The sequence below is a fragment of the Pseudonocardia sp. Cha107L01 genome, from assembly GCF_052566575.1.
The window spans coordinates 9115897-9577269 of record NZ_CP199579.1; the positions used below are offsets into that span (position 1 = coordinate 9115897).

A 461373-nucleotide genomic window follows, 5' to 3' on the forward strand; every position below is an offset into this window, starting at 1 on the left:
AGGCCATCACCGCGATCGCCTCGTCCCGCCTCTTGGGGCGCTGGTCTTTGGCAATCCCCTGAAACCGTAGAGACTTCAGTTGGTGTGATCTTGTAGTTGGGTTGTGTCGTTCGCGTCGCGTGCCAGTCGGGCAGGCGCTGGCCTGCCCGCGCTGTGCGCCGGTTGGGGGCCGTCGAGGCTCCGAGGTCAAGGGCGGCCGTAGGCCGTCGCGGCAGCAATGCCACGGAGTTAGGGATCGGACGGTTACGTCCAGCAGGCGGTTGGTTACGGCGTGTTGCGCCTGGTGATCGTTTAAGGCGACGGGACCTCTGGTAGGTCGGTCGGACCCATCACGATCTTCCCTACACACCAGAGGTCCCGTTGCCTGCGCAGTCTGTCATGACCACGACCCTGACCAGGACAGTCACCATCGCCGCTGGGGTGTTCGCCCCGGGGCATCTCGGCGAGCTGACCCGCTACCTGCCTTTCGAGCTGGTCGACGACGTGCTGGCACAGACCCGCACGATGCAGCAGCGGCTGCGCTCGCTGCCGTCGCGGACCGGGGTGTACTTCGTGCTCGCGCTCGCGTTGTTCCCCCGGATCGGCTACGCCCGGGTCTGGGCCAAGCTGTGCGCCGGCTTGGTCGCCCTAGCTGGTGGCGGTCTGGTGGTGCCCGCAGTGTCGGAGAAGGCGCTGCGTGAGCTGCGCCGTCGGCTTGGCCCGGCCCCGTTCAAGGCGTTGTTCGAGGTGGTCGCCGGCCCGCTGGCGCAGCCCCGGACCCCGGGCGTGTGCTTCGCGGGGATGCGCACGGTCGCCTTCGATGGCATCAACTCGTTGAAGATCCCCGACACCGACCGCAACCGTCGCTGGATCGGCCGGATCTGGTACCGGTTGGCCTTCGCCGGCTACCCCACGCTGCGGTTGATGTGCCTGGTCGAGACCGGCACCCGAGGCCTGCTCGGCGGGGCGATCGGCACGCCCGGTGACCGCGATGAATCCCACCTGGCCCGCCGGCTCCTGGCATCTGCTGCGTCCGGGCATACTGCTGCTGGCCGACCGGGCGTTCGACTCCACCGAGTTCCTCACCGAGGTCAACCGGACCGGGGCCAAGCTGCTGATCCGAGGCGGCACCAGCCGCAAACCCGCGGTCCTGCGCCCGCTGCGCGATGGCTCCTACCTGTCCCAGCTGGGAGGGCTTCCCGTGCGGATCATCGAGGCCGAGCTGACGGTGCGCGGCGCGACGGCAACGCCCTGCACGACCACTACCGGCTTATCACCACTCTGCTCGACGATCGCCAGTTCCCCGCCGAAGCACTCATCCAGCTCTACCACGAACGCTGGGAGATCGAGACCGCCTACCTCGCGCTGCGCCACACCATGCTCGCCGGACACGTCCTGCGCTCGCAGGACCGGGCCGGAGTCGAGCAAGAGGTCTGGGCGCTGCTGACGCTCTACCAACTGCTGCGCACCGCCATGGTCGAGGCGATCGAGACCCGCCCCGGCCTCGACCCGGACCGGGCCAGCTTCACCAGCGCCCTGCAAGCCGCCCGCGACCAGCTCATCACCGCAGGGGGCATCGACCCGGACCCCACCAGCGGCGTCGCTGACCGGCTCGGGGTGATCGGTCAAGCGGTGCTGGCCACCCTCCTGCCGGCGCGACGGGCGCGCTACAGCAACCGCAACGTCAAATGCACCACCTCGCGCTACCACGCCCGCAACGACGGTCGCCCCACGCTCTCGACCGACATCGTCGCCATGGAGATCGCCGTGCACACCCCACCACCACAGCCCACACCCTCGCCGCAACACCCCTTCCGACACCGCCCACCCCGGGCGGCGAGCAAGCCGACTACTCCGCCCGCGCCGACACGACGGCAGCTGGTCACCGCGATCCTGCTCAGCGAGCCCTGCCGTGACTGGCGCGGCTTCGAACTCGCCGAGAAACTGCAGGTCAACAAGCACAACATGCTGACCCAGCTCGCTGAATGGGCACGCCTGGGCTTCATCCGCCGCACCGGCGCCGGCACCTACGCCTCGAGACCCCACCCCCTAATCACCTCGCTAGCCAGCTCCCCGCCGGCTCTCCCGGGGTAGTGGCCGCTCAGGACTGCGACGAGGAGCGACGCCAGGTGCAGCGCCCGCAGCGCAGCGAGGACGAACGACCTTGCGCCGCGACGAGCGCCGTCCACACTCCCAACACCCCCGAAGACGACACACCGCACCCACCGCCTCCTGGACACGATCGTCAGATCGCTAACTCCGCGGCATTGGTCGCGGCAGCGATCGCGTCAGCGACCCTTGAGGCTGGAGGTGCGGCCCCCGTACCCTGCGCGGCGCGTAATGGGATTCAGCGGCGGCGCAGCCGCCTCCGTTGTGGTTGTGGTTGTGCTTGTGGGTGAGCATCTCGCTCAGGCCACCTCGGTGTCAGGGTCGTCGGGTTGGGCCAGCTCGTAGTCGATCGGGGAGATCATCCCGACGGAGGAGTGCCGTCGGGTGCGGTTGTACTCATCGATCCAGGCCGCGACCCGCCGCCGAGCGGCTGCCTTGGTCGGGAATTCTTCGCACGAGCGCAGCTCGAACTCCAGGGTGGAGTGCCACGACTCGATGACCGCGTTGTCCAGCGCCGATCCCGGCCGGCCCATTGATTGGCGGATGCCCAGTCGTATACAGGCCGCGCGGAACATCCCGGCGGTGTATTCCTTAGGCTCAACCGGTCGTCGCAACACCTCGATGCGGAGGTGGGTTATGGGACGAGAGCCAGGTTGGGGTGCGGTAGCGACGGGCAGGCCTGCTATGCGGTCGCCGGGTCGTCCGCCGGTAGGTCGTAGAGATCACCGGAGGTTGTTCTGGACGGCGATCGCGCGTGGGGCAAAAAGTACGGATGCCGGGCTCGAAGCCGGCGTGTCGCCGGTCCTCGGCAGTCGATGGTTCCGCGAACGTGGCGGAGTGATACCTCGATCAGTCTTTCATGTGGACTCGGGCCGATATTTGTCGTTCGGTGAGCGTGAGCAGATCGCGCTCTGGCGCGCCGAGAAATTGGGGGTTCGAGAGATTTCTCGTCGTCTGGGTCGTTCGCCATCAACTGTGTCGCGGGAACTGCGACGCAACGCCAGCACCCGCGGCGGCGTGTTGACGTATCGGGCGACGGTGGCGCAATGGCATCGTGACCAGCGTGCCGCTCGCCCGACGCAAGCAAAAATGGTCGGTAACCCGGGACTACGCCGATATGTGCAAGACCGTCTGGCCGGCCGACTGGTCACCGAACACGGTGTCGTGGTGGCCGGACCGGACGTGCCTTTCACCGGCCGTAACCGCGCGCGGCGGGCTGACCGGCGCTGGGCACAGGCCTGGAGCCCGGAGCAGATCGCGGCCCGGCTACGGCGGGACTTTCCGGATGATCCGATGATGCGGATCTCCCACGAGGCGATCTACCAGGCGCTTTACATCGAGGGCCGGGGAGCACTGTCCAGAGAGTACGTCGCGTGCCTGCGGACCGGTCGTGCGCTGCGTGTCCCGCGTGCGCGCACCCGCCGAGCGCTCCGCAACCAACGCGGCTTCATCACTCCGGATGTCACCATCGGCCGCCGCCCTACCGAGGTCATCGACCGCGCCGTACCCGGGCACTGGGAAGGCGATCTCATCATCGGGCTGAATCGCTCAGCGATCGCCACACTCGTCGAACGGACCACACGCTACACACTCTTACTGCAGCTTCCGCGAATGGAAGAATACGGCACCCAACAACGGGTAAAGAACGGTCTGGCGCTCGCCGGCCATGGCGCCGAGGCGGTCAAGAACGCCATCGCCGAGGCAATCACCTTTCTCCCCGAGAAGTTACGGCGAACCCTGACATGGGATCGCGGAACCGAGATGGCGCAGCATGCCGAACTTTCCGCCCAAACTGGGCTCTCGGTCTTCTTCTGCGATCCGCACAGTCCGTGGCAACGCGGAACGAACGAGAACACTAACGGCCTACTCCGCCAATACTTCCCTAAGGGTACCGATCTATCTCGACACAACCCGCGGGAACTTGCCGCAGTCGCCTATACGCTCAACACCCGACCGCGGAAGACCCTCGATTGGAGAACACCCGCCGAAACACTTAACGATATGTTATATTCATCGCATTACGTCAGTGTTGCGACCACCGCTTGAATCCGCCTTCGCTGCCCTGGTCGGTGTGCAATACCACCTCGGCCACTTGCCCGCCGCGCACCGCGACCGCCATCGCCAACGACCCGTAGGCCAGCTCGGCATCGTGGTGCTCGCTCAAGGCGAACCCGACGATGCGCCGCGAGCACACGTCCAGCACGCTGGCCAGTTGCAGTTTGCCTTCGGCGGTGTCGATCTCGGTGCCGTCACCGAACCAGCGCTGGTTGATCCGCCGTGCGGTGAAGTCCCGTTTGACCAGGTCCGGGGCGCGCCAGCGGCCCTTGCCCGGGCGGGTGGTGCCCCGCCGGTGATGTTTCGCCCTGGCCCGCAACCCTTGCTCGGCCATGAGCTCCGCGACGGTGTTCTGGGAGACCCGCCAGCCCGACTCGCGTAGATCCGCGGTGATCCTCGGTGCGCCGTAGGTGCCCCGGTGTTGGGCGAACAACGCCGCTACCAGCACGGCCTGCGCCCGCCGCCGCGCTCGCCGGGGCGAGGCGTCGCCGTGGCGCCACTTGTAGAACCAGGCCTGCGACACCCCCAACGCCCGGCACGCCACCGCGTGCGGAACCCCGTGTTCGGCCCTCTGGGCCGCGATGAACCCGGCCACGACTACCGCCGACCCGTCGCGTCCTTGACCCAGAGGGCCACCGAGCGCTTGAGCACTGTGAGGATGATCAGGTACCGCCGCGACCGTGGGTCTGACCCGGCTTGAGACTGGCCGCGGTGCCTTGGTGATGATCGGTCGGCCTGCCGGTCGCGGCGGTGCTTGCTGCCACCGGGCCGGCGGGTGCGTGTCCCGATAGGGGCCTTGCCGCGAACAGGGCACCGTCACAGTCCTGACCGCACCGCACCGGCCCGGTGACGGCCAATCCGCTCCCCACACTGCCAGGAGACGAACGACCGGTGCCCAGCATGCCCCAGCCCAACCAGCCCGACCAGACCAATGCCGGCGAAGAGGTGATCCTCGGGATCGACACCCACAAAGACGTGCACGCCGCAGTCGTGATCAGCCTGCTCGGTGTGGTGCTGGGCAGGCGCAGTTTTCCGACCACCGCGGGCGGCTACGAGTCCCTGCTGGGCTGGGCGCGCGGGTTCGGGGCCCTGCGCCGGGCCGGGGTGGAGTGCACCGGCTCATATGGCAAGGCCCTGGCCCGGCACCTGCGTGCCACCGGCGGCATCGCGGTGATCGAGGTCAACAAACCCGACCGAGCCACTCGGCGCCGTCGCGGCAAGACCGACACGATCGATGCCGAGGCCGCCGCCCGCGCGGTGCTCTCCGGTCAGGCCACGGCGACCGCGAAGAGCAGCGACGGGGACGTGGAGATGTTGCGGCTGTTCAAGCTGGCCAAGTCCTCGGCGATCAAGTCACGCACCCAGACGATCAACCAACTCCAGAGCGTGCTGATCGGTGCCGACCCTGAGCTCCGCGATGAGCTGGCCGCCCTGAGCACCAAAGCGCTGGTGCGCCACTGCGCCGCCCTGACCGTCCCGGCCACCACCGACCTCGCCGGCGCGACGTTCTACACGCTGCGGTTGCTGGCCCAGCGCATCCAGGCCCTCTCCGCGGAGATCGCCGAGCTCGACGGCAAGCTTGCTCGGGCCGTCCACCGGCGCGCCCCCAAGCTGCTGGGGCAGATCGGGATCGGCCCAGACTGCGCCGCCGAGCTGCTCATCGCCGCCGGGGACAACCCGGAACGGATGACCCACGAGGGCTCCTTCGCCGCGCTGTGCGGCACCAGCCCGGTCGAGGCCTCCTCGGGCAAGACCAACCGGCGCCGGCTCAACCGCGGCGGCAACCGGAAGGCGAATTCCGCGCTCTACATGATCGTGATCACTCGGCTGCGCTGGTGCCCCCGCACCCGCGCCTACGTGCAACGTCGCATCGCCGAAGGACTGTCCAAACGCGAGATCATCCGCTGTTTGAAGCGCTACATCGCCCGCGAGGTCTACCAGATCATCATCGAGCCGGAAAGTGGCCCGAGATCACTCCACCACGCCGCTTGACAAACATAGGGGCATCATCACGCTCCATCGCCAGCTCGGCGTTCTCCCGCCGCAGCCGGGCCAGCTCGATCCGCTCGTCCTCGCTGAGTCGACCGTTGCCGTCCTTGGCCCGACGGTCCAAAGCCACCCAGTTGGCCAGCGTGCCCGGGTTGATCCCCAGGTCCTTCGCGATCTGCGCGATCGGGTGCCCGGTCTCGCGGACCAACCGGACCGCGCCCTCCTTGAAATCCTGATCTGTGAGTGTCGTTGCGGTACTCCTGGATGGAGAACCACCAGGCTCGGTGCCGGTGACCCGACGTGACTCAATCCTGATCTGGCCGCTTCAGCGTGCCCTTCGTTTGACCTGTCGGTCGTGGTTGCCGGCACCAGCCTGGCCCCACCAGTTGGCTTGATTAGAAGCATGTCCGCGCGAGCGTGACCCGTCACAGATCTGCCACCACGGTGACCCTCATCCAGGCCGGTGCCGACGTTGACCGCAACCCCTGGAAGGGCCCTCGGCCAGTGGTAATGCTCTCAGAAGTCACCGATGCAGTCATCGGTGCCGATACCCACCGCGACACTAACCAGCTCGAGATCGCTTACCCCAGCGGCGCGGTGATCGCCACCGCCTCGTTCGGCAACCACAACGCCGGCCATGCCGAGGCGTTGGCTTGGGTGTTCGACCATGCTCCTGGACCGAGGCTGGTGGTCTCGATCGAGGGGACCCGTAGCTACGGCGTCGGGCTGGGCCGCGCCGCGGCCGCCGTCGGGCTACCGGTGATCGAGGCCGAGCAACCCCGCCGCAAGACCCGCCGAGGCAAGGGCAAGTCCGACCCGATCGACGCGCATCTGGCGGTGCTGTTCGCTCTCGGTCTCGAGGTGAACAAGCTGCCCACCCCACGCGCGGACGGAGACCGGGAGGCCCTGCGTATCCTGCTGTGCGCGCGGGAGGATCTGACCACCACCAGCACCGCGCAGACCAACCGTCTCAAGGCGTTATTGCGAGATGGGGGCGACGCTGACCGTCGTCTCGCCTGCGGGAAACTCACCGCCGCCATGTTGTCTGAGCTGGTGAAACGTCGCCAACCTCGGGAGGCCAGTCGAGCCCAGGCCGTGCGTCACGCCGAGATCCGCCGCCTGGCCCTCGCACTACGCGAGGCCGCCCGGGCGCTGACGGCCAACAAGGCTGAGCTAGCCGCGATCGTCAACGACCTCGTTCCAGCGCTAACTGACCGGTGTGGGATCGGGCCGGTCACCGGCGCGCAAGCGATCGTCTCGTTCTCCCACCCCGGGCGGTGCCGTAACGACGCCGCGTACGCCGCCCTCGCCGGCACCAGCCCGATCGAGGCCTCCAGCGGGCGCACCGTGCGCCATCGACTCAACCGGGGTGGCGACCGAGCGCTCAACAAGGCCATCCACGTCATCGCCAACACCAGGATCCGCAGCGACCCCGCCACCCAGGCCTACGTGGCCCGGCGCACCACCGAAGGCAAGACCCCCAGGGAGATCCGGCGCTGCATCAAGCGCTACATCGCCCGCCAGCTCTTCCGCACCCTCACCACCGCGATGGCTCCCACCACCGTCGCTGCACCCAGCCTGTGAATCAGCGCCCGAACGGCCCTGGCCGCGCCAGCTCACACGACAGGAGGAATGGCGAGCCTCCTCGATTCCGGATAGGGGACCCAATAAGGTCTCGTCCGGAATGGAGGGCGGAAGGTGCAGGAAAAACGCCGTAAATACAGTCCTGAGTTCAAGGCCGAGGCGGCGCGGTTGGTCGTCGAGTCAATGCGCCCCATTGCTGAGGTAGCTCGGGAGATAAGCGTCCACGAAGGGACTCTCGGGTCGTGGGTGAGCAAGTACAGGGCCGAGCATGCTGGTGACGAACCTCCGTTGAGTCTATCGGAACGCGCACGGCTCCGCGAACTTGAGCGCGAGGTCCGCGAGTTGCGGATGAAAACCGAGTTCTTGGGGAAAGCGGCGGCCTTCTTCGCGCAGGAGTATCGGTGAGCGAGAAGTATGCGTTCATCGATGCGGAGAAGGCACAGTATCCGGTGGTAAGAGCGTGCGTTTGGCTTGCCGTGTCCACTTCGGGCTATTACGAGTGGGTGGACCGTCCGCCGTCGGCTACTGCCCGGCGTCGCAAGCACTTAGCCGCGCTCATCCAGGTGATCTTCGACGAGTCCGACGGCACCTACGGGTACCGCCGGGTCCATGCCGCCCTGGTCCGTCAGGGCGACCAGTGCTGCGCCGAGCTCGTCCGTGACATCATGCGTGAGCTGGACCTGGTCGCGTGCCAGCCGCGTCCCTGGCGGCCGACCACCACTGAGGCCGGGGAGGGTGCCGAGGCGCTGCCAGACCTGGTGGCCCGCGACTTCAGCGCGGACGCCCCGGGCACGAAAATGGTCGGAGACATCACCTATTTGCCGACTTGGGACGGATTCGCTTACTTGGCGACCGTTATTGACTGCTGTACCAAGGAATGCGTCGGGTACGCAATCGCCGAGCACATGCGCACCGAGTTGGTTATCGACGCATTGCGTATGGCGGCGCGCAACCACCACCTGGAACCGGAGGCAATATTTCACACCGATCACGGCTCCCAGTATCTTAGTCGTGCGTTCGCCGAGGTGGTTGACCAGCTCGACCTGCGCCATTCGGTCGGACGGGTAGGCTCATGTTTCGATAATGCCCAGGCGGAATCGTTCAACGCAACTCTGAAGGTTGAGCGGGTCAATCGAACTGTGTACCCAACGCGTGAACATGCCCGCAAGGATGTCGCGCGCTACATTGAGTTCCACTATAATACGAAACGTCTCCACTCGGCGCTGGGCTACCGAACACCACAGGAAGCTCGGACCGAGTACCAGAATCAGCGGTCAGCGGCTTAACAACACGAATAGGATCTATCCGGAAAACGCGGGGCGGCCCAGAACCCACATCAAACGGTCTTGACACACATAGAAGCGTCAAACTTCCGCCGTGACTCCGCCATCGCCCCCACCTCCTCTAAGGCGATGTCTCCACGTTACGAGGGGAAGCCCACTCCTAGTACTGCAACGGCAGTTGCTTGACATGTGGTAGATCATTGCTGGTGTGGTGGTTGATGTTGCGGCGGTGGAGTTGGATCGGTTGCATGCGCGGGTAGCGGGCCGGTTTGCGCGGGCCGAGCCGAGGGCTCGGATGCGGGAGTATGTGGCCGGGCTCGTTGCCGGTTTGGAGCGTAAAAACGGGTGGACGCTGGCCGAACGCGCTGGTGAGGCGTCTCCGGATGGGATGCAGCGGCTGCTGCGGTGGGCCGACTGGGACATTGATGGGGTCCGTGATGATGTGCGTGAGTACGTGGTCGAGCGCCTCGGAGATCCGGGTGGGGTGTTGATCCTGGATGACACCGGGTTCCTCAAGAAGGGCACGCGGTCGGCCGGGGTCCAGCGGCAGTATTCCGGGACCGCGGGGCGGGTGGAGAACTGTCAGATCGGCACCTTCTTGGCCTACGCCTCGCCTCGAGGGCATGCGTTGATCGACCGCGAGTTGTATGTGCCTGAGTCGTGGACCGCCGATCGGGCACGCTGCCAGGGCGCGGGCATACCCGACGAGGTGGAGTTCGCCACCAAACCCCGCCACGCGATGGCGATGCTGGGCGTGCCATCGACGCCGGCGTGGCGTTCTCATGGGTCACCGCCGACGAAGCCTATGGCCAGGTCAAGTACCTGCGGGTGTGGCTGGAACAGCATGATGCGCCCTATGTGCTGGCCACCAAGTGCAACGACACACTGATCACCACCGACGCTGGGCAGCGCCGCGCGGACGAGTTGATCGCCGCCCTGCCGGCGCGGGCGTGGCGGCGACTGTCGGTCGGCGCCGGCGCGCACGGGCCCCGCGACTATGACTGGGCACGGGTCCCGATCCGCATCAGTTGGGCGCCCGGGCGCGGGCACTGGCTGCTGGCCCGCCGCAAGATCACTGAGCCCGGCCAGGCGCCCGGTGAGATCGCCTACTACGTCTGCTTCGGACCCCGAAGATCAACCTTGCTCGATCTGGCCTGGACCGCCGGATCACGCTGGCGGATCGAAGAATGCTTCCAACAGGCCAAGAACGAGGCCGGACTTGATCACTACCAAGTGCGCAGCTGGCGAGCGTGGTATGCCCACATCACCTTGTCCATGCTCGCCCACGCCTGGCTGGTCGCGGTGAAAAGCCAGCTCACAAAGGGGGAACCAACACCAGCGAACACCACATGATCAGCTTCACGCTACCGGAAATCCGACGCCTGCTCGTTCACCTCCTGCTACGACACACCCACGCAGTCGAGCACATCTGGCACTGGTTCTCCTGGCGACGAAGACGACAACACCAAGCCCGCCACAGCCACTACCGCCGACGAGGCTACGCACTCACATAACTGCCGTTGCAGTACTAGACCGGCTCAGCGGGGCGACAACGAATGGCGAGTTCGGCGATCCGCCGGCGAGCGTCGACGAGCTCGGCTTGGAGCCGCTGATCATGCCTGGCAGTTGCCCGGAATCCACCAGTCCCTGGCGCCGCCGCGAGTAGATGCACTGCTCGCCGATGTCGAGATCGGCCGCGAACTGCGCGACACGACGACCGGCCTTTACGACTTCGAGCGCCTTGCGCCGGAATTCCGGCGGCACTGCTTAGGTATGTAGCTCTGTCCTCCGGACTACTGGAATGAGTGATCATCCAGCAACTCGAGTCTGTACAACCGAGGGAACATCAACGAGTCCTCGAGACTGTCGGAAGGGTCATTCGCGCGCGATTCTTCTCCGGCCGGTTCATGGCCTGAGATCGTAGATTCCGCATTCAGCATCGCCCCCCGGCCCACGCTGCGGAAATCCGGCTACGTAAGCCTCGAATCGTGGGCTGCTCAGCACCTGCGCGCGGCTGCCGATAATCAGCCATCGTGCGCCGGACTGGCGGTATCCCTCTACAGACGACGGGTCCTCCTGGTCCGTCGGCAGGCTCCATCCGCGACGGTTGCCGTGGAAAAACAGAGTCGGATCCTGATAGTTGTTGGGTTCGCCCTCAATGGACCTCGGCTCCGACGACGTGACAATCACAAGGTCGTCGGGTGGGACGGTCTCCCGGATCGCGTTCCCACAGGCGATCGTCTGCGCACCATAGTCGCGGAACTCGTCGGCGTAGATGTGCGCCGTACCCACGACGGTCAGGGCAGCGAGGAGAGCCGCAGCGGCTCGGGCCAGCCTGACCGGCCCGGCAGTGCGCATTTTCTGAAGACCGACCAGCCAGTCGGCGCCTAGGCCGACCGCCAGTGCAGCGTACGGAATGGCGAACACGTGGTATTGAAGACCGAAGGTGCTCTCTGCGGGCCGCGCCACCACCAGGAAGTACACGGCGATGGCAAGAAATCCCGACAGCACCAGCCACGGACCGCGACGACGCACAGCCACGATTATTCCGATGATCGCCAATGGCAACGCTCCCACGGCGTAAACCCAGATCATCTCCAGCTTCGCCGTACCGAGATAGAAACGCGGAGAGATCCAGTATTTGAGGCTGCCGAACTTGTTGTCACCACCGGAGATGACACCGAAGGTGTTGCCGAACTCGGCATGGAGCGCGGCGCCGTGCCACAACCACGCGCCCACCGGAACCAACGCGATGACCGCCAGCGCAACTGCCTGGCCGGAGAGTAGGCGACGGGACTCGCGTCGAACGAGCAGAAGGATCACGAACAAGATTCCGACATTGAGGGCGGTGGGCTTCAACAGCCCGGCCAGGGCTGTAACCGCACCGCATGACAACGCAGTGGACCAGCGACGGTCAGTGAGCCACCGGTCGAACAACAACAGCGACCCCAGGTAGGCCGTCATGGTGGTGGCCTCTGGCATGTAAGCAACGGACAGTCGCAGGAACAGCGGGCTCACAGCAAAGAACGCGAGCGCGAACAGAGTGGCCCTTCTCGTGAGTACCCGATCGGCCAATCGCCAGAACAGCCACAACGTCACCGCGCTGGCCACCAGCGCGACCGCGCGTCCCAGCCAGACATGCTCGCCGAAGATCCGGTAGAGCAGCGACACCATCCACGGGTAGAGCGGAAACTCGGATTCCACGTAGCCCGGACCCGCTCCACCCCAGTTGATCCGAGGAAAGAGGATGTTCGGGTCGGTGAGGAAATTGCGGGCGATCGACGCGGTGTCGGCCTGTCGCCAGATATCCTCCCGGTAAGTGATAGGCAGGAAGACCAGCGGCACTCTCACCAGCACGGCCGCAATGATGATCAACTCGGCCGACCGTTCACGGATCAGGTCGAACGCGCGGCGCCGCGGTCGGGTTGCCGCCTCTACCACAGGGGCGGCGATGCCAGCGCTCACCGGGTGCTCCGGATGGACTCGGTCGGCGTGGCGGATGCCGCGGATCGGCTCCGACTCACTCCGGCCTTGTCGATCCGCCGGACGTGCTCGCCGGTACCCACGACGTCGAACTGCGCACTCAACGTGGTGAGCGCCCAGTCGAGGACCCGCGCCTTCTCCTCGGCACGCATCGCCATGCCGGGGAAGAACTCCAGCCCCGGCGCGTGCCGGGCGTCCAGTAGGTCGAGCGGGTGCAGCAACAGCGACGGCCCGACGCCACGCAGTCGGCAGGCCGCCAGGGCGGTGCGGAAGAAGGCTCGCGCAAGTCGGGGCGAGGTCCCGTGCAGATGGATCAGGTAGGACACGTGCATCGGCACCCGGGCCAGCGGCATCGTCGTGACGGGTAGCTCGAGCAGATCGTGGGGCAGCCACCGGTACGGGTGCACCGGGCGCAGGCCGTCGCGCGCCGAACCGAACAGCGCCTTGCGTCGCCGGCGCTCCTCCTCGCTCAGGTCGGACGCCCGGAGGTAGTAGGCACGCGCAAGGGGGCCGATCCAGGTCGGCAACGTGCTGGCGTCATAGAGGTAGCCGCGCTCGGCGAGGAGCTCCAGGAGATCGGCGGACAGGCTGTAACCCGGGCCCCGGAACCCGGTCGGCCGCGGCGCGCCGGCCGCGACGACCGCGTCCTCGGTGCGGGACAGCTCGTCCTCCATGCGCGACCTCGGGTACAGGTGAAGCCACGGCTCGTGTTCGAACGAATGGTTGCCGATCTCGTGGCCCGCCGCGGCCAGCTCGGCCACTGCCTTGGCTCCGTCCTCGCGGGCCGCGTCGGCGCCCACCACGAAGATGGTTGCGGTCAGGTCATGGCCGTCGAACAGGTCAAGCATCCTCGGCAACAGCTCGAGCAGGTAGCTCGGTCGGCGTTCCCAATCGGGGTCGCCGTGCGTCTTGAGGTAAGACCATAGATTGTCCATATCCAGCGAGACGCTGGCCGTGGTTCGGAGCTTCATTGCACCATCCCCCGCAAGTGTTGTCCGGCCTGCCGGACCGGCGGAGTCCCCGCCGCGACACCCAGCCGAGGCCAGGCATCGTCCAGCAGCTTCAAGGTCTGTTCGACGTTCAGGGTCCCGTCCACGATCTGTGCGCTACCGACCACGAACAGGCCGGGGACAGTGGTGACCACGTCGGGTACCCGGCTGAGGTAACCGGGGGTCGGGACCGGCAGGACCAGTCGGGCCCTGGCCACCGAGAAGGACAGGACGTCGGCCTCGGTGAGCCCGTACATGGGTAGGAAGACCCCGAGGAACTCCTGGCGCAATTGGTCATCCGTCGTATCGAACGCCGGGTCGTCCGGGGCGGTGTACCGCGGCAGATAAACCAGGTGATGTCCGCCCAGCTCGGCCGGGTCGACGAGCGCCGTCATCTCGATCACCGCGGTGAACGGTTTCGGATCGGTGACGTAGCTGATGTACGCCCCGGCTGCCGGACGCCGCAGTAGCACCGACGGGCAGATCACCCCAAGGTAAGGCACCTCGTTCAGCCGGGTTCGCTCAGTGCTGGACAGGTCCGGACACAGCCGGGCGGTGATCGGCGCGGCCGTGGTGACCAGCACCTTGTCGTATCGGTCGACCGAGCCGTCGCCGAGCTCGACCTCGAGGCCGTGCTCGGTCCGCGCGACCCGGTGGACCTGGCTGGCGGTGCGAACCTCCACTCCGTCACGTTGCAGCCGGTTGGCCAACGCGCCCAACACAACGGCGTATCCGCCAGGAACATGTCCGAATCGGTCTGAGTCCCCACCCTGGAACCGCGCCGTCACCAGCCGCCGGATCGTGGCCCAGATGAAGGTCGCGGCGGCCTCCTCGGCACGCCGACCGAGTTTGGCGCGCAGCAGCGGCAGCCAGAGACGCTCCGTCGCCTCAGATCCCGACCAACGGCGCAGCCAGCGTGCCGCGGTAATCCGGTCGAAGCGTTCTGGGGAGGACCACAACGCGCCCCATGCCACGGTCAGTGCGATACGCAGCTTCGCCATCGTGCCCAGGAACGGCAGGGCCAGGAGTTCCCCGCCCGAGGATGCGGGGTATTGGCGGTCGCCGGCGTAACAGGCTGCGCGGGCGCTGTTCCACACCACCGGGCCGACGTTGAGTTCGTCAACCAACGCGAGCACCCGGCGGTCGTTGCCGACGATCACGTGGTAGAAACGATCCCACGTGACCGACGTGCCGTCGGGCACCTCCAGCCGCCAGGCGGAGGTCAGTCCACCGAGTGCCGGCGCCGACTCGTAGAGGACCACGGAGCCACCGTCGGCGGCGAGCGCTCGGGCGGCCGCCGCACCCAGCATCCCGCCGCCCACGACCGCCCACCGCGTGCCTCGGTCAAACGCCGCGGTCACGTCGCGCCCAAACCGGGCCGAGAGCTCAGCTGGTGCGGCACGGAGCCAGTGATCACGCCCGGATCGGGGGAAATCGCCGCCGTCTCAGTGTGCACCAGACTGAGCCCGGCGCGGTCGGCCGACACCGTACCCTCGTCCTCGGCCACCCTCGGCACACCGACATTTTCGTGCCCGAGCAGGAAGTACAGCTCCTCGAAGCTTCGCTTGACCTGGATGCTGAGCAACCCGGCGAAGAGCACCAGGATCCCGGTGCCGAGCAGTGACACCCCGAGAACGGTCAGGCCGAGCTGCATCCCGGGAAGCAGCATCGCGGTCAGGCCCAAGGCCCCGCCCACACCGATCAGGGCCAGCATGCCCAATGCGAACGCGAGGTAGGGTCGGAACATCAGACCGCTGACCAGGATGTTGTAGGTCTTGGTCCGCACCCGGCGGTCGCGCATCCGGGAACGCCCCGCGCGAGCGGCCAGGCCGCCCCAGTCCAGTACCGCCGGCACCTCCTGCACCCGGCCCCGTAGGACCCCGGTCTTGTACAACGCCTCGACGTTGATGCCGTCGTCCGTCGCCCTCAGCGCCAGGCCCCGGATGAACGGGCCCCGGTAGGCACGCACCATCCCGGTCAGGGTGGCGATCCCGCTGTTCGACGCGGCCGAAAGGAAGCTGTTGGCGATCCGGCTGCGGCGCTCGATGCCCGCCGGCACGTCCCGGGTGCTGCCACCAACCATGTACGGAGATGCGACGGCCACCTCGGCGTGCGATGACTCCAGGGCGCGTACCAGCTTCGGGATGTGGTCAGGGTGGTAGCTCAGATCGCAGTCGATCACTACGACCACGTCCCCGGTGCTGGCCTTGAAGCCGGTCTGCAAGGCACCGCCGAGACCCTGGTTGGCCAGGTGACGTAGCACCCGGATGCGGACCGCCGAGGCGCCCAACCGGTCGACCGCGGCGCGGGCCTGGGCCGAGGTGGCGTCCTGGCTTCCGTCGTCGACGATCACGATCTCCCAGCGGCGATCGGCCAGCGCCGACTCGAGGACCTCGACGACCTTGTGCAACGAGACCGCGATGTTCTCGGCCTCGTTGTAAGCTGGGATGATGACCGTCCCCGTGGGGATCGGGTCGACGAGGGCAGGCACGTCGCTCACGCCGCAGCCTCCTTGGTCGGGTTGAGCACCAGTTCGTCATCCACTGCCTCGTGCGTTCGCACCACGGCGGTCAGCAGCCACACCCCGGCGATGATCAGCACGAGCCCGGCGCCGATCCACGGGCCCCGGCCCTCGACCACCTGGTCGGACAGCAGCCACAGCCCGGCGGCGGCCGCCGAGAGGGTCGAGATGGCCTCCATCGCGGCGACCGTGCCGGTGGTGGACCCGCGCTGCAAGGCGGAGGCGAAGAGGCTCTGCCCCACCAGGGCGGCCAGCACCATCAGCCAGAACAGCGGACGGGTCGGCAACATCAGCAGCGGCCCGCCGGCCAGCGTGCGGCCGATCACCGCGAGCACCCCGTAGGCCAGGCCGGCGCACATGCCCATGGCCACCGCGCCGCGTGCTCCCGGGATGCGGGCGGCGGGCGCGGCCAACCCGACCGCCACCATGAGCGAGACGACCATGAGCACAGTGGTGCCCCCCGACATCGGCTCGGCGGGCGATGGCAACGCCGAAACGGCCAGCAGGAGCAGCCCGGCGGCCATGGCGAGCAGTGCGCCCACCTCGAACCGACGTATCCGCCAGCGGAAGATCATCATCCCGACGATCGCGGTCAGCCCGACGGCCGAGGTGGATCCGGCCTGCGCCAGGTACAGCGGCAAGGTCGCCCTGGCCAGGAAGGCCAGCCCGAAGCCCAGCACCTGCGCGGTGAATCCCAGCAGGTAGAGCCGATCGTCGGCGAGCCGGCGAAGGAGGCCTGGATCAAGCCGATCGATCCGGCGGGACCGCCCGGCGGCGACCGTCTGCAGCAGGTTCCCCGCTGTGTAGGCCAAGGCTGCCCCGACCAGTTCGAGATAGGCGATCATGTCCGCGCCTCAACCCGCCAGCTTGGCCGACACACCCAGTTGCTCGACCGGGGTCAGGTCACCGTCGCACGAGTCACGCTCCACGGTTTCCTCGTCGAGCCAATAGCTCAGGCCACAGTTCGAACAGTCAACGCGGTCGCTGGTCGGCGGCGTGGACAGGCTGGCGATGGGGCGGCCGCACCGGCACACCAAGGCCACCGCGCGAGCCGGGTTCCCCAGCACCAGGGTGTAGGCCGGGACCGACCGGGTCACCACTGCGCCCATGCCGATCATGGCGAACCGACCGATCACCAGGTCACTGCCGATCGTCGCATTCGCGCCAATCGTCACACCGTCCTGCACACTGGTGAACGTGGTGTGCTCGTCGACCTCCGACGGACGCAACGCCGACAGATCGTTGACACATGCCCGGGGGTAGAAGTCGTTGGTGAATGTGGTGTTCGCCGCCACCATCACCCCGTCGCCAAGCGTGACTCCGGAGCACACGTAGACCATTGCGTTCAGCTTGCACCGGTCGCCGATGCGAACCGCATTGGCCAGATAGGTCTTACCTCCGATAATGCAGTCCCGCCCGACCGTCGCCCCAGCGCGGAGGTGGGCGTTGTCCCAAACCCGGGTACCCGCTCCCAGCTCGACATCCGACTCGACGATCGCGGAGGGATGCACCCGCGCCAGGGAGTGAATCCTCTCGACTGTGGTCATGGCTGCTCCTCAACGGGTACCCAGGCCGACCGGCCCAGCGAGAGATAGCCGGCCTCGACCGCGGCGGCGGCGGCGAGTGCGTCAGCCAGCGACACCGGCATGGGGCCACCCGCGGCCAGTGCATCGAGCACCGCCCGTAGGTTGGTCCGCAGTGAGTTGATCTTGTTGTAGCCGGTACCGAAGTCGTATCCGCCCGGCTGGTCCACGGTGGTCGCGCGACCGCCGCCCCAACCCACCTCGACCGTGCCCGCGGTGCCGAACAAGCTCAGGTAGGTGCTGGACAGTCGACGGAAGGACCAGGTCACGTCCACCTGCGCGAGCGCGCCCGACGAGGTGTGCGCGAGGAGGGTGGCGCTGTCCTCCACAGTCACCTGTTGAGCCCTCGGGCCCTCCACCGCGAGCACCGCGGCGAGCGGCCCGGCCAGGTAGCGCACCAGGTCGACACCGTGGGTGGCGTTGTCGATGAGCACCCCGCCGCCGGAGATCGTGCGGTCGGCGTTCCACCGCCGGCTCATGTCGACACAGCCGGCAAAGCTGACCTCGACCTTGACCAGCTTGCCGATCGCCCCGCCCTGGACCAACTCGCGGGCCTGGTTGATGTCCGGGACGAACCGGAACTTCGCCGCCATGGTCATCGGGGTACCGGTCTCGGACGCCACCGCCACCAGCTTGCGCGCCGCCGCCAGATCGACCTCCAACGGCTTCTCACAGATCACCGGGACGCCGGCCCGGAGCAACGGCTCGACGACGTCGGTGTGGGTCGCCGGGGGCGAGGCCACCACGACGAGGTCGAAGCAGTCCCGGTCCAGTAGTGCCTCCACCGGGACGACCTCGGTCCCGTACGTGGCGGCGGTGCTCCCGGCCGCCTCGGCGCGTGCGTCGGCGACGCCGGCCAGGACGGCGCCCGGGCAGTCGGCGGCGGCCGCGGCGTGCGCCTGGCCGATGCCTCCGCAGCCGATCAGCCCGACCCGGATGAGCGCAGTCATGCCCGCACCCCCGCATCGCGCGCGCTGTTCACGGCGGTGCGCAACCCGCGCGCCACGTACTCGGTGTGCTTAGCCGTGTAGCGCTCGTTGAGGGCGAGTACCAGGACCGAGTCCAGGAACGCGAACGTGCCGGGGAACCTCTCGGCCGAGTAGTCGAGCGCGTCAGGGCGAGCGAGGGAGAACGGCCAGTGGCTGTCGCCCATGGTGTTCCGGTCCGCAAACACGCCGCACCGGAACGCCGGCTTGGAGATGTAGCGGGGAGCGGCCGCGATACCGAGTGGCCGCAGCTCGGCGGCCACCGCGACCGGGCCGCCTGGAACCACTTCGGGGTCGATGTGCACGATGTAGCGCCAGTAGGCGTGTTCGTGGTCGTCCCGAGCCGGCGCGAGCGTCAGTCCTGGCACTCCGGCCAGGGCCTCGTCAAGCTGTGCGGCCACCTCGCGGCGGCGGGCCACCCCGGCCGGCAGCTTGCTCAGCTGGCCGAGCGCCACGGCTCCCTGTAGTTCGGTCAGCCGGTAGTTCAGCGCGATCGAGCGGTGGTCCGGATTCGGCTCACCGTAGGGCCAGGACTTGTTCACGAACAGCCGAACAGCCCGGGCCAGCTCGGGATCGTTACTCGTGACGAAGCCACCCTCGCCACAGGTGATGTGCTTGCCCTGCTGGAGGCTGAAAGCTCCGAGCGCGCCGAGGCCGCCGACGCGCCCCTCCGAGGTGGCGGCCAGGTAGGCCTGAGCGGCGTCCTCGATGACCGGAACTCCGGCACGGTCGGCCACCGCTCGGACCCCGGCTACATCGACGGGGTTGCCGAACAGGTGCGTCACGATCACCGCTCTGGTCCGGTCGGAGATCGCGGCGGCCACCGACTCGGGGGTGACATTTCCGCTCACCGGGTCGACATCGGCGAAAGCCGGGACGGCACCCTGGTAAAGCAGTGGGGTCAGGGCGCCCATGTCAGTGATGGACGTAGTGACGATCTCGGCGCCCGGGTCGGGGTCGAGAGCGGCCACTGCGCAGTGCACCGCCGCCGAGCCCGAGGCACACGCCACCGCGTGGCCCACCCCCATCAGCTCGGCGACCGCGGCCTCGAACCGCTTCACCATTGTCCCCTTGGTGCTGGTCAAAGTGCCCGAGCGGAGGACTTCGGCGACCAGCTGCAGCTCAACGTCGTCGAAGCTCCGCCCGCTCGCCGACTGGTCGTCGGGCAGACTCATCGGTGTCACGGCGGCTGGGGCGCGGGACTCAGTGGACGAGGTCAGGGTCACGATCTACTCCCGGTCAGGTCGTGGCGGCCCGGGCGGATCGCCCGGAGCTCACGCGATTGGTGTCGACGTCCTCGAAGGCTGGTGGGACGAACTGGCTGGGTGGCGGCGCCTTCCCCAGGAGAGCGGCGATGGCCTGGGCCGATCGCGCGCTAGCCCGCCCGTCGCCGAACGGGTTGCCTGCCCGAGGCAGCGTGTGGCGGCCGTCCAGGACGGTCAGGGCCTCGCGCACCAACCTGTCGGTGTCGGAACCGACCAGCGTGGCCCAACCCGCATACACCGCCTCCATCCGTTCGGTGACGTCACGCAGGACCAGAACCGGTACCCGGAACGACGGGGCCTCTTCTTGGATCCCGCCGGAGTCGCTGAGCACCAGACTCGCCCGGGCCAGCAGACGGCACAGAGTCGCGTAGGGCAGCGGCTCGGTGACCACGGTGCGCGGAGTGGTGGACAGAGCTCGGTGGACCTGGTCACACACCAGCGGGTTGGGATGCGCGGGCAGCACACAAACCACATCAGGCCGGCACCGGACGATGGTGTCGACGGCGGTCAGGATGCGGTCCAGCGGCGCTCCCCAGGACTCCCGACGGTGTGCGGTGACCAGCATCAGCCGCGCCTCGCCGGTTGCCACCCGGCGGTCGATCTCCGCCAGCCGCGGATCCGCGAACGGCACGTCCCGGGAGGCCACGTCCATGACTGCGTCAACCACTGTGTTCCCGACCAGGGACACCTGGTTCAGCGGGGTGTGCTCGGCAAGCAGCGCGTTCACGGCTCGCCGCGTCGGGGCGAGGTGCAGGTCGGCGACCACGCCGAGCATGCGGCGGTTGGCCTCTTCTGGGAACGGCGCGGTCAAGTCGCCCGATCGCAGCCCGGCCTCCAGGTGCACCAGCGGCACCCGCCGCCAGAAAGCCACCAGACCTCCGACCAACGCCGACGTGGTGTCACCCTGGACTACTACAGCCGCGCTGTCCTGCTCGACGAGCAATCGGTCCAGCTCCCGGCACAGGTGCGCGACCAGCTCTGCCTGCTCCCCGGTGGTCCGATTCAGGTGGAAGCGCACGTCAGGTGTGAGGTCGAATGCGGTCAGCGCCTGGGTGACCATCGCGGGGTGCTGCCCGGTGGCCACGAGCACCGGCTCGAGCAGTCCGGCTCGCCGCAGCGCCAGGGCAAGCGGCGCCATCTTGACGGCCTCCGGGCGAGTACCCACCACCAGGTGCACACGCGGTAGTGTCATTAGACCACCCTGACTACATGACATTGTTGAGCACAATGTCTGGCGATGAGCCGCGAATCGGCATCTGGCAAGTCGAGAACTTCTCCGAGTGCGCTCGGTTTTCCTGAACAAGCTTCCTACGAGCGTGTCGCTCTCGGCATCATCACGACTGACGATGCTCTCAGCTAGCGTGACCGACCGGAATTCCCGACAGGGCTAGCGGAAGAAAATCGAGAACAAATCAATGATTCCGTCGATGGCAATGCACGCGGTGTTCACCGAACCCCGCGTTATTCTCGCGCAGCTGGCGCGGCTTCCGACTACCGGGTAGCGGAGCGGTCAAGCCTGTTTCGATGTGCGACATCCACGGCACGGATGATGTCGGCGGCTACGCGTCGCGGCGAAGCGAGCTCCTCGACATCGACGTCCTCCAGCCAGCCCAGCCATCGCTCAGGGGCTTCTCGTAGCGCACGACCGAGCCCTGCCTCGGTGGGGTCGACGATCCAGGTCCCGGGGCGGCCCGCGAGGTTCGAGGCGATCCCGGCCACGTTCGACACGATGACCTGCAGGCCCGCGACGTACGCCTCGAGAGCGGTGAAACCGTAGACCTCCTCGGTGCTGGGCAGTACCAAGGTGTGGCACTCCGACAGGAGAGCGACGATCTCCGGTTCCTCGAGGAAGCCTAAGAACCGGACCCGCTCATCGACGCCGCACTCCCTCGCCAGAGCTTTCAGAGCGTCCAGCTCAACGCCATCGCCGGCGATGACTAGGGTGTCCTCACTGGTCGTGACCGCGAAGGCGCGGATCAGCGCGGCGACATTCTTCCTCGTGATGAGTTGGCCCACGTAGACGAAGCGGTGCTGCCCGGACGTGTCGCGACCGGTGCGCAGCTCCCGGACCCGCCGGTCGAACTGGCTCAGGTCGATGCTGTTGACCGACTCGACGACCCGCCATGGCGCAGTGCCGTTGGCTACGGCCGCGCGGGCAGCGCTCAGTCCGGGCGTGATCACCGCGCCGGCGTGCTTGAACACCTGCGATCGGAACCACGCCGGAAAGCCGCCGCGGAACTGGCGACTATCCAGCGTGCTCTCGGAGTAGATGATGTAGGGGATGCCACGGATCCGGGCGCGCAGAGCACACCATAGGTAGGCGAGCTGCCACCATTCATGGATGACGAGCACGTCCGCCCCCTGCAGAATGTCCGCCGCTACGCCCGGGCGGAGAATCGCCAGCCGCGGCTCGTCGAGACGGCGCGACACAGACCCGGGCAGCGGGACCTGTCGGGTACCGACGATCGAGGAGGAGTAGCCGTTGGCATCCCGCCACTCCCAATGGCGGATCTTTTCCTCACGGAAGAGAAAGGAGACCTTGAGATCGACGAGCGAGGCGATCTCCCGCCACATCGGTTCACGATAGGGAGCCTGAACGTTGGTGAGCCACGCAATCTTCATGAGGCTTCCTCAAGAATGTACGGACGACCCATCAACGATCCCCGACCTGTGTCGAGAAGTATCCATCGCTCGGTGGGGTCATCACCCGAGTAGCTGTTCGGTGAAATCCGACGTGTTGATCTGCGGTGCCTGTGCCCGAGCGGCCTCGATGTACCGCTGTCGATTCCCGATGACCTGATGAATCGCCTCGGCGACGGCCTCGGCAGTCAGTGCGGTCGCAACTCCCACCCCTGTGGTCGCGACCACTTGGGCCAGCCACCCTCCACCGGGAACCAGGACAGGGGTGTGACGGACGCAGGCCTGCGCGAGGATGGCGCTCGGCGCGTCGTTGTCGTGCAACACCGCAACAACGTCGACATGGGCCAACGCGGCGGCCAACGCATCCGTGCTGAACAGATGGTCAGCGATGATCAGGCGCCCCGAGGCGGCGAGTCGTCGGACGTCCTCATCGGCGGAGACGAATTCACGTGTCCCTAGTTCCAGGGGCCCACCCACCACCAACACGGCCGAGGGACAGAGGTTCATCGCCTTGACCAGCAGCGGAAGGTTCTTGCGAGGCGTGATGACGCCGAACACGCCGACTAGCGGGCGACCGGGGCGCCTCGGCGGCAGCCAATCGGGTGGGTCATGGGTTGTTTGCCCGACAGGGACCACCGGATCCTTGACAGCCCGAATGCCCGGGTAGCCCGGTCGCGCGCGAACCACACCGAGTGCGTCGGTCAGGAACATGACACGCGCCTGACGGAACACTCGTACAAGCTGGGCCAGTAAAGGCTTCACCAGGGTGGCGGCCCGCAGGCGCTCCGGACCGTTGATCGCCGTCGTTCTCATGATCAGGAGGCGGACCTCGAGAGGAAGGCGTGGATGGCGGAGCAGCAGGATCAATAACGGGACGAGGTAGAAGTCGCCATCGGGCACGATCAGCAAGCGGGCGCCGGCTGCCCGGGCCATCGACACCGCGGCCGCGAGTGCCGCGCGAGGAGTGTCGACGTCAGGCAGTGCCGCAGTGCACTCGGCGGCCGAGGCCAGGTGTGTAGCATACTCCTCCGAGCTGGCGGCTCGATCACTGGTCAGCACGACGCAGCGCTCGGGCCCCACGGCATCGACCAGATATCTGACGTAGTGCATCCGGTGACCTCTGGGGTTGGTCTCAAGAACGGCGACCTCCACCACGGTATCGACCTGCGAAGCGCGCACGTCCGCCATCTCCCTCGTCAACATGCCGGGTGAAAATCGGTCACGAAGTCGCACGACGAAGCCTCCAGCCTCGGTCACAGCTTCGATGCTCAGCTATGCACTAGGCTGGAGGCATCGTCACGACTGACTACTCGTCGATATAGGGCCGCACGCAGTCTCGGGATTCGTCCGAGATGGGAGTCAATTACTCAATCTTGACGACGCGACGGAGATTTCCAGGCTCTAGCGTACGTACTTGAGATCCCAACAGTACTTCAAGAGGGTGCGCAAATCAGGTCGACCCGTATGCCGATGACTGTGACCACTCCGCAACCACCGCTCCCCAACCATCGCGACGGCCGGATAGCGATGGATGATGAATAATGGATAATGGTTGATCTCTAAACGGAGCATGAATTGAGCCCACGCAGACCCATCCGACTATTGTGCCGTTATCCTTGAACTCGGCTTGATTAGGTAGCAAGATCTATCCAAGTGCCCACCTATCGACTAATCCAACGAGGTACATGCCGTGAACTCCACTTCGGTGAGGACCTACGGCAGATCTGGGCGAACTGCCCTCAATCTCGCGCCCGTTTGCGGCTTTTTCCTTCTCGTCGGAATCATTTCACTGAGTTTCGGACTAATCGCCGGACACAGCTTATGGCTGTTTTCCGAGGGTGCCTCGATCATTATTGGCACCGCATTGTGTCTGATCGGACCAAAAAGTCGCCTGGTCCTAACCGGAGCAGGCGCACTCATCGTTTTCCAGTCAGACCTCACGGTCTTGAAGTACGGATATCTCGCCTTCGCGCTCCTGTGTTTCGGGCTCAGCCTGAAGGGGATCCGGCGGCCACAGGGCGGGATCCGGGACGAATTCAAGCCTCTAGTGGCCTGCAGTGCTCTACTCGTGGTCTACCTTTGTTTCACCTGGGTGGTTTCGCGTTCTAATGGAACACCATTCGACCGATGGTTTCGGGACATTTTACCATATTTTCTCATTGCATTCTTGCCGTACATCGGCATCCAAGCGGGGAGAAGCATATCACCTCGATGGAACCGATGGTGGCTCGTTACCATTGGATTAGGTACCAGCGTTGGGCTCACTGTTGAGTGGTTAAGCAGACGAGGAGTCTCGGCTCTACCGTTCGGCGGGTTCGTATTGTCCAGCACCGTTGTACCCGGTCTGTGCTTCGCATACGCGATCACCAAAGTGGGTCTACCTTCGAGTGCTCGACGCTGGACTTGGGCCGCCACATCGGTCATCATCTTGGTTGCAATGCTGATGACCGGATCTCGTACCAATCTAGTCCTTCTTGCGGCCTTTGCGGGTGTCGTGGGTTCCGCACATAATTGTCGCCTTTCACCTCGAAAAATATTAGGACTATTGGCTGGCGTCGGCCTGACGATTCTCGTGGTAACGCCAGTGGTCGCACAGTTCTTCGTATCAGATCCAACCTTTCTTGAAGGGCGCCTCAATGAGGCACTGACGGTTGTGGTCGGCGACGCCAACGCGGATGGTAGCTACGAGGCGCGGAGAGCCGCCTACGACCTGACGGCCGAAGCCTTCATCAACCACATCGCATTCGGCACTGGACCAGGGTATCTATACACACTACCACCGGCTACTACGTTCGGCCTGGACGCACCTGGAATTGTTCCTGCGAAATTCGGCCTTATAGGAATAGTGATCATCGGATCATTCCTAGCGTCCGTGGCCATCACCGTCAAAAAGATTCGACGTTCCTGTGGTCCATCACCTGGGATAACCTCCGCTTGTGGATGGACAGCCGTGTTGATCACCCTGATCCCGTTCGGGCCATGGATCGAAGACAAAGGATTCGCAGTAGCGCTCACGATCCTCTTCGGCATCATCATCGCTGACTCACGCAGAGAGATCGCTGAGCACGTATACATCCACCCGAACGATACCGATAGAGATACGTCCGCAGCGGCGAGATCAGTTCGGCCAAGCTAACAACAGTTCTATACTGGCGAAGAGCGACGGCTTCAACAGGTGCATCTCGCCTCCGGGCCGACAATTTGGCCGGCCGCTCCGGTGTGCGTGCAGTTCGCCTGGACCCGAGCCATTTGAAGCGCAGAATCAAAAGACCCACCGCATCGCGCAACCGATTCCGTACTCAGGTGGAGGTTCCACTTCAATGATGCCTGACCTGAGCCGATTCGTCGGTCAGACGCTCGTGCCGGATCGAGGATGGTCAGCTTGACAGGCGCGCATAGCCGCCAGGTGACGGTCGGCACATACGGAGAGCGAAAACTCCCGAGCGAGTGACGGTGCCCGCTCGATCGCAGCGCTGGACAGCTCTGAAAAAGAGCCAGCCGCCGCGCGAAGCGTTGCGGCCAGTGAGTCAGGGTCCCCCGTGCGGAAAGTCAACATTGACAAGTCATCGGGAAGGTCTGCGGCAACCGCGCCGCTCACTATGACAGGCAGCCCGGCGCAGGCGGCCTCTATCGCAACGAGGCTTCCATGTGCCTCTCGATCGGCCGTATGCACAAGCAGGTCGCTATGTGCCAGCAATGCCGGGATGGCATCCACCCGGCCGAGCAGTTCCAGATTCGGCGTATGTGCCGCCCAGCGCTCAACTCGCCGCTGGGTACGGCAGTCGGATGCCTGTCCCGCTACCCTAAGTTCGGCGTCGAGACCAGCGCGGCGCCAGCCAGCAAACAACACGTCCATTCGCTTCTGTGGATCAAGACGAGACACCGCGACCACTCGGCCCAACCGCATCGAAGCATGCGTCCGGAGCTGGATATCACTACGGACACCGTTTGGAATGAGGCTCATACCTACTCGATTTCCAATGACATGACGGTACTCATCTATTTGGCCGGGGCTCACCGCGATGATATGAGAGGTCCATCGAGAAAGGAGCCTTTCAGCAATCCTCAGTGAACGGATGTCAAGGTCGCGACCCGCGCTGTGGAGAACAGTGATCACCGGCCAGCGCCCTCTAGAAGCGAGTCGCGCATAGCAATTGGGCAGTGCGGAGTGAGCATGTACTACGTCTGGATCCACCTCGCTAAGCGCACGGCTCAGATCGACCACCCGCCTGAACCGACCCGTTGGGTTTCCCTCAGGATCGAGATATACGGTATTTACGGTGTGGCCCTCGGCCCGCCAATGGCTGCTCAACTGCTCAACCATAGTTTCGGCCCCTCCGATCGCAGGTCGAGGCAGTACCTCTGTGATCTTCATGCAGGTCCCTCCACGACTTCTCTCCGAAGAGAGCGAACAGTCAGACCTAGGTGGGCAAGGATGTAGAGCTGACTGATCATGAATCCGAACGCCGCCCAGGTCGCGCCACCGATCAAGGCCAGGCAGAAGGTCGAAGCCAGACCGATGCCGAGACCAATGCCGATTGCGACCGCGACAACGGTCTGACGACCGCGGTTCTGGGCGACGATTGCCATCGGCTGGTTGAGTGTGGAAAAGACTGAACCTACGGCTAGCACGGCGAACACAGCGCCCGAAGCTCGATAGTTCTCGCCGAGCAATAGTGGAAGTAGCGCAGGCCCGACAGCTGCGGCCACGAGCGGGGCGAGGCAGAGACAGACAGTGACTCGCAGTAGTCTACGTTCTTCGCTACGCAGTCTCACCGGGTCGTACCTCACCCGCGCAAGAGCGGGTGTGCCAACCAAACCCAGAGAATTCGCGAGAAGGCCTAGAGGGTTGAGCAGACGCCCCGCCGCCGAATAGAGACCCGCATCGAGCATCCCGCCACCAGCCGCGACCAGCGGCGTATCGAGTGATTGTGCCGAAGCGGCGAGTGCGGCCAGGCCGTATCCGAGTCCCTCTCGATAGTACGCCCATGCCCGGCGTTGCTCCATAGGCCTCGCACCGGGAGGACCGAGAACTGCGCGACCAACGATTGCCTCGATTGCGAACGCCCCGACAAGAGCGGCCGGTATCGCATAGTCGACTGCAAGATGGCGAGGAATGCAAAGTATCGAGATCACCACGATCATCAGAGAGACGGCACGTCCCGAAAGCTGACCGATTGCCGCCCACCAGAACCGCTCCTGGGCCCGCAGAAGTCCGTTCGCCGTCTGCGCCTCCCAGAGCGCCAATCCGTAGCAGCCAAGAATTAGACCCATACGCGGATTCGGCGCGACGGCCAAGCTCATCGCCATGGTAGGGACCAGCAGAACCACCGCAAGACGTCGCTTGCTACGGACCACAGCTCGGGCGCCCGTGAGAGTGAGCTTGTCGCTGGCAACATCCCGTAGCAGCAGACCGCCCAGCCCCGCGTCGAATATCGTGGAAGCTATGGTGCCGACAGCGACACAGGCGGAGATGGCTCCGAGCGTTGCCGGCGTAATAGCTCGCGCGGCAAGGATATAGGTTAAGCCAACGATGACCTGGCCGAGCGCAAGTGCGCCGGCTACGCCCCCGACCCGGCCTAGCAATAAGCGCAACGGGCCGGGATAGTTATTCGGGTCAATCACCTGTCGCGTCACGGCTACTACTCAACCTGTTCCCCGCGTTCGCACACCACAAGGATAGTCGTGGCCCCCAACCTGACCACACCCTTCTTGCCCAGGGCGAACGCCATCACGCGACGACTCTACTCGCACGATCAGTATTCGACTGGGCAACTTGTCCACCGGATTCAACTTTACCAAAATGGGATCGGACAAACCTTCGCGACGGAGTCTCACACCACTTATACAACACTACGCTCAATACTATTGTGGCCACAATGGCAACGTAGCCCCAGTAGCCTCGTGGCACTCCCATCATCTGATAAACTCGAATAAGCGGGACATGTATCAGATAGAGGGAATAACTGGCCTCACCTAGCAGCAGAATTCGACACCGACGCCATGATCTTGCCTTAGTTCCGCACGCTATCAGGCCCACAAGAACGGCGAATAGTGGGCTCATCAGCCAGTACACCGGCCGGAACGGCGCAGAGAATGCAAGCGCGGAGAGAAGGGAAAGAGTCACGATCAGAGATGCCGCTCGACACTTCCAACCAAGCGCTGCGCCTGACCAGATCCGCCAGGCGGCGATACCAAAAACAAACTCCACGAGGTGCGTGAAGGGGAACTGCGCGATCAAAAATCCGCTTCTATTGTATGGCAAGTACTCCGTCAGCGTGGCGATCCAGAGGCCTTGAATGAGCCAAATCGCCCCGCACACCGCGAGCACTGAACGCCTCGACCAACTCCCGATCCACAGGATGAGCAGAGGGAAGAGAGCATAGAAGAAAACCTCGCATGATATGCTCCAGGCCGGGCCATTCCAGGGCTGATTTATCGAGGCGAACGGGAACCATCCGGTGGTCATGCTAATTTGGCTACACAGTGCAACGAGTAGTGTTCTGACATCTGGCGACTTGAGTGAGTACCAGTCGAGCAAGATACCCGGCCGATTCCATGCATATAGAGTGCCGATCGCGCCCAGCAGGAGCGACAGCAAGACCATCGGATATATTCGCGCGATTCGCGCGACGTAGAAGTTGCGCCGCTGGACCCGTCCGTGCAGATTCGGGTAATTATATGCTAGAACGAATCCCGAAAGCACAAAGAACAGCGATACCGCTGTCCGGCCGCCGTCCAGAACGTATATAAGTCGCTCACTGACTGGCACTATTCTGTTCTCCGCGAAGTGGGATATTACGACAGCCATGGCCGCGAAAAACCTGAGGACCGTCAGCGAGTCTAATGATGGACGCCGTCGCGAATGCTCGACCGCTGTTCCATTCAGCTTGCTCACCGAGCTGGCCTGCCCGAGGCTCCGCAGGCCCAGATCTCGGCGTCCACCATGATCTCGGCCAGGCGGGGCATCAGGGTCTCGGCCTTCCAGCCCAGCAAGTCGCTGACCTTGCTGGCGTCTCCGACCAGAGAATCGACCTCCGTCGGGCGCAGGTACGTCTTGTCGAACTTCACATGGTCACGCCAGTCGAGGCCGACACGTCCGAAACAGTGCTCGGCGAAGTCGCGGACGGTGTAGGCGGTTCCGGTGGCCAGGACATAGTCGTCCGGCTCGTCGTGCTGCAGCATCCGCCACATGCCCTCGACGTACTCTGGCGCATATCCCCAGTCGCGCACCGCGTCCAGGTTTCCCATGTAGACGTGTTTCTCCATACCGAGCTTGATCCGGGCGGCCGCTCGGGCCAGCTTGCGGGTCACGAAGGTCTCCCCTCGGCGGGGCGACTCGTGGTTGAACAGGATGCCGTTGACCGCGAACAGGCCGTGACCTTCCCGGTAGTTGCGAGTCATCCAGTAGCCGTAGACTTTGGCCGCGCCGTACGGCGAGCGCGGGTAGAACGGAGTGATTTCGCTCTGCGGGGGTGGAGTCGCTCCGAACATCTCCGAGCTCGATGCCTGGTAGAAGCGTGTGTCGAGACCGATCATCCGAATCGCCTCGAGCAGCCTGGTCGTGCCGACCCCGGTAGTATCGCCGGTGTACTCCGGCTCGTCGAAGCTCACCCGGACGTGCGACTGCGCAGCCAGGTGGTAAACCTCCTGAGGACACACCTTATCCAACAGCGTGACCAGCCGTGACGCGTCGGTGAGGTCACCGTAGTGCAGAAACAACCGGGCGTCGGGGTCGTGCGGATCCTGGTACAGATGGTCGATCCTGGAGGTGTTGAAGGTCGAGCACCGCCGGATGATGCCATGTACCTCATACCCCTTGTCGAGCAGGAGCTCCGCCAGATATGAGCCGTCCTGTCCGGTGATGCCCGTGATCAGCGCACGCTTGGTCATGACCGTTCCTGTCTTCAATCTAGTCCGGCGCCCTGGAACGCCCGTTGACTGCTGCGTTGCTTGCTGACGTTCTCGACGAACCAGCGATAGGTGCTGGCGATTCCGTCGGCGATCGAGATCGACGGTGACCAGCCGAGCTCGGAGAGCCGGTTGACATTGAGCAACTTGCGGGGGGTTCCGTCAGGCTTCGATGTGTCAAAGACGATCCGACCCCTGAATCCGGCGACTCCGGCAACGAGCTCCGCGAGCTCGCTGATCTCCAGGTCCTCGCCGGACCCCACGTTGATCGGCGTCGGGTGGTCGTAGTTCTCCAGTAGGAACAGGCACGCCGCAGCCAGGTCGTCGACGTGAAGAAACTCGCGGCGGGGCCGGCCCGAACCCCAGACGACTACCTCGTCGTCGTCCTTCAGGACACCTTCATGGAACTTTCGGAGCAGCGCAGGCAGCACGTGAGAGGTGCGAAGGTCAAAGTTGTCGCCCGGTCCGTAGAGGTTCGTCGGCATCGCCGAGATCCATCGCCGACCGTACTGACGACGATAGCCCTGGACGTGCATAATTCCCGCGATCTTGGCGATGGCGTAGGCATCGTTGGTCTCCTCGAGGGGACCGGTGAGCAGGCTCGATTCCGAGATCGGCTGGAGTGCGAACTTCGGGTAGATGCAACTCGACCCAAGGAAGAGCAGTCTCTCCACCCCGAACTCATGAGCCGTCTCGAGCAGGTTCAGCTGGATCCTGAGGTTGTCACCGAGGAAGTCGACGGGATACTCGGAATTGGCGACAATACCGCCGACCCGGGCGGCGGCGTCGATCACCACATCGGGACTTTGATGCTCGAAGAACCGCCTCGTGGCCACTCGGTCTCGCAGGTCGAGCTCGGCGGAGCGAGCTCCCACGACATTGGAGAATCCCTGCCGTCGAAGGTGCCGGACGATCGCGGAGCCGACGAGACCGTGGTGGCCCGCGACGTACACGACGGTCGCCCGGGACAGGGCGCTGACCGGGTTGGACATCAGACAATCCTCGCTGCAGGAGTGGGACATGTACGTGTCGTGGGCGGTCGCACGCTCCTTATCGCGACCACGCAAGCTTCTCGACCCATTCGCAGTAGGCGCGGGCGGCGAAGTCGGCCGTCAGGTACTGCTGTGCGTAGCGCCGACCACGATCGCCGAGCTTCTGGCCTCGCGCAGGATCACGTCCCAGGGTCGCCACGGCGTGGAACAACGCCGCCGGGTCACCGGGGGACACTCGTACCCCGCCTTGTGACCGCTCGATCTCCCGACTAGCTGCGCTGCGGGGGTCGGTGGCCGCGACCACGGGTCGCCCAGCGGCAAAGTACGAAGTGAGCTTGCTGGGCGCGGACATCTCGGCAACCGTGGGTGCCTCGTTAAGTACAAGTACATCAGCGGCGGCCAATGCGTCCTCGAAGTCTCCGTCCTGCAGAGGGTCGAGGAACATCGCACTTCTCACGCCTACACCAGCGGCCTGAAGGAGTCGACGCTGCCCACCGTCGCCCAACAGCACGAATCGCACCGCGTCCGGAGAATCGTCGGCGCGTCGAGCCGCCTCGATCACGTTCTCGAGCCCCTGCTTGACTCCCATGTTGCCGGCGTGCAGGGCGATGACCTCATCCGGGCCCCATCCCAACTTCCGCCGGGTCTCCGACCGGCCGGTCCGCGCCGGCGCCACGTGCGACCAGTTGCGGATCACCGAGACTGTGGGCCGGTCGACCCCCAGCTCCGACAGGTTGCGGATGAAATTCTCGTGGACCACTGCGATGCCGTCGGCACAGTTGAGGAGCGAGCGCTCTAATCCGGCCGCGAGACTCGCGCAGCGGGCCGACATCATTCCCGTCTCGAGCAGTGCGCGACTGTAGAGGTCCTGAGTAACCACTCCCAGTGCGGTACGCCCGCGTCTCTTCCACCGCAGCGCGGCCGCGACGGTAAGCAAGACCGGAGTCACCGCGACGACGACGTCAGGGCGCCGCCCGGTCACTGTCGCCGCGTGGAGCGCGAACCCGAGATCCATCACCACGCGCCGGCGCGCAGTCGGTGTCGAGGGGACCGGGTGGCGGACCCGCGTGACGGGTATCCCGTGGTCGAGTTCCGAGATCCGCAGGCCCGAGTAGCCCTCCGCGATCTTCCAACCCGGATAGTGCGGGTAGCCGGTGACCACACGTACCCGATGTCCCGCGCAGAGCAATGCGCGCGCCAGCCCGGTGGTGTATGGAGCGTTGCCCGCGTGCTCCGGCGCGTAATGCATCCCCATCACCAGTACATCGAGAGGGGTGCTGGTGTGTGCCTGTCCGCCAACCAGCTCCGAGCCGTCCGAGTCAGACCTGATATCAGGTTCCGATCCCCGGTGGTAGAACTCGGACAAGGCTCGCTCCAGACTCTTAAGACACAGACGGGTTGGGCCGGGCGGTGGGGGGTTCCGCGCGTCCGGTTGCGGGTTGGACGCAATGTGAACGCTCTCGAAACGCATGCATGTCCGAGGTCTTGGGACCGACTGGGCTCCGGCGTTCTACCTCCCATGTGCCCCCAGGCGTCCCGTGGTGAAAGCGCCGGCGGGTCCGTGGTGCAAGCGCCGGATCTTGACCTGAGGCCTCTGAGCCTGGCTGACTCCGCTCACCTAAGCATCGTCACGACTGACGAACTCGGTCCTCCAACTCAGCCCGCGCTTCTCGCGTCCGAGCTCCTCACTCCTGACGATGACTGGCGGACGAACAGGGAGAAAGCTGAGAGCTACCGGACGGCCAGGAGCATCCACGTAAATGTCCTGTCCGAAAGCTCCACTCCAACCGATCAGTTCACTCCGACGGACCAGCAGAGGCTTCTCACAATGCGCGTACTCTTCGCGTCTCCAGACAACACGGCAGACGTGAACTCTTGGTCTGGAACGCCATATCACATGTTCGAGGCGCTGCGCGGTGCGGCAGATCAGGTGATGAGCGTCAGCCCCTTGAAGCAACGTCTCGGGCTACCGCTCAAAGCGATCGCCCGGGCACATAACAAGGTCCGGCCGACCATCTACCGGCACGACCGCGAACCGCTGCTTATGCGAGGATATGGCCGCCAGATCACCGCTGCGGCCGAGCGGTTTCGCCCCGACGTGATCATCTCTTCTGGGTCCACTCCGTTTACGATGCTCGACATATCGACCCCTTGCGTGTTCTGGGCGGACGCGACATTCCACAGTTTGATCGACTACTACGCCGACTTCACACAACTGTCGCGGCGCTATGGTCGAGTTGGAGATCTAATGGAGTCCCTAGCGTTGTCACGGGCTTCGCTCGCGGTCTACACCTCCGAGTGGGCGGCGGCAAGTGCTCGCGGACACTACGGCTTGCCCCCAGAAAAGGTCGCAGTAGTACCTTACGGCGCGAACTTCGTCGAAATTCCTCGCCTCACCAAGAACTTGGAATTCACGCCCGTCCGCCTCGTCTCACTCGCCAGGAACTGGTCGAGGAAGGGGATAGACCTGGCCGTCGAGCTCGCGATCGAGCTGGACCGGCGCGGGGTGGCGACAACGCTCGACATAGTCGGCTGTGTCCCCCCTCCCGGCAAGACGCTCCCCCAGTTCGTCCGCGCGTATCCGCACCTCGACAAGTCCGTCGAAGCCGACCAGCGCCAGCTTGAGGAAATCCTGCGCAGCGCGACGTTCTTCGTCCTTCCGACCCGCGCTGACTGCACCCCTGTCTCGCTAGCGGAGGCGCAGGCGTACGGCCTGCCCGCACTGGTGACGCGTACCGGCGGTGTGGAGTCGATGATCGCTCCAGGAAAGACCGGGGAAGCGTTCGATCTTGCCGATTTCATTCCTGGGGCGGCAAAGTTCATCGAGACCACCATCTCGAATTCCGCCCTCTACGCCACCCTGTCCGCAAATGCCCGCACACGGTATGAAGAGAGGTTCCGGTGGCCCCGAGCGGTAGAGCAGCTGTTCGAGGAGATCCACAGCAGAAACCTGGCTTGATCTCCGTGCGAGGCATTTGACGCGAGTGGTGCTCGTCTCCCGACCGGAAGCTAGAGTGACGATCTTGAGGGAAACGCAATGACTGTGACCCCAGGCTTCAGAGGACAACGGCGCAGGCAACTGCATCTCATGATGTCATCCGTTGTTCTCATCGTCGGATGCTGCACCGCCTGCGCACCGGCGTCCTCCGCTGTCGGAATCGGAAGATCCACACCGACGTCGCTAGCTTGCATTAACAGTGACGGATCCTCCTGTCCGGCATCATACTACACCGGTCCGCTTGGCCGGAATAACATCGTGCCAGATGGCAAAGGCGCACTCCTTATAGACCAGTACGGTCCGTCAGCAGCCACGTGGGAGACGAAGAAGGCTGGCATCACCGAACGTCAGAAATCGATCGGGCGCAAATTTGACGGAATCCAGATCCAATACTGGGGCGGCGGTAGCTGGGATGGCGTCTACGGAATGGAAGATCCTACCAAATTTCAGCCGAGACAGGAACAGTGGGCCAAGGACGATGGCGCGAAGTTCGTGGCGGTGTCATGGAATCCGGATTTCACCATCGATCAAGTGAACAGCGGCGCCGCCGACGCGATCTGGACAAAGGCGGCGAACTACTGGAAGTCATTCTCCCCGATGCCGGTCATGCTTCGAACGTTCATTGAATTCAACGTGCCAGCTGCGAAATTCAGCGCTCTCCCCGACGCGGCTAATGGTGATGTCAATTCATGCGGAACACAGTTTCAAAGCGCCTGGCAGCGAATGGTCAGTGTATTCCGATACAACGCCGCAACTAATGTCGGATTTTGGTATAATCCTTACGAAGGCGTCACCCAGTGCGTTGCAAACTCCTATCCTGGCGATCACTACGTCGACTGGGTCGGCTCGGATGCATACAGCGGCTGCTCCGTCGGAGACACGTCGTGCTGGGTGAGTCCCCTGCATTCTGGATGGTCTCGCTTTGACGAGTTGTTCAATTACGAGGGAATGTGCGCCGGCGGCCCATGTCTGCCAACAGTGCACGACACATTTGGTCCGAGGAAGCCGTTCGTGATCGGAGAAACCGGAACAAGTTACGATGCCAGCCACCCGATATCGAAGAGCAACTACTTCCACTCTGTGGTAGCAGGTGCGAAGTCGATGAATTACCTTCGCGGTATATCGTTCTTTGACGAAGATACCTCTGCCGTGGAGCCGACCAACAACTGGATGGTTGACGCGCCGAGGAGCGATCCGAGAGTCTACAGCAGCTTCAAAGAACTGGCTCGTGACCCATGGTTCAACGTCGGAGCAAGAACAACACAGTAGTGTCGTGGGTCGTGAGTCGGTCTATGTTCTGTGGTGGGGCACAATTACGCATGCCGGTCGCTCCCCCCTGCTTTCACGTGGGGTGGTCGTGGTCGTTCTAGGTCGGAGGCGTTGGGCTCGGTCGAGTTCGGTCCCCCCGGGCTTGCCACGCGGGAACGGATCGTTTGCCGGTGGCCGAGCTGACGATTCCTTCGTGTGGTGGTTCGAATCCGGCGCAAGTGGACCTGCGACCGCGACGGTCGTGGGGCGTTCAAGGTACTGCGAAAGCCGGGCGGTGCAATTCCGCCCAGCTACTCACCTCGTCGTACTCGCGCACGACGCCAGGTCCGCCTGCGAAGCGCTCCGAGCAGAGCCCGGCGAGGTGGGGTGAACCGCCCCGGGTTGCATGGAGGCTCTGATCCAACGGGAGAGTGGATCAGTGCCAGCACCCAGGAAGTACCCGGATGAGATGCGCGAGCGGGCTCGGCGGTTGGTCGCCGAGGCGCGTGGACAGGACCCAAGGCTGTCGATCAACGCCGCGTGTAAGCGGATCGGTCCGCAGCTGGGCATCAAGCCCGACACCCTGCGCAACTGGTGCAAGCAAGACGACATCGACGCCCGGCCGGGCGCCGGGAACCACCACCGCGGACGCGGCTCGGATCAGCGCGCTCGAGCGGGAGAATCGGGAGCTCAAGCGGGCGAACGAGATCCTGAAGACGGCCTCGGCGTTTTTCGCCGCGGCGGAGCTCGACCGCCGACTGGGTTGATCGTCGACTACATCGATGCGCATCGGGAACGGTTCGGGGTCGAGCCGATCTGCCGCGTGCTGTCCGAGCACGACATCACGATCGCTCCGAGCAGCTACTACGCTGCCCGTTCCCGACCGCCTTGCGCACGCGACGTGCGCGATGAGGCGGTGTTGGCCGAGATCATCGCGCTACACGCCGACCCGAAACGGGGCCGAGGCCTCTACGGAGCGCGCAAGGTGTGGCACCAGCTGCGCCGCCAAGGCGGGGTCGACCGAGCGCCGGTGGCCCGCTGCACGGTGGAGAGACTGATGCACAAAGCCGGGTTGCGTGGCGCGCGGCGGGGCCGCCAGTTCCGCACCACCCGCCCCGACGCAGCGGCTCAGCGGCCTCCTGACCTGGTCAAACGCGAGTTCCACGCCGACGCCCCGAACCGGCTCTGGGTGGTGGATTTCACCTACGTGCCGACCTGGTCCGGGATGGCGTTCACCGCGTTCGTCTCCGACGTCTACTCCCGGCACATCGTCGGGTGGCGCACCGCACCGAGCATGCCCACCCAGCTGCCCCTGGACGCACTGGAGATGGCGTTGTGGACCCGCGCCAGAGCCCACCACAGCGTCGACGGGCTGGTACATCGCTCGGACGCCGGGTCGCAATACACGGCCATTCGCTACGCCAACCGGCTGCTCGACGCCGGCGCGGTCGCCTCGATCGGGACCGTCGGCGACACCTACGACAACGCCCTCGCCGAGAGCGTGGTGGGCCTCTACAAGACCGAATGCGTGCGCCACGAGGGCCCCTGGCGCGGAGTCGATGATCTGGAGCTGGCCACCATGAGCTGGGTCGCCTGGTTCAACGCTCACCGCCTGCACGGCGAGATCAGCCACGTCCTACCCATCGAGTACGAAAACGAGTACTACCGTCACAACACCGCCGTGCAGCACCCGCTGCCGGCAGAACCGAGCCTCCACTGAACCCGGGGCGGTTCAGGGTGCGGGCGGCTTCGCGCAGGGCGGTCGCGAGGCGGCGGATCTCGGCGTGCCGCACGGCCTGCTCGCGGCTGGAGTCTTGGGGTAACCGGCGTCGGGCCAGAAAGGCCAGGGTTGTGTCCGTGCGCCGAGCTCAGGCCAGTTTGCGGTCCTGATCGTCGCCGCTGAGCAATAAGTGGGCTGCCCCGCGTTTTTCGGATAGCTATTATTCGTGTTGTTATGCCGCTTGCCGCTGATTTTGGTACTCGTTGTAGGCCTCTCGTGGAGTTCGGTAGGCCAGCGCCGAGTGGAGACGCTTGAGATTATAGCGGAACTCGATGTATCGGGTTACATCCTTTCGGGCGTGTTCTCTTGTAGGGTAGGCGGTGCGGTTGACGCGCTCCACCTTCAGAGTGGCGTTGAACGATTCGGCGAGGGCATTGTCGAAACATGAGCCTACTCGGCCGACTGATTGTCGAATGTCGAGTTGAGCCGCCGCCTCGGCGAAGGCCTGGCTCAGATATTGGGATCCGTGATCGCTATGGAAAATCGCTTCGCTTTCTAGGTCGTAGTTTCGGGAGGCCATGCGGAGCGCGTCGATGACGAGTTCGGCGCGCATATGCTCGGCGATCGCGTAGCCGATGCATTCTTTGGTGCAGCAGTCGATCACGGTTGCCAGGTAACAGAACCCCTGCCATGTCGGCAGGTACGTGATATCACCGACGAGCTTCTTGCCCGGCGCGTCGGCGGTGAAGTCGCGACCCACCAAGTCGGGGATGCTCGCGGCGCCCTCGCCGGCTTGGGTCGTGGTCGGACGCCACGGTCGTGGCTGGCAGGTGACCAGATCCAGCTCAGACATGAGGTCGCGGACCATCTCCGGTCCGCATACCTCGCCCTGGCGGGCCAGGGCCGCGTGGACCCGCCGATAGCCATACGTCCCGTCCGACTCCTCGAAGATCGCCTGGACGAGCGCGCCCAGTCGTGCGCGACGGATCGCCGTGTGTGAGGCAGGCCGGTCTCGCCAGGAGTAGAAACCTGAGGTCGACACACGCAACCAGCCGCACATTGTCTGAATGGGGTAGTGCGCCTTCTCCGCCTCGATGAACGAGTACTTCTCGCTCACCGATACTCCTGGGCGAAAAAGGCCGCTGCCTTTCCCAGGAACTCGGTTTTCATGCGCAATTCCCGGTTCTCGCGCTCGAGTTCCCGCAGGCGTGCTCGCTCTGGCATAGTCAACGGTGGCTCGTCGCTGGCATGCTCGGCGCGATACTTGTTGACCCAGTTCCCGAGAGTGCCTTCGTGCACGCCTATCTCGCGGGCAACCTCAGCGACAGGACGCGAGGTGTCGACCACAAGTCGAACCGCCTCAGACTTGAACTCCGGGCTGAATCTCCGGCGCTTCTCCCGCATCGATCTTCCTCCAATTCGGACGGAACCTTATTGGGTCCGCTATCCGAAATGTGGGAGGCACGCCAAAGGCGCGGAGACGGTTGGTTTGCGCGGTGCTGGTGGTGGTGAGTTCTTGACGCGCGGTGAGCAGGATCCGGAGTGCTTCACGGTCGCCGTCGGCGCGGGGAGTGGGCAGTCGGCCGGCGTCCAATTGCAGCGCCGCAAGCACCGCTAGTGTTGTGACGCGTGTCTGACTTAGTGTTCGGTTGAACGGTGAGAAACTGGTCCATGCCGAATCGGCTGCACGTTCTAGCCGTGTCGGAAGCTGAGCGGGCGGAGCTGGAACGTCGGGTCCGGGATCGCGGTGCGCTCGCTCGTGACGTGGCACGGGCGCGGATCGTGCTGCTGTCTAGCCAGGGAATGACGGGGCCGCAGATCGCCGAGCGGGTGGGCTGCTCGGAACCGACCGTCGTGCTGTGGCGTCGCCGGTTCGCTCAGCAGGGGCTGGCCGGCCTGGCTGAGCTCGTCCGCACACCGCCACCGCGCACGGCGGTGACCGACGAGGTGCGCGATGAGATCCTGACCGCGACCCTGACCCGGCCACCGCCGGAGTTGGGCATCACGCACTGGTCGAGCCGACTACTCGCCGACTGGCTACGCCGGCGCGGAACGCGGGTCTCCCACGACTCGATCAGCAGGTTGTGGCGCCGCTTCGGCATCCAGCCCTGGCGGGCCGAGACGCTTCAAATTCTCCACCGACCCACAACTGGAAGCGAAAGTCCGCGACGTCGTCGGGCTGTATCTGTACCCGCCAGATAAGGCTGTGGTGCTCTCGATCGATGAGAAGTCCCAGGTGCAAGCTTTGCAACGGACCGCGCCGATCCTGCCGCTACGACCCGGGCTGCCCGAGCGGGCCACCCACGACTACATCCGCCACGGCACCACCACACTGTTCGCGGCACTCGAAGTCGCCACCGGCAAGGTCACCGACGCCTGCATGTCCCGGCATCGCCACCAGGAGTTCCTGCGCTTCCTCAAGCAGGTCGCCAAGGCCTACCCGAGGATCAAGCTGCACATCGTCGCCGACAATTACGCCACCCACAAACACCCGGCAGTGAAGAACTGGCTAGCCCGCAACCCTCGGATCACCATGCACTTCACCCCGACCTCGGGCTCGTGGATGAACATGGTCGAGATCTTCTTCGGGATCATCACCCGCCAAGCAATACGCCGAGGCAGCTTCACCTCCGTCCGAGAACTCACCGACACCATCGGCCGCTTCATCGACACCTGGAACGACCACTGCGAACCGTTCATCTGGACCAAGGACGCAGACACCATCCTCGCCAAAGCCCAACGATCAGCCAAAACTAAAGACAGCGTGCTTACGCGACACTAGGTGCGCATCGATGGGGTCGGATTTGCCCTTCCCGCGTCGAGTCGTCCGCTGTGGCTGCTCGCATTCGATGATGATCAGGCCGGCCGCATCCGCCGCGCGCGGGCCAGGCCGATGCCGTAGCTGCGGGTGCCTTCGATCGACATCGCTAGCCGCGGTCCGGGAGCATGGTCAACGATCCAGGCCAGCAGCTCAGCGAACCCGCTGGTGTCATTGCTGATCGTGGTGACCGCGATTGGGGCACCGTTGGGAAGAGCGATCTCGACTTGGTGTGTGTCGCGGTGAATGTCAACACCGACGACGGCATCGACGAGTTCCGCCAGCATGACCACCGGCTTGATCCCTTTCTCGAGGAGCGTTCAACGTCTGGCACCGGCCTGGGTGGGATCACCAAGTGGCACTTCTGTGACGGGTCACGCCGACAGGCGGACATGCTTCTGATCAAGCCAACTGCTGGGCCAGGCCGGCGCCGGCAACCACGATGGACAGGTCACATGTAAGGCACGCCGAAACGGCCAAAACGTGGGTGGGTCACACCGCGGTCACCGGCACCGAGCCTGGTGGTCCTCGACCGAGGAGAACCGCAACGACACTCACAGACGTGGGTTGCCGGGACTGTTCGATCTTCGGTGTTTTCGGCCTGACGCGCCGGGCTGAGGTCCGGCGGGATGGGCACGGAGTGTGATGACAGTTGACGCTGTGACAACGCGGACGTCGAAGACGAAGGCCAGCAAGCCGGCGAGTGCTCAGGAGCAGCTGGTTGCGGCGATGGTGGCGCAAGCGCAGGAACAGGGGCTGGCGTTGACCGGCCCGGACGGGCTGCTCAAGCAGCTGACTAAGACGGTCCTGGAGACCGCATTGACCGCGGAGATCACTGAGCACCTCGGCCACTCGAAACACGGTGATCAGCCGGGTCGTGAGGGCACGAACGTGCGCAACGGCAGCCGCACCAAAACGGTGATCTCGGATGCGGTCGGTCCGGTCGAGGTGGCGGTGCCACGGGATCGTGAGGGCACGTTTGAGCCGGTGATCGTGAAAAAGCGGCAGCGGCGACTCGGCAGTGTTGATGAGATCGTGTTGTCGTTGTACGCGAAAGGTTTGACGACGGGCGAGATTTCCGCGCATTTCGCCGAGATTTATGGTGCTTCGGTGTCGAGGGAGACGGTTTCTCGGATCACTGACAGTGTGGTCGCGGAGATGCAGGAATGGCAGTCGCGTCCGCTCGATGAATGCTACGCGGCCGTGTTTATTGATGCCGTGGTTGTGAAGGTGCGGGACGGCCAGGTCTCGAACCGAGTGTTCTACGCGGCGATCGGGGTGACGCTGGAGGGTCGCAAGGACGTGCTCGGTATCTGGGCTGGTCCGGGCGGTGAGGGGGCGAAGTTTTGGCTGCAAGTGTTGCAGGACCTGAAAAATCGTGGCATGAAGGATGTGTTCTTCGTGGTTTGCGATGGGTTGAAGGGGCTGCCGGACGTGGTGGCCGATGTGTGGCCGCTGGCTCGAGTGCAGACATGCGTGATCCACTTGATTAGGAATTCGTTCCGGATTGCGTCGAAGCGTGATTGGGACGCGCTGAAGAAGGATCTGAAGCCGATTTACACGGCGGCGACCGCAGCGGCCGCTGCGGTCGCGTTGGATGAGTTGGAGGAGACGTGGGGTGGCCAGTATTCCGCGATGATCCGACTGTGGCGCAACGCGTGGGAGGAATTCACGCCGTTCCTGGACTACGATCCAGAAATTAGGACCGTGTTGTGCTCTACTAACGCCATCGAGTCGTTGAATGCGCGGTATCGTAAGGCTGTGCGGGCACGAGGTCACTTCCCCACAGAGCAAGCCGCGCTCAAGTGTCTCTACCTGGTCACCCGGTCGCTGGACCCGACCGGTAAGGGCCAGACGCGGTGGACGATGCGGTGGAAACCTGCCCTGAACGCGTTTGCGAACACGTTCGGTGACCGCTGGCCGAGCGCCGAGAAGTACTAACCAGAACAGCCGAAAACACCGATCTTGTTACAGACCCGGGTTGCCGTCAGGAGTGGGTCCTGGCGGTAGAGCCCACAGATGTGGAGGGCCCAGTGATCGGGAATCGTACGAGTGTTGGGCTGGATGTGCACGCACGGTCGGTGGTCGCGTGTGGGTTGGGCGGGCGGACCGGAGAACTGTTCGAACGTCGCTTGACTCCTGACCGCGGTGATATCGGATCCTGGGTGCGGTCTCTGCCTGGACCGGTCGTGGTGACCTACGAGGTCGGTCCGACGGGGGTTCGGGCTGGCCCGGTTCCTGGCCGAGCAGGGTATCGAGTGTCTGGTCGTGGCGCCGTCGAAGTTGCAGCGCCCGTCCGGGGATCGGGTGAAGACCGACCCCCTGCCCGCGACGCGCGGCACCTGGCCCGGTTGCTGCACCTCGGGGAGATCGTCGCGATTGCGATCCCGAGTGTGGAGCAGGAAGCGGCTCGGGACCTGGTCCGGGATAGGATGTCCGTGGGGATTTGATGTCGGCACGGCATCGGCTCTCGAAACTGTTGCTGCGCCAGGGAATTGTGTACTACCAGGGCAAAGCGTGGACCGGTGCGCATGACCGGTAGCTGCGGTCGCAGCGCTTCGCCCTGTCCGGGCTGCAGCTGGCGTTCGACGTCGCCTACGACACGATGCTGGCCACGGTGGCGCGACGCGATTGCTTGGATGAGGCGATCACGGCGATGGCCGCTCACAGTGTGTTCACCCCGGTGATGATCCGGCTTGGTTGCCTGCGCGGAGTGTCGACGTTGACCGCGTTCGGGTTGGCCGTGGAAATCGGGGACTGGACCCGGCTCGATGGCCGCTCGATCGGGTCGCGCGATCGCCGCCAACGCGCGAATCGGCGGAGCGTGGCTGGCGCGCAACCGCAGGTCACCTCAGACCGACTTCAGACTCCTGGCAAAACATGGGTGGAGATCTACTTCGAGATCACCACCAGCGATGCCATCCGAGACAGCGGCCTTGACCGTGCGAAAGACCTCATCGCCGCGACAAGCCGATTCATTGACGGCACACATTGAGCGGACACCTTCTCGGCCTTCCACCACAAGTAACGTGCACGGACCAGGCGGGCAGAGCAAGACAATGTCAGCCTTTCAAAATCTGGTCAGCAACGACCCTAGACTCTTCTATTGATGAGACAAATCTCGCTCCCGGTAGCCGATGGAGGTACGCTGTGAACGCCGCCGAAATCTTACCGTTCGCATTGTCCATTGCAATCACTGGCTTCATTAATAGAGCTGCGAGAACTGCCGCATGCAATCGGTCAGTGATCACAGCGCGACCCTGACCGAGATCCTGACATGCCTGCTTTACGTTTATCCGCGCCTGTTGCTCGTACGACCATACAAGCATTGGGTACGCGAGACTCTTCAGGGAAGGAAAGACTCGAGCCGCCCAACCAGGACCTTGCAGAAGGCGCCAACGCAGAAGGGCAGCACGAGGGAGGCCCCAATCTTGCTGGAGATAAGAAAATTCACTGCGGCGCTCATAATGCAGGTCCTCTGCTCGCTCTGTGTCTTTCCGCAGCAGCAGCACAAAGTCTACGGCGGCCTCACGGGTCCGTTCAACCTCCATAGCGTCGTTCCCGAGAGCCAAGTCAGGGCAAAACTCTGACGCAACATTCGGGAAAATTCCGCGAGTGCGTTCAAGGCTCTCATGATCTCGAATAAGTAGTGTGAGATCCGAATGGTCTTCAAATATTCTCCGTGCGCGCTCCGCGCCCCGACGCGTGCGGAAATCAATACTCTGAGGGAGCTGTATAATTCGTCGATCGGGAAAGTCTCTAATCACCCGCTCACGGAATTCTTGCGTCTCGAGCCAGCGGTCACCAAGATTGCCGCCACCTTGAATCAATATCGGTCCGACGGGAACGCGATCACGCAATGCATTCGCACTGTACCGAAACCCATCACAGATATAGTCTATACCCACACCGAGTTCACTTAGGTACCGTTGCTGACCGAGGTAGATCAGCGAATCCCCGGCGTTGCGATGGCTCGGGAAGTCGACGAGCGCCGCACGGGTGTCAGGTAGCAGGTACTTCCGCAGAACAGAACGCGTTTCATCCTGAATGTCATCAAGGACTTTCTGAGTTGCGCTCAAGGCACCTCTTAACTATCAGGTCAGGGATCTAAATAACGTCGACCATCGGCGACCTGCGCGACAAATTCGCACGAGCTCGGGAGTGGTTCTGCCCAAGCAGGGGCTGTGCGCAGTCTAGTGTCCTTCGCCACGCGGAATGCGGTCCTCGACCCGGGCCACGCGGTGGCGCAGTTCGAGGTCAGCGAGTCGACGGATGGGCCTGTGGTCGGGGTGCGGCTTCCCCGGCCCGGCAGTAGGTGTATGAGGTCTGGTTCGGGGTGCTTCATCCGCACGCACTCAGCCGGAATTGGATTTGATGTTCGTGGAGTTCATCGCGAGCAGCTCTGCCGGGATCTTGAGGCTCGCCTCCCTCGACCCGATGTTCAGCCTTTCCGCCTCCTCCCAGGAAGCTACGCGCTCGCGAGCTGAGTTCCCGACGGGATCCGAAACCGACTTGACTCGACGGCGAGAGCTCAGAACGTGCTCCCACAACAGAATGAGTCCACACGTGACGAGGACGCCACCGAGTAAGGCAGCTCCAGCCGCCGCTGCCTGCGTGTTCACGACATATTTCGGTGGGGTGGCTTCAACCACGGTCTGCAGACTGATGTAGTTCTTCGCACGTACCTTGAGGTCCTTCTGCCGGTCGGTCAGGTTTTGGCGTGCGACATCCATGAGTCGGTAAACCATTGCAGCACTCTCACCCGCGATCGGACTCTGTGTGTTGAAGTAGATAAAGGGCTGTGCGCCCAGTACTCCAGTCGTTTCAGGGCCCGCGTTCTTGACGCTGAACGTACTTCCGGCGGCCACCGACACTTCGGACAAGGTATCGGGATTGTTGAGTGATGCGATCGTGATCTGAGCCGTCGTGCCAAGGCTGGGATCGAAACTAAGCAGCGGATTGGAGGTCCTCGCACTTGTATGCCCCGCTTGCACCATGACGGCCACACCACTGGACGCGTACAGCGGAGGAACAACGTTGAAGATAAGACCCGAAATCACCAATGATAAAAGCACGCCTGGTATCGTCAAATGCCATTTTCCCAGCAGAGTTCGCGTCATTCGCCGCAGGGTCATGACTCAACGCCCTCTCGCATCAACCGTGTCCTGGCCCATTGCAAAAAGCTCTCCTTCCAGGAACATGAACAATGCCGGCGGAGATGCTCCTCGTGGTGAAGTCTGCCGGACCGGCTCGTCCAGGGCATCATCATGACTGAGTATGCTTCTCGTCGATCAAGCAAGGCCTTCGACTCTCAGTGACGAGACGGTCACCTCGTCACCGCAGTCGTACTCCTCGGGCCACCGTCGCCTGGTCGAGTTCGCGCGCCACAAACGGTGGCGGCAACCAGCAGGCTCAGATACCACAGCGCCGTACTCGAAGCCAAAGCGCGGCGGTCTCCCTCAGAGAGTTGATCTCCACCTGTGCTGGGATGGCTCGGCCTGGTGCGGCGCACGGTCCTCATCGGCGCCACGCACCGCGTCGCCATCGTCACCACTCCGGTGGACAGGCGCGCTCGGTCCCAGACCGAGTCGTTGGATACTAATTTGTGATGATTGCACGCGCTGTTGGCGGTGCCACGCTATCCCTGTTCGTTCAGGCGGCGGCCAACCGCGACCCGAGACGCACCGGTGGCCACCTCATTCGACCACATCGGCACCGATCGGCTGGCAATGCGTTGTCTGCCCACAACGTGCCGCTCGAGTCAAAGGTTGCGGTCGCCATTTCACGGCCTAGCACCACCTCATTACGCATCGAACGGAGACGGGCAATGCGTCAACGCGCTGTTCTCACCGGCGGAGCCGGCTTTCTCGGCTCCCACCTGGCTGAGCGGCTGCTCGACCTAGACATCGACGTCGTTTGCGTGGACAATTTTCTGACCGGTTCCCCCGACAATGTCGCACATCTGCAGGACAGTGATGGCTTTCGACTCCTGCGCGCGGACGTCACCAACCACCTCGTCATTCCTGGTCCGGTCGACTTCGTGCTTCACTTCGCCTCGCCGGCGTCACCGATCGACTACGCCGAACTGCCGATCAAGACTCTCAAGGTTGGGTCCCTTGGTACCCTGAACACCTTGGGGCTGGCCAGGGAGAAAGGTGCACGGTACCTGCTTGCCTCGACCTCCGAGACGTACGGCGACCCGCTGGTCCACCCTCAGCCGGAAAGCTACTGGGGGAACGTCAACCCAGTGGGACCCCGAGCCTGCTACGACGAGGCCAAACGGTTCGCGGAGGCACTAACCACCTCGTATCGCACCTTTCACGGTGTCAACACCGCGATCATGCGAATCTTCAATACCTACGGTCCCCGGATGCGCGGCAGCGATGGCCGGGCCATCCCGACTTTCATCAGCCAGGCGTTGGCCGGAGAACCGATCACGGTGGCCGGCGACGGCAGCCAAACCCGGTCGGTGTGCTATGTGGACGATTTGATCGACGGTGCCCTGAAGCTGCTGTTCTCGGATCTGCATGGGCCGGTCAACATCGGCAATCCGCACGAATTGTCAGTGCTCGACCTTGCCAAGCTGGTGATCGAGGTGACCTCGTCAGACTCGACCATCGAGTTCGTACCTCGGCCCCAGGACGATCCCAGCATCCGACGACCGGACATTTCGATCGCCCGCGCCGAGCTGGGCTGGGAGCCGGAGGTGGACGTCGACGAGGGGCTGGGGCGGACCGTGGACTGGTTCCGCACGCAGCTGAGCAGCACACCAGGCGCGGCACGGCGTTCGATTCGACTGGCGGCGTCCCCCGAGGTCCCCGCTCCGCGGCAAAAGGTAGCGGTCATCGGGACCGGCTACGTCGGAGCCGTGACCTCGACCTGCCTGGCTTGGCTCGGCCACGAGGTGTGTGGTCTGGACCTGGATCCGGCTCGGGCGGGCCAGCTCAACCGAGGCCAGGTTCCGTTCTTCGAGCCCGGGCTTGCCGAGCTGCTTAACACAGCGCTCGCCACAGAGCGGCTGCGGTTCACCACCGAGACCACCGAGGCGCTTTCCGACGCCGACGTGATCTTCCTCTGCGTGGGCACCCCGCCCTCGGCGAACGGGACCCCCGACCTGGTCCAGATCGAGAGCGCCCTGCGCACGGTGGCGCCGTACTTGCGCGACAGCAGCGTCGTGGTCAACAAATCGACGGTTCCGGTCGGTTCGGGCAACCTGGCTCGGACCATCCTGGAGGAGGCACTGCCCCAGAGCGGTCAGCCAGAGTTCCATGTCGTATCGAACCCCGAGTTCTTGCGCGAGGGCTCGGCGATCGACGACTTCCTGCATCCGGATCGCGTCGTTCTGGGCGGCGACGACCTCGGTGTCGGCCTGGTGCAGGGGCTCTATCGTCCCGTCCTTGAGCAATCCTTCGTCGGAGGACGCCGCAGTCGCAAGCCGGCCCTGATCACGACTGACCTGGCGTCCGCCGAAATGATCAAGTACGCGGCTAACGCATTCCTGGCAACTAAGATCAGTTTTGCCAACGAGATCGCCACCCTCTGCGAGTTTGTGGGTGCGGACGCCCGACAGGTGCTTCCGGCCATCGGAGCCGACCAGCGCATCGGCATGAAGTTCCTGTCACCGGGCATTGGTTGGGGCGGGTCCTGCTTCGGCAAGGATATCGCCGCGCTGGTGGTCACCGGACAGGAGTACGGGCACACTCCGACACTGTTGAGCGCATCGCTAGAGGTGAACGATCTGCAGCGGGCCCGCGCGGTGCGCAAGTTGCAGCGCGACCTGCATGTACTCAAAGGGCGGCGCATTGCCCTCTTTGGGCTGGCCTTTAAACCGGGCACTGACGATCTGCGTGACGCGCCGGCGCTCGACATTGCTCGTCGGCTGTTGGCGGCTGGCTGTGTTGTCTCAGCCTACGACCCCGTGGTGAAGTCCCTTCCCGAGGAGCTGTCAGCGGTCAGGATCGCCGCGGACGCCTACGATGCCGCGCATCGCGTTGACGCCGTAGTGCTGGCCACGGAGTGGCCGGAGTTCCTGGACGTCGACCCGCTCGAACTGCGCCGGGCCATGCACGGTGACATGTTGCTCGACGGGCGCAACTTCCTGCCCGTGCGGACCTATGCCGCGGCAGGTGTGCGAGTCGAGGGATTCGGCTGGTGAGCACCGCGGCAGGGTGCCGGCCTGGGACCGGAATCCCGATGGACGTGGTCTGGCATGACGTTGGTGAGCGAGCAGAGGAGACGACGCAGTGACCGTCGCCATCATCACTGGAGCGGCCGGCCTCATTGGATCAGAGGCCGCCCTGCATTTCGGCGGACTTGGTCTCGACGTCGTCGGCATGGACAACGACATGCGCCGGGTGTTCTTTGGTGCTGACGGCTCCACGGACTGGAACCGTCAGCGCCTGCAGGCACAGCTTGGGGGTGCGTACACCCACTTCGACCTAGATATCCGCGACCGGGACGAGGTAATGCGCCTGTTCGCCCGGTACGGCAATGACATCGGTCTGGTGGTGCATACGGCGGCGCAGCCGTCGCACGACTGGGCCGCTGGGGACCCGTTCACTGACTTCGACGTCAACGCGGTGGGTACGTTGAACGTCTTGCAGGCATGCCGGGTCAGCAGCCCGACGGCGCCGTTCGTGTTCACCTCCACCAATAAGGTCTATGGCGACCGACCGAATTGCCTGCCGCTGGTCGAGCGGGACACCCGGTGGGAGATCGAACCAGGGCACACATACCAGTACGGCATCCGAGAGGACATGTCGATCGATACCTGCCTACATAGCGTGTTCGGCGCCTCGAAGGTCGCTGCAGACGTCATGGTGCAGGAGTACGGACGCTACTTCGACCTGCCCACGGCCTGCTTCCGAGGCGGCACGCTGACCGGGCCGCAGCACTCCGCTGCCCAACTGCACGGGTTCCTCGGATATGTCATGAAATGCGCGATGTCACGCACGCCGTACACGATTTTCGGCTATGGCGGCAAGCAGGTGCGCGACGCCATCCACTGCGCCGACCTGATCAGCGCATTCGACAGGTTCTGGCGAGTCCCGCGAGTCGCCGAGGTTTACAACATCGGCGGCGGACGTTTCAGCAATTGCTCGGTGATCGAAGCCATCACCCTCGCTGAGAAGATCACGAGGCAGGAGATGGACTGGAGCTACTCCGAAACCAACCGCACCGGTGACCACATTTGGTGGATCGGCGACAACGGCCGGTTCGCCGGGCACTACCCAGGCTGGCGACTAGAGCACAACGTGGACGACATCCTCACCGAGATGTTCGAGGCGAACGCCGAGCGGTGGTCCGGATGAGCTGGAACCGCCCGCATCCTCCGGAACCCCGACACAACAAGACCTAACTCGGTGAACCAGCCTGGTCGGACAGCATCCGGAGGCCGCTGAGCAGCCCGCCGACCAGGTCACCCTCCTTGAAGGAGGCGACCATGCTCATCACCGCGAGCTTGGCGCTGCGGTCGGCGAGCCGCACGCGTGCCTCGGGCCCGGTGACTATGTCGACGTTGCGGCGCTGCGGGTCGACCGCGATCAGTACCGAGTCCGTGCCGACCGCGCCGAGCTTGTCGTGCAGTGCCTGCGCGCCGGCGTGCGAGTCCTCGCCGAGGTCGCCGAGGTAGATCGAGAAGCGCAGCTGGGTGTGCCGGCTGACCAGGGTCAGTGCCTCGTCGAGGCGGCTCAGCTGCACAGGTGAGAACGGCGTCTCGGGTTCGGTGTGGACGTCGGACTCGGACACCCCCGAGACCCGACCGGAGGCCGTGACCACCGAGCCGCGTGGCAGGTCCTCCGGCACCCCGAGCTGGCCGGGGTGCTCGTCGTGGTCCGGCTCGGGGGCGGCGTGGGCCCCGCGACCGGAGTCGGCCTGGGCGAGCTCACCAGTTGCCATGGGCTCCTCCTCGGCTCGCGCCCGCCGTTTCGGCGTGCTCGACTACCTCCGGCAGGGCGGCGCCCTCGGGGTTCGCGCTCCACCACACCGGCGGGTAGCGCCACGGCTCACCGGGGCGGTACCTCGACCGGCGGCTCAGGCCCTTGCCTGCCGCGAGCAGCGATATCACCAGGAATATGCCCGCCGGCACCGCGCCGTAGAGCAGCACCGTCTGCAGGAAGCTCACAAGCGCCAAGGGTAGTTGACGGACCAGGGTGTACCGCTACCAGGTCGGCGGGTGACGATCATCCCAGGGCGCGGCGCGGTCAGGGACGCCACAGTCAGTACACCGCGACGACCACGGCGCACAGCCAGAGCACCGCGAGCACCTGCAGCACCCGGTCGCCGATGGCGATCTCCTCGGGCTCGCCGCCGTTGCCGCCGTCCACATCGACTGCGTAGCGCAGCACCGCCACCACGAACGGCACGATGGAGATCACCGACCACACCGAGTTGTGGTGCGCCGCGCGGATCTCGAACGCCCACAACACATAGGTCATGATCAGCACACTGGCCGACAGCGTCCAGACGAACCGCAGATACGACGCCGAGTACCGCTCCAGCGACTTGCGGATCTTCGCACCGGTCCGGCTGGCCAGCTCGAACTCCGCGTACCGCTTACCGGCCACCATGAACAGCGACCCGAACCCGGCCGCCAGCAGGAACCACTGCGACAGCGGGATGTTCGACGCGGCACCACCGGCGATGGCCCGGATCAGGAACCCCGACGCCACGATGCAGATATCGATCACCGGCTGGTGCTTGAGGCCGAAGCAGTAACCCAGCTGCACCGCGATATACACCGCGATCACGATCAGCAGCTGCATCGAGGCCAGCCAGGCCACCGCCAGCGAACCCACGAACAGGACCGCCGAGGTGGCAACCGCCAGCTTCAGCGGCACCAGGCCGGCCGCGATCGGCCGATGCCGCTTCACCGGGTGCGCCCGGTCCTCCGCGACATCCACCGAGTCGTTGATCAGATACACCGCCGAGGCGGCCATGCAGAAGGCGACGAACGCCAACCCGACCTTCTCCAGCACGGAGACCTGGACCAGGTCGGCACTCGCCAGCGGCGCGGCCAGCACCAACACGTTCTTCAGCCATTGCCGCGGCCGCATCGCCTTGACCAGGCCACTGACCGAGGACATGGGTCGGCGCACCGGCGACCGCGGGCTCGCAACCGGCGGAGAAGTTGTGGTCATTGCTGCGCTGACCTCTCGACGCTGATGGATCGCGGGCGGCCGCGGTTCTCCCAATGGAGGATGTGCATCGGCCACCCCGCGACCTCATGTGGGCTGTCCGCGGGCGATGGCCTAGCCGCAGGCCGCCACGGTCACGTCGGCCCCGCGACCAATCCCGTGCGCAAGGCTAGGTCGAACGAACGAGGCTCCGTCTCGCCAAACTTAACGATAATTTCTCGAAGGGCCTGACGTTGACGGACCGGGGTGTACCGCTACCAGGTCGGCGGGTGACGATCATCCCACGGTGCGGCCGCCGCCAGCGAGGCGCCGAGCTCGAGTAGCAGCCGGTCCGCCCCCGGCGCTCCGACCAGTTGAACCCCCACCGGGAGCACCGGCCGGTCGTCGGTCGGCTCGGTCCAGCCCAGCGGCAAGTTCAGCGCCGGCTGGCCGGTGATGTTGTAGATCGCGGTGAACGGGGTGAAGGCCTGTTGCCGCGCGTAGTCGTCCGCCGGGTCGTGCGCCGGGTCACCGCCGTCGGTGAACCAGCCGACCGGGCGGGGCAGCTGCGCCAGCGTCGGGGTGAGCGCGACGTCCACCGCCAGGTGCGCGGCGATGACCCGCCGGGACACGTTGTGCGCCGCCTGTGCGGCAGCCATGAACTCCGGTCCGCTGACCGCCGCGCCACGGGCCCGCCACCACCGGGTCAGCGGTTTCAGGGTGTGCTCGGCCGCCAGCGGCACCGGGTGGCCGTGCGCGAGCACCGCCCAGAGCGTCTCGAACACCTCGACGAACGCCGGATCTGTCCCCGGGTCGAGGTCGACCACCTCGTGGCCCAGGTCGGCGAGCAGCTCGCTGGTGCGCTCGTAGGCCGCCAGGCATGCTGGGTCGACGGTCAGCTCGGGCAGCATGGGCCGGGCATAGCGGCCGATCCTCAACCGGCCGGGCTCGGCGCGACGGGCGGCTTCGAGGAACGACTCCCCGCCTGCGACCGGCCGCGTGAACGGCTCGCCCGGCACCGGGACGGCCAGTGCGTCCAGCATCGCCGCCGCGTCCGGCACGGTCCGCGCGAGCGGGCCGGACACCGACAGCCCGAGTGGGTCGCCGCCGACCGGGCCGCGCGACACGAGGCCCCGGCTGGTCTTCAGCCCGACCAGTCCGCACACCGAGGCCGGGATGCGGATCGAGCCGCCGCCGTCGGTGCCGTGCGCGAACGCGATCAGGCCGGCGGCCACCGCCGCGCCGGCCCCGCCGGATGAGCCGCCGGCCAGTCGCCGCACATCCCACGGCGTGACGGTCGCCGGCCGGCCGGCGGGTTCGGTGTAGGGCGGCAGGCCGAACTCGGGCACTGCCGTCTTGCCGAGGCTGATGGTGCCGGCGGCGGCCAGCAGCCGGGCGGCGTCGTCGTCGACCTCCGGCACGTAGTCCGCGTAGACCGGCGAGCCGAACGTGGTGCGCACCCCGGCGGTCACCGCCAGGTCCTTGATCGCGGTGGGCACCCCGAGCAGCGGCGGCAGCCCGGCCGCCTCGGCGCTGCCCGCCTCGGCTCTCCCCGGCTCCGCTCGCCGCGACCCCGCCGTCCCCGACGCACCGGCGAGCAACTTCTCCGCCGCCCTGGCCGCATCCAACGCCCGCTCCGGGGTGAGCGTCACGAACGCCGCCAATGTCGGGTCCAGCCGTTCGATCCGGCGCAGTGCGTGTTCGACCAGCTCGACGGCGCCCAGCTCGCCGGCCCGCAACGCGGCGGCTTGCTGCAACGCGGTCAGCTCGTGCGGCTCAGTCACGTGCAAGATCTACCACTGTCGCGCCTGCCGAACCAGAGCGACCGCGCCGAGCTGGGACTGGACCTCGAGCTTGGTGTGCATGTTGCGGATCTGAGTGCGCACGGTGGTGATCGACACCATGAAGTGCTCGGCGATCTCCGCCGCGCGGAGCCCCTCGGCGAGCAGGTCGAGCACCTCGCGCTCGCGCGCGCTGAGCCGGCCCAGGCGCCTGGCCAGCTCGCGCTCCTGCGCCAGGTAGCCGCGGTGGCGGGTGACCCAGTCCTGCTGCTCGACCTCGGTCATCACCGGCTCGCCCGCCGCGGCCGCCAGCACGATATCCAGCAGCCCGTCGAACGAGGTGGACTTGGGCACCGATCCGACCGCGCCGGCGGCAATCGCGGCCGCCACCCCGGGGGTGTCCACGCTGCCGCTCACCACCAGTACCTGCCAGCCACGGGCGCACAGCGCCTCGACCAGCTCGGCGCCGTTCATCCACCGACCGTCCTGGTCCTGCCCGAGGTCCAGGTCGAGCACCGCGAGGCCCGGCCGGAACTGGGCGATCCGGTCCCGGAGATGGTCGATGCTGGTGATGGGCAGCTGATGAGCGTCGAAGCCCTGTGCCCGCAAGGCCATCCGCAGCGTCGTGCTGAACAGCTCGTGGTCGTCGATGACCAGGATCGGGTATCCGACGGGAACGGCGTTGCCCGCATTTGCCCGGTTCGTCGCGGTCATGCCGAACTCGAGACGGCCCGTTGCGCTGCCCGGCGCGCGACGATGGCCGCGGCCGGCAGTTCGATCACCACGGTGCAGCCCGGCCGGCCCGGCTGGGCGGGCAGCATGCGGATCGATCCGCCGTCCTCGGCCAGCAGCTTCCGGCAGATGTAGAGGCCGAGCCCCTGCCCACCGGCGGCCTGGTCACAGGACCGCCGGCCGAACACGCCTGTCTCGGAGAGCGGCCCGAGCCCGGGGCCCGAGTCTGAGATCCGGATCCGTACCCAGGCCCCTCGGCGGAAGGCCTGCACCCGTACCGGGCTGCCGGCCGCGTGCCGCGCGCAGTTAGCCACCACGTTGGTCACCACCTGGGCCAGGGTGTCCGGCACGCGCTTCACCCGCAGTCCGGGTTCGACGTCCAACCGGATCTCCATCCCCGTGGTGCGCCAGAGCAGTACGACATCGCGCAGCACCTCGCGGATCCGGTACGCCGCGACCCGATCGGCCTCCCGACCGGAGTTGCCCAGCAGCGCATCCAGCCGGGCCAACTCGGAAGCCACCGCGGTCCGCAGCTCGTCCTTCTCCCCCACCGGGGACCCGGCCAGCGCATTGGTGGCGCCGGCCAACCCGGCGAGCCCGTTGCGCAGCTCGTGGTCCCGCTCGGCGAACCGGTCCAGGTTCAGCTGGGCGAGCCGCAGCTGCTCCTGGTGGTCGTTGTGGCGGTCGTCCACCGCGCGCAGCATGACGTAGGTGAGCTGGCTCAGCCCGATCAGCACCAGCACCACGCCGAGGAGTCGGATACTTGCGAACGTCAGCTTCGAGTCGGTGTACAAACCGCTGTCCGTGGCCAGCCGGGTGGCGTGCGCGACTGCTATGACCGCGAAGCCGAGGCCGACCCGGGCCAGGGCGGTGCTGTGCCGCCGCCAGCCGAGGACGGCCAGCCAGACGCCGGCAACCACGCCGAGCAGCGACAGTCCGACGCGCAGCGGGAGGAAGGTAGTCACCGCGGCCGCTACCGAGGGTGCGCACTGGGCGACCCCGGCGGCTCCCAGGGTCAGCGCCAGGCCGATCACCGCGCCGAGCCAACGCAGGCTCGGCCACAGCTTAGTCGGTGGCCACACCGAGGCGCACAACAGGCCGACGGCCACCGCACAGGCGGCCATCCGGGCCGCGTTGACCACCGGACTGACCGGCGCGACCAGCCAGCTGGTGGTGGTGGCCGGCACGTCCACCACGCTGTAGAAGATGAGCGTCGAGCTCAACCAGGTCAGCCGGTGATCGGACGTCAGACGCCCGGCCAGCGCGGCCAGGATCGCCGCCATGGCGGCGAACGCGCACGCGGTCACCGAGAGCAGAAGAGCCGTGTGGCCCACCGAGACGGCTTGCAGCACCGCGATGAGTCGACTCATCACGACAACCACGGTTATGGCGGCGCCGACGACGGCTATCTCTCGAGCTATTTGTGGAGCCAAACCGCGCGGCGCGGCTCCTTGGACCAGCAATTCGGCAGCATTATGCGGCAGCGAGCGCATGAGCAACTTCCCCCGTGTCCCCTCGCGCCCGAACCGCAGCGACCGTTCGGTCGAGCGCCCACGACTCCCCCGAGTCGACCCGGCCAGTTACCCCTTTCGGGTGTAGCTTCGCTAGCCCGAGAGTAGCAACGAAGCCGTCGATCAATCAAGAATGGATCCAAACGAGTGGCTGTAAGGTTCAACACTCGGGTGAGGATGGTCCAAACGAACACGCTCAGTCAGCGGATCCAAGTATTCCGAAACGGAACCATCGAATGGCCTACATTGACGCTACGGCCTCGACACTGTATGGGCATTCATCTAGTTCTCCGAGCCCGGCTCGGCCGGCGGCATCGAATTGTCTGCCGGCGGCACATCCCGCACCCGCTGACGGTCCCTGCGCCGGATCACCGCGCCCAGACCGAGGCCGACCAGCACGGCCACGATCGACCACCCCAGCACCACCAGCAGGGCTCCTGCCCAAAAAGGCACACGGCAGTATTTCGTATCTTGACCCGTGATGGGGCGCTCACTTGCCGCTCCCGGCGCAAGCCTGTCGATAAGCTCGGGCGCGCAGGGTGGTGCGGCGTGAGGGGGAGCTGCCCGGTGACACTTCGCTCGGCGACCACTGGTAGCGCCCAAGCCCGGTTCGCGGGCTGATCGGGTGCACGTGCACCGCCGTCACCTACTCAAGCTTCTCGCCCTTGCACCCGCCCCCGCGCTCGCCGGCTGCGGTACCACCGGAGCCTCGGCACCCGAGCTCGCGTCCGCCGAGGCGCCGGCGCCCACCGGGACGTTCTTCTACGTCTCGCCCACCGGCGACGACCGCGCCTCGGGCCGGAGTCGGACCGCCGCCTGGCAGAGCATCACCCACGTCAACACCCAGCTCGCCAACGGTGGCATCGGCGTATACGACACGGTGCTCTTCGAGGGCGGCCAGACCCACTTCGGCAAGATCCGCATCCCGCACGGGCGACCGACCGGCGGGGGCTACCTGACGATCGGCGCCTATCCCGGTGCCCGCCGTCGGCCCGTGATCAGCAGCTACACGCTGTTGAACAAGACCTCGGACTGGCGGCGCACCGCCCCCAACCTCTGGACCACCGACCTCACACCGCGGCGCGCCGCCGGCCGGGGTTACGACGGTGCCCAGGGCGGCGCGGACAACATCGGCTTCCTGCGGATCGACGGTGTGGTGCACGGCCGGCGGGTATGGCGGCCGGAGGATCAGCGGGCGCAGTGGGACTTCCGGTGCGCGGCCAACGCACTCCACGTGTGGTCGACCGCCAATCCCGCCACGCTGGCCAGGGACATCAGAGCGTCCTGCGACGGCCACTGCATAGCCCTCGGGAACTCCGTGCACATCACCGGCCTGCGGTTGGAGGGCAGCGGCGGGCACGGGATCCAGGGCTCGGCAACCCAGGTCCGGGTGGACAACAACGAACTGGCCGAACTGGGCGGCGCCGTGCTCAAGGGCACCACCCGCTACGGCAACGGCGTCGAGGCCTGGATCGACTCCGCTGACTTCCTGGTGGAGCGCAACATCCTGCACGACATCTACGACGTCGCGCTCACCGCGCAGGGCGGCCCAACCTCGAACACCGGGTCGTGGCGGGACCTGACCTTCCGCAACAACCTGGTCTACTCGTGCAACCAGTCGATCGAGTTCTGGTCCGACGGCACGCCCGGCCCCGGTCGCGGCTTCGTCAACTGCCTCGTCGAGTGCAACACCTGCCTGTACGCCGGCTACGTCTGGTCCGCCACGGTCCGGCCGGACCGGGACAGGTCGGTGCACCTGCTCACCTACGGCTGGACACTGCCGGCGGACATCACGGTGCGGAACAACACCTTCTACGACGCCACCGGGGCCTACCGCTACTCCAGCGCGCCGACGCCCGGTCTGAAGTGCAGCGGCAACCTGATCGTGCAGCGCACCGGCGGCCGACTCAAGCTCGGCGACCCGGAGACCATCGAGCAGGCGCCGACCTGGGTGGCCGCGACGCGCGACGACGTCGGTTCCACGTTCCAGGTACTGCCCCAGGGTGCCCGGCTGGACGTGGCCGGCGCGCTCCGCCGGGTGGCCGGACAGCGCGGCGGGTGTTCCCCGCCGCCGCTGCCCTGACCGGGATCAGACGAACCTGCTCCGGCTGTCCGAGTCCGCGTCGCGCGCCGTTTTGCGCAGCACCGCCTCGTACCCGTCGCACACGGCGGCCCAGTTGTAGACCTCGGCCACCCGCCGCCGTCCCCAGCGGGCCGCTCCCGCCCTGGTCTCCGCCGAGGCCAGCAGCGCCCCCGCGCGCCGCGCGATGACCTCCGGCTCCAGCGGCACCAGCATGTCGTCGTCGTCCAGCACCTCGGCGTTGAACGGGGTGTCCAGCGCCAGCACCGGTGCGCCCAGGCCCATCGCCTGCACCAGGGCCGGGTTCGTGCCGCCGACCGAGTGTCCGTGCAGGTAGACGCCACAGTGCGCCCAGAGCGCGGACAGCAGCTCCTGGTCGGCCACGTGTCCCAGGGCATGTACCCGGGGCGGGTCGTGCTGGGCGCGGACCTGCTGCTCCAGCTCCCCGCTGCCGGACCCGACCACCACCACCGGGGCGCCGGTCCGCTTCGCCGCCTCCAGCATCGTCGACACGTTGTTCTCCGGCACCAGCCGAGCCACGATGAGCGCGTAGCCACCGGGCGTCAGACCGAGGCCGGTCACCCGCTCGGGGCCGGGCAGGCCGCCGGGTACGTCACCCCCGTAGGGCACGAAGATGCTGTCCCGGTCGAACTCGGTCAGCCACCGGTCGGCGATCGCCTCGGAGTCCGCGATCAGGGTGTCCGCCCAGCGCGCGGTAGCCCGGGCCGCCGCCCGGAACACACGTTTGCCCGTCGCGCTCCACTTGTCTCGTTCCCACTCGATGCCGTCCACGTTGAGCACCACCGGAACGCCCCGGGCCCGCAGCGCCGGCAGCCAGAACCCGTTCGCCACGTTCATCACCAGCGCCACGTTCGGCCGCTCCACCGCGGTGACCACACTGCTGGTGAGGCCGTGGCTCAGGGTCGACGAGGCGGTGCCACTCAGCCCCGGGCTCGAGTACACCCGAACCCCGTCGATCACCCGAACCCGACCGGCCGGCCGGCGAACCGGTTCCCGGTCGAACACGGTCACCTCGTGACCGCGTTGCACCAGCTCCGGTGCCAGGTGCCGGACCAGCGTCTCGAACCCCCCGTACGAACTCGGAAACCCCCGGGTCCCCAGAATATGAATGCGCATCAACCATCCCCCATTCGCGCTTGCTTCTCCTCACACATCCAGTCCTCGGCAGCGAGCCGGCCCCCGACCGGCGGCAGCGAGTCCCACACCGATTCCGGGCTGAGCCGGGTGTCGGTCGCCTCCCGGAGTGCCCGCCCCAGGTCAGCGGGGCTGAAGTCGTCCGGGAGCGTCGTGTGCCCATTGCGGTGCAGCCAATCGACCAGCCCGGTGTCGGAGGTGGCCACGATGTGGCAGCCGTGCGCCAGGCCCTCCACGATCGAGAGGCCGATCTGCTCCCGCCAACGGCCCTCCCGACGTGACGGCAGCACCACCACCGAGGTGCTGGCCAGCAGCTTGTGCACGTCGGCCCGGTCGATCCGACCCAGCGGCACGATCGAAGGGTCGGCCTCGGCCGCCCGGGCCAGCACCTCGGCGAGCGGCCCGGACCCGGCGATCACCAGCTCCCAGCCGGTCGCCGCCAGGCCGGCCTCACGCCACGCCACGAGCAGGTCGGGCAGACCCTTGCGCGGCTCGAGCGCGCCGATGAACGCGATCCGCCTGGCCCGGTCGAGGTCCCGGTGCCCGGTGCACGGCTCCGGCAGGTCCTCGAAGAGCTCCGTCAGGCACCCGGCGGGCAGCACCCCGGCCTCCCGGTAGCAGTCGCCGGCCGGCGAGCTGGCGAAGGCGATCCGGTCGTAGATCAGCTCGCCGAGCCAGCGGATCACCGCGAACACCGCTGCGTGCAGTGGCCGAGGGACACCGCGCAGCAGTGCCAACTGGTCGTTGTTCTCCATCGCGTAGGTCACCACCCGCGTCCGGCGGCGGCGGGCCAGGTCGCCGAGCCGGACCGCGAGCCCGACCGAGACGGTCAGCGGCAACGCCCGGAGCCACAGCGGCTCCGGCAGCTCCACCACGCGCCAGTTGCCGCCCACGCCCCACAGCCAGGCGAGGCCGCGGCGGACCTGGCGGGAGCCCGGCCAGACCGAGCTCTCGTCCAGGTCCGAGTATCGTGAGACAAAGATCACAGCCCGCTCCGGCGACGGGCGGGACCGCTCGAAATCGGAGCTTCGCACCTCGGGGACTACGCGCAGTATTCGCACCCGTACTCCTTGAGTTCCGTGACCGGCGGCGCGAGGACGTGGCTGGTCGATCTCCAGCCGGCTACGCGGCGCCCAGATGCCGCCTCGCGGCGTTGTCGTCGCCGCCGATACAACCCCGGTATCGGCGACTCCTCCGCCTTGCGAGCCGACACCTGGATCCCCGCTCGCTCGACATAGATCCACCAGACACGCCCTAGATGCGGTTGAGCACGGCGGTGGGTGCGAGCCAGCTGGCGGCCAGTCCGGCCGTCGCCTTCCAGCTGGGACGCATCCGGGAGGACGCCACCAGGTGCTCCCGGGCCGTTCGGCGGGCACCGTCACGGAGCAGCGTCGCCCCAGCCGAGAGGTGGTCACGGGCCAGCCGCTGCCGGAGCACTCCGGCGTAGGCCCGCATCCGGTGGTCGCCGAGCATCTGACCGTGGCACTCGATGGCGCTGCGCGGGCCGGCGAGGTCGCGCGACGCGGTGTCGCTCCCGGCGTGCCAGCGCAGGTAGAGCAGCCGCTCGGGCCGGTAGTGGGCCGCGCCGCCGGTGCAGGCCAGCAGGTAACAGAGCCAGACGTCGTAGCAGGGGCCCACTCCCGGTGACAGGGCCGAGGCCGCCACCGCGTCACGCCGGAAGACACATCCGGTGACCGCCACCGACTGTCGGGCCGCCAGCTCGGGGAACGGCTGGTGGTAGCCCTCGGCGAGCGCGGTCCGACCCCATCGCCGGGAGTTCCGCTCGGTCGCCACCTGGTTCACCCGACCGGCCGCGTCGATCAGGAAGTGGTCGGCGAAGCTGAGCACCGCGTCCGGGCGGTGCCGCAGCGGCGGCACCAGCGCCGCGAGGAAGTTCGGCGCCCACCTGTCGTCGTCGTGCAGGACCGCGACGTAGCGACCCTTGGCCTCCCCCAGCGCGGCCCGGAAGTTCTCCAGCATCCCGGTGCTCGGATCCTGCTCCAACCAGCGCACCCTCGGGTCCGGCACAGCCCGGGCGAGCTCCCGGGTGTGTTCCGGATTCCCGTTGTTCGAAACGAGCAGTTCGAGGTCTGTGAACTCGCCGGCGAGCACACTCGCGACCGCCTCGGCCAACCAGGCCGGTCGATTATGAGTCGGGAGCAGCACGCTCACCAACGGTTCTCCCACCTCGAGCACATTACTATCTCTGGCAACGTCGAAAGCGACATCGCAGCGCAGTCGGAGAAAGGTCGTAAACCTTTACGATGCGGTCCTTCGCCGACTACCTATAACCTCTGGGAGCTCGACGGACGGAGCAACTGGCGCATACTTCTATTTGCCCATTGTTCCGATGGGTCGTGCCGCTGACCTGCACACTGTTCGCCGAGGCGGCTCCGGGGATCGGCACCGAAGTTGTGTGCCCCGAGTTGCCAGAACCTACCCTCGTTATTGCGATCCGGTTAATCACGTCCCCGGCAGTCGCGGTCGCCACTCGCCGGTCATTCCCGGGCGGGGATGTTCTGCGTGGCGTGCGCCAAGGCTCACATCTCGGCGGCAAATGTGAGCCTTCGCGCACACCGTGAAAAGGCAACCCGTACCGGCGCCGCCACAGCTGATAGCTACCTACGTGCTCGCCGGGACACCGGCTGGGCGCAGGTAGTCCGCCCAGGCCCGCTCGCACCGGTCCCGGCCGGCCGCCGCGGCGTGGGCCAACCGGTCGGCCTGGCCGGCCACCGCGTTCACACCGGCCACCCAGTCCGCCGCGTCCTGCCCCGCGATGAGGCCGGGCCACCCGGAGCCGAGCAGCTCAGCCAGGAACGGGTGCTCGGGGCCGACCACGGGCACGCCCAGCTCGACCGCCCGGACCGCGATGCCGCTCTGGTAGAAGTGCGAGTACGGGATCAGTACCGCCGCGCTCTGCCCCATCCGCTCGTCCAGCTCGATCTCGGTCAGGAAGCGGTCGATCACCTCCCAGCCGGGCACCGCCGGCCAGCCCCGGCCCGCGATCACCGCTCGGTAGCCGGCGCGACGCAGCTGTGGTCCGAGTGCGACCAGCAGCTCCACGTTGCGGGCCGGCTTGTACTGACCGCAGACCAGCACGGTGCCCCGGTCCGCCGGAACCGGTTGCGCCCGGGGCCTGGCCCGCAGCAGCGGGTGCGGCAACAGCTCAGGTGAGGCCCACCCGTTGGCCCGCAGCGTGTCCGCCGCCGTCTCCGAGTGCGCCACCACCCGCAGGTGCGAGGCGCGCGCCGCCCGTCCGCCCAGCGATGCGGCGACCGGTCCCATACCGAGCTGGCGGCGCAACGGGCTCGGGTCGTGGATGACGATCGATACCCGGCCGGCGCGCCAGGACGGCAACCAGAGCGCGGGCTCGAGCAACCCGTAGGTCGGCCAGAGCACGATCAGGTGCCCACCACGGCCGGCCCGGCGGTGGGCCGCCAGCTCGGCGGCGGCTGCCCTGGCCCGCTGCCACTTCGAGGCTCCGGACACCTCGATCGACGGCGCACCGGCGGAGCCGGCCGGCACCCCGGCGGCCGACAGCACATCGAGCAGCGCCCCTTCGTAGTGTTTCAGTGCCTCCGGCAGTGGGTTGTACAACCACACGGGTCCCGGCAGGTGTGCACTCATCGCTTCGGTTCTCCCCATCCCCGGCTCACGCACTCGTCGCGAGGTTCTCGGTCCGATCTGGGCCCTGCTGACGGTGTGGATCTGTGGCGCTGACATCGACCCAGCGCCCGCCGGCGCTCTCGATGTCCGGTAAGGCGGCGCGGACCTCGGCCATCAGCTCGGGCACGAACACCAGCACCAGGTCCGGCGCCTGTTCGACCAGCTCAGCGGGCGCGAGGATCGGTATCCGGGTACCCGGTACCCGGCAGCCGTGCTTGGCCGCGGCGGCATCGGCCACCCCGAGCAACAGTCGTTCGTCGAGGCCCGCCAGATTCAGCAGGGCGACCGCGCGGGACGCGGCGCCGTAGCCGAACACCCGACGCCCCTGAGCACAGTGGCCGGTCACGAACTCGTTGAGCTGGCCGGCCGCCCGGGCCGCCGCACCCTGCAGCCCGCGCAGCACGGCGACGTCCCGCACCCCGGCTGCCAGCTCGTCGGCCAGCAACGATTCCACCCCGGGCCGGCCGCCGAGGTCCTCGAGGTCCGGGTCGGCCGTGGCCACCAGGCACACGGTGCCGCCGTAGAGCGGGAACCGCCGCGCCCCGATCACGGTCAGCCCGAGCTGGCCGAGCATGCCGCTCAGCGCCGGCGTGGAGTAGTAGCCGAAATGCCCGTGGCGCAGCGCGTTCCACTGGCCGTCGGCCAGGATGGCGGCCAGCGAGTGGAACTGCAGCACCAGCCGCGCACCCGGGCGCAGCCGGTCCACCCGCCGCCGCAGCGCCGCACGTTGGTCCGGCGCATGCATCAACCCGAAGCTGCCGTCCAGCACCACCTCGGCGGCCTCGTCGGTGCCGGCCGTCCGGAGGCCGTGCGCACCGAGCAGGTCGAGCCAGCTCCCGCCATGTGAACTGGGAAACTCAGCCACCCGCCCGGACAGCGGCAGCAGACCCGTTCCGACCAGCCAGTCGACCGCGTCGGCCCGTTGCTCGCCCAGCGCCGCCGGCTCGACACCGCGCGGGCTCTCCGGGACATCGTCGGAGTCCGCCAGTTGCGCCAGGTGACAACGCGCGCAGCACCACAAACGCAGCGGGAACGACGGGTCGGGCCCGGGCCGGGACAGCGCCGGGAAGTACTCCGACGGCGGCTGGTGGCCCAGGTCGAGTACCAGCTCGCCGGCGGTCGACCCGCAGAACCGGCAGCGTGGACCGGTCAACACGGCGGGCTCCCCGGATCGGCTCGACGGCCCGGCACCGGCGCTGCCAGGATGGCCCGGTGCAGGCTCATCAGGCGTCGCTGGCGGGAGTGCTCGTGTTCCGGCCGACGCCGCACCACGACGATCGCGGGCTCTTCACCCGGACGTTCGACCTGGCCGCGGCCGGCGAGCACGGCCTGCCCGAGTTCATCCAGGACAGCCAGTCGCGGTCGCGGCGCGGCACCGTCCGGGGGCTGCATGGCCGCTCCGGTGCCGGCGAAGCCAAGCTGGTCCGCTGCGCGCGGCGCGGTGCTCGACGTGCTGGTCGACGCCCGGCCCGAGTCCCCCACCTTCGGCCGGCACGAGGCCTTTCGGCTGGACGACGTCACCTTCGACAACCTCTACGTGCCGCCAGGTCTGCTGCACGGGTTCGAGGCGCTCACCGAACAGGCCGACGTCTGTTACCGGATCGACCGGGCGCACGATCCGGCGCAGGACCTGGCGGTGCGCTACGACGATCCCGAGCTGGCCATCGAGTGGCCGCTGCCGGTCGCCGCGATCAGCCAGCGGGATCTGACCGCCGGGAGCTGGCGCGAGCTGAGACACGCCCTAACCTCCTGACCGGACCAGGCCGGAGCTCGCCGAACTCGGCCGCAGGTCGGCTCCGAGCGTCCCGGCCGTGCGCCGGGCGGTCAGGTGGGCCAACCGGGTGAACCGGTGCTCGAACGCCCGCCAGGTGAGGCCGTACTCGCGGTAGGCCCTGGCCAGCTCCGCCGCACCGGCCGGGATGCTCCAGCGGGCGGTGAACGCCGGTACCTCGGCATGCAGTCGGGAGAAATCGACCCGGTACGAACGCGGGTCCGCGCCGGTCTCCCCGGTGATCATCAACTCGGAGTCGGGCACCACGTCGGCGACCGCCGCGGCGATCTGGGCCACCGTCCGGTTGTTCGCCGCGGTGCCGACGTTGAAGGCGCGGGCATGCACCACGGCGGTCGGGGCCTCGAGGAGGGCGACCGCGGCGGCGGCGATGTCGGCGGCGTGTACCAGCGGCCGCCACGGTGTGCCGTCGGAGAGCACCTTCACGGTTCCGGTCAGCACCGCGTGCCCGACCAGGTTGTTCAGCACGATGTCCGCGCGCAGCCGGGGCGAGAACCCGAACGCCGTGGCATTGCGCAGCGCGGTCGGGCTGAATCCCGGGTCGGCCAGCTCCCACAGGTCGTCCTCGACCCGCACCTTGGACTCCGCGTACGGGGTGACCGGCTTGAGCGGGGCGTCCTCGTCCACCAGCAGGTCACCGCCCTGGGCGCCGTACACCGAACACGTCGACGCGTAGAGAAACCGCCGCACCCCGCCATCGCGGGCCAACCGGGCCAGCCGGGTCGAGGCCTGGTGGTTGATCGCGTGGGTCAGCTTCGGGGCCAGCCGCGCCGACCGGGTCGTTGGACAGCGCGGCGAAGTGCACCACCGCGTCGAACCCGGCGAGCTGCCCGGCGGTCACGTCGCGCAGGTCCACCGCCAGCCCCGGCGGATCGACCGGCGCCGGGCCGAGCACACAGTCGGCGAACAACCCGGAGTCCAGACCGGTCACCCGATGCCCCGCCGCGGCCAGGGCCGGTGCCAGCACGGTGCCCAGGTAACCCAGGTGGCCGGTCAGTAGGACGCGCATTCGGCCCTCCCGACCCGGCCGCCCGACCGGGCTGCCGGCACGCCGGCAGAGCTCTCGGACGGCCGCACCGGGCCGGCCGCGATCACCAGTTTGTGCAGGTGGAACGCCTCGGCGTACCGGGAGTGGCACTGCACGCCCCGGACCCTGGCCAGACCGGTGAAGGCTTCCTCGTCAAACCACGAGTGGTCGCTCTGCGAGGCGTAGTGGGCGGCCAGGATGCCCAGTTTCTCCCGCAGCGAAGCGCCGTCGATCGGCAGGTACACCTGCGGCTGGGCGAGGTCGCCGTCCCACTTGAGGATCTCGTAGCCGAGGGTGAGGTGGTCCCGGAACGCGGTCGGCACCAGCTCGGCGATCAGTCGGTGGTCCTGGTGCGCATCGTGCGGCGACGGCGCAAGGATCAGGTCCGGCTGGGTGGCGCCGCGCAGCTCGCGCAGCGCCTCCTGGACCTGGCGCCACTGGCTGGGCAGCTGACTGTCCGACAGCCCGAGCACAGATATCCGCAGCTCAGCACCCGGGCACAGGGCGACGAGCGCACCCCGTTCCTCCTCTTCGCGCAGCGACTCGCCGCCGGTGAAGACCAGGGCCGACACCCGCACGCCGGGGTGCGCCCGGCACAGCTCGAGCAGGGTGGCGCCGGCTCCGATTGCGATGTCGTCGCAATGCGCACCGACCAGTACCACCTCCGCCAACCGCTCGGGCAGAAGGCTCAGCATCAGCGTTCCAGCTCCGCCTGGATCAATGCCTGCAGTGGATCGCGCTCGGGCCGCTCCCACAACATCCACGGTCGGGTGCCGGCCAGGTACGCGGCCTCGAGCGCATGTCGCTCCTTCACGGTGTCCGCCGCCTGCCACCAGCCGCGGTACGGATAGGCGAGCATCCGGCCGTCCTTGGCCAGCGCCGCGCAGGCGTCGGTGACCAGGTCGCCGTTCTCCGGGAGGCTGTCGAACACCTCCGGGCGGAGCACGAAATAGCCGCCGTTCTCCCATAGCGGCAGGTCCCTCGGCGTGCTGATCGCGGTGACCGAGTTGTCCGGCCCGAGCTCCACGCAGTGGAACGCCTGCTGTGGCGGTACCGCGAGCAGGGCAGCCGTCGCGGTACCGGCGCGGAACGTCGAGATCATCGCGTTCAGGTCCAGGTCGGTCAGCACGTCGGCGTAGTTGGCCAGGAACATCTCCTCGCCCTCGACCAGGTGCCGCACCCGGCGCAGCCGCTCACCGATGGGCGAGTCGAGCCCGGTGTTCACGAAGGTGATCGTCCAGTCCTCGATGTCCCTGCTCAGCAGCTCGACCTTGCCGCCGTGCAGCACGAAGTCGTTGCTGGCCGTCTCGGCGTAGTTGAGGAAGTAGTCCTTGATGTGGTGCGCCCCGTAGCCCAGGCACAGCACGAAGTCGGTGTGCCCGAAGTGCGCGTAGTAGCGCATCACATGCCACAACAACGGCCGCGGCCCAACCGAGTGCATGGGTTTGGGCAGGTCGGAGGTGCCATCCCGCATCCGCATCCCGTAGCCACCGCAGAACAGCACGACCTTCACGGGTCAGACCACCTCGAGGCGCGGGATCGGGAAGACCAGCCGGGTGCCCCACTCGCGCAGGTAGGCCAGCTGCTCGAGCAGCTCGGCGCGCAGGTTCCACGGCAGTACCAGGAGGTAGTCCGGCCGCTCGGCGGCGATCCGCTCGACGGGGTGGATCGGGATGCGCACCCCCGGGGTGAACCGACCGTGCTTGTACGGGTTGCGGTCCACCGTGTACGCGAGCAGGTCCGGGCGGATCCCGCAGTAGTTGAGCAACGTGTTTCCCTTGCCCGGCGCGCCGTAGCCGACCACCGTCTTACCGGCCGCCGAGGCGTCCAGCAGGAACCGCAGCAGGTCGGCCCGTACCTTCGCCACCGCCGGGGCGAACCCGCGGTGGCCCTCGAGGCTGCTCAGGCCGGCCGCCTGCTCCTCGGCGAGCAGGTCCGCGACCGCCGGCCCGGGTGGCCCGGCCCTCTCGACCGGCCGGGCCCACAGCCGGATCGAGCCACCGTGGGTGTCGAGGCGCTGCACATCCACCACGGCCAGGCCGCCGGCGGCCAGCGCCTGCCGCGCGGAATGCAGCGAGTAGTACTGGAAGTGCTCGTGGTAGATCGTGTCGAACTGGTTGCCGCCCACCAGGCTCAGCAGGTGCTGGACCTCGATCGACACCCAGCCGTCGTCCGCGACCAGCGCGCGCAGCCCCTCGGTGAACCCGATCAGGTCCGGGGTGTGTGCGTAGACGTTGTTGGCCACGACCAGGTCCGCCGGGCCGTGCTCGGCCCGGATCCGGGCGCCCACCTCCGGACTGAGGAAGTCGGTGCGGGTGGGCACCCCCCGCTCGACGGCTGCCAGCGCGACGTTGCGCGCCGGCTCGACCCCGAGACAGCGGAGACCCCGGCTCGCCACGTGCTGGAGCAGGTACCCGTCGTTGCTGGCCACCTCGACAACGAAGGACTCCGGCCCCAGGTCCAGCCGATCGATCGCCCCGACCACGAACCTCTCGGCATGCGCCACCCAGGACGAGGAGTAGGAGGAGAAGTACGCGTACTCCCGGAAGGTGTCCTCCGGGGTGATCAGCGGCGGCAGCTGGACCAGCAGGCAGCGCGCGCAGACCCTGGCGTGCAGGGGCAAGGTCTGCTCCGGGAGACCCAGCTGGTCGGCACCGAGGAACGACTCGCACGGCGGCGTCGCCCCGAGGTCCAGGAAGCTGTGCAGCCGGGTCGAGCCGCAGAGCCGGCAGCTCGCCGGGTCGGCGGCCAGCGAGGCGGGCCTCGACTCAGTAAGCGCCGTCACTGCGGACCACCGCCCGGATCGTCTTCCACAAGATCAGGCAGTCCAGGGCCAGCGTCCAGTTCTCCACGTAGCGAAGGTCCAGCCGTACCGCGTCCTCCCAGCTCAGGTCGCTGCGCCCGCTGATCTGCCACAAACCGGTCAGACCCGGCTTGACCAGGAGTTTGCGTCGGGCGTCGCGGGAGTAGGTCGCCACCTCGCTCGGCAGCGGTGGCCGGGGTCCGACCAACGACATGGACCCGGTCAGCACGTTGAACAACTGCGGGAGCTCGTCGAGGGAGTACTTGCGCAGCACGGCGCCCACCGGCGTGACCCGGGGATCGACCTTCAACTTGAACAGCGGTCCGTGTGCCTCGTTCACCGCGGCCAACCGAGTCTTGTGCTTCTCGGCGTCCACCACCATGGAGCGGAACTTCCACATCCGGAACTGACGCCCGCCCAGCCCGACCCGCACTTGCCGGAAGAACCCCGGGCCGCCGTCGGACCGCACCGACAGGTAGATCGCCAACAGCACCGGGGCGAGGATCAGCAGCAGCAGCCCGGCACCGATCTTGTCCATCACCACCTTGAGCACCCGGGGCGTTCCGGTGAACCGGGGCTCGGTCAGTCGCAGCAGTGGCAGTCCGTCCACCGGCGAGACGTGCAGCCGGGGCCCCTGGACCTCCATCAGCCCGGGATGCACGACCAGCTCGACGCCCTGTCCCTCCAGGTCCCAGGCCAGTTGGTGCAGCCGACGCGCGGACCAGCCGTCGGCCGGCGCCACCGCCACCACCCGGTAGTCCCCGCCCAGCACCATCGAGGCGGTCGCGTCAAGGTCACCGATCACCGGCACCCCCGCGACGTCCGCGCCCCCGTTCGGCCCGGCCCCGTCGGGCGTGCAGGCCGCGGTGACCTGCCAGCCGTGGTAGGCCGCGCGGCGGGTGCGGGCGATCAGGTCGCTGACCCATTCCGCACCGCCGACAGCGAGCACCTGGTGCACGCAGCGCCCACGCGCACGCTGTCGGTAGAGCGGCCGGCGCAGCAGGTACCGGGCGGCAGCCGCCAACGCGCCCATGCCGGGGATCACCCCGAACACCCACGGGCGCGTCGCGCTCACCTGGAACGCCAGCCCGACCAGCCCGACCAGCATCGAGGTACTCGCGGTGGACCTCAGCAACCGGCTGAACTCCTCGGAGCCGCGACCGAGGATGCCCGGCTCCCAGGCCCGGGTGGCAACCATGCAGGCCACGAAGCACAGCGCGGTGCCCGCCGCGATCAGTCCCGCGAGATGCGGTTCGGCGGCGGTGTTGCCGAAGCCGATCCCCGTGCCGACCGCCACCGCCACGAGCATCGTCAGCAGGTCGCCGCCGATCACCGCCCGGGCATACCGGGTCTCCCAGCGGGGTCTCGTCCCCCGCCCGACCCGGTAGGGCCTCTCCGGTGCCCTTCCGTTGCTTCCGTTGCTTCCGTTGCTGCTGACAAGCGCAGCTGAACTACCGTTTCGCATCCCGCCCCCCGACGGTTTAGTTGCATCGTCACCGATCTCGGCCACTCCGCTGACCCGGATCGACATCCCGCCGAAAGTCCGGGCCGCTACGATGAAGCCCGCGAATGGCGGCACCAGCAACGGCGATTTCTCGGGCTAGCTCCGGAGCCAAACCGCACCGTGAGGCTCTCCCTAACAGCATTCGGTATCCATTGAGCGACAGCGAGCGCACTCGCCATTCCTCTGTGTCCCCTGGCGCTGGACCCGCGGCTACCACCCGACGGTCGCCCGAGGCTGACCCGGTCGACCAGCCCCGTTAGCCCTTTCGGGGGTCCGTCACTCGACTGAGAGTAGCAATGGAGTCATCGGTCAATCAAGAATCAATCCGTCGGGCGACTGTAAGGTAGGACACTCAGGATTCCCGCCGTACGGAGAGTAGACATAGGTGGCAATTCAAAGAGCTTCCAGATAAGAATTAAATCTACTCACATTTTACGATGCGCTATTACCGCACCGCGTGATTCAATCACGATTAATCATCCGAGTCAGTCGAGGACCCCGGGGTATTTTCGCGCCGAGGGTGCCCGCGCTCGGCCTGCTGGTCCCGCCGGCGGATCACCGCGCCGAGAGCGAGGCCCACCAGGACGGCAAGTACCGACCACCCGACGACGACGAGCACCACGTAGATCCAGATCGGCACACGGCAGTATCGACCCGGTGGCCAGCACACCCGAGCGCGACCCCGTGGTCGGTCCGACGCGGGCTGGCCACCGGTGGTGGATGCGCTCCGGCGACCCGAGGGCGGCGCGCCCACGCACCCGTTCCGTAGTCCGTTGAGTCGGCCCCGAAGCACCCCCGTATCCTGCTGTCCGGTCCGACCCGTACAGCTCCGCGTTGTCTCCGATACTTGTGAGGCAGCGCTGGGACTACCGGGCGGGAGTTCAGGGTTGACGCCAGAAATGACGAAAAGCGAAGCGCCAGTGTCAGATCGAGGGGGCCGTCCCTACAGTGGGGACGGGCCTGACCGCGCTGCACAGTCGGCAGGATGGGTGGAGGACATACGGTGAAGGTCAGCGTTTTCGGTCTCGGCTACGTGGGCGTCGTGTCAGCGGCATGTCTCGCGGCACAAGGCCACGAGGTCGTCGGGGTGGACGTGAACCCGACGAAGGTCGACCTGGTGAACCGTGGCCAGTCCACCGTCGTCGAGGAACGCATCCGCGAGCTCACCCAGGAGGTCGTGGAGAAGGGCGCACTGCGCGCCACCACCGATGTGGCCGAGGCGATCGGCGACACCGATCTCTCGCTCATCTGCGTCGGGACCCCGTCCGCCCCCAACGGCAGCCTGTCCACGGTGTACCTCGAGCGGGTCGCCGAGGAGATCGGCGCCGCCATCGGTGCCAAGGAGAGCCGGCACACCGTGGTGTTCCGCAGCACGATGCTGCCCGGGACCTGCGAGCGGCTGCTGGTCCCCGCGCTGGAGAAGGCCTCGGGCAAGCAGGCCGGCGCGGACTTCGGGGTGGCGGTGAACCCCGAGTTCCTCCGGGAGAGCACCAGCGTCAAGGACTACTACGACCCGCCCAAGACCGTCGTCGGCGAGTTCGACGCGGCCAGCGGCGACCCGGTCGTGGAGCTGTACGCCGACCTGCCCGGCCCCGTGTTCCGGGTGCCGATCAAGGTCGCCGAGATGACCAAGTACGCGGACAACTCCTTCCACGGGCTCAAGATCGGCTTCGCCAACGAGATCGGTGCCATCTGCGCCGCGCTCGGGCTGGACTCGCACAAGGTGATGGACATCTTCCTCGCCGACCGCAAGCTCAACATCAGCCCGGCCTACCTGCGGCCCGGCTTCGCCTTCGGCGGGTCCTGCCTGCCGAAGGACCTGCGTGGCCTGGTGTACGCGGCCCGGCGCGCCGACGTCTCGGTGCCGATCCTCGAGCACGTGCTGACGTCCAACACCGAGCAGCTGCACCGCGCCTTCGAGGTCGTCGCGGCCACCGGGAAGCGCAAGATCGGCCTGCTCGGGCTGTCCTTCAAGCCCGGCACCGACGACCTGCGGGAGAGCCCGTTGGTCGAGCTCGCCGAGCGGCTCCTCGGCAAGGGTTACGACCTGCGCATCTACGACGCCAACGTCACCCTGTCCCGCCTCGTCGGCGCCAACCGGGAGTACATCGAGGAGCGCCTGCCGCACCTCAGCGACCTGCTCGGCGACTCCGTCGACGAGGTCATGGACCACGCCGAGGTGTGCATCGTCGGCTGCAAGGACGAGGCGGTGCTCACCGCACTCGAGTCGCCGGGCAACCGCACCGTCCTCGACCTGGTCCGGCTGCCCGATGCCGAACAGCGCCGCGGCACGCCCGGCTACGTCGGACTCGGCTGGTAGCCGCCACCGCAACCTGGGTTCGGATCAGGCCGTCGCCGCCCAACGGCGACGGCCTGGTCTGCCCGGCGGGGCCAGTGGATAGTTGTCGCGACAGCTAGTCGTAGCCCAGCGTGATGTTCTCGGCCAGGCGGAGTTCGTCGTCCTCAATGAACCGTCCAGCCTCGGGCCGGGTGACTGTCGCAGCCCCCGTGCCGCACGCCCTGATGTCCGCGGTGGCAACGGCTCCCGAGTCGGTCCGGATGGCTTCTCCCGCGCCGAGGTGGACCGACTCCAGCCACTTCCGATTCGCCATGAGGTCCTCCAGTCCGCTGCCACCGAGCACGCCGAGCTCAGTGCATGATGCCGGGCGGAGCGGCCCTGGCGACTCGCCAAAGGTAATGATTTCGCGGCCGACGGGGCTTACCTCTGCTGGTTCCCTTGGCGAATCAGTGCGACGGCCTCCAGCTGCGAGTTGACCTCCAGCTTAGTCAGGATCGCCCGGATCTGGGTCCGAACGGTGGTCATCGAGACCACGAACCGCTCGGCGATCGAGCCGGCCCGGTGTCCCTCGGCGAGCAGCTCGAGTACCTCTCGCTCGCGGTTGCTGAGCCGGTTCAGCCGTCGGGACAGCTCGACCTCCTGCGCGTGGTAGCGGCGGTGCAGCGCCAGCCAGTGCTGGTACTCGGCCTCGGTCATGATCGACTTGTTGTCCGCTACGGTCGCCACCGTGTTCGTCAGCCTGTCGAACGTACTCGACTTGGGCACCGAGCCGATGGCGCCGGCCGCGATCGCCGCCGCGACGCCGGGTTGGTCCACGCTGCCGCTCACGATCAGGACTTTCCAGCCGAGGCCGCGCAGGTCCTTGACCAGATCCGAACCGTGTACCCAGTTCCCGTCCGGGTCCCGCCCGAGATCGAGGTCCAGCACGACCAGGCCGGTCGGTCCGCCCGCCATCCCGGACAGGAATGCCGGAATCCGTGCGACAGGGATCTGATGCGCGTCGAAGTCCAAGCCGCGCAACGCCATGGTCAGCGAAGTGCTGAACAGCTCGTGGTCGTCGATGACCAAGACTGGATAACCGGCCGGCCAGCGTCGCGAGCTCGGAGATCCGTCGTGGTACCCCGACACGGTCATCACGACGAGAACACCGCCACTCGGTCGGTCCGTTGGACGCTCGGCACGGCCGGGATCTCGATCCGCACCGTGCACCCGGGCGCGTCCGGCCGGCCCGCGGCGATGTGAATGGTTCCGCCGTCGGCCTCGAGCAGGCGTTGGCAGATGTGCAGGCCCAAGCCGTGCCCGGGCGACGAAGCACCGCGGACACCCGGCTCGAAGACCCCCGCCTCTGAGCCCGTCGGAACGCCTGGTCCGAAGTCGGAGACCCGGATCAAGATTATCTCGGCGTGCCGGGTGGCCTGCACACGCACCGGACTGCCCGGCGCGTGCACGGCACAGTTGGTCAACACATTGGCGACCACCTGAGAAAGGGTCGTGGCGCGGCCGACCGCATCGAGCCGGAGATCCGTATCCAGCCGGATGTCCATCCCCACTGACCGGCGCAGCACGACCTGCTCATTGAGTACCGAGACCGCCGAGTACTCGCCCTGCTCGGTGTGCGAGTCATCCTCGGCCGTGCACAGCAAGGCATTCAGGCGGCTCAGCTCGGATGCCATCGCGGCGTGCAGCCCGTCGTCCCGACGGGTCACGAGCAGACCGGCGGCACCGGCCAGGCCGGCCAGGCCATTGCGCAGCTCGTGGCCTTGCTCGGCAGCTTTCCGCAGATCCTGGTTCGCCCGGAGCAGTTCCTCCTGCTGATGCGCGCGTTTCTGGTCGAATGTCACCAGCGCGTGGAGCGCGAGCTGGCTCAGACCCAGCGCGACCAACAGCAACCCGAACAAGCGGACCACTGACGAAGTGAGCCCCAGCGGCACAAATGACGGCCCCAGCTGCGCTTGATCCAGGTGCGCGAGCGCGATCGCCGCGAAGCCGAGGCCGATCCAGGGGCGATAACGGCAGTCGGTTATCCAGCCCGTCGTGGCGACGGCCAGTCCGACGATCGCTCCGACGGTAGCGGTGGTGATCCGCAACCATGACTGACCGGAGATTGCCAGACTCTCCGCGGGAAAGAGTGCACCGAGCAGCGCCAGGACCCCGACGGCCACGAGTCCCACCCCGAACACCGATTTACACCGCCACCGGTGATAAACACTGGCCGGCCGGATGGACACGAACAACGTCGCGGTCATCGCGAGGCCCGCGACGAGCCGCACATTTCCGAGGGCGGCCTCGCTGCCCTCGACAGTCGCCCCGATCGTGGTGGCCGGTACCCCGGCCACGCTGTACAGCGCCAATCCCAACGCCATCCAGGTCCCGCGCCGATCGCCGGTCAGGCGCCCGATCGCGGCTCCGAGCACGGCGCCCATCCCGCCCGCCGCCATCGATGCCAACGCGAGCACAATGGTGATCTCACGTATCGGCAGCGCGGCCAACACCGCGTGCCAGCTGAAGATGAGCGCCAGCAACGCCAGTGGAACCCCAACTATCAACACATCGCGCAGACCCCGCGCGCAAGGCACAGAACAACCCAGGATCAGTCGCATCAGCGACCCCCGTGTCCCCTCGTGCGTGAGGTCGCCCCGACAACTCACTCACGCGTTCCGCTCGCATCCCCGCCAGCAGTAACGTGTTCCACCCGAACGAGTGGTTTTGCCGCCCCGAGGCTACGAGTGTCCTGAGATGCTCACAAGGTTGCTACGAATTAAGTATGTGTAACGCACCCCGTATGGCGTAGTTCCTGCAACGGGGGGACGGTGATTGGTTACACATCGTAGTGCGCAACCGGTCAGGCGGCCGCCGCCAACCAGGGTTCCCAGGTGGGGTGCGGCTCGACGGTGAGCAGCAGGACACCACCGTGCCCTCGCCTGGGCGGCCCCGGCATCACCCGAAGTGACCAACCCAGCTCGGCGAGCATTCGGTCCGCCTTGCGCGAGTTGCACGCTCGGCAGGCCGCCACGCAGTTGTCCCAGGAGTGCACGCCGCCCCGGCTACGCGGCACCACATGATCGATGGTGTCCGCCCTCTTGCCGCAGTACGCGCACGTACGGCTGTCCCGGCGCAGCACACCGGCTCTTGTCATCGGCACCGTCGGCCGGTAGGGCACCCGCACGTACCGGGACAGCCGCATGACCGACGGCGCGGTGATCGTGAGACTTTCCGAGCGGAAGGCCCCGCCCTCCAGGGCGGCCTGCACCAACTCTGCCTTGCCGCTGAGCATCAGCAGCACGGCGCGTTTCGCGGTGACGACCGCGAGCGGCTCAAATGTCGCATTGAGCAACAGCACCCGGGACGTCACCTCGCCACCCCCTACCGGCCAGCGCCGACGGGCGCTTGAAACCGGGGTGCCGCCTCGCGGGACGGGGCGGCACCGAAGGGCTCGGGTTGTCGTTCCGGCACGTGACCACCTCCGCGAAGGCTGCTCGCGCATAGTCGACCACACTCAGGCGTCAAACGCACCTGTGAACCTCGTCGTGTCGCGCCGGCGGCTCAGTTCTGCTAACAGCGACCGTGCGGGGTCGGTGCAGGGTCGATGACGGCGGCGGCTCCGGGGAGACCACCGGTACCGTGGGGGCGCGGGCTGCCCCGCCCCTACTCAACGACCCCACCGAGTGGCCGGAGCCAGCCATGAGCAATCCCCAGCAGTTCTTCGCCGAGGTCGGCGGGGCGGACACCTTCCACAAACTGGTGGCCCGCTTCTACACCGAGGTCGCCGACGACCCCGTACTCCGCCCCATCTACCCGGAGGAGGACCTGGGGCCGGCCGAGGTGCGGTTGCGGATGTTTCTCGAGCAGTACTGGGGCGGACCGCGCACCTACTCCGAGCAGCGCGGTCATCCCCGGCTGCGGATGCGGCACGCGCCGTTCCGGATCGGCCCGATCGAGCGGGACGCCTGGTTGCGCTGCATGCGGGTCGCGGTCGACGACGCCGGCCTGGACGAGCCGCACCGGGCGATGCTGTGGCAGTACCTGGAGATGGCCGCCAACAGTATGGTGAACAGCAGCTTCTAACAGGTCGGGGCCCCCAATACCCCGATGCTGCGTTCAGAGCAAACGATTCCGACCGTTCGGAGGTAAGGGAGTCGCGCGGTCGGGCGTATCAACGGTTTTCTTGGCAGGATGAGCAGCCGTGCAACCCAGCCAGAGCGCGGACCGTGCGGCCGACCGGCCGTGGTGGTCCGACGCGATTTGTTACCAGGTGTACATCCGCTCGTTCGCCGACTCCAACGCGGACGGGGTCGGCGACCTGGACGGGGTGCGCAGCCGGCTGGGCTACCTCGAACTGCTCGGCGTGGACGCCCTGTGGATCACGCCCTGTTACCGGTCCCCGATGGCCGACCACGGCTACGACGTGGCCGACCCACGCGACATCGACCCGCTGTTCGGTGACCTCGCCGCCTTCGACGCGCTGGTCGCCGCCAGCCACGAGCACGGTATCCGGTTGATCATTGACCTGGTCCCGAACCACACCTCGGACCAGCACGAGTGGTTCCAGTCCGCGCTGACCTCGGCGCCGGGCAGCCCGGAGCGGGACCGCTACCTGTTCCGCTACGGGCAGGGCGACGACGGTGCTACCCCACCGAACAACTGGCCGAGTCAGTTCGGCGGACCGGCCTGGACCCGGGTCACCGAGCCGCACGGCCAGCCAGGGCAGTGGTACCTGCACCTGTTCGCGCCCGAGCAGCCCGACCTGAACTGGTCCAACCCCGACGTGGAGCTCGACCTGGAGAAGACACTGCGGTTCTGGCTGGACCGCGGCGTGGACGGGTTCCGGATCGACGTGGCACACGGGATGGCCAAGCCGCACGGGCTCCCGAACGCCCCGCCGGATGCCTTCGGGCTGATCGACGAGGGGTCCAAGCCGGACGTCCGGTTCGACAACGACGGGGTCCACGAAGTGCACCGCAGGGTGCGCTCGGTGCTCGACGACTACCCGGACCGGGTGCTGGTCGGCGAGATCTGGGTGTCCGACGACGAGCGGTTCGGCCGCTACCTGCGCCCCGACGAGCTACATCTCGGTTTCAACTTCCGGCTCACCACCGCGAAGTTCGAGGCGGGCGAGATCCGGGCCGCGATCGAGCACTCGCTGAGCGCCGTCGCCGCGGTGGGCGCGCCGCCCACCTGGACGCTGTCCAACCACGACGTGACCCGCCCGGTGACCCGCTTCGGCGGTGGTGAGCTCGGGCTGCGCCGGGCCAGGGCGCTGGCGCTCGTCGAGCTGGGGCTGCCCGGGACGATCTTCGTCTACAACGGCGAGGAGCTCGGCCTGCCCAGCGTCGAGCTGCCCGACGAAGCACTGCAGGATCCGGTCTGGGAGCGCTCCGGGCACACCAGGCGGGGCCGCGACGCGCACCGGGTGCCGGTGCCCTGGGAGGGCGAGGCGCCGGGCTACGGTTTCACCGACGGGGAGTCGACCTGGCTGCCGATTCCCGAGGACTGGCACGGGCTCACCGTCGAGACCCAGCTGGAGGACGCCAACTCCACGCTGTCGCTGTACCGGCAGGCGCTGGAGCTCCGACGCGGCCATCCGGGCTTCGCCGGCGACGAGCTGGAGTGGTACGGCGCGCCGGAGGGCTGTTTCGCCTACCGCCGTCCGGGCACCACGCTGGTCTGCGCGCTGAACACCTCGTCCGTGCCGGTCCCGCTGCCGCCCGGGGACCCGGTGCTGTCCAGCGCACCGCTCACCGAGGACGGCCAGCTGCCGCCGGACACCGCCGTCTGGCTGGCCTGAGCCCCAGCGCGCTCAGAACACCAGCGGGAGCAGCGCTCGGCGGCGGCGCACCACCGCACCGTCCCGGGTGTCCAGGCGCACCCAACCGGCGTCCTCGGTGGCCGACACCCGGACCGGGTCGGCCGCCGCGCCGGCGCCCAGGTAACCCATCCCGGACAGCGCGAACAGGCAGCGCAGCGGGATCGCCGCCCGGATGCCGTTGCCCTCGGCGGTGTGCACGGTCCGGTCCAGCAGGTCGCCGGGCGGGACACCGCCGGGGCCGCCGTGCCCGTGCCCGGTGTCCTGCGCACGGGCAAGCGCGATGCCCTCGTCGGCCAGCGCGGTGAGCTCGGCGACCGGCAGCTCCGCGACGACCCGCCAGCCACCCGGCGGCGGCAGCTCGGCCCGCCAGCGGTCGTCCGCCCTGCTGCCCGGATCCACCTGCGCGTGGCGTACCACGGCGAGCGCGGCGAGCAGGTCGCCGGCGGCCACGGTCAGGTCGGCCGGCTGGAGCCCGCCGCGCACCGCCCGGGTCGCCAGCACCTCGAACGGCGTACTGGCCCAGGCCACCACCTGCTCACCGTCGGCGCGCAGCCGCACCACCGCGGCGGCGTCCAGCTGCACCACCCGCGCGACGAACGCGGCCAGGTCGTCCCGCCGCCCGCTGTCCGGGATGTCCAGCACCGCCGCGGTGTCCCCCGCCGGGCCCCGCTCCACGGACGCGCTCATTCCGGCCCGTGCGGGCGGAGGGCCGCGGCGGCCCGTCGGGCACCCATCGAGCGGTCCACCGAGCCGGCCGCCGTGTCGCTCCCGGGCTCGGCCGCCGAGCCGTCCGCCGCGCGGTCCCCGGGTGCCGAGGGCTCGGTTTCTCCGGGGCCGGGACCGTCCGCCCACCGAGCCAGGAAGAGCCGCTCCGCATCGGTCAGTCGGCGGGGCCGCCCGGCGCCCAGGTCGTAGGGCACCATCTGGGTGCGCGCGGTGGCCGCCACCGGGTCGCTCTCGGCCGGCCCGGTGCGCAGCTCGTAGTGGATCAGGAACGAGGCCGCGCGCACCTGGTCGGTCCACATACTCACCCGCACCGACTGGCCCTGGTACGGGATCTGCACCTTGTAGTCGACCTGCAGGCTGGCCACCAGCAGGCCGTCCGACCAATCGCCCACGCCGTCGTCGGCCGCCCGGTGGAACACCAGCTCCACCCGGGCCTCCTCCAGCAGCGTCACCGTGCGCGCGTGGTTGACGTGGCGATAGGCGTCCAGGTCGGCCCAGCGCAGCGGTATCTCGACGTGGAAGCGGCTCACCGCGCCGCTCCCGTTACCTCGACGGCCGCCGTCACCGGGTCAGCCCGCGCAGCTGGCGGGACACCACGGACAGAGTGGCCAGGTCGAGCTGGCCGGCCTGCCCGACGGCCTGGAGTGCGGCCCGCGCCCTGCCGAGTTTGGAGGCGTTGAGCCGCTCCCATTCGGCGATCTTCTTCGGCACGCTATCGCCGCTGCTGCTGTCGCGCAGCACGTCCAGGGTGATCGCCCGCAGCGAGCCGTACAGGTCGTCACGCAGCGCCAGCCTGGCCAACGCATGCCAACGGTTGCCGCGCTCCAGGTTGCTCACCGAGGTCAGCCCGAGGTCCACGCCGAGGTGCTCGGAAAGGCCGAAGTACAGCGCCGCCACCTCCCTGGCGTCGTGCTCCTCGTGCTCCCGCTCGGCCAGTTCGGTGACCTCGACGATGTCCAGCAGCCCGTAGCAGTTGAGCAGCGCGGCGGTGCGCTCCGCGAGCTCGGTCGGCGCGCCCCGTTTGACCAGCTCGGTGACCCGGGCGGACTGCTCCTCGGCCTCCCTGCCGACCAGCATCCTGGGCACCCCGTCGCGCAGCGCGGCCACCGCCGGGCCGAACCTGGAGATCTCCGCGCCGATCGCGAGCGGCTGCGGCCGATTGGTCAGGAACCAGCGGGCCGAGCGGTCCAGCAGCCGGCGCGACTCCAGCAGCAGTTCGTCGGCGAGGCCGGAGTCGAGCCCGGATCCTCCCCCGCTGTCCAGCTGCTCGATCTGGGCCCACAGCTCGGGCAGGCCGAACACCTGGGTGGTGATCGCGTACGCGCGCAGCGCGTCCGACGCCCCGGCGGACATCTCCTCGGCCAGCCGGAACGCGAACGTGATGCCGCCGCCGTCGACCATCTCGTTGACCAGCAGCGTGGTCACGATCTCGCGGCGCAGCGGGTGCGCGGCCACCGCGTCCGGGAACCGCTCCCGCAGAGGCACCGGGAAGTACTCCCGCAGCCGCTCCGCGAAGACCGCCGCGTCCGGCAGGTCGCTGTCCAGGATGGACGCCTTGAGGTCCAGCTTGACGTGCGCCAGCAGGGTGGCCAGCTCGGGCGAGGTCAAACCTTGCCCGGACCGTTCCAGCGCGGTGAATCCGGCCTGGTCGGGCAGCACGTCGAGCACCCGGTCCAGGCCGGCCCGGGACTCCAGGTCGGTGACCAGCCGCCCGGACACCGAGGCCATGGCCGGGGCGTGCGACCGGGACACCCCGAGCAGGGTGTTCTGGCTGCGGTTGTCCTTGAGCACCAGCTCGGACACCTCGTCGGTCATCTCGTGCAGCAGTTCCCGGCGGCCCTGCTCGGTGAGCTGCCCGGCGGCGACCAACCGGCCGAGCGGGATCTTGATGTTGACCTCGTGGTCGGAACAGTCCACCCCGGCGGAGTTGTCCAGCGCATCGGTGTTGACCTTGCCACCGGCCCGGGCGAACTCGATCCGGCCCAGCTGGGTCAGCCCCAGGTTGCCGCCCTCGCCGACCACCCGCACCCGCAGCGCGCCGCCGTCCACCCGCACCGGGTCGTTCGCCTTGTCCCCGACCTCGCTGTTCGCCTCGGCGGCTGCCTTCACGTACGTGCCGACACCGCCGTTCCACAGCAGGTCCGCCGGCGCCAGCAGGATCGCCTTCATCAGCTCCGGCGGGGTCAGCTTGCGCACCTTCGAGTCCAACCCGAGCGCGGCGCGCATCTGCGCGGACACCGGGATGGACTTGGTGGTCCGCGACCACACCCCGCCGCCTGCGCTGACCAGCGACCGGTCGTAGTCCTCCCAGGACGAACGCGGCAGCGCGAACATCCGGGACCGCTCCGCGAACGAGACCGCCGCGTCCGGGTCCGGATCCACGAAAATGTGCCGGTGGTCGAACGCCGCCACCAACCGGATGTGCTCCGACAACAACATCCCATTGCCGAACACATCACCGGACATGTCCCCGATACCCACCACCGAGAACTCCTGGCTCTGGGTATCCACACCCAGCTCCCGGAAATGCCGCCGGACGCTCTCCCACGCCCCCTTCGCCGTGATCCCCATCGCCTTGTGGTCATAACCCACCGAACCACCCGAAGCGAACGCATCACCCAGCCAGAACCCACGCTCGGTCGCCAACGCATTCGCGATGTCGGAGAACGTCGCCGTGCCCTTGTCCGCCGCCACCACCAGATAGCTGTCGTCGCTGTCGTGGCGGACCACATTCTCCGGCGGCACGGTCTGCCCGTGGACCAGGTTGTCGGTCAGGTCCAGCAACCCGGAGATCAGCATCCGATAGCAGGCGATGCCTTCGCGCTGGGTGGCCTCCCGATCCACCGAGGGATCACCGGTCAGGGCCGGTGGGCGCTTCACCACGAAACCACCCTTGGCGCCGACCGGCACGATCACCGCGTTCTTCACCGCCTGCGCCTTGACCAGCCCGAGGACCTCGGTACGGAAGTCCGCCGGGCGGTCCGACCAGCGCAGCCCGCCGCGGGCGACCGGCCCGAACCGCAGGTGCACCCCCTCCACCCTCGGCGAGTACACGAAGATCTCGAACCGGGGCCTCGGCCGGGGCAGCTCCCGGATCTGGCCCGGGTCGAACTTGAGCGCCAGGTAGGGCCGTGCAGGGGTGTCACAGAAGTAGTTGGTACGCAGCGTCGCGGTGATCAGGTTGAGGTAGCCGCGCAGAATGCGGTCCGCGTCCAGGCCGGCAACCTGGTCGATCATCGAGGTGACCTCGGCGAGGCACCGCTGCACCGCCGCGGTGCGCTCGGGGTCATCAGCCGGCTCGCCCTGGCCCAGCGCCGGATCGAACCGTGCCTCGAACAGCCGGATCAGGGCGGCCGAGATCGAGGCGTGCCCGATCAGCGTGTCCGCCAGGTACTGCTGGCCGTACGGGGTACCGATCTGGCGTTGGTAGCGGGCATAGGCGCGCAGCAGCGCGACCTGCCGCCAGGTCAGCCCGGCGCGCAGCACCAGCGCGTTGAACCGGTCGACCTCGATGTCACCGCGCCAGGCCGCCGCGAACGACGAGCAGAACCCGGCCTGCACCGCGTCCGTGCCGCGCTCCCGGGTGGCCGACTCAAGGGTGGCCTCCATCCGCAGCCCGAAGTCGTAGATCCAGCAGCGCCGGCCGTCCGGGCGGGTGATCTGGTACGGCCGCTCCTCGATGACCTCGACGCCCATCTGCTGCAGTACCGGCAGGAGCTCGGTCAGCGCCACCTCCTCGCCGGCCAGGAAGAGCTTGAACCGCCGCTCCCCCCGACTCGCCCGCGACGGCGTGTAGAACGTCATCTCCGGCTCGTCGGTCAGCCGGTCCAGCCGGGCCAGGTCCTCGGCGGCCTCGGCGGCGTCGAAGTCCTCCTTGTAGGCCGCCGGGATGAGCGGCAGGTAGCGCCGCAGCGCCGACCTGAAATCCGAGCCGAGCTCGGGCCGGTCCTCGGTGTGGGCGAGAACCCGGTCGTCCCAGGTCTGCACGGCGTCGAAGAGCTGCTCCTGCAGCGCGTCGGGTTCCGCCTCGATCGCCTGGTCCGGGTCGGTGTGCACGGTGACGTGCAACAGCGCGACGCTGGATTCGGTGACCCGGGCGGTGTAGTCGACGGCACGCCCGTGCAGCTCGCGCAGGAGCACGTTCTGCACGGCCAGCCGCGCGGACGTGGTGTAGCGGTCGCGGGGCAGGTAGATCAGGCAGGAGAAGAAGCGGCGGTACGGGTCGCGGCGCAGGAACAGCCGCAGTCGGCGCCGCTCGGCGAGTGAGAGCACCCCGAGCGCGGTCTCGTACAGCTCCTCCGCGCTGGCCCGGAACAGCTCCTCCCGCGGGTAGCTGGCGATCACCTCGAGCATCCGCTGCCCGGAGTAGGAGTCCAGTGGGAACCCGGCGCGCCGGATCGCCGCGCGCACCCGCCGAGCCACCACCGGGATGTCCAGTGGGCTCTCGTACAGCGCGGGCACGGTGAGCAGCCCGAGGAAGCGGTGTTCACCGGTCACCCTGACCTCGCCACCGACATCGGTGCTGAAGATCTTGACGCTGAGGTAGTCGGGGTACACCGGCCGGGATACCCGACTCGGCGAGCTGGCCTGGCTGAACAGCAGCAGCTCGCGCGCGGTGGCACGCTCGACCGCGTCGGTGCCCGGTGCGAACGTCTGGGTGGACAGGTTGTCCCCGCGCAGCACACCCAGCCCGGAGGCCAGCACCTGGCTGAGCTTGGGCTCCTCGGCTGTGCCCTCATCGCCCGCGCCGGTGTGCAGCTCGTAGCGGCGGTAGCCGAGGAAGGTGAAGTGGTCGTCGGCGAGCCACTCCAGCAGCTGGGCGCCGTCCTCGACCTCGGTGGTAGCGAGCGGCGGTGGGTCGGACCGCAGCTCGGCCGCCAGGTCCCGGGCGGTGTGCCGCATCCGGTCCCGGTCCTCGACGACCTCGCGTACGTCGGCGAGCACCCGGGACAGCTCGTTGGACAGCCGTTCCCTGGAGTCGGGGTCGCCGAGTGAGTCGGTCTCCACGTGCATCCACGACTCGAGCTGGGTGTCCTCCGGCGGGTCGTCCGGGTCGGCGTCCGGGAGTACCTCGAGCAGGTCGCCGGCCAGGCCCCTGCGGACCACGACGATGGGGTGCATGACGCGCTGGACCGAGGCGCCGGAGCGACTGATCGCGGCCAGCACGGACTCCACCAGGAACGGCATGTCGTCGTTCACGATCTCCACGACGGTGCACGACCGGCCGAGCTCGACGGCGCCGTCACTGACCCGGAGCACGGGGCGGCCCTGGGCGCGGTGCTCGGCGAGCTGGTAGTGCGAACGCACCGCCGCGGCCAGCTGCTCGGGCGCGGCGGCGGCGAGGTCCTCCACCGGCGTGTGCCGGAAGTAGAGCTCGGAGAGCTTCGCCAGGCCCGGCGCGGCGGCCGTCTGGGCCTGCACGACCAGGTCACGCTCGGCTCCGCCGGTTGCGGCGCTGTCACGCTCCGCGGCCGCCGTGGCGTCGCCCTCGCGCTCGCGCTCGGCCTTGGCGGCGGCCGGCTTGGCGGCGGCCACCTTGGCGGGGGCCGGCTTGACGCTGGTCGGCTTGGCACTGGTCGACTTGGCGGCGGCCGACTTGGCGGCGGGCTTGGCGCTGGTCGACTTGGCACTGGGCGACTTGGCACTGGCCGACTTTGAACTTGCCGACTTTGAACTTGCCGACTTGGTGGCGCCCGACCTGGGTTTGCCGTCGCCCGGCTCCGTGCCACTCTTTGCCTTCTTACGGCTGTCCGACCTGGCCTTGCGGCCCGTTCCCTCGGTTGCGCCGGCGTCGTCAGGTTCGTCCTGGTCGGCCGAGTCCCGGCCGGTCTGGTCACCGCCGGTATCGGACCGGCTGTCCTCCGGTTGGTCCTGGCCGTTCGTCTTCTCGTCGTGCTGCTCGTTCCCCGGCCGCCGAGACCGGGTTCCCGTCGAGCTCATGACACTTCCCCTCCGGCCGAGCCCGTACGCAAAGCTCGGCCCTTGCCCACCCTAGCCAGTGCCCCGCAACGCAACTGCTAGGTCACAGGCGTGACGGCAGCCGGGTACAACACTGCGCCGGACAACAGGGCGGCGTCATCCAACGCCTCTCAGGACTCGCGGTACGCGTCGAGCGCGCCGGCCAGGAGCTCGGCAAAGCTCATCTCCGATACCGGCTTCGAGGAGATCCCGCGGGCAGCTGACGGCGGGCCGGCGTGCCGGTTACGCCCGCTCGAACGCTCGGTGGTGTGGGCGTCGGCATCGGCTTCCGCCGCGGGTTCGGGTTCGGCGGAGGGAGGAGCGCCGGCGTCGACCGTCAGCTCGGCAACCGGGTCGGCGGCACCGGCCGGACGGGGTTGCTCGGCCATCGTCCCGGCCCCGTTCGTAGCCGAGGTCGGCTGTTGAGCGACGTACGGCTCGGCCGGCTGCTGGTCCGGTGGCGACGGATCGGCCACCGCGATCCGCCCAGCCTCCGGCGTGTCGAGCGCGAGAGCTGTCCCGACCACGAGCAGGTCCGCCAGCGTGGTCCCACCGAAACGCTCGGTGAGGGGCCCAGCGGTCTGACCGTTGACACCCTGCTGAGTCGCGGGCTGACCGTTGACACCCGCTTGAGTCACACATTGCCCGGCGGACTGACCGTTGACACCCGCCGTAGTCGCACACTGCCGATCCGGCTGACCGTCGACGCCCCGCAGCGCCGTGAGCTGCCCGGTCGACAGGCCGCCGACGCCCCGCTCCGCCGTGAGCTGCCCGGTCGACAGGCCGCCGATGCCCCGCTCCGCCGTGAGCTGCCCGGTCGACTGAGCCAGACCCCCCGACCGGGCCGCGAATTGCCCGGTCAGACGGCCGACGTCGACTGGCATCGTGGCGAGCCGTCCGATCGGCTGGCCGCCGATGTCCGGCTGCACCGTGAGCTGCGCGGTTGGCTGGCCGGGGCCTCTGCCCCCGGACCAGTGGGCCGGTACAGCGCCTGGGGTGTCCTGATGCCGGAACGTCAAACTGCCATTCGCCGAGCTGCCCGGAGGCGAGTCCTGACGTCGAGGCGCCAACTGGCCGATGGCCCTCGGTCCACCACTACTTGGCGCACCATCGGGGCGCCGGCGCCGGCCGCCGCTCCCCGGCTGGGCAGTGATCCGGTTCGGCACCTTGTCCGTACTGAGCGGAGCCGGCGTACCTGCGCCGGCGAGGTGCCGGCCGCTGAGTGCCGAAACCTGGTCTGTGCCGGGTGGTTCGGCGACCGAGGGCGCCGCCGGCTGCCCCGGACCCGCACCGGGGCTGTCGTGGCCGACCCGAAGATCCCAGAGCTGTTCGGCGATCGTGCGGCCTTCCTCGAGCTGCCGGACGTCGACACGGAACACCGCTCGAGGCATGTCACTCGCGAGATCCGACCAATGCAAGGACAGCCCGGTGGACACCGTGCGGACCCATCTGGTGACAACCTGCGGGTCGGCCTCCGGCAGCGCGATCGCCACCGCGTCCTGTTCCAGCAGGTAGATCCGGCCGCCCCGCGGCAGCTGGTCGCGCACCCGGGAGCCGATTCGACTGGCGAGCGCACCCACCGCGGGACCGGACGCGGCACCGTCCGGGGTGGCGATGTCGATCAGAACGAGGTGCGGCGGAAGACCGGACTGGGTGCTGAGACCGAGTAGTTCGATGGCCAACTGGGCGACGGTCAACCCGGTGGGCACTCCGGACGCGCCGATCGGGTCACCCGGGTGTGACACCCCGGGGCCGCCCCCCATACCGGATTCCTCCGGCTTGGCCAGGCCACCCAGCATGTCGGGTGAGGTCAACGGGCCGGGCCCACTCAAGACGTCTGCCGGGTTCGGCTGGCCGGTGATCAGCGGAAGCGGGTCCACCAGCGGGTCAGGCGAACGCGACGAACCCGCGACCCCGAGGGGATCAGATGTGTCCGACGAGACACCGAGCGGGCCGGACGGCAACGAGTCACCAAAAGAGTGGGGCGAACTGGAACCAGCGAGCGGATCCGCATCGAACAGCGGGTCCGGCGAGGTCACCGGTCGAGACCCGTCAGCTGGGCGGGCATCGGCCCCGTCGCCCAGGCCGAACCCCGGGGCAAGCCGCCTCAGCTGTGCCGCAATGGTGTGCCCGAGCAGCGGATCGGTCGTCTCCAGGCTGTCCCTGGGACCGTCATGCGGTCCGCGTGGTGACTGCCCGACCGTCGCGGCCGTCGTCGACGGGTAGTCCTCAGGGACCGGGTCGAGGGGTCCCGGCTGAGTCGAGGATGCGGTCGGGTCGCTGTGGTCTCGCGGTTCGCGCAGCTCCGAGGTCGGCACCGCCGCCGATCCGTTTCCCCGCGCCGCACTTCCTTCGAAAAGGCGGAACAGGTTGTCCCCGGAGCCCGCCGGCTGTCCCTGACCGGGGCGCGCCGGAGACTCGGGATCGGGACGCCTCGGGGTGACCGAGCCGGGATGCCGGACGGTGTCGACCGAAGGGCGCCACGCCTGCCCCGCGCTGGTCAACCATGGGGGCGTGTCGCCGTTGGTGGCCGCGGCGTAACCGGGGCCCCGCTGCGACTGACCGGGCCGGTCGGGTGCAGCGACCTCGGCGCGGGGTGAACCGGAGGGCCCGGCCGGGGCCGCGGCGCGATTGTCCCCCCACGGTGCTTCAACGGACGGCCTTGCCGACGGTGAGACCTCACTGGCGGCGCGCACCAGCAGCACGACTGCTCGCTCGACCCCGCTGGCCAGTACCCGGTAGGCCGCGTGCGCCTGCCGGCTGGCGGCGAGAGCACCGGACAGTTCACCACCGCGCTCCCTCAGCTCCGCGAGCAAACCGTGCGACTCCACCTCGATCTCGGGCAGCTCGCGCTGGTCGACGGCCTTGGCAACCCACTCGGCGGCGGCCAACGCCTCCTCCCGCGCTCCGGCGGGCAAGTACACCCGCTGTGCGAGCGCGAGCCGGAGCCGAGCCGTGGGCACCAGGGACCCGGGCTGCACATCCCATCGCAGCACCGGGCCGGCGGCCTCCCGCGCCGCATCGTGCTGGCCCTGGTCGAGCAACGCCAGCGTGAGCTCCAGGCCCAGTGTCGCGGCGAGGTACGGGGAGACGGGCTGCAGTGCACCGCTCGCCGGTCGGTCGCCGAGCACCCGGTGCAGCCCGGCCCTGGCGTGCTCGAGTGCGCCGGTGAGCTGCCGGAGTGCACGCTGCTGACCTGCCAGCGCCCCGTCCAGCGCGGCCAGACCCAACTCGCCGTACTCCCCGCCGACCTGCCGCAAGGCAGTCCTGGCGACGTCCACCGAGGACGCGGCGCCCCCATCGGCAGCCTTGTCGTGACAGAGCACCGCCTCGAGATGCGCGTCCGCGCGTACCTTCGCCGAGGTTCCGGCGCGGTCGAGCACCGGGGCCAGCAACACCAGGCCCGCACTCCGGTCGTCCAGCGAACGAGCCACGCCCGCAAGGGCTACCCGCAGCCGGTCGGACGCCGCCGGCTGATTCAGTCGGGTCGCCTCGGTCAGGGCCGTGACGGCACGCGGAACGGCGGCGACCCCGTGACCGATCGCAGCGAGCCCCTGCACCAGCCAGCCTTCGGCGAGCAGCGCGGTGGCCTCGTCGCCGCTGTCCCGAGCCATTCGTGCCGCGTGCTCGGCGAGCGCCGCCGTGACCTCGGGCGCGCGCCACCGGGATGCCTCCGCAAGTTCGAGCACAGCCGGCCCGGACGTGGCGGCGCTAGTCAACCCCGTCGGCTGCACGGATTCTCCCGGTACCTCAGCACTGCTGTGTAGTTGAGCGGCTCGAACGCGCCCGGCTTCGGCAACGCGACGCTCAGTCGCGGGTCAGCTTACGGTGTGTCACCCGGTGTGGTCGGGCCGCCTCCACTCCCAGGCGATCGATCTTGTTCTTCTCATACGACTCGAAGTTGCCCTCGAACCAGAACCACGACGCTGGGTGATCGTCGTCACCCTCCCAGCTGAGAATGTGCGTCACCACCCTGTCCAGGAACCACCGATCGTGGGAGATCACGACGGCGCACCCGGGGAACTGGTCCAGCGCGTTCTCCAGCGACGACAGCGTCTCCACGTCGAGGTCGTTGGTGGGCTCGTCGAGCAGAATCAGGTTGCCGCCCTGCTTGAGAGTCAGGGCCAGGTTCAACCGGTTCCGCTCGCCACCGGACAACACGCCCGCCGGCTTCTGCTGCTCCGGCCCCTTGAAGCCGAACGCCGCCACGTAGGCACGCGAGGGCATCTCGACGTGCCCAACCCTGATGTAGTCGAGGCCGTCCGACACGACCTCCCACACCGTCTTCTTCGGGTCGATCCCGGCTCGGTTCTGGTCGACGTAGGACAACTCCACGGTGTCGCCGACCCGAACCGTCCCGGAGTCGGGCTGCTCGAGACCGACGATCGTCTTGAACAGCGTCGTCTTGCCGACACCGTTGGGACCGATCACGCCCACGATGCCGTTGCGGGGCAGCGAGAAGGACAGGTCCTTGATCAGCATCCGGCCGTCGAAACCCTTGTCGAGGTGATCGACATTGACGACGATGTCGCCCAACCTCGGGCCCGGCGGAATCTGGATCTCTTCGAAGTCCAGCTTGCGGGTCTTCTCCGCCTCGGCGGCCATCTCCTCGTAGCGCTGCAGTCGGGACCGGCTCTTGGCCTGCCGTGCCTTCGCCCCGGACCGCACCCACGCGAGCTCGTCGGTGAGCCGCTTCTGCAGCTTCATGTCCTTCTTGCCCTGTACCGCGAGCCGGGCCGCCTTCTTCTCCAGGTAGGTGGAGTAGTTGCCCTCGTAGGGGTACGCCCGCCCCCGGTCGAGCTCGAGAATCCACTCGGCGACGTTGTCCAGGAAGTACCGGTCGTGGGTGACCGCCAGGACGGCCCCGGCGTAGCTCGCCAGGTGCTGCTCCAGCCAGAGCACGCTCTCCGCGTCGAGGTGGTTGGTCGGCTCGTCCAGCAGCAGCAGGTCGGGCTTGCTCAGCAGTAGCTTGCACAGCGCCACCCGGCGGCGCTCGCCACCGGAGAGCGTGGTCACCTCGGCATCCGGCGGCGGGCAGCGCAAGGCGTCCATGGCCTGCTCGAGCTGCGAGTCGAGGTCCCATGCGTCTGCATGGTCCAGCTCCTCCTGGAGCTGGCCCATCTCTTCCATCAGCTCGTCGGTGTAGTCGGTTGCCATCTTCTCGGCGACCGCGTTGTACCGGTCGAGCTTCTCCTTGATCGGCCCTACGCCCTCTTCGACGTTGCCGAGCACGGTCTTCGACTCGTTCAGGGGAGGCTCCTGCTGCAGCATCCCCACAGTCGCGCCGGGCGCCAGGAAGGCGTCCCCGTTGTTCGCGTGCTCGAGGCCAGCCATGATCCGCAGGACCGTCGACTTCCCGGCACCGTTGGGGCCAACCACGCCGATCTTCGCTCCAGGTAGGAACGACAAGCTCACATCGTCGAGGATGACCTTGTCACCGTGCGCCTTGCGCACCTTCCGCATGGTGTAGATGAACTCAGCCACACCACCAATCGTAGTTGCGCGCCTCAGCGGCCCGCTCCCCGCACCGGGCTCAGGACGAACCGCCGCCCACAACCTCCAAAGTCGGCCGATCCCGCTCGAGATCGCTGCCGGTGGATTGGGTCGGTACCGCCGCGGGTTCCTCCGGTGCGACAACCAAGGGAGTGTCCTCCGAAGCCACCCGCCGGACCCGGATCAGCTCGGCGGCGCAGCGGGCCAGATCGGGCCCCACCGCCGTCGCATCGATCTCGGTGACCGACCGCTTCTGCCCCTCCACCTCGTAGTCACGGGTGAAGAGCCGTCCGGTCACAACCACCGGATCGCCCTTCGACAGCGAGGTCACGACTCCGTTCGCGAGCTTCCGCCAGCAGGTCACGCTGACGAAAAGGCGATCGCCGTCGACCCACTCGCCGCTCACCTTGTCGAACCGGCGCTCATTGCTGGCCATCCGGAAATTGACCACGTGCACCCCTTCCCCGGTGCGCCGCGACTTCACATCGCTGATCACATTGCCGACGATCGTGATCACCGTTTCATTCATGGCTGTCTCGCCTTCACTGGTTCCCAGCCGGACTCGCGCCGGTTGACTCCAGCTTCTCGAGAGGACGGGGTCCCAGCCACCGACCTGCCCGCAACTGTGGACAACCGAGGGTGGGGTGGACAAACGCACCGCATAGCGAGTTGCGTGGTCGATACTGTCGGGCCCTTCGGGCACCATGGCGGGCGGCTGTGCGGCCACCACAGGCGTCCACCAGGCCGTGCACCGACCCAGAATCTCCCCGTCCCGGCCAGGCGCCCCTGGCGCTCCCCTGGCGCCCAAGCCGCATCCAGCCGGGATGGGGCGGCGGGGACGGCCAGAACGTCCGCCAGTGCCCAGCTCGAACCGCGATGGCGTGCACCAGACAGCAAAGGGCCGGGGTGTACGAGGCGCCCCGAGGCGCCGTCGTCTCCCGACCCATGACATACGAAAAGAGGGTTGGTCCGAGACTGTTAAGTCTTGGACCAACCCTCTTCTACCAGGTTAAATGCCGGCGGTGTCCTACTCTCCCACACCCTACCGAGTGCAGTACCATCGGCGCTGAAGGGCTTAGCTTCCGGGTTCGGAATGGGACCGGGCGTTTCCCCAACGCTAAAACCACCGACAACACTATTCACAAATCAACAGCACTTACCCCGTACAGAACACACAACACACCATGATGGTGGTTGTTTGCTCAGGGTCACATAGTGGATGCGCACAACAAAAGTGTTGCGGTGAAGCCCTCGGCCTATTAGTACCAGTCAACTACACACATTACTGTGCTTCCATCTCTGGCCTATCAACCCAGTGGTCTACTGGGGGCCTTAACCCCGCATGGGGGTGGGAGACCTCATCTTGGAACGAGCTTCCCGCTTAGATGCCTTCAGCGGTTATCCCTTCCGAACGTAGCCAACCAGCCATGCCCCTGGCGGGACAACTGGCACACCAGAGGTTCGTCCGTCCCGGTCCTCTCGTACTAGGGACAGCCTTCCTCAAGTCTCCTGCGCGCGCGGCGGATAGGGACCGAACTGTCTCACGACGTTCTAAACCCAGCTCGCGTGCCGCTTTAATGGGCGAACAGCCCAACCCTTGGGACCTACTCCAGCCCCAGGATGCGACGAGCCGACATCGAGGTGCCAAACCATGCCGTCGATATGGACTCTTGGGCAAGATCAGCCTGTTATCCCCGGGGTACCTTTTATCCGTTGAGCGACACCCCTTCCACAAGGTGGTGCCGGATCACTAGTCCCGACTTTCGTCCCTGCTCGACCTGTCGGTCTCACAGTCAAGCTCCCTTGTGCACTTACACTCAACACCTGATTGCCAACCAGGCTGAGGGAACCTTTGGGCGCCTCCGTTACATTTTGGGAGGCAACCGCCCCAGTTAAACTACCCACCAGGCACTGTCCCTGAACCAGATCATGGCCCGAGGTTAGACACCCAATTCGAACAGAGTGGTATTTCAACGATGACTCCACCATCACTAGCGTGACAGCTTCACAGTCTCCCACCTATCCTACACAATCCGAACCGAGCACCAATACCAAGCTATAGTAAAGGTCCCGGGGTCTTTCCGTCCTGCCGCGCGTAACGAGCATCTTTACTCGTAGTGCAATTTCGCCGAGTCTATGGTCGAGACAGCGCCCAAGTCGTTACGCCATTCGTGCAGGTCGGAACTTACCCGACAAGGAATTTCGCTACCTTAGGATGGTTATAGTTACCACCGCCGTTTACTGGCGCTTAAATTCTCCGCTTCGCCCCGCGAACGGGACTAACAGGTCCTCTTAACGTTCCAGCACCGGGCAGGCGTCAGTCCGTATACATCGTCTTGCGACTTCGCACGGACCTGTGTTTTTAGTAAACAGTCGCTTGGGCCTGGTCTCTGCGACCGGCCACCCCTAGCCCGCGAAGGGCTTCAAGGCAACCGGCCCTCCTTCTCCCGAAGTTACGGAGGTATTTTGCCGAGTTCCTTAACCATAGTTCGCTCGATCGCCTTGGTATTCTCTACCTGACCACCTGTGTCGGTTTAGGGTACGGGCCGCGCAAGAACTCGCTAGAGGCTTTTCTCGGCAGCATGGGATCACTCTACTTCGCCTCAATCGGCTACGCATCACGTCTCACCCTTCACGACACCCGGATTTGCCTGGATGTCGGGCTACACGCTTACACCAGTACAACCATTCACTGGCGGAGCTACCCTCCTGCGTCACCCCATCGCTTGACTACTACCGGATCGGTTCCCAGCCACACACCGCAAATCACCCGAAGGCAATAAACGACACACGGGTGGTTAGCATCACCGACCTCATCAGGGACGCGCTTGCACGGGCACGGGAATATCAACCCGTTGTCCATCGACTACGCCTGTCGGCCTCGCCTTAGGTCCCGGCTCACCCTGGGCGGATTAACCTGGCCCAGGAACCCTTGGTCATTCGGCGGCAGAGTTTCTCACTCTGCATTCGCTACTCATGCCTGCATTCTCACTCGTACACCCTCCACGGCTGGGTCACCCCGCCGCTTCACTAGATGTACGACGCTCCCCTACCCACACAGACAACTGCACCAGCAAGCTGGCGGATTAAAGTCTGCATGCCACGGCTTCGGCGGTGCGCTTGAGCCCCGCTACATTGTCGGCGCGGATCCACTTGACCAGTGAGCTATTACGCACTCTTTCAAGGGTGGCTGCTTCTAAGCCAACCTCCTGGTTGTCTGGGCGAACCCACATCCTTTCCCACTTAGCGCACGCTTAGGGGCCTTAGCCGGTGATCTGGGCTGTTTCCCTCTCGACTACGAACCTTATCGCCCGCAGTCTCACTGCCACGCTTCACTTCACTGGCATTCGGAGTTTGGTTGATTTCGGTAAGCTTGTCGGCCCCCTAGACCATCCAGTGCTCTACCTCCAGGAAGAAACACGCAACGCTGCACCTAAATGCATTTCGGGGAGAACCAGCTATCACGGAGTTTGATTGGCCTTTCACCCCTACCCACAGCTCATCCCCCAGGTTTTCAACCCTGGTGGGTTCGGGCCTCCACACCGTCTTACCGGCGCTTCACCCTGGCCATGGGTAGATCACTCCGCTTCGGGTCTGCAACACGCGACTAAAAACGCCCTATTCAGACTCGCTTTCGCTACGGCTTCCCCACACGGGTTAACCTCGCCACATGCCACAACTCGCAGGCTCATTCTTCAAAAGGCACGCCATCACCTTATTAAAGGGCTCTGACGGCTTGTAGGCACACGGTTTCAGGTACTATTTCACTCCCCTCCCGGGGTACTTTTCATCTTTCCCTCACGGTACTAGTCCGCTATCGGTCATCAGGTAGTATTTAGGCTTACCGGGTGGTCCCGGCAGATTCACAGCAAATTCCACGAGCTCGCTGCTACTCGGGAACATCATCCAACACAGCACAGCGCGTTTTCACGTACGGGGGTCTCACCCTCTACGCCGACCCTTTCCAGAGGCCTTCCGCTAACACACCACACCACGCTCGGACCCCCAGCGGGAGATCCACGACAACGTCCCACAACACCCCAACCGCAACGCCCGCCGGCTTGACACGACCAGGGTTTAGCCTCTTCCGCTTTCGCTCGCCACTACTCACGGAATCACAATTGTTTTCTCTTCCTGCGGGTACTGAGATGTTTCACTTCCCCGCGTTCCCTCCACACACCCTATTTCATTCAGATGCGGGTGACACCCCTTTATTATCCGGGTGCCGGGTTGCCCCATTCGGAAATCCTCGGATCACAGCTCTGTTGACAACTCCCCGAGGCATATCGCAGTCTCAGACGTCCTTCATCGGCTCCTGATGCCTAGACATCCACCATGTGCCCTTAAACACTTCACCACAACAAGATGCTCGCATCCACTATGCAACACTCAACAAACAACCACACCCCACCACACCAACCACCACCACCCACACCAAAACCCGCAACACACACGAGCCCACAGCGAGCGTTAGACGATCCATGATGAGCACGGCCAGAAAAAACAACCCACAACGGGATGTCCTCTCAGGACCCAACAGCGTGCCAAGCCAATCTGATCTGCCATATTCCACCCAGCCACCCCCAACAACCCACCACAAACATGACAGGCCATCGTGTACAGGGGCGAACCTTTAGTGAAAGGAGATGAACTCCCCACCTATGTGGGAAACTCCTTAGAAAGGAGGTGATCCAGCCGCACCTTCCGGTACGGCTACCTTGTTACGACTTCGTCCTAATCGCCAGTCCCACCTTCGACAACTCCCTCCCTTACGGGTTAGGCCGTCGGCTTCGGGTGTTACCAACTTTCATGACGTGACGGGCGGTGTGTACAAGGCCCGGGAACGTATTCACCGCGGCGTTGCTGATCCGCGATTACTAGCGACTCCGACTTCATGGGGTCGAGTTGCAGACCCCAATCCGAACTGAGACTCACTTTAAGGGATTCGCTCCACCTCGCGGTCTCGCAGCCCTCTGTATGAGCCATTGTAGCATGTGTGAAGCCCTGGACATAAGGGGCATGATGACTTGACGTCATCCCCACCTTCCTCCGAGTTGACCCCGGCAGTCTCCCATGAGTCCCCGCCATTACGCGCTGGCAACATGGAACAGGGGTTGCGCTCGTTGCGGGACTTAACCCAACATCTCACGACACGAGCTGACGACAGCCATGCACCACCTGCACACCAGCCACAAGGGAACGCCTATCTCTAGACGCGTCTAGTGCATGTCAAACCCAGGTAAGGTTCTTCGCGTTGCATCGAATTAATCCACATGCTCCGCCGCTTGTGCGGGCCCCCGTCAATTCCTTTGAGTTTTAGCCTTGCGGCCGTACTCCCCAGGCGGGGCGCTTAATGCGTTAGCTGCGGCACAGAGACCGTGGAATGATCCCCACACCTAGCGCCCACCGTTTACGGCGTGGACTACCAGGGTATCTAATCCTGTTCGCTCCCCACGCTTTCGCTCCTCAGCGTCAGTATCGGCCCAGAGACCCGCCTTCGCCACCGGTGTTCCTCCTGATATCTGCGCATTTCACCGCTACACCAGGAATTCCAGTCTCCCCTGCCGAACTCCAGTGATGCCCGTATCGACCGCACGCGCACAGTTAAGCTGTACGTTTTCACGATCGACGTGACACACCGCCTACGAGCTCTTTACGCCCAATAATTCCGGACAACGCTCGCACCCTACGTATTACCGCGGCTGCTGGCACGTAGTTGGCCGGTGCTTCTTCTCCACCTACCGTCAACCCGAAGGCCTTCGTCGATGGCGAAAGAGGTTTACAACCCGAAGGCCGTCATCCCCCACGCGGCGTCGCTGCGTCAGGCTTTCGCCCATTGCGCAATATTCCCCACTGCTGCCTCCCGTAGGAGTCTGGGCCGTATCTCAGTCCCAGTGTGGCCGGTCGCCCTCTCAGGCCGGCTACCCGTCGTCGCCTTGGTAGGCCATCACCCCACCAACAAGCTGATAGGCCGCGGGCCCATCCCCAGCCGAAAAAACTTTCCACCACACACCATGCGACATGTGGTCATATCCGGTATTAGACCCAGTTTCCCAGGCTTATCCCGAAGCTGAGGGTAGGTCGCCCACGTGTTACTCACCCGTTCGCCGCTCGTGTACCCCCGAAAGGGCCTTACCGCTCGACTTGCATGTGTTAAGCACGCCGCCAGCGTTCGTCCTGAGCCAGGATCAAACTCTCCATAGAAACCTGAACTCAAAAATAAACAAACACAACTGGCATAAACAAACCAGAAAAAATAAAAGCTCAGCACACTGTTGAGTTCTCAAAAGACATCCACACACCATCACGAACCGCCGTTAAGCGGAATGCTCCGGGGTTGTCACACCACTCTACACCATCCAGATCCTGGCGGATCCAGGGGGCTGTGTTCGTGACGCTGTTCAACGGACCGGCCTCATCGTACAGGCCCTCGAGAGGAGCTGGTCTTGCTTTGTCCGGCGCCCCGTTGACCTGGAGAAAGTTACGGGGTACCCCTGGGACAAGTCAAACCGGGGGTGCAAAAAACGCACCCACCAGCGGATATGGCGATTATCAAGATCATCATTCTTCAGGGGGGAGGGTCCCACTGGTGATGCGGGGCGTCGCGATGGCGCCCTTATCGGGTACATCGGGTGCCCGTGTCGATCCAGTGGAAGAACCGGCGGTTGGCCCGTCTTGTGCCGCCATTTGGCGCAACATGGCGTTGTAGGCGGTGAGGTCGGCATCACCATCGAGTTCGGCACGGCGATCGGCGCGCCGCGCGGACCGTTCGTCGATCCGCGACCACTGCACCACCAGGGCGACCACCACGATCATCAGCGGAATCTCGCCGGACGCCCAGGCCAGCCCACCGCCGAGACGTTGGTCCACAAACAGGTCCGGAACCCACGGCAGTGCGAGGCCCGCGTAGTAGGAGGCCCCGATGACCTGGTGGGTACTCATCAGGATCACGCCGAAGAACGCGTGGAACGGCACCGAGGCGAACACCAGTGCCAGGCGGGCCACTGGGACCAGCGGTCGGGGTGCCGGGTCGATTCCGATCACCAGCCAGAAGAACAGCAGCCCGGTGATCAGGAAATGGGTCATCATCAGCAGGTGTGCCGGGTGCGAGGGCAACACCGTGTCGAACAGCCCGGAGAAATACAGCACGTAGTAGGTGCCGACGAACAGCGGCAGCGCCACCAGCGGATGGGACAGCCATCTGGTCACCGGCGCGTGCAGCCCGGCGAGCAGCCATTCCCTCGGTCCGGGTGGCCCGGCACGCCCACGGGAGGGCAACGTCCGCAACGCCAGCGTCACCGGGGCGCCGAGCACGAGCAGGATCGGCGCCAGCATCGCCAGCATCATGTGCTCGGCCATGTGGATGCTGAACATGGCCGGCGCGTACCGCCCGATGCCCGATGAGGTGGCGACCAGTACCACCGCGCAGCCGATCAGCCAACTGACCGTTCTGCCCACCGGCCACGGGGCGCCCCGGCGGACCAGCTTGCGCACCCCGGCCAGGTAGAGCCCCGCCAGGACCAACGCGGCGGTGCCGAAGAACAGGTCGAACCGCCAGTCGAAGAGCAGCCGCAGCGGTGTCGGCGGGCCGTCCAGGTTGTAGCCGATCACCACCTCGGTCCGGGACGGTGTGGTCACGCCCTGGACCGGTGGTGCGCTGCGGCCCAGTGCGACGGCGAGGCCGATGGTGGCCAGCATGATCAGTACCTCGACCGCGCCCAGCCTCAGCAGGCCGCTCCGGCTACCGCTCGCCGCCGCTACGACGGCATGTCGCCGCTGCAGGTAGCCGAATCCGCCGAGTACCAGCAGGGCTGCTGTCTTGGCCAGCAGGAGTGTGCCGTAGTAGTTGCCGAACAGGTCCGCCAGCGGGATCCGGACCAGCGCGTTCACCACCCCGGACACCGCCATCGCCAGCCAGCAGACCAGAGCCAGCGCGGAGAACCGGGTGACCGCCGTCGGCAGCTGGGCCGCGGCCTCGGCGCGCCGGCCGGCGAGTGCGAGCAGGGCGACCAACCCGCCCACCCACAGCGATGCGGCCACCACGTGGATGATCAGGCTGTCCGTCGCCACGTCATGGGAGCCACCGGCGGCCGAGTGCCCGGTGGCGGCCACCGGGACCAACCCGATCACCGCCACCCCGAGCAGCACCACCGAGCTCCCCCACCGCAGCGCGACTCGGCAGCCGGCGAACACCACCACCGCGAAGACCGCCGTATAGGTCCACGCCGTCGCGACGTCCAGCTGCGGGACCACCGCGACCAGCCGCTCGAAGCTCAGCACGTCGGTGAGCGGCCGTCCCAGGCTGTCCGCCACGGTGAGGGGCACCATCAGCAGCGCCCCGACCGTCCAGGTCCCGGCCGCGTACGACGCCGAACGCAACGCGCGGTAGCCGGTCACGTCGAGATAGCCGTTCGAGTCCGGCGCAACGAGGAATCCCGCCAGCAACAGCGCGCCGACCGTGAGCACCGCCGCGATCTCACTCACCGTCCGAACCACCGGCAGCCCGTACGTGGTGAGCGGGCCCGGGTCCGGCAGGCCGAGCGCATCCAGTGGTCGCGCCCCGGTCAGCGCGGTCAGTCCGGCCGCGACAAAAGCCGCCACCACCACACCGACCAGCACCAGCGGCAGTACGCCGGATCGGTTCGTTCGGTTGGTCTCACCTGTCGTCGGCACCACCCGACCAGCGTAGAACCCAGCCGGCCAGGTACCCACGGCCCCGCGCACCCGGTGCTGTCACACTCCCCCGGATGACCGCACCGGCCGGACCCACCAGCCGGCCGCCCACCGCATTGGACCTGCTCCGCAGCGCCAAGGACCGGTCCGGCCGGTCGCCCGAGCAGTGGCTGACGGCTGCCCTGTCCGACGTCGACGGTCCGGTGCTCGAACTGCGCGGCGCGGCCGAGGACCGCGTCTCGATCCGCCTCCTGGGCTCCGGTACGGCGTTGGCCGAGGCTGACCGACTGCCGGTGCGGACGAACGCGCTGGCGGGCGTCCGGGCCACCATGTGTCTGCCTGCGCTCGGGCCGCTCGAAGGCCTGTTCGCGGAGCTGCGCCGGGTGCTGCGCCCCACCGGGACCGTGGCTGCCCTGGTGCCGTCCCGTCCCGGCGGCCCGCTCACCGCGCCGCGTGCCTGGCGACCGTTGAACCTGGCGCTCGCCGGACACCCCGGCTTCCGTCACGAGTCCGCGCGCGACCATCTGTCCTGGCTGCTGACCGCGGCGGACTTCGCGGTGCTGGCAGACCAACGACGGACGTTCTGGGTGCCGATACCCGACCCCGACAGTGCGGCTCGCGCGGTCGCGGCCCTGGTACCGGCTGGGGTGTGGCCGCCAGAGGTGGGGCCGGAGCGGGTGCGGCGCGCGACGGCGGGTCTGGCCCGTTACGCGGCACCGGGTCGCCGGCTGCCGATCCCGCTGCGGTTACTGGTGGGGCGACGGTGAAGTCGCGCCCGGCAGGCGCCGCGCGCACGCTACGCTCACCCCGGACCGGCCGCTTCCCACCACCGGCGCGAGCCTAGGAGCATCGGTCCGGCCAGGCCCTCGTAGCTCAGCTGGACAGAGCATCGGACTTCTAATCCGACGGTCGCAGGTTCGAATCCTGCCGGGGGCACCAGGTCAGGGTGCTGACCACCTCGTTATTGCCCGCTCCGTGGAGCTATTCATGGAGCGAACGCTGTTAAGATGGCTCCATGGCGGCGGCGTCCCAGGCTCGACGAAGAACTCGCGGCGAGGTCGAGGCACTTCCGAGTGGGTCGTTCCGGGTTCGGGTGTATGCAGGCATCGACCCGATTACGCACAAACGGCACCACCTGACCGAGGTCGTGCCCGCCGGACCAAAGGCAGCCAAAGAGGCAGAAAAAGTGCGGACACGGCTGCTCGCCGAAGTCGACGAGCGACGTAACCCGCGCACCAGCGCGACTGTGAATCAACTTATGGAGCGCTACCTGGGCGTGCTCAGGGTCGAGGACACGACCCGAGACGGGTACGAACGCCTGATCCGCAAGTACATCCAGCCGGTCCTCGGTGATCTACCTATCGGCCGCATCGACGGCGAGACCCTCGATGCCTATTACGCCGAGCTTCAGCGATGCCGCTGGCGCTGCTCTCGTCGGGCTTACATCGAACATCACACCACCGATGAGCATGACTGCGATCAGCGTTGTGGCCCGCACCGCTGCAAGCCGCTGAGCGATGGATCAGTCCGCCAGATCCACGCCGTCCTCAGCGGCGCCTTCACTCGCGCGGTCCGCTGGCGCTGGATAGGCACGAACCCAGTCCGCCAGGCGCAGCAGCCCCCGCCGCCGACGCCTGACCCCCGACCCCCAACCTCCGTTCAGGCTGCTCGCATCGCTGCCGAGGCATGGAACGATCCGGACTGGGGCATGCTCGTCTGGCTCGCCATGACGACCGGCGCTCGCCGCGGCGAGCTATGTGCGCTGCGCTGGGATCGCATCGACTTCGTCACCGGAATAGTCGACATTCGAACGAGCATCGGACAGCTCAATACACGGATGTGGGAGAAGGACACCAAGACACATCAGCGCCGGAGGATCGTCGTGGACGCACAGTCGCTGTCCCTACTGCGGGCTTACCTCCAGCACGTCGCCCTCAGAGCAGCAGCCCTGGGTATCGAGCTCGCCCCAGACGCCTTCGTCTTCTCCGGATCGCCCGACAGCAGCACGTGGTTGCAGCCCGCCTCCGTGACGCAGCGGTACTCCCGCATGTGTGAACGGCTCGGATGGAAGATGCACCTTCACCAGTTGCGGCACTACTCCGCAACCGAGCTTATTGCGGCCGGCGTCGACATCCGAACCGTTGCCGGCCGGCTCGGCCACGGTGGGGGCGGGACCACAACGCTCCGCGTCTACAGCGCATGGGTCGCCGAGGCCGACCAGCGCGCGGCAAGCTCCCTGGCAGCCCGCATGCCCGAACTACCTGTCTCGGCGTCGAACGGCGACGGCACATCGGCCCTCCCCCAAGTTGCGACAGTCGAGGATCGCGCAGAGCAGAGTCCATATCGGCAGATCGCCGCCGATCTGCGCGCCGCCATCCGGTGCGGCGCGCTCGTGCCAGGTGACAACCTGCCGACCGTGACGAATCTTGCCGATCGTTACTCCGTATCGGAAGGCACTGCCCATCGCGCGATGGCAGTCCTTGCAAGCGCCGGAGAAGTATCCGTGTCCCGGGGGCGCCGTGCGATCGTCGCCGAGCCGAAACAGGCCTGCGGTTTACTATCTCCGACTCCCTCCGACTCCAATTGAGACAACGCCGACGGCAACCACCGCGTCGGTTCAGATCCTCATCTCATCTTCAAGACGGCTGCTCGGCGCCGATAGCAGCCCTAAGTGACACACGGGGCGTGCGGCCCGAAACTGGACCGCCCGGGCCATAACAGCCTCGATGGCTGACCGGCGCTCTACGCTTGCTCCGTGGCATCAGTCCAACCCGTGAAGAACACGAGTGGCGGCGGTTTCACCTACGAGGACCAGGTGGGCGCGTACCTAGCAGCAGCCCTGCTCGCAGACTCGCACGTCCTCGACGTCGAACTGGGTCCACCCTTTCGTATCGACTTCCAGACCGCGGTCGACGGCTGGCGACTCGATGACGTCCTGATCCACTTCTCGACTCCATCCGGAACCTCACGATGGTGCGTGTCCGTCAAGAGCGGGGCCTACTTCGCGGGCGCCGCGCCGTCTGACCTCAACCAGAGGCTCTGGGCGGAACTCGCGCAGCAGTCAGGATCACCTTTCGACGAACAGCAGGATCTGTTCGGGCTCATCACCCCACCCCTGGAGCAGGGCTCGTATGCTGACCTGCACGAGCTCATCCGGATATCCCGGAACCAGGATCTTTCCGAGGTCAACTCGCGCGTCATGACCACGGGCTACTCGGGTGGGGCCCGCCAGGCGATGTGGACGAGTTTCGCGGCACCTGCCACGCTCGGCCTCGATCCCACCACCAGCGGCTCGCCGGCCCGGGTACTCAAGCGTCTTCGCTGCATGGGGCTCGACTTTGCGTTCTCCCCGTCCCGATCGGAGGCGGACGCGACGCGATTATGCGCCGACTCTCTCCGGGATCGATCGCAAGCAGTCGCCTTGTGGACCGCCCTGCTCGCGGAAGTCGCTCGAGTTCGGACAGCAGGTGGCTACCTCGACGCTGACAAGCTCATCGCGAAGCTGGGCGGCGGTTTCGATCTGCGGCAGGACACGAGCCGGAGGAGAAAAGAGATCTCACTCCTCAATCGCCGATGTGTGGCTCGGCTGGTCGAGCGCTGGCTGGCGGCCGGCGCGTCGGCGGCCGTGGCCTCCCGGTTCGCCCACGACGCTTCGGTCGGTGCCCGGGACCTGTCGCTACCAAACAGCGGCGTAGTCGCATTGTGCGGCGAGTTCGGGACCGGCAAGTCGGTGGCTGCCGAGCGGATTCATCAGCGGGACATCGCTGCACACCTATCGGATCCGACCCGGCCCGTTCCCATTTTCGTGACCGCGCGCGACATAGCCGGCGGCCTTGAGACCGAGGTCCGCAACCTGACATCTAGGTGGGCGGACGTGGACCGTTGTGGCGTCGCCCTCATAATCGATGATCTTGACGAATTGGGGGTTCCGGAGGCGGACAAGCTGCTGCATCAAGCACGGGTCCTATGCCGGACGCTGCCGAACTCTCGCGTGGTCGTGACGACCAGGCCGCTCTTGTTCTTGCGCTCAGAGGAGCAGGTGGCTGTTCCGGTCCTCACCGCGGCTGCGGTACAGGATCTCGCTGATCTGTTCAGCGGTAGTCGAAATCTTCTGTGGAAGCTGAGTCCGCCGGCCGCCGAGGCCGTTCGCCGTCCGCTGTTCGCTATCGTCGCGCTTGCGCGCCTCAGTCAGAGCGCAGACGTCCCGTCAAGCCCGGCGCACATGCTGCAAGCTCTTGTTGAGCATGCCCTGCGGTCCGCACCGCAGGGGTCGTTTGACCTGCTGGCGCACGCCGCAGTGAGGAGCCTCGGTACTAGGAAGCGGATGACTGTGAACGAGGTCGGCGGTCCAGACGTCGCCTCCTCGCTCACTCACACCCGGCTGGTCGTGCAAGAAGGTCGTTCCTTGCGGTTCGCCCTTCCCGTGATCGAGCAGTACTTCGCCGCGCAAGCTCTCCTACGCGAGGAGTCCTCCGCCAACGTCTCGCTCGAGAGCATGGATGATTTCGAGGCCTGGCGTTGGGCATACGTCATTGCGGCCGGCTTCGGCGACGCGGACGACGTGGACAGACTCATCGAGCGCCTCGGCGACCGGTGGCCGGGGGCAGCGATTTGGGTGACGACTCAAGCGGTCTCCAGCGGGCTCGCCATCGAAGAGGCGCCGGAGAGCGACATACCTGGCGCTCACGAGTTCGCCCTTCGGATACGGCGAGCGCTCACAGCGCTCACGGCGTGGCTGCCTGACGCTTCAGCCCAGACGAAACTAGTCGACTCTGACCATAGAGTCGTGACGGTAGGAACCCGGGTCGCCGGCGGGTGGCTCACCGCCGGGAACGTGCTGGGCTGCGACCAGGACACGGTCGAGTTCGATGCTGACATTGATCCGTTGGCCCCTGACAACTCTTGGGACACACCGATTCTTACAAGGTCCCGCATTCGTGCTTACGAGCCGTCGTGGACCTGGTCACTGGCGCGCGGATGGCTCGCCTCCTCACTGGAGGGATCCCTGAAGGCCCGTCGGCTCGGGAGCTCGCCGACGAGCCCGCTCGCCGAGGAACGGTCCTGGCACCTCACTCGATGCTTGGTCGGGGACCGCGGCCGAGCTCATCGGCCGGTTGATGCAGCCGCGATAGTCCGGGAAGGGCAGGTTCTCATCGAGTCACTGGGGGCTGCCGATCTGACATCGACCGTCGGCTTCGACCGCGGAACGGTGAGGTTTACGCTCGGCGAGATCGTGACGCTGGTGAGCCAAGCGGAATCGCAGAACGGGCCCTTCGTACGACCATGCCGGGCTCCTGACGTGGTCAGCTTCGGTGATGGTTCGGTGTCGCGCACGTACAGCGACGGTGCACTCCTTGAACTAGCCACGGAGATCTATTCCGCCGCCCTTCGCGGGTACGAGGAGATCATCGGAAGATGGTTCCCCCAGCTGAGTCCAACTCTAGGCTGGGCGTCGGTCGCCCCTATTCGATTGGACATCACGCTGATCCCGGCAGCCGACGGCCGAGAGCCACGCTTCATCGTTCACGAGTCGGCGGCAGAGTCGGTTCAGGACGCAGGGGTGTACCCGAGGCGGGGGTCGCGTCCAGATATCGACCGGTTCTGGAGTGGCACTGATCTTCAACGGCCCGAATCGACTGCTGCGCTCCGGCCGGGCTCCGGTGGGTGGCACAGTCTCTCGGGACACTTCGGAGCAGTGGACCTCTTCAGCGACACACCGGCCACCGATCTGGCCTATGAGTGGGTCTGGCGAGACCTCCACGGGATCGGCCTGGTGGGCAGACTACCCGTAAACTAGCCGAGTTCGCGTACGCGCACGAGGTGCTGGGTCAGCACCTTGCGGGTGCCGTGACCACCGGTGAGCATCTTCCATGCGTTTTCAAGCGCGCCCTCCCTGCCGGCAGGCCTTTTGGGAGGACACGCACCGGTGGAGCGCAGGCTCCTGCGCCGCTGCATCGGGCGCGCAGTCGTCTTGAGAAGGACTCGCCACTCCTCACCGGTTCCGAAAGTACCGTCGTGCCAGTTGCAGGACCGCTTACTTGGCCACCGGCGAGCCTCGCCTCGACGGCGCCAGTAACTCGACGAACAGCTTGCTCCTTGGTGGAAGTCGCCGCGCTTGCCTCTGCCAGACAGGGCTCATGACAGACCATTCTACCTAGTCCACCGCTGACGATCTGGACTCGCCAGATATGCGACCAGCGCCGAATGTCGGAAAACGAAGACCGCGCCCTGCTGTCGCAGCATGTTCTTATCGCAAGCTTCTTCTAGAAACCTCATAATCTTAAATGGCGTCCTCCTTGTAACACCGAGCCAGACTTGAGTTATTGCGAATGGATACCAGCTGGGCGTGTCTGTACGGGACGAGACGAATGCAATGCCATAGACGATACCGGCTAGAATACCCACCGCAGCTGCAACCGCGAGGCCTACATGACTCACCAGCGCAAGAGATGAGCTGGCTCCGAGAATCAGAACAAGGCCACCGGCGGATGTTTGAATCACAGCCGATGTCCGATCCTGACTTAATGTCGACCTAGGACTAGCAGCTTCCAACAAGTTCGAGCGAGTCTCGACCAGAGTCCGCACGAGAAGCGCCAGTGTCACCGTAAGGCCGCCAACCAATCCTAAACTAAGAGCCGTGTACGGCCCGAGGTAAGCAAAGCAGGCAAGGTCAATTAGCGAGACCACACTTATGCCATAAAACAATGCTGACTTGACCTGGTCAGACTTGCCGTTAAGAACCAGACGAACCTGCGATGGATCCTGGCGTCGCCAAGATTGCTTCGCGCCAGGAATCCCGCCTAGAACGCCGACCACAACCGCCACTCCGAGGCCGTACGAGATCCCCGAGCGCAGATCCTTAGCAATAGCCATTCCAATTCCGACCGCAAGTCCGAGAGGCACTCCGAACGGGAGGCCTCCCAACATTGCAAATATCCAACGCGGGGTTTCCCGCTTCAGCATCCACCACTCAAGCTCTCCCGTTCCGGCGCGATTCACATAGTCAGCGAAGTTGCGCAACCATCTTTCCGCTCTCTGAGTCTTCGAGGGATAAACGCTAGAGACATAGGCTTCTATCAGGAAGCGCTCGATGGCGCCGTCATTCCTTAACAGGTCAACAGTGGCAAGCTCAGCCGGCTCTCCGGAGGCAGGTGTTTCATAGATTCTGCGCTAATTGGCCTTCCGGAGCCTCCTGAACACGATCGAAAACCGGGACCCACCGACCTGTAGGCCTACGGCTCGTAGCGTCTGTTAGATACTGCAAGGCAGCATCGATCTCTACAGGCAAGAGCCTAACGGTTCGAGTGCGAGAAAGGAGCCGCCCAAGCGATCTAATCGCACTATCGAAGGCAGCCGGCTGGCTAGTTAGGATGAATTGCAGGTGGGACGGACTCTCATTTAGACTCATCAAAGCTGCAACTTGATGGCTGGCCGAGATCTCGTCAAAACCATCAAGGATCGGAACAACCCTGCCCGTGTCCACCAGAGATCGCGCTATCGAAGAACTGCTACCGTCGACTGCCTTTACTGGATTTCGCAGCAGAGGCAGCGTCTCCTCAAGCTTCCGCGAAATAAATTCTTCGACAGACTCGGCGGGTAGGCGCCACGACCTGACCGCGAGCGGAACCATCACCGAGGTCCCGCCGGATATGCTTCTGTGTTCTTTGCAGATCAGCCCAGAAATTATTGTCTTGCCGGAGCCCACCCCACCCAAAACTATCGTTCGCATAGGGCCCTTCAAGACCGCATCATACAATTCAGCGAGCTCGCCGCTCGAGACTGCATTCGAAGAATGCGGGTCACCGTCTTCAATCTTGAAGCCAACTGGAATCGGATAGGGGTCACTAATCTTGCCAATCTTTTCTTGCCTTCCCCACTCTTTCAGTTGCCAATCGCTCACGGCATTCAAGCTAGATCCATAGTTCAGAGTACTGATAGGCCCGTCCTTGAGTGCCCGAGGACCCGCCCATCGCCAAGCGCCAATTACGAGCAATAAGAACGCTATGAGAAATTGTCCAATGGAAGAGAAATCGACTTGCTTCTGCGAACTGAAATTTAGGCCAAGATAGCCTACTCCTACGCAGCCGACCGCTGTTGCAAGGAGAACCACGAGAGCAACAACCCGTTTCATGCCGCGAGGATGGCACAAGTGGACGGCTGTGTATAGAAGAGTCAGCTCCGTGAGCTAGGCGGCTGCCCCAAGCGGTACTGATCGGCCGGACGCTTCAACCGGCCCATCAGTACCTCAGCGGCGCGGCGATCAGCTCCGCTAGCGAAGGCGGAATAGACTGGAAGCGTCGTTGCTCCACCTCCGCCGTGCCCCAGGCGGCCGGCCACCGTCCGGAGGTCAACGCCGGCTGTCAGTAGCTCGGTCGCGGAGTAATGGCGAAGCGCATGCAGGTGGCTGTCGATCCCAAGACGGGCGCATATGTCCGAGTAGCGATGGGTGACACGGCTTGGCGAGTAGGGACGATCGTGCAACGGTCGGGCGGAGTAGACAAACGCACCCTTCGTCGGCTCTTCACCTATCTCCATGACCTGATGTCGGTTGCACAAGTGATGCTCGGCGAGGACGTCGACCTTCGCACTGTCCAGAGCAAGGGTGCGGCTCTGGTGGGTCTTCGTGTCTTTATCGATGTCACGTCCCCCGGCGCGCAGCCAGTTTCGGCTGATCTTCACAGTGCCGTTGTCGAGGTCGATCTGACGTCAGCGAAGGCCGGCTAGCTCGGCGCGGCGGAGTCCGGTCACCATGACAAGCCAGGCCGGGGTGCCCCAGCTGGCGTCCTCGGCCCAGGCCGCTTCGATGATCCGGGGTGCCCCGGCTGCGCTGGGCGGGTCCGGCTGGGGCGGCTTACAGCGGGGCTTCTTGGCGAGGTCAGCGGGGTCCGAGGTGATCCAGCCCCAGCGCACGTCAGCGCCGAGGGCGGCGAGGACGTGACTCACCTGCACCCGGACGGGCACCACTCGGAAGCACTTCAAACGCTGGGCCAAAAGCTGGAGCCAGTGATCTGGGTCGAACCGACGACCTATCGCTTACAAGGTAGTCGGTCTGTGTTGACCATGGCCCCTACCAGCAACAACAGTGTCAGGGCCGGAGACGTTGGACGCTGGAATCCACACTGTGCGACATCGTTTCGCACCATATTTGATCCCATGACCTGCCTACGGCAGCGGGTTCTATCAGGACCCTGCGGCCGCTTCGGGCGGTTGACTGACCGACATGCGCGCCGGGAGGATGATCGACGACGACTGGACCAGATGACCCGGCGGATGAGCGAGATCAGCGAGGCGCCGCTGTTCATCGACGACTCGCCGAACCTGATATGCGGCGGCGCGAGCTGGGGCCGCAGCGCGCGCAGCCGAGTCGTTCGTTGCCTTGGGGTGCCGTCTGGCAGCCCTCCGGGATGTCCAGGAGATGGCGCGCACCTCTCCGAGACCTGCTGCGGGAACCAGCCATGTTCAGCCCCGGCCCGACCCTCGTTGTCTAACGACGGTCTCCCCGACACCGAGTCCGCCGTAGTCGAGGCCGCCGGTGCCGGAAGCCGGCCACTCAATCCACGATAAACAGGGCCGCGCCGACCACCACCTTGCCCTGGGGATCCCAACTGGCCAGGCCGATCCCGAACACCAGCGCCCGACTGAACTCACCACCGCTCGTGAATGAATGCCTGGTCGCCGGCGGGCTCACTGCGTGGGGACGAGTCCGCACGCGGTGACTTGGCGACGAACACTCGACGAGCGTCTCCACGTCATCTAGAGTTTCGAACGCATGTTCGATTCAACGCCCGTCTAGTGAGTCAGACTTTCTGGCATGGCCCCGATTTTGGGTCGGTCAGGGAGGATGAGGTCATGAGCCGGTCGAAGGCCCAGCCGCAGTTGCCGATCGAGGACAAGGTCCGGATTGTGTTGGCGGTGCTGGCTGGTGAGGTGACGTTGGCGGAGGCCGCCCGGCGCCATGGCGTGTCTGGGCAGTCGGTGGCGAACTGGCGGGATCGGTTCGTGGAGTCGGGTAAAGCGGGTCTGGACAACCAGCTGCCGGGCGGGGCTGGTCAGGCGGGTTCGCAGACTGAGCGGCGGCTGCGCGCGGAGGCTGAGCAGTTGAAGCTGGCGCTGGCCGAGGCCACGGTGCAGCTGCGGATCTGGCAGAAAGGTGCCGAGTACGTCGATCAGGTCCCTTCATCGACCTCGAGGCACTAAGGGCGGCAGCGGCATTGCCGGTCTCGAGGTTCGCGTCCCTGACCGGCATCCCGGAGCGGACGTATCGTCGCCGGCTCGCGCGGCTGCGTGGCGGTGTGCTGGTGAAGGGGCCGTGGCCGGCGCCGAAGGTGGACGCGGTCGAGGTGCTGGCTGCGAAATACGCCGCTGATTGGCCGGCCTGGGGGCATCGCAAGATCGCCGCGATGATGCGCGCCGACGGTCACGCGGCGTCGACTTCGACCGTGCAACGTGCCTTGCGCCGGCGGGCGCTGCTGCTGCCCCGTGGGTACCGGGCGGATCGCAAGTCGTGGGCGGTGCTGCGCCGGAAGGTGTTCCGGGACCCGCCGACCGAGCGTAATCGGGTCTGGCAGACCGATTTCTCCGAGTTCGAGACCACTGGCGGTGGGATCTGGCGGATCTGCGCGGTGATCGACTACGCGACCAAGTATTGCCTGGCCATCACCGTGACCCCGACCAGCCGGGGCGCCGACGCGCTGGCCTGTCTACAGCAGGCCGTGACTGAGGCCACCCGGCTGACCGGGCTGCCCGATCTGCGTGCCGACCGGGCGGTGATGGACATCCTCGACGCCGCTGACACGATCATCGGGCAGCTCCCGGCGCCGATCGCGGTGGTCTCCGACAACGGGCCGTGTTTCCGCGGTGAAGTGTTCGCTCAGGCCTTCGCCGGTGAGGACCCGCTGCTGCGCCATGTCCGCACTCGGGTCAAGAGCCCGCAGAGCAACGGAGTCGTCGAACGGTTCTTCGGCACCCTGAAATACGAGCACCTCTACCGCGGTGAGATCGGAGACGGTGACGCGCTCTCGGTCGAGGTCCACTGGTTCCGGCAGATCTATAACACCATCCGCCCGCACCAGGCCCTCGGCGACCGCACACCCCGCCAGGCCTACCAACCCTGTGACCTCTCCCCGGCCAGGCTCCCGCCGCCCCTGACCAGCGCCCGGCCCGCAGCCGGTGTCAAGCGCTCTCTGCTGGACACCGGCGAGGACCGGCGCAACATCCACAACGGCGGGAACCTGCCAACTCCTTGACTCAAGACACCCGGGGTGAGTGATGGGGAGCAACTCTCGGTACGACCGAGAACGGCCGGTCCAAGACCGCGAAGCACAGGAGGCTCGCGCCCTGCAGGCGATCAGTGACCTGGTGCGGAGCCGGCCCGAGCTGGTGGTCGGTAGCTCAAGTCGGGGTCAGATGGCGCAGGTGCTGTCTGAGGTGGCGATCGAGTTGAACGCCGGCCGGGCCGTGCCGTTGGGTGTGCGTCGTGCGGTGCGTGGCCTGGCGGACGCGCTGCGCGCCGAGCTGGACCCACGCACCGATCCCTCGGCACGCACCGATCCCTCGGCTGACTCGGACGCGGACCCTGCCGCCGCGTTGAAGTCCTGAGCCGGGCGCATGAGGTGAGTGTTCCGGTGTCGAGTCCGCAGGCTGAACGTTTGGCCCGGGCGCGGAGTGTCTTGCACGGGGCGACCGACGATCTGGGCAAGCACAGCCCGGCGCGCCGGGCCAACGACTCGGTGCCCGGCGCCGGTGTGCTGCCTGTGGCGCCGGCGTTAGCCAAGCTTCTTCCTGACGGTGGCCTACGCCGGGGCAGCACGGTTCGGGTCCGCTCCTCGACGTCGCTGTTGCTGGCCCTGATTGCCGAGGCATCCCGGCAAGAGACGTGGTGCGCGGTCGTGGGGATCCCTGATCTGGGGTTGGTCGCCGCCCACGAGGCCGGGATCGACCTGAGTCGACTGGCGCTCATCCCCAACCCCGGTGCCGACCTGGTCGCGGTCACCGCGGCGCTGCTGGATGGTCTTGATCTCGTCGCGGTAGGCGGCACGCAACAGTTGCGGGCAGGGGACCGGCAACGGTTGACTGCCCGAGCCCGGCAACGCGGCGCCGTCCTAGTGGCCACCGACGACTGGCCAGGCGCCGACGTTGAGCTGGGTCTGACCCCCGGCGGCGAGGGTTGGGACGGTCTCTCCCAGGACGGGCATGGGCGACTGCGTTCTCGCCGTGTCCAGGTTCGAGCTACAGGCCGCGGCGCACAGCATCGCGGCCGCAAGGCCACACTCCTACTCCCTGGGCCCGCTGGCGCGGCCGCGGCAGTGGATTGGTCGCAGACGGCGTCAAGCGCAGACCACACCCGTGTACCGGTTCCGCGTGAACGGCAAGCGGGATGACGGCGAGCGGATCGGAGAATCCCGGCCGTTGCCGGTTTCGCCGTTCGGGCCTATTGATCACCGCCGGGAGGTGAAACTGGCGGATATGGACGACGGGCGGCCGCCGCGTCCAGCTCGCGGTAGCTGAGTACCCGGTTGTCCTGGCGGAGCGCGACGCGGTGCGGGTACTGCGCGCTGGTCTCGGCCAGCACCAACGCAAGGCTGGTCATCGACAGCTCCCGACAGTGGTTCTGACGTGCGAAAACGACACGTAAAGCCTCGTATGAGGCACACGGCCGGTCTACGTTGCGACGGACAGCACCCGGATCCGCGGATTATTCGCGGGAACAAAACGCCTACTCTCGCCCGAATGACGCAGCTGTCGGACTCCGTCGAACTGGTCGTGCGGAGCACCAGGGCGCGGTTACCCGCCCTGCTGGACCGGATGGTCGCCCGCACCCGCTCAGTGATTCCGTTCTATGCGTCGGACGACGGTCCCGATTCGGCCGACCTGCGTGCCTCGTTTCAGAGCAACGTCGACTACGTGCTCGGTGGTCTACTGGGCGGTGACGCCGGTGAGGAGGGCGATCTCGCGGCGCCGACGGCGACCGGTCGGCTGCGCGCCAACCAGGGCGCTCCGCTGGTGGAGATGCTCGCCTCCTACCGGTTGGGCTTCAACGAGGTGTGGCTCGAGCTGGTGGACGTGGCTCGCGGCACGCCGGAGGTCAGTGACACGGTGCTGGTGGAGCTGGCCGGGCAGATGTTCCAGCTCCACCGCCACTACGCCGACGCCTCGGTCAACGGCTACCGCGACGAGTACCGGGAGATCGTCCGCGCCGGCGAGCGGGAGCACAGTGCGCTGGTCGAGGCGGTGCTGGCCGAGTCGACCAGTCCGGGCTCGCTCTGGGAGGCCGCGCACGCCCTGCGCCTCCCGCTGGAGGGTCACTTCCTGATCGTGGTCGCCGAGGCGGCCGAGCTGGGCCACGATCCCCTCCCCCGGGTGGAGCCCGCGCTGTCCGCGCTGGACGTGAGCTCGGTGTGGCGGCTGCTGCCTGATCAGTCGGTCGGCGTGCTGTCCCTGCGCCGGGCCACGCAGGCGGCGAGCGTGCTGGACAGCCTGAGCCACCGCGCCCAGACCCGAATCGGGGTGAGTCCGATGTTCACCCAGCTGCGCCAGGCGAGCCGGGGGCTCAGGCTTGCCAGGCTCGCGATGGAGCACCAGTCGCCGGGGGCCGGCGTCGAGCAGTTCCGCGACAGCCCGCTGTCGATGCTGGTGGCCTCGGCGCCGGGCGCCGCGATCGAAGCCGCCCGATCCGTACTCAGCGGCCTGCTCACACTGCGTGAGGACGACCGCGACCTGCTGCTCAGCACACTGCTGGCGTGGCTGGACGCGGACGGCTCGGCGAACGCCGCCGGGGCGGCGCTGTTCTGCCACCCGAACACGGTGCGCTACCGGTTGCGGCGCATCGAGGAGTCCACCGGCCATTCACTCGCCGCGCCGGCCCAGCTGGCCGAACTGGTCACCGCCGTGCGCGCCTGGTCAGAACTGCCCCACCCCGACTAGCGTGCTTCCGCTTCGGCCTCGAGTACTCGGGCGCGCAGGTCAGGCGGATACACGCCCTCGAAGGTGGCCGGTGGCACGCGTCCCTCTCCCACGGCGGGCAGCAGCCCGTCGTGCACCACAATCGAGCCGTGGCCGGCGTGCAGCTCCTCCTCGGTGTAGCACGGGTACCAGGGCATGATCGGGCCCGACCAGCTCTCCTGGCGCAGGGCGGGGTGGATCCGGGTGCCCAGCGCCCAGAGCAGATCCGAGTCGTTGGCCGGGTCGATGTCGTCATCGAGCACGAAGGTGGCCGGACACATCCGGCCGACCCGGCAGCCGTTCATCACCTCACCGATGCGGTGCACGAACTCGGCGGTGTTCACCCCCGGCAGCGACGCTCGCCAGTCCCCGGGCACGGTGATGACCATCCAGTGGCATGCCGTGCCCAGGGGCAGCCACGCGGTGCTGACCGGCAGGCCGGCGCCGCGCAGGGTGGCCACCAGCTCGGCGGATACTCCGGCGGTCGGCGCGAGATGGGAGTCGTCGACCGGGCGGCCGGCCGCGCAGAGCGGCCAGATCGGCGCGTCACGGTAGGTGATCGCCTCGACGCTGAAGACCGGCTGCGGTGAAGTCTCGGCCAAGGCCCAGCCGTGGAACTCCGCGAAGGGGCCTTCGGTGGCGTCCCGGTGCGCCGAGAGATGACCTTCGATGACGACCTCGGCGCCGTAGGGCACGTCGAGGTCGACCGTCTCGCACCGGACGACCTCCACCGGCTCGCCGTAGAGCGCCCCGAGGTACGCGCTCTCGTCCGCGCCGGCGGGCAACGTCATTCCACCGACCACGGCGAGCCCCGGGTCGCCCCCCTGGACCAGGGCGTACGGCATCGGTTCGCCGATCTTCTCCCACTCCTGCCAGATCATCCCGAGGTGCTGTTGGGGCAGCACGAGACCGGTCAGGTGGTAGTTGTCGATCATCATGACCCGGGATATCGACCAGTTGGTCCACCTCCCGTCGGGCGTTCTCGCCACGATCACACCCCAGGTGTTGAGGTAGGGCGCCCCGTCGTTCTGATGGATCAGCGGCCGGGGAAACCGGTCCAGCCGCCCGTCGGCGCCGAGCAGCACGTGGTCCTTGCAGGGCGCCCCGTCCGACGGGACCAGCTTCGGCGCGATCGGGGCGCGGGCTCGCGCCGCGACCAGGCGGTCGACGATGTGGGCCGCCGTCGCGGTATGGGGCAGGCCGAGCGACAGGGCGAGCCGGGCGTAGGGGTGGCCCGGCACGCTGGACAAGGCACCGAGAGCGCCGGCCAGCCGGAACCCCGGGTCGGCGCCGGTGACCGTCTCGAACAGCGGCGCCGGGCGGCGTTGCTCCGTGGAGCGCCGCGTCACGGCCGCGGCCTCGAGATGGGGGTCGACCGGGCGGTCGATGCGCCGCAGGTCGCCCAGTGCCTCCAGCGCGCCCAGATAGCCTCGAAGATCGTTGAGTCTGGTCATCACTCACTCACCGTTCGCAGCTCGGGTGGCCGCCCGGCGGGCATGCCGTCCCACCGCGTGGCCGATTCGACGGGCAGATCCAGCTGATCGAGAATGCGCACCACGATGTGCTCGACGAGGTCGGAGATCGTTCCGGGACGGTTGTAGAAGGCCGGCATCGGCGGCACGATCCGCACACCACGCCTGGCGAGGGCCAGCATGTTCTCCAAATGCCCCTCGCTCAGGGGCATCTCCCTCGGCACCAGCACGAGCCGGCGATGTTCCTTGAGCGTCACGTCGGCGGCCCGCGCGATGAGCCCCTCGGCGTAGCCGGTGCGGATGCCGGCGAGCGTCTTCATGCTGCACGGCACCACGACCATGCCGTCCATCCGGAAGGACCCCGACGAGATGGCCGCGCCCTGGTCGTCCCAGGCATAGACCGCGTCGGCCAGGTCCGCGACCTGGCGCGTCGACCAGCCCGTTTCCAGATGGAGGGTCGCGCGGGCCCAGCGGGACAGCACGAGATGGGTCTCGACGTCGGGACGCTCGTGCAGCATGCGGAGCAGCTCGACACCCAGGATGGCGCCGGTGGCCCCGGTCATGCCCACGACGAGTCGCTGTCTCTTGCTCAACTGTCCTCCGGTTGTTCTCCGGAACAAAAGCTCCCCCGTGACGTTCAGCCGTGCCGCTTGAGCTCCTCGCGGGCGGCCGAGCGCAGGTGGACCTCGTCGGGGCCGTCCGCGATGCGCAGCGCCCTGGCCCACGCGTAGCAGGCGGCCAGGGGGAAGTCGTCGCTCAGTCCGCCCGCGCCGTGCAGCTGGATCGCCCGGTCGAGGATCGTGCAGGTGACCCGGGGCGCCACGACCTTGATCGCGGCGATCTCGCCGCGCGCCGCCCGCGCACCGCCCCGGTCGATCAGCCACGCGGTCTTGAGCACCAGCAGCCGGGCCTGCTCCAGCTCGAGGCGGCTCAGGGCGATCTGCTCACGCACCACGCCCTGGTCGGCCAGCGGCCCGCCGAACGCGGTCCGCGATCTCGCCCGGGCCACCATCAGCGCGAGCGCCCGCTCGGCCATCCCGATCAAGCGCATGCAGTGGTGGATCCGTCCGGGACCCAACCTGGCCTGGGCGATCGCGAACCCGCCGCCCTCCTCACCGAGCAGGCTCGAAACCGGCACCCGCACGTCGGAGAACTCGATCTCCGAGTGCCCGTGCTGGTCCTGGTAGCCGAAGATCGGCAGGTGCCGCCGGACGGTGATGCCCGGGGTATCCCGAGGTACCAGCACCATCGACTGCTGGCGCTGCACCTGGGCGTCCGGGTCGGTCTTGCCCATCACGACAAGGACCGCGCAGCGCGGGTCGGCCGCGCCGGAGATCCACCACTTGCGCCCGTTGATGACGTACTCGGCGTCGGGCCCGGAGCCCTCGCGGCGGATCGAGGTCCGCACGTTGGTGGCGTCGGAGGAGGCCACGTCCGGCTCGGTCATCGCGAACGCCGACCGGATCTCACCGTCCAGCAGCGGGGCGAGCCACTGCTCCTTCTGCTCAGGCGTGCCGAACAGGTGCAGGATCTCCATGTTGCCGGTGTCCGGGGCGGCGCAGTTGATCGCCTCCGGCGCGAGCACCGGTGACCAGCCGGACACCTCGGCGACCTGCGCGTAGTCCAGGTTGGTCAGCTTCGAGACGTCCGGCAGGAACAGGTTCCACAGTCCCCGCGAGCGGGCGTCGGCCTTGAGCTCCGCCAGGACTGGCGGGGTGTCCCACTCCTGGGGAGTGCCCCGCCGCTGCGCCCGCCAGGCGTCGTAGTCGGGTTCGGCGGGCAGCACCGACTCGTCCAGGAACGCGCGCATCCGGTTCGTGTAGTCGACGGCGGTGTCGCTGGGCCCGAAGTCCATGTAGCGACCGTAGGACCGACTCGAAGCCGACGTGTTGTCCCCGGGAACAAATTCGTGTCGTTCAGGTTGGTGGCGACTCCATTGCCGGTGAGTGACGCGAACGACACAGTGCGTGTCGGCGATCACACCGAGCGAGGAGGCAGCGGCGCGAAATGAGGGACGGACCGACGCGGGCGGCCGGGGAGCCGGGGTGTGCCCGGCCACCGCTCGGGCCACCGCTCGAGCTACGGATCGACGAGTGTCGCTCTGGACCGCCCCTGAGCGTCCCGAAACTCGGGGGCGGTCAGGCCTTCGTTGACCAGTCGGCGGCCGAGGCGAATGCAGTCGGCGACCTCGTCGCGGTTGAAGGCCATCCGGTCGGCTCGGACGCTCAGCGCGGCCACCCCGTTCCAGGCCGCCCAGAGGAACCGGGCGGTCAGCAGCGGGTCGAAGGTGGGGTCGGCCTCGCCGCCCGCCATCGCCCGCTCGATCAGGGCCTGGAACTTGCCGATGATTGCCTCCATGGGCCCGCCGACCTGCTCGTCGACCTGGTCCGACTTGGCGGTCTGGCGCTCGACTCCCTGCAGGACGACCGAGCGCAGCACGCTGGGGTGCTCGAGGATCCAGCGCAGGTACAGCTCGCCGACGATCATCACGCGCTGCAGGGGCGAGCAGTCGCGCTCCCCGGCCTGGTCGAGGTAGTCGGACAGCCCGTCGAGCGCTCGCTCGGCCAGCGCCAGGCCCACGCCGTCCTTGCTGCCGAAGTGGTCGTAGATCAGCCCGATGGACACGTTGGCGGCATCGGCCAGATCCTCCATCCGGGGGTCACCGTGCCCGGACTCGACGTAGAGGCGCTCCGCGACGTCCAGCACATGCTCCCGGGTACGCGCCCGTTTGCGCAGCATGCGCGGGGTCGGCTGACGCTTGGGGGCGGCCTGCGCACCGGCCGCCGAGCCGTCGACGGTGGCCGGCTCGACCTCGGTCCCCGCATCGGCGTCCCGGCCTGTCGTGCGATCTGGCGCGTCCAACTGTCACCCCTGCCTGAGGTCGTCGCGGCCGACCGTGGGTGAGCCGCCGCACTGTCCGACCACCATCATAGATCCTGCTTGCAAAAACGAATCCTCTTGCAAAATTAGAGGCTCATTCGCTAATCTGCCGCCAGGCACAGCCAACGAGGGAGGCCTCATGGACGAGCGATGTGACGTGGTGATCGTGGGCAGTCGGCTCGCCGGCGCGACGGCGGCGGCTCACCTGGCCCGCGCGGGGCGGCGGGTGGTGGTCCTGGACCGCTCGCATTTCCCGTCGAACCAGCTGTCCACCCACCTGCTGTTCCCCAGCGGGGTCCACGAGCTGCAGCGGATGGGCGCGCTGGACGGGATCCTCGCCAGCGACCCGGTCAAGTCGCCGTGGTTGTCGCTGCAGATCGAGGACAGCGAGCTCAACGAGCGGTGGCGGCCCAGCGGCCCGATCGACTACTGCATGTGTGTCCCGCGCACCATCCAGGACATCGAGCTGGTCCGGGCGGCTCGCGCGGCCGGCGCCGAGGTGCGCGAGCGGCACCGCTTCCTCGGCGTGGTGTGGCGGGGCGGCCGGGCCAGCGGGGTCCGCTATGCCGGCCCCGACGGCGAAGAACGCACGATCCACGCCGAGCTCGTCGTCGGCGCGGACGGCCGCCGGTCCTCGGTCGCGGCCGCGGTCGGCTCGTTCCGGCCCTACCGCTCCTCCCGCAACGGGCGCGGCCTGGTGTTCCGCTACGGGCAGGACCCGCTGGTGGGTACCCGGGCCGGCGAGACGATCTACCAGTTCTGGGAAGGCGACTCGCTGGGTTTCCTGTTCCCGTCGGCGCCCAGGGGCAAGGCCCTGATGCTGTTCATGGGCGCGGCCGAGGAGGCCTCCCTGGCCAAGTCCGACCCGGAGGGCTACTGGGCGGACAAGATGGCCCGCCACCCGAGGATGGCAGCGCGGGCCGAGGGCATGACCGACCTGACCCCGCTCGCCTCCACCGGCGCCACCAGCGCCTACTTCCGCGCGTCCAGCGGCCCGGGCTGGGCCCTACTCGGCGACGCCGGCCACTTCAAGGACCCGGTCATCGGGCAGGGCCAGCGGGACGCGATGTGGTCGGGCCGGGTCCTGGCCGAGACAACCGCGCCGCTGCTGGCGGACCCGGCCGAGCTGGACCGGGCGCTGCGCCAGTGGGAACAGCGCCGGGACCGCGAGTGCCTGCCCTCCTACCACTTCGGCAACATCGAGACCCGGGTCGAGCCGGTCGCCCCGGTGTTCGCCGAGCTGGTCCGGCGCTCCCCCAGCCACCCCACCCCGGACCTGGGCGACCTGTTCGGTCGCGCGCGGTCCATGCCGCAGGTGCTGAGTCTGACCAGGATGACCGCCGGCCTGCTCGGCGCGATGGCCCGGCCCCACACCGAACGGCCGGAGGGTCTGTCCTTCGAGCACACCGTGCGGGACCTGAAGGTCCACCTGGGCGTGCGCAGGGAGCTGCTGTCCCGTCGGTTCCGCTCCCATGTGCTGGTGTCCGGTTCCGAACACCCCTACGCCGAGCCACCCACCTTCCGGGCCGCCGCGCCGGTCGCCCGCAAGCCCAGTCCCACGCCGAAGCGCACCGCCGCCCCGGAGGAGGTCCCCGCATGAACGCCCAGCCGAAGTCCACCCGCCCGCCCCGGCAGGTCCGGGTCGCGGTGGTGCAGCCGGACCTGCGGGTCGGCGCGGTGGAGGAGAACCTGATCCGGCTGGAGGACCTGGTCCGGGACGCGGTTCGGGTGCACCGGCCGGAGCTGGTGATCCTGCCCGAGTCGGCCAGCTCGCCCACCGTCCACGACCCGAGCCTGGCCAGGGCCGTCCGCCCGGTCGACGGTGCTCCGCTGCAGCTGCTGCGCCACCTGGCCCGCGAGCTGGACGTGGTGATCGGCGGCGGCTTCCTGGCCCACCGAGGCCACGACGCGCGGAACACCTACGCACTCGCCGAGCCGGACGGCGGGGTCCACCTGAGCAACCACGACGGTTCGACGTTCTGGGGCCGCCACTACAGCCGAGGCGCCAGCGCACCCGGCCGCACCGTGCTCGCCGCGCTGGGCGGCGCGCCGGTCGGGGTGGCCTGCGGGTGGGAGTGGGCGCGCACCGACACCGCCCGGCGGCTGCGCCACCGCGTCCAGCTCATGGTCGGCGGCACCTGCTGGCCCTCCTACCCGCTCAACTGGTCGGGCCCGCTGGAGGGGTGGATGCACCGCGAGCACAGCCGCCAGGCACAGCAGGCCCGCGAGCTGCCCGGCCAGCTGGCCCGCCTGCTCGGGGTCCCGGTCGCGCTCGCCGCGCACGTCGGCCCGACCAGCTTCGCCACCCCGCTGGCCGGCCGGCTGCCGTGGGACACCGAGCTACTCGGCGAGTCACAGATCGTGGACCGCGACGGCACCGTGCTGGCCCGCCTGACCAGGGCCGACGGCGAGGCGCACACCGCCGCGACGGTCACCCTGGCCCCGCCCGCCCCGCTGGACCCGCTCGGCGAGCTGGCGTGGATCCCCAACCCGAGCGTCACGACGCGCTCGCTGCGCACCGCGCTGCGGCTGCACGGCACCCTCGCCTACCGGTCGCAACGGCTGCGCGGGCGCCACCACTGGCAGCAGGTCCCCGGGGCCGACCTCGCCGACGAGATCGCGCCCGGCGCACCCGGCGAACAGGCCACGGCCACCAGCGGCCCGAGCGGCACCCGCCCCCGCTGACCAGCACCAGCACCCACCACGACAACGAAGGAGATTCCGTTGACCTCCGTACTGATGGTCGTCTCGGCGGCCACCCACTGGACCCTCGCCGACGGCACCCCACACCCCACCGGGTTCTGGGCCGAGGAGTTCGTCGAGCCGCACCGCATCTTCTCCGCCGCCGGCTGGGACATCTCGGTCGCCACCCCCGGCGGGGTCGCCCCGACTCCTGACCGGCTCAGCCTGGGCCTGGTCGGCGGCCTGCCGGCCAAGACGCGGTCACTGGCCGCCTACCTCGACGAGCACGCCGAGCTGCTGAGCCGGCCGAGGCCCATCGCCGACGTGCACGCGGGCGACTACGACGTCGTGTTCTACCCCGGGGGCCACGGCCCGATGGAGGACCTCGCCGTCGACGAGGCCTCCGGGCGGCTGCTCGCCGCCACATTGCGGTCGGGCACCCTGCTCGCGCTGCTGTGCCACGCGCCGGCCGCCGCGTTCGCCGCCCGCAACCCGGACGGCAGCTGGCCGTTCGCCGGGTATCGGATGACCGGGCTGTCCAACCGGGAGGAATCGGTGAACCGGTTCTCCCGCAAGGCGAAGTGGCTGCTGCAGGACCGGCTGGTCCAGCACGGCGCCCGGTACGTCAAGGGCCCCGTCCCGTTCACCCCGTTCATCACCTCGGACCGGAACCTCTACACCGGGCAGAACCCGGCGTCCTCGGCCGCGCTGGCCCGCCGGCTCGTCTCCGAGATCGGTGACCCGGCGCTGCACGTGAGCGCCAGCCGGGTGGTGGCCGCGCCGCCGGAGGCCGTGTACGCCCTGCTGTCGGACGTGACCAGGATCGGCGAACGCAGCCCGGAGACCCATGGGGCGACCTGGCTGCGGCGGGGCAAGCGGTTCCTCGGCCACAACAAGATCGGGCCGCTGTACCGATGGAGCACCCTGTGCACGGTCACCGAGGCGAACCCGGGCAAGAAGTTCGCCTTCCACGTAGCGTGGCCGTCGCTGTCCACCTGGAGCTACGAGCTGACCCCCGTAGAGAGCGCAGATGGCTCAGAGGGCGGCACGCTGGTCACCGAGACCATGACCAAGCAGCAGCCCCAGTACGCGCCGGTCCGCTGGATCCAGAGCGCGGTCGGCGTACCCGACCGGGGCGCGCACCTGCGCGAGGGCATGCGGGCCACCCTCGACGCGCTGGCCGAGGCCCTCGAACCCGCCCACAGGGGGTAGCGGCGATGTCAGCGACACCGGCCGCCCGCGGCCGACCTCCCGCCGGCTCGAGGAGAACGGCAGTCCGCCGGAACGTACTCATCACCGGCGCCAGCTCCGGCCTCGGCGAAGGCATGGCGCGAGAGTTCGCCGCGCGCGGCCGCAACCTCGCCCTGTGTGCCCGCCGGGCCGACCGGCTGCAGGCGCTGCGCGACGAGCTGCTCGCAGCACACCCCGGACTGCGCATCGGCGTGCGGGCGCTGGACGTCAACGACCACGAGCAGGTGTTCGAGGGCATCCGGCAGCTGCGCGACGAACTGGGTGGGCTCGACCGGGTGGTCGTCAACGCCGGCATCGGCAAGGGCCGCCCGATCGGCACCGGCCGGTTCGGGGTGAACCTGCAGACCGCCAGCACCAACTTCACCGCCGCGCTCGCCCAGTGCGAGGCGGCCGTGGAGATCTTCCGCCAGCAGGGTGCGGGGCATCTCGTCGTCATCTCCTCGATGAGCGCGATGCGCGGCCTGCCCCGTAACCTCACCACCTACGCCGCCAGCAAGGCCGGCGTCAGCGTGCTCGCCGAGGGCATCCGCGCCGAACTGCTCGCCACCCCCATCCGGGTCACCACGATCTTCCCCGGATACATTGCCACCGAGCTGAGCGCCACCGCCGCGCGGACCCCGCTGATCGTGTCCGCCGACAGGGGGGTACGGGCGATGGTGCGCGCCATCGAGGCGGAGCGCGCCACCGCCAAGGTGCCCGCGTGGCCGTGGGTGCCCGCCGGCCTCGCGATGCGGTACCTGCCCCTGCGCATCGTCGCCAGGATGGCCTGACATGGACACCGACCTCAATACCGAGATGAGCGCCGGTGGGACGAGCATCGGTGCTGTCCGGAGCGACGACTCGTTCGACGTCCCACGGGTCGACGCCTGGCTCAAGAGCCGGCTCGACCTGTCCGGTCCACCCACGGTGCGACAGTTCACCGGCGGCGCGTCGAACCTCACCTACCTGTTGCGGTACCCGTCCGGCACGGAGCTCATCCTGCGGCGGCCACCGGCCGGGGCGCCCGCCGCCGCACACGACATGGCCCGCGAGTACCGCGTGCAGGAGCTGCTCAAACCGGTGTTCCCGCACGTCCCGACGATGCGCGCGCTGTGCCGGGACCACTCCGTCCTCGGCTCGGACTTCTACGTCATGGACCGGGTGGCGGGCCTGATCCCGAGGGGCGAGGCACGGCTGGAGCAGCCGCTGGCCCCGGAGAGCTGCCGGGCATTGGCCGAGACGTTCGTCGACACCTTCGCCCAGCTGCACGCGATCGACCCCGACGAGTCGGGGCTGGGCGCGATCGGCAAGGGCGGCGACTACACGGCCCGCCAGGTCGACGGCTGGACCCGCCGCTACACCCGGGCCAGGACCGAAAACACCCCGTCGTTCGAGCGGGTCACCCGGTGGCTGTCGGAGCACCGTCCCTCCGAGCTCGCCTCGTGCGTCGTGCACAACGACTGGCGGCTGGACAACATCGTCCTGGACCCGTCGGATATGAGCGTCGTCGGAGTCCTCGACTGGGAGCTCGCCACCCTCGGCAACCCGCTCATGGACCTCGGCAACGCGATGGCCTACTGGGTGGACGCCGAGGACGACCGCATCGCACTCGCCTACCAGCGCCAACCCAGCAGCCTGCCCGGCATGCTGACCCGCGACGAGATCGTGGATCGCTATCTCGGCCGGACCGGACTCAGCACCCGCGACTGGCCCTTCTACGAGGTATTCGGACTTTTCCGTCTGGCCGGAATCGCCCAACAGATCTACTCCCGGTACCACCACGGCCACACCACTAATCCGGAGTTCCGTGACCTGTGGGTGTTCGTGAACTACCTGAACTGGCGCTGCCAGTCGATCACCAGGAAAAACCCGTAGCACCGGCCCCGAAAGGGAAGAAGATGCGAATCATTCTCGATCAGTCGAAATGCGACGGCCTCGGCATGTGCGAGGCGGAAGCCCCTGACCTGTTCGAGGTTCAGGACGACGGTTCCCTGGTCGTCCTCGACCTCACCCCCGCCGACGACCGCAGGGACGAGGTCGAAGCGGCCTGCGACGCCTGCCCCACCCGGGCCCTGTCGATCGCTGACGCCTCCTGAGGAGGCACGACCTCGTGGAGTTGCGACTGGATCTCCCTGTCGGGCACGACATCATCCCGTTCGAAGAAATACGGCAATTCGTGCGACTCGCCGAACTGGGCGGCGCCGAGCCGTCCGACCCGGTTGTCGGCGTGGCGTCCGATGACGAGAAGAATCCTGAGGCGCTACGCATCGCTGTGCTCGGCCCGAAGGAGTGGACGCCAACAATAACCATCGAGAAAGAGCTAGCGATCCGAATATTGAGCTTGCTGGTTGATATTCGCGGCGGGCAGCCGGACTCCGGGAACCACCTGCCGACAGTGATCGGGCTCACCGAAGAACTCCTGGAATCGATGATCGAGTAAGCACACCCGAGAAGAAAGAGCACAGCATGCACGCGAACCCGAGCTGGGCAGGGCAGACCCGGTGAGCGACCGATTCGTCGTGGTCGGCGGCTCGCTGGCCGGCCTTCGGGCGGCACAGGCGGCGCGGCGCGCCGGCTTTCGCGGACCACTGACCATGATCGGCGGCGAGGCGCACCTGCCCTACGACCGGCCGCCGCTGTCCAAGGATTACCTGGAACCGAACGAGCGGCAGCCCGCCGCGCCGACGTTCCGCACCGAACAGGCGCTGCGCGACGAGCTCGACCTGGACCTGCGCCTGAACACCTGGGCGACCGGGTTGCATCCAGCTCACACCACGCTGACCGTGCACGGCCCGTACGGCGAGGACGAGCTGGACTACCGCTATCTGGTGCTCGCCACCGGCGCGGAGGCCCGGATGCTGCCAGGTGGCGAGCAGCTCGCCGGGGTGCACACCCTCCGCACCCTCGACGACGCCATCGCGGTCCGCACGGCGCTGGACAACGGCGCACGCACCGTGATCGTCGGAGCCGGGTTCATCGGCTCCGAGGTTGCCTCCGCCGCGCGCGTGCGTGGCCTGGACGTGACCGTGCTGGAGGCGCTCCCCGTGCCGCTGGTGCGCTCTGTCGGCGAGGCCATGGGTCGAGCCTGTGCGGCGCTGCACCACGCGCACGGCACCGACCTGCGCTGCGGGGTGAAGGTGACCGACCTGGAAAGCGCCGGCGGCAGGGTGACCGGAGTGACCCTCGATGAGGGCAGCACGATTCCGGCGGAGCTCGTGGTGGTCGGGGCCGGAGTGGCGCCGGGCACGGGCTGGCTGACTGGATCGGCCCTCCGGTTGCATGAGCGCGACAAGGGCATCGTCTGTGACGGGACCCTCTCGACGGGTCTCCCCGGCGTGTACGCGGCCGGCGATGTCGCGCACTTCCCCCATCCACTGTTCGACGGCACGTTGATGCGACTGGAGCACTGGACCAATGCCGCCGAACAAGGTGCGCTGGCCGCCAAGAATGCGCTCAACCCCGACGCGGCGATGCCCGCGACGGCGGTCCCGTACTTCTGGTCGGACTGGTACGGCCGGCGTATCCAGTTCGTCGGCATCCCGCGGGCCGAGGAGATTCGAGTCGTGAGCGAAGAACTGGGCGAAGAGAAGTTCCTGGCCCTCTACCGCGGAGGTGACCGGATCACCGGGTGCATCACCATCGATCGACCCGCGCAGGTGATGAAGTTCCGGCGGATGATCGCCCAGTCAAAGACCTGGGACGAGGCGCTCCACTTCGCCGGCGCCCGCTGAGCAGCCCTGTCCAGGCGCCGAGCCCGCCGATCTACCCGTCCATCCTCCATCAGGAACACCAGACACCGGTGGCGACGATCCGAACGAGCACGTCGCCGGGTCGAGGGCCGCCAGGAGGCCGACCTCACCGCTTCCCGAGTGCCAGGCCGAAGAGCTCGGCGGCGTTGTCGTAGCAGATCTTGCGCCGGTCGTTCTCACTGATTGGTGCCCGCTCGATCCAGGCGGCGGCATCGGTGGACATGTCGTAGGGGTAGTCGCTGGCGAACAGGATGTGGTCACCGCCGACGGTCAGCATTGAGGTGATGAGGACTTGGTCGTTGAAGTTGCCCTTGGTGGTGAGCCAGATGTTGGACGAGAGGTAGTCCTGCAGCCGCTGACGGGTGCGCTGGGCGTAGGGGTTGTACTCGAAGGCGCGTTGGATGCGGCCGGCGAAGAACGGCAACGTCTCGCCGAGGTGACCAATGATCAGTTTCGCCTGGGGTCGCGGTCGAACACACCGCCGTAGACGATGCGCAACACATGTGTGGCAGTCTCGGGCGCGAACCCCCAGGCAGCCCCGACCAGTTCCGGGTGTCCCCGGTAGACGGCGTTCTGGACCGCCAGCGAGGGCAGTCGGGGGTGCAGGTAGAGGGGGACGTCGAGTTCCCGCAGCGTTGCCCACACCGGGTCGAAGCGGGGTTCGTCGAGGTAGAGCTGGTCATCGCCGAGGTTGGTGAAGCCGTTGACCATGACGCCGACCAGGCCCAGCTCACGCACCGCACGGCGCAGCTCGCGGACCGCGGCGTCAACGTCCTGCAACGGGAGGGTGGCGAAGCCGGCGAACCGCCCGTTGCTCGACGCGACCTCGCCGGCGAGGAAGTCGTTCACCCGCGTGGCGGTCCGTACCGCCTCCGCCGCGTCAGAGATTCCCTCCACACCGCCGATGGTGTGGGAAAGGATGGCCAGGTCGATGTTGGCGGCGTCCATCTCCTCGATGCGGCTCTGGCGCAGGTCGTGCAGGCGGGCCTCGACGGTCTTGGAGAACTCCGGGTTGAACCCGCCGTAGCCCCAGTCGTCCTGGGCGAGCTCGCCGGAGAAGCTGTCGCCGTAGTGAGGGTGGTCCAGCGCCGGGTCGATGAAGTGCTCTTCGATGGCGATCTTGCGTAGTGGGGCCGGCGGTTCGGTCGGGCGACCCGCGACGGGGAGTGTCCTGATGGCCATGTGTCGTGCCCTCCTGGGAGTGGGTTGATGGCTGGGGCGGCGTTGCTGGATCGTGAAGGCGAAGCCCGCAAGCGCGGGCCGCGCCGGGCGGAGTCAGATCGCGGCGGGCGCGACAACGTGGACGTAGGTCTTGGCTTCCTGGAACTCGGTCAGGGCGAGCCCGCCGCGCAGCCGGCCGACACCGCTCTGCTTGTAGCTGCCCTCGGGGAATGCGTCGTCGAGCACGGCCCACGCGTTGGTCCAGACGGTGCCGGCCTGGATCTCCCGGCTGACCCGCCGAGCGCGGTCGCCCTCGCGGGTGAACACGGCCGCCGCCAGGCCCAGGTCGGCGTTGGCCCGGCTGATGGCCTCGGACTCGTCGGAGAACACCTCGAACGTGGCGACCGGGCCGAAAACCTCCGGCAGCACGATCGGCGCGGTGACGTCCTCGACCTCCAACAGCGCGGGCCGGTAGTAGGCGCCGCCGGCCAGAGCCGGGTCCAGGGCGGGCCCCCGCGCACGATCGGCTTCGCGTAGGCCAAGGCCGCCTCGACCGTCGCGTCGATGCGCCGCATCGCCGCCCCGTCGATCACCGGACCCATGTCGGTGTCCGGGCTGAGCCCGGGCCCCAGTCGGACCCGGCCCAGCAGCTCGGCGAGCCGGTCGCGGACCTGAGCGGCCATGCCGTGCTGCACGAGGACCCGCGAGCCGGTTATGCAGAACTGTCCGCCGAAGGTGGTGATCCCGCGCGCCAGTGGCGGGAGGGTCCGGTCGAGGTCGGCGTCATCGAACACGATCATGGGTGCCTTGCCGCCCAGCTCGAGGTTGACGCGCTTGAGCGTCGCGGCGGCGGACTCGGCGACCTTGCGCCCGGCCGCGACGCTGCCGGTGTAGCTGACCACCTGCACCTCGGAGGAGGTGGTCAGGAACGGCGCGCCGGAGTTGCCCGACTCGGTGAACAGGTTGACCACGCCGCGCGGCAGCGACGGGGTCCTGGCGATCACCTCGGCTATCAGGGCGGCGACCAGCGCGGTCTGGCCGGGCATCTGGACCACGACCGTGTTGCCGGCCGCGAGCGCGGGCGCGAGCGAGCGGATGAGCAGGGCCAGCGGCGCGTTCCAGGGCACGATGATGGCCACGACCCCGGCGGCCTCGGCGACGGTGCTGAACCAGGTGCCAGGGGTAACCTCCTGGCTGGTACCTGTCTCGGTCATCACCTGCGCGGCGGCGTGCCGCAGCGTCTGCCCGGCGGAGTGACTCTCGAACTCGGCCTTCGCGAGCAGCTTCCCGTTCTCCTGCGAGATCATTCTGGACAGCTCGGCGGCGTACCTGTCGAACAGCTCGCCCATCTCCCGCAGCGCCCGCGACCGCAGCTGGCGATCGCGTGACCACAGCGACTGCTCGAATGCCGCCCTGGCGGCGGCCACCGCGGCCCGTGCCTCGTGCTCGCCGGCGTCGGCGTATCGGCCGAGGGACCGTCCGGTGGCTGGGTCGAGCGACTCGCTGACCCGGCTGGACGTCACCCACTCCCTGTTGATCCAGTTCCGTGCGATGTCGCCCATCGGATCCTCATCGTCCCTTCAACTTGACCATTCAACTGATATGCCTTGACTAGTTGAGCTGTCAAGCGTAGTTATCGGCTGTGCGCAAGCCAAATCATCCGAGGAGGGCAACCATGAACTTGAACAGTCAAGCTAAGTTAGTTACACATGGGGTGCGCTTGCAGCGCGGAGCCGACCGGCACCACACCCGGCTGGACTGGCTGCACGGGCGACACTCGTTCGACACCGGCGTCCGGCCGTTCGGCCAGGACACCCATCACGGCGTGCTCGTGGTCAACAACCACGACACGATCGCGCCGAACACCGGCTTCGACACCCATCCGCATCGCGACATGGAGATCGTCACCTGGGTGCTCGAGGGCTCGCTCGTCCACCAGGACTCGACGGGGCACGCGGGGGCGATCTACCCGAACCTGGCCCAGCGGATGAGCGCCGGGCGCGGCATCCGCCACTCCGAGCGCAACGACCACGCCGGCGGCCACCCCGACGCCCGACGCCCACGCCCGGTCGATCTCGTGCAGATGTGGGTGGCGCCCGACCGGGCGGAGATCGACCCGGGCTACGCACAACTGGAGCTCGACCCGCGCGAACTCGACGGCGCGTTCCGCGTCGTGGCCTCAGGGCGGCGCGCACACCGCAACGAGGCCGCGATCGGGATCAGCAATGCTCATGCGGCCTTCCACGTGGCGCGCCTCGCACCCGGCCGGTCGGCACTCGTTCCCGACGCCCCGTTCGTGCACCTCTACCTCGCCCGGGGCCGGGCCCACCTGGAGGACGCCGGCGCGCTCGACACCGGGGACGCGGTCCGGCTGACCGCCGCGGGTCAGCGCCGAATCACCGCGACCGAGGCGGCCGAGGTGCTGGTGTGGGAGATGCACGCGAGCCTCGTCACGTCGGACTAGATCCTTCCTCGAACCACTTGACTTGAACGTTCAACTAATGCATCATCACGAACTTAGATGAAAGCTCAACTTTAGGAGGACATATGAATGCCATCGCGAGTACTCAGACGCGAACGGGCAGGGCGCGGACGACGGTGCTGTGGGTGCTGGCGGCACTCGGTGCGGCCAGCTTCCTGATGGCCGGTTTCCAGAAGCTCAGCAGCGACCCGGGAATGGTCCAGCTGTTCTCGCTCATCGGCTTCGGCCCCTGGTTCCGCTACCTCACCGGAACACTGGAGACCCTGGGCGCCATCGCCCTGCTCATCCCCCGGCTTCGAGTGCTCGGCGCACTTGGCCTGATCGGCGTCATGGTCGGCGCAATCCTCACGAATGCCCTGCTCCACGCACCGCAGGTGCCTGCCCTCGTTGAGCTGGTCATCGTGGCCGCGGTGGCCTGGGGCCGCCGGCGAGAGCTCAGCCCCGCCTGGATCCTGCACGGCCAGAACAACTGAGATCCGCGACGGGGCGCCACGCCGGTGGCCTAACGGCCGACCGGTCCGACCCCAGACTGATCGACGGGCGATTCGGGCCTCCAACCACCGGGCCCGAATCGCCCATTGCCGACCTAGCCCGCAGCCTCGATACGAGTGATAATCCGCTGGGCATCCTGACCGAGACGCCGCAGCCGTTCCGGGGTGAGTGCGTCGATCACGATGTTCCGAACGAAGGCGACATGAGCTGGCGCGGCTTCAGCCAGGACCCGCATGCCCTCGTCGGTCAGGACCGCATTGGTGAAGCGGCCATCGCCCGCGTCAGGTTCCCGACGGATCAGCTCGCGCCGCTCCATGCGGGTCACCAGGTGAGAGAGCCGGGAGATCGACGCACCGGTCTGCGCGGCCAATACGCTCATTCTGAGCGTGCGCACTGGTTCTTTGGCCAGCATCGCCAAGACCTGGTACTCGACCATGCCCAGATTGGCGTCGCGCTGCAACTGCGAGTCGATCGCGGCCGGCAGGCGGACCAGCAGGCCGACGAGCGAGAGCCAGGACGTGAGTTGCTCCGCGCTGAGCCACGACCCAGCATCGTCGGACTCACGGGCCCGGTCGGCACCTAGCCCCGCTTCGCTCCCCCCTGACACCGCCAACCTCCGAGTTGATGAATGACCGCTTGGACGGTCACGGTCCGCCGAATGGCGGCGTCCTGATCCGAGCGCTCCAGAGTCGAGCTCATTGACTGTGCGATCCCGAACACCTACGCCGCCTGGCGCGACTCTACTTGAATAATCAACTGATACGTCGGCCACCTCCACGTGTCAAGCACCGCCCACGCCTCCTCTCCGCGTTTGGTTCGGCTAGCCGAGCAACTCCAACCACACGTCGCGGTGGCACAGCTCGCCCGAGCGGGCGCTATCACGCGAGGTCGTCGTCGGCTGTCGTCTCGGCGGCTCAGAGTTCGGATACCTTGCGGGCCAGGAACGCCGCCGGGTTGTCGGCTCGCCCGGCGAAGTCACAGTCATCCGCGTCGAGTTGCTCCAGCGCCTGAACAGGTCGGCAGTCGGTCTGCTCGCAGTAGCTCGACAGCCGGTACACCAGCGCCCCGAACGCGTCGTCCTCGGTGATCCGGCGAGCGACTTCGGGCGTGAACAGCGCTCCGACGGCGGCGGCAACCCGCTGATCCCAGGGCAGCGTGCGAACGGGCTCGGTCGACTCGCCCGGATACAGCCGCCGCCGGCGATGGCTCCCTCGGCTGGAACTCCTGCTCATTCGTGCTGATGTTGAGATCCTGGCCGTGGGTCAAGCCCGCGCCCTCCGTGAGATCGAGCAGCGCATGGGGCCCGAGGTATGGCGGTGGTGGGGTCGGACTGGGTCATGTGGAGCTCCCCAAGCTGCGAGTTGTTCGTGCGGGCCCCGCATGGCGGGGCGGCGGGCATCGCCTGCCGCCTTAGCGGCGCCCCGGCATCGGTCGCAGGAGGCTCCGCGCCCGGGGTTCTGGCTCGGTCGGGCGGGCGGATCACGTTTTTCGATTCGCCCGGGCGGCTGGGCCAGGTTCATGGGTGTGGAGGGGCGACCGGTGCTAAGCCGGGGCCGGCGGAGGCAGCCCCGCCGCAGGCGGGTCTATGAGGGGTTTCGGGGCCGTGCGCGGCCCTGAGCGCGAACCCGGGCCAGCGCCGAACGGGCGATATTTGCCGACCGGGCGTGTCGACATCGGCGATGTTGTCGCCGTGGCCGTTCAGACTCGGGTCATGGCCTGGTGGCAGCCGGTGACGCCGGAGTGGGTACAGCCCTCGACGTACGAGGTCAGCGATCTGCACGCGCTGGCCTACCGGGTGTTCAACGACACCCGCTCGCCCCGCACCGCTGGGATGGTCGCGGCGCTGTCGTGGGTGCGCGGCGGCCGGGACGCCCCGATCACCGGGCGCGAGGCGCAGCCGGTCACCCGCGGCGCGGCGAGCTACGAACGTTGGGCGGCCCAGGCGGTCCTCGATGAGGGCGGTGAGCTGCCCGCACCGCCGCTGGAATCGTTCGCGCGCTCCCTGCGTGTGCCCTACCTGGCACCGCGCCCGGTCGGCCGAGCCTGGGCGGAGGGGGTGTGGCCGATCCTGTCGTGGCTGGAGGGCAGCACCGGGCACCAGTCCCCTCTGCCTTTGCCGCGCCGCAGCACGGACGGGACGCTGTGGGGGCGCGAGGAGATGCGCGAGAAGCTCATCACCGACAACCCACAGCGTTGGCTGGACCCGGCCACCCGCCGCCACGTCGAGGTCGAGGCCGCCGAGCAGGCCCAGCGCAACCGCGACCTGGCCGACGTGATCGCCCAGACCCGGGCCCAGTTCGGCCCGCCGAAGACCGCGGCCCCGCGCCCGGCCGAGCGGCGCTACGTCTACCGGCCCTCGGCCGCCAACTGACAGGCCGCTGCCCGGGCGCCTAGTCATGGCTGCTCTCCAGGACCGGTCCGCCGGCGCTGGTGTCGTCCACCGCCGCGCGCTCTGTGCCGCGCTCGTCGGCGTCGCGCTCGGCGTGCTGGTCGGCGTGCCAGCGGGCGAGTTCCTCGGCGCGGGCTTCGTATTCGGCCCGGGCCTGGTCCTCGGCGTCGCGCACTGTGATCTCGGTCAGGGCGCGGTGCGCGCGCCGCAGCGAGGCTGAGGTCTGGTCGACGGTGGGCACGTGCACGGTGTGCTCGTCGGCCGGCGCGTCCTCGGCGGCGGCGATCTCCCGAAGGTCCCGTGGCTGCCGGTCGTCCGGCTGCCCGAGCCCGGCCGCACGGTGCTCGCCGTGCTGCTCGCCGTCCTGCTCGCCATCGGCGGTCCGGGCGGTGGTGTCCTCGGCGGCTGCCGTAGAGCGCTCGGTGCGAGCGTCGGTGTCGAGGAGGTCGGCCTCGTCGGTGATGGGCCGGTAGGCGTCCTCGGTGCGCATGGCTTCGGCGTGCGCGGCCATCCACTCCGCCGCGGTGACCTGAGGTTCGGGGTGCTCGTCCAGTGCACGGCGGTTGGCCAGCTCCAGCTGTGCTCGGTCGGACGCGGCCCGGCTGCCGGCGGTGTGGGCCAGCCACATTCCGAATGCCTCGTCGGCCTCTTCCAGCTGCCCGATCTGGGTGTCGAGGGTGTCGGCGAGCGCCCGCGCCTCGGCCGCCTCGCGCCGCAGGCGGTCCCGGCCAGAGGCATCGCCGCCGGTAGCGGCGGCAGCGGCTTCGGCGTCGCGGCGGGTGGCGAGGCTGCGCTGGTGGTCGCGGGCCTGGATCGTGCCGCCGAGTTCGTTGGTGACGCGCCGGGGTACCCAGGTTTGTTCGCGTTCGTAGGCGCGCACGCGCATCCGTAGCCGGCCATCGGTCATGGTGGCCTCGTCGTCCCCGGTCTCGGGCCGGCCCAGTGCCCGCCAGGCCGCCCGCCACGAGGCGTGCGCTTCGACCAGTCCGGGGGCGGGGGCGGCGCCGATGGCGGTGTCGGGGTCGTCGTGCCCGGACAGTTCCCGGTGGCTGGCGACCACAGCCGCCCGGTGCTGCCAGGTCTGCCGCTCGGCCGGGTCGTCGGGGACCGGGCCGAACGCGGCCACCGCCCAGGTGGGCGGGTCGGCCACTGCGTCGGCGCCGAGCTGTTGGGCGCGGGCATCGGCCGCCGCGGCCAGACTGCCCAGGTACTGGCCCCAGTCCTGCCGTTCGGTGGCCGGTGTCCAGTGCCGGTAGGTGTGCCCGGTCGGGTCGAGGGCGTGAGGGCCTTCAACGATGCGTTGGTGGATGACGTTGGTCAGCTGCCGGGCCCCGTCGAAATCGCGCCGGGTGATGGCCTCGGTGAGCACTGCACGGGGATCGTGGCCGGCGAGCTCGACCCGGCGCAGCATGCGGCCCAGCGACGCTGAGCCGTCCTCGGCGGCCAGGCGGGCGCGCTGCTCGGCGGTGAGGGTGCCGGCGGCGGTGAGCTCGTCGAGCCAGCCGGCGGTGCGGGCGGTGGCGACCTCTGTGGCGGCGTCGGCGAACAGCTCCCCTGGGGTTTTGACGTTCGCCGTCTCGACCGCCGAGGCGTGGGCTTCGGCGAGCGCGGACTGGTCGCGGCGCGCGGTCTCCAGGATGTTCGCCAGCACCGCGCGCGGGTCCTTGCGCAGCGCTTGGGCGACCTCCCCGGTCGCGGCGTCGGAGTGGGGCGCGGATTGGGTGACCACGACGATCGTGTTCGATTCCCGGCCCCGGGTGGTGTTCGGGTACAGCGCGTTCGCCCAGGTTGTGGGGGTGGCGATCGGGTAGCCGGTGTCCACGGTGACGCCTTCGGCGCCGTGCCCGGTCACCGCATATCCGAGGGTCATGTCGGCGGCGACGTAGCTGGCCGGCAGCGTCATCGCCCGGCCGAGGGTTTCCCCGCCCTGGCTGCCGGCGGTGGTCTCGATCGGCGCCACCACCATCGACCCATCGGCGGTGTTGGTGCTCAGCACCCGGTACTGCTTGTGCGTGACCGGGTAACTTGTGTTGCCCTGGTACCCGAGCAGGTCCCGGGCCAGGTGTTTGGCGCGCACCAGGTCGCCGACCCCGGCGGTGGTGCCTTCCCGCTCCAGGCGGACGCCGTCCTCGGTGACCCGGCCGAGTTTGACCAACTCGGCGCGCAGGTCGGCGTTGATCCGGCCGGCTTGTTCGTTGGTGTCCACGATCAGCAGGGCGTGTTTCCCGGCGAGGGTGTCGCCCAGCCAGCGGCGGGCGATGAGGCGTTCGGCCTGCTCGGCGGTGCCGCCGTCGATGATCCGACCGTGACGGTGGTACTCCTCGAGTACGCCCGTGTCCCCGGCACGCAGTCGCAGCGACGCCTCGCGCTCCCACTGCTGGTGAAAGCGCCGGGCGTCGGTCAGCTCGTAGGCGGTGCCGGCGCCGGCGAGCATTTCCAACGCGCCGCCGGCGCCGATCGCGCCGAGCTGGTGGAAGTCCCCGGTCGGGACCATCTTCGCCCCGGCCGCCTCGACCCGCGCTCGGACGGCGTCAAGGGCGGTGGTGTCGGCCATCGACGACTCGTCGACCACCACCAGATCGCCCCCGCGCAACACCCACGGCTGATCGGCCTCGCTGCCGCGCCCCGCGGCGAGGCGGTCCTGGGCAGCGAGCCAGGCGGCGGTGTTGGCGGCGTTGAGGCCTTCACCGGCCAGCACGTCGGCGGCGATCTGGGCGGTGGCCAGCCCGAACGCCCGCTGCTGGCGGCCACCCCACAAGGTCGGGTCCTGCCAGGCGGTAGCGAGGGTGCCGACGACGAAGCTTTTGCCGGTGCCGGCCGGCCCGATCAGCGATTCCAGTCGGGCCCCGGAGGTCAACAACCCGCGCACGGCGGCGGCCTGGTCCGCGCCCAGCTCGATCCCCGCGCCGCTGAGTTGGTCGAAGAACCGGGCCGCCTCGAGCTGCCCCATCGCCGCGGCGCCCCGAGCCGTGGTGGCGGCGACCAGGACACGTTCGGTGTGGATGTGCTCCGGTGTCGCATACAGCCGCGCACCGGGGGCTTGGTAGACCGACTCGCCGTCCGCGCGGCGCAGCTCATCCGGCAGCGCGTCCTCCCCCGGCCGGGCCGCATCCAGCGGAACGGCCAGCTTCAAGCCCTCGGTGGTGAGCCAGTCATGCAGCCGGATCATCTCGCCCGGGTCGGTGATCCCGAGGTGGTCGGGCAGAGCGGCGCTGATCTCGCGGGTCAGATCCGGTGGTGTCCAGGCGGCTTTCTTCTCCTGCACCGCGGCCAGCGCGGTCTGCAGCACCGCCAGCGGTGACCACGTCATCGGCGCCGCGCCCGGGTCGCCGGCGGCGATCGCGTCGTGGGCCAGGGTGGCCATATCGCCGCGGATTTCCGCGCGCAGCTGCGCCGACCAGCGCTGCAGCTGCTCGGCGCGGGTGGTGCCCTCGTGAGCCTTCGCCCGGCGGGTGGCGAACGTCGCGGAGCGGGCCAACCGGTCGCGCTCCAACCGGTTCGGTGCCCGCCCGAACTGGGCCTCGAACTCCGCGACCAACGCGGCCTGCTTCGGCCCGATCGCCCGCGACCGCGAGGAGAACAGGTCCATCACCTGCCGCGGCACGCCGACGATCTCGCGGGCCTTGCCATCGGCGCGGGTGGCGAACCGCAACCCGACGGTGGCGGTAACGTAGCCCTCCATCACCCGCTCGCCGATCGCGCCGGCCGCGCCGCGGAACTTGTGGATCGCACGCGAGTCCAGCGTGCGCCACTGCCCGTCCGGGCCCTGCACACGGTTCAGGATCGGGTTGTGGATGTGCAACTGCGGATCTTGGTCACGGGAGTCGTGCTGCAAGAACGACGCCACCACCCAGTCATGCGCATCCACAAACCGCCCGGCGGCGCCGCCGTGATGCCCGACCCGGGTGTAGCCGGCGTGCTGTGCGAGGTAGTCCAGGGAGGCGTTGTTGCCGGCCCACATCGCATCCTCGATCGCCTGGCGGTACTGCCCCCACGCCGCTGCCTCCTCCAACCGGCCGGCGTTAGTCGCGGCGACCTCCTGGGCTTCGAATGCGGTGTGTAACACCGTGACCGACTTCGGCACGCTGAACGTCGCGTCCAGAAACGCGACGTTCTTGCGTTCCGCCTGGGACGCCTCCACCCGCAACTGCTCGCGCCGCTGCGCATCGGCGTGCGGCTCGACCTCCAACGAGCGCTCGTAGATCGCCTCAGCCGACAGATACCGGCGGCCGGCGTGTCCCAATTTGGACGCGCTGTCCCACCCCGCCGGGTCGTGGAACGCTGGATCGGACGGGTCGACAAAGTGCTCGAACAACGCGGTCATGTCCTGGGCGCCCACCTCGCCCGCCAGGCCCAGCGCCGCCGCCCCGGTGCCGTACCAGCGGCCTGGCGGCTCGCCCTCGGCGACCGCGCCGGTGTAGTAGTTCTCCCGCCCCGTCGCCACCGCCTTCAACAAGTAATCCGCCGAGTGCCCAGACGAGATCGTCAACACCCCGGCCACCTCCGGCCGCCCGCGCGGGCCGTGCGGGCCGGTTCCACGGCCCTCAGACCGCCGCCAAAAAGATCAACGACGGCGGCGTGGGTGGTTCGGCGTTCCCGGGCGCCGGAGGCGGCCGGGAGCCACCCTCGGATCGTGATGCCTAGGTGTGTGTTGCTTTGGGTCTTGAATCTTTGGTCCTTGGTTTTGCTCTGAGTTACTGACTTGGTGACTACTAGTGATGAAGTGCTAGATGCTGGATTCCCGGTGCTGTGGTGCTGGTAGCTGTGTTGGGTGCTCGGGTTCTGAGGTTGGTTGGTCATGGCCGGGACCTCGACTCGGGCTCGTCCTCTACCAGATGAAGCTGCGCCTGCGCGTTCCGGATCTGCCGTAGGGCGGTTTCGGCGGTGCCTCGGGAGACCTCGGCCAAGCTGGCCAGCTCGCGCACCGAGGGAAGATCGCCGTTGCGGGCCCGGTGAAGCTCGGCCATCGCCACCGCACGATCCCCCGGCGCCAACGCCGGACGCATCCCGGGACGCCGTCCAGACTGGGACACCCCACCCGCAGGATCGGACCCATCGGTGATCGACTTGCTGTCCCACTCCTGGACACCCGCCTGATCGACTTGGACACCTGGTGGCACACCCCGGACACCCGTTGAGACGCCGGACGGGACAGCTGGGACAGCCGGTGGGACACCCTGTCCAGGCCGGTGTCCGGAGGTCCCGAGAACGTTCACCGACACCGCGCCAGCAACGCCGCGCGAGTCACGCTCAGTCACCGGCGGCCGGTGGTTCGGGGCTGCCGCGCGGCCGACCTCTCCGATCAGGAACAGCAGGTGCGCCGCGATCGCGGCGCCGACCGCTGGCCAGGCGCCGACGGCGAACCGCAGCTGTGCCGACGCCGCGGGCTGTCCTGCGGCCAAGAACGAGGCCTGCGCGATCGCTGACAACCCTGCCGCGAGAACGACCACCGACCATGCGTAGCGTCGCCCGGCACCGGAGAGCCGGCTGGTCGCGGCGTAGGCCACCAGCGCGAGTCCGTCAGTGATTACCGGGTAGAGCCACGCGATCGATTCCGGAACGGTCGAGCCCTTGGCCACCTCGATCAGGCCGTGCGCGGTCAACAACCCGGCACCGCCGACCACAACCAGCCCCGCAGCCCACATCAGCCGGTGGCCCCGACGCATCTCGCTCCCCTCGCGCGCACTCATGGCTGGTCCTCCGTCCCCTGCGATTGGTCGACCGTGTCGGCGGTCTGGTCTTCGTCGTCGTGCGTGAGGGTGGTCTGGCTGTCGTCGTCTGCTTCGGTGTCGTCCTGCTGGCCGGTGAGGTGGGCGACCGCGAGCCGGGCACGTACGACCGCAGCCCCGGCCTGCTCATGAGCGGTAACCCGGGCATGGCGACCGACCGAGACGTGCACGTCGACGCCGGCCGCGTGCCCTGTGGTGGGTCGCGCGGGGTGATCGGGACGATGCCGGTGCAGCCCCCAGCCGCGCGGGTGCGCCTCGACACGGCCACCCCAGGCCCGCCACAGCCGCTCCGCCATCCGCTCGGCACCCGATGGGCGGGAGCCGGTGACCAGCACTCCGCGCCCGTCACCCCAGGCCTGTTCCAACGCGCCACGCATCGCCCAGGGCGAGGTGAAGGTGCGCTCGCCGCTGACCAGCACCCGCCTAGGCGCGACCCCGGCCACGGCCGGCCGCCGAGTGGCCCCGTTCACGAGGCTCACAGCCGTTCTCCGTGATCCGGACCGGCGCCGTCGTCCCAACTGGTGACGTCGTCGGCGGCCTCGGCGAGCCAGTCCTGTTCGTGCATCCTGGCGAGGTGGTCGTAGATCTCGTCGCCCAGCCCGCGCTCCCGGACGTCGCTCTGCTCGAGTAATCGGCCCACCGTGATCGAGGCGCCACGCACGGCGTCCTCGCATTGCTCCCGGTCGTCGTCCAGCTCGTACTCGGTTCGCTCGGTCGCGTCGGCTCGGCTGGCGTCGAGCTGAGCCGACTCGCCCTGCCTAGCGGCGAGCGCGTCGCGTCGACGGATCTCCCGCCCCGCCCACAGCACGTTGCCGATGGGGCGGGCGTGCACGGCCTGGTCGGCGTCGGCATAGATGCTGTCGCGCAGGTCGTCGAGGGCCTGCTCGTGTGGGCGCGGCGCGCCGGCGGCCGAGAGTGCCTCGTAGCGAGCGATGGCCTCCTCTGCGATCTGGTAGCGCCGGGCCGCCAACTGCTCGAACGCGTCCTCTAACGCCGCGACCGCGCCGACGTCCTCGCTGGTCTGGTCGAGACTCGTCGAGCTAGGCGCGCGGTCGACCTCGGCGGCCTCCCGCTCGCTGACCGCGGTCAGGAACGATTCTCGGGGCAGTTCGCCGTACTCGCCGATGTCCGCGACGGCGACGCTCCCGTCGGCGAGTTCGGTTTCCTCGGTGGTCTCCCCGACGAATAGCTCGAAGCGGTCATCGGCGTCCTGGCGCAGGTATTGATCGACCGCCACACGAGCCGACTCGGGGTCCGCGCCTCTGGCGATCTGGTTGCGGTAGATCTCCAGCACCCGCTGGGCCTGGGTCTGGTACTCGACCTCGCGGCAGACGATGTCGTACACGACGTCGTCGCCCCGCTCGGCCAGCTGCTCCCTGTCCCACCCGGTCACCGACACCCGATTTGAGTCGGGCCCGGCGCTGACCTCGTACCCGGCGTCCCGCAGTTCTCGTGCCGCGCGGTACGCCGCGCCCGGATCAGACAGGTGCAGGTACACGCCCTGATCGGTGTCCCGCACGCCGGTGACCGCGCTCCAACCGGACGTGCTCGTGGCCACCGCGGCGCGGCGGGTGATCGCCTCCACGTCCAGTCTCCGGCTCATCGCCGACCACCCCGTCCGGTGCGCCACGCGGCGGCCGCCCGCTCAAGCTGTCCCTCGGTGGGCACAGGCGCGGTGCCGTGCGAGCCGCAGACCCACCACGTCGTGATCGAATCGGCGACCTCGGCGAATGGCACCTCCGGCCGCCCATCCCCCATCTGGTCGCGGTCGGTGTGGTTAGCCAGCGAACAGTTGCTGAAGCCGGCCTTGACCCGCCGCGTCACGCCGGGGCGGAACCGGTCGTGCCAGTCCCCCGCCAGCCGTGCGCTGGCCCCGTCCTCGGTGTAGGCGGCCTTCCAGGTGTGCCAGAGCCACATCAGCTCCTCGAGCAGCGCGGGGTGCCACAGCCAGCACTCCGGAAACGACGCCGCGGCGTCCGGGTAGGCCAGGTAGACGTGTCCCACCCAGCCGATCAGCCCGTCCAGCGCCTCGGCCACCGCGGCCGGGTCGACCTCCTCGGCGGTGGGGATGGACAGCCAGGAGGGTGCGAGGATCTCCCCGTTCTTGCGGTTGCGGGCCAGCAGGTCATCCGCCATCGCGGCCAGGGCGTTGGCCAGGTCGGTGACCTGCTTGTCCAGGCCCTCGACCGGGCGCAGCTTCGTCCGCAGCGCCTCAACCTCCCGAGCCAGCCCCGACACCGCCGCCGCCGTGGACTCGTGGCTCTCGTCGTGGACGCTCATCGCCGCCCCCGCTCCGACAACTCGACCCGGCGGATGGTGACCGGGATGCCGGCTCGACGGGCGTGGGCGATCTCGCCGCTGGTCGAAACGCCCCAGTAGCCGGAGGCATCGGTGACCACGACGACCCGATCGGAGAGGTCGATCTTGTAGCGGTGCAGCCGGTCCAGTTGGGCCTTCACCGTCCCGCCCTGCTCGGCCGGTGCGATGACGGTGAACGGGGCCAGCACGACCGCGCCGGCGGCGGTCTCCTCGGCGGCGACCGCGAGGATCAGGTCGAAGAACCGCATCGACCCGCACAAGGTCACTACCTGCGGGCCCGCCGCCATGGTTGCGTCGACGGTGTCGCTGTAGGTGTCGGCGGTGGCATGGGTGTTGGTGGTCACTGGTCCACCCTCCTTGTGGGCACCGGCAGGGTGCTTGTTGTTGGGATCCGGCGAGAGCCGGGGTGACGGCCTGTGGTGGTCGCCCTTTGAGGGCCGCGATGACACTGCCGCCCCCGGTTCTTGCGGGGCCGTGGACCGGCAACAGAGGGACGCGCCGTAGAGCGCCAGTCAGTGACCGCCCGGTGATCGGCTTCCTCGCCGGGTCGTCGCTGCCGCTGTGAGGAGAGCTGATGTTCCTGCCCGAATGCCCGTTCTATGTCGGTATCGACTGGGCCGCCGAGACCCACGCGGTGTGTGTCCTCGACGCGGCCGACAAGATCACCGCCGAGTTCACTATCGCGCACACCGCCGAGGGCTTCGCCGTGCTGCTGGGCCAGCTGGGTCGGCTGCGCCCCGACCGGATGGAGGTGCCGGTCGCGATCGAGCGCCCCGACGGGCGACTGGTCGATGCCCTGCTCGAGGCCGGGCACCCGGTCGTGCCGGTCAGCCCGAACGCGATCAAGACCTGGCGAGACGGGGAAGTGCTGTCCGGCGCCAAGTCCGACGCCGGCGATGCGGCCGTGATCGCGGAGTACCTGCGGCTGCGCGCGCATCGACTGCGCCCGGTGACCCCTTACCGCGCCGAGACCCTGGCGCTGCGCACTGTGGTCCGCACCCGAGGTGACATCGTCGCGGCCAGGGTCGCGGCGACCAACCAGCTCACCGCGCTGCTGGATGCGCACTGGCCTGGCGCCAAAGCGATCTTCGCCGACGTCGAATCGCCGATAGCGTTGGCGTTCCTGACCCGCTACCCCACCGCCGCCCACGCCGCGCACCTGGGCGAACAGCGCCTGCGCGGGTTTTGCGTCAAACATGGCTACTGTGGGCGCCGCCACCCCGCGCAGCTGTTGGCCCGACTGCGCGCCGCGCCGGCGGGCACTACCGACCCCATCCTCGTCGAGGCCATCGGTGACGCGGTGCTTGCCCTGGTCGGGGTCCTGCGCGCACTCGGTAGCGCTCGTAAGGACCTGGACCGCTCGGTGACCGCCCACCTCGGGGAGCACCCGGACGAGAAGATCTTCACGTCGCTGCCACGGTCGGGTCAGATCAACGCCGCCCAGGTGCTCGCCGAGTGGGGCGACTCCCGGCAAGCCTACGACGGCCCCGAGGCCGTGGCAGCCCTCGCTGGGATGTGCCCGGTGACCACCCAGTCCGGCAAACACCGCGCGGTGCACTTCCGCTGGGCCTGCAACAAACGCTTCCGCACCGCGATCTCGACCTTCGCCGATAACAGCCGCCACAGCAGCCCATGGGCGGCGAAGATCTACGCCGACGCCATAGCCCGCGGTCACGATCACCCGCACGCCGTGCGAGTACTGTCCCGCGCCTGGATCAGGGTCATCTACCGCTGCTGGCTCGACGACGTGCCCTACGACCCCGCCCGACACGGCAACGCCGCCGGTCCACCCCAGGCGGCCTAACCACGAACCCACCGCGACCCGAACACCGCGGTGGCCGCCCCAGCGCGGGCAGGGCACCGCCCTGCCCGCGGCTTCACCCTGCCCAGGCCCGGCAGGGGCCCGCGAGTCCAGGACCGGCGAAGCCGGCCCCGCAGGGGCGCGCAGCGTCCTTGACGCGTGGGGGGCCGGGCCGTACACGCGGCCACCGCAAACCCGACCACGGCCAACCGCAGACGAGTCGGAGGTTGACACAGAGGGTGTCATCGCAGGCCGCCCTCGTGGTCATGGGCGTGGTCCCAGCCGATGTCACGCAGCCGCTGAGCGTGCAATTCCTCGGACTGGCTGTGGTCGTTGGTGACGCGGCTGTTGGTCAGTTCGCGGACCGAGAACTGGGCCCGCTCGACCGCCTCAGCGGCAGCGCGGCGGCTCATCAGAGGTCACGCTCCTGGCCCCGGCGCTGCGCGGCCTCGACCATGCGCCGCGTGCGGCGGGCGGTGTGGCGCTCCTCGACGCGGCGCCCGACCCGGACCATCCGGTCTAACGCCCAGGCCGACAGCCGGGCCGCGCAGGGCTTGGCCCACGCGGTTAACTCGGCCAGCACCAACCCTGTGGCCCGGTGGGTGCGGGTGGCTTGGTTGACGAGGGCGTCGGTGCGGGCTGCCCAGCGCTGGGTGCGCTTGGCCCACTTGACGTCCGGTCGGGTCCAGGCCATCTGAACCCGGCCGATCATCGGGAACATGCCCCGCTTGAACAGCACCACCTGCCGGGCACGTAGCTGGGCGACCATGCCGACCGGAATCGTCGGACTGACCCGGGTCGTGGTCGCGGTGACCCGACCCCAGGCGTCGTGGGTGTACTGGATCTCTTCGCGTTCGCCAGCCAGCATCGAGTACAGCCGCAGGTCATCCTCCGACCGCGTGCCGCCGAAGACCATGAGCGTGCCGGCGTTGGTCAGGATCGACGCCGCCGCGGCCTTGCCGAACCGGTCCACCAGCTGTTGGAAGGACTGCACCCCGATGTGGATGCAGATGTTCCGCCCACCCATGTCAGCGGTCCACTTGTCCAGCGGCACCGGGCACACCAGGGCCGCCTCGTCCAGGACCAGCGTCAACCCCGGATCCAACCGGCCCGCAGGCGACATCGAGGCCAGATGACGGGCCTCCCGAGCGATGTAGCCGGTCAGCGCAGTCACCAACGGCGCGGACTGGGCCTCCTCACCACCGAGCAGGAACACCGCACCCCGCAGCTCGAGCAACACACCGATGTCGAGCTGCACCCGCCGACCATCAGCGGTGGGCTGGGTGACCTCCCAAGCGCGCGGGTCCGACAGCCACCCCAACGCCGGCATGATCGTCGTGGTGATCGAGGACTGCGTGCGGTCGTTGGTCGAGAAGAACTGCTTCGCGTCCTCAACGACGCTGTGCGCCGGGGACTTCGCCAGCAGCGCCACCACCTCACGCTCCGCCCGCCCCGGGTCAGCGGCCCAGGCCAGGACATCGCCCATAGTCCGGTCGTGCAGCGCCGCGGCGTGCATCAACACCGCCAAAGCACGGCGGGCCTGCTCAACCCAGTGCTGGCGCTCATCCGAGCCCCCACCCGACGAGCCCGCACCGGCCAGAAGGTCCCCGGCCCGGTGGTTCGCCGTCACCGGGTCCTTGCAGCCGACCAGCGGGTTGAACGACACCGTCGAGACCAGCCCACCCAGACCGGACGGGTTGAACACGTACACCGGGCGACCCACCCGAGGCCGTGGGCCGAACAGGATCGACATCGGCACCACCGCGACCACCGACACCGTGACCGTCAGCCAAAGCTGGGTGTCCAGCACGTACAGCACCTCGGCGACCAGCAGCGCGACACCGCACCCGAACAGGTTGAACACCGACCGCGCCCGATCGGTGCGCAGCACCGGCGCACACGTGTCGTAGAGATCGGTACGGGTCGTGGTTGCAATCACCGCGCCCGGAGCATCCAGGATCCGGCCAGCCAGCTCACCGGACTTGCCCACCCGAGGACCACCCACCCGGATCGTGACGTCCTCGATCGCCGACCAAATCGTCCACCACCCGACCCGAGCCAACGGCTGCGCCACCTCAACCGCACGGATCCACCACCGCCCCGCGAAACTAGGCCGCAGCACCTTCGCCCGACGCCGCATCGCAAACCACGACGCCGTCGTGAAAATCGACCACCGCGACGCCATCCCCTCGTTACGCCGCCGCCGCGCCTCCTCCCGGGCCCGCGTCCCCCGCGAACCAGTACCCGACACCATCGGCGCCACCAGAGCGCTATCGCGGAGCTTCCGCCCGCGCCGCCGGCCACCGCCGCCACTACGCAGGGTCAAGAACAACCCGACCAGCACGGCGATCCCGCCGAAGAACACCCACGGCCAGTACTGGCGGAACGGCGTGCCATCCGGCGTCGACCACATCCGCTGACCCAGCACCACCGCGCCGGCGGCGCAAAGACCCACCCGGAACTTGATCTGCCCCTTCGTCAAGGGCGTCGACTTGTCGCTCATGCCGCACCCCCGGCGGACGAGGCGACCCAACCCGCTGCGTCGACAACGCCCTGTTCCACCATGGCGGCGTCGGACATCGCCTCGACGGCCTTAGCCGGCACGATGAGCCGACCCCTGATCCGGACAGCGGGGAACTCGCCAGCGTTGATCGCCCGGTACAGGGTCACCGGCGAGATCCCGAACATGCGCGCGGCTTCGCTCACGCTGTAGAACCGCGGCGCACTCATCGTCCACCGCCGAGGGCAGAAGTCTCGTCCTTGCGGCTGGTGACCTCATGCTGTTCCCGAGCGGCCTGGGCACAAGCTTCGGAGTACTCAGCGACCGCCGAACCCGGTACGCGGATCGCGCCCTTGCCGGTCCCCAGCTTGAGCGCCGCCAACTGGCCAGACCCGATCGCGCGGTAGATCGTTGCGACCGACACCCCAAAGTGCTCGGCCACAGCCCTGACCTGGTACATCCGAGTAAGCTCGAATTGCATCGTTTCTCCCAAGGTTTCGGTGTGCGCCCCGGCCGGTGTTCCAGCACTGGTCGGGGCTTCTTCCTGCCGTCGAATACCTGTCGACTTAACTAGCTTAGACGTCTGAGTCGTTAGAGACAAGCTGGCTACACCAGCAAAGCCAGCTTTACTGGCCTCCTGCGTCGTATGCTCGGCACCATGGACGGACTTGATCCCGACGACAGACGGCCCGGCTGGCAGCAGGTGAGGGACCGATTGCGCGCCGCGATCAAGATCGGCGAGCTGGGCCCGGGCGATCGCCTGCCTACTCACAAGGCACTCGCCGACGAGTACGGCCTTGCGATGGAGACCGTGAAACGAGCTCTCAACGAGCTGCGTGCCGAAGGCCTCATCGTGACCCGACAGGGCAAAGGAACGTACGTACGCGCCGAGCCCAGGCGGGATGCAGAGCGCACCGACTCGCCGGCCGTGGCCGACATACAGGCTCAGGTCGTGGCGCTGACGAAGAGGCTCGACGAGGTCGAGCGGCGCCTCAACGACCGTTGATCGGCGCGGAGACCAGAACGTCCTGTGCCGGCCTGCGCTCTGTTCGCTGTTTTTTCTCATAACGCCACAAAACCGCTGGTCGCAGTGTTGAGATAAGGACGCGGCGAGTACCCAGGATGAGTAAACCCGTCAGTAACTTGCCGCTCGCGCGCAGAGGCTGAGGGAGGATCAACTGGTGGCAAGGCAACGACCGCCCGACTTCCTGCCGGAGATCGTGCTGGCTCGTCCGGACTTCATGCGGGCGTGCGCGGAGCGCGACCTCGGCGCGATGCTGCGCATCGCAAAGCAGTGGGGTGGTGCCGGCTTTTCGGCGTCCCACCTGGCCCGACGGTGCGAACTAACCGTCTCGCGGGTGCAGGACTACGTGAACGGCCGAGTACAGGCGCGGAGTATCGAGATCTTCGAACGCGTAACTGACGGGCTTCACATCCCGGGCGCACTGCTCGACCTCGGGCGTCGCCCGTGGGAGGACATAGTCGTTGCGGCCACGGCCCAGACCTCAACGACGGACGGAGACTCGTCGGTGTTACGACGTGACTTCCTTAAACTCGGCGCCGCAACCGCAGCCAGCACGCTCGCCACCGGGATTCCGGGGCCGACCAATGGCAACCGAATCGGCACCACAACAGTGGAGGCACTGCGCGCCAACCTCGCCCGGCTGCGTGAACTCGACAACCACCTCGGCGGGACGGACACCCTGCCCCTCTACGAGCCCGAGGTCGAGCGGATCGCCGCGCTCGTTCGCAGCGGCACGTTCTCAGCGACGACGCGCCAAGACCTCCAGTTGGTGCTCGCCGAGTACGCGCAGCAGACCGGGTGGGCTGCCTTCGACGCCGGGCTACAGGCGAAGGCCCGCCAGCATTTCGAGACTAGTTTCGAGATCGCCAAAGACGCCCGCAGCACCGAGCTAGCCGGCAACGCGCTCGCACTACGTTCGTACCAACTGCTCTCTGCCGGCACGATCGCCCCGGAGCTGACCGACCGGTCTCTAGCGACCATCACCACGGCGACACACCCCGCGGTGCGGTCACTGCTCTTCCAACGCGGCGCCTGGACGTATGCCGTCGCCGGCGACGCGCAGCGGACCGCGCGAGCCCTGGCACAGGCCAGCGACGCGCTCGGCGCCGACTCACCCGCGGGGTCTGCTCCCGACTGGGCTGCGTGGGCGCACAACCAGACTGAGCTGGAGATCATGGCCGGCCGGTGCTGGACCGAGCTACACCGTCCCATGCGCGCGATTCCTGCGTTGGAAGCCGCGATGTCGCGCTACAACGACAGCCACGCCCGGGACAAAGCGCTCTACCTCTCTTCGCTGGCGGACTCGTACCTCGATGCCGGCGAAATCGAGCACGCGGCCGTGACGCTCGGACGGTCCTTCGATCTAGCCGAGCACGTGGCGTCCAGCCGTCCCGGGCAACGCCTCAACTCGGTCTTGCTGCGACTCCAGCCGCACGCCCTGGTCACCGAAGTCGGCGAGCTACTCGCTCGTCGTCCGTTGAACCCAGTCCAGGTAGGGAGCTAGGCCGGCGACAATCGGAACCGCCGTGATCTCCGGGTTCGTCCACTCGTGCCGCTCGACCAGGTGCTTCTCCAGCTCGGGGTAGCGCTCTTCGGTCGTCTTGAGCACGACCTGCCACTCCTCCCCCGTGCCGAACTCGCCGTGGTGCCAGAAAACACTGGTGACCGGGCCGGCGACCTGACCGCTTGCAGCGAGCCGGGCTTCAACGGCAGTTCGCGCCAGCTCAGTCGCCACCTCTTTCGATGGCGCCGCCACCTGCACCTGCAATACCTGAGCCATCGCTCCACCCTAGGACACACGGTCCGAGATCCCGCGGGTGATGACTAGCCCGCTTGACCGAACTCGCCATGCGAAAGCTGCCCCGGTGGAAGGGTCTGCGACTGCGCGACCGCGCCGGCGGCCCGACGTACCGAGCCGCTGGAGCTGGACCTGCCGAGCGCTCGGCAATTTGTGAACGTGTCACCCGAACCCGATATCGATCACCGCCAGGGATTCACCGCTGACGACGTAGGCGCGGCCCCCGTCCAGGCTGAGAGCCACCCACGAGCTGGGCGCCTGGCCGGCGTGGATGATGGTGTTGACGATGTTGTTGGCGGTGTCGATCACCGATACCAGGCCGCCGCCGCCCACGTAGGCGTAGCGCCCGTCGGGGCTCAGCGTTACCGGCCGGGGGTTCTGACGGACTGGGATGGTGGCGGCGACGGTATTGGTGGCGGTGTCGATCACCGTCACCGAGTTTGAGCCATCGTTGGGGATGTAGGCGTGGCTCGCGTCGGGGCTGAGTGTCACCGGTCCTGGTTGTTGACCGACGGGGATGGTGGCGGTGACCGCATTGCTGGCGGTGTCAATCACCGACACCGAGCCCGAGGTCATGTTGGTCACGTAGGCGTGGCGCCCGTCGGGCGTTAGTGCCACAAAGATGGGGTACTGGCCGACGGGGATCGTGGCGGTGATGGTGTGGCTCGCGGTGTCGATCACCGACACCGAGCTCGAGCCGGCGGTGCCCACGTAGGCGTGCCGCCCATCGGGGCTGAGTGCCACCTGTCCGGGCCCCTGGCCGACGGGGATGGTGGCGGTGATGGTGTTGCTGGCGGTGTCAATCACCGTCACCCAACCCGAACCGACGTCGGTGACGTAGGCACTGCGGCCGTCCGGGCTAAGCGCCACAAAATCGGGGCCCTGGCCGACGGGGATCGTGGCGGTGACGGCGTTACTGGCGGTGTCGATCACCGTCACCGAGTTCGAGGCGTTGTTAGTGATGTAGGCACGGCGGCTGTCCGGGCTGAACGCCGCCAGGAAGGGTTGTTGGCCGACAGGGATGGTTGCGACGACGGTATTGCTGACCGTGTCGATCACCGACACCAAGCCCGAATTGCCGGTGGAGGTATAGATCTGACGTCGGTTCGGGCTGATCGCCAGCAGCTGGGTGCCCTGGCCGACGGGGATGGTAGTGACCACTGCAGGGGTGGTGGCGCGTGATGCACCCCGGATGTGGGTGATCAGCACTGTGAGCCCGATAACCGCGAGGACCATGAGCCCTAGCGAGGTGAACGCAGTACGCCGCCGGCGAGGTGTCAGATTCCACCGGCTACTGGGGTGCTGGGTTTGTTGTGGTGGTCGGGTGGTGGGTGGTGTGGATGCGTGCGTGGGATCGGTGACTTGGTCGGGAGTTCGGGTGGCGTGTTCGATGAGGGTTGGGGACACGAGTGTTTCTGGATTGGGACTGGTGGTGCCGTATGCAGCTGTGTGGGCGTCAGTGGCTAGTTCGCCGGCGGTTTGGTAGCGCAGCGCGGGGTCTTTGCTGAGTGCTCGGGCGATGACGGCGTTAAAGGGGCCGGTCATCTCGGCTGGCAGGCGTTCGAGTGCGGGTGGGGGTGTGTGTAGGTGTGCGCCCATGTAGCTGGCCATGTCGGATGCCGGAAACGGGACCTGGCCGGCCAGCAACTCGTAGAGGACACAGCCCAGGGCGTAGATGTCGACACGGTGGTCTCCGCCGTGGTGATCAGTGAAGCGTTCCGGGGCCATGTAGGCGGCGGACCCCACGATCGATCCGGTCTGGGTCAGCGCGGTGTCGCGCAGACTGCTGGCGATCCCGAAATCAATCAGGTAGGCGAACTCGCCGCTTCCAGCGGGGTCGGGTTCTCCAGTGAGCAGAACGTTGGACGGTTTGATGTCGCGGTGCACCAGCCCGGCGGTGTGCGCGGCGTCGAGAGCTGCGGCGATCTGGACGATGATCGCGGCGGCTCGTCGTGGCGGTAGGGCAGCCTGCTCGGCGACGACGGTGGCGAGGTCGGTGCCGGTGACCAGGCGCATGTCCAAGAACAGGTGGCCATCGATGTCCCCATAGTCGTGGATGGGGATGATGTGCGGCTCAGTCAACCGTGCTGTGACCTCGGCTTCGCGGCGAAACCGAGCCTGAAAGCTCGCGTCCGCACTCAGCGATACCGGGAGGCGTTTGACTGCCACGAGCCGTGCTTTGGTGGTGTCGAATGCCCGGTAGACCTCGCCCATTCCGCCCCGGCCGATCAGCTCCTCGAGCCGATAGGGGCCGAACATCTCACCGGTCATTCCAGACCTCAGTCCCGCCAGGTGGCCACCCAGGAGGTGTCTCCTCGCCGGACAGCAGAGATTAGCCTGCACAGGCAACATCGAATAGCCCTGTCGGCAAGGCCCGCGGGACCTACTCTTGGTCGCCTGGCCGCTGGGTCAGACCAGCGAGCTGGGCGGTCCGGGTCACTCGAAAGCAAGAACGAGGGTGGTCGAGCGTGAGTACGTGGACGGTGACAGTGTTCACCGAGCGTGCGGCAGCGGACGTCATCCAAAGGACTACGCACTGGCGGACCTGTGATAGCACCCTCAGCCGGCGGTGGTGCGTCCCGGTTACCTATTTCGTACGACCACAGAGTTAATAATCTCATCTATTGACGCAATCGAAGGAGCGTCTGGCGCGGACCCAAGCACCACCACAACCAAGGAGAATGTGCGCCCAGAAGCACCCTGCAAGGAGGGCGGAGGGCCGGTTGGAACGATAGCGAATTCGGTTGTTCGACGATCATTGTTATCTGTCGGAGTCCAGATAATCCGGAACCGGTACCCCGCCCGGCCTCCCACCATTGCATTCCCCTCGCTGATTGTCCCAACTATATGTGCGCTACTGCCGAAACCCTTCTTGACATCGGCCGCAAACTCGCCAACCGTTCCCTCTCCAGGGTTTACGGACGTTGAAATTCGGGTTATGCCGCCCGCGCAGTGCAACGCTGCACTTACTTCCGGACAGTACATCGGGTACACCATTTGCGGCATTTTTGGATTATCCGCGTTGGGAATTTGATGCCATCCTGCGGGAATTTCGACGGAAATACTGACATCTGAGCTCGTGAGTACTCCCTTAGGGGATGGCGGTCCGGCAACGCCGTTAGGTGGAGAAGGCGCGGCACCACCGGCGGGCGCCTGCTGAGAGTGGTGCGACTGCAGAGCTCCTACGCCTGGATATAGGAGGGCGCCTGCGTAGATAACCGCCACGCCGACCAGCCCCAACCCGATTAGGGCCAGCCCGCTCCTCAAGGTCTTAGGTCGCCCAACGACACCGGCCTCGGTGAGCGGCAATTTCCTTCGTTTGAGCTGAACTGACTGTGGCGGTGGTGCAGTGGCCAGTTGGGCTACACCGCCACCACCCTGCGGAGCAACTGATTCTTCACCCCCGTCGGTGGATGTTGCGTCAAGGCGAAGAGTCGCGGCCGGCGCGGGGTCGGGGTGCTGGGTTTGTTGTGGTGGTCGGGTGGTGGGTGGTGTGGATGCGTGCGTGGGATCGGTGACTTGGTCGGGAGTTCGGGTGGCGTGTTCGATGAGGGTTGGGGACACGAGTGTTTCTGGATTGGGACTGGTGGTGCCGTATGCAGCTGTGTGGGCGTCAGTGGCTAGTTCGCCGGCGGTTTGGTAGCGCAGCGCGGGGTCTTTGCTGAGTGCTCGGGCGATGACGGCGTTAAAGGGGCCGGTCATCTCGGCTGGCAGGCGTTCGAGTGCGGGTGGGGGTGTGTGTAGGTGTGCGCCCATGTAGCTGGCCATGTCGGATGCCGGAAACGGGACCTGGCCGGCCAGCAACTCGTAGAGGACACAGCCCAGGGCGTAGATGTCGACACGGTGGTCTCCGCCGTGGTGATCAGTGAAGCGTTCCGGGGCCATGTAGGCGGCGGACCCCACGATCGATCCGGTCTGGGTCAGCGCGGTGTCGCGCAGACTGCTGGCGATCCCGAAATCAATCAGGTAGGCGAACTCGCCGCTTCCAGCGGGGTCGGGTTCTCCAGTGAGCAGAACGTTGGACGGTTTGATGTCGCGGTGCACCAGCCCGGCGGTGTGCGCGGCGTCGAGAGCTGCGGCGATCTGGACGATGATCGCGGCGGCTCGTCGTGGCGGTAGGGCAGCCTGCTCGGCGACGACGGTGGCGAGGTCGGTGCCGGTGACCAGGCGCATGTCCAAGAACAGGTGGCCATCAATGTCCCCATAGTCGTGGATGGGGATGATGTGCGGCTCAGTCAACCGTGCTGTGACCTCGGCTTCGCGGCGAAACCGAGCCTGAAAGCTCGCGTCCGCACTCAGCGATACCGGGAGGCGTTTGACTGCCACGAGCCGTGCTTTGGTGGTGTCGAATGCCCGGTAGACCTCGCCCATTCCGCCCCGGCCGATCAGCTCCTCGAGCCGATAGGGGCCGAACATCTCACCGGTCATTCCAGACCTCAGTCCCGCCAGGTGGCCACCCAGGAGGTGTCTCCTCGCCGGACAGCAGAGATTAGCCTGCACAGGCAACATCGAATAGCCCTGTCGGCAAGGCCCGCGGGACCTACTCTTGGTCGCCTGGCCGCTGGGTCAGACCAGCGAGCTGGGCGGTCCGGGTCACTCGAAAGCAAGAACGAGGGTGGTCGAGCGTGAGTACGTGGACGGTGACAGTGTTCACCGAGCGTGCGGCAGCGCGCCGGGTCAGGTCCTCACCGCTTCCGCCACCGGTGCCGCTGCCCAGCGGCTCCAGCATGGTCGTCGGGCGTGAAGGGGACCTCCAGTTGGGGAGCAACCCACTCGACACCCGGGTATCACGGCGCGCATTGATCATCGACGCAGCCGACACCGAGTGGAACCTGCGGGTTCTCAACACCAACGGCGTGGTGATCCACCCCTGGGGTCTCCGGGCCTATCCGGTCAGCCCCGCGCCGCAACAGGCAGGTTACGTCGAGACCTTGCGCTGGCCGCGCATCGGCGTGCGGATACTCGGCGGCTCGGATTTGATCCACTGGGTTTTGCTGCAGTCCACCGACCCGGCGATGCAGATCCACGGTCTTCCCGCCGCGTCGGAGCCCAGTGAGCCACCCGATCCCGGAGCCGGCACCGAGGTCGCACCAGCGCCGAAGGAACTCAGCCCCAAACAGCTCGAAGCCCTGCGGACGGTGTTCGAACCGCAGTTAGCGTGGCCACCGTCATTACAGCCACCACGGCAACTCAAGCAGGCCGCCACCCGAATGAATATCGGCTACACCGCTGTTCAAGGTCACCTTGACGCGGCCCGGCAACGCGCACTGGCGATCGGGCTACCCGAATCAGTGTCGGCGCTGCCGACGGACACGCGAAGATCCGGATGGGCGGACAGCTGGCTCCGGATGGGCGGACGTGAGATCTCCGGGTCCGCGGACATGACTTCTCCGGGACACGCCTGAACAGCATGCGAGGCGGGGTCCCTCCTGCCGGGTTGGCTCTGGTTGTCGATCACAGCCAGCCCCGATCTGGAGGGACCCCTTGACCAAGTCTGGCAGGGAAGTCATGGAGATCTTGCAAGCGTTCGATTTGACGCGTTGTCCACATTCAGCCGCGGCGTTGGCCGGGGTGGATGAGAAGACCGTGGCCCGTTTTGTCGCGATCCGCGACTCCGGGCGCGACCCGTTTACCCCGGCGCGACGGCCGCGAGCGATTGACCCGTTCTTGGACAAGATCGAGGAGTTAGTCGAGGCATCGAAGGGGCGAGTTCGTGCCGATGTGGTGCACGCGCGGCTGGTCGCGATGGGGTTTACCGGCACCGATCGCAGCACGCGGCGCGCGGTGGCCGAGGTCAAGGCTGATTGGAATGCGGGGCACCGACGGAAGTACCGGCCATGGGTGGCTGAGCCGGGGATGTGGTTGCAGCACGACTGGGGCGAAGGTCCCCGTGTCGGTGGCAGGCGCACGCAGCTGTTCTGCGCGTGGCTGTCCTGGTCACGGTTTCGGGTGGTGCTCCCGGCCTGGGACCAGACGCTGGGCACCCTGGTGGGGTGTGTGGATGCCACGCTGCGGCGGATCGGTGGGGCGCCCACCTATTTACTGACTGATAACCCGAAGACGGTGACGATCGACCGGGTCGCCGGCGTGCCGGTGCGCCATCCTGACATCGTCGCCGCGGGCCGCCATTACGGCTGCAAGGTGGAAACGTGTGAGCCCTTCGATCCGGAGTCGAAAGGCGGCGCTGAGCACACGGTGAAGATCGCCAAAGCGGATCTGGTCCCGACCACGGCGAACCTGCTGCCCGCCTACGCCTCGTTCGCCGAGCTCGCCGACGCGTGCTTCGAGTGGTGCGAGCGGGTCAACGCCCGCCCGCACCGGGAGACCGGGGCCGCTCCTGTTGAGCGGTTGCGCATCGAGCGCCAGCACCTGCATGTTCTGCCGGGCGCGCCGCATGCGATCGCGCTGGGCGAGGAACGGCTGGTTGATGATGATCAGACGATCCGGTGGGGCTCAGTGCGTTATTCCACCCCGGACGGGCACCAGGGCCAGAAGGTGTGGTGCCGGGTGGTGGGCGAGGAATTGGCCATCACCGGGTCCACCGCGGTGGGGATCAGCGAGATCGCCCGTCACGAGCTATCCACCCCGGGGCATCCGCGCATCGTCGATGCGCACTACCCGCACCACCCAGGCGGGAATCTGCCGCGGGTTCCCAAGGTGCGTGCCCGCACCCCGGAAGAGGTCGCGTTCTTGGACCTGGGCGAGGGGGCACGCCGGTGGCTGATCGAGGCCGCCGCGACCGGGGTGGCGCGGATCCGGGCCAAGATGGCCCGGGCGGTCGCGCTGGGCGCGGTCCTGGGTGGCGACCGGGTCGATGAGGCCCTCGGGCTGGCCGCGATCGCGGGCCGGTTCGCCGAGGACGACCTGGTCTCGATCCTGGATCACCTCGGCGCCGCCGGGCCACCCGATGACGTCGTGCACGTCGACGAGGCGCACTCCGCGCAGCCCGGCACCGGGTCGTGGGACAGGTTCGGCGCATGAACACCCCCGACCCGACCCAGCCCGCGTCGTTGCCGGGCCTGCCGCCCTCGCCCTGGGTACTGATCGACCGCACCACCCTCGAGCAGACCACCACCGTTCTGGATCTGCTCGAGCAGTGGCTGGCCGGCGGCGACCCTGGGCCGACCGAGGCGTGCGCTCGGGCCTGCTCGGGTGGGCAGAGTGACGCGTTCGAGGTCGCGGCCTGGGTGGGCACCCTCGCCGCCCGGCTGCAGCAGCGCATCGAGGCGGTGGACTCATGGTCGTGAGCCACCCGCAAGCGCCGGCGCTGCCCGATGAGTTGGACAAGATCACGCGTCGGATGCGGCTGCCTTACCTGCGCAAAGCCGCGCCCGACATCCTGGCAACCGCACGGGCGCAACGTTGGGACCCCGCTGAGGTGCTGCGTGTCCTGCTGATCGAGGAAGTCACCGGCCGCGACTCGGCGACGCGTCGGTTACGGCGCAAGAACGCGAACTTCCCTACCGGGAAGACGTTCTCCTCCTGGCGGCCCGAGGAGTCCTCGATCCCCGAGCCCACCCAGAACGCGCTGGTCACCCTCGAGTGGATCGGTCGGCAGGAGAATCTTGCGGTCGCCGGCCCATCGGGCACCGGGAAGTCGCACTTCGTTGAGGCGTTGGCGCACGCCGCGATCGAGGCCGACCTGCGGGTCGCCTGGTTCACCTTGGAATCTCTGACCGCGGCGGTCGGCAAGGCCAAGGTCGACGGCACGGTCGCACGGACGGTGTCACGGATCTGCGGCTGCGATTTGATCGTGGTCGACGACATCGGGATGTTGCCCGCCGGCCAAGACGCCGCCGAGGCGTTCTACCGGATCATCGATGCCGCCTACGAGCGGCGCTCGATCGCGGTGACCAGCAATATCCACCCCAGCGGATTCGACTCGATCATGCCGAAAACCCTGGCCACCGCCACCGTCGACCGCCTGCTCCACCATGCACATCTGATCGCAACCACCGGCGACTCGCACCGTCTCGCCGAAGCCCTCGCAGGCAAGGGAGTGATCCCCTTGAACTAACCCACACCCGGAAAACTCACGTCCGCCTACCCGGAGATCCGCTGTCCGCCAGCCCGGAGATCAAATGTCCGCCCACCCGGAGTTCCCAATGACCGTTGACAGGCGCTTCAGCCGGAATGTCTCTACACGCTCGTCGCTGCCGGCCTCGTACGACCGTAACCCGGGCACAACGCCGCCGGCCCGCTCGCGCGTCAAGGGTGGTACGCACCACCTATCAGCGGCCACCTGCAACGGACACATCTACCGGCGATCGTGGCGCTCAGGCAAAGTTTCCTTTGTCAGACAGGACGCGGTGAATAGAAACATCGCACACCTGGTACGCCTCCACACCACTTCCGATTTGCACAGAAAATCAGGAGAAAACGTGTCCGCACGGCAGGCGGTAGCGCTCCCGCGAAAGAAGCGCGCTTTACGAGGACGACGCCTCTTGGTCGTCGACATCGAGAATGTCGCCGGAGGTGCTGTCATGACTGAGGCATCGGCGGCTTGGGCCCGCGATGTTGTTGTCTCAGCCCTCGCGGTCAGCGATGGGGAGCAGGTCGTCATTGGCACGAGCCATGTCGGCCTGTTCCACATCAGCAGCGTTTGGCCAGGTGCTCGCCTCAGAGTGAGGTCCGGTCCTAACGGCGCTGACCTCGAATTGCTCGAGGTCCTGACAGGCGAACATGTCGAAGAACGCTTTGATGAAGTAACTCTTGTCTCCGGCGATGGCATCTTTGCCGAGGCCATTGCTCACCTCGGGGCCGCAGGCGTGAACGTTACTGTCGCATCCTGGGTCGAAAGTATCTCGGCCAAACTATGCCTCGCCGCATGCCGCACGGTTTACCTCAACGATGTCACTGCCAGCGCCGCCGAAGGACTCGCATGAGTACGGCCGCGCCACCCGGCTGTCTCAGCGTAGCCGTCATCAGCGGATACCGGAACAGGCCCCTCCAAGGGGGTGCAACGATTCAACGCGGACCCATCCGAGACCTGGCGCGTCCCGTCATCCGATGGGTGAACGAGAGTGCCATCGAGTGTGCACAGACCGCAGGTTCCGGCCTCTGCGGACAGTCCGAGTCGCTGACCTCCCAGACACGCCAAACACAACGCTCAATCCTGGACGGATTGCGCTCCAGTGCACCGCTGGATGCCTCCAACTCGGTCGGGACCGCTGGACCCAACCAAGGCGAAATAGTCAAGATCGCCCAGGCGCTCCAAAGCAACGTTCGGCCCCAGCCGGGGGAGAAGTGACCATGACCGCGACTGATGTGATCGTGGTGGTCGGGGCTCTGGCGTTCGGGCTGCTCTGCGGCGTCTTGGTGCTGCGGGTGCGGACCGCCGGCGCCGCGGACGCGGCTACGGCTTCGGCTGAGCGCGACTCCGCGGCGTCGGTTCGCGCCGAGCTTGAGTCCTCTCGAGACCGGCTCGCGGAGCGCTTGGAGCAGAGTGGCCGGGAGTTGCGCGAGGCCGAATGCGCACGGGTCCGCCTGGAAACACAGCTCGACGACGTCCAACAAGCAGCGCAAGACAAGCTGGCGGTCCTGCGCGGTGAGCAGGACAAGCTCAGCGACCGATTCAAGCTGCTCTCCGCCGAGGCCTTGCGAGCCAACCGCGAGCAGTTTCTGCAGCTGGCCACGCAGCAGTTCCAGGGCGTTCACGCCAAGGCACAAGCCGATCTCGACCAGCGGCGCGGCGCGGTGGAAACGCTGGTGAAGCCACTAGGTGAGCAACTGTCCAAGTTCAGCGAACAGGTGCGCTCAGTGGAGCAGGACCGCACGCAAACCTACGCGGCGCTGCGCGAACAAGTGACCACCATGAGCAGGGCCAACGAGCAACTCCGGGCCGAGACCCATCACCTGGTCTCCGCGCTGAAGAAGCCACAGACACGAGGACTATGGGGCGAGCAGGCCCTGCGCAACGTCGTCGAGGCCGCCGGCATGCTGGAACGAGTCGACTTCGACCCCCAGGTCTCGGTCAGCACGATCGATGGTCTACTGCGACCAGATATGGTGATCAAGCTCGGCGGCGGCAAAACCATCGTGGTGGACGCCAAAGCACCGTTCTCGGCGTTCCTGGAGGCCCAAGACGCCCGCGACGAGGACGATCGGGCCGCTCGACTGCTCGCCCATGCGCGACACGTCAAGGCCCACATCGATAACCTCGCGAGCAAGCAGTACTGGGCTCAGTTCCCGAACTCCCCGGAGTTCGTCGTGATGTTTCTGCCCGCGGAAAGCTTCCTGTACGCCGCCGAGGATCAAGACCCCGGACTGTGGGAATACGCCTCCCGCAACAAGGTCATTCTCGCCACACCCGCCAACCTTGTCACGATGCTGCGCACCGTCGCCTACATGTGGCGCCAAGAAGCCATCGCCGACAGTGCCCAACGCGTGCTCACCCTCGGCCGTGACCTGTATGACCGGCTGGGCAAGCTTGGCGACCACGTAGTAAAGCTCGGTCGGGCGCTGGAGAGCACGGTCGCGGCCTACAACGGCACCATTGGCAGCCTGGAAAGCCGGGTGTTCGTCACTGCCCGCAAGCTGACTGAGCTGCAGATCGTCGACACCGAACTCAAACCGCCGGTACCAATCGACGTGAGTCCACGCAGCCTCCGGGCGCCCGAACTGCTAGCGCCCGGACCGCACGCCGTCGAGCCACTCACTACGGGCCAGCGTAGCTAGAACGTATGTGAGCACAGGCCGACGGGCTCAGCAGAGTGGAACCCGCGCCGCAGCGAGATCACCGCCCGCGGGTTCGAGGCCTGGCGGGGGTAGCGTCGCTTGTCAGCCACTGCAGGTACTCGGATCATCGGCCAGGTTTCGTGGCATCACTTGTGGCGCGAACTGTCGGACAACACAGACATAGAAGCACCCCAGAGCCACGTCCGGCGATACCAAAGTGCCTGGTAGAGGGCCTAGCGCACACGGAAGACGTCCTTCCTAAGCCGTGCGTCACACATCCGAACGCGCATGGTGACGTTGACCGACAGTCCGGTTGGGCTGGCGCGAGTCAGTGGTTGGGTTTCACCGGAGCCGTTGCGGGCGCCGCTGCGCCATCCGGGGCGGGGCTGTAGAAGATCGGCATGACGGCCTTGAGCAGCGCCGCAGGCGCCGACCCCGGAACCCCCAGTCGGGTAACGTCTGGTGGCTGTGACGCCTGTCCGTCGAGCTAAGCCGATGGCCGGCGGCGTCGACACCACGCACGTCGCGACTCATGCTGTCGTTGTGGCCGCGGCCCGATCGGGCGTTTCCTGCCGGTAGTGCTGGTAGCCCAGACGGCCTCGGGTCAACGCGACGAGGAGCAACGCCACCGCACCAAAGCCGACCAGTGTTGGCAGAAGTCCGTACTCGTTCAGGATGGGAGCGGGAAAAAGTGGCGCTACTATCCGGTTGGCGAAGGTATTGAAGGACGCGTGCATCAACATAGTGATGAGCAGGCTGCCCGTCGCGTTGTTGAAAACCCAGGTCATGATGGTGGTCAGAGCGGTGATCATCAAAATGAACATGACGATGTTAGGAATGGTGGGCGGTGTCCATACCCCACTCCAGAACAGGGGCAGGTGCCAGCACGCCCACAGCACCCCGAGGATGAGGCTTCCGACCAACGGGCCATACCTCGACTGCAGACGGGATAGCGCAAAGCCGCGCCAGCCGGGCTCTTCACCGAGCGGTCCTCCCAGGACGAATGTGGAGATAAAGGCAACAGGGTAGGAGAGAATCAGCGAGAGGGTGAGCGGCTGATACGAGGCCAGCACCCCGGGCAGGACGATCGCTCCGAGCACCTCGATGGCGGGGATCACCAGGAGGACGAACAGGTACCACCGGAGATTTACCCGCCACAGCACGTACCGACGCAGCAAGCGGCGCATTCCTCCCCTTCCTTCGGTTGCGTTCGTCATGATGAACGCCGACAAAGTAGGACCAGTAAAAGTGGCGGCGGCAATCGACAATGCCAGCACAGGTCGAGGGATGGTAAATGGCAGGAGGCCGGTGCCGGTTCGAGAGAGCGCGATTGGCACTTCCACGAGCCATGCGCCGGCATAGGCGATGACGAAGAAGAAGACCAGCGGGTGACGGGCAAGAAGGCCCGTGCTGTCGGTATGCGGCCGTGGGTCGGCGTCGGAGGTCGTCATGTCGAGACTCCTTGCATCGTCACCGTTGTTGGTCAGAAGCGTGGTTCCGTAGGTCGGGCTCGTGCGGATGTCAGGCGCTGCGCGGTCAGCGAGGCGGCGTGATGAGCAGAGCCAGGTGCGCGACCAACTCGTCCGGGTGGGCCCGCCCGGCCCGAAACGAGACGTAGTGGTCGGGGCGCACCAGGTGGCAGCATCCGCCCACAGCGCCGTACGCGGCCTGGAACTCGCCCGCCGCGTCCCAGACGACCGCGGCGGGCGAGCCGTCCAGCGGCGCGTCCGCGACCTCGTCGGGGACGGCGGCGGTGGCCGCGACCACGAGCACCACGTCGAGCTGGTCACGGGCCGTCTCCCGCGCCGCCGCCACGGCGAGGGCCAGCTCGGAGATCTGGTCGCTGTCGTCGACGTAGAGCAGCAGCGCCGGCCGCAGGCCGCTGAGTAGCTCGTGCAGCCGCAGGGGGAACGTGACGCCCGACCGCCGCAGCTCCCGGCAGTCCGGAGCGCGCTCGCCAGGGCGCGGACCGCCCTTGAGTGCCTCTACGCCGGCACCCTCACCGTTCAACCTGCTGTCCGGATAGGCGACGAGGAGCTGGGCCTCCCGCAACATCGCCGTCGCGGGGTCGTCGGCCTCGAAGCCGGCTCGGGCTTGTCGGACGGTTCGGCTCACCACCTCCTCGCCGATCGGCCGCCGCTCGGCGTCGTAGGTGTCTAGCAGCCCCGGGGCGGCCACGTCCCGTACCGCGAGGGCGAGCCGCCAGGCCAGCGCGACCGCGTCCTGGATGCCGGTGTTCATGCCCTGGGCGCCGGTGGGTGGGTGGATGTGCGCGGCGTCCCCGGCCAGGAACACCCGGCCGCGGCCGTACGTGTCAACGATCCGGTGGCTGACCCTGAAGATCGACGACCAGCGCAGGTTCGAGGCGCGGGTGGGCTCGGGGGCCAGCCGGTCGAGGACGGCCTGCAGGTGGTGCAGCTCGGGCTTCGGGCCGGCCTCGAAGCCGTGCTCCACCGTGCCGGGCGGGTGCGCGGTGGCCAGTCCGTCGGGCACCAGCATGGACACCCGATAACGGCGCCGGCCGGGCAGCGGGATCGCGACGAGGAGGTCGTCCGGGCCGCCGGCCACCCGCCGGGTGCAACGGATGCTGTAGCCCGGCGGCTGGTGCCAGTCGACCTCGATGTCGCCGAGCATGTACTGCTCTGGGAACGCACCCCCGGCGAACGCCGCCCCGACTCCCTTGCGCACCACGCTGTGCGCCCCATCGCAACCGACGAGGTAGTCGGCGCGCACCTCTGTCTCCCCGCCTGTCCCCCGCAGCAACCCCGTGACCCCGTCGCCATCCTGCTCGAAGCCGACCAGCTCGACGCCCCGCTCTATCCACCCGCCGAGCTCACCGAGACGTTCGGCCAGCACCCGCTCCGTCTCGTACTGCGGCAGCGCCAGGAATCCGTACGGCACCTCCGGCGGCAGCGCCAGGTCCACGCGCGCCACCTGCTGGCCGTCCACGTAGACGACCTGCCCACGCATCGGGGTGCCGGCGTCGAGGGCGCGCCACAGCACCCCGCCGACTCCCACAGCTCCAGGGTGCGCGGCTGGACACCCACCGCCTTGGCGTAACGGATCGGGGCAGCGAGCCGGTCCACCACACGACACCCCACACCGCGCCGACGCAGCTCGACCGCCGCGGTGAGCCCGACCGGACCCGCGCCGACGATCAACACACTGGTGCTGGACATGACAGCCTCCCGAGGCGCGGGCCAGGCACCACCACAGCCTTTGTCGAGCCCAAATGAGAAGCGGACCCTGGCTGCTCACAATCGCGCCGGCCCCGCCGAGTCGGAACCGCCAGGCGGGTGACACATCAACCCCTATACGGTGACCGTCAACCTGTTGCTTGGGACGACAGCCTCCCTATACACAGTCGGGCAGAGGGTCCGCAGCCAACGCAGGTAAGCGGACCATCGACCAGGTTCCGTGGCATCACTTCTGGTGCGAACTAGTGGTCAACAGAGACCGAAGTACCTCAGAGCCACGTCCTGTGATACCAAAGTGCCTGGTAGAAGGCCTAGCGCACGCGGAACACGTCCCTTCTAAACCGACGGTCGCTCTTTGGAGGCGCAGCCCGTCTGCAAATGCTGATCTCCTCGTGCGCTTCGGCACTAGTCACCACAACTCGGCACAGTTGGCCGCGTGCTCAGGTTGGTCGGAATCGCGACTAGTCCGCGGCCCGGAGCTACGGGCTCAACGCGTCGACCGAGCACGTGCGTCGCCATAGCGTCACCCACTTCGGCTACCACTACTGCGATTGCGGCCGCCAGGCCGGTACCGTCGATCGCTCAAAATCGTGTTCGTGTCGCCCCAGTCGAACGACCAATGCCACTGCGCTCCCCCTTACCATCAAAATCGGGTCTACCCCGACCTGGTCCGAGCCCAGGTCGGTGGCTCGACGTCCACGCCGGTCAGGTGGGTCACGTCCCGTGGAGTGGTGTAGCTCCGTTCGCGGGAGGCTCTGCGTCTCAGATCATGCCGTCATGAGTTCCGGGGTGGCTACTCCTTCCTGCGGGGCAGGTTCGGTGAGTAGGGCCATGGTCGCTTCGGAGAGGTAGCGGCGGTCGGTGGCCTGCCACTCGTCGTGGGCTTCGACCAGGACCGCGCCGGCCAGCCGCAGCAGCGCTTCGGGGTTGGGGAAGACGCCGACGACGTCGGTGCGGCGTTTCACTTCTTTGTTCAATCGCTCGAGTGGATTCGTCGACCAGATCTTCTTCCAGTGCCCGGGCGGGAAGCTGGTGAACGCCAGGATGTCGTCGGCGGCGTCGCGCAGCATGGCTTCGACTTTGGGTGATTGGCGGCCGAGCATGCCGGCGATGACGCCGAGTTGGTCGCGGACCATGTCGGCCTTGGGCTGGGCGAAGATGGTGCGGATCGCCGCGGCGACCATCTCGGAGCTGCCTTTGGGCACCTGGGCCAGGACGTTACGCAGGAAATGCACCCTGCACCTTTGCCAGGCGGCGCCGATGAACACCGCTGAGATGGCCTGCTTGAGTCCGGTGTGGGCGTCGGAGATGACCAGTTGCACCCCGCTCAGGCCGCGGGCTTTGAGGCTGCGTAGGAACGCGGTCCAGAAGGCGCCGTCTTCGCTGTCGCCGACGGCGAAGCCGAGGACTTCGCGCCAGCCATCAGCTCGGACGCCGGTGGCGATGACGACGGCCTGGGACACGACCCGGTGGTTGACCCGGGCTTTGCAGTAGGTGGCGTCGAGGAACACGTAGGGGAAGTGCTGCTCGGCCAGCGACCGGTCCCGGAAGGCTCCGACTTCGGTGTCGAGGTCCGAGCAGATCCTGGAGACCTCGCTCTTGGAGATACCGGTGTCAGCGCCCAACGCTTTGACCAGGTCATCGACCTTGCGGGTCGACACTCCGTGCAGGTAGGCCTCCATCACGACCGCGAACAGTGCTTGGTCGACGCGGCGGCGGCGTTCCAGCAGCGACGGGAAGAACGACCCGGTGCGCAGCTTGGGGATCCGCAGTTCCAGATCACCGGCGGTCGTGGTCAGCGTCCGGATTCGGTGGCCGTTGCGCTGCGCGGTGCGTTCAGCTGAACGCTCATGTGGGGCGGCACCGATCGCGTCGGTGAGCTCGGCCTCGATCAACGCCTGGTAGATGGTTTCGGCGGCTTGGCGGACACGATCACCGACATCGGCGACCTTTAACGCATCCAGTACTTCGAGCAGGGCAGACTGATCCAGGGCCATCGCATGGCACCTCTCTACGAGAACTTTGGTCGGTACTCGCAGAGCCTCATGCGATGGCCTCTTTCACGTGCTCAGGCACGCCGTCGAGGCCGGGGAACTACACCACCACCGGGGACGTGACCGGTCAGGTGCCGTGGAGCCATATATGGAGCGAACTACAGGGCAACGTAGTTGCTGGAGCCACTCAGGTACACGCGATTGAACCTAGAGTCGCAGGTAGAGGCAGGCGTCCACGGCATCGAAGCTACTTCTAATCCGACGGTCGCAGGTTCGAATCCTGCCGGGGGCACCACAACCCGCGACGGGTACGAACGCCTGATCCGCAAACACATCCAGCCGGTCCTCGGCGATCTCTCAATCGGCCGCATCGACGGCGAGACGCTCGACGCCTACTACGCCGAACTTCAGCGGTGCCGAGTCCGCTGCTCGGGTCGGCCACATATCGAGCACCGCACCAGCGACGAGCATGACTGCGACGAACGTTGCGGCCCGCATAGCTGCAGGCCGCTAAGTGACGGCTCCGTCCGCCAGATCCACGCCGTGCTCAGCGGCGCCTTCACCCGCGCTGTGCGCTGGCGTTGGATCGGCACGAACCCAGTCCGACAAGCCCAGCAGCCCCCGCCGCGGACACCCGACCCTCGCCCCCCGACCTCCGCACAAGCAGCTCGCATCGCCGCCGAGGCATGGAACGACCCCGACTGGGAATGCTCGTATGGCTCGCTATGACCACCGGCATTCGCCGCGGCGAGCTATGTGCGCTGCGCTGGGATCGAATCGACTTCGCAACAGGCATCCTCGACATCCGAGCGAGCATCGGACAACTCAACACCCGGATGTGGGAGAAGGACACCAAGACACATCAGCGCCGAAGGATCGTCGTCGACCCACAGTCGCTGACGCTACTACGCGCCTACCTGCAGCATTGCGCGCTGAGAGCGGCGGCCTCGGTGTCGAGCTATCCCCCATCGCGTTCGTGTTCTCGGCCTCTCCTGACAGCAGCACATGGCTGCAGCCCGCCTCGGTGACACAGCGGTACTCCCGCATGTGCGAGCGCCTCGGGTGGGACATGCATCTCCACCAGCTGCGCCACTACTCCGCGACCGAGCTCATCGCGGCCGGCGTTGACATCCGTACGGTGGCCGGCCGCCTTGGCCACGGTGGCGGCGGCACCACGACGCTGCGGGTATACAGCGCGTGGGTCGCCGAAGCTGACCAACGCGCGGCGACCTCGTTGGCCGCACGCATGCCCGAACTCCCCGTTACCGCATCGAACGGGGACGGCTCGCCGGCGCTCCCAGTAGCCACGACAATCCAGGACTACGCAGATCAGAGCCCGTACCAGCAGATCGCCGCCGATCTGCGCGGCGCGATGCGGTGCGGGGCCCTCCTACCAGGTGACAACCTGCCGACCGTCAAGGCCCTTGCCGATCGTTATTCCGTCTCCGAAGCCACCGCGCACCGTGCGATGGCGGTTCTCGCTGCAGCGGGCGAAGTGTCCGTGTCCCGGTCCGGGGTCTCGGTGGTGGTCCGGCTGGGCGGGCGCCGCGCAGGGCGCGGGCCTGGTCGTAGGTCATCGGGTTGGGTCGTGTCCGCAGCAGCTCTCGGGTTTCGGGGTCGAAGAACATCAGGACTGATTCCTCGATGCGGATGCTTACCCCGGCGGCCGCCGAGGATCTCAGCCGCTAGGACGACTCGGCTGTCCAGCGACACCAGGCCGCACCTGCTGACGGTCCGCTCGACCTCGAGCGCGGTGGCAGGCTGAGCCGGCGGCGGGGGCCGGCCGGGCGCCCTCCGGTGGCGGCCAGGGCGGCCAGGTCAGCGCTGGACAGGTGGGAGCGGACGGCCTTGATCCTTGCGCCGGCGACGAGCAGGTGGATGACCTCGTGGTCGGCCCAGAGGGTGATGGTGAGCCCGGCTCGCAGGGGCCCGAGCCAGAACGGTTTGCCCAGCACCGCCAGGGCGGCGCGGCCTGTTCGGCAAGCGCGTCCGTACGCCACTGATCCGGTCGCGGCCCGGATTGACGCTCTGCAGTTCGCGTTGGGCACCCCTTGCGTCGCCCCCTTCGAGCCGTCCACCCGGCCACGGGCGCGGTGCGCGCCTGCGAACTTGGTATCGAGCGGCGAGGGCACGTGGCCATGTCCGACTGAGTGCGCTATTTGAGCAGGAAGCCGGCGTCCGCCTGCACCGTCGAACCGGTGATCCACTTTGAGGCGTCCGAGCAGAGGAACGCCACCACGTCGGACACGTCGGCCATCGGCATCGCATCCACCGGCATCAGGTTGAAGCGCATCGCGTCGCCGAGTTCCTTGTGCTCGTCGAGCCAGGCGGGGAAGAAGTCGTTGTTGGACATCGGTGAGTCGACGCCGGTGGGGTGGATGGTGTTCACCCGGATCGACTCCGGCGCCAGCTCGCGGGCCAGTGTGCGCATCAACCCGACGATTCCGTGTTTGGCCGCCGCGTAGTGCGTGCACCCGGCGACGCCCTTCAGCCCGGCGATGGACGAGGTGATCACGATCGAGCCGCCGTTGCCGCCCGCCCGAATGTGTGGCACCACCGCCCGGCAGGCCTTGAATACACCGGTCAGGTTGATGTCGATCATGTCGTCCCAGAGCTCGTCGGTGAGCTCCCAGGTGTTCTCCGACAGCGACAGGATGCCGGCGTTGGCCAGCAGGAAGTCGATCCGGCCGAACTCGCCCATGGCGGCGTCGGCCAGCCGGGTCATGTCGGCGGTACGGCGCACGTCGGCCTCGATCGCGACGCACCGCCGGTCCAGTTTTTCAACCTCGGCGACCGTCTGGTCCAGGTCGCCGGGGCGCCCGGTGGCGAACGGCACCGACCCGACCTGCTCGGTGATGTCGCAGACAACGATGTCCGCGCCCTCGGACGCCAGTCGCACCGCGTGCGAGCGGCCCTGCCCTCGGCCGCCGCCGGTGATGACCGCGACCTTGCCGTCCAGCTGTCCCATTTCACGGTGTCCCTTCGCTTGCCGCGCGGTGGCGGTGGTGTGCCGAGCTACTTGATCATGAATCCGGCGTCGACCCGGGTCTCAGTGCCGGTGACGTAGCGGGCGTCGTCGGAGACCAGGAACGCGACCATCTTCGAGACGTCCTCGGGCTGCACGACGTCGACCGGCATCCGGTTGCCGCGCATCGGTTCAGCGAGCTCGTCGTGCTCGTCCAACCACCTGCCGAACCATTCGTTGTTCGACATCTCGGTGTTCACTCCCGTCGGGTGCACCACGTTGACCCGAATGTTGTGGGGTGCGAGCTCCCAGGCCAGGGTTCTCATCAGCGCGATGCAGCCGTACTTCGCGGCGTTGTAGTGGGTGCAGCCGGCGACGGCGCGCAGCCCGCCGGTGGAGCCGGTGATGGTGATCGCGCCGCCGCGGCCGCCGGCGATGATGTGTGGCACGACCGCTCGGCACACTTTCCAGACGGCGGTCAGGTTGACGTCGAGCATGTCGGCCCATTGCTCGTCGGTGAGCTGCCAGGTGCTGTCGGCTGCGGACATCACCCCGGCGTTGCAGACGAGCACGTCGATCCGGCCGAACTCGGCCATGGCCCGGTCGGCCACGGTCTGCACGGCGGCGGTGTCACGCAGGTCGGCCTCGACCGCGACGCAGCGCCGGCCCTGTTGCTCGACGAGCCGGACGGTCTCGGCGAGCTCGTCGGCGTTGCCCATCGCATACTCGATGGTCTTGATGTCGCCCGGCACGTCGCACACCACGATGTCGGCGCCCTCGGACGCGAGCGTGACGGCATGCGATCGGCCCTGTCCTCGGGCCGCGCCGGTGACGACGGCGACCTTGCCGGTCAGTCGTCCCATGGGCAGTACCTCCTGTGGGGTGTTGTGGTCAGTGGTGCGTCAGCGGATCTGGTTGATGCAGGACCGGACGTAGGCGTCGGCGCGGCGCAGCTGCGTGGTGATGCGCTCCAGCGACCAGCCGCCGGTGCCGTGGCACTTGAGGCTGGCCGGGCCGGAGTAGCCGACGCGGTCCAGCGCGGCGAGCGGTACGGCGTGGTCCAGTACCCCGTCGGTGCGCGGCAGCTGCCGCTCGCCGGGGCCGAAGTCCAGCCCGTCCTCGCCACGCCGGTAGGCGCGGTCGATGTCCCAGAGGTAGTAGTAGAAGAGCTTCTTGCGTTCGGCGAGGAAGGTGATCGCCTCGCTGATGCTCTCGCCCATCACCCACAGGTGCGGCGGCGCGAGGCAGATGCCCAGGTTCGGGTGGTCCAGCTCGGTGACCAGGCGTTTGATCTGGGCGAGCGTGTCCACTCCCTCGTCCCAGCGCTGCTGCTCGCCGATCCCGGACTCGAAGTCCGCGCTGAACGGCACGGTGAGGTGGTTCTCCACCGCGATTCGCACGCCGAGCCGCTCGGCCTCGTCGAGCAGCGGAGGCAGGAACTTGCCCACGAAGTCCGGGTAGTGCGCCTCGCAGTCGAACACCACGGTGTCGATCTGTAGGTCGTGCGCGAGCCGTAGCCGGTCGCGGATCTCGTCGGCGTTCTTGCCGTAGGTGGTGAGTCCGCAGGCGCGCAGCCCGTGCCGGGCCAGGGCGGCGGTGATCGCGGAGACGTCGTCGCCCGGGTTCACGTGCGCGGCCAGTGGTGGCGCCGAGGACCACAGGTTGACCTCACTGAACCCGAGTCCGGCCAGCTCCCCGAGCGCGGTCTCCAGGGGGTAGTCGTGGTACGGCAGGACTTCGGCGGTGTAGCGGAACACGGTCACCTGCCCTGGCCGTCACGAGTTCGACGAGCGGCAACCGCTGCCCGCCTGCGCGGAGAGAACCAGGCGAGCGCCAGGGTCAGCACGCCGACAGCGAGCATCACCACGCCCCACAGCAGGTCCTTGTTCGTCGTCGAGCCGTCCTGAGCCAGCTGGGCGCCACCGAACGCGCCGTAACCGGCGAGCATCAGACCGATGAGCACCACGATCGAGCCGATGTAGAGGCCGATGGCCAAGGACTGATCACCACCGTGCGCCTCGGCGCCGGCGGGCATACCCGGTTTGTTCCCGATCTCGGTACTCATTGGTTTCCCCCGATCAGAAGAAGTAGATGTTGAGGCCGACGACGATCACCAGCACGCCGGTGCTGAGTACCCACGGTCGCTTGAACCACGTCGCCTCGTAGCCAGGTCGGCGGTCCAGCAGCGCCCAGACCAGCCCCCGCAGCCGCTCGTCGGGCAGCCGGTCGCGGCGGGTCAGCAGCGACACCACCACGGTCAGCACGGTAGAGATCACGAAACCCCACCAGGCCAGCCACAGGTCCGCCCCGAGGTCGCTGCCCAGCTCGAGCCGGCCGGCCTTGAACAGGCTGTACAGCCCCAGGTAGCCCAGCAGGCCACCGACCAGCCCGGCGAAGCCGCCCCACGGGGTGGTGCCCTTCCAGAACACGCCGAGCAGGAAGATCGCGAACGGCGGCACCAGGAACAGGCCGTTGAGCAGCTGCAGGTAGTTGATGATGTTGGTGAAGTTCAGCACGATGTAGGCCGCGCCGATGGACAACGTCACGCCGACCACGGTGGCGATTCGCCCGACCAGGAGGTAGTGCCGGTCGGAGGCGTTCCGCTTGAGGTAGGTCCGGTAGATGTCGTAGGTGAAGATCGTGTTGAAGGCGGTGACCCCGCCGGCCATGCCGCTCATGAACGAGGCCATCAGTGCCACCAGCCCGAGCCCGAGCAGCCCGGTGGGGAAGTAATAGGCCATCGTGTACGGCACGGCCATGTTGTAGGAGTTCTCGATCCCGCCGCCCTGGCCGAGCCCGGGCACGATGGCCAGCGCCAGTAGCCCGGGGAACAGGGCGAGAGCGCCGAGCAGGATCTTCGGGTAGGCGCCGATGATCGGGGTGCGCTTGGACGCGGCCTCGTTCTCCGCCGCGAGCGCGCGCTGCACCACCAGGAAGTCGGTGCAGTAGTAGCTGAAGCTGATCGCGAACCCGATGCCGAGTCCGATGATGAACCACTGCACCCCGTAGGGGTTGTCGGTGGTGCCGGTGTAGGCCCAGATGTGGAAAAAGTTGTCCGGGCGGTGCAGCTTCGCCTGCAGTCCGTCCCAGCCGCCGACGTGGACCAGCCCGAAGATCAGCAACGGCACGAGGCCGAGGGTCATCAGGAAGAACTGCAGTGCCTCGTTGTAGATCGACGAGGACAGCCCGCCGAGCGCGGTGTAGATGATCACGATGACGCCGGCGAGCAGGATTGCCTCGGTGAACGTCCAGCCCAGCAGCAGGTTGAACACCAGCGCCATCGCGTACATGTTGATCCCGCTGTTGAGGATCACGAACAGCGCGAAGGTGATCGCGTTGAAGCCGCCGGTGGGTTCGTTGTAGCGGGCCCGGAAGTAGCCGGGCACCGAGTGGATCCGGTTGCGGTAGTAGAAGGGCATCATGAACAGGCCCATGAAGAGCATGCCGCCGACGCCGCCGAACCACAGGAACACGGCCTGCATGAAGCCGTACTGGGAGGCGCCGGCGGCCTCCCCGAGTACCTCCAGCGCTCCCACGTTCGCCCCGACGTAGGCCAGCCCGGTGACCCAGCTGGGCATCGTGCGGGCGCTGAGCAGGTAGTCCTCGGAGGTGTTGATGCGCCTGCGCAGCACCGCGCCGATGCCCAGCACAAAGATGAAGTAGACGGCGATGATGCTGTAGTCGAGCCAGGTGACGTCGACCCGCACCGGTAGTGTGCCTGCCGCACTGATCATGACCGGTTCCCTTCCATTCAGATCGTCGCGGCGAGCTCGTAGGCCTCGGCGATGACTGCGCGCAGCAGTCGGGGCGCGACGCAGTCGCCCACCCGGTGCAGCGCGCCGGCGAAGTGTCCGTCGCGGCGTAGCCGCAGGTAGTGGTCCTCTACCGAGCGCCGCCCGAGTACCGGGACCACCCACGACACGTCGGCAACAGTGGAGCGCTTTCCGGTGTCGAGGTCCTCGATCTCGACGCTGTGCGCACCGATGCCGAGCACCCGGCACCGGGTGTGCAGCCGGATGCCGGCGGCCCTGGCGCGCTGGTGGAACAGTTCGTGGCTGGTGCCCTCCAGGTCGGCGCCGACGGCGGACCCGGCGGTCACCACCGTGACGGCGGCGCCGAGGCCGGCGAGGTATTCGGCGGTGCCAGCCGCTTCCCAGTGCCCGTTGCCATCGATGACCACGGCTTTGCCGGGCGCACTCTCCAGGCACAACGCGTGGTCGGCCGAGATCACCCCCGGCCGGTCCAGACCGCCCGGCACGCGCCCAGCCTGGATACCCAGACCGGCGCCCGGCTCCTGACCGCAGACCGCGTCGAGCCGCTCGGCGCCGGGCAGTGCGGGCACCGAGCCGGTGGCGAACACCACGGTGTCCACCCCGTCCAGCGCCGCGGATCCGTCGAAGGGGCTGGCCAGCCGCACCTCCACCCCAAGCCGTTCGACCTCTCGGATCAGATGCTCGGCCACCTCGAAGACCTCGCCGTGCAGCGGCTGCCGGGCCGCCATCACGAGTTGCCCGCCGAGGCGTTCGGTGGCTTCGTACAGCACCACCCGGTGGCCGCGCCGGGCGGCGGTCTCGGCCACCTTCAGCCCGGCCGGGCCGCCGCCGGCGACCACGACCCGCTTGGGCCGCTCGACCCGGCCGAGCAGGTGGGCGCTCCAGCGCCGTTCCCTGCCGGCCGCCGGGTTGGTGTCGCACCGGATGGGCTGCTGCTGGCCGACCTGCCGGATGCAGGAGTCGTTGCTGGCGATGCAGTAGCGGATCTCCCGGTCCCGGCCTTCGAGGACCTTGTTCGGGGTGTCCGGGTCGGCGATGAGCTGGCGTGCCATCCCGACCAGGTCGGCCTCGCCATTGGCCAGCATTGCCTCCGCCATCTCGGGACGCTTGATCCGGCCGAAGGCGATCACCGGGATCGACACCGCGCGCTTGAGACCGGCCGCCAGCTGGTTGAACCGCCCCTCCGGTACCGCGAACGGCGGGATCTCCATCCAGTAGCTGGAGAACGAGCCGGCGTCGCAGTTGAGGTAGTCGACGTGCCCGGTGCGTTCCAGGTGCACCGCCATCCGCTCGCCGTAGTCGGGGCCGTACCCCCACGGCGTGAACTCGTCGACGCACAGCCGCACCCCGAGCACGAACCGCTCGTCGGTGTGCTCGGCCACCGCCGCACACACCTCGCCGATGATGCGCATCCGATTGGTGAAGCTGCCGCCGTAGTCGTCGGTGCGGCGGTTGAAGTACGGCGAGGCGAAGCTGCGCAGGAGTCCGTCGTGGCCGACCTTGAGCTCGACGCCGTCGAAGCCACTGTCCCGGGCGATCCGTGCGCAGGTGCCGAACGCCTCGACCACCTCGTCGATATCGGCGCGCTCCATTGCCTTCGTGCTGAAGTTGCTGGACGGCTCCGGCAGTTGGCTGGGCGCCCACATCAGCGGCGGCGGGTGCTCCAGGGAGGTATGTCCGCCGTGGGTGAGCTGACTGATGATCTTCGTGTCGTGCCGGTGCACCGCCTCGGTGACCGCGCGCAGCCTCGGGATGTTGTCCGGGCGCCAGGCCTCGACGAACCGGCGGGACATCTTCCCGGTCCCGTGCACTGCCTGGCTCTCGAAGATGATCAGTCCGGCACCGCCGCGGGCGCGTTCCTCGTGGTAGGCCACGTGGTCGTCGGTGGGTTCGCCGGCGTCGGTGCCGAGCGCGGTGAAGTGCGGCTGGAACACGAAGCGGTTGCGCAGCTGCACCGACCGGATCCGGAAAGGGGTGCCCAGCAGCGGCCAGTTCGTCATCACGCCACCATCAGCGGGCGCAGCGTGCGGTGTGCGACCTCCAGGCCGGTGTGCACCTTCTCCTCGGTGCCGCCCCAGACCGGGTCCTCGTGTTCGACGGACAGCACGCCGTCGAAACCGCCCTCGTAGAGCGTGTCGACCACCCGGCGCCAGTCCACCTCGCCGAGCCCGGGGACCCGGTAGCGCCACCAGCCCACGTCGAACGGGTCGTCCCGGACCACTGCCTTGCCCGGCCAGCCGTACCGGTTGCGCCGATCGGGGAACAGCTGGATGTCCTTGGCCTGCGCGTGCGGGACGCGGTCCACATACGGGCGCAGCGCCTCGACCGGGTCGATACCCATCCAGAGCAGGTGCGACGGGTCGTAGTTCAGGTACAGGCCGAGGGAGAACATCCACTCCCACAGCTCCGGGGAGTAGGCCAGGTTGCCCGGATAGCCGTCCGGGTGCCAACCCTCCATCACACAGTTCTCGATGATCAGCTTCACGCCGGCCTCGCCCGCGCGGTCCACCAGCGGCGCGAACACCTGCTCGGCCTCGGCCAGGTTCTCCGCCACCGACCGCCCGGGGTGGCGCCCGACGAACGTGCCGACGGTCGGGCATCCCAGCAGCGCGGCGGCGTCGATGCAGGCGCCGACGTGTGCGTTGACCGCGGCGCGCTCCGCCGGGTCGGGGTGCAGGTTGTTGTCGTAGAACGCCAGCGACGACAGCGTCAGCCCGTGCTGGTCGAACAGCGCGAGCGTCTCGTCCGCCTGGCGCTGGTCGAAGCCGTCGGTGTTCAGGTGCGTCGCGGTGAACGGCCGGTCGCCCAGGTCCGGCCAGGCCGCCACCTCGAGCGCCTGGTAGCCGTGCTCGGCGGCCCAGGCCGCGATCTGGGGCAGCTTCTGGTCGGGTAGGCAGGCGGTGAGCAGTCCTAGCTTCATGCGGTGGGTACCTCCACCCAGGTCGAGGATTCGGACGAGGTGACGACAGCGTCGGTGAGGGCGGCGGCCCGCAGGCCGTCGGCGAAGGTGGGCAGCCCGTCCGGTGGTTCGCCCGCGATCGCGGCGTAGCTGTCGCGGACGAAGGCGTTGAAGCAGTCCTGGTAGCCCTGCGGGTGCCCGGGCGGCAGCACCGAGTACCGGGCGGCCGCCGCCGACGTGGCCGGCGAGCCGCGGAACACGCCCAGGTTGCCGTCCGGTCCGCCGACCAGCAGCGCCTCCGGGTGCTCCTGGTCGAACCCGTACGAGGCTCGCTCCCCGTCCAGGGAGAACCGCAGCGCGTTGCGCCGGCCGAGCGCGGTCTGGCTGGCCAGCATCGTCCCGCCCGCCCCGGCGTCGGTCTCGAACAGCACGCTGGTCGCGGTTCCCCCGCCGCCGGTACGGGCCAGCAACCGGGTGATCCGCTGCCCGCTGGCGAACTCGACCAGGTCGCACCAGTGCACCCCGATGTCGGCGAACGCCCGGTACCTGCCGCCCTCGCCCGGATCGCCGCGCCACCCGGCGGACAGCCCACCGGCCTGCCAGTCCTGCAGGTAGGCGCCGTGCAGCAGGTGCAGTGGGCCGGCCCCACCGGCGGCCACCCTGGCCCGGGCCTCCCGCACCGAGGGGTAGAACCGGTACACGAACGGGACGGTGGCGACCACGCCGGCGTCGGTGGCGTGGGCAGCCAGTGCGCGGGCCTGGGCCAGGCTGGTGGCCAGTGGCTTCTCGCAGACCACCGGTTTGCCGGCGGCCAGCGCGCGTTCGGCCAGCGGCACGTGCAGCGAGTTCGGGGTGCAGATGTGCACCACGTCGACGTCGTCGGCGTCGATGAGCTCCTCGGCGGTGCCCGCTGAGGACTGCGCACCCAGTTGCCGGGCGGCGGCCGCGGCCCGGTCCGGGCTCGACGCCGCGACCCGACTCACGATGCCGCCGGCGGCCCGGACCGCGTGCGCATGCACTCCACCGATGAACCCGGCGCCGATGATCCCGGCGCGTGGCTGGTCAGCCATCCCTACCTCACTTCTTCCTGGCCAGCGCGACCGCGACGATGATGATCAGGCCGCGGATGATCTGCTGTTGGCTGTTGTCCAGGCCGGCGAGGATCAGCCCGTTGTTGATCAGGCCGATGAGCAGCGAGCCGAACAGCGCGCCGATCACACTGCCGGCGCCGCCGAACAGGCTGGTGCCGCCCAGGATGACCGCCGCGATTACGGAGAGCTCGTCACCGGTGCCCCACTGGTAGCGGCCGGACTCCAGCCGCCCGGCGTAGAGCATCCCGGCGACCGAGGCGACCAGCGCGGAGACCAGCATGACGGTGAAGGTGATCCGTTTGGTGTTGACGCCCGTGTAGTCGGCGGCGACCCGGTTGCCGCCGGTGGCCAGCACCTGGCGGCCGTAGCGGGTCTTGGCCAACACCACCGCGCCGAGCGCGACAGCCAGGATGGTCCAGATCAGCAAGCCGGGGATCGGGCCGATGTTGCCGCCGCCGAAGATCGCGTTGAAGGTGTCGTTCAGGATCGGCACCGGCGCCGATGCGGTGATGAGCTGGGCCAGCCCGAATGCGATGCCCAGCATGGCGAGGGTGACCAGGAACGACGGCATCCCCAGCCAGGTGACCAGCCCGCCGTTGATGACCCCGATCACCAGTCCGACACCGAGCCCGGCCAGCACACCGAGCAGCGCGTTGCCGCTGGCGGTGATGGCCAATGCGGCGACGACACTGGCCAGCCCGGCGGTGGACCCGACCGAGAGGTCGATCTGGGCGGCAGCAATGACAAACGTCATCGCCACCGCCATGATCGAGATGATCGCCGTCTGCCGGAAGATGTTGAGCAGGTTCGTGCCGGACAGGAAGCCGTCGGAGCCGAGGAAGATCGCGAACATTAGGAAGATCACGACGAAGCCGATGTAGATGGCGTACTGGCGCCAGTCCAGGCCGCGCAGCAGCCCGGGCCCGGCCGGTGCGGCCGTGGCGGAGTTGGGTGACGGCGGCGCCGGGGGAGTTGTCGTCTCGGACATGATCAGACTCCTTGAATGGCGAGCTGGAGGGATTCCTCGTCGGCGATGTCGCGGCGGTCCAGGTCCGCGGTGACGGTGCCGCTGCGCAGCACGAGTACGCGGTCGCTGACCGCGAGCAGCTCGGCGAGCTCTGAGGAGATGACGATGACGGCCATGCCGGCGTCGGCCAGCTCCCGGATGCGGGCGATGATCTCGGTTTTGGTGCCGATGTCGACGCCGGCGGTGGGTTCGTCGAGGAGTAGCACGTCGGGCTCGCGGCCGAGCCACTTGGCAATGACGACCTTCTGTTGGTTGCCGCCGGAGAGCAGCCGGACCGGCCGCTTCGGCGAGGTCAGCTTGATGTCGAGCCGCTCGATTAGCCCGGCGGCCAGGCCGTCGCCGCGTTTGTCGCTGACGACGCCGCGGCTGGTGAGGCCGCCGAGGAGCGGAAGCAGCAGGTTTTCCCGCACGGAGTGGTCGAGGACCAGGCCCTGCAGCCGGCGGTCTTCCGGGACCAGGGCGATGCCCTTGTTGATCGCGGCGCGTGGGCTGTCGATGCCCGCCGGTGCGCCGCGCAACAGAATCTCCCCGGAATCCGGGCGGTCGATGCCGAACAGCAGCCGCATCAGTTCGGTGCGCCCACTGCCCATGAGCCCGGCCAGCCCGAGAATTTCCCCGGCTCGCAGGCTGAACGACATGTCGGTGACGCCGTTTGTCGCGGTCAGATTGCGCACCTGCAGCAGGGGCGCCGCGTCCGCTTCCGGTGCGGCGTCGCGTTCCTGCCATTCCAGCGCGTTTTCCATTCGCCGCCCGACGATGGCCTCGACGATCTGTTCCGGGGTGAGGTCCGTCAGTGCCTCGCTGGTGACCACGCCGCCGTCTCGGAGAATGGTGATCCGATCGCCGATCCGGTAGATCTCCTGCATCCGGTGGCTGATGTAGACGATCGACACACCACTGGCCTTCAGCCGTTCGATCAGTGCGAACAGCGCCTCCGACTCGGTCTTGGTCAGGCTCGCGGTGGGCTCGTCCATGATCAGGACTGTGGCGTTCAGCGCGAGCGCTTTGGCGATCTCGGTGAGCTGCCAATACCCGGTGGGCAGCTTCTGTACCTCGGCCTTGGGGTCGAGGTCCACGCCCATGCCGGCCAGGATCTCGCCGGCCTCTCGCACCATCGCCTTGTCGTCGATCAGCCCGAAGCGGCGCGGCTCGTGGTTGAGGAAAATGTTGCGCGCCACGCTCAGCGTGGGCACCAGGCTGAACTCCTGGAACACCATGCCGACCCCGGCGGCCTCGGCGTCCTTGGTGGAAGAGAAGGTCACCTCTCGGCCGCCGACCTTGATCACGCCGGCGTCGGGGCGATGCACGCCCTGCAGGATTTTCATCAAGGTGGACTTGCCGGCGCCGTTACCGCCGGCCAGTGCGTGCACCTCGCCGGTGTGCAAGGTGAAGTCGACCCCGCGCAGCACCGGCGGTCCACCGAAGCCCTTGTGGATGCCACGCATCTCCACCGCCGTGCCCGTCATGGCACGTCCTTGCGGAACGAGTCGGTTACCTGCGACGGCGGATCGGCGTGGTAGACCTCGCGCCACGCGGCGAGCACGTTGTCGTGGGTGACCGGCAGCGCGTCCAGCGCCACATAGGGCGGAGCCGGTTTGCCGATCAGCGCATATGCGGCCAGCTTCGCCTCGGTGAGTCCCTGGTCGAACGGGCGCTGCGCGCCGAGCCCGGCGACGAACTCGCCCGAGGCCAATGCGATGGCCACGTTGGGCCCGAGGTCTTCGGTGGTGACCGCCAGGTCGGTGCGGTCGATGGCCCTCGCGGAGGCGATGATGCCTTCGGTCGGCACGTCCCAGACGCCCCATATACCGGCCAGGTTCTGGTGCTTGACCATCATCGCGGTGGCGGCGCCCTGTGCCTGGCCGGCGAAGTCCGGGCCGGTCACGCCCTTGCGGTCGACGATGTGGATGTTCGGGTAGACGCGGGTGATGGTGTCGGTGAAGCCCTGCAGACGCTGGCGGGTGACCTGGAAGTCGGCCTCGTGGTAGATCACCCCGATCTCGCCGCGACCGCCCAGCGCGTCGGCCATCAGGTGTGCCGCGACCGCGCCGTTGCCGACATTGTCCGCGGACACCGCGGACACGTAGTCCCGCCCGGCCACCATGCCTTTGGGCACATTGTCCATGAACACCAACTTCACCCCGGCCGCGGCGGCCTGCCGGTACGCGCCAGCGGTGGCCACCGGGTCGGCCGGGATGGACACGATGATGGTGGGCTTTCGAGCCAGCACGGTCTCGATGTCGGAGACCTGCCGGTCGGGTTCAAAGTTGGCATCGGTGACGGCGATGACCTGGATGCCCAACTCGCCGAACTGCTGGCGCAGGCCTGCGATCTGCGCGTCGGTCCAGCCGTCCCCGGTGTAGTGCATGACGATCGCGGCGGTGGCCTTCTTCGCCCGGACCTGGTCGATTTCGGCCGGGGTGAGGCTGATCGCGTCGGCTCGGGCGGGCTGTTCGCCGTTCGGCCCGGTGGCCAGCACCTTCCCGGCGAGCGCGGCCAGCGCCTGTTGCGCCGGCGGGTAACCACGGTGTGGCGGGGTGCGGCTGGCGGCGGTGTTGGAGCAGCCGGCGAGGGCGATGATGAGCACGAACGTCAGGGCGAGAGTCTTCATCCGAGTGCCTTGTCCAGAAAGGTCTTGCTGATCCGGGCGGCCTCGGCAGGGTCGCCATGGTAGGAGTCCAGCTCCACGATCAACCAGCGGTCGTAGCCGACCTCGCGGACCGCGGTCAGCACGTCGGTGAAGTCGATCTCGCCCTCGCCCAGCGGCAGGAATGTGGTGGTCGCGGTGTCTAGGTCCTTCAGGTGCACGTGTTTGATCCGGTCCGGGTAGCGGCGGATCAGCGCGGCCGGCTCGCCTCCGCCCGCGGCCAGGTGCGCGGTGTCCGGGCAGAACCCGATCCGGGACCGGGTGAAGATTTTTTCCACCTCGCCGGGGCTCTCCACGATGGTGGTCAGGTGCGGGTGGTAGCAGGCCGACAGCCCGTGCTCCTCGGCGATGCCGGTGACCGTGTCCAGCGCTTCGCCCAGCCGGTCGTAGTCGCTGTCCGGAGTGCCGTCGGCGCGGCGTGCGCCACCGCCCACTACCAGCTGCTCGGCGCCGAAGGTACGGGCCAGCTCGGCCGCGCGGCGGACTCGGTACAGCTCGTCGGGCAGGATCTCCGAGTACACGAAGTTGGCCCCGGTATAGACGCTGACCAGTGACAACCCGGTCTCGGCGAGCAGCCCCCGCAGCTCGTCGGGCTGGTCCGCGAAGTCCGCCACGTTGCCGTCGAACATCTCCACGCCCGCGTAACCGGCGGCCGCGATGTCGCGCAGTGCCCGGTGCATGTCGCCAGGGACGCGGTAGACCAGATCCTTGACACTGGTCACGCCGGTGGCGTCACCGGTGACCCCGCCCCAGGTGATCGAGTGGTAGCCCAGTCGCATGATCCCGGCTCCTTTGGTGGAATACGTGCACACTAATGTGTGGGACATACAAAAGACAAGCAGTCTGGAGCAGAACCGTAACCTCGTCAGGCGGCTCGTGCACTGAGAGCGGGTTCCCGCAAGCGAGGAGTACATGTGCAAGTCGTGGCCGTGTTTTTCCAGGTGCAGCGCGTTCCCGCGACCGCGGGGAGCCGCTTCACGGCGGATGCTGGGCCGGATCTCTTGAGCGGAGCGTGAGCGCGGTAATGTGTGTCACAGACGGAAGTCGATCGCCTACACTCCGAGCTATGAGCGTCGCCACGGACTCCGGGGTCGCAACCGATCAGCTAGAAACCCTCGTAGAGGTGTTGGACCTGGTGCGAGCCGGCGAAGCCCGGACCCGCCCGGAGCTGCTTCGACGATCCGGTCTGGGCCGCACGGTGATCACTCAACGAGTCAGCCAGCTGATGGCCCGAGGACTGGTCGTGGAGGGGCAGTTGGGCCCGTCCACCGGCGGCCGGGCACCCCGCGAGCTGCGGTTCCGCGCCGACGCCGGGGTGGTGCTCGCCGCCGAGCTGGGCGCCACCAGTATCACCGTCGGGCTGACCGACCTGGCGGGCGAGCTGTTGGCCCACCGCGAGGAGCCGTGGGACGTAGCCGCTGGCGCCACCGCCACCCTGGACCTCGTCGAGCAGTTGTTCGACGAATTACTCGCGGACCGAGCCTCGAGCCAGGTCTGGGGAATCGGGGTGGGCCTTCCCGGTCCAGTGGAGTTCGCATCCGGCAGGCCGGTCGCCCCGCCGATCATGCCCGGCTGGGACGGCTATCCGGTCCGTGACCGGCTGGCCCGCCGCTACCGGGCCCCGGTCTGGGTCGACAACGAAGTGAACACCATGGCGCTCGGCGAGTACCGCACCGGGATCGGGCGCGGCGTCCGTGACCTGGTCTACGTCAAGATCGGCTCCGGGATCGGCGCCGGCCTGATCTCCGGCGGCCGGCTACACCGGGGCGCGCAGGGCTGCGCCGGCGACATCGGCCACGTCTCAGTGTCCGACGACAGTCGGACGGTGTGCCGCTGCGGGAATCTCGGCTGCCTGGAAGCGCTGGCCGGTGGCGTGGCGCTGGCCCGCGACGCGACCGAGGCGGCCAGACAGGGGCGCAGCGAGTTCCTCGCCCGGCGGCTGGCCGGCGGCGAACTCGAGGCTCGGGATGTAGCCCAGGCCGCCGAGCACGGCGACCCGGTGGCCGTTGAACTGCTCACGCACGCCGGACGGCTGATCGGGGTCACCCTGGCCACACTGGTGAACATGTTCAACCCCGCCCTGGTCGTCATCGGCGGCGGCGTCGCCGAGTCCGGTGACCAGCTCCTCGCGGCAATCCGGGAAACGGTATATCGGCGATCGCTGCCGCTGGCCACCCGAGAGCTACGCATCACCCGATCCCCGCTGAGCAACCGCGCCGGACTGCTCGGCGCGGCGTTCATGGTGCTCGACGAGCTGTTCTCCAGAACCCAGCTGGGCGCCTGGATCGACCAGGGATCACCCGTCGGCCGACCCGAGCTCTCCGCCGGCCAGGATGGGCTACCGGAACACGCGTCCGAGATTCCGCGGTAGCTCTTCGTAGCAGTTACCGCACAGATGCCGGATGTCGTGATAGCTCTGACGGACGCTGGGCGATCGCCCGGAGCAGCTCCCGCGCTGGTCAGGGCGCTGATTCGGCGCTGACCTGGGGTGATCGAAACCGGGCTGTCGAGCCGCTCGGAACCCTTACGGAACCGTTGGTGCCGACTAGCTCGGAACCAAGGAGCGCACCCGGTCAGCCTTATGCGCGGCGCGCTTGCGTGCCTTGTTTCCGGTCTTCCGCGCCCGGCTCGCCGCCTTCTCCGCGCGCCTGGCCGCCCGGGTGCCGAGCTTGTGCGCCTCGTCGCGCAGCAGGCCAGTCCGATCACTGAGACGGTCCCCGACCTGCCCGGCCACTCCGACGGCCTGTGGTCCATAACGTCCGGCGAGCTCGGTGATCCGTTCCCCAGCCTCGCTCACCACCTGCGCGGCCTGCGGTCCGTAACGCCCGGCCACCTCGACCACCTGCCCGCCCAGACCCGTGACGCGGTCAGCGACCTGCTCGCTCAGTGCGCTGACACGCTGGGACAGGTCGCCGATCCCTTGGGTGACGTCACGATGGAACAGTTCCGCGGTGGCCGTGCTGGTCCGCCCGCCGCTGCGGGCCCGCCAGGACAGCGAGGGCTTACCTTCAGTGTCGGCTGAGGCAAGCATCAACCCGCCCAGCAGCGCCAGGTTCTTCATGAAGTGAATCTGGTGTTCGGTCCGCTGCTGTGGGTCTTCGATCTCCCAGAACCGGTGACCAGCCGCGGTGGTCGGGATCAGGCTCGCCGCCAGCGCGGTCGCGGCCAACCGGGGCGCTTTGCCAGTCGCCAACAACACACCAGCACCGATCTTGACGGCCGCGTCCGCTTTCACCAGGGTCACGCTTGAGGGAGGGCGTTGCATCGGGACGAGCCCACTCACCTGATCCAACACCGGGCCCGCCGCTTTCGCATGTCCCTCGGGATCGCGCAGCGCGGCGATCCCGCCTGAGATGAAGATCCCGGCCAGCATCGGGCGTGCCAGACGACGAAGAAGCATGAACACGACCTTCCCCCATCGGGCCCACTCAAACCAGCTCCGCCCAGCTGGGTGAGCAAACCAATAGCCGCACCGACGTGACCGCGACCCCCGTGCTTCGGATCGACGGTCACCTGCAAGCGTGCCTGACGGTGGTCGTCACGCGCTGTTTCGCCGAGACGACCGCGGATCCTCTGGGTGCCGGACACCACCCTCCGGGACTAGAGAGGCCGCGAGGCACGTATCCGGGTGGATCCGTCGGGGCGGCGGCAGGGGGCTGTGAGCCGTTCGAACGGGTCGCCAACTTCGCCGGCTCTTAGCCGAGATGTGGGATTCCGGGCTCAGCGCCTTCGCCCCACCAGTTTCAGGGCGTATCTCGTCGGCCGGCCGCTGGGACCGGGTGGCGGCGCTGTGGGCGGCTGGTCAGTGCCAGTCGAGGCAGACGGCGGTGGCGTCGTCGGCGAGTTCGCCGTCTCGGAATGTGAGGACGGCGGCGGTGAGATTGCGAACGAATTCGGCGGGTGAATGGTGTGCCTGCGTGGAGAGCAGCTGCGCGACTCGCTCGGTGCCGAATGCCGCTTTGCCGGGTGAGTGCGCTTCGGTGATCCCATCGGTGATCAGTAAGAGGCGGTCCCCGTGTTGTAGATCGTATCGCGCCGGTCGATACACGGTGTCGCTTTTGAGGCCGAGCGGCAGGTCCGGGGCCACTGGTACCTCGACGACCAGCCCGTCGCGGCGCAACAGTGGCAGCGGGTGACCAGCATTGATGATCAGAGCTGACCCGCTGGCCACGTCGATCTCCAGCAGTTGGCCGGTGACGAAGCTGAAATCGGGGAATTGCTCAGCGAGGTGTTCATTAGCCGCGCCGGCCTGGGCGAGGATGTCCCCGCCCCCGCGACGGATGTTGCGCATAGCGGTAACCGCCAAGCTGCCCAGCAACGCCGCCCGCAGGCCGTGACCGACCGCGTCGGTGATGGAGATGGTCAGCCGTGACGCGCTGACCGCGTAGTCGAAGGTGTCACCACCGATCTCATACGTGGGTTCCAAAGCTCCGGCGATAGAGAACACGGGCAATTCGTAGGCCAACACCGGCAGCAGTTCCCACTGGATTTCCGCAGCCAACCCGAGATCTTTGCGCCGGCGCAGAGCTTCGAAACGATCGGTGTATCGGCGGGCACCGGCGAGCACGTGCGCCAACACCGTCGCAACATCGACCAGGATGTCGGCGATGTCATCGGCGGTGTCCCGCCCCAGACCCACCATGAGCACCCCAAGGCATTCGCTGCGGATCGTCACCGGCACACATAACACCAGTTCACACCCCTGCGCGTCCTGTTGCTCGCTCTCGCGCACGACCCGCTGCTCGCGATAGCAGACCCCGGCGGCGCCGTCGCGCACCGCATGGCGGCGCCCGGCGGCAGACCCCGAACCACGACCGGGAACCGGTTCCAACACCGTCTGGCTGTAGTCCGCGAGCAGCAACGTGCTCCACCGCGCACCCGCCCGACGCCGCAGCCACCCCTCACACACCTCGACCAGCTCATACGGTGCCGCGGTGTCGAGTTCTCGAACCAGTTCGCCCAACATTTCTCTGTCGGGCAAAGCACCCGGGGTGGCGTTCACGATTAATCTGTTCTCCTAAGCTCGCACCCGGCAAGACCGCGACACACACTCCATGTTCGGCGGGCACGCCGCCAGGTGAAACCTGGCCACCCTAAACGCGTCGCTCTCCACCGTGTGGGCATGCGGCTGGCGGCCTCACAGTGGTAGACGGCGAACGAGGGCTCCTCGGCTCCTCTTGCCAGCCCCGTTGCCAGGTGCCCGCGCGGAGGGCTCCCGACCAAGAATGTGCCGGGTGGGAGTTGGGTGGAGGGTGACACACCTCCTGGGACAGCGGACGTTCACGCTGGTCGTCGGTGAGTTTGATCGCCTCGTCGGGGGTGCGCAGACGTGCTGCTCCAGAGTCGTCCACGCGTGTTGCCGCGACCAGAGGTGGTGCTGGCACGAAGCAGCTGCTGAGTCCTCGTAGGCGCCGGCCTGCCTCAGGGCCTGGACGGAGCTGGTGCGGAATCGTCGGGCTGGCTGGCATGTACGTCGGCTGGCTTCACGTGAGCCTCGGCCGGGCTGAGTAGCGAGCGGATACCGTGGTCGGCGGCGGTGACGATCCGGGGGCGCGAGGTGGTGAGCTCGGCATATAGCTGGGCGTTGTCCAGGGACACGGCGAGTTGGCCGGCGATGAGCGTGACGGCGTCGAGCCGGTCGGCGGTGAGCGCGCCTCGGATGAGCCGGTTCTCCAGCAGCAGCACCGCCCGCAGGCGGGCCACGGCGGTCGGGTAGAGCCGAGGGCCGCCGGCAGCAGCGGCATCGCCGCCGCGGTGTGCCGTGCCAGGCTGGCCGGATCGCCGAAGATGGCGGCGGCGATCGCACGGGCGTAATGCGCGTGGAAGAGCGCTATCGGGTTGTCGGCGTACCGGTCGATCGAGACCGGCTCGTCGGCAGCGGCGGGGCTGTCGCCGCGCAGCACCCCAGCCAACCAACGGTAGCCGTCGATCAGCTGGGCGATCTGTTTGCTGCCGGTACGCCGCTGGAAGTCCAGCCCGGCCTTCACCTCGGCGACGCAGGCGTACAGCGATGGCGCGGCGTCCAGCAGGCCTGTCAGGTGCCACGAGTAAGGGACCACCGTTTTGTCACCAGCTAGGGACCACTTCGGCGGTCGTGGGCCGTGTGCTGATCGTCGTGTAGGGACGTCGTTGACGTCAACGTTTCTCGGTCATCTGTCCTCCTGCGCGGCGTCGAGGGGTTGGCCGATGCGTGGTCGTTGGCGCTGGCGGTAGCTTTCGCCCTCGACGATGAGTTCGAAGGCGGCGGACTGCAGCCGGTCGATCGCGGACTGGGCCAGCAGCGGGTCGGCCATCATGGTCAGCATCTCTGGGGGTTCCCGGTTCGAGGTGATGATCGTGGAGGCCTCGCGGTGGCGTTCCACGATCAGCTCATAAAAATCACTGGTCTGCTCGGTGCCCAGCGGGTGCAATGCCAGATCGTCGAGTATCAATAGTTCAACCCGGTGCAGTTTCCGCATTTCCTCTTCGTGGGTGTGATCGAGACGGGCGGCGCGTAGCCGTTTGAACAGTTTGTCGGCACGTTCGATGTGCACGGTGTATTTGCGGCGGACCGCGGCATGCCCGAGGGCGTTGGCCAGGAATGTTTTCCCCACTCCCACGGGTCCCATGATGAGCACATTGTTCGTTTGGGTGAGGAATCGCAGCGAGCACAACTCTGCCCACAGTGTCCGGTCGAACGCGACGGCCGTGGAGTCGTCCCAGGCCTCCAGGACCATGGTCGGGTCCAGGTGCGCGGAGCGGGCGCGCAGCAGGGTGGCTTGTTGGTCGCGGCGGGTGACCTCATCAGCGAACAGCATCTCCAGGAACTCGTGATGCGGCAGGTGTTGGGTGCGGGCCAACGCGAGGCGTTCGGGCAGGGTGTCGAGCAGCCGCCCGAGTTTGAGCCGGCGCATCAGGTCCTTGAGATCGCCGGATACCTCGACTCGCTGCACGGACCCGCGCGGGACGGGGCTGGGACGGGCGTTGGTGGTCACGACGGGCGCCGCATCTGCCCGGTGGCACCGGTGGCGAACTCGCCGGCGTCGCGGACGAACCGTCGCGCGGCGGGCACCACCTTCGAGGCGGCGGTATCAACGGCGGCCGGGATGGGGATGGCCAGCTGGCCGGTGGCGGTGCCGCGGGTGGTGTCGGCTTCCAGCCCCCGGGTGAGCATCCGGTCGATCAGCCCGACGTTGACCGCCTCGACCTCCAAGGCCCGCTTGCAGGCCTGTTCGACCCGGTCAGCGCCGTGGCGGCGGACCAGTCCGAGGAGCCGATAGACCTGGCGCATCTTGGTCCAGGGCAGCGGATGATCCAGCAGCGCGGCCGCGTAGGCACCGATGTGCTCGCCATAGCCAGTCGCGCGGCGAGCCAGCGCGTCGAGGTCGCGCATCGCGTAGGTGGACACCTCGCTGGGCAGATCCGCCGGGTCGGTGCGCCGCCGCCCCGGTTCCTGCCGGAGATGAACTTTGATCAGCTGGCCGCGGCGGAACAGCTTGACCGTGTGCCCATCAGCACGAGCGGTCAGCCGCTGCCCGATCAGCTCCCCGGGCACCGAATACAGCGCTCTGGCCACCTCGACATGCCGATCAGGTGCGACCTTGGGTTTGGTGTAGACCGGGATCGCGAACCTCTGCGCGGGGGCCGCCAGCAGCAGGGGTGCTTCCTCGGCGTCGAACACCTCAGCTGGGCGTGCGCAGGTGGTGCCATGGATACGCGTTCCGGCGACCTGGGCGCACCACAACACGGCGCGGGCCCGGCAGTCGTTCAGATCGGTGAAGTCCTCCCCGGCGAAGAAGCTGGACCGCACATATTGCACACATTTTTCGACCCTGGGTTTGTCCCGAGGATGGCGGACCCGCGCCGGGTCGACCACGAAGCCCCGAGCTTGGACGTATTCGCGGAAACTATCATTGAGCCGGGGTTCGATATTATCGGCCTGCTCGACGATCGCTTTCATATTATCGGGAATGACGACTTTGAAAACGCCACCGAAGAACGCCCAGGCGGCCTCGAACCCGGCGATCACTTCTTCGAGTGTTTGGCGGTGAGTCGGGTAAAGGAACATGTGCCGCGAATACACCGCGGTGAAGATCAGCCCATGGGCGACCCGCCGTGCCCCACGAACTGGGTCCGGGATCAGCCCGAGTCGACCGAAATCGACCTGTAGCTCCTCACCAGGGTTGCCGTCGACAACCGGGACCGTGGGCTGGCGCCGGCCGAAGGCCAACTCGCTGACCGCGTAGCGGTGCAGCGTGCGATAGGGCACCACCGCCCCGCGCCGGCCCAGCAGCACATGGACTTTGGCCAAGGTCAGCCCCTGTTTCAGCCAGGCCGCGATCTGCTCCCGATGGGCATCCAGGGACTCCCGGGCCGCCCCAACACCGCGTGGGCGGTCCGGTCGCACCGCGCCCAGGACCGTCCCGAGCAGCTCATCGGTCAGCTGCTCAGGGCCGCACTCCTGGGCCAGCCCGGCCGCCTCAGCGGCAGCGACGTACCGGCGGACCGTCTTGCGGTCCACCCCCGCCAACGTGCTCACAGCGCGCAGCGAACGGCCTTCCAACCACAGCCGAAGGATCTCTCTAACCTCGATCACGGACACCTCCCGATAGGACATGCGGACGACCACAACGGCCGCACGACCGGAAGGCGGGGAGCCACGCCGGGTGGTCCCACTACTGGCAAACAGGTGGTCCCATCACCGGCAAGCCCCTGGTCCCATCCTCGTGGCAAAACTAGATCCCAGGTGGTCCCTTACTCGTGGCAGACGACAGGCCCGTGACCGCCGGGTAATAGGTGTATCCCGCGTTGGCCAGGTCGCCCCCGGCGATCAGCCCTTCCCGGGCCCGCTGCGCGTGTTGGACAGAAGCTGCCGTCCAATCGGGCCCTCATCAGACGCTTCGGGGTCAGCCCGGTCACCGTCTCGCGGGCGCTGGCCACGCTCGCCGCCGAGGGGCTGGTGATCACCCGGCCCGGCTCCGGTGCCTACCGTGCACACCACAGCGCCGGCGGTGCCGGTGCCCTCGACACCTCCTGGCAGCAGATCGCGCTGACCGCCGGAGAACAGCAGCCCGGCGAGCCCGCTCCCTGCCCGGAGCGGATCGCCTACTACCGGCTGCTCTGGGACCTACGGTGACCGGCGGAGTCTCCAGCCTCGGACACAACCAGCAATGACCTGGTCGTGGCGCCCCGGCGCGGTTCTACCCAGGGGACTCCTGAGTCACTGTCATTTTCGTGGCGCCGACGCACTGCCGTTTTACCGTCGCTCCACATGTCTCGTCTCCGCTCCGCTGTCTCCGCTCCGCTGCCTCCGCTCCGGGCATTCAATATCTGGAGTGGGCTCTTTTTGGGTTTCGGTCCAGTGCGGCTGGGTACCCGTCCGCTGACGCGAGCGAGGGAGCCCCGATGACAGACCACGAGACCGGTGGCGGTGCACAGGACGAGCCGGGCGACGAGCTCGACCCCGGGACCGACTCGGACCGAACCGGCGCCTCAGCCGAGGACGCGGCCCGGGAAGCGACCGATTCCGACGGTGACGTCGCCAGCGGCGGCGGGGAGCAGCCCGCCTGACCCACGCCCGCGCAGCCGGCCGTGGCCAGCGCGGCGGCCAGCGCGGACGGTGGCACCGGTCGGTGGGATGCCACCCATGTGGCCCTTGATGTCACAGGGTCGCCGTGGCCGCCGGGCCACGGCCGCCCTCAGGTAGGTGCTGGTGACGTAGTGGGCCCAGGCGTGCGGCAGCCGGCCCAGCCGCGTAGGAGGGCCTGGGCGAGCATCTGACAGGACGGGTAGCGCTCAGGGTTGCCCAGCAGAGATACCGGACGACGCCCGGTACGAGATCTCATCAATCCGGGTCACCCGATCGACACGGGAGACCCGGACATCCCGAAGCCGCAGCTCTCCCACCGCCGGCTGGAGTGACTTCTTCCACGTCTCCCGGTATGTGACCTTCGTCCGAATTGCCAGATCGGACTCATCGAGATCTCGCAGCCACAGCTCCGCGACGGCAGAGATCTTCGTAACCGCTGTGATGTCCCCGTCCAACGCTGCCCGACCGCGATCCCGCAGTGCCTCCTTCAGGTTGTTCTCTGCCGCCGCGATCGAGGTCCCGTGCCGTTCGACCGGACGTGTGACCCCGTCGTAGTCCCGATAACGCGCCCTCGCGCGGAAGCTCTTTGGGCCGAGCTGAACCGTCTTGATGTTCCCGTAGGTGCCGACTGGCAACGGTGGTCGTCCCATCACGGCCTCCTACGCCGCATCGGGAAGCTGCTCGAACCACCGCTGCACGTCGGCCGCGTCATAGCGGAGGTAGCGCCCGCCCTTCTTGCTCTTCGGGCCGTAGACCTTGCACCGCCAGTCGTACAACGTGGCGACCGGCACCCCCAGATACACCGACACGTCCTGAACCGCCCATAACCTCGGCCTGATCTCCATGACTCCCCCTAAGCCCAATACCGTTCAGTTACGGTTTTGGATGAGGTAGTTCGGTGAGTGCTGGGGGCCGGGCCAGGCACCGTGGTGGGCACGTTTGACGTGCCACTTGGGCATCTTTCGCTTGATGACCCTGGGTGCCGCCCGCAGTCGGCGGGCGGGGTTGAGCCGCCGAGCGAGTCGGCGCAGCGCGGTGCCCCAGACGTGGTTGGTGGCCTGGACGTTGTCAGGGGGGAAAGCGCCCGCGAGGGGCGACAGACTGGCGGGCGATGCGCAGGGCTGCGACGAAGCTGACCCGGTCGGGGTCGCGCCCGCTGTGCTTCGCGGTGTCGGTCATCAGGGTGCGGATCGCGTAGTGGCAGCACAGGTGCCCCCAGATCTCCTGCTGCACCAGGTCGGGTGACTTTGAGCGCAGCACGGTGCGGGGTCCGCGTTGGTGGGTCTTGAGCTCGTCGAGGATGAGTTCGATCTCCCATCGCTGGTTGTAGGCGGCGGCGAGGTCAACGGCGGAGACCTCGCCGGGGTCCAGCAGCGTGGTGAACAGTCGATAGCTGGTGTCGTTGCCTCGGCCGTCGTCGACCGTGTAGTCCACCGCCCGAACCAGCATCGGCTCGCTCTCACGGTCCGTACTCTTGCGCAGCATCGCCAGCCAGGAGCCGTCGTCGAGGTCACGCACGTGCTTGGCCTTGGGTCCGAAGGCATCGGTTCGGATCCGCCAGAGCAGGTCCGCGCCGGTCCCAGAGGCCTGGCGCCACAAGCCGTAGGAGAAGAAGCCACGATCGGCGAGCAGCAGCATCCCGGGCTCCAGCCGAGGCAGCAGCCGCTCGGTCAGGGTGGCCTCGGACTCGGAGTAGACGCCGATCTCGGCGGCGAACACCGCATGCGTGCCGCACTCGGCCAACGCCACGATCCTGGCCTGCGGAAACGCTGCCTGCTCGCCCTTGCTCACCCCGGGCCGGCCGAAAAACTTCGCGTTCTCGACGGTGTCCGCTACGTCCAGGCAGGTTCCGTCGATGGCGACCATCCGACGCCCAGCCAGCCATGACCCGGCCATCATCGGGGTCGCGAGAGGCTCGGCGACCCGAGCAAACAACGCCGCCATCGGCTCCGGACCGAGGCGCTGCCGGGCCTGAAAGATCGCCGACTTCGACGGCGGGTTGTAGCTGGCCTCCCATCCCGACGCCCACGCCAGCCCATCGGTCAGCTGACTGAGCACGTCCTCATACGAGCCCTCGGAGTACAGCGCCATCCCAATCGCGAAGTACGCCATCACTCGCGCCGGCAACGTGCGATTGCGCTGCTCGGTGCGGCCAGCCTCGGCGATTACCTCATCGACCAACTCCGGTGGAAACACCCGGGTCAGCACCCCCACCGAGACCAAATCCGACAAGCGACGATCCGAGACGGGCTTCTTCCACCCAGCACGAGGCACATCAGCAAACTACACCGATGTAAGCCTAACTGAACGGTATTGCCCCTAAGCCGCTTCTTGATCAGTAGTTGCCGAACAGTTGTCGTGCGGTACTTCGCCGGCTTTGAGCTGCGCGGCCAGGTAGTCCGCCTTCCAGCGTTGTCGCTGGCTGATGGCCTGCGGAAGCAGTGCCGGACGGGTCGGGACGTCGGTGTCCCCGGATCTGGTCCGCTCCCAGAGAAACGGCCCGTCATCGATGGCGTAGGAGGGTTGGACGCCTGCCTTATCGAGCAGTTGCCGAACGAATTCGCTCCGCTCGGCCCGATGGTCGGACAGGGACTTGTTGGACCACTTGCGCGAGACCAACACCCGCCGGCCGCCGATCCCGAGGTACTCGGGCTTGTGCGCCTTGACGCTGGTGGGCGACGACGGGGCCTCGGCCTCGGCTGCCTGGCTGCTCATCCAACATGCCGACCACGACCCGTCGTTTCAACGCACCTGCCTCGACCTCATGAAGGCCCTGCCGCCCCAGGAGACTGTGCCGCAGCACATCGCCTACCTGACCGACCGCGTCCTGCTCGCCGAGGGACAGAGCCAGGTGTACGGGACCCAGATGGAGATCGCCAACGGCACGCATCAGCCCCGCAACCTTCGTGACCCGGCGACAGTCGACCAGCGACGGGCCGAGGTCGGTCTCGGCAGCATCGCCGCGTACATCCACAGCATGAACCGTGATCGCGAAGACCACTAACAAGATCGCCTCCACCCTTTACCCGACACAAACGACGCGAGTCGATCACAGCAGACGACAACAGTCCGATCCTGATCAATCAGCGCGCTGCTGAGTATCGGTCGACGTCCATAAATGATCGCCTGAGGCAACTTAGCGGGGCCTACGGGACTGTTGTGACCTCTGCGTCCAATGAGGGATATGACCTGGTCAAAATCGGTTTCCCGCCGCCAGCAGAGTGGTAGCCCCGATAGTCTCTCCCTTTAGGATGCATAGGCCGGAAGGAAGCCACAATGGCCCAGGTTCCGTTGAGTTCTGCCAGCTTGGACACCTTGGCCGTCTCGGCCCACGACGAACGGGCTGACCTCTCGGCGGTGCGCAACAACCTCTTTGACGGCGAGGCGATCGACCGCATTTATCGTGGCCGCGGCTCCGACGTCCAACTGCTCGCGCTGACCAGCCAACGCATCATGATGATCGAACGCACAGCGTGGGAGGGCCAGTTAGCGCTCACCTCGATCCCCTACGGACGGGTGACCGCCGTAAGCTACCTGGCCGAGGACAACCAACCCATAGACGTTGCCACCACGATCGGGATCCGCGTCGCATCATTGTCCTTCAAACTCAAATGCGTCGATGTCGACCAAGCCCAGCAAGCACACGACCTGATCAGTTGGACCCTCCTCCACTAGTAAAGACCATCACCGCCCCGGAGCCGTGACCACGCCGGTCGTAGGTGAGGACGCGGTGCGGCCCGACGCGTTCCCGGGGAGCCGCCGCGCCTTGCACGCGGATCCTCCGGATAACACCCGCACTCCTGCTGGTGTGCGCAGAATCCGTGAACCTGCGACGCACGGTTTCTGATCTGTTGCCTTTGGTTGAGTGCTCTTGACGTCCGTCAACCGGCTGACCTGCAGCTGGACCTTCGGCCCGTTCGTCCATTGTCCATGCACGGTCCAGTCTTCACTCTCTCTGCGATTTCCGCAGGTCAAGGCACTTAGACGGATCCGCTCAAAATCCGTCCTCTTGGACGGGTCAGACCAACCCCTTGCTCGGATCCTCACCGGCGTCGATGCGGGCGTCCTGTACGACTGCCTGGGCAACCCGGAGCAGACAGCTCCGCACGTGAGGATTCACATCCGAGATGTCCAACGCCGCCCGGTCGAGCACCTCGCACACGGCGTACAACGTGGCCCCCTGCCCGTGATAGAAGCGCTTATCCGTGAGCCGACGCAACGCCCAGCTTGCGTCTACTAGTGTCTTCTCATCCCGCTTGTCCCGGCGGAGCTGCTGCTCGGTGGGCTGTCGTGGCATGGGTCGAATCCTAGCCATCTTCGAACATATGTTCTAGTCCGCCGGTGGCGGGAGCAAGATCATCTCTACCGCTTACCTACCTCAAAGAGCCAGCGACGGCCCCCGCTCCCCCGACCTCACCGGGGACGTCGGGCCAGCTAGAACGCAGTTCGGCCAATGACCAGGACTGCCCCCAAGTGTGATCTTGGAATCCGACGGTCGCAGGTTCGAATCCTGCCGGGGGCACCAGGCCTCACCTGGGAATACTTCTGAGCCAGCCGCTGGTCGAGACCGGTAGCGTCGGGTGTATCGCCAGACGCCCTCGCTGACGCGCTCGTGGTTGTCGGATTCGAGGGCGGTGCCTTGGAGGGTGACCCAGCGAAATCCGGCTGCTTGGCAGAGTGCGGCGCGGTGTTGTGGGCTGGCTACGAGATTGCTGACTTTGTGTGAGGTGGCGACGGTCGTGATTCGAGCCAATCTGGCTGCGTTGTCCCAGGTGCACCGGACGGGTGTGACGTGTGGTGTGCCGTCGGGTCGGATGGTGGTGCGGGTGGCGAGGTGGGCTTCGGTGAGGAAGGTTTCGACCGCGGCCGGCAGGGACACGGGCAGGTCAGCGGAATGCGTCGGCGTTCGCCTGGGCCCAGTCGGCGAAGGTGCGTGGTGGGCGGCCGAGGTTTCGTTCGACCCAGGGGCTGATCCCTTGTTCGGCGAGGGTTGGCTCTCCGAGGGCGTCGAGGGTCGTGTCGATCACGGCCTCGGGCATGAACCGCAGCATCTGCGTTCGGGCCTCTTGACGAGTCTGGTCGATGAACCGGATGGGCTCGCCGATCGCGTCGGCGATCGCGTCGGCGCGTTGCCTGGGTGTGGTGAGGGCGGGGCCGGTCAGCTCGTATGTCTGCCAGCGGTGGCCGGGCTCGCGTAGGGCCGCGGCGGCGACCTCGGCGATGTCGGCCGGGTCGATGGTCGGCAGGCCGACGTCCCCGAACGGCGCGGCGACGGTCCGTTGGGCACGGATCGACTCGACCCAGGCGTAGGCGTTGGAGTTGAAGCCACCCGGCCGCAGAATCGTCCAGTTCATCTCTGCCTGCCGGACGGCGTCCTCGACGGATCGCATCATGGCTCCGTGGGACGCCGAATGGGGGCGGGTAGCAACGCCTATGGAGGACAGCAAGACGATGCGGCCGACTCCGCCGGCTTTCGCCACGTCGACGATGTCGCGCGGTTTCAACAGAGAGGCACTGGCACCGCCGTCGTGCAGGAACAACGCATCAGCTCCGTCGAAGATGGGTCGAAGGCTCTCCGGGTCGGTCAAGTCCGCCTGGCGGCGTCGGACGCCCTCCGAGGGGTCCGCGTCCAAGGTCAGTCGGGATACCGCCGTCACCTCCTCACCAGCGGCCGCGAGGGCCTGCACGAGCGGTCGGCCAACGTTCCCGGTCGCTCCGGTCACTACGATCATGGAGAGGCTCCCGTTCGTGTCATCGTGGGTCGCCTGGCCTGGTGTGGCACACATCGGGCCGGGTGGTCGTGCTGTGACTCGCGGACGCTAACATCACCGGTATAGTAGGTACCTAGAGGAAAGTGGCTATCCGAGAGGAACTGGCATGGAGGCGACCCGGGCGACCGCGCCGACCGAACCGGAACAGGCCTGCCCCATCGCCCCGGTCGTGGACATCGTGTTCAGCCGATGGACCACGCCCATTCTGTGGTGCCTCAACGAGTACGGCCGGCAACGATTCGTCGAGCTGGAACGACAGATCACCACGATCTCGCCGAAGGTACTGACCCAACGGCTGCGCCAACTCGAACGCGACGGCCTGATCGTGCGCACCTACCACCCCGAGATCCCCCCTCGGGTCGAATACGAAATCAGTCCACTCGGCCGCAGCCTCGCCCCGCTGTTCGCCCACCTCGCAGAATGGGCCGCCACCAACCTCGGCAAGGTCGAACAGGCCCGCCACGACCACGATGCCAAATCCGCGCGCTAGCGCATCCACGGGATGTCCGGGACAGTCCCGTGCCCTGTGGAATCGGACGACTTGGGCGGTTGGAGAGTCGCCGCGCGTCGAGGGTGATCTCGGCAAGGCGCTCTCGCGTCCCGCGTCTGGTCGGTGGTTCTTGTGTTCCGGGACCGACGCACGCCGTTGGTGTCACGATCGTCTGTCCTGCCGATCTTGAGTCGTTCATGTGCCTCAGCGGACCTGCACGTTTGGCCCGAGGGAATGCGTCTTCAGGCCGGCGCGACGTAGCGTTCATGGGGCTCAGCCAAGACGCCTGGGCAGGGTGCGACTGGCTAGCATGCCGACTGCCATTGCCGCGGCGGCGATGAGCACGGCGATCTGACCGCCGTGGGCGATCGCGTCGGGGAGCTGGTTGGCAGGCGAATGGCCAACTCCGGCATTGGCGATCGCGATGAGCACGGCCAGGCCAATCGCGTTCCCGACATTGAGGGTGGTCGACGCCATCCCAGAGGCGACACCTTGCTCGGCGGGAGCGACTCCAGCCGAGGCGGCGATCCACATCGCGGTCCAGGTCACTCCTTGGCCGAGACCGGAGACGACCAGGCCGGGGACCGCGATGAGGTAGCTGGCTCGGTCGTCGAAAGCGACCGCGAGCAGCGCGGTGCCGGCGACACCGACGCCGAATCCCCACAGCAGGGTGGGCCGGACGCCGAACCGGGTGGTGGCGCGCTCGCCGAGCTGGGTGCCGAGCGCGATGGCCACCGAGGGAACCAGGAAGGCGAGACCGGTCTGCAACGCGGAGAAGTGGTACACGTCGTGCAGCAGCACGGTCAGGAAGTAGGGCAGCGCGCCGAAACTGCCCATGTACACGAAGGTGACGGTCATGCCGACGAGCAGGCTGCGGTTGGAGAACAGTCGGGGTGGCATGAGTGGGTCCGCGCCGCGAGTCTCGATAACCGCGAAGCTGACCAGCGCGACGACCGCGAGCACCGCGGTGCTGAGCACGACTGGGCTGAGCCAGCCCAGGTCCGGCCCCTCCACCAGTGCGAACACCAGCAACGTGGCCCCGGCGGTGACACTCACCGCGCCTGGTAGGTCGAACGGACGGCGTACCCCGTCGCGCCGGTCCTTGGGGATCACCCAGAGCGCGGCGAGCGCCACCACCGCTGCGAGGGGCACGTTCACGAAGAACACCACTGGCCAGCCGAAGACCTCGGTCAGCGCCCCGCCGAGCAGGGCGCCCACGGTCAGGCCGCTGGCACCGGCGCCACCCCAGACGGCCAGCGCCCGGTTGCGACGGGGTCCCTCCTGGAACAGTGTGTTGATCAGCGACAGCGTGGACGGCAGCAGCAGCGCACCGCCGATACCCTGAACCGCCCTGGCCACCACGATCATTTCCGCGTTGGGCGCGAGGCCACCGGCGAGTGAGGAGAGCGCGTAGAGCGTCAATGCGGCCACGAATACCCGACGGCGACCGAGTAGGTCCGCTGCCCGCCCACCCAGTAGCAGGAAGCCGCCGGCGAAGACCACGTAGGCGCTGACCACCAGCTGCTGGGTCTGACCGGTGAATCCCAGGTCCGCGCCGATGTCAGGCAGCGCCACGAAGACGATGTTCAGATCCAGCGAGAAGATCAGTTGAGCCAGTGCGAGCACGGCCAGGGCCCAGCCGAGTCCATGGCGCCCGACCGAGGGGGCCGGAGGGGTCAGGTCGGCGTCCCGATTGGCATTGGGGGCGGATAGCACTGGATCCCCCGATGAAGCGTGATGTGACATGAGGTCTTGACGCCCTTCCGATTCGAGCTCCCGAACGAACGGAGTCAGTCCGTATTGCTCGCACAGTACGATAGTACGAGTAACTACGTACAGTGCGACCTGGGTCATCCATTCACCGAGCTCGTCGAACAGTTCGTAAGTGCTCGTACAGTCGGAGTAAGCTCGTCGTCGTGATCCCGAACCACCCCGATCGCGAGCGGATCGAGCTGCCTAACGTGCTGTCCGCGCTGGGCCATCCGTTACGGCTGCGGGTCGTCGAGGTGCTTGCAGACGGTGGGGAGCACGCCTGTGGCGGCATCCTCGGCGCGAATGTCCCGAAGTCGACGCTGACCCACCACTGGCGGGTGTTGAGGGACAGCGGGGTGATCTGGCAGCGCCCGTACGGTCGGGAGAACCTGCTGTCACTGCGTCGCGACGATCTGGAGGCCCGGTTTCCCGGCCTGCTCGACGCCGTTCTGGCGAAGGAACGGACGTCGGACTAGGCGCGGACGAACGTTGTCGCGCGAGACGCGCTCCGGTCCGCTTTCCTTGTTGCTCGACACGTCCTACTCGCCGGCCTAGCTGGCGGCGAGCCCATCCGAGGCCTTTTTGGTGATCGCATCGAGCGTGCGCACCGTCGTGTCGATATCGTCGTCGTCGGACTGACTCAGCAGCTGGGGGCAGGCCTCGAGTCGGGTGAGCAGCTCGCGCGTCGAGTAGGCGTTCAGGGTGCGCGAGCCCTCAAGGTCTCTGGTCAGCGCCTCGCTGGCAAGCGCGGCCCGTGCATGGCGATCAGCTTCAGCGCGTACCACTGGAGGGCGCGGCACGAGGCTTGTACCCGGCGTCGGCGAGCCAGGTCCGTGCTGGGCCTCGCTGGCGTTCTTCAGAGAAGGCGAACCATCGCTCCAGCTCATCGGGGGTGCGCTGGAGCGAATCTTTGAATCGGCGGAACGCCCCTCGGCCCTGAATGGCCACCGTCAATCGGTCGGCCTGTTGGGGGTCGACGAGTGTGTCGATGAAGGTCTCCATATCGTGGTAGCCCTCGCGCGAACCCTCGCACTCGACCGGCAACCAGCGCTCGGGATCGTCGTCCTCGTCTGGGGCCCCTTCTATCTCCTCACTGCTCTCGTGGGCGTATTCGATCGTGGCCTGTAGCCATACCTCGCCGGTGTGCAGGTCCAGCAGGCCTCCGCCGTGGGTGGGATCGCCTTCGAGGATGTCGGCGAGTTCAGCGAGGTCGACGGCCAACGGCCGCAGCATGGGGGCGGGCCCTGTCCCCAGTAGCGCTTGTAGCTGTTCACCGAGCACGCGCGGACTGTGCCCCGGACACCGGACGGCCCTCGGACGCGGGACGACGGGCGGGGACCGGTTCGGGGCGGGCAGGGTGGTGGTCATGACGTTCTCCTCACGCGGTGTTCGCTGGGTAGGACCTACTGACAGGCCGGATTCGCCTAGTTGTGGGAGACCCTGCTGGGCGGCGGCGCGGCAATCCGCGCTTGCAGGATCGGGACGGGCCTGGTTGGCAGCATCGAGATCGTCGTGGTCGGGATGGGTGTGGTGGTGAGGTGGCTGGTCTGACTGGCCGGCTGGATCTCGGTGGCCGGGTTGCCCACCCACTCGGTGAACGGGGCCGTCTCCTCGCCCTTCATCACGAAGGCATCGGCGCCGACCACGGTGCCTTCGCCCGTCGTCACGCCGTAGTGCACGAACGCGGCGACGCCGAGCACGGTGCCCGCGCCGATCACCGTGTAGTCGGACTTGAAGGTGCCGTCCTCCAGCGAGTGGCACTGGATGACACTGCCGGCGTTGAGCACGGCGTCGTCGCCGATGGTGACCAGCGTCTTCTCCGGGATCCCGGCACCGTCGTCGAATACCCGCCTGCCGATCCGCACGCCCAGCAGCCGCCACAGCAGATTCTTGAACGGGGTGCCGTTGAACATCGGTGTCGCCAGCAGCTTCCAGAGCCGCTCGTGCCGCCAGAAGTACGGGTCGTAGATGGACACGAAGCGGGGGGTCAGTCGGTGGAAGCCCAGGACGATCCGCTCGGCGAATGCCGTGAGTAGGACGTTGAACACCAGGGCCGCGAGGATCCCGGCGGCGATGGCCACACTCCCGAAGCGGCCGTCGAACGAGGACGACACCGTCATGAGCGTGACCACGGAGAAGAACTGCACCCAGCGGAACAGCAGGAAGGTGACCATGCTGCCGAGGTTGTGCCGGAGTTTCGCGGCGAGTCGGCGGCGCAGCACATCCGGGGCCTTCAGGTGGTCGAAAGCGGAGTCCCTGGCCACCGAGCGCGGGATCTCGAAGGGCGGCGAACCGAGCAGACCCACGTTCTCCCGGACCGGGCCGTCGATCGGCACCATCACCTTGGTCCCGAGCAGCACGTTACGGCCGATCTTGGCGTCGGCGGGCAGGGCGATGTTGTTGCCCATGAAGTTGCGCTCACCGATGGCGATCCGCGACATCTTGAACGAGGTGCTGGAGAAGTCGGAGTTCATCACCGACAGCCCGTCGGACAACATCGTGCCGGTCCCCACCGAGGTCAGCAGTGGCGAGTCGTGCGTGATCGCGGTGCCGAAGTTCGACCCGGTCTGCTCCACCACGCCCAGGTCGTAGCCGAGGCCGCGGGTGTACCCGACCGCCGCGGAACTGTCGCCGAAGATCACCATGAAGAACGTCGAGTTGCTCAGCAGCGTGATCACCGACGCGACGATGTAGTGGAAGCCGTAGAGCCGGTAGGTCTTCCCCGGGCGGATGAACAGGTTGAGCAGCCGGGGCAGCACAACCATCGTGGCCAGGCCCAGCAGCGCTCCGCCGAAGAACACGACCGCGGAGACGACCACCATCGTCAGATAGAACCGGGTACCGGTGAACGAGAGCGTGGTGGAGTCGAACAGGTCGGCGACCAGCGGGATCTTGGTGAGCAGGGTGACGACGACCCCGGAGAGCACCGAGATCGCGATCGCTCCGGTGAGCAGGTGCGCCGTGCCGAACAGGAACCTGCGCAGTGTCCCGACCTTGGCCGGGCCGACCGTCCGGTAGTCGGTGGTGGACGGCTCGGCGGGAACGCCGTGCCAGCTCTGGCCGGTGGGGACGCTCTGGCCGGGGTGCAGCGACGAGCTGTGGCCCAGCTGCGCACCGTCACCCATGCTGGTGTCGATGTCGAGCACGCTCGTCTCACCGACAAAGACATCCCGCCCGAGGGTGACCGGCCCGAGCTCCAGGACACCGCTGGTGGCGTGGTAGCCGGTGAACGAGGCGCCCCGGCGGATGATCGTGCCGGCGCCGATGGTGATGAGGTCGGTGGCCACCGGCACGGTGCGCGACAGGACGGTGGCGCCGCGGCCGATCTTCGCGCCCAGTGCGCGCAGGTAGAGCGTGTAGACCGGCGACCCGGCGAAGAGCACGAGGGGGTTGGTGCTGATCAGCGTCTTGACCGTCCAGAAACGCAGATAGCCCAGGCTCCACAGGCGGATCTCGCGCTGCTTCCAGCGTCCGACGAGCACCCACTTGGCCACGATCGGCAGCACGCAGGCCACGGCGAACAGCGATATGGAGTAGAAGGTGGAGCGCTCGAAGACGGCCAGTGGCGTGGTCCCGGCGGAGGCCCAGGTGAAGCAACGCTCCAGGAGGAGCGCGCTGACATAGGTGAAGGCCAGGAACATGAGCAGCTGCACCGCGCCGGACATCAGGTAGAGCGCGCCGCTGGTGCGCACGACGGTGCCGGTGCGGACCGGCTCGGCCGGCGCTGAGTCGCCCACCGCCGTGGCCAGCAGCCGGATGGTGGGGTTGCCGTAGATCTCCCGCATCGAGATCGGCGGCAGCGCGGCCCCCTTGCGGACCCGGGCCGAGAACCGGGCCATGAGCAGTGAGCTCGCTCCCAGGTCCTCGAAGATGTTGCTCTCCACGGAGACCTGGTCGACCCCGAGGACAGCGGCCAGCGCGTCGGCGAGCACCTTCTCGGTCTCGGTAGCGGGGGCGACGTACTCGCCGGCCGGGGTGGCGCGTCGGGCGGTGGGTGCGGGCAGCGCCTTGCGGTCGGCCTTGTCCGAGGTGGTCATCGGGATGACATCGAGGTGCTGCAGGTAGGCGGGCACCATGTAGGACGGCAGCCGCTTCCGCAGGTGGCTGTAGATGACCTCCGAGTCGAGCTCGCTGACCCCGCTGCGCAGGCTGTAGTAGCCCACCAGCTCCACCGTGCCCGGGGTTGGCTCGAAGGTGTCCACCACCGCGGCGGAGACCCCTGGGACCCGCAGCAGCAGCGACTCGATCTCGGTGAGCTCGATCCGGTAACCCCGGATCTTGACCTGCAGGTCGATCCGGCCGAGGTATTCGATCTCGCCGGCCTCGTTGACCCGGCCCAGGTCCCCCGTGCGGTAGATCCGCCCGGACGGGTTGTCCTCGATACCCAGCAGGTCCGGGATGAACGCCTTCTCGGTCAGGTCGTCGCGGTTGAGGTAGCCGGTGGCCAGGCCGATACCGGCGATGCCGATCTCGCCGACCTCACCGAACGGCAGCGCCCGGAACGGGTTGTCCGGATCCAGGATCACGATGGAGTAGGTGGGCAGCGGCTGCCCGATGGTGACCGCCCGGTCGGGGTCCAGGACCGTCCAGGTAGCGGTGACGGTGGCCTCGGTGGGGCCGTAGACGTTGAGGAACCGCCGGCCGGGGCGGTGCCAGCGGGCGATCAGGTCCTGCGGGCAGGCCTCACCGGAGACCAGCAGGAACCGCAGCTCCGGCAGGTCGTCCTCGATCGTGGCCAACAGCGTCGGCACCACACACATCGCGGTGATCCGCTGCTCGGTCAGGAACTGGTGCAGGTCCAACCCCAGCAGGCTCGGCCCGGCCGGCTTCGGCACCAGCGTCGCCCCGGCCATCCACGGCACCCAGATCTCCTCGACCGAGAAGTCGAACGCGATCGTCATGCCCTGGTACACCCGGTCACTGGCCTCGATGCCGTACACCTCGGCGGCCACCCGGACGAAGTTGCAGATGCTCGCGTGCCCGATGGCCACCCCCTTGGGACAGCCGGTGGTGCCCGAGGTGTAGATCAGATAGGCCAGGTCGTCGACCGGCTCACCGCGTTCGGCGTCGGTGAGTCGGGCGGTGTCCTGGCCCAGGACGCCCTCGCCGGCCCGATCGAGGTAGAGCAGTCCGGGGGCAAAGTCCTCCAGGCCCTCGACGCGGTCGCGCACCTGCGACAGCGAGAGCACGAATCGCACGCCAGCGTCGGAGAGGATGTAGCCGATGCGGTCGGCCGGGAACCCCACATCCAGCGGCACATACGCGGCGTTGATCTTCAGCACCGCCAGCATCCCGAGGTAGGAATAGGTGGGCTGGTCGAACAGCAACGCGATCCGGTCCCCGGCGTGGGCCCCGTTGGCGAGCAGGTAGCGGGCGAGCTGGTTGGCGCACTCGTCCAGCTCGGCGAAGGTGAAGGTGATCTCACCGGTGTCGACGGCCAGGTGGGCGGCGTCGGCATTGCGGCGCATCCAGTCCACGCGCTCCTCGAACACCTGGTCCAGCCGCTCCCCGGGACGGGTGCGGAAGCCCCGCGGATAGCCGGTGGCCATGAGTACAGGCGGCCCGTCCGCCCCTGGGTCGGGCGTTGGACCTGGTTCGTGCAACAACGTGGACACAACTACTCCTAGAACTGAACGTCATCTCGAGGGTGGGCGAGGGTGTTAGGGCTCGGCGGCGCGGGTGTGCGCCATGGCGTCGTCGGCGCCGAGCGGGTGGGACGGTGACGACGCGGTGTGATTGACCCGGTGTGACGCGGTGTGATTGGGCGTGCTCAGGTCATCCGGCCATGGACACGAGGACCTCGCGGGACGGGCTCGCGGGCGGGATGAAGGTCGTGTGCATCAATCGGACGGCGTCGTCCACCAGCGTCGAGTCGACTAGCACGCACAGTCGCCCGGGCGTGGTGGTGACCAGCCGCGGCGCGATGCCGGCCTCGTCCAGCGCGGCCAGCGCGCGGACCGCGATGTCGGGCCGGCGGGCGATCCCCAGACTCACCACGCTCACCGCGCCCAGCTCCTCGTCGACCTTCACCGACGCGCCGACCGCGTCCAGCGTGGCGGTGACCTCGGTGGGCTCCGCATCTGGTGCGGTGAACCGGAAACCGGCGATACCGGGCAGCACGGAACCCATGGCGATGCCGCGTCCGGCCAGGACCGCGGCGACGGAGCTCAGGTCGATGTCCTTGACCGCGTACAGGCTCTCGTGGCGGCGGTGGGCGATGCCGGCGACGTCGCCGGGGGCATCTCCCTCGAGGCCATCGTGCTCCTGGCGGCGGATCCAGGTGCCTTGCTCGTCGCTGAAGCTGGATCGCAGGTGGATGTCGATGCCGTGGGCCACCGCCAGTTCCACCGACCGCGGCTGCAGCACCCCGGCGCCGGCCTCGGCCATCTCCAACATCTCCGCATGGCGGATCGTGGTGAGCGGGCGCGCGTCCGGCACCACCCGAGGATCGGCGGTGAACACCGCCGGGACATCGGTGAAGATCTCGCACTCGGTCGCGCCCAGCGCGGCGGCCATCGCGACGGCGGAGGCGTCCGAGCCACCCCGACCCAGGGTGGTCACGTCGCCGTCGGCCGACACTCCCTGGAAGCCGGTGACCAGCACGATCGAGCCCTGGGCGAGGGCCTCGCGGATGCGACCCGGGCGGATCTCCCGCAGCCGCGCATTGCCGTGACGGTCATCGGTCCAGATACCGGCCTGCGACCCGTTCAGCGACACCGCGTGCGCGCCGAGCTCGGCGATCGCCATGGAGGCCAGCGCGACCGAGATCGACTCACCGACCGACAGCAGCGCGTCCAGCTCACGCAGCGGCGGCCGCGCCGACATCCGGTAGGCCATCGCCGACAACTCGTCGGTCGTCTTGCCCATCGCGGACAGGACCGCGACCACATCCCGGCCGGACCGCCGCGCGGCGACCATCCGCTCGGCGACAGCGCGCAGCCGGTCGTGATCCGCCACCGAGGTCCCACCGAACTTCCACACCAGAGGCGGGGTCGACGTTTTCACCGGCGTCAGCGGCTTCCCCCCGTCCCCGCTGGCCGCGTTGCCCCTGCTGGTGCTCATTTGCCTGTCCTCCTACGACTCTTCCGCCCGGGCGTCACCTGGACGCCTCCGACCGACCACGACAGCGAAGATTGCGGCGAGGTAGTCGCCAGACGGGCAACGAACCTTCCATCGACGTGCGAGATGCCGCTCACAGCCATCCATCACCGCCGGGATGAAGCCCACTGGACGGTCGAGGTGACTCGCTAGGGCCCTGACTGGTCAGTGGCCGGCCGCGAAGCCCGGGATCGGACAGGTCACACAGACCGGCGTCCAGGACCCAGGCCTGAACAAGTCGCGCATGCCGACGCCCACCGCGCCGGAAAATCGTTTTCTGACGGGCACACGTCGCTACGGCCACCGGCCATCCGCGTTCCTGGTTGGCTGGAACGGGTGCGTACCTGCTAGCGGTAAATGCGCCGGTCCGGCTATCAGGGCTGCCTGATGCGCCGCGGAAACTCTCAGAAAGGCCACTCGCTGCGGCGATCCGGTCGGCGAGAGTGGAGATCTCGCCGCCACTGCGGGGCCCCGCACACTCGAAGGAGCCGAACATGACCGAGACCATCGCCGGCGTGACGATCCCGGACAGCCGACTGGTCGCCGAGGCGACCGAGCTGGTCCGCGACTCGGCGCCGCCGCTGTTGTTCCACCACTCTCGCCGGGTGTTCCTGTTCGGGATGCTGCAGGGCATCCGCCGCGGCCTGACCCCGGACCCGGAGCTGCTCTACGTGGGCGCGATGTTCCACGACCTGGGGCTGACCGAGAAATACCGCACCCGCCACCAGCGCTTCGAGGTGGACGGCGCGGACGAGGCCCGCCGCTTCCTCACCGCGCACGGCATCGACGACGAGGGCGCCCGCCGAGCCTGGACGGGCATCGCGCTACACACCACCCCGGGCATCCCGGAGTTCATGGAGCCGGAGGTCGCCCTGGTCACCGCCGGTGTGGAGACCGACGTGCTGGGCATCGGCTACCTCGACCTGGACCCGGCCGCGGTCCGCGCGGTGACCGACGCCCACCCCAGGCCGGACTTCAAGCGGCAGATCCTGGCCGCCTTCACCCAGGGCTTCGCCGACCGCCCGGACACCACCTTCGGCACCGTGAACGCCGACGTGCTGGCGCACTTCGCCCCCGGGTTCACCCGCACCGACTTCGTCGAGGTCATCCAGGGCAACGCCTGGCCAGAATGAGGCCGCGCACGACCCAACCCCGGGACGCTCAACCCGGGGCTGTTGCGTCGCTGGCCCGCTCCACGACAGACACGGCTGAAGCCTGCCTGACCATTTAGTCCGAATCGAGTGGATCGACGGGGCGATTCTTCAGTTCCGACCGGCGGGCCGAAGGTCCATCCGGTGGTCAGCTCATCCCAGACGACCTACTGGCTGCGGAGGGCAAGTCGCTGGATAGACCCCTCTCCCGAAGAAGACTCGCAGAACCGGGGAACTGATCATGAACAACGTGCGTCGGCTCGCCGGGGCGCTGACCGCGAACGCCGGGAGCCGCGAAGAGCTGCGCGTGCTCGCCGACGAGCAGGCCGCGTTGCGCCGGGTCGCCACCCTGGTCGCCCGCGGGGTGCCACCGGCCGGGGTGTTCGCGGCCGTCGCGCAGGAGGTCGGCCACGTCCTCGGGGCCGACGGCACGACCATCTTCCGCCTCGATCCCGACGGCGCGACGACCGTCGCCGCCCACGCCGGCGCGCAGCCCGAGGTGTTCCCGGTGGGCAGCCGCTGGAAGCCTGAGCCGCCCGTGGTTACGGCGGTCGCCTTGGGCACCGGCCGCCCGGCCCGCACCGACGACTACAGCCAAGCCTCCTGCGCAGTTGGTGATGCGGTGCGCCGGCTGGGATGGCGGTCGGGGGTCGCGGTTCCGATCGTCGTCGAGGGGCATCTGTGGGGTGCGATCGCCGTCGGGACGCGGCGCGAGCGGTTCCCGGCTGACACCGAACAGCGCATGGCCGGCTTCACCGAGCTCGTCGGCACCGCGATCGCGAACGCCGAGGGCCGCGCCCAGCTCGAGGACAGCCGCGAAGAGCTGCGCGTGCTCGCCGACGAGCAGGCCGCGTTGCGCCGGGTCGCCACCCTGGTCGCCCGCGGGGTGCCACCGGCCGAGGTTTTGACGGCCGTCGCGCACGAGGTCAGCAGCGTCCTCGGGGCCGACGGCACGGTGATCGTTCGCCTCGATCCCGACGGCGCGACGACTCTCGTCGCCAGCGTCGGCGCGCACCGCTCCGAGCTGCCGGTGGGGAGCCGCTGGAAGCTTGAGCCGCCCGTGGCCGTGGCGGTCGTCTTGCGCACGTGGCGCCCGGCGCGCTGCGACGACTACAGCCATGCCTCCGGCGAATACGCAGACGCCGTCCGCCGGATGGGATTCGGGTCGTCGGTCGCGGCGCCGATCGTCGTCGAGGGGCAACTGTGGGGCGCGATCGCCGTCGGCACGCGGCGCGAGCGGTTCCCGGCCGACACCGAAGAGCGCATGGCCGGGTTCACCGAGCTCGTCGGCACCGCGATCGCGAACGCCGAGGGCCGCGCCCAGCTCGAGGACAGCCGCGACGAACTGCGCCGGCTCGCCGACGAGCAGGCCGCCCTGCGCCGCGTCGCCACCCTGGTCGCCCACGGGATGCCACCGGCCGAGGTTTTGACGGCCGTCGCGCACGAGGTCAGACACGTCCTCGGGGCCGACGCCACGAACATCGTCCGCCTCGATCCCGACGGCGCGGTGACCGTCCTCACCCGCGTCGGCGACCACCAGGCCGAGCTGCCGGTGGGGAGCCGCTGGAAGCCTGAGCCGCCCGTGGCCGTGGCGGTTGTCCTGCGCACCGGCCGCACCGCGCGCTGCGACGACTACAGCGAAGCCTCCGGCGCGTTCGCCGACGCCGTCGGCCGGATAGGGCTCATGTCCGCGGTCGCGACGCCGATCGTCGTCGATGGGCGCCTCTGGGGCGTGATCGCCATCGGGGGGCGGCGCGAGCGTTTGCCGGCCGACACCGAACAGCGCATGGCCGGCTTCACCGAGCTCGTCGGCACCGCGATCGCGAATGCCGACAGCCACGACCAGCTCACCGCCTCCCGAGCCCGGATCGTCGCCGCCGCCGACGATGCCCGCCGCCGGATCGAGCGCGACCTGCACGACGGCGCCCAGCAGCGATTGGTCACGCTCGGCCTCGCGCTGCGCCTGGCCCAGGAAAGCGTGCCCGAGCAGTTGATCGAGCTGCAGACCCAGATCGGGCGGGTCGCCGACGAGCTCGACGGGACGATCGAGGAGCTGCGTGAGCTCGCCCGCGGCATCCACCCGGCGATCCTGTCCGAGGGCGGGCTCGGCCCGGCCCTGCGCACCCTGGCCCGCCGCGCCGCGATCCCGGTGGAACTCGATATCCGGACCGAACCCCGTCCCGCGGACCGGGTCGAGGTGGCGGCCTACTACGTCGTGTCCGAGGCGCTCACCAATACCACCAAGCACGCCCGCGCCTCACACGCGCAGGTCGCGGTCGAACAGCGCGACGCCCTGCTGCACCTCTCGATCCGCGACGACGGCGCCGGAGGCGCCGATCCCCTGGGAGGCTCGGGTCTGATCGGATTGCGCGACCGGGTGCAGGCCCTGGGCGGCTCGATCGAGGTCAACAGCCCCCCCGGGGACGGGACGGCGATCGTCGTCGAGCTTCCGCTGCAGCCCGACTGACCGATCGACCGACGTTGGCGAGGAGTTCCGGGGTCGCAGCGGTGACCAGGCCTTGGTGGCCAGCGTGCGGCGGATCGTCGACGGCGCGGCACGTCGGGGGGCGACGCGGAAGATTGCCGGGTTGAGGCTCAGCGGGCCGCCGTGCCACCTCGGAGGCCGGCTTTGGGACTAGACGAGTTGGTCAGTGAAGGCGCCGACGTTCTTGTACACGAATTCGGCGAAGTTTGTCGGCCGGACATCAAATCGGGCGTGTGTAGTGAGCTTTACATGCGACTCGACGCATTTCATTCGCTCTTTGGATATTTCCGTGAGGATCTGGATCGCCAGCTCTGGTGCTCCCTTTATCCGCAACGCATCTTCGTACTCTTCAAGGCTGATGTTGACGTACTTGAAGTCAACCTTCGTGACCCGGGAGATTATTTCACATGCCTCAGTCATGGTGAGGGCATCTGGGCCGGTCATTTCATAGATTCGCCCCTCGTGCCCGTCCTCGGTGAGGAGCGCGGCACACACCTTCGCAACATCTTCAATGGCGACGGGTGAGAGCTTGGCTTGATCGATGGGAAGCACGAGGGCCTTTTCTTCAAGGCTGACTCCTGTTGACGTGCTTGGCAGATAGTACTGCATGAACTGGCTTGGGCGGAGTATCGTCCACGCTAAACCGGAGTTCACGAGGTAGTCCTCAAGATTCTCGTGCTGCCGTCCGGCGATGAAATTCTGGGCGTTGAATCCGATACCTGAGTCCTGGCCGGAGTACTTGATGACGTATCGGACTCCCGCCCTCAGCGCCGCATCAGTGAAGGATTGCTGAGCCTCTACCATTCTGTCCTGGGCCGAGGAAATCATCAGTGCCCGCTCTACACCGTTCAGTGCGTCGCGCAGGGACTCGGGCTTTAGCATGTCGCCCTTGAAGATCTCCACATTTGGGTAGTTTGCCAGCTCCCCGGCTTTCTCAGGATCTCGAACCAGAGCGCGTACGGGCACGGCGCGCTCGGCGAGTTCCCTCAAGATAATCGACCCGCTCAACCCAGTAGATCCGGTTACCAAGATCTCGGAATTCGTCATTCTTACTGCTCCTTTCATGAATGGCGGGAGTTGACAAGATCGCCGTGCCGAGCACGCCGCCGGGAGTCACGCACCGGAGGCGTGCACCTGTTCGACAGACGAGCTGGCCGAAGGGATCGGCCGCACCCCGAATCCGCTCACCGACCGGGCGGGCGGGCGGCGAGGCCAAGTCTGGGCCGGACCCATTCCGCGAGCCTGCCGACGGCGTCGTCGGCCTCGGGAGCGCGGCCGGCCATCATCTGAAAGGTGTGCTGCATCTCGGGGAACACATCCAGTCGGACCTGCACGCCGGCCTTCTCGGCGTGCTCGGCGAGCCGGCGGCTGTCATCCAGTAGCACCTCGTAGCCGCCTACCTGGATGTAGAGCGGGCCGAAGCCGGTGAGGTCGGCGTAGAGCGAGTTGGCGCGAGGGTCTGTCGGGCTGGTTCGGCCCAGGTACCCCTGCGCCAGCTGCCTCACCCAGGGCTGGTTGAACAGCGCTTCCTTGTCCGCGTTCGACGACATCGTCTGTCCATGAACCTCCAAGTCCACCCATGGCGACATCAGCATCGTCGCCGCCGGTAGCGGCAGGCCCTGATCCCGGACCCGCAGCTGCGCGCTCACTGCGACCAAGGCGCCGGCGGAATCTCCGGCGAAGGCGACGTGGTCAGCCTCGATCCCCTGACCGAGCAGCCAGCGGTAGGCCGCAACCACGTGGTCGACCGGGACCGGGTACGTACCGCCGTTCGGGAGCAGCGGGTAGCCCACGATCAGCGCCCGGGCGCCGACCGCCTTGGCCAGATGGGCGAACAGCTTGCGGTGGGTATAGATCGAGCCGGAGACGAAGCCGCCCCCGTGTGCGCACACCAGGACCCGGTCCTCGACGCAGCCCTTCGGCACGGCCCACATCGCCGGTGCCCCGCCGATTTCGGGCTCGAGGTAGTCCACGCCACCTGGTTCAGCCGTCAATACGTCCCATTGCGTCTGATCCCGGATGACTTCGCCCTCCGCCGGGTTCGCCAGCCACATCTGGTAGAGCCTGTTCACCGCTCCTGACTGGCTGCTTGCCATCGCCTCGCTCCGGTCCGCGCGGCTCACGCCGGGTCCTGGGGGCCGGTGGCCCACGTGTTCGACAGCTCGCCGAACACGGCACGTACCGCACTGTCCTTCCCGGCCAGGGCCGAGGTGTCGGCGTTGATAGTCATGGTCTCCCTCTCGACGATCTGATCTCGCCGTCGCGCACCACCGAGCACCGGCACTGGCCGGCGCCACAGCGCACGAGAACGGGCGCTTGTCACCGATGAAGACCAGCCCTAGTCCAGAAAGGAATCGCGACCGAGAAACCTCGCGTCGAGCCACGGGTCGGGGGCCCGCTCCGGCATGTTGCCGGCGCCAGCCCGCTGCCAGCTCGATATGACCCCGCCTACGGTGCGGTCGCTGCTCCACGTGAGCACCTTCAGTGGCCAGCCATGGCTGGTGGAGCGCCCTGGGCTACGCGAAGCCCGCGGGGGGTTTGAGTGGTCGTCCGCTTCGGCGGGAGCCAGTTCGGCGTTGAACGCGGCGCGCCGACCAGGGTCGATAGGCACCATCCTGGCGTACAGTGCGCGCCGTGGCGGTCGAATCCCATTTGCTGCGAATCACGTGCGGTCGTTGTGATGCCACGTGGGCAGGCGCGGACCGCGCGCACTGCGCGGTGTGCCACCGCACGCACTTCAAGGCGTCGTCGTCGACCTGATCTCGGTTATCGGTCTTCCCTCTGGCTGGGATTGGTCGACACTGAACGCCGCTCAGCCGAAACGAAGAGGGCCAGCACGTGGCGCCCATCCCTCTTCGTCATCGGGGAGGGTCTTCAGCGGGGCTCGGTCGCGAACGGATCGATCGCGACCTTGGGCGCCCGCTTGGTTCTCTTCGGCTTCTCAACCTCCGCCGGAGCGGGCGGTGCGGCGTCACGCTGCTCATAGGCCTCGAACACGGCCGCGGGGATGCGTCCCCGCTCCGCGACCTCATGGCCGTTCTCCTGCGCCCAGGCGCGCATCGCGGCGGTCCGCTCACGATTCGCGGTCGGCCGTTGACCACTCTGCGCGGTCCTACGCCGCCCACCCGACCCCGACCTGCGCGCCGCACCAACAAAAAGCGCCAGAGCCTCCCGAAGCTTGGCCGCGTTTTCGTCGGACAGGTCGATGACATAGTCCTTGCCGTCAAGAGCGAATGCCACTGTGCTCGATGCCACCGAACCATCGAGATCATCAACAAACTGAACACTAACTTGCTGCGCCACAGGGAACGTCCATCCTGATCGAGCTTGCTGGGGTGAACTCGATTGTCCGGATTCGAACGACATTGTCAATTTCGCCCAGAATCGAGATCTAGAGCGGTGCGATCGGACCTCCTCCATTGGGTTGGAGCTGCGAGGTCGATCTGTACCGACGGCGTGGGCACCCACCGGGTAGGCGACTACACGACGGGTTCGGCTACAGCGTGCGCACGCGCCCAGTGACCAGCGACCTTTGGGCTACGGCAGCAGCGTCAGCGCCGAGATGTGGCGGGGCCGCACACCGGTGAAATGCCGGTGGTCGAGCGTCGCCACAGCGGGCAGCGCGAGGCGCTCGGTGAGCGCACGTGGTGATCATCGCGCGTGCCAGCATCCCCAAACAGTTGAGGTGAGGCACCCTCGACGGCCGGGTGGCAGGGTGCAACGATGCGGATGTGATCGCGTCGAGCGACCCCATCGAGCTGCTCGTGGTGGCCAGCGACGAGTTCGCACGGCTGCTGCGACTCGTTGGACCCGACGACTGGCGGCGGCCAACGCCTTGTTCCGAGTGGGACGTGCGCGCGCTCGTCAATCACGTCGTCGGCGCCAACGTTCGCTACCAGCTGTTGCTACACGGGGCACCGACTGAACAGGTCGAAGCGATGCGCGCCGTCGATCATCTTGGCGACGACGCGCTGGCGTCGTTTGTCGCGACGGCCGACCGCGTTGTCGCGTGCTTTCACGAGGACGGCGCGCTCGAACGCATCGCACATCACGCGATTGGCGATCGGACCGGACGCGAACTGTTGTCGATGCGAATCCTCGACGCCGCGGTCCACGGCTGGGATCTCGCCCGCGCAATCGGCGCGGACGAGACTCTCGATGACGATGTCGTGGCCTTCCTCCTCGCATACACGGCCGATCTCGATCTCGGCCCTCAGCAACGTGCGTTCGTACCGGCGGACGCCGACGTTCCGCGCAACGCGTCACCACAAGATCAGCTGCTCCACCGGCTGGGCCGCCACTCGAACATCACCAAGGAGGTCCGATGAGCGACACCAAGCAGTTCCTCGAGGAGATGATGCCGCGCATTCACGAGGCCGAGACGGCGCTGCACAACGGCGACGCCGGTTCGCGCTTCGAGATGTGGTCTCACACCGATCCGGTCACCGTCTTCGGCGCTGCTTTCAGCCCGATCGGGTGGGCCGAGGTCGGTCCGATGTTCGAGAAGCTCGCGTCGCGCTTCTCGAACTGCAGCTCGTGCGAGTGGGAAGTGGTTGCCGCCGACGTAGGCGAAGACTTCGCATATCTGCTCGCGATCGAACGGACGACCGCGTCGGTAGGAGGCTCCGAACCGACGCCGTACATGCTCCGCAGTACGACGATCTTCCGGCGCGAGAACGACGAGTGGAAGATCGTGCATCGCCATGCCGATCCGGTCGACGACTCCGCAGAGTTGCTCTCGCGTTTGCACCGCAACCAATGACGGTCACGGCGCAGATTCGTGCCGCGCGACTAGCCGGGCCGTCGAGCAATCTTAGGTACTGATCGCCCTGTCCAATTAACGATCCTTTCGTGCACATGATCCAGAACAAGCTCATCCGCCAGCTCTACAGGCCAGAATGTGTCGGAAAAACGTGTTGATAAGTCGGAGTGTCCGATATCAGCACGGGGGCCGTTTCGGCGGTGCGTTGGCCGTGTCCAGCTTCGACATCTCCCGCTACTACCCGGTCGTCGAAGACCTGCACATTACGTTCCGCCGGCCCGGCCGCACCGGGGTGACCACCGAGTGCACACTGCCTGCGGCCCGCATCGAGGAACTCTCCGCCGAAGCCGATCGAACCGGCAAGGCTGAGTTCGTCCTGGACGTCAATCTCACCGACGACACCGGGGAAGTTGTCGCAACCTCCACCGCGACCTACCAGATCCGCCGACACGGCACCCTGAACGAACACAACGACTCGGGCTCCGCCCCAACCCGGCCTTCCGGTCGACCCGCTGCGACCGCATCACCGCAGGTCGGGCGTAGTACCTCCGCTGAGCGCTTGGTTCCTGCGCAAGGACCTGCGGCGGTCCGGTGGCCAGCGGCCAGAAGCGAATCGGCACCCGGGCTCAACCTGGCCATCAGGATGGGCAAGATCGTAGGCGTGGGCGAGCTTCTTCGGCACCACCATGCGCCAGGCGTCGACCACGAACTCGCGCGCCTCGGCCGGGTCGAGGGCGGCAAGGTCGGCCTCCACCCAGTTGAACCGCAGGTCCGACGGCTGCGGCAGGTGGAATCGGTGCGGCTGCGCCGCGACGAGCGCCGCCCGCTCCTCCTTGGGAAACGCGAAACCCATCTCCGTCTCGTCGAGTGAGAACGCGACGTAGACGATCTGCTTGACGCGAAACTTCAGCCTGCCCCGGACGTAGACCTGGTACGAGCGCTCCAGCCTCGAGCCCAGCCACCGCACGTCCTCGACCGCGGCCACGTCACAACCAGGCGGCCGGGACGACGCAGAACCGGACGAGCGCGGAAAGTAGCACGCCACACGATAACGGTCGTCCGGCGTAGCTCGGCGGGGTCGGGAGCGGAGCCGCGAGCCGTGGTCAGAACGTCTCCGGGCCGCCCTGATCAAACCTCACCAGACTTGGAAGGCGAGCACCACCCGCCGCAGCGGTCTATTCGCGGTCCAGCCCCCCTCTCCCCCGAGCACCGCCGCAGGTCAAGGCCAGATCAGCGGATGCCTCAAAATCCGTCCTCCACGGCGCGAACGCCTTCTACAAAGACACCCAGGCCGTCAACGACCTGGTCAAGCACGGCTGACCCACGCAACACAGAGCACCTGTTGCGTGGGAAGTACTCGGCGACGACCCCGTGCTCGCGCGAGAGCTCACGATGGTGCTGGAAGCGGACGCGGACGAGGCGGACCACTTAGTTTGGTCAGTCGGCCTCGGTTGACTCGAGCGCCGCGCCGTACACGGGGATACCCGGGTCGCTCAGTGCGTTGGACAGTTCGTACGTGGTCGAGCGGGGGTTCGGGGTCGGCCCGCGGGACGCCGGCCTCGACCGCGGTCTCGGCGACGGTGGCGCGCATCGTGTCGATGCTGACTGTAACTCCGGCCTGTGCGAGCTCCCGGACCACCGGCAAGACCCGGGCCAGCTCTGTCGCCGCGGACACTCGGTTCGCGCCGGGCCTGGTTGAGCCTCGAATGTCGGCCGAATCAGCCAGTTGAGCCCGACGCTGACCCGAGTCGCGTGAGGACGACCGCGCGCGGCCCACGCGCGCCGGGGACTCGACGTTAGGCGATTCGAGTGGTTCGCCTCCCAGCTAGCCCGAGTATCTCAGTAGTTCCTCAGCATGGGCCATGATTTGCCGTGTGGAGGTGTCCCGGTTGGAGTGGCCACGGAGGTACCGGGACCGCGAATGGCTTGACTTCGTGGCCGACCTGATGACTTCGCCGCTGATCTCCTGGCCACACGAGCAGGTGGCGCGGTTGCTCGTGGACACCTTCGATGCCCCAGCGAGCACGTACTACTCGCACGCCGTCGGGCACCCCCTCGAGCAGAGGAGATGGCCGCCGGAGCACTTCGTCGACCACTTCGACGAGGCCGCCCACTGGGCGGAGCGGCACGCCCCAACCGAGCACCCGCTCCTGCGCTACTACCACCATCGAACGGAACCCCAGCTCGCGCAGGCCTTCGGCGATCTGGCCCGGCGCGCTCTTCCACAGGTCCTCGATGACTGCGCCTGACTACAGCGGGGGCAGATCCTGGTGTTGGCCGATCAGTGGCGCGAGCGGGTCGCCGGTGTCGTGGAGCCGGCCGAGGGCGGTGTGGATGGTCCATCGATCGGGTCGCAGGTCAGGGTCGTCGAGCTCGTCCCAGGTGATCGGCATGGAGACCGGTGCGCCGGGGGACGGTCGGGGGCTGAACGGGGCGACGAGGGTTTTGTTGATCGCGTTCTGGGTGTAATCGAGGCGGGCCAACCCGCCTCTGCGGTCTTTCTCCCATTCCCAGCTGACCAGAGTCGGCAGGGTGCGCCCGACGGCCCGGGATACCTGCTGCACCCAGGCTCGGGTGTCGGCGAAGGTATATCCGGGGCGGATCGGTACCCAGATCTGGATGCCTCGCTGTCCGGTGACCTTCGGTGCCGCCTCGACCTTCAGGTGGGCGAGGGCGGTGCGGTAGAGCCGGGCGAGCGCCAGGATCTGATCGAACGTGGTGTCGGTGCCGGGGTCGAGGTCGATGAGCGCCCAGGTGGGTTCTCCGATGTTGGGGGGCCGGGAGGTCCAGGGGTGCAGCTCGACCGGGGCGTAGTTGGCCATCCACACCAGGGACGCCACGCTGTCGAGGACGGCGTACTCCTCGGTGTTCTCTCCGACCTTCGTGTTGCGCCAGCGGGTCAACCAGCTCGGTGCGTGGGCGGGGATCTGTTTCTGCCAGAACCCGGCCTTGTCGACTCCGTTGGGGTAGCGGTGCAGATTGACCGGCCGGTCCGCCAGGTACGGCAACAGGTACGGCGCGACCTGCGCGTAATAGCGCAGCAGGTCCCGCTTCGTCACGGCCGGGTCGTCGGCGCGGGCGGGGAAGAGAACCTTGTCCAGGTTCGTCACCGCCACCTCGCGCCCCGCGATGCTCCAGCGGCCCTTGATACCCAGCTCGTCCAGCGCGGCGAGTTCGTCGTCGGTGGGTGTCGCCCAGGTCGCCGGCGCCGGGGTCTCGTCGGTGTCGGTGTTGGGGTCTCCACCGGGCTGGTGGGGCCCGTCGGTTGTCGAACGGGATTGGCCACGGGCATTGCTGGTGTCGGTGGTTGCTGGTTCCTCCCGGACGACGTCGGTGGCGGCTTTGTCGTCGCGCAGGCCCAGGAAGCGGGGGTGGCGTAGTTGGTGCTCGCGGGTCCACTCGGCGAACCCGACCTCGGCGACCAGTTCCGGGTCAACCCAGTGCGCGCCGCGTTCGCGGACCGGGTCGGTGAACGGGGACTCCGAACGGGCCAACTCATCAAGACGCGCGCGCAGCGAGCGCAGCAAGCGGTCGCTGAACCCGGTGCCGACTTTGCCGGCGTATCGCAGCTGCCCGTCTTCGTAGTAGCCCAGCAGCAGTGCGCCGAAGCCGGTCCGGGAGCCGGCGGGGTCGGTGAAGCCACCGATGACCAGCTCCTGCTCGTGGACGCACTTGAACTTGAGCCAGTCCTTGGACCGGGCCCCGGGGTGGTAGGCGGCGTCGGCGCGTTTGGCGATCAGCCCTTCCCAACCCGAGGCGCACGCCTGTTTGAGGTAGGCCTGGCCGTCGGTGTCGCGGTGTTCGCTGAACCGGATCGGGTCGGCGAACTCGACCGCTTGACGCAGGAGGTGTTTGCGCTCGTGCAGCGGCAACCCGGTCAGATCCTGGCCGTCGAGGACGAGCAGGTCGAACAGGTAGAGGATGACCGGGACGCCGGTGGCCCGGCCCCGGTTCGGGTCGCTGAGCCCGATCCGGGCCTGCAACTTGGAGAAGCTGGTCTGCTCTCCGTCGAAGGCGACGATCTCCCCGTCCGCGACCATCATTTCCGGCGCTTGGGCGTCGAGTGCCTCGGCGATCTCCGGGTAGGGGGCGTTCATCGGCTTGTGGTTGCGCGAGTACAACCGTGTGCCGTGCCCAGCACGGACGGCCAGGGTCCGGACGCCGTCGAGCTTGCGCTCGAACAGCCACCCCGTGTCGGAGAAGTAGTTGGTGGTCAGGGTGGCCAGCATCGGTGCGATGAACTCGGCCCTCCCCGGGCGCAGCCGGTCCCGATACTCCTCGGCGATCAAGCCTGGGACGTCAACGCGGCGGGCAACCACCGACCCTCACCTCCGTACCTGAGGCACATCTCGTGAGCGCGGCAATCTTGATCCGCCGCACCGCCCACGGCTAGTACCCGCCCGGGACCCTCGTCGAACAACCCCGTCAGAGTGGCGGATCATGCCCGTCGGCCGGTGCGGCTGGTAACCGGGTCACGCAGCGGGCGGCAACGTCGACGCACCCCCTCACCGCCCCTGCCCGAACACACCACCGGCCACCTCGACGCGCCCGAATTGAACCTCACGGCGCAGGCCACGCCAACACCGAGCTCGGACCTGCCACTACCGGCCGATCCGGGAACAGCGAGCTCGGGATCATCATCGACGCCCACAGCGCTGACAGCGCTCACCTCACCGGGGCGCTCTCGAGCGCCCCCGTTCTTCGCCAGCGGATCGCTGACCTGGCGCCATGAATGCGGCCCGCCGACCAGGGCCGATAGGCACCATCCCGGCGTACAGTGCGCGCCGTGGCGGTCGAATCCCAGTTGCTGTGAATCATGTGCGGTCGCTGTGATGTCACGTGGGCAGGCGTTCGGCCATCTGGTCGGCTGGTGTTGACCCTGCTCCGTGACTGAATCACACGTGGAGGTGCTTGTTCGATGGTGAACCCGCTGGCCTCGCTTCGTCAGGAAAAGCTCCGCATCGACAAGGTGGAAAACGTCTCGGTGGGCCCAAATACCGAGCGCACGCTCTACAACCGGAACGGTCCTGGGGTGGTCGTCTCCCTGTGGATGGCGCTGGGTGGTGGCAACGCTCCGGCGCTCGACGGCCGCCTGCGTGTCTACTACGACGGCTCACCGCTCGTGTCGATCGACATCGACATGGGGACGCTGCTGGCCACGCACTGGGGAGCCGGCAGCGCCAACACCAGCCACTCGTGTGAGCACGTACATGTTGAGATCGACGCCAGCAGTTACCGCACGGCCTTCTTGTTGACGTTTCCCATACCGTTCGGCACTTCGCTCAGGATCGCCTACTTCAACACCAACGCCGGGCAGACCGCCAACATCTACTCAATGGTGACCTACAGCCTCACGCCGACCGACGAGGCGAACGGTCGGCGACTGCGCTACCAAGGCGTTCGCTATGTGGACCAGAAGGTCACTCGGACCGCCTCCGCGACCATTACCCTCGCGCAGATCACGGGCGGCCCGGGGTCGATCGTCTACCACTCCTACGTCGGAGGAGTCGGAGCCACCAACCTCTCCTGGTTGGAGCGCAACTTCTCGATCACAGTCGATGGAGAACCGACCGCACAGATAGTCGCAACCGGCACGGAGGACTGGTTCGACAGCGGGTGGTATTTCAACGGCCGACGCGACTACAACACGAGCTTCCACAGCTACGTCGGCACGAACCAGCCGGCGGGCAACGTGAACGTGGTAGGGATGGCCACCGATCTGTGGTCGAAATGGGGTGGCGTGCCCTTTACCGCGTCCGCCGTGATTCAGTCGTTGCCCGAGGCCGGCTGCACGACAGGCGACACACTGTGCTGGTGCGTCCTCTACTACCAATAGCGGCAATCTGACGCATGGACGGTCGAGCGGATGTACGCCGAGATCGAGTCGAAGGCACCGACCCGGCACAGCCGGTCCGGCCGAGCGACCGCGGGCGCGGCGAAGATCAGGTCGAGGCCACGTTGGCGTGCAGGTTGCGTGGTCTCCAGCGCGGGCCCTGGCACAATTACGAGTGGCGCGGCTGGTGGGGTGACGAGCCCCCGTTCCGCACCCCGGTGTTCGTCATGACCCACCACAAGCGTCCTTCGTTCACGCTCTCCGACACCACGTTCCACTTCGTCGACGGCGACCCTGCCACGGTCCTCGAACAGGCGCGGGAGGCGGCGCAGGGCAAGGACGTCCGACTCGGCGGCGGGGCTACCACCATCCGGCAGTTCCTCGATGCCGACCTCGTCGACACCCTGCACGTGGCGGTCTCGCCGGTGCAGCTCGGGTCCGGAGTACGACTCTGGGAGTCACCCGATGAGCTGCTCGACCGGTTCCACCTGGAGGTCCTGTGACACGGTTCATGACACGGACCTGCGGAGGTCAACGTTCTCCAGGGTGGATCTCCATTGCAGTCTGTTGTGGACTGAATAGTGACCGGCGCTGTCGGTCATGTCAGTTCCTCCCGCCGGTACTCCGGGAGATGCCCCGGCTGAGGCGCAGCGCCGAGACGAGGAAGAAGATGCCGCCGAGCAGGGCGTAGCCGGCCAGGTTGCTCAGCGACGCGTGAGGGACGGAAGCCTGCAGGAAAAATGAGGTCCCGGCGACCGCGGAGATGGTGCCGCTGGCGATCAGAGCCCACTGGCCCCCGAGCATGCGTCGCCGCAGGGCCACGAAGAGCTGGACGAGCCCGGCCACGACGGCCCAGGCCCCCCACACCCGCAGGACCGCCGGGATGCCGGAGGTGACCGCGAAGACCACCCCGACAACAGCGATCGAACTGATCGCGATGTTCACGTAGAGGCCCAGAGCGGACGCGCCGACCCGGGAGGAGGCGATGTCGGCGACGGCGACGGCCACGTCGAACAGCGGGTAGAGCACCAGCAGAGTCGCGCTCACCGGCCCGATGCTCGACGCGGTCAGGAACAGTGCGACGGCCCAGACCAGAGCGAACCCGAAGCGAACAAAGTAGAGCCGCCGCAGGGCTGCCGCGACCGTGGCCGCGGCGGGGGCAGTAGTTGTGCTCATGACCAGTTTCCTCTCGAGGGAGTGATTCGTCCCAGCTGGTAGAAAGAACGTTCTTCCTTGCAGCACGAAGCTTGGCACGGCTTTTCGATAAGTGCAAGACCGATCGTTCTTTCTGCTAGGGTCAGGTCATGGCTCCACCGACACTCCCCGCAACCGACAGCCCGAACGGCAGCCCGTCGGGAGGGCCGCGGCGGTCCGAGGCGCGGGAGCGGTTGCTGGCCACGGCCAGCGCGTTGTTCTACCGCGAAGGCATCCGGGCGGTCGGGGTCGAGCGGATCCTCGCCGAGGCCCCCGCCACACGGGCGACGTTCTACCGGCACTTCCCCTCGAAAGAAGACCTCGTGGTCGCCTACCTGCGCGGCGTCGATACCGACATACGGGCCGGCACACAGGCCGCCATCGAGGCCGCACCGTCCCCGGCCGACGCACTGCGCGCGATCGGGTCTGCCGTCGCCGACGCCCTGGCCGAGCCGGGGTTCCGCGGCTGCGCGTTCCTCAAGGCCGCCGCCGAGTACCCCGACCCCGACGACCGGGTGCACCAGGCGGTCCTCGAGCACCGAGCCTGGTACGCCGCCACGCTCACCGAGCTGTTCGCCCAGGTCTTCGGGACCTCACCGCGGCGCCCCAATCCAGAGCACGCCGCACGGCACTTCGTCATGATGCGCGACGGGGCCATGTCCGGCGCCCACCTCGACGGTGCCGACAGCGTCGGCGCCGCATTCCACCGCGGCGTCGAGGGCCTGCTCACCGTCCTCCACTGAGTACCCGCACAGCATCGGACCGCGAAGCAAGTCACAGCGATCCTGATCTGCACCCGGCGCGCGGAGTTTCGCGCCACGTTTGATGTCACATCGTGGCTCGGCGCGCTTCCGGCCCTGACGTCGGCCCCCCGGGATCGCTAGGGTCGCCGCTACCACGAATCGGGGGTAAGCCGTAGGGAGAAATGACTGCCTGGAGCGCGGAGACGCTGGTGCTCAAGGGCTTCCTCATCCCTTTCCCGGCCGTGGTGGCGCATCGGCAGGAGGTCTTCCTGTGCGGCCCGGACGACGACGGGCGGGCGCTGTTGCGGGTGACCGGGATGCTGCGCATCGTCCCCGCGAAGCTCGACCCCCGCCCAGCGCACGCGCGGGAACGGGAGCTGCTCCTGCCGGGCCGGCCGCTGGACGATCCGGGTGCGGCCCGGGCGTCCCGCTGGTTCCGGTGGGGGACCCGGCTGTGGCTAGTCCCGGCCGTCCTCGGGGTCTGCGGGGCTGTGGTGGTGACGCTCGCCCTGCGCCCGCTGGCGGTGCCAGGGCTCGTCGTCGGCGGGCTGCTGCTGACCGCCGCCGCGTACTCGGTGCCGATCGTGGTGATGTTCGTCCGGTGGTTCGCGGAGGCGCTCGCGGGCATGTGCGCTGCCCGGGAGTGGTCGCCGGTGCCGATCACGATGTTCCCGTGGGAGCCGGGCCGGGAGGTGGGACACTCCGGTGGAGGCGCCGCGGCCGTGGCTGTTGCGCACCCAGGACCCCGTCCTCGACAAGATCCCGTCGCTGCGGGGGTGAGCCACAGCTTGTCCTGGAGCCGGTTCAGGGATCGCGGTCGGCGAACGCGGGACAGCCGCGTCACCGCGCCGCGATTCAGGTGGTCTTGTCGCCCTTGACGAACGGGGCCCCAGTTCACACCGGAGGGCACGGCCGAATTTCACGGGAGCCAGGTTCGAAGGCAACAGCTCTGTTCTTCACGGCATCGGCGAGCCGGCCGCCGGACGGCGTCATGTCACCAGAAACGCCGCACCGTTCGAGGCCCCACACCCCCGAGGTAAAGCGCCACCAGTAGGAACCCGGCCGTGATCAACAACGTGTCAGCGCCGTTGTAGTAGATCAACTCGATGATGAACGCGATTAGGAACAGCAGCGCGGCGATGATGGCCAGCATGGGATGTCCTCCCGATAGGATTCCGGAGCCGGATTCTCCATCGTGCGCACACCACCGACACCCGCCCCACGCCGAGAAGAACCCGACCGAGTGGCGCGGGAACACCGGTACTCGTGGCAATCCCCAGAAACCACGAGAGACCGGATGTGCACGTGCAGTTCACTCGGGCTGTTAGGAGGGGGAAGAAGGCGTCCCGACCCGCGAGATCGCGGAGGCGATCGGCCGCGCGTTCGACCTGCCCGTCACCTCGATCACCGCCGACAACGTCGAGGACCACTACGGGTGGATCGACACCTTCTTCGCCATCGACATCTCAGCGACCAGCACCGCGACACGACAGCTCCTCGACTGGACACCCACCGGACCAACCCTCATCGAGGACCTCGACGCGGGCGCGTACTCGGCAAGCTGACACCCCACGGACAAGGGCGTCGAGCTCCAACGCCGAGATCGTGCGGAACCCCCGTGACGTACGGCGGGGGCGAGTTTGCACCTGCCCGGCGATGTCTCCGTCGCTCACGGTCGCAGCACCAACTTGCCGCGGGTGTGGCGCAGTTCGAGTTCCCGGTACGCGTCCCGCACATCGTCGAGGGCGAAGACTCCGGCGATCGGCACTTCCAGCTCACCCCGCGCGACGAGGTCGGCCAACTCGGCGACCACCGCCGCGGTCGCGGCATCCGCGCCGCCTGCCGACTGGACGCCGAACCGCGCCACGGCCGCAAAGTCGGTGATGGTGTCGACCCTGTCGCGCGGGACTCCGAGGTCCTCTACCGCCATCGCGACGTAGCCACCGCCGAAGAAGTCCAGCAGGGCGTCGATGTGTCCGGACGGGGCCGCGGCGCGGAGCCGGGCCGGCAGGTCGTCGCCGTAGTTGACGGGGACCACGCCATGGTCGGCGAGCCAGGCGTCGTTGGACGGCCCGGCGATACCGAGGACCGTGGCCCCGGCGCGTCTGGCGAGTTGAACCGCGATCGAACCGACACCGCCGGCCGCACCCGCGATCGCTACCGTGTCCCCCGGTATGAGGTGCACCGCCCGCACCGCGGCGTAGGCGGTGGCGCCCGCGACGAACAGCGAGCCGGCCACCTCCCAGGAAACCTCGAACGGCTTGGCGGTCAACTGGCCTGCCGGCACCGTCACGTATTCGGCGTGGCTGGACCGGCGCATGGAGAATCCGATCACCTCGTCGCCCACAGCGAACCCGCCGACCTCGGAGCCGAGCTCGGCCACCACCCCCGCCAGGTCACTGCCCTGCCCGGAGGGAAACGTGGTCGGGAACTGGTCGGCCAGGACGCCCGCGCGGAGCACCGCCTCACTCGGATTGATGCCGGCTGCCCTGACCTCGACCAGAACCTCACCGGCTCCCGGAACAGGGCGGGGGACGTCGCGCACCTCCAGGACGTCGACGCCGCCGTAGGAATCGAACCGCACTGCCTTAGTCATTAGCGCCGACCCGGTGCCGGACCGCGGTAGGTGACCTGCTTGTCGTCCATGATCTCGACTGCTCCGCTCCGTGCCCGTTCCGCGCCGACCAGGGCGCATTCACTTTCATCGGGTGGAAGGTGAGAGGTCGTCACCGGATCTAGGTGAACTGACTCCGCGGCCCACCATCCTCACCGAGCCGGACGCCATCGTCCTGCCACAGCGAGGGAATCAGCGTCGGCGACGACCCGCGGCTAACGCTGTCGGGCCGGCGCAGGCTCATCCTCGGGACGTCACCGGGCAAGAAGTTCGACCTGGACGACATTCACGCCGCGGTCGCCGAGGCAGAGTCGGTCGGGCGCGGCGGCAAGGTCCTGATTGCGCCCAACCAGTGACGATCATTCGGCCCTCGTGGCGACCAGGTGGCACCACCGATCAATGGTGAGCGGGCTCGCTCAAGATCTGGGCCAGTGCCATCTCGGCATCGCGGGTCTGCAAACCCCGTTTCATCGCGGCGCGGATCCGGCTTTGCGCCTCGGGGTTGCGGACCCCCTCACCGAATCGGTTGGAATCGCGCCGGAACTCCTCCGCGGGCGCGAGTGTTATCGCATTGACGCGGTCCTTGACCGCGATTTGGCCGGCGGCTGGAAAACTGGCGATCCGCTGCGCGAGCGATCTAACGAAATCGCCGAGTGTGGCGGCGGGCAACGCCCGATTTATCCACCCGTACCGCTCCGCCAGCTCCGCGTCGTAATCTTGTGCGCTCAACATGACCTCGAGCGCCCGGGCGCGGCCCATCAGGCGCGCGAGGTGTTGGGCGCCGCCCCCGCCGGGGAGCAGACCGAACGCGGGCTCGAACTGGCTGAAGATCGCTGACTCGAGCGCGGCGAACCGCATGTCGCAGGCCAGCACGAATTCGCTGCCCGCGGCGCGAACCCGACCCTCAATCTGGGCGATGGTGATCAGCCGGCTCGCGCTCAGGTGGTGGAACAGTAGCGCGATCGATGCTTCGCCGGTGAGCTTCGCCGCCTCTGCCCGGTACTCCTCGATCTGGGTCAGATCGACGTGGGAAATGAAATAGTCGGGGTCGGCGCTGGTGAACACCAGTACCTGGATCGTGTCGTCGGCCTCGGCTTCCTGAATGAGGGAGACCAGGTCGCGGACCAGTTCCGGCCCGAGGAGATTCATCGGCGGGGCCTCGATGTCCGCGAACAGAACGGCCCCCTCTGTGCGCACGGCGATCGTCTCGAGAACCATGAGACCTCCTCGGCTCTGGCTGGACTTTGCCCGCGCGTTTCTAGCTCGACTTCCCGATTGCATCCGCACGCGGCGCTCAGAGGAAGCCGGCACCGACGATCTGGGCAAGGTCCTGGTCGGGGTGTTCGCGCACGCCGTAGAGCGCCGTGGCGCCGGCCCAGAGGACGGTCCGGCCCAGGTAGTTCGGGTAGCGCGCGATCTTCGCGTTGAAGAAGTCGACGGCGGTGTTCTGGGTCCGCAGGAGTTCGTCGGCGTCGTCGAGGTAGTGCCGGGTCTCTGAGATGGTCCTCTTGGCGTCGTCATCGAGCTGCTTGTTCTGATGACCGGCGACGATTCGTCGAGGATTGAGGGCCTCGACCTTGTCGATCGCCTCGCGCCAAGGCCCGAAGCCGCCGACGAACACGCTAGCCCCGAGGAACATATGAACTCCGTTGTAGATCACATCGCCGGCGACAATCAGCTCGAGATCCGGAATGTGGAGCACGCTGGTGTCAGCGCTGTCGGTGAAGCCGACCTCGACCATCACAAGATCGTGTCCTTCGAGCGTGAACCGGTTGTCCGGGACCGTCACCGCGGTGACCGGCGATGGCGGGATCATCCCTGGGTACACCTTGTCCCACAGAAACGGCCGGTTTGCGGCGTTGGCGTGCATCTGCGCGATCGTTCCCGCCGTGGCGACGACACGGGCCCCGAATCGTTCCGCCAACACCCCGGCTGCGAACCAGTGATCGCCGTGGGCGTGAGTGACGAAGATATCTGTGAGGTTCCGACCCTTTCCGGCGACCCAATCGCCGAGCGCTCGCGCCTGGTCCCTCGTCATCCCGGGGTCCGTGAGCACCGCATCTTCGCTCCCGAGAATCAGCGTGCTGGCCTGCGGGGAGAACAGCTTTGGCTCTCCATTGGGGAGGAAACCGTTGTCCTGTGGCGGCGGGTCGTTGACGAAGACGTCGTAGGTGAGCTTCTCGATCGATGTCATGACGGCGTCTGCCCTTTCCGATGTTCCGCTCGGGGCCGGACCCGCGGGGTCACCGCGCGGTCACGGTGGTCGCGGCCTGCTCGATGAGGGCGGCCACCGCGGCTGGCTGCGATACGTAAATGGAGTGGCTGCCCGCCGCCTCGACCACGGTCGAGCCGGCCCGCTCCGACATGGCGCGCTGCGCGGGCGGGGGGATCATCCTGTCCTCGGTCGCAATGAGGTACCAGCTTGGCTTCACCCGCCAGGCGGGTTCGGTGATCGATCCGGCGAGGGCGGCCCCGCCCCACGGCACCTGTGAGTCGGCCATGAACGCGGCCTGCGCAGCGGGCAGGTCGCCGGCGAACGAATCGTGAAACTTCTCCCGGTCCAGGAACAGGAATCCGTCCTTACCCGGGAGGATCGGTGGTACGGGTGCGCCGGGCGGCGGGTCGGCAATGAGCGTGTTCACCGACTCGCCGGCGTCCGGGGCGAACGCCGCGATGTACACCAGCGCCACCACGTTCGGGTCCGTGCCCGCCTCGGTGATGACCGCGCCACCGTAGGAGTGACCGACGAGAACCACCGGCCCGTCCTGTGCGTCGACGATCCGTCGCGTCGCCGCGACGTCACCCTCGAGCGACAGCGTTGGGTTCTGCACGACCGCGACGTCGTAGCCGTCCTGCTTGAGCAGGTCGTAGACCCCTTGCCAGCCGGACCCGTCCACGAAGCCGCCGTGCACGAGGACGATGTTTCTCGCTGATCCTGCATTCATGCTGATCGCCTTCCCAGACGTCGACGGGCAGCCACCACCCTGGCTGGCCAATCACAATGACCCCTCACCTGGCTGGCCGGAAAGGCCTCGGGGCAGCCGGTCGGCGAGCTGCGGAGAATTGGTCCGGCCGGTCTAACAGCCGTCCTCCGCTCCCGGCTTGTCCCGAATGCGCTGCTTCCTTCCGAGCACTGCTACTGCATGCCCTCGCCGGGTCAGCTGAAGGATGTGGCAAGCGATCCCGACTGGATGAGACCCTCGACCGTCCATCAAACCCCAGGGAGGCGTCATGGTCACGGATCCCCACCTCGCGCCCGGCAGCGACGGCCCGTACTACGTGATCGTCGACGTGGACATCCGGGACGTGCCCCGGTATCTCACGTACATGGAGAAGGTGCGACCCGGGCCTTCACCACCTACGAGGGATCCTGGGAACCATCCCGGCTGGTGCTCATCGAGCTGCCGTCCCAGAAGGCCTGGGAGTCCTTCTACTACGGCGCGGCGTACGAGGGCATCAGAACCATCCGGGACGAGACCAGCACCGCCAACATGATCGGCCTTGAAGGGCTCCCGCCGACGGGCACGCGATAGCCGGACCAACGGGCACCTGGACGGAGGCCCCCACAACCCGAGCCCGGAGTACTCCACTCGTGCGGCGTGCCGATTGCACCGGTGCCCCTCAACCACCCGGCGCGACCGTGCCGCCGCCGTCCCGCGCCGCGTCATCGTCGGCGTCACGGCCCGTGCGGTGATCAGCGGAAGCATGCTCGTGCCGATCCAGCTGAGCCTCGGCAACCTCAGTACTGAGCTGCTGTTCGCGCATTCTGGACAAGATCGTCATGGTGGTCGCATGCCCGAGCGCCGTGAGCAGGAGCAAGATCCCCATCCTGACGAGCACCGATCGAACCCCCGCGCCCGGGGGAAACGCCACCGAGGCAACCAACGCGACGACCCCGAACATCACCATGTGGAACAGCACCGCGACCATGCCGGCTACCTGGCGAGCGCGTTTGGGGTTGTCATAAACCTCGCCCAGGTACCCCACGCCGGCCCGGAAGATCAGCTGGCCATCGATCAACACCAGGACCGCTCCAAGGAACAGGACCACCAGGTAAAGCGCGTCACCCATCGCCGATCTCCTCCTGCCGCAACCTCGAAGCGACCCCGCGCTCGTCAGCGAGGCCGGCAATGCCGAGATAGCCCTATTCGTGATGTCCGTCGTCTGTTGTTCCGGCTTGGCGGCAGTGTCTTACGCACCGATACTGCTGGGTCGCCGATCCCAGCGACGCCCACAGCACAGCCGACTATTGCAACCGGCCGTGGCGGGTACCCCCGTGTTTCACACGAGGTGGACCCCGGGGAAGTAGCGCGGGACAACGCCGCCGCCGTCCGGCCGCCAGCCAGTGAGCAGCACCGCGGCCGCGGTCGGCGCGAAGATCCGCCTGCGCCGCCAGCAGCGCGGCATGAGCGCCGCGGAGATGGCCTGGCGCGCCGGGCTGAGCAAGGCCACGCTGTCGCAACTGGAGGCCGGCAACGGCAATCCGACGATCGACACCCTGGATGCGATCGCGATCGCCTTGCGCATCCCGATTGCCGACCTGCTGGCGCGTGACGCCGACACCGGGCCAGTCTTCCGGCCGGGCACGGACATCGAGCCCGGCGAGGTCTCCCGGGAACCGCTGCGCCGTATCAGCAGCGGCAACAGCCTGGAGATCTGGCGGCTGCGCATTCCGCCCGAGACAGAGCTGACCGGCGTCCCGCACGCCACCGGCACGATCGAGCACCTGCTCATCGCCACCGGGCACGTCCTCGCCGGCCCCGTCGACGTCCCGCGGGATCTGGGCCCCGGCGACATGCTCGCGTTCGCCGGGGACGCCCCGCACTTCTACCGCACCGGCGCCGAGGAAGTGGACATCATCGTCGTCTTCGCCTCCCCCATCAGCACCTGAGACCGTTCGTCACCGCCTTCTCCCACAGCACGGACGACATCGACCAGCTCCTCGACGCGGTCCGCCGCCACACCCGCTGACTGGAGATACCCCCGCATGGCGCAGTGAGGCGGCGCGGGCAGGTCGTCTCACTCCGCTCCGGGGCAAGTTGGGGCGCGGCGCGGGGTTGTGGGGAACGCCCGGGTGGGGTAGATCGTCTCGCCATGGGTGTGGCTGCTATTACGTTCGGGATCGTCTTCCTCGCGGAGATGGTGGACACCAGCGGCCTGGTGACGCTCGTGCTCGGCACCCGGTTCCCAGCTCGGTGGGTGCTGCTGGGTGTCTGCGCCGGCATGCTTGTGCACGTCGTGGTCGCGATCGCGGCCGGGAGCCTCGTGGCGCTGTTGCCCGAACGGCCGCTCGAAGGCATCCTCGCGGTGATCTTCCTCGTCGGCGCCGTGCTGCTTCTGCGCGAGGACGACGATGACGATGACGACGAGCCGAACATCCGGAAGAGGCCGCGGACCCCCTGGAGCGTCGTAGCCACGAGCTTCGGAATCACCGCCCTCTCGGAGTTCGCCGACCCGACGCAGCTCATCATCGTCACGCTCGCCGCGCGGTACAACGACCCGCTCGCCGTCGGAATCGGCGCACTCCTCGGGCTATGGGCTGTATCCGCGCTCGCGGTCTACGGAGGCAAGCGCCTGCTGCGCCTGGTGCCGGTCCGCTGGGTGACCCGAGCGACCGCGGCCATCCTCGTCGTCCTCGCCGTACTCAGCGCGATCGACGCCATCCGCGGCTAAACCGACTCGCCGCCCCGACCGACACACCTCCGGCGGCCGCCACGGCACCGAATGATCCACCAGACAGGTAGCCGACAGAACGTCGATCAAACACATTCAGTTGCAGATGTCAACCAGTTGCACGATCGGATGGCCCGGACGACCATCACGTCGAGATCTCTCACAACAACGACGTGGCGAGGGGTTATCGAAATGATCTCGGTGATCGAATTCGTGCTCGGCATCGCGGTGCTCGTCTACAGCGCCGAGAAACTGATCGGCTACCTGGTCGGCGTCGCCAGCAGATGGACCATCTCGCTATTTCTCATTGCGGTCATTTTCACCGGCATCGAGTTCGACGACCTCGCCTTCGGGATCGTGCTGAACCTCGAAGACCTCAGTAAGGTCGCCCTCGGCACCGTAATCGGAACGACGATTGCGATGACGGGCCTGGTACTCGCCCTCGCGGCGATCATCGCACCCACCGCGGTGGACGTGCCGAAGGATTACCTTGTCCTGTTCGTCGCCGCACCCGTGGTGATGTTCGCCCTCGCGCTCACCCGGGCCTTGACGCTGGTCACCGGCGTCGTGCTGGTCCTGTTGTTCGTGGCGTTCGTCGGCTGGATCGCCTACCGCGAGTACACCGCACGGCGGCCGATCTGGCGCAACGCCGAGCTGTACGAGCAGCTCGAGAAGGCCGGGGTGGGCGCCGGCGGGGGTGGGACGGGAACGGCCACCCGCGCCGGAGGAGGCGGCTGCGAGGGCGGGGATGCCCCGACCGACTCCGCAACGGGTGGGTCCAACGGCTTCCACCTGCCACCCGACCTGCGCATCGACCAGGGCTTCCTCAAGGCACGGCAGCACTCGCCCGGCGCCGCCATAGCGCTCGCCGTCCTCGCCCTGATCGGCCTCGTGATCGGCGCGGTGGTCGCCGGAGAGGGAACCGGCGGCGTCCTCGACACCTTCGGCATCAACGGCACCGTCTTCGGCGCCACGATCGCGACGCTGGCGCTGTCCCTCGAGGACATCTTCCTCACGGTGGAACCCCAGCGCCGCGGCGCCCCGGAGATCGCCGTCGCCAACATCATCGGCAGCGTCGTGTTCTCGGTGACCGGCAAGCTCGGCATCATCCTGCTCGTCGGCGGGGCGATCACCGTCGACCAGGACGTCCTGACCTGGCACCTGCCGGTCCTGCTGGTGCTGACGGTGCTCTCGGCGATCTTCCTGGCAACCGGGCGGCTGCGCCGTTGGCACGGCGTCGTCCTGCTCGCCCTCTACGTCGCCTATTTCGTCGTCAGCCTGGTGGTCTTCAACGGGGTCCCCCTCGACACCGACTGAGCCGATCGAACACGCCAAGGGGGCGATGTCAGGTTGTTGACAAAAGATCGAGTCGGGGCTGCCCTGGCAATCGCGGCCGCCATCGTCGGCCTCGTGCTGGTGTTCACGACGCACGCCTCCAAAGCCGACTCCGACGACGACACCAAGGCCGGTACGTCAGCGCCCACCAGCCAGGTCCAAGAGCCGGACCCGAACCAGACTCAAACGCCGTCATTGGCGCCGACGCAGCCGGCACCGCCCGGGTAGGCGCCGTGGCCAAGCTCACCCCGGCTCGCCGGGCCGGCCACCAGGGCTAATTGACGGCATGAATCGGCGGATCAAAGACATGATCGGAAGCGTCCTTGCTTCGCGGCGCCGGGAGTGGACACCGTGTAGCCGGCACCACCACCGAGCACCTGTGCCGCTGAGGACGGAGATCCGCACTCCATGTACACACTCACCAACCCGGCAACGGGCGAGCTGATCGAAGAGATAACGAACGCGACCGACGACGAGGTCCGCGCCGCGATCGAGCGCGTGCACCGCGGCTACTCGTCGTGGCGGCGCCGGCCGGTCAGCCAGCGGGCGAAGATCGTGTCCCGGGCCGCCGAGCTGTTCGCCGAACGGGCCGACGAGCTGGCCGCGATCATGACGCTGGAGATGGGCAAGCGGATCAACGAGGGCCGCGGCGAGATCGGCATCGTCGTCGACATCTTCAACTACTACGCCGACAACGGCCCGGCGCTGCTGGCCGACGAGCCGCTGTCGATCAAGGGCGGCGAGGCGGTCATCACCAAGGGCCCGATCGGCGCGCTGCTCGGCGTCATGCCGTGGAACTTCCCCGTCTACCAGGTCGCGCGGTTCGTCGCGCCGAACCTGGTGCTCGGCAACACGATCCTGCTCAAGCACGCCTCGATCTGCCCCCGGTCGGCCCTCGCCATCGAGCAGATTCTGCGCGACGCCGGAGTGCCCGAGGACGCGTACGCGAACATCTTCGCCTCGAGCAGGCAGGTCCCGTGGATGCTCGCCGACGAGCGCATCCGGGGCGTCTCCCTGACCGGCAGCGAGCAGGCCGGCATCTCGGTCGCGGCCGAGGCCGGCCGAAACCTGAAGAAGGCCGTGCTGGAGCTCGGCGGGTCCGACCCGCTGATCGTGCTCGACTCCGACGACATGGACGAGACCGTGCGGCTCACCGCGACCTCGCGGATGCGCAACTGCGGCCAGTCCTGCAACGCGCCGAAGCGGATGATCGTGCTGGCCGACATCTACGACGACTTCGTCGACGGGCTGGCCAAGCGCGTGGCCGACTACTACCTGCCCGGCGACCCCGCCGACCCCGCCACCAAGCTCGGGCCGCTCGCCTCGGCCTCGGCCGCCGACGAGGTGGCCGGCCAGGTCGAGACCGCGATCCAGCAGGGCGCGACGCTGCGCGCCGGCGGGCGCCGCATCGAGGGCCCCGGCGCCTACCTCGAGGCCACCGTGCTCACCGACGTCACACCGGACATGGCCGCCTACGCCGAGGAGATCTTCGGCCCGGTGTTCCTGGTGTTCCGCGCGGAGGACGAGGACGACGCGATCAGGATCGCCAACGACAGCCCGTTCGGCCTCGGGGCCAGCGTGTGGGGCACCGACCGGGAGCGCGCCCGCCGCGTCGCCGAGCAGATCGAGGCCGGCATGGTCTACCTGAACAGCGCCGGTGGGTCGCAGGCCGACCTGCCGTTCGGCGGCATCAAGCGCTCCGGCATGGGCCGCGAGCTCGGCCCGGCCGGCATCGAGGAGTTCATGAACAAGAAGTCCATCCGCCTCTAGTGATTCAGCTGGCGGCTGGCGCCGACGGCCGGCCCCGCCCGGTGCGGTGGTGTGGAGCTGGCAGTCGTGTGGTTGCGTGCCGCGAACCCGGTGGCGGACGAGCAGTGGCTGCGGATGGCTGCGAGCCGCTATGTCAGCCCTCCGGAGATCGCGCCGCACAGCGCTGGCGCCGCGGCGGATCTCACGCTGTGCACGGACGACGGTCGTGAACTGGACCTCGGCACCCGGGCGAACGCGACACCCGAGGAGTCGGACGGCATGTGCTACACGGACCCGCCGCACTGAACGGGCCGGGCCGACGATGGCGCGGTGGTCCGCCGGTTCAGGCCACCTTGCGCAGCGTCACGTCCATCGAGGCGGCCCAGCTCACGCCGTCGACGCTGGACTCGTGGTGGGCGACCTGGGTCATGCCGTTGTCGGTCAACGTTACGGTGCAACGCGTTCGGTCTCCGATCCACCTGAGCAGGTCGCCCTGGATCTCCAGGCGGGACTGGTGGAGGTTGCCGAAGCTGTCGTAGAACGTGGAGCGGTGCGCCTCGCCGTCAACGCCGATGATCTCGACGCCACCGACACTCGTTCCGCCGATCTTCCCGAAGGCCGAATGCACGACGAAGAACCCGCCGGGCGCCCACTCGTAGACATCGCTGGTGAGGATCGGGACCGACGGGATGTCCTCGGTCTCAATCGTGTGGCCTTCGTTGATCCAGTTACCGATGAGGACCGCAAGCGCCTGGTGGCGGCCGTCGCGGATCGGCGCTGTCCGGTCGGTGTTCTCAACCCCGGCGGCGACCTTGACGACGCGGGCGGACTCGGTGGTGCTCTCGGACATCGGAGCTCCTTCGGAGGTGCTGGCAAGAACGGTCCCACCACAGAGTCGGAGCCGTCACGACCGCCTTGACATCCCGGGGCATCTGAGCCTGGCTCCATATCGCTGGTTGACGAGGCGGGTCGGAAGCTTGGCCCACTAAAATATCGGGATGGTCGACAACGGGAGCATGGCGGCTCGGACCGAGGCGTTGGAATCCATCCTGGTCGAGAAGGGGTACGTCGAGCCCGCTGCCCTGGACGCAATTGTCGAGACCTACGAGCACGACGTCGGCCCGCGAAACGGAGCGAAGGTTGTCGCCAGGTCCTGGTCGGACCCCGCCTACCGGAAGCGGCTGCTCAGCGACGCCACCTCGGCGATCGCCGAGCTGGGTTTCACCGGCCGGGCCGGCGAACACATGGTCGCCCTGGAGAACACCCCGCGGTTGCACCATCTCGTCGTCTGCACACTGTGCTCGTGCTACCCGTGGACGGTGCTCGGACTGCCGCCCACCTGGTACAAGTCGCCCGCATACCGCTCCCGCGCGGTCATCGACCCGCGCGGGGTGCTCGCCGACTTCGGCGTCACGCTGCCGGACGCCACGCGCATTGCCGTGCAGGACTCGACATCCGAGGTCCGCTACCTCGTCGTGCCGATGCGGCCGGAGGGCACCGACGGCTGGACCGAAGACAGGCTCGCCGCGCTCGTCACCCGCGACTCCATGATCGGCACAGGCCTGGCGATGTCACCGTGAACGGCGCGGCGGACCTCGGCGGGATGATGGGCTTCGGTCCGGTCATCGGCGAACCCGAGAACGAGTACTTCCACGCCGACTGGGAGCGTCGCGCACTCGCCCTCAACCTCGCCGTCGGCGCCGCTGGGCGCTGGAGCATCGACGCCAGCCGGCACGCCAGGGAGAGCCTCCCACCTCGGGAGTACCTGAGCTCGAGCTACTACGAGATCTGGATCAAGGCGCTGGAGCGGCTGCTGGTGGACGCGGGCCTGGTGGGTGCCGACGAGCTCGAACTGCGCCGCTCGCTGCGCCCCGGCGTGCCGGTGTCGCGCGTGCTCAGCGCGGGCGACGTCCCGGCGGTACTGGCGGCCGGTAGCCCCGCTGTCCGCCCGGTCGACGTCCCGGCCCGGTTCGCGGTCGGCGAACGGGTGCGCACCCGCAACATGCACCCGACCGGCCACACCCGGCTGCCGCGCTACGCCCGGGGCAAAGGGGGCGTCGTCGAGCGAATCCATGGCGCGCACGTGTTCCCGGATACCAGCGCACACAACGCCGGCGAGCACCCCCAGTGGCTCTACTCCGTGCGGTTCGACGCCCGGGAACTGTGGGGCAACGACAGCGACCCCGGCCTCACCGTCAGCATCGACGCGTGGGAGAGCTACCTGGAGCCGACCCCGAGCTGACCAAGCTTTTTCCCGAAGGCGGCTGGATCTTCGGGAATTGTCGTACCCCTTCGACATAATTCTGGGTATGTCGGAGGGTTCGGTTGTTGCGGCGCGGCGGGTGGTCATGGATTCCATGGCCGCGTTGCGCGCACTCGAGCTCACCGGTGGTGCGGAGTGTCGGATTGACGGCGTGAAGTCCTACTGGGTTTTGCGGCGCCAATGTGAGTACGACCTGTTGGTGTTGGTCGCCGGGTTGGACGGTGACGGGGAGTTCCTCGAGCGCGGGACGTGCTCGAGGAACGCGGTCAGCGATCTCCTCGGGGTGAGCCAGCGGGACGGACGGCGGATGGTCGCGGTCGCGTCCAGTGTGTTTCCCACGCGGTCGTTGGTGGGTGAGGTGTTGGAGCCGAAACTGCCGGCGACGGCGATGGCGTTGGGCGCGTTCGAGATCGATCTCGCGCATGCCGAGGTGATCGAGAACGTGCTCAACACCGATGCGGCGCGGCGGATCACGGTGGAGCAGTGGGTGGCGGCCGAGGGGTTGTTCGCCGACTGGGCCCGGCAGTGCAGCCCGGAGGTGTTGTCCCGCAAGGCCCGCGAAGAGATCGACCTCTTGGACCAGGACGGCGCACCTCCGGGTGAGGACGATCCGCAGGTCAACGAGCTGCACCTGGCCAAGTCCCGCCACGGTGTCGGCGGGAAGATCAAGGGCCAGTTGGACTCGGCGACGTTCGAGACGGTGGCCCGGGCGATCGGGGCGATCCTCAAACCGGCCGCCGACGAGAACAAGTCGTTGGGCCAACGCCAGGCGGATGCGCTCGGGGAGATCTGCGCGCACACCCTCGACGAAGGCCGGCTCCCCGCGCAGGGCGGCGAGCGCCCGCACGTGGCGATCACCATGGGCTTGGAGGCGCTGAAGGCCGGATTGCGCGGGGCGAACCTCGAACTGGGCGGGCACATCGGGCCGGGTGAGGTACGCCGGCTGTGCTGCGACGCCCAGATCACCCCGATCGTGCTCGGTGCGAACAGTGAGCCGTTGGATGTGGGGCGGGAGAAACGGTGCGCCACGTTGGCGCAGCGGCGGGCGGTCGCGGTTCGGGATGGGGGTTGTGCCCATCCGGGGTGTGACCGGCCACCGAGTTCCTGCGAGGTGCACCATATTGTGCACTGGGTCCATCATGGTGAGACAAAACTCGACAATTTGGTGATGTTGTGTTGGACGCATCACCGGATGGTGCACCAGTCCGACTGGGAAGTCCGCATGCACGACGGACTCCCCGAATTCATCCCACCAAAATGGATCGAATACTCACAGACACCCCGCCGCAAATTGCGCCGAATTCTCATTCGAAGCTAGCGGGTCTAGCTTTGACCTGGATGCGCTGGCCCGGCCTCAGCTGAACAGCATGCCTCCGTAGGAGATGGCCAGCCGGACCGAGAAGTATCCGTAGAAGAGCACGGCAACGATCATGATGCCGAGGCGCAGACCGCGAACCTTGAGCTGGGCCGGCAGTGCCTTCCGGTTGAGCTGGATGAGCAGTACCGAGTAGACGACCATGACCAGGCCGCTCGTGGACGACGACACCACGAGCAGCGCCAACGGCTGGCTGAACCCGACGAGCAGGATCACCACGCCGATGATCACCATTGCCCAGACGAAGGCGAAGTAGAGGCGGCTCTCGGTCCACCGCTTGTTACCGGTGAGATAGATCGTCTTGAGTACGTCCGCGATGACCCGGCTGACGTAGTCCACATTCGCCAGTGCGGTCAGCAGCAGGCTGACACCGCCGATCACCAGGAACATGATGCCGAACCAACCGCCGACGATCTCGGAGACCGCGGCGCCCATCCCCTGGATGAACTTGAGGTTGCCCTCCGCCGGCAGGTCCTTCAGGAAGACGGTGGAGTACGCCAGCATGGAGAACACGAAGATCGACAAGGCAGTCACGAACCAGAACGAGACCCCCTGTTCGATGTTCGCCACCCGCCACCAGCGCCAGAACCGGCTCAGGTTCGCCTCGTCCTGGCGAACCATCTTCCCGGTCGCCGCCAGCGCCACGTCCTGGCCGGTGACCGGCGAGACGATGCGCGGGATGTGCGCTCCCATCCCGAAGCCCTTGTCGCGGATCCAGTTGCTCTGCGCCAGGTTGCCAATCCCGCCGGCGCCGGCGAATGCGATCGCGCCCAGCACCAACGCGGCGTCCAGCCCACCGGGAATGGTGCCGAGGCCGGTGCCGAACCCGGTGACGATCTGCGGGACGTCTCCCCAGGCCCGCGCACTGATCCCAGCGACCATCACAACGATCAGGAAGAAGAACACCGCGAGGACCTTGACCGTCTCGATCTTCTCGACCGTCTTGTACACCACCGGTGACGCGGTGAGCGTGACCCCGATCGCCAGCAGCGCGACGACCGCCACCCAGGTCGCGCCCGACGTGCTCAAGCCGAACAGGAAACCGAGCACGGTCGCTCCGCTGGTCGCCCAGCCCGGCCAGACGATCGTGACGAAGGCGGCGATTGCCATCACCGCGCCCCAGGGTTTCCACAGCCGGGCGAATCCGGCGATCGCCGTCTCCCCGGTGGCCAGCGTCCAGCGCTCGATCTCCATGTTCAGGAAGAACTGGAGGCTGACACCGACGATGGCGGCCCACAGCAACACCAGCCCGACCTGGGTGGTGATGTAGGGCCAGAGCAGATACTCACCCGAGCCGATGGACAACGCTGCCATGATCACGCTCGGCCCGAGCACCTTACGTAGCGAGTTCGGCTCCGGGATGTCCGCATAGGCCATCGCCGGCAGGTTCTTGCTGGGGACCTCCGCGGCGTACGTCTTTGGCGCCGCGCTTTCCGTCACTGCCTTCTCCCCTCGATCATGGTGAGCACCCCCAAGGCGGATGTCCAGCGTCATCGACCTCGTCGCCGTACCCCAGATCCCCCTCTCGACCCTGACTCGACCCGCCCCGAGTCCGTCGGCAACATCAGACGTCAGATGTCTGGTACCGATACAACACCGACGCGATTGATAGCTGAGTTGGGTGAAACGGTAAGACCATGGAGTGACAGAGCACAAGACCATGTTGTGATCGTGATCACTCCGCCGCTGCGGCGTGTGACCGGTACAGCGCCTGTCAGCGGCGCGGCGGTACGGGCGGCAATCGAAGGCCCAGCGCTGGCGCGGTGTGCGGATTGCTCAGCGGGAATCAGCTCGGTTGGGCGCCCACAGTTGGTCGGCGTCGCCGGCGGCGAGCCGGCCTCGGTAAACATCGATCTTGTAGTCGAGGGCCTTCAGGTTCTCCTGGATTTCGGCCAGCTTGGCGGTCACCTCGGCGCGGTGGGCCTCCATGACGGCAAGTCGTTCCCGCTCGTTTCCGGGCCCGGCGGAGACGAGTTGGGCGTAGTGGCGGATGGTCTTGATCGGCATGCCGGTGGCCCGCAGCCTGGTGCAGACGGTGATCCAGTCCAGGTCCAGCTGCTGGTAGCGCCGTCGGCCGCCGGCGGTGCGGTCGACAGGGGTGACGACTAGGCCGGCGCGTTCGTAGTAGCGCAGGGTGTGCACGCTGACCCCGGCGCGGCGGGCGGCCTCGGCGATGCTCAGGCCCGCCTGGGGATCGGCGTGAGTGGACCCGGGTACCGGCTGCGGCTTGACTTCGAGCACGCTCTAAATCCTAGCGTTGAAGCATGACAGCAACACTGATCACCGGAGCGAACAAGGGTCTCGGCTTCGAGACCGCGCGCCAGCTCATCGCCGGCGGCCACACCGTCTACCTCGGCAGCCGGGACGCCGAACGCGGGCGCCGGGCCGCCGAGCAGCTGGGCGCGCGGGCAGTCCAGCTCGACGTCACCGACGACGCGTCCGTGGCGGCCGCGGTGACGACCGTCGAGGCCGACGGAGGGCTGGACGTACTGGTCAACAACGCCGGTATCGCAGAGGAGTGGACGAGTGGCAACGTCGTGGTCGGCGCCGCGGACCTGACCGCCGACCTGATGCGGCGCACGTTCGAGACGAACGTCTTCGGCACCGTGCGCGTCCTCCACGCGTTTCTGCCGCTGTTGCTGCGTTCAGCTGCTCCGGTCGTGGTCAACGTCAGCAGTGGGCTGGCCTCGCTGACGCGGCTCACCACGCCAGGCGGCAGGTCCTACGCCTACCCGGGCGTCGCCTACCCGGCGTCGAAGGCCGCGGTCAACATGCTCACCGTGCAGTACGCGAAGGCGTTCCCGACCATGCGGATCAACGCGGTCGAACCCGGCTTCACCAGTACCGACCTGAACGGGAACACCGGCGCTCAGACCGTCGAGGAAGGCGCCGAGATCATCGTGCGCATGGCGCGGGTGGGTCCTGACGACCCGACCGGAGGCTACTTCGACGCCGAAGGCACCCTGCCCTGGTAGATCCGCCGGTGCTTTTCGGGACTGCCCGTTACTCGCTAACGACCATCTTGCGAGTCCAGAGGACCAGCCCGTCATCGTCGGCCCCGGGCAGGAATTCTCGGGCCAGCGGCTGCATGGACGCAAACCGGAGGGCGGTCAGCACTCGGCGCGCTGATTGCGTCCGACTGGGCATGGTCAAGCAGGTGTCATCCCGGGATACTGCCGCCGTGGCGTACGACGTCGATATGGCCAACCGGCTTCGCGAGATTCTGGCCAGCGAGCCCGGAGTCGTCGAGAAGCCCATGTTCGGCGGCCTGGCCTTCATGGTTGCCGGACACATGGCCGTCAGCGCAAGCCGTCAGGGCGGCCTGCTGCTGCGCGTCGATCCGGCGCAGACCGACACCCTGATTGTCGATCCCCGGGCGAGCCGGTTCGTCATGCGCGGACGGGAGATGGACGGCTGGCTGCGAGTTGACATCGACGCGCACGCCACCGACGACGAGCTCGACCGCTGGATCCGGCACGGGGTCGACTACGCCCGGTCGCTCCCGCCGAAGTGACCGAAGCATCGTGCGGCGTGCCTGAACCCGTTTCGGAACCGGAGGTGCACCATGCCGTTGCGCGGTCCGTTCGTCGAGCCAACCCCTCGGCGAGGCGGGCGCGAAAACCGGAGCTAGTCCCCCAGTGACGGCCGTGCGGCGAGGGCGTGTTCGACGGTGCTGAAGAGTCGCAGGGGCTGCTGGAGGTGGGCGTCCTCTATCGCGCGCCGCACCTGTGCATCGCAACCACCGACGACGATTGCCAGGGGCGAGGCGGAGTCGGCCAGATGCGCGGCCGTGTCGGCGAGTACATCGAGTCCGGCGGGGCCCAGGAACGTCACCTCGCTCAGGTCCAGCACGAGACTGGCGGACACGCCCTTCGGGCGCATCAGCAGCTTGAGCCTGGACGCATCGGTCTTGTCGATCGAGCCGCACACCGTCAGAAGAGTGCCGCCGTTCGCTGCACGGGACGACCACTTCATGCGACACGCTCCTTAACGGCGAGAACGAGGAGTCTCGGTGACCGCGCGAATGAGCAGCAGCGACGTTAATCCCCCGGTAGCGACAGGTCCAGCAGCGGTTTCCGCGGGCGGAGGCATTGCGCGAGCGGACTCAGGACTCTAGTGCCCTGAGTCGGCGACCCGGCCAGCGTGGGACAGCTCCTGAGCCCCGGCCCGCGCGGGGACCACGGCCACGACGTCGGGCCCGGTCACGGCCGGCGCCGGTGGCGCCTCCCGAGAGCAGAAGCCGCGGGCTGGGTCGTTCCCCTCGCTGTGCTCATCGTCGGCATGTTCATGTCGGCGCTGGACACCAGCATCGTCAACGTCGCCATCCCGCACATCCAGACGGAGCTGGGCGCGAGCGCACGGGACGTCGAATGGGTCGTCACCGATCGCCGGGCGGCTCTACGACAAGATCGGGCCACGCTGGCCGGCGGTGATCGGGCGTGATCCGGCCGGGGTCAGGCCAGGTCACAGCGACGCGCTCAGCGCATGATCGTCGTCAGCACATCGGTTAGGGTCGGATCTCGTGGAGAACCGAATGGCGAAACGGCTCGGGCGCGAGATCGGCGTGATCGGCCTGGGCTGCTGGCAGCTCGGGGCGGACTGGGGGCAGGTCAGCGAGGACGACGCACTGAGGGTGCTCGGCGCGGCCACCGATGCCGGGGTGACGTTCCTCGACACCGCCGACGTCTACGGCGACGGCCGTAGCGAGACCCTGGTCGGGCGTTTCCTGAAAGAGCGGCCCGGGCTCACCGTGGCCACCAAGATGGGCCGCCGCCTCGAGGAGCAGACGCCGGAGGGCTACTCGCGCGCCAACTTCCGCGCCTGGAACGACCGCTCCCGCGCGAACCTCGGCGTGGACACCATCGACCTGGTGCAGCTGCACTGCCCGCCGACCGAGGCGTACTCCCGCGACGAGATCTTCGACGCCCTCGACGAGCTGGTCGCCGAGGAACGGATCGCCGCATACGGGGTCAGCGTGGAGACCGTGGACGAGGCACTGACCGCGATCGCCCGCCCGGGCACCACCAGCGTGCAGATCATCCTCAACGCGTTCCGGCGGAAGCCGTTGGAGCAGGTGCTCCCGGCGGCGACCGACGCCGGGGTGGCGGTCATCGCCCGGGTACCGCTCGCCTCCGGCCTGCTCTCCGGCCGGTACACGGCAAGCACCACGTTCGGCGCGGACGATCACCGCAACTACAACCGGGACGGCGCCGCGTTCGACGTCGGCGAGACGTTCGCCGGTGTGCCCTACGACGTGGGGTTGGCCGCGGTGGAGCGGCTGCGGCCGCTGGTTCCCCCCGGCGCGACGATGGCCCAGTTCGCGCTGCGCTGGATCGTCGACCAGCCCGCCGTCACGGTGATCATCCCCGGCGCCCGCAACACCGAGCAGGCCAATGGCAACGCCGCGGCGGCCGACCTGGCTCCGCTGGGCGACGAGGTGCACGCCGCGATCCGCGAGGTGTACGACGAGCTCATCCGGCCCCATGTCCACAACCGCTGGTAGCGACGCCCGCCCGGGCACGGGTCAGGTCTTCAGCCAGTTCAGCGCGGCGGTGGCCAAGGCCTCCACGCCGGTGGCGATGGTCGGCTCCGGGACCGGTGCGAACCTGGGTGAGTGGTTGTAGGGCACATCCTGGTCGAAACGCCCCGCGGCCATCGCCTGCTTGAACTGCTCGGGATCGCCGCCGCCCCAGAACCAGAACACGGTCGGCACACCCAGCGCAGCGCCGAAGTGCCCGACGTCCTCGCTGCCCGCCGCCGGGGCCAATTGCCGGATCCGGTCAGCGCCGAACTGCTCGGTGAACGCCGCCGCTGTCCTGGTCGTCCCGTCGGGGTCGCAGCACAGGACAGGCATGCTGAGCCCCCAGTCGACATCCGGTTCCCGCTCCACCCCGCTCGCGGCGGCCTCGGCACGGATGATGCGTTCGACCGCGGCCATCACCCGGGTCCGGATCAGATCCGAGTACGTGCGGATCGTGATGCCCAGCTCCGCCTCGTCCGGAATGATGTTGTCCTTCGTCCCGGCGTGCATGGTCCCCACAGTGACCACCGCCTTCTCATCGATCGGGACCTCGCGTGCCACGATCGTCTGCAGCCGGATCACGATGGACGCGGCCAGCACGATCGGATCGATCGTGCTCGCAGGTCGGGAACCATGCCCGCCCCGCCCGTAGAGCCGCACCCGGGCGAAGTCAGCGGCGGCCAGCATTGGGCCGGTGCCGTAGCCGATCGTGCCGGCCGGCAGTGGCGCGACGTGCTGACCGAACACGATGTCCGGACGGGGGAAGCGTTCGAACAGACCGTGGGCGATCATGTCTCGCGCGCCGCGGCCCAACTCCTCCGCCGGCTGGAACACCGCCATCACCGTGCCGGACCAACGCTGCTTGAGCTGCCCGAGCACCGTCAGCGCGCCAACCAGGCAGGTCGCGTGCATATCGTGTCCGCAGGCATGCATGATCGGGACAGCGGTGCCGTCCGCGTCGACCCCGCGCGCAGAACTGGCGTAGGGCAGTCCGGTCTTCTCCTCCACCGGCAGGGCGTCGATATCGGCCCTCAGCATCACAGTGGGGCCCGCGCCGTTCCGCAGCAGAGCCACCACACCGGTACCGCCCACACCCGTGGTCACCTCGACACCCAACGGCGCCACCGCCTCGACGATGCGCGCCGCGGTGCGGTGCTCCTGCAACGACAGCTCCGGGTGCCGGTGCAGGTCCTGGTAGAACTCCAGAAGCTGACGCCCGAGACCCGAATCCCACTCCCACAGAGCCTCGAACATCGCGAGATCCTCTCCGCCCCAGAGTGTTCTGTCGCACCCGGCGCTACGTCAATCGCCCCGAAGCTTCAGCACGATCCGCAGCACGCACTCGACAGCCGAATCAAATGCGCTGCCCCGGAGCTCACCCCGCACGGCGAGGTTCTGTGACGCGAACTGGAGCATCCGATCCGGTCCGACGCGGCGGACCACCATCGCGGCGATCTCATCGAGTTCGACACCCGGGTTGTCCAGGCGGGTCAGGGCGAACTCGACGACCAGCTCCTCATCTGTCACCAGTTCCGCTCCGTGGCCGTCGGGTCGTGTACTGCCCAGCATGCCGCAACACCGGCGCGACGATCGTCGATCGCCCGACGACTGGTCGTTTCATCGGTGGCTCTGTGTCATTGACCTGCTCCCGCCCTGGTGGCGAAGGCGACGATCCGGGGCAGGAGCCGGGTACTGCTCGCCGACCAGACCGAACGGCCGACCGAGTACCGGCGTGGGTCGGCGAGCAGCGGACCGAGCGGCGCAAAGCCACCCAACGCCAGGCGTGGCCGGGCCAGCATCGCGTGCGCGTACAACGCGCGCCCGAGGGCGACGTTCACCAGGAAGCACTCGGCGGGGAGCTCGTCCATGGCCAACGGCTGATGGTCGAGGTACCCGGCCATGATGCTCGCGTTGTGCGCCCGGTACCAGCCCCGAGGTGACGGCGCGGCGATGAACTCGACCCACAGGTGGACGGCACGCGAGGAGGGACTGCCCGGCCTGCCGATGCTGAGCTGGTCAGCCTCCACCTTGTCGCGCAGCAACCGGTTGTTGACCGCCCGCCACCACGGGCTCCCCGGCTGCTCGGCGGCGGGGCAGTTCAGCACCCCCCGGGCAATTTCCCAACGCAGGAAGCTCGGCTCCGCCCTCCCGTAACGGGAGCGGTCGCCCGAGTCCGCCCGGTAGAAGTCCGAGGCCAGGTGGAACCGGTCCTCGGTGCTGTCCTGCACCGCCAGCACGATCTCGGCGGCCACAGCGGCGGGTTCGACCCCGCCCGATTCGGCCCCCGTCATACCCGGGGACGGTAACCGCCGTCGATCGGGAGCCAAATCCGGTTCGGGCGAGGTACAGTCCTGTGTCTTCGATCACAACCGGAGTGTCGAGATGGCGCTGGACACGGCGGTCCCCAATCAACAAGAAGACGGTCGGGTCGGGTCGGCCGGCGCGCTGATCCGCCTCGAGGAGGTCAGCAAGATCTACCGGGCCGGCCCCAACGAGGAGATCCGGGCGCTCGACCGGGTCAACATGACCATCGAGGCGGGCGAGTTCGTCGCCGTCATGGGCCCCTCCAGCGCTGGCAAGACGACCCTGATGAACGTGCTTGGCTGTCTGGACCCGCCGTCGGAGGGCAGGTACTTCCTGGACGGGACCGACGTCAGCGACTACAGCCAGCGCGAGTTGGCCCGCATCCGAGGCAGCAAGGTCGGCTGCGTGTTCCAGTCGTTCAACCTGATCCCGCGTACCAGTGCCAGCCGCAACGTCGAGCTGCCGCTGGTCTACGCGGGCATTCGGGACCGGACGGCACGGGCCAGCCGCGCGCTGGAGCAGGTCGGCCTGAGCGACCGGATGAAGCACATGCCCAGCCAACTGTCCGGCGGCCAGCAGCAGCGGGTCTGCATCGCCAGGGCGCTGGTCGCCGACCCGATGATCCTGGTGGCCGACGAGCCGACCGGCGCCCTGGACAGCGTGACCGGGCGGGAGATCATCAAGCTGCTCGTCGCCCTGCACGAGGCCGGCCGGACCGTCGTCCTGATCACCCACGAGAAGGAGGAGGCCCGCGTCGCGGACCGGGTGATCCACCTCCGGGACGGCCGCCTGATCGACAACTGAGGCGCCCGAGAACGCCCGGCCGCGGCAACCGCATGGCCGGGGGCGGTCCCTACCCCGGTTACGGGGGTTGTTCCCGGCCTCCCCGGGGGTGTGCTCCCTCGATCCCGGGCGCCCGAGCTGTCACCGTCCAGGCCAGCGGTAGGAACACCCTTCCGGGGCAAGCTGTGAGCTTGCGCCAGGTCTAGCGAACGGGACAGCCAGTGGCGGACGCCGGCGAGTGTGTGCAGAACGGTCTCCCGAGGTACGACACCGAGGCGGCCGACACGGCCCCGGCACTGCGGATCTCGGGCCTGCGCAAGCGGTTCGGCGACACGCTGGCCGTGGACGACCTGCACCTGTCGGTGCCGCGCGGCTCGTTCTTCGGGCTGGTCGGCCCCAACGGGGCCGGCAAGACGACCTCGCTGTCGGTGTCCGTCGGACTGCTGCGGCCCGATGCCGGCGACGTGCGGATCTTCGGGCTGGACGTCTGGGAGAACCCGGCCCGCGCCAAGGAACTGGTCGGGGTGCTGCCCGACGGGTTGGCACTGCCCGAGCGGCTGACCGGGCGGGAGCTGCTGACCTACACCGCACAGCTGCGCGGGCTGGACCGTGGCACCGTCGCCGCGCGCGCGGACGAACTGCTCCACGTGCTGCAGCTGACCGAGGCCGAAACCACCCTAGTGATCGACTACTCGGCCGGCATGCGCAAGAAGATCGGCCTGGCCACCGCGCTGATGCACGCGCCGAAGCTGCTGGTGCTGGACGAGCCGTTCGAGGCCGTCGACCCGGTGTCGGCGTCCACCATCCGCACCATCCTGCGCCGTTTCGTCGCCGCCGGTGGCGCCGTGGTGCTCTCCAGCCACGTGATGGAGCTCGTCGAGAAGCTCTGCGACCACGTCGCGGTGATCACCCGCGGCCGGGTGGTGGCCAGCGGGGCCGTCGACGAGGTCCGCGGTGACCGGACGCTGGAGCAGGCCTTCGTCCACCTGGTCGGCGGGCACACCGGCGGTGCGGAGGGCCTGTCGTGGCTGGCGTCCTGATCAGGATGAAGCTGCGGGTGCTGCGACACTCGCTGCGCGGCGGACGCGGCGTGGTCTTCGGCGTCGGCGCGCTCTGGGGTGTCGCCGCGGGTGTGTTCTGCACGATCTCGATCGCCAACCACCCCGGCGGGCTCACCGTCGGCACCGACGTCGCCTCGGTGCTGTTCGCCGTGTGGACGCTGGGTTGGCTGTTCGGCCCGGTCCTGACCGGCGGCGGCGACGAGACCCTGCGGCCGGAGAACTTCGCGTTGCTGCCGATCCGGCCGGCCATGCTGGCAGGCGGCCTGCTCGCCGCCGCACTGGTCGGCGTCGCGCCGCTGGTCACTCTGATCGCGTTCACCGGGTTGGTGTTCGCGGCGGTGGCCGGCGGGCTGGTCGCGGTCCTGGTCGCGGTGCTCGCGGTCGGGTTGCAGCTCGCACTGGCGGTCCTGCTGTCCAGGGTGGTGATCGGCGGTCTCGGCGCACTGCTCGGCTCCCGCCGCGGCAGGGATCTCGGCGTGCTGCTGGCCGCGCTCGTCGGGCTGGCCTACCTGCCGGCCAGGGCGGCGTTCAACGCGCTGGGGCCCGTGGTCACCGGCCAGACCGCGCCGGTGTTCACCGCCGCGCTGCGCTTCCTGCCGACCGGATGGGGACCGACCGCGGTCGCCGCCTCGGTCGACCGGGACTGGCCGCTGGCACTGGGTCTGTTGCTCGCGCTCGCTGTGCTGGACGGGTTGCTCGTGCTGGCCTGGTCACGGCTCCTGGAGCGCCGGCTGACGACGAGCCAGTCGGCCGGTGCGCCGCTCCGGGCGGCCCGCGTCGGTGGCGTGGGTGGCGTGGGTGGCGTCCGAGCCCGGCGCGATCTGCTCCCGGCCAGTCCGCTCGGCGCGGTCATCGGCAAGGAACTGCGGATGTGGTGGCGGGATGCGCGGCGCCGGGCGCTGCTGTTCACCTCGATCGTGCTCGGCCTGATCCTGCCCGCCACGTCCTGGATCGGGAGCGGCGGTCCGCACTCGCTGGCCTACTCGGCGCTGTGGATCGCCTTCTTCGCCGCGCTGCAGATCAGCAACCTCTACGGCTTCGACGGATCCGCCGTGTGGCAGACCCTGGTGACGCCGGGAGCCGCGCGCGCCGACGTACGCGGACGGCAGTGGGCCTGGGTGTTGATCGTCGGCCCTGCCGCGCTGGCCGCCGCGCTGGTCCTGCCCTGGGTCACCGGCACCTCCGGCGCCTATCCGTGGGTGCTGGCCCTGGTCCCCGCGCTGATCGGCGGCGGCGCCGGCACGATCGTGCTGGTGTCGGTGCGGGCACCGTCGGCGATGCCCACCGGCAAGCAGGGCAACCCACTGACCGGGACCGGCCAGTTCGGTTTCGGCCTCGTCTTCACCCGGTTGGCCATGTCGCTGCTGCAGGTCCTCGCGGTGATCCCGCCGGTCCTGGTGCTCGTGCTCGGCGGGTCGGGCGTCCTCGCGGCCGCCTGGCTGGCCGTCGGAGTCGGCGTGCTGAGTGGGATCGGCGCGGCCTGGTGGTTGGGCCGGCTCGCCTACCAGCGGCTGACCGAGCGCGGGCCCGAACTGCTCGCCGCCGTACGGGTGCCGGCCTGAGCGAGTCGCGGGCCGCCGCTCCGGCGCCGCCGAAAAATACCGTACATGTACATAGAATCCATGTACCGTATATCTTGTGACCGAGCAGGCTGACGCACCCGAGGCTCCGCCGACCGGGTTGGTGTGGCGGTTGTCGATGCGGTGGCGCACGGCGATCGACCGGGCCATCGCGCCGCTGGGGCTCACCCACGCGCAGTACGCCGTGCTCGCCCCCCTGCTCAGCATGGAGCGGGCCGGCCGGCGGCCCAGCCAGCGCCAGCTCGCCGACTTCAGCGGCCTCGAGCCGCTCTACGTCTCGAAGTTGGCGCGTGCACTCGAGCGGTCCGGGCTGATCGAGCGCACCGGCAACCCGGACGACACCCGCGCGGTACAGCTTGCCCTCACCGACCGGGGCCGCGAGGTCGCCGGCCGCGCGGTCGCACTGGTCATCGGGCTACAGGAGGAGCTCACCGCGCCACTCGGCGGCCTGCACAGCCCGCGGACCCGGGCGCTGCTCGAGTCCCTGCACGCCCTGCTCGACGCCCCGACGACCTCCCGGCGGCCGACCCCGTCCGACACCGAGACCGGAGAACTCCCATGACACACACCCCCACCCTGACCGGCCAGGACATCGGACAGGCCGAGCGGGCCACCCGAGCGGTGTTCGACCGGCTGCTGGCCGAGTCCGGCACCAGCTTCAACGGCTGGGTGATCTTGAACGACCTGGACAGCAACGGACCGACGCTGGAGCAGGATGCGCAGGTGAGTCGCCTCGCCCGCACCCTGCGGGTCGACGAACCGCCCGTGCATGCCGCGCTCGACGACGTCGTCGGCCATGGCCTGGTCGGCCGCGCCGGCACGGAGATCACCCTCACGCCGGCCGGCGAGGCGCGCGTCCGCCAGGTGCGGGCGGGCATCGCGCGGCTCGCGGCACGGTTCTACGGCGACCTGCCGGCCGAGGACCTGGCAACGGCCCACCGGGTGCTCGCCACCGTGACCGAGCGCGCCAACGCCGAACTCGCCGGCTGACCGGCGCGCGGCGCAACAGTGGGCAGAGCTGCCCATTGAGCCCGGCCCGTCCAGTGGGTTCGCTGGGCGCACCCACCACGAGAGGCGGAGCTGGATGCGCGACAGGCAGCTGGAGGTCTACGAGCTCTTCGACCGGGGGTCCCGGGAACGGGGCCAGGCGCGCCCAGTGCTGGCGGGACACCACCTTCTACTACACCACGACCCGGTCGGTCACCCAGGTGTTCCGGCCGGCCGGGTTCGCCGGTGGCGCGGTCCCGGGCCCCGGCAGGCGCTGTGCGCAACACCGGGCTTCCGCGCGTGGACGTATTGACATCCCGGCGGGGAGCAACGAGTGTTCTGCACCACGTTATGACATCGATTACCTACGTCGGGAGCCGGTCTGGTGAGCGGGCGCAAGGCACGGCTCAGCGATGTCGCGGCCGCCGCCGGCACCAGCACCAAGACCGCCAGCCGGGTGCTCAACGGCGATCCCCGGGTCGCCGAACACACCCGGGCGCGGGTCGCCAGGGCGATCGTCGAGCTGCAGTACCAGCCCGACCCGCTGGCCCGCTCGCTGCGCAGGGGTACCGACGAGACCATCGGCGTGGTGGTCGACTCGATCGCGGACCCGTTCTTCGCCAGCGTCACCAGCGAGGTCGAGAAGGTGGCGTTCGCCAACGGGCTGACGGTGACGGTGGCCAGCACCGGCCGCTCGGCCGACCGGGAGCGGCTGCTGCTGGAGGGAATGATCCGCCGCAAGGTGGCCGGCATCATCGTGGCGCCGGCCTCGCTCAACCACCGGTACCTGGGCGCGGCGTCCTGTGCGGTGGTGTTCATCGACCGGGGCCCGATCGAGCTGGGCGTGGACGCCGTGCTGGTGGACGACTACCACGGTGCGCGCACCGCGGTGGGCCACCTGATCGCACACGGCCACCGCCGGATCGCCTACGTCGGCGACCTGCTCAACCTGGAGACCGCGGACCAGCGCCTTGCCGGGTACCGGGCGGAGTTCGAGGCCGCCGGCATCCCGGTCGACGAGTCCCTGATCGCCGCCGACTGCTCGGAGATCCCCGAGGCCACCGAGCGGGCCGGCCAGCTGCTCGGCCACGCCGACCCGCCCACCGCGTTCTTCACCTCGAACACCCGCAGCTCGATGGGGGTGGCCCCGGCGCTGCACACGCTGGACCGGACCGACGTCGCGCTGGTCGGCTTCGGCGACTTCTCCATGGCGGCCAGCCTGCAGCCGGCGGTCACCGTGATCGACCACTCCCCCGAGGTGATCGGCCAACTGGCGGCCGAGCGGCTGTTCCACCGGCTGGCCGGCGGTACCGAGCCGCCCAGACGGATCGAGGCGCCGCTCCGGCTGATCGCCCGCGGCAGTGGGGAGCTGAGGCCGTGACCCGGGGCCACTGACGTGCGCGGGCCGTGACGTGCTCGGGCCGCTGAACTGATGGGACGACTGTGCAAGGAGGCACTCTCGGCATGACGCTGTTGCAAGCAACGGGGCTGGTCAAACAGTACGGGCACGTGCGGGCGCTGAACGGCGCGGACTTCGACGTCGACGCCGGCGAGGTGGTCGCGTTGATCGGCGACAACGGCGCCGGCAAGAGCACGCTGGTGCGGATGCTGTCCGGCAGCGAGGTGCCGGACGGCGGCGAGATCCGGCTGAACGGTGAGCGCGTCCGGCTGGACACTCCGGCCACCGCGCGCGGCCTCGGGATCGAGACGGTGTTCCAGGACCTGGCGCTGGCACCGCACCTGGATCCGGTACAGAACATGTACCTGGGCCGGGAGATCATGCACCCCGGCCTGCTCGGGCGCCTCGGGTTCATGGACAACCACGCGATGCGCGAGGGCAGCAAGGCGGCGTTCGCCAAGCTCGGCGCCACGGTGCGCAACCTGTCCGGCGCTGTCGGCTCGATGTCCGGCGGACAGAAGCAGGGTGTGGCGGTGGCCAGAGCGGCGGCCTGGGTGAGCAAGGTGATCTTCCTGGACGAACCGACCGCCGCACTCGGCGTGGTGCAGACCCGCAACGTGCTCGACCTGATCCGCCGGGTCGCCGACGAGGGCATCGGCGTCGTGTTCATCAGCCACTCCATGCCGCACGTGATGGAGGTGGCCGACCGCGTCCAGGTGATGCGCCAGGGCCGGATGGTGGCCACCTACCGCGCCAAGGACACCAACATGGAGCAGCTCGTCGCCGCGATGACCGGCGCATTCAGCCGCGAGGAGGCGAAATGACCAGTCGCGACGGCGTCAGCGAGCGAGCATCGGGGAGCGCCCTCGAGCCTGGGCGGGCAACAGGGCGCAACGAGCGCGAAGCCGAGCCATCCAACGCAGCGTCCAAGGAGAACGACGAGACCGCCGTACTGGACGAGGACCCGCCGAAGGGGCGGCTGGCCCGACTGGCCCGACTGCAGGCGCTCCAGATCGTGCTGGTGCTCGTGGTCATCGTCCTGATCTTCGCGGTGCTGCGCCCGACCACCTTCCTCTCCCCGTTCAACATCCGGGGCATCGTGGTCAACACCTCGATCCTCGCGGTACTCGGGGTCGGCATGACCTTCGTGATCATCACCGGCGGCATCGACCTGTCGGTGGGCAGTGTGCTGGTGTTCAGCGGGGTCATCGCGGACAAGACGATGGCGGCGATGGGCGGCGCCGGCTGGGGCACCGCGACCGTCGGCATCGTGGTGGCGTGTCTGTGCGGGCTGGGTTGGGGCCTGGTCAACGGACTGCTGATCGCAAGGGCGCGGGTACCTCCGCTGATCGTCACCCTCGGCACGCTCGGCATGGCGCTGGGCTTCTCCCAGATCATCACCGGCGGCATCGACCTGCGGGACGCGCCCGAGGTACTGGTCAACACGGTGGGCTTCGGCAACATCGTCGGCCAGATCCCGACCCTGTCCGTGATCGCGCTGCTCGTGGTCGTGCTCGGCGGGATCGTGCTGCACCGCACCCGGTTCGGGCTCTACACCTACGCGGTCGGCTCCAACGCCGAGGCCGGCCGCCGGGTCGGTGTCCGGGTGGACCGGCACCTGGTCAAGGTCTACGCGCTGGCCGGGCTGGTGGCCGGCTTCGCGGGCATCCTGAACCTGGCGTTCTTCCAGTCCACCACGATCAGCGGGCAGTCCAATACGAACCTGAATGTGATCGCCGGGGTAGTGATTGGCGGCACCAGCCTGTTCGGTGGCGTTGGCTCAATCTTCGGCACGGTGATCGGGTTGTTCATCCCGTCCGTGTTGCAGAACGGTTTCGTGATTCTCGGCGTGCAGTCGTTCTGGCAACAGGTGGTGGTCGGCGCGGTGTTGATCGGCGCCGTCTTTGTCGATCAGGCGCGCCGTGCGGCCGCACTGCGCGGTTCGTCCCTGCAATTCCCATTTCTCTCCCGCTTCGGGAGTGGTCCGAGAAAGGTGAACCGATGAACCGCAAAGGCGCGATCATCGCTGGTCTGCTCGCGATGGCGCTCGGCGCCACCGCGTGTGGGTCGAGTAATTCAACAGGGGGCGCCCCGGCCAACGGCCCGGTCAAGTTGGCGTTCGTCCAGGGCGTGATCGGGGATGCGTTCTACGTCACGATGCAGTGCGGCATCCAGGAGGAGGCCGCGAAGGTGGGGGCGGAAGTGACCACCAACGGCCCGCAGAAGTTCGACCCCTCACTGCAGACGCCGGTGTTGCAGTCGGTGATCGCCTCGGCGCCGAACGCGATCCTGATCGCGCCGACCGACGTCTCCGCCATGCAGCAGCCGATCCAGCAGGCTGTGCAGCAGAACATCAAGGTCGTGCTGGTGGACACCACGCTGAAGGACCCGTCGGTCGCGGCGTCGGCCATCGCGTCGGACAACCTGGGTGGCGGCAAGGCAGCGTTCGACGCCATCCACCAGCTGGCCCCGAACGGCGGCAAGGTACTGGTGGTCAGCGTCCAGCCGGGCATCAGCACCACCGACGACCGCGCGAAGGGCTTCCAGGACGCGGTCAAGGCCAACCCCGCCTACCAGGACCTGGGCGTGCAGTACTCGAACAACGACCCGCAGAAGGCCGCGCAGATCGTCAACGCCGCACTGCAGGCGAACCCGGACATCGTCGGAGTCTTCGCCACCAACCTGTTCTCCGCCGAGGGCTCGGCCACCGGGATCCGGCAGGCCGGCAAGCAGGGTGCGGTGAAGGTCGTCGGCTTCGACGCCGGCCCGGACCAGGTCAAGGCACTGCAGGCCGGCACCGTCCAGGCCCTGGTGGCCCAGCAACCGGCGCTGATCGGCAAGAACGGCGTCGACCAGGCGGTGGCCGCGCTCAAGGGCCAGCCGGTCACCAAGTCGATCGGCACCGGGTTCACCGTGCTCACCCAGGCGAACCTGAACACCCCGGAGGGTCAGGCGGCGGTCTACAAGTCCAGCTGCTGAGCGTCCGTCCGTGTGCCAGGGCCCGGGGGTCTCACAGATCCCCGGGCCCGTTCGCTAGCGCCGCACCGCTTCGGATACCGACGCAAGCGACTCCCGAACGGGTGATCTTCTGAGTTCACGGTCGAGTGAAGATCTCGAATCTATCGTTGCATGATGCAACCACAATGCCACCATGCGTAACCCTTTCAACAATCTCTTAGGTTAGGCTGCACCGACCAGGTAACGGCCGTTCAACGGGGGGAGGGCCGGTGCGGGGAGCCATGGACCGGTCGGCGTCGACCGCGCGAAACCGGTGCCGACGCGCAGGTCGATGCGGTCAACTTTCGGGTGAACCTAGCGCCGATCTGCCCCCTTCGACACCGCGATCGAACCCGGCGCGATGATCAACAAGTCCCAGCTCGCGCAAGATTTGCGCGTCTTCTTCGCCGGACAAGTAGCACTTTGGGCCCCTTCGCCGATACAGGGGTCGATGGCTCCCGCAAACGAACAAGAACCGTTGGTAACAGAGGAGGTGATCTGACCGTGCGCAGTGCTTGGGACAAGTCCACGCCGAGTGGCAGACGTCGGACCAATCGCCCCGGTGCCGCGGCACTTAGCTCCCCTTTTGACTTTTCGGCGGACGATCACGAACGGGTTGATCCGGTCGAGTTCATGTCGATTCGAGCCGATGACGAGTTGCTCGATGCACTCGCGGTCGGCCGTTCGGCGGGACCGGGATACAGCCACGGATTCGATCCCGGGTTCGACTCCGGATACGCCGACGATCAACAGGTACTGGCGATGTTGGCCGGCTGGCGCGCGGACGTCGAATCCGAACCGTTCCCCGAGCTGTTGTCGATCGACCGGGCTTCCGCGGCAATCTGCGACGGCCAGCGAGCAGCCCGGCCGAGGCGCCGGCTGATGCCGGTGGCCGCCGCCGCGGCGGTAGCGGTGATGGCGCTGTCCGGGGTAGCGGTGGCGGCCGGCGGCGCGCAGCCCGGCGACGCACTGTGGGGCGTGTCCAGGGTGATCGACGCGAACCGCGCGAAGTCGGTGGAGGCGGCATACCGGGTCGATACCGCGCTGACCACCGCGCAACATGCACTGGCCCAGGGCCGGGTCGCCGAGGCGCGCGCCGCACTGGCGACCGTGCAGCCCGAGCTGAACCAGGTCCAGGACCCGGAGCGTAGGAACGAGCTCTCCCGCAAGAGCCAGAACCTGGTGCAGTCGGCGGACATCACCCGCGAGGGCGAGCCGATGGACACCGACCAGACCGGCTCACCGAGCGACCCGAGCAAACTGCGCGGCCGCGACCCGAGCACGCTCGGCGGCCGGAACGAGCCGAAAAATCCGGGCGGCCCGAACGAGCCCGGCACCCCGAGCTCGTCGGCGGACCCCAGCCGCCAGAGCGAGCTGATCCTGCCCGCGAACCCGGCCAGGCCACTGAACCCGACGGACTCGGCCAAGCCGGTGAGTCCGGCCAAGCCGGTGAGTCCGGCGGATCCGACCGGGCCCACCGACCCGGCAGGGCCCACCGACCCGACGTTCCCGGGTAAACCGGGCGGCCCGGCCTTCCCCGGCGGCCAGAACCCCGGCGGCCCGACCAAACCGGACAGGCCCGGCTTCCCGGGCTTCCCCGGCGGCCAGAACCCCGGCGGCCAGAACCCGGGCGGCCAGGACCCTGGTGGACCGGTAAGGCCCGGCAGGCCCGACAAGCCCGGTGGTCAGGACCCGGGTGCCCAGAACCCCGCCGGCCCGGGCACCGGTGGATCGACGACCGGGCCGGGTACCCGTGACCCGCGGACCGGCCGACCCACCACCGGGTCCGGCACGGGCGGCGATCCGAGGCGTCACCGCGAGCAGCCGAACAAGCAGCCCACCACCGGGACGTCGGGATCCACCACCGGCACGGCCGCCCCGCCCGCATGCACCGGGGCGAACGCCAACGACCCGGCCTGCACCCGCCACGGAAGCTGAGCTGCCAGCCGACGGCCCGGACCGGGCTGTCGGCTCAGCTCCCGGCGGCCGCGTTCCCGCTGAGCCGGTCCTCACCGACGATGGCGGCGATCGTGGCTGAGCGCGGCGCGAGCACGTCGAACACACCCACCGCCCGGACCGCCGGCGCCAGCGCACGCAGCTGCGCCTCCACCTCGGGATAGCCGGGATCGGTCGGCGCCAGCGACTCGAGGATCTTGAGGTTCGCGATGAAGGCGGCGACGGAGCCCTTGCGGACCTCGAGCCCGTTCACCATCCCGGTGTTCTCCTCATCGGACAGTTGGTCGACGGCGTCGACGGGGTGGACGTCACCACCTACCCGGTGTTCTCCGGCCTGGCCCGCACCGGCCCCGGTGACTGCCTCGCCGTCGGACTCCCGGCGGGCGAGCAAGGCCCGCACCGACGGGTGGTCGGCGAGCTTCGCGGGCAACGGCCGGCGCGGTTGAACATCGGTCATCGAACCGCCGCCGACCTTGTCGTGGACTGTCGCACAGTGCGCCTCCCCTAGCCTCGGTCGCTCGACATGACCGCTCGATCTGACGCGCTCTCACCTGCTAAGTCTTATTTCAAGACTTAGCAGGTGATGGGCCACACCCAACGCGTTGCCGGCGAGCGGCAAAGATCGAGCCCGGCAGACTCACCTCGGAGGGGGCTCGAGGATGGACGGGATACAGCTGTTGCTGGTCATCGTGGGGGCCATCGCGGTCACCGCGGTGGCCCAGCGGCGCGGGCTGCAGCCGGCACTGGTCGTGGTGCTGATTGCGGCGGCGGTGTCGTTCGTGCCGGGGCTGCCCCGCTTCGAGCTGCCGCCGGAGCTGATCCTGAGCGTGGTGGTACCGCCGCTGCTGTACTCGGCCGCGCTGGACTTCTCCTTCGTCAGCTTCACCAAGGGGCTGCGCCCGATCCTGTCCCTCGGCGTCGGCATGGTGGTGGTCTCGACGCTGGTGACCGGAGTGGTCGCGACCTGGGCTGTGCCCGGGCTGACCCTCATCTCCGCACTGGTGCTGGGCGCGGTGGTGGCCCCGCCGGACGCGGTGACCGCACTGGCGATCGGGCGGCAACTGGGCCTACCCAGGCGGCTGATGGCCATCCTGACCGGCGAGAGCCTGGTCAACGACGCCGCCGCGCTGACCATCTTCAGCCTCACGGTGGCCGCGGCGACCGGCACCCACACGGTGCTGTCCAACCCGGTGCTGCTGTTCGGCTACGCGGCGGCGGTGGGCATCCTGCTCGGGCTCTGCGTGGCCTTCGTGGTGCAACAGATCCGACTGCGGTTGCGCGACAGCGGACTGGAGACCGCGCTGAGCCTGCTTGCGCCGTTCGTGGCCTACCTCGCGGCGGAGCAACTGCATGCCTCCGGCGTGCTCGCGGTCGTCGCGGCGGGCTTCTGGCTGGGGCATCACGATGCGGACGCGAACTTCGCCACCCGGCTGCAGGGCCGGCAGTTCTGGAACACCGCCGGCGTGCTGCTCGAGGCCTTCGTGTTCGCCTACATGGGACTGCAGTGCCGCTTCGTGTTCGAGGATCTGGCGCGGTCCGGGATGCCGGCCGGCACGTTCGCGCTGGCGGCGGCCGCGGTCTTCGCCGCCGTGCTGCTGATCCGGCCGGTGTGGGTGTTCCTGACCTACGGCAACCAGCTGCTGTGGAGCAGGGCACTGCGCCGGCTCGCCGCGCTGCCGCGTTTCGCCCGGACGGCCGCCGACCGGTCGGAACGGCAGCGGGGGAAAGGCGGCCCGGAGCCGGCCCCACCGCAGCAGGTGGCGTGGGGCAACCTGGTGGTCGTCTCCTGGACCGGCATGCGCGGCGTGATCACCCTGGCGGCCGCCGCCGGCATCCCGGTACTGGCCGTCGGCGGCGCCCCGTTCCCCGGGCGGGCGGCGATCCAGGCGCTCGCGTTCGTGGTCACCGTGGGCACCATCCTGCTGCAGGGGCTGACCTTGCCGCCGCTGGTCCGGGCCCTCGGCATCAGCGCGCCGGAGGCCGAGCAGCGCGCGCGGGCGCACGAGCTGCGGCGGGCCAGGGAGATCTCCCGGGCGGCGACCCGCGAGGTGCTCAAGGCGGCCCGCACGGATCCGCCGCCGGGCGCCAACCCCGCCGTCGTCGAGTACGTGGTGGACAGGACGAAGGCGGCGGTGGACGCGCGCCGGGAGTTGGACGCGCGGGAGAGCGCGGACGCCGAGGAGGACGCCGCCACCCCGAGCACCACCTGGCTCTCGGTCGAGGAGACCACCCGGGCGCTGCGCCGGGACATGTACGCCGCGCAGCGCAAGGCACTGGTCGAGGCCCGCAACGCCGGCGAGCTGGACGACGAGGTGATGCGCGGCGAGCTGGAGCACCTGGACTACGAGGAGGCGGCCACCGCCTTCGACCGGGGGGCGCCCTGATCTGTCGGGAGACGCTCGCCTGGCGTCGGCGCGGGTACGGGCCCGGCGTCGGCGTCGCCCGGGTACGGACCGGCGGCGCCGCCCGGGTACGGGCCGGCGTCGGTGCGGCTTAGCGGGCGGCGTACACCACCATCGTGTTGCCCCACGGGTCGCGGGCGACCGCGCGGACCTCGTGCGGGCCCTGCTCGGCGGGTCGGATGACGCTGCCGCCGGCCTCGGTGATCGCGGCCAGCGCCGCCGCCACATCCGGCACCTTGAACGACACCGCGGCGACTCCGCCGGTGACGTCCTCCTCGGGCCCGGCCAGCGCCAGCGTGGTGCCGCCGGCGTCGAGCGCGGCGTACCGGTCGCCGTCGGCGAACTTGAGCCCGAGCCCGAACGCCTCCCGGTAGAACGTCACCGCCGCCGCCACGTTGCCGACCGGGTGCAGCACATTGCCCACCTTCACGGGGGGTGTCTCGTCAGGCACAGGCATTCCTCTCAGTCTCGACGAACCCTAAATCCCCGACCCTCACCCCGCCCGTCGGTCTGGCGATCACTACCACTCACGGGCTGAGGTGTGCCCGAACAGACCGGGGAGGCCGCCGCTGTGCAGGAACACGGTGCGCTCCCCCGGCCGGATCTCGCCGGCGGCCACCGCGGCAGTCAGCCCGGCGAAGGCCTTCGCGGTGTATACGGGGTCGAGCGCGAGGCCTTCGGTGCGGGCCACGTCGGTCATCGCGCGGCGGGCGGCGTCGGTGAGCTGGCCGTAGCCAGCGCCGACCTGGTCACCGTGCAGCCGCAGGCCGTCGCCGGAGCCGCCGAGTGCCGCCACCATGGCGCGAACCCGTACCGCCGGATCTCCCACCGCGCCGGAGTCCACCCCGAGCACCCGGGCAGCACCCAGGCCGGCGACCAGTCCGGCCATCGTGCCGCCGGAACCCACCGAGACCACCAGGTGATCCATGCCGGGTACCTGCGAGGTCAGCTCGGCGGCGCAGCCGAGGTAGCCCCGGGAGCCGATCGGCCCGGAACCGCCGAACGGCACCAGGTACGGGCGGGCGCCGGCGGTCCGCAGTTCGTCGGCCAGCCCGTTGGCGCGGGCCTCCAGGGCGGTATCGTCCGCGGCGCCGGCCCAGTGCAGCTCGGCGCCCAGCAGGTGGTCCAGCACCAGGTTGCCGGTCGACTCGTCGGGCGGCGAACCGGCCAGTACCAGCAGGCAGCGCAGCCCCAGTTTGGCCGCCGCGGCGGCGGTCGAGCGGGCGTGGTTGCTCTGCGCGGCGCCGGTCGTGACCAGGGTGTCCGCGCCGGCCGCCAGCGCCGCGCCGGCGGTGTGCTCCAGCTTGCGGACCTTGTTGCCGCCGCCGGCCAGCCCGGTCAGGTCGTCACGCTTGATCCACAGGTCGTCCGGCCGCAGCCCGATCCGCTCGGCGAGGCGGGGCGCGGGCTCCAGCGGGGTCGGCCAGCTGCCCAGTCGCACCACCTGCCCGCCCGCCGCGTAAGAGGTCACGCCGTGACGTTACCGACCGGCGCGGGCAGCGGCCGGGCGGTTCAGTGTCCTGAGTCGACGAGCCGGTGCCGGCCGGCCGGTTGCAGGTCGGTGTCGGTGGGCGGCGCACTGCGCTGCGCGGGCACCAGCGCGGACACGGCGTCCGCGTCGTCGGCCCTGGCGTGCCGGCCGGGCGCGGAGCTGACCTCGGCGTTCTTCTGCTCGGCGAGCGACTTCGCGGCCCGCCAACGCACTCCGGTCAACACCGTCAGCAGGAGGACCAGGCCGGCGGGGATCAGCAGTGCCGGGGACGCGATCATGGCCAGCAGGCCGAGCGCGGCGGTGGCCCAGAACAGCCAGGGCAGCGCCGGCGGCCGCTTCGCCACAAAGCGCAACGTCCTCGGCGTGGGGACCCACCGGGTGGCCCCCGCCTGGGACCCGGCATTCGTCTCGGCGGGCGGGGCTGGGGAGTCGAGCGGCGATACGTTCATGGCGGGCGGTGTCCTCCCGGGGCGGTGTGTCCTGTTCATCGGACCGAGCCGCACAGCGTTACCGCCAGCACACCGCGTCTCGCTCGCACAGACCCGGTGCAGCCGGCACAGGCAGCGCCCGCACACCGCATGATCAATTCAACCCCAGCTGGCCTCGACCAAGGAGATCAGCCGGCTGAGGTTGAGCTCGACGGATCCATGGCGCAGCCCGGAGCGACGAGACCGTCAGCCGCGTAACGATGCTTACGAATTCGTGCTAGCGCTACTACCAGCGGCGTGGTAGCGTCGTTTACATGAACACGAGAACACGGATACTCGAAGCGGCGACGGTGTTGCTCGCCGAGTCTCCGTCCGGGGACATCTCGACCAGGGCGGTGTGCGATGCCGCCGGAGTCGGCGCCCCCGCGCTGTACCGGCAGTTCGGCGACAAGGAGGGGTTGCTGTCCGCCGTCGTCGACAACGCGTTCGACAGGTACCTGGCCACCAAGCGGGCCGCCACCCCGTCCGAGGATCCGGTGCACGACCTGCGCAGCGGCTGGGACAGCCATGTCGCGTTCGCCCAGGCGAACCCGAACTACTACCGACTGATGCATTCCCCCGCAATGGGCAGAGTGGCGACCCCTCCCGCCTCGGCCGAGGCATACCGGCTGCTCACGGTGGTCCTGGAGCGGTGCGCGGCGGCCGGTCGGCTGAAGGTGTCCACCGACGTCGCGGCGCAGATGATCATGACGGCGAACGTCGGCGTCTCGCTGCTGACGATCAGCCAGCCGGACACCTACCGGGACCCGGAACTGCCGAGGCGGGTGCGGGACGCGGTACACGCCGCCGTACTCGCCGAACCGAGGACCACCGGGGAGCCGGGCTCCGCGGCTGAACCGGACGCCGTCGATGACCGTGCCGAGACGAGCCGGGTCGCCGCCGGACTGGCAGCCCTGTTGCGCCGGTCGCCGGCCGGGTCACTGAGCGAGGGCGAGGCCGCCCTGCTGCAGGAATGGCTGGCCAGGCTCTCCGACAACGAGTAACCCAGAACAGCACGAACCAACGGAACGGACGGCGCCCCCGGCGCCGCCCGGCGGACAGACACACCCACATCGAGGAGATCGTCATGACCAGCACCGAGCAGCGCGTCGCCATCGTGACCGGCGGATCGAGGGGCATCGGCCGGGAGACCGCCGAGAGGCTCGCCGCCGACGGGTTCGCCGTCGTCATCAACTACGCCGGCAACAAGGCCGAGGCGGACGCCGCCGTGGAGGCCATCCAGAAGGCCGGCGGCCAGGCCGTCGCGGCCCAGGCCGACGTCGCCGACGAGACCGCCGTGTCGGCCGTCTTCGACCTCGCCGAGCAGACCTACGGCGGTGTCGACGTGGCCGTGCACGCCGCTGGCATCATGACCCTCGCTCCCCTGGTCGACCTGGACCTGGACGACTTCGACCGGATGAGCCGCACCAACATCCGGGGCACGTTCGTCGTCGACCAGCAGGCCGCCCGCCGGCTGCGCCCCGGTGGCGCGATCATCAACTTCTCCACCACGGTGGTCGGCCTGAAGCTGCCGACCTACACCGCCTACGCCGCCACCAAGGGCGCGGTCGAGGCGCTCACCACGATCCTGGCCAAGGAACTGGGCACCCGGGACATCACGGTCAACGCGGTCGCCCCCGGCCCCACCGCGACCGCGCTGTTCCTGGACGGCAAGGACGACGAGCTGATCGCCCGGATGGCCGCGCAGAACCCGAGGGGCCGCCTCGGTACCCCGGCCGACATCGCCGAGGTCGTCGCCTTCCTGGCCGGGCCGGGCCGCTGGGTCAACGGCCAGGTCATCCGCGTCAACGGCGGCATCGCCTGACCCGCACCGCACCGCTCACCGCTGTGCGATCCCGTTCGCCCCCATTCGACACGAGGAGAGTTCGCCATGTCCAAGACCATCCTGATCAGCGGTGCTTCCAGCGGTTTCGGCGCCCTCACCGCTCGGCTGCTGGCCGACGCCGGGCACACCGTCTACGCCGGTATGCGCAACGTGACCGGCCGCAACGCCGAGGCCGCCAATGCCGCCGCCGCCTACTCCGCCGAGCACAGCGTGACCCTGCGCCCGGTGGAGCTGGACGTCAGCTCCGACGACTCCGCGGCGGCCGCCGTCGCCACCGTGCTCAGCGAGCGGGAGCACCTCGACGTGCTGGTGCACAACGCCGGCCACATGGTGACCGGACCGGCCGAGGCCTTCACCCCGGAGCAGCTCGCCGCGCTGTACGACACCAACGTGCTGGGTACCCAGCGGCTCAACCGGGCGGCGCTGCCGCACATGCGGGAGCGCGGCGACGGCCTGCTGGTCTGGGTCGGCAGCTCCAGCTCGCGCGGCGGCACCCCGCCCTACCTGGCGCCCTACTTCGCCGCCAAGGCCGCGATGGACACGCTGGCGGTCAGCTACGCGCTCGAGCTCTCCCGGTTCGGCATCGAGACCTCGATCATCGTGCCCGGCTCGTTCACGCACGGCACCAACCACTTCGCGCACAGCGGCAGCCCGGCGGACCAGGCCGTGGCGGACGCCTACGAGAACCGCTACGCCGGTCTGATGGACCAGGTCGGGCAGAAGCTCGCCGAGATCGAACCGACCTGGGCGGACCCCACCGAGGTGGCCCGCGCGATCGTCACGGTAGTGGACACCGAGAAGGGCCGGCGGCCGTACCGGGTGCACATCGACCCCTCCGACGACGGCGCCGCGGTGGTCTTCGCGGTCGGCGACCGGATCAGGGCGGACTTCCTGCGCCGCATCGGCCTGGACGACCTGCTGCACCCCGCCGCCTGACGCACAGACCCCGGCTCGCACAGACCGGCCGCGGGCCGCACAGCCCCTGCAGACTCTGTGCGGGCCGCGGCCGCTGTGTGCGAGCCGAATTAGTTGAGCGTCACCTGGTCGCCGGTGTGGATGGTGCCACCGGAGAGCACTTCCAGGTAGACCCCGGCGCAGGGCAGCACGCCGAAGCCGGGCACGTCCACCCGGTTCTCCGCCATCGGCGTCCGGACCGCGTGCGGCGCGCGCGGCAGCGCGCCGTGCTCCAGGGTGGGCACCGCGCAGCGCGGGGTGGGCAGCGAGCCACGCACCCGGATGCCGCCGTGGCCGTCGACACCGCCGATCCGCAGCTCCCGGCCGACCCACTCGTTCTCCGCCCAGGCCGGGTAGCCCGCCGGCGTGGTCACCACCAGGTTCGGCCGGTAGCGCTCCGCCTCGGCGCCGATCCGCTCCAGTGTCGCGGTGGTGATCAGGTGCAGTGGCGCGTAGTCGACGAACGAGGTGCCCGGGGTGCCCTGGGAGATCTCCAGGGTGGCGTACTCGACCTCGGCCTCGACCCCGTGCTCCAGTACGTCCTCCGGGGCGGGCCGCTCCACCTCCGCGCCCGAGGCACGCTCGCTGGCCAGGTGCACCTGCCGGCCGAGCAGCCCGGAGAGCAGCTCGTCGATGCCCTGCTCGTCGGCGGCCACGGTCCCCCCGCCGGGCAGCTGGATACGCACCCGGCCCGGGCCGCCGGTGGCCGCGAACTGGAGCAGCCCGCGCCACAGTCGGGGATGCTTCGCGGTCGCCACCCGCCCGGTCGCGACGTCGACCAGCGCGAGGCGGCGATCACCCTCGGCGCCCCGCTCGTCGACCGCGATGCTCTGCACCGTCTCGCCGAGCATCGACTTCACCGGGTAACGCCGCACCGTGACGACCTGCACCGGGATCCTCCCAACCGCCGCAGCCGCGGCTCCCCACCTGCCTGTTGTTGCCGAGCTGCACGACAGGCAGCCAGATCCATGATCGAACCTGCCTGGTGTGCAGCTCGGTAACACGCTCCTACTTCACGATATCGACCCGGCGGCGGTCCAGGGTGAGCGCGACGGCGGCCACGATGACCGTGCCGTACACGATCTGCTCGTAGCTCGGCGGCACCCCGACCACGCTCATGCCCACCCGCAGTACCACCACCAGCAACGTACCGACCAGGGTGCGCAGCGGTCCGCCGATGCCGCCGGTGATCACCGTGCCGCCCACCACGACGGCCGCGATGGACGGCAGCTGCAGCGAGTCGGCGAGTGAGGGCGCCCCGCTGAACTGGGACGCGGCCAGCACCATCGCGGCCAGCCCCGCGCACAGCCCGGACAGCGCGAACGCGAGCACCCGCAGCCGGAACGTGCGCCCGCCGGACATCTGCGCGGCGCGCTCGGCGAGGCCCATCGCGTGCAGCGACCGTCCCCGCGTCAGCGCCCGCATCAGCACCGCGGCCAGCAGCACCGCGCCGATCGCCATGATCGCCGACACCGGCAGCCCGGCCACCCGCAGGTCGCGCAGCCAGAAGATGGTGTTGTAGCCCTTGGTGATCGAGATGGTGGACGAGCCGGACACCGCCAACGCGGCACCGGCCCACAGCCCCATCGTGCCCAGCGTGACCACGAAGGACGGGATCTGGGCATAGGCGCAGACCAGGCCGTTGAGCGCACCGGCCAGGGTCAGTGCGAGCAGCACCGCCAGCGCGCCGAGCGGCCCCCCGATCGGCAGCCACAGCGCCAGCAGCACGGTGCCGAACGAGGCGAGGACGGCCTGGGACAGGTCGATGCCGCCGGTCAGGATGACGAAGGTCTGGCCGAGCGCGAGCAGCAGCAGCGGCGCGGTGCCCTCGAGCAGCGTGCGCAGGCTGGTGACACTGAGGAACGACGGCCGCTGGCTGGCGACGGCGAGGATCAGCACGAGCAGGACGACGGCGGGCACGCCGGCGATCAGCCGCCGGGACAACCCCGCGGAACCCTGCGACACCGGGACAGTGGACATCGGCTACACCATCTGCTCGACGAGATCGACCTGGGTGGGCTTGGCGCCGGGCTCGGCGTCGAACCGGGCGGCGACCTGGCCGTCCCGCATCACGATCACCCGGTGGCTGAGCGCGATCGTCTCCTCCAGGGTGTCCGAGAGCAGCACGATCGCGAGCCCCCGCCCGCACATCTCGCGGACGAACCGGTAGACGTCCTCCTTGGCGCCGACGTCGAGGCCCCGGGTCGGGTGGTCCAGCACCAGTACCCGCAGCCTCGGCGAGCAGAGCCACTTGGCCAGCGCGACCTTCTGCTGGTTGCCGCCGGACAGGGTGGCCACGTCGGTGCCCGGGCCGGGTGTGCGGATACGCAGCCGCTCGATCCACTCACCGACCAGGGCGGCGCGCTTCGACGGCACCGCGAACGGCCCGGCCGACACCGACGAGGCGTCCGCCAGCAGGATGTTCTCCGCCACCGACATGCCCATCGCCACGCCCTCGAAGCGGCGCTCGGCGGGGATGTAGCCGATGCCGGCGCGCACCGCGTCGGCCGGCACCCGGAACCGCACCGGTTTGCCGGCCACCCGCAGCTCGCCGCCGTCCAGCGGCTCGGCGCCGAAGATCGCCCGGCACAGGTCCTCGCGCCCGGAGCCGAGCACACCGGCGATCCCGAGCACCTCGCCCCGGCGGACCGAGAGCGACACGTCGGAGAACCGCCCGCGTAGGCTCAGCCCGACCCCGCCGAGCACCTCCTCGGCGTCGGTCACCGGCCCCTGCTCGTCCTCCCGGTAGTACTGCCCGGTGCTGGAACGGCCCACCATCAGCCGGTACAGCTCCTGGGTGTCCACCGAGTCCGGTGTGCGCTCGGCCACGCAGCGGCCGTCCTTGAGCACGTAGACCCGGTCGGAGACCCGCAGCACCTCGTCCAGCCGGTGCGAGACGAAGATGACCGAGGCCCGCGTGCGCAGCCGCTCGATCTGGGTGAACAGCATGTCCAGGTCCTCGCCGGCCAGCACCGAGGTCGGCTCGTCGAACACCACCACCGGTTCGGCGTGTGCCGTGCCGTCGCCCGGGCCGCCTCCCGGTCGATCGACCAGATCCTCCACCGAGATGGCCTTGACCACCTCGATCATCTGCCGCTGGGCGAAGGTGAGGGTGTTCACCGTGGCCGTCGGCGAGATCTTCGACCCGATCTTGGCCAGCTGCTCGCGGGCCCGCGCGTTCAGGTCGGACCAGCGGTAGAACCCGCCGCGCACCGACCGGCCCTCCGCGCCGAGCAGCAGGTTCTCCGCCACCGACACCGACCCGACCAGCGACTGCTCCTGGTGCACGATGCCGATGCCCGCGCGAGCCGCCTCCCGGGGGCCGCGGAAGCGGGCCGGCTCGCCGCGCACCAGCAGCTCGCCCTCGTCCTGCTGGTACACCCCGGAGAGGATCTTCAGCAGGGTGGACTTGCCGGCCCCGTTCTCGCCGATCAGCCCGACCACCTCGTGCGGGCGGACCTCGATGCTCACCTCGTCCAGGGCCACCACACCGGGGAACCGCTTCGTCACCCCGCGCAGCTCGAGCACCGGCGCGCCTGTCTCGATCGGCCCGCTCATTTGATCACCCGCAACCTGTGACGCTGGGTCCACGCGGTGGCCGCGATGGCCGCCACGATGACCACGCCCTGCACGGAACGCTGGATGGACGGGTCGATGCCGACCAGGATCAGGCCGTTGGCCAGCACGCTGATCAGCAGCGCGCCGACCAGCGTCTGCGGCACGCCGCCCCGGCCACCGGTCAGCGCGGTACCGCCGACCACCACGGCGGTGATGGTGGCGAACATCTGCCCGGAGCCGACCTGCACGTCGCCCACCCCCAGTTGGGTGGACGCCATCGCGCCGGCCAGCCCGGAGGCGGTGCCGGCCAGCACGAACGCGTAGAGCTTGTAGCGCGCCACCGACACCCCGGCGAGCCGGGCGATCTGCTCGTCACCGCCGATCAGCAGGATGTAGCGCCCGATCCTGGTGAACTTCTGGATCAGGTAGCCGAGCACCAGCACCGCGACCGCGATGATCACCAGTCGGGGCATCCCGGCGATCCGCTCGGTGCCCCAGGCGCGCAGCCCGTCGTCCAGCAACTGGGGCGGCTGACCGCCGAACAGCACCGTGGCGATGCCGATGCCGATCGCCCCGGTGCCCAGCGTGACCATGAACGACGGGATCTTCAGCCGGGTGTGCAACAGCCCGTTCACCAGCCCGAACAGCGCCCCGACCGCCGTGCCGACGAGCACCGCGACATAGCCGAGGTGGTTGCCGTTGCGGTCGTTCGCGGCGAGCAGCACGGTGACCAGCGAGCTGGTCGCCATCACGCCCTCGATGGACAGGTCCACGCCGCCGAGCAGGATAACGAAGGTGGCACCGGTGGCCAGCACCAGCAGGATCGTCGCCTGGTTGGCGATGCTGCCGGCGTTGGCAAGGGTGAAGAACTGGCCGGTGACCAGCGAGAAGACCACCACCAGCAGGGCCAGTGCGAGTACCGGCCCGGCGTCGAGTACCCGCCGCCCGAGCGGCACGGCGGTCGGCGACCCGGTGGTCGCCCGCGTCGTCACCGCGGTGCTCACTGCAGGGGTCCCACGTTCCTGGCCTGCGGGTTGGCGAAGTCGGGGGCCAGGTCGGCCGCCGTCGGGGTCTTGAGGAAGTCGGCGACGTTGGCCTTGGTCACCAGGAACTCCTTGCCGTAGAACGAGCGGCTCGCCGGCGGAGCGGTGGCCACGTCGAACTTGCCGGTGGCCGCCGCGTAGGCCAGCGCCAGCCCGGCGCCGCCCTGCCAGTAGGCGTCGGTGGACACGGTGGCGAGGTAGCCGGTGTTGCCGGCCTGGATGTCCTGCAGGGCCTCCGGGACGGCGTCGCTGGCGCCCACGATCGGCACCTTGCCGACCAGCCCGACCGCGCGCAGCGCCTGGATCGCGCCCAGCGCCATGTCGTCGTTGGCCGCCCAGACGCCCCGGACCTGCCCGGCGTGCTTGGCCAACAGTGTCTGGGTGACCTGGAAGGCCTCGTTGCGGGTCCAGTGCGCGGTCTGCTGGTCGAGCAGCTGCACACCGGGGGTCTCCGACAGCGCCTTCCGCAGGCCGGCGAAGCGCTCCTTGGCCGGGACGTCGTCCAGGATGCCCTGCAGCGCGATGATGCCGCCGGTGTTGTTCATCCCGGCGAACAGCGCCTTCGCCGTCTGGTAGCCGCCGGTGTTGCCGTCGAACCCGATGTGCGCGACCCAGGAGTTGCCCACCTGCTCCGGGGTCAGCCCGTCCGGCTTGTTCCACTGGGTGACCACGAAGCCGCCGGCGTCCTGCACCGCGCGCACGATGGCCTGGGTGTCCGAGGTGGTGTTCGGGTCGGCGTTGAGCACCACGGTCTTGCCGCTGGACAGCACCGACTTGATCTGGTTGAGCTGCTGCTGCGAGTCGCCACCGTCGGTCAGCGTCTGCACCGGCAGGCCCACCGAGGCGGCGAACATCTCGCCGCCCTTGGCCCACTCCGCGTGGTACGGGTTGGACAGGCTGCGGATCGCCTGCACCAGCACCAGGTCCTTGGCGTTCACCGGCTTGCCCTGGTTCGGGCTGCTCTCACTGGCCGAGGAGCAGCCGGTGGCGGCCAGCGCGACCAGGCCGAGGCAGGCCACGCCGAGACGGGCCCGCCGCGACCACACCCGGCCGGGCCGCGAACGTCGGTTCGGAGTACTCATCATCGAGCCCCTCAAGGTTTGGCCGGCGGCAGCCGGCGCGGACGGGATGGATCGGGACGAGTGGAAACAGGACGGTTCGGACCGGGGCGGGCCGGCGCCGGCCGGGTCGGGGCGCGCACGGTCAGCGCGCTCCGGTCCCGCCGTCGACCGAGACGAGCACTTTCACCTGCTCCGGGTCGATGGCGGCCGCGAACGCCTCGGCCGCCCGGTCCAGCGGGAAGGTCGCGGTGAGCAGGTCGTCGGCGCCGACCGCGCCGCCGGCCAGCAGGTCGATGGCCCGCTGAACGTCCTGCCGCACGTACATGAGGCTGCCGATCACCGAGATCTCCCGGTCCTGCACCAGGTGCAGCGGGATGGTGGTCGGGCCGGCCGCGATGCCGACGACCAGCACCGTGCCGCCCTTGTCCACCAGCTCGACGGCCTGGGTCATGGAGCTCTGGATGGCCACGCAGTCCAGCACGACGTCGGCCCCGTCACCGAGCGCGCGGCGGGCCTGCTCGACCAGGTCGGCGTCCGTGGCGTCCAGCGCGGCGTCGGCGCCGAGCCGCCGCGCCCGGTCCCGCTTGGCCGCCAGCACGTCGGTCACCACGACCACCTCGGCGCCGGCCGCCCTGGCCGCCACCAGCGCCAGCAGACCGATCGGCCCGGCACCGAGGACGGCGACCCGGCTGCCCGGCCCGATGCCGGCCCGGCGCACCGCGTGCACCGGGGTGGCCAGCGGCTCGATCAGCGCGGCGAGCTCGAAGGAGAGGCCGTCCGGCAGCCGGTGCAACCGGTCGGCGGCCACCACGAACTCGTCCGCCATCGCGCCGACGGTCTGGCAGCCGAACACGGCCAGGTTGCGGCAGATGTTGTAGCGCCCGTCCAGGCACTGCCGGCACTTGCCGCAGACCAGGTTCGGCTCCAGCACCACCCGGTCGCCCTCGGCGAGGTCGTCCACCCCCGGGCCGACCGCCGCGACCACACCGACCACCTCGTGCCCCGGCCGGTAGGGCAGCGGCATGAACGGGTGCTCGCCGGCGCAGGCGTGGGTGTCGGAGCCGCAGATGCCGACCAGCCGGCTCCGGACCAGCACCTCCCGCTCGGCCGGCGCACCCGGCCACGGCACCCGTTCGACCTGGATGTCCGCCGCGGAGTTCACCACCACCTGCCGCATCGCGGCCGGACGCTCGGTGCTCATCACTGCCTCCCGCTGCTCAATAGACCGTGTAGCCGCCGTCCACGACCAGCACGGAGCCGGTCATGAACGACGACGCGTCGCTGGCCAGGAAGACCACGGTCGGGGCGATCTCGGCCGGCTCGGCCGCGCGCTTCTGCGGTACGTCCTCGATCCAGTGCTGTTGGAACTCCGGCTTGTGCACCGGCGCCATCTCGGTGCTGACGTAACCCGGCGCCACCGCGTTGACCCGGATCCCGACCGGGGCCCACTCGGCGGCCAGCGACTTGGTCAGCTGGTGCACGGCCGCCTTCGAGGCGTTGTACGCGGGCTGCCACTGCGGCCGGTTGACGATCATCGCGGAGATCGAGCCGACGTTCACGATGGTGCCGCCGCCGTGCTCCCTCATGTAGCCGCCGGCCGCGCGGCTGCACTTCCACAGCGCCCGCACGTTGAGGTCGAACACCGAGTCCCACTCGTCGTCGGTGACGTCCCAGGACGGGTTGTGTATGCAGGTGCCGGCGTTGTTGACCAGGATGTCCAGGCCGCCCAGCTCGGCGGCGGCGGTGGCCACCGCGCGGTCGACGTCGGCGCCGGCCGCGATGTCGCCGGAGATGGCGAGCACCTCGAAGCCCTCGGCGGCGGCCTCGGCGACCACGGCGGCGTTGCGCTCCGCGTCCCTGGCGACCAGTGCCACCGTGGCCCCGGCCTGGGCCAGTGCGAGTACGAAGGCCTTGCCGAGGCCGCGGTTGCCGCCGGTCACCAGTGCGGTGCGGCCGTCCAGCCGGAAGGTGTCCAGTACGCCGGCCATCAGAGCACGCCGCCCGGGTTGACGGGAGCGGTCACGTTCTGGCAGCCGATGCCGGCCGCCCCGGGGCAGGTCATGCGGGGGTAGGTCGTGCGGTTGTGGGTCATGGGTGCCAGTGTCTTCGGATCGAAGGCACCGGTGGCAACCTTCACCGCAAGATCGAAGCCCTGCCGCCCGGCCAGGCCCGGCGAGCCACGGTCGACGTCGTCCACGGGCCGCACCTCCTCGTGCATCAGAAAGCACTTGTAATTACAGGATGTCAAGAGATCGGGGTGTCCGAGCTGCCCCGGAACGCGGACAGCGCCTCCTTCATCTCGCGGAGCCGCTCCAGGTGCTCCGGGCCGCGCCGGACCGCGACCGCGGTCGCCAGGATGTCCACCAGGACCAGGCCGGCCAGCCTGCTCACCGTCGGGGTGTAGATGTCGGTGTCCTCGAACGTGCGCAGCACCAGCACCACGTCGGCCAGCTCGGCCAGCGGCCCCGGCCCGCCGGTCACCGCGAGCACCGTGGCGCCGTTCTTCTTGGCCCGCTCGGTCACCTCCAGCACCGAGGTGGTCCGCCCGGTGTTGGACACGGCCACGACGACGGTGCCGGCCCCGCACATGGAGGCCGCCATGTACTGCTGGTGCACGTCGACCGGGGCCGAGCAGGGCACCCCGAACAGCACACCCTGCTGCGCCGCGTCCTGCGCGATGATCCCGGAGGCGCCGAGGCCGACGAACAGCACGTTGCGGGCGCCGACCAGCACGTCCACCGCCTCGGTCAGCCGGGCCGTGTCCAGCGCGCGGCGGGCGCGGTCCAGGCTGCTCAGGGTGTGGTCGAAGATCTTGCTGGCCATCGCCTCGACCGAGTCGTCCGGGGCGATCGCGGAGTGGGTCACCGGTATCCCGATGGCCAGTGCCTGGGCCAGCCCGAGCTTGAACGACTGGAACCCGGCGAAACCGAGGCCGGTGCAGAACCGCATCACGGTCGGCTCGCTGACGCCGGCGGCCTCGGCCAGCGCCGCCATGCTGTAGGTCAGCGCGCGGTCCGGGTCGGCCAGCACCGCCGAGGCGACCTTGCGCTCCGAGGGGCGCATCCGCTCCAGGCCGCCGGTGAGCTGCTCCAGCAGCGGCGCATCGGTGGGGTCATGCGTGGGGTCAGGCATGGTCATTCCTCACAGCCGGTGTCCAGCACGGTGAGCAGGTTGTGCACGGCCTGCTCGGTGGACCGGCGCACGCTCGCGCCGGTGTACCCGCCCAGGTGCGGGGTGGCGATCACCCGCTCGTGCCGCAGCAGGTCGGTGAGCTCCGGGGGTTCGGCGTCGAAGGCGTCCACCGCGTAGGCGGTGAGGCCTCCGGAGTTCAGCGCGGCGAGCACCGCGTCGTCGTCGACCAGCGCGGACCGCGAGGTGTTCACCAGCACCGCGCCCGGCGCCACGGTGCGCAGCCGCGCCGCGTCCAACAGCGGTCGACCGTCCGGCGGGGGCGGCGCGTGCAGCGTCACCACGTCCGCGCCGGCCAACAGCTCGTCCATGCCGACCGCGCGGACCAGCGAGCCCTCGGCCGGCGCCACGGCCGGGTCGTAGCCCAGCACCTCGGCGCCCAGCGCGGCGAACAGCTCGGCCACCTCGGCACCCACCGCGCCGAGACCCACCACGCCGACCCGGCACTCGGCCAACTCGCGGCCCGGCCAGCGCCGCCAGCCCCCGGCGCGCACGGCGGCCGCCGACCAGGGCAGCTGGCGGAGTGCGCCGAGCACCAGCGCCACGGTCAGCTCGGCCACCCCCCTGGCGTTCGCGCCGACCGCCCGCTCCACCCGGATACCGGCCCTGCTGGCGGCGGCCAGGTCCACCGCGTCCACCCCGGTGCCGTTGCGGCTGATCACCCGCAGGTCGGTGGCCGCGTCCAGCACGTCGGCACCGATCTTCTCCACGCCGGCCAGCCAGCCGACGCAGCCGGGCACCAGCTCGAGCAGCTCCGACTCCGCCGGCAGCCGCCCTGCCGGCCCGGTGACCAGCTCGAAGCCGGCCTCACGCAACGGGTCCAGCTCGGGGATGGCGGACAACCCGGCCTGGGTCAGCGACCGGGGGGTGATCAGCACCCGGGGCATCGGCAGCGCCATCGCACAGGTCACCGCCGGGCCGCCGAGGCGATGGTGCCGAGCTCGTCGAAGCGCGGGCCGGCGGTCGGGATGACCACGTCGAACACCTCGGCGATGACCTGGGTCCAGCCGTGCAGGAAGTACACCCAGCCGTCCTCCAGGTGCACGCCCTGCGCCCGTGCCTGGTCCAGGAACACCAGATCGCCCCGGTAGTTCAGGTCCCAGGCCACCGCGTCGGCGGGGAACCGCGCGGCGTCGGTCAGCGGCGACCCCGGGGCGTCCTTGCCCAGCCCGGTGGCGTTGACCACCAGTGAGCCGGCGGCCAACCCGGCCAGCACGGCGTCGTTGTCCCCCGGTCCGGGCGTGTACACGGTGCGCACCTCGACGTCGGTGCCCAGCTCGGCATGCACCCGGCTCAGCGTGTCCAGCCGGCCGACGCCCCGGTTGGACACCACGATCCGGCTCGGCCGGTCCGCGCCGCGCTCCGGGCGGGTGAGGTACCAGCTGATCGCGATGGCCGACCCGCCCGCGCCCATCAGGAAGGCCTCGGCACCGGTCCGCGCCCAGTACCCGGGCGGCAGGAACGCGTCGATGGCCAGCCCGGAGGAGATCGGGTCCTTGGCGTGCGCGACCAGCCGGCCGCCCCGCTTGGACAGCGAGCTGACCTCGCCCATCAGCCTCGCCAGCGGGTCGATCTCGTCGAACAGGTCCTGGCAGGCCAGGTACAGGTCGATCTTGTGCGTGGTGACCAGGGCGCCCACGCTGAGCGGGTCGGCCGCGATGAACTCCACCACCCGGCGGTAGTCGGCGGCCGGCGCGTGCGGCGGCAGGTCGATTCCGACCAGTGGCACGTCACCGAGACCCAGCGCGTCGGCCCAGCGCGGGAACACCGTGCGGATGGACGAGCGCCCCGTGGTGACGCCGATGAAGTACATGGTCGGGCGCCGCGCCGGTTGCGGCAGTTCACCCGGCGCCGGGTCCAGCGCCGTGTGATCCGGCGCAGTGTGGTCGGGCGCAGTGTGGTCGGGCGCAGTGTGATCGGGCGCAGTGTGATCCGGCGCCGTGTGGTCGGGCGCCGTGTGGTCCAGCACCGACCGGTCCAGGCCGTGGGCGTCCACCTCAGCGCCCCCCACCGTTGACGGCGGCGGCCGTGCGCAGTTCGACCACCGCCCTGGCGCGCTCGGCGATCAGCTCCCAACGCCCGGCCGAGATGTCCGCGCGCGGCGCGATCCAGGTGCCGCCGACGGCGAACACGCCCGGCCGGGCCAGGTACTCGGCGGCGTTGCCGGGGCCGACCCCGCCGGTGGGCATGAAGCGCACGCCGGCCGGTCCGAACGGCGCCTCCAACGCGGCCAGCGCGGGCACGCCGCCACTGACGCCGGCCGGGAAGAACTTGACGTGCCGGGCGCCGGCGGCCAGGCAGCCGGTCACCTCGCTCGGGGTGACCGCTCCCGGGATGAACGGCAGGCCGACTTCCTCGGCGGCGTCCAGGCAGGCGGCGCTGAACCCCGGCGCGACGCCGAACCGGGCACCGGCCGCCTCGGCGGTGGTGACCATCTCCGGGGTGAGCAGGGTGCCCGCGCCGAGCAGGAAGTCGGGCAGCTCGGCGGCGATCGCGGCCACCGCGCGCTCGGCCGCCGGGGTGCGGAAGGTGACCTCCAGGACGGGCAGACCCGCCTCGGCCAGCGCGCGGGCCAGCGGCACCGCACGGGCCACGTCCTCGATCTCTACGACCGGTACCACGGCGAGGGCCTCGATCCGACCGAACAGCTCGGTCATGCCGCCACCGCCCGGTAGCCGAGGTGGTCGGGGTTTGCCCGGGTGGTCCAGCCGCCTGCCCCGTCGTCGACGACGAGCTGGGCCATCCCGCCGGCGGCGCCGATGATCTCGTAGTTCTGGCCGGCGTCCTCCGGGTAGCAGAACAGCGTCACCAGCGGCACGTCACCGACGTTCACGCTGCGGTGCACCCAGTGTCCCGGCACGTGCACCGCGGCGCCCGGGGTCAGCGGCACCGCGCGGCCGCGGCCGTCCAGCGCCTCCATCAGCAGTACCCCGGACCCGCTGAGGCAGTGGTAGAGCTCGGCGCGGTCCGGCTTGCGGTGCAGGTGACCCCGGGTGACCGCGAACTCGTCGCCGTAGCGGCCGGGCAGCAACGTGCTGGTACCGATGACCAACGCACCGGCACCGACGCCGGACCGGTGCTCCTGCACCCGGTAGACCAGGTGCTCCGTGCCGTGCTGGGCCGTCGCCGCGGCCAGTGCCGCCGAGTCCCGGTACACGCCGGTCATCTCGCCGAGCCGCTTGTCGTACCCGCTGGTGCGACCGCCCAGCGAGCCGTCCAGGCCGACGAGCAACGCGCCGGGCTCGGGAATGGACGGAACTGCCGCCATCAAGAGATCCCCCACTTGTAGTGCTACTACAGACAGGTACTTCCACGCCGTCATTATTAGTGCCCTGGATCACTGAGTTCACCCGCTGGACAAGTGATCTTCGCTCTTTCTTGCGCTTTCGTGTCGCAGTGAGCTAGTAGTACTACATCAGAACGGGCTGGCGCCAGCCCTGGCGTCAGGCCAGGGTTGGGACACGGGACGGCGACGCGGGGCCGACAGCGCCGGGCAGGCACCATGAGCTGCCCGGGGCACAGGCCCCACTGAGAACCTGGGGGTCGGCGCGATGACGCGCTTCCAAGGACGACGGATCGCCCTGACCGGTGCCACCGGCGGAATCGGCCTGGTGATCTGCGCCAGCCTCGCCGAACAGGGCGCCGAGGTGTACGGGCTCGACCTGCGCGGGCTGGACCGGCTGCCCGCCGGTGTGCGCGGCATCGCCACCGACCTCACCTCGGAGGAGTCGGTGGCGGCCGCGGTCACCGCGTTGTACGCCGACGACGACCGCCCCGTCGACCTGGTGACCTGCGCCGGCATCGTCGAGGACAACGTGGCGGCGGAGGACATGTCGCTGGCCCAGTTCGACGCGGTGCTCGAGGTGAACCTGCGCGGGGTGTTCCTGACCTGCCGGGAGTTCGGCCGCGAGCTTCTCGCCAGGGGCGGCGGCGCGATCGTCAACGTGGCGTCCATGTCCGGCAACGCGGTGGTCAACCACCCGCAGCGCCAGTGCGCCTACAACACCTCCAAGGCCGGGGTCAGCGCGCTCACCCGGTCGCTGGCCGTGGAGTGGGGCCCGCGCGGGGTGCGGATCAACGCCGTCTCCCCCGGTTACGTGAACACCCCGCTGAACAGCCTGAAGACCGAGATGCACGGGCAGTGGCTGGCGGAGACCGTGCTGGGCCGGTTCGGTACCCCGCTGGAGATCTCCCGGGCGGTGGAGTACCTGCTCGGCGAGGACGCCGCGTTCTGCTGCGGCACGGAGCTGCTGATCGACGGCGGCTTCTCGCTGCGCTGAGCCCCGCCGCTGAGCCCTGCCGATCCCCGCCGACCCAGCTGAGCCGCACCGAGCCGACCACCCGAGCGACCGAGGAGCGCCGCCAAGTGATCATCTCCCACGATCTCGGCACCACCGGGGACAAGGCGACGCTGGTGGACGCCGACGGCGCGGTGGTGGCCAGCACCACCGCCGGCTACCCGGTCGACTTCGGGCCCCGGGGCAAGGCCGAGCAGGACGCCGAGGCCTGGTGGGACGCGGTGTGCACGGCCACCCGGGCGCTGCTGGAGCAGGTACCGGGCGCCGCGGCGCAGGTCGCCGGCGTGTCGTTCTCCGGGCAGATGATGGGCGCGGTGCTGGTGGACGGCGCCGGTGACCCGGTCCGGCCGGCGATCATCTGGGCGGACACCCGCTCCACCGCGCAGACCGACCAGCTCATCGACCGGATCGGCATGGACGCCGGCTACCGGATCACCGGCCACCGGCTGAACCCCACCTACTCGCTGACCAAGGTGATGTGGGTGCGGCACACCGAGCCGGAGGTCTTCGCCAGGGCCCGGCACCTGCTGCTGGCCAAGGACTTCATCGTGCACCGGCTCACCGGCACGGTGGTCACCGACCCGTCCGACGCGAGCAGCACCAACGCCTACGACCAGGCCGCCGCCGGCTGGTCCGGCGAGCTGATCGAGGCCGCCGGGCTGGACCGGGCGCTGTTCCCCGAGGTGGTCGCGTCCACCACGGTGGTGGGCAAGGTGAGCGCCGCGGCGGCGGCCCGGACCGGGCTGAGCGAGGGCACCCCGGTGGTGCTGGGCGGCGGGGACGGGCCGATGGGCGCCCTCGGCGCCGGGATCGTCGACGCGGCCGACGGCGCCTACGCCTATCTGGGCTCGTCGTCCTGGGTGTCGCTGGCCGCCGATGCGCCGCTGCACGACCCGCTGATGCGCACCATGAGCTTCAACCACGTGGTCCCCGGCCGCTACGTGCCGACGGCGACGATGCAGGCCGGCGGCGCGTCGCTGCAGTGGATCATGGAGACGCTGGCACCCGGCGACGAGACCAGCTACCAGCGGCTGCTCGCCGGGGTCGCCGAGGTGCCGGCGGCGCAGGACGGGCTGTACTTCCTGCCGCACCTGCTCGGCGAGCGCTCGCCGTACTGGAACCCGAGGGCCCGCGCCGTGTTCGCCGGCCTGGCCCGCCACCACGGCCCCGAGCACCTGACCAGGGCGGTGGTCGAGGGGGTGGCGTTCAACCTCTACACCGGGCTGCTCGCCTTCCGGGAGACCGGCGCCGGACACCGCGCGGCCATCCAGCGGATCGACGCGATCGGCGGCGCGGCCAACTCCGAGCCGCTGCTGCGCATCTTCGCCGACCTGTGGGGCATCCCGGTGTGGCGGCGCAACCTGGTCGACGAAGCCACCGCGCTGGGTGCCGCCGTGGTGGGCGGCGTCGGCGTCGGGATGTTCGACGGCTTCGACATCGCAAGGCGGATGTCGCGCCGCACCCTGGAGTGCCGACCGGACGAGTCGGCGCATCGGCGCTACCTGGGCGAGTACGAGCTGTTCATGGACGCCTACCGGCGCCTCGAGCCGTGGTTCGACCGGCTGTGAGCGAACTTCCGGGCACTGCGGCGGGGACGACGGTCCGCACCGTGCTCGGGGACGTACCGGCCGCGAGCCTGGGCCGCTGCGACTACCACGAGCACCTGTTCCAGGTATCCCCGCTGCTGCCCGGTGACGAGCTCGACGACGAGGCGGCCAGCGGGGCCGAGGCGGCCACCCTGCGCGTGGCCGGGATCGCCGCGATGGTCGAGGCCACCCCCACCGGGCTGGGCCGCCGGCCGGCCGAGGTGGCCCGGATCAGCGCGGCCACCGGCCTCACCGTGGTGCACGTGACCGGAGGTCACCGCCGTGAGCACTACCCGCCGGGGCACTGGCTGCCCGAGGCCACCGAGGCGAGCCTGACCGACCGCTTCACCGCCGACGTGCTGGCGGGGCTGCCGGCGCGCGACACCGAGCGGCGCGGCGAGCCGGCCCGTGCCCCGGACGGGGAACCGGTGCGCGCCGGGATGGTCAAGGCCGGCGTCGGCTACTGGCGGATCGACCCGTTCGAGCGCCGGGTACTGGCCGCCGCGGCCGCCTCGGCCGGACGCACCGGAGCGCCGGTGATGGTGCACCTGGAACACGGGTCGGCGGCCTGGGAGGTGCTCGCCGCGCTCGCCGGCGGCGGACTGCCGGCCGACCGAGTGGTGCTCGCGCACGCCGACCGCAACCCCGACCCCGGGCTGCACGCCGAGCTCACCCGGGCCGGCGCCTACCTCGGCTACGACGGTATGGCCCGGCACCGGGACGCGCCCGACTCGGCGATCCTGGACTGCCTGGAACGGGTCGCGGCGACCGGTGACCCGGCCCGGCTCGTGCTCGGCGGCGACGTGGCACGCCGGTCCCGGTACCGGGCCTACGGCGGTCTGCCCGGGCTGGACTACCTGCCGGTGCGTTTCCTGCCCCGGGTGCTGGCCAGGCTCGGCGCCGAGGTCACCGACCTGCTGCTGGCGGCCAACCCGGCGCGGCTGCTCAGCCTGCGGTGACGGGCGGCTCAGCTCGCGTTGAGTCCGTCCGGCGGTTGCTCCTCGCCACCGGTCACGATCATCGAGGGGCGCACCGGGTGCGCGTTGGCCTCGCGCACCAGGTCGACCTCGAAGCGGCTGCGGTCACCGCGGTGGTAGGCGACGAAGCTCTCCACCGGCCGGTCCTGGGCGTCCACGCTGAGGCTGCGCAGGGTCAGCACGGCGGCCCCGGCGGGCACGTCCAGCGCGTCGGCCAGCACCTGCCCGGCCAGGGTGGCCTCCACCGAGCGGCGACCCCGGACCAGTACGACCCCGTACCGGCTCTCCATCAGCGCGTAGAGCGACTGGTTGGTCAGGTCCTCGAACTCCAGACCGGGCACCAGGTCGTGCGGCAGGTGCGTCACCGTCAGCACCCAGGGCAGCTCCTCGACGAAACGCAGCCGCTCCAGCAGCACCACCGGGGTGTCCGGCTCGATGCGCAGCTCCTGGGCGATGTGGCTGTCCGCCGGCACCACCCGCAGCGTGCGCACCTCGCTGCGCAGGTGCCCGCCCCGGGCCGCGACGTCCTCGAACAGGCCGGTGAGGGACTGGACCAGGCCCTGCGCCGTCTTGGGCTGGGCGACGAAGGTGCCCTTGCCCTTGACCCGCTCGATGACGCCCTCGAACTCCAGCTCGGTCAGCGCCTGGCGGACCACGGTGCGGGACACGTCGTAGGTTTCGCAGAGCGCATGGTCGCCGGGCAGCAGGTCGCCGGGGTTCAGCCCGCGCCGGCTGATCTCCCGCACCAGCAGCTGCTTGAGCTGGTGGTAGTAGGGCAGCGGCGAGGAGCGGTCGATGCGCCCACCGGTCGAACTCGTGAGCATCGCCCTCCCTTTCCTCGAACCGGACTCTCCTGAACCGGGCTGTTCTGAACTGGGCTGTCCTGAGCCGGGCCGTCCTGGTCCGGGAGCCGGCCAGCCCGAGCGACGTGGAAACACTGGCACCCTACGGTTGCATCACTGCCTTGATACAGGCGCTGTCCGCGAGTGCGGCCAACGCCGCGCCGTAGTCGTCCAGCCCGAACCGGTGGGTGACGATCCCCTCGGTGCGCACCCGGCCGCCGCGCAGCGCCGCGATCGCCCGGTCGAAACTGTAGGCCTGGGAGAACGAGCCCTTGAGCACCAGCTCCCTGCGGAAGATCTCGTACGGCGACACCGTTAGCTCGGCGGCCTCCTCGGTCATGCCGTAGACGAACACCGTGCCGCCGTCGCGGGTCAGCTCGACGCAGCGGCTCAGCACGGCGACCGTGCCGGTCGCGTCGACCACCACGTCGAAACCCTCCGGCGCCAGCTCGCGCAGCCGCTGGATGGAGGCGCCGGGGTCGGCGCGGTCGATCTGCACGATCTCGTCGGCGCCGTGCCGCTTGGCCACCTCGAGCTTGAACGCGGTGGGCGCGGCCACCGTCACCCGGGACGCGCCGACGTAGCGCAGCAGCTGGGCCAGCACGAGCCCGGTGGGGCCGGCGCCGAAGACCAGCACGTCGCTGCCCGGGCGCAGCTCGAGCAGGTCCAGCCCGTGCATGACGCAGGCGGTCGGCTCGGCCAGCACGGCGACCTCGGGCGCCAGGTCGTCCACCGGGTGGCACTTGCCGGCGGGGGCGACGATGTACTGGGCGAAGCCGCCCGGCACGTTCACCCCCTGCATGACCGCCGAGGCGCAGTACTGCGGCCGGGCGCGACGGCAGCTCGTGCACATGCCGCAGGCCTGCATGTTGTCCAGGCACACGCGCTGGCCGGCGCGCACCTCGGTGACACCCTCGCCGACCTCGTCGACCTCGCCGACGATCTCGTGCCCGGGGGTGAGCGGGTACACCGGGTCGAACTCGCCCTGGTGCAGGTGCCCGTCGGTGCCGCAGACGCCGGCCAGCACGATGCGCAGCCGTACCTCACCGGGGCCGGCGTGGGGCTCCGCGACCTCCTTGACCGTGAAGCTCCTCGGCTGGTCGTACACGACGGCCTTCATCCAGGACTCCTCATCGACGAGCAACGCTGCTACTCGACGGCAGCCTAGCGGCTTGTAGCTACAGGATGCCAGGAAGCTGCGAGCGCTCCGGAACCGCCGGGACCTCCGACGCGCTGTCGATGTCCGACGCGACCAGCCGGAACTGACCGGGGTAATGCGCCCGGGAGCTGTTCAGGGGCGGCTCGGAGGAGCGCCAGGAGTACGAACAACGCCGGCACGCCCAGACTACCCAGGCGTCCGGCACCGGCGAGACGGCCAATCGCGCCAACCCCGGCGCGGCGCAGCGTGGGCACTCGGCGGGGTCCGGAACGGTTGGCTCAGCACCGGCCCGCTCAGCACCGGCCCGCTCAGCCACGGGTCGCTCCGTTCGCCCGGTCGCTCAACATCGCGGTGAGCCGGCGCACCCACTCGCCGGTCTCCGGCCGGTCGGTCACCGGCTGGTCGAAGTGGCCCCTGGCGTCCGGGGGGACCGGCGTGGTGGCGTCGATGACCAGCTTGTCGGTGATCCCCGGCGGGCTCGCACTCGGATCCAGCGCCACCACCGGCATGTTCGGCAGCTGGACCAGGTCGCCGGCCGGGTTGACCTTGGTGGACAGCGCCCACATCACCTGCGGCAGGTTGAACGGGTCGACGTCCTCGTCCACCATGATCACGATCTTGCAGTAGCCGAGTCCGTGCGGGGTGGTCAGCGCGCGCAGCCCGACCGAACGCGCGAAACCGCCGTAGCGCCGCCGGGTGGAGATGATCGCCAGCAGGCCGTGCGTGTACATCGCGTTCACCGCCTGCACCTCGGGGAACTCCGCCCGCAGCTGATGCAGCAGCGGGACGCAGGTGGCCGGCCCGACCAGGTAGTCGATCTCGGTCCACGGTTTGCCGAGGTAGAGCGACTCGAAGATCGGGTCACGCCGGTAGGACACCCGGTCGATCTCGATCAGCGGCATCTTCCGACCGCCCGAGTAGTGCCCGGTGAACTCGCCGAACGGTCCCTCGAACTCCCGGCGCCCGCCGAGCACCCGCCCCTCCAGCAGCACCTCGCAGCCCCACGGCACGTCCAGCCCGGTCTCCGGGCCCACCGCCAGCGGGACCGGCTCACCGCGCAGCGCGCCGGCCATCTCGTACTCGGACTCGTCGTACTTCAGCGACATGCCGGCCGCGATCGTCACCAGCGGGTCGTTGCCCAGCGCGATCGCCACCGGGAGGTCCTGCCCGTCAGCCTCCGCAACGGTCAGCTGCAGGGCGATGTCGTGCATCGGCACCGGCTGCAGCCCGATCGTGCGCGGTCCCTTGACCTGCAGCCGGTAGATGCCCACGTTCTGCTTGGCGAAGTTCTCCGGGTCGGCCGGATCCCGGGAGATCACCGCCGCCTTGTCCAGGAAGAAGCTGCCGTCACCCACGTTCAGCCGGAACAGCGGCAGCACGTCGAACAGGTTGACCCGCGCCCCCCGCACCGCGTGCTCCAGGAACGGCGGCGCGTCCCGCTACACCGGTTTGACCGGGAACTGGGCGCACCGGCGGGCGAACTCGGCGACCTGGTCCCGCACCGAGGTGGCCGGGTCAAGGCCGAGCGCCAGCGCGTGGTTGCGCCAGGAGCCGTGCACGTTCAGCGCGACCCGTGCCGGGGTGGCGGGGCTGAAGCCGGCGATGTTGTCGAAGTAGAGCGCGGGCGCGGTGTCGCCGAGCCGGGCCGCCGCCGCGGCCGCCGCACCCAGGTCGGGCTCCGCCGCCACCTGCTCGGAGATCCGCAGCAGCTGGCCCGAGTCGTCCAGCGCGGCCAGGAACTGCCGCAGGTCGTCGAATGCCATCAGCGGGCATCTCCGCTCACGCGGTCGAGACCGGTCCACCGGCGGGCCCCCGGGGCGGGCAGGTCCAGCTGGTCGAGCACCCGGCTCACGATGTGCTCGACGATGTCCAAGACGCCGTCCGGCTTGTTGTAGAAGGCCGGCACCGGGGGCAGCACCACGGCGCCCATCCGGGTCAGCGCCAGCATGTTCTCCAGGTGGATCTCCGACAGCGGCGTCTCCCGGGCCACCAGCACCAACTTCCGCCGCTCCTTCAGCGTGACGTCGGCGGCGCGGCCGATCAGGCCGTCCGCGTAGCCCACCCGGATACCGGCCAGCGTCTTCATGCTGCATGGGATGACGACCATGCCGTCGGTGCGGAACGAGCCGGACGAGATGGCCGCGTACTGGTCGTTGGGCCGGTACACGTGATCGGCCAGCTCGGCCACCTCGGAGACCGCGAGCGTGGTTTCGAGGGAGATCGTGGAGCGCGCCCAGGTGCTGAGCACGAGGTGCGTCTCCACCTCCGGCATGTCGCGCAGGACCTCGAGCAGCCGGACGCCCAGCACCGCCCCGGTCGCGCCGGTCATCGCCACCACCAACCTCATGACCCACCCCCTGTCAGCTCCTGTGAATTAGTTCGTCTACGAACGGTATGCCTACAAACTAGCATGGGTGCATGGACCCTCGCATCGCCAGCTCGCCGCGGGACTCGGTGTTCCACCTGCTGCGGGTCGTCCTGCAGGAGCACGGCACCCGGTGGGCCGAACGCCTCACCGAGCCCGGCGTGCGCGACGTCACCAAGCCGCAGTACGCGATCCTGCGCGCGGTCGCGGCCAACCCCGGGCTCGACCAGGCCGCCGCGGGCCAGTTCACCGGGACCGACAAGGCGACGGTGACCGCGATGCTGGACCGGCTGCAGCGGCGCGGGCTGCTCACCCGGGACGTGCACCCCGACGACCGGCGGCGCCGCCAACTGCACCTGACACCGCGCGGCGAGGAGCTGCTCGCGGCCATGACGCCGACGGTGGACCACCTCAACGAGGAGCTGCTCAGCCGCCTCAGCGACGTCGAGCGCGGTCAGCTGACCGCCCTGCTCACCAAGCTCGCCGGCCAGCCGACCTGAACCGGTCGTCGGCGCGACCACCAGAGGTCGCGGCACCGTAGCCCGGGGTTGTCCGGCGCTGGGTAGGGTCGGGTTGTGACAGAGATCAATCACCGGTTTGTCCAGGTAAACGGGCTGCGGATGCGGGTGGCCGAGGCCGGCACCGGTCCGCTCGTGGTGCTACTGCACGGTTTCCCGGAGTGCTGGTACTCGTGGCGACACCAGCTGCGGGCGCTCGCCGATGCGGGCTTCCACGCGGTCGCGCCGAACCAGCGCGGGTACCCGGGCACGGACAGCCCGCCGGCCGTCGCGGACTACACGATGATGCACCTGGTCGGAGACGTCGTCGGGCTGATCGGCGCGTTCGGCGAGCAGAGCGCGACAGTGATCGGGCACGACTGGGGCGCCCCGGTGGCCTGGCACACCGCCCTGCTGCGCCCGGACCTCGTGCGCGGCGTGGCCGGGCTCAGCGTGCCGTTCACCGCGCGCACCCCGGTGCCCACCCTGACGGCGGCGCGCGGCCGCTTCGGCGACACCTACTACCAGCTCTACTTCCAGCAGCCGGGCGTGGAGAAGGACTTCGAGTCCGACCTGACCGAGTCGTTCCGGCGCGTCCTGTTCGGCATCTCCGGCGACAACCCCCAGGTGCGCCGGCTGGTGGTCCCGGAGGGCGAGCGCTTCGCCGAGAGCTGGCTCAGCCCGACCGAGCTGCCCGGCTGGCTGACCGAGGCGGACATCGACACCTACGCGGGCGAGTTCGCCGAGTCCGGCTTCTCCGGCCCGCTGAACTGGTACCGCAACATCGACCGCAACTGGGCGCTCAGCGCACCGTGGGAGGGCGCCCGGATCAGCCCGCCGGCACTGTTCCTCGGCGGGGACCGCGACCCGGTGATCGCCTGGTACGACACCTCGACGCTGGAGGAGTACCTGCGCACCCTGCTGCCGAACCTGCGCCACTTCGAGCTCGTGGCCGGCGCCGGGCACTGGATCCAGCAGGAACGCCCCGAGATCACCAACGCCGCCCTGGTCGACTTCGCCGCGGCCACGTCCCGATAGCCCGTGAGTGGTGAGCGGTCCTACCGGACCACTCGCCACTCACGATCTCTGGTCTGCACAGACGTCGACCCCTACCGACACGCGGGGCCCTCAGCGCCGGGCGGGGCCGAGTCCCCAGTCCCGCCGCAACCGTGCCCGCCGGAACAGCACCGGGCCCAGCCGAGGGTCGCCCGGCGGGAGCAGCTCGACCAACCGCTCGTGCACCTCCAGGTCGCCGGCCGCCAACGGGTCGCCGGCGAACGCGTGCAGCAGGTCGACGTCCTGCGCCTCCAGTACCGCCCCGCGCAGGCCGGCGGTCAGCTCGTCGCGCAGCTCGCGGATCTCCGGCTTCTCGGACCTCGGCAGCAGCGGGCCCCGGCAGGCGCGCAGCGCGTCCTCCACCCGCCCCACCCGCAGCGCCCTGCGCACCGAGCCGAAGTCGCTGTCCACGGCGGCGGCCAGCCGGTACGGCCGGGTGGTCAGCACGTCGGTACCGATCAGCGCGCGGAGCCGGTGGATCTCGCCGCGCACGGTGGCCTGGTTGCCGTCGTCCCCGTAGAGCAGCCGCCCCAGCCGCTCCCCGGTGAGCCCCTCCGGGTGCAGTGACAGCACGGTGAGCAGCTCGGCGAGCCGTAGCGTAAGCGGCAGCGACCGGCCGTTGAGCAGCATGGTCGGCGTGCCGTCGCCGAGGAAACGCAGGGACAGCGCGGCGGGCGGGCGGGTCGCGGTCGCCGCGCTGTCAGTGCGGTTCCTCGGCTCGCGCAGCAGGTAGCCCTCCGCGAGCCGCTCCACCACCATCTCGCGGCCGCCGGCCAGCACCACACTGTCGACGCCCTCGGCCAGCTCGACCCGGTCCGGCCACCACCCGTACGGCTCGCCGGCCAGCAGCCGTCCGGTGGGGGTCCGCCACGAAGACGGAACGGTTCAGTTCCATGCCGAACCATTGCCGCCCTCGGTGTTCGCCAAGGTCGTGACGCTCGGACCGGACGGCCCCGCCCCGGTGGACACCAGGCACGGCCTCGACCACGTCCGGCGGGTGCGCCGGGAGGCCAAGCGTCGGGTGTTCGCGGTCAACGCGGTGCGCGCGCTGCGCCAGGTCGCGCCGGGCGGCAACCTGCGCGCGCTGTCCTTCGTGGTGCTGCTCGGCGGTTCCGCACTGGACTTCGAGATCCCGGACCTGATCGCCGACGCGCTGGCCGGCTACGGGATCGTCTGCGGCACCGGCACCGGCACCGGCAACGTGCACGGCACGGAAGGGCCGCGCAACGCGGTTGCCTCCGGGCTGGTCGACGCCTACGCGAGGCGCCGGTGAACTCCGCCCCGATCACCTCCGCCCCGATCACCTCCGCCCCGATCGTCGCGGTGCCGCCGTCGATCGTGCTGCTGGACGCCGGCAGCGACGCCCGGCTGCTGCATGAGGTGTGCGCCGGCGCGGAGGAGGAAGGAGTGCCCGTCGACGTGGAGACCGCGGACGGCCCGGAGTCGGTCGGCGAGCTGACCTCCGGTGCCGCGACCGGGCTGGCGTACCTGGCCGCCGGCCGGTCCCGGCTCCAGGTGGGCATCGGGTTGGACCGTGCCGGCGGGGTGGCGGTGCACCACAGCACACTGCCCGAGCACGCGCCCGCGCTCACCGTAGCGAGCGGCGCCGGGCCGACCGGCTGGCGCCGGGCCGGGCGGGTCGCCGCGCGCATCGTGAAGCGCCTCCCGCTGGCCTGAGCACCCCGCACCCCCGTGAGTGGCGAGTGGTCCTATCGGACCACTCGCCACTCATGGGCTCTGACCTGCGCGAACGTCAAGCGCCCGGGAGCTCGGCGGCCGGGCGGTCCAGGAAGTCGAGCACTGCCTCCCGCACCCGCTCGGTCTGCTCCAGCTGCGGAAGGTGCCCGGCGTCCGCGACGAGCACCGTCTCGGACCGTTGCAGCAGCCCGGCGTACTCCCGCGCGTACACCGGCGACACCATTGCGTCCCGCTCCCCCCAGACCAGCAAGGTCGGCGCGGACACCCGGTGGATCCGGTGGCGCAGCCCCTTGTCCGGGATCGGCCAGATGAAGTGCAGGATGCTGGCCATCCGCTGGGCGGCCTCGAACAGTGCCCTCGGGTCGTCGGCCGGCGGGGTGAGCAGCTCGGCCAGCGGGCCGGTCGGATCCGCTAGCACCAGGCCGGGCAGCGACTCCGCCGGGATGGCGGCGAGGTCCGGGATCGGGGTGTCGTCACGCCACAGCCCGATCGCCGCGATCAGCACCAGCCGGGAGACCCGGCGCGGGCTGTTGGCGGCGAGCTCCGCGGCCACCATGCCGCCGAACGAGTGGCCCACCACCGACACGACGTCCAGCCCGAGCCCGTCCAACAGCTCGTCGTAGAACAGCACCAGTTCCCAGATCCCGCGCAGCTGCTCCAGCGCGTCGGCGTCGGCGGCGCCCGGGTGCTCCACCGCGTACACGGTGTGCCCGGCGGACAGCGCCTCCAGGAACGGGTCCCAGATCAGCCCGCCGGCGCCGTGCAGGAACAGCACCGGATCACCCCGCCCGGCCACCAGCACCCTGGCCTGGACCCGGCCGCCCAGGGCCGGCACCAGCCGCTCGGTGACGTGCGGCGGCAGCGAGGTCGCCGCGCTCATCGGCTCGGTAGTCATGATCCTCCCTCAGGCCTGGCTCGCGGCGGGTCTGGCGGACCGAGCAGTGTTGATGCTCGTTCCGCTGGCGCTCCTCTCGGCCGCACCCTTGGGCCACCACTTGTGCTCCCAGCCCTCGGCGTCCCAGATGTGCCGGATCCTCGGGATGACCTCCTCGGCGAACAGGGTGATGTTCTTCTTGGTCAGCTCGTGCGGCATCGAGCCGATCTGCAGCAGCGCGTGCAGGTTGCCCACCCGCAGCGTCTTGGCCAGCTCGATCAGCCGGTCCGCCACGGTGGCCGGGCTGCCGGCGATGATGAACCCCTCGTCGACGAGGGTCTTCCAGTTCTTCTCCAGCGCCGCGGCGGCCGCCAGGTCCCCCGGCTGGTTGGTCCGGATCGCGAACTCGGCGCTCTTGCGGGTCCGGTAGCCGGGCGCCGTCATGAAGTAGGCCGGGACATGCAGGCACTTGTTGAAGAAGTACGAGCAGTGCTCCAGGTACTCCTGCTCGGCGCGCTCGTCGGTCTCCGAGACGCAGATCAGCTGCGCGAACCCGGCCCGGAACGGGTTGCGGTCCACCCCCAGCTCGGCCATCCGGGTCCAGAACCCGTCCATCAGCTTCTTGCCGAACTTGGCACCGAAGAAGCTCAGGTAGCTGTAGGTGTAGTCGCGCCGGGCCGCCAGGTCCCAGGTCTCGACCGAGCCGCCGCCGGCCAGCCACACCGGCGGGTGCGGCTTCTGCAGCGGCTGCGGCCACGGGTTGACGTAGCGCAGCTGGTTGAACTGGCCGTTGAAGCTGAACGGGCCCTGCTGCGTCCAGGCCTTGATGATCAGTTCCTCGGCCTCCCGGAAGCGAGCCCGGGTCTGCGTCGGGGTGACCCCGTAGCAGAAGTTGACGTCCATCGAGGTGCCGACCGGGAACCCGGCGGCCAGCCGCCCCTTGGACAGCACGTCGAGCATGGCGAACTCCTCGGCCACCCGGGTGGCCGGTGAGTAGAGCGCCAGGGTGTTGCCCAGCACCATGATCGCGCTGTTGTTCGGGGTGCGGCGGGCCAGCGCGGCGGCCATCAGGTTCGGCGAAGCCATGAAGCCGTAGCCGTTCTGGTGGTGCTCGTTGACCCCGACGCCGTCGAAGCCGAGCCGGTCGGCCAGCTCCAGCTCGTCGAGGTTCCAGTCGTAGTACTGGGCGACCTTCTCCGGGTCGCAGAGCTCGGTGTTCGGCGGAGTGACCCAGATGCTCTCGTACCTGGTCTCGAAATCCGCCGGTAGGTCGCGGTACGGCATCAGGTGGAAGAAGATCGACTTCATTGTCAGCCCTCCGTAGCTCGGTCTGCCTCAGGACAGGCCGAGGCGCCGCGCCGCACCCTCGACCCCCTTGATCGCTCCGCTTGTGAGCTTGATCCAACGATGTGAACACCGTCACGCTACGCGGCGATCCGAGGCAGCAAAACCCCTTGGTTTGACCAACGAAGGACCTGCGCGGGGTTCGATACTTCCGGATGACAGGGGTTGACAGCCGACTGGCAGCGATCGGAGCGTCGAGAAACTGTGGACGATCGGACCGGCCTATCGTCAGCCGTACCTGACACTGAACGGAGCCCTTTGTTGTCCTCCCTCGAGTCCGCGGCCGGGCCCCCATCCGGAGCTTCAGCCGAGCCTTCAGCTGCTTCAGCCGAGCCTTCAGCCGCGGCGTCAGTCGATGCGGTGGGCGTTGCTGTCGAGCGGGGCGGCGCCGTGCTGCGCGTGACGCTGAACCGGCCGGCCAAGCTCAACGCACTGCGGCCGGCGGACATCCAGGCGCTGAGTGCGGCCATGGAGCTGCCCGACGGGGTGCGCGCGGTGGTGTTCGGCGGCGCGGGCGATCGGGCGTTCACAGCCGGTATGCACGTGGACAGCTTCGACGGGCTGACCCCCGACTCGGCGCGGACGTTCATCGCCGGGTTGCGCGAGATGCTGGCCGCGGTGCGGACCGCGCCGGTGGCCACCGTGTGCGTTGTGGACGGGTACTGCCTCGGCGTCGGTTTCGAGCTCGCCCTGGCCTGCGACCTGCGGGTGGTCACGACCCGGTCGTCCTTCGGGCTGCCCGAGATCAAGGTGGGCATCCCGTCGGTGGCCGACGCGGCGCTGCTGTCGCAGTTCGTCGGGTTGAGCCTGGCCAAGGAGATGATCCTGACCGGCGACCTCTACCCGGTGGACCGATTCGCCGCGAGCGGGCTGTGCAACGCGGTGGTCGAGCCGGAGCGGTTGACCGAGGCCACCGAGGAGTGGGTGGCCAAGGTCGCCGGGCACACCCCGACCGCGACAGCGTCCCAGAAACGGCTGTTCGAGGTCTGGCAGAACACCGCACTGGCCACCGGCACGGCGATCAGCGTGCAGGAGTTCGCCTCGGTGTTCGCCGCCGAGGAGACCGCCGAGCAGCTGCGCGCCTACCGCAATCGCCTCTGACCCGCGCACTGGTCACGGCGCGCCACCGCCGCCGCCTGTGCACCTGCCTTTGCGGCTCGCACAGACCTGCCGCGGGCCGCACAGAGGCCGCGGCGTCTGTGCGGCCCGCACCCGGTGTGTGCGGGCCCAGGCCGGGGACCGCTACGTGCGGCAGGCCATCGCCTCGACCGCCGACACCTCCCGGCGGGCCACCCTCGCGTCCAGCGCGCGGGAGAGCAGGCCGAGACCGAGCGCTCCGCCGACGAGGACCGCCGCCACCGCCGACGGCATCCGGAAGCCGAACCCGGCGCTGATAACCAGCCCGCCCAGCCACGGTCCGATGGTGTTGCCGACGTTGAACGCCGACGCGTTGGACGCGCTCGCCAGCGTCGGCGCCGGGCCGGCCAGCGCGAACACCCGGGCGTTCAGTGGCGTCGCCGCGACGAACACCGCGACCCCCAACACGAAGGCGCCGGCCAGCAGGACCCACGGGGCCGACGAGGCGGCGGCCACCGCGGCGAGCACCAGGACCAGCACGCCCAGGCTGAGGTAGAGCGTCGCCCAGGGATAGGCGTCGGCGAGCCGCCCGCCCAGCTGCACGCCGACCAGGCTGCCCAAGCCGTACAGCGTCAGGACGAGTGGCACCGCACCGGTGGGCAACCCGGCGACGTCGGTGACCACCGGCGCCAGGTAACTGAACATGCCCATCACACCGGCCTCGAACACCGCCGTGGTGCCGAACGCCAGCCACAGCCGGCCGCTGGTGAACGCACCCAGTGTTGTGCCGGGCATGCGGCCCGTCGGCGCCGGCGTCCCCGGGCCGGGTCGCCGTCGTGCAGCCCTGCACCGCCTCACATCAGCCGTCCGGACCCGCCGTGCTGGTCGGCCCGATCCGGGACACCGCCGACGCCGCCGAGCTCTGCCTGTGGCTGCGGGGCGGAACTCTCACCGCCGACCGACTGCCCGATCGGCTGCGCGCCTACGCCAGAACGCTGCGCCGCGCGCCGTCCAACTAGGTCACGGGTGGGGTGAACCGCGGCGACTCCGGCGAATCTGCCCCGGCGGCCCACCTCACCCTGGCAGCATGACCGCCGTGGCACCCACCACCGGCACCGCCGACAACACGAGCCCCGACAGCCCGACTGTCGCCGACCCGGTCGCGGGCACCGCCACCGACAACTCAGCCACCGACAACTCAGCCACCGGCAACTCAGCCACCGACAACTCAGCCACCGACAACTCAGCCACCGGCCCGAACAGCGCCAACCCGAACAGCGCGACCGACCGGGGCCGGCGGCCGCGGCTCACCTCGCTGCAGGTGTTCAGCGCGGTACTGATCGCGGCGCTGCTGTTCCAACGGCCGCTGGCCCAGGCGCTGGACGGCTCGACGGTGCGCATCGCGGCCACCGTGTTCGTCGCGGTCTGCGTGCAGGCGTTGCCGTTCCTGGTGCTCGGGGTGGTGTTGTCCGGACTGATCGCCGCCTACGTGTCGCCGGCCGCGCTCGGCCGACTACTGCCGAGGCGGCCCGCGCTCGCGGTGCCGGTGGCCGGGCTCGCCGGCGCGGTGCTGCCCGGCTGCGAGTGCGCATCGGTGCCGGTCGCGCGCCGGCTGATCGGGCAGGGCCTGCCGGACTCGGCCGCGCTGGCCTTCCTGCTGGCCGCCCCGGCGATCAACCCGGTGGTCCTGGTGGCCACCGCGGTGGCATTCCCGGGCGAACCGGGGATGGTGGTCGCCCGGTTCACCGGATCCCTGGCCACCGCGGTCGTGATGGGCTGGCTGTGGGCCCGGTTCGGCCGCCCGGAGTGGATCGCGGAGCGGGTCCGGCGGCGGGCGCACCCTGCCTCCGGCGGCGCGCGGTGGTGGGATTTCCTGGAGACCGCCCGGCACGACCTGGTCGCGGCAGGCGGGTTCCTGGTACTCGGCGGGCTCACCTCGGCGGTGCTCAACGTGGCGGTGCCGGTCAGTTGGGTGGAGGGCCTGGCCGGCCACCTGGTGCTGGGCATCGTGGTCATGGCACTGCTCGCGGTGCTCCTGGCGCTGTGCAGCGAGGCCGACGCGTTCGTGGCCGCCTCACTCGGCTCGCTGCCGCTGCTGCCGCGGCTGGTGTTCCTGGTGGTCGGCCCGGCGGTGGACGTCAAGCTGTTCGCCCTGCAGTCCGGCACCTTCGGGCGCGGCTTCGCGATCCGGTTCGCGCCGACCACGCTGGTTGTGGCGACGGTCTGCGGCACCGTCGCCGGCCTGCTCGCCCTGGGCGGCGCCCGGTGAGGCGGGACACCCAGAACGTGCTGCTGGTCCTGCTCGGCGGCGCGCTGATCAAGATCTCGGCCACGGAGCTGTACCTGCGCTACGTCAAACCGGCGAACAAGTGGTACCTGCTCGCCGCCGGGGTGGTCATCCTGGCGCTGGCCGCGACCAGCCTGCTGCGCGACGCATGGCTCGCCCGAGGTGGCCGACCGATGCCCGGGCACCACAGCCACGATCACGAACCGCACAGCCCGTGGCTGCTCCTACTCCCGGTGTTGGCGATCTTCCTGGTGGCCCCGCCGGCCCTCGGCGCGGACTCGGTACAGCGCGCGGCGGCCGGCAACTCGGTCACCGCGGCGGCCGGGCCGAGCAGCGGGGAGTTCGCGCCACTACCCGCCGGAGCCGCACCCGAGCTGCGGCTGTCGGACTTCGTGGCCCGCGCGGTGTGGGACCGCGCCGGCTCGCTGGCCGGGCGGGACGTGACGCTCACCGGCTTCGTGGTGCACCGGGGCGGCGCGGCCGAACTGGCCCGCCTGGTGATCACCTGCTGCGCGGCGGACGCCCGGCCGATGGTGGTCCGACTGACCGACGGTGGCGCTGCCCGGGACCTGCCGTCCGGCACTTGGCTGCGGCTGCGCGCCCGGCTGCTCCCGGGCAGCGCCACCGTGGCGGACGGGTACACGCCGAGCGTCCAGGTGCTCGACGCGGAGCCCATCCCCGAGCCGGTCGAGGCCTACGAGTACTGACAAGAACCCGGACACCGTGTGCCGAAAACCCCGACACAGGGTGCTGAAATCCCCGACTCGCGGGAGGTAGGCGGGGCGGGGTCAGTGGTTGCGGCGGGTCCAGTCGAGCAGTTGGGCGGCGGTCAGCGTGTTGAGCACCCGGTCCGGGGGCACCTCGCAGTCGGCGGCCCTGGCGCAGCCGTAGGGCAACCAGTCGAGCTGTCCGGGCGCGTGCGCGTCGGTGTCCACGGAGAACCGGCAGCCGGCGGCAACGGCCTGGCGGAGCAGCCGCTTCGGCGGGTCCAGCCGCTCCGGGCGGGAGTTCACCTCGACCGCCACCCCGTACTCGGCGCAGGCATCGAACACCGCCGCCGCGTCGAACTCCGACTCCGGGCGCTTGCGGTTGCCGGTCACCATCCGACCGGTGCAGTGCCCGAGAACGTCCACGTGCGGGTTGGCCACGGCGGTGAGCATCCGCTCGGTCATCTCCGCCGCCGGCATCCGCAGTTTCGAGTGCACCGAGGCCACGACGAGGTCCAGTGACGACAGCAGTTCTTCGGACTGGTCCAGCGCGCCGTCGTCCAGGATGTCCACCTCGATCCCGGTCAGGATGAGGAACGGGGCCAGCCGGGTGTTCAGCTCGGCCACCACGGTCAGCTGCCGGCGCAGCCGCTCGGCGGACAGTCCGTTGGCCACGGTCAGCCGGGGCGAGTGGTCGGTCAGTACCAGGTACTCGTGACCGAGGTCGCGGGCGGTCAGCGCCATCTCCTCGATCGGCGAGCCGCCGTCGGACCAGTCGGAGTGGGTGTGGCAGTCACCGCGCAACGCCGCCCGCAGCGCCGCGCCGTCCCCCACCAGCTCGGGAATCGCCGGGATCGTCGACGCCCCGGAGCGGGAACCAGAACCGGAACCGCCACCCGACGCCGAGCCCGACACCGCCTCCGCCTCCAGCTCGCGCAGGTACTCCGGCTCCTCGCCGGCCAGTGACTGCAGCACGCAGCGCGCCGTGGTGTCGCCGACACCCTTGAGCTTGGTCAGCCCTCGTCCCTTGGCCAGGCTGTCCAGGTCGTCCCGGCCGGACAGCACCGCGGCCGCGGTGCGGAACGCGCGCACCCGGTAGGTCGAGGAGTGCGACCGCTCCAGCAGGAACGCGATGCGCCGCAGGTCGACGACCGGGTCACGGGTGGCCACCGACCCATGATGCCCGACATCGGGCTCAGGCCACCGTGCGCGGGGCGATCCAGTCGTCGTCGCTGGGGTAGGTGCTCGCCGGGGTGCCGGCCAGCCAGCGCACGTCGTGGTCGCCGCCGGTCGACCGGAGCGACACGACCTGGTCCGCCAGGTACCGGGCGTCGGTGGCCACCCCGCAGAACCGGCCGGACCCCCAGGTGTGCTGCCAGGGCAGCCCGAGGAAGTACAGCCCGGGGCAACTGGTCACCCCGCGCAGGTGCGTCGGGTAGCCCCGGCCGTCGAACACCGGCACGTCGATCCAGCGATGGTCCCGGCCGAACCCGGTGCTCCACACCACGGAGGTGATCCCGCTGCCGGCCAGGTCGAGTTCGGTCGGCTCCTCGTCGGGTTGCCAGACCGGCTGGTAGCGGGCCTCGGTGGGTGCGTCGATGCCGGCCGACGCCAGGTAACCGTCGATCGAGTCCTTGATCCCCTCGGACACCGCGTCCGCCGCGTCCAGGTTCTTCGCCAGGTCGGTGTCGAAGCTCAGCCGCCCGCCCCGCACGTCGAGCAGCCGGCCGTAGAGCCGCATGCCCTCAACGGCGAACTGGCGCAGGTCGATGTCGTGCCCGCCGTCGCGGCCGGTGACGTAGTGGTTGGCCCGGAACCGCACCGAGTCCGCGTCCGCGAAATCGCTGATGCTCTTGGCGTAGTAGCCCATGTCCGCCAGCCAGGCCACCACGTCCCGCCCCCGGTAGGTGCGGGCCACCCGGGGCGCGCTGCCCACCGCCAGGTGCACCCGCCGGCCAGCCAGGTGCAGGTCCTCGGCGATCTGGCAGCCGGACTGCCCGGTACCGACCACCAGCACCTCGCCCGGCGGCAACTGGTCGGGCTCGCGGTACTCCGAAGAGTGCACCTGAACCAGCTCGTCGGGCAGCCGGTCGGCCAGCCGGGGCCGCAACGGCACCTGGTACGGCCCGGTCGCCAGCACAACCTGGTCGGCCGTGAGCCGCCCCGCGCTGGTCTCGATGGAGAAACCGCCGGTGGCCTCCTGGCGCAGCCGGGTCGCGCTGACCCCCTCGACCAACGGCGATTCGAAGGACCTCGCATAGGCCCGCAGGTAGGCCACGATCTGGTCCCGGAGCATGAACCCGTCGGGGTCGTCGCCCTGGTAGCCGAACCCCGGCAGTTGACACTGCCAGTTCGGCGTGACCAGGCAGAACGTCTCCCACCGCCGGTTGGCCCACTCGTGCCCGACCTGCTCCCGTTCCAGCACAAGGTGGTCGATGGCCCGGTTCATCAGGCAGTAGCTCATGGAGAGGCCGGCCTGGCCACCGCCGATCACGACCACCGAGCGATGCAGACCGTCCACACTGAGTGCGCTAGACATCTTGTTAGCTCATCGAATGTCTGTTTCGGATCAATGTCATCCGGAATATAGGTGCGTTACGGCTCGGCGCGCCCGTCGACCGCCGCACCGGCCACCGTGGCGCTCTTCCAGCGTTGAACTAGTTTCTCAGCATACCTCGCACGATCATTGGCGGCCACCGCGGAGATGCGGATAAGGAACTCGCTACCAATCACCACACCCGCAACATGCGGCGCAACCGTGCGTATATCACGCTCATTTCTCATACCGAATCCGACAATAAAGGGTTTCACCGAGTCGGCCGCGAGCTCAGCGGTGAGCCGGGCCACCACTTCGCGGTCCAACGTGGCACCTGTTCCCGCCGCCAGTGCCCTATAGGTCAAATCAGTGGCCCAATGCTCGAGTTGGCCGGCCGTATCCCGGTCGGTTGTCGGCCGTATCAGTGGAATCGCGCTCAGGCCGGCCGCCGACACCTCGCCGAGCGTCTCGGCGGTCGGCTCGGTGAGCACCATTCCGTCCACCCCGAGCCGGACCGACTCGGCAAGCAGCCGCGCCCAGCCGATGTCGGCCACCGTCTCCGGAAAGGTCAGCAGGATCAGCGGTGTCGACGGCAGGCGCCGGCGCAGCTCACCCAGTTCGGCCCACACCCGCGCCAGCCCGATCCCCCGGGCGCGCTCGAACGACGCGCCGATCGCCGCTCCCCTGGGGTGCACCCCCGGCGTCGGGATGCCCAGCTCGAGGACATCGACCCCGGCGCGCGCGATCACCGGAGCGAGGTCCGGTGGCCCCGAGGTCAGCGGGTCGCCCAGGGTCAGATAGACCACCAGCAGCCGCTCCCGCGCGGACCGGGCGCGCAGCAGGGCGCCGAGCCGATCCGTGCTCAGCTCGACCGCACAGGTTCCCGGAGCGACCGCAGCCAGCCGACCGGATCCGGGCTCTTCGATGCCGCGGTACCGATGAGCACCGCGTTCGCGCCGGCCTGAGCGGCTCGGTGCACGTCCGAGGCCGAGCGCAGGCCACTCTCCGAGATGACCAGTACACCCCGGGGGACCAGCGGTATCAGTGACTCACTCGCGCCGATCGTGCCATCGTCGAGCTCCAGGGCGGCGATGTCCCGGTTGTTGAGGCCGATCGCGTCGGCGCCGAGCGCGATCGCCCGATCCAGCTGCGCCCTGCCGTGTGCGCCGATCACCACCTCGAGCCCGATCGCCTCGGCCCGCGAGCGCATCGCGTCGAACAGCGTCGGATCGGGAATGGTGCCCAGTGACAGCTGCACGGCGTCGAAGCCCGCCGCCCGCGACTCGTCCATCTGGCCGACCGAGGTGAAGAACTCCTTCCGCATCAGCGGCACCTCGCAGAGCCGTGTGACCCGGCGCGCCAGCGCGACACTCCCGCCGAAGTGCACGGCATCGGTCGGCATCGACAGCGCCGGCACGCCGGCCTCGCCGAGCGCCCGAACATAGGAATCGAACCGCGCCTCGGAAATGAGCTCCCCATCCCGAGGCGATCGTCGTTTGATATCTACCATCAATGCTGGGTAATTATCACGCCGAGCGGTCGCGAGAATCTGATAAAGACTTCGGGTTGGCACAATACCCCCAGTGCGGTTCGAGCCCCACGAACCGACGTCATAAAGGTGCGCGGGACTGATTGTCTCGCGCGACCACCTGAGTGGCCTCAATTAACCGCGGGCTCCGCAACGGTCTTCCCCAGATTACGTTCGCTTTCGACGCCACGACAAGGGAATCGTTAGTTCGATCTTGCCTTTCAACGACGATAATCCGATCGGACTATCGCCTGGTTGCTGTGCGCGACCAAAGCACTCGGTGGGGTCGGCAGCTCAGCCGGGCAGCTCGACCGGGCTCAGCCGCCGACGCAGCTCGACGACTCAGCCGACGACTCAGCCGATCACCTTGCCGGGGTTCAGCAGGTCGTCCGGGTCCCAGGCCGCCTTGACCGCCCGCTGCAGCGCGACCGCGGCCGGCCCCAGCTCGCGCTGCATACCGCGGCGCTTGAGCAGGCCAACGCCGTGTTCCCCGGTCACCGTGCCGCCGAGCTCGATCGCGGTGTCCACGATCTCCTCGAAGGCGGCCTGGGACCGCAGCTTGGCTTCCTCGTCGCCCTGCGGCGTGATCATCAACGGGTGCAGGTTGCCGTCCCCGGCGTGCGCCACGTTGGCGATCTGCACCTGGTGCCGCTCGGCGATCTGCTCGATGCGGGCCAGCATGGTGGCCAACATGCCGCGGGGCAGGCAGACGTCCTCGGTCAGGACGGCGTCACCGCGCTGCTCCAGTGCGGGGTAGGCCAGCCGGCGGGCGTCGAACAGCGCCTCGGCCTCGACCGGGTCGGTGGAGGCCACCGCGTCCCGCGCGCCGGCCTTCACGAACTCGGCCAGGATCGCCGCCGTCTCGGCCTCGCCGGCCGGGCCGGCCAGGTCGGACTGGGCCAGCAGCAGCGCCGCCGCGTCGTCCGGCAGCGACATGTGCTTCCACTCCTCCACCGCGCGCAGGCAGTGTCGGTCGATCAGCTCGAAGATGGCCGGCTGCAGCCCGGCGTCGGTCACCCCGGCGACGGCGTCGCCGACCGCGCTGAGCGAGTCGAAGAAGCCGACCACGGTGCGGGTCGGCGCGGTGCGCAGCGGCCGCAGCTTGACGGTCACCTCGGTGATCACCGCCAGGGTGCCCTCGGAGCCGACCAACAGCCCGACCAGGTCGTAGCCGGCGACGCCCTTCGCGGTGCGCCGACCCAGCCGGACCACCTCGCCGGTGGCGGTGACGATCTCGAGGGCGAGCACGTAGTCCTTGGTCACGCCGTACTTCACGCAGCACAGCCCGCCGGCGTTGGTGGAGACGTTGCCGCCGATGGTCGACCAGGGCGCGCTGGCCGGGTCCGGCGGGTACCAGAGGCCCTGCTCGGCGACCGCCGCGCGCAGCTCGTCGTTCACCACGCCGGGCTGCACCACCGCCAGCCGCTCGGCCCGGTTGATCTCCAGGATCGAGCGCATCGCCTCCAGGCTGAGCACCACGCAGCCGTCCACCGCGTTCGCCCCGCCGGACAGCCCGGTACCCGCGCCGCGCGGCACCACCGGCACCCGCAGCTCGGCACAGGCCCGCACGGTGGCCGCCACCTCGGCGGTGTCCCGGGCCCGGACCACCACCGCCGGCTGCCCTCGGGGCGCCCACTCCGCCTCGTCGTGCGCGTAGCCGGAGGTCAGGTCCGGGTCGGTGAGGATCCGGTCGGCGGGCAGCACGGCCCGCAGCGCGGTGACGATGGGCGGAACGGTGCCGGTGTCGGTGTCGGCGAGAGAGACGGCCATGCCGCCATCCTCACCCGCCGCCCGGTCCGCTGTCGACGCGATCTGAGACTGCCCGGTCAGACCAGGATCTCGTGGTCGGCCGGGTCGGCGTGGCGGGTACGCCGGCGGAACCGGAAGGTGAAGTCCGGCCACAGGGTGCGGTTGACCCCGTTCTCGTCCAGGTACCAGCTCCGGCACCCACCTCGCTGCCACACCCCGGTGGCCAGCTGCTCGTGCAGCTCGGCGTTGTACCCGGCCTGGCTCTCCGGGCGGGTGTCCAACACGCGCGCGCCCGCCGAGTCCAGCAGCCGCAGGCAGTCCAGCACGTAGGCCACCTGCGACTCGATCATGTAGACCATGGAGCTGTGGCTGAGCCCGGTGTTGGGCCCGACCAGCAGGAACAGGTTCGGGAACCCGGCCACGGTGGTGCCGAGGAACGCCTCGGAGCCGCCCCGCCAGGCGTCGGTGAGCTTGACCCCGTCCCGGCCGGTGATGGCCAGCTGGGCGAAACTGTCGGCCACCTTGAAACCGGTGCCGAAGATGATCGTGTCGACCTCGTGCTCGACACCGTCTGCGGTGACCACCCCACGCTCGGTGACCCGCTCGATACCGTCGCTGACCACATTGACGTTGGCCCTGGCCAGCGCCGGGTAGTAGTCGTTGGAGATGAGCACCCGCTTGCAGCCCAGGGTGTAGTCCGGCGTGACGGCGGCCCGCAGCTCGGGGTCGGTGATGCCGCGCCGGATGTGTGCCTTGGCCAGCGCCTGCAGTCCGGTCATCACCCTCGGGTGCCGGAAGCCGAACACGCGCCCCTCCAGCCGGGTGTAGATGGACGCCCGGTAGAGCCGCTGCAGCGGCGGGAACGTGCGGAACGCCCAGCGCTCGAACGAGCTGATCGACCGGTCCAGCTTGGGCAGGATCCACGGCGGGGTGCGCTGGAACAGGGTCAGCTCGGCCGCCCGCTCGGCCACCGGCGGCAGGAACTGGATCGCGCTCGCGCCGGTGCCGATGACCGCGACCCTACGGCCGGCCAGGTCGTGGTCGTGATCCCAGTTCGCGGAGTGGAACACCCGACCGGAGAACCGCTCGAACCCCTCGATCTCCGGGATCGACGGCTCGTGCAGCGCACCGGTCCCCCAGACCACGAAGCGGGTCTCGATGGTCTCGCCGCTCGCGGTGTGCACGGTCCAGCCGCCCTCGGCCGCATCGAACTCGGCGCCGGTCACGGTCACGCCGTAGCGGATCCGGTCGCGCAGCCGGTAGCGGTCCGCCAGGTCCTCCAGATAACCCCGGATCTCGTCCTGCCCGGCGAACATCCGGGTCCAGTTGGGGTTCGGCGCGAAGGAGTACGAGTACAGGTGTGACTGCACGTCGCAGGCACAGCCCGGGTAGGTGTTGTCCCGCCAGGTGCCGCCGAGGCTGTCCGCCTTCTCCAGCACCACGAAGTCGTCCCGGCCCTGTTCGGCCAGCTGGATCGCCATACCCAACCCGGCGAAGCCGCTGCCGATGATGACCACCGATGTCCGCATGTCCCGCTCCTCCCGAGCTCCCTGGTGACAAGTTACCTGCGGTAACTTACTGGCGGTAACCTACCACGGGTAAGTTACTTGCGGTAGGGTGATGTGATGCAGGTAGAGAAGCCGGTCCGGCGCCGGGTCAGCCGGGCGGAGCGGGAGCGGCAGATCCTGGACGCGGCCAGCGCGGTGTTCGCCGAACGCGGCTATCAGGCGGCGTCGATGGACGCGGTCGCCGAGCGGGTCGGTGTCACCAAGCCGGTGCTCTACGACCACTTCGGCTCGAAGGAGGGCCTGCTGCTGGCCTGCATCGCGCGGGCCCGCACCGAGCTGCTCGAGGTCACCACGAAGGCGGCCGGCAGCGCGAGCAACCCGGAGGACATGGTGCGGCGGGGGTTCCGGGCGTTCTTCGACTTCCTGGACTCCCAGGGCGGGGCCGCCACGCTGCTCTACGAGGAGGCCGCCACCCCGATCGGCTCGGCGGCCGAGGCCGTGGAGGGCATCCGCAACCAGCAGACCGGGTTCGTCACCGGACTGCTCAACGCCCAGGCGCCGGGCGCCGACGCGCTGCGGTTGGAGGCCTACGCACAGGTGATCGTCGGAGCGAGCGAGCGGCTAGCACTCTGGCGCGGCCGGCGCGGCGACGTCAGCGCCGAGCAGGCCACCGAGTACCTGATGGACCTCGTCTGGTCCGGGCTGGGCGCCACCACGCCTCGGTGAGCCGGCGGCGGTCGGGCTGGCCGCCGCGCCGTGACGGTGAGCTGCGAGAATGGGTTCGATGTCCGGCACTGATCCCGCCCCGGTACACACCGGGCACCGCACGCTGCAGGTCCTGCGCACCCACCTGGTCACGCCGAGGATGACCCGGGTGACTCTCGGCGGCGACGAGCTCGCCGGGTTCCCCGGTGACGGCCCGGACCAGCGCATCAAACTGTTCTTCCCGATGCCCGGCCAGCGGCGTCCGGCGATGCCCCGGGCTTCCTCCGGCGGGCCGGTCTGGCCGCCCGGCGAGCCCCGGCCGGTGATCCGCAGCTACACGGTGCGCCGGTTCGACGCCGCCGCCGGCGAGCTGGACGTGGACTTCGTGCTGCACGGCGCACACGGTCCGGCCGCCGCCTGGGCCGCCGCCGCCGAGCCCGGCGACTGGGTCGGCGTGTCCGACCCCGGCGGGCGCTACCGGCCCGACCCGACCGCACAGGCACACCTGGTGATCGGCGACGAGTCGGCGCTGCCGGCCATCGCCACGGTGCTCGAGGCCCTCAGCGCGGGCGGTGTCGCGGCCGGTGTCGACTCGGCCGGTGTCGACTCGGCCGGTGCCGTCCCGGCCGGTGTCGTCTCGGCCGGTGTCCCGGTGGAGGTGTTCATCGAGGTCGCGGACGTTGCCGAGGAGCAGCCGCTCCCCACCGGCGCGGGCACCCGGGTGCACTGGCTGCACCGTGGCGAGCGGGCGGCGGGCCAACCGTTGATCGAGGCGGTGACCGCGGCGGAGCTGCCGCCGGGCGTCGACCCCGGGCGGTGCCAGGCGTGGTTGTCCGCCGAGGCCGGGGCGGTCCGCGACATCCGCGCGCACCTGCTCGACGAGCGCGGCCTGACCCGCCGGATGGTGTACGCCACCGGCTACTGGCGGGCCCGCTAGCCGAGCGGCGGCGTCCCGTTACCGAGCTGCACACCAGGCAGGGCGAACGGCCGAAAATCCTGCCTGTTGTGTAGCTCGGTAACAACAAGCAGGGCTAGCCGAGCTCCGCGACGCGCGGTCGGGGACGTGCGCGGCTGAGAGGGTGTCAGGCTCGCACAGCGAGTGCATAGCTTCGGCATACCGGCGGTACAGCGCCTGAGGTCAGAGTCGCCCCCATGAGCGCCTCGCTTCCGCTGCCGACCCCCCGGATTGCCCGGCCGCCCGGGCTGAGGGGCGCCCTCTCGCCCATCAGCCTCCGGAGTCCCGGCCTGCCCATCCGCCCTCAGACCGGCGGCCCCGGAGCCGGCGGCCCCGGAGCTGGCGGCCCCGGAGCTGGCGGGCGGGGCAGCGGGGTGGCCCGGCTCCTGTTCGGCACCGGTGCGCTCGGTGCGGCGGCCCGCCGACGGCTCAACGCTCGGCTGGTCGGCCAGCTGGTCCGGTTCGCCGCGATCGGCATCGTCAGCACGGTGGCGCAGCTCGGGCTGTTCGTGCTGCTGCGCAACGAGGTCGGCGTACTGACCGCCAACCTGATCTCACTGGTGCTGAGCACGGTGGCGAACACCGAGGCCAACCGGCGGATCACCTTCGGTATCCGGGGTTGGGCGGGCGCAGGGCGGCAGCAGCTGCAGGCGCTGGTGGTGTTCGGCCTCAGTCTGGCGCTGAGCAGCGGGGCGCTCGCCCTGCTGGGGCTGATGGCCCCCGCGGCCGGACGGGGTGCCGAGCTGGTCGTGCTGCTGGCGGCCAACGCCCTGGCCACCGTGGCCCGCTTCGCGCTCCTGCGCACCTGGGTCTTCGGCGCGCGGCGCCCCTCGTGACCGCGACCCTCGACCGCCCGGCCACCGCAGGCCCGGAACCGGCGACGACACCCCGCCTGCGGTGGGAGCGGTTCTCGCTGGCCGGCCTGCTCGGCGGGACCGCGCTGCTCAACCTGTGGGGACTGGCGGCCTCCGGTTGGGCGAACAACTTCTACGCGGCGGCGGTGTGGGCGGGTACCCGGAGCTGGAAGGCGTTGCTGTTCGGCGCCTTCGACCCGGCCGGCTTCATCACGGTGGACAAGCCGCCGGCCTCGATCTGGGTGATGGGGCTGTCGGGTCGGATCTTCGGCTTCTCCAGCTGGAGCATGCTGGTGCCCGAGGCACTGATGGGCGTGGCCGCGGTGGCCCTGCTGTACGCCTCGGTCCGCCGCGTGTCCGGGCCGGTCCCCGCGCTACTGGCCGGTGCCGCGCTCGCGCTCACCCCGGTCGTCGTGTTGATGTTCCGGTTCAACAACCCGGACGCGCTGCTGGTGCTTCTGCTGGTGCTCGCCGCGTACTGCACGACCCGCGCGATCGAGCGGGCGAGCACCCGCTGGCTGGTGCTCGCCGGGGTGGCCATCGGGTTCGGCTTCCTGACGAAGATGGGCGCGGCCCTCGTCGTGCTGCCGGCGCTCGCGCTCGCCTACCTCCTCGCCGCGCCGACCGGGCTCGGGCGGCGGATCCGACAGCTGCTCGGGGCCGGGTCGGCCCTGGTGGTCAGCGCCGGCTGGTACGTGGCGCTGGTGGCACTCTGGCCGGCCGCGGACCGCCCCTACATCGGCGGCTCCCGGACGAACAGCCTGCTGGAGCTGGCGTTGGGCTACAACGGGGTGAGCCGGCTGCTCGGGCGCTCGGGCGGGGCCGGCGGCGGCTCCCCGGGCGGCGGCTTCGCGGCGGGCGGCGGCTTGCCGGGCGGAAGCTCCGGCTCAGCCGGGGACCTGGCCGGCGGCGGCCTGACGGGCGGCGGCTCGACGGGTGGCGGGGGTCGGTTCGGTGGCTTCGGCGGACGCGCCGGGTTGTCCCGGCTGTTCAGCGCCGACGTCGGCGGCCAGGCCAGCTGGCTGCTGCCGGCGGCGGTCGCCCTGCTGGTGATCGGGCTCTGGCTCACCCGGCGGGCACCCCGGACCGACCGGACCCGCGCGGCGCTGCTGCTCTGGGGCGGCTGGCTGCTGGTCACCGGTCTGGTGTTCAGCCTGATGGCCGGCATGTTCCACCCGTACTACACGGTGGCGCTGGCGCCCTCGGTGGCCGCGGTGATCGGGATCGGTGGGCACGAGCTGTACGCCCGGCGGGCCGGATTGCCGGCGCGGGTGGCTCTCGCGGTGCTCGTCGCGGGCACCGGCGGCTGGTCCTGGGTGCTGCTGGACCGCACCCCGAGCTGGCAGCCGGCACTGCGCTGGGCGGTACTGGCAGTCACCGCGGCTGCCGCACTGGCCGTGCTGGTGCCCGGCGGCGGGCGGCGGCGGGTCGCATCGGTCGCCGCCGTCGCCGTGGTGGCCGGGCTGCTCGGACCGGCGGCCTACGCGGTGCAGACCACGTCGACCGCGCACACCGGTGGCATGCCCACGGCCGGGCCGACCGTCCCGGGCAGCGGCTTCGGGCACTTCGCCCGCGCCGGCTTCGACCGCGGCGGCCCCGAGCACAGCACAACCGGCGCCGGCGCGCGCACGGGGCACGGACCCGGCGAGGACACCCCGGTGGATCCCGCCGCGGTCGGGTTGCTGCGCGCGGCGGGCACCACCTGGTCCGCGGCCACCGTGAGCGCCCACAGCGCCTCCTCACTCGAGCTGGGCAGCGACACCGCGGTACTGGCGATCGGCGGGTTCATGGGCAGCGACCCGACGCCGACCCTGGCCCAGTTCCAGTCCGACGTGGCCGCCGGCCGGATCCACTACTTCATTCCCGAGTCGTTCCGCGGCGGCGGCGGCGGCGGCGACGGCGACGGCCCCGGCGGCACGTCGGCGGGCCAGGCCGGCGGCGAGCACCGGGCGGGACGTGGCGGCTCCCGGGGCGGCACCGGCGGCGAGATCAGCACCTGGGTCGGCCAGCACTTCACCCCGGTCACCGTCGCCGGCCAGACCTGGTACGACCTGACGCGGCCCGCACCCTGACCGGGACCTTGTGAGTGGCTGGAAGCCCAGGTCAGCGGGTGATGCCCGTGTGACCCAGCGAGTACCGGCCGGGCTGCGGCCAGACGCAGAGCCCGTGCGGCCCTCGGCCCACCTCGATCTGCTTGATCAGGTGGCCGTCGTCGGTGGACAGCACGTAGACGGCGTGGTCGTAGCGCCCGGACAGCCACAGCTGCTTGCCGTCCGCGGTCAGGCCGCCCATGTCGGGGCTGGCATGGGCGGGGCCCGGGCCGCCGTGGAGATCCGGGGTGGGGTGACCGGTCCCGCTGCCGGGCCCTGGGGTGGAGCCGTGCGGGATCTGCCACTTGGCCAGCTTCGCTCCGGTGTAGGCATCGAGCACGCTGACGCTGCCCTCGTTGCGGTTGGTCACGAACAGCCGCTTCGCCTCCCGGTCCAGGTACAGCCCGTGCGCGCCCTTGCCGGTGGGGATCTGTCTGATCACCTTGGTGGCCGCGCCGTCCAGCACCCACACGCCGTTCTCGTCGGAGTCGGCGATGTAGAACACCGAGCCGTCCGGGGCCAACTTGATGTCCTGCGGCCCCATGTGGTGGTTGCGGTGCGGCATGTCGACGGTCCGCAGCAGCTTGTGCGAGACGATGTCCACCACGGCGACCCGGCCGTCGAACTCGCAGGTGAACACGCCGATCCGGCCGTTCGGGGTGAAGTCGGCGTGGTCGATGCCGGCGCAGGCCGGGGTGAGCGTCTCGCCTTGGACCTTCCAGGTCTTCGGGTCGTACCAGACCAGCCGCCGGCGGGCCTCCGCGACCACGATCGCCGAGCGGCCGTCCGGTGAGTAGTACATGTTGTACGGGTCGATGACCGGGATCCGCGGCCCCGGTTTGCCGGTGGTCGGGTCGAACGGGGTGACCGTGTCGCCAAGGTCGTCGGTGGCATACAGGGTGCGCATGTCGTGCGACGGCACCACGTGCTGGATCTCGATGCCGGCCGGGTACTTGCCCACCACGGCGAACGTCGCCGGGTCGATCACCCACACATCGCCGGACTTGGTGTGCGGCACGTAGACCAGCGGCTTGGCACTCCTGGTCACGTCGTTGAGCATGTTCGGCCCGGCGTCGGCGTAGACGTTGTGCGGGTCGCGTACCGGGGGCATGCCGGGCAGCGGGTCCGTGGCCGGAGCAGCGGGTGGCGCCGCCGACGGGGAGGGCGGGGCGCTGTCCGCCGCCGCCGGCGGGGAGTGCGACGGGGAGGGAGTCGTTGGCTCCGGCCCCGAACTGCCGCAGCCGGTCGCTACCAGGGCCAGCACCAGGGCGCTGAGCAGCGCCGAGCCACTCCGGACGGGGCGCCGGCGAGATCGGGAACTGGACGCGCATCGAACTACCCGGGCGAACACGGCGCGGAGCGTAGCGTCCACTTCTTGAGAACCCGCAGCGGATTGCGGGGCGACTCGCGGCGCGGGTCCGTCCGGTGCTGGGCCGTTAGTCCAACCGATGGCGCGCCCATCAGCCTCTCGGGTGGGCACGAGCCCGGAACGGCCCGATCTTCGTGGCACACTGAGTGCCCTCAGCCCCGCAGCGACGCTCGACGGAGTGAAAACATGCGCTACCTGGTCACCGGCAGTACCGGGTTCCTCGGTCGACACGTGCTGAGCCGGCTGCTGGCCCGCCCCGACGCGGAGATCTTCTGCCTGGTCCGCTCGCCGGGCCGGCTGGCCGCGCGCACCGCCGACCTGGCCGGCCACGACCGGCTGAGGGCCGTGGCCGGGGACCTGACCGTGGACGGGCTCGGCGTATCCGAGTCCGACGCCGCCGAGCTGGCCGGTGTGGACCACGTGCTGCACCTCGCCGCGGTCTACGACCTGACCGCGAGCGACGCGGCGAACCGGGCGGCGAACGTCGAGGGCACCCGACGGGTCATCGAGCTGACCGAGCGGATCGGCGCGGGGCGGCTGCACCACGTGTCCTCGGTGGCGGTATCCGGCGACTACCCGGGCCGGTTCACCGAGGCGGACTTCGACGCCGGGCAGCACCTCGGCTCGCCGTACCACGCCACCAAGTTCGCGGCCGAGGCGCTGGTCCGCCAGTCGTCGGTGCCGTGGCGGGCCTACCGGCCGGCCATCGTGGTCGGCGACTCGCGCACCGGCGAGATGGACAAGGTCGACGGCCCGTACTATCTGCTGCCCTCGATCGAGGCGGTGGCCAGGGCTCTCGGGCCGACCGCGCCGCTGGTCCGGGCGCTGCCCATCCCGGTGCCCGACCTGGGCGCCACCACGATCGTGCCGGTCGACTACGTGGCCGACGCGATGGACACGCTGATGCACGCCGACGGGCTGGACGGGCGCGCGTTCCACCTGGTCTCGTCGAAGCCGCAGCCCCTGGTCGAGGTGTACAACGCACTGGCCGCCTCGGCCGGCGCGCCCCGGCTGATCCAGTCCATCCCGTCGGCGGTGGCGGCGCCGGCACGCCGGCTGGCCGGCCTGTTCGGTGACCTCGTCGGGCGGGTGCCCGAGGTGCTCGAGCTGCGCGACGCGGTGCTCACCGAGATCGGCATCCCGCCCGAGGTACTGCCGCACCTGGGCTTCGAGACGGTGTTCGACGACACCGAGACCCGGGCCGCGCTGGCCGGCACCGGCATCCGCTGCCCGGAGTTCGCCGACTACGCCCCCACCCTGTACCGGTACTGGCGCACGCACCTGGACCCGAACCGGGCGCGGCGGGCCGGTCCGAAGGGCCAGCTGGACGGCCGCACCGTGATGATCACCGGTGCCTCCTCGGGGATCGGCCGGGAGACCGCGCTGCGGGTGGCCGCCGAGGGTGGCATCCCGCTGCTGGTGGCGCGCCGCGCCGACGAGCTGGAGAAGGTCCGCGCGGAGATCGAGGAGGGCGGCGGGCGGGCCAGCGTCTACTCCTGCGACATCACAGACGCCGACTCGGTGAGCAACCTGGTGGCCGCCGCGCTGGGCGACCACGGCCAGGTGGACATGCTGGTCAACAACGCCGGCCGGTCGATCCGCCGCTCGGTGCGGCTGAGCTACGACCGGTTCCACGACTACGAGCGCACCATGGCGATCAACTACTTCGGCGCGGTGCGGCTGACCCTGGCGCTGCTGCCGCAGATGTCGCGGCGCCGGTTCGGGCACATCGTGAACATCTCCTCCATCGGCGTACAGACCAACCCGCCCCGGTTCTCCGCCTACCTGGGCTCCAAGGCCGCGCTGGACGCGTTCGCCCGGGTGGTGGCCAGCGAGACCTACGGCGACGGCATCACCTTTACCACCATCCACATGCCGCTGGTGCGCACGCCGATGATCGCGCCGACGAACATCTACCGGGCGTTCCCGACCCGCTCGCCGGAAGAGGCGGCCGAGATGGTGCTGGACGCGTTGCGCCGGCGGCCCAAGCACATCGGCACTCCGCTCGGCACCGCCGGCTCGCTCGCCTACACCCTGGTACCGAGGCTCACCGACGCGCTGTTGCACGTGGCGTTCCGGGTGTTCCCGGACTCGGCCGCCGCCCGGGGTGACGACTCCACCGCCCCCGACATGACCGCGCTCTCCCGGGGCGCCCGCGCGATGGCCCGGGTGCTGCCCGGGATCCACTGGTAGACGCCCGCGCCGCCATCTGCGCGGTCGTCCGTTGTCGATCTATTCAGGTGAAGAGTGACCTGAACGGGTGACCTGAGCGTCGTCTCAGGCTAGGTTCCGGCACACCGCACCCGCCGACCCGAATCGGAGACGACGAGCCATGGGCACGCCCAGTAGCAACCAGGCCGGCCAACTCGACGAGCGCTCGGTGCGCAAGATCGCTGGACTCAGTCTGGTCGGGGCCAGCGTCGAATGGTTCGACTTCTTCCTCTACGGCACCGCCGCCGCGCTGGTGTTCCCCAAGATCTTCTTCCCGAACGCCGACCCGGCGACCGGGGTGCTGCTGTCCTTCGCCACCTTCGGCGTCGGCTTCGTGGCACGCCCGGTCGGCGGCGTCATCTGGGGCCACTTCGGGGACAAGGTGGGCCGCAAGAAGGCGTTCCTCGCGGCGTTGATCACGATGGCGGTGGGCAGCGTGCTCATCGGGCTGATGCCCACCTACGCCGCGATCGGGGTGGCGGCGCCGATCCTGCTCACCGTGCTGCGGTTCGTACAGGGCCTCGCGGTGGGCGGCCAGTGGGGCGGCGCGGTGCTGCTGGCCACCGAGTTCGCCCCGAAACACAAGCGTGGCCTGTACGGCAGCGTCGCCCAGATCGGGGTCCCGGTCGGGGTGCTGCTGGGCACCGTCGCCTACTTCTTCCTCAGTCTGGTGATGAGCGCGGACGCGTTCCTCAGCTACGGCTGGCGGATCCCGTTCGTGGCCAGCGTGCTGCTGGTCGGGGTGGCGATGTACGCGCACAGCCGGTTGGAGGAGACCCCGGCGTTCACCCACCTGCAGCAGCTGGCCGCCGAGCGCGAGGCATCCTCCGGGGTGGTAAGCCGCTCCCCGGTACTGGAGGTGCTGCGCACCTCGTGGCGCCGGGTGCTGCTGGCCGGCGGCGCGTTCACCGTCGTCAACACCACGTTCTACATCTACATCACGTTCCTGCAGGACTACGGCGTGCGCATCCTGCACATGTCCCGGTCCACCGTGCTGCTGGCCATCGCGATCGTGGCGATCATCCAGATCCCCGCGCTGGCCGGGTTCGCCGCCATCTCCGACCGGATCGGCCGCCGCAAGATGTACCTGGCCGGATCGATCGGCACCGCGATCTGGGCCTTCCCGTTGTTCTGGCTGGTCGACACCGCCACCGGTTGGGGGATGACGCTGGGCCTGCTCGGCGGCCAGATCACCCTGAGCATGATGTACGGCCCGCTGGCCGCGTTCTTCTCCGAGATGTTCTCCGCGAAGTTCCGCTACAGCGGCGCCTCGCTGGGCTACCAGCTGGGGGCGTTGCTCGGCGGTGCGATCTCCTCGCTGGTGGCGGCCTGGCTGTTCGCCGAGTTCCACAGCAACGTGCCGATCTCCCTCTACATCATCGCGGTGTCGCTGATCGCCATCGCGTGTGTGCTCACCCTGACCGAGACCTACCAGCACGACATGGACGACGCCGAGGAAACCATCACCTCCGCATAGCCGGACGCGGCCGGATCGGGCATGCTTCGACCCGTGAAGGGCATGATCACGCCGGCTGACGTAACCAACAGGGTGGGCGAAGCGGTCCAGCAGGCCGTAGAACTGACCTGGGGACTCGGACTACTCGCCAAGGCGGGGGTGGTCGCGCCCATGCGGCCCGACCGGGCGATCGGCATCGCCGGCGGGTACCTGCGCTGGGGCATCAGCATGGCCACCGGTTACGCCGCCGGCGCATCCCGACACCCGGACCGCCCGGCGCTGATCGACGACCGGGGTGTGCTGACCTTCGCCGAGGTGCACGAGCGCAGCGACCGGCTGGCCCATGCGCTGGCCGACCGGGGCGTCGGGGCGGACACCTCGATCGCGGTCCTCTGCCGCAACCACCGGGGCCCGGTGGAGCTCGCCGTCGCCGCCGCGAAGCTGGGCGCGAACGTCGCGCTGCTCAACACCTCGCTGTCCGCGCACACCATCGGCGAGGTCCTGGAAGAGCAGGGTTCCGGTGTGCTCGTGGCCGACGAGGAGTTCACCGACAGCCTGGCCGAGCTGCCGAAGGACTGCCGGTTGATCATCGCCTGGACGGACGGCGAGGGGTCCGAGTCCGGTGAGACGCTCGACGAGCTGATCAACACCGGCGGGCAGACCCCGCTGCCGCTGCGCCCACCGCCCGGCAAGCTCATCGTGCTCACCTCGGGCACCACCGGAACCCCGAAGGGCGCGGAGCGTCCCCGGCCGAAGAGCTGGGCGCCGGCCGGCGCGATCCTGTCCCGCATCCCGTTCCAGGCCGGCGAGCCGATGTTCGTGGCCCCGCCGCTGTTCCACACCTGGGGCTTCGCCGCCATGCAGCTCGCCATGCTGCTCGGCGCCCCGGCCGTGCTGCGCCGCAAGTTCGACCCGCCCGAGGTACTGCGCTCGCTGGCCGAGCACCGCTGCGGCACGCTGATCGCGGTCCCGGTCATGCTGGCCCGGCTGCTGGAGCTGCCCGAGGCGGACCTGGACCGCTACGACGTGCGGCTGCGGGTGGTCGCGGTCAGCGGCTCGGCCCTTCCCGGCGATCTGGCCACCGAGTTCATGGACCACTTCGGCGACGTGCTCTACAACCTCTACGGCTCCACCGAGGTGTCCTGGGTCAGCATCGCCAACCCGGCGGACCTGCGCGCCGACCCGCACACCGCCGGCAAGGCTCCGTGGGGCACCAAACTGGAGATCCTGGACGACGACGGCAAGCCCGTGCCAGCCGGTGAGATCGGCCGGGTGTTCGTCGGCAACGGCATGATGTTCGAGGGCTACACGCGCGCCGGCTCCGAGGTGGAGATGCACGACGGCCTGATGTCCACCGGCGACCTGGGCAAGCTCGACCCCGAGGGGCGGCTGTTCCTCAGCGGCCGGGGCGATTCGATGATCGTCTCCGGCGGCGAGAACGTCTACCCCGGACCGGTCGAGGACCTGCTCGCCTCGCGGTCGGAGGTCCGCGAGGTGGCCGTGATCGGGGTGGACGACGAGAAGTTCGGCCAGCGCCTGGCCGCCTACGTGGTACTCGCCGACGGCGCCGAGCTCGACGCCGACGCCGTCCGCGCGCTCGTCAAGGACCAGCTGTCGCGCTTCTCGGTACCACGCGACGTGGTGTTCCTGGACGAACTGCCGCGCAACCCGACCGGCAAGGTACTAGCCCGAGAGCTACCCAAACCCTGAGCCCGCCGCCGCCGCCGCCGGCGCCTGCGCCGCGGCACAGACCGGGTACCCGCCGCACAGACCTTGCGAGGGCTGTGCGGCCCACAGCGGGTCTGTGCGGGACGGACCGCCGCCGCCCGAGCACTGGCGCGACGCGCGCGCGACCACACCGAATTCACCGCCGAGAGTAACTCCAGTCTGGTTCTGAATCCCGATAACCATACTGAGGTTACTGTGATCTTGAATCGGGGCGTCCACCGCCACTGTCCGTGCTGTTCTTGTCCGGCCAACGGGCTGGAGGTGCCGTTCCGGCCAACGGGCTGGAGGTGCCGTGGCGGGCACCCCGGAGGGCACGCGCCCGCCACCGCACCATCGACTGGCACCCGCACCCCGCACCGGTCGGCCCTCGGCGCCAGACCTTGGCTGGCACAGACCGGCGGTAGCCCGCACATGCCCTACACGGTCTGTCCGAGCGGTACACGGTCTGTGCCAGCTACACGCGGCACCCCCTGTGCGGCCCACAGCGGGTCTGGGCGAGGCCGGCCCAGGGACGTCAGACGGTCTCCTCGCGGCGCGGTTCCTCGGGGCGCGTTCCGTCAGCGCTCGCGCCAGTTTTACCCGCGCGGTCAGCGCCCGCGCGATCTGCGCTCGCGCCGTCAGCATGCTCGGGGCGCTGCTGCTCGTCGATCGCCCGCACGGCCTGCACCTCGGCGGCGCGGACCTCCTGGACGCTCACTTCCTCGCCCCGGTCCCGGCGGCCCAGCGTGTCCAACACGCGGCGCACGGCGGCCAGGTGCCGCGCGGTCACCGGCTCGGGGCGCCACTGCCCTTCGACCGGTCGCACGGCGGCCTCCACCTCGACCCGCAGCCGGTCCACGGCGGCCAACAGCGCGCCATGCTGTTCCCAGGCGGCGGCATCCACCGCGGGGTCGACCAGCAGCAGCGACGACAACCGGTCGCGGCGCTCGTGCAACTCCTCCAACTGCGCCTCGACCAGCACCCTGGACCGGGGGGCGTGCGGCTCGTCGGTCGCGATCGGGTCAACCGTGGCAATCGCGTCGGCGAACGCGTCCAGCACGTCGGCCAGCGCCCGCCTGGCCTCCGGCCGGTAGGCACCGTCCGGGTCGTCCTCGGCGACGTAGTAGGTCCGGTCCAGCACCGCCCGGCACAGGTTGCGCAGCGACACGTAGCAGTGCTCCAGCCCGGTCAGCGCGGTGCGCAGCCGGGGCTGGGCCGCCCTGGCCACCTTGCCGCGCGGGTTGAGCCGGGCGCTCTCCTCGGTGCGGCCCAGGTGCAGGTCGGCGCGGGCCACCTCGACACCGAGGCCCCTGGCGCCCTGCAAGAACCGGTCCGCCTCCTCACGGCTCCAGTCGCCGCGCAGCGCGGCGGCCATCTCGCGGGAGAACCCGCTGAGCTTGTCGATCAGCTCACCGACCGCGTCATCGGCCGGCTGGATGTACAGCGGCGGCGCGATCACCACGTTGACCAGGATGCCCACCGCCGCGCCGATCAGCGTCTCCACCACCCGGCCGGTGGCCGTGGTCGCCAGGCTGGGGCTGCCCGGGGTGTATCCGATGCTGGTACTGGCCGCCGCGAGCACCAGCATCGCGCTGATCGGCACCTCGAGCAGGTTCGACCCGAGGCGCAGCAACCGGCCGATCACCAGCGAGATGCCGACCACCGCCCCGAGGCTCCACCAGGTCAACCCGGTCGTCCCGGCCACACCCACCGCGACCAGAACCCCGGTCACCACGGCGGCGACCCGGTCGAGTCCGCTGGTCAGCGTGCTGTACAAGGTCAACTGAACGACCAGCAACGCGGTCAGCGGCGCCAGGATCGGCTGCGCGCTCGTGTGCAACATGTCCGCGATCTGAAAGGCGAGCACCGCCCCCAAGGTGGTCTTGGCGGTACGCAGGCCTGGTGTCCGGCCCCGCCGAAAACAAGCCGACCAGGCCTTACGGACGGCATCCGAGGCGGATCCCACTGATTCACTCCTCCCTCTGTGCAAACGCTGTGCAAGCGACACGTTCTGTACGAGCAACGCCCGCCGGGCTACATCGCTGAGGTCAGGGCCATTGTTGCCCGGTTCGGGCAGATGGTGTCCGGCATTACCCTCAGACCGATGGATCCGATCGCACCGCGTCACCGATCAGGTGCAGGCTCCGCCGGTAGAGCGCCTGGTTGGCCACGGCGTCGTAGGACGCCAGCGACGAACCCGCCGGGTGGCGGCCGACGAAGTACGCGCCGGTGACGCCGGCCAGCTCCGTCGCGGTGAGCAGCCGGGCCAGGTTAGCCCCGGACGTCCGGGTGGTGTTGACCATTGGCAGCACCACCAGCCCCTTGGCCACCGTGCGCCACAGCAACCGGGTGACCGCGCCGGCATCCCTGGCCAGCCCGGTGCCGGGCATCAGCCCCGGGTCGAAGGCGTTGACCGTGATCCCCCGCTCGCGGAGCCGTTGCGCCAGCACGTAGCTGGTGCGGACGTTCGCCAGCTTGGACGTGGTGTAGCGCCGCCGGCCGGTCCGCGCGCCCGGTTCGGCCGGCGGGAACGCGAGCTCGTCGGCGGTGGCGTCGGCCAGCGGGCTCGGCATCCCGGTCGGCTTCGCCGGGTCGTGGGTGCCGGACGAGACGAACGCGATGCGGGCCGGCGCCTCGAACCGGTCGACGAGGTCGGAGACCAACGCCAGGTGCCCGAGGTGGTTGACCCCGAACGTCGTCTCGAAGCCGTCCTCTGTCCGGCTGTCGGTGGTGACCTGCAGACCGGCGTTGCACGCCAACCCCCGCAGCGGGGGCAGCGCGCCAGCGGCCAGGTCGGTGCCCAGCTCGGCGGCGAAGCGGTGCACCGAGGCCAGCGAGCCCAGGTCCAGCGCCATCGGGTGCGCATCCAGCGCGGCCGCCGCGGCGGCGGTCCGGCCCTTGTCGCGACCGGTGACGACCACCCGGGCCCCCGGCGTCGCGGCGAGCACCCGCGCGCATTCCAGACCGAGTCCGCCGGTGCCGCCGGTCACCACGAACGTTCCTGTCGCCTGAACCATGTGGCACAGTGTGCCACTTGGCATGACATGCCACAATGTGCCGGTGTCCCGCCGTGACCTGCACAAGCAGCGCACCCGCAAGGCCATCACCGAGGCCGGTATGCGGCTGTTCCAGGAGCGCGGGTTCGAGGCGGTGACCGTGGCCGAGATCGCCGAGGCGGCCGATGTGGCGCCCCGGACCTTCCACCGCTACTTCCCGGACCGTGACGAGCTGCTGTTCGCCGACGAGGCGGAGCACCGCGCGATGCTGCGGGAGGCACTCGCGGCGCACCCGTTCGACGAAGGGCGGCCGCTGGAGTCGCTCGCCGCCGTGCTCGGCGCGCTGGCGGAGCGGTTCGACGGCGAGCTGGACGCCGTGCGCGCCCGGCAGCGGCTGATCGCGCAGACACCGGCGCTGCGGGCTCGCGACCTCACCAAACAGGCCGACATCGAGGCCGAGATGGCCGATCACCTGGCCGCCCAGCTGGGTGTGGGCGTGGACGCTGACGTGCGGCCCCGACTGTGGGCCAAGGTCGGCCTGGCCTGCTTCTTCAGCGCCTTCGGAGTCTGGGTGGAGCTGGGCGGCGAGCTGCCCGACCACATCGGCCGGGCGCTCGCCTCGGTGCCCTCGCCCCGATCCCCCTGATCCGGTCCCGCGTCAGCCCGCGATGACGATCTTGCCGAGCTCGGCGGGCGAGCTGAGCAGGTCGTGGCGGGGCAATACCCGGACGGTGTAGCCGAGCAGCCCGGCGTGCGGCAGCGGGACGACCGCCTCGAACCGGTCGCCGTCGCTCTCCGCGCCGCCCACGTGCGCCATTGCCACGGTCACCGGCTCGTCCAACTCGTCGGACTCGTCGACCCGGCCGACCACAGCCTGCACCAGCACGTCGTCCGGCTTCAGCCCCGCGAGCTCGACCGTCGCCCGCACCGTCATCGGCGCGCCGACCACCGGGCTGTCCGGCACCCCGGAGGCGTCCACGCCGCTGATCCGCACCCTCGGCCAGGACGTGTTCAGCCGCTGCCGGTAATCGGCCAGCTGGCGGGCGCCAGCGAATTCGCCCGCGTTGACCACGGCCGCCGCGCGCGCCGCCGGCAGGTACCAGTCCCGGACGTACTCACTGACCATCCGGGTGGCCTGTACCCGCGGGCGCAGGTTGGCCAGGGTGTGCCGGACCAGCTCCACCCAGCGGGTCGGCACGCCGTCGGCACCGCGCCGGTAGAACGTCGGCGCGACCTGGTTGGACAGCAGCTCGTAGAGCGCGGTGGCCTCCAGGTCGTCCCGCCGCGTCGGGTCGGTGACCCCGTCCGCGGTGGGGATCGCCCAGCCGTTCTTGCCGTCGTACATCTCGTCCCACCAGCCGTCGCGCACCGACAGGTTCAGCCCGCCGTTGAGCGCGGACTTCATGCCGGACGTGCCGCACGCCTCCAGCGGCCGCAGCGGGTTGTTCAGCCAGACGTCGCAACCCCAGTAGAGGTAGCGGGCCATCGACATGTCGTAGTCCGGCAGGAACACGATGCGGTGCCGCACGGCCGGGTCGTCGGAGTAGCGCACGATCTGCTGGATCAGCGCCTTGCCGCCGTCGTCGGCCGGGTGTGACTTGCCGGCCACCACCAGCTGCACCGGGCGCTCCGGGTCGAGCAGCAGTGCGCGCAGCCGGCCCGGGTCGCGCAGCATCAGGGTCAGTCGCTTGTAGGTCGGCACCCGGCGGGCGAACCCGATGGTGAGTACCTCCGGGTCGAACACCGAGTCGGTCCAGCCCAGTTCCGGGGCGGACGCGCCGCGCTCCAGCCAGGCCGCCCGGACCCGCCGGCGGACCTCCTCCACCAGCTGCAGGCGCAGGTCCGCGCGCAGCTGCCACAGGTCGAGGTCGGACACCTCGGAGACGTTGCGCAGCGCCTCCGCGGCGGTGGCCCCCTCGAGCCCGGGCTCGCCGAGCAGGGCGGCCACCTCACGGGCCGCCCAGGTGTGGCCGTGCACGCCGTTGGTGACCGAGCCGATCGGCACCTCGTCGGTGTCGAAGCCGCCCCACAGGCCGCCGAACATCTCCCGGGACACCTGGCCGTGCAGCTTGGACACCCCGTTGGCGCGCTGCGCGAGCCGCAGGCCCATGTGCGCCATGTTGAACATGCCGGGGTTGTCCTCGGCGCCCAGCGCGAGCACCCGCTCCAGCGGCACCTCGGGCAGCAGCGACTCGGTGAAGTAGTACCGCACCAGGTCGACCGGGAACCGGTCGATGCCGGCCGGCACCGGGGTGTGCGTGGTGAACACGGTTCCGGCGCGCACCGCCGCGACCGCCTCGTCGAAGTCCAGGCCTGTGCCGGCGATCAGCTCCCTGATCCGTTCCAGGCCGAGGTAGCCGGCGTGTCCCTCGTTGGTGTGGAACACCGCCGGGCTCGGGTGGCCGGTGACCTCGCAGAAGGCCCGGACCGCGCGCACCCCGCCGATGCCGACCAGGATCTCCTGCCGGATCCGGTGGTCCTGGTCGCCGCCGTAGAGCCGGTCGGTGATGCCGCGCAGGTCGGGCTCGTTCTCCTCGATGTCGGAGTCGAGCAGCAGCAGCGGCACCCGGCCGACCACGGCCTGCCAGACCCGGGCGTGCAGCGTGCGACCGGCCGGCATCCCGACCGTGATCAGCACCGGGGCGCCGTCGGCCGAGGTGAGCAGCCGCAGCGGCAGGCCCTGCGGGTCCAGCGCCGGGTAGTGCTCCTGCTGCCAGCCGTCCAGGGACAGCGACTGGCGGAAATAACCGGACCGGTAGAGCAGCCCGACGCCGATCAGCGGCACGCCCAGGTCGGACGCCGCCTTGAGGTGGTCGCCGGCCAGCACGCCGAGGCCGCCGGAGTAGTTCGGCAGCACCTCGCTCACGCCGAACTCCATCGAGAAGTACCCGATCGCGGGCGGCAGGTCGGCGTCGGAGGCCTGCTGACGCTGGTACCAGCGCGGTTCGGTCAGGTAGGAGTGCAGGTCGGCGGCCTGCGCGTGGACCTTGTCAACCAGGTCGTCGTCCCGGGCCAGCTCGCCGAGCCGCTGGGTGGACACCTCCCCGAGCAGCCGGACGGGGTCATTGCCAACCCGCGCCCAGGCCGACGGGTCGATCGCCGCGAACAGGTCCTGGGTCGGCGGGTGCCAGCTCCAGCGGAGGTTGCCGGCCAGTTCCTGCAGGGGCGCGAGCGGTTCCGGCAGCTGGGCGCGGACAGTGAACCTACGGAGTGCTCTCACGTGCCGCAGCGTACGTGAATCGATTGAGGGATCGGTACAGCTTGCGCACAAAACCACATCCCGACGGTGACCAGCGAACTCGCCGGGACGAATGATCAACTGGTGACTATAGGGCACGCAAACTTGCGGAGACCCGCCCCGGGATGTCGTTTCAAGTCGCGAGCTCGGTGGGTACCTTTTAACCGGGCCGGAGCGAGTGTGTCCACTGGCACGAACAGACACGAACTGACACGACCTGCCACGAACTGAATCGAATCAAGCTGGGATGTGGGGCGCCGTGAGCGGACGGCTCGGAATCGACGATGTCAGCCCGGCGGTGGGCGGTGGCCGCTACCCGAGCAAGGCCGTCGTCGGCGAGAGCGTCCCGATCCGGGCCACCGTCTGGCGCGAGGGACACGACGCGGTGGCCGCCAACGTGGTGTGGAAGCGGCTCGGCGCGCAGGGCCCCGGCCAGCACTCCCGGATGGTTGCCGAGGGCGTCGACTCGGACCGCTGGGCAACCAGCGTGGTGCCCGACGAACCGGGCCTGTGGACCTTCCGGGTGGACGCCTGGAGCGACCCGTGGAGCACCTGGCTGCACACGATCCACGCCAAGGTCGATGCGGGCCAGGATGCCCGCGAGCTGATCAACGACCTGGAGACCGGCGCACGTCTGATCGAGCGGGTCGGTCGGCGGCCCGGCGAGCGGGCCAACCGGGAACTGCTCTTCGGTGCCGCGGCGGCGCTGCGGGACACCACGCTGAGCCTGCCCGAACGGCTGCTGGCCGCGCTGTCCGAACCGGTCGACAATATCCTCACCGAGCGGCCGATCCGTGAGCTGCTGACCCGCGGCCGCACCCACCAGGTCTGGGTGGACCGCCGCCGCGCGCTCTACAGCTCCTGGTACGAGCTTTTCCCGCGCTCCACCGGCGGGTGGGACGAGACCGGCCGCGCCGTGCACGGCACCTTCGTCACCGCCACCAAGGACCTGGACCGCGTCGCCTCGATGGGCTTCGACGTGGTCTACCTGCCGCCGATCCACCCGATCGGCGAGGTGAACCGCAAGGGCCGCAACAACTCGGTCGACGCCGAGCCGGACGACGTCGGGTCGCCGTGGGCGATCGGCTCGAAGTACGGCGGGCACGACGCCATCGACCCCGAGCTGGGCACCCTCGACGACTTCGACGACTTCGTGCGGCGGGCCGCCGAGCTCGGCATGGAGGTCGCGCTGGACCTAGCGCTGCAGTGCGCCCCGGACCACCCGTGGGTCACCGAGCACCCGGAGTGGTTCACCACCCGCCCGGACGGCAGCATCGCCTACGCGGAGAACCCGCCGAAGAAGTACCAGGACATCTACCCGATCAACTTCGACAACGACCCGAACGGGCTCTACGCCGAGGTGCTGCGGGTCTGCCTGCACTGGGCCGAGCACGGGGTGCGGATCTTCCGGGTGGACAACCCGCACACCAAGCCGCCGAACTTCTGGCACTGGCTGATCTGGCAGCTCAAGGCGAAGTACCCGGACGTGCTGTTCCTGGCCGAGGCGTTCACCCGCCCGGCCCGGCTGTACGGGCTGGCCCGGCTGGGCTTCACCCAGTCCTACACGTACTTCACCTGGCGCACCGCCAAACAGGAGATCATCGACTTCGCCGCCGAGCACGCCCTGCGCGCCGACGAGGCGAGGCCGAACCTGTTCGTGAACACCCCGGACATCCTGCATGCGTCGCTGCAGCACGGCGGCCGGGGCATGTTCGCCATCCGGGCCACCCTCGCCGCCACCCTGTCGCCGTCCTGGGGCGTGTACTCCGGCTTCGAGCTGTACGAGCACGAAGCGGTGCGCCCGGGCAGCGAGGAGTACCTCGACTCGGAGAAGTACCAGCTGCGCCCGCGCGACTTCGACGCCGCGCTGGCCACCGGGAACTCGCTGCAGTCCTACCTGACCCGGCTCAACGAGATCCGGGCCGCGCACCCGGCGCTGCAGCAGCTGCGCGACCTGCACTTCCACTTCGTGGACAACGACGCGCTGCTGGTCTACTCGAAGACAGACCCGGTCAGCGGCGACACAGTCATCTGCGTGGTCACCCTCGACCCGACGACCGCCCAGCAGGGCACCGTCTGGCTGGACCTGCCGTCGCTGGGGCTGAACTGGGGCGAGTCGTTCGGGGTGCGCGACGAGGTCGCCGGCGTCGGCTACACCTGGAGCCAGGCCAACTACGTGCGCCTGGAGCCGTGGAACTCGGTCTGCCACATCATGACCGTCATGCCGAAGGTCTGACCGAACGCTGCTCCTCGGGTCACCGCCGGGAGGCTCGCAGGCCGGCGTCGAGCAGGCCGGCCACCATCGGCAGATCGTGCTCGGTGCCGCCGAGGCGGGCGGTGTTCAGCGCCAGCGTCATGGTGCCGGTCCAGGCCAGCGCCGCCGGGTGCCGGGCCGCCGGGTCACTGCCGGCCGGGTCGGCCAGCCCGATCACCTCGGTGGCGAGGTCGACCAGCTCGTCGTGGAACGCGTGCATGCAGCGGGCCACCTCGGGGTGGGTGTCGGCCTCCCGCCAGAGGATCGTGCGCCGCACTGGCGGATCGGGGGCTAGCTGGCCTTGGCCTTGGAATTGCCGGCGGAATTGCCGGCGGACTTGGCGGCGGACTTGGTGGCGGACTTGGCGGCGCGGTTGATGCGGCGGCCGGCCTCCCCGGACAGGTGCTCGGCGACCCGGAGCAGCCCCTCCCAGCGGTCGTGCTCAACGGCGGCGTCGACGAACTCCTCGAGCGTCGCCGGCTCGGTCAGGAACGGGTCGGCGGCGATCCGGCGCAGCGCGTCCTCGCGCACCGCCGCGGCCACGGTGAGCAGCTCAGGGATCGCGTCCTGGCCCACCACGGTGCGCAGCACCTCGGTCAGGCCGTCGTCGTCCAGTTGCTCGAACAGGATGTCGCCCAGGTCGGCGGCCAGCTCGGGAGAGAGCCTGGCCAGCAGCGAGAGGCCGGCCATCAGCAGCTCGGGCGACTCGACGGCGGTCCGCACGATCACCGCGAGCCGCTCCGACGGCAGCAGCCGGACGATCTGCTCGAGCCGCTCGTCGGACTGCACCAGCGAGGTGGTGTGCAGCAACCCCGCCTTGTCCGGGATGCCCGCCTCGAGGTCGAGCAGCGCCTCGGGGGTGGCGTAGTCCAGGAACCAGGACGCCGTCACGTAGGCCTTGCGGCGCATCAGCTCGTTCGCGGCCGGGATCAGCAGCGCGGGCGGGATGTTCGGCGCCAGCACGGCCACCGTGCGCTGGTCCAGAAAGGGCGCGCAGTCGGCCATGTACTGGGGCGAGAGGTCGGAGAGCACACCCTTGGCCCGCCCGGGGTGGTCCACGCCGAGCGCGCCGGCCGCCCTACCGGCCACCAGCGGCGGCACGATTGCCTGGGACACCCTGGCGACCAGCCCGTTCGGTACCAGCGGGGCCAGCCTGCTCATCCTCGCGAAGGTCGCCGACTGCTCGTCGAAGAGCAGGTTGGAGATCCGCTCGCGCAGGCTCCGCAGGTTTTCCGCGCCGAGGCGTTCGAGATGGCGTACCCGCTCCGGCGCAACGCCGAGCGTCTCGGCCAACATGATCAGCTGGGCCCTGGCAACCAGATCACTCATCGCTACCCCCTAGCCGAACATGATCTTGCGAGCCGGCCCGCGGGCAAGCCGGGGCAGCCGGCCGAGCACCTCGGAGATCGACGCGTCGAGCGCCTTGCGCTGGGTCGCGCGCGCGTCGTCGATCAGAACCTGCAGCTCGGCGCTCTCCTGCTCGGTCAGCAGGTCGAGCACCGCGAGGTCGGGGCCCAGCTGCTTGCGGAGCACCGTCTTCGCATCGACGTTGCGATCCCTCACGTCGAGCCCCTTCCGGCAACGCTGCCATGCGGCGCTGAACTGCCGAAACACGCCGGCCGCATTCACCGGATCGGCACTTCCCACCACTCGTTAAGGAAATGTAACTTTGCACTACAACGCTGTCAATTTCAGATTTTCCCAGGGGGTGTCCACCCGAGCTCCCGACACGACAGAGGAGGTTGAGGTTGTGTGAGCGATCCCTCGGCCGGGTCGCCTCCTCGGCGCCGCCTGGCCCCCGCTGACCGGCGTGACGAACTGTTGGACCGCGCCCTGGACCTGGTCGCCGAGCACGGCGCGGCCTCGGTGACCATGCAGGCGGTGGCCCGCGAGGCCGGTGTGGCCCGCCCACGCGTCTACGACTTCTTCGCCGACCGGGCCGCGCTACTGGACGCGCTGCTGGTCCGGGAGGAGTCACGGGCGCTGTCGGACGTCATGACCGTGGCGCCCCGGGTGCTGGCCGGGACCGACCTCGGCGACTCGGTGACCACCGCGCTGGAGGCGTTCCTGCGGCTCGTGCTGGACCGCCCGACCACCTGGCGGATGCTGCTCTCGCCCACCGAGGGACTGCCCGCCGAGGTCGGCATCCGGATCGAACGCGGCCGGGAGAAGATCGCCGGGGTCGTCGAGGCGAGCATCCGGGCGGTACTGGGCACCCGGATCGCCGGGCTGGACACCGAGGTGGTGGCGCTGGCCGTCATCGCGGCGGGCGAGGCGGCCGCCCGGCTGGTGCTCAACGCGCCCTCGGAGTTCCCGCCGGCCCGGCTGACCGGCTTCACCCGTGCCCTGTTCAGTGTGCTCACCCTGGAGCCGGTCCCGAACGGGCGGCGCTGACACCGCCATGCCGAAGCCGCGAACGTCCAAGCCGAAACTGCCGAAGGCGGGTCGTTCGCGGCGCCGCTACGCCAGCCGGTTGCCCATCGAGGCGCGCACCGAGCAGCTGCTGGACTCCGCGCTGCGGCTGGTCGCCGAGTCCGGTTTCGGCGCGGTCAGCATGCACGCGGTGGCCCGGCACACCGGCGTCACCAGGCCGGTCGCCTACGACTGCTTCGCCGGCCGGACGGACCTGCTCGCGGCGCTGGTCAGCAGGGAGGAGGCGCGGATGCGGGCGGTCTTCACCGCCGCCGCCGTCGCCGACCGGTCCGGGGCCGCCGACCAGCGCGGGCTGCCGGCGGAGACGCTGCGGACGTTCCTGACCGCGGTCCGGGACGCGCCGGACACCTGGCGGCTGCTCTACGTACCGCTCGAGGCGGTGCCCGAGGAGTCCCGCGAGCGGCTGACGGCGGCCCGCGCGGAGCTGCTGTCGCTGCTGCGGACGCAGTTCACCCGGTACGCCGCCGCGAACCACTTCCCCGCCGACCTCGACGTCGACGTCGCGGTGCACCTGCTGCGGGCGATCGTGGAGATGGCCGGTGCGCGGGTGCTGCTCGACCCGGACCGGTACCACCCGGGCCGGATGGCGACCGCGCTCACCGCGTTCCTGGACGCGTTCCGCCCGGCCCGGACCACGCCCTCGGACGCGTCCTAAGAGCGCCAGCTGTCGTCGCTGCTCAGCACGGTGAGCCGCTGGGTGGCTCTGGTCAGGGCGACGTACAGGGCGCGCCGGCCGGTGCTCGACTCGGCGATCAGCTCGGAGGGCGACACCAGCACCACCGCGTCGTACTCCAGACCCTTGGCCTCCAGGCTGCCGACCACCCGCAACCGGGACTCCGCCCCGTCCACCCCGGCGCCGAACCGATCGGCGAGCCAGCCGGACACCTCGGCCCTCCGGTCCATCGCGGTGATCACCCCGACGGTGCCCTCCACCGCCTCCAGCAGCTCGTCGACCGCCTCCCGGCAGGCCGCCGGCAACTTCGCCGCGTCCACCGTCAGCACCGAGGGGGCCCACCCGGTCGAGCGCACCGGCTTGGGCAGCTCCGCCGGCGCCACCACATCCCGCACCACCGAGGCGGCCAGCTCGAAGATCTCCGCCGAGTTGCGGTAGTTGGTGCTCAGCTGGAACCGGCGCCGGGTCTTCACCCTGCCCAACGCGGACTCCCTGGCCCTGTCCGCCTCGTCGGTGGTCGGCCAGGAGGTCTGCGCCGGGTCGCCCACGATGGTCCAGCTGGCGTACTGGCCGCGCCGGCCGAGCATCCGCCACTGCATCGGGGACAGGTCCTGTGCCTCGTCCACGATCACGTGGCCGTAGAAGAACTCGCGGCCCCGCCGCCCCTCGCCACGCTCGCCGGCGAGCACCCGCAGCTCGTCCAGCAGCGCCACGTCGGCCACCGACCAGTCCGGCTGGCCGGATCCGTCCGCCGAACGCCAGGACGCGGACAGCGCGGCCACCTGGTCCGGTCGCAACGTGCGCCCGGCCAGCCCGGACAGCCGGCGCGGATCACCCAACCAGCTCAGCACCTCGGTCGGCCGCAGCTCGGTCCACCAGTCGTCCAGGAAGGCGTCGAACTCCGAGCGGTCGCCCAGGTCGGCGATCAGCGACTCGCGGTCCGCGCGCGAGGACGGGTTGTCGATGTCTCCGGAGGCCAACCACAGCGCGTTGAGCAGTGCCGCGGCGGCCTCCCGGCGGGCCCGGTTCGGCGTCGCCCGCTGTCGGTGCACGTCGCGGCGGACCGAGCCGAGGGTGTCGGCACCCAGCCGGATCACCTGGCCCCGGTAGACCATCCGCAGCTCGGTCGGCACCCCCGGCGGGTCGCTGGCCAGGGCCGCCTTGAGCAGCCGGCGCATCCGGCCGGAACCCTTGAGCTCGGCCAGCGCCGGCGGGTCCAGCCGGGACGCGCTGACCCCGTCCAGCACGCCGCCCAGGGAGCGCAGCTCGACCGTGTCCTCACCGAGGGACGGCAGCACCCGGGAGATGTAGTCCATGAACACCGGCGAGGGGCCCACCACCAGCACGCCGCCGGAGAACCGCCGCCGGTCCGCATAGAGCAGGTAGGCCGCGCGGTGCAGCGCGACGGCGGTCTTACCGGTGCCCGGGCCGCCGCTGATCTCGGTGATGCCGCCGGACGGCGCGCGCACCGCCTCGTCCTGCTCGCGCTGGATGGTGGCGACGATGTCGCGCATCGCCGGCCCCCGCGCCCGGGACAGGTCGGCCATCAGCGAGCCCTCGCCGACCACCGGCATCCCGTCCGGCGCGGCGTCGGGCATCAGCAGGTCGTCGGTCAGGTCCAGGACCCGCTGGCCGAAGCTGCGGATGGTGCGCCGCCGCACCACCTCCATCGGATTCTCCGGGGTGGCCCGGTAGAACGCGGCCGCCGCCGGTGCCCGCCAGTCGATCACCAGCGGCTCGAAGTCGGGGTCGCGCACGCCGAGCCGACCCACGTACTGGATCTGCCCGGCGACCTTGTCCAGCCGGCCGAACACCAGCCCCTCGTGCTCGGTCTCCAGCTCGCGCAGCATCCTGCTGGCCTGGAAGACCATCACGTCCCGCTCGAACAGCGCGCCCGGGTGCCGTTCCTGGCCGCGCCGGTAACCCGCGGAGCGCAGCTCCTTGGCCTCCTCGCGCAGCTGTGTGAGCCGGGCGTAGACCCGATCCACGTGCCGCTGCTCGGCCGTGATCTCGTCCTGCCTCGTAGAGCCTGCCGCCACCGTTCACTCCAGGTATTTTCCCGCGAAGAGAGCAACTCTAGTTGTCTCGGGCCTACCCCGCTTTGACCCGACCGGGCCCGGGCAGGTACCACTGCACTTGTCCCGCTCCAGTCTTCCGCCCTCGCTAGGAATTGCGCGCACCCATGTCGATCGATCTAGAGCGGTCCGATGGCTCCTCCAGCCTCGACCGCCCAGCCGTCGCCCAGGCCCCCGGCGCCGGCCCCCGGGCCGCCGTCCCCGCCCCCAACCCCCAGTCCTCGGAACGCAGCCGAGGGACTCACCCAGCCGAGCGCGCGGAGCTGACCGAGCCGGACTCGGAGGACTTCCGCCACGCCAGGGAGCTCCCGCTCGAGCCGGACTGGTTCAAGCGCGCCGTGTTCTACGAAGTACTGGTCAGAGCGTTCTACGACTCCACCAGGGACGGCACCGGCGACCTGCGCGGGCTCACCGAGAAGCTGGACTACCTGTCCTGGCTCGGGGTGGACTGCCTGTGGCTGCCGCCGTTCTACGACTCGCCGTTGCGCGACGGCGGTTACGACATCCGGGACTTCCGCCAGGTGCTGCCGGAGTTCGGCACCGTGGAGGACTTCGTCGCGTTCCTCGACGAGGCGCACAAGCGCGGCATCCGGGTGATCACCGACCTGGTGATGAACCACACCTCGGACCAGCACCCCTGGTTCGAGGAGTCCCGCCGGAACCCCGATGGGCCATATGGTGATTTCTACGTCTGGTCCGACGACGACTCGCGGTACCCGAAGGCGCGGGTCATTTTCGTCGACACCGAGGCGTCCAACTGGACCTACGATCCGGTGCGCGGGCAGTTCTTCTGGCACCGGTTCTTCTCCCACCAGCCGGACCTGAACTACGACAACCCGGCCGTGCAGGACGCCATGATCGACGTGCTGCGGTTCTGGCTGGACCTGGGGATCGACGGGTTCCGGCTGGACGCGGTGCCGTACCTGTTCGAGCGCGAAGGCACCAACTGCGAGAACCTGCCGGAGAGCCACGCGTTCCTGCGCCGCTGCCGCAAGGTGATGGAGGACGAGTTCCCCGGCCGGGTGCTGCTGGCCGAGGCCAACCAGTGGCCCGCCGACGTGGTGGAGTACTTCGGCGACCCGGAGCTCGGCGGCGACGAGTGCCAGATGGCGTTCCACTTCCCGCTGATGCCGCGCATCTTCATGGCGGTGCGCCGGGAGAACAGGTTCCCGATCTCGGAGATCCTGGCCCAGACACCGCCGATCCCGTCGGGCTGCCAGTGGGGCATCTTCCTGCGCAACCACGACGAGCTGACGCTGGAGATGGTCAGCGACGAAGAGCGTGACTACATGTACGCGGAGTACGCCAAGGACCCCCGGATGAAGGCCAACATCGGCATCCGCCGACGGCTGGCCCCGCTGCTGGACAACGACCGTAACCAGCTGGAACTGTTCACCGCCATGCTGCTCAGCCTGCCCGGTTCACCGGTGCTGTACTACGGTGACGAGATCGGCATGGGCGACAACATCTGGCAGGGTGACCGCGACGCGGTGCGCAGTCCCATGCAGTGGACCCCGGACCGCAACGCCGGCTTCTCCGCGTGCGACCCCGGCCGGCTGTACCTGCCGGTGATCATGGATCCGCTGTACGGGTACCAGACGGTGAACGTCGAGGCCCAGATCAACTCCAGCACGTCGCTGTTGCACTGGACCCGGCGGATGATCGATGTGCGCAAGCGGCACAGCGCGTTCGGGCTCGGCGAGTTCCTCGAGCTCGGCGGCTCCAACCCGGCCGTGCTGTCCTACGTGCGCTCGATGCCCGGTGCCGAGCGCGGCCATGGTGACACCGTGCTCTGCGTCAACAACATGAGCCGGTTCCCGCAGCCGGTGGAGCTGGACCTGTCCGCGTGGCGCGGCTGCACGCTGCACGAGCTGACCGGCGGCGTGCCGTTCCCGACGATCGGGGACCTGCCGTACCTGCTCACCCTGCCCGGACACGGCTTCTACTGGTTTTCCATTCACAGCCCGGAGGAGGCCAGGTGACCGAACCGGCCACTGCGCTGCTCGACCAACTGCAGGACTGGCTGCCCCGGCAGCGCTGGTTCGCCGCAAAGGGTCGAGTGATCGCCCAGCTCTCCGTCGCCCAGTCGGTCCAGCTGCGCACCGAGGAGCCCTACGCCGACCTGCTGGTGCTCGCCGTTGCGTACCGCGACGGCGGCCCGGTGGAGCACTACCAGCTGCTGCTCGGCCGGCGCGAGACGCTGCCCGCCCAGTTGAAGCACGTGTCGATCGGCACGGCGGAGGGCCTGGCCTGCTACGACGGGGTGTGGGACAGCACGCTGTCCGGTGAGCTGCTCAGCGCTCTGGCCACCGGGGCGACCTACGACTGGCTGCGGTTCGTGCCCGAGCCAGGGGTGGAGATACCCACCGGGCTGCCTGGGCGGGTACTCAACGTCGAGCAGAGCAACACCTCGATCGTGTACGGCGACGAGGTGGTGCTGAAGCTGTTCCGCAGGCTCGCCGCCGGCGTCAACCCCGACCTGGAACTGCACCGGGCGCTGCGCGGGATGGGCAGCGGGGAGGTCGCCGGGCTGCGCGCCGCCATCGAGGGCACCCTCGGCGGGGAGCCGGCGGCGTTCGGCATGCTGCAGGAGTTCGCGGCGAACTCGGCGGACGGCTGGTCCATGGCCCTGATCAGCATCCGGGACCTGTTCGCCGAGGCCGACCTGCGCGCCGACGAGGTCGGCGGGGACTTCGCGGCGGAGTCGTTCCGGCTGGGCAAGACCGTCGCGGTGATGCACAGCGAGCTGGCCGGCGCGCTCGGCACCGGCACGATGGACGCCGAGGAGCTGTCCAGGGGAATGCTCGACCGGCTGGCCAACGCGCTGCCGGTGGTGCCTGACCTGGCCGAGCTGGCCGGGTCGCTGCGTGCGGCGTTCGAGGGCGTCGCCGAGCTGGCCGAGCCGGTGCGCACCCAGCGCGTGCACGGCGACCTGCACCTCGGCCAGGCGCTGCGGACCCCCCGGGGTTGGCTGTTGCTCGACTTCGAGGGCGAACCGGCGCGGCCGCTGTCCGAGCGGCGCCGGCCGGACGCCATGCTGAAGGACGTGGCCGGCATGCTGCGCTCCTTCGACTACGCCGCGTACCACCAGCTCTCCGAGTGGGGCGAGTGGGCGTACCCGTCGGACGACAAGGACGCCGAGCCGACCAGCCAACTGGTGTGGCGGGCCGAGGAGTGGACCAGCCGCAACCGGGAGGCGTTCTGCGACGGGTACGCCGACTCGGCGGACTCCGACCCCCGGGACTCCCAGGTACTGCTGCACGCGCTGGAACTGGACAAGGCGGTGTACGAGTCCGTGTACGAGACCCGCAACCGGCCCAGCTGGCTGCCGGTCCCGCTGCGCTCGTTACGCAGGCTGCTCGTCACCGGTGGAACTGGGCGGTGACCGGGCGGTTCACCCGCCGGTCACTGCTGGTCGGCAGTCTCGGCTGTCTCGGCTCTCTCGGCGCGGCGTCCCTCGCGGTGGCCGGTTGTACCACCGTGGCCCGCGACGGAGCGCCTGGCGCGGCGGCGGCCGCACCGTCCGGGACGGTCGCCCCGGACAGCGCGCTGGCTGCCCTGGAGGCACGGTTCGGCGGTCGGCTCGGGGTGTTCGCGCTGGACACCGGCAACGGCGCTTCGGTGGGCCACCGAGCCGACGAGCGGTTCCCGATGTGCTCGACGTTCAAGGTGCTCGCCGCCTCCGCCATCCTGCGGCTGCGACACACCCAACCCGGATTGCTGGACCGGCTGGTGCGCTACTCCAACGCCCAGCTGGTGAGCGGGGCGCCGGTCACCTCCCAGCACATCGCGGACGGCATGACGGTGGCCGCGCTGTGCCAGGCGGCCATCGCGCACAGCGACAACACCGCGGCCAACCTGCTGCTCACCATCCTGGGCGGGCCGCCCGCGGTGACCGCGTTCGCGCGCACCCTCGGTGACCAGGTCAGCCGGCTGGACCGGATCGAGCCGGCGCTGAACGACGTGCCGCCCGGCGAGTTGCGCGACACCTCCTCACCCGCGCAGATGGCCGCCGACCTGCACCGGCTGGCCCTCGGTGACGCCCTCGACCCGGTCGGCCGGGACCTGTTGACCGACTGGCTGCTGGGCAACACCACGGGCGCCGAGCGGATCCGCGCGGGTCTGCCGGCGCGTTGGCGGGTCGGCGACAAAACCGGTACCGGTTCCCGCGGCGAGATGAACGACCTGGCGGTGGTCTGGCCGCCGGGGCGCGCACCGTTGATCATCTCGGTGTACGCCGTCCCGGGCGACCCGGCGGCGAAGCCGGACAACCAGGTCGTCGCCGACGCCGCGTCCATCGTGGCCAAGGCCCTGGTCCCGACCACCTGAGCCCGGTACCCGGACGCCGCCGCGCTTCCTTTGCTCTGCGTAGGTATACGCAACAGCAACACCCTGACCGCTGCGTGGGCAGTGCAGCCTCTGTGCGGCGGGTGGTCGTACTACGCGGACCTGGCTCACCTCGGTGATCAACCGTGGCACCGGCCGCGCTCGTGCTCATGCTGACCGGTCATTCCACGCCGTGCTCGGCCCCGCCCTGCCCTGTCGTTACCGAGCTGCACACCAGGCATGTCCAGCGGCGCCAGCACCTGCCTGCTGTGGAGTTCGGTAACAACAGGCCGGCCTGCGTGCACCCCGCGCACCTCTTGCGCATGCGGCGCACCTCGCACGCCGTGCACCTTGCGACGCCACGTCACACACCTTGGGTGTACGTCGCGCAACCTCACACCGTGCACGACGTCCACGCGAGGTGCGCGACCTCGTGGTGGAGGCAGACCGCGCGGCCTCGACAACCTGACGCGATCCCCACCAGCCACACCAACGCCCGCCCAGCCAGCCGGCTCGCCGCGCCAGCCACGCCCACCACTTCTGCCACGTCTGTCATCTTCACGCCGCCTCTGGCCCAGCGCGGGCACCCGTAACACGACGCCTGTTGCGTATATATGCGCAGAGCAAAGGGCCCGCGAGGCACCTGCCGGAGACCGGCCGGCCGGCACCCCACCCGGCCGGCACCCACCCGACCGGCACCCCACCCGGCCGCCGTCCGATCGGCCTACTCCCCGTCGACCCCGCCCCCAGCCAGCCGCCAAATCCCGGCCAGCCCACGCCCCTACTCCCGGTCGGCCAGCGCGTAGTAGACCGGCCGGAGCAGCTCGTCCAGCGGTCGACCTCGGACGGTCAGCTCCACACCCGGCAGCTGGTCGAGCACCGCGTCCGGCGGGGTGGGGATCGACGGCATCCCGGGCAGCCCCGCCGCCGGGCGGAAGTAGTCGTCCAGGCAGTCCGCCAGGGCCGGCACGCCGTCATCGGGCGGAACCGCTCCAGGCTCGTCAGAGTCCGGCGCGGCACCACCCCGGCGGGCCCGGATGTTCTCCAGCAGTGTTTCGCGGTCCCGGCCGCGCAGCGCGAGCATCGCGAATGGGTCGGCGTCGAACGACTCGGCGAGCAGGTAGAACACCGCCGCGAGGTGCTTGCACGGCACCTCCCGGTCCGGGCAGGCGCAGTCCAGCGTCAGGTCGCGCACGCTCGTGGGGAACAGGGTCAGGCCGACCGAGGTGAACACGTCCTCGATGTCCGCCGGCATCTCCCCGGCGAGCAGCTTCGCCGCGTACCAGGCGCTGTCCGCCATCGCCTGCTCGACCAGCGCCCAGTCGGACTTGCCGTAGGTGGGCAGCCCGATGCGGACCCGGTACGGGCGCGGCCGGCTGCCCTGCACCTCCGCGAGCACCGACCCGGCGGCGGCCTCCAGCGAGATCACCTGGCCGGACCTGGCGTACGCCTTGCCCCGGCCGAGCCGCCCGCCGACGCCGATCGACTCCAGCACCTCGACGAACCGCGCCGACCACCAGGACCGCCCGATCGCGCCGCGCTGGCTGCGCGCCTTCAGCCCACCCTCGACCGGCAGCGGGCCACTCGGCCGCCGTTCCAGCCACCACGGCGGCTCAGGTGCCGGGCTCACGCGGCACGCTCATTCATCGACGGCCTCGGACCCCAGGGTGAACAGCTCACGCAGGTCACCGGTGGACAGCTCGGTGAGCCAGCCCTCCCCGTCACTGATCACCAGGTCGGCCAGCTCCTTCTTGCTCTCGATCATCTGGTCGATCCGCTCCTCCAGGGTGCCCGCGCAGACGAACTTGCGGACCTGCACGTTGCGCTTCTGCCCGATCCGGAACGCCCGGTCGGTCGCCTGGTTCTCCACCGCAGGGTTCCACCACCGGTCCAGGTGCAGCACGTGGTTCGCCTGGGTGAGGTTCAGCCCCGTGCCGCCGGCCTTCAGCGACAACAGGAAGACCGACGGGCCGGAACCGGACTGGAAGCGCTGCACCATCTGGTCCCGGCGCGTCCGCGAGGTGCCGCCGTGCAGGTACAGCACCTCCTGGTCGAACCGCGCGGACAGGTGCGGCACCAGCATCTCGGCGAACTCGGTGAACTGGGTGAAGCACAGCGCCCGGTCGCCCTCGGCGAGCAGCTCGGCGAGCACCTCCTCCAGCCGGATCACCTTGCCGGAGCGCCGCCCGATCGGCGAGCCGTCGTGCAGCAGCTGGGCCGGGTGGTTGCAGACCTGCTTGAGCTTGGCCATCGCGGCCAGCACGGTGCCCCGGCGCTTGATCCCGTCCGCGCCGGCGATCTTCTCCAGCATGTCGTCGACCACGGTCCGGTACAGAGAGGCCTGCTCGCTGGTCAGCCGGTAGTCCTGGATGATCTCGATCTTCTCCGGCAGGTCGTCGACGATGTCGCGGTCGGTCTTGAGCCGGCGCAGCAGGTAGGGCCGGGTGACCTTGCGCAGCCGCCCCGCCGCGTCGGTGTCGCCGTAGCGCTCCACCGGGATCGCGTAGCGGTGCCGGAAGCGCTCACTGGTGCCCAGCACACCCGGATTGAGGAAGTCCATCACGGACCACAGCTCGGCGAGCCGGTTCTCCATCGGCGTGCCGGTCAGCGCGATTCGATGCTCCGCGCGCAGCCGGCGTACCGCCTTCGCCGCGGTGGACAGGCTGTTCTTGATCACCTGCGCCTCGTCGAGCACCACCCGCCGCCACTCGTACCCGGCGAGCTCGTCGATGTCCCTGGTCGCCGTGCCGTACGTCGTCACCACCAGGTCCACGCCGGCGATCCGGTCGGCCAGATCGGTGCCGCGCAGCCGGGCCGCGCCGTGGTGCGCGTAGACCCGCAGCGCCGGGGCGAACCGGGCGGCCTCCCGCTGCCAGTTGCCGACCAGCGACATCGGGCACAGCAGCAGCGTCGGCCGCCGGAGCCCGTCATCCGGCGCGGCGCGCTCTCGGGCCTCCAGCGCCAACAGCTGGACGGTCTTGCCGAGCCCCATGTCGTCGGCCAGACAGGCCCCCAGACCGAGCGAGGACAGGAACGCCAGCCAGGACAGCCCGCGCTGCTGGTACGGGCGCAGCGTGGCCAGGAAGCCGGCCGGCGGGGCCACCGGGTGCACCGTCCGCTCGGCCGCACCGGAGAGCAGGTCGCCGATCCAGCCGTCGGCCCGCACCGCGGTGACCGGCAGCGGCGCCGCGCGGTCGTCCTGGCCGCCGGCCAACCCGGTCATCACCGCCAGCAGGTCCCGCGCGGTGCCGGCCCCGGTCGGCGCGCCGCTCAGGAACTCCAGCCCTCGGCGCAACCGGTCCGGGTCCACCGTGACCCACTGACCGCGCAGCCGTACCAGCGGCGCCTTGGTGGCGACCAGCTCGGTGATCTCGTCCTCGGTGAGCTCCACGTCGCCGACCGCGAGCCGCCAGTCGAACCGGGCCAGCTGCTCCCGGCCCAGCCCACCGGCGGTGATCACACCCTCGACCCGGGTGGCGCTGGCCGACACCGTCAGGCCGAGGCTGCGCGCGGACCGGCCGGCGGAACCCCACCAGGACGGCAGCAGCACCCCGAAACCGGCCTGGTCCAACCGGGCGGCCACCTCGGAGAGGAACCGGTAGGCCCCCGCCAGGTCCAGCTCCAGCGCGGCCGGTCGTGCCCCGCGCAGCGCCTCGGCCAGCTCCGGGTACAGCACGCTCGCCTTGGCCAGCTCGGCGAGCAGCAGCTCCTGGGGCTCCTCGATCCAGCGGCGCAGCCCGGCCGGCGAGCTCCACACCTGCTCGGCGGGAATCAGCAGGCTCGGGTCCTCGGCCGAGCGGAGCAGGAACTCCAGCCGCCAGGTCGTGTCCGGCAGGCTCAGGTCCGGGTCGGCCGGATCGTCGAGCGGCTGGGTCTCGGTCAGCCGGAAGGTGACCTGGGCCGGCCCGGTCGGCCCGTCGACCACGGTGGCCCACGGCGCCAGCGCCCGGCCGATCGCGGTGACCTCGCCCGCGTCCGCCTCGAAGCAGCCGTCAGCGGAGACGAGCGCCGCCAGCCAGGCCTCGGTCCCCGTCGGCCGCTGCACCCGGGCCAACGTCACCGGCCGCTCGGCCCGGCCCAGTCGGTCCCGCACCGCCGAGTCCACCAGTACGGCGAGCGCGTCGTCCACCAGCTCGCCGGGATCCTGGCCCGCCAGGCCGGTCAGCACCGCCATCCCGGGCGGCCCGGCCTGCTCGGAGCGCGCCACCGGCGGCATCGCGGCGACCAACGCCGCCCGGATCGCCGCGTCCGGCCCGGTGAGCACCGGCCGCCACACCGCGCGGGCACCGGTTCCCGCCTCGGCCGGGCGCACCCCCGGGATCACCCGACCCCGCGCGGCCAGGTCGACCGCGAACTCGGCCAGCGCCCGCAGGTGGGTCACCGACCAGCCGTAGCGCACCTCGACGACGAGGTCGTCGAGCTCACCGGGGTCGACCGCGACGACCGGCACCGACCAGGCCGTCAGCGTGGGCCCGGAGGGGGGCATCCGGCGGGGCGCCGCCCTGGTCAGCTCCGGTGAGTCGGCCGGCGACCGGCGCAGCGACGGCAGCAGCAGGGTGGCCATCCCGGGTTTGCCGGGGTGCAGGGCCGCGAGCTGGTCGGCGGGCACCGCGAACGGGTGCGGTCGGGCCGACCGGAGCGCGGTGCTGGGGCTGGACACCGGGCGGTCGCTGTCCTCGGCCCAGAGCAGCAGACCGCGACCGCGTGACCACAGGCTGTGCACGGCGAGCACCTTGTCCCCCTCGGTCACGACTTCCCAGCACGGTACCCAGCCGGATTCAAAACACATCCTGGGGCTCTTGCGCGAACCTGGGCCAGCCGGTACTGCGGACGGGGCCGCTGGCCAATAGGCTCTGCGCCGTGTCTGGAGACGTGACCACCCTACCCGCCAACCCGCCGAGCACCGCCGAGACGGACCGCTTGATCAGCGGCAACCACCACGATCCGCACTCGGTGCTGGGCAGCCACCCGACGACGGACGGCACTGTCATCAGGGCGCTGCGCCCCAATGCCGACGCGGTCGAGGTGGTGTTCGGCGCCGGGTCGGACGCACAGAGCTTCCCGCTGCAGCGGGTGCACGACGCCGGGCTGTTCTCCGCGCTGGTGCCGCACGAGCTGACCGACTACCGGCTCGCGGTGCGCTACGGCGACTACGTCGAGACGGCTGACGACCCGTACCGCTGGCTGCCGACCCTGGGCGAGGTCGACCTGCACCTGATCGGCGAGGGCCGCCACGAACGGCTGTGGGACGCGCTGGGGGCACACCCGCGCCGCTACGACACCCCGGGCGGCCCGGTCACCGGTACCTCGTTCGCCGTGTGGGCACCGACCGCGCGCGGCGTGCGGGTGTGCGGCGACTTCGACGGCTGGAACGGCGTCGGCCAGCCGATGCGCTCGCTGGGCAGCTCCGGGGTGTGGGAGGTGTTCCTGCCCGGCGTGAACCCCGGCGCCCGGTACAAGTTCCGCATCCTCACCGCGGACGGCCGCTGGCTCGAGAAGGCCGACCCGATGGCGTTCTCCGCCGAGGTGCCGCCGGCCACCGCGTCCGTGGTGACCAGCTCGTCCTACACGTGGGGCGACGAGGCCTGGCTGGAGCGCCGCGCCAAGGCCACCCCGGTGGCCGAGCCGATGAGCGTCTACGAGATCCACCTCGGGTCCTGGCGCCCGGGCCTGAACTACCGGGCGCTGGCCGCCGAGCTGGTGTCCTACCTCGACCGCACCGGATTCACCCACGTCGAGATGCTGCCGGTGGCCGAGCACCCGTTCGGCGGCTCCTGGGGTTACCAGGTGAGCTCGTACTACGCGCCGACCTCCCGGTTCGGCAGCCCGGACGACTTCCGCTACCTGGTGGACACGCTGCACCAGGCCGGCTACGGCGTGATCATCGACTGGGTGCCGGCGCACTTCCCCAAGGACGAGTGGGCGTTGGCCCGGTTCGACGGCACGCCGCTCTACGAGCACCCCGACCCTCGGCGGGGCGAGCAGCTCGACTGGGGCACCTACGTGTTCGACTTCGGCCGCAAGGAGGTGCGCAACTTCCTGGTCGCCAACGCGCTGTACTGGCTCGACGAGTTCCACATCGACGGGCTGCGGGTGGACGCCGTCGCCTCGATGCTCTACCTGGACTACTCCCGCGAGGAGGGCGGCTGGGAGCCGAACATCTACGGCGGCCGGGAGAACCTGGAGGCCGTGTCCTTCCTGCAGGAGATGAACGCGACGGTCTACAAGGCGCACCCCGGCGTGATCACCATCGCCGAGGAGTCCACGTCGTGGCCCGGGGTGACCCGGCCGACGCATCTCGGCGGCCTCGGCTTCGGCTTCAAGTGGAACATGGGCTGGATGCACGACACGCTCAACTACACCGGGCGGGACCCGATCTACCGCGGCTACCACCACAACGAGATGACGTTCTCCATGGTGTACGCCTACACCGAGAACTTCGTGCTGCCGATCAGCCACGACGAGGTGGTGCACGGCAAGGGCTCACTGTGGACCCGGATGCCCGGCGACGAGTGGAACAAGGCGGCCAACCTGCGCGCGCTGCTGGCCTACATGTGGGCGCACCCGGGCAAGCAGCTGCTGTTCATGGGCAGTGAGCTGGGCCAGGAGCGGGAGTGGTCGGAGTCCCGGTCACTGGACTGGGGGATTCTGGAGAACCCGCTGCACGCCGGCATCCAGGACCTGGTCGGCGACCTCAACCGGACCTACCGGTCGCAGCCCGCGCTCTACACCCAGGACAGCTCGCCGGACGGCTTCGCCTGGATCGACGCCAACGACGCCGGCGGCAACGTCTTCTCGTTCCTGCGCTGGGGCAGCGACGGGTCGGTGGTGGCCTGCGTGGCGAACTTCGCCGGCCACCCGCACGAGAACTACCGGGTCGGGCTGCCCTTCGCCGGGCAGTGGCACGAGATCGTCAACACCGACGCGTCGGGTTACGGCGGCTCCGGGGTCGGGAACCTCGGCTCCGTGGTTGCCACCGAGGAGCCCTGGCACGGCCGGCCGGCTTCGGCGTCGCTGCGGATCCCACCCAGCGGGGTGCTCTGGCTGCGCGGCGAGCCGGCGCCGGCCGCACCGGCTGTTCCCGAGCGCGCGGCCGCTGAGCCGGCGGCCGCGGAGCCGGCGGCCGCGGAGCCGGCGGCTGTTGAGCCGGCGGCACCCGATTCCGTGGCACCCGATTCGACCGTGGCCTCCGGCCCGGCCGGATCCGAGCCGGTCGCCGGTGCCGCACCCGCACCCTCGACCGGCGCCGCGAACGGGCTCGCCTGGTAGTTCCGGGCGAACTCCAGCAGCGCGATCCAGAAGCCGAGCAGCACCGCGCAGTACAGCGACCGTCCCACCAGCGAGACGGTCGCTGTCGGCGCGGCCTGCCACAGGTTTCCCCAGGCTACCGGGATCACCGGGAACACCAGCAGCGGCACCGCGACCCGCCAGCGCCCGGCCCGCAGCAGCACCAGTGCCCCCGGCCAGAGCATCACGGTGTAGTTCAGCCAGGCGATGGGCGCGGCGACCAGGCACCCGGCGGCCACCGCGAAGATCGTTGCATCGGCCCGCTCGACCACACCCGGTGGGAGGCCGCCGGGTGAGGCCGGCGCGCGCCGGATCCACCACAGCGAGCCGAGCACCACCGCGACCGTGAGCAGCCAGCCCGCCTGACCCGGGCCACCCAGGCGGGCCACCAGGCCGGGCAGCGAGGCGTTGGCGTCCACCTCGGGCGCCGGCGTGTGGGTGGCCAGCCGCAGCCACTCCAGCGCACTGAACGGCCCGGCGGCGAGCACACCGGCCACGCTGGTCACGCCGGCGGAGGCGATCCCGGCCCACAGCGCCGGCCAGCGCCGCTGCGCCAGCGGGATCAGCAGCAGCGGGGCCAGCGACGGTTTCAGCGCCACCACGACGCCGAGCAGCACCGCGGCGAGCACCTCCCGCCCGCGCCGCTGGGCCAGCCAGGCCAGCACCAGCCCGAACAGCAGCAACCCGTAGATCTGGCCGAGCAGCAGCGTGCCGTGCAGCGGCGAGCTGGCCCACATCGTCAGCACCGCGAACACCGTCGCACCCCGGCCCAACCGCAGCTCGCGGGCCGTGAGGAGCACCGCGGCGGTGACCAGCAGCACGGTCAGCGCGCTGAACGCCCAGTAGCTGGGCAGCATCGCCAGCAGCCCGAACGGCGCGAGCAGCAGGGACAGGAACGGCGGGTTCAGGTTCGGCAGCACCGAGCCGGTCCGGTACGTGTCCGCGCCGTGCAGCAGCGCGACCGTGGAGCGCCAGAACGTCTCGAAGTCGACGTGCCCCTTCGGGTCGGTGTTGGCCACCCCGCTGACCAGCACGCCCGGATAGCGGACGAACAGCCAGGCGGCGGTGCCGAGCGCGAGAGCGGTGAGCGCGACGGCGAGGACCGTGTAGCCGGCGGCGCGCGACGGTCGGGGGGTGGGCGACAACACTCCGCGACGGTATCCGGGCCGAGCCGGCCACGCCGCGCCGGGCCCACGCGGGTCGTGCCGGCCGGACCCGTCGCGCCGCCCGGCTCGGCAGCTCGACTCAGCCGCTCGACTCAGCCGGCCGGCTCAGCTGTGGGCGCGCTCCCTCGGCGGCCCGAGCCAGGAGTCCAGCTCGGCCGCCCATTCGGCGGAGTCGGTCTCCGGTTCGGCCGGCACCCGGGCGAACGTCAGTACCGCCCAGTAGGTGAGCAGCACGGCGCAGTACAGCGACATCCCCAGCCTGGTCAGGATCGAGTCGCCGGCCGGCAGCAGCAGCACCCACTCGATCCCGATCACCGGCAGTGCCAGCAGTGCCACGGCGGGCCGCCACTGCCGCAATCCGAGCAGCACCGGCACCGAGGGCGCCAACAGCACCAGGTAGTTGTTCCAGGCGACCGGTGCGAGCAGCAGGGCGGCGGCGGTGATCGACCAGATGGCGTGCTCCGGCCGCCGGGGTGCCCGCCACAGCGTGATCCCCAGCAGGATGCAGCCGGCCAGGCAACCCAGCCAGGACGGCAGGTGGAAGCGCACCGCGAGCGCGGCCAGCGAGGCGTTGTCCCCGAACCCGGTGACCTGGAAGGCACCGAGCAGCCGCAGCCACTCGACCGTCGCGGTCCAACCGCCGGCGACGATGCCCACCGCGGTGGCCACCGCACCGGTCCCGAGCGCCGCGAACAGGGTGGGCCGGTCCCGGCGCAGCAGCGGCCAGAGCAGCAGCGGCAGCAGCGACGGCTTGAGCGCGACGGCCAGCCCGAGCGCCACCCCGGCCCAGCCGAGGCGACCGTGCCGCCGCGCCAGCCAGGCGACCGTCAGCGCGGCCGTCAGCAGCCCGTACACCTGGCCCAACGCCACGGTGCCCTGCAGCGGCGAGGACACCGCCACCGCGGCCACCGCGATCATCGCCCAGCCGGGGCGCACCTTGGCCCGGTCCGCCATGATGATCACACTGCCCACCGCCAGCACGGCGTTGAGCAGCGCGAACGCGCGGTAGGCGGTGAGCGCGTCGAGCCCGGCGAGCGGCGCGAGCAGTACCGCGAGTATCGGCGGGTCGAGGTTCGGCAGCGTCGAGCCGGTCCGGTAGAGGTCGGTGTGGTTGCGCAGCGCGACCGCCGAGCGCCAGAACGAGTCGAAGTCGACGTGCGTCCGCATGTCCGGCGAGGCCAGCCGCGGCAGGTTCCCGCTGCCGAACCGCAGGTACAGGTAGCCGGCAGTGATCAGCGCGACCGCGGCGAGCAGGGGTCCGACGACGTTCGAGAGGGCACGGGGCAGGGCTCGGGGCAGGGCACGCACCTGGGCAAGGTAGCCACCGGGTCGCCCGAACTGCTCCCTGGACGGCCCTGCCTGGAGCAGAATCACAGTTGTGCCAACAACGCACGGTGACCACAGGAGCCCGTCGGTGGCACGCATTGCCGTCGGCCTCCTGGTCGTGGTGGGCGTCCTGCTCACCGGAGGTAGCCGCTCCGTCGCCGGCGGCCCCGGCGCGGCCGACACCGGCGCGATGCCCATGGCCGCCGTCGGCAGCGCCCCGGACCTGCCGCCAGCGCCGCCGGCGACCGTCAGGGGCGGTGCCGGCACTGCCTCGGACCGGTTGGCCGCCGACGTGGTGACCGGCGTCGAGCAGTTCTGGCGCGAGCAGTTCCCGGTCCAGTTCGGGCGGCGCTGGGTGAACATCCACGCCTTCTACGCGGTCGACCCGGGCGATGCCACCGTCCCGGCGCCCTGCCTGCGCCAGCCCTCGGAGCTGGCCGACCAGGGGTTGTTCTGCCCCCGGTTGGACGTCGTCGCCTGGGACCGCACCGGTCTGCTGCCCCGGCTGCGTGCCAGCTACGGCGACGGCGCCGTGCTGGTGGCGCTCGCGCACGAGATCGGGCACGCGGTACAGGACCGGCTGGGCATCGACGCGGCCGCGCAGGTGCGCGAGCCCGATCGGTATCCGACGATCCTGATCGAGGCGATGGCCGACTGCTTCGCCGGTGTGGTGGTGCACGCGGCGGTCGATGGCAGGATCGCCGACGTGCAGCTCGGCCCGGACGGTCTGGACCGTGCGATGCGGGCGCTGTTGACCTTCCGCGACCCGGTCGGCGTGGCGATCAGCCGCACCGCGCACGGCGACGCGTTCGACCGTGCGTCGGCGTTCCAGGACGGATACCGGAACGGGGCCGGCACCTGCGCGGGGATGACCGTGCACAACCAGACGTTCACCCAGCGCGGTTACAGCTCGCTCTCCGACGTGATGGCGAGCGGCGACCTGGCACTCGACGACCTGGTGGGCAGCATGGGCCCGGACGCCAACGTGTGGTTCGGAAACCTGGTCAGGTCCCGGGGCGGGAACTGGCGGACGCCGCCGGCCACACTGCTCCGGCCGCGGCGCTGCGACACGCCGGACCTGGCCCGCCAAGGCCCGGCGCGGTACTGCGCAAGCAGTGGTGCGGTGACCGCGTCCGCCGCTGACCTGGGCCGGGTGCACAACGGGCTCGGCGACTACGCCAGTGCGGAGCTGGTGGCCAGCCGGTACGCACTCGCCGCGCTGGGGGCGTTGGGCCGCCCGGTGCAGGGTCCGTCAGCCGGCCGCGCGGCGGTGTGCCTGACCGGCGCATACACCCGCTCTTTGCTCGACCGCAACGCCGACGGCGGGTTCGGGCTCTCCCCCGGTGACATCGACGAGGCCGTGCGGGAGTTGCTCGACCAGGACTTCGCGGCCAGGGACGTGACCGGCCAGCCACCGAGCGGCGACCTCGGCTTCCAGCGGATCGAGCAGTTCCGGGCGGGTGCACTGGGCGGCCCGGCCGGCTGCGGCGTCTAGGTGGGGGCTGTCCGATCAACGGTGGATCCGACCTCGGCATCGGTTAGCTGGCGCTCGGGGTGATGCGGCCTTCGAAGGTGATAGCGAAGGCGTTGAGCGCCGGTTTCCTCCTCATCGCCCATCGTGAGACTCGTGCCAGTCCTCGCCCGGCACCTCCAAACCGTCCCGAGTGCAATCCGGCGGCAGCTGGCACCGGACCCGACATTGGTTTAACCTCTCACCATGAAGAGGTCCGACCAATCTAGGCCGGGGCGCCTGTACCTGTCGGTAGCGCAGGACCTGCTCACCGCGATGGCGCAGGGTGAGTACCTGCCCGGCGTCCGGATGCCCGGCGACCGCGAGCTGGCCACCCGGTTGGACGTCTCGCGCGCAACGGCTCGCGAGGCGATCCTGGCGCTGGAGCTGATCGGTGCCGTCGAGGTCCGCCACGGCGACGGCACTTACGTTCGCGGCCCGCACTCCGGGGTGACCGGCATCGAGGGCTCGGCACTGGACGTGGCTCCCCGCGAGCTGATTGACGCCCGCCGCGCATTGGAACCGGTGGTCGCGTCGCTGGCCGCACGACACATCGACACCGACCGGGTGCGCGCGCTGGCCCGCGATCTGGACGAGGCCGCCGAGATCGTCGCGGAGCCGGCTCAGCTGTCGCGCTTCATGGAACTGGGCCTGCGCTTCCACGCCGAGGTGGCACTGGGCTGCGGCAACTCGCTGCTGGCCGGCATCGTCGGCCAGTTCGTCAACGCCGAGACCCACCCGCTGTGGTTGCTGGTCAACCAACACGCGGTGAGCTCGCTGGCTGCCAGGCAGGGCCAGTTGCGCGAGCACCAGCAGGTGCTCGCGGCGATCGCCGGTGGCCGGGCCGACCGGGCCGAGCAGGCCATGAGTGAGCACCTGACCTCGGTCGACACCGTGATCTTCCATCCCGAGGCCAGCCACGCCGCCCCGAACCCGAGCTGACGAGGAGCACCGAACGATGTCACTTCCGCAACCGGCCGATCTGGTCGTGCACGGCGGCACCGTGGTCAACGCGGGCGGCCGGAGCGCAGCCACCGTGGTGGTGGGACAGGGCAGGGTCCTCGCCGTCCAGGATCCGTCGCTGCCGCTGCCGCCCCACCGGCGCGCCGTCGACGCCACCGGAAAGCTGGTCATCCCGGGCGGGGTGGACCCGCACTGCCACATCGGCCAGCGGCTCGGCCTCTACCAGCAGCTCGACGACTACGTTTCGGCCAGCACCGCGGCGCTCTGGGGCGGCACCACCACCGTCGTGGACTTCGCCATCCCGGAACCGGGGCAGAGTCCGCTGGCCGCCGTCCAGGAACGCAGGGACATGGCCGCCGCCTCGCGGTGCGACACCGCCCTGCACGGCTGCGTGGTCGAGTGGGACGACACCACCGGCAAGCAGATCGAGACCATGGCCGAGCTCGGGGTGCGCACCATCAAGCTGTTCACCACCTACCGCAACGCGGTGATGGCCCAGCCGGACACGGTGCTGGAAGTCCTCCGCGCGCTGCACACGAACGGTGGCATCGCCTACGTGCACGCCGAGGCGAACCACGTCATCGAGGACGCGCAGGACATCGCGGCCTCGGCGGCGCGGGCGGACGCCCGGCACCACGCGTTCACCCGTCCCGAGCTGGCCGAGAACGCCGCCGTGGCTCAGGTACTGGCCACCGCGGAACACGTCGGCGCCCCGGTCTACTTCGTGCACCAGACCACCGCGGCGGCCGTCGACCTGGTGCGCGCCGCGCGGCGCCGGGGAGTGCGGGCCTACACCGAGACCTGCCCGCACTACCTGTACCTGGACGAACGCAGCTACACCGGCGAGCACCCGGAACGGTTCGTCTGCTGCCCACCGCTGCGCGCCGGGTCATCGGTCGCCGCCCTGCGTGCCCGTGCGCTGGTCGGTGACGTGGACACGCTGGGCTCGGACCACTGCTGCTACGACACCGCGCAGAAATCGGAGCACTCCGACGACGTACTCGTGATGCCCAACGGGCTGCCCGGGGTGGAGACCCGGTTGCCGGTGGCGTTCACCCAGCTCGTGCGCCGCGGGGGCATGCCGGTGGAGCGCTTCGTCGCGATGTTCGCCACCAACGCGGCGCGGCTGAACGGGCTGACCGGCAAGGGCGTGATCGCGCCCGGGGCCGACGCCGACCTGGTGGTGCTCGACCCGGACGCCACCAGGACCGCAACCGTCGCGGACCTGCACATGGAGACCGACTACACCCCGTACGAGGGCGAGGAGCTCGCTGGTTGGCCCTCAGTGGTGATCAGTTCGGGTCGGGTCGTCGTCGACGAGCGCGGCTTCCACGATCCGGGCCCGGTCGGGCGGGCGCTGGACGCCGCGCCGATCCCTGGCCACCTACTCACCTGATCCGGAGCAGCCATGACGACCTCGGCCGAGTCGAACCACTTCGAGCAGCTCAGGGACCGCGCCCGCCACGAGCTCGCGGCGGCGCTGGACCACATCCCGTTCCGCCGGGCCCATGTGCTCATCCTGGTGCTGGTCGCGTCCGGCGCCCTGTTCGACGCGATCGAGCAGTACAACGTCGGCCTCGCCGCGCCGCTGATCGCCACCCAGTGGTCGCTGTCCAACGCCCAGGTCGGGCTGCTGACCACGCTGACCTTCGGCGGCATGGCGATCGGGTCGCTGGTGGCCGGGATCACCGGGGACCGCTACGGGCGGCGGGTGACCTACATGTACAACCTGGCGCTCTACACCCTGGGTGCGCTGCTGGCCGCGTTCGCGCCCGGTCTCGGTTGGCTGCTCGTCGCCCGGTTCATCGTCGGCATCGGGCTCGGCGGTGAGCTGAACACCGGGCTCACCCTGGTCGCGGAGCTCATGCCGACGAAGTTCCGGGGTGCCGCGGTCGCCACGGTGAACGTCGCCGCCGGCGGTCTGGGCATCTTCGCCTCCTCGGCGCTGGCCGCCCTGGTGCTCGGCCCGCTGGAGACGGTGCTGGGCGGCCCGACGCTGGCATGGCGCTGGCTTCTCGGCGTGCTGGCACTGCCCGCGCTGCTGGTGTTCGTGTATCGCTGGTTCCTCCCGGAGTCACCTCGTTACCTACTGGTCGAGGGGAGGATCGACGAGGCGAACGGGGTGCTGACCAGGCTTGCGGCGAACCGGCTGCGCCCGGTCCCCGGAATGCCGGTGACCCGCTACATCCAGGCCGCCGAGGGCACCAGGCTGCCCCGACAGCGAGTGCGGCTGTCCGAGATCTTCCACGGCCAGCTGGCGCGCAACACACTGGTGATCTGGGTGGTCTCCGCGATGACCTTCGGTGCCCAGGTGACCATCACCGTGTTCATGCCGACCGTACTCGTCGCGCGAGGTCTCGACGTGTCCACCTCACTGGCCTACACGACGATCATCAACATCGGCGGGCTGGTCGGTGCGGTGCTGGCCAGTGTGTTCGGCTATCGCTTCAAGCGTCGGCTGGTGCTCGGTTACGGCTCGGTCGTCGCGGTTGCCGTCGCAATCGCGTTCGGCGCGTCCGCGAGTCTGGCGATGGTGCTGGCGCTGGGCGGTGCGCTGCAGCTGATGTTCATCCTGCTGAACACCACGACCTGGGTGTGGGCGCCGGAGCTGTATCCGACCAGGCTGAGGGCGTTCGGCACCGGCGCCTCGGTGACGGTTGCGCTGCTGGCCGCCTCGCTGGTGCCGCTGCTGGCCGGGGCCATCGTGGACGCCGAGGGCGCGGTCGGCATGTTCGTACTGGTCGGCGTGATGTACCTGATCATGGCGGTGGCCGTGCGGTTCGGCCCGGAGACCCAGGGCATCTCGCTGGAGGAGGTCAGCGAGGAACGCGCGACCTAGCGTGCTGCGACTAGGAGTGCAGGATCTCGGTCCCGACCGTCGAGTGGCACTTGTCGGTCCGCGCTTGGTGCCCAAGGTAGGTGTTCTCGCCGAAGCGATGTGGTAGCCAGCTGCGCATACCTGACACCGGGCAACAGGGTGAGGCCCAGGCTCAGTTGACGCCGTGAGTGCCGCTCGAGGGCTAGCTTCACCTTGGACGCGTCGAGGACGTCTCGCCGGCCGCTCGGACCGGGTCTCGAGTCTCGAGCGGCCCTCGTGGGAGCTAGTGCCGTCACTTCGCCCGGGGTGAGCGGACCGCGAACGACCTCCGGCGCGGTAGTGGCCTGCTGCTTGTCCCCTTCCCGGGCCGTCTGCTGTGCTGTCAGGGCGCTGACCGTCGCGGTGACCACGAGGGTGGCCAGCACGAAGAACGAGAACCTGCGGTACGGCGCGAGCAGCGTGGAGGTGATCAGCATCGAGAACGGGCGGCGGTACCGGGCATCGGTCCTCGGCTACGACCGGATCCACGACATCGCGGTGCTGCGGGCCCCGGGTGTCTCGCGGCTGCCCACAGCCGCCATCGGAGACTCCGCCACCGCCAGGGTTGGGGATCCGGTCATGGCGATCGGCAACGCGGGCGGCGGCGGCAAGCCGAGCAACGCGCCCGGCACGGTGACCGCGCTCAGCAGCTCGATCACCACTAGCGACGAGCTGAGCGGAAGCACCGAGCCCTCGCTAACGGCCCACCGGCGTAGCCACGCAGGCCGCCGCGTCAGCCATCCAGAACACCGACCAGACGGACGACCAGGAACTGCCGGGTTGGATACGCCCGCCGAGTGTTCTGGAACCGCCAGTGGCAGTGTCCCAGTTCCTTCTCACTGTAGGCAGCACCTGTTCGTGGAGCACGTTGGTTGTCGTCGTTTCGGACCGGAAGGAGCTACCCGTGCGGTTCGCCGACGCTATGTCGATCGCGGCGTGGTTGGCGAGCGGCATCGGGCCGCTGCCACGCCATGGCAACGTTGCTGTGGCGGTCGTGCTGGCGCTGGGCTCGTCGGGCTGCTACGCAACCTCGGCTGTGCTCCAGGAGCGGGAGGCCTCGCGTTGTGACGTGGATACCGCGGCGCTGTTGCCGCAACTGATGCGACGGCCATGGTGGTGGCTCGCGGTCCTGGCAACGATCACCGGCGCCGGCTTACACATCGCCGCGCTGTCCTTGGGGCCGCTGAGCCTGGTGCAACCCCTTGGTGTGCTGACCCTGGTATTCGCACTACCCCTCGGTGCCCGCCTGGGAGCACGCGTGGTGACGCGCCGGGAATGGTCTGCCGCGTCGGCGGTGGCACTCGGGCTGGCAGGGGTGCTCGCGGTGGCTCCCCACCACGCGCCGTCCTCACACCTGCCACTGGCCGTGGTCGGTGCCACCACGGCGGCCATCGCCGTCCTGGTCCTGATCCTGATCGGGCTCGCCGCGCGCCTGCCTCCACGCGTGGCGCCGGTAGTGCGCGCAGCCGCCGCGGCGACGTGTTTCGGGTTCGCCTCGGGGATGACCCGAATCGCGGCCACCGGTGCCGCCCCCATCGCCCTAGCAGCGGCGATCGCGGTCCTGGGTGCGGCAGCCGGCCTCGGGCTGGCCCAGCTGGCGTATCGCACAGGCGGTCTGGGGGCACCGTTGGCCACCCAGATTCTGGTCGATCCGTTGGTCGCCGTGCTGCTCGGCGTCGCACTGCTCGCGGAACCGGTACAGCTCACCCCGGGAACCGTCACAATTGGGCTCGCCGGACTCGCCGCGACCATTACCGGCATCTGGGCGCTCACTCGCCCCGCGCCGCCAGCGACGCCGCCCTGAGGGTTCGTCGCCAGTTCGGACCGGGAGCGGTCCGCATCCGCGCCGTTCATTCGAGTGAGGCCGGGTGACCGGCGGAGGGCTGCGTCGGGCGGGGTCCGCTTGAGTTTGGGCGGGGACTGTGTGGCCGATGTGGTTCGGCCTCCCACGTTGGTGCGGCGCTACCATTGCTTCTGCCGGAAGGCGAATGCGGAGTCGAGGAACCGTCGAACGGCGGTCCGCACGGCGGCGAGGTCGGCGCCGCCGGCAAGCAGCAGGCTGAGCAGGACGCGCGCTTTGGGTCCGTCGAGGAAGCCAGCCGGGATGAGTCCCCGAGAGAGCAGGTCTCGCTCGGAGCCTGGGAAGCCGTAGGTTTCCCGCAGCACTTCGCCAGCCCCGGTGCGCGAGGCCAGCACGACGGGTACCCGTGCGGCGACCTCGGTCAGCGTTGGAACGGCATGCCCCGGTACGTGGCCGCCACCGAAGCCCTCGATGACCACCCCGGCGTATCCGAGCCGTTCCAGCTCGCCGATGAGGCGCAGGTCGTCGCCGAGGGTGCAGGTGAGCAGCGCGACAGCGGGGAAGTGGTCGTCGTCCGGCCGTGGGAGCGCCTCGAACTCGAGGGGAGAGGGACGCAGGGCGATGCGCGGGCGGCCCTCGACGACCCATCCGAGTGGTCCGACCGTCATCGAACGGAACGTTCCAGGGCTGGAGGTGTGTGTCTTTCGGACGAAGCGCGCGGCGTGGATCTGGTCGTTGAGCACGACCGTGGTGCCCAGGCCAGAGGCCTGCGGTGCCGCCGCGACTTGCACGGCCGCGAGCAGGTTCGCCGATCCGTCTGGTCCGGCGAGGGTGGGATTGCGCATCGCTCCGGTAACCACCACCGGTTGCGGTCCGCGCACCAGCAGGTCGAGCGCGAAGGAGGTTTCCTCGATCGTGTCCGTTCCTTGGGTGATGACCGCTCCGTCGACACCGTCCTCGAAGCGCTTGCTGATCTCGGCTGCCAGCTCGTTGAGGTCACGCAAGGTGAGATCGCCAGAGGAGACTTGGCGAAAGGCCGCCGCTTCCAGCTCGGCGGTCTGCCGCAGCTGCGGGATGGCTTGGACGAGCTCGGTGGCGCTCAGCCGGGGAGCTACGCCGCCAGCTGTGGCGGCGTCGTCGTCGGTCGAGGCGATGGTGCCGCCCATGGAGAAAACGGTCACCCGGGGCATCCGGAGCTGCTCGGTCACGGTGTCAACTCCAACTGGGCATTCAGGCTGTCCCGCGAAGAGCCCGCGCGGGTGGCCGTCTCCACGGGAACTGGATCGGCGGGAAGTGAGAGGGAGACGAACTGCCCGACCGCACGGCTCGGCGGGGAATCATCGGACGCCCAGGAAGGTGCGGAAGGACTGTTCCAGCAGTTCGGTGTCAATCTCGCGGACGATGAGGACTACCCGGGATACCTCGGGAGCGGCCCCGGGTAGGTGCTCGGGTTGGTGGATGATGTGCTGCACGCCATGCAGTGCCACCGGGCCGACGTCGCGGACGTCGAGCATGGCCTTCACCCGCAACACGTCCGGGCCGTGGCGGTGCACGAGCAGGCTGAGCCAGAGCGCGAAGGCCTGCCAGTCCAGCGGCTCCTTGGTCGTCAGCTCCACGGTCGAGATGCCCTCGGTATGCGCCACCCGCGGCAGCGAGCGCATCCGGGATCGCCCCGCATCGTCGCCGCGCGGCCGCTCGGTTCGCTGCAGTTCGCCCTCCGAGGTGACGTTGATCGAGGCGACGGGGTTGATCGCCCGCAGGCGGCGGACGACATCCTCAACCAGCTCAGCTGAGGCGAGGTCGGCTTTGGTGACGAACAGGTCGTCGGCCGCCAGTAACTGACGCTGTGCCACCGGATGCCGCTCGATGCTGCCGAGCCCGGTCAGAGCGTCGACCGTGACGCACACGCGGGCCAGCGTGTAGTGGTGCTTGAGTACGGGGTCGTTGGCGAGGGTGAAGGCGATCGGCCCCGGGTCCGACAGCCCACTGGTCTCGATGACGACCTCGCGGCGCGGCGCGAGGCAGCGCTGCTCGTCCTCGAGCAGAGTCGCCAGCACCTGAGCCAGGTCCTCCCGTCGGGTGCAGCACGCGCAGCCGCCGGCGAGGACGACGGGCTGGTAGCCGTTGTGGGTCAGGAGGTTGTCGTCGACCGGCGTCGACCCGAAGTCGTTGACCACCACCGCGGGGGCGCGATCACCAGCCCGGTTGAGCTCGCGGCGCAGGAGGGTCGTCTTGCCTGAGCCGAGAAAGCCGCTCAGTAGGGTCACCGAGCGCCGGCGCGCTGCCGGCGGGGCACCGCCGATGACCGTGGGAAGGCCGAGCACCGTCAGTCACCTCCGGAGCGCCTCGAGAAGCCTGGGGTCCAGCACGTCGATCGGGCGAGAGGAGAGCCGGTCAGCGGCCTGCCAGATCGCTGGCAGCCCCACGGCGACGTCCTCGGCGCCCTTGCGGTTCCCGATGACCCAGTGCGGGCCGGTCCCGGGATCGGACACCGTCAGGCCATAGGGAGCGAGCACCGCCGCGAGCAGGCGTTTGCGCCGGTGCCGCGCCGAGCGTGCCGCGCCACCCGATCCGCCAGGCGGGGCGGCATCGGCCCAGTGGTCCTCGGGCGCCAGTTCGTAACAGAGCACGCACACGCCCATCACCTCTCTCCGATTTCCGTCAGCGACGCTGACCGGGGGCGGTGGCCCACCCCCGGTCCACCCGTTAGGGCTCCGGCATGAAGGGGCTGCCGGTCTGGCCTGGGTAGGGGTAGCGCCGCCGGAAGTCGTCCGCTGCCTCCTCCATGGTGACCCAGCTTGTCCCCTCGTGACCGCTGATGTACTCGATGAGGCGCTCGAGCATGAGCAGGACCTGCGGCCGCCCGGACACGTCGGGATGAATGGTGAAGGCGTAGACGCCGTAGTCCTGCTCGCGGTACACCCAGTCGAACTGATCCCGCCACCAAGTCTCGACGTCGCGAGGGTTGGTCCACCCGGCGCTGTTGGGCGACTTCTTGATGAACATCATCGGAGGCAGGTCGTCCATGTACCAGTTCGCGCCGATCTCCACCAGGTCGATGACCTCACCCCGCTTGAGCGGCTGCATCCAGGTACTGGCCTCCTGCGAGTAGTCGATTTTCTCCCAGGTGTCTCCGACCCGGGCGTAGAACGGCATGAAGTCATGCAAACCCTGACCGTGGTCGTAGGTGAACCCGTACTTCTTCAGCAGGGACGGGGTGCTGTTCGACATCTCCCACCACGGCGGCACGTACCCCCGCGGCGCCCGGCCGCAGACCTTCTCGATCAGCTCGACCGAGTAGGCGAGGACGTCCTCTTCCTGCTTGGGGGTCATCGCGATCGGGTTCTCGTGCGAATAGCCGTGCGCACCGATCTCGTGGCCGGCGTCTACGATCATCTTCACCGAGTCCGGGAAGGTCTCGATCGAGTGGCCGGGGATGAACCAGGTCGCCGGCAGGTCGTACTTCCTGAACAGCTTCACCAGGCGCCGGGTGCCAATCTCGCCGGAGAACATTCCTCGCTGGATGTCCGACGGTGAGTCCTCACCACCGTAGGAACCGAGCCATCCTCCGACCGCGTCGATGTCAACGCCGAAAACGCATTTGATGTCCTTGGGCATCTGTTCTCTCCTCCTGTTGGGGCGAGCCGAAATCAACTTTTCCTGCCAACGAGATCCTCTTGGCCGTCGAGGATGCGAAGTGTGTCGCCGAGCGCACGCACCCCCGCGGCGATGTCCGTGATGTCCGTCCATTCCTCCGGACAGTGGCTCCGCCCCGCGCGCGAGGGGACGAAGATCATTCCCATCGGGCACCAGCGAGCGATGTGGGCGGCGTCGTGGGTAGCGCCACTGGGCACCGCCTCCCAGGTAAGCCCAGCCCTGGCCGCCGCCTGCGCGATGGTGTCCTGGATGGAAGGCGCCGAGGGCACGACGCTGTTGTCCGACGTCCAATCGAAGGTGACGTCGACGCCTAGTGCTTGCGCCTGGGTGAGGATGTCGTGGGCCAGGCGCTTCTTGGTGGTCTCGAGCCACCCGACATCAATGCTGCGCATCTCGGCGCGCAGCTGGACCGACGCCGGCACCACGTTGGGTGCGTGCAGGGAGTTCACCACCTGCGTAGCGGTGGCGACTCCATGTGCGGGCGCGCCACAGCCCTCTCGGTGGACCGCGAGGACCGCGTGGGCCGCGGCAACCATTGCGTCGCGCCGATCGTGCATCGGCCGGGTACCGGCGTGGTCGGGCCGGCCTTCGAAACTGGCCATCAGTCGTTCGATGCCGGCGATGGCGGTGACCACCCCGATGGCCGCGCCCTTGTCCTCCAGCAGCGGGCCCTGTTCGATGTGCAGCTCGACGTACCCGTGCACGGGTAGCTGGGTCAGCCACCGCTCGGCGAGCACCGCGGAAGGGTCGAGGCCGAACCTGGCGTACTGCTCCCCCAGCCGGTGCCCGGACCCGTCGCGGCGGTCCAGGTCCGCATCGAGGAGTTCACCGGCCACGGCCCGACTGCCCAGGCAGCTCAACCCCCACTCGTTGGACTCCTCACCGAGGAAGTCGACTACGACGAGATCTCGCGTGAGCTGGACTCCTGACTCCCGGAGTCGACGCGCCACCTCGAGAGCGCCCAGTACTCCGACGGTGCCGTCGAAGCGTCCGCCGCCCTTGACGGTGTCGGTGTGCGACCCGGTCACCAAGGCGGGCGCGGCCGGGGAACGCCCCGGCAGCACTCCGACGACGTTGCCCGCCCGGTCCGGCCGGACCTCCAGCCCAGCGGATCGCATCTTCGCGCTGATCCAGTCGCGCGAGCAGCGGTACGGGTCGCTGAACACTTCTCGCGTCCACCCCGGATGCTCCGGGGCACGCATTTCGGAGAGCTCGGTCAGGTCGCTCTCGACTCGCGCCACCACCGGTTCGAACGCCGCGCTGCTGTCTGTCACGATCGCCTACTCGTCCTCATAGCGCCCAGGTGTGCGCGGACCAACTCGATCACCAAGCTCGTCTGGAGGAACCGGCCGTGCCCGATCCCCGGACGCGGACCCTCACGCCGCCGCAACCGAGGGCGGGAGGTCCTCCTGGTCGATCGGCGGGGCACCTGGCCGAATGCGTCGCGCCCCGAGCATCAGGAAGCCGGACAGGAAGATGGCCAGCGCCCCGGCGATGAGCGCGGCGAGCGACATGTTGAGACCCGCGGTGAGCAGCCCGGTGAGAAGGGCGCCGCCGAGGATCGCACCGATCGGCCCCATCGCGTTGACCACAGAGGTGCCGGTGCCGCGCATCCGGGTCGGGTAGGACTCGCCCATGTAGAACAGCAGCGCCGAGTACGGGCCGATGAGGAAGAACAGCCCGATCGAGTAGGTGGCCAGCACGCCGACGTAGCCGTGCACCACGAACAGCATCAGCGCGTAGGAGATCCCGGAGAGCAGCCAGCCGGCCATGATGGTCTCCCGCCGGCCGATCTTGTCGCCGACGATGCCGTGGACCAGGTAGCCGATGTAGGCGACGCCGTTGGACACGATCAGCACGACGAGCGTGCTGCTGAATGAGACGCCCGGCCCGTTGGTGAGCACTGTGGTGCCGAGGACAGCGAACACCTGCACGCCGAACCAGTTCAGCAGGAATGCCGCGCTCAGGAAGATGGTGTGCTTGCGCTGACGGGGCTCGAACAGCGCGCGCAGCGGGGAGCGCTCGCCGCCCGAGCGTTCCTCCTCGCGCAGTGGAATGCCGTAGTCGGAAGCAAGCTGGGCCGCCTCGTCGTGCCGGCCGGCCCGCAGCAGCTCCCTGACCTGCTTCATCCGCAGGAACTGCGGCGTCTCCTTGAGCTTACGGCCGAGGATCGCGATGACGATCGCAGGGAAGGTGGCGATGGCGAAGATCTCCCGCCAGCCGGTCACCGGCAGCAGCACGGCGGTCATCGCGGCCGCGAACAGCACCCCGACTGGCCAGCCACCCTGGATGAAGCTGTAGGTCAGGCCCTTCGACTTCACCCGCTCACCGCTCTGCTCCGCCGCGGCGTACATCTCGTTGAGGTACGTGGAGTTGACCGCCTGCTCGGAGTAGCCGAGGCCGCTGATGAAGCGCACGACGACCAGCCACCACGCCCACGGGCTGATCGCGGTGAGCCCGGAGCTCAGCGCGGCGCCGACGGTGGTGAAGATCAGGCCTCGGCGCCGGCCGATCCGGTCCACCAGGGGGCCGACGCACAGGGCCACGACGAAGGTGCCGACCGAGACGATGGTGGCGATGGCCGTGCTGTACTCGGTCGACCAGCCGAAGTCGTCGGCGATCTTCGGCAGCAGCGTGCCGAACAGGATGTAGTCGTAGACCGAGAACACCCAGGCGAAGAACGCCACCCAGCCGGCATAGCGCACGTCTTTGCGGGTGATGATGAGGCGCGGCCGGGACCGCGCACCCGCCGGCGTGCCCGTGGGTGAGGAGGATCCAGTGGGTTCGGTACTCATGGAGCAGCACTCCTATCGGTGACCTCGTTGTCCCAGGAGGTGAGTAATTTCATGCCCTTGACCTTCGAATGCCTGGCGGGGCGTCAGCGAACTCGTATCGCCGTGGTCGGCGTAGCTTGCGGAGAGAGCGTGCCCATGTGCTCGGTCCGTCGGATGAACTGGCCGTCGCCCGGCTTGCCGGTGACCTTCCCGTCCTCGTACACGACGCGGCCACGGCTGAGGACGGTCTCCGGGACTCCGTGGACCTCGCGCCCCTCGAAGGCGCAGTAGTCCACTAGCGACACCTGGTTCTCGACGGACAGGACGGTGCTCCGGTTGGGATCGAAGACGACGATGTCCGCGTCGCTGCCCACCGCGATGGTGCCCTTCCGGGGGAAGAGGCCGAACAGCTTCGCGGGCGCGGTGGAGAGCAGTTCCACCATCCGGTTCAGGGTGATCCGGCCGGTTCGCACCCCGCCGTCGTAGACCAGCGGCAGCCGCAGCTCGACGCCGGGCCCGCCGTTCGGGATCTTGCTGAAGTCGTCCGCGCCCAGTTCCTTCTGTCCCTTGAAGCAGAACGGGCAGTGGTCGGTGGAGATCACCGACAGGTCGTTGAACGCCAGCCCGCGCCACAGCGCGTCCTGGCTCCGCTTCGCACGGGCCGGCGGAGTGAACACGAACTTGGCGGCCTCGAACCCGGGCGAGTCGTACACGCTCTCGTCCAGGAAGAGGTACTGCGGGCACGTCTCCGCATAGGCGTACTGACCCCGCTGCCGCGCCTCGCCGACGTGTTGCAGCGACCGCTCGGCCGAGAGGTGCACGATGTAGATGGGGGCGCCCGCCAGCTCGGCGATGGCCAGCGCGCTGTGCACGGCCTCGGCCTCGGCCAGTTCGGGTCGGGTCAACGCGTGGTACCTGGGCCCGGTCTTGCCCTCGCTGAGTGCCCTGCGCACCAGGACATCGATCACGCCGCCATTCTCGGCGTGCATCATGGTGAGCATTCCCTGCTCTCCTGCCACCGTCAGGGCTTCGAAGATCGTCTCGTCGTCGACCATCAGCGCGCCCTTGTAAGCCATGAAGAGCTTGAAGCTGGTCACCCCCTCCTTGACCAGGGCCGGCACATCCTGCAACCGGCCGTCGGAGAGGTCGCTGACGATCATGTGGAAGCCGACGTCGATGACCGGCTTGTTGGTGTCCAGCTTGCGCTGCCAGGTTTCCAGCGTCTCCAGCAGACTGTGGCCCCGGGTCTGGACCGGGAAGTCGACGATCGTGGTCGTGCCGCCCTTCGCCGCCGCCGCGGTGCCGCTGGAGAAGGTGTCGATCGTCTCGGTGCCGCCGAACGGCATCTCCATGTGCGTGTGCGGGTCGACTCCGCCCGGAAGCACGAGCTTGCCGGTTGCGTCGATGACGCGGTCGGCCTCGACGTCGATCCTTGCACCGATCATCGAGATGACCTCGCCGTCGATCAGCAGATCGGCGACGTAGTCATCGACAGCGGTAACGATGCGTCCATTCCGGATGAGGGTTCGCATGATCCGTCCTTTGCCTGGAGAGCCGGGTCAGGTCTGACTGATGCGGGGGTCGCGATCTCCTAGCGGCGGCGCCACGGTCTGCGGAACCGGGCCCACGCCGACGATCTCCTTCGGCTCCGGGCGCTTGACGGCGCCTGCCTTGCTGGTCGTCAAGCCGCAGCCGTCCAGCGCCTCGCAGAGCTTCACGGCCGCGGTGACCCCGTCGGTCACCGGTACACCCGTCCCAGCGCAGCGCACCGCGCCGACGACTCGATCTCCCGGGTCGTCGAATCAGTCGTGTTCGGGTTGACCACCAGAATCCGCATGCCGGCTGCTCAGGAGAAGTCCACCGGGACCGGGTCACCGCGGCCCACCCGGTCGACGATGAGGGAGTAGTTCTCCGGGCGGCGATGAGCGGCGAAGTTGAAGACGCTCTGCCGGTAGGGCTCCGAGAGGTCGAGGTCGACATCGGCGACCACCACCTCGTCGCCCTCGCTACGTGCCCTGGCGACGATCTCTCCCGAGGGGGCCACTACCGCCGAGCCGCCGATCAGGTGCGCACCGTCCTCGTCACCCGACTTGCCGGCCGCGGCCACCCACACCGCGTTCTGATAGGCCCCGGCTCTCAGGGAGAGCAGATGCGTCTCCATTTTCGCGTGGGGTTCCTCCCGCCATCCCGGGACCTCCATCGGAGTGTTGTACCCGAGGACGACCAGGTCCGCGCCCTGCAGCGCCAGCACGCGATAGACCTCCGGCCAGCGGCGGTCGTTGCACAGGCACATCCCGACCCGGATGCCGTCGACCTCGAACACCCCGAAGCCGAGATCCCCGACCTCGAAGTAGCGCTTCTCGAGGTGCTGCGCGGGGACGTCCTCGACCCTGTCGGCGTGCCCTGGCAGGTGGACCTTCCGGTACTTGCCACGGATGGCTCCGGTCGAGTCGACCAGGATGGAGGTGTTGAAATGGCGCCCGTCAGGCGTCAGTTCGGCGTACCCGAGGTAGAAGCCGACCCCGAGGGCCTTGGCGCGGTCGAACAGCGGCTGGACCTCGGCGTTGGGCATCTCCCGCTCGAAGTAGCTATCGAGCGCCGAGCAGTCGTCGCGCCAGTAGCGGGGGAAGAACGTGGTCAGCGTGAGTTCGGGATAGACCACGAAGCTCGCCCCCCGCCGGTGCGAGGCCTCCAGGAGGCTGATCAACCGTGCGACGACGGCCTTGCGGTCCTCCCCGGGTTGGATACCGCCGACCTGAGCCACCGCCAGGTTGAACGCGCGTTGCACGACTGCCTCCGTGGGATATGGACTCGCCGGGAGGCCCGAAAAGCTCCTGCCCGCCGATCGTCGGCTGCACTCCGGCGACTTGCCGGCACCTCTGCCGATCAACGCTGGCCGCCACGGCCTCAGGGCGGGTCACCCGCTGCTCGTGAGGCGAGATAGGTCGCACCGGCTAGCGGCGCTGACCCAACACCAACATCGATCGAAAACGTTTGCGGTGATGGAATGCTAGGTACGCCCCGGAGCACCCGTCAAGGGGTAGCCCGGGTATGGGGCCAGCCGCGGCACCAGGCCGAGGACCCACCTCACCGAGATGAGCGCCGTCCATGTCCGGGGCGACGTCCAGTGGGGTTGGACCCGACAACGGCCCGACCGTTCGAACCCGAGCCCTCGGACGGCGCTTGGGCGAGCCGCGTGAGCCGTCGAGACCGGTCGCCCATCAGCCGGTCGCCGGCTAGCCCACGGCTAGGACGCCGAACCGACCAAGGACAGCGATCTCACGCAGGGGACAACCGCGCATCGCCCAACAATGCGGCGAAGACCGGGTGACCTGCCCCGTCAACCCCAGGGCGGCATGCACACAGGCCGGTCAGCCGCCGTCAAGGCAGGTACGAGACCGACACAGCCATCGAGCCCCGCCGTGATCATCTCAACGTGCACACCTCGGACAACTCCGATGCGGTGGCGGGGCCGACTGCTCGCCGGGAGGCTCCGGCAGATGCTCCAGCGAGCCGCCAGACCGCCGGGTTCACGACCGGAACGCCGAGGTTGGTGGACCAGCGCCTCGATTGCGTCTTACTTTCGCCAGGTCCTACCCTGTGGTTCCTCATGTCTCGAACAGGTTCGACGTCGATCACACTCACGACGATCGCCAGCATGGCGGGCGTGCACCCGTCGACCGCGTCACGAGCGCTCAGCGATACCCCGGTCGGTATCAGCTCGGACACGGTCAAGCGTGTGCGCAAGATCGCCGGCGACCTTGGCTACATCCGCGACATCACTGGCGCGTCCCTGCGCACAGGCCGAACCAGGATGATCGGCGTCCTGGTGCCGCGGCTCACCGACGTGGTGCTGGCCCAGATCTATGAATCGATCGATGAGGCGGCCGCCGCGGCCGGCTACAACGCTGTCGTCGCGAACACCCGCGACGCCCCCGATGTCCAGAATATGCGGCTTCAGGGCCTGCTCTCCCGCAAGGTCGACGGGCTCATCGTCGGAGACTCGCGCGCCGGCAGCCAGGTGGTCGAGCGTCTCGCCAGGCTCGGCACCCCCTACACGCTGGTGATGAGGCGCCTCGGCGAACACCCTTCGGTCTCCACCGACGACCTCGAGGGCGGACGGCTCGCCGCCGAACACCTGCTCGAACTAGGGCACACCCGGGTGGGGGTGGTCGCCGGTGACCCGCTGACCAGCACCGGGCGTGAGCGCACGCTCGGCTTCACCCGCACCTATGAGCAGGCCGGCATCCACATCCCCGACGACTATGTGGTCAGCTCATCCTTCGACACCGCCACCGGCCGGGCGGCGGGCGACAGACTCCTGTCACTCGAACCAATACCGACCGCCGTTTTCGCGGTCAACGACTTCACCGCCATCGGCGTGATGGGCGCGCTACGAGATCGAGGCCTACAGGTAGGCCTGGACGTCGCCCTCGTCGGATACAACGACATTTCGATCGCCGCGCAGCTCACGGTCCCGCTCACATCGGTCCAATCCCCCCTCCGCGAGATGGGCCGTCGCAGCGTCGAAATGCTGCTGGACCGCATCGCCGGCGAAGAGCCCGCGTCGGTTCGGCTAACTCCAACGCTCGTCACCCGAGAGTCCACGCTGCTGGGCACCTCGACCGTGCGGCGCCCCGCCTGATCCTGCTGGGCCAGACCTCGACAGCAATCCCGAAAGCAAAGTCCGGAACGGTCGAGGTAATCCGCACGTTGCGTGTCACACGAGCCAGCGCGGTCAAGTCCCGCACCCAGGCCTTCAACACACTCTGGGGCGTCGTGATCGGAGCCCCGTCACCCCTGCGCGATGAATTGGTCACGCTCACCAAGCGCACGCTCGTGAGCCGCTGCCTGCGGTTACGTCCCGAGACCGACGACCTCATCGTCCTGGCAGGTGCTCCCGAACGACTACTCACCGCCGGGGTGAAGCTCTCCCTGCCGCGGCCACACCGCACTCGCCGGCAAACCACCCGCCAGCCGCATCCTCAACCTCTCGGGACAGAACACCTAGTCGGCCCCGGGGCGTAGCCGGCCCCGGGCGTAGTCGGCAGGGCTCGGCCCGGCGGCCTGCAGGTCAGCGCCGCCAGCCGCAACCCGGGCTCAGAACAGTACGCGGGCCAGCGCGCGGCGGGCGGCGATCACCCGGCCGTCGTCCGGGGGGAACAGCTCGAACAGGCCGATGAGGTGCTCGCGGACCCGGTCCCGGTCCTCGCCGCCGCTCCGTCCCACGGTGGCCACCAGGCGGGCGAAGGCGGCCTCGGCGCGATCGGTGGCCAACTCGGCGTCGGCGGCCGCGAGCTGAGCATCCACGTCGTCCGGGTCCGCGTCCGCGCGGGCGATCGCGGCGGGGTCGGCGTTCTCCGCGCGGGCCAGGAAGCGCACCTGGGCGATCGCGGCGGTGGCCTGTTCGTTGGCCGGTTCGGCGTCGAGAATGCGCTGGTACGCGGCTTCGGCTGCGGTGTAGTCGCCTTGGTCGAGCGCGTCCTCCGCTTCGACGAACCGGGGGTCCTCCGGAGGCTCGACGTCCTCTTCGGCGACACCGTCGGCGCCGGCGGACTCGGCGGCCCGGATACCGGGCAGCTTGTCACGGAACTGGGTGATCAGGGCTTCGATCCACTGCCGAACCTGCGGCTCGGGCTGTGCGCCGCTGAAGGCCTCGACCGGCTGCCCGCCGGCCAGGGCGATGACGGTCGGGATGGACTGCACCCCGAACGCCTGCGCGATCCGGGGGTTGGCGTCGATGTCGATCTTGGCCAGGATCCAGGTGCCGCCGCCCTGCTCCGCGAGGCGCTCGAGCACCGGGGAGAGCTGCTTGCACGGCTGGCACCAGGTTGCCCACAGGTCGACGACCACCGGCACCTGCAGGGACCGCTCCAGCACATCGGTCTGGAAGCTCTGCTCGTCGACGTCGATGACCCACCGTCCGCCCGGGGCACCGTCCACCGGCGGCGCGGAGCCGGTCGCCGGCGGGCCGGCCGGAGCGCGGCCACCACTGGATGTACGGGCGGAATCGGCGCGGGCGCGCAGCGCGGAGAGATCGACCGCGCCGGCCATCGCGGAGGACAGCGCAGCAGTCTGTCGCGGGTTGGGTCGAGACACACGTCCATCCTGGCACGCACCGCGCCGCCGCGCCGCAGCACATGGCTCCTAGCGCAGGCCGTGGGCCACGAACGCGATCCCCAACCCGGCCACGATGACGACCATCACCCCGACACCGATCCAGCCGAGCACGATGCCGGCGGTGGCGAGCCCGGCCCCGGACTCACCGCGCTCGGCGATCTGCTTCCGAGCCTGGTAGCCGAAGATGAGCGCGAGCACGCTGCCGATCCAGTAGATCCACAGGATGCCGAGCGCCAGCGACGCGACCGCCATGCCGTTCGTCGGGCGGGGCGGCGGCCAGCCGGGCTGTTGGTAACCCTGCGGGGAGGCCCCGGGTGGGTACCCGGGCTGCTGGTAGCCGGCGGGCGGGTACGGCGCGGGCCCGGGCGGCGGATAGCCACCGGTCGGATAGCCACCGGGGTGCGTGTAGGCGTCGGGCGGGTAGTCACCTGGTGGATAACCGGGCCACGCACCGCCGGTACCGGGCGAGCCACCCGGCGGGTACCCCTGCCACTTCGCACCGGGCACGCTTCCCCGGTCCGAGAACCCGCCCGGCGGATACCCCTGCCATTCACTGCCGGCGGCGGCACCGGCAGCGGACAGCTGCTCAGTCCTGGGCGCACCCTCAGTCCTGGGCGCACCCTCAGCGCCGGCGGCCGCACACTCGTCTCCCGGCACCTGGTCGCTGCCGGACCCGCCCTCCTCCGACGGAGCCTCGGTACCGGCCGATTCCGCGCCGGCCGATTCCGCGCCGGCCGACGGAGCCTCAGTGCCGGCCGACGGACCCTCGGCGCCCGCCGATTCCGCGCCGGCCGACGGAGCCTCGGTACCCGCCGATTCCGCGCCGGCCGGCTGCCCGACGGCTGGCGTCGGCGAGGTCACCGCCTCAGTGGGACCCGGAAACCCGCCCTGCGCGGGCGCGGGGCCGGCCTCGGGCGTCCGCTCGGGCGTCCGGGCGTCGTCAGTCCCGGGCTCGCGCGATGTGCCGGATCCGCGGTCGGCGGGCTGGTCTGGCTCGGTCATGCGACACTCCGGAGGGCTGGTTCGAACGGTACTCACGACGGGTCGACCCGGCAGCCGGGCACGCTACAGCCGGGCAGACGATGATCTCCAGCATTAATCGCCGAAGCTACCGGTACCGGCCGGTCACACCAGCGGTTTGAGCCCCATCGGGTTGCCGGCGAAGAATCCGCCGCTGTCGACGATCTCCTGGACGAGCGGGCCGGCCAGCTCCGCCAGCCGATCACAGCGCTGATCCCCGAGGGCTGACCAGGCTGCCGACGTGCCCAGATCGGTGCGGTCCTCGACCCAGGTGCGCAGGGCCGCGCCAGCCGCGGTCAGCGCGCCGGACTCGTCGAGAAGTCCACGCGCCGCCAGCCGCTCGGCGGCGGCGGTCCAATCCTCGGGCGACCAGCCACGCGCTTTTCGCAGGTTCTCCGCGTCGACGCGGCCGTCTGCTGCGAAGGCCACCAACGCCTCACACGGATCGAGTCCGGCGCTGACCAGAGCCGCGACGTGCCCGTCTCCCCTCGACTCCCGCAGCAGTGTCTGCGCGTGCCACAGCACCAGGTGTGGGTCGGTGGGCCAGTCCAGCGCGGCGTTCGCCGCCGCCAACGGCCGGCCGGCGACCGGTGCGGCCAGCGCGGCATCCCGAGCGAGCTCGGCGGCCTCGGCGAGCTCGGGAGACCGCACGGTGGCGCCGAGCAAGCGGCGCAACGCCGCGTCCACGCTGCTGGTGCGAGCCGCCAGGAAGGCATCCGGTCCCGCCGCCTGCCAGGTCGCCGGAACCGCGCGGCCCACCATGGCAGGGTGGAAGTTGTAGAACGTGGCGGCGACCACCTCGGCGGCCACGGCGCCGAGCGGTGCCGCGCGCAGGCCGAAGTAGCTCATCCAGCCGCCCTTGCAGCCGAGCTCGGTGGTGCGCTCCCGCGACTCCGGCGCGAAGTACGTCACCGTGTGGTAGGGCTCCAGCGCCCGCCACATCCGACGGCCGCGGGCGATGTGCTCAGAATCGGGCCGGCTCACGGTATTCCCCCTACTCGGCTATGGCGCGCCGCGGCCCTCCCCCGGCGTCGCCGCTGCGCGACTGGCGTCCAACATCGCTGCCACCAGGGTTGCGGTTCCACTGGCGACCTCGAGCATCGTGCTGACCTTAATGCCGCACCTGGGCGTCGTCCCGGTCCGTTCGAGGACGGCGACGGCGGCACTCCGTCAGCCTCGACCATGCTCACCGATCCACCCTGCTCCGCCTCCGCAAAGCGGACCCGCCCACGCCCGCCCCCGTCGTGGTGGTTCGATTTGGTCACGACAGCACCTCCAGCCTCACGAGGGAGAGTCGAAATACGCGCAAGGCAGTCCTGTGCAGTCGTTGCTCCCCGATCGTGTCATTCGTCACGCACCGCACATCGTCGATGTCACCGACTTGGCGGAGCACCAACCGCATTGGGCACTCGTTAAACCAACCCGGGTGCACTTGCACTCACCCGGACACCGATCAGCGGCCGCGCCGCCGGCCGAACTATTCGATCGCCTGAGAGGACCCCGAATGACCTCGGACAACCCGGTCGCCGACCGGCTGCTGACCGACGCCCGCAAGAAGACCGCGCGCCTGGACAGCGCCGCGCTCGCCAAGGGCGCCCTGATCGTCGGGATCGTGGCAGTACTGGCCAGCCCGATCTCGATTGCCGGCTGGATCCTCGGCGCCATCGCCGTCGGTCTCGGCGTACCGGGCGTGCAGCGCCCGGCGTCCGCCAAGCAGGCGAAGATCGCCATTGCGCTCGGCGTCGTCGCCATCCTGATCGGCGTGTTCTTCTTCACCTGGAACATCGCCCAGCGCTGACCAACGATGGCTGCCCGGCCCAGGCCGGGCAGCCATCACCGGTCACCCACTGAGCCGCTGACCGCTTGCTCCGCTCCGGTCAGCCGTCGGAGAGTTGCCGGTTGACGCGATCCACCTTCGCGTGGAGCTGGTCGACGTGTCCCGGCCGGATGTCCGCCTTGAGTACGAGGCTCACCCTCGGCGCTCTGGCCTGAACGGCCTCCACGGCGCGCTTCACGACTGCCATCCCCTCATCCCAGTCCGCCGCCTCGATCGTGGTGAACATCGAGGTTGTCTCGTTGGGTAGCCCGGACTGCCGGACGACCCGCACCGCCTCAGCGACGGCGTCGCCGACACTGTCCGAACTCCCACCCGAGGGCGCCACGCTAAAGGCAATAAGCATGTGGCCAGCCTGCCGCATGCCGGCCCGCGACGCCGACCGTCCACGCCGCCACAGGTTGGACATTCGCTACCGCGGTCGGCCCGATTGGCGGTAGACGCTGCTAGCGTCGGTGCCCATGACGTCGCGTGATCCTCTTCCCTTCGACCCCATCGCACGCGCGGCGTCGTTGTGGGAGACCCGAATCGGGCCAGCCGGCACCATGGCCGCGGTAACCAGCGTGATGCGCGTTCAGCAGATCCTCCTTTCCGCGACCGATGCCGCTCTCCGCCCTCACGGACTCACCTTCGCCCGCTACGAGGCGCTGGTTCTGCTCAGTTTTGCCCGTCGCGGCAGCCTGCCGATGCGAGTCATGGGTGAGCGCCTTCAGCTGCACCCGACCAGCGTGACCAACATCGTCGACCGCCTCGAGGGCGACGGACTGGTGAAGCGGACGCCACACCCGAGTGATCGACGCGCCACCCTCGTCGCCATCACCGAGGCGGGCGAGTCCCGCCGGGCCGACGCGACGAAGTCCCTCACCGATCTCGATTTCGGACTCGTCGGGCTGACCGACCGCCAGGCCGATCAGCTCACCGAGCTTCTCGAACGGGTCCGGCGTGCCGCCGGCGACTTCACCTGACCCTCCTCCTGGGGACCGTCTGGTGGATCATCCAAGCCGGCCGCTCGGCGCCCACCGCACAGGTCCACCAGAACACCTAGCGGACTTCCAACTGCACCAGCTGCGTGCCGCGTGACTCCAGTTCCGCCTCGAACACACCGGCTTGGTCCGCCACGAAGTCGAGCGACGCGGTACCCCCGGCCGGCACATCCACCTTTCGGTCGTAGCCGTGCAGATGGACCTCGTCGGCGACATCACTCGTGACCACGAGCGTGACCGGACTGCCGAGGCGCACCGGCACCCGGCTCACGCCGCCCTGGACCGCACCCTTCGCGTAGTGCACCTCGACCTGCTGAGCAGGCACCGAAGTGCCTGCCGGCCCGGAACTGGCCGCTGGCCCCGAAGTAGCTGCCGGTGCCGCCGAGGTAGCCGGGGCAGCCGGATGCGCACACCCCGCAACCGTCGCTATCACGGCCACCCCCAGGGCTATCTCAGATAGCCCGCCCCGCATTTTCGGCCGTTGCCGCACGGTCACCACGCATTGCTCCTCATGTCGTCCCCGGTCAGGGGCTACCAGCATCAATCGTCAACATCTTCACGGACCGGGGGGACGTCCTCGCACGAGCCACGCCGGGCGGCCGAGCGCCAGCCCGGCCAGGAGCGCATCGTGGGCCGACCCCGCCGGCCGACCCTGGCGTGCCTGCGTCGGCCATCGCTCGGTGCTGATTCCCTCGACCGGGGCCGCCGAGCCGGGCCGCGGCCGCCGCGCCCCCACCTCCGACCGGCGCCGTACCCCACGGCCGCTCCGGCTCCGATCCCGGCCGCGCACCACGGATGGTCCGTCGGACTCCCCATGTACGCCCCCTTCCATCGCCCGCCCGCACCTCGACGACCTCATGATGCCGTTAACGACCTATTGCGTCAACCAAGTTGACATCTTTCCCGTTCGCGCCCACACTTCCCCCATGAGTCAGACCGATTGGCCGTTGCGCGCGGCGCGAGTGGCACGCGGTTGGTCGCAGTCCCGGGCGGCCGAGGAGCTCGCCTCAGTTGCCTCGGCGCGCGGGCTCGCGGTCGCGGCGCCACTCAGCCTCAAGACACAGCTCTCCCGCTGGGAGAACCAGCACGCCCAGCCCGAGGAGCATTACCGCGCCCTACTCTGTGAGCTTTACGAGTCGACGGAGTCGGAGCTCGGGCTGAGCGAACCCAGTGGGCCGCCTGGCACCGTCACGGTGGGCGCGGATGCGCTCCGCGCGCATCTCGCGGCCGCGGCGGCGGTGGACGAAACCGCGATCGAGCTGATCCGCGACCAGCTACGCACGACTCGCGCGTTGGACGATCGCCTCGGCACCGCCGCCGTCGCCGGCTCTGCCTACGCCCAGCTGAGCTATCTCGAGGGCGCGCTCTGGCATACAACTCGCCCAGCGCACCGCCGCCGACTGGGTCGGCTCGTGGTCGACGCGGCGACCCTCGCCGGTCGGCTCGCGCTCGACGGAGCCAGAGCAACGGAGGCGTGGCGGCACTACGAGACCGCGAAGGTCGGTGCACGCGAGGCCGAGTCCCCGACCCTGCTCGGCTACTCGATGGTCGAGCAGGCCACCGTCCTTGCCGACATCGGAGAGCGGGCTACCGCGCTGGAGCTTGTCGAACAGGGGGTCACGATGGTGGCCCCCGACACGCCGGGCCCGCAACGCGCCTGGTTCGAGGCGGCTCGAGGCGAGGCTCTGGCCACCGCCGGCGTGGCCAGGCCCGCCCACGAGTCCTACCGAAGCGCGGAGCAGCAGCTCAACGACCACCCCGTCGACAGCGACACCAGCTTCGCCGAAATACCGTTTCTGGAGTTCGACCTCGCCGCGCTACACCGGTACCGGGGGCACGGCCGCCGGTTACTCCGTGAGGACCGGTCGGCGATCGAAGATCTACAGCGGGCCCTACACGACGGCGGCGGCTCACTGAGAGAGATCGCCGGTGTTCATGTGGACCTGGTCCACGCCCACGGCGCAATCGGTCAACGCGCCGACGCGGCCCGGCATGCACGTTCCGCCCGGGAGATCGCCACCAGGATCGGCTCAGCGCGGCTCACCGCCCAGCTCGATGCGCAGCAGCCGACGGCGGATCTCGAGCCGGCTAATACTGCAACGGCAGTTAGGTGAGTGCGTAGCCTCGTTTTCGGTAGTGGCTGACGCGGGCTTGGTATTGGCGTTGTCGCCGCCAGTGGGACCAGTGCCAGATGTGGTCGACGGCGTGTGCGTGTTGGAGCGCGAGGGGGACGAGCAGGCGGCGGATTTCCGGTAGCGTGAAGCTGATCATGTGTTGTTCGCTGGGGTTGGTTCCCCCTTTGTGAGCTGGCTTTTCACCGCGACCAGCCAAGCCAGGGCGAGCATGGACAAGGTGATGTGGGCATACCAGGCCCGCCAGCTGCGCACTTGGTAGTGATCAAGTCCGGCCTCGTTCTTGGCCTGTTGGAAGCATTCTTCGATCCGCCAGCGTGACCCGGCGGTCCAGGCCAGATCGAGCAAGGTTGATCGGCGGGGCCCGAAACAGACGTAGTAGGCGATCTCACCGGGCACCTGGCCGGGCTCAGTGATCTTGCGGCGGGCCAGCAGCCAGTGCCCGCGCCCGGGCGCCCAACTGATGCGGATCGGGACCCGTGCCCAGTCATACTCGCGGGGCCCGTGCGCGCCGGCGCCGACCGACAGTCGCCGCCACGCCCGCGCCGGCAGGGCGGCGATCAACTCGTCCGCGCGGCGCTGCCCAGCGTCGCTGGTGATCAGGGTGTCGTTGCACTTGGTGGCCAGCACATAGGGCGCATCATGCTGTTCTAGCCACACCCGCAGGTACTTGACCTGGCCATAGGCTTCGTCGGCGGTGACCCATGAGAACGCCACGCCGGCGTCGATGGCACGCCCCAGCATCGCCATCGCTTGGCGGGGTTTGGTGGCGAACTCCACCTCGTCGGGTATGCCCGCGCCCTGGCAGCGTGCCCGATCGGCGGTCCACGACTCAGGCACATACAACTCGCGGTCGATCAACGCATGCCCTCGGGGCGAGGCGTAGGCCAAGAAGGTGCCGATCTGACAGTTCTCTACCCGCCCCGCGGTCCCGGAGTACTGCCGCTGGACCCCGGCCGAGCGGGTGCCCTTCTTGAGGAACCCGGTGTCGTCCAGGATCAACACCCCACCCGGATCTCCGAGGCGCTCGACCACGTACTCACGCACATCATCACGGACCCCGTCGATGTCCCAGTCGGCCCATCGCAGCAGCCGCTGCATCCCATCCGGAGACGCCTCACCAGCGCGTTCGGCCAGCGTCCACCCGTTCTTTCGCTCCAAACCGGCAACGAGCCCGGCCACATATTCCCGCATCCGAGCCCTCGGCTCGGCCCGCGCGAACCGGCCCGCTACCCGCGCATGCAACCGATCCAACTCCACCGCCGCAACATCAACCACCACACCAGCAATGATCTACCACATGTCAAGCAACTGCCGTTGCAGTACTAACCCGAGCTGACGGTCTCCATGAGTTCCTCGGATGCTGTGTACGGATCCAGCTCACCCGCGACGACCCGCTTGGCAAGTTCGGGCAGGTTGACACTCCCACGCACGTCGCCGATCCGAGCGCGAACCTGTTCCAGGGTGATCGCCTCGATCTCCGCCTCGGCCCGCCGTTGGCGGCGCCGGTCGCGTTCACCGGACTTCGCCATCCAATCGCGATGCTCGTCCAGCGCATCGACCACGTCGTCGATCCCCTCCCCCTTCGACGCGATCGTCCGCACGATCGGGGCTTTCCACGTCGATCCATCCTGCTCGCGCCGCTCACCCAGCGAGAGCATGTACCGCAGGTCCCGCACGGTCTGGTCGGCGCCGTCCCGATCTGCCTTGTTCACCACGAAGACGTCCGCGACCTCCAGGATGCCGGCCTTCGCGGCCTGGATCCCGTCGCCCATGCCGGGCGCGAGCAGGACCACCGTCGTATCCGCGAGCGAGACAACCTCGATCTCGGACTGTCCGACGCCAACCGTCTCCACCAACACGACGTCACACCCGGCGGCGTCGAGCACCCGGAGCGCCTGTGGGGTTGCCCAGGAGAGTCCCCCCAGATGGCCGCGGGTGGCCATCGAGCGGATGAACACCCCGCTGTCCGTGGCGTGGTCCTGCATCCGAACCCGATCCCCGAGCAAGGCGCCGCCGGAGAACGGAGAGGACGGGTCAACCGCAAGTACGCCAACCCGCTTGCCCTGCTTGCGCAAGGCAGTGACCAGCACCGACGTCGTGGTCGACTTACCGACACCCGGCGATCCGGTGAGGCCGACCACCTGCGCCCGCCCAGTGTGCGGAGCGAGCGCGGCGGCGACCTCCCGGAGCCGAGGGCTGGCGTCCTCGACCATCGAGATCAGTCGCGCAACGGCCCTCGGATCGCCGTCCTGTGCCCGCGTGACGAGATCCGAGACGTTGTGCTGGCGAGGCATGGGCCTGCGGTGCCCGATCCGGCGATCAGTTGGCTGCCGGCACGCGGAGCACGAGAGCGTCACCCTGGCCGCCGCCACCACACAGCGCCGCGACGCCGGTGCCGCCGCCCCGCCGGCGCAGCTCCAGCGCCAGGTGCAACGCGATCCGAGCACCCGACATGCCGATCGGGTGGCCCAGCGCGATCGCCCCGCCGTTCACGTTGACCTTCTCCGGGTCGACGCCGAGCTTGCGCGTGGACACGACCCCGACCGCCGCGAAGGCCTCGTTGATCTCGATCAGGTCGAGATCAGCCGGCTCGATGCCATCCTTGCGACAGGCCGCCGCGATCGCGTTCGCCGGCTGCTCGTGGAGGCTGGCGTCCGGCCCGGCTACCACGCCGTGGGCACCGATCTCGGCCAGCCAGGTCAGCCCCAGCTCTTCAGCCTTGGCCTTGCTCATCACCACCACTGCCGCCGCGCCGTCGGAGATCTGCGACGCGGAGCCCGCGGTGATGGTGCCATCGGAGGAGAACGCGGGCCGCAGCCTGCCCAGGCTTTCCACCGTGGTGTCGCCACGCACGCCCTCGTCGGTGTCCACGATCTTGGGGTCACCCTTGCGCTGGGGGACCGTGACCGGGGCGATCTCCTCGGCGAAGACTCCGCTTGCCGCCGCCTTGGCCGCAAGCTGGTGAGAGCGGGCCGAGAACTCGTCCTGCTCCTGCCGACTGAGCTCGTAGCGCGTGTTGAACTTCTCGGTGGACGCACCCATCGCGCACTGGTCGAAAGCACAGAAGAGCCCGTCGTGGGCCATGTGGTCCAGGGCCGTCACCTCGCCGAACTTGTACCCCTCGCGGGACTTCGTCAGCAGGTGCGGCGCCTGTGTCATGGACTCCTGCCCGCCAGCCACGACGATGTCGAACTCACCCGCGCGAATCAGCTGGTCAGCGAGGGCGATCGCGTCAATGCCGGACAGGCAGACCTTGTTGATGGTCAGGGCCGGCACACTCATCGGGATACCGCCGGCCACGGCGGCCTGTCGCGCCGGGATCTGGCCCGCGCCCGCCGTCAGGACCTGCCCCATGATCACGTACTGCACCTGGTCCGGGCTGACACCGGCACGCTCCAGCGCGGCCTTGATCGCCACTCCACCGAGCTGCGCACCCGAGAAATCCTTCAACGAACCGAGCAGCCGGCCCATCGGGGTGCGAGCACCGGCAACGATCACGGACTGAGCCACAAGAAACCTCCAGCGACACCGACGGCGGTGGGTTGGCCCCAGACGATACCTGCGGGATCGCCTTGCGACCGGGTGAAGACCGGCACATTCCGGGAGTTCGATCCGTTACATTTCGGCCATGAACGAGCTGCGCGGGGTTGTGACAACCATCGATCATGTCGGCATCGCGGTTCCCGATCTGGATGCCGCAATCCAGTGGTACGCGGATGTCCTGGGCCTGGTTGCGACCCACGAGGAAGTCAACGAGGAGCAAGGTGTCCGAGAGGCGATGCTGAGCGCCCCGGGCGACAGCCAGGGTCCCGCCGTGCAGCTTCTCGCACCGCTCAACGACGAGTCGGCCATCGCGAAGTTCCTCGGCCGCAACGGTCCTGGCATCCAGCAGATGGCTTACCGGGTCACCGACATCGACGCCGCCTGCGCACATCTCAGGGACAGAGGTGTGCGACTGCTCTACGAGGCGCCGCGCCGGGGCACCGCCGACTCGAGGATCAACTTCGTGCACCCGAAGGATGCCGGCGGCGTACTGATCGAGCTGGTGGAGCCGGCGGCCTCGCCGGCCCACTGAGTCGCGCACCCCGCGATCCGCCCTTCCCTCGGTCGCGTCCGGCTGCCGACAATCAGCGATCTAAGTCACAGGGCCCTTCCTAAAGTTAACTACCCACCAGTAGCGTTAGATATCCCAAGCAGGGTGGCTGGGCGCGAGACGCCTGGCCACGAACTTCCGGAGGCCCGGCGTGCAGGAGATCCGCGACGCGATCCTGGCCGACGAGCTCGATGCCGTCGGCGGACTGACCATCCCTGATCACTACCAGGGGGTGACCGTTCGAGCCGACGAAGTCGAGATGTTCGCCGGCATGCCCACCCGGGACAAGGACCCGCGCAAGAGCCTGCACCTCGACGACGTGGCGACGCCGGAGCTCGGTCCGGGCGAGGCGATCATCGCCGTGATGGCCAGCGCGATCAACTACAACACCGTCTGGACCTCGATCTTCGAGCCGCTGTCCACGTTCAGCTTCCTCAAGCGGTACGGGCGGCTCTCGCCGCTGACCAAGAAGCACGACCTGCCGTATCACGTGGTGGGCTCGGATCTGGCCGGCGTCGTGCTGCGGACCGGTCCCGGTGTGCACCTGTGGAAGCCGGGCGACGAGGTCGTTGCGCACTGCCTGTCGGTGGAGCTGGAAAGCTCCGACGGCCACAACGACACGATGATGGATCCCGAGCAACGGATCTGGGGCTTCGAGACCAACTTCGGCGGCCTGGCCGAGCTCGCGCTGGTGAAGTCGAACCAGCTGATGCCGAAGCCCGATCATCTGACCTGGGAAGAGGCCGCCAGCCCCGGCTTGGTCAACTCGACGGCGTACCGCCAGCTGGTCTCCCGCAACGGCGCGGGAATGAAGCAGGGCGACACCGTGCTCATCTGGGGCGCTTCCGGCGGCCTTGGCTCCTACGCCACCCAGTTCGCGCTCAACGGCGGAGCGACCCCGGTGTGTGTGGTTTCCTCACCCGAGAAGGCGGAGATCTGCCGCCGCATGGGTGCCGAACTGATCATCGACCGCGCCGCCGAGGGGTACCGGTTCTGGAGTGACGATCAGCATCAGGACCCGAAGGAGCAGCGGCGCTTCGGCGGTCGGATCCGCGAGCTGACCGGCGGCGACGACCCGGACATCGTCTTCGAGCACCCCGGTCGCGAGACCTTCGGTGCCAGCGTCTTCGTCGCCCGCAAGGGCGGCACCATCGTCACCTGCGCCTCCACCAGCGGCTACGAACACGTCTTCGACAACCGCTACCTCTGGATGAACCTGAAGCGGATTATCGGCTCACACTTCGCGAACTATCGGGAGGCCTGGGAGGCCAACCGCCTGGTCGCCAAGGGCAAGATCCACCCGACGCTGTCGCGGGTCTACTCGCTCGCCGAGACCGGCCAGGCCGCGTACGACGTGCACTCCAACGCCCACCAGGGCAAGGTCGGCGTCCTCTGCCTGGCCCCACAGGAAGGCCTCGGCGTCCGTGACCCGGAACGCCGCGAGAAGCACCTCACCGAAATCAACCGATTTCGCGGTGTGTAGTCATACTTGTCACTCTCCGGAGTGACTAACCGACCACGACGGCGTGACAGACACCGAGTACGGTAGGCACATGTCAGCAGGACAAGATCATCTCCCGGCCCCTGGATCAGCGTTCGCGGTTAGCCGCCGCGGCTACGATCCGGTCCAGGTTGATGATTACCTGAGACATCTTGATGCGCAGTTGCGCATGCTCGCGGCAGACCGGGACGCGGCAGTCGAGCAGAACGGTCAGCTGACCCGACAGGTGAACGTGGCCTGGGCGGAGACCGATCGGCTCAAGGGCCAGATGCGCCGGCTGTCCGCGCCACCGGAGAGCGTCGAGGGCATGAGCGAGCGGCTGCAGTCCATGCTGCGCTTGGCCCAGGACGAGGTGTCCGAGCGGCGTAAACGTGCTGAAGCCGAGGCGACGGAGATCGTCTCCAGGGCAGAGGCCGAGGCCGGCGAACTGCCCCGCCAGAACGAGTCGATCCGGCGGCAGCTGGAGCACGAGCGCAAGCAGCTCACCTTCGAGCGCAACAAGATCCTGGCCGACGCCCGCGAGGAAGCGGATCTGATTCGGAGCAGGGCGACGGCCGACGCTGATTCGATGCGCGCAACGGCGGCAGCAGAGGTCGAGGCGCTCCGCCAGCAGGCCGACGAGGACCGGCGCGCCCTCGACATGCAGAGTTCGGCCAAGCGGACCCAGGTCGAAGAGGACTTCGACATCGCGATGTCCGCACGTCGCGCCGAGGCAATGACCACGATCCACCGCAGCCAGGTCGCCAGCCGGGACGAGGCGAACGGGCTGATCTCGAATGCCCGGGCGGAAGCCGAACGGAGGGTCGCCGAGGCGCGGCGCACGGCCGAGGCCACGGTCACCGAGGCCCGCCAGGCCGCCGACGCCACGATCGGCGCCGCCCAACAGCGTGTCGCGGAGCTCGATTCGGTTCGCGCGCACATGGTGGCCCGGCTCTCCGAACTGCGCGGTGTGCTCGACAAGGTACTGCCTCAACTGGACCCGTCGAACCAGCAGCAGCACACCGAACCGGCCGGGCCGGGCAGCGCACCGCCCGAGGGCCCGCCTGCTCACCTGCACAACGGGGCTGCCCTCGCATCGCCGGCACCCACCAGTCAGAACGGCGTTCCCGCCCTCAACGGCACTGCGTTCACCAGCAACGGCGCCGCCCCTGAGCTGCCGGCGACGGCACCGGCCGTGAGCGGCGCCGGGCAGTGGGACGGCGGGCCCAGCGGCGCCTCGCCCGGTATCCAGGAGCTCGAGGACGCCGAGCCCGGATCTCCGACCAGCGGGGACGAGCTCAGGGGCAGCGAGCCCAGCGCCGCCGCTGGCGGCAACATTCCGCGAAACGACGGCGGCGACTCACCGAACGGTGAAGCGACGAACGGGGACGCGGCGGCCGAACAGTCGTCGGCGTCGGAGTCGGCGGGGTCAGCGGTCGAGTCGGCGCCCACCCCCCGCTCGAGCCCCGAGGTCCGGCCCAGCCCCCGTCGGCGCCGGCCCACACCAGCTGGCCGCCAGCGCTAGCGGCCACCGCCAGCGGCCACACCACCGCTCGCCGGCCACAACCAGCGCCAGCGGCCACACCACCGCTCGCCGGCCACCGCCAGCGCTAACGGCCACACCACCGCTCGCCGGCCACAACCAGCGCCAGCGGCCACACCACCGCTAGCCGGCCACAACCAGCGCTCGCCGGCCACAGCCCTGCGCCAGCCGACCACAACCAGCGCTCGCGGCCACCGCCAGCGTTAGCCGGCCACCTCGGGCCGCGCCACGGACGTCCGGTTCAGCGAGCTGCTCGTCGCCCGGGGCGGCGGCGATGGCGGGCGGCCCAGCAGGTGGTGTGCCAGTGACGACGCTGGTCGGCGTCGTCGTACTCGGTCGACATTTCGGAGCCGGTCGTGCCGTTGGCCTCGGCCTCGACTCCGACTCCGGCCGGCCAGACCACCAGATGGCCGACGCCGGGGGCGATCTCATGATCACAGCCGGGGCAGCGGTAGGTCTTTCGCCCCTGCACCCCGGGGATCGTGCGCACCATCCAGTCGCCGTCGGACGATGACTCCGTCCGTGCCCAACCCAACGCGCCGGTCAGCAGCGGGCGGGGCGCCCCCGGCAGACCGACCAGGTCAGCTCGAGGTGGGCGGTTGCGGCGGGGCACGACACCAGTATCGGTCCTGACGCGTGAGCACCGCCATTGCTGACCACGTGAGTTGGACCAGGTTTCACAATCGCGGCCGCCGCTCCGGATCCGCCGATGCCGCGGTCACCCGGACCGCCGCCCCCACCCACACAGGACGGCCGCCCCCACACAGGACTGCCGTCCCCACCCACACAGGACGGCCGCCCCCACACAGGACGGCCGTCCACGCGCCGAACTACCGGGACGAGTAGTCGCGGAACCCCTGACCTGTCTTGCGGCCCAACCGACCGGCCGTGACCAGGTGCTCGAGCAGCGGCGCCGGCGCGTAACCGGCCAGCCGGAACTCCTGGTACAGGGTCTGCTCGATGGCCAGCGACACGTCCAGGCCGACCACGTCGAGCAGCTCGAACGGCCCCATCGGCAGCGCACAGCCCGTTTTCATCGCCGCGTCGATGTCGTCGGCGCTGGCATAGTGCGCCTCCAGCATCTTGACCGCGTCGTTCAGGTACGGGAACAGCAGGGCGTTGACGATGAACCCGGCCCGGTCACCACAGGACACCGCGTGCTTGTTCAGCGTCGCGCACAGCGAGCGCGCGGTGGCCGCCACATCCGGCGCGGTGGAGATGGTGCTGACCACCTCGACCAGCTTCATCACCGGAGCGGGGTTGAAGAAGTGCAGCCCGACCACGTCGCCGGGTCGCGAGGTGGCCGCCGCGCACTCGATGACCGGCAGCGACGACGTCGTGCTGGCCAGGATCGCGCCGGGCTTGCACACCTCGTCCAGGGTGCCGAACACCGCACGCTTGACGTCGAGCTCCTCGGCAACAGCCTCGACGACCAGGTCGCACTCGGCCATGTCCTCGAAGTTGACCGTGGCATGCACGCGGCCGAACGCCTCGTCACGCGCCTCCTCGGTCAGCCGACCGCGCACCACGGCCTTGTCCAGGGAGCGCTTCAGGGTGTTCAGGGCGGCCTGGTTCTTGCCGGCCGAGCGGCCGCGGAGCACCACGTCCAGCCCGGCCTTGGCCAGTACCTCCACGATGCCGGTGGCCATGGTCCCGGTGCCGACCACGCCGACCGTGGCGACCTTGCGCACCTGGTCCTCGGCCACACCGCCCGCCTTCGGGGTGTGCGCGTCGTCGACGACCTTCGACGAGTCCGGCCCGTCGTAGGTGTAGAAGCCGCGCCCGCTCTTCCGGCCGAGCAGCCCGGCGGTCATCATCTGCTTGAACACCGGGGTGGGTACGTGCGTGATGTTGCGGGACTGGTTGTACATGGTCATCAAGATCTCGTACGCGGTGTCCAGCCCGATCAGGTCGAGCAGCGCCAGCGGGCCCATCGGGTAGCCGCAGCCGAACCGCATGGCCGCATCGATGTCCTCGCGGCTGGCGTAGCGCTCCTCGAACATCTTCGCCGCGTGGTTGAGGTAGCCGAAGAGCAGGGCATTCGCGATGAACCCGGCCCGGTCGCCGATCACCACCGGGACCTTGCCCAGTTTGCGGGCGAACGCGGCCATGTCGTCGACCACGTCCTGCTCGGTGACCACCGTGCGGACCAGCTCGACCAACTGCTGCACCGGCGCCGGGTTGAAGAAGTGCATGCCGACCACCCTGCTGGGGCGACCGGTGCGCACGGACAGCTCGGTGACCGAGAGCGACGACGTGTTGGACGCCAGGACCACGTCCGGCCGCACGATCTTGTCCACCTCGGCGAAGATCGCGATCTTGAGCTCGAGCCGCTCCGGCACGGCCTCGATCACCAGGTCCACGTCGGCCAGGTCGGCCAGGTCGGAGCTGAGCTGGATCCGGCCGAGCAGCGCCTTCGCGTCCTCCTCGGTCAGCTTGCCGCGGGCCTGGGCGCGGGCGGTCGAGTTCTCCAGGTGCGCGCGGGCACGGTCCAGACCGTTCGCGTTCAGCTCCACACCGACCACACGCAGGCCGTTGCGGGCGAAGACCTCCGCTATGCCGGCACCCATAGTGCCCAGGCCGACCACACCGACGGCCTCGAACTCTCGTGCCACGCCGCTACCTCCCAGATTCTCAGGCTGCGCAAAACGCGCGCCCGGTCGCAATGCCGCGATCCTGCCATCCCCGGCCGGTCCCGGGGCAGTGATCTGCGTCCAGTTCACCGCCGGCTCGCCCTGCCGAGCTAACGGCACCCCCACCCCGGGGGGCGACGGCGCGCCTAACGACCGTGCACCGTCCGCACCAGCGAAACGAGCCGCCGCATGCTCCGGGCGCCCCGGGTGAAGGTCATCACCGAGATCGGCGGGGCGAACCGCTGCCGGGTCACCGCCTGGGCCCTGGCGAACTCACGCAGCCCGTCCTCGCCGTGGATGCGGCCGAACCCGGAGTCACCAACCCCGCCGAACGGCAGCGCGGGGACCCCGGCGAACGTGATCACGCCGTTCACCGCGACCATCCCGCAGCGCAGCCGGGCGGCGATCTCCTCACCGCGCTTGGCGGAGAACACCGAGGCTCCGAGGCCGTACGCGGTGGCGTTCGCGCGCGTGATCGCGTCTTCGGTGTCGGTCACCCGGTTCACCGTGAGCAGCGGGCCGAACGTCTCCTGGGTGATCGCGGTGGAGTCCTCCGGGACGTCGGTCAGCACCACCGGCTCGATGTACGGCGCGCGCACCGACGCGGTGCCACCGACCAGCGCGTGCGCTCCCCTGTCCAGTGCGTCCCGCAGCTGTCCGGCCACCACGTCGATCTGTGCCGGCATGGTCATCGGGCCGAAGTCAGCGGTCGCCTCGCCGCCGGCCCGGACGGCGTGCGCCCTGGCCACCACCCGGCGCAGGAACTCGTCGGCCACCGGCTCGACGACGTACACCCGCTCGACCCCGACGCAGGTCTGCCCGGCGTTGGACATGCCGCCCCAGACCGCCGCGTCGGCCGCCGCGTCCAGGTCGGCGTCGGCATCCACGATCAGCGGGTCCTTGCCGCCGCACTCGATGAGCACCGGGGTGAGGTTCTCCGAGCACGCGGCCATCACCCGCTTGCCGGTCGCGGTGGAGCCGGTGAAAGCCAGCTTGCCCACCCCGGAGCGGCACAGCGCGGCGCCGGTCTCCCCGAATCCGGTCACCACCTGCAGCACCGGCTGCTCGCTGATCACCTCGGCGAACGTCTCGGCCAGTGCGTGCCCGACGCCGGGAGTGAACTCGCTGGGCTTGAACACCACGGCGTTGCCGGCGGCCAGCGCGTAGGCGATCGACCCCATCGGGGTGAACACCGGGTAGTTCCACGGCCCGATCACCCCGACGACACCGAACGGCGGGTAGGCCAGCGTGGCGCTCTGGTTGCTCATCAGCAGGCCGGCGCCGACCTTGCGCCGGCCCAACACCCGCTGCGCGTTGCGGGCCGCCCAGGCCAGGTGGTCCACCGCGAGCACCAGCTCGAGGCGCGCGTCGTCCAGCGGCTTGCCGGTCTCGGCGGTGACCACCTCGGCGAGCTGGTCGATCCGCTTGACCAGCAGTTTCCGCCACTCGCCCAGCCGCTTGCGGCGCCCGGCGAAGCCCAGCGCGGCCCACCACTCGGCGGCCACCGCGGCACGCGCGACCGCCGCGTTCACCTCGGCGGCGTCCTGCACCGGATAGCTGCCGACCACCGTGCCGCTGCGCGGGTCGAGCGAGTCGAACTCGGTCGGCGGCACCGACGATCCAGCCGACGAGCCAGCCGACGATCCAGCCGACGAGCCAGCCGACGGGCCGGTGTCAGAGCTGCTCGGGGATTCGGCGGGTGTCCCGGTCTGCGTCATCGTCACGACCTCCTTGGCGCGCGCGGCGGTAGGTCCCGCGAGCCTACGTTGCAGTGCTGGTGGCACGCTCGGCGAGCAGGTCAGAACCACTCCGGCCCGGGCCGGGGCGGCCCGATCGGGTCAGAACAGCCGCAGGTCGTGCCGTTCCGCGCCGCGCAGCGCGTCGTAGTCCACCACCACGCACCGGATACCCCGGTCGGTCGCCAGGGTGCGGGCCTGCGGCTTGATCTGCTGGGCGGCGAACACCCCGGCGACCGGGGACAGCAGCGGGTCGCGGCCGAGCAGCTCCAGGTACCGGGTGAGCTGTTCCACGCCGTCGATGTCGCCGCGCCGCTTCACCTCGATGGCCACCGTGCCACCCTCGGGGTCACGGCAGAGCAGGTCGACCGGGCCGATCGCGGTCGGGTACTCCCGCCGGATCAGCGTCAGCCCGTCGCCGAGGGTGGTGGGGTGCTCGGCGAGCAGCTCCTGCAGGTGCGCCTCGACACCGTCCTTGACCAGGCCCGGGTCGATCCCGAGCTCGTGGGACGAGTCGTGCAGCACCTCCTCGATGGTGATCACCAGCGACTCGGCGGCCTTGTTGCGTACCGTCCACACGCCGGGCTGTTCCTCCAGCCAGCAGGGCGGGCTCATCCAGTTCAGCGGCTTGTAGGCCCGGTCGTCCGCGTGCACGCTGACCGACCCGTCCGCCTTGACGAGCAGCAGGCGGGGAGCCATGGGCAGGTGGGCGGTGAGCCGGCCGACGTAGTCGACCTGGCACCGGGCGATGACGAGACGCACGGCCGAGACGCTATCGGTCCCGCCGGCACGGCCACTCCCGAGGGGCCGCCGGACACGGCAGGCTAGCGTCGCCCGGGTGGAGCAGCTGAGCACGCGCCAGGTGTACGAGAACCCCTGGATGGTGGTGCGCGAGGACCGGATCCGCCGGCCGGACGGCACCGACGGGATCTTCGGCGTCATCGACAAGCCGGACTACGCGCTGATCGTGCCGGCCGAGGAGGACCGGCTGCACCTGGTCGAGCAGTTCCGCTACCCGCTCGGGCTGCGGCGCTGGGAGTTCCCTCAGGGCACCGCGCCGGACCGGGCGGCGGCCGACCCGCTGGAGCTGGCCCGCCGCGAGCTGCGTGAGGAGACCGGCCTGCGGGCCGCCCGGATGACCCAGATCGGCACCCTGGACGTGGCACCCGGCATGTCCTCGCAGCGCGGCCGGGTGTTCTTGGCCACCGAGCTGACCGAGGGCCAACCCGAGCGGGAACTCACCGAGCAGGACATGCGGACCGCCTGGTTCAGCCGCGCCGAGGTCGTCGGGATGATCCGGCGCGGCGAGTTCACCGACGCGCAGAGCATCGCGGCGCTCGGGCTGTTGCTACTGCACGAGCAGCGCATGTAACTTACCGGCAGGAACGCCGGTAAGTATGAGCCACCCGAACAACCCGGAGGTAGCCCGGATGGACTTCGCCGAGACCGACGAGCAACGGATGCTGCGGTCCTCCGTTGCCGCGATGGCCAGCAAGTACGGCCACGAGTACCTCTGGGCGAAGGCCAAGGCCGGCGAGAAGACCACCGAGCTGTGGGCCGAAGCCGGCAAGGCCGGGTTCCTCGGCGTGGGCGTGCCGGAGGAGTACGGCGGCGGGGGCGGGGGCATGGTCGAGCTGGCCATCGTCACCGAGGAGATCGCGGCCGCCGGCTGCCCGCTGCTGCTGATCGTGGTCTCCCCCGCGATCGCCGCCTCGGTGATCGCCACCTCGGGCACCCAGGAGCAGCGCGAGCGCTGGCTGCCCGGCATCGCGGACGGCACCACGAAGATCTCTTTCGCGATCACTGAGCCGGACGCCGGCACCAACTCGCACAACATCACCACCTCGGCGCGCCCGGACCCGGACGGCGGCTGGCGGCTGTCCGGCAGCAAGTACTACATCTCCGGGGTCGACGAGAGCGACGCGACGCTGGTGGTCGCCCGGATGCAGGACAGCAAGGGCACTCTGCGCCCGGCCATGTTCCTGGTGCCGACGGACAGCCCCGGGATGACCTACCAGCCGATCGAGATGGCGTTCATCGCCGCCGAGCGGCAGTTCACCGTGTTCTTCGACGACGTACACCTGCCCGACGAGGCACTGGTGGGCGGTGAGGAGGCCGGGCTGGCCGCGCTGTTCGCCGGGCTGAACCCGGAGCGGATCACGGTCGCCGCGCAGTCCAACGGCCTCGGTCGCTACGCACTGGACAAGGGCGCCGCCTACGCCAGGGAACGCTCGGTCTGGGGCAAGCCGATCGGCTCCCACCAGGCCGTCGCGCACCCGCTGGCCAAGGCGCACATCGAGGTGGAGCTGGCCCGCCTGGCCACCACCAGGGCGGCCTGGCTCTACGACCGCAACGACCCGGCCGCCGGCGAGGCCGCCAACGTGGCCAAGTACGCCGCCGCCGAGGCCGCGAGCCATGCGGTCGACGCCTCGGTGCAGGTGCACGGCGGCAACGGCATGTCCGCCGAGTACGGCATCGGCACCATGATCGCCGCGGTGCGCACCACCCGGATCGCCCCGGTCAGCGCCGAGATGATCCTCAACTTCGTCGCGCAGCACACCCTGGGCCTGCCGCGTTCGTACTAGGCCGTCCTAGCCCCGGCGGCGCGCCCCCCTCGGACGCGCCGCCGGGCCACCGCGGCTAGCCGCGGACCACCGGCAGCCGCGCCAGCCGGCGGCTGCCCGGGACCGGCTCCCAGGTCAGCTCGGACTCCGGCACGGCCAGCGCCAGCCCGGGAAACCGGTCGAACAGCGCGTGCAGGGCGACCTCCGCCTCCTGCCGGGCCAGCGCGGCACCCAGGCAGTAGTGCGCGCCGTGCCCGAAGCCGACGTGCCCCTCGCCACGCCCGGTCGGCTGCCGGGTGACGTCCAGCCGATCCGGTTCGGTGTACTGGCGTGGGTCGAAGTTGGCAGCCACCAGGACCGGCGACACCGAGTCACCCGCCTTGATCAGCACGCTGCCCAGCTGGATGTCCTCGGTGGCGTAGCGCAGCCCGGTGAGTAGCGCCGTGCCGCACCAGCGGACCAGCTCGTGCACCGCGGTCGGCCACAGCTCGGGGCGCTCGCGCAGCAGCGCCACCTGGTCGGGGTGGGCAAGCAGCGCGGCGACGCTGTTCCCGATCAGGTGCGCGGTGGTCTCGTGCCCGGCCATCACCAGGGTGACCACGAAGGTGACCAGCTCCTCGTCGGAGAGCTCGTCGCCGTCCTCGTCGTGCGCCCGGATCAGCGCGGAGACAAGGTCGTCGGTCGGAGCGGACCGGCGGGTCTCGATCAGTGCCTTGACGTTCGCCACCATCTCGTGCAGCGCCGGGCCCATCCGTGCGGGGTCCGTGGACACCAGGTCGCGCCCCCAGCTCCGCCAGTCCGGCCGGTCCACCTCCGGGATGCCGACCAGCTCGCAGATCACCGTGATGGGCAGCGGGTAGCAGAGCCGCCCGGTGAGGTCCACCGGCTCCGGGCCGGCGGCGATGTCGTCCAACAGGCCGGCGGTGATCGCCTCCACCCTCGGCCGCAACTCGCTCACCCGCCGCACGGTGAACGCTCTGGAGACCAGCTTGCGCAGCCGGGTGTGGTCCGCCGCATCGCTGCTCAGGATGTTCTCGGCCATGTAGCGGGCGTCCTCCTCGGACAGCCCGTAGGACTTCATCAGTTTCTCCACCGGGTTCGCCACCTGCATTCCCGGCACCGAGGCCGGGTTGTTGACGAACCTCGGGTCGCCGAGGACGGCGTGCACGTCCTCGTAGCGGGTGACCATCCAGGTCGCCGTCACGCCCATGAACGAGGCACGCAGCACCGGCGCCTGCTCCCGGAGCCGGCCGTAGCCCCGGTACGGGTCGGCGATCAACTCGGGCGCCATCATGTCCGGCAGGCCGGAAAGATCCCCGGTGGTGGTCGGGGTACTGGCTGTGGTCATCGGATTCTCTCTTCCGGGGCATCGGGTCGACGGACCCGGCGCCGCCACTCCTCATCGATCACGTCGATCAGCGACTCGTAGAGCCGGGCGACGGTCTCGGCCAGCTCCACCGTGGGTTCCGGGCGGACAGCCGGCTCCAGCGCGGCGACCAGGGCGTACTCCTGCAACTCGGCACGGGCCGCCGGGTCGGCCGGCGCGGACGGCAGCTCGAAGCCCTCGAGGAACCAGAACCCCGCGCCGACCGCCTGCAGCAGGTAGTGCTGCTCGGCGAGCGTCCGGTCGGTGCGCAGCAGCCCGGCGTCGCGCAGCAGCTGGAAGTGCGACCGGTTCAGCTCCTGGCCCCGCTCCCGCAGGGGCCCGAGCGTGTTGGTCGCCTCCTTGGCCAACCGGCCGAGCAGCTCGGTGTCACCGAAGTAGATCGGCCGGGCCACCGGGTCCGCCAACAACGCGACGAACAGCGAGCGGGTCATCCGGCCGGGCAGCACCTCGAGCGGATCGGCGCGCATCCGCTCCACGATGCCGCCGACCACACTCCGGTAGCCGCGCAGCAACACCGTCAGGAACAGCGCCTCCTTGGTCGGGAAATGCAGGTAGACGGTGCCCTTGCCGATGCCGGCCCGGTCCGCCACGTCCTCAATCGTCACTCGCCGGTAGCCCCAGCGGACCAGCAGTTCGCCGGCCGCGTCCAGCACCCGGTCCATCCGCTCGAGCGACTCCGCGGCGGCGTCCGACTCGGGCTCTGACCTGATGACTGGATTTGCATTTTCAGTCACACAGTCACGATAGACCCGCTGTCAACGGCTTTGCCCACCGCCGCACCGGGACTACGGTCGGGGGCATGGCCGACTACGAGCACCTGCTGGTCAAGCACGACGGCGACACCGTGCGGATCACCATGAACCGCCCCGAGCGGCGCAACTCACTGTCCTCGGCACACCTGGCCGAGCTGACCGACGCGTTCCGGGCCGCCGGACACAGCGACGCCACCGGCATCGTGCTGGCCGGCGAGGGCAAGGTGTTCTCCGCCGGTCACGACTTCGGCGACGTGGCGTCGCGGGATCTACCCGGCGTCCGGGACCTGCTGCGCCAGTGCACCGACCTGATGAAGCTGATCCAGTCCGTGCCCCAGGTGGTCATCGCCAGGGTGCACGCACTGGCCACGGCGGCCGGCTGCCAGCTGGTGGCCACCTGCGACCTCGCGGTGGCCGCCGAGTCGGCCGGCTTCGCGCTGCCCGGCGGCAAGGGCGGCTGGTTCTGCCACACCCCCGCCGTGCCGGTGGCCCGCAGCGTCGGCCGCAAGCGGCTGATGGAGATGGCGCTGACCGGGGACGTGGTGGACGCCGCGACCGCCGTCGAGTGGGGCCTGGTCAACTCGGCCGTGCCGGACGGGCAGCTGGACGAGGCCGTGGATGCGCTGCTGGCCAGGGCGACCAAGGGCAGCCGGGTGGGCAAGGCGATCGGCAAGCAGACCCTGTACGCCCAGCTGGACCGGCCGGAGGCGGACGCCTACGCCATCGCGGTGGAGGTGATGGCGTCGATGTCGCAGACCGCCGGCGCCCGCGAGGGCATGGCCGCCTTCCTGGAGAAGCGCCACCCGGTCTGGCCGGACTAGCCCGACTGGCCAGCCGCCCGGCCGAACCGGGCGGCCCACTCGTGCACGTGCTCCAGCAGTGCGGGCGGCGAGATCACGGTGAACTCCGCGCCGAGCGAGCCCAGCGCCATCGCCGGCCAGTCCAGGCTGTCGGCGTTCATCCGGATCAGGCACTGCCCCTCATCGGCGTCCCGCACGCTCGCCCACTGCCCGATGCGCGCCCGCACCACCGCGGCCGGGGCCGCCACCAGCACTTCGACGGTGTAGGAGGTCGGCAGCTGGCGCAGGCCGGCCCGGACGAACGCGGCCGCGTCCTCGGCCGGCAGCTCGCGCGGGCGGAACCGGACGCCGGTACCCCGTGGCTGGCTCAGCCGGTCCAGCCGGAAGCTGCGCCAGTCGTGCCGGCCGAGGTCATAGGCCACCAGGTACCAGCGACGGCCGAGGGAGACCAACCGCAGCGGCTCGACGTGGCGCTCGGTGCGCTCGCCGCTCGCGGCGGTGTAGCCGAACTCGACGCGCTCGGTGTCCCGGCACACCTGGGCGACCGCGACCAGCGCCTCCGGGTCGGCGGCCAGCCCGGAGCCGCCCCAGCCCGGCGACACCGTCATCGCCCGCAGCGCCTCCACCCGGTGCCGCAGCCTCGGTGGCATCACCTGGACCACCTTGGTCAGCGCGCGGACGGACGACTCGGCGATCCCGGCCATCGAGCCCTGGGCGGCGTTCTGCAGCCCGACGGCGAGCGCCACCGCCTCCTCGTCGTCGAGCACCAGCGGCGGCAGCGCGGCGCCGGGCGCGAGCTGGTACCCGCCGTCGACACCTCGACTGGCCCGCACCGGGTAGCCGAGCTCGCGCAGCCGGTCGATGTCGCGGCGCAGCGTGCGGATGGACACCTCGAGCCGGCCGGCCAGTTCCTCACCCGGCCAGTACCGGTGGGTCTGCAGCAACGACAGCAGCCGCAGGGTCCGGGAGCTCGTGTTCGCCATGAATCCGATTCTCCCGCAATTCAGGTCAGAAACTGGCACTTATGGCCAATACGCTGGCGTCAGACAGCAAGACCGAAACGAAAGGCGGAGCGATGACCAGCACCGAGACCGGAACCCCGACCGGCACCGAGTCGCTGAACACCACGAACCTCAGCGGCGAGCGGGCCGACCTGCTCGACAGCCTCGCCAAGAGCCGGTTCTTCCTGAAGTTCACCACCCGCGACCTGACCGACGAGCAAGCCGCGCAGCGCCCCACCGTCAGCGCACTGTCGCTGGGCGGCCTGATCAAGCACGTGGCCGACTCGGAGGCAGCCTGGGTCCGGTTCATCGAGGGCGGTGCGAGCGCGATGAACGACAACGGCAAGGACTGGTCCGAGTGGACCGAGGACGACTACGCGGAGCGGGAGAAGACCTTCCAGCTGCAGCCCGGCGAGACCTTGGCCGGCGCACTGGCGCACTACGACGAGGTCGCCCGGCACACCGACGAGCTGATCGCCAGCCTGCCCGACCTGAACGCGTCCCAGCCGCTGCCCGCCGCGCCGTGGTTCGAGCCGGGCGCCAGCTGGTCGGCCCGTCGGGCGCTGGTGCACATCATCGCCGAGACCACCCAGCACTCCGGCCACGCCGACATCATCCGAGAAGCGCTGGACGGCGCCAAGAGCATGGGTTAGGGAGGTGAACGGTGTCCGGCGCGTTCCGGCCGGACACCGGGACACCAGTCACCTAGATTCACCTGATGCTGTCCCGCCGCCATCTGCTCACCCTCGCCGGTGTCGGAGTCCTCGCGGCCGGCTGCGGACCCGACCGGCGCCCGACGCTGGAACGGATCCGGGCCAACCGGACGGTCCGGGTGGGCGTCGCCAACGAGGAGCCGTTCGGCTACCTGGATCAGTACGGCAATCTCGCCGGCGAGTCCCCGGCGGTCGCCCGCGCCGTGCTGGCGGGGCTCGGCGTGGACACCCTGGAGGCGGTGCAGCGCCCGTTCGGCCACCTCATCGACGCCTTGCTGGCCGGGACGTTCGACATCGTCACCGCCGGTATGGCGATCACCCCCGGTCGCTGCGAGCGGGTCGCCTTCTCCCGCCCCGACTTCGTCGCACCGACGGCGTTCCTGGTACTCAGAGGCAATCCCCAGCGACTGCGAACCTTCACCGACGTGCTGCGGGCCGGCGTGCCGATCGCGGTGCTGGACGGCAGTATCGAACAGGAGGCCGCCCGCACCGCTGGCATCCCGGACACCCGGATCAAGACCTACGACTCACCGGCGCAGCTCTACCAGGCGGTGTTCCAGGGCGACACGCCGGTGGGCGCACTCACCGACATCTCGCTGCGCAACACACTCGGCCGGCACCCCACCTCGCCCCTCGAGGTCACCCAGGCCGTGCCGCCGGTCGGGCGCGCGGTGTCCCAACCGGCCGGCGCGTTCGCCTTCCGGCCCGCCGACACCGACCTGGTGGACGCCTTCAACGCCGGGTTGACCGCGCTGCACGCCACCGGGGACTGGCTGCGGATCGTCGCCCCGTTCGGCGTGACCGGAGCGAACCTGCCGCCGACCGGCCTGGCCACGGCACGGCTGTGTCAGTCCGGCTGAGCCGGCTCAGTTCCCCCGGTCAGGTCCGGTCGATCACCGCGTGCAGGAAGTCCTTGGTGCGCTGGTGGTCGGGCTCGGTGAACAGCTTCGACGGTGCCGCGTCCTCGATCACCCGACCGGCGTCGAACATCAGCACCCGGTCGGAGAAGTCCCGCGCGAAGCCCATCTCGTGGGTCACGCACAGGAACGTGATGTCGGTGCTGGCACCGAGGTCACGCAGCAGGTTCAGCACCCCGGCCACCAGCTCGGGGTCCAGCGCCGAGGTCACCTCGTCGAGCAGCAGCACGTCCGGGCGCATGGCCAGCGCGCGGGCGATGGCCACCCGCTGCTGCTGACCACCGGAGAGCTGGGTGGGGTGCGCGTCGATCTTGTCGGACAGCCCGACCAGCTCCAGCAGCTCGGCGGCCCGGGCGTTCGCCTCATCCTTCGACAGCCCCAGCACCCTGGTCGGCGCCTCGATGAGGTTGCCCCGCACGGTCATGTTCGGGAACAGGTTGAACTGCTGGAACACCATGCCGATGCGCTTGCGGACGGTGCGGCAGTACTTCTCGTCGGCGGGTACCAGTGCCCCGTTCCGCTCCATGTGTGACAGGCACTCGCCGCTGACCCGGATGGTGCCCGCGTTGACCTTCTCCAGTGTCATCAGCAACCGCAGGATGGTCGTCTTGCCGGAGCCGCTCGGCCCGATCAGACAGACGTGCTCGCCGGGGGCGACGGTGAAGTCCAGGTCGCGCAGCACCACGTGGTCGCCGAAGCGCTTCTCGACGCCGTCGAAGACGATCATGGGTTCAGACGGCGGCACGGCGGCGCTCCAGTCGTCGGATCAGTATCGAGGCCGGGTAGCTCAGCACCAGGAACAGCAGGCCGGCGATGGTGTAGGGCTCGGTGAAGCGGAACGTGGCCGAGCCCAGCTCCTTCGCCTTGTTGACCACCTCGATCACACTGATCGCCAACAGCAGCGGCACCTCCTTGAACATCGAGATCACGTAGTTGCCCAGCGCCGGCAGCACCCGGGGGATCGCCTGCGGCAGGATCACGCCGGTCCAGGTGCGGCCCGGGGACAGGCTCAGCGCGGTGGCCGCCTCCCACTGGCCGCGGGGCACCGCGTCGATGCCGGCCCGGTAGACCTCCGAGGTGTACGTCGCGTAGTGCACGCCCAGCCCGATCACGCCTACGGTGAGCGCGCTGAACGTGACCCCGAACCGGGGCAGTGCGAAGTACAGGAAGAAGACCTGCACCAGCAGCGGTGTGGACCGGATGAACTCCACCACCGCCCACAGCACCTGGTCCAGCACCGGAACCTTCGCGCGGCGCACCACGGCGATCACCAGCCCCAGCACCAGGGCCACCACGGAGCCGAGCACGGTGATCTGCAGCGTCACCAGCAGCGCCCTGAGCAGCTGGGGCAGCACCTGGAACGCGTAGCCCCAGTCCCAGACCGGCATCAGTGCGCTCCGATGGCCGCGGCACGGGCGGCGCGCGACGGCCGGCGCCCCACCTTGCGCGCCGCGACCCGCTCGGCGAACCGCATCGCCGCGGTGATCAGCACCGACAGCACCAGGTAGATGAGCAGCATCAGCGTGAAGATCAGCACGATGTCGTCGCCGAAGTTCGGCACCAGTACCTGCACGCCCTGTTGGGTCACGTCCGCCACGGTGATGAACGACAGGATCGCGGTCGACTTGAGCAGCTGGATGAACAGGTTGTTGAATGAGGGCAGCATCTCCACCACGGCCTGCGGCAGGATCACCCGCCACATCCGCTGCGCCGGCGACAGGTTCAGTGCGATACAGCCCTCGTACTGCGCGCGGGGCACCGAGAGCACCGCGCCGCGCACGATCTCCGCGCCGTACGCACCGTGGTTCAGGCCGAGCACCACGATGCCGGCGAACAGCGGCACCAGCTGCACGCCGACCAGCAAGGGCAGCACGAAGTAGATCCAGAACAGCTGCACGACCTCCGAGGTGCCCCGGAACCCCTCCACGTAGACCCGGCTGACCGCGCGCACCCAGCGGCGGGGCGACAGCAGCGCGAGGCCGGCACCGAAGGACAGCACGATGGTCAGCGCGATGCCGCCGACCGCGGCGATCACGGTCGGCGGCAGGCCCTGCAGCAGGACCGGGAGGATCCGGGACAGGTTGTCCACTCGACGGTGCCGATCAGGCCGAGCAGAGCCGCTGGGTGGTCACGTCCGCCTTCGGCAGGTTGTCCTGGTTGAACCCGAACGGCGAGGCGATCTTGAGCCAGTCGCCGCTGTCGTGCAGCTTCTTGAGCTCGGCGTTGAACGCGTTGGCGAACGCCTCGTCGCCCTTGCGGAACACGAACGCCCCGGCCGACAGGGTCTCCTTGCCGTTGAGCACCGGGAAGAAGCCCTTGGTCACCTCGACAGCCGCGGTGGGGTTCTTGCCCACCACGTCGTTGAGCGAGATGTTGGTCAGTGCCGCCGCGTCCGCCCGGCCGGCCGACACCGCCTGCAGCAGCGTGTTCTGGGTGTCGAAGGCCTGCACCTGGCTGTCCGGGATGCCGCTGTCCTTGGCGTAGCCCTGCTCCACCGCCCCGCTGAGCACCGCCAGCTTCAGGCTCTTCGACTTCACGTCCTCGAACGTGGTGACGCCCTTCGGGTTGCCCTTGGGGACCAGGAACGCGGTGGGTGCGGTGTAGTCCGGGTCGGAGAACGTGGCCGCGGCGCAGCGGGTGGGGTTGATGAACATGCCGGCGGTGACCATGTCGAACTGGCGGGCGCCCAGCGCCGGGATGAGCGCGCCGAACTCGACGGTGGTGGCCTGGATGTCATTGATGCCCAGTGCCTTGAGCACGGCGCGACCGACCTCGACGGACTCACCGGTGACCTTGCCGCTCGGGTCGGTGAACCCGTAGGGCGCCTCGTTCGCGATGCCGACCTTGATCGTGCCGGCCTTCTTGGCGTTGGCCAGGGTGTCGCCGCTGCTCGTGCTGCTGCAGGCGGCGAGCAGGGCCGGCCCGGCCAGCGCGAACGCACCCGCCACAGCGCCGCGTCGCAGGAAGTCCCGTCGTGTCCATGACCCAGTCGTCACGACGCCTCCCACACTCGAGGTCCAGCAGAATGATCGTGGAGAAAACCTAGGGGATCACCGGTTCGTGTGCAAAGGGTGTGAATCGCCCCTAGCTGTTGTTATTTGAACGTGACTCCGAACTTTCCATTCACCGGGTGGGGTTAGTCGCGCCGACCCGTTCGGACGGCGCTCGACGGCGTCCCCGGCCTGGCCTATCTGCGCCGCCGCATCCGCCCCGAGTAACCCCGTGAGTGGCGAGGGTCCTATAGGACTACTCGCCACTCACGAGTGCTGACCTGCGCCGTCAGCCCTCGAGGCCGTGGCGCTTCCGGATCACGGTAACGATCTTGTCCATGATCTCGGTGAGCGCGTAGTCCTTCGGCGTGAAGACGGCCGCGACGCCGCGGTCGTACAGCGCGGGCTCGTCCTCCTTCGGGATGATGCCACCGACGATCACCGGGATGTCCTCGGCGCCGGCCGCACGCAACCCGTCCACCACCGCCGGCACCACCTCCAGGTGCGAGCCGGACAGCACGGACAGCCCGACCACGTGCACACCCTCCTGCACCGCGGCCGCGACGATCTGCGACGGGGTGAGCCGGATGCCCTGGTAGATGACCTCGAAGCCGGCGTCCCGGGCGCGCACCGCGACCTGTTCGGCACCGTTGGAGTGCCCGTCGAGGCCCGGCTTGCCGACCAGCATCCGCAGCCGGGTACCCAGCTCCTCGCCGGTCGCCCGGACCCGCTCGCGGACGTCCTTCAGCTCGCTGGCCGCCTCACCGCCCCCCGAGGCCATGCCCACCCCGGTCGGCGCCCGGTACTCCCCGAACACCCCGCGCAGCGCGGCCGCCCACTCCCCCGTGGTCACACCGACCCGGGCGCACGCGACGGTGACCTCCATCAGGTTGGCGTCGGTCTTGGCGGCGTTGGTCAGCTCGACCAGTGCCTGCTCGACGGCGGCCTGGTCGCGGCCTTCCCGCCAGCGCCGGATGGCATCGATCGCCGCCTGCTCGACCGCCGGGTCCACCGTCTCGATCGCCTTGGCGCCCTCGGCCTGCAACGGGCTGGGCTCGGTGGTGTCGAACTTGTTGACGCCGACGACGATGAACTCGCCGGACTCGATCTGCCGGCGCCGGTCGGCCAGCGACGACACCAGCTGGCCCTTCATGTAGCCGGACTCGACGGCGGCCACCGAACCACCCATGTCCAGCACCTTCTGGATCTCGGCGCGGGAGCCGGTGATCAGCTCGTCCACCTTGGCCTCGATGACCCGGCTGCCGTCGAAGATGTCCTCGTACTCCAGCAGGTCGGTCTCGAAGGCGAGCACCTGCTGCATGCGCAGTGCCCACTGCTGGTCCCACGGCCGCGGCAGCCCGAGCGCCTCGTTCCAGGCCGGCAGCTGCACCGAGCGGGCCCGCGCGTCCCGGGACAGGGTGACCGCCAGCATCTCCAGCACGATGCGCTGCACGTTGTTCTCCGGCTGCGCCTCGGTCAGCCCGAGCGAGTTGACCTGCACGCCGTAGCGGAAGCGGCGCGCCTTGGCGTCGGTGACGCCGTAGCGGTCCCTGGTGATCTCGTCCCACAGCGCGACGAACGCGCGCAGCTTGCACATCTCCTCGACGAACCGCAGCCCGGCGTTGACGAAGAACGAGATGCGCGCGACGACCTTGCCGAACTCCGCCTGCGGCACCTGGCCGGAGTCGCGCACCGCATCCAGCACCGCGATGGCGGTGGCCAGCGAGTAGGCGATCTCCTGCACCGGGGTGGCCCCGGCCTCCTGCAGGTGGTACGGGCAGATGTTGATCGGGTTCCACCGCGGTACGTGGGTCACCGTCCAGGTGACCAGGTCGGTGGCCAGGCGCAGGCTGGGGTCCGGCGGGAACGCGTAGGTGCCCCGGGACAGGTACTCCTTGACGATGTCGTTCTGCGTGGTGCCGGCCAGCTTGGCGCGCACCTGAGTGGGGTCGAGGCCGGCCTCCTCGGCCTGCTCCTCGGCGACCGCGACGTACAGCGCGAGCAGCCACATGGCCGGCGCGTTGATCGTCATCGAGGTGTTCGCGTCGGCCAGCGGGATGCCGTCGAACAGCGCGCGCATGTCCCCGATGTGGCTGACCGGCACGCCGACCTTGCCCACCTCGCCCTTGGCCAGCTCGTCGTCCGGGTCGTAGCCGGTCTGCGTGGGCAGGTCGAAGGCCACCGAGAGACCGGTCTGCCCCTTGGCGAGGTTGCGCCGGTACAACGCGTTCGAGGCCGCGGCGGACGAGTGGCCGGCGTAGGTCCGCATCACCCATGGACGGTCGGACTCGCGGTCGGTCGGGTACGGCACCTGACTACCTCCGCTCGGCGATGAACCTGTGAATCGTACTGCCGAGTAGCTCAGTCGGGCGCGTACTCCTGCTCACAATCCCAAGCAGGATCACTCCTTCAGGGAGCTGATGGAGATCGGCGCGGGCGTCAGACCCGGTGGTAGCGCGCGTCGAAGAAGCAGAACACCCCGTAGCTGGCCAGCCCCAGCGCCACGATCACCAGCAGCACCGGCCCGAACGGCTGGGTGGCCAGCGTCTTCAGCGCGGCGTCCAGCCCCTCGGCGCGGGCCGGCTGCGAGGTCAACGCGGCCACGCCGACCAGCACGCCGACGATCACGAACGCCACGCCCTTCGCGATGGCGCCGACCTGCCCGAAACGCTCGGCCAGCTGACGGGTACGCGGGCCGGCCCGGTACAGCGCCATGTCCTCCGTGAACGCCTTGCGCCACCCGTTGTAGGCCATCAGTACGCCGGTGACCACCACGCCGGCCCCGATCACCACCAGCAGCCACCGCCCACCGGGCACCTGGAGCAGCCGCGCGGAGCCGCTCTGCCCGCCACTGCCGGCCGGCGAACCGCCCGCCACCCGCCCGGCCAGGAGCGCCAGCGCGGCGTACACCACGACCTGCCCGGCGGAGAACAGCCGCTTCTTGGTGCGCTGGCTGGCATCGCTCACGTGCCGGAAGCCCCAGAGCGCCTCGCGCAGCCGCCAGACCACCACCGCGGCGAACCCGGCGGTCACTACCCAGAGCAACACCCGTCCGAAAGGCTGCGCCGCGATGGCCTGCAGTGCCCCGCCCTGGTCCGCGCGCTCGTTGCGGCCGAAGGCCACCTGTACCGCCAACCATGCCACCAGCAGGTGGATCAGCCCGTTGGCCACCAGCCCGACGCGCGCGGCGAGGCGCATCGGCGCACTGTCGGCGACCTCTTCGGCCGACTTCTCCGCTTCTTCGGCGTGCTCCTCGGCGGACACCGGTCAACGGTCGGGTTCGGCGGCCACCCGGGACACGTCCGCGCCGAGCTCGCACAGGTTCTCCACGAACCGAGGGTAACCCCGATCGATGTGCTCGACGTCCCATACCTCGCTGGTTCCCTCGGCGCAGAGCGCGGCAAGCACCAGACCCGCTCCGGCCCGGATGTCGGAGGCCCACACCGGCGCGCTGGACAGCCGCTGCACCCCGCGTACCACCGCGTGGTGGCCGTCGGTCCGGGCGTCCGCGCCGAGGCGGATCATCTCGTCGACGAACCGGAACCGCGCCTCGAACACGTTCTCGGTGATCATCGACGTGCCGTCCGCGACGGCGGACAGGGCGATCGCCATCGGCTGCAGGTCGGTGGCGAAGCCGGGGAACGGCAGCGTCACGAAGTCCACCGCGCTCGGCCGCGAGGTCATCGCCACGGTGAACGAGTCGAGCGTCGTGCTGGTCCGTGCGCCGGCCGCGCGCAGCTTGTCCAGCACCAGGTCGATGTGGTGCGGGTCCACCCCGCGCACGGTGACCTCACCCTGGGTCATCACGGCGGCGAAGGCCCAGGTGGCGCCGACGATCCGGTCGCCGATCACCCGGTGCTGGGTCGGCTGCAGGCTCGGTACGCCGTGCACGGTCAGCGTGGAGGTACCGCTGCCCTCGATCTTGGCGCCCATCTGCTGCAGCATCGTGCACAGGTCGACGATCTCCGGCTCGCGCGCGGCGTTGTCGATCACCGTGGTGCCCTCGGCCAGCACGGCGGCCATCAGGATGTTCTCGGTCGCCCCCACACTGGGGAAATCCAGCCAGATCTGCGCGCCCCGCAGGTCCTCCGCGCTGGCCACTACCCGGCCGTGGCTGATCTCGGTGTGCGCGCCGAGCTTGCGCAGGCCGCTGGCGTGCATGTCCAGCGGCCGTGAGCCGATCGCATCCCCGCCCGGGAGCGGCACGACGGCCCGGCGGCAGCGCGCCACCAGCGGGCCGAGCACGCAGACCGAGGCGCGCAGCCGGGACACCGACCGGTAGTCGGCCTCCTCGCAGAGCTTCGCCGGCGCGGTGATCGCGACCGCGGGGCCGTCGACCGCCACCGTGCAGCCCAGGCTGCGCAGCACGTCCGCCATCAGCGGGACGTCGAGGATCTCCGGACAGTTGGTCAGCGTCGTGGTGCCCTCGGCCAGTAAGGCCGCCGCCATCAACTTCAGCACGCTGTTCTTCGCGCCGACGACCTGGACCTCTCCGGTCAGTCGCGCGCCGCCGCTCACCCGGAAGTGCTCCGCCACGGGTGCACGCTAGCGGCTGGCCAACGGCTCGGAGCGCCCGGCCTCCCCCGAAGTCAGCCGATCCCACCCCGCCATCGCCGCATCGGCCACCGCCAGCAGGCCGTCGCGGCCCACCCCGTCGCGCGCCTGGACCGACATGCCGCTCAGCACCGTGCTGAGGTAGTCGGCCAGCACCCCGGTGTCCAGCCCCGGCGCCAGGTCACCGTCCGCGACGCCCTGCTCGAGTCGCTGCCGCACGGCGGCCTTCGCGGCCCGGCGGCGTTCCCTGAGGTGGTCGCGGATGGCCTCGGTCTTCGGTGTGTACGTGGTGGCGGCGAGCACGATCATGCAACCGGCCGGCTTGTCCGGCTCGGTGTAGGCGATCGCGCCGCTGCGCAGCAGGCCGGCCACCGCCTCGCGCGCGGTCGGCGCCTGCGCCACCAGCACGCCCTCCTGCTGCTCGTAGAGCGTCACGGCCTCCCGGAACAGCGACTCCTTGCAGCTGAACGCGGCGTACAGGCTCGGCGCGTTGATGCCCATCGCGGCGGTGAGCTCACTGAGCGAGGCGCCCTCGTAGCCGTGCTCCCAGAACACCTCCATGGCGCGGCGCAGCGCCACCTGCCGGTCGAAACCGCGAGGTCGTCCGCGCTCCGCCATCACCGCCGGCCACCTTTCTGTATCGAACCCTAAAAATACCCCTTGACACCGCGCGCCGTCGACCCGCAGACTTTTGAAGTCATCACTACAGAAATGGAGCACATCGTGGCACAGCTGGACGGCAAGGTCGCACTGGTCACCGGGGGCAGCCGGGGCATCGGCGCCGCGATCGCCACCAGACTCGCCGAGGACGGGGCCGCCGTGGCGCTGACCTACCGCGCCGGCAAGGAGCTTGCGGAGGCCGTCGTCGAGCGGATCACCAGCGCCGGCGGGCGCGCCGTGGCCATCCAGGCCGACAGCGCGGACCAGGACGCGGTTACCGAGGCGGTCGAACGCACAGTCCGCGAACTGGGCCGGCTGGACATCCTGGTGAACAACGCGGGGATCTGGGCGGCCGGGCCGATCGAGCAGTTCACCGCGCCGGAGCGGGACCAGATCATCGCGATCCACGTCACGGCGGCCTTCACCGCCGCCCAGGCCGCCAGCCGGCACCTGGGCGAGGGCGGTCGCATCATCAGCATCGGCAGCAACCTGGCCCAGCGCGTGCCGTCGGCCGGCCTGACGCTCTACGCGATGACCAAGTCCGCGCTGGACGGGCTGACCAAGGCGCTGGCCCGCGAGCTCGGGCCGCGCGGCATCACGGCCAACGTGGTGCACCCCGGCTCCACCGACACCGACATGAACCCCGCGGCCGGCCCGCACGCCGACGCACAGCGGGCCCTGTCCGCGCTCGGCCGGTACGGGTCGGCCGACGACGTCGCGGCCACCGTCGCGCACCTGGCCGGCCCGGGCGGCCGCTCCATCACCGGTGCGTCCCTGCTGGTGGACAGCGGCACCAACGCCTGACCCCGTGAGTGGCGAGTCGGTCGGCCAGTTGGGTCATAGCCCAACTCGCCACTCACGAGTCCTAAGCTGCGGGTATGGCTGTGCACCTGACGAGGATCTACACCCGCACCGGAGACGCCGGCACCACCGCGCTTGGCGACTTCAGCCGCGTGCCGAAGACGGACGTGCGGCTGGCCGCCTACGCCGACGTGGACGAGTGCAACGCGGCGATCGGGGTGGTGCTGGCCATGGGGTCACCGCCGGACGACGTCGTCGCGGTGCTGCGGCGGGTGCAGAACGACCTGTTCGACGTCGGCGCGGACCTGTGCACGCCGATCGTTGCCCCCAAAGATTCAACACAGCCGGAGTACCCGCCGCTGCGGGTCACTGAGCCGTACGTGGACCGGCTGGAGGCCGCCTGCGACGAGTTCAACGAGGGCCTGGCGAAGCTCGACTCGTTCATCCTGCCCGGTGGCACAGCCGCGGCGGCGTACCTGCACGTCGCGCGCACTGTCGCGCGGCGCGCCGAGCGGTCCGTGTGGGCACTGCTGGAGCAGGACGAGCAGCGGACCAACCCGCTCACCGCCAAGTACCTGAACCGGCTGTCCGACCTGCTGTTCATCCTGGGGCGGGTGGCCAACCCGGACGGTGACATCAAGTGGCGCCCGGGCGGCGGCGAGCAGTAGGAAGCGCGAGCCGTCAGTCAGGAGGCCTGGCTGAAGCCGTAGCGACCCGGCGGGGTGGCTTCCAGCCAGGACAGGAAGCCGGTCAGCACGTCGGGCGTCATGGCCAGTTCGACGGTGTGCTGGCCGTCGCGGCAGCGCAGCACGGTGGACTCGGCCGGCACCACGTACTCCTCGGTGGGCCCGGGCCGGCGCCGGTCGACGATCTCCAGCTCGGCCCGGCTGAGCACCGCGTTGGGCCGTCTGGCCAGGCTGATCACCCGGAACCAGACGAACTCGTCGCCCTGGTACTTGGCGACCCCGAGGTTCCAACCCCGGGTGGAGTTCGGCGCCGAGGCACGCACCCGGCGCAGCGCCACGTCGACGCCACCCACCCGGATCATCCGCAGCCTGCGGAACGCCAGCAGGCCAACCACCACGCAGCCGAGCAGCAGGGCGACTCCGACGATCTCTGATATCCCCATCGTCGCCCCGCCGCTCGGCTGTCAGGCCGCTGAGCCGGCGGCTTTCAGCCGCGTTTCGGCGCGTGCCTTTGCGGCGGCGCCCTCATCGGTGGACTCGTCCGCGCGGCTGGCGGCGGCGCGAGCCCGCTCTACGTCGATCTCCTCGGCCAGCTCGGCGGACTCCGCGAGCACCGTCACGCCCTCCGGCGTGATGGACAGGAAGCCACCGTGTACCGCCGCCGTCACCGAGTTGCCCTGGGGCGTGTCGATCCGGATCACACCCGCCTGCTCCAGCTGGGCCAGGGTGGGCTCGTGGCCGGGCAGCACGCCGATCTCACCCTCGGTGGTCCGGGCGAAGACGAAACTCGCCTCCCCGGACCACAGCCGCCGCTCCACAGCGACCAGCTCGACGGTCATCTCCGCCATGTGAACTCCTTCGTCGTGCTCACCAGCACACCGCTAGACGCGCAATCAGGACTGCAGCTTCTTGCGGTTGCGGTCCAGGTCCTCCAGGCCACCACAGAGGAAGAAGGCCTGCTCCGGCACGTCGTCGAACTCACCCTTGGCGATCTTGTCGAAGGACTCGATCGTCTCCTTCAGCGGGACCGTGGAGCCGGGCTGGCCGGTGAACTGCTGGGCGACCAGCAGGTTCTGGGACAGGAACCGCTCGATCCGCCGCGCCCGGCCGACCAGCTGCTTGTCTTCCTCGGACAGCTCGTCGATACCCAGAATGGCGATGATGTCCTGCAGGTCGGCGTACTTCTGCAGGATCCGCTTGATCTCGTTGGCGACCCGGAAGTGCTCGTCCCCGACGTACTGCGGGTCCAGGATCCGGGAGGTCGACGTGAGCGGGTCCACCGCCGGGTAGATGCCCTTCTGCGAAATCGGCCGGGAGAGCTCCGTGGTCGCGTCCAGGTGGGCGAAGGTGGTGGCCGGCGCCGGGTCGGTGTAGTCGTCGGCGGGCACGTAGATCGCCTGCATCGAGGTGATGGACCGGCCCCGGGTCGAGGTGATCCGCTCCTGCAGCTCGCCCATCTCGTCGGCCAGCGTCGGCTGGTAGCCCACCGCCGACGGCATCCGGCCGAGCAGCGTGGAGACCTCGGAGCCGGCCTGGGTGAACCGGAAGATGTTGTCGATGAACAGCAGCACGTCCTGCTGCTGCTCGTCGCGGAAGTACTCCGCCATGGTCAGCGCGGACAGGCCGACCCGCATCCGGGTGCCCGGCGGCTCGTCCATCTGGCCGAACACCAGTGCGGTGTCCTTGATGACGTCGGCCTCGGTCATCTCCGTGATGAGGTCGTTGCCCTCACGGGTGCGCTCGCCGACGCCGGCGAACACCGAGGTGCCACCGAAGTTCTTGGCGACGCGCTGGATCATCTCCTGGATCAGCACCGTCTTACCGACGCCGGCACCGCCGAACAGGCCGATCTTGCCGCCGACCACGTAGGGGGTGAGCAGGTCGAGCACCTTGATGCCGGTCTCCAGCATCTCGGTCTTGCCCTCGAGCTGGTCGAAGGGCGGCGGCTGGCGGTGGATGCCCCAGCGCTCGCCGGTGATCTCCAGGTCGGGCTTGTCCAGGCACTCGCCGAGCGCGTTGAACACGTGGCCCTTGACCTGGTCGCCGACCGGGACCGAGATGGAGCGGCCGGAGTCGGTCACCGGCGCGCTCCGGACCAGACCGTCGGTCGGCTGCATCGAGATGCAGCGGACCAGGTTGTCGCCCAGGTGCAGGGCGACCTCCAGGGTCAGCTTCTTCGTCTGCCCGGCGAGGGTGACCTCGACCGAGAGCGAGTTGTACAGCGCGGGCAGGCCGTTGCGCGGGAACTCCACGTCGACGACCGGCCCGGTAACCCGGACCACCCGGCCGGTCTTGGTCTCGGTCGCGTCGGAGTGAGCGTTGTCAGCAGTGATGGTCATCAGTTCTCACTTCCTGCGGCGACGAGAGCGTCGGCACCGCCCACGATCTCGCTGATCTCCTGGGTGATCTGGGCCTGGCGGGCCTGGTTGGCCTCCAGGGTCAGACTCTTGATGAGGTCGTTCGCGTTGTCCGTCGCGGCCTTCATGGCCCGCTGCCGGGCCGCCGACTCGGACGCCGCCGAGTCCAGCAGCGCGGCGAACAGCCGCGAGCTGATGTACTTCGGCAGCAGCGCGTCGAACAGGGTGTCCGCGTCCGGCTCGAACGCATAGGCCCGTTCCGAGCCCGCGGCGGGAGCACTGTGCTCCCCCTCCTCCGAGTACTCGACCTCCATCGGGGCCATCCGGCGCGCCTGGGGCACCTGGGTGACCATGTTCTTGAACTCGGTGTAGACCAGGTGCAGCTCGTCGACGCCCAGCACACCGTCCTCACCGGGACCGTCGTCGGTGTCGTCGCCACCGGCCATGAACGCCTTCACCAAGGTGTCGGCGGCCTCCTTGGCGTTGACGTAGTTGGGCTGCTCGGAGAAGCCGGTCCAGGACGCCTCGACCGGGCGCCGGCGGAAGCGGTAGTTGCTCACGCCCTTGCGCCCGATCACGTACCGGACGACTTCCTTGCCCTGCTCGCGGAGCAGCTCCTCGAGCTCCCTGGCCGCCTTGAGCACGTTGGTGTTGTAACCACCGCACTGGCCCCGGTCGCTGGTGACCACGAGGATGGCCGCCCGGCGCGCGTTCGGCCGCTCGACCAGCAACGGATGATCCAGCGCCGAGTTGTTGGCCAGCTCGGTCAGGACCCGGGTCATCTCCTCGGCGTAGGGCTTGGAGGCCTCCACCCGGGAGCGGGCCTTCGCGATCCGCGAGGTGGCGATCAGCTCCATCGCCCGGGTGATCTTCTTGATCGACTGCGTCGAGCGGATCCGCCGCCGCAGGACTCGAATCTGTGCCGCCATCTTCTCAGCCGCCTACCTGATCAGCTCTTGGCCGGAGCCGGCTTGTTGACCTTGACCGACTCGCGGTCGACCTTGTCCTCGTCCATCGCGTCGGCCTGCTCCTCCTTCGGCACCACGGAGGAGCCGTCGGACGCGGTGAACTGCTTCTTGAATTCTGCCACCACATTGGCCAGTCGCTCGGCGGTGTCGTCCGAGAGCTTCCCGGTATCGCGGATCTCGGCGAGGATGCCTTCCTCGTTGCGCCGCACGTGGTCCAGGAAGTCGCGCTCGAACCGGCCGATGTCGGACACCGGCACCGAGTCCAGGTGGCCCTGGGTGCCGAGGAAGATCGAGACGACCTGCTCCTCGACCGGGACCGGCGCGTACTGGCCCTGCTTGAGCAGCTCGACCAGCCGGCTGCCCCGGCCCAGCGCGGCCGCCGAGGCGGCGTCCAGGTCGGAACCGAAGGCGGCGAAGGCCTCCAGCTCGCGGTACTGCGACAGGTCCAGCCGCAGCGAGCCGGACACCGACTTCATCGCCTTGATCTGCGCGGCGCCGCCGACCCGGGAGACCGAGATACCGACGTTGATGGCCGGCCGGACACCCTGGTTGAACAGGTCGGACTCCAGGAAGACCTGGCCGTCGGTGATCGAGATGACGTTGGTCGGGATGTAGGCGGACACGTCGTTCGCCTTGGTCTCGATGATCGGCAGACCGGTCATCGAGCCGGCACCCAGCTCGTCGGAGAGCTTCGCGCAACGCTCCAGCAGCCGGGAGTGCAAGTAGAAGACGTCGCCCGGGTATGCCTCACGGCCCGGCGGGCGGCGCAGCAGAAGCGAGATCGCGCGGTACGCCTCGGCCTGCTTGGACAGGTCGTCGAAGACGATCAGGACGTGCTTGCCCTGGTACATCCAGTGCTGGCCGATGGCCGAACCGGTGTAGGGGGCGAGCCACTTGAAGCCGGCCGGGTCCGAGGCCGGGGCCGCCACGATGGTGGTGTACGCCAGCGCACCGGCGTCCTCGAGCGCCTGGCGCACGCCGGCGATCGTGGAGCCCTTCTGACCGATGGCGACGTAGATGCAGCGGACCTGCTTCTGCGGGTCGCCGCTGTCCCAGTTGCCCTTCTGGTTGATGATCGTGTCGACGCAGACCGCCGTCTTGCCGGTCTTGCGGTCGCCGATGATCAGCTGGCGCTGGCCGCGGCCGATCGGGGTCATGGCGTCGATCGCCTTGATCCCGGTCTGCAGCGGCTCGCTCACGCTCTGCCGCTCGACCACCGAGGCGGCCTGCAGCTCGAGGATGCGCTCCTCCTCGGCCTCGATGTCGCCGTGCCCGTCGATCGGGGCGCCCAGCGGGTCGACCACGCGACCGAGGAAGCCGTCGCCGACCGGCACCGAGAGCACCTCGCCGGTCCGCTTGACCTGCTGGCCTTCCTCGAGCCCGCCGTACGGGCCGAGGATGACGGCGCCGATCTCGCGCACGTCGAGGTTCAGCGCCACACCGAGCACGCCGCCCTCGAACTCGAGCAGCTCGTTCGTCATTGCCGAGGGCAGCCCCTCGACGTGGGCGATGCCGTCACCGGTGTCGGCGACAGTGCCCACCTCTTCACGCGAGGTCTCGGTCTCCAGCGACGAGACGTAGCTCGCGATCGCGCTCCGGATCTCGTCCGAGGAGATCGTCAGCTCTGCCATGTTCTCGATTCCTTCTCTGCGGAGAAAATCTACGTCTCGTCGGGGCGGGGAGTCGCCTGCTATTTGGGCAGGGATCGCTTCGCCGTGCGCAACCGGTTGACCACGCTGCCGTCGATGACCTCGTCACCGACGCGGACCACGAGGCCGCCCAGTAGCGACGGGTCCAGCTCGATCTGCAGCGCTATCCGCCGGCCGTACAGCCTGCTCAGCGAGTCGGTCAGCTGCTGCTCCTGCTGCACGGTCAGCGCCACCGGTGCGCCCACGTGTGCCACGTACCGGTCACGGCGGGCGGCTGCCAGTTCGGCCAGCTCCTCCGCCGCGAGGTCGAGGCTGCGGCCGCGCGGGGTACGAACCGTCTGCTCGAGCAGCGCCTTCGTCACCGGGCTGACCCGGCTGCGGCCGGTGCCCTCGAGCACCTTGTCGAGCAGCGCCACCCGGCCGTCCGCCGGGGTGGCGGGGTCGGCGAGCAGCGAGGTCAGCTCGGGCTCACGGTCCAGGATCCGGCCGAACCGGAACAGCTCGTCCTCGACGTCCTCGAGGGTGCCGTCCTTCTCCGCCACCGCGAGGGTGGCCCGCCGGGCCAGTACCTCGAGGGCCTCGACCAGGTCGACCGGCCGCGACCAGCGACCGGACACCAGGTCCGAGACGGTGTCCAGGGCGGGGCGGTCGAGCTGTTCGCTGAACAGCTGGTCGGCCAGGTGGGACCGGCTCGACGCCGGCACCGACGAGTCCGCCAGGTGCCGGCGCAGCGTCGGCTCGCCGAGCAGCAGGCGCATCACGGCGAACAGCTGCTCGCCGAGGGTCCGCAGCTCGGTGACCGACGCCGAGTCGACCCGGCTGTCCAGCCGGGCCTCCGCCTCGGCGAGCGACTCGCGGCTCGCCGCCTGCAGCTGCAGAGCCATCAGCTGGCCCCACCGCTGCTGATGCTCGTTCCGCCGGCGCTGCTCTCGGCGGTCGCCGGCGCTGCCGCGCTGCCGGACTCCTTGGCGGGCATCTCGTCCAGCTGGGCCAGGAACCGGTCGACGGTCGAGCGCTTGCTCGCGTCGTCGGACAGCTCGTGGCCGACGAGCTGCTCGGCGAGCTGGATGGACAGGCCGCCGAGCTCACTGCGCAGCTGCCGGACCACCTGGTCGCGCTGGGCGGCCAACTGCTCCTCGCCACGCTGCCGAATGCGCTCGACCTCCGCGGTGGCCTGCTCGCGCAGCTCCTCGCGGATCCGCTCGCCGTCCGCACGGGCGCCGTCACGGATCTTGGCGGCCTCGGTGCGGGCCTCGGCCAGCGCCTGGTCGTAGCGCTCCTCGGCGCCCTTCAGCTTGCGGCTGGCCTCTTCCGAGTCCTCGACCTGCTTCTGGACCATGTCCTGGCGGGCCTGCAGGGACTTGTTCAGCGGCGGAACGACGTACTTCCACAGCACGAACAGGATGATCAGGAACGCAACCAGCTCGGCGATGATGGTGCCGTTCGGCAGCAGGAAGTTGTCCGCTGCCAGGACGGTGGTTCGCATCAGGGTCTCCCCACGATCGTCACAGGGCCGGCTGGGATCACTGGGCGCCGAGCACGAACACGAACAGCGCCATGAAGGCCAGGTTGATGAAGTACATGCCCTCGACCAGACCGATGATCAGGAACATGATGGTGTTCAGCCGGCCGCGGGCCTCCGGCTGGCGGGCGACACCCTGAATTGTGGCCGCGCCGGCCAGGCCGTCACCGATCGCCGCGCCGATAGCGCCACCGGCCAGGGCAAGGCCACCGCCGATGAATGCACCGGCCAACTTCAGTTCGCCCGCCGCTGAGCCCTGGGCGAGCAGCTGGTTGGTCAGACTCATGACTCTCCTCGTTTTCTATGTGACAAGTGTGTGGTTGTGGGGAGCACAGCGAACGGCGCGCGGACTAGTGCGCGGCCGCTTCATCCTCTTCGCCGACTGCTTCACCGAAGTAGATGATCGTCAGCAGGCTGAAGATCAGTGCCTGCAGCGCACCGATGAACATGTCGAACAGCTTCCAGGCCGCGTTCGGCAACCAGAGCACGTACGCCGGCATCTGGCCGATCACCATGACCATCAGGCCGCCAGCGAAGATGTTGCCCCAGAGCCGCAGCGCCAGCGAGACCGGACGCCCGAAGAACTGGGTCACGATCTCGATCGGCGCGAGGAATGCGTACGGCTTGGCGAAGTGGCCGAAGTAGTGCTTGGCACCCTTGCGCCGCCAGCTCACCACGTTCACCGAGATGATCACCAGCAGGGCCATCGGGTAGACCAGGTTGACGTCCGAGGTGGGCGGCGGCGCGACGGGCTCGGTGGGCAGCGCGGCCAGCCAGTTGGAGATCAGGATGAACGCGAAGAGGGTGACGCAGAGCTGCACGACGCCCTTCGGCGCACGCACCCCCATCTGCTCGTTGACCTGACCCTGCACCCATTCGACGAGCATCTCGAAGATCAGCTGCAGCTTGCTCGGCTTGCCGGCGGACGCCTTGCGCGCCATGTAGAGCCCGAGCGCGAGAAGGATCACACCGGCGATCACCGTGCTCAGTATCGTGTCGGTGTTGAACGTCAGCCCGAACAGCTGGGCGGTCGGGTGGTGACCCGGCTCGATCTGCTCGGCGGCCAGCACCAGCTGACCCGAGGCTAGGTCGTTGATTTGGTAACCAGTCATGACTGTCGGATCTCCTTGACCAGCGGCAGCATGGCGCTCACGATGGTGAGAAGTTGGAAGACGGCAAGGCCCGCGAAGACCGCGAGGCCCGCCGGGCGGAGCAACACGGCGCAGCCTAGTGCGATGACCGTGATCACACCGAGGCGGCCGAGCACGCTGATCGCGAAGCGACCCTTGCTGAACTCGCCCCGGTCGGAGTAGCGCGCCACGGAGACCTGCGCCATCCGGGCGTTGAACGCGCCGAGACCGAGGCCGACCCAGCCGAGCAGCGCGGCGAGCGGCTGGCCGAACCAGATCGCGACCGCGGCGCCGAGCACCCCGGCCACAGCGGCCCAGACCAACGTCCTGCGAAGGGTCCGCCGGTTGACGGGGGGCACCATCGTCGGTGCGCCGAGGATCACGTGCGCTGTCTCCTCATGTCGCGGTTGTCGATCTACAAGTAGAGCTTGATCACATGAATTTTTTGAACTGGCCGTACACGTAGAAGCATGCGGCGATGATGCCCAGTAGCAAGCCGACCAGCGCTAACACCGGGAACAGACCCAGTGCGTGATCGACTAGCCAACCAACTCCGAACCCGACAACGAGACACCCCGCGATACCTGCGCCCATCCCGAGTAGGTCGCCCAACTCAGGGCCGTCGCTGCCCATCGCCCCTCAGCTCGCCGGTGTCAGTGGTTCAGATCGGCCGACTGGCCACAATCGCTCAAACGTGCTCCCCTACCGTGTGGCGCCCTCGGTCCCCTGACCATGGTCTGTGCCACACTGACGATCGGCTCCCCAGCCTGTCGGCCGGAATGGGGCGACGCTACCACAGCGTCGCTCAGCTACCCCCTGCGCCCTGACCAGCGTCGAAGCCCCTTGTTGATGATCTCGAGCACACTCGCTCACAATCCCGTCCCGGCGGCGCCCGCCAGATGATCCCGCGATGGACAACTGGCGAAGTCTGATGATCTCTCAGCAAACGTCGCCCGTCTCAGTGGTGCATACCCACCCGATCGGCGGAGCGGCGCGAACGTAGCCGGGGCACCGCCGTGGCCAGCACCGCGAGCAGCACCGCGAACCCGATACCCCACAGCACCACCGTGTTGGCGCCGGTCACCGCGAGCGCCACCGCACCGAAGGCCAGCACCGCCGACCAGAGGTAGATCAGCAGTACCGCCCGGCGTTGCGAGTGGCCGATCTCGAGCAGCCGGTGGTGCAGGTGCATCTTGTCCGGGGAGAACGGGCTGGTCCCCGCCCTGGTCCGGCGGATCACGGCCATCAGCAGGTCCAGCAGCGGTACGCACACCACCGCGGCCAGCACGATCAGCGGCGCCAGCAGCCCGACCACGTCCTTGCCGTCGGTGCTGGCGAACGGGATGCGACCGGACGCGGTGGTGGTGGCCGCCGCGAGCATCAGCCCGATCAGCATCGACCCGGAGTCGCCCATGAAGATCCGCGCCGGGTTGAAGTTGTGCGGCAGGAAGCCGAAGCAGGCGCCGGCCAGCAGGGCGGCGATCAGCGCCGGTGTGTAGGCGTTCGGGTCGTTGCCCGCCTCGTACAGCAGCCCGAGGGAGAACAGCCAGGTCGCCGACGCGGCCACCCAGCCGATGCCGGCGGCCAGCCCGTCCAGCCCGTCGACGAAGTTCATCCCGTTCACCAGCGCGACCGACAGCAACACGGTGAGCAGCACGCTCTGCTCCTGGCTGAGCGACACGTAGGCGCCGCCGCCCCAGGGCACCCAGAACACCGCCCACTGCACGCCGTAGAGCACCAGCACGCCGGCGGCGGTGGCCTGACCGGCCAGCTTGGTGATCGCGTCCAGCTCGAACCGGTCGTCCAACGCGCCGACCAGCACCAGCAGGCCGGCCGCCACGATCGTGCCGGTGACCTCGGAGGAGTAGGCGAACGCCAGCCGCAGCGCGGGCAGCTGCCCGGCCACCAGGACGCCGCCGAGCACCCCGCCGAACATGGCCAGCCCACCCCAGCGCGGCGTCGGGCTGACGTGCACGTCCCGCCCGCGCGGCCAGGCCACCGCGCCGAAGCGCACCGCGAGCACCCGGACCAGCCCGGTCAGCAGGAAGGTCACCACCGCGGCGGTGAGGCCGACCAGCAGGTACTCCCGGATCGGCAGGCCGGGACTGCCCAGCGTGTCGAGCGCCTCGGCAGCCGGCCCGGACAGTGGCAGGCCCGCCACAACGGCCGACAGCGCGGCGCCCGACCCGATGACACTCATCGACGACTGCTAGCCACGGGGGCGGGCCGGTGTGCGGGCAACCGGGGTGGACACCTCGTCGGCGATCGCCGCCAGCTCGCGGCCACCGGCCTCGGTGCCGTGCTCTGCCGTGACCGCGTGGGCCAGCTCGGGATCGAGCCGCGGGAGTTCGTGGAAGTCAGGCCCCCAGAACGGTGTGCTCACGATGACGCACGGTACCTGCGGGGCCCATCGCACCCGGGCTCGGCCCGGCTACCCGGCAGTTACCCGGTACCCGGCGCGGCGATACTCGCCGAGATCGACGAAGTTCTGGTTTTCCGGGAGAAAATCCAGAATTTCGTCGATCTCGGGGTAGATTCGCGCGGTGCTGAGTGGCCCGTTCCGAGGCGCGGAGGCGCTCCTGGCCGGGCTGGTGACCCACAACGAGCTGTACGGTCCGCGCTTTCAGCGGTTATTCCACGGCGTGTTCGCCCCCGCCGACCTGGCCGTCGACCTCGCGGTCCTCGGCCGCGCCGCGTATCTGGTGGTCGGCCACCGCGGCGGCGTGCTCGCCGGCTACTCGGCCGCGCTGGCGCTCGGCGCCGACTGCGCGCCCGCGCACGCGCCCGCCGAGGTCCTCGTGCCGTCCGACGCACGCGGCCGACCCGGGCTGCTCGTGCGCCGGGGTGTGGTGACCGCCGCCGAGGTCACCGCGGTCGACGGGCTCCGGGTGACGTCGCCGGCGCGCACCGCGTGGGACCTGGCCCGGCGGCTGGCGGTGACCGAGGCGACGGTGGCGGTCGACGCGCTGGCGCACGGCGGTTCGTTCACCCCGCACGACCTGCTGCAACGCCGGCGCGCCGAGCCCGGGGCCCGGGGCTGCCGGCGACTGGCCGAGGTGGTGGAGCTTGCCGACCCGAGGGCCGAGTCACCGATGGAGACCCGGCTCCGCCTCGGCCTCGTCCTGGCCGGGCTGCCCCGGCCCGAGGTGCAGTACCCGGTCTCCGACGAGCACGGGTTCGTCCTCGCCCGGGTCGATCTGGCCTACCCGCGCGCCCGGCTGGCGATCGAGTACGACGGGACCGTGCACCTCGGCCACCGCCGTTGGGCGCTGGACCGGGAGCGGGACACCACGCTGGCGGGTCTGGGATGGGAGACGCTGCGGCTGGGGCAGAACGACGTCGGCATCGGCATGCGGCAGACGGCGCACCGGGTGAACGGTCTGCTGGCGCTCCGCGCACCGGGCAGCTACGGCCGCGTCGAGATCGACACCCGTCCGCTCCAGCACTGAGCCGGTGTCAGCCGGCGACCGGGACCTCGCGGCCGAGTACCTCGACGACCTGGGCGGCGGACACCGCGCCCTCACGCAGGATGCGCGGCTCGGCGCCGGTCAGGTCGACGATGGTCGACGCGATGCCCTCGGTTGCCGGGCCGCCGTCCAGGTAGACCGACACCGCCTGGCCGAGCTGCACCCGCGCGTCGTCCATGGTGGACGCGGGCGGGGACCCGGACCGGTTCGCGCTGGACACCGCCATCGGGCCGACCTCGCGCAGCAGCTCCAACGCCACCGGGTGCAGCGGCATCCGCAGCATCACGGTGCCCCGGGTGTCGCCCAGCTCCCAGGCCAGCGACGGCGCGTGCGGCAGTACCAGGGACAGCCCGCCCGGCCAGAACGCCTCGATCAGCTCGCGGGCCGTCCTGGGCACCGAGCTGACCAGCCCGTCGATCGTGGTCCAGGAGCCGACCAGCACCGGGGCCGGCATGCTGGAGCCCCGGCCCTTCGTGGCGAGCAGGGAGCGCACCGCGTCGGCGTTGAACGCGTCACAGCCCAGCCCGTACACCGTGTCGGTGGGCAGCACGACCAGCTGACCGGCGCGCACCGCACCGGCGGCGGCCGCGAGTCCGTCCAGCCGGCTGTCCGGTTGCGCGCAGTCGTAAGAGGTACTCACCCGGCCACCTTAGAGCTCGCGGTCACCCGCGGCGGGCAGCCGTCACGAAACGCGGCCGGCCGGCGAGGTCCGGGTGCTCCACGACGGCGGTGAGCTCCGGGTGCGCGGCCAGCACGGCGGGCGCGGCGGTGGCGTGGCTGTCGTCGTGCTCGATGCCCAGCGCACCGCCGGGGCGCAGCAACCGGATCGCCAGCACCACCAGCGGGCGGATCACCTCGAGACCGTCCGGGCCGGCGAACACCGCGCGATGCGGATCGTGCTCGGCGACCTCCGGCGGCACCGGGGTGCCCTCGGGGACGTACGGCGGGTTGGCCAGCACCAGAGCGACCCGCCCGCGCAGCTCCGGCAGCAGCTCGCTGTCGGTGACGTCGCCCTGGACCAGGTGCACCCGGTCCGGCAGGTTCTTGCGCGCCCAGTTCAGTGCGGCCGGATCCAGCTCGACGGCGTACACCTCGGCATCCGGCCGGCTCACCGCCACGGCGGCCGCGAGCGCGCCGGAACCGGTGCACAGGTCCACCACGACCGGTGCGCCCGCGCCGGCGATGGCGCCGAGTCCCCACTCCAGCAGCAGCTCGGTCTCCAGTCTCGGCACGAACACCCCGGGCCCGACCGCCACGTCCACCGGGCCCATCGGGGCAGTGCCGAGCAGGTACTGCAGCGGAATCCGGGTCGTCCGTCGCTCGACCAGCTCCCGGAAACTCGCCAACACCGCCGCGCCGGCACCGGCCAGGCCGAGCAGCCGTGATCTGGGCACCCCGGTGACGTGTGCGGCGAGCAGCTCGGCGTCCACCCGGGGGCTCGGTACGCCGGCCGAGGCGAGCGCTCGCTCAGCATCGGCGAGCGCCGCCCGCCAGGATATTTCGGACACAGACCCGTCTCCCTCTGCCGTCGGTTGCCAACACGCTAGGACTTCCGCCGAACACGTCCTATACAGGGCACATGGCATACACGATTGGCCTGGCGATCTTCCAGGACGCCGAGGAGCTGGACTTCGCCGGCCCGTGGGAGGTGTTCACCGCCTCGGCCATGCTGCGCGAAAGTGCCGGTGAACAGCCGGACCGCGCCCTGCTGATCGCCGGCAGCCTCGACCCGGTGCGCTGCGCGAAGGGCCTTCGGGTGCTCCCGGATGCCACCTTCGACGACCACCCGGCGCTGGACGTGGTGCTGGTGCCCGGCGGCCAGGGCACCCGGCGGGAGGCGGAGAACCCCGCGCTGCTGAGCTGGCTGGCCAAGGTGTCCGCCTCGGCCCGGTGGACGACCAGCGTGTGCACCGGCTCGCTGCTGCTGCACACCGCGGGGGTCGCCGACGGGCGCCGGCTGGCCACCCACTGGAGCTTCGAGGACGAGCTGGAGCGGCGCGGGGCCACCGTGGTGCGCGACGCGCGCTGGGTTCGGGACGGGCAGGTGGTCAGCAGCCAGGGTGTGTCGGCCGGCATCGACATGGCGTTGTGGCTGGTCGGACAGCTGCACTCGGTGGCCCACGCCAGGACCACCCAGCGCTACATCCAGTACGAACCGGCGCCCCCGTACGCCGCCGACGTCTGACCCGCCGGCCGCTCACCTCCGGCGGCACAGACCGGCCGCGGGCCGCACAGACCGTGTACAGGCTGTGCGGCCTGCACCAGGTCTGTGCCGCCGGAAGCGGGGGTCAGCTGGCCAGGGACTCGGCCCGGTCGGCGGCGATCAGGGCGTCGACCATCTCGTCGAGGTCGCCGTCGAGCACCGCGTCCAGGTTGTGCGCCTTGTAGTTGACCCGGTGGTCGGCGATCCGGTTCTCCGGGTAGTTGTAGGTGCGCACGCGCTCCGAGCGGTCCATCGTGCGGACCTGCGAGCGGCGGTCGGCTGAGGCGGCCGCCGCGCGTTCTTCGTCCGCCAGCGCCTGCAGCCGGAACCGCAGCACGTCCATCGCACGCGCCCGGTTCTGCAGCTGGGAACGCTCATTCTGGCAGGAGACCACGACGCCGGTCGGCAGGTGCGTGATGCGGACCGCCGAGTCCGTGGTGTTCACGCTCTGGCCGCCGTGCCCGGACGAGCGGAACACGTCGACCCGCAGGTCGCGCTCGTCGATCTCGACGTCGGCGGCCTCCTCGACCTCCGGGTAGACCAGTACGCCGGCCGCCGAGGTGTGGATCCGCCCCTGTGACTCGGTGACCGGGACCCGCTGCACCCGGTGCACGCCGCCCTCGTACTTCAGCCGCGACCACACCCCGTCCGCGCCGTCGCTGGCCCGGCCGCGCACGGACATCGTGACGTCCTTGAAGCCGCCCAGGTCGGAGTCGGTGCCGCCGAGCACCTCGGTCTTCCAACCCCGCCGCTCCGCGTAGCGCTGGTACATCCGCAGCAGGTCGCCGGCGAACAGCGCGGACTCCTCGCCGCCTGCGCCGGCCTTGACCTCCAGCACCACGTCGTCGCCGTCGCGCGGGTCACGGGGTACCAACAGCTCGGCGAGCTTGCGCTCCAGCACGTCCACCCGCTCGGCGAGCTCTTCGGCCTCGACCGCGAAGCCGGCGTCCTCCCCGGCCAGCTCACGCGCGGTGGCCAGGTCTTCCCGGGTGCTGGTCAACTCGTGCGACGTGCGCACGATCGGGCCGATCTGGGCGTATCGACGGCCCAGCGAGCGCGCCACCGCGGCGTCGGTGTGCACCGCCGGGTCGGCGAGGCGCCGCTCGAGGTCGGCGTACTCGGCGAGCAGTGCGTTCAGCCCGGACGCGCTGGGCTCAGTCGACGTACTCACCGCTTGCCTCCCTGTGCTGGGTCGTGCACGACTCGAACATGACGAAGCGCCCGGTACCGGGCCCCGTCGGAACAGGGCCCAGCCGGGCGCTTCGGAGTAGCTACTTGGCGGCGGCGGTCTTGTCGCGCCGGCCGTACCGCTTCTCGAAACGGGCCACGCGGCCACCGGCGTCCATGATCTTCTGCTTGCCGGTGTAGAACGGGTGGCAGTTGGAGCAGACCTCGACGCGGATGTCACCGCTCTTCTTGGTGCTGTGGGTCTCGAACGCGTTGCCACAGCTACAGGTGACCTGGGTGGCGACGTAATCGGGGTGAATTCCAGTCCTCACGTGCATTCCTCTCTCAGTGGCCGCCGGGTCTCCCGCCCTGTTGGGGAGGAGTGAACCGGAGCCGAATGTCCTACACACAGTGTGCCACTGCGCGAAAAGCGGTGGGACAGTGCGTTCAACACACACTGCCCCACCGATGTTCCCGGGCGACTTCCTAGTGGTTGTCGTCCTGGTTGGGCGTGTTCTTGGCGACCTGCATCAGGAACTCGATGTTGGTGCGGGTCTTGCGGAGCTGGGTGAGCACCAGGTCGAGTGCCTGCTGGTCGTCCAGGGCGGACAGCACCCGGCGGAGCTTGACGGTGACCGCCATCTCGTCGGGAGCCAGCAGCAGCTCCTCCTTGCGCGTACCGGAGGCGTCGATGTCGATCGCGGGGAAGACCCGCTTGTCGGCGATCCGCCGGTCCAGCTTGAGCTCGGCGTTACCGGTGCCCTTGAACTCCTCGAAGATGACCGTGTCCATCGTGGACCCGGTCTCCACCAGCGCGGTGGCGAAGATGGTCAGCGAGCCGCCGTCCTCGATGTTGCGCGCCGCGCCGAGGAACCGCTTCGGCGGGTAGAGGGCGGTGGAGTCGACACCACCGGACAGGATCCGGCCGGATGCCGGCGCCGCCAGGTTGTAGGCCCGGCCCAGCCGCGTGATCGAGTCGAGCAGCACGACGACGTCGTGACCCATCTCGACGAGCCGCTTGGCCCGCTCGATGGACAGCTCGGCAACCGTGGTGTGGTCCGACGGCGGGCGGTCGAAGGTGGAGGCGATGACCTCACCCTTCACCGAACGCTGCATGTCGGTGACCTCCTCGGGCCGCTCGTCGACGAGCACGACCATGAGGTGGCATTCCGGGTTGTTCGTGGTGATGGCATTGGCGATGGCCTGGAGGATCATCGTCTTGCCGGCCTTCGGCGGGCTGACGATCAGTGCACGCTGGCCCTTGCCGATGGGCATCACCAGGTCGATCACCCGGGTGGTCAGCTTGGACGACTCGGTCTCCAGGCGGAGGCGGTCGTTCGGGTACAGCGGGGTGAGCTTGGTGAACTCCGGCCGGTTCTTGGCCTGCTCGGGGTCGAGCCCGTTGATCGTGTCCACCCGGACCAGCGGGTTGAACTTCTGCCGCTGCTGCTCACCGTCGCGGGGCTGGCGGACCGCGCCGCTGACGTTGTCACCGCGGCGCAGGCCGTAGCGGCGCACCATCGACAGCGAGACGTACACGTCGTTCGGCCCGGACAGGTAGCCCGAGGTGCGCACGAACGCGTAGTTGTCCAGCACGTCGAGGATGCCGGCCACCGGGAGCAGCACGTCGTCGTCGCGGACCTCGGTGTCGGGCATGCCGCCCGGGCCGCTGTTGGCGCCGCCTTCGCGGCGGTTGTTGCTGCCACCACTGTCGCGGCCACGCCGGTTGCGGTCCCGGAAGCGGCGGCCACGCCGACCGCGCCCGGTGCCGTCATCGTCGTCGTCGTCGTCCTGCTGACGGCTGTCCTGCTGGCGATTGTCCTGCTGGCGGTTGTCCTGCTGGCGGTTCTGGTTGCGGTTGTCCTGATTGCGGTTGTTACCGCCGTCACGACCGCGGTTGTTGCCGCCGTCCCGACCGTCCTGCTGGCGGTTGCCGCCGTCGGAGCTGCTCCGGCCACGGCCACGGCCCTCGCCGGAGTCCTGGTCGCCGGAGTCGCGGCGCGAGTCGTTGGAACCGCCGGCGTCGGCGGCCCTCGGTGCGTCGTCGCTGGTCCTGCGGTCGTTCGAGTCCCGGCGGTCGTTCGAGTCCCGGCGATCACTCGCCCTGCGGTCCGGGGCGTCGTTGCCGGCGGCCACCTCGTTGCGGGCGGCCGAGTCGTTGCTCGGCGCCGTGGCGTCGACCGTGCTGGGGGCCGTGCTGGAGACGGCGGCGGGGGCCGTGCTGGTGGCCGTGCTGGGAGTCACCACGGTGGGGCTGTCGGTCGCGGCCCCGGGGGTCGCGTCCGGCGATCCCGCGGGACGGGACGCGCTGCGCCTGCGGCGGGTGCGGGTGGGCGCCTCGGCGGCGGCCGAAGCCTCGGCAGCCGGGGCGGCCTGCTCGGCGACCGGGGCGTCGCCGGCGGCGGATGTGCCGCTCGCCGTGGCCGAGCCGTTGCGCGCGGACCTCGCCGCGCGGGCCGGGCGGGCCTCTCTGTCCTGTTCGGACAGCGGAAGCTGCTCCTGGCGCGTCGCGGACGGGCGCCGACCGGCGCCGCCCGAACTGGCCTGTGCTTCCTTGATCGCGCTGATCAGGTCACCCTTGCGCAATCCTTCGGTGCCGGAGATTTTCAGCTCTCCGGCAAGCTGTCGCAGCTCGGCCAGGACCATTCCGGTCAGGCCGGCACGCCGTCGAGTGGGCGTGCCGTTGGCGGGGCCGCTGTCTGCCGCCGTGTCGGCGGCGGGTGCACCGGCCGACGCGGCGTCTTCGCCCGTCGGCTGCTCGGTGCTGATGGTGTCGGTGTCGCTCACAAAGATCCTTCCTAACCGACCAGTGCTCTTGCTCTGATCAGCGGATTTGTCGTCCGTACGGTGTGCAGGGACGACCCAGTCGAAACGCGGTGGCGGCCCATCACCGCTCGCGCCGACAGATACGGTGGACAACGACCAGGTCGATGATCATGTACCGGCGTTTTCCCGCGCCTTCGCGCAGCCAAACGTGGAAAGAGATCAAACCCGGTTTCAGCTCGGGAGTGTACCGGCGCGGATCACGCGCGGTCGTTGTACGCCGCCGAGAGTAGACAAAAGCTCGCCAGCCGGCAACAACGCGCATCGGCGCGCCACCCGCTCAGCCGACCAAATCACCCGGTCTGCACCACCGCGCCGTGCCGATCGACCTCCAGCGGGGTGACCGCGAAAGACGATCCGACCAGGTCGAGCGGTAGCTCGCCGCCGGTGAGAAGCGCCAACACGGTCGGCCCGGCGCCAGAGATCACCGCCGGAACTCCGTGTTCGCGCAACCGTTCCATCAGATCCAGCGACTCGGGATAGGCCGGTCGCCGGTACGGCTGATGCAGTCGGTCCTCGGTGGCCGCGAACATCAGTTCCGGCCGTGAGGTGAAGGCGCACACTCCCAACGCTGTCCGACTCGCGGTGAACGCGGCGTCAGCCAGCGGAACCTTGTCGGGAAGCAGTTGCCGGGTCACCGCGGTCGATGACTCCACCGAGGGGATCAGGGCCACCGGTTGTAGCTCCACGTGGGGCTCAAGTCGTGCAGCGCCGTAGCCGTCCCCGTTATTCCCGCGGTACTTCCAGGCCACCACAAAACCGCCGAGCAGGCTGGCCGCCGCGTTGTCGGCGTGACCGTCCATCATCGCCGCCACCTGCAGCAACAACTCGCGTTCCAGCTCCACGTCACGGCCCAGCAGTGCCGCGGCGGCGACCGCGCCGGCCACCGACGCCGCCGCCGAGGAACCCAGCCCCCGGCCGTGCGGGATCTCGTTGGTGCAGCGCAGTCGCAGTCCCGGCGGTGTGTCGCCGAACGCCTTGAAGGCCGCCCGCATCGCCCGCACCACCAGGTGCCCCTCGTCCAGCGGCACCCCGCCGGCACCCTCGCCGACGACCTCGACGACCAGACCGTCGTCCGCCGTGCTGGCTTCGATCTCGTCGTAGCGGCCCAGCGCCAGGCCGAGGGTGTCGAACCCGGGGCCGAGGTTCGCCGAGGATGCGGGCACCCTCACCCGGACCTCCCGGTACCCGCTCACGGCCGACCGCCCGGCAGCACACCGGACAGCACGGAGTCGTTTCGCATCGACGGATCGCTCATCCGAGCCCGAGCGCGCCGGCGACCGCGACCGGGTCCTTCGCCACCACCACCGGATCGGGTGCGGCGAGCAGCGCGGTGTCCGGGTCCTTCAGCCCGTGCCCGGTCACCGTGCACACCACCAGACTGTCCGCCGAGAGCTTTCCCGCGGCGCTGACCTGCAACAACCCGGCCACGCTCGCCGCCGAGGCGGGCTCCACGAAGACCGCCTCACGGGCCGAGAGCAGCCGGTAGGCGTCCAGGATCTCGTCGTCGGTGACCGCCGCGAAGAGCCCGTTCGACTCGTCCCTGGCGGCCACCGCGCCGGCCCAGGACGCCGGCGCACCGATCCGGATCGCGGTGGCGATGGTTTCCGGGTGCAGCACCGGCTCCCCGTGCACCAGCGGGGCCGCACCGGCGGCCTGGAACCCGAACATCCGGGGCAGCTGTGAAATTAGCCCATCGGAGTGATAGGCGCGGTAGCCCTTCCAGTACGCGGTGATGTTGCCGGCGTTGCCGACCGGTAGGCAGTGGACGTCGGGGGCGCGCCCGAGCTCGTCGCAGACCTCGTACGCGGCGCTGGCCTGACCGGCGATCCGGGTCGGGTTCACCGAGTTCACCAACGCCGTCACCGGATAGTCGGCGGCGGTCTTGCGGGCCAGCTCGAGGCAGTCGTCGAAGTTGCCGTCGATCTGCAGGATCTTGGCGCCGTGCGCCACCGCCTGGGCCAGTTTGCCCAGCGCGATCTTGCCCTGTGGGATCAGAACCGCGCAGGTCAGACCGGCGCGGGCGGCGTAGGCGGCAGCCGATGCCGAGGTGTTGCCGGTGGACGCGCAGAGCACGCCCTGGGCGCCCTTGGCGAGCGCGACGGTGACCGCGACCGTCATGCCGCGGTCCTTGAACGAGCCGGTCGGGTTCGCCCCGTCCACCTTGAGGTAGACGGTGGCGCCCACCCGGTCGGACAGGTGCGGCGCCGGCAGCAGCGGGGTGCCGCCCTCGCCGAGCGTCACCACCTCCCAGTCCGGCTCGATCGGCATTCGCTTCCGATACGCCTCGATCACCCCTGGCCAGCGCCACGGTGCACTGATCGGGGCCGGGCTCAGACCTCGCGCCGCAGCCTGCATCACGTCACTCCCAAAGCGCTCACCGGTCGGCCCAGATTTTCCACTCGCAGCACCCGGTCGACGCCGAGTACCTCGTCCAGCTCACCGAGCGCGGCCACGGTAGCCGCCAGCGCGGCGTCCGGCGCGGCATGGGTGACGATGACCAGCCGGGCGCCGGTTCCCTTGGCGAACCCGGTGGGCGCGGTTTCCTGGCGCACTGTGGCAATACTCACCTCGTGCCGGGCGAAAAGTCCGGCGATCGTGGCCAGCACGCCCGCACGGTCGTCCACGTCCAGACTGATGTGGTAGCGCGTCGGCGTGCGGCCCATCGGCTGCACCGGTAGGTCGGCGTGCGCCGACTCCCTCGGCCCCCGCCCGCCGGCGACCCGGTTGCGGGCCACCGCGACGAGGTCGCCCAGCACCGCGCTCGCGGTCGGTGCGCCGCCGGCGCCCTGCCCGTAGAACATCAGCTGCCCGGCCGCCTCGGCCTCCACGAACACCGCGTTGTACGCCTCGCTGACCGACGCCAGCGGGTGGCTGAGCGGGATCATCGCCGGGTACACCCTGGCCGATACCGACTCGGTGACACCGCCGTCCGCCGTCGGCACGGACACCCGCTCGCAGATCGCCAGCAGCTTCACCGTGCAGCCCAGCGCCTCGGCGGCGGCGATGTCCGCGGCGGTCACCGCGCTGATCCCCTCGCAGTACACGTCCGTCGCCGAGACCCGGGTGTGGAACGCCAGCGAGGCGAGGATGGCGGCCTTCGCCTGTGCGTCGAACCCGTCGACGTCGGCGCTCGGGTCCGCCTCGGCGTACCCGAGCTCGGTCGCCTCGTCCAGCGCCTCGCGGTACCCGGTGCCGGCCGACGCCATCGCGGACAGGATGTAGTTGGTGGTGCCGTTGACGATGCCGGCCACCCGGGTGATCTTGTCGCCGGCCAGCGACTCGCGCAGCGGGCGCAGCAGCGGGATCGCGCCGGCCACCGACGCCTCGTAGTAGAGGTCGGCGCCGGACGCGTCGGCGGCCTCGGCCAGGGTGGCACCGTCCTCGGCGAGCAGCGCCTTGTTCGCGGTGACCACCCCCTTGCCGGCCTTGAGCGCGTCCAGGAGCAGCCCCCGGGCCGGGTCGATGCCGCCGATCACCTCGACGACCACGTCCACGTCGTGCCGGTTGACCAGCCCGTACGCGTCCGTGGTGAGCAGCTCGGCGGGCACCTCCGGGTGCTTGTGCGCCCGGCGGACCGCCACCCCGACGATCTCCACCGGGGCGCCGACCCGGGCGGCCAGCTCACCGGCCTGCTCGGAGAGCAGCCGCATCACCTCGCGCCCGACCGTGCCGCAGCCCAGCAGCGCCACCCGCACCGGCGCCGCCTGGTTCGGCATGATCTGTGCTGTGCGCTCGCCCCGCACCACACTCGGCACCTCGAGCCCGTCCGAGGGACTCACGGCGAAACCTCCAGCCGGAACAGGTCGTCCACCGTCTCGCGGCGCAGCAGCACCCGGTGTGCGCCGTCGCGCACCGCGACCACCGCCGGGCGGGGCAGCCGGTTGTACGAGCTGGCCATCGCGTAGCAGTAGGCGCCGGTGGCGGCCACCGCGAGCAGGTCGCCCGGTGCCAGGTCGGCGGCCAGCCAGCAGTCCTGCACCAGTACGTCACCGGACTCGCAGTGCTTGCCGACCACGCGGGAGAGCACGGCGGGCAGCGCATCGGCAGCTGATTCGGCCGCCGTGCGGGACACCACCCGGCAGTCGTAGCGGGCGTCGTAGAGCGCGGTGCGGATGTTGTCGCTCATCCCGCCGTCCACGCTGACGTAGCGCCGACCCGCACCGTGGCCAAGCGGTACGTCCTTGAGGGTGCCCACCTCGTACACCGTGACGGTGCCAGGGCCGGCGATGGCCCGACCGGGCTCGACCACGATCCGGGGCATGTCCAGGCCGGCGGCGGCGCACTCCTTGCCGACGATGTCGATCAGCTCGCCGGCCAGCCGCGCCACCGGTGGCGGGTCGTCGTCGGGCAGGTAGGCGATGCCGAGCCCGCCGCCGAGGTCCAGCGTGGTCAGCGACTCCAGCGCGCCCGTGCCGTGCTCGGCGTGCAGCTCGGCGAGCAGCCCCACCACCCGGCGCGCGGCCACCTCGAACCCGTCCGAGTCGAAGATCTGCGAGCCGATGTGGCTGTGCAGGCCGATCAGCTCCAGGCCGTCGGACTTGAGTACCCGGCGCACCGCCTCCGCCGCGTCGGACTCGGGGCCGGCGAGCGAGAAGCCGAACTTCTGGTCCTCGTGCGCGGTGGCGATGAACTCGTGGGTGTGTGCCTCCACCCCGACGGTCACCCGCACCATGACCGGCTGGCGGACGCCCCGGTCGCGGGCGATCTGGTCCAGCCGGGCGATCTCGTAGAACGAGTCGAGCACCACGGTGCCCACCCCGGCCTCGACACCGGTGACCAGCTCGGCCTCGGACTTGTTGTTGCCGTGCATGGCGATCCGGGCGGCCGGGAACCCGGCACGCAGCGCGATGGCCAGCTCGCCGCCGCTGCACACGTCCAGCGACAGCCCCTCGGCGGCGACCCAACCGGCCACCTCGGTGCACAGGAACGCCTTCGCCGCGTAGTGGACGGCGGCCGGGTCACCGTAGGCGGCGGCGAACTCCGCGCAGCGGGACCGGAAGTCGGCCTCGTCCAGCACGAACAGGGGGGTGCCGTACTCGGCGGCGAGGTCGCGTACGTCGACGCCGGCGATCCGCACCGCGCCGTCCGGGCCGCGCTTGGCGTTTCGCGGCCACACCGCGGCGGCCAGCTCGTCCAGCGCGGCGGCCTCGTCGGGGCGGGGTCCGGCACTCTCCGCCAGGTGCGCGACGTCAGCGTGGCGGGGGCCGGCGGGATGCGCCCTCACATCCGCTCCGGTGCGCTCACGCCGAGCAGGTCCAGCCCGTTGGCCAGCACCTGCCGGGCGGCCGAGGCCAGCGCCAGCCGGGCCCGGTGTGGTTCGGTGATCGGTTCGTCGCCCATCGGTAGCACCCGGCAGGATTCGTCGAAGCGGTGGTACACGGTGGCCATGGTCTCCAGGAAGCGCGCCACCCGATGTGGCTCGCGCAGGTCAGCGGCGGTGCGTACCACGTCCGGGTACTCGCCGAGGGTGCGGATCAGTTCGCCCTCGCGGGGGCGGTCGAGCAGTTCGTACCGTCGGCCCGGGGTCATCCGAAGTTCGACGGCGTTGCGGGCCAGCGAGCACAACCGGGCGTGCGCGTACTGCACATGGTGCACCGGATTGTCGCTGGTGTGGACGGTCAGCGCGGCGAGATCGAGCACCGTGACACCCGAACTGGCACCCGAACTACGCAGCACCGCGTACCGCGCGGCATCCACCCCGACCGCGCGGACCAGCTCGCCCACGGTCGCCACAGTCGTCCGCACAGTCGTCGACACAGTCGTCGACACAGTCGCGCCGGTCCCGGCCGCGGCCGGCGTGCTGACCCGCACCGGAGCATCGTCCCGGACCAGGTCGGCCGCCTCGCCGCGCAGTGCCTCGACCGCCGCGGGATCGGCCCCGTAGCGCCGCCCGGCCGCGAGTACCTCGCCGACCAGCGCACCCCGCGCCGCCGCGGCGAGGCGCAGGTTGACGAAGCCGGGCCCGGCCACCTCGGCGGTCGCGATGCCGGCCCGGGCGCCCAGGTCGTCGACCAACCAGCCGGCCAGCTCGCGCGGCGGCACCCCGACCCGCTTCGCGGCGCGCAGTGCCACCGAGGTGGCGTAGTCGCCGTGCGCCGGATTCCGCGGCCGGCTGATGTCGATCTCCACTGGGACCGCGTCGGTGCCGAGACCGCGACCGGTGAGCACATCGGTCGCGGCGGCACGGACCAGCGCGGCGAGATCGGTGGGGGTCACCCGGCGGAGTCTAATGTGCGGTCCCGTACCTGGCTGGTGGGTGATGAGCACCTCCCGCCGCGGCGACCGCCGGGGCCCCGAACCCCTCGACGGCCGCTCCGTAGACTGGCCGCGACGAAGTCACCTCCGACGACCGAGGAACGGTTCATGGCCAGCGGGAAGAACAGCAAGGCCGGACGGAACAAGCGCGCCCCGGTCGTATCCGCGAAAGCGACCCCCTGGGGCACCATCGCCGCCGTCGTCGCCGTGGTGGTGTTCGCCGCTGCCGTCTTCGGCTATGTCTTCTACCAGAATCATCAACAACAGCAGAAGGCCGGCGCGCTCGCGCCGTACACGCCGTCCGCCAACAACCAGGACCCGGCGAAGACCATCCCCGGGGTCGTGGAGGCCACCTTTCCGGCCGGCCAGCACGTGACCCCGACCCAGCGGGTGGCCTATACCCACTTCCCGCCGTTCGGTGGCGCGCACGACTACAACTGGGCGGCCTGCACCGGCGTGGTCTACCCGACCGCGGTGCGCAACGAGAACATGGTGCACGCACTGGAGCACGGGGCGGTCTGGATCGCCTACGACCCCGAGCGGGTGACGGGTGAGGCGCTGACCTCGCTGCGCGCCAGGGCAGACGGCAAGCCCTACACCCTGATGTCGCCGTACCCCGGGCTGGACCAGCCGATCTCGCTGCAGTCCTGGGGGCATCAGCTCAAGGTGGTCGACGCCGCCGACCCTCGGATCGACCAGTTCATCCAGGCCCTGCGGCGCAACCAGTACGCCTACCCCGAGGTCGGCGCCAGCTGCGACGCGCTCGGCCCCGGCCAGTTCGACCCCAGCAACCCGCCGCCGTTCGACCCCAGCCCGCCGGGACCGGGCGCGGTGCCGGAGCTCGGTGCCGGAGCCCCGGCAGCGAAGGGTGAGCAGCTGACCGGCCCGACGCCGGGCGGGAGCGGATGACCCTTCGCGGCGGGGCGTCCGTCGGTCGCGCGGTGGATCAGGGCGCGGTGGATCAGGGCGCGGTCGGTCAGGGCGCGGTGGACGCGGCCGCGGCCCCCCGCTCGCCGGGCTGGGTCCGGTACCTGTTGCTCGCCGGTGGTGCGGTGGCGCTGCTGCTGGTCGGGGCGGCCGCCGGCATGTTGATCGGGTTGCCAGGGTCGTCCGCAGCGGCGGTGCCGGGGCCGGACTCGGTGGACGTCGGCTTCGCGCAGGACATGAGCGTGCACCACGAGCAGGCCGTCCGGATGGCCACCTGGGAGCGCGACCACACGACCGACCCGGAGCTGCGCCAGCTCTCGTTCGACATGGAGTCCGGGCAGAGCCGCCAGATCGGCTACATGCAGGGTTGGCTCGGCCTGTGGGGAGCGAGCACCCAGCCGCCCGGCGCCTATATGCGCTGGATGCCGGCCGGGATGGCCGGGATGCCGGGCATGGCCGGCGGGCACACGACGACGGGGTCGACCACCGGTGCAGGCGTGTCCCGGATGCCCGGGATGGCGTCCGACCAGGAGCTTCGCCAGCTCACCAGCAGCACCGGCCCGGCGATGGACGTGCAGTTCCTGCAACTCATGCTGCGCCATCACGAAGGCGGCGCCGGCATGCTCGACTACGCCGCGCGGGCCGCCCAGAACCCGGAGGTGCGCAACCTGGCCAGCCAGATGCTCACCTCGCAGACCGCCGAGAGCCAGTACCTGCGGCAGCTGCTGGCGGCCCGGGGTGCCAGCACGCTCCCCCCTGGGTAGCCCGCCGCTGGGTGCCGGGATCAGTGCGCTAGGCTGACGACGTCGCAATCGCGGCTGGCCCCCGTAGCTCAGGGGATAGAGCACCGCCCTCCGGAGGCGGGAGCGCAGGTTCGAATCCTGCCGGGGGCACCACCCGGGCCAGCCAGCTGACCAACACAATCAAGGCCCTCGACCAGGGGAAACCCGGGTCGCGGGCCTTGTTGCTGTGTCCGGCTATGTCCAGCCAAAATCGGCGCTGCGCTCGCGCATGCCCGCGACGAACGGGTCGAGCTCCGCGCGCTACGTGTTCTGTCCGGTCGGGGCCTCGCGGTAGCCGCGAAGGAGGGGCAGGAGTACGAGATCGACGATCTCCACCACGACGGAGTCGGGGATGGGGGTTGGGTTGATGAGGACATGCGCCCTGAGCATGTCGGGACCGACTCCGGCTACGCGGGGGATGAGGGCGGCCACCGGGATCTGTCCTCGTACCGCGGCGCGCCGCAGGACCTCCAGGATCGGCGGGAGGACTGGGTCGACCATGAAGGGGCGGATGGTCCGGGTGAGTTCCGGTGACTGTACGAGTTCGGCGATCAGGTGGCGTACCGCCTGACCGACGGGGCCTCCGAGGTCGTCGGCCACGTGCCGCAGCACCGCCAGGAGCTGTCCGCGCAGGTCGCCGTCGTCGTCGGGAGGGTCGATCCGCGACATCGAGGACTCCGCCGCATCAACGACCAGGTCGATCTTGCTGGGCCAGTACCGGTAGAGCGTGGTTTTGCCGGTGTGGGCTCGGGCCGCAACCGCGTCCATGGTCAGCGCGGCGAAGCCGTGTTCCCGTAGCTCGTCGAGTACGGCTGTGTGGATCGCGGCGCGGAGCTCGTCGCCGCGCTTGCGGCGCTGCCTGATGGGCGGGGCGGTGTCCTGGGCGCCGCGTGCTCCTAGGGAGGCCTGGTTGTCGAGCATGTCCGCACTCTAGCCTCCTTTTTAGCCTCTGAGTACAGTGATGTAGCTAATAAGCTACTTTTTCGTACTCTATGGCGCACTGGCAGTCTGTTAGCGCACTCTTGGCCGCATGGAACTGATGCCCGCCGACCAGGCCGACACCACGACCGTGTCCGAGTTCCTGACGCGGGCCTCCGGCGGTCCCGAGGGAACGGCGACCGAGGAGGTCTCGACCGCGCCGAGCGACTGCCTTCCGCCGCCATCCCAGCCCCCGCCGACGCCGCCGCCATCCGAGCCGCCACGGCCGACGACGACGCCGGCGCCGGCGGCGGCGAGGGGTTGGGGGCTGCCGCTCGTAGTCCTGATCGCCGGGGTGTTCATGTCGGTCCTGGACACCAGCATCGTCAACATCGCCCTGCCGTCGATGCAGAAAGACTTCGGGGCCAGCACCGAGCGGGTCCAGTGGATCAGCACCGTCTACAGCTTGACCGAGGGCGTCGTGGTGCCGGCCAGCGCCTGGCTAGGTGCTCGGTTCGGGCTCAAGCGGGTGTATATCTGGGCGCTGGTCCTGTTCACGGCGGCTTCCGCGTTGTGCGGCCTGGCTGGCGGTCTGGACAGTTTGATCGCTTTTCGGATTGTGCAGGCCATACCGGGTGGAATCATGCCGGTGATCTGCCAGACGATTCTCTTTCGAATCGTACCCAGGGAGAAGATGGGCGCGGCGATGGGGTTGTACGGCGTGGGCGTCGTGGTCGCTCCCGCTATCGGACCGGCACTGGGCGGCTACCTTATCGATTACGTCGACTGGCGGGCGATCTTCTACATCAACCTGCCGATTGGAATTCTTGGTGCGATCGCGGGTTTGGTTGTACTGACGAAAATTCCCGCCGAGCGGGACAGACCGTTCGACCTGGTCGGGTTCTCCTGCATCGCCAGCGCCCTGTTCGCGCTCCTGCTGGCACTGGAGGAGGGCACAAGCTGGGGCTGGACCAGTTACCCCATTCTTATCCTGTTCGCGGCGGCGATTAATCTGTTGGCTCTGTTCGTTGCGGTTGAGCTGCAGGTCAAACACCCCATGCTTGATGTGCGAGTGTTCAAGATCTGGCCATTTGTCAACTCGCTGTTGCTCATCGCGGCGATGATGTTCGGACTGTTCGTGGTGATGTTCTACATCCCCTTGTTCCTGCAAAACATTCAAAGCTTGAGTGCGTTCGACGCCGGCCTGGTCTTGCTGCCGCAAGGGTTGGTGATGGGAGTGCTCATGCCGTTCGCCGGCGCGCTCTACGACAAGTTCGGAGCTCGCTGGCTGGCGACCATCGGGCTCGCGCTCACCGGGAGCGGGATCTTGATGCTGTCAAGGCTCAACGTCGATATCCCTCGCGGTGAACTGAGACTAGGCACGATTGTGATGGCGGCCGGGCTGGGGCTGGCCATGATGCCGATCATGACTGGCGGGCTGTCCTCGCTTCCCAGTGAGTTCTCCGGCGCTGGTAATGCGTTCAATACCCTCGCTCAGCGGGTCAGCTCCGCGCTCGGGTTGGCCATGATCACCGCGATGGTGACCGCGGACCGGGCTCAGTTCTGGGCCGACCGCTCCGGGCTACTGATCGGCAGCGGCGCCAACGCCGACCCGCGCATCGTGGAGATGCAGCAACAAGGACAGTCCGGGCTGATCCCGTTGTGGCAAGAGCTCTCTAACCAGGTCCAGGCGCAGGCCTACAGCCACGCGTTCGTCGTGACCGGATGCGTTGTCCTGGCCGGCGCTGTCCTGGCCTTCTTGCTCCGCTCCGGACGTCCCGCCGCCGGTGCCGACAAGCCGATGGCTCACTAGCCAGGTCCCGGACATGATCGAGATTTCTGAGCGACCGCCAGGGGTCGAACATCGTCGGCTACGAACGGATGAGTTCCGCCGCTCGTTCAGCAATCGCGTAGACAGTTGCGTTGGTGTTGGCGGAGATTGGCGAGGGCATCACTGACGCATCGGCAACTCTGAGGTTGCTGATGCCGTGCACCTGGAGACTGATGTCGACCACGGACCGCTCATCGGTGCCGATAGCGCAGGTCCCGGCATAGTGCGAGTAGCTCCTGATGTTGGTCCTGGCGTAGCTACGCAGATTCTCCTCGCCCCGCACCTCCGGTCCGGGTAGTGCTTCCAATCCGCACCAGGGCGCCAATGCGGGCGCGGCGCCGATCTCGCGGGCGATGCGGAGTCCGGCAACCACGATGTCGAGGTCACGCTGGTCGGTGTAGTACGCGGGATCAATCACCGGGGGTGCACCCGGGGTCTTGCTGGCCAAACGGAGCGAACCGCGACTGAACGGCGACATGAGCGACACCATGATGGCGTAGCCATCCTCGATGGCAGGGCCCGGCAGTCCGTCCGCGCGCAGCGGAACGTCGACGAACATGATCTGCACATCTGGGCCGTGCCCGCCTATACCGGTGCTCAGCAGGCCTTGGACCTCGCCGTGGTTGTTGGTCCCGTGCGGCACCGGCTGGGCGGATTGATAGACCACACCGCACATGGGATGGTCGTGCAGGTTCGCCCCGACGCCGGGCAGGTCCGCAACTACCTCGATACCGAGGTCTTCCAGATGATCCGCCGGCCCGATCCCGGACAGCATCAGCAGTTGCGGGGTGCCGACGGTGCCCGCCGCGAGCACGACCTCGCCCGTACATTCAGCGACGAACGTCTCGGCGCCCACGCGATACTCCACTCCCCTGCACCGGTCGCCGTCCATCAGCACCCGATCTACCAGCGCGTCGGTGACCACATCCAGGTTTCGCCGACTCAGGATCGGGGCGAGATAGGCATCCGCCGCGCTTTGGCGCGTGCCGTCCACGATGCTCAGGTCGCACCAACCGAAGCCTTCTTCCAGGCCGCCGCTGATGTCCCGCGCAATCGGGTAACCGGCTTGCCCGGCTGCCTCCAGCCCGGCTTCCGCAATGGGATGGCGGTGGACGGCGGGGCCAGGCGTGAGCGGGCCACCGACACCGCGCAGCTCGGGATCGCGACCTTCGGTATGTTCGCTTCGCTTGAAGGACGGCAGCAGGTCGTCAAACCCCCAGCCCTTCGCACCGGCCGTGACCCACGCGTCGTAGCTGGCTCGATGCCCGCGCACGAAGTTCATCGCGTTGATGGACGAGGAGCCGCCCAGCCCGCGGCCACGCGGCCAGGCCACGCAGGTGCCGGTGCCTTGCTGAGGCACGGTTTGATCGGCCCAGTCGGCGGTGGATCCCATCAGGCTGGGCCACGCCGGCGGTATCGCCATCGACTTCAGCGCCCGCGCGCCACCCGCCTCGAGCAGCAACACCCGCGCGCCGTCCTCCGACAGCCGTGCCGCGAGCACGCAACCCGCGGTGCCAGCGCCCACCACCACGTACTCATAACCGCGCACACCAGTTCCCATCGGTCCCGTTCCTCGATCTGGCACGCCGAGTACGCCTAGGCGTCGAGCCTGACGACCATCTTGCCGGTGTTCTCGCCCCGCAGCATGCCCAGGAAGGCGTCCACACCGTGCTCCATCCCGGCCACGACGGTCTCCCGGTACCGCAGTTTGTCCTCGCGGATCCAGCTGACGGCCTCACGCACGAACTGCTCGCGAAGATCGAGATGATCGCTGACAATCATGCCTTCCAGGCGGAGGCGCTTGTTGATTGCGAGCAGCAGGTTGCGCGGCGCGGTGGCTGCCGCGGTGTCGTTGTACTGGGCGCTCATTCCGCACAGGACGACTCGACCGTGCGAGTTCAAGGAGTCGATGGCCGCTTCCAGGTGGTCGCCGCCGACATTGTCGAAATAGACGTCGATGCCGTCGGGCGCGGCGTGGCGCAGTTGCTCGACGATCGGCCCGGTGCGGTAGTTGATCGCCGCGTCGAAGCCGAACTCGCCGACCAGCAGCTTGGTCTTCTCATCGGACCCCGCGGAGCCGATCACTCTGGCGGCACCCATGAGCTTGGCGATCTGCCCGGCCGTGCTGCCCACGGCTCCGGCCGCCCCGGACACGAAGACCACCTCGCCCGGCTTGACCCCGGCCAGCCGCAGCAGGCCCGCGTAGGCGGTCAGGCCGGTGTTTCCGAGCACGCCGAGGTGGGCCGACAGCGGCGCGGCCGTCGGGTCGAGCACCGTCACGGTCTGCGCGTCCACCACGGCGTACTCCCGCCAGCCCAACCCGTGCCGCACGTGGTCGCCGACCGTGAGCCCGTCGGCCTCGGAGGCGAGCACGACACCGATCGCGCCGCCGTCCATCGGGTGGTCGAGCCGGAATGGCGGCACGTAGGACTCCACGTGGTCCATCCGGCGCCGCATGTACGGATCGACCGAAAAGTAGAGGTTGTGCACCAACGCCTGTCCAGGACCGGGCCTGGCGAGGGCGGCCTCACGCAACGCGAAGTCCGCGGGCGTCGGCCAGCCTCGCGGCCTGCCGATGAGATGCCACTCAAGCCCGATGGTGGGCAGCGCGCGAGTCGTCGGCTGGGACATCGGGATTCGGCTCCTTCAGCGGCGGGTTGCGGCCATGGGTGAGGCGTTCCTCCACTCTGGCTCCGACCGCTGCCATAGGTCCAATACATCTATGCACTCGTACCTATCAGATCTGTTGATAACGTGTCGAGATGGAGTTGCGAACGCTGGAGTACTTCGTCGCGGTAGCCGAGGAGGGCTCGTTCACCAAAGGCGCGGCGCGTTGCCACATCGTGCAACCCGCGATCAGCCAACAGATCCAGGGCCTTGAACGAGAACTGGGCGAGCGCCTCTTCGAACGCCTGCCGCGATGCGTGGCGCTGACACCGGGCGGGCGGGCGCTGCTGCCCTACGCCCGGGAGTGCCTCGCGGTGGCCGCCAAGGCCTCGGCCGAGTTCGCCGCCCGCGCCGGGCTGCTCAGCGGCGAGCTGAACCTGGGCACGGTGGCCGGCATGCAGGCCACCTTCCTGCCCAAGGTGATGGGTACCTACAACCGCCGCCACCCCGGCGTCGCGGTGCGCCTCACCGACGGCACCAGCGCGCCGCTACTGCACCGGGTGGTCACCGGCCAACTCGACGCTGCCGTCATCGCCGCACCACCCGAACTGCCCGCCGGAATCAGCGCACGGACCGTGCTGGCAGACACCATCGTGGCCGTATTGGCCACTGGAACCGAACTCGCCGGCAAGGCGAAACTGACCTTCGACGACATCTGTCGGCAGCCAGTCATCACCTACAACACCGAGAGCGGGTTGTGGCCGCTGATCAGCGCGGCATTCGAGGCCAAGGGAATGGCCCTGAACGTCCGTCACGCCAGCAACGACGTCCCGCTCCAGGTCGCCCTCGCCGCCGAGCGGATCGGCGTGGCCCTCTCCGCCGGATCAGACCCAGCGCTGATCGGCCCCCCGGGCGTCACCGTGGTCCCCCTCCGACCGGCCATTCACTACAAGAAGATCCTGGTCTGGCGGAAGACCCCCACGATCAGTGCTCCGCTGCGCGCCCTCCTGGAGATCGAGGCGGACCGCGGTCACCGAGCCGTGGAGCCCTGAGTCCGGGCTGATTCTCCGGACGGGTCGCCGCCGGTGCTGACAAGCCGATGGTTCACTAGCCAGGTACCCGGACATGATCGAGGTTTGTGGGCGACCGCGGCTCGAAGCCGCCCCCGTGGCCGGCGCCAACTGAGTTCGACCGATGCAGGTCAGCGCAGCGGCGCGACGAGCTCGGCGGCCAGCCCCGGGAGTTCGAGCAGGAGACTGATGTGTCCCTGCTCGGGACGCGTCAACAGCCGCGCCGTCTTGATCATTTCGGCGGTGTGGCGCGGGTGGGCCAGCGGGACGAGGGTGTCGGCCTCGCCGTGCAGGATCAGGACCGGTGCGGTAATCGCGCCGGGATCGAAGGACCAGTCCCGCCCCTGCACCACCAGGTCCTGTGCATAGCCGCCGACCCGGCCGGAACGCCTCGCTGAGCGCGCCGAATTCATCCATCCACCACCGGCACCAACCCGTTCCGCGGAACGGGTTGGTAGGTGAGGTGGGCAAGGCCGTCACCGACGGTGCGGGTGTCGACGAGGCGCATGGGTTTTGTCTCGCTGATCCCGCCGAAGAGGCGCTCGCCGGCCCCGAGCACGACCGGGTACACGGTCAGCCGCAGCTCGTCGACGAGGTCGTGCTCCATGAGCGTGTGGACGAGCTGGATGCTGGCGTAGACGACGATGTCGCCGGCCAGCTCCCGCTTCAGCGTCAGGACCTCCTTCACCACATCGCCCTTGAGGACCGTCGAGTTGCTCCACCTCGGCACGTCGAGGGTCGAGGACACGACGTACTTCGGCAGGTTGTTCAACCTGTCCGCCCACGCGCCACTCCGGGACAGCCACCGCGCGGCGAACCACGCGTCGCTCCGCCGACCGAGCAGCAGGGCCTCGGCACCCAGTGCCTCCTGGAGCTCGAGCTCGGCCCACGCTGCGCGGTCCTTGTCCCCCAGCTGACGGAACCAGCCACCGCGCCCGAAGCCCTCCTCACCGGTCGGGTCCTGGACGACTCCATCGAGCGAGACGTTCTCGCTGACGATGATCTTCCCCATCTTGGTTCTCCTCGGTTGGCGTTGTCAGCTGCCACTGATAGAGACACCGCGACATCGCGAAAGTGGCGCCCGCCAACCGACCCGTTCGCCCTTCGGTCGGTGTCTGTACACGATGGAAGCGGCACAAGGCGCGGGGAGAAGGTGACGCGAGGGTGTTAGCCGGCGACCTGATGTCCCGGGCGCGGGCCGGGGACGGCGAGGCGTTCCGGGAGCTGACCGAGCCGCACCGCCGGGAGCTGCAGGTGCACTGCTACCGGATGCTCGGATCGTTCCAGGATGCCGAGGATGCCCTGCAGGACACGCTGCTGGCCGCCTGGCAAGGCTTCGGGGGGTTCGAGGGACGCGCCTCGCTGCGAACCTGGCTCTACCGGATCGCCACCAACCGGTGCCTCAACGCGCGCCGCTCGGCCAGCCGACGCCCGGCCAAGGACTGGGACCTGCCCAATGTTGAACCACCTGAGCCGACCCGGCTCGGCGAGGTCGTCTGGCTCGAGCCATTCCCCGGAGGCATTCCAGCTCCGCTCGAGGCTGTCATCGACACGCCGCTCGGCCCGGAGGTCCGCTACGAGCAGACCGAAGCCATCTCACTGGCCTTCGTGACCGCCCTTCAGCTCCTGCCACCTCGTCAGCTCGCCGTGCTCATCCTGCGCGACGTTCTCGGATTCCCCGCCGACGAGGTGGCCGACCTGCTCGACTCGACCGTCGAGGCGGTCAAAAGCGCCCTCAAACGAGCGCGCGCCAGCCTGCGGCACCGACTGCCCCCGACCGGGACCGCGAACCGCCGCCCGTCGCCGACTCACCCGCCGAGGATGCGATCGTGGCGAGATTCGTCCGCGCCTGGCAATCCGCCGATCTCGCCGCGCTGGTGACCCTTCTGACCGACGACGTCTTCATGTCGATGCCACCGATGCCGTTCGAATACCAGGGCCGAGACGTCGTGGCGCGCTTCTGCGCCAGCATCTTCCGCGCGGGTCGGAGGTTCGACCTCATCCCCACCCGAGCCAATGGTCAACCGGCGTTCGGAGCCTACCTGCGCTCCCCGACCGGCATCCGCCACGGAACCGGCCTCTACGTTCTCACCCTCACCGGCGACCGGATCAGCGCCATGACCCGCTTCGAGAACAGCGTGCTGCCCTCGTTCGGGCTACCGCGATCGCTCCCCAGTCCCTAGTGCGGTGGACGTGCGTCAGCGGGCGGGCAGGTGCTCCAGGAACCAGTCGCGGGCCGCCGCCGAGGCCGTGGTGAATCCGTCGCCGGTGTAGGCATGCCCGTCCAAGACCTATTCCGGGTCGGTTGATACCTGGTGGGCATTAGCCTCCGGCCACCGGAGCGCCACCCCGGACTGGATCACCGCTCGTCACTCGGTGCGCGGCGGAGGTCTAGATTCGAACCGGGCCGGAGGGAGACGGGATGCGCGCGTACGGATTCGTCGAGGTCGGAGGTCCGGAGAAGCAGGCCTTCCTGGACGTACCCGTTCCGGTGCCGGGCCCCGGGGAGCTTCTCGTCCAGGTGCGGTCGGCTGGGGTGAACCCCGGTGACTGGCGGCTGCGGGAGGGGGCCTACGGCACTGCCGGCCCGGCGGTGCTGGGCCGCGAGGTCGCCGGGGTCGTGGAGCGCGTGGGGCCAGGTGTCCAGGGCTTCACCGCCGGTGACGAGGTGTTCGGCGGCTGTCCCGGGATGGTGGGCGGCTGGGCGGAGTACGCGCTCGTCCAGGCACCGTTCGCGGCGCACCGCCCGTCGTCGGTGTCACCCCACGACGCGGCCGTTCTACCCGTGGCGGCGGGGACGGCCTTCGACGCCCTGACCAACCTCGGCCTGCCCCGTGGGGCGACCCTGCTCGTCAACGGTGCCGGCGGAGGAGTCGGCCTCGCCACCGTGCAGCTGGCCCGCGCGGCCGGCTTGCGGGTGATCGGCACGGCGAGCCCGGCCAAGCACGCCCTGATCTCCTCGTTCGGGGCAACGCCGGTGACCTACGGCGACGGCGTGCTCGACAGGATCCGTGAGGCGGCTCGCGGGGACATCGACGCCGTGTTCGACCTGGTCGGCGGGGACGCGCTGCGCGTGGTGTCCACTCTGCCCGCCGACCCGGTCCAGGTGTTGTCGGTTGCGGACAAGGACCTGGTGAAGCGGCTGGGCGGCCGCGAGGTCGTGCGCGACAGAAGTTCCGGGGTACTGCGCGGGCTCGTCGGGCTCGTTGCGGAGGGCGCACTCACCCCGCACGTCACCCACGTCTTCCCGCTCGACAAGGCCGGGGACGCTCTGGCACTGGTCGAGGACGGGCATGTGATCGGCAAGGTCGTCATCGAGGTCGGGACCACGTGATGGTGACAGTCCGGCTAGTTGAGGTTTGCGCGTAGCGATCGCGCCGCGATCGCCAGCCGTTGCGCCAACTCCGGTTGCGCCGCCGGCACCAGGGCCTCGAGAGTCCGAGCCCCCTCGATCCATTTCGCCTGGCTGCCCAGCGCCTGCGCCAGCTCCAGCTGCTCGGCGAGGCCCGCGCCCGGCAGGGTGAGTCGCATCCGCAGGATCCACTCGGTTCCGGCCGGACGACGCAGTGTGCGGAACACGGCTCGCAGGTTCTCCAGCATTCGCACCAGAATCGCCCGGGTTGTCGTCGCCTCCAACAGATGCCGGCCGAAGGGTCCGGTACCGCCCAGTTCTCGGAACCGCGACTCGCAGGCCGCCGACGTCAGCTCGGCGCCGCCGTCGAACACGTCGAACAGGACGTCGCTCCCGACCGGCCGGACCAGGAAGTGCCCCGGCATGCCGACCCCGTCGATCGGCACGCCGGCTCGACGCCCGACCTCCATGCAGACGACGGCGAGTGTGATCGGGATTCCCAGCCGGCGGGTCAGGACGTGGGGTAGCAACGAATTGCGCGGGTCGTAGTAGTTGCGGGTGTTACCGGTGAAGCGCTCCTGGACAAACAGCCGGTGCAGCAGGCCGTCGAGATCAGTGACGCCCTCGGCGAGCCGATCCAGCTCTGCCAGCCAGTGCTCGATGTCCAGGTTGGGGTCGGCGCCGGCGGCCAGCACGAGCGCGGCGCGGTCCAGCGGCGGGTCCGGCTGACTGACCAGCTCGGCAAATCGCCGCACGGCGTCCATCCCCTCATCTTCGGTCCACCGCGCCGGCGAGCCAAACTCGATCTTCCGCCGGCGAACCCTCACCGCGGGTTCCCGAGTGCCTGGGTTCTGACCTGTGCGATCGGTTAGCGTCTGGACCGTGGACGACGCAAGGCCCGGCCTCCTCGCTGTGCCGGTGGATGCCCGCGATCCGGAGGCGGTCGCCCTGTTGGACGCGTTGACCTCGGAGCTGGCGCTCGGTGGCTACGCGGTACATGAGACGTTCGGCTACTCGGTTGCACAGCTCGAGCAGAGTCGGGTGCACCTGGTCGGAGTTCGTGTCGCTGGCCGACTCGCCGGGCTCGGGGGCGTCGAGCTGCAAGAGGGCGGCATCGGCGAACTGAAGCGGTTCTTCGTCGCGCCCGAGCACCGCGGCACTGGCGTCGCCGACGCCCTGATCACCGCCTTGATCGTTTACGCCCACGATGCCGGCACCGATCTCCTGCGACTCGAGACAGGCGACAAGCAACGGGCGGCGATCGCCTTCTATCGGCGGCACGGGTTCGTTGAGGTGGCACGCTTCGGGCCCTACGTGCACAGCGCCACATCGGTGTGCATGCAGGCGACGTATGGAGCCCGATGACTGTCGGCCGCATCGCCGTCACACCGCTGATCGTGACTCAGGTGTGCGGAACCTTGAACGGAGCCGTCGCGCCGGCATCGATGACCTGGGTGGTGCCGGTGACGTAGCGGGACTCCTCGGAGGCCAGCCAGAGCACCACGTTGCTGATGTCGACCGCCTCCACCTGCGAGACGGGTAGGGCGTTCAACGACGTGAACGCCAGCTCGGCTTCGGCGCGGGTGGCCCCCGGCACCCCGGCGAGCTCGTAGAACGCCGGGTTGTGGACCATGTCGGTGTTCACCACACCCGGGTGCAGCGAGTTGCACCGGATGCTGTGCGGGGCGAGCTCGACCGCGAGCGTGCGCATCAGCCCGGTCACCCCGTGCTTGGCCGAGTTGTAGGCGCCGATGTTGGGAAAACCGAACAGACCCGCCATGGAGCTGGTCAGGATGATCGAGCCGCCGGTGCCCTGCTGGATCATCGGCGGGATGGCCGCCTTGACCGTCTTCCAGACCCCGGTGAGGTTGACGTCGAGCACGTCCTGCCACTGCCGCTCGCTGAACTCCCAACAAGCCTGCATGCTGGCGATGCCGGCGTTGGCGCAGACGATGTCCAGCCGGCCGAGTTCGGCGATGCCCTCGGCCACCACCCCTTCCAGTGCGGCGAGATCGCGCACGTCGGCCTGCCGGCTGACGATCCGCCGGTCCAGGCTCTCCACGAGTTTGACCGTCTCGGTCAGGTCCTCCGGCGTAGCCATCGGGAAGGGCACCGTGTCCATCTGGTCGCAGATGTCCACCGCGATGATGTCCGCGCCCTCCTGCGCGAGCCGCAGGGCGTGTGAGCGCCCCTGCCCCCGCGCCGCACCGGTGATGAAGGCGACTTTGCCCTCGACTCGTCCCATCGAGCATCCCCTCTCGTCATCCGCCGCGGTAGTGAGGCGGGTGCACCAGACCCTTCCACTGGCATGCGAGGTCGGGAAGGCTTCGAGCAGGGCCGAGCCCGAACGGGACGGTCAACACCAGGCGAACGCACTCCGAGGTCGACGAAATTCTGGAACCCGGGCCCGAAAACCAGAACTTCGTCGATCTCGACGAGCCTGTCCGGCCAGACTCGGCCGGCTCTGCCGCGGTCAGCCCGGGCCGACGCCCCGCCAGCCCGCCGGGTCCGCGCCGCCGGGCACCGCATCGCCCGGTTCGTACGGCTGCCGCGTGAACACGAAGGTACCCACGTCCAGATGCACCTCCCCGCCCTGCGCCAGCCGGAGCGTCTCGCCCGCGAAGTAACCGTCCAGTCCCGTCCAGGTGCCATCCGTCTCCGCCCGGAACCGCGACGGTCGGCCGCCCAGCCCGCCGAGCGGTGACAGATCGAGACCGCTGTCGGCGAGCACCCGCAGGAGATAGGAGTGGGTGCCCCAGTACCAGGGGCCGGTCAGCGCCAGCAGCGCCGGGTCCGCGGCGGTCAGCGGCCGCCATGGCTCGGGGAGCCGCGGTTCGCGCTCCGCGACAATCCGCACCAGGTCGGCGGCGACGGACGGCCCGGAGGTGGAGTTGCACACGGCGATCCCGGCGAGCCGTTCGCTCGCACTGATCCAGAGGCCGGCCACGAAGCCCGGCATGGAACCGCCGTGCCCGAACAGGGTGCGCCCGTGGTCGTGCACGAGCTGGAGACCCAGCCCGCAGGCGCCGGCCAGGTCCTCGGAGCGCGACACGGCCATCGGCTCACGCATCTCGGCGAGGGTCGCCGCGCCGAGGACCGCCCCGCAACCGTTCAACGAGGGCGCCGAGCAGCGCGAACCCGGGGTTGGAGTAGTGGAAACGTCGGCCCGCCGGGTGCGGGCGCGACCGGTCGCCGAGCAGGTCGGCCGGCGACGCGGTGCAACAGGGCACGGCGAGTTTCCGGCAGTAGCGGCGCGGCTTCGGTGGTCATGAACCGCACCCTACGACGCCCGGATCGGCAGCCGTCCAGATTTACCACCAAGTACCCCGACACGGGAACCGGGCGATGCCGGGGAGCCCTTTCTCCTTGCGGCGACGGGGCGAGGGAGCTAGACCTGATCAGTCATACATCACGGTCGCCTCGCACACCTCGCAGGCAGGATCAGGGGAAACGCAGGATGAAGGTCCTCATCACCGGTGGTCTCGGTTTCGTCGGGCTGAACCTGGCCCGGGCACTGCTCGAGCGCGGCACGCTCATCGGCATCTCGGGAGCTCCGGAGCCGATCGACGCGATCACCCTGTTCGACGTGGCGGCACCGGAGGATCGGCCGGACGGGCTGGATGACCGGGTGTCGATCGTCACCGGCGACATCTCCGACCGCGCCACGGTCACCGGTCTGGTCGACCGCGACGACATCTCGGTGTTCCATCTCGCCTCGATCCTGTCGGGTGGCGGCGAGCAGGATTTCGACCTGGCCCTCAAGGTCAACCTCGACGGCGCGCTGAACGTGTTCGAGGCGCTGCGCGCCCGCGCGGGCGGGGCTCAGCGCCTGGTCGCCGCCAGCTCGATCGCGGTGTTCGGCGGCTCGATGATGCCGAAGACGGTGGGCGACGAGACCAAGCAGACCAGCCAGACCACCTACGGCGTCACCAAGACGATCACTGAGCTGCTGATCAACGACTACAGCCGCAAGGGCTTCTTCGACGGCCGGACAGCCCGGCTGCCGACCATCTTCGTCCGCCCCGGCAAGGCCAACTCCGCCGCCTCCAGCTTCTGCTCCGGGGTGTTCCGCGAGCCGCTGAACGGCGTGGAATGTGTGCTGCCGGTGACCGGGGCACAGCTGCCGATGCTCGGCTACCGCAACTGCGTTGCCGGCTTCATCGGCCTGCATGACGCGCCGGCCTCGGCGGTGGGCGACGACCGGGCAGTGAACCTGCCGAGCCAGGCCTACACGGTGGAGGACATGGTGGCGGCGGTGAAGCGGGTGGCCGAGAAGCATCGGATCCGCCTCGGACCGATCATCACCAAGCCCGACCCGGTGATCCAGGCGATCGTCGACGGCTGGGCCACCGACGCCAGCTGGGACCGCGCCAAGGCGCTCGGCCTGCCGCTCGACGAGAGCATCGACCGAGTGGTCGAGGACTACATCGAGGACTTCCTGCCCGGCCGGCATTGATCCCGAGCTGGCGCACCTCCGTGCGGGCCCAACCATCGACGATCGCCTGGATCACCGGGTCCAAAAAAATCTGGCGTTCACCGGATTGCCGCGCGTGACCTCGACCGCTGCGGGTATCCGCGCGGCAACAGGGTCCTTGGGAGGCCGTCGACATGAACGACGAACTGCTGGTTGTCACCACGAGGCAAGAGGACAACGTCCACGTCGTGCGCGCCAGTGGCGAGGTGGACATGAGCACCGCACCGCTGCTCGAGGAAGCCCTCTCCGCCGCATGCGACACCGCCGGCCCGCACGCGTCGGTAGTCGTCGACTTGGTCGCGGTCACCTTCTTCGGCACGACGGGGCTCGGCGTGCTCGTGACCACGCTCGGCCGTTGCCAGGCCCTGCGCATCCCGCTACGCCTCATCGCCCCCGGCCCGGCGGTGCTCCGTCAGCTGAGTGCGGTCGGTTTGGACCGGGTGTTCGACCTCACCGGCTCCCTGACTGCCGCTGGCCGCGTCGCCTGAACCACTCTGCCGGGCAGTCTCGCCCAGGCACGAGTGCGGCGCGGCACCGACCGAAGTCAGCGGCCGCGGCCGCCTGGACCTGTTCATCTACGCTCGGGGCGTGTGAACGCCGCTGAGGAGTCGCACCAGCTCGCGCCGCGAGAAGCGATCGCGCATGCCGTGCGCGAGGACATCCTCGCTGGTCGTCTCGCACCGGGAGACCGGCTCATCGAGGACGATCTCGGTGCGCGGTTCGGCGTCTCCCGGGTTCCGGTCCGCGAGGCTCTCGCTCAGTTGCAGACCGAAGGCTTTGTCACCCTCGTCCGCTACCGGGGCGCCACCGTGTCGGCAACCTCGCGCGCCGACGCGCTCGAGCTGATGCAGGTTCGGCGGGGCCTGGAGGTGCTGGCCGCGCAGTTGGCCGCACAGCGCAACGGCGGGGAGGCCGCCGCCGAGCTCGCGCGCGTCGTGGAGCGCGGCCGTGCCGCCGGCCGCATGCACGCGCTCGACGAGCTGCCGCCGTTGATCATCCAGTTCCATACCCTCGTCGCCGAGGCCTCGGGTAACACCCAGCTGCAGATCATGCTCGGGCAAGTACTGCGCCGGGTGTCCTGGATCTTCGATCAGCATCTCGAAGCGCGCACGGACGAGTCGTGGGCCGATCACGCGGCGATCGCCCAGGCGATCCTCGGCGGGTCGCCGATCCAGGCCGGGTACCTGATGAGCGAGCACACCGGCAAGGACGAGGAGTTGCTCAATGCCTTCGATCAGACCTAGGTCGTATACGACTTAGGTCCCGCAATCGGTATTGACCGCTCCGATACACCAAGGAAACCATGGTCGTATACAACTGAGGAGCCGGGGACTCCGGCTCCGCGCGGCGACCTGTTCACGCGGTCCCCTTCCGGGCTGGAGAACTCCATGGTCACCGACACGATCGACGCCGACGCCGAGCCCGGGACCCGCCGGCGACGGGTGCCGGAGTCGTCGGCGGTCACCCTGCTCACGGTGCCCTGCGCCGGACCCGCCGACGTCGCCGGCCTCGACGTCCTCACCTCCCGCGGCCACCGCGGGAAAGACGTCGTTGCCGTCATCGGGAAGACCGAAGGCAACGGCTGCGTCAACGACTTCAGCCGCAGTCTCGCCGCACTGGCGTGGGAACCGCTGCTTCCGGATACCGCGGTGACGGTGTTCTCCGGCGGTACGGAAGGTGTCCTCAGCCCGCACGTCAACCTGTTCGTCCGGGATCACCGGCGCTACCCCGGTTTCGACCGGGGGCTGGTCGCCGCTGCCGGGCGCACCCGCACGCTCGCGCCCGGGGAGGTCGGCCGCCCGGCCCAGGTCAGCGCGGTGACCGACACGGTCAGCACACTGATCGCCGAGCTCGGCGTGACCGCCGCCGACGTGCACCTCGTACTGGTGAAATGCCCGCTACTGACCTCGGACAAGATCACCGCGCTGCAACGCGAGGGGATCGAGCCGGTGACCACCGACACCTACGAGTCGATGGGCCGCTCGCGGGCGGCCAGCTCACTGGGCATCTCGGCCGCGCTCGGCGAATGCGACACCACCACGGCACTGCACGCGCTCGACGGCGCGGCCGAGGTCTCCTCGGCGTGCGCGTCGGCGAGTTCCGGCGCCGAACTGGAGGACTGTCACGTTCTGGTCGTCGCGGAAAGCAGCATGGCCGCCAATCCGCTGCGGGCGCTGCACGGTCAGATGGCCGATGCCCTGGACATCGGCTCGGTAGCCGCCGTACTGGAAGAAGTGGCCAAGCGCGGCGGCACCGTGCGCCAGATCTTCGCCAAGGCAGAGGCCGACCCGTCGGGTTCCGTGCGCGGTCACCGGCACTGCATGCTTACCGACTCCGACCTCAACTCGACCCGGCACGCCAGAGCCGCCGTCGGCGGCCTGCTCGCCGCGCTCAAAGGCGACGGCGCCGTGTACGTCTCGGGAGGCGCGGAACATCAAGGCCCGCCCGGTGGTGGCAGTTTCACGATCATCTACGAACTTCCCCACCCCGACCGAGCGTGCGTTACTTCGGCAGCGAGCGGTACCTGCTGACCATGTTGGCCGCCGCATTCTGGACCTTCCGGCAGGCCACCACGTGGTTGAGGCCGGGAAGATCGCCGCTGGTGTTGCTGTACTGCACCCAGAGCGTCTCATCGGGGGCGACATCGACGAGGAAGATGCAGGACGTCTTCTGGTCCATGCCCGCCGGCACGTACTGCCAGGTGGGCAGGCCGACGATCGACGAGGACGGCGTTGCGCCCGGGAGCGGGCCTCGGATCACCCGGCCCGTCAGGGTGTCGCCCGGGGTCACCGGCACGTAGCTCCAGACGCAGGACACCTCGCTGAGCCCGTCGGTGGCGGGTTGCTGCGCGCCCTGGTTCAACCCCCGCTGGTGCTGCTGCCCGATGGTCAGCAGTGCGCACGGGTTCGCGCCGATATTGCTGGCCCGCACGGCCGGCGGAGCCGCGGCTGGAGCCGGCGCCGGCGAGCCACATCCGGCCACGGCGAACAAGCACACCGCCACGGCCACTCGCGGCCACCAGCCACCCAGCATGGAAACCAGCCCCTCGCCTGTCCAGCCCCCGGTTCCAGTGATAACCAAGGTCGCCGAGCGCGGATGCTGACCATACCGAAAAAAGGTGCATTCGTCGTCCGGACCGACAATCCAACCACCAGTAAGCCCTTTCGGTCCGCGATTGGCCGGGCACGCTCGACATACCGGATTGGGACCTCCCCGTGAATTGACGAGCGAGAATGCCGATCGAGTACGGTGGATGAAGTGCGCATGACGCTGATCGGGCCAGCCTTTCCGTGGCGCGGAGGGATTCCGCTGCTCACCACAGACCTGGCGCACCGACTGACGGCGGCCGGCCATGACGTCCGGCTCCGCACCTGGTCACGCCAGGGCCCCGCCCGGCTGCTGCCGGCGCAGCGGTACCCGCTCGCTGCCCCGGAGTCCGGCATCTACCCCACCGAGCCGGAACCGCTGTCCTGGCGAAACCCGCTGCACTGGTGGCGAGCGGGGCGGCGGGCCGCGGCGGAGTCCGAGGTCGTCGTCCTGATCTTCTATACGACCGTGCAGGCACCGGCGCTGTGGGCGATCACCCGACTGGCCCGGCGGCACGCCAACGTCGTGGTGATCTGTGCCAACGCCGTGCCGCACGAGTCGCGGCCGGGTGACCGACCACTGGCCGCCCTGCTCATGCGCGCGGCGGACGCGGTCGTGGTGCACACCCCGGCGGAACGCGACGCACTAGCGGGACTCACCGATCGGCCGGTCGCGGTCGCCGCCCTACCACCCCACCTCCCGAACGGAACGCGGCAACCCGGCCAGCTCGGGAGCCCCCCGCTCCGCAGGCTGCTGTTCTTCGGCAAGGTCCGGCACTACAAGGGCGTCGACATCCTGCTGCGGGCCCTGGCGCGCGTCGAGGACGTCCACCTCGCGATCGTCGGCGAGTTCTACCAGAACGAGTCCGAGGTGCGCGCCCTCATCGACCGATTGGGACTGGCGGACCGCGTCCAGGTACACCCCCGGTACCTGCCGGCCGAGCGGATCCCCGAGCTGTTCGCGGGGGCGGACGCGCTCGTCCTGCCGTACCGGACGGCGACCGCCTCGCAGCTGGTCGCGCTCGCGCACTGGCACGGCCTGCCCACCGTGGTGACCCGGGTCGGGAACTTCCCCGACGTGGTCAGGGACGGTGTGGATGGGCTGGTGTGCACCCCGGGCGACGTCGACGACCTGGTGCGCGCGCTGCGCGAGCTGTACGAACCCGGGCTACTGGCGTCGCTGCGCGCCGCGGTCCGACCGACGGACTCGGACAGCGTGTGGCAGGCCTACCTGCGGACGCTGCATGCGCTGGCCGGGATGCCCGAACAGCGGCCCGAGAGCACGCCCGCCCTGCACTGGCCGGCCCCCTCGGACCAGTAGGCGCCAGCAACCGGGGCTGCCGGCAATCTTGGGTGGTCGCCGCGTGTGCAGTTGGCGCCCACTTCTCAAGAGTGACCCGGGACACTACTCTAAACCCCGATAGTCGAGCAGCCGACCAAGAGGATGCTGGCGACTCCACGGTGGAGCGCGGAGCGGCCTGGACCGAAGGAGACAGCTGGTGCGCAGTCTGCGGGGCAAGGTGGCCGTGGTGACCGGCGGCGGGTCCGGCATCGGCCGGGCCATCGCCCACGACCTGGCCGGGCGGGGCACCACCGTCGCCGTGGCCGACCTCGACCTGGAGAGCGCGAAACGGGTCGTCGCGGAGGTGACCTCAGCCGGCGGCAGGGCCAGCGCGCACCAGGTGGACGTCGCCTCGGAGGCCGGGTTCCGAACCCTGCGGGAGGAGGTGCTCGCCGCGCACCCGGCGGTCGACATCCTGGTCAACAATGCCGGGATCGGACCAGGGCCGAAGAACTTCGTGGACACCCCGCTGTCCGACGTGCGTCGCATCCTGGACATCAACCTGTGGGGCGCGATCCACGGCACCTCGATCTTCCTGCCGGACCTGCTCGCCCGGCCGGAGGCGAGCCTGGTCAACATCGGCAGCTACACCGGACTGATGGCGCCTTCCGCCGTGGTCGGCTACAGCACCAGCAAGTTCGCCGTGCGCGGCTTCACCGAGGCGTTGCGGATGGAGTTGGCCGGCTCCCCGGTCACGGTGACGCTGGTGATGCCCGGGGTCACCAAGACGGCGCTGATGACCAACTCTCCGGTGATCGACGCCGAGCACCGGGAGTCCCTGCAGCGGGCGTTCGACAAGGCTCCCGGGGTCCTCCCCGAGGTGGTCGCGGCGGGGGTGGTCAAAGGCATCCTCAAGCGCAAGCCACGGGTACTGACCGGGAAGGACACCGTGGCGCTCGACATCATCACCCGGCTCGCCCCGGGCAGGTACAGCGCCCTGCTCGCCAAGCCCATGAGCGCCGCGCTGAAGAAGACGTTCGGCCAGTGAGCCCGACCGGGGACACCCCGGGTCAGGTCCGCCAGACAAGCCTGGCGAGTCCCCACAGCGTCATGGTCAGACAGAGGTAGACCGCGACAGCGGCAACCGCCACCGGGCCGCCGATCACACTCGAGGCGAGCAGCATCAGGACGGCAACCGCGGCCATGGCCAGGACGACGCTCCGCGAGCTGGAGCGCGCACCGGCGCGTCGAGAGCCGTCGGACTCGAGCTGGCGTTGGAGCTTCTTCCAACTCTTGCGCTCGTAGGGGGTCAACATCGTTTCCGGTGCCATGGGCGCCTCCTCCCGTCAGGCTAGCCGGGGCGCCCCCTCGACGCACCAACCTCGGGCTTCCCCGGCTCAGCCTCGGTCAGCGTTGCTCAGCCTCGCTCAGCCGGGGATGCCAGACCGGTCCGCCCGGCTCGCGGCGATGCGCTTCTCGGCAGTGCGGCGGGCCTCGTCGGCGCCGGTCTCCCGGGCCAGGATGTCGGCGAGGCGCACGATGCGCCCGTTGCCACCCCACCGCCCGTCCGGGATCTCGGTCGGGAACACCCACACCCGCCCCACGTCGCGGGGCCGCGAGCCCTCCTCCGCGTCGAGTACGGCCTCGGTCACGTCGGCCACCACCTCGGCGCGGCTCCGGTCGTCGAGCTGCCCCTCCGGGACGGTGGCGACGACCTTGTACCGGGGCGCGTCAGCGGGCACCCCCGCCACGTAGGTGGTCACCGGCCGGTGCAGGAACACCCAGGACACGGCGCGCATCACCGGGTCCGCCGGGTCGAACCCCTCGGCGGCCATCAGGATGTCGGTCAACCGGGCGAGCAGGGCGCCCTCGGCTTCAGGACGGAGTGCGCCCTCGGGGACGTAGACGTCGAGCATGGGCACGGTGGCCTCCCGGCTTGGGTCCGCAAACGCGACGGCCGGACACTACGGAGGCTGAGTTTCGAATGTCAACCTAGATTGTGCGGCCGCACCCTGGCCCTGAACAGAAGGACGCTGCCGCGCGCCGGGGCCACCAGGCACGAGGACGGGCCGACCACCAACCTGACCAGCAGCGCGAGCACGAGGGACAACATCGCGCGCGCGACCTGAGCGCCTCGGGCGCCGACGAGCGAGAACCACCGCATGAGGACTCCAACACGGGCAAACCAGTTCGCTGGGGACGGTGAACAAGCTGCCCCAGCTGGTGCCCCGGTCATTTCTCAAAAAGAGATCGGTCCGGTTACCTCGGTCGGCGGTCACCTTCGTTCGCCGTGCGGTGGCTCATCGGCTGGGAGTGGTCGCGATCCCCGGCCGCGAGCTCGACGGGCACACTCCGGTCGGCGGTAAGGCTGCCCAGCATCGCGAGCTTCTCGCTCATCGCGGAGCCCCGCTCCGCCCGGTAGACCTTCAACATCAGCTCGGGGGTGCCGGTCGGCCGCAGGGTCTCGTAGCTGAGGTCGAGATCACCGACGACCGGGTGGTGCAGGAGCAGCACGCCGGAGGTCTTCTCCCGGACCTCCGCCTTCGCCCACCGCTTGCGGAACTCCTCGCTGCGCACCGTCAGCTCGCCGACCAGCGCCATCAGGGGCGAGTTGTTCGGGTCGCGGCTGGCGGCCGCCCGGACACCGGCGACCGACGCGGAGGCGACCTTGCCCCACTCGCGGTAGAAGATCCGGGCGTCGTCATCCAGGAAGAGCAGCCTGAGCAGGTTGTCGCTGTGCCGGTGGCCGACGTACATGGCCCTGCCGAGCTGGTTCGCGGCAATCACGTTGTGGCAGTCGTCGACCAGCATCGCGGGGTGGTTGGTCCACTCCTCGACGAGCTCGAGCAGGTTCGCGCTGATCGGCACGCGGCCGCGCGACGGCGGTACCTTCGGACCCGAGGTGGCGATCGCGAACAGGTAGCGCTGGGCGTCCGGGCCGAGGCACAGGACTCTGGCGAGCGCGTTCAGCACGCTCGCCGACGGGTGCAGCTCGCGGCCCTGTTCCAGCCGGGCGTAGTAGTCGACGCTCAACCCGGCCAGCGACGCCACCTCTTCCCGACGCAGCCCGGGAACCCGGCGGGTCCCGCCAGGGGGCAGGCCGACCTCGGCGGGCGTGACGTGGGCACGCCGCGCCTTCAGGTAGGTCCCCAGCACGTTCGGGTTCTCCATGGCACCACGGTAGGCCGGAACTCGCGCGCGAACCTGGGTGCGCCGCACCCAGGTTGGACCACACCGACGTGCCCGCGTGGGCCCGCGCCTAGCGTCGAACCCATGAAGCACATTTTGTTGGGTGGGCTGGACGTATCCCGCATCGGCCTCGGCGCGATGTCGATGTCCGCCTTCTACACGGGCGCGAACAGTGACAACTCCGAAGCAGTCCGCACCATCCACCGGGCATTTGACCTCGGGGTCACCCTTCTCGACACCGCCGAGATCTACGGCCCGTACCTGAACGAGGAGCTCGTCGGCCGGGCCATCGCCGGGTGCCGCGACCAGGTGGTGCTGGCCACGAAGTTCGGCTTCATCTCCCACGCCGCCGGGGTCAACGCGCTGGACAGCTCGCCGGCGAACATCCGGACCGCGCTCGAGGGATCGCTGAAGCGACTCGGCACCGACCACGTCGACCTGTACTACCAGCACCGGGTGGACCCGAACACACCGATCGAAGACACCGTGGGCGCCCTCGCCGAGCTGGTCGCCGAGGGCAAGATCCGGCACATCGGGCTCTCCGAGGCGGGTGCCGAGACGATCCGCCGGGCCCAGGCCGTGCACCCGATCACCGCGCTGCAGACCGAGTACTCGCTGTGGACCCGCGATCCGGAGGCGGAGATCCTGCCCCTGGTGCGCGAGCTCGGCATCGGCTTCGTGGCGTATTCCCCGCTCGGCCGGGGATTCCTGACCGGCGCGATCCGCTCGACCGACCAGTTCGCGCGGGACGACTTCCGGGCGAACAACCCCCGGTTCGCGGCGGGCAACTTCGAACAGAACCTGCGCATCGTCGACGAGGTCACGGCCGTCGCGCGCGAGGCGGACGCGACGCCGGCGCAGGTGGCACTGGCCTGGCTGCTGGCCCAGGGCGACGACATCGCCCCGATCCCCGGCACCAAGCGCGTCACCCGGCTCGAGGAGAACGTCGCCTCGGACGCCATCGAGCTGACTCCGGCGCAGGTCAGCCGGCTCAACGCGATCAAGCCGCCGGTCGGCGACCGCTATGCCGACATGACCCCGCTCGGCCGCTGACCCCCTCGGCCTTGCCGGGCTCAGGCTTTGGTGAGGATGACGTTGGCCCGCGCGACGAGCGTGCCGTCGGCGGTGATCCGGCAGGCGGTGAACACCGTGCGCCCGCCGTTGTGCTCCACGGTCACCGCCGCCTCGATCCAGCTGCCCACCTGGACGCCGGCGACGAAGTCCAGGTTCACACTCACCGTGCGGACCGTCGTCGCCTCGCCGAGCACAAGGCGGGTCCCCCGGCCGGTCGCGAGATCGACCAGCGCGGCCAGGAAGCCACCGTGCGCGGTGCCCATCGTGTTGGTGTGCCCGTGCTCCACCACCGCACCGAAGACCGGGCCGCCCGGTCCGGAGTTCAGGTAGATCGGGCCGAGCCGCTCGACGAACGGGGAGGATCGCAGGAGCTCGAATCCCGGAGCGGGCTGCCGTGTCGACACCGCCGAATCCTAGGAGCGCGGCCCTACCCGCGCCGCGCGGCCGCCTCCTCCGGGCCGGCCGCGAGCTCGGCGAACCGGGCCTTCAGCGCGTCGCTGGCGGCGGGGCCGGCCACGTACCCGACATCGATCTCGTCGAACCGACGCCCGGTGCCGCGGTCGACCAGCACCGGATCCACCACGGCGCCGGTCTCCCGGTCCACCAGCTGCAGGCTGCGCTGCTCCCGGCCCCGGTGCCGGTCGCCCCACTCGCCGAGCGCGATGATCACCGGCTGCACGTCACGGCCGCGCTCGGTGAGCAGGTACTCGTGGCGGGGCGGCCGCTGCTGGTACTGACGGCGTTGCAGCAGGCCGTCCGCCACGAGGCCGTGCAACCGCCGGATGAGCATGTTGGGTGCGATGCCGAGGTTGCGTTCGAACTGGTCGAAGCGGGTGGCGCCGTCCAGGGCATCGCGCAGGATGAGCAGGCTCCACCAGTCGCCGAGGACGTCCAGGCAGCGCGAGATGGGGCATTCGGCGTCGGTGAGCCGGGTGCGGCGCATCGGCTCAGACGACTGGCAGGGCGCGCGGCAGGTACCGGTCCGCGACGCCGCCGAGGACCGCGTTGTGCACACTGTCGCCGACTCCGTGCGGGACGCCCGCCACGACGGCGCTGGCGGTGTCGAGGCGGTCGAGCTGCTCCGCGGTGAGCTCGACGTCCAGCGCGCCGAGGTAGTCCTCGAGTTGGGCCAGGCTGCGCGGGCCGATGATCGGCAGATGGGTGACGCCGGGGGTGGCCCTGCCGCGGATCCATGCGACGGACACCTGCGCGGGGGTGGCCCCGGTCTCGGCGGCGATGGCCAGCACCGTGTCCACGACGGCGACCTTCTGGTCGTTGTCCTCCCGGTGCACCAGGCGGTTCCAGTCGGTGAGCCGGCCCGCGCTGCTCCGGCGGTACTTGCCGGTGAGCAGGCCGCCGCCGAGCGGTGACCACATCGCCACCCCCAGCCCGAGCGCTTCGGCCATCGGCAGCAGCTCGCGGTCCGCGGTGCGCTCGACCAGGCTGTACTCGACCTGGATCCCGACGATCGGGGCCCAGGCCCGGGCATCGGCGACCGCGGCCGCCCAGGACACCCGCCAGGCCGGGAAGTTCGACAGCCCGGCGTGCAGGATCTTGCCGGCGCTGACCAGGTCGTCGAGGCCGCGCAGGATCTCCTCCGTCGGGGTGATCCGGTCCGGGTGGTGCACCCAGTACAGGTCGACCGCCTCGATGCCGAGGCGGGTCAGGCTCTGCTCCACGGACCGGATCATGTTCTTGCGGCTGTTGCCGGTGACCGAGACGCCACCCGGGGTCGCGCCCTGGGTGTACTTGGTGGCCACCACGAAGTTGTCCCGCTCGGCGCCGAGGAACTCACCGAGGAACTTCTCCGACTCGCCGAACTGGTAGCCGTCGGCGGTGTCGATCAGGGTGCCGCCCGCCTCGGCGAAGCGCTCGAAGATCTTGCGCGACTCGTCGATCTCGGCGCCGGTACCCCAGCCGGTGCCGAAGTTGCCCGCGCCCAGGCCGTACTCGGACACCCGCAGACCGCTGCGGCGGCCGAAGGTCGTGTAGCGCATCAGCTGGCTCCCAGGTCGATCATCTCGCGGGTCACCGAGGCTAGGCCTCTAACTATCATCATGCAAGTCACTAGGTTCTTGTCTATCTTGCCGGGGTTCGTCATCAGTCCGGGATAAGGGCAGCGCGCCCGGACCGCGTTCGGTCGGACCGGTCGTCAGTGACGGCCAACGGATCGGCGCGACGTTGCTCGGCACCGCCGTATCCCGACCCGCGACCGCCGCGGCAGCATCAGGGGACCTGACTCATCCGCCGAGCCGGTTGAGCTGATCACGAGGGAGTGGTCCGGCGTGGCACTGGCGAGTACACAGCGGGCCGCTGACCGGACCCCGCCGGGCGGCGCTACCAGGGACACCTCCGCGCTGGCGTTCTACGTGGTCCCCGGCCATGTCACCTCGGCCGCGCCGGTGGCCCGTGAGGTCGGTGACGGCGCGCGGCTGGGGTTCGGCGCGGTGCTGGTCTCCGAACGGCTGAACGTCAAGCACAGCGCGGTGCTCGGCGGGTACGCGGCGGCGCTGGCCGGTGACATGGAGGTGGTCACCGCGCTGACCTTCCCGCACACCCGGCACCCGATGGACCTGGCCGCCTACGGTGCGACGCTCGGCCAGCTCGCCACCGGCGGCTTCACCCTCGGCCTGGGCCGGGGGCCCAACCACCAGTGGGACGCGTGGGGCATGCCCCGGCCGAGCATGGCGGTGCTCGAGGACTGCGCCGGTGTGCTGCGCACGCTGTGGCGGGGCGGCACGGTGAGCGACCACGACGGCCCGCTCGGGCGGTTCCCGGGGCGACTCTCCCTCGGCGTCGAGCTGGCGCGCCCGCCCCGGCTGGCGCTCGGCGCACTCGGCCCGCGCACCCAGGAACTGGCCGGGCGCGCCTTCGACGACCTGATCCTGCACTCGCACTGGACCGACGAGGCGGTCACCCGCAGCGTGGCCCTGGCGCGCGGGGCGGCCGAGCGGGCCGGTCGGGACCCCGACGCGCTGCGGGTCTGGGCCATGCTGGTCACCGCCTGCGACCAGCCCGAGGAGCAGATCCTGGCGCGGGTGGTCCGCCGGATGACCACCTACCTGCAGTGGCCCGGCTACGGCGAGCTGATCGTGGCGGCGAACGGCTGGGACCCGGCCGTACTGCGCCGGCTCCGGGAGCACCCGCTGCTGGCCGACCGGATGGCCGACACCGCCAGTTTCAGCACCGAGGAGCTGCGCCGGCTGGCTGAGGTCTACCCCGAGCACTGGCTCCGCGACGGCGCGGCGATCGGTGACGCGGCGCACTGTGCCGAGCGTGCCGCACGACAGCTGGACGCCGGCGCGAACCGGGTGATCCTGCACGGCAATGCACCCGCCGACCTGGACGGTGTCCTCTCCGCGTTCCGCAACCCCGTCACCGCCGGCGGCTGATCACGGGTCGTCGGTGACCGAGGCGGCGGCACCGTCGGCGGTTCCGCGCGCCCAGGACCGCTGCAAGGCCATTGCAAGCATCGGCTGACATGGTCGGCGACGGTCGGGGGACCACTGCCCCGCCGGGTATGCGGATCGGTAGATGTTCCGCGCCCCCGGCCTGCCTACCGTCGCCGGTATGGACGCCTTGCAGCTCATCGAACAGACCACCACCACCTGGAACAACCGCGACCGTGACGGGTACTTCGCCTGCTACGCCGAGGACTGCGAGATCACCGCACCCGGGTTCGTCGGCAAGGGCCACCAGGGCGTCGCCGAATTCTGGAGCGCCTACATGGATGCCTTCCCGGACAACCGCATCGTGCTGGCGACCACGGTCGGCGGGCAGTCGGACACCGCCGCCGAGGAAGGATCCCTGGAAGGCACCCACACCGGCCCGCTGACCGGTGCGGACGGCACCACGATCGCGCCGACCGGCAACCGTGTCGACAGCCGTTTCGTCGGCTTTCACACCGAGCGCGACGGCAAGATCAGCAGCACCCGGTTCTACTTCGACCAGCTCGACTTCCTCGGCCAGCTCGGTTTGGCGGCGGGAGACGCCCTCTAGTGGTGTGTCTCGTCATTGGGCGGCTGCTTGGAGTGCTACTCGGCCGCGGTTGACTTTGGTGAGGATGTCTTCGGCGGTGGCGGTCCAGACGAAGGGCTTGGGGTCGGTGTTGTGCGCGGCGAGGTAGTCCTCGATCTTGGCGATCAGGTCCGGTACGGAGTGGAACACACCGCGTCGCAGGGCCTTGTCGGTGAGTTCCCGAAACCAGCGTTCCACCAGGTTCAGCCACGAGGAGGAGGTCGGGGTGAAGTGCATCTGAAACCGGGGATGGTTGGTCAGCCAGGCCTGCACGTTGGCATGTTTGTGGGTGGCGTAGTTGTCCACGATCAGATGCACCGTGAGGCCCTTCGGTGTTTCGCGGTCGATCGTGCGCAAGAACCGCAAGAACTCTTCGTGGCGATGGCGAGGCAGGCACTGGCCGATGACAGTGCCGGTGAGCACGTCCAGTGCGGCGAACAGCGTCGTGGTGCCGTTGCGCTTGTAGTCATGGGTCATCGTCGCCGCCCGGCCCTTGGTCATCGGCAACGACGCCTGGGTGCGATCCAGCGCCTGTACCGAGGATTTCTCATCGCAACACAGCACGATCGCCTTGTCCGGGGGGTTGAGATACAACCCCACCACGTCGATCAGCTTCTCCTCGAAACGCGGATCATTCGACAGCTTGAACGTGTTGACCAAGTGTGGCTTGAGTCCGCGCGCGGCCCAGACCCGTTGCACGGTCGCCGGGGAGACCCCGACCTGCCTGGCCATCGTTCGACACGACCAGTGCGTGTGTCCCGCCGGCTTGGAGTGTTGGGTCAATGCGACGATTTCGTCGATCTTGGCCTGCGGGATGCTGGACTTGCGGCCCCGCCCGGCACGGACCTTGCCCAGCTTGGCCAGCCCCTCCTCGGAAAACCGAGACCGCCACACTCGCACCGTGGCGGCCTTCACCCCGACCTGCTGCCCGATCCGCGAGTTCGCCACCCCGTCCGCGGCCAACAACAGTGCCTTGGCCCGCTGCACCTGCCGATGCGGCGCCGTCTGAGACCGCGCCAGCACCTCCAGCGCATCTCGTTGACCATCCGACATCACCAACGCGACAGCAGGCCTGTTCACCCACAGAACCTATCCCACAACGGGGCTCTCATTTTGGAGACACACCACTAGGAGCCTCTAGGAGGGTCCTGAATAATGCCGCTCGTCGCGAGCGGTTGCCGGGTTCGTCCTGGCCAGCGAGGTGATCAGCTCGGCGACCTCCGTCGACCGTGCGGCGGCCGGACTGTGGTCACCGGGCCAGTCGTGGCGCCAGGTGGCGCGGGCGGCCATGGCCCGCTGCAGGTCCGGGTTGATGGCCTGGTCGTCGCCGAGGACGACGTAGGTCGAGGGGACCTGCCGCCAGGCGATCGCCGCGGGCACCGCGGCGAGCAGGGCCCTGCCGGCCGGTCGGAGCCGGGCGACCGCGGCGGCGGCCAGGTCCGGTGCCGCGTCGCCGTAGAGCACCGCTTCGGCCAGCGCCGGGTCCACGGTGCTCCACCGCCCGTCCTCGGAGAAGCGCAGCGCCTCGACCAGCGGGGCAGGCGGCAGCTCCAGCTCGGGCAGTACCCGGGCGACCGACTCGCCCTCGTCGAGCTGAAACGCGGTCAGGTAGACCAGCTGCTCGACGCTCGGGTGGACGCCAGCCTCGGTGATCACCGCACCGCCGTAGGAGTGCCCGACCAGCACCGCCGGCCGGTCGAACTCGTCCAGTACCCGCCGGGTGGCCGCCACGTCCGAGGCCAGGTCGGTCATCGGCAGCTCCACCACGGTGTTGGCGATGCCGGCCGCATCGAGCTCGGCGCGGACCGCGTCCCACACCCACGCGCCGTGCCACATCCCGTGTACCAGTACCGCGCCGAGGTCGCCGCTCGCCGGGGTCGTCGTCATGGGCCCACTCTCCCGTGACGGCGCCGGGCCGGCGACGGCGACCCCGGCCGTGCGGATCGGCCGTGCGGATCGGCGGTGGGCGTCAGTAGCCCTCGGGCGCCCTCGGCACGTAGTTCTCCTCGAGCCGGGTCAGCTCGTCGTCGGACAGCTCCAGCTCGACGGCGGCGACCGCGTCGGTGATGTGGTGTTCCTTCGTCACCCCGACGATCGGCGCGGTGACGGAGTCCTGGTGCAGCAGCCAGGCCAGCGCGACCTGAGCCCTGGTGACTCCGCGCGCGCCGGCGATCTCGCCGACCGCGTCGACGATCTTGCGGTCGGACTCCACCGCCTGCCGGTACAGCCTCTTGCCGAAGCCGTCCGTCTCGCTGCGCTTGGTCGTGGTGTCCCAGTCCCTGGCCAGGCGACCCCTGGCCAGCGGGCTCCAGGGCAGCACACCGATGCCTTGGTCGAGGCAGAACGGGAGCATCTCCCGCTCCTCCTCACGCATGATCAGGCTGTACTGGTCCTGCATCGACACGAACCGCGTCCAGCCGTTCAGGTCCGCCACGTACTGCGCCTGGACGAACTGCCAGGCCGCCATCGACGACGCCCCCAGGTAGCGCACCTTGCCCGAACGGACCAGGTCGTGCAACGCCTCCATCGTCTCCTCGATCGGCACCTTCGGGTCGTAGCGGTGGATCTGGTACAGGTCGATGTAGTCGGTACCGAGCCGGCGCAGACTCTGCTCGACCTGCGCGAATATCGCGCCGCGGGACAGCCCCGCCGCCTTCGGCCCCGGTCCCATCCGGCCGTTGACCTTGGTGGCGATGACCACCTCGTCCCGCTTGGTGAACTCGCCGAGCAACTTGCCGGTGATCTCCTCGCTGGCCCCGATCGAGTAGACGTTGGCGGTGTCGAAGGTGGTGATGCCCGCATCCAGCGCCTGCTTGACGAACGCGCGCGCGTCGTCGTGGCTGACCACCCACTCGTGGGTGCCCCGGCCGGCCTCCCCGAAGCTCATACAGCCGAGGACCACCCGGGAGACCTCCAGCCCGGACTGGCCCAACCGCGTGTACTCCATCAGTACTCCTCGTCTCGGCCTCGACGGCCCGAATCCCTAATACAGCTTCAGCTCAGCATTTCCCAGATTACCGCCGGCCACCCGACCCGGCGACCGGCCGCGGCCGCGCATTCTTAGTCAATGCACAGTTCTTCCTGAATTCCCCGTGTCACCGGCCCGGCATAATCGCGAGGGTGTCGCAACTCAGCCAATCCGCCGGCGCGCCACGATTCGCCGGGCACGGGCTGTCCCTGCTGACCGGCTGGCTGCCACTCACGGTGCAGATCGTGGCCGGACTGGTACTGCTCGCCGCGATCGTCCGCCGGGACCGCCGGTGGTTGTGCTGGCGGCTGCCGGCGATGGCGGTGTTCGGTGCGGCGGCCGTACTGCTGTCCCGGTACTACTTCGCCGCGAACGGGTTGGCGAGCGACCCGGCACCGGTGAGCCTGTGGATCTGGACCGGGCTGACGGCCGCGGCGGCGCTCGGGGTGGCGCTGGGCTGGCGCGACACCGGATGGGCCCGGCGCGGTACGGCGGCGCTCGCGGTCCCGCTCTCCCTGCTGTGTGTGGGGGTGGTGCTGAACGACTGGGTCGGCTACTTCCCTACGGTGACCGAGGCGTGGAGCCAGCTCACCGCCGGGCCGCTGCCCGACCAGGTGGATGCCGCCCAGCTGACCGCGCTCGCCGGCACCGGGGCGAGCATGCGGACCGGACGGCTGGTCGCGGTGACCATTCCAGCGACGGACAGCCACTTCAGTCACCGCACCGAGTACGTCTACCTGCCGCCGGCCTGGTTCGACAGCGGCCGGCCCGCGCTGCCGGCGCTGATGATGATCAGCGGCGAGTTCAACACCCCGGCCGACTGGATTCGCGTCGGCGGCGCGGTGCGGACCGCCGACTCGTTCGCGGCGCAACACGGCGGCGTCGCCCCGGTACTCGTTTTCGTGGACTCCGGCGGCTCGTTCAACAATGACACCGAATGTGTCGACGGCCCACGCGGAAACGTCGCCGAATACCTCACGAAAGACGTACCGAGCTACCTGGAATCACAATTCCGGGTGGCCACGGCGCCGACTCGGTGGGGAATCGTCGGCTGGTCCGCCGGCGGTACCTGCGCGGTGGATCTCGCGGTCATGCACCCCGAGCTGTTCGGCACGTTCCTCGACATCGCCGGCGACCTCGGCCCCAACGTCGGCAGCAAGGACACCACCATCGCCAAGCTCTACGGCGGTGACGCGGCCGCCTGGGCCACCTTCGACCCGCTGACCGTGCTCGCCGGGCACGCCCGGTACGCCGACACCGCCGGCTGGTTCGACAACGCCGCCGACTCACCGGGGTCCGCCGGGAGTTGGGGCGGGCGGGCGCACCGGCGCGGGCCGGGCGGCGGGGGCCCTGGCGGCGGGCCGGGTAACTTCGCCAACCGGGCGGGTGGCACGGCCGGCTACGGCGGTCGCCCGGACGGCGGGGACCAGCCCGGCGCGGAGGCCGCCGCCGCGAGCCAGCTGTGCGCGGCGGCCACCGCCAAGGGCATCGACTGCACCCTGCACACCCAGGCCGGCCGGCACAGCTGGCAGTTCGCCAGCGCCGCGTTCAGCGATGCGCTGCCCTGGCTCGCGTCCCGGCTCGACCTGCCCGGCGCACCGAGCACTCCCCCGCCGAGCGCCGCTGCCCTGCACGCCGCACCCGCTCCTGGCGCACTCGCGTCCGTGCCGCCGGCCAGGTAGGACAGTCTCGAGATAGCGCAGCCGCGGTTGGGCAGCCGCGGTTGGACGGACAGACCGCCGGGCACGGCCATCGGTCGCCGGCACAGCCATCGACGCGAAGGCGGGACCCATGGACCTGGAGCTGGTCGGCAAGGTCGCGGCCGTGGTGGGCGGGTCGGGCGGGATCGGGGCGGCCGTCGCCAGGGTGCTCGCCGAGGAGGGCTGCGACGTCGCACTGACCTACCGGGACTCGACCGAGGGCGCCGAGCGCGCCGCCGCCGACGTACGGGCGCGGGGCCGGCGGGCCTGGGCACTGCCGCTCGACCTCGCCCGGCCCGAGTCGGTGCACGCCGCGGCCGACGCGCTGGCCGACGCCGCCGGCGCGCTCGACGTGTTGATCCTGAACGCCGGCCAGAACATCGTCACCCCGTTCGACCGGATCACCGTCGAGGAGTGGCAGCACGTGCTGCAGGTCAACCTCAGCGGCGTGTTCTTCACCCTGCAGGCGTTGGCGCCGCGCATCCGGGACGGCGGCTGCGTGGTCACCGTGGCCAGCGTCGCGGCGGCCACCGGGGCGCCGCACCACATGCACTACGCGGCGGCCAAGGCCGGACTGGTCAACCTCACCAAGTCGATGGCCCGCGAGCTCGCCCCGAGGATCCGGGTGAACTGTGTCGCGCCCGGGATCACGCTCACCCCGATGGGCCGCCAGGCGATCGACAACCTGGCCGACGACTACGCGGACACCAGCCTGCTGCTGCGCCGCTTCGCCACGCCGGAGCGGATGGCCCAGCTCATCGCCGTCGTGGCCAGCCCGGTCGCGGAGTACATGACCGGCGCGACCGTCGACATGAACAGCGGCCGCCACCTGCGCTGACCGCCCGACCGCCCGGACCTCGTGAGTCAGTCGGTGAGGGGCAGGACCAGCTGGGGCTTGTCGATGATGTGGTCGGCGCGCAGCGGACGGACGGCGGTGCCGATGGCGAAGAACTCGGTGGTGTGCCCACCCCAGCGGTGCGGCAGCGAGAGCAGCTGCACCCCGACGATGCCCTCCGCGTGCAGCCCCTCGGCCTCGGCCTGCATCCGGCTCATCGCCAGCTCACGAGCGTCGTAGAGCGCCTCGGTGAACTGCGGGATCTCCACGTTCTGACCGATGTTGCCGATCGTCTGCCAGAACCGCTGGTGCGCGATGTGGTAGACGCAGGTGCCCATCACCATGCCCAGCGGGGCGTAACCGGCCTGGATCAGGGTCCAGAAGTCCTGCCCGGACAGGTCCGAGGTGAACGGCTCGCCCTTGTTGTTGCGCCAGCCGCCGTCCGTGCTGGGCCCGGGCGGTGCCTCGTCGGCCTTGACCGCGGTGCCCACCGCGACGAACTCGGCCAGGTCGGTGCCGAACTCCTTGAACTCGATCTCCAGCCGCACCCCGACGATGCCGTCCGCGCCGAGCACCGAGGCCTCGGCCTCCATCCGGGTCATGGCCAGCTCGCGGGCGTGGTACATCGCCTGGGACAGCGTCTCCAGCTCCTGGTTGCGGCTCCAGCGGCCCATCTGGAAGCCGACGTGGTAGATGCTCGAGCCGAGTACCAGCCCGAGCGGGCGGAACCCGGCCTCCCGGACCAGCAGGAACTCGTTGACCGACAGGTCCGAGGTGAACAGCGTGGTCGCCTGGCCGGGCTTCATCTCGGCCAACCGGCGCATGGCGTCCTCCGGGATCCCCAGCGCCGAGCTGTCGGCCGGGCCCGCGGTGCCGTTGGGTGAGGTCATCGTGCTCTCCTGTCGGGGGACGTGGGGCGCAGCGGGAGGATGCTCAGCGAGCGGGTCGGTGCGGTGGCGCCGCGGTGGAAACGGGCGACCGCGGTGCCGATCACCATCGACTCCGCCACGTGGTCGCGGTGGTTCTCCGACGGCTCGATCTCCCAGACGCGCAGGCTCAGGTCGGAGGCGACCGCGCCGTCCGCGCCGAGCTCGGCGACCCGGCTCCGGAACCGCGCCCGGGCGTCGGCGCGGACGTGGGTGATCAGCTCGGTGTAGCCGGACACCTCGGTGTTGCCGGCTCCCCAGGACGCCTGCCGCAGGGTGGCCCAGTCGTCGTGCCGGATGGCGACCGAGATGCCCAGCGCGATGCCCGCCGGCGCCCACCCGGCGTGCAGCAGCTTCGCCACGTCCTGGCCGGCCAGCTCGGTGGTGAACACGCTCGCCGGGCGGGTCGAGGACTGGGCGCGGACCGCGGTGCCGAGCGCGACGAACTCACGGTTGCTGTTCTCCATGTGCGTCACCCGCAGTTGGACGCCCACCACACCGTCGGCGCCGATGGCCTGTGCCTCCGCCACCATGCGGGACAGCGCGGTGCCGTAGCCGCGGTAGAGGGCGTCGACGTAGGGGCGGTAGCCGCTGTAGCCGCGGCCCGACGACGTCACCGTGCGCGGGTTCACCCCACCGGCGATACCGCCGCCGAAGGTCCCCGGGATACCGCCACCGAGCCCACCACCGAGCCCACCACCGAAGCCGCCGCCGAAGCCGCCGCCGAAGCCGCCGCCGAAGCCGTAGTAGCCGCAACCCTGCCAACCGGCGAAGCCGATGTGCTGCACGATGCAGCCCATCACCTCACCGACCGGTCGCAACCCCACGGACTCGACGCCGGCCGCCCCGGGCACGGACAGCAGCGAGGTGCGCAGGCCGCCGCTCGCGAAGCGCGCCACCCTGGCGGCCGCCACCGGAGGCAGCCCCCGGCCGTCCCAGTCCGCCACCCGGACCTCCCGACAGACGTCGCCAGCCGTTCGGGCCCGACCGGCTCGCGACAACGGTACCGACGCGATCCTGAGGAGATCGTTGACGTCTGTGGACGGCGACACACCCGGGCCGGTGACGATCACCCACAGGGGTCGGGATGGCCGGTAGGAAGCCGTCCATGACCACCGCGACCACCGCCGGGCCCCCGAAGGCCGCCAGCACCGCCAGCTGGATGGTGCCGCTGGTCGTCCTGATCTTCGGCATGTTCATGTCGGTGCTGGACAATGGGCGGCTACCTGGTCGAGTACGTGGACTGGCGGCTGATCTTCTACATCAACGTGCCGATCGGCATCGTGGGTGCGATGGCCGGCTTCGCGCTGCTGCCCAAGATGGCGCCCACGTCGACCCGCAAGCTGGACTGGTGGGGGTTCCTGACCATCGGCTCCGGGTTGTTCGCGATGCTGTTGGCCACCTCGAAGGGCACTGACTGGGGCTGGAGCTCCTACGCCGTGGTCGGGCTGCTGGTGTACTCCGGGTTCGCCTTCGCGCTGTTCGTCGTGATCGAGTTCGAGCTGGATGAACCGCCGCTGGACCTGCGGGTGTTCCTGGTCTGGCCGTTCGTGAACTCGCTGCTGCTGATCAGCATCCTGTCCATCGGGCTCAACGCCATCCTGTTCTACCTGCCGCTGTTCATGCAGGAGGGCCAGGGCATCCAGGCTCTGCAGACCGGGCTGACGTTGCTGCCCGAGGCACTCATGATGGCCGTGCTGATGCCCGTCGCCGGCACCCTCTACGACAAGATCGGCCCGCGCTGGCCCGCGGTGATCGGGCTGATCGTCGCCGCGTACGGCGGTTACCTGCTGTGCCGGATCAACCCGAACATGAGCCAGCAGGACGTGGTGATCTGGACCTGTGTCCGGGCCGCCGGCAACGGGCTGGCCATGATGCCGATCATGACCGCCGGGCTGGCCGCGATCCCGGCGGCGCTCGCCAGCTCCGGCAGCCCGGTGAACAACATCGCCCAGCGGGTCTCCGGCTCGCTCGGGCTGGCGGGCCTGACCGTGCTGGCCACCACCCAGCAGGCCCAGCTGATGGCGGACCGCTCCGCGCTGATCCCGGCCAGCTCGGGCGTGGCCGCCATCCAGCAGATCGCCGACCAGGGCACCAGCGCCCTCTACGGCTACTACCAGCAGCTCAGCCTGTACGTGATGGCCGACGCCTACAGCAACGTCTTCCTGGTCTGCTGCCTGCTCACCGCCGCCGCGGTGCCGCTGGCGCTGCTACTGCACAGCGGCGCCCCGACGCCCGACGCGCCGGCCGCCGCCGCGCCCGCCACCGTTGTCCCCGAGGCTGCCGAGGCACCCGTGGCCGAGCCGGCAACGGCGCTCGCGGTCGCCGCCCCGCCGGTCGGAGAGCCGGCGATCCCGCACCACCGCGGCGCCGAGAGCGGCGACCCGCACGCGGATCCCCGGGTCACCGTCGGGGCGGCCTACCGCGGCGACTGAGCCGCCTCCCGGCCGGAGGCAGGCCTCGGGTCACGGTCGCAGCTCGTAGATCAGGTTGAAGTCGGTGGCGGCGGCAACCTTGGCATCACCGAACCCCGCCTCAGCGGCCAGCTCACGGGTCCGGGTCGGGCCCGCCTGGTTGCCCAGCCCGGCCGCCGGTGGCCCGGAGAGTCCACTGGGCAGGCAGACCAGCAGCGAGGCACCGGCGAGCAGCCGACCCAGCGGGTTGAGCACCTCCGGGACGCTGTCCCAGCTCATCGGCTCGACCAGCATCACGCTGCCGCCCTCGGCCACGGCGGCCCGCGCGGCGCGCAGCGCTCCCACCGGGTCGGGCATGTCGTGCAGACAGTCGAAGAACGCGATGAAGTCGTAGTCGCCGCCCAGGTCGGCGGCGCCGGCGACGCGGAACTCGACCCGGTCCGCCACACCGGCGGCCGCGGCCCGCGCCCTGGCCAACTCCACGGACGGCTGGTGGTAGTCCACCCCGACGAAGGAGCTGGCCGGGTACCGCTGGGCCATGATGATCGTCGACGCGCCGAGTCCACAGCCCACGTCGGCCACCCGGGCGCCGGCCGTCAGCCGTTCCTCGATGCCGGTGAGCGCGGGGATCCACTGGCTTGTCAGGTTGGCCAGGTAACCGGGCCGGAAGAACCGCTCGGTGCCCTCGAACATGTCCGGGTGCTGCTCGTGCCAGCCGATCCCGTCGCCGGTGTGGAACGCCTCGGTCAGCCGGTCCAGTACCCGGGTCGCGGCGGTGAGGTTCTGGAACGCGCCGGCCACGTAGCCCGGGCTGTCCGGGTTGGTGAACGCCTCCTTCTGCTCCGGGGACAGTCCGTAGCTGGCCGCCCGTGCGGAGTCCGGCTGCTCGGCACCCGGGGCGCCACCCCGGTAGGTCACGTACCCGGAGGCGGCCATGGCCAGCAGCCACTCCCGCAGGTAGCGCTCGACCAGACCGGTGCGGGCGGCCAGCCCGGTCGCCGTTGCCGGGCCGCCGGCGGCCAGCTCAGTGAACAGTCCGAGCCGGTCACCGAGCAGAGCCAGCGGCAGGGTCACCGCCGCACCGGCATCGGTGATCACCTGACCGAGCAGCCGCTCGAAGGCCTCCGGGTTCACTGTCTGCTCGGTGGTTGTCATGGCCAGGCCTCCCCCTCGTCACCGGCGGTCACGCCAGGTCTTCGAGTGCCCAGCCAACGACCTCGGCCCGGTCCGGTCCATACGCACATCTGCGTACTGCCCTCGGCTGTCGGGCGGCGGCGGCACCACTGCCCAGTTCGGGCACCGCCGGCACGTGCTACTCCCGCATGGCCGGACGCGACACTAGTGTCGCTCCACAGGGGGTCACCACAGCGGTCGGAGGTAGCTGGATGGAAATCAGCAACGCGGTGCTCTGGCTGGCCTCCGACGAGGCTCGCTACGTCACCGGCATCACCCTCCCGGTCGATGCCGGCAGCACCGCTCCCTTCAAGATCCCCAACCTCTGAGGCCAGATGCCGCCGATCGCGAACCTCGCCGCCAAGCGGGCCGAGCTGGCCCGTCTGGTGGTCGGCCGGGACCGTGAGCTCGACCTGATCCTGGCCGCCGTGGTGGCCGGGCGGGACCTGTTGCTGGAGGGTCCCCCGGGCACCTCGAAGAGCACCATCCTGCGCGCGATCACCACGTCGTGGGGTATCCCGCTGCACTTCGTGGAGGGCAACGCCGAGCTCACTCCGGCCAAGTTGGTCGGCCACCACAACCCGGCCCGGGTGCTGCGCGAGGACTACAGCGCGGACAACTTCGTCCCCGGACCGCTGGTCGCCGCCATGCGCGAGGGTGGCTTCCTGTACGTGGAGGAGTTCAACCGGGCCCCGGAGGACACCCTCAACACCCTGTTGACCGCGATGGCCGAGCGTGAGGTGAACGTGCCCCGGGTCGGGCGGATCGCCGCCGCCGACACCTTCCGGCTGGTCGCCTCGATGAACCCGTTCGACAGTATCGGCACCACCCGGATCAGCGCCGCGGTGTACGACCGGCTGTGCCGCCTCGCGGTCGGTTACCAGTCGCCGGCGGAGGACCGGGAGATCGTCGGGCTGCGCACCGGCAGCGACGACCCCGACCTGGTGGCCGACGCGGTGGCGATCACCCGGGCCACCCGCACCCACCGCGACGTCCGGCAGGGCTCCAGCGTGCGCGGCGCGATCGACCTGGTCGCGGTGGCCGCGCCGCTGACCGAGATCCGCGGCACCCCGGCGAACGGGTCGGCCCAGGACGCCTACCGGGCGGTCGTGCTGGACGCGGCGCTGTTGGCGCTGTCCGGCCGGATCACGGTGGACGAGACCGCCGAGGCGAGCCCGGAGCTGATCATCCGCGAGCTGTGGGAGTCGCACTTCGTGCTGGACCCCCGGCGCGCGGCGGCCGGCACCCACGCGATGGCGGTCACCGAGCCGCCTTGAACGACCAGGCAGGCGGAGCCTCGGCCGGGGATGCGGCCGCTGCGGCGCAGGCCCAAGCAGCTCGACACCGCACCGCTGCTCTTCCGCCCCGGTGCCGGCGGCGTCATCACGGAGACCGACGGCCCGGACCGGGGCGCCGGCGGCCACCCGGCGGGAAGCCGCCCGCCGGCGCAGGGCTGGGTGGCCACCAGCGAGACCGGCCAGCGGTGCGCGCTGGACGACGTCCGGGAGGACGGTGTGCTGGCCGCTGACGTGCGCGCGTTGGCCCGGCGGATCGCCTCCCGGCTGTCCGTACCGCACCGCGGCCGGGACCGGAGCACCCTGGGCGGCGGTGGCACCGGCCCACTGGCCAGCGTCCCCTACCGGTACAACTCCGACGACATCGACCTGGACCGCACGCTGGAGGTACTCACCGAGCACCCGGTTCCCGACGACACCGACATCGTGGTGCGCGAGCGGGTCCGGCTGCCGCGCGCGGTGGTCTTGATGATCGACGTGTCCGGTTCGATGCGCGGTGAGAAGACCAAGATCGCGGCGGCCACCGTGGCCGCGCTGGCCGGTGAGCTGGCCAGCTCCGCCGGCTCCGGTGAGCTGGCCGTGGTGGCGTTCTGGAAGGACGCGGCGATCGTGCGCCCGATGGGGCCGGCGCCGTCCGGGCTGCGGCTGCTGGACGAGCTGCTCAGCATCCCGGCGAAGGGGTTGACGAACGTCCAGTTCGCGCTGGCCACCGGGCTGGCGCAGCTGCGGACGGCCCGCGCCCGGCGCCGCTGCGGGATCCTGCTGTCCGACTCGGTGCACAACGCCGGGCCCGATCCCCGGCCGGTGGCCGCCCGGTTCGGCGCGCTGCACGTGCTGCTGGAGACCGACGGCGAGCACGACGCCGACCTGGGAGGACAGTTGGCCCGGCTCGGGCACGGCCGGCTGGCACCGATCCGGGACCACCGCGACGTGGCGCCGGCGCTCAACCTGATGCTGGGGGCGCGCTGACCTCGGGGGGCGCTGTCGGGGGTGCGAGCACGCCCGACTCAGTGTGCTGAGAGCCCCGACTCGGTGTGCTGAGAGCCCCGACTCGCGGGGGCGGGGGCGGGGTGGGCGGGGGCGGGGGCGGCGTAGTCGCGGAGCAGTTCGGTCAGCCGGCCGCCGTCGACCCGGATGCGGCCGGTGCGCCCGATCGCCACCAGGAACCCGATCAGCCCGCCCCGGCGGTCGCGCACCGGTACCGCCAGTGCCGAGCGCCCCAGCCGGATCTCGTCCACCTCGCGGGCCACCCCGGTCTCCCGGATCGCGGTCAGCTCGGCGGCCAGGGTGTCCGGCTCGACGATGGTGCGCGTGGTCAGCGGCCGCAGCGGCCGCGCCCCGGCCAGCTCCGGCCGCTGGGCGAGCAGCAGCTTGCCGATCGCGCGTGCAGGTGGGTGACGATGGCGCTCTCGCTGATCAGCTCGTGGTCCGGGTCCCGGTCCACCAGCCGGACGTGGTCGCCGGTGTAGGACGCCGCGTAGATGCCGAACCGGACCTGGGCGCGCAGCTCCTCGACGATGGCCGGCACCGGGCGGAAGTCGCCGTGCACCACGGTGGGGTCGGCCACACCGGCCACCCCGGCCAGCTCGCGGGTCCGGCGCCCGAGCGCGAAGCCGGACAGGTCCGAGGTGCGCACCAGGAAGCCGTCGGCCACCAACAGGTACGCGGTGGCCGGCGGAATGGCGCTGAGCCGCGACAGCTCCCGCGCGGTGGCTCCCGAGCCGAGCTGGGGCCCGGGTGCGGGCCCGGGCTCAACCGGCGGCCGGCGGGACGGGGGCGGCCGCCGGTTGGCCCGCGTGCTCGATCAGGGCGCGGGCGGCCGCCCTGGCCTGACCGGCCGGGTCGGTGCGGCGGAAGATGCCGGCGGTGACCATCGCGCCCTCGGCCAGCAGGTAGAGCTGGTCGGCGAGGTCGGCGGGCAGTGCGGCGGCGGCGGTCAGGGCGCGCAGGTACTCCTGGAACGCAACCTTGTGCGCCCGCGCCTGCCCGGCCACCGTGGCGGACACCGCACCCAGCTCGCCGTAGCCGTTGATCCACGCGCAGCCGCGGAAGTCCGGCTCGCCGAACCACCGCCCCAACCAGTCGAAGACGGCCAGCAGCCGCTCCGTCGGCTCGGTCGTACTCGACTCGACGTAGTCGGCGAGGCGACCGCGCCACCGGCCGTCGCGGCGGTCCAGGTAGGCCTCCACCAGCTGTTCCTTCGCCGGGTAGAGCTGGTAGAGGCGCTTGAGCGAGATGCCGGAGGCGGCCCGGATCTCGTCCATCCCGACCGACTGGATGCCCCGGCCGTAGAAGAGATCCTCGGCGGCGTCGAGCAGCTGGAGCTGCGCTGTCTCGCGGTCCACGGAAGTCCACCTCTCCACGTTGAGAACGTCCGTTCTCAGGGTACCTCAGCTGGTTCGCGGCGGGCGGAACCGCGAGCCCGGGCCACTGACCGGGGTGCCGGTCGGACAGCGGGCCGGGGCGGCTCGGGCCAGCGCGGCCAGGTCGACAGCGTCCGCCACGGCCTGGATGCCGAGGTCGTCGGGGTGCACCCGGGCGCCGCTGTCGTACTCGGCGCGCAACCTGGCCGGGTCCGCCGGATCACCCAGCGCGCGGCCCGGCGCGAGCATCGACAGTAACAATAGGCATGTCTGAATCATGATCGAAGCAAACTGTTGTTACTTTCGAGTGCGGAGAGCGTCGTGTTCGACACCAGCCCGGCTCGACTTCGAGCCCCGCGAGCCATGTTCCACCCGGCCGTGGCCGCGCCCGGGCGGCGCGGTGTCAGGACTGGCTGGCCGGCCGGCCGGTGACCGCGGCGACCACACCGAGCACCAGATAGATCGTGCCGGTCAGATAGCGCTGCCGGCGGAAGAACCCCGGCCGCTGGTTCAGCCAGACACCGAGCGACCCCGCCGCGAGTGCGTACGCCACGTCGCTGATCATGCCGATCGTCGCCATGATCAGCCCGAGCAGCACGATCTGCACCGCGACCGAGCCCCGGTGCGGGTCGATGAACTGCGGCAGGAAGGCGACGAAGAACAGCGCCACCTTGGGGTTCAGCACGTTGACCAGCACGCCCTCGGCATACACCCGCCGCAGCGGCACCGGCTCGGTCGGCGCGGCGAGGTTGGGTGGCTCGTAGCGCATCAGCGCGCGGATCCCCAGGTAGACGAGGTAGGCCGCACCGAGGTAGCGCACCGCGTCGAAGGCGAGCGCGGACGAGGCGATCAGCGCGGCCAGCCCGGCGGCCGCGGCGGCGCTGTAGACCAGGGTCCCGGTCTCCACTCCGGCGGCCGAGGCGAGCCCGGCGGCGCGGCCCTGGCTCAGTCCCCTGGTGATGATGTAGATGTGGTTGGGCCCGGGAATCGCCACCAGCACGCAGGCGGCCAGGACGAACAGCAGGAGTGTCGTCGGGGTCGGCACCGCACCATCATCACCCACCCGGGCCGGTGCCGCGCACATTTTGCCGACCGTCCGCCAACTTCCCGCGCCGGCGGACACGCAGAATTCGTGCTGGCCAGATCTCGACCCTGTGACAGGATTCGGCCATGCATCGGATAGTCGTGCTCGCGCTCGACGGCGTGATCCCGTTCGAGCTCGGTATCCCACCCCGGATCTTCGGCATCGCCGAGGACAGCGACGGCCGGCGGCTCTACGAGGTGATCACCTGCACCGTGGACGGCCGGGCGGTGACCACCGACGCCGGGTTCGCGGTCCTCCCCGAGTACGACGCCGGCGCGCTGGCCACCGCCGACACGGTGGTCGTCCCGGCGAGCCACTCGCTCGGCCCGATCTACCACCAGGGACGACTCCCGGAGCCGCTGGCCGCCGCGCTGGCGGGTATCCGGCCGGGCACCCGGATCGTGTCCATCTGCACCGCGGCGTACGTGCTGGCCGCCGCCGGCCTGCTCGACGGCCGGCCCGCCACGACGCACTGGCGCGACGCCGAGCACTTCCAGCGGACGTTTCCGCTGGTCAAGGTCGACCCGAACGTGCTGTTCGTGGACGACGGGGACATCCTGACCTCGGCGGGCGTCGCGGCCGGCATCGACCTGTGCCTGCACCTGGTACGGCGCGACCACGGCAGCGAGGTAGCAAACCAGGTGGCGCGGCGCTGTGTGGTGCCGCCGTGGCGGGACGGCGGCCAGGCGCAGTACATCGAGCGACCGGTACCGGAGCCGGCGCTGACCACAACGGCCGCCACCCGGGCCTGGGCGCTGCAGCGGCTGGACCACCCATTGCCGCTGCCCGAGCTGGCCTCGCACGCCCGGATGAGCGTGCGCAGCTTCACCCGCCGGTTCCGCGCCGAGGTAGGGATGACACCGGGCCAGTGGCTGACCCTGCAGCGGGTGGAGCGGGCCCGGCACCTGTTGGAGAGCAGCGACCTGGCCATCGACCAGATCGCGTCGCGCGTCGGGTTCGGCGCCGCCTCCGCGCTGCGCCTGCACCTGCGCACCGTGGTCGGGGTGTCACCGGCCGCCTACCGCCGCACCTTCCGCTCCGCGAGCCGCTCCCCCGCCACCACAGCGGTCGACGCCGGCCGGGAGCTAGCGGGGGCGTAACCCGTCGACCAGGGTCCGGATGGTGCCGCTGATCAGTGCGCCCACCGGGCGGTCCCCGCTCATGCCACTGGTGATCAGTGCGGCGAGGCCCTGCAGGGTGGCGAAGATGGCCATCGCGATCCGGTCCGGCTCGTCCCCATCAGCGACGCCGGCGATCTCCCCGTCGAGCTGGGCCTGGGCGATCATCGCGGACGACACCGCGAAGGCCCGGTCCGCGACCACCCGCAGCTCCGCGGCAGCGGGCCGGTTCTTGCTGGCGAACATCAGCTCGAGCAGCGCGGGACGCGCGGTGGCGAAGCCGACCCAGGCCTTGGCGAACACCTCCAGCCGCGCGGCGAACGGGCCGGCCGCACCGGCCAACGCCGAGTCCAGCTCGGCGCCCAACCGGTCGAACCCGAGCACCGCGAGCGCATCGAGCAGCGCCCGCCTGTCCGGGAAGTGCTGGCGCGGCGCGCCGTGGCTCACCCCGGCCTGGCGGGCCAGCTCGCGCAGCGAGAGCTCGGCGGCGCCGACGTCCTCGAGCAGCCGCTCGGCGCTCTCCAGCAGCGTGGCGCGCAGGTTGCCGTGGTGGTAGCGGGAGCGCTCGAAAGAGGACACAGAAGACACGGCAGGTACGGAGGACACCGCCGACACCGTACCCGAAATCTAGGCGTTGCCTAGAATGTAGTCAGCATCTACATTGGGGGCGTGGCCTCGCCCCGCTCGACCGACACCCCGCTCGGCGCCCAGACCGGTCGCACCGTGATCGTCACCGGCGCCAGCGGCGGGCTCGGCCTGGTCACCGCCCGGGAGCTGTCCCTGGCCGGGGCGCGGGTGGTGCTCGCGGTGCGCAACGTCGAGGCCGGGCAGCGCGCCGCGGCGTCCCTCGACGGGCCGGCCGAGGTCCGCGAGCTGGACCTGGCCAGCCTCGCCTCGATACGCCGCTTCGCCGACGGCTGGACCGGACCGGTGCAGGTCCTCGTCAACAACGCCGGCGTGGCGAACACCCCGCTCCGGCGCACCGAGGACGGCTTCGAGCTGCAGTTCGGCACCAACCACCTCGGCCACTTCGCGCTGACCAACCTGCTGTTGCCCTACCTCACCGACCGGGTGGTGACCGTCGCCTCGACCGCGCACCGCGCCGCCGGGCTCGAGCTGGACGACCTGAACTGGACCCGGCGGCGCTACCGGCCGATGGCCGCCTACGCCCAGTCGAAGCTGGCCAACCTGCTGTTCACCCTGGAGCTGCAGCGCCGGCTCACCGCAGGCGGCTCACCGGTGCGGGCGCTCGCCGCGCACCCCGGGGTGGCCGCGTCGGAGCTGAACCGCAACCTCGGCCCGGCCATGGCCCTGGTGGACCGCACGGTCGGCCGGCTGATCCGGCAGAGCGCGGCCGCCGGTGCCCGGCCGACCCTGGTCGCCGCCACCCGGGACCTGCCGGGCGGCAGCTACCTCGGCCCGGACGGCGCCCGGGAACAGCGCGGCCGCCCGACCATGGTCGGGCGCAGCGCGCTGGCCAGCGATCCCGAGCTGGCCGGCCGGCTGTGGGCGATGTCCGAGCAGCTCACCGGGGTCGGCTTCGGGTTGCCGGTCGCCGCCTGATCGGTCGCTCCCGCGCACGGAACGCATTTTGTGCGCCGGGCCACCGCGGCGCAGACTCTCCGCATGACCAGACCCGCGCACAGCGCAGTCCTCGGTTAGCTCAGCCGGTCAGCTGGCTCGAGCAGCCAGCTCACCCCGGCACGGTGGCCTGCCGGTGCGGCCACCACTCCTCGGCTCGCCCGCATCGGCGCGCAGTTGAGCCGCGACATCCGTACGCGAGCGGGACCATGAACCACTCTCGGCACGACACCGCCCACCCCACCACCGGCGACCTCCTCACCCCGTCCGACCCGGCGACCCCGCCGTCACCTCTCCTGCCCGGCAGCGGGCTGCGCTGGCTCAGCGCCGACGGCGGCCCGCCACCGGAGCGACTGGTCGAGGTCGACGACCGGATCACCGCCGATGCGGCGTACCGCTATGCCGCCCGCCGGATCGGCCTGCTGTGGCGGGGCGACTACCGCAACGCCCGGCAGCTGCTCACCGCACTGGGCCGCCGGGCCACCCCTGGGCGGCGCCGGCCCGTGTCGCCCGCCTCGCCCGCCGAGGACTTCCGCCGGTACCGGACGGACCAGTCCCGCCGCGCCAGGACGCTGAACATGCTGCTGGTGCCGATCGAGCCGGACTTCAGCGTGGCGCTGCACCGGGCACCCGACGTCCGGGCGGCCTGCGCGGCGGCGTATCCGCCGGTCGACGGGCCGGCGGCGGTGGCACTGCGCGAGCTGCTCGGTGTGGTCGGCGCGCACGAGTGGCGGATCAGGGGCGTGGCGGTGCCGTCGCTGGACGCCCGGGTCCACCCGCACTACGGGGTCTTCGCGCCGACCAGGGGCGAGTACGTGGACCTGGTCGCCGAGGCGCCACTGGCCACACCGCCGGCCCACTCGAGGGCGTTCGACATCGGCACCGGCACCGGCGTGCTGGCCGCGCTCCTGGTGCGGCGCGGGATGCCCCAGGTGGTGGCCACCGACGTCGAGCCGCGCGCGGTGGCCTGCGCGCGGGACAACCTCGGTCGCCTCGGTATGGCCGACCGGGTACAGGTGCTGCGGGTCGGCCTGTTCCCGCCGGGGCGTGCCGATCTGGTCGTGTGCAACCCGCCGTGGCTGCCGGGGCGGCCGCACTCGACGCTGGACCGGGCCGTCTACGACCCGGGGAGCCGGATGCTGCACGGCTTCCTCGGTGGGCTGGGCGACCACCTGCGCCCGGCCGGTGAGGGCTGGCTCGTGCTGTCCGACCTCGCCGAACTGCTGCGGCTGCGGACCCGCGGCGAGCTCGACGACGCCATCGGCGCGGCCGGGCTGCGGGTGGCCGGGCGGACCGAGATCCACACCCGCCACCGGCACCCGTTGGATCCGGGCGATCCGCTGCACGACGCCCGCGCCGCCGAGGTCACGTCGCTGTGGCGGCTCGTGTCCCGGTAGCGCCCGCTCGCCGAACCCGGGACGGCTCAGCCGAGCAGCAGCAGCACCTGCAGCTCGCCGACGATGGCGCCCAGGATCCCGCCGACCAGGATCAGCTTCCACTCGTCCTGTCGGAACGCCGGCCGCAGCACCGACTCGAACTCCAACGGGGTGAGCGCCCGCATCGCCTCGACCACGGTCCGCTCGATGCCGAGCGCCTCCTTGGCGTACGCCATCGCCGACTCCATGGTGTGCGGCGCGGCGGCCAGCGCGCGCTCGGCGATGTCCTCCTTGAGCTGGCGGTAGCGCGCCGAGCCCACGGTGAGCAGCACCAGTGGCCTGGCCAGCCCGAACTGCCGGTCCACCAGGTCGGACACGTGCCGCTGCACCAGCCCGATCAGCCGGTCCGACTTGGGCCCGGTGAGCAGCGCCTGCATGATCTTGGGCACGGTGAGAATCTCGTCGGCCACCACCCTGCCGTAGTCGGTGGCCACCTCGGAGCGGCGCTTCTGGAACAGGCCCTGCCAGCGGAACACCCCGAGGAACCGGCGTTCCTCGCGCGGGAAGAAGATCATTTTCAGGGCGATCCAGTCGGTGCTCAACCCGACCACCGCACCGAAGATCGGCATCACCAGCGGCTCGTGGGTGAGCGCCCAGACACCGGCCTGCAGCAGCCCGATGATCAACCCGAAGACCAGCCCGCTGTGCGCGATGAACTTCAGCTCCCGGCCCCCGACGTCCCGGATCAGCCGGTTCAGCACGCCCCGGTCACTGGCCAGGTTCGCCAGCGCCATGTCCCGGGTGTCCAGGTAGTTCTCCGGGTTGGCCGCGAAGTCGGCCATCAGCTCGGCGACCGCCTTCGGTGCCTGTGCCGCGATCTGGCGCAGGATCAGCCGCTGCCCCTCGGCCGGCAGCATCTCCCACAGCTGCGGCTGGTACTTGGCGATCAGGTCGGTGCCGATCTCGGTGACGGCCTGGTTCAGCGGTTCGTGCAGCTGTCTGAGCAGCTCCTCCGGGTCCATCCTGGCCATGATCTGGTTCGGGTTGATCAGCCGGCCGAGCAGCAGGTTCACCGAGATGCTGCCGATCCGCCCGACGTTGCGCGGGACGATGCCCTGCCAGCCGAGCAGCGGCGGCCTGCCGATGAACTCCACCGGCCGAAACATCATCTCGATGGCGATCAGCTTGGTGGTGTAGCCGATGAACGCGGCCAGCAGCGGCATGGACGCGTAGATCAACCAGTTCACTCGACCTCCGGTCCGACAGTGCCGCCGGGTCCGTCCACTCCCGGCGAGCGGACCACACCCGGTGCACCGGTCAGACCCGGCGGGCCGATCGCGTGCCGGCGGGCTTCGTACAGCATCAGGGCCGCCGCGACGGCCAGGTTCAGCGACTCGGCGGTGCCGACCATCGGGATGCGGACCGTCTGGTCGGCCTCGGTGAGCAGCTCGGCGGGCAGTCCGTCGCCCTCGCTGCCCAGCAGCACCGCCAGCGGCGCGCGGTAGTCCATCGACCAGTGCGCCCGCTCGGCGTAGCCGGAGGTGGCGAGCACGCTGACGCCACCCGCGC

General features: G+C 69.3%; 418 protein-coding genes, 2 tRNA genes, 3 rRNA genes, 12 pseudogenes and 1 other annotated feature (1 of these 436 only partly in view). Of the genes and pseudogenes, 171 read left to right on the plus strand and 264 right to left on the minus strand.

Going from position 1 to position 461373, the window contains the following annotated elements; genetic code table 11:
* The first annotated feature begins 378 nt into the window (after positions 1-378).
* Positions 379-2073, plus strand: coding sequence for a transposase domain-containing protein (locus ACTXG6_RS42960; protein ID WP_445185041.1), 1695 nt, complete (start codon positions 379-381; stop codon positions 2071-2073).
* A 314-nt stretch (positions 2074-2387) separates the two neighbouring features.
* Here ACTXG6_RS42960 and ACTXG6_RS42965 read toward each other — a convergent pair whose 3' ends face one another.
* Positions 2388-2663, minus strand: a complete 276-nt coding sequence (locus ACTXG6_RS42965) for an integrase core domain-containing protein (protein ID WP_445185042.1) — start codon at positions 2661-2663, stop codon at positions 2388-2390.
* Positions 2664-2724: 61 nt separating this feature from the next.
* On the opposite strand from ACTXG6_RS42965, the gene ACTXG6_RS42970 reads away from it, so the two are divergent.
* Positions 2725-4134 carry an IS30 family transposase gene (locus ACTXG6_RS42970; protein WP_445185043.1) on the plus strand — a complete coding sequence of 470 codons (1410 nt, stop codon included), beginning with the start codon at positions 2725-2727 and terminating at the stop codon, positions 4132-4134.
* Here ACTXG6_RS42970 and ACTXG6_RS42975 read toward each other — a convergent pair.
* On the minus strand, positions 4112-4738 hold the full coding sequence (locus ACTXG6_RS42975) for an IS3 family transposase (RefSeq protein ID WP_445185044.1): 627 nt from the start codon (positions 4736-4738) through the stop codon (positions 4112-4114). The two genes, ACTXG6_RS42970 and ACTXG6_RS42975, sit on opposite strands and share 23 nt — an antisense overlap.
* Positions 4739-5043: 305 nt before the next feature.
* On the opposite strand from ACTXG6_RS42975, the gene ACTXG6_RS42980 reads away from it, so the two are divergent.
* A complete protein-coding gene (locus ACTXG6_RS42980; RefSeq protein WP_445183367.1) occupies positions 5044-6135 on the plus strand; it encodes an IS110 family transposase in 1092 nt (363 codons plus the stop codon).
* On the opposite strand, the gene ACTXG6_RS42985 is transcribed toward ACTXG6_RS42980, so the two are convergent.
* The gene (locus ACTXG6_RS42985) at positions 6089-6448 is read right to left on the minus strand and encodes a transposase (RefSeq protein WP_445190276.1); all 360 of its coding nucleotides are present in this window, start codon (positions 6446-6448) and stop codon (positions 6089-6091) included. The two genes, ACTXG6_RS42980 and ACTXG6_RS42985, sit on opposite strands and share 47 nt — an antisense overlap.
* Positions 6449-6642: 194 nt before the next feature.
* Here ACTXG6_RS42985 and ACTXG6_RS42990 point away from each other — a divergent pair, with 194 nt between their 5' ends.
* The 3 genes and pseudogenes from ACTXG6_RS42990 (at position 6643) to ACTXG6_RS43000 (ending at position 10352) form a co-directional block, all read left to right on the plus strand.
* Entirely contained in the window at positions 6643-7716 is a 1074-nt protein-coding gene (locus ACTXG6_RS42990; RefSeq protein ID WP_445185045.1) for an IS110 family transposase, read from the plus strand.
* Positions 7717-7830: 114 nt separating this feature from the next.
* Positions 7831-9002, plus strand: a protein-coding gene (locus ACTXG6_RS42995) for an IS3 family transposase (protein WP_445183569.1) whose coding sequence is annotated in 2 segments (ribosomal slippage) — positions 7831-8083 and positions 8083-9002 — 1173 coding nt in all. Because the reading frame shifts where the segments join, the coding sequence is not laid out codon by codon here.
* A 205-nt stretch (positions 9003-9207) separates the two neighbouring features.
* A pseudogene (locus ACTXG6_RS43000) lies at positions 9208-10352 on the plus strand (IS701 family transposase).
* A gap of 153 nt (positions 10353-10505) precedes the next feature.
* Here ACTXG6_RS43000 and ACTXG6_RS43005 read toward each other — a convergent pair.
* From ACTXG6_RS43005 to ACTXG6_RS43060, 12 genes are all read right to left on the minus strand, one after another.
* Positions 10506-10763: a hypothetical protein gene (locus tag ACTXG6_RS43005; protein WP_445185046.1), complete on the minus strand. Its 258-nt coding sequence runs from the start codon at positions 10761-10763 to the stop codon at positions 10506-10508.
* Positions 10764-10904: 141 nt separating this feature from the next.
* The gene (locus ACTXG6_RS43010; protein WP_445185047.1) at positions 10905-12464 is read right to left on the minus strand and encodes an ArnT family glycosyltransferase; all 1560 of its coding nucleotides are present in this window, start codon (positions 12462-12464) and stop codon (positions 10905-10907) included.
* Positions 12461-13453, minus strand: a complete 993-nt coding sequence (locus ACTXG6_RS43015) for a polysaccharide deacetylase family protein (RefSeq protein ID WP_445185048.1) — start codon at positions 13451-13453, stop codon at positions 12461-12463. The genes ACTXG6_RS43010 and ACTXG6_RS43015 overlap by 4 nt, the downstream gene beginning before the upstream one ends.
* Positions 13450-14793 carry an FAD-dependent oxidoreductase gene (locus ACTXG6_RS43020; protein ID WP_445185049.1) on the minus strand — a complete coding sequence of 448 codons (1344 nt, stop codon included), beginning with the start codon at positions 14791-14793 and terminating at the stop codon, positions 13450-13452. The genes ACTXG6_RS43015 and ACTXG6_RS43020 overlap by 4 nt, the downstream gene beginning before the upstream one ends.
* Before the next feature lie 35 nt (positions 14794-14828).
* Positions 14829-15971: a glycosyltransferase family 2 protein gene (locus ACTXG6_RS43025; protein WP_445185050.1), complete on the minus strand. Its 1143-nt coding sequence runs from the start codon at positions 15969-15971 to the stop codon at positions 14829-14831.
* A complete protein-coding gene (locus tag ACTXG6_RS43030) occupies positions 15968-16837 on the minus strand; it encodes a hypothetical protein (RefSeq protein ID WP_445185051.1) in 870 nt (289 codons plus the stop codon). The genes ACTXG6_RS43025 and ACTXG6_RS43030 overlap by 4 nt, the downstream gene beginning before the upstream one ends.
* Positions 16838-16846: 9 nt before the next feature.
* Complete coding sequence (locus tag ACTXG6_RS43035) at positions 16847-17539, minus strand: acyltransferase (protein WP_445185052.1); 693 nt, start codon at positions 17537-17539, stop codon at positions 16847-16849.
* A complete protein-coding gene (locus ACTXG6_RS43040; RefSeq protein WP_445185053.1) occupies positions 17536-18525 on the minus strand; it encodes a Gfo/Idh/MocA family protein in 990 nt (329 codons plus the stop codon). Before ACTXG6_RS43040 ends, ACTXG6_RS43035 begins: the two co-directional genes overlap by 4 nt.
* Positions 18522-19736, minus strand: a complete 1215-nt coding sequence (locus tag ACTXG6_RS43045; protein ID WP_445185054.1) for a DegT/DnrJ/EryC1/StrS family aminotransferase — start codon at positions 19734-19736, stop codon at positions 18522-18524. The genes ACTXG6_RS43040 and ACTXG6_RS43045 overlap by 4 nt, the downstream gene beginning before the upstream one ends.
* A 64-nt stretch (positions 19737-19800) precedes the next feature.
* Complete coding sequence (gene wecB, locus ACTXG6_RS43050) at positions 19801-21018, minus strand: non-hydrolyzing UDP-N-acetylglucosamine 2-epimerase (RefSeq protein ID WP_445185055.1); 1218 nt, start codon at positions 21016-21018, stop codon at positions 19801-19803.
* A gap of 299 nt (positions 21019-21317) precedes the next feature.
* Positions 21318-22448 (minus strand): glycosyltransferase family 4 protein, encoded by a 1131-nt coding sequence (locus ACTXG6_RS43055; protein WP_445185056.1) that lies wholly within the window; start codon positions 22446-22448, stop codon positions 21318-21320.
* Positions 22449-22529: 81 nt separating this feature from the next.
* Positions 22530-23723: a hypothetical protein gene (locus tag ACTXG6_RS43060; RefSeq protein ID WP_445185057.1), complete on the minus strand. Its 1194-nt coding sequence runs from the start codon at positions 23721-23723 to the stop codon at positions 22530-22532.
* A gap of 1114 nt (positions 23724-24837) precedes the next feature.
* Between ACTXG6_RS43060 and ACTXG6_RS43065 the strand changes: the two genes are divergently transcribed.
* Positions 24838-25602: an O-antigen ligase family protein gene (locus ACTXG6_RS43065; RefSeq protein ID WP_445190277.1), complete on the plus strand. Its 765-nt coding sequence runs from the start codon at positions 24838-24840 to the stop codon at positions 25600-25602.
* Between the two features lie 213 nt (positions 25603-25815).
* On the opposite strand, the gene ACTXG6_RS43070 is transcribed toward ACTXG6_RS43065, so the two are convergent.
* The 6 genes from ACTXG6_RS43070 to ACTXG6_RS43095 form a co-directional block, all read right to left on the minus strand.
* On the minus strand, positions 25816-26841 hold the full coding sequence (locus ACTXG6_RS43070) for a glycosyltransferase family 4 protein (RefSeq protein WP_445185058.1): 1026 nt from the start codon (positions 26839-26841) through the stop codon (positions 25816-25818).
* Positions 26838-28103 (minus strand): lipopolysaccharide biosynthesis protein, encoded by a 1266-nt coding sequence (locus ACTXG6_RS43075; protein WP_445185059.1) that lies wholly within the window; start codon positions 28101-28103, stop codon positions 26838-26840. Before ACTXG6_RS43075 ends, ACTXG6_RS43070 begins: the two co-directional genes overlap by 4 nt.
* Positions 28104-28197: 94 nt before the next feature.
* The gene (locus tag ACTXG6_RS43080; protein ID WP_445185060.1) at positions 28198-29364 is read right to left on the minus strand and encodes an acyltransferase family protein; all 1167 of its coding nucleotides are present in this window, start codon (positions 29362-29364) and stop codon (positions 28198-28200) included.
* Positions 29361-30359: a GDP-mannose 4,6-dehydratase gene (gene gmd, locus ACTXG6_RS43085; RefSeq protein WP_445185061.1), complete on the minus strand. Its 999-nt coding sequence runs from the start codon at positions 30357-30359 to the stop codon at positions 29361-29363. The genes ACTXG6_RS43080 and gmd overlap by 4 nt, the downstream gene beginning before the upstream one ends.
* Before the next feature lie 14 nt (positions 30360-30373).
* Positions 30374-31369 carry a GDP-L-fucose synthase family protein gene (locus ACTXG6_RS43090; RefSeq protein ID WP_445185062.1) on the minus strand — a complete coding sequence of 332 codons (996 nt, stop codon included), beginning with the start codon at positions 31367-31369 and terminating at the stop codon, positions 30374-30376.
* A 58-nt stretch (positions 31370-31427) separates the two neighbouring features.
* Entirely contained in the window at positions 31428-32735 is a 1308-nt protein-coding gene (locus ACTXG6_RS43095; RefSeq protein ID WP_445185063.1) for a glycosyltransferase family 4 protein, read from the minus strand.
* Between the two features lie 531 nt (positions 32736-33266).
* Here ACTXG6_RS43095 and ACTXG6_RS43100 point away from each other — a divergent pair.
* From ACTXG6_RS43100 to ACTXG6_RS43110, 3 genes are all read left to right on the plus strand, one after another.
* Entirely contained in the window at positions 33267-34328 is a 1062-nt protein-coding gene (locus ACTXG6_RS43100; protein WP_445185064.1) for a glycosyltransferase family 4 protein, read from the plus strand.
* A gap of 297 nt (positions 34329-34625) precedes the next feature.
* Complete coding sequence (locus ACTXG6_RS43105; RefSeq protein ID WP_445185065.1) at positions 34626-35636, plus strand: hypothetical protein; 1011 nt, start codon at positions 34626-34628, stop codon at positions 35634-35636.
* A gap of 448 nt (positions 35637-36084) precedes the next feature.
* On the plus strand, positions 36085-37335 hold the full coding sequence (locus ACTXG6_RS43110; protein WP_445190278.1) for an IS3 family transposase: 1251 nt from the start codon (positions 36085-36087) through the stop codon (positions 37333-37335).
* Positions 36340-36471, plus strand: a sequence feature (AL1L pseudoknot). It overlaps the preceding gene by 132 nt.
* Positions 37336-37567: 232 nt before the next feature.
* Here ACTXG6_RS43110 and ACTXG6_RS43115 read toward each other — a convergent pair.
* A protein-coding gene (locus tag ACTXG6_RS43115) for an IS3 family transposase (protein ID WP_445183371.1) occupies positions 37568-38739 on the minus strand; the annotation gives its coding sequence in 2 pieces (ribosomal slippage) (positions 37568-38475 and positions 38475-38739; 1173 coding nt in all).
* A gap of 267 nt (positions 38740-39006) precedes the next feature.
* Between ACTXG6_RS43115 and ACTXG6_RS43120 the strand changes: the two are divergent.
* Positions 39007-40117: pseudogene (locus ACTXG6_RS43120) on the plus strand (IS630 family transposase).
* Positions 40118-40191: 74 nt separating this feature from the next.
* Here the strand turns inward: ACTXG6_RS43120 and ACTXG6_RS43125 are convergent.
* Entirely contained in the window at positions 40192-40440 is a 249-nt protein-coding gene (locus ACTXG6_RS43125; RefSeq protein ID WP_445190279.1) for an IS110 family transposase, read from the minus strand.
* A gap of 358 nt (positions 40441-40798) precedes the next feature.
* Between ACTXG6_RS43125 and ACTXG6_RS43130 the strand changes: the two genes are divergently transcribed.
* Positions 40799-42094, plus strand: a complete 1296-nt coding sequence (locus tag ACTXG6_RS43130) for an IS256 family transposase (protein WP_445183648.1) — start codon at positions 40799-40801, stop codon at positions 42092-42094.
* A gap of 664 nt (positions 42095-42758) precedes the next feature.
* Positions 42759-43148, plus strand: coding sequence for a hypothetical protein (locus tag ACTXG6_RS43135; RefSeq protein ID WP_445185066.1), 390 nt, complete (start codon positions 42759-42761; stop codon positions 43146-43148).
* 67 nt (positions 43149-43215) lie between these two features.
* Here ACTXG6_RS43135 and ACTXG6_RS43140 read toward each other — a convergent pair whose 3' ends face one another.
* Both ACTXG6_RS43140 and ACTXG6_RS43145 read right to left on the minus strand, forming a co-directional pair.
* Complete coding sequence (locus tag ACTXG6_RS43140) at positions 43216-44232, minus strand: polysaccharide pyruvyl transferase family protein (protein WP_445185067.1); 1017 nt, start codon at positions 44230-44232, stop codon at positions 43216-43218.
* Between the two features lie 276 nt (positions 44233-44508).
* Entirely contained in the window at positions 44509-45288 is a 780-nt protein-coding gene (locus ACTXG6_RS43145) for a hypothetical protein (protein ID WP_445185068.1), read from the minus strand.
* 692 nt (positions 45289-45980) lie between these two features.
* On the opposite strand from ACTXG6_RS43145, the gene ACTXG6_RS43150 reads away from it, so the two are divergent.
* Positions 45981-48308, plus strand: a complete 2328-nt coding sequence (locus tag ACTXG6_RS43150; RefSeq protein ID WP_445185069.1) for a UDP-glucuronate decarboxylase — start codon at positions 45981-45983, stop codon at positions 48306-48308.
* Between the two features lie 88 nt (positions 48309-48396).
* Positions 48397-49464 (plus strand): NAD-dependent epimerase/dehydratase family protein, encoded by a 1068-nt coding sequence (locus ACTXG6_RS43155; protein ID WP_445185070.1) that lies wholly within the window; start codon positions 48397-48399, stop codon positions 49462-49464.
* Between the two features lie 43 nt (positions 49465-49507).
* Here the strand turns inward: ACTXG6_RS43155 and ACTXG6_RS43160 are convergent, their stop codons facing one another.
* The 7 genes from ACTXG6_RS43160 to ACTXG6_RS43190 form a co-directional block, all read right to left on the minus strand.
* Entirely contained in the window at positions 49508-50050 is a 543-nt protein-coding gene (locus ACTXG6_RS43160; RefSeq protein WP_445185071.1) for a DUF5130 family protein, read from the minus strand.
* Positions 50037-50276: an aa3-type cytochrome oxidase subunit CtaJ gene (gene ctaJ, locus ACTXG6_RS43165; protein WP_445185072.1), complete on the minus strand. Its 240-nt coding sequence runs from the start codon at positions 50274-50276 to the stop codon at positions 50037-50039. The genes ACTXG6_RS43160 and ctaJ overlap by 14 nt, the downstream gene beginning before the upstream one ends.
* 94 nt (positions 50277-50370) lie before the next feature.
* Positions 50371-51291, minus strand: a complete 921-nt coding sequence (locus tag ACTXG6_RS43170) for a decaprenyl-phosphate phosphoribosyltransferase (RefSeq protein ID WP_445185073.1) — start codon at positions 51289-51291, stop codon at positions 50371-50373.
* 251 nt (positions 51292-51542) lie between these two features.
* On the minus strand, positions 51543-53051 hold the full coding sequence (locus tag ACTXG6_RS43175) for an amidase (RefSeq protein ID WP_445185074.1): 1509 nt from the start codon (positions 53049-53051) through the stop codon (positions 51543-51545).
* 9 nt (positions 53052-53060) lie between these two features.
* Positions 53061-53762: a LuxR C-terminal-related transcriptional regulator gene (locus ACTXG6_RS43180; RefSeq protein ID WP_445185075.1), complete on the minus strand. Its 702-nt coding sequence runs from the start codon at positions 53760-53762 to the stop codon at positions 53061-53063.
* Positions 53759-55150: an ATP-binding protein gene (locus ACTXG6_RS43185; protein ID WP_445185076.1), complete on the minus strand. Its 1392-nt coding sequence runs from the start codon at positions 55148-55150 to the stop codon at positions 53759-53761. The genes ACTXG6_RS43180 and ACTXG6_RS43185 overlap by 4 nt, the downstream gene beginning before the upstream one ends.
* A gap of 423 nt (positions 55151-55573) precedes the next feature.
* Entirely contained in the window at positions 55574-55717 is a 144-nt protein-coding gene (locus ACTXG6_RS43190) for a hypothetical protein (RefSeq protein WP_445185077.1), read from the minus strand.
* 199 nt (positions 55718-55916) lie between these two features.
* On the opposite strand from ACTXG6_RS43190, the gene ACTXG6_RS43195 reads away from it, so the two are divergent.
* The gene (locus ACTXG6_RS43195) at positions 55917-57374 is read left to right on the plus strand and encodes a hypothetical protein (protein WP_445185078.1); all 1458 of its coding nucleotides are present in this window, start codon (positions 55917-55919) and stop codon (positions 57372-57374) included.
* A 6-nt stretch (positions 57375-57380) separates the two neighbouring features.
* On the opposite strand, the gene ACTXG6_RS43200 is transcribed toward ACTXG6_RS43195, so the two are convergent.
* From ACTXG6_RS43200 to ACTXG6_RS43220, 5 genes are all read right to left on the minus strand, one after another.
* Positions 57381-58508, minus strand: a complete 1128-nt coding sequence (locus ACTXG6_RS43200) for a glycosyltransferase (RefSeq protein ID WP_445185079.1) — start codon at positions 58506-58508, stop codon at positions 57381-57383.
* Positions 58508-59512: a glycosyltransferase family 4 protein gene (locus tag ACTXG6_RS43205; RefSeq protein ID WP_445185080.1), complete on the minus strand. Its 1005-nt coding sequence runs from the start codon at positions 59510-59512 to the stop codon at positions 58508-58510. Before ACTXG6_RS43205 ends, ACTXG6_RS43200 begins: the two co-directional genes overlap by 1 nt.
* A gap of 268 nt (positions 59513-59780) precedes the next feature.
* Positions 59781-60713 carry a glycosyltransferase family 2 protein gene (locus ACTXG6_RS43210; protein ID WP_445185081.1) on the minus strand — a complete coding sequence of 311 codons (933 nt, stop codon included), beginning with the start codon at positions 60711-60713 and terminating at the stop codon, positions 59781-59783.
* Positions 60714-61148: 435 nt separating this feature from the next.
* Complete coding sequence (locus ACTXG6_RS43215) at positions 61149-62153, minus strand: hypothetical protein (RefSeq protein WP_445185082.1); 1005 nt, start codon at positions 62151-62153, stop codon at positions 61149-61151.
* Positions 62154-62178: 25 nt separating this feature from the next.
* A complete protein-coding gene (locus tag ACTXG6_RS43220; RefSeq protein ID WP_445185083.1) occupies positions 62179-63348 on the minus strand; it encodes a class I SAM-dependent methyltransferase in 1170 nt (389 codons plus the stop codon).
* 56 nt (positions 63349-63404) lie between these two features.
* Between ACTXG6_RS43220 and ACTXG6_RS43225 the strand changes: the two are divergent.
* Positions 63405-63945, plus strand: a pseudogene (locus ACTXG6_RS43225) (dTDP-4-dehydrorhamnose 3,5-epimerase family protein).
* Here the strand turns inward: ACTXG6_RS43225 and ACTXG6_RS43230 are convergent.
* The 5 genes and pseudogenes from ACTXG6_RS43230 to ACTXG6_RS43250 all read right to left on the minus strand — a co-directional run bounded on the left by ACTXG6_RS43230 (position 63934) and on the right by ACTXG6_RS43250 (position 69144).
* Positions 63934-64990: pseudogene (locus ACTXG6_RS43230) on the minus strand (NAD-dependent epimerase/dehydratase family protein). The pseudogenes ACTXG6_RS43225 and ACTXG6_RS43230 overlap by 12 nt on opposite strands.
* Positions 64975-65703 carry a PIG-L deacetylase family protein gene (locus ACTXG6_RS43235; RefSeq protein ID WP_445185084.1) on the minus strand — a complete coding sequence of 243 codons (729 nt, stop codon included), beginning with the start codon at positions 65701-65703 and terminating at the stop codon, positions 64975-64977. The pseudogene ACTXG6_RS43230 and the gene ACTXG6_RS43235 overlap by 16 nt, the downstream one beginning before the upstream one ends.
* Positions 65703-66521, minus strand: coding sequence for a sugar phosphate nucleotidyltransferase (locus tag ACTXG6_RS43240; protein WP_445185085.1), 819 nt, complete (start codon positions 66519-66521; stop codon positions 65703-65705). The genes ACTXG6_RS43235 and ACTXG6_RS43240 overlap by 1 nt, the downstream gene beginning before the upstream one ends.
* A gap of 3 nt (positions 66522-66524) precedes the next feature.
* On the minus strand, positions 66525-67793 hold the full coding sequence (locus ACTXG6_RS43245) for a class I SAM-dependent methyltransferase (RefSeq protein WP_445185086.1): 1269 nt from the start codon (positions 67791-67793) through the stop codon (positions 66525-66527).
* Positions 67777-69144, minus strand: coding sequence for a sugar transferase (locus ACTXG6_RS43250; protein WP_445185087.1), 1368 nt, complete (start codon positions 69142-69144; stop codon positions 67777-67779). Before ACTXG6_RS43250 ends, ACTXG6_RS43245 begins: the two co-directional genes overlap by 17 nt.
* Positions 69145-70318: 1174 nt before the next feature.
* On the opposite strand from ACTXG6_RS43250, the gene ACTXG6_RS43255 reads away from it, so the two are divergent.
* Positions 70319-71635 carry a nucleotide sugar dehydrogenase gene (locus tag ACTXG6_RS43255; RefSeq protein WP_445185088.1) on the plus strand — a complete coding sequence of 439 codons (1317 nt, stop codon included), beginning with the start codon at positions 70319-70321 and terminating at the stop codon, positions 71633-71635.
* Positions 71636-71729: 94 nt separating this feature from the next.
* Here the strand turns inward: ACTXG6_RS43255 and ACTXG6_RS43260 are convergent, their stop codons facing one another.
* The 4 genes from ACTXG6_RS43260 to ACTXG6_RS43275 form a co-directional block, all read right to left on the minus strand.
* Positions 71730-71957: a hypothetical protein gene (locus tag ACTXG6_RS43260; RefSeq protein WP_445185089.1), complete on the minus strand. Its 228-nt coding sequence runs from the start codon at positions 71955-71957 to the stop codon at positions 71730-71732.
* A 77-nt stretch (positions 71958-72034) separates the two neighbouring features.
* Positions 72035-72682, minus strand: coding sequence for a LuxR C-terminal-related transcriptional regulator (locus ACTXG6_RS43265; RefSeq protein WP_445185090.1), 648 nt, complete (start codon positions 72680-72682; stop codon positions 72035-72037).
* A 65-nt stretch (positions 72683-72747) separates the two neighbouring features.
* Positions 72748-74136, minus strand: a complete 1389-nt coding sequence (locus ACTXG6_RS43270; RefSeq protein WP_445185091.1) for a sensor histidine kinase — start codon at positions 74134-74136, stop codon at positions 72748-72750.
* Positions 74137-74456: 320 nt separating this feature from the next.
* Positions 74457-74966 carry an HNH endonuclease gene (locus tag ACTXG6_RS43275; protein WP_445185092.1) on the minus strand — a complete coding sequence of 170 codons (510 nt, stop codon included), beginning with the start codon at positions 74964-74966 and terminating at the stop codon, positions 74457-74459.
* Between the two features lie 329 nt (positions 74967-75295).
* Between ACTXG6_RS43275 and ACTXG6_RS43280 the strand changes: the two genes are divergently transcribed.
* Together ACTXG6_RS43280 and ACTXG6_RS43285 are read left to right on the plus strand one after the other, a co-directional pair.
* Positions 75296-75679: a globin gene (locus tag ACTXG6_RS43280; protein WP_445185093.1), complete on the plus strand. Its 384-nt coding sequence runs from the start codon at positions 75296-75298 to the stop codon at positions 75677-75679.
* 118 nt (positions 75680-75797) lie between these two features.
* Positions 75798-77399, plus strand: a complete 1602-nt coding sequence (locus tag ACTXG6_RS43285) for a glycoside hydrolase family 13 protein (protein WP_445185094.1) — start codon at positions 75798-75800, stop codon at positions 77397-77399.
* A gap of 12 nt (positions 77400-77411) precedes the next feature.
* Here the strand turns inward: ACTXG6_RS43285 and ACTXG6_RS43290 are convergent, their stop codons facing one another.
* The 10 genes from ACTXG6_RS43290 to ACTXG6_RS43335 form a co-directional block, all read right to left on the minus strand.
* On the minus strand, positions 77412-78107 hold the full coding sequence (locus ACTXG6_RS43290; RefSeq protein WP_445185095.1) for a hypothetical protein: 696 nt from the start codon (positions 78105-78107) through the stop codon (positions 77412-77414).
* Entirely contained in the window at positions 78104-78676 is a 573-nt protein-coding gene (locus ACTXG6_RS43295; protein WP_445185096.1) for an acyl-CoA thioesterase, read from the minus strand. The genes ACTXG6_RS43290 and ACTXG6_RS43295 overlap by 4 nt, the downstream gene beginning before the upstream one ends.
* 31 nt (positions 78677-78707) lie before the next feature.
* A complete protein-coding gene (locus tag ACTXG6_RS43300) occupies positions 78708-84086 on the minus strand; it encodes an NAD-glutamate dehydrogenase domain-containing protein (RefSeq protein WP_445185097.1) in 5379 nt (1792 codons plus the stop codon).
* 149 nt (positions 84087-84235) lie between these two features.
* Entirely contained in the window at positions 84236-87793 is a 3558-nt protein-coding gene (locus ACTXG6_RS43305) for a hypothetical protein (protein WP_445185098.1), read from the minus strand.
* Positions 87794-87911: 118 nt separating this feature from the next.
* Positions 87912-89588, minus strand: a complete 1677-nt coding sequence (gene ettA / locus ACTXG6_RS43310; protein ID WP_445185099.1) for an energy-dependent translational throttle protein EttA — start codon at positions 89586-89588, stop codon at positions 87912-87914.
* 49 nt (positions 89589-89637) lie between these two features.
* Positions 89638-90126 carry a single-stranded DNA-binding protein gene (gene ssb, locus ACTXG6_RS43315; protein WP_445185100.1) on the minus strand — a complete coding sequence of 163 codons (489 nt, stop codon included), beginning with the start codon at positions 90124-90126 and terminating at the stop codon, positions 89638-89640.
* Positions 90127-90611: 485 nt separating this feature from the next.
* A 5S ribosomal RNA gene (gene rrf / locus ACTXG6_RS43320) occupies positions 90612-90728 on the minus strand.
* A gap of 108 nt (positions 90729-90836) precedes the next feature.
* Positions 90837-93954, minus strand: a 23S ribosomal RNA gene (locus tag ACTXG6_RS43325).
* Between the two features lie 322 nt (positions 93955-94276).
* Positions 94277-95801 (minus strand): 16S ribosomal RNA (locus ACTXG6_RS43330).
* Together the 16S, 23S and 5S rRNA genes form the textbook arrangement of a ribosomal RNA operon.
* 357 nt (positions 95802-96158) lie before the next feature.
* A complete protein-coding gene (locus tag ACTXG6_RS43335; protein ID WP_445185101.1) occupies positions 96159-98273 on the minus strand; it encodes a cytochrome c oxidase assembly protein in 2115 nt (704 codons plus the stop codon).
* A gap of 71 nt (positions 98274-98344) precedes the next feature.
* On the opposite strand from ACTXG6_RS43335, the gene ACTXG6_RS43340 reads away from it, so the two are divergent.
* From ACTXG6_RS43340 to ACTXG6_RS43355, 4 genes are all read left to right on the plus strand, one after another.
* The gene (locus ACTXG6_RS43340; RefSeq protein ID WP_445185102.1) at positions 98345-99037 is read left to right on the plus strand and encodes a hypothetical protein; all 693 of its coding nucleotides are present in this window, start codon (positions 98345-98347) and stop codon (positions 99035-99037) included.
* Between the two features lie 95 nt (positions 99038-99132).
* A tRNA-Arg gene (locus ACTXG6_RS43345) sits at positions 99133-99209 on the plus strand.
* Between the two features lie 154 nt (positions 99210-99363).
* A complete protein-coding gene (locus ACTXG6_RS43350) occupies positions 99364-100857 on the plus strand; it encodes a tyrosine-type recombinase/integrase (protein ID WP_445185103.1) in 1494 nt (497 codons plus the stop codon).
* Positions 100858-101043: 186 nt separating this feature from the next.
* Positions 101044-104067, plus strand: coding sequence for an NACHT domain-containing protein (locus ACTXG6_RS43355; protein ID WP_445185104.1), 3024 nt, complete (start codon positions 101044-101046; stop codon positions 104065-104067).
* 2375 nt (positions 104068-106442) lie between these two features.
* Here the strand turns inward: ACTXG6_RS43355 and ACTXG6_RS43360 are convergent.
* On the minus strand, positions 106443-106949 hold the full coding sequence (locus ACTXG6_RS43360; protein WP_445185105.1) for a tyrosine-type recombinase/integrase: 507 nt from the start codon (positions 106947-106949) through the stop codon (positions 106443-106445).
* A gap of 27 nt (positions 106950-106976) precedes the next feature.
* On the minus strand, positions 106977-107234 hold the full coding sequence (locus ACTXG6_RS43365; RefSeq protein ID WP_445185106.1) for a hypothetical protein: 258 nt from the start codon (positions 107232-107234) through the stop codon (positions 106977-106979).
* Positions 107235-108119: 885 nt separating this feature from the next.
* Here ACTXG6_RS43365 and ACTXG6_RS43370 point away from each other — a divergent pair.
* The 4 genes from ACTXG6_RS43370 to ACTXG6_RS43385 all read left to right on the plus strand — a co-directional run bounded on the left by ACTXG6_RS43370 (position 108120) and on the right by ACTXG6_RS43385 (position 110650).
* Positions 108120-108467 carry a helix-turn-helix domain-containing protein gene (locus ACTXG6_RS43370; protein ID WP_445183379.1) on the plus strand — a complete coding sequence of 116 codons (348 nt, stop codon included), beginning with the start codon at positions 108120-108122 and terminating at the stop codon, positions 108465-108467.
* A gap of 14 nt (positions 108468-108481) precedes the next feature.
* Positions 108482-109516 (plus strand): transposase, encoded by a 1035-nt coding sequence (locus ACTXG6_RS43375; RefSeq protein WP_445185107.1) that lies wholly within the window; start codon positions 108482-108484, stop codon positions 109514-109516.
* A gap of 169 nt (positions 109517-109685) precedes the next feature.
* A complete protein-coding gene (locus tag ACTXG6_RS43380; protein ID WP_445185108.1) occupies positions 109686-109868 on the plus strand; it encodes a hypothetical protein in 183 nt (60 codons plus the stop codon).
* A gap of 71 nt (positions 109869-109939) precedes the next feature.
* Positions 109940-110650: a hypothetical protein gene (locus ACTXG6_RS43385; RefSeq protein WP_445185109.1), complete on the plus strand. Its 711-nt coding sequence runs from the start codon at positions 109940-109942 to the stop codon at positions 110648-110650.
* Positions 110651-110700: 50 nt separating this feature from the next.
* Here ACTXG6_RS43385 and ACTXG6_RS43390 read toward each other — a convergent pair whose 3' ends face one another.
* The gene (locus tag ACTXG6_RS43390; RefSeq protein ID WP_445185110.1) at positions 110701-110859 is read right to left on the minus strand and encodes a hypothetical protein; all 159 of its coding nucleotides are present in this window, start codon (positions 110857-110859) and stop codon (positions 110701-110703) included.
* 140 nt (positions 110860-110999) lie between these two features.
* On the opposite strand from ACTXG6_RS43390, the gene ACTXG6_RS43395 reads away from it, so the two are divergent.
* Positions 111000-112193: a PucR family transcriptional regulator gene (locus tag ACTXG6_RS43395; protein WP_445185111.1), complete on the plus strand. Its 1194-nt coding sequence runs from the start codon at positions 111000-111002 to the stop codon at positions 112191-112193.
* Here the strand turns inward: ACTXG6_RS43395 and ACTXG6_RS43400 are convergent.
* The 4 genes from ACTXG6_RS43400 to ACTXG6_RS43415 all read right to left on the minus strand — a co-directional run bounded on the left by ACTXG6_RS43400 (position 112190) and on the right by ACTXG6_RS43415 (position 116545).
* Complete coding sequence (locus ACTXG6_RS43400) at positions 112190-113665, minus strand: UbiD family decarboxylase (protein WP_445185112.1); 1476 nt, start codon at positions 113663-113665, stop codon at positions 112190-112192. The two genes, ACTXG6_RS43395 and ACTXG6_RS43400, sit on opposite strands and share 4 nt — an antisense overlap.
* Complete coding sequence (locus ACTXG6_RS43405; RefSeq protein WP_445185113.1) at positions 113665-114252, minus strand: UbiX family flavin prenyltransferase; 588 nt, start codon at positions 114250-114252, stop codon at positions 113665-113667. Before ACTXG6_RS43405 ends, ACTXG6_RS43400 begins: the two co-directional genes overlap by 1 nt.
* Positions 114253-114320: 68 nt before the next feature.
* Positions 114321-115538: an acyl-CoA dehydrogenase family protein gene (locus ACTXG6_RS43410; protein ID WP_445185114.1), complete on the minus strand. Its 1218-nt coding sequence runs from the start codon at positions 115536-115538 to the stop codon at positions 114321-114323.
* Positions 115539-115762: 224 nt separating this feature from the next.
* Positions 115763-116545: a TetR/AcrR family transcriptional regulator gene (locus tag ACTXG6_RS43415; protein ID WP_445185115.1), complete on the minus strand. Its 783-nt coding sequence runs from the start codon at positions 116543-116545 to the stop codon at positions 115763-115765.
* Positions 116546-116702: 157 nt separating this feature from the next.
* On the opposite strand from ACTXG6_RS43415, the gene ACTXG6_RS43420 reads away from it, so the two are divergent.
* The 8 genes from ACTXG6_RS43420 to ACTXG6_RS43455 all read left to right on the plus strand — a co-directional run bounded on the left by ACTXG6_RS43420 (position 116703) and on the right by ACTXG6_RS43455 (position 124206).
* The gene (locus ACTXG6_RS43420) at positions 116703-118163 is read left to right on the plus strand and encodes an NAD(P)/FAD-dependent oxidoreductase (RefSeq protein ID WP_445185116.1); all 1461 of its coding nucleotides are present in this window, start codon (positions 116703-116705) and stop codon (positions 118161-118163) included.
* Positions 118160-119248 carry a carbon-nitrogen hydrolase family protein gene (locus ACTXG6_RS43425; protein ID WP_445185117.1) on the plus strand — a complete coding sequence of 363 codons (1089 nt, stop codon included), beginning with the start codon at positions 118160-118162 and terminating at the stop codon, positions 119246-119248. Before ACTXG6_RS43420 ends, ACTXG6_RS43425 begins: the two co-directional genes overlap by 4 nt.
* Before the next feature lie 39 nt (positions 119249-119287).
* A complete protein-coding gene (locus ACTXG6_RS43430) occupies positions 119288-120457 on the plus strand; it encodes an SRPBCC family protein (protein ID WP_445185118.1) in 1170 nt (389 codons plus the stop codon).
* 5 nt (positions 120458-120462) lie between these two features.
* A complete protein-coding gene (locus ACTXG6_RS43435) occupies positions 120463-121266 on the plus strand; it encodes an SDR family oxidoreductase (RefSeq protein ID WP_445185119.1) in 804 nt (267 codons plus the stop codon).
* A gap of 1 nt (position 121267) precedes the next feature.
* A complete protein-coding gene (locus tag ACTXG6_RS43440; protein ID WP_445185120.1) occupies positions 121268-122350 on the plus strand; it encodes a phosphotransferase family protein in 1083 nt (360 codons plus the stop codon).
* Positions 122351-122373: 23 nt separating this feature from the next.
* Positions 122374-122571: a ferredoxin gene (locus ACTXG6_RS43445; protein ID WP_445185121.1), complete on the plus strand. Its 198-nt coding sequence runs from the start codon at positions 122374-122376 to the stop codon at positions 122569-122571.
* Between the two features lie 14 nt (positions 122572-122585).
* On the plus strand, positions 122586-122915 hold the full coding sequence (locus ACTXG6_RS43450; RefSeq protein ID WP_445185122.1) for a hypothetical protein: 330 nt from the start codon (positions 122586-122588) through the stop codon (positions 122913-122915).
* Between the two features lie 61 nt (positions 122916-122976).
* Positions 122977-124206: an NAD(P)/FAD-dependent oxidoreductase gene (locus tag ACTXG6_RS43455; protein ID WP_445185123.1), complete on the plus strand. Its 1230-nt coding sequence runs from the start codon at positions 122977-122979 to the stop codon at positions 124204-124206.
* Positions 124207-124330: 124 nt separating this feature from the next.
* Here ACTXG6_RS43455 and ACTXG6_RS43460 read toward each other — a convergent pair.
* From ACTXG6_RS43460 to ACTXG6_RS43470, 3 genes and pseudogenes are all read right to left on the minus strand, one after another.
* A pseudogene (locus tag ACTXG6_RS43460) lies at positions 124331-125406 on the minus strand (amidohydrolase family protein).
* 93 nt (positions 125407-125499) lie between these two features.
* Complete coding sequence (locus ACTXG6_RS43465; RefSeq protein ID WP_445185124.1) at positions 125500-125844, minus strand: aldehyde dehydrogenase family protein; 345 nt, start codon at positions 125842-125844, stop codon at positions 125500-125502.
* A gap of 110 nt (positions 125845-125954) precedes the next feature.
* Positions 125955-126947 (minus strand): annotated as a pseudogene (locus tag ACTXG6_RS43470) (aldehyde dehydrogenase family protein); the annotation flags it as partial.
* A gap of 152 nt (positions 126948-127099) precedes the next feature.
* On the opposite strand from ACTXG6_RS43470, the gene ACTXG6_RS43475 reads away from it, so the two are divergent.
* The gene (locus ACTXG6_RS43475) at positions 127100-127849 is read left to right on the plus strand and encodes a pirin family protein (RefSeq protein ID WP_445185125.1); all 750 of its coding nucleotides are present in this window, start codon (positions 127100-127102) and stop codon (positions 127847-127849) included.
* A gap of 83 nt (positions 127850-127932) precedes the next feature.
* Complete coding sequence (locus ACTXG6_RS43480) at positions 127933-128340, plus strand: DoxX family protein (protein ID WP_445185126.1); 408 nt, start codon at positions 127933-127935, stop codon at positions 128338-128340.
* A 113-nt stretch (positions 128341-128453) separates the two neighbouring features.
* Here the strand turns inward: ACTXG6_RS43480 and ACTXG6_RS43485 are convergent, their stop codons facing one another.
* Together ACTXG6_RS43485 and ACTXG6_RS43490 are read right to left on the minus strand one after the other, a co-directional pair.
* Positions 128454-128966: a MarR family winged helix-turn-helix transcriptional regulator gene (locus ACTXG6_RS43485; RefSeq protein ID WP_445185127.1), complete on the minus strand. Its 513-nt coding sequence runs from the start codon at positions 128964-128966 to the stop codon at positions 128454-128456.
* Between the two features lie 307 nt (positions 128967-129273).
* Complete coding sequence (locus ACTXG6_RS43490; RefSeq protein WP_445185128.1) at positions 129274-129591, minus strand: hypothetical protein; 318 nt, start codon at positions 129589-129591, stop codon at positions 129274-129276.
* Between the two features lie 458 nt (positions 129592-130049).
* On the opposite strand from ACTXG6_RS43490, the gene ACTXG6_RS43495 reads away from it, so the two are divergent.
* Positions 130050-130730 (plus strand): hypothetical protein, encoded by a 681-nt coding sequence (locus ACTXG6_RS43495; RefSeq protein ID WP_445185129.1) that lies wholly within the window; start codon positions 130050-130052, stop codon positions 130728-130730.
* 19 nt (positions 130731-130749) lie between these two features.
* On the opposite strand, the gene mobF is transcribed toward ACTXG6_RS43495, so the two are convergent.
* The 6 genes from mobF to ACTXG6_RS43525 form a co-directional block, all read right to left on the minus strand.
* Positions 130750-135249, minus strand: coding sequence for a MobF family relaxase (mobF, locus tag ACTXG6_RS43500; RefSeq protein ID WP_445185130.1), 4500 nt, complete (start codon positions 135247-135249; stop codon positions 130750-130752).
* A gap of 295 nt (positions 135250-135544) precedes the next feature.
* Positions 135545-136438 carry a hypothetical protein gene (locus tag ACTXG6_RS43505; RefSeq protein WP_445185131.1) on the minus strand — a complete coding sequence of 298 codons (894 nt, stop codon included), beginning with the start codon at positions 136436-136438 and terminating at the stop codon, positions 135545-135547.
* Positions 136435-136956 (minus strand): hypothetical protein, encoded by a 522-nt coding sequence (locus ACTXG6_RS43510; RefSeq protein ID WP_445185132.1) that lies wholly within the window; start codon positions 136954-136956, stop codon positions 136435-136437. Before ACTXG6_RS43510 ends, ACTXG6_RS43505 begins: the two co-directional genes overlap by 4 nt.
* Entirely contained in the window at positions 136953-138080 is a 1128-nt protein-coding gene (locus ACTXG6_RS43515; protein ID WP_445185133.1) for a hypothetical protein, read from the minus strand. The genes ACTXG6_RS43510 and ACTXG6_RS43515 overlap by 4 nt, the downstream gene beginning before the upstream one ends.
* Positions 138077-138757, minus strand: a complete 681-nt coding sequence (locus ACTXG6_RS43520) for a hypothetical protein (RefSeq protein ID WP_445185134.1) — start codon at positions 138755-138757, stop codon at positions 138077-138079. The genes ACTXG6_RS43515 and ACTXG6_RS43520 overlap by 4 nt, the downstream gene beginning before the upstream one ends.
* Positions 138754-139140 carry a hypothetical protein gene (locus ACTXG6_RS43525; RefSeq protein ID WP_445185135.1) on the minus strand — a complete coding sequence of 129 codons (387 nt, stop codon included), beginning with the start codon at positions 139138-139140 and terminating at the stop codon, positions 138754-138756. The genes ACTXG6_RS43520 and ACTXG6_RS43525 overlap by 4 nt, the downstream gene beginning before the upstream one ends.
* 230 nt (positions 139141-139370) lie before the next feature.
* Between ACTXG6_RS43525 and ACTXG6_RS43530 the strand changes: the two genes are divergently transcribed.
* Positions 139371-140600, plus strand: a complete 1230-nt coding sequence (locus ACTXG6_RS43530) for an IS110 family transposase (RefSeq protein ID WP_445185136.1) — start codon at positions 139371-139373, stop codon at positions 140598-140600.
* Positions 140601-140839: 239 nt separating this feature from the next.
* Here the strand turns inward: ACTXG6_RS43530 and ACTXG6_RS43535 are convergent, their stop codons facing one another.
* The 4 genes from ACTXG6_RS43535 to ACTXG6_RS43550 are packed head-to-tail and all read right to left on the minus strand — an operon-like array spanning position 140840 to position 143578.
* Positions 140840-141010, minus strand: a complete 171-nt coding sequence (locus ACTXG6_RS43535; RefSeq protein WP_445185137.1) for a hypothetical protein — start codon at positions 141008-141010, stop codon at positions 140840-140842.
* Positions 141010-143100 carry a type IV secretory system conjugative DNA transfer family protein gene (locus tag ACTXG6_RS43540; protein WP_445185138.1) on the minus strand — a complete coding sequence of 697 codons (2091 nt, stop codon included), beginning with the start codon at positions 143098-143100 and terminating at the stop codon, positions 141010-141012. Before ACTXG6_RS43540 ends, ACTXG6_RS43535 begins: the two co-directional genes overlap by 1 nt.
* Positions 143097-143327: a helix-turn-helix domain-containing protein gene (locus ACTXG6_RS43545; RefSeq protein WP_445185139.1), complete on the minus strand. Its 231-nt coding sequence runs from the start codon at positions 143325-143327 to the stop codon at positions 143097-143099. The genes ACTXG6_RS43540 and ACTXG6_RS43545 overlap by 4 nt, the downstream gene beginning before the upstream one ends.
* Positions 143324-143578, minus strand: coding sequence for a helix-turn-helix transcriptional regulator (locus ACTXG6_RS43550; protein WP_445185140.1), 255 nt, complete (start codon positions 143576-143578; stop codon positions 143324-143326). The genes ACTXG6_RS43545 and ACTXG6_RS43550 overlap by 4 nt, the downstream gene beginning before the upstream one ends.
* A gap of 177 nt (positions 143579-143755) precedes the next feature.
* Between ACTXG6_RS43550 and ACTXG6_RS43555 the strand changes: the two genes are divergently transcribed.
* Positions 143756-144103 carry a GntR family transcriptional regulator gene (locus ACTXG6_RS43555; protein ID WP_445185141.1) on the plus strand — a complete coding sequence of 116 codons (348 nt, stop codon included), beginning with the start codon at positions 143756-143758 and terminating at the stop codon, positions 144101-144103.
* 214 nt (positions 144104-144317) lie between these two features.
* Positions 144318-145625 carry a helix-turn-helix domain-containing protein gene (locus ACTXG6_RS43560; protein ID WP_445185142.1) on the plus strand — a complete coding sequence of 436 codons (1308 nt, stop codon included), beginning with the start codon at positions 144318-144320 and terminating at the stop codon, positions 145623-145625.
* Here the strand turns inward: ACTXG6_RS43560 and cutA are convergent.
* The 3 genes from cutA to ACTXG6_RS43575 all read right to left on the minus strand — a co-directional run bounded on the left by cutA (position 145581) and on the right by ACTXG6_RS43575 (position 150347).
* Positions 145581-145901, minus strand: a complete 321-nt coding sequence (gene cutA / locus ACTXG6_RS43565) for a divalent-cation tolerance protein CutA (RefSeq protein ID WP_445185143.1) — start codon at positions 145899-145901, stop codon at positions 145581-145583. The genes ACTXG6_RS43560 and cutA overlap by 45 nt on opposite strands.
* A gap of 180 nt (positions 145902-146081) precedes the next feature.
* Entirely contained in the window at positions 146082-148190 is a 2109-nt protein-coding gene (locus tag ACTXG6_RS43570; protein WP_445185144.1) for a protein kinase domain-containing protein, read from the minus strand.
* 312 nt (positions 148191-148502) lie between these two features.
* A complete protein-coding gene (locus ACTXG6_RS43575; protein WP_445185145.1) occupies positions 148503-150347 on the minus strand; it encodes a protein kinase domain-containing protein in 1845 nt (614 codons plus the stop codon).
* Between the two features lie 197 nt (positions 150348-150544).
* Here ACTXG6_RS43575 and ACTXG6_RS43580 point away from each other — a divergent pair, with 197 nt between their 5' ends.
* From ACTXG6_RS43580 to rmuC, 6 genes are all read left to right on the plus strand, one after another.
* Positions 150545-151324, plus strand: a complete 780-nt coding sequence (locus tag ACTXG6_RS43580) for a hypothetical protein (RefSeq protein ID WP_445185146.1) — start codon at positions 150545-150547, stop codon at positions 151322-151324.
* Between the two features lie 103 nt (positions 151325-151427).
* Positions 151428-152900: an IS21 family transposase gene (gene istA / locus ACTXG6_RS43585; protein ID WP_445183358.1), complete on the plus strand. Its 1473-nt coding sequence runs from the start codon at positions 151428-151430 to the stop codon at positions 152898-152900.
* The gene (locus ACTXG6_RS43590) at positions 152897-153166 is read left to right on the plus strand and encodes a hypothetical protein (protein ID WP_331511675.1); all 270 of its coding nucleotides are present in this window, start codon (positions 152897-152899) and stop codon (positions 153164-153166) included. Before istA (ACTXG6_RS43585) ends, ACTXG6_RS43590 begins: the two co-directional genes overlap by 4 nt.
* Entirely contained in the window at positions 153163-153936 is a 774-nt protein-coding gene (gene istB, locus ACTXG6_RS43595; protein WP_445183359.1) for an IS21-like element helper ATPase IstB, read from the plus strand. The genes ACTXG6_RS43590 and istB overlap by 4 nt, the downstream gene beginning before the upstream one ends.
* 427 nt (positions 153937-154363) lie before the next feature.
* Positions 154364-154804: an NYN domain-containing protein gene (locus ACTXG6_RS43600; protein ID WP_445185147.1), complete on the plus strand. Its 441-nt coding sequence runs from the start codon at positions 154364-154366 to the stop codon at positions 154802-154804.
* 367 nt (positions 154805-155171) lie between these two features.
* Positions 155172-156596, plus strand: coding sequence for a DNA recombination protein RmuC (rmuC, locus tag ACTXG6_RS43605; RefSeq protein WP_445185148.1), 1425 nt, complete (start codon positions 155172-155174; stop codon positions 156594-156596).
* Between the two features lie 530 nt (positions 156597-157126).
* Here rmuC and ACTXG6_RS43610 read toward each other — a convergent pair.
* The 3 genes and pseudogenes from ACTXG6_RS43610 to ACTXG6_RS43620 form a co-directional block, all read right to left on the minus strand.
* Entirely contained in the window at positions 157127-158047 is a 921-nt protein-coding gene (locus ACTXG6_RS43610; RefSeq protein ID WP_445185149.1) for a CPBP family intramembrane glutamic endopeptidase, read from the minus strand.
* Positions 158048-158132: 85 nt separating this feature from the next.
* Positions 158133-159775 (minus strand): annotated as a pseudogene (locus tag ACTXG6_RS43615) (FAD-dependent monooxygenase).
* A 785-nt stretch (positions 159776-160560) separates the two neighbouring features.
* The gene (locus tag ACTXG6_RS43620; RefSeq protein ID WP_445185150.1) at positions 160561-161790 is read right to left on the minus strand and encodes an IS256 family transposase; all 1230 of its coding nucleotides are present in this window, start codon (positions 161788-161790) and stop codon (positions 160561-160563) included.
* Positions 161791-162512: 722 nt separating this feature from the next.
* Here ACTXG6_RS43620 and ACTXG6_RS43625 point away from each other — a divergent pair.
* Complete coding sequence (locus tag ACTXG6_RS43625) at positions 162513-162815, plus strand: hypothetical protein (RefSeq protein ID WP_445185151.1); 303 nt, start codon at positions 162513-162515, stop codon at positions 162813-162815.
* Positions 162816-162856: 41 nt separating this feature from the next.
* Entirely contained in the window at positions 162857-163552 is a 696-nt protein-coding gene (locus tag ACTXG6_RS43630) for a GntR family transcriptional regulator (RefSeq protein ID WP_445185152.1), read from the plus strand.
* Between the two features lie 390 nt (positions 163553-163942).
* Here ACTXG6_RS43630 and ACTXG6_RS43635 read toward each other — a convergent pair whose 3' ends face one another.
* Genes ACTXG6_RS43635 through ACTXG6_RS43690 form a run of 12 tightly spaced genes read right to left on the minus strand, consistent with a single transcriptional unit; the run spans position 163943 to position 176968 of the window.
* Complete coding sequence (locus tag ACTXG6_RS43635) at positions 163943-164755, minus strand: mycofactocin-coupled SDR family oxidoreductase (protein ID WP_445185153.1); 813 nt, start codon at positions 164753-164755, stop codon at positions 163943-163945.
* A 47-nt stretch (positions 164756-164802) separates the two neighbouring features.
* Positions 164803-165615 (minus strand): mycofactocin-coupled SDR family oxidoreductase, encoded by an 813-nt coding sequence (locus ACTXG6_RS43640; RefSeq protein WP_445185154.1) that lies wholly within the window; start codon positions 165613-165615, stop codon positions 164803-164805.
* 39 nt (positions 165616-165654) lie between these two features.
* The gene (locus tag ACTXG6_RS43645) at positions 165655-166515 is read right to left on the minus strand and encodes a sugar phosphate isomerase/epimerase family protein (protein ID WP_445185155.1); all 861 of its coding nucleotides are present in this window, start codon (positions 166513-166515) and stop codon (positions 165655-165657) included.
* Positions 166512-166817: a hypothetical protein gene (locus tag ACTXG6_RS43650; protein ID WP_445185156.1), complete on the minus strand. Its 306-nt coding sequence runs from the start codon at positions 166815-166817 to the stop codon at positions 166512-166514. Before ACTXG6_RS43650 ends, ACTXG6_RS43645 begins: the two co-directional genes overlap by 4 nt.
* A 13-nt stretch (positions 166818-166830) precedes the next feature.
* The gene (locus tag ACTXG6_RS43655; protein ID WP_445185157.1) at positions 166831-168486 is read right to left on the minus strand and encodes a sodium:solute symporter family protein; all 1656 of its coding nucleotides are present in this window, start codon (positions 168484-168486) and stop codon (positions 166831-166833) included.
* A gap of 17 nt (positions 168487-168503) precedes the next feature.
* Positions 168504-170525, minus strand: coding sequence for an oxidoreductase (locus tag ACTXG6_RS43660; protein WP_445185158.1), 2022 nt, complete (start codon positions 170523-170525; stop codon positions 168504-168506).
* Positions 170525-171445, minus strand: coding sequence for a sugar phosphate isomerase/epimerase family protein (locus ACTXG6_RS43665; protein WP_445185159.1), 921 nt, complete (start codon positions 171443-171445; stop codon positions 170525-170527). The genes ACTXG6_RS43660 and ACTXG6_RS43665 overlap by 1 nt, the downstream gene beginning before the upstream one ends.
* The gene (locus ACTXG6_RS43670; protein WP_445185160.1) at positions 171442-172494 is read right to left on the minus strand and encodes a Gfo/Idh/MocA family protein; all 1053 of its coding nucleotides are present in this window, start codon (positions 172492-172494) and stop codon (positions 171442-171444) included. Before ACTXG6_RS43670 ends, ACTXG6_RS43665 begins: the two co-directional genes overlap by 4 nt.
* Positions 172495-172501: 7 nt before the next feature.
* Positions 172502-173503, minus strand: coding sequence for an ABC transporter permease (locus tag ACTXG6_RS43675; protein ID WP_445185161.1), 1002 nt, complete (start codon positions 173501-173503; stop codon positions 172502-172504).
* 2 nt (positions 173504-173505) lie between these two features.
* Complete coding sequence (locus ACTXG6_RS43680; protein ID WP_445185162.1) at positions 173506-175008, minus strand: sugar ABC transporter ATP-binding protein; 1503 nt, start codon at positions 175006-175008, stop codon at positions 173506-173508.
* On the minus strand, positions 175005-176153 hold the full coding sequence (locus tag ACTXG6_RS43685) for a substrate-binding domain-containing protein (RefSeq protein ID WP_445185163.1): 1149 nt from the start codon (positions 176151-176153) through the stop codon (positions 175005-175007). The genes ACTXG6_RS43680 and ACTXG6_RS43685 overlap by 4 nt, the downstream gene beginning before the upstream one ends.
* Positions 176150-176968: a sugar phosphate isomerase/epimerase family protein gene (locus tag ACTXG6_RS43690; RefSeq protein WP_445185164.1), complete on the minus strand. Its 819-nt coding sequence runs from the start codon at positions 176966-176968 to the stop codon at positions 176150-176152. Before ACTXG6_RS43690 ends, ACTXG6_RS43685 begins: the two co-directional genes overlap by 4 nt.
* Positions 176969-177255: 287 nt before the next feature.
* Between ACTXG6_RS43690 and ACTXG6_RS43695 the strand changes: the two genes are divergently transcribed.
* Positions 177256-178560 (plus strand): ROK family protein, encoded by a 1305-nt coding sequence (locus ACTXG6_RS43695; protein ID WP_445185165.1) that lies wholly within the window; start codon positions 177256-177258, stop codon positions 178558-178560.
* Between the two features lie 573 nt (positions 178561-179133).
* On the opposite strand, the pseudogene ACTXG6_RS43700 reads toward ACTXG6_RS43695, so the two are convergent.
* The 3 genes and pseudogenes from ACTXG6_RS43700 to ACTXG6_RS43710 all read right to left on the minus strand — a co-directional run.
* Positions 179134-179589, minus strand: a pseudogene (locus ACTXG6_RS43700) (DoxX family membrane protein); the annotation flags it as partial.
* A gap of 402 nt (positions 179590-179991) precedes the next feature.
* Positions 179992-181191 (minus strand): PP2C family protein-serine/threonine phosphatase, encoded by a 1200-nt coding sequence (locus ACTXG6_RS43705; RefSeq protein WP_445185166.1) that lies wholly within the window; start codon positions 181189-181191, stop codon positions 179992-179994.
* 419 nt (positions 181192-181610) lie between these two features.
* Positions 181611-181892 carry a hypothetical protein gene (locus ACTXG6_RS43710; protein WP_445185167.1) on the minus strand — a complete coding sequence of 94 codons (282 nt, stop codon included), beginning with the start codon at positions 181890-181892 and terminating at the stop codon, positions 181611-181613.
* Between the two features lie 116 nt (positions 181893-182008).
* Between ACTXG6_RS43710 and ACTXG6_RS43715 the strand changes: the two genes are divergently transcribed.
* Positions 182009-182266 (plus strand): hypothetical protein, encoded by a 258-nt coding sequence (locus ACTXG6_RS43715; protein ID WP_445185168.1) that lies wholly within the window; start codon positions 182009-182011, stop codon positions 182264-182266.
* A 72-nt stretch (positions 182267-182338) separates the two neighbouring features.
* Here the strand turns inward: ACTXG6_RS43715 and ACTXG6_RS43720 are convergent, their stop codons facing one another.
* Complete coding sequence (locus tag ACTXG6_RS43720; protein ID WP_445183324.1) at positions 182339-183163, minus strand: ATP-binding protein; 825 nt, start codon at positions 183161-183163, stop codon at positions 182339-182341.
* Positions 183160-184785 carry an IS21 family transposase gene (istA, locus tag ACTXG6_RS43725; protein ID WP_445183323.1) on the minus strand — a complete coding sequence of 542 codons (1626 nt, stop codon included), beginning with the start codon at positions 184783-184785 and terminating at the stop codon, positions 183160-183162. Before istA (ACTXG6_RS43725) ends, ACTXG6_RS43720 begins: the two co-directional genes overlap by 4 nt.
* 183 nt (positions 184786-184968) lie before the next feature.
* Between istA (ACTXG6_RS43725) and ACTXG6_RS43730 the strand changes: the two genes are divergently transcribed.
* Positions 184969-185304 (plus strand): winged helix-turn-helix domain-containing protein, encoded by a 336-nt coding sequence (locus ACTXG6_RS43730; RefSeq protein ID WP_445190280.1) that lies wholly within the window; start codon positions 184969-184971, stop codon positions 185302-185304.
* Positions 185305-185573: 269 nt separating this feature from the next.
* Positions 185574-185738, plus strand: a complete 165-nt coding sequence (locus ACTXG6_RS43735) for a hypothetical protein (protein WP_445185169.1) — start codon at positions 185574-185576, stop codon at positions 185736-185738.
* 225 nt (positions 185739-185963) lie between these two features.
* Here ACTXG6_RS43735 and ACTXG6_RS43740 read toward each other — a convergent pair whose 3' ends face one another.
* The 4 genes from ACTXG6_RS43740 to ACTXG6_RS43755 all read right to left on the minus strand — a co-directional run bounded on the left by ACTXG6_RS43740 (position 185964) and on the right by ACTXG6_RS43755 (position 188472).
* Entirely contained in the window at positions 185964-186407 is a 444-nt protein-coding gene (locus tag ACTXG6_RS43740) for a hypothetical protein (RefSeq protein ID WP_445185170.1), read from the minus strand.
* A gap of 9 nt (positions 186408-186416) precedes the next feature.
* Positions 186417-186566: a helix-turn-helix transcriptional regulator gene (locus ACTXG6_RS43745; RefSeq protein WP_445185171.1), complete on the minus strand. Its 150-nt coding sequence runs from the start codon at positions 186564-186566 to the stop codon at positions 186417-186419.
* Positions 186567-186825: 259 nt separating this feature from the next.
* Positions 186826-188031 (minus strand): IS4 family transposase, encoded by a 1206-nt coding sequence (locus ACTXG6_RS43750; RefSeq protein WP_445183392.1) that lies wholly within the window; start codon positions 188029-188031, stop codon positions 186826-186828.
* 45 nt (positions 188032-188076) lie between these two features.
* Entirely contained in the window at positions 188077-188472 is a 396-nt protein-coding gene (locus ACTXG6_RS43755) for a replication initiator (RefSeq protein WP_445185172.1), read from the minus strand.
* Here ACTXG6_RS43755 and ACTXG6_RS43760 point away from each other — a divergent pair.
* Positions 188429-188761, plus strand: coding sequence for a DUF6624 domain-containing protein (locus ACTXG6_RS43760; RefSeq protein ID WP_445185173.1), 333 nt, complete (start codon positions 188429-188431; stop codon positions 188759-188761). The two genes, ACTXG6_RS43755 and ACTXG6_RS43760, sit on opposite strands and share 44 nt — an antisense overlap.
* A 272-nt stretch (positions 188762-189033) precedes the next feature.
* Positions 189034-189432, plus strand: a complete 399-nt coding sequence (locus ACTXG6_RS43765) for a hypothetical protein (protein ID WP_445185174.1) — start codon at positions 189034-189036, stop codon at positions 189430-189432.
* Between the two features lie 343 nt (positions 189433-189775).
* On the opposite strand, the gene ACTXG6_RS43770 is transcribed toward ACTXG6_RS43765, so the two are convergent.
* The 3 genes from ACTXG6_RS43770 to ACTXG6_RS43780 form a co-directional block, all read right to left on the minus strand.
* The gene (locus ACTXG6_RS43770) at positions 189776-190054 is read right to left on the minus strand and encodes a hypothetical protein (protein ID WP_445185175.1); all 279 of its coding nucleotides are present in this window, start codon (positions 190052-190054) and stop codon (positions 189776-189778) included.
* A gap of 81 nt (positions 190055-190135) precedes the next feature.
* Positions 190136-190636 carry a pyridoxamine 5'-phosphate oxidase family protein gene (locus ACTXG6_RS43775; RefSeq protein WP_445185176.1) on the minus strand — a complete coding sequence of 167 codons (501 nt, stop codon included), beginning with the start codon at positions 190634-190636 and terminating at the stop codon, positions 190136-190138.
* A 7-nt stretch (positions 190637-190643) separates the two neighbouring features.
* Positions 190644-191489, minus strand: coding sequence for an SDR family oxidoreductase (locus tag ACTXG6_RS43780; protein WP_445185177.1), 846 nt, complete (start codon positions 191487-191489; stop codon positions 190644-190646).
* Between the two features lie 145 nt (positions 191490-191634).
* On the opposite strand from ACTXG6_RS43780, the gene ACTXG6_RS43785 reads away from it, so the two are divergent.
* Entirely contained in the window at positions 191635-192018 is a 384-nt protein-coding gene (locus ACTXG6_RS43785; RefSeq protein ID WP_445185178.1) for a winged helix-turn-helix transcriptional regulator, read from the plus strand.
* A gap of 273 nt (positions 192019-192291) precedes the next feature.
* Here ACTXG6_RS43785 and ACTXG6_RS43790 read toward each other — a convergent pair whose 3' ends face one another.
* Positions 192292-193644 carry an MFS transporter gene (locus tag ACTXG6_RS43790; protein ID WP_445185179.1) on the minus strand — a complete coding sequence of 451 codons (1353 nt, stop codon included), beginning with the start codon at positions 193642-193644 and terminating at the stop codon, positions 192292-192294.
* 290 nt (positions 193645-193934) lie between these two features.
* On the opposite strand from ACTXG6_RS43790, the gene ACTXG6_RS43795 reads away from it, so the two are divergent.
* The gene (locus tag ACTXG6_RS43795) at positions 193935-194246 is read left to right on the plus strand and encodes an ArsR/SmtB family transcription factor (protein WP_445185180.1); all 312 of its coding nucleotides are present in this window, start codon (positions 193935-193937) and stop codon (positions 194244-194246) included.
* A gap of 75 nt (positions 194247-194321) precedes the next feature.
* Here the strand turns inward: ACTXG6_RS43795 and ACTXG6_RS43800 are convergent, their stop codons facing one another.
* From ACTXG6_RS43800 to ACTXG6_RS43815, 4 genes are all read right to left on the minus strand, one after another.
* Positions 194322-194555, minus strand: coding sequence for a hypothetical protein (locus tag ACTXG6_RS43800; RefSeq protein WP_445185181.1), 234 nt, complete (start codon positions 194553-194555; stop codon positions 194322-194324).
* Positions 194542-194991, minus strand: a complete 450-nt coding sequence (locus tag ACTXG6_RS43805; protein WP_445185182.1) for a UPF0158 family protein — start codon at positions 194989-194991, stop codon at positions 194542-194544. Before ACTXG6_RS43805 ends, ACTXG6_RS43800 begins: the two co-directional genes overlap by 14 nt.
* Positions 194992-195194: 203 nt before the next feature.
* A complete protein-coding gene (locus tag ACTXG6_RS43810; protein ID WP_445185183.1) occupies positions 195195-199319 on the minus strand; it encodes a Pls/PosA family non-ribosomal peptide synthetase in 4125 nt (1374 codons plus the stop codon).
* 226 nt (positions 199320-199545) lie between these two features.
* On the minus strand, positions 199546-200832 hold the full coding sequence (locus ACTXG6_RS43815; protein ID WP_445185184.1) for an aspartate kinase: 1287 nt from the start codon (positions 200830-200832) through the stop codon (positions 199546-199548).
* A gap of 530 nt (positions 200833-201362) precedes the next feature.
* Between ACTXG6_RS43815 and ACTXG6_RS43820 the strand changes: the two genes are divergently transcribed.
* Both ACTXG6_RS43820 and ACTXG6_RS43825 read left to right on the plus strand, forming a co-directional pair.
* Positions 201363-202001, plus strand: coding sequence for an HD domain-containing protein (locus ACTXG6_RS43820; RefSeq protein ID WP_445185185.1), 639 nt, complete (start codon positions 201363-201365; stop codon positions 201999-202001).
* Between the two features lie 397 nt (positions 202002-202398).
* Positions 202399-204486: a GAF domain-containing protein gene (locus tag ACTXG6_RS43825; RefSeq protein WP_445185186.1), complete on the plus strand. Its 2088-nt coding sequence runs from the start codon at positions 202399-202401 to the stop codon at positions 204484-204486.
* Between the two features lie 168 nt (positions 204487-204654).
* Here ACTXG6_RS43825 and ACTXG6_RS43830 read toward each other — a convergent pair whose 3' ends face one another.
* Positions 204655-205551: an NmrA family NAD(P)-binding protein gene (locus ACTXG6_RS43830; RefSeq protein ID WP_445185187.1), complete on the minus strand. Its 897-nt coding sequence runs from the start codon at positions 205549-205551 to the stop codon at positions 204655-204657.
* Between the two features lie 137 nt (positions 205552-205688).
* Positions 205689-206600 (minus strand): alpha/beta hydrolase, encoded by a 912-nt coding sequence (locus ACTXG6_RS43835; protein ID WP_445185188.1) that lies wholly within the window; start codon positions 206598-206600, stop codon positions 205689-205691.
* Positions 206601-207138: 538 nt separating this feature from the next.
* On the opposite strand from ACTXG6_RS43835, the gene ACTXG6_RS43840 reads away from it, so the two are divergent.
* The gene (locus tag ACTXG6_RS43840) at positions 207139-207264 is read left to right on the plus strand and encodes an FDXHR family putative zinc-binding protein (protein WP_445185189.1); all 126 of its coding nucleotides are present in this window, start codon (positions 207139-207141) and stop codon (positions 207262-207264) included.
* A 114-nt stretch (positions 207265-207378) separates the two neighbouring features.
* Here ACTXG6_RS43840 and ACTXG6_RS43845 read toward each other — a convergent pair whose 3' ends face one another.
* Positions 207379-207807, minus strand: a complete 429-nt coding sequence (locus ACTXG6_RS43845) for a histone-like nucleoid-structuring protein Lsr2 (protein ID WP_445185190.1) — start codon at positions 207805-207807, stop codon at positions 207379-207381.
* A gap of 428 nt (positions 207808-208235) precedes the next feature.
* Between ACTXG6_RS43845 and ACTXG6_RS43850 the strand changes: the two genes are divergently transcribed.
* Entirely contained in the window at positions 208236-208832 is a 597-nt protein-coding gene (locus tag ACTXG6_RS43850) for a TIGR03086 family metal-binding protein (protein ID WP_445185191.1), read from the plus strand.
* Complete coding sequence (locus ACTXG6_RS43855) at positions 208829-209266, plus strand: YybH family protein (RefSeq protein WP_445185192.1); 438 nt, start codon at positions 208829-208831, stop codon at positions 209264-209266. The genes ACTXG6_RS43850 and ACTXG6_RS43855 overlap by 4 nt, the downstream gene beginning before the upstream one ends.
* A gap of 124 nt (positions 209267-209390) precedes the next feature.
* Here ACTXG6_RS43855 and ACTXG6_RS43860 read toward each other — a convergent pair whose 3' ends face one another.
* The 3 genes and pseudogenes from ACTXG6_RS43860 to ACTXG6_RS43870 form a co-directional block, all read right to left on the minus strand.
* Positions 209391-209717, minus strand: coding sequence for a hypothetical protein (locus ACTXG6_RS43860; RefSeq protein WP_445185193.1), 327 nt, complete (start codon positions 209715-209717; stop codon positions 209391-209393).
* A 183-nt stretch (positions 209718-209900) separates the two neighbouring features.
* Positions 209901-210251 (minus strand): annotated as a pseudogene (locus ACTXG6_RS43865) (MmcQ/YjbR family DNA-binding protein); the annotation flags it as partial.
* Between the two features lie 402 nt (positions 210252-210653).
* Positions 210654-211043 (minus strand): dihydropteroate synthase, encoded by a 390-nt coding sequence (locus ACTXG6_RS43870; protein WP_445185194.1) that lies wholly within the window; start codon positions 211041-211043, stop codon positions 210654-210656.
* Positions 211044-211155: 112 nt separating this feature from the next.
* Between ACTXG6_RS43870 and ACTXG6_RS43875 the strand changes: the two genes are divergently transcribed.
* Complete coding sequence (locus tag ACTXG6_RS43875; RefSeq protein ID WP_445185195.1) at positions 211156-211515, plus strand: hypothetical protein; 360 nt, start codon at positions 211156-211158, stop codon at positions 211513-211515.
* On the opposite strand, the gene ligD is transcribed toward ACTXG6_RS43875, so the two are convergent.
* Positions 211516-213555: a DNA ligase D gene (ligD, locus tag ACTXG6_RS43880; RefSeq protein WP_445185196.1), complete on the minus strand. Its 2040-nt coding sequence runs from the start codon at positions 213553-213555 to the stop codon at positions 211516-211518.
* A 629-nt stretch (positions 213556-214184) separates the two neighbouring features.
* Here ligD and ACTXG6_RS43885 point away from each other — a divergent pair.
* Together ACTXG6_RS43885 and ACTXG6_RS43890 are read left to right on the plus strand one after the other, a co-directional pair.
* On the plus strand, positions 214185-215102 hold the full coding sequence (locus ACTXG6_RS43885; protein WP_445185197.1) for a DUF2961 domain-containing protein: 918 nt from the start codon (positions 214185-214187) through the stop codon (positions 215100-215102).
* Between the two features lie 140 nt (positions 215103-215242).
* Positions 215243-215602 (plus strand): annotated as a pseudogene (locus ACTXG6_RS43890) (dihydrofolate reductase family protein); the annotation flags it as partial.
* A 100-nt stretch (positions 215603-215702) separates the two neighbouring features.
* On the opposite strand, the gene ACTXG6_RS43895 reads toward ACTXG6_RS43890, so the two are convergent.
* Positions 215703-216275 carry a hypothetical protein gene (locus ACTXG6_RS43895; protein ID WP_445185198.1) on the minus strand — a complete coding sequence of 191 codons (573 nt, stop codon included), beginning with the start codon at positions 216273-216275 and terminating at the stop codon, positions 215703-215705.
* A gap of 128 nt (positions 216276-216403) precedes the next feature.
* Between ACTXG6_RS43895 and ACTXG6_RS43900 the strand changes: the two genes are divergently transcribed.
* Both ACTXG6_RS43900 and ACTXG6_RS43905 read left to right on the plus strand, forming a co-directional pair.
* A complete protein-coding gene (locus ACTXG6_RS43900; protein ID WP_445185199.1) occupies positions 216404-217036 on the plus strand; it encodes a TetR/AcrR family transcriptional regulator in 633 nt (210 codons plus the stop codon).
* Between the two features lie 182 nt (positions 217037-217218).
* Positions 217219-217914, plus strand: a complete 696-nt coding sequence (locus ACTXG6_RS43905) for a hypothetical protein (protein WP_445185200.1) — start codon at positions 217219-217221, stop codon at positions 217912-217914.
* A 116-nt stretch (positions 217915-218030) separates the two neighbouring features.
* Here the strand turns inward: ACTXG6_RS43905 and ACTXG6_RS43910 are convergent, their stop codons facing one another.
* The 5 genes from ACTXG6_RS43910 to ACTXG6_RS43930 all read right to left on the minus strand — a co-directional run bounded on the left by ACTXG6_RS43910 (position 218031) and on the right by ACTXG6_RS43930 (position 222595).
* A complete protein-coding gene (locus ACTXG6_RS43910) occupies positions 218031-218189 on the minus strand; it encodes a hypothetical protein (protein WP_445185201.1) in 159 nt (52 codons plus the stop codon).
* A 516-nt stretch (positions 218190-218705) separates the two neighbouring features.
* Positions 218706-219620, minus strand: a complete 915-nt coding sequence (locus tag ACTXG6_RS43915; RefSeq protein WP_445185202.1) for an NADP-dependent oxidoreductase — start codon at positions 219618-219620, stop codon at positions 218706-218708.
* 426 nt (positions 219621-220046) lie between these two features.
* The gene (locus tag ACTXG6_RS43920) at positions 220047-220868 is read right to left on the minus strand and encodes an enoyl-CoA hydratase/isomerase family protein (RefSeq protein WP_445185203.1); all 822 of its coding nucleotides are present in this window, start codon (positions 220866-220868) and stop codon (positions 220047-220049) included.
* A gap of 76 nt (positions 220869-220944) precedes the next feature.
* Entirely contained in the window at positions 220945-221844 is a 900-nt protein-coding gene (locus ACTXG6_RS43925; RefSeq protein WP_445185204.1) for an MBL fold metallo-hydrolase, read from the minus strand.
* Positions 221845-221893: 49 nt separating this feature from the next.
* Positions 221894-222595 (minus strand): alpha/beta hydrolase, encoded by a 702-nt coding sequence (locus tag ACTXG6_RS43930; RefSeq protein WP_445185205.1) that lies wholly within the window; start codon positions 222593-222595, stop codon positions 221894-221896.
* 246 nt (positions 222596-222841) lie between these two features.
* Here ACTXG6_RS43930 and ACTXG6_RS43935 point away from each other — a divergent pair, with 246 nt between their 5' ends.
* Positions 222842-223183 carry a DUF1330 domain-containing protein gene (locus tag ACTXG6_RS43935; RefSeq protein WP_445185206.1) on the plus strand — a complete coding sequence of 114 codons (342 nt, stop codon included), beginning with the start codon at positions 222842-222844 and terminating at the stop codon, positions 223181-223183.
* A gap of 88 nt (positions 223184-223271) precedes the next feature.
* Here ACTXG6_RS43935 and ACTXG6_RS43940 read toward each other — a convergent pair whose 3' ends face one another.
* Positions 223272-223721 carry a hypothetical protein gene (locus ACTXG6_RS43940; RefSeq protein ID WP_445185207.1) on the minus strand — a complete coding sequence of 150 codons (450 nt, stop codon included), beginning with the start codon at positions 223719-223721 and terminating at the stop codon, positions 223272-223274.
* Between the two features lie 274 nt (positions 223722-223995).
* Between ACTXG6_RS43940 and ACTXG6_RS43945 the strand changes: the two genes are divergently transcribed.
* The 5 genes from ACTXG6_RS43945 (at position 223996) to ACTXG6_RS43965 (ending at position 228713) form a co-directional block, all read left to right on the plus strand.
* The gene (locus ACTXG6_RS43945; protein WP_445185208.1) at positions 223996-224541 is read left to right on the plus strand and encodes a helix-turn-helix domain-containing protein; all 546 of its coding nucleotides are present in this window, start codon (positions 223996-223998) and stop codon (positions 224539-224541) included.
* Positions 224542-224744: 203 nt separating this feature from the next.
* Complete coding sequence (locus ACTXG6_RS43950; RefSeq protein ID WP_445185209.1) at positions 224745-225323, plus strand: TMEM165/GDT1 family protein; 579 nt, start codon at positions 224745-224747, stop codon at positions 225321-225323.
* A 192-nt stretch (positions 225324-225515) separates the two neighbouring features.
* Positions 225516-226640 carry a sodium:calcium antiporter gene (locus ACTXG6_RS43955; protein WP_445185210.1) on the plus strand — a complete coding sequence of 375 codons (1125 nt, stop codon included), beginning with the start codon at positions 225516-225518 and terminating at the stop codon, positions 226638-226640.
* Positions 226641-227066: 426 nt separating this feature from the next.
* Positions 227067-228428 (plus strand): NAD-dependent succinate-semialdehyde dehydrogenase, encoded by a 1362-nt coding sequence (locus ACTXG6_RS43960; RefSeq protein WP_445185211.1) that lies wholly within the window; start codon positions 227067-227069, stop codon positions 228426-228428.
* 51 nt (positions 228429-228479) lie between these two features.
* Positions 228480-228713 carry a hypothetical protein gene (locus ACTXG6_RS43965; RefSeq protein WP_445185212.1) on the plus strand — a complete coding sequence of 78 codons (234 nt, stop codon included), beginning with the start codon at positions 228480-228482 and terminating at the stop codon, positions 228711-228713.
* Positions 228714-228750: 37 nt separating this feature from the next.
* Here the strand turns inward: ACTXG6_RS43965 and ACTXG6_RS43970 are convergent, their stop codons facing one another.
* Complete coding sequence (locus ACTXG6_RS43970) at positions 228751-229257, minus strand: hypothetical protein (RefSeq protein WP_445185213.1); 507 nt, start codon at positions 229255-229257, stop codon at positions 228751-228753.
* Positions 229258-229423: 166 nt separating this feature from the next.
* On the opposite strand from ACTXG6_RS43970, the gene nthA reads away from it, so the two are divergent.
* From nthA to ACTXG6_RS43985, 3 genes are all read left to right on the plus strand, one after another.
* Complete coding sequence (nthA, locus tag ACTXG6_RS43975; protein ID WP_445185214.1) at positions 229424-229987, plus strand: nitrile hydratase subunit alpha; 564 nt, start codon at positions 229424-229426, stop codon at positions 229985-229987.
* Positions 229984-230649, plus strand: coding sequence for a nitrile hydratase subunit beta (gene nthB / locus ACTXG6_RS43980; RefSeq protein ID WP_445185215.1), 666 nt, complete (start codon positions 229984-229986; stop codon positions 230647-230649). Before nthA ends, nthB begins: the two co-directional genes overlap by 4 nt.
* Positions 230650-230755: 106 nt before the next feature.
* Positions 230756-231988 carry a DUF222 domain-containing protein gene (locus ACTXG6_RS43985; protein ID WP_445185216.1) on the plus strand — a complete coding sequence of 411 codons (1233 nt, stop codon included), beginning with the start codon at positions 230756-230758 and terminating at the stop codon, positions 231986-231988.
* A 36-nt stretch (positions 231989-232024) separates the two neighbouring features.
* Here the strand turns inward: ACTXG6_RS43985 and ACTXG6_RS43990 are convergent, their stop codons facing one another.
* Both ACTXG6_RS43990 and ACTXG6_RS43995 read right to left on the minus strand, forming a co-directional pair.
* Entirely contained in the window at positions 232025-233485 is a 1461-nt protein-coding gene (locus tag ACTXG6_RS43990) for an Nramp family divalent metal transporter (RefSeq protein WP_445185217.1), read from the minus strand.
* A gap of 336 nt (positions 233486-233821) precedes the next feature.
* On the minus strand, positions 233822-234286 hold the full coding sequence (locus tag ACTXG6_RS43995) for a MerR family transcriptional regulator (protein WP_445185218.1): 465 nt from the start codon (positions 234284-234286) through the stop codon (positions 233822-233824).
* 23 nt (positions 234287-234309) lie between these two features.
* On the opposite strand from ACTXG6_RS43995, the gene ACTXG6_RS44000 reads away from it, so the two are divergent.
* Together ACTXG6_RS44000 and ACTXG6_RS44005 are read left to right on the plus strand one after the other, a co-directional pair.
* Positions 234310-235020, plus strand: a complete 711-nt coding sequence (locus tag ACTXG6_RS44000; protein WP_445185219.1) for an SDR family oxidoreductase — start codon at positions 234310-234312, stop codon at positions 235018-235020.
* Between the two features lie 170 nt (positions 235021-235190).
* Complete coding sequence (locus ACTXG6_RS44005) at positions 235191-235559, plus strand: TfoX/Sxy family protein (RefSeq protein ID WP_445185220.1); 369 nt, start codon at positions 235191-235193, stop codon at positions 235557-235559.
* Between the two features lie 113 nt (positions 235560-235672).
* Here ACTXG6_RS44005 and ACTXG6_RS44010 read toward each other — a convergent pair whose 3' ends face one another.
* Positions 235673-236020 carry an STAS domain-containing protein gene (locus ACTXG6_RS44010; RefSeq protein ID WP_445185221.1) on the minus strand — a complete coding sequence of 116 codons (348 nt, stop codon included), beginning with the start codon at positions 236018-236020 and terminating at the stop codon, positions 235673-235675.
* A gap of 291 nt (positions 236021-236311) precedes the next feature.
* On the opposite strand from ACTXG6_RS44010, the gene ACTXG6_RS44015 reads away from it, so the two are divergent.
* Positions 236312-236488, plus strand: a complete 177-nt coding sequence (locus ACTXG6_RS44015) for a hypothetical protein (protein WP_445185222.1) — start codon at positions 236312-236314, stop codon at positions 236486-236488.
* A 79-nt stretch (positions 236489-236567) separates the two neighbouring features.
* Positions 236568-237548, plus strand: coding sequence for an aldo/keto reductase (locus tag ACTXG6_RS44020; protein WP_445185223.1), 981 nt, complete (start codon positions 236568-236570; stop codon positions 237546-237548).
* Between the two features lie 21 nt (positions 237549-237569).
* On the opposite strand, the gene ACTXG6_RS44025 is transcribed toward ACTXG6_RS44020, so the two are convergent.
* The 3 genes from ACTXG6_RS44025 to ACTXG6_RS44035 form a co-directional block, all read right to left on the minus strand.
* Positions 237570-238820 (minus strand): amidohydrolase, encoded by a 1251-nt coding sequence (locus ACTXG6_RS44025; RefSeq protein ID WP_445185224.1) that lies wholly within the window; start codon positions 238818-238820, stop codon positions 237570-237572.
* A gap of 48 nt (positions 238821-238868) precedes the next feature.
* A complete protein-coding gene (locus ACTXG6_RS44030) occupies positions 238869-239093 on the minus strand; it encodes a hypothetical protein (RefSeq protein ID WP_445185225.1) in 225 nt (74 codons plus the stop codon).
* Positions 239094-239200: 107 nt separating this feature from the next.
* Positions 239201-239857 carry a hypothetical protein gene (locus ACTXG6_RS44035; protein ID WP_445185226.1) on the minus strand — a complete coding sequence of 219 codons (657 nt, stop codon included), beginning with the start codon at positions 239855-239857 and terminating at the stop codon, positions 239201-239203.
* 91 nt (positions 239858-239948) lie between these two features.
* On the opposite strand from ACTXG6_RS44035, the gene ACTXG6_RS44040 reads away from it, so the two are divergent.
* The 10 genes from ACTXG6_RS44040 to ACTXG6_RS44085 all read left to right on the plus strand — a co-directional run bounded on the left by ACTXG6_RS44040 (position 239949) and on the right by ACTXG6_RS44085 (position 250615).
* The gene (locus tag ACTXG6_RS44040; protein WP_445185227.1) at positions 239949-240674 is read left to right on the plus strand and encodes an ABC transporter ATP-binding protein; all 726 of its coding nucleotides are present in this window, start codon (positions 239949-239951) and stop codon (positions 240672-240674) included.
* Between the two features lie 200 nt (positions 240675-240874).
* Complete coding sequence (locus tag ACTXG6_RS44045; RefSeq protein WP_445185228.1) at positions 240875-241693, plus strand: ABC transporter ATP-binding protein; 819 nt, start codon at positions 240875-240877, stop codon at positions 241691-241693.
* Entirely contained in the window at positions 241678-243276 is a 1599-nt protein-coding gene (locus ACTXG6_RS44050) for a hypothetical protein (protein ID WP_445185229.1), read from the plus strand. The genes ACTXG6_RS44045 and ACTXG6_RS44050 overlap by 16 nt, the downstream gene beginning before the upstream one ends.
* A gap of 76 nt (positions 243277-243352) precedes the next feature.
* On the plus strand, positions 243353-243856 hold the full coding sequence (locus ACTXG6_RS44055; RefSeq protein ID WP_445185230.1) for a MarR family winged helix-turn-helix transcriptional regulator: 504 nt from the start codon (positions 243353-243355) through the stop codon (positions 243854-243856).
* A complete protein-coding gene (locus ACTXG6_RS44060; RefSeq protein ID WP_445185231.1) occupies positions 243853-244284 on the plus strand; it encodes a MarR family winged helix-turn-helix transcriptional regulator in 432 nt (143 codons plus the stop codon). The genes ACTXG6_RS44055 and ACTXG6_RS44060 overlap by 4 nt, the downstream gene beginning before the upstream one ends.
* A gap of 382 nt (positions 244285-244666) precedes the next feature.
* Positions 244667-245662, plus strand: coding sequence for a LacI family DNA-binding transcriptional regulator (locus ACTXG6_RS44065; protein ID WP_445185232.1), 996 nt, complete (start codon positions 244667-244669; stop codon positions 245660-245662).
* Positions 245663-245745: 83 nt separating this feature from the next.
* Entirely contained in the window at positions 245746-246504 is a 759-nt protein-coding gene (locus ACTXG6_RS44070; protein ID WP_445185233.1) for an ATP-binding cassette domain-containing protein, read from the plus strand.
* Positions 246501-247685 (plus strand): ABC transporter permease, encoded by a 1185-nt coding sequence (locus ACTXG6_RS44075; RefSeq protein ID WP_445185234.1) that lies wholly within the window; start codon positions 246501-246503, stop codon positions 247683-247685. The genes ACTXG6_RS44070 and ACTXG6_RS44075 overlap by 4 nt, the downstream gene beginning before the upstream one ends.
* On the plus strand, positions 247682-248659 hold the full coding sequence (locus ACTXG6_RS44080) for an ABC transporter substrate-binding protein (RefSeq protein ID WP_445185235.1): 978 nt from the start codon (positions 247682-247684) through the stop codon (positions 248657-248659). Before ACTXG6_RS44075 ends, ACTXG6_RS44080 begins: the two co-directional genes overlap by 4 nt.
* Positions 248660-249310: 651 nt before the next feature.
* On the plus strand, positions 249311-250615 hold the full coding sequence (locus ACTXG6_RS44085; protein ID WP_445185236.1) for an anti-sigma-D factor RsdA: 1305 nt from the start codon (positions 249311-249313) through the stop codon (positions 250613-250615).
* A gap of 34 nt (positions 250616-250649) precedes the next feature.
* On the opposite strand, the gene ACTXG6_RS44090 is transcribed toward ACTXG6_RS44085, so the two are convergent.
* Positions 250650-251090: a hypothetical protein gene (locus ACTXG6_RS44090; protein ID WP_445185237.1), complete on the minus strand. Its 441-nt coding sequence runs from the start codon at positions 251088-251090 to the stop codon at positions 250650-250652.
* 202 nt (positions 251091-251292) lie between these two features.
* Here ACTXG6_RS44090 and ACTXG6_RS44095 point away from each other — a divergent pair, with 202 nt between their 5' ends.
* Positions 251293-253017 (plus strand): cation:proton antiporter, encoded by a 1725-nt coding sequence (locus tag ACTXG6_RS44095; protein ID WP_445185238.1) that lies wholly within the window; start codon positions 251293-251295, stop codon positions 253015-253017.
* A gap of 109 nt (positions 253018-253126) precedes the next feature.
* Here ACTXG6_RS44095 and ACTXG6_RS44100 read toward each other — a convergent pair whose 3' ends face one another.
* From ACTXG6_RS44100 to ACTXG6_RS44110, 3 genes are all read right to left on the minus strand, one after another.
* A complete protein-coding gene (locus ACTXG6_RS44100) occupies positions 253127-253465 on the minus strand; it encodes a VOC family protein (RefSeq protein WP_445185239.1) in 339 nt (112 codons plus the stop codon).
* A 90-nt stretch (positions 253466-253555) separates the two neighbouring features.
* On the minus strand, positions 253556-254506 hold the full coding sequence (locus tag ACTXG6_RS44105; RefSeq protein WP_445185240.1) for a D-cysteine desulfhydrase family protein: 951 nt from the start codon (positions 254504-254506) through the stop codon (positions 253556-253558).
* 41 nt (positions 254507-254547) lie between these two features.
* Positions 254548-254976 carry a hypothetical protein gene (locus ACTXG6_RS44110; protein WP_445185241.1) on the minus strand — a complete coding sequence of 143 codons (429 nt, stop codon included), beginning with the start codon at positions 254974-254976 and terminating at the stop codon, positions 254548-254550.
* A 293-nt stretch (positions 254977-255269) separates the two neighbouring features.
* On the opposite strand from ACTXG6_RS44110, the gene ACTXG6_RS44115 reads away from it, so the two are divergent.
* The 3 genes from ACTXG6_RS44115 (at position 255270) to ACTXG6_RS44125 (ending at position 257776) form a co-directional block, all read left to right on the plus strand.
* Positions 255270-255998 carry a TetR family transcriptional regulator gene (locus ACTXG6_RS44115; RefSeq protein ID WP_445185242.1) on the plus strand — a complete coding sequence of 243 codons (729 nt, stop codon included), beginning with the start codon at positions 255270-255272 and terminating at the stop codon, positions 255996-255998.
* An 83-nt stretch (positions 255999-256081) separates the two neighbouring features.
* Positions 256082-256819, plus strand: a complete 738-nt coding sequence (locus ACTXG6_RS44120) for an SDR family oxidoreductase (protein WP_445185243.1) — start codon at positions 256082-256084, stop codon at positions 256817-256819.
* Between the two features lie 66 nt (positions 256820-256885).
* Entirely contained in the window at positions 256886-257776 is an 891-nt protein-coding gene (locus ACTXG6_RS44125) for an SDR family NAD(P)-dependent oxidoreductase (protein ID WP_445185244.1), read from the plus strand.
* 89 nt (positions 257777-257865) lie between these two features.
* On the opposite strand, the gene ACTXG6_RS44130 is transcribed toward ACTXG6_RS44125, so the two are convergent.
* The 13 genes from ACTXG6_RS44130 to ACTXG6_RS44190 all read right to left on the minus strand — a co-directional run bounded on the left by ACTXG6_RS44130 (position 257866) and on the right by ACTXG6_RS44190 (position 269913).
* Positions 257866-258684, minus strand: a complete 819-nt coding sequence (locus ACTXG6_RS44130; protein ID WP_445185245.1) for an MOSC domain-containing protein — start codon at positions 258682-258684, stop codon at positions 257866-257868.
* Between the two features lie 118 nt (positions 258685-258802).
* Entirely contained in the window at positions 258803-259774 is a 972-nt protein-coding gene (locus ACTXG6_RS44135) for an ABC transporter permease (protein WP_445185246.1), read from the minus strand.
* Between the two features lie 3 nt (positions 259775-259777).
* The gene (locus ACTXG6_RS44140; protein ID WP_445185247.1) at positions 259778-261352 is read right to left on the minus strand and encodes a sugar ABC transporter ATP-binding protein; all 1575 of its coding nucleotides are present in this window, start codon (positions 261350-261352) and stop codon (positions 259778-259780) included.
* Complete coding sequence (locus ACTXG6_RS44145; protein WP_445185248.1) at positions 261349-262344, minus strand: ABC transporter permease; 996 nt, start codon at positions 262342-262344, stop codon at positions 261349-261351. The genes ACTXG6_RS44140 and ACTXG6_RS44145 overlap by 4 nt, the downstream gene beginning before the upstream one ends.
* Positions 262345-262352: 8 nt before the next feature.
* Positions 262353-263477: a sugar ABC transporter substrate-binding protein gene (locus tag ACTXG6_RS44150; RefSeq protein WP_445185249.1), complete on the minus strand. Its 1125-nt coding sequence runs from the start codon at positions 263475-263477 to the stop codon at positions 262353-262355.
* 121 nt (positions 263478-263598) lie between these two features.
* Positions 263599-264657 (minus strand): zinc-dependent alcohol dehydrogenase, encoded by a 1059-nt coding sequence (locus ACTXG6_RS44155; protein ID WP_445185250.1) that lies wholly within the window; start codon positions 264655-264657, stop codon positions 263599-263601.
* A 16-nt stretch (positions 264658-264673) separates the two neighbouring features.
* On the minus strand, positions 264674-265444 hold the full coding sequence (locus ACTXG6_RS44160; protein ID WP_445185251.1) for an SDR family NAD(P)-dependent oxidoreductase: 771 nt from the start codon (positions 265442-265444) through the stop codon (positions 264674-264676).
* The gene (locus tag ACTXG6_RS44165; protein ID WP_445185252.1) at positions 265444-265653 is read right to left on the minus strand and encodes a hypothetical protein; all 210 of its coding nucleotides are present in this window, start codon (positions 265651-265653) and stop codon (positions 265444-265446) included. The genes ACTXG6_RS44160 and ACTXG6_RS44165 overlap by 1 nt, the downstream gene beginning before the upstream one ends.
* Before the next feature lie 47 nt (positions 265654-265700).
* Positions 265701-266588, minus strand: a complete 888-nt coding sequence (locus ACTXG6_RS44170; RefSeq protein WP_445185253.1) for an SIS domain-containing protein — start codon at positions 266586-266588, stop codon at positions 265701-265703.
* Between the two features lie 2 nt (positions 266589-266590).
* Entirely contained in the window at positions 266591-267544 is a 954-nt protein-coding gene (locus ACTXG6_RS44175; RefSeq protein ID WP_445185254.1) for an NAD(P)-dependent oxidoreductase, read from the minus strand.
* An 8-nt stretch (positions 267545-267552) separates the two neighbouring features.
* Positions 267553-268641 carry a shikimate dehydrogenase family protein gene (locus ACTXG6_RS44180; protein WP_445185255.1) on the minus strand — a complete coding sequence of 363 codons (1089 nt, stop codon included), beginning with the start codon at positions 268639-268641 and terminating at the stop codon, positions 267553-267555.
* Between the two features lies 1 nt (position 268642).
* Entirely contained in the window at positions 268643-269302 is a 660-nt protein-coding gene (gene eda / locus ACTXG6_RS44185) for a bifunctional 4-hydroxy-2-oxoglutarate aldolase/2-dehydro-3-deoxy-phosphogluconate aldolase (protein WP_445185256.1), read from the minus strand.
* A complete protein-coding gene (locus tag ACTXG6_RS44190; RefSeq protein WP_445185257.1) occupies positions 269299-269913 on the minus strand; it encodes a glucose-6-phosphate isomerase family protein in 615 nt (204 codons plus the stop codon). Before ACTXG6_RS44190 ends, eda begins: the two co-directional genes overlap by 4 nt.
* A 283-nt stretch (positions 269914-270196) precedes the next feature.
* Here ACTXG6_RS44190 and ACTXG6_RS44195 point away from each other — a divergent pair, with 283 nt between their 5' ends.
* The 3 genes from ACTXG6_RS44195 to ACTXG6_RS44205 all read left to right on the plus strand — a co-directional run bounded on the left by ACTXG6_RS44195 (position 270197) and on the right by ACTXG6_RS44205 (position 273488).
* The gene (locus ACTXG6_RS44195; RefSeq protein WP_445185258.1) at positions 270197-270925 is read left to right on the plus strand and encodes an SDR family NAD(P)-dependent oxidoreductase; all 729 of its coding nucleotides are present in this window, start codon (positions 270197-270199) and stop codon (positions 270923-270925) included.
* Positions 270926-271011: 86 nt separating this feature from the next.
* On the plus strand, positions 271012-272511 hold the full coding sequence (gene xylB / locus ACTXG6_RS44200) for a xylulokinase (RefSeq protein WP_445185259.1): 1500 nt from the start codon (positions 271012-271014) through the stop codon (positions 272509-272511).
* Positions 272508-273488, plus strand: coding sequence for a phosphotriesterase family protein (locus ACTXG6_RS44205; protein WP_445185260.1), 981 nt, complete (start codon positions 272508-272510; stop codon positions 273486-273488). The genes xylB and ACTXG6_RS44205 overlap by 4 nt, the downstream gene beginning before the upstream one ends.
* An 8-nt stretch (positions 273489-273496) precedes the next feature.
* Here the strand turns inward: ACTXG6_RS44205 and ACTXG6_RS44210 are convergent, their stop codons facing one another.
* The 6 genes from ACTXG6_RS44210 to ACTXG6_RS44235 form a co-directional block, all read right to left on the minus strand.
* On the minus strand, positions 273497-274330 hold the full coding sequence (locus tag ACTXG6_RS44210) for a GntR family transcriptional regulator (RefSeq protein ID WP_445185261.1): 834 nt from the start codon (positions 274328-274330) through the stop codon (positions 273497-273499).
* 121 nt (positions 274331-274451) lie between these two features.
* Positions 274452-275468: a zinc-dependent alcohol dehydrogenase family protein gene (locus ACTXG6_RS44215; RefSeq protein ID WP_445185262.1), complete on the minus strand. Its 1017-nt coding sequence runs from the start codon at positions 275466-275468 to the stop codon at positions 274452-274454.
* A 58-nt stretch (positions 275469-275526) separates the two neighbouring features.
* Positions 275527-275823: a non-oxidative hydroxyarylic acid decarboxylases subunit D gene (locus ACTXG6_RS44220; protein ID WP_445185263.1), complete on the minus strand. Its 297-nt coding sequence runs from the start codon at positions 275821-275823 to the stop codon at positions 275527-275529.
* Complete coding sequence (locus ACTXG6_RS44225; RefSeq protein ID WP_445190281.1) at positions 275816-276928, minus strand: UbiD family decarboxylase; 1113 nt, start codon at positions 276926-276928, stop codon at positions 275816-275818. Before ACTXG6_RS44225 ends, ACTXG6_RS44220 begins: the two co-directional genes overlap by 8 nt.
* An 18-nt stretch (positions 276929-276946) precedes the next feature.
* Complete coding sequence (locus tag ACTXG6_RS44230; protein WP_445185264.1) at positions 276947-277270, minus strand: hypothetical protein; 324 nt, start codon at positions 277268-277270, stop codon at positions 276947-276949.
* Positions 277270-277854, minus strand: a complete 585-nt coding sequence (locus tag ACTXG6_RS44235; protein WP_445185265.1) for a non-oxidative hydroxyarylic acid decarboxylases subunit B — start codon at positions 277852-277854, stop codon at positions 277270-277272. Before ACTXG6_RS44235 ends, ACTXG6_RS44230 begins: the two co-directional genes overlap by 1 nt.
* A gap of 71 nt (positions 277855-277925) precedes the next feature.
* Here ACTXG6_RS44235 and ACTXG6_RS44240 point away from each other — a divergent pair, with 71 nt between their 5' ends.
* The gene (locus ACTXG6_RS44240; protein WP_445185266.1) at positions 277926-278372 is read left to right on the plus strand and encodes a MarR family winged helix-turn-helix transcriptional regulator; all 447 of its coding nucleotides are present in this window, start codon (positions 277926-277928) and stop codon (positions 278370-278372) included.
* A 75-nt stretch (positions 278373-278447) separates the two neighbouring features.
* Positions 278448-279407: an alpha/beta fold hydrolase gene (locus ACTXG6_RS44245; RefSeq protein ID WP_445185267.1), complete on the plus strand. Its 960-nt coding sequence runs from the start codon at positions 278448-278450 to the stop codon at positions 279405-279407.
* A 90-nt stretch (positions 279408-279497) separates the two neighbouring features.
* On the opposite strand, the gene ACTXG6_RS44250 is transcribed toward ACTXG6_RS44245, so the two are convergent.
* The gene (locus ACTXG6_RS44250) at positions 279498-280208 is read right to left on the minus strand and encodes a helix-turn-helix domain-containing protein (RefSeq protein WP_445185268.1); all 711 of its coding nucleotides are present in this window, start codon (positions 280206-280208) and stop codon (positions 279498-279500) included.
* Positions 280209-280341: 133 nt separating this feature from the next.
* On the opposite strand from ACTXG6_RS44250, the gene ACTXG6_RS44255 reads away from it, so the two are divergent.
* Both ACTXG6_RS44255 and ACTXG6_RS44260 read left to right on the plus strand, forming a co-directional pair.
* Complete coding sequence (locus ACTXG6_RS44255) at positions 280342-280698, plus strand: diol dehydratase reactivase ATPase-like domain-containing protein (RefSeq protein ID WP_445185269.1); 357 nt, start codon at positions 280342-280344, stop codon at positions 280696-280698.
* A complete protein-coding gene (locus ACTXG6_RS44260) occupies positions 280695-281102 on the plus strand; it encodes a glycerol dehydratase reactivase beta/small subunit family protein (protein ID WP_445185270.1) in 408 nt (135 codons plus the stop codon). Before ACTXG6_RS44255 ends, ACTXG6_RS44260 begins: the two co-directional genes overlap by 4 nt.
* A gap of 76 nt (positions 281103-281178) precedes the next feature.
* Here ACTXG6_RS44260 and ACTXG6_RS44265 read toward each other — a convergent pair whose 3' ends face one another.
* Positions 281179-282018 carry an alpha/beta fold hydrolase gene (locus ACTXG6_RS44265; RefSeq protein WP_445185271.1) on the minus strand — a complete coding sequence of 280 codons (840 nt, stop codon included), beginning with the start codon at positions 282016-282018 and terminating at the stop codon, positions 281179-281181.
* Positions 282019-282027: 9 nt separating this feature from the next.
* Complete coding sequence (locus ACTXG6_RS44270) at positions 282028-283305, minus strand: LLM class flavin-dependent oxidoreductase (RefSeq protein WP_445185272.1); 1278 nt, start codon at positions 283303-283305, stop codon at positions 282028-282030.
* Between the two features lie 396 nt (positions 283306-283701).
* On the opposite strand from ACTXG6_RS44270, the gene ACTXG6_RS44275 reads away from it, so the two are divergent.
* Entirely contained in the window at positions 283702-284442 is a 741-nt protein-coding gene (locus ACTXG6_RS44275; protein WP_445185273.1) for an enoyl-CoA hydratase/isomerase family protein, read from the plus strand.
* A gap of 141 nt (positions 284443-284583) precedes the next feature.
* Here the strand turns inward: ACTXG6_RS44275 and ACTXG6_RS44280 are convergent, their stop codons facing one another.
* On the minus strand, positions 284584-285213 hold the full coding sequence (locus ACTXG6_RS44280; RefSeq protein ID WP_445185274.1) for an MFS transporter: 630 nt from the start codon (positions 285211-285213) through the stop codon (positions 284584-284586).
* A 41-nt stretch (positions 285214-285254) separates the two neighbouring features.
* Here ACTXG6_RS44280 and ACTXG6_RS44285 point away from each other — a divergent pair, with 41 nt between their 5' ends.
* The 3 genes from ACTXG6_RS44285 to ACTXG6_RS44295 all read left to right on the plus strand — a co-directional run bounded on the left by ACTXG6_RS44285 (position 285255) and on the right by ACTXG6_RS44295 (position 287412).
* A complete protein-coding gene (locus ACTXG6_RS44285) occupies positions 285255-285437 on the plus strand; it encodes a hypothetical protein (RefSeq protein ID WP_445185275.1) in 183 nt (60 codons plus the stop codon).
* Between the two features lie 68 nt (positions 285438-285505).
* A complete protein-coding gene (locus ACTXG6_RS44290; RefSeq protein ID WP_445185276.1) occupies positions 285506-286687 on the plus strand; it encodes a permease in 1182 nt (393 codons plus the stop codon).
* Positions 286684-287412: a TIGR03943 family putative permease subunit gene (locus ACTXG6_RS44295; protein ID WP_445185277.1), complete on the plus strand. Its 729-nt coding sequence runs from the start codon at positions 286684-286686 to the stop codon at positions 287410-287412. The genes ACTXG6_RS44290 and ACTXG6_RS44295 overlap by 4 nt, the downstream gene beginning before the upstream one ends.
* An 81-nt stretch (positions 287413-287493) precedes the next feature.
* Here ACTXG6_RS44295 and ACTXG6_RS44300 read toward each other — a convergent pair whose 3' ends face one another.
* The 6 genes from ACTXG6_RS44300 to ACTXG6_RS44325 all read right to left on the minus strand — a co-directional run bounded on the left by ACTXG6_RS44300 (position 287494) and on the right by ACTXG6_RS44325 (position 294754).
* Positions 287494-288582, minus strand: a complete 1089-nt coding sequence (locus ACTXG6_RS44300; RefSeq protein ID WP_445185278.1) for a PHP domain-containing protein — start codon at positions 288580-288582, stop codon at positions 287494-287496.
* Positions 288583-288607: 25 nt separating this feature from the next.
* A complete protein-coding gene (locus ACTXG6_RS44305) occupies positions 288608-289951 on the minus strand; it encodes an MSMEG_0569 family flavin-dependent oxidoreductase (RefSeq protein ID WP_445185279.1) in 1344 nt (447 codons plus the stop codon).
* Positions 289952-290007: 56 nt separating this feature from the next.
* On the minus strand, positions 290008-290874 hold the full coding sequence (locus ACTXG6_RS44310) for a tryptophan synthase subunit alpha (protein ID WP_445190282.1): 867 nt from the start codon (positions 290872-290874) through the stop codon (positions 290008-290010).
* On the minus strand, positions 290811-291521 hold the full coding sequence (locus tag ACTXG6_RS44315) for an indole-3-glycerol-phosphate synthase (protein ID WP_445185280.1): 711 nt from the start codon (positions 291519-291521) through the stop codon (positions 290811-290813). Before ACTXG6_RS44315 ends, ACTXG6_RS44310 begins: the two co-directional genes overlap by 64 nt.
* A 309-nt stretch (positions 291522-291830) precedes the next feature.
* Positions 291831-293246, minus strand: a complete 1416-nt coding sequence (locus tag ACTXG6_RS44320) for an FAD-binding oxidoreductase (protein ID WP_445185281.1) — start codon at positions 293244-293246, stop codon at positions 291831-291833.
* A 56-nt stretch (positions 293247-293302) separates the two neighbouring features.
* Positions 293303-294754: a flavin-containing monooxygenase gene (locus ACTXG6_RS44325; protein ID WP_445185282.1), complete on the minus strand. Its 1452-nt coding sequence runs from the start codon at positions 294752-294754 to the stop codon at positions 293303-293305.
* 96 nt (positions 294755-294850) lie between these two features.
* Here ACTXG6_RS44325 and ACTXG6_RS44330 point away from each other — a divergent pair, with 96 nt between their 5' ends.
* The 4 genes from ACTXG6_RS44330 (at position 294851) to ACTXG6_RS44345 (ending at position 299319) form a co-directional block, all read left to right on the plus strand.
* Positions 294851-295459 carry a TetR/AcrR family transcriptional regulator gene (locus ACTXG6_RS44330; protein WP_445185283.1) on the plus strand — a complete coding sequence of 203 codons (609 nt, stop codon included), beginning with the start codon at positions 294851-294853 and terminating at the stop codon, positions 295457-295459.
* 58 nt (positions 295460-295517) lie between these two features.
* Positions 295518-296375 carry a siderophore-interacting protein gene (locus ACTXG6_RS44335; protein ID WP_445185284.1) on the plus strand — a complete coding sequence of 286 codons (858 nt, stop codon included), beginning with the start codon at positions 295518-295520 and terminating at the stop codon, positions 296373-296375.
* A 392-nt stretch (positions 296376-296767) separates the two neighbouring features.
* Complete coding sequence (locus ACTXG6_RS44340; RefSeq protein ID WP_445185285.1) at positions 296768-297229, plus strand: GtrA family protein; 462 nt, start codon at positions 296768-296770, stop codon at positions 297227-297229.
* A complete protein-coding gene (locus tag ACTXG6_RS44345; RefSeq protein WP_445185286.1) occupies positions 297226-299319 on the plus strand; it encodes an ArnT family glycosyltransferase in 2094 nt (697 codons plus the stop codon). Before ACTXG6_RS44340 ends, ACTXG6_RS44345 begins: the two co-directional genes overlap by 4 nt.
* Before the next feature lie 31 nt (positions 299320-299350).
* Here ACTXG6_RS44345 and ACTXG6_RS44350 read toward each other — a convergent pair whose 3' ends face one another.
* A complete protein-coding gene (locus ACTXG6_RS44350; RefSeq protein WP_445185287.1) occupies positions 299351-300448 on the minus strand; it encodes a beta-propeller fold lactonase family protein in 1098 nt (365 codons plus the stop codon).
* A gap of 444 nt (positions 300449-300892) precedes the next feature.
* Between ACTXG6_RS44350 and ACTXG6_RS44355 the strand changes: the two genes are divergently transcribed.
* The 3 genes from ACTXG6_RS44355 (at position 300893) to ACTXG6_RS44365 (ending at position 306083) form a co-directional block, all read left to right on the plus strand.
* On the plus strand, positions 300893-302899 hold the full coding sequence (locus ACTXG6_RS44355) for an SDR family oxidoreductase (protein ID WP_445185288.1): 2007 nt from the start codon (positions 300893-300895) through the stop codon (positions 302897-302899).
* A 139-nt stretch (positions 302900-303038) separates the two neighbouring features.
* Positions 303039-304394 (plus strand): MFS transporter, encoded by a 1356-nt coding sequence (locus ACTXG6_RS44360; protein WP_445185289.1) that lies wholly within the window; start codon positions 303039-303041, stop codon positions 304392-304394.
* 21 nt (positions 304395-304415) lie between these two features.
* Positions 304416-306083: an AMP-binding protein gene (locus ACTXG6_RS44365; RefSeq protein WP_445185290.1), complete on the plus strand. Its 1668-nt coding sequence runs from the start codon at positions 304416-304418 to the stop codon at positions 306081-306083.
* Positions 306084-306615: 532 nt separating this feature from the next.
* Here the strand turns inward: ACTXG6_RS44365 and ACTXG6_RS44370 are convergent.
* Positions 306616-308088: an FUSC family protein gene (locus ACTXG6_RS44370; protein ID WP_445185291.1), complete on the minus strand. Its 1473-nt coding sequence runs from the start codon at positions 308086-308088 to the stop codon at positions 306616-306618.
* Positions 308089-308176: 88 nt separating this feature from the next.
* Positions 308177-309097 (minus strand): SDR family NAD(P)-dependent oxidoreductase, encoded by a 921-nt coding sequence (locus tag ACTXG6_RS44375; RefSeq protein ID WP_445185292.1) that lies wholly within the window; start codon positions 309095-309097, stop codon positions 308177-308179.
* Positions 309098-309119: 22 nt separating this feature from the next.
* Here ACTXG6_RS44375 and ACTXG6_RS44380 point away from each other — a divergent pair, with 22 nt between their 5' ends.
* The gene (locus tag ACTXG6_RS44380) at positions 309120-309722 is read left to right on the plus strand and encodes a TetR family transcriptional regulator (protein WP_445185293.1); all 603 of its coding nucleotides are present in this window, start codon (positions 309120-309122) and stop codon (positions 309720-309722) included.
* Between the two features lie 12 nt (positions 309723-309734).
* On the opposite strand, the gene glgP is transcribed toward ACTXG6_RS44380, so the two are convergent.
* On the minus strand, positions 309735-312296 hold the full coding sequence (gene glgP / locus ACTXG6_RS44385) for an alpha-glucan family phosphorylase (RefSeq protein ID WP_445185294.1): 2562 nt from the start codon (positions 312294-312296) through the stop codon (positions 309735-309737).
* A 277-nt stretch (positions 312297-312573) separates the two neighbouring features.
* Between glgP and ACTXG6_RS44390 the strand changes: the two genes are divergently transcribed.
* On the plus strand, positions 312574-314550 hold the full coding sequence (locus ACTXG6_RS44390) for an alpha-1,4-glucan--maltose-1-phosphate maltosyltransferase (protein WP_445185295.1): 1977 nt from the start codon (positions 312574-312576) through the stop codon (positions 314548-314550).
* Between the two features lie 19 nt (positions 314551-314569).
* Here the strand turns inward: ACTXG6_RS44390 and ACTXG6_RS44395 are convergent, their stop codons facing one another.
* From ACTXG6_RS44395 to ACTXG6_RS44405, 3 genes are read right to left on the minus strand one after another with little or no spacing between them, the layout of a single operon-like run.
* Positions 314570-314845 carry a hypothetical protein gene (locus ACTXG6_RS44395; RefSeq protein ID WP_445185296.1) on the minus strand — a complete coding sequence of 92 codons (276 nt, stop codon included), beginning with the start codon at positions 314843-314845 and terminating at the stop codon, positions 314570-314572.
* Positions 314846-314859: 14 nt separating this feature from the next.
* Positions 314860-315897: a hypothetical protein gene (locus ACTXG6_RS44400; protein WP_445185297.1), complete on the minus strand. Its 1038-nt coding sequence runs from the start codon at positions 315895-315897 to the stop codon at positions 314860-314862.
* A 9-nt stretch (positions 315898-315906) separates the two neighbouring features.
* Positions 315907-316197 carry a hypothetical protein gene (locus tag ACTXG6_RS44405; RefSeq protein WP_445185298.1) on the minus strand — a complete coding sequence of 97 codons (291 nt, stop codon included), beginning with the start codon at positions 316195-316197 and terminating at the stop codon, positions 315907-315909.
* Positions 316198-316320: 123 nt separating this feature from the next.
* Between ACTXG6_RS44405 and ACTXG6_RS44410 the strand changes: the two genes are divergently transcribed.
* Positions 316321-316962, plus strand: coding sequence for a TetR/AcrR family transcriptional regulator (locus tag ACTXG6_RS44410; protein ID WP_445185299.1), 642 nt, complete (start codon positions 316321-316323; stop codon positions 316960-316962).
* A 7-nt stretch (positions 316963-316969) separates the two neighbouring features.
* Complete coding sequence (locus ACTXG6_RS44415; protein ID WP_445185300.1) at positions 316970-317656, plus strand: TetR/AcrR family transcriptional regulator; 687 nt, start codon at positions 316970-316972, stop codon at positions 317654-317656.
* On the opposite strand, the gene ACTXG6_RS44420 is transcribed toward ACTXG6_RS44415, so the two are convergent.
* A complete protein-coding gene (locus tag ACTXG6_RS44420) occupies positions 317653-319713 on the minus strand; it encodes a HelD family protein (protein WP_445185301.1) in 2061 nt (686 codons plus the stop codon). The genes ACTXG6_RS44415 and ACTXG6_RS44420 overlap by 4 nt on opposite strands.
* Positions 319714-319856: 143 nt before the next feature.
* Here ACTXG6_RS44420 and treS point away from each other — a divergent pair, with 143 nt between their 5' ends.
* From treS to bla, 3 genes are all read left to right on the plus strand, one after another.
* Positions 319857-321731 (plus strand): maltose alpha-D-glucosyltransferase, encoded by a 1875-nt coding sequence (gene treS / locus ACTXG6_RS44425; RefSeq protein ID WP_445185302.1) that lies wholly within the window; start codon positions 319857-319859, stop codon positions 321729-321731.
* Complete coding sequence (locus ACTXG6_RS44430; protein WP_445185303.1) at positions 321728-323134, plus strand: maltokinase N-terminal cap-like domain-containing protein; 1407 nt, start codon at positions 321728-321730, stop codon at positions 323132-323134. The genes treS and ACTXG6_RS44430 overlap by 4 nt, the downstream gene beginning before the upstream one ends.
* Positions 323135-323211: 77 nt before the next feature.
* Entirely contained in the window at positions 323212-324078 is an 867-nt protein-coding gene (gene bla, locus ACTXG6_RS44435; RefSeq protein WP_445190283.1) for a class A beta-lactamase, read from the plus strand.
* A 778-nt stretch (positions 324079-324856) separates the two neighbouring features.
* On the opposite strand, the gene ACTXG6_RS44440 is transcribed toward bla, so the two are convergent.
* Positions 324857-325705 carry an SWIM zinc finger family protein gene (locus tag ACTXG6_RS44440; RefSeq protein WP_445185304.1) on the minus strand — a complete coding sequence of 283 codons (849 nt, stop codon included), beginning with the start codon at positions 325703-325705 and terminating at the stop codon, positions 324857-324859.
* A gap of 9 nt (positions 325706-325714) precedes the next feature.
* Complete coding sequence (locus ACTXG6_RS44445; RefSeq protein WP_445185305.1) at positions 325715-328825, minus strand: DEAD/DEAH box helicase; 3111 nt, start codon at positions 328823-328825, stop codon at positions 325715-325717.
* A gap of 122 nt (positions 328826-328947) precedes the next feature.
* On the opposite strand from ACTXG6_RS44445, the gene glgB reads away from it, so the two are divergent.
* The gene (glgB, locus tag ACTXG6_RS44450; RefSeq protein WP_445185306.1) at positions 328948-331344 is read left to right on the plus strand and encodes a 1,4-alpha-glucan branching protein GlgB; all 2397 of its coding nucleotides are present in this window, start codon (positions 328948-328950) and stop codon (positions 331342-331344) included.
* 332 nt (positions 331345-331676) lie between these two features.
* Here glgB and ACTXG6_RS44455 read toward each other — a convergent pair.
* A pseudogene (locus tag ACTXG6_RS44455) lies at positions 331677-332510 on the minus strand (glycosyltransferase family 87 protein); the annotation flags it as partial.
* 123 nt (positions 332511-332633) lie between these two features.
* The gene (locus ACTXG6_RS44460) at positions 332634-333902 is read right to left on the minus strand and encodes a glycosyltransferase family 87 protein (protein WP_445185307.1); all 1269 of its coding nucleotides are present in this window, start codon (positions 333900-333902) and stop codon (positions 332634-332636) included.
* Between the two features lie 40 nt (positions 333903-333942).
* On the opposite strand from ACTXG6_RS44460, the gene ACTXG6_RS44465 reads away from it, so the two are divergent.
* The 6 genes and pseudogenes from ACTXG6_RS44465 (at position 333943) to ACTXG6_RS44490 (ending at position 340988) form a co-directional block, all read left to right on the plus strand.
* A complete protein-coding gene (locus ACTXG6_RS44465; protein ID WP_445185308.1) occupies positions 333943-335349 on the plus strand; it encodes a neutral zinc metallopeptidase in 1407 nt (468 codons plus the stop codon).
* Positions 335350-335571: 222 nt separating this feature from the next.
* Entirely contained in the window at positions 335572-336306 is a 735-nt protein-coding gene (locus ACTXG6_RS44470; RefSeq protein WP_445185309.1) for a FadR/GntR family transcriptional regulator, read from the plus strand.
* Positions 336307-336322: 16 nt separating this feature from the next.
* Positions 336323-337723 carry an amidohydrolase family protein gene (locus tag ACTXG6_RS44475; RefSeq protein WP_445185310.1) on the plus strand — a complete coding sequence of 467 codons (1401 nt, stop codon included), beginning with the start codon at positions 336323-336325 and terminating at the stop codon, positions 337721-337723.
* Between the two features lie 12 nt (positions 337724-337735).
* Complete coding sequence (locus ACTXG6_RS44480) at positions 337736-339166, plus strand: MFS transporter (protein WP_445185311.1); 1431 nt, start codon at positions 337736-337738, stop codon at positions 339164-339166.
* 444 nt (positions 339167-339610) lie between these two features.
* A pseudogene (locus tag ACTXG6_RS44485) lies at positions 339611-339832 on the plus strand (trypsin-like peptidase domain-containing protein); the annotation flags it as partial.
* Positions 339833-340088: 256 nt separating this feature from the next.
* The gene (locus ACTXG6_RS44490) at positions 340089-340988 is read left to right on the plus strand and encodes a DMT family transporter (RefSeq protein ID WP_445185312.1); all 900 of its coding nucleotides are present in this window, start codon (positions 340089-340091) and stop codon (positions 340986-340988) included.
* 158 nt (positions 340989-341146) lie between these two features.
* Here the strand turns inward: ACTXG6_RS44490 and ACTXG6_RS44495 are convergent, their stop codons facing one another.
* From ACTXG6_RS44495 to ACTXG6_RS44535, 9 genes are all read right to left on the minus strand, one after another.
* The gene (locus ACTXG6_RS44495) at positions 341147-342193 is read right to left on the minus strand and encodes an asparaginase (RefSeq protein WP_445185313.1); all 1047 of its coding nucleotides are present in this window, start codon (positions 342191-342193) and stop codon (positions 341147-341149) included.
* Positions 342194-342322: 129 nt separating this feature from the next.
* Complete coding sequence (locus ACTXG6_RS44500) at positions 342323-343309, minus strand: CobW family GTP-binding protein (RefSeq protein WP_445185314.1); 987 nt, start codon at positions 343307-343309, stop codon at positions 342323-342325.
* A 6-nt stretch (positions 343310-343315) separates the two neighbouring features.
* The gene (locus ACTXG6_RS44505; protein ID WP_445185315.1) at positions 343316-343621 is read right to left on the minus strand and encodes a hypothetical protein; all 306 of its coding nucleotides are present in this window, start codon (positions 343619-343621) and stop codon (positions 343316-343318) included.
* Between the two features lie 70 nt (positions 343622-343691).
* Positions 343692-344603, minus strand: a complete 912-nt coding sequence (locus ACTXG6_RS44510; protein WP_445185316.1) for a polysaccharide deacetylase family protein — start codon at positions 344601-344603, stop codon at positions 343692-343694.
* Positions 344604-344635: 32 nt separating this feature from the next.
* On the minus strand, positions 344636-345916 hold the full coding sequence (locus tag ACTXG6_RS44515) for a M20 family metallo-hydrolase (RefSeq protein ID WP_445185317.1): 1281 nt from the start codon (positions 345914-345916) through the stop codon (positions 344636-344638).
* A gap of 102 nt (positions 345917-346018) precedes the next feature.
* Entirely contained in the window at positions 346019-347437 is a 1419-nt protein-coding gene (locus tag ACTXG6_RS44520; protein WP_445185318.1) for an MFS transporter, read from the minus strand.
* 83 nt (positions 347438-347520) lie between these two features.
* A complete protein-coding gene (gene hydA / locus ACTXG6_RS44525) occupies positions 347521-348948 on the minus strand; it encodes a dihydropyrimidinase (RefSeq protein ID WP_445185319.1) in 1428 nt (475 codons plus the stop codon).
* A 27-nt stretch (positions 348949-348975) separates the two neighbouring features.
* Entirely contained in the window at positions 348976-349158 is a 183-nt protein-coding gene (locus tag ACTXG6_RS44530) for a hypothetical protein (protein WP_445185320.1), read from the minus strand.
* Positions 349159-349262: 104 nt separating this feature from the next.
* Positions 349263-350204 carry an N-carbamoyl-D-amino-acid hydrolase gene (locus tag ACTXG6_RS44535; RefSeq protein ID WP_445185321.1) on the minus strand — a complete coding sequence of 314 codons (942 nt, stop codon included), beginning with the start codon at positions 350202-350204 and terminating at the stop codon, positions 349263-349265.
* Positions 350205-351026: 822 nt separating this feature from the next.
* On the opposite strand from ACTXG6_RS44535, the gene ACTXG6_RS44540 reads away from it, so the two are divergent.
* Entirely contained in the window at positions 351027-352061 is a 1035-nt protein-coding gene (locus ACTXG6_RS44540; RefSeq protein WP_445190284.1) for a LacI family DNA-binding transcriptional regulator, read from the plus strand.
* Positions 352062-352516: 455 nt separating this feature from the next.
* On the opposite strand, the gene ACTXG6_RS44545 is transcribed toward ACTXG6_RS44540, so the two are convergent.
* The 3 genes from ACTXG6_RS44545 to ACTXG6_RS44555 form a co-directional block, all read right to left on the minus strand.
* Positions 352517-353470: a tetratricopeptide repeat protein gene (locus tag ACTXG6_RS44545; protein WP_445190285.1), complete on the minus strand. Its 954-nt coding sequence runs from the start codon at positions 353468-353470 to the stop codon at positions 352517-352519.
* Positions 353471-353563: 93 nt separating this feature from the next.
* Complete coding sequence (locus tag ACTXG6_RS44550; RefSeq protein ID WP_445185322.1) at positions 353564-354538, minus strand: DUF4190 domain-containing protein; 975 nt, start codon at positions 354536-354538, stop codon at positions 353564-353566.
* A 123-nt stretch (positions 354539-354661) separates the two neighbouring features.
* Positions 354662-355498 (minus strand): SCO6745 family protein, encoded by an 837-nt coding sequence (locus tag ACTXG6_RS44555; RefSeq protein WP_445190286.1) that lies wholly within the window; start codon positions 355496-355498, stop codon positions 354662-354664.
* A 562-nt stretch (positions 355499-356060) separates the two neighbouring features.
* Between ACTXG6_RS44555 and ACTXG6_RS44560 the strand changes: the two genes are divergently transcribed.
* The gene (locus ACTXG6_RS44560; protein WP_445185323.1) at positions 356061-356354 is read left to right on the plus strand and encodes a hypothetical protein; all 294 of its coding nucleotides are present in this window, start codon (positions 356061-356063) and stop codon (positions 356352-356354) included.
* A 79-nt stretch (positions 356355-356433) separates the two neighbouring features.
* On the opposite strand, the gene ACTXG6_RS44565 is transcribed toward ACTXG6_RS44560, so the two are convergent.
* Complete coding sequence (locus ACTXG6_RS44565) at positions 356434-356736, minus strand: thiamine-binding protein (protein ID WP_445185324.1); 303 nt, start codon at positions 356734-356736, stop codon at positions 356434-356436.
* Positions 356737-356851: 115 nt separating this feature from the next.
* Between ACTXG6_RS44565 and ACTXG6_RS44570 the strand changes: the two genes are divergently transcribed.
* Entirely contained in the window at positions 356852-357355 is a 504-nt protein-coding gene (locus tag ACTXG6_RS44570; protein ID WP_445185325.1) for a MarR family winged helix-turn-helix transcriptional regulator, read from the plus strand.
* A 76-nt stretch (positions 357356-357431) separates the two neighbouring features.
* Here ACTXG6_RS44570 and ACTXG6_RS44575 read toward each other — a convergent pair whose 3' ends face one another.
* Positions 357432-357698, minus strand: a complete 267-nt coding sequence (locus ACTXG6_RS44575; RefSeq protein ID WP_445185326.1) for a hypothetical protein — start codon at positions 357696-357698, stop codon at positions 357432-357434.
* 601 nt (positions 357699-358299) lie between these two features.
* Between ACTXG6_RS44575 and ACTXG6_RS44580 the strand changes: the two genes are divergently transcribed.
* Positions 358300-359487 carry a hypothetical protein gene (locus ACTXG6_RS44580; protein ID WP_445185327.1) on the plus strand — a complete coding sequence of 396 codons (1188 nt, stop codon included), beginning with the start codon at positions 358300-358302 and terminating at the stop codon, positions 359485-359487.
* 153 nt (positions 359488-359640) lie between these two features.
* Here the strand turns inward: ACTXG6_RS44580 and ACTXG6_RS44585 are convergent, their stop codons facing one another.
* The 3 genes from ACTXG6_RS44585 to ACTXG6_RS44595 are packed head-to-tail and all read right to left on the minus strand — an operon-like array spanning position 359641 to position 363018.
* A complete protein-coding gene (locus ACTXG6_RS44585; RefSeq protein ID WP_445185328.1) occupies positions 359641-360786 on the minus strand; it encodes an IS701 family transposase in 1146 nt (381 codons plus the stop codon).
* Between the two features lie 44 nt (positions 360787-360830).
* Positions 360831-361802 carry a methylmalonyl Co-A mutase-associated GTPase MeaB gene (gene meaB, locus ACTXG6_RS44590; RefSeq protein WP_445185329.1) on the minus strand — a complete coding sequence of 324 codons (972 nt, stop codon included), beginning with the start codon at positions 361800-361802 and terminating at the stop codon, positions 360831-360833.
* 25 nt (positions 361803-361827) lie between these two features.
* Positions 361828-363018 carry an acetyl-CoA C-acetyltransferase gene (locus ACTXG6_RS44595; RefSeq protein ID WP_445185330.1) on the minus strand — a complete coding sequence of 397 codons (1191 nt, stop codon included), beginning with the start codon at positions 363016-363018 and terminating at the stop codon, positions 361828-361830.
* A gap of 118 nt (positions 363019-363136) precedes the next feature.
* Here ACTXG6_RS44595 and mce point away from each other — a divergent pair, with 118 nt between their 5' ends.
* The 3 genes from mce (at position 363137) to ACTXG6_RS44610 (ending at position 366606) form a co-directional block, all read left to right on the plus strand.
* Positions 363137-363583 (plus strand): methylmalonyl-CoA epimerase, encoded by a 447-nt coding sequence (gene mce, locus ACTXG6_RS44600; protein ID WP_445185331.1) that lies wholly within the window; start codon positions 363137-363139, stop codon positions 363581-363583.
* Positions 363584-363752: 169 nt separating this feature from the next.
* The gene (ccrA, locus tag ACTXG6_RS44605) at positions 363753-365084 is read left to right on the plus strand and encodes a crotonyl-CoA carboxylase/reductase (protein ID WP_445185332.1); all 1332 of its coding nucleotides are present in this window, start codon (positions 363753-363755) and stop codon (positions 365082-365084) included.
* Between the two features lie 187 nt (positions 365085-365271).
* Positions 365272-366606 (plus strand): hypothetical protein, encoded by a 1335-nt coding sequence (locus ACTXG6_RS44610; protein WP_445185333.1) that lies wholly within the window; start codon positions 365272-365274, stop codon positions 366604-366606.
* A gap of 259 nt (positions 366607-366865) precedes the next feature.
* On the opposite strand, the gene ACTXG6_RS44615 is transcribed toward ACTXG6_RS44610, so the two are convergent.
* From ACTXG6_RS44615 to nucS, 4 genes are all read right to left on the minus strand, one after another.
* Positions 366866-367237, minus strand: coding sequence for a hypothetical protein (locus ACTXG6_RS44615; protein WP_445185334.1), 372 nt, complete (start codon positions 367235-367237; stop codon positions 366866-366868).
* Between the two features lie 217 nt (positions 367238-367454).
* The gene (locus ACTXG6_RS44620; RefSeq protein ID WP_445185335.1) at positions 367455-369239 is read right to left on the minus strand and encodes a 3-hydroxyacyl-CoA dehydrogenase family protein; all 1785 of its coding nucleotides are present in this window, start codon (positions 369237-369239) and stop codon (positions 367455-367457) included.
* A 164-nt stretch (positions 369240-369403) separates the two neighbouring features.
* Complete coding sequence (locus tag ACTXG6_RS44625) at positions 369404-370975, minus strand: aldehyde dehydrogenase family protein (protein ID WP_445185336.1); 1572 nt, start codon at positions 370973-370975, stop codon at positions 369404-369406.
* Positions 370976-371095: 120 nt separating this feature from the next.
* A complete protein-coding gene (nucS, locus tag ACTXG6_RS44630; protein WP_445185337.1) occupies positions 371096-371755 on the minus strand; it encodes an endonuclease NucS in 660 nt (219 codons plus the stop codon).
* A gap of 76 nt (positions 371756-371831) precedes the next feature.
* Here nucS and ACTXG6_RS44635 point away from each other — a divergent pair, with 76 nt between their 5' ends.
* Complete coding sequence (locus tag ACTXG6_RS44635; protein ID WP_445185338.1) at positions 371832-372365, plus strand: NUDIX domain-containing protein; 534 nt, start codon at positions 371832-371834, stop codon at positions 372363-372365.
* A gap of 58 nt (positions 372366-372423) precedes the next feature.
* Complete coding sequence (locus ACTXG6_RS44640) at positions 372424-373578, plus strand: acyl-CoA dehydrogenase family protein (protein WP_445190287.1); 1155 nt, start codon at positions 372424-372426, stop codon at positions 373576-373578.
* 55 nt (positions 373579-373633) lie between these two features.
* On the opposite strand, the gene ACTXG6_RS44645 is transcribed toward ACTXG6_RS44640, so the two are convergent.
* Complete coding sequence (locus tag ACTXG6_RS44645; RefSeq protein WP_445185339.1) at positions 373634-374905, minus strand: cytochrome P450 family protein; 1272 nt, start codon at positions 374903-374905, stop codon at positions 373634-373636.
* Positions 374902-375678: a TetR/AcrR family transcriptional regulator gene (locus ACTXG6_RS44650; RefSeq protein ID WP_445185340.1), complete on the minus strand. Its 777-nt coding sequence runs from the start codon at positions 375676-375678 to the stop codon at positions 374902-374904. Before ACTXG6_RS44650 ends, ACTXG6_RS44645 begins: the two co-directional genes overlap by 4 nt.
* 65 nt (positions 375679-375743) lie before the next feature.
* Here ACTXG6_RS44650 and ACTXG6_RS44655 point away from each other — a divergent pair, with 65 nt between their 5' ends.
* Entirely contained in the window at positions 375744-376517 is a 774-nt protein-coding gene (locus tag ACTXG6_RS44655; RefSeq protein ID WP_445185341.1) for an enoyl-CoA hydratase-related protein, read from the plus strand.
* Here the strand turns inward: ACTXG6_RS44655 and ACTXG6_RS44660 are convergent.
* Complete coding sequence (locus ACTXG6_RS44660; RefSeq protein ID WP_445185342.1) at positions 376514-377479, minus strand: helix-turn-helix transcriptional regulator; 966 nt, start codon at positions 377477-377479, stop codon at positions 376514-376516. The genes ACTXG6_RS44655 and ACTXG6_RS44660 overlap by 4 nt on opposite strands.
* A 92-nt stretch (positions 377480-377571) precedes the next feature.
* Between ACTXG6_RS44660 and ACTXG6_RS44665 the strand changes: the two genes are divergently transcribed.
* Positions 377572-378150, plus strand: coding sequence for a DinB family protein (locus ACTXG6_RS44665; protein ID WP_445185343.1), 579 nt, complete (start codon positions 377572-377574; stop codon positions 378148-378150).
* Between the two features lie 65 nt (positions 378151-378215).
* Complete coding sequence (locus ACTXG6_RS44670; protein WP_445185344.1) at positions 378216-379070, plus strand: transporter substrate-binding domain-containing protein; 855 nt, start codon at positions 378216-378218, stop codon at positions 379068-379070.
* 19 nt (positions 379071-379089) lie between these two features.
* Here ACTXG6_RS44670 and ehuA read toward each other — a convergent pair whose 3' ends face one another.
* From ehuA to ACTXG6_RS44710, 8 genes are all read right to left on the minus strand, one after another.
* The gene (ehuA, locus tag ACTXG6_RS44675; RefSeq protein WP_445190288.1) at positions 379090-379854 is read right to left on the minus strand and encodes an ectoine/hydroxyectoine ABC transporter ATP-binding protein EhuA; all 765 of its coding nucleotides are present in this window, start codon (positions 379852-379854) and stop codon (positions 379090-379092) included.
* 4 nt (positions 379855-379858) lie between these two features.
* Positions 379859-380515, minus strand: a complete 657-nt coding sequence (gene ehuD, locus ACTXG6_RS44680; protein ID WP_445185345.1) for an ectoine/hydroxyectoine ABC transporter permease subunit EhuD — start codon at positions 380513-380515, stop codon at positions 379859-379861.
* Complete coding sequence (gene ehuC, locus ACTXG6_RS44685; protein ID WP_445185346.1) at positions 380515-381216, minus strand: ectoine/hydroxyectoine ABC transporter permease subunit EhuC; 702 nt, start codon at positions 381214-381216, stop codon at positions 380515-380517. Before ehuC ends, ehuD begins: the two co-directional genes overlap by 1 nt.
* A 13-nt stretch (positions 381217-381229) precedes the next feature.
* Positions 381230-382123, minus strand: a complete 894-nt coding sequence (ehuB, locus tag ACTXG6_RS44690) for an ectoine/hydroxyectoine ABC transporter substrate-binding protein EhuB (RefSeq protein ID WP_445185347.1) — start codon at positions 382121-382123, stop codon at positions 381230-381232.
* Positions 382124-382406: 283 nt separating this feature from the next.
* Positions 382407-384428, minus strand: coding sequence for a protein meaA (locus ACTXG6_RS44695; RefSeq protein ID WP_445185348.1), 2022 nt, complete (start codon positions 384426-384428; stop codon positions 382407-382409).
* A gap of 128 nt (positions 384429-384556) precedes the next feature.
* A complete protein-coding gene (locus ACTXG6_RS44700; protein ID WP_445185349.1) occupies positions 384557-385381 on the minus strand; it encodes a DUF1206 domain-containing protein in 825 nt (274 codons plus the stop codon).
* A 3-nt stretch (positions 385382-385384) separates the two neighbouring features.
* Complete coding sequence (gene murA, locus ACTXG6_RS44705; RefSeq protein WP_445185350.1) at positions 385385-386653, minus strand: UDP-N-acetylglucosamine 1-carboxyvinyltransferase; 1269 nt, start codon at positions 386651-386653, stop codon at positions 385385-385387.
* 9 nt (positions 386654-386662) lie between these two features.
* Positions 386663-387289 (minus strand): TetR/AcrR family transcriptional regulator, encoded by a 627-nt coding sequence (locus ACTXG6_RS44710; RefSeq protein WP_445185351.1) that lies wholly within the window; start codon positions 387287-387289, stop codon positions 386663-386665.
* Positions 387290-387394: 105 nt separating this feature from the next.
* Here ACTXG6_RS44710 and ACTXG6_RS44715 point away from each other — a divergent pair, with 105 nt between their 5' ends.
* Both ACTXG6_RS44715 and ACTXG6_RS44720 read left to right on the plus strand, forming a co-directional pair.
* Positions 387395-388135, plus strand: coding sequence for an SDR family NAD(P)-dependent oxidoreductase (locus ACTXG6_RS44715; protein ID WP_445185352.1), 741 nt, complete (start codon positions 387395-387397; stop codon positions 388133-388135).
* A 74-nt stretch (positions 388136-388209) separates the two neighbouring features.
* A complete protein-coding gene (locus tag ACTXG6_RS44720; RefSeq protein ID WP_445185353.1) occupies positions 388210-388800 on the plus strand; it encodes a cob(I)yrinic acid a,c-diamide adenosyltransferase in 591 nt (196 codons plus the stop codon).
* A 17-nt stretch (positions 388801-388817) separates the two neighbouring features.
* On the opposite strand, the gene ACTXG6_RS44725 is transcribed toward ACTXG6_RS44720, so the two are convergent.
* The 13 genes from ACTXG6_RS44725 to ACTXG6_RS44785 form a co-directional block, all read right to left on the minus strand.
* Entirely contained in the window at positions 388818-389261 is a 444-nt protein-coding gene (locus ACTXG6_RS44725; protein WP_445185354.1) for a DUF2550 domain-containing protein, read from the minus strand.
* 21 nt (positions 389262-389282) lie between these two features.
* Entirely contained in the window at positions 389283-389666 is a 384-nt protein-coding gene (locus ACTXG6_RS44730) for a F0F1 ATP synthase subunit epsilon (RefSeq protein WP_445185355.1), read from the minus strand.
* A gap of 45 nt (positions 389667-389711) precedes the next feature.
* Positions 389712-391157 carry a F0F1 ATP synthase subunit beta gene (atpD, locus tag ACTXG6_RS44735; RefSeq protein ID WP_445185356.1) on the minus strand — a complete coding sequence of 482 codons (1446 nt, stop codon included), beginning with the start codon at positions 391155-391157 and terminating at the stop codon, positions 389712-389714.
* Positions 391157-392104 (minus strand): F0F1 ATP synthase subunit gamma, encoded by a 948-nt coding sequence (locus ACTXG6_RS44740; protein ID WP_445185357.1) that lies wholly within the window; start codon positions 392102-392104, stop codon positions 391157-391159. The genes atpD and ACTXG6_RS44740 overlap by 1 nt, the downstream gene beginning before the upstream one ends.
* Positions 392105-392124: 20 nt before the next feature.
* On the minus strand, positions 392125-393774 hold the full coding sequence (atpA, locus tag ACTXG6_RS44745; protein WP_445185358.1) for a F0F1 ATP synthase subunit alpha: 1650 nt from the start codon (positions 393772-393774) through the stop codon (positions 392125-392127).
* Between the two features lie 59 nt (positions 393775-393833).
* Positions 393834-394676, minus strand: a complete 843-nt coding sequence (locus ACTXG6_RS44750) for a F0F1 ATP synthase subunit delta (RefSeq protein WP_445185359.1) — start codon at positions 394674-394676, stop codon at positions 393834-393836.
* Positions 394676-395278, minus strand: a complete 603-nt coding sequence (locus ACTXG6_RS44755) for a F0F1 ATP synthase subunit B (RefSeq protein ID WP_445185360.1) — start codon at positions 395276-395278, stop codon at positions 394676-394678. The genes ACTXG6_RS44750 and ACTXG6_RS44755 overlap by 1 nt, the downstream gene beginning before the upstream one ends.
* 37 nt (positions 395279-395315) lie before the next feature.
* Positions 395316-395600, minus strand: coding sequence for an ATP synthase F0 subunit C (atpE, locus tag ACTXG6_RS44760; RefSeq protein WP_445185361.1), 285 nt, complete (start codon positions 395598-395600; stop codon positions 395316-395318).
* A gap of 64 nt (positions 395601-395664) precedes the next feature.
* Positions 395665-396426, minus strand: a complete 762-nt coding sequence (gene atpB, locus ACTXG6_RS44765; protein ID WP_445185362.1) for a F0F1 ATP synthase subunit A — start codon at positions 396424-396426, stop codon at positions 395665-395667.
* On the minus strand, positions 396423-396827 hold the full coding sequence (locus ACTXG6_RS44770) for a hypothetical protein (protein WP_445185363.1): 405 nt from the start codon (positions 396825-396827) through the stop codon (positions 396423-396425). Before ACTXG6_RS44770 ends, atpB begins: the two co-directional genes overlap by 4 nt.
* 49 nt (positions 396828-396876) lie before the next feature.
* Positions 396877-397077 (minus strand): AtpZ/AtpI family protein, encoded by a 201-nt coding sequence (locus ACTXG6_RS44775; protein ID WP_445185364.1) that lies wholly within the window; start codon positions 397075-397077, stop codon positions 396877-396879.
* Between the two features lie 325 nt (positions 397078-397402).
* Positions 397403-398644, minus strand: a complete 1242-nt coding sequence (locus tag ACTXG6_RS44780) for a glycosyltransferase family 4 protein (protein WP_445185365.1) — start codon at positions 398642-398644, stop codon at positions 397403-397405.
* A 9-nt stretch (positions 398645-398653) separates the two neighbouring features.
* Positions 398654-398827, minus strand: a complete 174-nt coding sequence (locus tag ACTXG6_RS44785) for a hypothetical protein (RefSeq protein ID WP_445185366.1) — start codon at positions 398825-398827, stop codon at positions 398654-398656.
* A 160-nt stretch (positions 398828-398987) separates the two neighbouring features.
* On the opposite strand from ACTXG6_RS44785, the gene ACTXG6_RS44790 reads away from it, so the two are divergent.
* Entirely contained in the window at positions 398988-399893 is a 906-nt protein-coding gene (locus ACTXG6_RS44790; RefSeq protein ID WP_445185367.1) for an endonuclease domain-containing protein, read from the plus strand.
* A 7-nt stretch (positions 399894-399900) separates the two neighbouring features.
* Here the strand turns inward: ACTXG6_RS44790 and ACTXG6_RS44795 are convergent, their stop codons facing one another.
* Together ACTXG6_RS44795 and prmC are read right to left on the minus strand one after the other, a co-directional pair.
* Positions 399901-400551 (minus strand): L-threonylcarbamoyladenylate synthase, encoded by a 651-nt coding sequence (locus ACTXG6_RS44795; protein ID WP_445185368.1) that lies wholly within the window; start codon positions 400549-400551, stop codon positions 399901-399903.
* A gap of 22 nt (positions 400552-400573) precedes the next feature.
* Positions 400574-401419 (minus strand): peptide chain release factor N(5)-glutamine methyltransferase, encoded by an 846-nt coding sequence (gene prmC, locus ACTXG6_RS44800; RefSeq protein ID WP_445185369.1) that lies wholly within the window; start codon positions 401417-401419, stop codon positions 400574-400576.
* Between the two features lie 71 nt (positions 401420-401490).
* On the opposite strand from prmC, the gene ACTXG6_RS44805 reads away from it, so the two are divergent.
* The gene (locus ACTXG6_RS44805) at positions 401491-402096 is read left to right on the plus strand and encodes a DJ-1/PfpI family protein (protein ID WP_445185370.1); all 606 of its coding nucleotides are present in this window, start codon (positions 401491-401493) and stop codon (positions 402094-402096) included.
* A 103-nt stretch (positions 402097-402199) separates the two neighbouring features.
* Here the strand turns inward: ACTXG6_RS44805 and prfA are convergent, their stop codons facing one another.
* From prfA to ACTXG6_RS44845, 8 genes are all read right to left on the minus strand, one after another.
* Complete coding sequence (gene prfA, locus ACTXG6_RS44810; RefSeq protein ID WP_445185371.1) at positions 402200-403285, minus strand: peptide chain release factor 1; 1086 nt, start codon at positions 403283-403285, stop codon at positions 402200-402202.
* 100 nt (positions 403286-403385) lie between these two features.
* Positions 403386-403613 carry a 50S ribosomal protein L31 gene (rpmE, locus tag ACTXG6_RS44815; protein WP_445185372.1) on the minus strand — a complete coding sequence of 76 codons (228 nt, stop codon included), beginning with the start codon at positions 403611-403613 and terminating at the stop codon, positions 403386-403388.
* Positions 403614-403767: 154 nt separating this feature from the next.
* Complete coding sequence (rho, locus tag ACTXG6_RS44820; RefSeq protein ID WP_445190289.1) at positions 403768-405927, minus strand: transcription termination factor Rho; 2160 nt, start codon at positions 405925-405927, stop codon at positions 403768-403770.
* Between the two features lie 470 nt (positions 405928-406397).
* Complete coding sequence (gene thrB / locus ACTXG6_RS44825; protein ID WP_445185373.1) at positions 406398-407276, minus strand: homoserine kinase; 879 nt, start codon at positions 407274-407276, stop codon at positions 406398-406400.
* An 82-nt stretch (positions 407277-407358) separates the two neighbouring features.
* The gene (gene thrC / locus ACTXG6_RS44830; RefSeq protein WP_445185374.1) at positions 407359-408462 is read right to left on the minus strand and encodes a threonine synthase; all 1104 of its coding nucleotides are present in this window, start codon (positions 408460-408462) and stop codon (positions 407359-407361) included.
* Positions 408462-409823, minus strand: a complete 1362-nt coding sequence (locus ACTXG6_RS44835; RefSeq protein WP_445190290.1) for a homoserine dehydrogenase — start codon at positions 409821-409823, stop codon at positions 408462-408464. The genes thrC and ACTXG6_RS44835 overlap by 1 nt, the downstream gene beginning before the upstream one ends.
* A 59-nt stretch (positions 409824-409882) precedes the next feature.
* Positions 409883-411331: a diaminopimelate decarboxylase gene (lysA, locus tag ACTXG6_RS44840; RefSeq protein ID WP_445185375.1), complete on the minus strand. Its 1449-nt coding sequence runs from the start codon at positions 411329-411331 to the stop codon at positions 409883-409885.
* Positions 411328-412323 carry a DALR anticodon-binding domain-containing protein gene (locus ACTXG6_RS44845; RefSeq protein ID WP_445185376.1) on the minus strand — a complete coding sequence of 332 codons (996 nt, stop codon included), beginning with the start codon at positions 412321-412323 and terminating at the stop codon, positions 411328-411330. Before ACTXG6_RS44845 ends, lysA begins: the two co-directional genes overlap by 4 nt.
* 147 nt (positions 412324-412470) lie before the next feature.
* Between ACTXG6_RS44845 and ACTXG6_RS44850 the strand changes: the two genes are divergently transcribed.
* The 3 genes from ACTXG6_RS44850 to ACTXG6_RS44860 all read left to right on the plus strand — a co-directional run bounded on the left by ACTXG6_RS44850 (position 412471) and on the right by ACTXG6_RS44860 (position 414185).
* A complete protein-coding gene (locus ACTXG6_RS44850; protein WP_445185377.1) occupies positions 412471-413271 on the plus strand; it encodes a DUF3105 domain-containing protein in 801 nt (266 codons plus the stop codon).
* A complete protein-coding gene (locus ACTXG6_RS44855) occupies positions 413268-414053 on the plus strand; it encodes a DUF305 domain-containing protein (RefSeq protein ID WP_445185378.1) in 786 nt (261 codons plus the stop codon). The genes ACTXG6_RS44850 and ACTXG6_RS44855 overlap by 4 nt, the downstream gene beginning before the upstream one ends.
* A 57-nt stretch (positions 414054-414110) precedes the next feature.
* Positions 414111-414185, plus strand: a tRNA-Arg gene (locus tag ACTXG6_RS44860).
* Positions 414186-414332: 147 nt separating this feature from the next.
* Here the strand turns inward: ACTXG6_RS44860 and ACTXG6_RS44865 are convergent.
* Positions 414333-414992 carry a TetR/AcrR family transcriptional regulator gene (locus tag ACTXG6_RS44865; protein ID WP_445185379.1) on the minus strand — a complete coding sequence of 220 codons (660 nt, stop codon included), beginning with the start codon at positions 414990-414992 and terminating at the stop codon, positions 414333-414335.
* Positions 414993-415101: 109 nt separating this feature from the next.
* On the opposite strand from ACTXG6_RS44865, the gene ACTXG6_RS44870 reads away from it, so the two are divergent.
* Positions 415102-416802, plus strand: coding sequence for an MDR family MFS transporter (locus tag ACTXG6_RS44870; RefSeq protein WP_445185380.1), 1701 nt, complete (start codon positions 415102-415104; stop codon positions 416800-416802).
* A 58-nt stretch (positions 416803-416860) separates the two neighbouring features.
* Here ACTXG6_RS44870 and ACTXG6_RS44875 read toward each other — a convergent pair whose 3' ends face one another.
* Positions 416861-418369 carry a GMC family oxidoreductase gene (locus ACTXG6_RS44875; RefSeq protein WP_445185381.1) on the minus strand — a complete coding sequence of 503 codons (1509 nt, stop codon included), beginning with the start codon at positions 418367-418369 and terminating at the stop codon, positions 416861-416863.
* A 47-nt stretch (positions 418370-418416) separates the two neighbouring features.
* Complete coding sequence (locus ACTXG6_RS44880; protein ID WP_445185382.1) at positions 418417-419451, minus strand: NADP-dependent oxidoreductase; 1035 nt, start codon at positions 419449-419451, stop codon at positions 418417-418419.
* Positions 419452-419582: 131 nt separating this feature from the next.
* On the opposite strand from ACTXG6_RS44880, the gene ACTXG6_RS44885 reads away from it, so the two are divergent.
* Positions 419583-420479, plus strand: coding sequence for a LysR family transcriptional regulator (locus tag ACTXG6_RS44885; protein WP_445185383.1), 897 nt, complete (start codon positions 419583-419585; stop codon positions 420477-420479).
* Between the two features lie 149 nt (positions 420480-420628).
* Here ACTXG6_RS44885 and ACTXG6_RS44890 read toward each other — a convergent pair whose 3' ends face one another.
* Positions 420629-420910: an alpha/beta fold hydrolase gene (locus ACTXG6_RS44890; protein WP_445185384.1), complete on the minus strand. Its 282-nt coding sequence runs from the start codon at positions 420908-420910 to the stop codon at positions 420629-420631.
* Complete coding sequence (locus tag ACTXG6_RS44895; RefSeq protein WP_445185385.1) at positions 420907-421509, minus strand: dihydrofolate reductase family protein; 603 nt, start codon at positions 421507-421509, stop codon at positions 420907-420909. The genes ACTXG6_RS44890 and ACTXG6_RS44895 overlap by 4 nt, the downstream gene beginning before the upstream one ends.
* A gap of 152 nt (positions 421510-421661) precedes the next feature.
* Here ACTXG6_RS44895 and ACTXG6_RS44900 point away from each other — a divergent pair, with 152 nt between their 5' ends.
* From ACTXG6_RS44900 to ACTXG6_RS44910, 3 genes are all read left to right on the plus strand, one after another.
* The gene (locus tag ACTXG6_RS44900; RefSeq protein WP_445185386.1) at positions 421662-422378 is read left to right on the plus strand and encodes an RNA polymerase subunit sigma-70; all 717 of its coding nucleotides are present in this window, start codon (positions 421662-421664) and stop codon (positions 422376-422378) included.
* Entirely contained in the window at positions 422327-422680 is a 354-nt protein-coding gene (locus tag ACTXG6_RS44905; protein ID WP_445185387.1) for a nuclear transport factor 2 family protein, read from the plus strand. Before ACTXG6_RS44900 ends, ACTXG6_RS44905 begins: the two co-directional genes overlap by 52 nt.
* A 239-nt stretch (positions 422681-422919) precedes the next feature.
* Complete coding sequence (locus ACTXG6_RS44910) at positions 422920-423831, plus strand: NADP-dependent oxidoreductase (protein ID WP_445185388.1); 912 nt, start codon at positions 422920-422922, stop codon at positions 423829-423831.
* A gap of 14 nt (positions 423832-423845) precedes the next feature.
* On the opposite strand, the gene ACTXG6_RS44915 is transcribed toward ACTXG6_RS44910, so the two are convergent.
* A complete protein-coding gene (locus ACTXG6_RS44915) occupies positions 423846-424613 on the minus strand; it encodes a transglutaminase family protein (protein ID WP_445185389.1) in 768 nt (255 codons plus the stop codon).
* A 118-nt stretch (positions 424614-424731) separates the two neighbouring features.
* Here ACTXG6_RS44915 and ACTXG6_RS44920 point away from each other — a divergent pair, with 118 nt between their 5' ends.
* Entirely contained in the window at positions 424732-425214 is a 483-nt protein-coding gene (locus tag ACTXG6_RS44920; protein ID WP_445185390.1) for a GNAT family N-acetyltransferase, read from the plus strand.
* A 37-nt stretch (positions 425215-425251) separates the two neighbouring features.
* Here the strand turns inward: ACTXG6_RS44920 and ACTXG6_RS44925 are convergent, their stop codons facing one another.
* Positions 425252-426094, minus strand: a complete 843-nt coding sequence (locus tag ACTXG6_RS44925) for a mycofactocin-coupled SDR family oxidoreductase (RefSeq protein WP_445185391.1) — start codon at positions 426092-426094, stop codon at positions 425252-425254.
* Positions 426095-426322: 228 nt separating this feature from the next.
* The gene (locus ACTXG6_RS44930) at positions 426323-426919 is read right to left on the minus strand and encodes a DUF7586 domain-containing protein (protein ID WP_445185392.1); all 597 of its coding nucleotides are present in this window, start codon (positions 426917-426919) and stop codon (positions 426323-426325) included.
* A 387-nt stretch (positions 426920-427306) separates the two neighbouring features.
* Here ACTXG6_RS44930 and denD point away from each other — a divergent pair, with 387 nt between their 5' ends.
* The 4 genes from denD to ACTXG6_RS44950 all read left to right on the plus strand — a co-directional run bounded on the left by denD (position 427307) and on the right by ACTXG6_RS44950 (position 430854).
* Complete coding sequence (gene denD / locus ACTXG6_RS44935; protein WP_445185393.1) at positions 427307-428305, plus strand: D-erythronate dehydrogenase; 999 nt, start codon at positions 427307-427309, stop codon at positions 428303-428305.
* A gap of 152 nt (positions 428306-428457) precedes the next feature.
* On the plus strand, positions 428458-428811 hold the full coding sequence (locus ACTXG6_RS44940; protein WP_445185394.1) for an STAS domain-containing protein: 354 nt from the start codon (positions 428458-428460) through the stop codon (positions 428809-428811).
* A 33-nt stretch (positions 428812-428844) separates the two neighbouring features.
* Entirely contained in the window at positions 428845-429567 is a 723-nt protein-coding gene (locus ACTXG6_RS44945) for a GntR family transcriptional regulator (protein ID WP_445185395.1), read from the plus strand.
* Positions 429568-429711: 144 nt separating this feature from the next.
* Positions 429712-430854 (plus strand): ring-opening amidohydrolase, encoded by a 1143-nt coding sequence (locus tag ACTXG6_RS44950; protein ID WP_445185396.1) that lies wholly within the window; start codon positions 429712-429714, stop codon positions 430852-430854.
* Here the strand turns inward: ACTXG6_RS44950 and ACTXG6_RS44955 are convergent.
* A complete protein-coding gene (locus tag ACTXG6_RS44955) occupies positions 430826-431254 on the minus strand; it encodes a hypothetical protein (RefSeq protein WP_445185397.1) in 429 nt (142 codons plus the stop codon). The genes ACTXG6_RS44950 and ACTXG6_RS44955 overlap by 29 nt on opposite strands.
* A gap of 333 nt (positions 431255-431587) precedes the next feature.
* On the opposite strand from ACTXG6_RS44955, the gene ACTXG6_RS44960 reads away from it, so the two are divergent.
* Both ACTXG6_RS44960 and ACTXG6_RS44965 read left to right on the plus strand, forming a co-directional pair.
* Complete coding sequence (locus ACTXG6_RS44960; RefSeq protein ID WP_445185398.1) at positions 431588-432730, plus strand: glycosyltransferase family 4 protein; 1143 nt, start codon at positions 431588-431590, stop codon at positions 432728-432730.
* Between the two features lie 178 nt (positions 432731-432908).
* Positions 432909-433739, plus strand: coding sequence for an SDR family NAD(P)-dependent oxidoreductase (locus ACTXG6_RS44965; RefSeq protein ID WP_445185399.1), 831 nt, complete (start codon positions 432909-432911; stop codon positions 433737-433739).
* Positions 433740-433761: 22 nt separating this feature from the next.
* Here ACTXG6_RS44965 and ACTXG6_RS44970 read toward each other — a convergent pair whose 3' ends face one another.
* From ACTXG6_RS44970 to ACTXG6_RS44985, 4 genes are all read right to left on the minus strand, one after another.
* Positions 433762-434022: a hypothetical protein gene (locus ACTXG6_RS44970; RefSeq protein WP_445185400.1), complete on the minus strand. Its 261-nt coding sequence runs from the start codon at positions 434020-434022 to the stop codon at positions 433762-433764.
* Between the two features lie 96 nt (positions 434023-434118).
* Positions 434119-434613, minus strand: coding sequence for a hypothetical protein (locus tag ACTXG6_RS44975; RefSeq protein WP_445185401.1), 495 nt, complete (start codon positions 434611-434613; stop codon positions 434119-434121).
* Positions 434614-434678: 65 nt separating this feature from the next.
* Complete coding sequence (locus ACTXG6_RS44980; RefSeq protein WP_445185402.1) at positions 434679-434855, minus strand: hypothetical protein; 177 nt, start codon at positions 434853-434855, stop codon at positions 434679-434681.
* 95 nt (positions 434856-434950) lie between these two features.
* Entirely contained in the window at positions 434951-435862 is a 912-nt protein-coding gene (locus ACTXG6_RS44985; protein ID WP_445185403.1) for a helix-turn-helix domain-containing protein, read from the minus strand.
* 102 nt (positions 435863-435964) lie between these two features.
* Here ACTXG6_RS44985 and ACTXG6_RS44990 point away from each other — a divergent pair, with 102 nt between their 5' ends.
* Entirely contained in the window at positions 435965-436933 is a 969-nt protein-coding gene (locus ACTXG6_RS44990) for an aldo/keto reductase (protein WP_445185404.1), read from the plus strand.
* A 20-nt stretch (positions 436934-436953) separates the two neighbouring features.
* On the opposite strand, the gene ACTXG6_RS44995 is transcribed toward ACTXG6_RS44990, so the two are convergent.
* The 3 genes from ACTXG6_RS44995 to ACTXG6_RS45005 are packed head-to-tail and all read right to left on the minus strand — an operon-like array spanning position 436954 to position 438951.
* Positions 436954-437358 (minus strand): PaaI family thioesterase, encoded by a 405-nt coding sequence (locus ACTXG6_RS44995; protein WP_445185405.1) that lies wholly within the window; start codon positions 437356-437358, stop codon positions 436954-436956.
* 23 nt (positions 437359-437381) lie between these two features.
* Complete coding sequence (locus ACTXG6_RS45000) at positions 437382-437897, minus strand: winged helix-turn-helix transcriptional regulator (RefSeq protein WP_445185406.1); 516 nt, start codon at positions 437895-437897, stop codon at positions 437382-437384.
* Positions 437898-437901: 4 nt separating this feature from the next.
* Positions 437902-438951 (minus strand): aldo/keto reductase, encoded by a 1050-nt coding sequence (locus ACTXG6_RS45005; protein ID WP_445185407.1) that lies wholly within the window; start codon positions 438949-438951, stop codon positions 437902-437904.
* Positions 438952-439239: 288 nt separating this feature from the next.
* Between ACTXG6_RS45005 and ACTXG6_RS45010 the strand changes: the two genes are divergently transcribed.
* Together ACTXG6_RS45010 and ACTXG6_RS45015 are read left to right on the plus strand one after the other, a co-directional pair.
* The gene (locus ACTXG6_RS45010) at positions 439240-440346 is read left to right on the plus strand and encodes a TIGR03857 family LLM class F420-dependent oxidoreductase (protein ID WP_445185408.1); all 1107 of its coding nucleotides are present in this window, start codon (positions 439240-439242) and stop codon (positions 440344-440346) included.
* Positions 440347-440488: 142 nt separating this feature from the next.
* Positions 440489-440953: an ester cyclase gene (locus tag ACTXG6_RS45015; protein WP_445185409.1), complete on the plus strand. Its 465-nt coding sequence runs from the start codon at positions 440489-440491 to the stop codon at positions 440951-440953.
* A gap of 12 nt (positions 440954-440965) precedes the next feature.
* Here ACTXG6_RS45015 and ACTXG6_RS45020 read toward each other — a convergent pair whose 3' ends face one another.
* The 3 genes from ACTXG6_RS45020 to ACTXG6_RS45030 all read right to left on the minus strand — a co-directional run bounded on the left by ACTXG6_RS45020 (position 440966) and on the right by ACTXG6_RS45030 (position 443918).
* Positions 440966-442024 (minus strand): IS630 family transposase, encoded by a 1059-nt coding sequence (locus ACTXG6_RS45020; RefSeq protein ID WP_445190291.1) that lies wholly within the window; start codon positions 442022-442024, stop codon positions 440966-440968.
* 84 nt (positions 442025-442108) lie between these two features.
* Positions 442109-442858, minus strand: coding sequence for an alpha/beta hydrolase family protein (locus tag ACTXG6_RS45025; RefSeq protein WP_445185410.1), 750 nt, complete (start codon positions 442856-442858; stop codon positions 442109-442111).
* A gap of 82 nt (positions 442859-442940) precedes the next feature.
* A complete protein-coding gene (locus tag ACTXG6_RS45030; protein WP_445185411.1) occupies positions 442941-443918 on the minus strand; it encodes an aldo/keto reductase in 978 nt (325 codons plus the stop codon).
* 173 nt (positions 443919-444091) lie between these two features.
* Here ACTXG6_RS45030 and ACTXG6_RS45035 point away from each other — a divergent pair, with 173 nt between their 5' ends.
* Both ACTXG6_RS45035 and ACTXG6_RS45040 read left to right on the plus strand, forming a co-directional pair.
* Complete coding sequence (locus ACTXG6_RS45035; RefSeq protein ID WP_445185412.1) at positions 444092-445621, plus strand: alpha/beta hydrolase; 1530 nt, start codon at positions 444092-444094, stop codon at positions 445619-445621.
* A 109-nt stretch (positions 445622-445730) separates the two neighbouring features.
* Positions 445731-446477: an SDR family NAD(P)-dependent oxidoreductase gene (locus tag ACTXG6_RS45040; protein ID WP_445185413.1), complete on the plus strand. Its 747-nt coding sequence runs from the start codon at positions 445731-445733 to the stop codon at positions 446475-446477.
* Positions 446478-446503: 26 nt separating this feature from the next.
* Here the strand turns inward: ACTXG6_RS45040 and ACTXG6_RS45045 are convergent, their stop codons facing one another.
* Together ACTXG6_RS45045 and ACTXG6_RS45050 are read right to left on the minus strand one after the other, a co-directional pair.
* A complete protein-coding gene (locus tag ACTXG6_RS45045; RefSeq protein ID WP_445185414.1) occupies positions 446504-447364 on the minus strand; it encodes a heavy metal-binding domain-containing protein in 861 nt (286 codons plus the stop codon).
* Positions 447361-448347: a heavy metal-binding domain-containing protein gene (locus tag ACTXG6_RS45050; RefSeq protein ID WP_445185415.1), complete on the minus strand. Its 987-nt coding sequence runs from the start codon at positions 448345-448347 to the stop codon at positions 447361-447363. The genes ACTXG6_RS45045 and ACTXG6_RS45050 overlap by 4 nt, the downstream gene beginning before the upstream one ends.
* Positions 448348-448614: 267 nt before the next feature.
* Between ACTXG6_RS45050 and ACTXG6_RS45055 the strand changes: the two genes are divergently transcribed.
* Positions 448615-449835 (plus strand): MFS transporter, encoded by a 1221-nt coding sequence (locus ACTXG6_RS45055; protein WP_445185416.1) that lies wholly within the window; start codon positions 448615-448617, stop codon positions 449833-449835.
* 30 nt (positions 449836-449865) lie between these two features.
* Here the strand turns inward: ACTXG6_RS45055 and ACTXG6_RS45060 are convergent, their stop codons facing one another.
* Complete coding sequence (locus tag ACTXG6_RS45060; protein ID WP_445185417.1) at positions 449866-450969, minus strand: class I SAM-dependent methyltransferase; 1104 nt, start codon at positions 450967-450969, stop codon at positions 449866-449868.
* Between the two features lie 230 nt (positions 450970-451199).
* Here ACTXG6_RS45060 and ACTXG6_RS45065 point away from each other — a divergent pair, with 230 nt between their 5' ends.
* From ACTXG6_RS45065 to ACTXG6_RS45075, 3 genes are read left to right on the plus strand one after another with little or no spacing between them, the layout of a single operon-like run.
* Positions 451200-451316, plus strand: a complete 117-nt coding sequence (locus ACTXG6_RS45065) for an SDR family oxidoreductase (protein WP_445185418.1) — start codon at positions 451200-451202, stop codon at positions 451314-451316.
* A gap of 6 nt (positions 451317-451322) precedes the next feature.
* Positions 451323-452264 carry an AAA family ATPase gene (locus tag ACTXG6_RS45070; RefSeq protein WP_445185419.1) on the plus strand — a complete coding sequence of 314 codons (942 nt, stop codon included), beginning with the start codon at positions 451323-451325 and terminating at the stop codon, positions 452262-452264.
* 30 nt (positions 452265-452294) lie between these two features.
* Entirely contained in the window at positions 452295-453251 is a 957-nt protein-coding gene (locus ACTXG6_RS45075) for a vWA domain-containing protein (protein WP_445185420.1), read from the plus strand.
* 38 nt (positions 453252-453289) lie between these two features.
* Here the strand turns inward: ACTXG6_RS45075 and ACTXG6_RS45080 are convergent, their stop codons facing one another.
* The 5 genes from ACTXG6_RS45080 to ACTXG6_RS45100 all read right to left on the minus strand — a co-directional run bounded on the left by ACTXG6_RS45080 (position 453290) and on the right by ACTXG6_RS45100 (position 455690).
* Complete coding sequence (locus tag ACTXG6_RS45080; RefSeq protein ID WP_445190292.1) at positions 453290-453661, minus strand: IclR family transcriptional regulator domain-containing protein; 372 nt, start codon at positions 453659-453661, stop codon at positions 453290-453292.
* Positions 453598-453936 carry a hypothetical protein gene (locus tag ACTXG6_RS45085; RefSeq protein WP_445185421.1) on the minus strand — a complete coding sequence of 113 codons (339 nt, stop codon included), beginning with the start codon at positions 453934-453936 and terminating at the stop codon, positions 453598-453600. The genes ACTXG6_RS45080 and ACTXG6_RS45085 overlap by 64 nt, the downstream gene beginning before the upstream one ends.
* Before the next feature lie 97 nt (positions 453937-454033).
* Positions 454034-454627 carry a TetR/AcrR family transcriptional regulator gene (locus tag ACTXG6_RS45090; RefSeq protein WP_445185422.1) on the minus strand — a complete coding sequence of 198 codons (594 nt, stop codon included), beginning with the start codon at positions 454625-454627 and terminating at the stop codon, positions 454034-454036.
* A gap of 45 nt (positions 454628-454672) precedes the next feature.
* Positions 454673-454894, minus strand: a complete 222-nt coding sequence (locus ACTXG6_RS45095; RefSeq protein ID WP_445185423.1) for a hypothetical protein — start codon at positions 454892-454894, stop codon at positions 454673-454675.
* A gap of 154 nt (positions 454895-455048) precedes the next feature.
* Positions 455049-455690, minus strand: a complete 642-nt coding sequence (locus ACTXG6_RS45100) for a LysE family translocator (RefSeq protein WP_445185424.1) — start codon at positions 455688-455690, stop codon at positions 455049-455051.
* Between the two features lie 125 nt (positions 455691-455815).
* Here ACTXG6_RS45100 and ACTXG6_RS45105 point away from each other — a divergent pair, with 125 nt between their 5' ends.
* On the plus strand, positions 455816-456829 hold the full coding sequence (locus tag ACTXG6_RS45105) for a GlxA family transcriptional regulator (protein ID WP_445185425.1): 1014 nt from the start codon (positions 455816-455818) through the stop codon (positions 456827-456829).
* Here the strand turns inward: ACTXG6_RS45105 and ACTXG6_RS45110 are convergent.
* Entirely contained in the window at positions 456815-457426 is a 612-nt protein-coding gene (locus tag ACTXG6_RS45110) for a TetR/AcrR family transcriptional regulator (RefSeq protein WP_445185426.1), read from the minus strand. The two genes, ACTXG6_RS45105 and ACTXG6_RS45110, sit on opposite strands and share 15 nt — an antisense overlap.
* Before the next feature lie 90 nt (positions 457427-457516).
* On the opposite strand from ACTXG6_RS45110, the gene ACTXG6_RS45115 reads away from it, so the two are divergent.
* Positions 457517-458410 (plus strand): oxidoreductase, encoded by an 894-nt coding sequence (locus ACTXG6_RS45115; protein WP_445185427.1) that lies wholly within the window; start codon positions 457517-457519, stop codon positions 458408-458410.
* A 227-nt stretch (positions 458411-458637) separates the two neighbouring features.
* Positions 458638-459825, plus strand: coding sequence for a methyltransferase (locus ACTXG6_RS45120; protein WP_445185428.1), 1188 nt, complete (start codon positions 458638-458640; stop codon positions 459823-459825).
* A gap of 26 nt (positions 459826-459851) precedes the next feature.
* Here the strand turns inward: ACTXG6_RS45120 and ACTXG6_RS45125 are convergent, their stop codons facing one another.
* Both ACTXG6_RS45125 and ACTXG6_RS45130 read right to left on the minus strand, forming a co-directional pair.
* Complete coding sequence (locus ACTXG6_RS45125) at positions 459852-461051, minus strand: DUF445 domain-containing protein (protein ID WP_445185429.1); 1200 nt, start codon at positions 461049-461051, stop codon at positions 459852-459854.
* Positions 461048-461373 carry the 3' end of a TrmH family RNA methyltransferase gene (locus ACTXG6_RS45130; RefSeq protein WP_445185430.1) on the minus strand. It continues 565 nt past the right edge of the window, so only the last 326 of its 891 coding nucleotides appear in the window; its start codon lies beyond the right edge, outside the window; the stop codon is at positions 461048-461050. Before ACTXG6_RS45130 ends, ACTXG6_RS45125 begins: the two co-directional genes overlap by 4 nt.

Excerpts from the sequence above, each read along its gene's own strand:
- ACTXG6_RS43545 (WP_445185139.1), bottom strand. The coding sequence starts at position 143,327 with ATGAGTGCGCCGCGGTTCTACAGCGTGAGCGAAGCCGCGCGCATGTTC.
- ACTXG6_RS43530 (WP_445185136.1), top strand. The coding sequence starts at position 139,371 with ATGTTCCTGCCCGAATGCCCGTTCTATGTCGGTATCGACTGGGCCGCC.
- ACTXG6_RS44555 (WP_445190286.1), bottom strand. The coding sequence starts at position 355,498 with ATGTGGCGGGCGCTGGAGCCCTACCACACGGTGACGTACTTCGCGCCG.
- ACTXG6_RS43290 (WP_445185095.1), bottom strand. The coding sequence starts at position 78,107 with ATGAGCGCGTCCGTGGAGCGGGGCCCGGCGGGGGACACCGCGGCGGTG.
- ACTXG6_RS43185 (WP_445185076.1), bottom strand. The coding sequence starts at position 55,150 with ATGAGTCGACTCATCGCGGTGCTGCAAGCCGTCTCGGTGGGCCACACG.
- ACTXG6_RS44110 (WP_445185241.1), bottom strand. The coding sequence starts at position 254,976 with ATGAACGTATCGCCGCTCGACTCCCCAGCCCCGCCCGCCGAGACGAAT.
- ACTXG6_RS43505 (WP_445185131.1), bottom strand. The coding sequence starts at position 136,438 with ATGAGTGCGCGCGAGGGGAGCGAGATGCGTCGGGGCCACCGGCTGATG.
- ACTXG6_RS43300 (WP_445185097.1), bottom strand. The coding sequence starts at position 84,086 with ATGAGCTCGACGGGAACCCGGTCTCGGCGGCCGGGGAACGAGCAGCAC.
- ACTXG6_RS44265 (WP_445185271.1), bottom strand. The coding sequence starts at position 282,018 with ATGACTACCGAGCCGATGAGCGCGGCGACCTCGCTGCCGCCGCACGTC.
- ACTXG6_RS43135 (WP_445185066.1), top strand. The coding sequence starts at position 42,759 with ATGCTGGCCACGGTGGCGCGACGCGATTGCTTGGATGAGGCGATCACG.
- ACTXG6_RS43490 (WP_445185128.1), bottom strand. The coding sequence starts at position 129,591 with ATGAGCAGGAGTTCCAGCCGAGGGAGCCATCGCCGGCGGCGGCTGTAT.
- ACTXG6_RS44230 (WP_445185264.1), bottom strand. The coding sequence starts at position 277,270 with ATGGCATTCGACGACCTGCGGCAGTTCCTGGCCGCGCTGGACGACTCG.
- ACTXG6_RS44930 (WP_445185392.1), bottom strand. The coding sequence starts at position 426,919 with ATGCGTGAGCCGATGGCCGTGTCGCGCTCCGAGGACCTGGCCGGCGCC.
- ACTXG6_RS43215 (WP_445185082.1), bottom strand. The coding sequence starts at position 62,153 with ATGAGTGCACACCTGCCGGGACCCGTGTGGTTGTACAACCCACTGCCG.
- hydA (WP_445185319.1), bottom strand. The coding sequence starts at position 348,948 with ATGCGAACCCTCATCCGGAATGGACGCATCGTTACCGCTGTCGATGAC.
- ACTXG6_RS44725 (WP_445185354.1), bottom strand. The coding sequence starts at position 389,261 with ATGGGGATATCAGAGATCGTCGGAGTCGCCCTGCTGCTCGGCTGCGTG.
- ACTXG6_RS43635 (WP_445185153.1), bottom strand. The coding sequence starts at position 164,755 with ATGGGACAGCTGGACGGCAAGGTCGCGGTCATCACCGGCGGCGGCCGA.
- ACTXG6_RS43970 (WP_445185213.1), bottom strand. The coding sequence starts at position 229,257 with ATGTCCGAGAGCACCACCGAGTCCGCCCGCGTCGTCAAGGTCGCCGCC.
- ACTXG6_RS43900 (WP_445185199.1), top strand. The coding sequence starts at position 216,404 with ATGGCTCCACCGACACTCCCCGCAACCGACAGCCCGAACGGCAGCCCG.
- ACTXG6_RS45040 (WP_445185413.1), top strand. The coding sequence starts at position 445,731 with ATGGACCTGGAGCTGGTCGGCAAGGTCGCGGCCGTGGTGGGCGGGTCG.
- istA (WP_445183323.1), bottom strand. The coding sequence starts at position 184,785 with ATGTCCTATCGGGAGGTGTCCGTGATCGAGGTTAGAGAGATCCTTCGG.
- ACTXG6_RS43150 (WP_445185069.1), top strand. The coding sequence starts at position 45,981 with ATGCGTCAACGCGCTGTTCTCACCGGCGGAGCCGGCTTTCTCGGCTCC.
- ACTXG6_RS43695 (WP_445185165.1), top strand. The coding sequence starts at position 177,256 with ATGAGCGTCGCCACGGACTCCGGGGTCGCAACCGATCAGCTAGAAACC.
- ACTXG6_RS43885 (WP_445185197.1), top strand. The coding sequence starts at position 214,185 with ATGGTGAACCCGCTGGCCTCGCTTCGTCAGGAAAAGCTCCGCATCGAC.
- ACTXG6_RS43370 (WP_445183379.1), top strand. The coding sequence starts at position 108,120 with ATGAGCCGGTCGAAGGCCCAGCCGCAGTTGCCGATCGAGGACAAGGTC.
- ACTXG6_RS43955 (WP_445185210.1), top strand. The coding sequence starts at position 225,516 with ATGATCTCGGTGATCGAATTCGTGCTCGGCATCGCGGTGCTCGTCTAC.
- ssb (WP_445185100.1), bottom strand. The coding sequence starts at position 90,126 with ATGAATGAAACGGTGATCACGATCGTCGGCAATGTGATCAGCGATGTG.
- ACTXG6_RS44510 (WP_445185316.1), bottom strand. The coding sequence starts at position 344,603 with ATGCCCAAGGACATCAAATGCGTTTTCGGCGTTGACATCGACGCGGTC.
- ACTXG6_RS44835 (WP_445190290.1), bottom strand. The coding sequence starts at position 409,823 with ATGCCGAACCAGGCGGCGCCGGTGCGGGTGGCGCTGCTGGGCTGCGGC.
- ACTXG6_RS43570 (WP_445185144.1), bottom strand. The coding sequence starts at position 148,190 with ATGACCGGTGAGATGTTCGGCCCCTATCGGCTCGAGGAGCTGATCGGC.
- ACTXG6_RS44520 (WP_445185318.1), bottom strand. The coding sequence starts at position 347,437 with ATGAGTACCGAACCCACTGGATCCTCCTCACCCACGGGCACGCCGGCG.
- ACTXG6_RS43100 (WP_445185064.1), top strand. The coding sequence starts at position 33,267 with ATGTTCGAGGCGCTGCGCGGTGCGGCAGATCAGGTGATGAGCGTCAGC.
- ACTXG6_RS44280 (WP_445185274.1), bottom strand. The coding sequence starts at position 285,213 with ATGCCCGGCACAACACTGGGTGCGTTCACCAGCGGCCGGCTGTGGCTG.
- ACTXG6_RS44025 (WP_445185224.1), bottom strand. The coding sequence starts at position 238,820 with ATGTTCGAGGCTCTGTGGGAGTGGGATTCGGGTCTCGGGCGTCAGCTT.
- ACTXG6_RS43660 (WP_445185158.1), bottom strand. The coding sequence starts at position 170,525 with ATGACGAACTGGCCGCTGCTGGGCACCCCTTTCCGGATCCGGTCGGTG.
- ACTXG6_RS44320 (WP_445185281.1), bottom strand. The coding sequence starts at position 293,246 with ATGGCCGTCTCTCTCGCCGACACCGACACCGGCACCGTTCCGCCCATC.
- ACTXG6_RS43035 (WP_445185052.1), bottom strand. The coding sequence starts at position 17,539 with ATGACCACAGTCGAGAGGATTCACTCCCTGGCGCGGGTGCATCCCTCC.
- ACTXG6_RS43515 (WP_445185133.1), bottom strand. The coding sequence starts at position 138,080 with ATGAGCCGGAGACTGGACGTGGAGGCGATCACCCGCCGCGCCGCGGTG.
- ehuD (WP_445185345.1), bottom strand. The coding sequence starts at position 380,515 with ATGCCGGTCTGGGACTGGGGCTACGCGTTCCAGGTGCTGCCCCAGCTG.
- ACTXG6_RS44175 (WP_445185254.1), bottom strand. The coding sequence starts at position 267,544 with ATGGCGCTGCCGATGCCCCGGGTGCTGATCACCCCCCGGTCGCTGACC.
- ACTXG6_RS44645 (WP_445185339.1), bottom strand. The coding sequence starts at position 374,905 with ATGACCACAGCCAGTACCCCGACCACCACCGGGGATCTTTCCGGCCTG.
- ACTXG6_RS44240 (WP_445185266.1), top strand. The coding sequence starts at position 277,926 with ATGGACCCTCGCATCGCCAGCTCGCCGCGGGACTCGGTGTTCCACCTG.
- ACTXG6_RS45075 (WP_445185420.1), top strand. The coding sequence starts at position 452,295 with ATGCGGCCGCTGCGGCGCAGGCCCAAGCAGCTCGACACCGCACCGCTG.
- ACTXG6_RS44545 (WP_445190285.1), bottom strand. The coding sequence starts at position 353,470 with ATGGCCGGCGCGGTCGATCTCTCCGCGCTGCGCGCCCGCGCCGATTCC.
- ACTXG6_RS43340 (WP_445185102.1), top strand. The coding sequence starts at position 98,345 with ATGACCGCACCGGCCGGACCCACCAGCCGGCCGCCCACCGCATTGGAC.
- ACTXG6_RS43925 (WP_445185204.1), bottom strand. The coding sequence starts at position 221,844 with ATGACATCGATCGAGAAGCTCACCTACGACGTCTTCGTCAACGACCCG.
- ACTXG6_RS45045 (WP_445185414.1), bottom strand. The coding sequence starts at position 447,364 with ATGACCTCACCCAACGGCACCGCGGGCCCGGCCGACAGCTCGGCGCTG.
- ACTXG6_RS44470 (WP_445185309.1), top strand. The coding sequence starts at position 335,572 with ATGAAGAGGTCCGACCAATCTAGGCCGGGGCGCCTGTACCTGTCGGTA.
- ACTXG6_RS44865 (WP_445185379.1), bottom strand. The coding sequence starts at position 414,992 with ATGCTCGACAACCAGGCCTCCCTAGGAGCACGCGGCGCCCAGGACACC.
- ACTXG6_RS43950 (WP_445185209.1), top strand. The coding sequence starts at position 224,745 with ATGGGTGTGGCTGCTATTACGTTCGGGATCGTCTTCCTCGCGGAGATG.
- ACTXG6_RS43960 (WP_445185211.1), top strand. The coding sequence starts at position 227,067 with ATGTACACACTCACCAACCCGGCAACGGGCGAGCTGATCGAAGAGATA.
- ACTXG6_RS44550 (WP_445185322.1), bottom strand. The coding sequence starts at position 354,538 with ATGACCGAGCCAGACCAGCCCGCCGACCGCGGATCCGGCACATCGCGC.
- ACTXG6_RS43180 (WP_445185075.1), bottom strand. The coding sequence starts at position 53,762 with ATGACCGCGACGAACCGGGCAAATGCGGGCAACGCCGTTCCCGTCGGA.
- ACTXG6_RS44960 (WP_445185398.1), top strand. The coding sequence starts at position 431,588 with ATGACGCTGATCGGGCCAGCCTTTCCGTGGCGCGGAGGGATTCCGCTG.
- ACTXG6_RS42970 (WP_445185043.1), top strand. The coding sequence starts at position 2,725 with ATGGGACGAGAGCCAGGTTGGGGTGCGGTAGCGACGGGCAGGCCTGCT.
- ACTXG6_RS43550 (WP_445185140.1), bottom strand. The coding sequence starts at position 143,578 with ATGCAATTCGAGCTTACTCGGATGTACCAGGTCAGGGCTGTGGCCGAG.
- ACTXG6_RS44135 (WP_445185246.1), bottom strand. The coding sequence starts at position 259,774 with ATGTCCACTGTCCCGGTGTCGCAGGGTTCCGCGGGGTTGTCCCGGCGG.
- ACTXG6_RS43690 (WP_445185164.1), bottom strand. The coding sequence starts at position 176,968 with ATGCGACTGGGCTACCACTCGATCACCTGGGGCGGGGTCACCGGTGAC.
- ACTXG6_RS43765 (WP_445185174.1), top strand. The coding sequence starts at position 189,034 with ATGGCCCAGGTTCCGTTGAGTTCTGCCAGCTTGGACACCTTGGCCGTC.
- ACTXG6_RS43535 (WP_445185137.1), bottom strand. The coding sequence starts at position 141,010 with ATGAGCCGCCGCGCTGCCGCTGAGGCGGTCGAGCGGGCCCAGTTCTCG.
- treS (WP_445185302.1), top strand. The coding sequence starts at position 319,857 with ATGTCGATCGATCTAGAGCGGTCCGATGGCTCCTCCAGCCTCGACCGC.
- ACTXG6_RS45000 (WP_445185406.1), bottom strand. The coding sequence starts at position 437,897 with ATGCGCCGCACCCGGCTCACCGACGCCGAATGCCCCATCTCGCGCTGC.
- ACTXG6_RS43055 (WP_445185056.1), bottom strand. The coding sequence starts at position 22,448 with ATGAAGATTGCGTGGCTCACCAACGTTCAGGCTCCCTATCGTGAACCG.
- ACTXG6_RS43200 (WP_445185079.1), bottom strand. The coding sequence starts at position 58,508 with ATGCGCATTCATATTCTGGGGACCCGGGGGTTTCCGAGTTCGTACGGG.
- denD (WP_445185393.1), top strand. The coding sequence starts at position 427,307 with ATGAAGGTCCTCATCACCGGTGGTCTCGGTTTCGTCGGGCTGAACCTG.
- ACTXG6_RS42980 (WP_445183367.1), top strand. The coding sequence starts at position 5,044 with ATGCCCCAGCCCAACCAGCCCGACCAGACCAATGCCGGCGAAGAGGTG.
- ACTXG6_RS44155 (WP_445185250.1), bottom strand. The coding sequence starts at position 264,657 with ATGAGCACCGAGCGTCCGGCCGCGATGCGGCAGGTGGTGGTGAACTCC.
- ACTXG6_RS43780 (WP_445185177.1), bottom strand. The coding sequence starts at position 191,489 with ATGATCGTAGTGACCGGAGCGACCGGGAACGTTGGCCGACCGCTCGTG.
- ACTXG6_RS43420 (WP_445185116.1), top strand. The coding sequence starts at position 116,703 with ATGGACGAGCGATGTGACGTGGTGATCGTGGGCAGTCGGCTCGCCGGC.
- ACTXG6_RS44805 (WP_445185370.1), top strand. The coding sequence starts at position 401,491 with ATGGCATACACGATTGGCCTGGCGATCTTCCAGGACGCCGAGGAGCTG.
- ACTXG6_RS45060 (WP_445185417.1), bottom strand. The coding sequence starts at position 450,969 with ATGACAACCACCGAGCAGACAGTGAACCCGGAGGCCTTCGAGCGGCTG.
- ACTXG6_RS43895 (WP_445185198.1), bottom strand. The coding sequence starts at position 216,275 with ATGAGCACAACTACTGCCCCCGCCGCGGCCACGGTCGCGGCAGCCCTG.
- ACTXG6_RS44540 (WP_445190284.1), top strand. The coding sequence starts at position 351,027 with ATGTCTCGAACAGGTTCGACGTCGATCACACTCACGACGATCGCCAGC.
- ACTXG6_RS44010 (WP_445185221.1), bottom strand. The coding sequence starts at position 236,020 with ATGAAGTGGTCGTCCCGTGCAGCGAACGGCGGCACTCTTCTGACGGTG.
- ACTXG6_RS44610 (WP_445185333.1), top strand. The coding sequence starts at position 365,272 with ATGCTCGCGGCAGACCGGGACGCGGCAGTCGAGCAGAACGGTCAGCTG.
- ACTXG6_RS43040 (WP_445185053.1), bottom strand. The coding sequence starts at position 18,525 with ATGACTGCGCTCATCCGGGTCGGGCTGATCGGCTGCGGAGGCATCGGC.
- ACTXG6_RS43540 (WP_445185138.1), bottom strand. The coding sequence starts at position 143,100 with ATGAGCGACAAGTCGACGCCCTTGACGAAGGGGCAGATCAAGTTCCGG.
- ACTXG6_RS44095 (WP_445185238.1), top strand. The coding sequence starts at position 251,293 with ATGGACGGGATACAGCTGTTGCTGGTCATCGTGGGGGCCATCGCGGTC.
- ACTXG6_RS44970 (WP_445185400.1), bottom strand. The coding sequence starts at position 434,022 with ATGGCACCGGAAACGATGTTGACCCCCTACGAGCGCAAGAGTTGGAAG.
- ACTXG6_RS43735 (WP_445185169.1), top strand. The coding sequence starts at position 185,574 with ATGACAGACCACGAGACCGGTGGCGGTGCACAGGACGAGCCGGGCGAC.
- ACTXG6_RS43810 (WP_445185183.1), bottom strand. The coding sequence starts at position 199,319 with ATGGCCACCGGCTATCCGCGGGGCTTCCGCACCCGTCCCGGGGAGCGG.
- ACTXG6_RS44005 (WP_445185220.1), top strand. The coding sequence starts at position 235,191 with ATGGTCAAGCAGGTGTCATCCCGGGATACTGCCGCCGTGGCGTACGAC.
- ACTXG6_RS43480 (WP_445185126.1), top strand. The coding sequence starts at position 127,933 with ATGAATGCCATCGCGAGTACTCAGACGCGAACGGGCAGGGCGCGGACG.
- ACTXG6_RS44350 (WP_445185287.1), bottom strand. The coding sequence starts at position 300,448 with ATGCCCCCGGTACGCGACCCGCACAACGTCTACGCCGACGCCGGGCCG.
- ACTXG6_RS44740 (WP_445185357.1), bottom strand. The coding sequence starts at position 392,104 with ATGGCGGCACAGATTCGAGTCCTGCGGCGGCGGATCCGCTCGACGCAG.
- ACTXG6_RS43110 (WP_445190278.1), top strand. The coding sequence starts at position 36,085 with ATGCGCGAGCGGGCTCGGCGGTTGGTCGCCGAGGCGCGTGGACAGGAC.
- ACTXG6_RS44305 (WP_445185279.1), bottom strand. The coding sequence starts at position 289,951 with ATGTCTAGCGCACTCAGTGTGGACGGTCTGCATCGCTCGGTGGTCGTG.
- ACTXG6_RS43670 (WP_445185160.1), bottom strand. The coding sequence starts at position 172,494 with ATGGCTGACCAGCCACGCGCCGGGATCATCGGCGCCGGGTTCATCGGT.
- ACTXG6_RS44415 (WP_445185300.1), top strand. The coding sequence starts at position 316,970 with ATGCCGAAGCCGCGAACGTCCAAGCCGAAACTGCCGAAGGCGGGTCGT.
- atpB (WP_445185362.1), bottom strand. The coding sequence starts at position 396,426 with ATGACTGGTTACCAAATCAACGACCTAGCCTCGGGTCAGCTGGTGCTG.
- ACTXG6_RS43235 (WP_445185084.1), bottom strand. The coding sequence starts at position 65,703 with ATGCTGAGCCTTCTGCCCGAGCGGTTGGCGGAGGTGGTACTGGTCGGT.
- ACTXG6_RS44190 (WP_445185257.1), bottom strand. The coding sequence starts at position 269,913 with ATGGCGGCAGTTCCGTCCATTCCCGAGCCCGGCGCGTTGCTCGTCGGC.
- ACTXG6_RS43435 (WP_445185119.1), top strand. The coding sequence starts at position 120,463 with ATGTCAGCGACACCGGCCGCCCGCGGCCGACCTCCCGCCGGCTCGAGG.
- ACTXG6_RS44000 (WP_445185219.1), top strand. The coding sequence starts at position 234,310 with ATGACAGCAACACTGATCACCGGAGCGAACAAGGGTCTCGGCTTCGAG.
- ACTXG6_RS43930 (WP_445185205.1), bottom strand. The coding sequence starts at position 222,595 with ATGAATGCAGGATCAGCGAGAAACATCGTCCTCGTGCACGGCGGCTTC.
- ACTXG6_RS43940 (WP_445185207.1), bottom strand. The coding sequence starts at position 223,721 with ATGGGTGACGCGCTTTACCTGGTGGTCCTGTTCCTTGGAGCGGTCCTG.
- ACTXG6_RS44215 (WP_445185262.1), bottom strand. The coding sequence starts at position 275,468 with ATGAAGGCCGTCGTGTACGACCAGCCGAGGAGCTTCACGGTCAAGGAG.
- ACTXG6_RS45105 (WP_445185425.1), top strand. The coding sequence starts at position 455,816 with ATGCATCGGATAGTCGTGCTCGCGCTCGACGGCGTGATCCCGTTCGAG.
- cutA (WP_445185143.1), bottom strand. The coding sequence starts at position 145,901 with ATGGCTCAGGTATTGCAGGTGCAGGTGGCGGCGCCATCGAAAGAGGTG.
- ACTXG6_RS44850 (WP_445185377.1), top strand. The coding sequence starts at position 412,471 with ATGGCCAGCGGGAAGAACAGCAAGGCCGGACGGAACAAGCGCGCCCCG.
- ACTXG6_RS43785 (WP_445185178.1), top strand. The coding sequence starts at position 191,635 with ATGGAGGCGACCCGGGCGACCGCGCCGACCGAACCGGAACAGGCCTGC.
- rmuC (WP_445185148.1), top strand. The coding sequence starts at position 155,172 with ATGACCGCGACTGATGTGATCGTGGTGGTCGGGGCTCTGGCGTTCGGG.
- ACTXG6_RS44880 (WP_445185382.1), bottom strand. The coding sequence starts at position 419,451 with ATGTCCCAGCCGACGACTCGCGCGCTGCCCACCATCGGGCTTGAGTGG.
- nthA (WP_445185214.1), top strand. The coding sequence starts at position 229,424 with ATGGCGGCTCGGACCGAGGCGTTGGAATCCATCCTGGTCGAGAAGGGG.
- ACTXG6_RS44780 (WP_445185365.1), bottom strand. The coding sequence starts at position 398,644 with ATGAGTGTCATCGGGTCGGGCGCCGCGCTGTCGGCCGTTGTGGCGGGC.
- atpA (WP_445185358.1), bottom strand. The coding sequence starts at position 393,774 with ATGGCAGAGCTGACGATCTCCTCGGACGAGATCCGGAGCGCGATCGCG.
- ACTXG6_RS43755 (WP_445185172.1), bottom strand. The coding sequence starts at position 188,472 with ATGAGCAGCCAGGCAGCCGAGGCCGAGGCCCCGTCGTCGCCCACCAGC.
- ACTXG6_RS44570 (WP_445185325.1), top strand. The coding sequence starts at position 356,852 with ATGACGTCGCGTGATCCTCTTCCCTTCGACCCCATCGCACGCGCGGCG.
- ACTXG6_RS44925 (WP_445185391.1), bottom strand. The coding sequence starts at position 426,094 with ATGGGACGAGTCGAGGGCAAAGTCGCCTTCATCACCGGTGCGGCGCGG.
- ACTXG6_RS45020 (WP_445190291.1), bottom strand. The coding sequence starts at position 442,024 with ATGTCGGATGGTCAACGAGATGCGCTGGAGGTGCTGGCGCGGTCTCAG.
- ACTXG6_RS44885 (WP_445185383.1), top strand. The coding sequence starts at position 419,583 with ATGGAGTTGCGAACGCTGGAGTACTTCGTCGCGGTAGCCGAGGAGGGC.
- ACTXG6_RS44150 (WP_445185249.1), bottom strand. The coding sequence starts at position 263,477 with ATGAGTACTCCGAACCGACGTTCGCGGCCCGGCCGGGTGTGGTCGCGG.
- ACTXG6_RS43445 (WP_445185121.1), top strand. The coding sequence starts at position 122,374 with ATGCGAATCATTCTCGATCAGTCGAAATGCGACGGCCTCGGCATGTGC.
- ACTXG6_RS44335 (WP_445185284.1), top strand. The coding sequence starts at position 295,518 with ATGTCCGGCACTGATCCCGCCCCGGTACACACCGGGCACCGCACGCTG.
- ACTXG6_RS43685 (WP_445185163.1), bottom strand. The coding sequence starts at position 176,153 with ATGAAGACTCTCGCCCTGACGTTCGTGCTCATCATCGCCCTCGCCGGC.
- ACTXG6_RS44655 (WP_445185341.1), top strand. The coding sequence starts at position 375,744 with ATGGCCGACTACGAGCACCTGCTGGTCAAGCACGACGGCGACACCGTG.
- ACTXG6_RS44195 (WP_445185258.1), top strand. The coding sequence starts at position 270,197 with ATGACGCGCTTCCAAGGACGACGGATCGCCCTGACCGGTGCCACCGGC.
- istA (WP_445183358.1), top strand. The coding sequence starts at position 151,428 with ATGGAGATCTTGCAAGCGTTCGATTTGACGCGTTGTCCACATTCAGCC.
- ACTXG6_RS44400 (WP_445185297.1), bottom strand. The coding sequence starts at position 315,897 with ATGAGTGATCTGGTTGCCAGGGCCCAGCTGATCATGTTGGCCGAGACG.
- ACTXG6_RS44170 (WP_445185253.1), bottom strand. The coding sequence starts at position 266,588 with ATGCCTGACCCCACGCATGACCCCACCGATGCGCCGCTGCTGGAGCAG.
- ACTXG6_RS43620 (WP_445185150.1), bottom strand. The coding sequence starts at position 161,790 with ATGGCCCTGGATCAGTCTGCCCTGCTCGAAGTACTGGATGCGTTAAAG.
- ACTXG6_RS44775 (WP_445185364.1), bottom strand. The coding sequence starts at position 397,077 with ATGGGCAGCGACGGCCCTGAGTTGGGCGACCTACTCGGGATGGGCGCA.
- ACTXG6_RS44895 (WP_445185385.1), bottom strand. The coding sequence starts at position 421,509 with ATGGGGAAGATCATCGTCAGCGAGAACGTCTCGCTCGATGGAGTCGTC.
- ACTXG6_RS44710 (WP_445185351.1), bottom strand. The coding sequence starts at position 387,289 with ATGGCGGAGCGCGGACGACCTCGCGGTTTCGACCGGCAGGTGGCGCTG.
- ACTXG6_RS44080 (WP_445185235.1), top strand. The coding sequence starts at position 247,682 with ATGAACCGCAAAGGCGCGATCATCGCTGGTCTGCTCGCGATGGCGCTC.
- ACTXG6_RS44750 (WP_445185359.1), bottom strand. The coding sequence starts at position 394,676 with ATGGCTCTGCAGCTGCAGGCGGCGAGCCGCGAGTCGCTCGCCGAGGCG.
- ACTXG6_RS44375 (WP_445185292.1), bottom strand. The coding sequence starts at position 309,097 with ATGGTTCAGGCGACAGGAACGTTCGTGGTGACCGGCGGCACCGGCGGA.
- ACTXG6_RS44070 (WP_445185233.1), top strand. The coding sequence starts at position 245,746 with ATGACGCTGTTGCAAGCAACGGGGCTGGTCAAACAGTACGGGCACGTG.
- gmd (WP_445185061.1), bottom strand. The coding sequence starts at position 30,359 with ATGACCAAGCGTGCGCTGATCACGGGCATCACCGGACAGGACGGCTCA.
- ACTXG6_RS44890 (WP_445185384.1), bottom strand. The coding sequence starts at position 420,910 with ATGAATTCGGCGCGCTCAGCGAGGCGTTCCGGCCGGGTCGGCGGCTAT.
- ACTXG6_RS42960 (WP_445185041.1), top strand. The coding sequence starts at position 379 with ATGACCACGACCCTGACCAGGACAGTCACCATCGCCGCTGGGGTGTTC.
- ACTXG6_RS44640 (WP_445190287.1), top strand. The coding sequence starts at position 372,424 with ATGGACTTCGCCGAGACCGACGAGCAACGGATGCTGCGGTCCTCCGTT.
- wecB (WP_445185055.1), bottom strand. The coding sequence starts at position 21,018 with ATGACACTACCGCGTGTGCACCTGGTGGTGGGTACTCGCCCGGAGGCC.
- ACTXG6_RS43130 (WP_445183648.1), top strand. The coding sequence starts at position 40,799 with ATGACAGTTGACGCTGTGACAACGCGGACGTCGAAGACGAAGGCCAGC.
- ACTXG6_RS44090 (WP_445185237.1), bottom strand. The coding sequence starts at position 251,090 with ATGACCGATGTTCAACCGCGCCGGCCGTTGCCCGCGAAGCTCGCCGAC.
- ACTXG6_RS45055 (WP_445185416.1), top strand. The coding sequence starts at position 448,615 with ATGGGCGGCTACCTGGTCGAGTACGTGGACTGGCGGCTGATCTTCTAC.
- ACTXG6_RS44330 (WP_445185283.1), top strand. The coding sequence starts at position 294,851 with ATGCAGGTAGAGAAGCCGGTCCGGCGCCGGGTCAGCCGGGCGGAGCGG.
- ACTXG6_RS44270 (WP_445185272.1), bottom strand. The coding sequence starts at position 283,305 with ATGAAGTCGATCTTCTTCCACCTGATGCCGTACCGCGACCTACCGGCG.
- ACTXG6_RS43015 (WP_445185048.1), bottom strand. The coding sequence starts at position 13,453 with ATGAAGCTCCGAACCACGGCCAGCGTCTCGCTGGATATGGACAATCTA.
- ACTXG6_RS44625 (WP_445185336.1), bottom strand. The coding sequence starts at position 370,975 with ATGACGCAGACCGGGACACCCGCCGAATCCCCGAGCAGCTCTGACACC.
- ACTXG6_RS43280 (WP_445185093.1), top strand. The coding sequence starts at position 75,296 with ATGAGCAATCCCCAGCAGTTCTTCGCCGAGGTCGGCGGGGCGGACACC.
- ACTXG6_RS43170 (WP_445185073.1), bottom strand. The coding sequence starts at position 51,291 with ATGACCACAACTTCTCCGCCGGTTGCGAGCCCGCGGTCGCCGGTGCGC.
- ACTXG6_RS43390 (WP_445185110.1), bottom strand. The coding sequence starts at position 110,859 with ATGACCAGCCTTGCGTTGGTGCTGGCCGAGACCAGCGCGCAGTACCCG.
- ACTXG6_RS43145 (WP_445185068.1), bottom strand. The coding sequence starts at position 45,288 with ATGACCCTGCGGCGAATGACGCGAACTCTGCTGGGAAAATGGCATTTG.
- ACTXG6_RS44990 (WP_445185404.1), top strand. The coding sequence starts at position 435,965 with ATGAAGCACATTTTGTTGGGTGGGCTGGACGTATCCCGCATCGGCCTC.
- ACTXG6_RS43070 (WP_445185058.1), bottom strand. The coding sequence starts at position 26,841 with ATGAAGATCACAGAGGTACTGCCTCGACCTGCGATCGGAGGGGCCGAA.
- ACTXG6_RS44325 (WP_445185282.1), bottom strand. The coding sequence starts at position 294,754 with ATGCGGACATCGGTGGTCATCATCGGCAGCGGCTTCGCCGGGTTGGGT.
- ACTXG6_RS43610 (WP_445185149.1), bottom strand. The coding sequence starts at position 158,047 with ATGACGACCTCCGACGCCGACCCACGGCCGCATACCGACAGCACGGGC.
- ACTXG6_RS44910 (WP_445185388.1), top strand. The coding sequence starts at position 422,920 with ATGCGCGCGTACGGATTCGTCGAGGTCGGAGGTCCGGAGAAGCAGGCC.
- ACTXG6_RS44120 (WP_445185243.1), top strand. The coding sequence starts at position 256,082 with ATGACCAGCACCGAGCAGCGCGTCGCCATCGTGACCGGCGGATCGAGG.
- ACTXG6_RS43665 (WP_445185159.1), bottom strand. The coding sequence starts at position 171,445 with ATGAAGCTAGGACTGCTCACCGCCTGCCTACCCGACCAGAAGCTGCCC.
- ACTXG6_RS44670 (WP_445185344.1), top strand. The coding sequence starts at position 378,216 with ATGCTGTCCCGCCGCCATCTGCTCACCCTCGCCGGTGTCGGAGTCCTC.
- ACTXG6_RS44855 (WP_445185378.1), top strand. The coding sequence starts at position 413,268 with ATGACCCTTCGCGGCGGGGCGTCCGTCGGTCGCGCGGTGGATCAGGGC.
- ACTXG6_RS43575 (WP_445185145.1), bottom strand. The coding sequence starts at position 150,347 with ATGACCGGTGAGATGTTCGGCCCCTATCGGCTCGAGGAGCTGATCGGC.
- ACTXG6_RS45120 (WP_445185428.1), top strand. The coding sequence starts at position 458,638 with ATGAACCACTCTCGGCACGACACCGCCCACCCCACCACCGGCGACCTC.
- ACTXG6_RS45005 (WP_445185407.1), bottom strand. The coding sequence starts at position 438,951 with ATGCGCTACACGACCTTCGGCCGCCGCAGCGGTCTGCGGGTGTCCGAG.
- ACTXG6_RS43630 (WP_445185152.1), top strand. The coding sequence starts at position 162,857 with ATGCATCTCCACCAGCTGCGCCACTACTCCGCGACCGAGCTCATCGCG.
- ACTXG6_RS43395 (WP_445185111.1), top strand. The coding sequence starts at position 111,000 with ATGACGCAGCTGTCGGACTCCGTCGAACTGGTCGTGCGGAGCACCAGG.
- ACTXG6_RS45070 (WP_445185419.1), top strand. The coding sequence starts at position 451,323 with ATGCCGCCGATCGCGAACCTCGCCGCCAAGCGGGCCGAGCTGGCCCGT.
- ACTXG6_RS43920 (WP_445185203.1), bottom strand. The coding sequence starts at position 220,868 with ATGGTTCTCGAGACGATCGCCGTGCGCACAGAGGGGGCCGTTCTGTTC.
- ACTXG6_RS44125 (WP_445185244.1), top strand. The coding sequence starts at position 256,886 with ATGTCCAAGACCATCCTGATCAGCGGTGCTTCCAGCGGTTTCGGCGCC.
- ACTXG6_RS44560 (WP_445185323.1), top strand. The coding sequence starts at position 356,061 with ATGACCTCGGACAACCCGGTCGCCGACCGGCTGCTGACCGACGCCCGC.
- ACTXG6_RS44040 (WP_445185227.1), top strand. The coding sequence starts at position 239,949 with ATGGCGCTGGACACGGCGGTCCCCAATCAACAAGAAGACGGTCGGGTC.
- ACTXG6_RS43830 (WP_445185187.1), bottom strand. The coding sequence starts at position 205,551 with ATGACGAATTCCGAGATCTTGGTAACCGGATCTACTGGGTTGAGCGGG.
- ACTXG6_RS43985 (WP_445185216.1), top strand. The coding sequence starts at position 230,756 with ATGGATTCCATGGCCGCGTTGCGCGCACTCGAGCTCACCGGTGGTGCG.
- ACTXG6_RS44580 (WP_445185327.1), top strand. The coding sequence starts at position 358,300 with ATGAGTCAGACCGATTGGCCGTTGCGCGCGGCGCGAGTGGCACGCGGT.
- ACTXG6_RS44360 (WP_445185289.1), top strand. The coding sequence starts at position 303,039 with ATGGGCACGCCCAGTAGCAACCAGGCCGGCCAACTCGACGAGCGCTCG.
- ACTXG6_RS43440 (WP_445185120.1), top strand. The coding sequence starts at position 121,268 with ATGGACACCGACCTCAATACCGAGATGAGCGCCGGTGGGACGAGCATC.
- ACTXG6_RS43160 (WP_445185071.1), bottom strand. The coding sequence starts at position 50,050 with ATGGCAACTGGTGAGCTCGCCCAGGCCGACTCCGGTCGCGGGGCCCAC.
- ACTXG6_RS44980 (WP_445185402.1), bottom strand. The coding sequence starts at position 434,855 with ATGCGGTGGTTCTCGCTCGTCGGCGCCCGAGGCGCTCAGGTCGCGCGC.
- ACTXG6_RS43520 (WP_445185134.1), bottom strand. The coding sequence starts at position 138,757 with ATGAGCGTCCACGACGAGAGCCACGAGTCCACGGCGGCGGCGGTGTCG.
- ACTXG6_RS43815 (WP_445185184.1), bottom strand. The coding sequence starts at position 200,832 with ATGAGCACCAGCAGGGGCAACGCGGCCAGCGGGGACGGGGGGAAGCCG.
- ACTXG6_RS44730 (WP_445185355.1), bottom strand. The coding sequence starts at position 389,666 with ATGGCGGAGATGACCGTCGAGCTGGTCGCTGTGGAGCGGCGGCTGTGG.
- ACTXG6_RS43425 (WP_445185117.1), top strand. The coding sequence starts at position 118,160 with ATGAACGCCCAGCCGAAGTCCACCCGCCCGCCCCGGCAGGTCCGGGTC.
- atpD (WP_445185356.1), bottom strand. The coding sequence starts at position 391,157 with ATGACCATCACTGCTGACAACGCTCACTCCGACGCGACCGAGACCAAG.
- ACTXG6_RS43905 (WP_445185200.1), top strand. The coding sequence starts at position 217,219 with ATGACTGCCTGGAGCGCGGAGACGCTGGTGCTCAAGGGCTTCCTCATC.
- ACTXG6_RS43400 (WP_445185112.1), bottom strand. The coding sequence starts at position 113,665 with ATGACCAGACTCAACGATCTTCGAGGCTATCTGGGCGCGCTGGAGGCA.
- thrC (WP_445185374.1), bottom strand. The coding sequence starts at position 408,462 with ATGCAGGCTGCGGCGCGAGGTCTGAGCCCGGCCCCGATCAGTGCACCG.
- ACTXG6_RS44115 (WP_445185242.1), top strand. The coding sequence starts at position 255,270 with ATGAACACGAGAACACGGATACTCGAAGCGGCGACGGTGTTGCTCGCC.
- ACTXG6_RS43855 (WP_445185192.1), top strand. The coding sequence starts at position 208,829 with ATGAGCGACACCAAGCAGTTCCTCGAGGAGATGATGCCGCGCATTCAC.
- ACTXG6_RS44355 (WP_445185288.1), top strand. The coding sequence starts at position 300,893 with ATGCGCTACCTGGTCACCGGCAGTACCGGGTTCCTCGGTCGACACGTG.
- ACTXG6_RS44290 (WP_445185276.1), top strand. The coding sequence starts at position 285,506 with ATGACCGCCGTGGCACCCACCACCGGCACCGCCGACAACACGAGCCCC.
- ACTXG6_RS43125 (WP_445190279.1), bottom strand. The coding sequence starts at position 40,440 with ATGCTGGCGGAACTCGTCGATGCCGTCGTCGGTGTTGACATTCACCGC.
- ACTXG6_RS44380 (WP_445185293.1), top strand. The coding sequence starts at position 309,120 with ATGACATGCCACAATGTGCCGGTGTCCCGCCGTGACCTGCACAAGCAG.
- ACTXG6_RS43910 (WP_445185201.1), bottom strand. The coding sequence starts at position 218,189 with ATGCTGGCCATCATCGCCGCGCTGCTGTTCCTAATCGCGTTCATCATC.
- meaB (WP_445185329.1), bottom strand. The coding sequence starts at position 361,802 with ATGCCTCGCCAGCACAACGTCTCGGATCTCGTCACGCGGGCACAGGAC.
- ACTXG6_RS44915 (WP_445185389.1), bottom strand. The coding sequence starts at position 424,613 with ATGGACGCCGTGCGGCGATTTGCCGAGCTGGTCAGTCAGCCGGACCCG.
- ACTXG6_RS43090 (WP_445185062.1), bottom strand. The coding sequence starts at position 31,369 with ATGTCCAACCCGGTCAGCGCCCTGTCCCGGGCGACCGTCGTGTACGTC.
- ACTXG6_RS43045 (WP_445185054.1), bottom strand. The coding sequence starts at position 19,736 with ATGAGTCTGCCCGACGACCAGTCGGCGAGCGGGCGGAGCTTCGACGAC.
- ACTXG6_RS43680 (WP_445185162.1), bottom strand. The coding sequence starts at position 175,008 with ATGACGGGCACGGCGGTGGAGATGCGTGGCATCCACAAGGGCTTCGGT.
- ehuA (WP_445190288.1), bottom strand. The coding sequence starts at position 379,854 with ATGATCGTCTTCGACGGCGTCGAGAAGCGCTTCGGCGACCACGTGGTG.
- ACTXG6_RS44210 (WP_445185261.1), bottom strand. The coding sequence starts at position 274,330 with ATGCTCACGAGTTCGACCGGTGGGCGCATCGACCGCTCCTCGCCGCTG.
- ACTXG6_RS43030 (WP_445185051.1), bottom strand. The coding sequence starts at position 16,837 with ATGATCGCCTATCTCGAACTGGTCGGGGCAGCCTTGGCCTACACAGCG.
- ACTXG6_RS43640 (WP_445185154.1), bottom strand. The coding sequence starts at position 165,615 with ATGGGACGACTGACCGGCAAGGTCGCCGTCGTCACCGGCGCGGCCCGA.
- ACTXG6_RS43740 (WP_445185170.1), bottom strand. The coding sequence starts at position 186,407 with ATGGGACGACCACCGTTGCCAGTCGGCACCTACGGGAACATCAAGACG.
- ACTXG6_RS44060 (WP_445185231.1), top strand. The coding sequence starts at position 243,853 with ATGACACACACCCCCACCCTGACCGGCCAGGACATCGGACAGGCCGAG.
- ACTXG6_RS45065 (WP_445185418.1), top strand. The coding sequence starts at position 451,200 with ATGGAAATCAGCAACGCGGTGCTCTGGCTGGCCTCCGACGAGGCTCGC.
- ACTXG6_RS44475 (WP_445185310.1), top strand. The coding sequence starts at position 336,323 with ATGTCACTTCCGCAACCGGCCGATCTGGTCGTGCACGGCGGCACCGTG.
- ACTXG6_RS44660 (WP_445185342.1), bottom strand. The coding sequence starts at position 377,479 with ATGGCGAACACGAGCTCCCGGACCCTGCGGCTGCTGTCGTTGCTGCAG.
- rho (WP_445190289.1), bottom strand. The coding sequence starts at position 405,927 with ATGGTCCTGGCCGAGCTGCGACAGCTTGCCGGAGAGCTGAAAATCTCC.
- ACTXG6_RS43625 (WP_445185151.1), top strand. The coding sequence starts at position 162,513 with ATGACCACCGGCATTCGCCGCGGCGAGCTATGTGCGCTGCGCTGGGAT.
- mce (WP_445185331.1), top strand. The coding sequence starts at position 363,137 with ATGAACGAGCTGCGCGGGGTTGTGACAACCATCGATCATGTCGGCATC.
- ACTXG6_RS42990 (WP_445185045.1), top strand. The coding sequence starts at position 6,643 with ATGCTCTCAGAAGTCACCGATGCAGTCATCGGTGCCGATACCCACCGC.
- eda (WP_445185256.1), bottom strand. The coding sequence starts at position 269,302 with ATGACCGAGCTGTTCGGTCGGATCGAGGCCCTCGCCGTGGTACCGGTC.
- ACTXG6_RS43770 (WP_445185175.1), bottom strand. The coding sequence starts at position 190,054 with ATGCCACGACAGCCCACCGAGCAGCAGCTCCGCCGGGACAAGCGGGAT.
- ACTXG6_RS43410 (WP_445185114.1), bottom strand. The coding sequence starts at position 115,538 with ATGGACTTCGGGCCCAGCGACACCGCCGTCGACTACACGAACCGGATG.
- ACTXG6_RS44235 (WP_445185265.1), bottom strand. The coding sequence starts at position 277,854 with ATGAGGTTGGTGGTGGCGATGACCGGCGCGACCGGGGCGGTGCTGGGC.
- ACTXG6_RS43935 (WP_445185206.1), top strand. The coding sequence starts at position 222,842 with ATGAGACCCTCGACCGTCCATCAAACCCCAGGGAGGCGTCATGGTCAC.
- ACTXG6_RS45015 (WP_445185409.1), top strand. The coding sequence starts at position 440,489 with ATGTTCCGCGCCCCCGGCCTGCCTACCGTCGCCGGTATGGACGCCTTG.
- ACTXG6_RS44940 (WP_445185394.1), top strand. The coding sequence starts at position 428,458 with ATGAACGACGAACTGCTGGTTGTCACCACGAGGCAAGAGGACAACGTC.
- ACTXG6_RS45095 (WP_445185423.1), bottom strand. The coding sequence starts at position 454,894 with ATGCTCGCGCCGGGCCGCGCGCTGGGTGATCCGGCGGACCCGGCCAGG.
- ACTXG6_RS44665 (WP_445185343.1), top strand. The coding sequence starts at position 377,572 with ATGACCAGCACCGAGACCGGAACCCCGACCGGCACCGAGTCGCTGAAC.
- ACTXG6_RS44480 (WP_445185311.1), top strand. The coding sequence starts at position 337,736 with ATGACGACCTCGGCCGAGTCGAACCACTTCGAGCAGCTCAGGGACCGC.
- atpE (WP_445185361.1), bottom strand. The coding sequence starts at position 395,600 with ATGAGTCTGACCAACCAGCTGCTCGCCCAGGGCTCAGCGGCGGGCGAA.
- ACTXG6_RS44035 (WP_445185226.1), bottom strand. The coding sequence starts at position 239,857 with ATGACGGGGGCCGAATCGGGCGGGGTCGAACCCGCCGCTGTGGCCGCC.
- ACTXG6_RS43820 (WP_445185185.1), top strand. The coding sequence starts at position 201,363 with ATGACCGAGACCATCGCCGGCGTGACGATCCCGGACAGCCGACTGGTC.
- ACTXG6_RS42965 (WP_445185042.1), bottom strand. The coding sequence starts at position 2,663 with ATGTTCCGCGCGGCCTGTATACGACTGGGCATCCGCCAATCAATGGGC.
- ACTXG6_RS43675 (WP_445185161.1), bottom strand. The coding sequence starts at position 173,503 with ATGTCCGAGACGACAACTCCCCCGGCGCCGCCGTCACCCAACTCCGCC.
- ACTXG6_RS44160 (WP_445185251.1), bottom strand. The coding sequence starts at position 265,444 with ATGGCCGGCGTACTGGACACCTTCCGGCTGGACGGCCGCACCGCACTG.
- ACTXG6_RS44565 (WP_445185324.1), bottom strand. The coding sequence starts at position 356,736 with ATGCTTATTGCCTTTAGCGTGGCGCCCTCGGGTGGGAGTTCGGACAGT.
- ACTXG6_RS44365 (WP_445185290.1), top strand. The coding sequence starts at position 304,416 with ATGCTTCGACCCGTGAAGGGCATGATCACGCCGGCTGACGTAACCAAC.
- ACTXG6_RS44140 (WP_445185247.1), bottom strand. The coding sequence starts at position 261,352 with ATGAGCGGGCCGATCGAGACAGGCGCGCCGGTGCTCGAGCTGCGCGGG.
- ACTXG6_RS43590 (WP_331511675.1), top strand. The coding sequence starts at position 152,897 with ATGAACACCCCCGACCCGACCCAGCCCGCGTCGTTGCCGGGCCTGCCG.
- ACTXG6_RS43655 (WP_445185157.1), bottom strand. The coding sequence starts at position 168,486 with ATGATCAGTGCGGCAGGCACACTACCGGTGCGGGTCGACGTCACCTGG.
- ACTXG6_RS44720 (WP_445185353.1), top strand. The coding sequence starts at position 388,210 with ATGGCTGTGCACCTGACGAGGATCTACACCCGCACCGGAGACGCCGGC.
- ACTXG6_RS45030 (WP_445185411.1), bottom strand. The coding sequence starts at position 443,918 with ATGGAGTACACGCGGTTGGGCCAGTCCGGGCTGGAGGTCTCCCGGGTG.
- ACTXG6_RS45025 (WP_445185410.1), bottom strand. The coding sequence starts at position 442,858 with ATGACGACGACCCCGGCGAGCGGCGACCTCGGCGCGGTACTGGTACAC.
- ACTXG6_RS43555 (WP_445185141.1), top strand. The coding sequence starts at position 143,756 with ATGGACGGACTTGATCCCGACGACAGACGGCCCGGCTGGCAGCAGGTG.
- ACTXG6_RS44950 (WP_445185396.1), top strand. The coding sequence starts at position 429,712 with ATGGTCACCGACACGATCGACGCCGACGCCGAGCCCGGGACCCGCCGG.
- ACTXG6_RS44085 (WP_445185236.1), top strand. The coding sequence starts at position 249,311 with ATGTCGATTCGAGCCGATGACGAGTTGCTCGATGCACTCGCGGTCGGC.
- ACTXG6_RS43650 (WP_445185156.1), bottom strand. The coding sequence starts at position 166,817 with ATGAGTACCGAGATCGGGAACAAACCGGGTATGCCCGCCGGCGCCGAG.
- ACTXG6_RS44755 (WP_445185360.1), bottom strand. The coding sequence starts at position 395,278 with ATGCGAACCACCGTCCTGGCAGCGGACAACTTCCTGCTGCCGAACGGC.
- ACTXG6_RS44075 (WP_445185234.1), top strand. The coding sequence starts at position 246,501 with ATGACCAGTCGCGACGGCGTCAGCGAGCGAGCATCGGGGAGCGCCCTC.
- ACTXG6_RS44870 (WP_445185380.1), top strand. The coding sequence starts at position 415,102 with ATGGAACTGATGCCCGCCGACCAGGCCGACACCACGACCGTGTCCGAG.
- ACTXG6_RS44985 (WP_445185403.1), bottom strand. The coding sequence starts at position 435,862 with ATGGAGAACCCGAACGTGCTGGGGACCTACCTGAAGGCGCGGCGTGCC.
- ACTXG6_RS43835 (WP_445185188.1), bottom strand. The coding sequence starts at position 206,600 with ATGGCAAGCAGCCAGTCAGGAGCGGTGAACAGGCTCTACCAGATGTGG.